Raw genomic sequence first — 435213 nt, forward strand, 5'->3', positions numbered from 1 at the left:
CTATGGGAACAGGAGGGGTATTCGTGCAAAATGAGCAAATGCGTTTTTTCATTCGTCTTACCAAAATGCTGTTAGTCGTTATACTTCTATATTTTATTATGAGATTGAGGGATTTCTGGCTGCCTGTTTTACGGCTCATTGTTACGGTATTAACTCCGTTTATCATTGCGGCTTTTATCGCTTATTTGCTTCATCCGCTTGTCGAGTATATTCATAAAAGAGGAATTCCGAGAGCCCTAGCTATTTTAATGATTTATATCGTGTTTTTTGGAGGGGTGGGCTATGGTGCATACAAAGGGATTCCTGTGCTGCTTGATCAGTTGCAGGAACTGACTAAAAGCTTACCGATGCTGGCGGATACGTATCATGGATGGACGACGAAAATCCATGACCAAACAGCAAAATGGCCCAAAGAAATGCACAAGCGCGTGGAAACCTCTATTCTTGAAGTGGAGGCCTTGCTTGGCCTTTGGTTGACAAAGGCGGTTACAAGCGTTAAAAGCATCTTAAATTCAGCGATGGTCTTTTTACTTGTACCATTTATCGCCTTTTATATGTTAAAAGATATGGATGAAATGAAGCAAGCGGTTTGGAAACTAACACCGAAAAAGTGGCGAAAAGAAGGAATCGAATTTCTAAAAGATGTAGATGAGTCTTTAGGAAACTATATCCGCGGCCAGTTATTTGTTTGCACTTTAATTGGCGGAGTGGCTGCGCTTTCACTTTGGATTGCCGGCATGAATTATCCGCTTTTATTGGGGCTCATTATTGGCGCAACGAATGTCATTCCTTATTTTGGCCCGATTATTGGAGCGATACCGGCAGCCCTTTTGGCTGCGACGATTTCAGCAAAAATGATGATGATTGTGATGGGGATTATTTTTTTATTGCAATTTCTCGAAGGAAATGTTTTGTCGCCGCTGATTGTTGGAAAAAGCCTGCATATGCATCCCTTAATTATTATGCTCTCTTTGTTTTTAGGCGGGGAGCTTGCTGGAATTGTGGGAATGATTATTGCTGTTCCTTTTGTGGCGGTTTTAAAGGTGGCTGTTTTACATGCGCGCGAGCGTTTTAGTACACATTGACAAACGAAAGCCGCTTGTCTATAATCTTTGAATGAAAAGGTATACATGTATACATACAAGGCGATGAAGGATCGAGTATGTTACAGTCCATCTTAACGCGCCCGTGCGCACAGAGAGGAATTTCCGCGGCTGAAAGAAATTCCAGATGAAGGGTAACAGAACGCTAATCCCGAGCGCAGGAAAAACCTGACGGAGCAGCCACGTTACGGCTTATCGAGGTGATGGACGTCTTGTCCATAAGCAGGGTGGTACCGCGAGCGTAACTCTCGTCCCTGAGCAAGGGATGGGAGTTTATTTTTTATACCATAAATATGACTAAAGGAGGCACGAAAGATGAAAAAGCTTACATCAGCACAAATTAGGCAAATGTTTTTAGACTTTTTTAAAGAAAAAGGACATTCGGTAGAACCAAGCGCGTCTTTAATTCCGATTGACGATCCGTCGCTCCTATGGATCAACAGCGGAGTCGCGACATTAAAAAAATATTTTGATGGGCGCGTAATTCCAGATAACCCGCGCATTTGTAATGCCCAAAAATCCATTCGTACAAACGATATCGAAAATGTCGGCAAAACGGCGCGCCACCATACGTTTTTTGAAATGCTCGGAAATTTCTCGATCGGCGATTATTTTAAGCGTGAAGCGATCCATTGGGCTTGGGAGTTTTTAACAAGCAAAAGATGGATTGGTTTTGATCCTGGCCGCTTATCTGTTACGATTCATCCGGAGGATGATGAAGCGTTTGAAATTTGGCATGAAGAAATTGGGTTGCCGAAAGAACGGATCATTCGTTTGGAAGGGAATTTCTGGGATATTGGAGAAGGCCCGAGCGGACCGAATACCGAAATCTTTTATGACCGCGGGGAGCAATTCGGTAATGATCCAAATGATCCAGAATTATATCCGGGGGGCGAAAATGAGCGTTATTTAGAAGTATGGAATCTTGTTTTTTCTCAATTTAACCATAATCCAGATGGCACTTATACGCCGCTGCCAAAGAAAAATATTGATACAGGCATGGGTTTGGAGCGCATGTGCTCTATCATACAAGATGTGCCTACTAACTTTGATACCGATTTATTTATGCCAATTATTCAAGCAACGGAACAAATTTCTGGCGAAACATACCGCGTGGATGCGGAAAAAGATGTCGCGTTTAAAGTGATCGCTGACCATATTCGGACGGTGACGTTTGCGATTGGCGATGGCGCTTTGCCGTCCAATGAAGGACGCGGTTATGTATTGCGTCGCCTGCTTCGCCGAGCGGTGCGGTATGCGAAAAAACTGAATATCAACCGTCCGTTTATGTATGAATTAGTGCCGACAGTCGGTGAAATTATGGTTGACTACTATCCGGAAGTGAAAGCAAAAACGGAGTTTATTCAAAAAGTGATTAAAAATGAGGAAGAGCGTTTCCATGAGACGCTTCATGAAGGATTAGCCATTTTGTCAAGCGTTATCCAAAAAGAAAAAGCAAATGGCAGCCGCACTATTTCTGGAACAGATGTGTTCCGCCTTTACGACACATATGGATTCCCAGTTGAATTGACAGAAGAATATGCCGCCGAAGAAGGAATGACGATTGATCATGCCGGCTTTGAACAAGAAATGGAGCGTCAACGCGAGCGGGCTCGCGCGGCGCGCCAAGATGTCGATTCGATGCAAGTGCAGGACAGCTTACTTGGCGCCCTCAAAGTAGAGAGCCGATTTGTTGGCTATGACGAGCTCCATACTTCTTCTTCTATTGCTGTTATCGTGAAGAATGGCGAGCTTGTTGAGGAAATAAAAGAAGGAGAAGAAGCGCAAATTATACTTGATGTGACGCCATTTTATGCAGAAAGCGGCGGTCAAATCGCCGATCAAGGCTTTATCGAAGGAGAAGCGGCGAAAGCTTATGTAAAAGACGTGCAAAAAGCGCCAAATGGTCAGCATTTGCATCATGTGGTGGTCGAAAAGGGAACACTGAAGAAAGGCGAAACTTATCAGGCCTACCTGCTTGAAGAAAAACGCAACCGTATTGTCAAAAACCATACAGCCACCCATTTGCTGCACCAAGCGCTGAAAGATGTCCTTGGTACGCACGTCAATCAGGCGGGATCGCTGGTCACTCCAGAACGTTTGCGTTTCGACTTCTCGCATTTTGGACAAGTGAAACAAGAAGAGCTAGAGAAAATTGAAGCGATTGTTAATGAGCAAATTTGGCGCAGCCTTCCTGTTCAGATTGATTATAAGCCGCTTGAAGAAGCGAAAGCGATGGGAGCAATGGCGCTCTTTGGTGAAAAATATGGCGACATTGTCCGCGTTGTTCAGGTGGGGGCCTACAGCTTAGAGCTTTGCGGCGGCTGCCATGTAACGAACACGGCAGCGATCGGTCTTTTTAAAATTGTGTCCGAATCGGGCATTGGGGCTGGCACGCGCCGGATTGAAGCGGTCACGGGAGAAGCCGCCTACCGTTTTATGAATGATCAGCTTGCTTTATTACAGGAAGCAGCGCAGCAATTAAAAGCGAATCCAAAAGATGTAGTCGGAAGAATTGAAGCATTAATGAATGAAATCCGCCAGCTACAGCGTGAAAATGAATCGTTAGCTGCGCGCCTCAGCAATATGGAAGCCGCTCATCTGGCCGATCGAGTACAAGAAGTAAACGGCATTCAAGTTTTAGCAAGCAAAGTCCATGCGGCAGATATGACTAGCTTGCGCACAATGGTGGATGAACTGAAACAAAAACTTGGTTCAGCTGTGATCGTCCTTGCTTCCGTACAAGGCGAGAAGGTAAACCTCATTGCGGGCGTAACCAAAGATTTAGTTGAAAAAGGCTATCATGCAGGCAAACTGATTAAAGAAGTGGCTGTTCGTTGTGGAGGCAGCGGGGGAGGCCGCGCCGACATGGCTCAAGCGGGAGGAAAAGACCCGCAAAAAATAGGAGAAGCCTTGCAATTTGTCGAAGAATGGGTAAAATCCATTTTATAATTTCACTCTAATGGTGTACAATGGATGTAAGGTATGGCGATGCCAGTGTGAATGGAGAGCGAGGTGCATAACGGTGAGCTCATTTGATCAAACGATGCGGTTCAATTTTTCGGAAGAGCCGCCAGAAACGAATATTCGCGAAGTATTATTGACAGTATATGAGGCTCTTCAAGAAAAAGGGTATAATCCGATCAATCAAATTGTCGGCTATTTGCTATCTGGCGACCCAGCTTACATCCCTCGTCATAAAGATGCTCGTACGCTTATTCGGAAAATTGAACGGGATGAATTAATTGAAGAATTGGTGAAATTCTATTTACAGAGTCGTTGAAAGGATTGATTTATGCGCATATTAGGATTAGATTTAGGGACAAAAACGCTCGGGGTGGCCGTGAGCGATGAATTCGGTTGGACCGCTCAAGGAGTAGAAACCATTCCGATTGATGAGGAAAAAAAGCAATTTGGCTTGGAGCGGCTTCGTGAAATTATGGAAGAATATCAGGTGGAAACGATTGTGCTCGGTTTTCCTAAAAATATGAACGGCACAGTTGGCCCACGCGGTGAAGCGAGCCAGCGTTTTGCGGAATGGCTGAAACGCCAATTTTCCTTGCCCGTTATTTTATGGGACGAGCGTCTGTCGACAACAGCGGCAGAACGTATGTTGATCGCTGCGGATGTAAGCCGAAAAAAACGGCGCCAAGTGATTGATAAAATGGCAGCCGTCATCATTCTGCAGTCGTATCTTGACAGTAAACGATAATTGGAGGAAATAACATGGAACATGGTGATAAGCAGATTACAGTCGTAGACGAAAACGGAAACGAGCAGCTATGCGAGGTATTATTCACATTTGAATCTGAGGACTTTGGAAAGTCGTACGTTTTTTATTATCCTATTGGGGTTGAGTACGAGGACGAGGAAGAAACAGAGATTCACGTTTCCGCTTTTATTTCAGGAGAAGGCGAGAAGGAAGGAGAACTTCAGCCGATCGAAACGGAAGAAGAATGGGATATGATCGAAGAAGTATGGAATACATTTTGTGCGGATCAGGAAGAAGACGAGGAATAAATTCCTAAGGCGGCCGGGTAAGGCCGTCTTTTTTTGTAGAAAAAAATAAGAGATAGAAGAAAAAAGCAGAAATTTGTAGTATAATATCTCGAGAATGAAGGGAGGGATTATATGGACCATAATGGATTTGCTTCAAAGGATATCCAAACAGTAAGAAAAGTGGTCTTTATGATTAGCGCGCTTGTTTGCGTATTGTTGCTGACAACCGTTATAGGCGGTTATGTATATATCCGATCTGCACTTCAGCCTGTCGATCCAGAGGATAAAAAAACCGTTCAAGTCTCGATTCCCATTGGCTCTTCTGTAAGCGATATTGCTGCAATCCTTGAAAAAAAGGGGATCATCAAAAGCGCAGCTGTATTTCGCTACTATGTCAAATTTAAAAATCATGCTGATTTTCAGGCAGGAAACTATCAATTGACTCGCTCGATGACGTTAGAAGAAATCATTTCCTCACTAAAAACAGGAAAAGTGATGAGGGAAATGAAGCTGAAAATCACGATTCCGGAAGGAAAACAGTTAACGCAAATCGCGACGATTATCGCTCAAAAAACAGGGTATAAGCAGGAACAGGTCATGAATCAGCTTAATGACCGTGCTTACATTCAAGAGCTGATCAAAAAATATCCGATGGTTCTGTCGCCAGATATCTTAAACAAAAATATTCGTTATCCGCTTGAAGGATATTTATTTCCAGCGACTTATTCCTTCCCGGAAGAAAAACCGCCGCTACCTGCTATTATCGAGCCAATGATCGCCAAAACGGCAGAAGTGCTTGCAAAATATGAAGAAAAGAAAACCGAGAAAGGATTTACGACCCATCGGCTATTGACAATGGCTTCACTCATTGAGGCAGAAGCAACGGAAAAGGCTGACCGTCAAAAAATTGCGAGCGTATTTTATAACCGTCTGCGCATCGGAATGCCGCTGCAAACCGACCCAACGGTGCTTTATGCGCTAGGAAAGCATAAAGAACGCGTTTATTATGAAGATTTAAAGGTCAATTCTCCTTATAACACTTACATCCATCAAGGATTGCCGCCAGGCCCGATCGCAAATGCGGGAGAGATGTCGATTGAGGCGGCTTTGGAGCCGGCAGAAACCGGATATTTCTATTTTCTTGCTACTCCAGCCGGCGAAGTCATTTTTACGAGCACATTGGCTGAGCATAATCGCGAAAAGGCAAAGTATATTGGAAAAGAATAAATATTTCGCATTTCTGCCCGTTTTATGATAGTATATATAAAGTTATGGGTATGATCCTATATATTTCGTTCATAAGAGTCTAATGTGGACTCTTATTTTTACGAGGAGGAGCACGTTTGTTATCGCATGACATCATTCGCTATTTGCAAGATCTTATGCCAAAACGCGAAACAGTAATCCAAGAAATGGAAGATTATGCCCAAGAGCATCGTGTGCCTATTATGGATGCTGTCGGGATCGAAGTGGTGTTGCACGTTTTGCGTCTTATTCAGCCAACGCGCATTTTAGAAATCGGAACAGCGATTGGCTATTCGGCTATTCGGATGGCGCTGGCGCTGCCGAATGCGACGATCGTTACGGTCGAACGCGATCAAGAGCGGTATGAAAACGCGCTTTTTTATATAGAGCGAACCAAAACAGCTCATCAGATTCATGCGCTGTTTGGCGATGCGCTTGAAGTATCCAGCGAAGTAGAAAAATATGCCCCATTTGATGCCATTTTTATCGATGCAGCAAAAGGGCAGTATCAGCGGTTTTTTGAAATGTACGAGCCGTTTTTGGCTCCCCGTGGCGTTATCATTACCGATAATGTCCTTTTTAAAGGGCTTGTGGCGGCAGGAGATGGGATTGAAAATAAGCGAATTCGTTCGCTTGTGAAGAAAATTCGCCAATATAATCAGTGGCTGATGCAAAATGAAGCTTATGATACCGTCATTTTGCCGGTCGGCGACGGCATTGCCATATCGAGAAAAAGAGGTGAGAAACAGTGAAAAAACCAGAATTGCTTGTAACACCGACAGACGTTTCCCATATCCATGCTTTGGCGCAGGCAGGAGCGGATGCCGTTATAGTTGGCGAACAACGCTATGGTTTGCGCTTAGCTGGAGAGTTTAAGCGCGCTGAAATGGCGGAAGCGGTGGAAGTGGCCCGCCAGCATGGGATTCGCGTGTATGCGGCGATGAATGCGATTTTTCATAATGAGAAAATAGACGAACTAGGTGAGTATATTCGTTTTTTAGCTGATAGCGGCGTGGATGCTATCGTATTTGGAGATCCTGCTGTATTAATGACTGTACGTGAAGTAGCTCCGCATATGAGGCTCCATTGGAATACGGAAACAACGGCAACCAATTGGTATACATGCAACTACTGGGGGCGAAAGGGCGCGAAACGCGCGGTTTTAGCGCGTGAATTAAATATGGATGTCATTATGGAGATTAAAGAACATGCAGAAGTGGAAATTGAAGTGCAAGTGCATGGAATGACATGTATGTTTCAATCAAAGCGGTCGCTCATCGGCAACTATTTTGAATATCAAGGAAAAAAGATGGAAGTTGAAAAGCAAAAGTACGAAAAAGGAATGTTTCTGCATGACAAAGAGCGCGGTAACAAATACCCGATTTTTGAGGATGAAAACGGGACGCACATTATGAGCCCGAATGATATTTGCATTATTGACGAGCTTGAGGAAATGGTGGATGCGGGAATCGATAGCTTTAAAATTGACGGTGTGCTTCATGAATCGGACTATATTACGAAGGTGACAGCGATCTATCGCCGTGCCATTGATTTATGTGCGGGGAACCGCGAGCAGTATGAAGCGGAAAAAATGCAGCTGTTGGAGGAAATTGAAGCGATTCAGCCAAAGCATCGTCCTTTAGATACAGGCTTCTTTTTTAAAGAAACGATTTATTAAATGCAACATAAAGGAGGGAGCGGTATGTTGAAAAATGATCAAATTTCGCAAATCGTGAATGGAAAGCGTGTGATTGTGAAAAAGCCTGAGCTGCTTGCTCCTGCCGGTAACCTAGAAAAATTAAAAGTAGCTGTCCATTATGGAGCGGATGCTGTCTTTATCGGCGGCCAAGAATATGGGCTTCGTTCCAACGCCGACAATTTTACGCTTGAAGAAATGGCAGAAGGAGTCCAATTTGCCAATAAATATGGTGCCAAAATTTATGTGACGACAAACATTTATGCTCATAACGAAAATATCCCTGGACTTGAGGAGTATTTACAGGGGCTTGAGGAAGCGGGTGTGCATGGCATTATCGTGGCGGATCCTCTGATCATTGAAACGGCTCGCCGGGTAGCGCCAAAGCTAGAGGTGCATTTAAGCACCCAGCAATCTTTGGCTAACTGGAAAGCGGTGCAATTTTGGAAGGAAGAAGGACTGGAGCGTGTCGTGCTGGCCCGTGAAACAAGTGCGGAGGAAATTCGTGAAATTAAAGAGAAGGTGGATATTGAAATAGAAACCTTCATCCATGGGGCGATGTGTATCGCCTACTCAGGGCGCTGTGTCTTGAGTAACCATATGACGGCTCGCGATTCCAACCGCGGCGGCTGCTGTCAATCATGCCGTTGGGATTATGATCTGTACAAGCTTGATGGCAGCCAGGAAATCGCTTTATTTGATGAAAATGATGATCCATTTGCCATGAGCCCGAAAGATTTAAATCTTATTCAATCTATTCCCAAAATGATCGAATTGGGCATTGATAGCTTAAAAATTGAGGGACGGATGAAGTCGATTCATTATGTGGCCACCGTTGTCAGCGTCTATCGCAAAGTGATCGATGCCTATTGTGCCGATCCAGACCATTTTGTGATTCAAAAAGAATGGCTCGATGAGCTTGATAAATGTGCCAATCGTGATACCGCACCTGCCTTTTTTGAAGGGGTGCCAGGATATAAAGAACAGATGTTTGGGGTGCACGGCAAGAAAACAACCTACGATTTTGCTGGTTTTGTGTTGGACTATGACCGCGATACGAAAATGGTGACTTTACAGCAACGCAATTTCTTTAAATCTGGCGATGTTGTTGAATTTTTTGGTCCGGAAATCGATAACTTTACCCAAGTGGTGGGCACGATCTGGGATGAAGATGGAAACGAGATCGATGCAGCGCGCCATCCTTTACAAATCGTAAAATTTAAAGTAGAGAAAGATGTCTTCCCGTACAACATGATGAGAAAGGAGCGCTAAGATGGGGAAGAAGCCGGTGGTGATCGGAGTCGCAGGCGGCTCCGGTTCGGGGAAAACGAGTGTTGTCAGAGCCATTTATGAGCATTTTCAAGGGCATTCGATTTTAATGCTTGAGCAGGATTATTACTACAAAGATCAAAGCCACCTTCCATTTGAAGAGCGTCTAAAAACAAACTATGATCACCCTTTAGCTTTTGATAATGATTTATTAATTGAGCATTTGCATAAGCTGCTCAGCTATGAGTCGATCGAAAAGCCGGTTTACGATTACACGCTGCATACAAGAGCGGATGAAGTCATTTATGTCGAACCGAAAGATGTGATTATTTTAGAAGGAATTCTCGTATTAGAAGATGAGAGATTGCGCAACTTAATGGATATTAAAGTATATGTAGACACAGATGCCGATATTCGGATTATTCGCCGGCTGCAGCGCGATATTAACGAGCGCGGCCGAACATTGGAATCCGTGATTGACCAGTATGTTTCAGTCGTTCGTCCTATGCACAACCAATTTGTTGAACCGACGAAGCGGTATGCCGATATTATTATTCCGGAAGGCGGTCACAATCACGTAGCGATCGATTTGATGGTTACAAAAATTCAAACAATTCTTGAACAAAAGTCTTTTTTGTAATAACATAGCATAGATAACATATGAAGGATGAACGTTTCTTACCGTTCGCGGACATTTGGCTTAAGGGATATGCATATTCATAAAGCCTTATTTGTACGAACGCGCTTTGCCGTTCGTACCTTTTATATACATAAATATTTAAGGAGGTAAGGGGATATGTCAAATGAAAAACAATATCCAATGACGAAAGCAGGGAAGGAGAAGCTTGAACAGGAGCTTGAATATTTAAAAACGGTCAAGCGCAAGGAAGTCGTTGAACGCATCAAAATCGCACGCGGATTTGGCGATCTTTCCGAAAACTCCGAGTACGATGCGGCAAAAGATGAACAGGCCTTTGTAGAATCACGTATCCAAACATTAGAAAACATGATTCGCAATGCGCAAATTATCGAAGAAGACACTGAAAATCCAGATATCGTATCTCTTGGAAAATCTGTGACTTTTGTTGAGCTACCTGATGGTGAAGAAGAAACATATACGATTGTCGGAAGCGCTGAAGCGGATCCGTTTGAAGGAAGAATTTCCAATGATTCACCAATTGCTAAATCGCTAATCGGGAAAAAAGTAGGCGATGAAGTCAGCGTACAAACACCTGGCGGCGAGATGCTTGTCAAAATCGTAGCTGTACAGTAATAGAAAAGGTTTTAAAATCTTACACCTCGTCAACAATGAAGACGAGGTGTTTTTTATGAGCAAAAAACGGATGATCATCATGAGTGCACTTATACAACTTGGCATTTTTTTATTAATTGGCCGTCTCGTCCAAATTCAACTAGTGAGCACGGAATCATTTTCAAAAAATCATGTGAATTTAATTGAGGAAAGCGTGGCTCAGCGAACACAAGAAATGGTCATTAGCGATGGGCGCGGAACGTTTGTGGATCGCAGCGGTCAGCCGCTTGCAGAACAATCGGTTCCTTCCCTTATCCTGTTTCCTTTTTTAAAGAAAATGGATTGGCCAGTGGAAAAGGTGGCGGACATTTTACACGTTTCCGCAAGCTCCATTCGTTTACAGCTACAAGATGCGAAAGAACCGTTTGTGCTTTTAGCGGAAGACAAACCGCTTTCATTAACAAAGAACCAAATAAAAAAAATTAACCAGCTCCACATTCCGGGTGTCCTGGCCATTAATAAACAATATCCATTGGAGCATCCGTATGCTGAACATCTGCTCGGTTTTACACGAGAGGATCCGCAACTGCTGCGAGAGCGTTATCGTGACCGGAACCTTTCGCCGCACACAAAAATCGGGATTCATGGATTAGAAAAGGCATTTGATGAATTTTTGCTGCCTGAGGGAGAAACAAAGCTGTTATACCATGTCGATGCAGAAGGCGGGCCGTTATTTGGCATTGATGTGAAATATAACGATCCGGGAAATCCTTTTTATCCGATTACGGTTCAGACAACACTCGATCGCGACTTGCAGCGAATAATGGAGAAGGTATTAGAGGAGCACCAATTGAAAAAAGGTGGAGCTGTGCTGCTGGATGTAGAGACAAATAGCGTCTTGGGGATGGCCAGCCGACCAGCGATGGATCCGCGCGATCCATATAAAAATAATGCCGCGGAAAATCAAATGCTTCTCCCGCAAATTCCTGGCTCGGTCTTTAAAACGGTGATCGCTGCTGCTGCTATCGATAAAGGGGTGGCTACTAACAAACGAGCATTTGATTGCAGTCGAAAAATTGACGGCGCTACCCCTGATACGGAGCATTCTTATGGCGTGCTGCCTTTCGATGAAAGTTTTGCTGTCAGCTGCAACAACGCTTTTGCTACTTTAGGAAAAGAGCTTGTCAAGCAAGACCCTAACGTCATTGAACAATATGCGCAAATGCTTGGTTTGTATCCGCTTGTCGGTTGGGAGGGAGATGTATATCATTTTAAAAATTTCCGCCAGCTTCCTGAAGAAAAAAGCGGGACGATTTGGTATGACAAAAGCGACAAGTCCGTTCCTCTAGCCATAGCGCAAACGTCGATTGGACAGAAAAATGTCCGTGTTTCTCCGCTTGCTATCGCTAACATGATGGCCACGATTGCTAGGGGAGGAGAAGCAGAACAGGTAAGAGCCGTCGAGAAGATGCTCTATAAAAATGGAACCACCTTCTTTTCGTTTCATAAGCAGCCGTTTTCGAATGAAGGATCACTGTTGCGGTCGACAGTGACGAAATTGCAGGAGCTGCTTCGCAAGGTCGTTACCGATGAGCGCGGCACAGGCCGGAGATTTCAAACGCTTCCCTATGCGGTAGCAGGCAAATCGGGAACGGCGCAAACGGAAAAAAAGGCGGCAAATGGAGAAGCGCTGATTAATAAATGGTTTGCGGGCTATTTTCCAGCAGAAGCGCCTAAATATGTGCTGGTTGTTGTTGATCTTGACAGTCCGAACTCACAAGCTGTGACAAATGATGTATTTTATGATATTGTCAAGAGAATATATGAGTTTGATACGAAACAACATTCATAGGACGGAAATCCGAAATCATCAAGAAATCGTTTATGAGGATGAAGCAAAATGTTACAATAAAAACGATCGTAAGGACGCAGGGAGGAATAGGATTGGCAAAAGAAAAAGAAATGAATTCGCGTTTTGAACAGCGTGCCAAACGCCGAAAGATCAATCGCGTGTTAAATATCGCTCTTGTGTGCGTGTTAATGCTGATTATCTTTTTTAGCTGGCAGCTGCTTTTCTCGCACGATGATAAGGACAGCGCACAGCCAGCGACAAAAGAAAAAGTCATAAAGAAAAAAGAAGAGGAAGATGAAAAGGTGGAAGTAGAAATAGGCGATACAAAAACAACACAAGAGAAGGACGGTGAAACAGCTGATGAAGAGGAACAGCCATCCGAAGAAGAACAACCATCACAGGAAGTAATTGAAACAGCTGGCGATCCTTCTTCTGGAGTGTTGAAGGAAATTATTAATCCATCGTGGCAGCCAATTGGGACGACGCAAACAGAGCCGCATGTCACTCAATTTGACGAGAATTCAGTCGATTGGAAGGAAATGCTGGATGCTGTCAGCTATGCCACTGGAGTGTCGCCAGCAGATATGATTGTGTGGTTTATTGGCAACAATGGTCCGAATAAAGCGGTGGCTACCATTTCTCCTAAGGACAAAAGCGCCAAATATCGCGTGTATATTGAATGGGTGGAAAATCAAGGATGGAAACCGACGAAAATGCAGCAGCTAAAAAATTAAACGGATTTCTCCATAAGCGAGAAATCCGTTTATTTTTTGGCTTTGAAATGAACAACGGCGCTGTAAAGCCGTTGTCCGTTTGCTGAGACGTGCATTTGATGGGAAACATGATGAACCTCGAGCAAAAGCGCTTTATTATGTTCGATTTGTTCATTGATTTTTTTCTCTAAGGTGGCTAAATCAGCGGCTTCAAAGCATTCGACTTTATCTTGGATCAAGTCAAGCGATATGTTCAATGTCTATCCCTCCTTCCTCATTTATACAAATAGGCGATTTGCTTGGAAAAGCTCTATTTTTCGATGATAGCACGCAAGTGAACATGCCTTCGTCACGCTAAAGTGCGTGACAGAGAAGCAAATGACAAGTCCAATCCATTGGTTGGAAGCAGCACAATATGGTTCGGTCACCCGACCGTCGGAATCAAACAATCGCCTAACCGAAGCAACGAAAATGATGGACCTGCCCAATTCTCTCTATACACATGTAGTGTAGCATATTTTCATTGAACAAATGAAAAAAATATGATAGATTGAGAACAGCATAGCAGTTAATTCATAGTATACTTATATGAATTATAAAAATTTTGGAGTGTGACATCGATGGGTAGAGAATTCCTTGATTTATTTGAAACGTGGGCACAGTCATATGATGAATCTGTTCATGGACATGACGAGCAATATCGAGATGTATTTGCTGGATATGATGCAATTTTAAATACAGTTGTTGAAAAATCAGGAAATGTTGTGCTGGAGTTTGGCGTTGGCACAGGAAATTTAACGCAAAAATTGCTTCGCAGCGGCAAAACGGTTTATGGTATTGAACCTTCGGAGCCGATGCGCCAAAAGGCGTTTGAAAAGCTGGGCGATACGGTCACGATTCAGGACGGCGATTTTTTAAGCTTTCCGTTGCCGAATGAACCGATTGATACGATTGTCAGCACATATGCTTTCCATCACCTGACAGATGAAGAAAAAGAACAAGCGATTAGCCAGTATGGAAAGATGCTGAACAAAGGTGGTAAAATAGTGTTTGCGGATACAGCTTTCGTCGATCGCGAGGCTTTCGAGCAAATGGTCATCGAAGCAAAGGAAAAAGGGTTTCATGATTTAGCTGAAGATTTAAAGCGCGAATACTATCCGACATTGCCAGTGCTTGAGAGCATGTTTACGAAGCACGGATTCTCTGTATCTTTTGTACCGATGAACCGTTTTGTTTGGTTGATGGAGGCTACGAAACAATAGGTGAAAGAGGTTGAAGGGATGAAGGTAGCAATTATTGGAGCGATGGAAGAAGAAGTCGCCATTTTAAGAGAAAAAATGGACAACCGTCAAGATACGGTTGCTGCCAATTGCGAATTTTACACAGGAACATTAAACGGTGTTGCTGTTATTTTATTAAAATCAGGAATCGGCAAGGTCAATGCGGCCATGTCAACGACGATTTTGCTTGAACGTTTTCGGCCGGATTATGTGATTAATACAGGCTCCGCAGGCGGATTTTCCGCTTCGCTCAATGTGGGGGATATTGTCATTTCCAGCGAGGTTGTTCATCATGATGTTGATGTGACGGTATTCGGCTATGAATATGGGCAGGTACCTGGTATGCCTGCACGCTATGCGGCGGATGCTAAACTTGTTGCTATCGCGGAAGCAAGTGCTGAGCGCATTCAAGGAATCCAAGTGGTCAAAGGCTTGATTGCGACAGGTGACTCATTTATGAACGATCCGGAACGAGTAGCATTTGTGCGCGAGAAGCTAACAGATTTGCATGCAGTGGAGATGGAAGGGGCAGCCATTGCGCAAGTATGCTTCCAATTTGGCGTCCCGTTCGTTGTGATTCGCGCCCTTTCTGACATTGCTGGGAAAGAATCAAACGTGTCATTTGAGCAATTTTTGCACAAAGCAGCGCTCCATTCTTCCGAGCTTGTTCAAATGATGGTGGATGAATTAAAACATTCATAGGAAGGAGAGGGAATGCTCTCTCCTTTTTTCATGATGAAGAAAGAGGTGACAGCATGAAAGTAGCCAAAAGTGTTCACGAATTAGTCGGAAATACTCCGATTGTGGAAATTACCCGGTTCCCTCTGCCAAAAGGCGTGCGTTTGTTTGCTAAACTGGAATATTTGAATCCGGGTGGAAGCGTAAAAGATCGCCTTGGCCAAGAATTGCTGCAGGATGCGTTTGAAAGCGGCAAGCTAAAAGAAGGTGGAACCATTATTGAGCCTACGGCTGGCAATACAGGGATCGGATTAGCGTTGGCGGCCATTGGCAAAAACGTCAATGTGATTTTTTGTGTGCCGGAAAAATTCAGCGTGGAAAAACAGCAGCTCATGCGGGCGCTTGGCGCAACAGTTGTTCATACACCGACGAGCGATGGAATGCAGGGAGCGATTAAAAAGGCGAAAGAACTGCTAGCAGAAATTCCAAATTCATATTGCCCACAGCAATTTGCCAATCCGGCGAATCCAAGAACGTATTACAAAACGCTCGGTCCAGAGCTTTGGGAGCAGCTTGATGGAAACATTGATATTTTTGTAGCTGGTGCGGGGACAGGCGGAACATTCATGGGAACGGCGCAATTTTTGAAGGAAAAAAATGCGAGCATCAAAACCGTCATTGTTGAACCAGAAGGCTCTATTTTAAATGGAGGAGAGCCTGGGCCACATAAAACGGAAGGGATCGGTATGGAGTTTCTTCCAGAATATATGGATGAGAGCTACTTTGATGCCATTCATACGATCACCGATGAAGATGCTTTCCAACGCGTGCAGGAATTAGCAGCAAAAGAAGGGTTGCTCGTTGGCAGCTCTTCAGGCGCCGCTTTCCACGCCGCTATGCTTGAGGCTCTTCAGGCGCCGTCTGGGACCCATATTGTCGTGATTTTTCCAGATAGCAGCGAACGGTATTTAAGCAAAAAAATTTACGAAGGTGGGATATAAATGAGACGGAAAACGAAGCTGATCCATGGCGGAGTTGCTGGCGATCCGCATACGGGAGCCGTATCAGTGCCGATTTATCAAGTGAGTACGTATAAGCAAGAGGGCGTCGGCGGACATAAAGGCTATGAATATTCCCGCACAGGAAACCCAACACGCCATGCTCTAGAAGAGCTTATAAAAGACCTTGAGGAAGGCTATGCAGGCTTTGCCTTCAGTTCAGGCATGGCGGCGATTACAGCGGTCATGATGCTGTTTAATAGCGGCGATCATGTCATTTTAACGGATGATGTGTATGGCGGTACGTACCGTGTCATGACAAAAGTGCTCCACCGCCTTGGCATTGAATCGACATTTGTGGATACAAGCGATTTAACGAACATTGAAAAACAGCTGCGTCCGAACACAAAAGCCATCTACATCGAAACACCAACCAACCCGTTATTAAAAATTACGGATTTGAAAGAGGCGGCCGCCATCGCCAAACGGCACGGATTGCTGACGATTGTCGATAACACCTTCAGCACTCCATATTGGCAAACACCGATTGCGCTTGGTGCGGATATCGTCGTTCATAGCGCAACGAAATATTTGGGCGGTCACAGTGATGTGGTCGCAGGGCTTGTTGTTGTAAATTCGGAGCCGTTAGCTACAGATTTGCATTTTATTCAAAATTCAACTGGCGGCATTCTCGGCCCGCAGGATTCATGGCTGTTAATGCGCGGTATAAAAACGCTCGGTATCCGCATGGAAGAGCACGAGCAAAATACGCGCAAAATTGTTGAGTTTTTAGCAGGACATCCAGCAGTGAAAAACATCTACTATCCAGGACTTGAAACGCATCCGAATCATGAAATTGCGAAAAAGCAAATGCGCGGCTTTGGCGGCATGGTATCGTTTGATGTGGGAAGCGCTGAAAAAGCGGATCAGTTATTAAACCGCGTTCAATATTTTACCCTGGCGGAAAGCCTTGGAGCTGTAGAAAGCTTGATTTCGCTTCCAGCAAAAATGACACATGCTTCCATTCCAAAAGAGCGGCGTGAAGAGCTTGGCATTACTGATGGACTTGTCCGCATTTCGGTTGGCCTTGAAGATGTGGAAGACTTGCTAGAGGATTTAGCACAAGCATTGGCATAAATTACATCGCCTTCTTTTCGCCTTCCTATGGTACAGTGAAAAGAGAAGCACGGATCAGGGAGGGAAGCGGAATTGCGTCAACGGGAACGAAAGCAGCTTCGCGCGAAGGCGAATGATTATAAAATGTACAGTCTCGTTTTGTTGGCGATCGGCGCGCTGTTTTATCTCGGTGTGATTTTACCTGATGCGCTCGAAGCCGGCAAAAAGCCATTGATCCTTATTGCAATCGCGGCTTTTTTGGCCGCTTCGATCTATTTTCTGCGCTGTTCAGCCGCATGCAGGCGAATGCTTGAAGATGAGGACGAAATGTCTCTATAGAAAGCCGATCCTTCCTTTGTGAAGGATCGGCTTTCTTTCATGGTTTTATAGGCCGGATTACTTACAATGAATGATGGCTATTTAATAAGGACTTATGGACTATAGCCATCCTGATTGCCTCTAGAACGAATTTCGCAAATTGTTCAAAAACCCGCTGCGTTCCCTGCTTTTCGACGATGTAAAATAAAAATAAACAACCGTTAAGGGAGGAAAAAGGGATGTTCGCCATGGTGATGGGGATTGTTATTACAGCGTCAATCGCGCTCATTATTAGCGCAGAAGTCAGCGTAGAAGCGGAGTGAAGTAGAAAGGAGGAGCTAAATGAAGCTCCTCCTCTGAATTTTCTCTATCTCCGCTTCTCTTTTTCATTTCGATAAAATTCGTGGAACATTTTCATTAATGCTCGCTTTTCGATGCGGGAGACGTAGCTTCTGGAAATGCCGAGCTCCTTGGCGATTTCGCGCTGGGTTTTTTCCTTTTGCAAATCCAGTCCAAAACGGCTGATAATCACTTCTTTTTCCCGTTCATCCAGCACATCAATGTATTTTTTGACTTGCTCGATTTCCATGTTTAAATGAATCTCGTCGGCGACATCCTCCCCTTCAGATTTCAGCACATCGATAAGGCTGATTTCATTTCCATCGCGATCCTGTCCGATGGGTTCATGAAGAGATACATCCTTTTTTGTTTTTTTCAAAGAACGAAGGTGCATAAGAATCTCATTTTCAATACATCTTGCTGCGTAGGTTGCCAGCTTGGTTCCTTTTCCTTGGGAGTAGCTTTCAATGGCTTTGATTAAGCCGATGGTGCCGATCGAGATTAAATCCTCTGCGTCCTCTCCTGTATTCTCAAATTTTTTGACAATGTGAGCGACAAGCCGCAAATTATGCTCAATAAGCAGGTTTCGCGCTTCTTTATCGCCTTCTGCCATTCTCTGTAAATATTTTTCCTCTTCTTGAGCGCTTAGTGGTTGGGGAAATGCGTTGTTTTTAATATATGAGACTAGAAACATTAACTCTTTGATAAGGAATGCCAATGCGGAAAAAATGCCAGACATGTCTTCACCCCACCCTTTTCGTTTTAGGCATGTGCCTATTTTATATGTATGAACAGGGAAGATTGTCTGTGTTTGGACATTTCAAAAAAAGAAAGGTAATAATTTACATTATTATACGAATATTCTTGACATACTAAAACGAACATATTAGAATAACTTTTGTTGCTTTATGTCTGAAAGGGGGATCGTACATGAAAAAAATCGGATTAGCATGGCAAATTTTAATCGGCTTAATCCTTGGAATTGTTGTCGGAGCGATTTTTTATGGAAATCCAGCAGTAGCCACGTATTTGCAACCGATAGGAGATATATTCCTCCGTTTAATTAAAATGATTGTGATTCCAATTGTTGTTGCAAGTCTCATAGTGGGGGTTGCTAATGTCGGTGATATAAAAAAGCTTGGAAGATTGGGCGGAAAAACAATTATTTATTTTGAAATTATTACAACAATAGCAATCGTTGTGGGCTTATTAGTCGCTAACGTGTTCCATCCAGGTACCGGCATTAATATGAAATCGCTTGAAAAGACTGATATTCAATCGTATGTTGATACGACGAATGAAGTGCAGCACCATTCCATGATTGAAACCGTTGTGAACATTGTCCCTAAAAACATCTTTGAATCACTCTCAACAGGAAACATGCTCCCGATTATCTTCTTTTCTGTTATGTTTGGTTTGGGTGTTGCTGCGATCGGGGAAAAAGGAAAAGTGGTATTGCAGTTTTTCCAAGGTGTCTCCGAAGCGATGTTTTATGTCACAAACCAAATTATGAAATTTGCTCCATTCGGTGTATTTGCTTTGATTGGTGTAACGGTTTCGAAGTTTGGGGTACAATCGCTTATTCCGCTAAGTAAGCTAGTTATCACAGTGTATGGAACGATGCTTTTCTTTGTGATCGTCGTTCTTGGAGCAGTTGCTCGATTAGTTGGAGTGCGGATTTGGCACTTCATTAAAATTTTAAAAGATGAGTTAATCCTTGCTTACAGTACATCCAGTTCAGAAACAGTACTGCCGAAAGTGATGGAGAAGATGGAAAAATTCGGCTGTCCGAAAGCGATTACATCTTTTGTCATTCCGACAGGCTATTCGTTTAACCTTGATGGATCTACGCTATATCAAGCATTGGCCGCTATTTTTATCGCACAGCTATATGGTATTGATCTGTCGATTTCGCAGCAAATTTCACTACTGCTCGTGCTTATGATCACATCAAAGGGAATTGCAGGAGTGCCTGGCGTGTCGTTTGTTGTTTTGCTGGCGACTTTAGGAACGGTGAACATTCCGATTGAAGGACTGGCCTTTATCGCTGGAATCGACCGAATTTTAGATATGGCACGCACAGTGGTAAACGTAATCGGAAACTCACTGGCTGCTGTTGTTATGTCTAAATGGGAAGGACAGTACAATGAACAAAAAGCAGTAAAATATATAGAGGAAATCACGCAGAAAAGTGCGTAATGATATCGCGGCTATCTCATTTATGGGATAGCCGTTTTTTATCGGTCCCGTTATTTTTATTTTTTTCTGTCCAAACGTATAGTATAATCTTGATTTGAGTGAATATGGTTTTAATGAGGAGCTTGGCTCGTGAAGTAGGAGGAAGAACGATGCACGAATTGATCCAAAACATTCTAATGTTTTTAATCGATTTAGGCTACATAGGAATCGCGCTGGCATTGATGATTGAAATCATCCCAAGCGAAATTGTTTTGGCATACGCCGGGTACTTAGTATCGCGTGGAGAAGTATCGTTCACTGGAGCGGTTATTGCAGGAACGATCGGCGGGACCATCGCACAGCTGTTCCTTTATTGGATGGGGCTTTATGGAGGGCGTCCGTTTTTGGATAAATACGGAAAATATTTGTTGATTAAGAAAAAACATCTTGATTTATCTGAAGAATGGTTTAAAAAATACGGTTCAGGGGTTATTTTCACAGCTCGGTTTATTCCGGTTGTCCGCCATGCTATTTCCATTCCGGCAGGGATTGCGAAAATGCCATGGACGAGGTTTACTTTGTATACGACGTGTGCCATTATCCCGTGGTCTATTTTCTTTATTTTTCTTGGGGAACGTCTCGGAAGTAAATGGCAGGAAATCGATGAGTTCGCTCAGCCGTATTTACGGCCAATTATCATTATCGCTATTGTAATCACTGTTTTATATGTAGCCTTTCATCTTTATCGTCGTCGGAAAAACAGATAAAGATGTGCTAAATGCTTACGCTCGCTTTTCTTTGATTTTGTTTGCGAAGCAGCAGGCTTCTTTTTGCCGATTGAAGCAGAGCGATATCAACAAATATCCGCATTTGCCATCTTTGAAGCATTTTGCTCATGTCCCTTTTCCATGTTTGATAAAAGGGAATCGTTTGAATGGATGTATTGTTGCTATGAATATTAATGGGGAAGCAATGACTCGATTAAAACAAAAAATCTCTAGTATGGCTTTTCACGGGAAGGTTGTCCCAACCACAAACGGCTTCACTAATTTATCAATGCATCGGAAGCGCCGCTGTATCGCGCGAGCGCGCGAAAAAGATAAGCGATTTGTGCGTCCAGCGGCTTTCAAAGATGCCTTTCACTTCAATAAAGAATCTGTTCCAAGCTGAACGGAACCGAATGTGATTCTGTTATAAAAAGCGGAAAAGGGGGATAACATGAGCAAGCTAGAGGCGTTTATTCTAGGGATTATCCAAGGATTAACGGAGTTCTTGCCCATTAGCAGTACGGGTCATTTATATTTAGGAAGACATCTGTTTGGATTGGATGAAGCGGGGCTGTTTCTTGATACGATGCTGCACATTGGAACGTTGTTTGCTGTTTTTGCTATCTATAAGAAAGAATTGCTTTATATGATTCGCAGGCCGTTTAGCAAGCTGACTTTTCTGTTGATTGTCGGCACGATCCCGGCCGTAGTCATCGGACTGCTGCTTCAAGATTATTTTGAAGAGATCTCAAAAACAGGTGTAACCATCGGTTGGGAATTTCTCATTACAGGCGTATTTTTATGGTTTGCGGATGGCATCAAAAACGGCTATAAACGAATGGAAAATCTCTCATATACGGATGCGTTTGTCATTGGAATGTTTCAAGCCGCTGCTATTTTTCCAGCGATTTCTCGTTCCGGTCTTACGATTGTTGGAGGGCTAATGCGGAAATTAGATCGGGAAACCGCAGCTTATTTCTCCTTCCTCTTATCGATTCCAGCAATTGCGGGAGCGATCGTCTTACAATTCGTGGATGTATTCGCAGGCAAAGCGGAAAACATTTCTGCTGGCGCATTGTTTATGGGCACACTCTCTTCTGCTATATTTGGCTATATTGCTGTGAGGTGGATGATTCAATATTTACAGAGACACTCGCTAAAAGCATTTGCCGTATATGTATCGCTTCTCGGTTTACTTGTTCTCTCTCTTCAGATGACAGGAGTTTTTTAAAGCGGTCCGTAGCTTGTGGCCGTTTTTTTATTGATTATACAGAATGAATCGGCTATATTTAACATAGCGTTGACTCGAAAAGAAACAGAGATGGGATGAATAAGGGACGATGATAAAAAAATGGCTTGTAGTGATTGTGATTATTGCAGTTGGTTGTTTTTTAATTCCTTATAGCTTGCCGCTTATTTTAGCATTTATTACCGCGCTGTTGCTGGAGCCGGCCATTCAGAAGTTAATCAAAGGCGTTCGGTTAAAACGAATTCATGCGGTAACGATTGTGTTTTCCCTGTTTGTGCTAGTGATCGGTTTTCTTTCTTATTTTATTGTGGCCATTTTGGTTCAGCAAACGATGATGTTTTCACAAAAACTGCCATTTCTTTTGTCAGAGATGACCAATGTGGTGAATCAGCTTATTCGACAATGGCAATCTTACTCAAGCTCTATTCCGAAGGAGATTATCGTTTCACTTGAAAATAGTGTAGAAACTGTTAAGAATTTATTGTTGTCGTTTGCAACCAATTTCACTCAGTCGATGATTCGCTATATTACGATGATTCCGGAATTTATTATTCACTTTCTTGTCTATCTCGTGGCTCTTTTTCTCATTAGCCTAGACTGGCCGCAGTTAAAGAAAGGGCTTGAAAACCATTTATCCGACCGCACAAAGCAGCGTCTAACCATTATCGTCACGCAACTCAGCCGTGCAGGCATCGGCTTTATTAAAGCACAATTTTTGTTAAGCCTTATTACCTTTCTGTTAGCCTTAGGAGGCTTGCTCATATTAAGAGTCGATTACCCGGTCCTTTTTTCGCTTTTAATCGTGATTGTTGATATTTTGCCGATTTTAGGAACAGGGTCGGTGCTTGTACCATGGGGGATTTTCAACATTATGAACGGCCATAGCGGGACAGGAATTGGCTTAATTGTTTTGTTTGTGCTGATTACTGTTATTCGCCGAACAATCGAACCAAAAATTTTCTCTTCTAACTTGGGAATCAGCTCCTTGGCCGCGTTAATAAGCGTATATTTAGGCTTCCGCTTACTGGGGGTGGCGGGGCTGTTCATTGGTCCAGCGCTTGTCATTATTATCGAAGCCATGATTAAAGCAGGAGTGATTAAATTTACATTTAAAATTTAAAAAGGCTGACATCTTGTCAGCCTTTTTCATCTCATTCCTGAGCTTTGGGACAGAGCTCAGGAATGAGAAGTCTAGTTGGCTGTTGTGTTTGGCGCAATTAAAATCTCGACGCGTCGGTTTTTCATGCGCCCCTCTGGAGTACCATTAGATGCCACCGGTTTAAACTCGCCATAGCCTTTGGCGCTGAATAAGCGGGGATCGAGCTGTTTGTTTTCTAATAGCAGCTTCATAAAGTTGACAGCCCTCATGACGCTTAGCTCCCAGTTGGATGAAAAGTTGGAGTTGCGGATCGGCACATTGTCTGTATGGCCGCTAACGATAATGTTGCGCGGTGGATTCATGACAAGCAGCCGAGAAATTTCTGATGCGATTTGTCGGTCTTGCGGCCTTACTTCAGCGCTTCCAGAGTCAAATAAAACATCGTTTAAAATGGTGACCAACAATCCTTCTTCCGTTAGCGTTGTTTTTAGTTCACCTTGCAAATGCTGCTGTTCGATATATTGATTAATTTTTGCTTGAATTTGCTGCAGCTCTTTCTGTTCATTTTTCGCTTGTTGATTTTTCGTTAGTTTTTCCTTATCTGGCAGCGATGTTTGGGGATTGTCCTGCTCTACAGGGCTTGGGAAATCCAAGACTCCTGCTCCGCCCGATAAAGCGCTGCTGAAGGAGCGGGCGATCTCTTGGAATTTTTTTTGATCGATCTGGCTGCTTGCGAATAAAACGATAAAAAGCGCAAGCAGCAATGTCAAAAGATCGGCATAAGGAATCAGCCATGTTTCATTAATATGATCATCATGCTGCGACTTCTTTTTTTTACTCATCTTCTGCCTCTCCCTGTTCCATTAGTTTTTTTCGGTCTTTTTCTGGGAGGTAGGACGCTAATTTTTGTTCGATTGCGCGAGGCGCCTGTCCTTCTAAAATGGACAACACTCCTTCAATCATGACTTGTCTGACTTTTACCTCTTCCTTCGATTTTTGTTTTAGCTTGTTAGCGAATGGATGCCATAATACATATCCGGTAAAAATCCCTAATAGTGTCGCGACGAATGCGGCACTGATAGCGTGTCCGAGCTCGGTTACATTGTCCATATTTCCCAAAGCTGCGATCAATCCGACCACTGCCCCCAATACTCCAAGCGTCGGAGCATATGTACCTGCTTGCGTAAAAATAGCGGCATTCGCTTGATGACGTTCCTCCATAGCCGCAATTTCTTCAGACATGACATCGCGAATAAAGTCTTGCGTTTGCCCGTCAATCGCAAGGCTGAGTCCGTTACGTAAAAACGGATCATCGATTTCGGCGACTTTTGCTTCGAGTGCCAGTAATCCTTCACGGCGTGCGATATTTGCCCATTCAACAAACAAAGGGATCAACTCTTCAATAGTTGGAATCTTTTGTTCCTTAAAAAGGACGCCAAACAGCTTGGGAAGCCGTTTAATGTCACGCATAGGGAAAGCAATTGTCACAGCAGCTGCCGTCCCGACAATGATAATGAGAAAAGCAGCTGGATTCAGCAAAACGCTTGGGCTGACTCCTTTAAAATACATTCCGAACCCTACCGCAATAATACCAAGAATAATGCCGATAATTGTCGTTTTATCCAAAATAACCCCTCCATTACTTGCTCAAAATGCTATGATGATTGCTTCGTCTTTGCTCGACACATATGATGTATTCAAATTTATCATATAATTAATGCAATAGCTTGAAAAGAGAATTTAGTATGAAACTTAAAAAATATGTAAGATCATGTTGAAAAATGATGATAAAAGCAGTCGGTTTTTTACAAAAATATGTAAATGACAGAAAGTATCCGAATGCTTCTGTGAAGCGGTTCGCTGGTTGACATGGGGACGGCAAAAGTTTAAACAGCGGGAAAGGGAGAACCTGTCTCTGGATTTCAAAAAAAAGCTGCCCAAGGAGATTGGGCAGCAAATTTACATTTTTTTGAGCTTAAAGGTTCCAACCATGAGAAAAGATAAAATCATGATTAGGAAAATAAAAAATTGTGGCGGGAAATAGTGGATCGTTAAATAACTCAAGGTGAGAAGCACACCAGCTGCTGTGATAGGCAAGCCGGAAAAATAGCCGTTATTTTCGGTAATATTAAATCGCGCCAAACGAAATGCCCCGCAGCCGATATATAAAATCGTAAAAAACGCGCCAGGCGCTCCAAAATCGTGCAATAAACTTTGATAAATCAATAGTGCAGGAGCGACTCCAAATGATATAATATCACTCATTGAGTCCAACTGTTTGCCGAGCTCAGATTCAATATGAAGCTTCCGAGCTACCGTTCCGTCAAAGCGGTCAGCGAGTGCTGCCAAAAAAATGAGCAACAGGCTGGCATTAAATTGTCCTTTCATCGTGAATATAACGGATAAGCCTCCCAAGGCAAGATTCGTTAATGTTAATATGTTAGCGGTGTGTGTTTTTAGTTTCTTTAGCGTGTGATCCAGATAATCCGATAAAAACATTTCTCCTCACTCCTTTTCAACTATGGAACGGAACGACAAATATACACTTCCCATTATAATCATTTTATTTATAATATGGGAAGTAGTAAAACATGATTTTACATAAAATTGGAGGGAATATGGTTGTTAAAATGGTTATATCGCTTCATGATTGAATTAACAAATCATGCAGTTTCTTCAAAATTCATTGCTTTTTTTACCCAATCACGGTTAAGTGCTTGGTTAATACCATCCTATGCAAAAATATATCGAATTAATCAAGAGGAGATGGAAAAAAGCTTAAATCACTACAAAACGCTTCAACAATTATTTATTCGCAAGCTAAAAGAAGGAGCAAGACCGATTGATGAAGCGGAAGACAGCATCATTAGCCCGGTGGATGCGGTTATTGAAGATATTGGAATCATCAGTGAACAAAAAGATATCACTGTGAAAGGAAAGCAGTATTCAATTCCAGAAATGCTGGGAAGTGATGCTCTAGCTGAAAAATATTTAAACGGGCTCTTTGTTATTTTATATTTGAGCCCAAGTCATTATCATCGAATTCATAGCCCAATATCTGGTGTTGTAACTCGCCAATGGTCACTTGGCGCAAAATCCTATCCTGTGAATCGGCTTGGTCTAAAATATGGAAGGCGACCGCTATCGAAAAACTACCGAATGATTACAGAGGTGAACTCAGATGGTAAGCATGTGGCCATTGTGAAGGTAGGGGCTATGTTTGTCAATAGCATAGAGCTTACTCATCCTCACGATCAATTGATTAAAGGACAAGAAATGGCCTATTTCTCATTTGGTTCGACCGTTGTTTTATTATTTGAAAAAGATAGCGTGGAGATCGATTCGCGAATGACGGTCCCGATGGCTATTAAAGTAGGAGAACGAATCGGATTTTGGAAATAAAAATAAAAAAAGAGCCTGATGGCTCCGTTATTATGATGAAAGCTTGATTTTATGTCCTAATGAGCGTCGGAGAATTTCTCTTTCAATCATTTCAATAAACTCAGGGCTTAGCTTAAGCTCCTTCGCTTTATAATACGATTCGATAAGCAAATCGTCCGGTAAACGCTTCATGGTGAGAAACCTCCTTTAACAATGGTATAAAAGTAACAACCAATACATATAATGGTAAGTTATCTTTCCTATACTTTACCACGATTATGCATAGAGAACAATCGTTCTATTATCCACAACAAACAGTGGATAATATGTGGAAAAGTTGTTTATAAACATTAAAAAGCATCATAGATGGCTTGTGAATGATGTGAGTAAACTTATCCACAACTTGAAGATATGAAGAATTTTGTCGAAAAATTTTTTAGGTTTGTATATATTTGTCAAAGTTTGTTTTGAAACTGGCACAAAAATTATGTATGATGAGGGAAGTTGGAAGAGAAACGAAAGGTGTGGGAAAATGCTTCAATATTTTTTGCCGAATGAATATGTCAAAAGTGTTCTTGACATCACTCCAGATGAATTAAAGCAAAAAGGAATCAAAGGAATTATCACCGATCTCGACAACACGCTGGTGGAATGGGATCGCCCGGCTGCGACGCCACAGCTTATCAAATGGTTTGCGGAAATGAAAAAACACGGCATTCAGATTGTGATCGTGTCTAATAATAATGAAAATAGAGTGAGAGCGTTCGCAGCTCCTCTTGAGATCCCTTTTATTTTTGCAGCGCGGAAACCTATGGTTCGAGCGTTTCGCCAAGCTTTGCGGGAAATGAATTTGAAAAAGGAGGAAGCGGTTGTCATCGGCGATCAATTGTTGACTGACATACTGGGTGGAAACCGGCTTGGCATGCATACGATTTTAGTGGTACCTGTAGCGCAAACCGATGGATTTTGGACGAGATTTAATCGAAAAATCGAACGAAAGCTGTTAGAGATGATGAAACGAAAAGGAATGGTTTATTGGGAGGAATGAGAAGATGATTCGTTGTATTGGTTGCGGAGTGCTGATTCAGACAGAAGATCAAAATAAAATAGGCTATGCCCCTCCTGCCGCTTTGGAAAAGGAAGAGGTCATTTGCCAGCGTTGTTTTCGACTCAAGCATTATAATGAAATTCAAGATGTCTCTTTGACAGATGATGATTTTTTGAAAATTTTGCATGGAATTGGCCAATCGAATGCATTAGTTGTAAAAATTGTTGATATTTTTGATTTTAACGGCAGCTGGCTGCCAGGGCTGCATCGTTTTGTTGGACGCAATAATCCGATTTTGCTTGTCGGCAACAAAGTAGACTTGCTTCCGAAATCTGTTAAATACAATAAGCTTGTGCAATGGATGAAAGCATCTGCAAAGGAACTAGGGCTTCAGCCGCTAGATGTGTGCTTAATCAGCGCTGCGAAAGGAATCGGCATCAAGAAAGTGATGGAAGCGATAGAGAAGCATCGTTCCGGCAAAGACGTATACGTAGTCGGCTGTACCAATGTGGGCAAATCGACATTTATTAATCGCCTGATTAAAGAGGCGACAGGTAAAGGAAGTGTCATTACAACCTCATATTTTCCAGGCACAACGCTAGACTTGATCGAGATACCGCTTGATGATGGGGCCATGCTTTATGATACTCCTGGGATTATCAATCAGCACCAAATGGCGCACTATGTTGATAAAAAAGACTTAAAAAAGATTACTCCGAAGCGGGAAATTCATCCAAAGGTGTACCAAGTCAACGAACAGCAGACCCTATTTTTTGGGGGACTGGCTCGGCTTGATTATGTAAAAGGAGGACGGCGCTCGTTTGTATGTTATTTTTCCAATGAATTACTGATTCATCGAACAAAAATAGAAAAGGCCGATGAGCTTTATGAGAAACAAAAAGGGGATTTGCTGCAGCCGCCGCGAAAAAGCTATGCAGGGGAGTTTCCTTCTTTAGTTGCCCACTCGTTTACCATTAAAGAGCCAAAAACGGATATTGTTTTTTCTGGACTAGGCTGGGTGACGTGCAACGAGCCGGGAGCTCATGTCGTCGCACATGTGCCAAAAGGTGTGAACGTGCTGCTTAGGAAATCGCTGATTTAATTTCGTTGTTTTAGGGGGAGAAGAAAATGAAACAACTTTATGGAGTGATTGGTTGCCCTGTGCATCATTCATTGTCGCCGCTAATGCACAATGGCGTTTTTCAGCAATTGGGAATAGAGGCTTATTACCATGCCTTTCATGTTGAAAAAGATCAGCTTCCAGCGGCTATCCAAGGTCTAAAAGCGCTCGGTATTGCAGGAGCAAACGTCACGATTCCGCACAAAACAGCGGTTATGCCGCTGCTTGATGAAATTGATGAGATGGCCCAGCGCATTGGGGCTGTCAATACGATTGTTAATGAAAACGGACGGTTAATCGGCTATAATACAGATGGCCCTGGCTTTGTGCGAGCTCTTTGTGAAGAAACAAAGACCGTCATTAAAGGAAAACGGATTTTGCTCGTTGGAGCAGGGGGAGCGGCCAGAGGCATTTATTTTGCATTAGCTAGTGAACAGGCGGCACGAATTGATATTTGCAACCGGACAAGAAGTACCGCTACGCAACTCATCGAGGAAGCAGATGTCTCAATTGACTCATCTGTTTATTCAATCGAGGAAGCGGAAAAACATCTTGATGAATATGAGATCATCATTAATACGACTCCTGTCGGCCTTTATCCGAACGTTGAAGCGATGCCGCTATCGCTTGATCGCTTAGAAGCCGATACGGTTGTAAGTGACATTATTTACAATCCATTGGAAACAAAGTGGCTGCAAGAGGCGCGACAGAAACGTGCCATTGTGCAAAATGGGGTTGGGATGTTTATTTATCAAGGAGCGTTGGCATTTGAAAAATGGACGGGAATCTTTCCTGATGTCAAACGCATGAAACAAATCGTGATTCAACAGCTAGGAGGAAGCGTATGTTAACAGGTAAGCAAAAACGGTTTTTACGTGCAAAGGCCCATCATTTAAAGCCGATTTTTCAAGTGGGAAAAGGTGGAGTCGGCGAAAATATGATCAAACAAATCATCGATGCGTTAGAAGCGCGTGAGCTTATTAAAGTAAGTGTGCTGCAAAACTGCGAGGAGGATAAAGACACAGTAGCGACGCAACTGGCCAATGGAGCAGGAGCAGACATTGTACAAACGATAGGCAATACCATTGTGCTTTATAAAGAATCAAAAGAAAACAAACAAATCATTTTGCCTCGCTGAAAATACCCAGCTCACTAAGGAGAGGGGAAAATGAGTAAAATTGGAATTTTTGGAGGAACTTTTGATCCGCCGCATAATGGACATTTGCTAATGGCGAATGAAGTGTTGCAGGCATTAGATCTATCAGAAATTTGGTTTATGCCCAATCGGATTCCTCCACATAAGCATGATGAACAAATAACAGATAGCGCCGATCGACTTCATATGCTTGAGCTAGCCATTAGCGATCATCCACAATTTAAAATTGAAACGATCGAATTGCAAAGGGAAGGCCCATCCTATACGTATGATACTATCTGTCAACTCAAGGAACTGTATCCTAAGCATCAATTTTATTTTATTATCGGGGCGGACATGGTAGAATATTTGCCGAATTGGTATCGGATCCATGAGCTGGCTCATCTGGTGACATTTGTTGGGGTCGGACGTCCGGGCTTTTCGCTTCGCACATCCTATCCATTAATCGAGGTAGAGAGTCCGGAATTCGCTGTTTCTTCTTCGCTTATTCGCGAACGTGTGAGGGAAGGAAAAAGTATTCGATACTTAGTGCCAGAGCGCGTCAGATTGTATATTGAGGGGAAGGGATTATATGAATCGTCATGAAGCGTTGGAGATTGTAAAAAAACAGTTGACTGAACATCGCTATGAGCACACGATCGGCGTAATGGAAACCGCGATTGAACTAGCCCGGCGTTATGGAGAAGATGAAAAGAAAGCTGAATTGGCTGCGATTTTTCACGATTATGCGAAGTTTCGTCCAAAAGAGGAAATGAAACAAATCATTTTAGAGCAAAATATGCCCAAAGATTTACTTTCGTATCATTCTGAGCTTTGGCATGCGCCAGTTGGTGCTTATTTAGTGCGAACAGAAGTAGGGATTGAGGATGAGGAAATTTTAAACGCGATTCGCTATCATACATCTGGCCGTGCGGAAATGACCTTGCTTGATAAAATTGTTTATGTGGCAGATTATATTGAACCTGGCCGCATTTTTCCAGGAGTCGATGAGGTGCGCGAGCTGGCGCGGAAGGATTTGGATCAGGCGCTGATCCGGGCTTTACAAAATACGATTCAATTTCTGCTGAAAAAAAATCAACCGATTTATCCCGATACCATTTATACGTATAATGCGCTCATAATCAACAAGAAGGGGGAATGAAAAAATGACGGAACGCGATATTTTACGAATGGCCATTCAAGCGGCTGATGAGAAAAAAGCTGAAAATATTATTGCTTTAAATATGAAAGGAATTTCTCTTGTCGCGGATTATTTTATGATCTGCCACGGGAACTCCGAAAAGCAGGTACAGGCGATTGCGCGGGAAATTAAAGAAAAAGCGGAAGAACATCAAATTCCAGTGAAACGCTTAGAAGGCTTTGATGAAGCTAAATGGGTGCTGGTGGATTTAGGCGATGTCGTTGCTCATGTGTTTCATAAAGAAGATCGCCTATACTACAATTTAGAACGGCTTTGGGGAGATGCTCCATTTGAGGACGTAGCGAGTGATTTGGCGCGATGACATATGAATCGTTTGCTTATTGGTATGATGAGTTAATGAAGGAAGCGCCATATGATAAATGGAAGGAATTTGTCAATAAAAAAGTTGAACAATATGGGCGCAAAGGCACAAAAAGGCTGCTTGATGTTGGATGTGGAACAGGAGAGTTGGCGGTTCGTCTAGCTCAATCTGGCTTTTCTGTGACCGGTGTAGATCAATCAGAAAACATGCTCGCCATTGCACAAACAAAAGCGGAGCAGCATCATGTGCATATCGAGTTTTTTGAGCAGGATATGAGGGATTTAAATGGATTTTCTCCTTTTGATGCCGTGCTGATTTTTTGCGATTCCCTTAATTATCTGCCAACAGAGCAGGATGTTCAGCAAACCTTCCGCCGTATCTATGAGCTTTTGCATAAAGATGGCTTGCTATTATTTGACGTTCATTCTATTTATAAAATGGATCATATTTTTCAAGATGCGGTTTTTGCAAGCAATGATGAATCGATCAGCTATATATGGCTGTGTAATGCCCTAGACACTCCTCATACAGTGGTTCATGAGCTTACGTTTTTTGTCCAAGAAGAGGATGGACGTTACGAACGATATGATGAAGATCATATTCAGCGGACATTCCCAGCGTTTCAATATGAGCAATGGTTGAAGGAAGCGGGCTTTACTGTAATGGAGATCAGTGCTGATTTTACGGATCGCCCTCTCCATGATGCGGCGGAACGGCTTTTCTTTGTTGCTAAAAAATAAGCTGTCCACGGTAGAGTGGACAGCTTTTTAGTTATGACGGCTGATATTCGCAGTGCTGTTGTCTCTATGGAAGGAGGCTGATTAGGTGAGAGAACAGTATCTCTGCTTGAAATAGGAGAATTGAGAAAGCAGTTTCATCCGGAAGCTTATGATTGTGAATGATGTATTATTTTATTTTGTTTAAATGGGATTAAGGTATGCTGACGTACAGGATACAGCGCTGGGTATCACGCTTTATGGACAAATTTTTTACTCAAGAATCGGTACGCTTGTCATGTTTCAGAAGGAATTTTTTGATCTTTGGCGAATTTTAATTTTGAAACTGCTGTTTAATTTTCTCAATCTCTTGATTGAATTTCGCATGTGTTCTTTCAAATACATGCTCAAACAATTCACCTAATTCCGCTTCAAGTACAGACAGCCCCTCTCCGGTAATTCCTCCTTTTACGTGTACTTTCTCCTGCAGAGTTGGAAGAGTGTACACATTCTTTTTTAGCAATTCTCCTAGCCCGATAATCATTTCGCTCGTTAAAATAGTCGCCATTTCTCTGGAAATATTCGTTTTCTCAACAGCGGCATGAATAAATCGCTGCAGTAAATAGCTGAAAAAGGCAGGACCACAGCTCGCAAGATCGGAAGCAATCCGCGTAATATCTTGTTCAATCACGCAAGGTGTAGAAATTTTTTGAAATAATTCCTTTATATATGTTTGATAATGAGACGAACAGCGATGCCCAAATGTAATAAGCGATGCTCCAGAGAGTGCGCGATTCGTAATGCTTGGAATGACCCGAACCACATGGCAAGGGACAATGGATTCGAGCTGCTGGACGGTAATAGGGCTAGTAATAGAAATGAGACAATGATCTTTTGTCCAATAAGGAGACAGCTGTTTTAAAAGGGGGTGAATATCTAATGGTTTGACACATAGTAATATCACGGTCGCACGTCTGATTACATCCTCTGGAGATGCTGCCACTTCGACCTCTGCGTGTTCCTTCTGGATGTCCAATGCTTTTTGAAGCGTGCGATTAGTCAGAATCAGCTCATTTGGGTTGACCGCTTTCGCTTCTAAAAAAGCCTCAATTAAAATTCTCCCCATATTTCCTGTGCCTATCACTCCGATTTTCACGGCTTCTCCCCCCTTCTCTGTTTATTTGGCCGATATCTGTCCTCTCAACGATATGTATGAACAAAGAGACGTTTTTATGCATCATTTTCGAAAGGGTGATGAACAATGAAATGGCTTGCGGCCAAAGAAAAAAAGCAGCGGTATATGCTCGCGCTGGCGGCTATGGCGATTGCTGCAGCATTTTTTTATCAGCAATCTCATCAAGAGAAGAGTGTTTCTCATGCACTTCCGCTGCCTTCTGAAGAACCGGAGCAAAAAGAACAAAAGGAACAAGATAGCAAGCAGCAGGATCAACCGGAAACCATTGTGGTTGACGTGAAAGGAGCGGTTGTCCATCCCGGGGTATATGAAATGCTGGAAAACGCGCGTGTAAATGATGTCATCGCTAGAGCGGGGGGATTGACAACAGAAGCAGACCAAACAAAAATCAATTTAGCTGCTAAAGCATATGACGAAATGATGATTTATGTACCTTCTAAAGGGGAAACGAGCATGCCGATATCCCCGCCTGAAGAGAAGGAGGAGAACAAGGTTGATATTAACCATGCTACTCAAGAGGAGATAGAGCAGCTAAAGGGAATCGGTCCGGCTAAAGCGGCCGCTATTATTGCTTATCGCGAGGAAAACGGTCCCTTTAAAAAAGCTGAAGATTTATTGAATGTATCAGGAATCGGTGAAAAATCTCTGGAAAGCTTAAAAGCACAAATTGTGATTCGCTAGCAAAATTGACGGTTTTTTCTTCACTCGCTAAACTAGTCTTATATGTTTATGGTTAGGGGAGAGTCAAGAAATGGAAAGGATTACTTGGGATGAGTATTTTATGGCGCAAAGCCATTTATTGGCATTGCGCAGCACATGCACACGCTTGGCGGTCGGAGCGACGATTGTGCGTGATAAACGAATTATTGCTGGAGGATATAATGGATCGATTGCTGGAGGGGCACATTGTATTGATGAAGGATGCTATGTGATTGATAATCATTGCGTCCGTACGATCCATGCAGAGATGAACGCCATTATTCAATGCGCCAAGTTTGGCGTGCCAACAGAAGGCGCTGAAATCTATGTGACGCATTTTCCTTGCCTTCATTGTTGCAAGGCGATTATTCAGAGCGGTATTCGTGCAGTCTATTATGCGACTGACTATAAAAATCATCCGTATGCACTTGAGCTTTTTCAGCAGGCAGACTTAATTGTAAAGCATGTTCCTTTTAATAAGGAGATCCTGTCTCTTTTATAAAAGCAACTGCGCTCTTCTGCCGTCTGATTTTTGCGGCGGCAGAAGGCAAGAAAAAGGAGATTTTGGATAATGAGAGGAAATGGTGTGTATGTAGCGATAGCAGCTATATGGGGAATCACAGCTGGCTATCAGCGATTATATGGGCTTCATTTCGTGATGGCGGTTTATTTGCTGTTTTTGCTAAGATATAAGCGTGATTTGTTTCCTGCATGTTTACTTGCGGCGGCCCTTTTTTATCTCTATATGATTTGGACAGAGACTCATAATCAAACCATTCTTTCGAAAAATAAAACCCATTTTTCGCTGCGCTTGATAGAGCCTCCTGTCATTGATGGCGATCAGCTGAAGGTAAAGGGAAGGACGAAGGAAAAGGAAAAGGTGCAGCTTTTGTATAAAATCAATCGTGAACGCGATAAAAAAGAGCTTTTCCAACTTCGCATGGGAATGGTTTGCCGATTTGAAGGAAGATTGGAAGCTCCTGAACCCGCACGGAATTTTTTCGCTTTTGATTATCGAAAGTATTTGCGCTCCCAACAAATTCATTGGATTGTAAAACCCTCTTCCTTTTCTGTCGCTGCTTGTAAACAGACACGGCTTCATCCTGTTGAAGTGCTTCGATCGATCAGAGAAAAAGGAATGGATGAAATTAATGAGCATTTTCCTCCTGCGGTGATTGGCATTGTGCAAGCGTTAATCTTTGGCGAACGAGAAGAAATGGATGAAGCTCTGCTTGAAGGGTATCAAAAGCTAGGGCTAGTGCATCTTTTGGCAATTTCTGGATCGCATGTCACTTTGCTTGTCAGCGGCTGCTTTTATCTATGCATTCGCTTTATAACAAGAGAAGCCGCCGCGTTGCTCCTCATTCTTCTTCTTCCTTTGTACATGATCCTGACAGGCGCTTCGCCATCCGTCGTCCGCGCTTCCGTTATGGCTATGATGTTATTATGGAGCCGTTATCGGAAGTTCAACATTCCTCTTTGTGATATCCTCAGCCTTACATGCATCGTGATGGTGCTGATTCAACCATACGATTTGTTCCAGCCGGGATTTCAACTATCCTTTATTGTTTCCTTCGCGCTTATTTTATCCATGGATTGGATTGAGCAATACCGTTCATTCATGATGCGGCTTTTTGCTGCAACGTTGGTTGCACAAATCAGCTCCCTTCCGTTTTTGTTATACCATTTTTTTGAGTTTTCGCTGTTAAGCATTCCGTTGAATATGATTTTTGTTCCGCTTTATTCGTTTATAATTTTGCCGCTCTCCATCATCGCTCTTGTTGCACATTATGTTGTGGAGCCGTTGAGCTTGCCTTTTATCTATCTCCTTGAACATGTACTTGATTTTGCTAATCGCTTTGTTCAGCTTTTCGCTTCTGATCGTTCGCTTGCATTTGTTTTAGGACGGCCGTCCATGCTGCTGCTTTTATGTTATGGAATGGCGATTGTATGGGCCTTTACGCAAATGGAGCAGAAAAAATATCGCGCTTTTGGGTATGTAGTGATAGTAATTGCCTTTCATGCCGCTTTTCCATATATGAACCGCTATGGTGAGGTCGTCTTTTTGGATGTGGGGCAAGGCGACTGTATTTATATTGAATTGCCATATAGAAAGGGAGTATATCTTATTGATACGGGAGGAACGGTTCTTTTACCAAAGCAGTCATGGCAAAAGCGGAGGAGCGAGTGGCGTGTAGGCGAAAAGCTAGTTGTACCGTTTTTAAAAGCCAAAGGAATTCGCCAATTGGATCAACTCATCATTACGCATGGAGATGCCGATCATATGGGAGCGGCACCTGAAGTGATAAGAAGCATACGGGTGAAGGAGCTGGTGATTGGCAACGAAAGCCGTGCGTATTCACCATGGCAGACTGCGCTTATGGCTGGTATGAAGGATCGAAAAATAAAGATTAGAAAAGTGGAAAAAGGAGATGATTGGAAGGTAGGAGAAGCATCATTTTATGTACTGAATCCACCAAGAACGGCTCTCCCTTCTAATGATAACGATCGTTCCGTTGTATTATACGCGAAATTGGGGGGATTATCATGGCTGTTTACAGGAGACTTGGAAGCTGAAGGAGAAGGACGGCTCATTCGTGATTTTCCTCACCTTCAGGTTGATGTATTAAAAATCGGGCATCATGGAAGTGCCACATCGACCTCCGAGCCCTTTCTAAAGATGATAAAACCTCAGATTGCCATTATTTCGGTTGGCAAGAACAACCGTTACCATCATCCGCATCATGATGTAATCGCTCGGCTTAAAAAGCATGGGGTTCGAATTTTGCGAACGGATGAGCATGGAGCGATTCGCTATCGCTATACGAAAAAAGCTGGAACCTTTACTTTTATGCTGCCATAATATAGTATCACCAGCATGAGCGGCACCTTTCGCTTTAGTCCAGTTTGGCCGCATTACAACGCCATGATAAGGTTATATGAATGATTGCAGATGAGATGGACTGCAAGCAGCAGCCAATGCGTTAGTGGATAACAGAACTCGACATTTTTTTGGCATGCCGCATACAAAAAAAGAGACTGCTCTAAAAAGCAATCTCTTTTCCATCATGAACCAAAAAATTTTACTAATGTGGCGATAATGAACATAGTAGCGAAGAAGCCGAACGAAACGATGAATCCGACGCCGGAATCAACTGCATCATTGCGTTTGCTTTGTACATTTTTTTCAAATTCGTTCATGATTTACCCCTCCTCGTGCAATCATTTTTAGTATACGTCAAAAGAAAAAAAAAATCTATACAACAATTGATCATTTCCTTTGCTGACAACAGTTGACACAAATAGTTTAAGGGGCACGGGATAATATAAAAATACCCGTTGATAAATAAGATCCTAGGACTTATTTATCAACGTTTATATAAATGGGAATCGGCTTACATCGTTTGCCGGTTCCCTTGTAAAAACCAAGAAAACAGTGTATCTTTTCATCATGGATGGTTTTAAAAAAGAATGGAGAAGAGAAATATGACTGTGAACTTTTTGGGAAAAATGACAAAGCAAACTCTGTCGCCTCTCTATTTATTATACGGAACGGAAACATTTTTATTAAATGAAGCATATGAACGAATTGTACGTACAGCTTTACGAGAAGAGGAGCAGGATTTTCATTTATCGGTGTATGATTGTGAAGAAACACCGATCGAAACAGCAATTGAGGAAGCGGAAACCCTGCCCTTTTTTGGGGAAAAGAAGGTTGTTGTGATCAAAAATCCGTATTTCCTCACTTCTGACAAGGGAAAGGAGAAAATAGAGCATAATTTAAAAAAGCTTGAGCAATACATAGCTTCTCCTTCTCCTTTTACGATTGTCGTTTTTCTTGGTTCATATGAAAAATTGGATGAAAGAAAAAAAATCACGAAGCAGTTAATGAATGAAGCGAAGGTTTTTGTCGCCTCCTCACTTAATGAAAAAGAATTGCGGCAATGGATGGAAGAACGGGCACATGCGAATGAAGTCGCCATTACAGAAGAAGCAAAGAAAACCTTACTGCAGCTGGCGGGGACGAACTTGATGTCGCTTGCTAATGAACTCGATAAGCTTTCACTGTTTGTTGGCCATCAAGGAACGATTGATGGTGAAACCGTGACGATGCTTGTTTCGCGGACACTTGAACAAAATGTTTTTGTATTGGTGGAAAAGGTCGTTCAACGCAAAGTGAGAGAAGCATTGCAAGTATTTGGTGATTTAATGGAACATAATGAAGAACCTATTAAAATTGTTGCGTTGCTAGCGGCCCAGTTTCGGCTTTTGTATCAAGTTAAATGGCTTAATGCCAAAGGATACGGCCAGCAGCATATTGCTTCGTCGCTAAAGGTCCATCCGTTTCGCGTTAAGCTGGCTATGGCACAATCGGGATTATTTTCGGAACAGGAATTGCTCGATATCATTCACGACTTGGCTGAAGCGGATTATCAAATGAAAACAGGGGTGCTTGATAAACGCTTGCTTATTGAATTGCTGCTAGTCAAATGGAGCAAAGCGAATGAGACAAATGAACAGTCTTTTGTCCGGTGAACTCCTCCCATCCCCACTTCGTTCAGAGATGGGGGTGTCAGCTTGGAGGATTTTTGGATGAGAATCATAAAAAACGGAAAGGCTTGTGCGCGTATTTTCTTAATTTCCAGCTAAAGACAATTTTATAAAAATCAAAAAAGAAAACGACCTCAAAAAGGTCGTTTATTTGTTGTTACGCTGTGATGCTGTTTAATTTTTTCGCTAGACGGGATTTTTGGCGGCTTGCTGCATTTTTATGAATTAATCCTTTGCTTGCCGCTTTGTCTAATTTTTTAGAAGCAAGGACAAATGCTTCTTGTGCTTTTTCCACTTCTTTTGCTTCTACAAGCGCTTCAAATTTTTTAATCGCTGTGCGCATGGCTGATTTCATCGCAGCGTTGTGAGCACGGCGTTTCTCGCTTGTTTTCGCACGCTTAATTGCTGATTTAATATTTGCCAATGTCTTTCACCTCCGTAATGCTGTCCATATACGTGATTCTTTTGTCATGTTGATCGATATAGACATATCAAGAACAAATGATATTCTATCAAACACATTTCAATTATGCAAGACTATTCAAGCAAAAATACTTTACTTATTAAAGAATGAAATAAGAAGAAAGCGGCGACAATAAATAAAAACGATCGTTTTTGAGAAGGAGGAGCATCGATGAATCAACCATTAGATCTTAGCGTGTATTCCGTGCGGACAGATTTGGCTGTTGAAGCTCACGAAATGGCCATTGAAGAGCGATTGCAGCAAAAAAAAGAGACTTCCTCTCCGATTGAAGGAGTCACGATTCATGATCGTGAAATAGACGGAATTAAGCTATCATATGTTGAAGTAACCGAGGAAGGAGCGCAGTCCATTGGCAAGAAGCCAGGAACCTATATCACGCTGGAGGCTCAAGGGATTCGGGAACAGGATACAGAACTGCAAAAAAAGGTAGAGGAAGTGTTTGCGAAAGAGTTCCATGCTTTTTTGCAGAAGCTGAATATTCCAAAAGAAGCAAGCTGTCTTGTTGTGGGGCTTGGAAATGATCATGTTACTCCAGATGCGCTCGGTCCGTTGGCGGTAGAGAATTTATTAATTACAAGGCATTTGTTTCAGCTTCAACCGGAAAGCGTGCAAGAAGGCTTTCGTCCTGTAAGCGCGCTTGCTCCCGGAGTAATGGGAACAACAGGAATTGAAACGAGCGACATTATTGACGGTGTCGTTGAAAAAACAAAACCGGATTTTATTGTTGTCATTGATGCACTAGCAGCTCGTTCAATTGAACGAGTAAATGCGACGATTCAAATTTCAGATGCTGGCATTCATCCCGGATCAGGAGTGGGAAATAAACGCAAGGAATTAAGTAAAGAAACTTTAGGGATTCCTGTCATCGCTATCGGTGTGCCGACGGTTGTCGATGCTGTGTCGATTACAAGCGATACCATTGACTTTCTTTTAAAGCATTTTGGCAAAGAAATGCGTGAAGGGAATCGTCCCTCTAGTGCTCTTGCTCCAGCTGGATGGATGTTTGGAAGAAGAAAAAAATTAACCGAAGAGGATCTGCCTACACAAGAACAGCGATCGACGTTTCTTGGCATGGTTGGAACCCTGAGCGATACAGAAAAAAGAACGCTTATTCATGAAGTGTTGGCCCCGCTCGGACATAATTTGATGGTGACGCCGAAAGAAGTCGATATGTTTATCGGGGACATGGCCCATTTGCTAGCGAGCGGCTTAAACGCAGCGCTGCATGGCCAGATTGATCAAGGAAATACAGGGATGTATACGCGCTAATCATAAAAAAGATGTTCTATCTTTTTAAGCTTGACCATACTGTTAAATTAGTAGACAAGCTTAGAAAGGGTGAGAACATGAAAAGGTTTCGCTCTCGGCAAATGGTCGTCACCATTCAAGGGACAAGCATTAAAAAAGTTGTGACTTTAGCCGTTTTAGGCTGGATGATGATGTTTACGGTTGTCGGGGTCATGACATCGTTAAAACCTGAATATCGAATTACCTCTTCTTCTGTTAATAGTGTGACAAATCATTTTCCTGAGGAAACGTTCATTCATTTATTTAGTTTTGAAAACCATTATTTTTTACAAAGCTTGCCGAAAGAGCGACAGAACATTAGTTATTCATCTATTTTGCTGCGTATGATTACGAGCATTAATCCAGATGATCCCCGCAGTCTGCTTGGCAGCGAATTGCCTGGTTTTGCTCTATATGATAGTAAGATTGTGGTGGCAGGAGAAGGAACGGACTATACAAACATGCCTTACGAATCGGCACCGCCGCTTGAAGTGATGCTGGCTGAACGCGAGGCATCCATCGAAAATTTAGAAAAAGCGGATCAAGATCAAGATAAACAGCCAGTGCCTCCGCCAACGAAAACGACTGGCGGACGGAAAGTCGTTTATATTTACAGCACCCATACGTATGAATCGTATTTGCCAGCGCTCAAAGGGGCAAACGATCCAGATCAGGCCTTTCATCGTACGGTCAATGTAACGAAAGTCGGACAAAAATTGCAGGAGGAACTTGAGAAACGAGGGATTGGAGCGGTGGAAAGCACCGTTGATGTTCAACAAAAATTATCAGAAAAAGGAATGGACTATGCGCAATCATATGACATGTCAAGACAGGTTGTTATGCAGGCGATGGGCCAAAACCGTGATTTACAATACTTGATTGATATTCACCGCGATGCCCAAAGACGAAAATTTACAACTGCGACTATTAACGGAGTTAGCTATGCGCGTGTTGCGTTCATTGTTGGCGGAGAAAATGCAAACTATGAAAAGAATTTACAACTAGCAACACAGCTTCATCAGCTTTTACAAAAAAAATATCCGGGATTAAGTCGGGGGGTCATCGAGAAGAAAGGAAGAGGAACAAATGGAAAATTCAACCAAGATTTATCAAATAATGCGTTACTCATAGAGTTTGGCGGGGTAGACAATACGTTTGATGAACTTTTCCGATCCGCAGCTGCTGTTGCCGATGTGTTTAGTGAGCATTATTGGCAGGCAGAAAAAGTGCAGGCTCCAGCCTCTGATCCGCCGCAAAAGCAGTAAGGAGGAAGCAAAATGGCAAAATTCACCCTTCAATTTTTGACGGCTGTTATCCTTCTTTTCTTTGGTGTCTTGCTTGGCATGCAGCAGGCGAATCAAGGGATGATCAAAATGAAGGGCTACAATGATCCGTCTTTTCAGACCGTGTTCCATGTTGCAAAAGATAAAAACGGCGAAATGGAAGCAATGGTTATGGGAAATAGAGTAAGTATCGAAAATATTAGTGAGAAGAAAGAGAAGCTTGAACAGATGAAAATGTTCAATCTGTTTTCGGAGCTTGGAAAGCATTTGGCGGAAGGAGTTCGTTCTGTTATTCAATCCCTTCTTTCTTTTGTAGGACAGCTGATCGAATAAAGTCGGGCACAGGCTCGACTTTTTTCTTATCCTTTTTAAAGGGTTCGGGCGTTGCCTAGCTTCAATTGCCGTCGGCTCGAATCGCTTCACTCCGCATTGTGACGGTGACAACCTTCTTGGAGGGCGCTTTGCGCTTTTCTTATTTCTCTCATTGAATCTTAACCGTTGTGTTGCTATAATCAAAGCTAGTGTAGTTTCGGGTAACAGTAGGAGTGAAAAAGATGAATCGTGAACAAAGACTGGAAAGAAGAGAAAAAATCCGCAACTTTTCTATTATCGCTCATATTGACCATGGAAAATCGACGCTTGCAGATCGCATCCTTGAAAAAACGGGGGCGCTTTCGCAGCGAGAAATGAAAGAGCAAATGCTAGATTCTATGGAGCTAGAGCGGGAGCGCGGCATTACGATTAAGTTGAATGCTGTTCAGTTAAAGTACAAAGCAAATAATGGAGAGGAATACATTTTTCATCTTATTGACACGCCAGGGCATGTCGATTTTACCTATGAAGTGTCGCGCAGTTTGGCGGCATGCGAGGGGGCTATTCTTGTTGTTGATGCGGCGCAAGGAATTGAAGCGCAAACGCTGGCAAATGTCTATTTGGCGCTGGATAATAATTTAGAGATTTTGCCGGTTATCAATAAAATCGATTTGCCAAGCGCTGAGCCTGAGCGCGTTCGCCAAGAAATTGAAGATGTAATTGGCTTGGATGCTTCTGAAGCCGTGCTTGCTTCCGCTAAGGCCGGCATCGGCATTGAAGAGATTTTGGAGCAAATCGTCGACAAAATTCCGGCGCCGGCTGGTGATCCTGATGCGCCATTAAAAGCGTTGATCTTCGATTCGCTGTATGATCCGTACCGCGGTGTAGTGGCCTATATTCGCATTGTGGAAGGAACGGTTAAGCCGGGACAAAAAATCAAGATGATGGCGACTGGAAAAGAGTTTGAGGTAGTTGAAGTAGGGGTGTTTACGCCAAAAGCGAAATTGGTTGATGAGCTAACCGTGGGCGATGTTGGCTTTTTGACCGCTTCCATTAAAAACGTAAGCGATACGCGTGTAGGTGATACCATTACAGATGCCAAAAATCCTGCGGCCGAACCGCTTCCGGGATATCGTCGCTTAAATCCGATGGTGTTTTGCGGAATGTATCCAATTGATACAGCCAAGTACAATGATTTGCGTGAGGCATTGGAAAAATTGCAGCTTAACGATGCCGCGCTACAATTTGAGCCCGAAACATCGCAGGCGCTCGGTTTTGGTTTTCGCTGCGGCTTTTTAGGGCTGCTACACATGGAGATTATTCAGGAACGCATTGAGCGCGAGTTTAATATCGATTTAATTACGACAGCGCCAAGCGTAGTGTATAAAGTATACTTGACCGATGGTGAGGAGGTTCAAGTGGATAATCCATCCAACATGCCAGATCCACAAAAAATTGACCGGGTGGAAGAACCTTACGTCAAAGCGACGGTCATGGTGCCAAACGATTTTGTTGGAGCGGTAATGGAACTATGTCAAAGCAAGCGCGGCATCTTTGTCGATATGCAATATATGGATGAAAAAAGGGTTATGCTTATTTATGAAATTCCGCTTTCAGAAATTGTCTATGATTTCTTTGATATTTTAAAGTCAAGCACGAAAGGATACGCATCGTTTGATTATGAGCTCATCGGCTATAAGCCTTCAAAGCTTGTGAAGATGGATATTTTATTAAATGGGGAGAAAGTCGATGCCCTTTCCTTTATCGTTCATCGCGACTCAGCCTATGAGCGCGGAAAAGTCATTGTTGAGAAACTGAAAGATTTGATTCCGCGCCAGCAGTTTGAAGTTCCTGTGCAAGCAGCGATCGGCAATAAAATTATTGCCCGCTCGACGATCAAAGCATTGCGGAAAAACGTGCTAGCTAAATGCTATGGCGGTGACGTATCGCGGAAACGCAAGCTTCTTGAAAAGCAAAAGGAAGGAAAGAAGCGAATGAAGCAGGTCGGATCTGTCGAAGTTCCACAAGAAGCGTTTATGGCTGTGCTCAAAATGGATGATAAAAAATAATGCCATACGAGGCTGTCTCATGATGAGATGGCCTTGTTTGTTATGAAAAAGGAGCGATGAACATTGATTCAAGCCGCTTATTTGCATATTCCGTTCTGTTCGCAAATTTGCTATTACTGTGATTTCAATAAAGTATTCTTTAAAGGACAGCCGGTGAACGAGTATTTGCAGGCGATAGAAACCGAAATGGAACAAACAGTGGTTCGATATCCTACACAAAAACTTGATACCATCTTTGTAGGTGGGGGGACGCCGACCGTGCTGGAAATGGATCAGCTTGACTTTTTTCTCAATGCCATTCATAAGCGCCTTCCTTTTACTGCGGGCGAAGTGGAATTTACCTTCGAGGCGAATCCGAACGAGTTGTCGCGGGAAAAACTGCAGCTGTTAAAAGACGCAGGAGTCAATCGCCTAAGCTTTGGCGTACAGACGTTTGATCATGAATTGTTAAAAAAAATTGGACGAACTCATCGGCGAGATGATGTGTTTCAAATCATCGGAATCGCTCAAGATATCGGCTTTGCAAACATTAGCGTTGATCTGATGTACGGTTTGCCGGGACAGACGCTTCCACAGCTGCGCGATTCTTTGAATATGGCGTTTGCACTCAACATTCAGCATATTTCTGCTTATTCGCTCATCGTTGAACCGAAAACGGTGTTTTACAATTTAATGAGAAAAGGAAAGCTATCTTTGCCAAGTCAAGAAGAAGAAGCAAATATGTACGAGGTCATTATGGAAGAAATGGAGAAGAGCGGCTATAAGCAGTACGAAATTAGCAATTATACCCGGCCGGGATTTGAAAGCCATCATAACCTTACGTATTGGAGTAATGAAGAATATTACGGATTTGGTGCAGGGGCGCACAGTTATGTAGCCGGCATGAGAAACGCGAATGCCGGACCGATCAAAAAATATATTGATTTAGTTGAAAAAACGGGAGAAGCGTATATTGAACGCCATGTGGTAACCGAGCAAGAGCAGAAAGAAGAAGAAATGTTTTTAGGTCTCCGCAAAATAGAAGGCATTTCCAAACAGCGGTTTATGGAAAAATTTCATTGTCCAGTCCATGAGGTATTCCATGAACCGATTGAGCAAGAAAAGCAGAAAGGGCTATTGGAGGAAACGGAAACTCATATTCGTCTTACTCACCAAGGAAAACTGCTTGGAAATGAAGTGTTTCAGGCATTTATTGGAGTAATCTAAAGTTGACAGATGTGCGGGGATTTGGTACTTTAATAATAGATTTAGCACTCAATATGTTTGAGTGCTAACAGAGGTGATGATCGTTGTTAACTGATCGCCAGTTATTGATTTTGCAAGTGATTATTGACGATTTTATTCGTTACGGCCAGCCTGTCGGTTCGCGGACGCTTTCGAAGAAGGAGAAAATTACCTTCAGTTCAGCAACGATCCGAAACGAAATGGCTGATTTGGAGGAATTGGGATACATTGAAAAAACGCATATTTCATCAGGCCGGGTACCGTCGGAAAAAGGCTATCGTTATTACGTCGATCATCTATTGTCACCACAGCATCTTACAACGGAGGATATGAGGAAGATTAGATCGATTTTTGCAGAACGAATTTATGAGCTAGAGAAACTCGTTCAAAAATCGGCGCAGATTTTATCGGATTTGACAAGCTATACATCTATCGTTCTCGGTCCGGCTGTGAAAGATAATAAGCTGAAAAGAATTCAAATCATTCCTTTAAATAAAGAAACGGCGGTAGCCATTTTTGTCACGGACAAAGGCCATGTAGAAAACCGCGTGATTACGATTCCGGCTTCCGTGAATGCTTCTGATTTAGAAAAAATGGTCAATATTTTGAATGAGCGATTGATTGGTTCTTCTATTATGGAATTGAAGGATAAGATTTATAAAGAGGTTGCCAACGTCTTGCGTGCCCACATTTATAATTATGACAGCATGTTAAAAACCATTGCGGATATGATTGAGCTGCCGCGGGAAGAAAAGCTGTTTTTAGCGGGAAGAGCTAATATGCTCAGCCAGCCAGAGTTCAATGATATTCAAAAAGTTCATTCTTTAATGAAAATCATTGAACAAGAAAAAGAGTTTTATCGACTGCTGCGTCGAAGCAGCAAAAAGGGAATTCAAGTGACAATTGGCCATGAGAACCAATTGAGCGGCATGGAAAATTGCAGCTTAATTACAGCGACCTACTCGATCGGAGAGGAGCAGCTGGGAACGATTGCAATTCTGGGGCCGACGAGAATGGAATATTCGCGTGTCATTACCATTTTGAATCAAGTGGCTTCTGACTTAACAAAGGCGTTGACAGATTGGTATCAAAATGGGTAGCATTGGTCATATTGGATAATGGATGGATGGTGTGAAGCACCCCATCCTTTCCTTGTGAATAACTTTTCGATTATACATATATTGGACTTATTTGTTCACTTAAGGGAGGTGAAGCCGATGGAAAACGAACAAAAAGAAATGCTTCAAACAGAAGAGGAAGTTACATATGAACAGCCGCAAGAAGAAGTGAATGAGTCATTGACAGAAGATCAATCAATTACTGATGACGAACAAGATCAACTGACAGCGGCAAACGAGCAAATCGCTGAACTTCAGCAAAAGCTGCAGGAATTAGAAAATCGTTATCTTCGCCTGCATGCAGATTTTGATAATTTCCGCCGCCGTACAAGACTTGAATTTGAGGCAGCGGAAAAATATCGCGCACAAAATTTAGTGACAGATCTTTTACCGGTGTTAGATAATTTCGAGCGCGCTTTAAAAATCCAGACAGAAGACGAAACAGCCAAATCCATTTTGCAAGGGATGGAAATGGTATATCGCTCTTTGATTGATGCATTGAAAAAAGAAGGCGTTGAAGTCATCGAATCAATTGGAAAACCGTTTGATCCTCATCTGCATCAAGCCGTGATGCAGGCAGAAGATAGCGGATATGAGCCAAACACGGTCGTTGAAGAATTTCAAAAAGGATATAAATTAAAAGATCGTGTCATTCGTCCAGCAATGGTGAAAGTGAGTCAATAATGTCATAGGAGGGTGATACGGATGAGCAAAATCATTGGTATTGATTTAGGAACAACAAACTCTTGTGTAGCTGTATTAGAGGGCGGCGAGCCAAAAGTGATTCCAAATCCAGAAGGAAACCGAACCACTCCGTCAGTTGTGGCATTTAAAAACGGAGAACGGCAAGTGGGGGAAGTAGCGAAGCGCCAAGCGATTACGAACCCAAATACGATCATCTCGATCAAACGCCATATGGGTACCGATTATAAGGTGGAGGTTGAAGGAAAACAATATACTCCACAAGAAATTTCAGCTATTATTTTACAATATTTAAAATCGTATGCGGAAGCCTATTTAGGCGAGCCTGTTACAAGAGCGGTCATTACGGTTCCAGCTTATTTTAATGATGCACAGCGCCAAGCAACAAAAGATGCCGGACGCATTGCCGGATTGGAAGTTGAACGTATCATTAACGAGCCGACAGCGGCAGCGCTCGCTTATGGACTTGATAAAATGGAGGAAGATCAAACGATTCTCGTATATGACTTAGGTGGCGGGACGTTTGACGTCTCGATTTTGGAGCTTGGCGATGGCGTGTTTGAGGTAAAAGCGACAGCTGGGGACAACCATCTTGGCGGCGACGATTTCGACCAAGTCATTATCGATTATTTAGTTGAACAATTTAAAAAGGAACATGGCGTTGATTTAGGAAAAGATAAAATGGCATTGCAGCGCTTAAAGGATGCTGCTGAAAAAGCGAAAAAAGATCTTTCTGGCGTTACGCAAACCCAAATTTCATTGCCGTTTATCAGCGCGAATGAAACAGGACCGCTTCACTTAGAAATGACATTAACGCGCGCAAAGTTTGAAGAGCTATCTGCCCATCTTGTGGAACGGACAATGGGACCAGTGCGCCAAGCATTGAAAGATGCAGACTTAACACCATCCGATATCGACAAAGTGATTCTTGTCGGGGGTTCGACGCGCATTCCTGCTGTGCAAGAAGCAATCAAAAAGGAAATTGGAAAAGAGCCGCATAAAGGTGTCAACCCAGACGAAGTGGTCGCGATTGGAGCTGCTATTCAAGGCGGTGTGATCGCTGGGGATGTCAAGGATGTTGTACTGCTTGACGTGACTCCACTTTCTTTAGGAATCGAGACGATGGGCGGCGTATTTACGAAATTAATTGAACGCAATACGACGATCCCGACAAGCAAATCGCAAATTTTCTCAACGGCGGCAGACAATCAAACGGCGGTTGATATTCACGTTCTTCAAGGAGAACGCCCAATGGCGGCCGATAACAAAACGTTAGGCCGCTTCCAGCTAACCGACATTCCACCGGCTCCGCGCGGTGTGCCGCAAATCGAGGTCACATTCGATATTGACGCCAACGGTATTGTCCATGTGCGTGCAAAAGATTTAGGAACAAACAAAGAACAATCCATTACGATTAAATCATCTTCTGGCCTTTCCGAAGAAGAAATTCAACGAATGGTGAAAGAAGCGGAAGAAAACGCAGAAGCGGACAGAAAACGCAAAGAAGAAGTGGATCTTCGCAACGAAGCGGATCATTTGGTATTTACAACAGAAAAAACACTCAAAGAGCTTGAAGGAAAAGTGGACGAAGCTGAAGTGAAAAAAGCGCAGGAGGCTAAAGAAGAATTAAAAGCTGCTTTAGAGAAAAAAGATATCGAAGAAATTCGCACAAAGAAAAATGCGCTGCAAGAAATCGTTCAGCAATTGTCCATTAAGCTATACGAGCAAGCCGCTCAACAGGCGCAAGCTCAAGGGCAAACAAATGCAGACGGCGCTGCGAAAAAAAATGACGATGTAGTTGATGCGGAATTTGAAGAAGTAAAAGAAGATAAGTAAAAACGGGAAAAAGTCAAAGTCAGGCCTGCCTTGGCTTTGACTTTTTTTCTAGAAAAAAAGAAACGATAGGAAAAATAACATCTATTGCATATATAAAGAAATGGATGGTACAATTAGCTTTATGTGAGTGAATCGGGAGTGGATGATGATGACAAAGCGAGATTACTATGAGGTTCTCGGGGTAAGCAAAACAGCGACAAAAGATGAAATAAAAAAAGCATACCGAAAACTTTCAAAACAATATCATCCAGATATTAATAAGTCACCAGATGCAGCTGAAAAATTTAAAGAAATCAAAGAAGCTTATGAAGTATTGAGCGATGATCAAAAGCGTGCCCATTACGATCAATTTGGTCATACGGATCCTAATCAAGGCTTTGGCGGCTTTAGAAGCGATGATTTTGATTTTGGCGGCTTTAGCGGTTTTGGTGGTTTTGAGGATATTTTCAGCTCCTTTTTTGGTGGAGGAAGACGGCGTGATCCGAACGCTCCGCGGGCTGGTGCTGATTTACAATATACGATGACACTGACATTTGAAGAAGCAGTGTTTGGAAAAGAAACGGATATTGAAATCCCTCGCGAAGAAACGTGTGATACGTGTCATGGATCAGGAGCAAAGCCGGGAACGAAAAAGGAAACATGTTCACATTGTGGCGGAACGGGACAAATCAGCATAGAGCAGGCAACGCCATTTGGACGCATTGTGAATCGCAGAGCATGTCATTATTGCGGAGGCACAGGACAATTTATTAAGGAAAAATGTGCGACTTGCGACGGTAGCGGTCGGGTGAAAAAGCGGAAAAAAATTCATGTGAAAATTCCAGCAGGTATTGACGACGGACAGCAGTTGCGCGTAGCTGGACAAGGAGAACCAGGCATAAACGGAGGTCCAGCGGGCGATTTATATATCGTGTTTCGTGTAGAGCCGCATGAATTTTTTGAACGCCATGATGATGACATTTATTGTGAAATTCCGCTGACATTTGCACAGGCAGCTCTTGGTGATGAAATTGAAGTTCCGACGCTTCACGGAAAAGTAAAATTGAAAATTCCAGCAGGCACACAAACAGGTACAAAATTTCGCTTAAAAGGAAAAGGTGTGCCCAATGTGCGCGGATATGGTCAAGGGGACCAGCATGTGATTGTGCGCATTGTGACGCCAACTAAATTAACGGAAAAGCAGAAGCAGCTGCTGCGCGAATTTGATGAATTGGGAGACCAAAGCATGCACCAAGGACCGCAAGATAGCTTTTTTGAGAAAGTAAAAAAAGCGTTTAAAGGGGAATAAACACATTTATGAAATGGTCAGAAATCAGCATTCATACGACACAAGAAGCAGTTGAGGCGATTTCGAATATTTTGCACGAAGCAGGTGCTGGGGGAGTTGTCATTGAAGACCCTTTTGATTTAACAAAAGAACGTGATACCACATTTGGCGAAATTTATGAGCTAAATCCCGATGATTATCCGGATGAAGGAGTCATCATTAAAGCTTATTTGCCAGTCAATAGTTTTTTAGGAGAAACAGTTGAGGAAATTAAACAAGCGATCAATAATTTAATGCTCTATAATATTGATATAGGAAAAAATAAAATTACGATCAGCGAAGTGAACGAAGAAGAATGGGCGACAGCGTGGAAAAAATATTATAACCCAGTAAAAATTTCTGAAAAATTTACGATCGTGCCAACATGGGAGGACTATGAACCGGTTTCCACTGATGAGTTTATTATTGAGCTAGATCCTGGAATGGCTTTTGGCACAGGCACACATCCGACCACAGTCATGTGTATTCAAGCGCTAGAAAAATGTGTGAAACCAAGTGATACCGTCATTGATGTTGGGACTGGATCAGGGATTTTGAGTATTGCGGCAGCGATGCTTGGAGCCGCTTCTGTTCAAGCGCTTGATTTAGATCCAGTGGCCGTAGACAGCGCCAAGCTAAATGTGAAATTAAATAAAGTTCAAGATATCGTATCGGTTACCCAAGGGAATTTGCTGGATAATGTAAAGGAGCCGGCCGATATTATTGTGGCCAATCTTCTAGCAGAAATCATTATGCGTTTTACAGATGATGCGTACCATCTGGTAAAAGAAAACGGATATTTTATTACATCTGGAATTATTCAAGCGAAAAAACACGAGGTAAAAGAAAAGTTGATTGAATCTGGATTTGTTATTGAAGAAACACTGGCGATGGAAGATTGGATCGCATTAATTGCAAGAAAAGCATGAAAAGAAGGTGGCGGTTTGCAACGGTATTTTGTCTCAAAGGATCAAATTCATCATGACCAAATTGTCATGACTGGGGACGATTATCACCATATGGTACGCGTCATGCGCATGAGGGAGGGAGATGCGGTTATTTGCTGTAACGAAAACGGCAAAGCCGCTTTATGTGAGATTGTACGAATTTCCAGTGAGAATATGATGCTTCGCATTATAAAATGGATAGAGGAACAAACAGAGCTTCCAATACGGATTTATATTGCTCATGGGCTGCCAAAGGGAGATAAATTTGAATTGGTCATTCAAAAAGGAACAGAGCTTGGTGCTTTTGCATTTATCCCCTTTTTGGCGGCTCGCTCTGTTGTTAAATGGGAAGCGAAAAAAGCGGATAAAAAGCTGGAAAGATGGAGGAAAATTGCAAAAGAAGCAGCTGAGCAAGCGCATCGCACGCGCATTCCTGATATCTACCAGCCGATGTCTATGGAGCCGTTTATTGAATTTGCCCGAACGCTGGACTATCGTATGGTTGCTTATGAAGAAGAAGCAAAGCAAGGAGAAGCAGCAGCTTTGCGAAAAGTTTTGCGACAGATGAAGCCGGGGGAGTCGATGCTCGTTTTATTTGGTCCAGAAGGCGGTTTGGCGGAGCATGAAATCACGAAGCTTCAGGAAAACGGTTTTTTCACATGCGGCCTCGGACCGCGGATTTTGCGGACGGAAACAGCCCCGCTTTATGTATTAGCGGCTGCATCATATGAATGGGAATTAAGGTGAGGTGAGAATAATGTCAACAGTGGCTTTTCATACGTTAGGTTGCAAAGTAAATCATTATGAAACAGAAGCGATTTGGCAGTTATTTAAACAAGCGGGCTATGAACGAAAAGACTTTGAAACTCATGCAGATGTGTACGTGATCAATACATGCACAGTGACGAATACGGGCGATAAAAAAAGTCGTCAAGTTATTCGGCGTGCCATCCGGCAAAATCCTGATGCGGTTATTTGTGTCACAGGCTGTTATGCGCAAACCTCTCCAGCTGAAGTTATGGCGATTCCTGGGGTTGATATCGTAATCGGAACGCAGGATCGCGCCAAGATCCTTGAATATATTGAACAATTTAAGCAAGAGCGCCAGCCGATTAACGGGGTTCGAAACATTATGAAGACCCGCGTATATGAAGAAATGGACGTTCCTGCCTTTACGGATCGGACGCGAGCTTCTTTGAAAATTCAAGAAGGCTGCAATAATTTTTGCACGTTTTGCATTATTCCGTGGGCGCGCGGCCTCATGCGTTCACGCGATCCGAAAGAAGTCATTCGCCAAGCGCAACAGCTTGTTGATGCCGGCTATAAAGAAATCGTACTAACAGGCATTCATACAGGCGGCTATGGAGAAGATATGAAGGATTATAATTTTGCTGCGCTGCTTCGCGATATGGATGAACAGGTAGTCGGCTTAAAGCGGCTTCGCATTTCATCCATTGAAGCAAGTCAAATCACCGATGAAGTCATTGAAGTTCTCAAGCGTTCCGATAAAATTGTCCGCCATTTGCACATTCCGCTTCAATCTGGGTCCAACAGCGTATTAAAGCGGATGCGCCGCAAGTATACGACTCAATTTTTTGCTGAGCGGCTTGTTCAATTGCGGGAAGCACTGCCTGGGCTGGCGGTCACATCGGATATTATTGTCGGATTTCCTGGTGAGACGGAAGAAGAATTTATGGAAACGTATGAATTTATCCGTGACCATCAGTTTTCGGAACTTCATGTATTTCCATATTCGAAGCGTACAGGAACACCTGCGGCGCGCATGCCAGACCAAGTCGATGAAGAGGTGAAAAACGAGCGCGTTCATCGCCTCATCGCTCTTTCTGACCAATTGGCGAAGGAATATGCTTCGCAGTTCGAAGGACAAGTGCTTGAAGTCATTCCAGAAGAGCCATATAAAGAAGAGCCGGACAGTGGCTTATACGTTGGATATACCGATAATTACTTAAAAGTAAAATTTCCAGCCACTGAAGAAATGGTCGGTCAGCTTGTAAAAGTGAAAATTACGAAAGCGGGCTATCCATATAATGAAGGAGAATTCGTCCGCGTAGTATCTGATCAGGTAAAGGAAAAAATGAAATTAAGCTCGTAAAACCCAGCGATTAGCTGGGTTTTTTGCTTCTGTCAGAATGGATATCTTGTCTCCAGCTTCAAACGCCAGCGGCGCTTGGGCGTTCATCGCCGCTCGGTGGGAGCTTTTTTTAACCTCATCCATCGAGAAGTTTCCCGCCTCTTAACGGAGTGGAAGTGAGAGAGGTTCATTGAACAAATTTTGCTTGTCGGCTAGTTTTTGCGGTTGAAAAATGGTATGATGATAGAGGTCAGACTTCTCTATTTCAACAGAAAGGAGCGGCATTCATATGGCAAATCAATTGGCAAAAATGATTGACCATACACTGCTGAAAGCGAATACAACAAAGGAACAAATTGTTCAATTATGTGAAGAGGCGAAACAATACGGCTTTGCTTCTGTTTGTGTAAATCCAACATGGGTAGCGGCTGCAGCTGAGCTGCTAAAAGGCACTGATGTGAAAGTTTGCACAGTCATTGGTTTTCCTCTTGGAGCCAATACTCCGGAAACAAAAGCATTCGAAACGAAAGATGCGATCGCTAATGGCGCAACAGAGATCGATATGGTTATGAATATTGGTGCTTTAAAGGACGGAGCGGACGAGCTTGTGGAACGTGATATCCGCGCTGTCGTCGAAGCGGCTAAAGGAAAAGCCCTTGTGAAAGTCATTATTGAAACATGCTTGCTAACGGAAGAGGAAAAAGTGCGCGCCTGCCGCTTAGCCGTACAAGCAGGGGCTGATTATGTCAAAACATCTACAGGCTTCTCTACCGGTGGTGCTACGATTGAAGATATCGCATTAATGCGCCAAACGGTAGGACCGGATATGGGTGTGAAAGCGTCTGGCGGCGTCCGCGATCTTCAAGGAGCCGAAGCGATGGTGAAAGCGGGAGCGACGCGCATCGGTACAAGCTCTGGTGTTGCGATCGTTCAAGGAAAAACGGCGCTTACTGATTATTAATATGCAAGTTATTTTTTATGGATGAAGGTAATACACGCTTCAATGAAGCGAGTGAATGGCAGAGCGGCGACTGAGCAAAGAACATTGAATAAAACGCTGACATGCGCCAGCTGGACGTCAGGTTTGGCAGCTAAGCTGCCGGCAAAGGAAGCTAAAGGATGAATGAGAAAAAAGAAAATACCTACTCCAGCAATGTTCAGCCATAAATGCGTATAAGCTGTAAGCTTTGCTTCCTGGCTTGTACCAATGCTGGCTAAAAGGGCCGTTACGCATGTTCCGATATTGGCGCCAAGTAAAATCGCAATACCGGCCGGCAATGTGAGCAAATGCTCATGAAGAAAGCCCATCGTAATACCGATCGTCGCTGCGCTTGACTGAATAATCGACGCGAGGAGCATGCCGACAGCAATTCCTAATAGATTAGAGCGATCGGTCTTTTTTAGCCACTCGTAGACAACGGGGTAAGAAGCAAGCGGCTTTGCAAGATCGCCAAATCCTTTCATGGCAAAAAATAAGCAGGCAAGCCCAATCAAGATCATACCGATACTGTAGCTGATGCGATGCCGAAGAAAAAAGACAAAAAAAGCTCCGGTCAGCAGCATGGGAATAGCACTTGCTCCCAGATCAAGCGTAATAATTTCCGTTGTGATGGTAGAGCCTATGTTGCTGCCTAAAATAATGCCGATCGATTGGCGAAATGTTAAATAGCCAGTTGTTACAAGGCCTACGGTGATGATCATCATCGCCGAACTGCTTTGCAGAAGAGCGGTAAGCGCTGTTCCTGTGAGAAATCCTTGAAAGGGTGTTTTCGTAAAATGCAGCAGCCATTTCTTCAGGCGATGGCCAGAAAGAGCGTAGAGACCTGCTTTCAGCATAAACATTCCAAGCAAAAAAATGCTAATATAAACGCTAAATAAGATCAATAATGACAACATGTCCTTCTCTCCTTTCATCACCATTGTATGGACAAGAAGGAGAGACGATGACTGCTTTTTTAGTTGACCTCTTTTATCGGATATATTATAATTGACAGGTACATGTTTAGTAATACAAATGCAAGTGGCGTTGTTCGGAGGGAGGGAAGTAAGATGTCAAAAACAATCGTTCGTAAAAACGAATCGCTTGAAGATGCTCTTCGTCGCTTCAAACGTGCTGTTTCAAAAACAGGTACGTTACAAGAAGCAAGAAAGCGTGAATTCTATGAGAAGCCAAGCGTAAGACGCAAGAAAAAGTCTGAAGCGGCTAGAAAGCGCAAGCATTAAAAGAGGGTGTATTTATGGGTCTTCTTGAACGTTTAAACGATGATATGAAGCAAGCGATGAAAAACAAAGAAAAGGAAAAACTCTCCGTCATTCGGATGGTCAAAGCATCGTTGCAGAACGAAGCGATCAAGCTTGGAAAGGGCCAATTATCTGAAGATGAAGAGCTGACTGTACTTTCTCGCGAATTAAAACAACGTAAAGACTCCCTCCAAGAGTTCGAAAACGCTGGTCGTTCAGACCTTGCTGATAAAACAAAAGAAGAAATTCGCATACTTGAGCTATATATGCCTAAGCAGCTTACAGAAGAAGAGCTAACAGCCATTATTAAAGAAACGATTGCCGAGGTTGGAGCTTCTTCAAAAGCTGATATGGGAAAAGTGATGGGAGCAATCATGCCGAAAGTAAAAGGAAAGGCGGACGGCTCTCTCGTTAATAAACTTGTTCAGCAGCACTTAGCGTAACAAGAAATAAATGATTGACATTACCAATCCCCTACAGATCAAGATGAAGGACCGTTTCGTTCTTCAGCGTCGATCTGTAGGGGATTGTTTTTTATGTCAGAATTTGTCTCTTGTTTTTTTGAAAGAAATCAGGTGCTGTCTAATTTCAAGCTGCATCGGCTCAAGTCGCCCCGGGCTGCTGCGGCGACATGTGGAGTTTCGACTCGCACAGGATCAAGCTTGATTCGAGCTCTCCTCGGCGGGCGCTTTTCTTATGATAAAAAGCATGAAGGTAGGGAACAGCAAACCTTCCTTCTCTTACTGACATGTATCGATGTTACCTAAAAATGCAGCATGTCATGTAGGGGAGCGTTGATGCGAAAAATAGGGATTGATACATAATGTAAACGGTCTTGGCTTATGCCAAGGCTTCTTTTTTTATGTCAGATGTGCTACATACCTATCTTTTTTCATATGTATGAGATGAAAGGGGGTTCTTTTCGATGATGAAAAAGTGGCGCCAGCAAGTGAGAAATTGGTTGACAAACCAGTTAGAACTGCCTGCTGATCTAGTGATGGACCTTCCCCGTATTACCATGATTGGACACATACATATTTATATCGAAAACCATCGCGGATTATTAACATTTAGTGATAAAGAATTGCGCTTGCTTTTAAAGCAAGGACAGCTTCTTGTTCGCGGCGAGCAATTTGTTATCAAGACGATTCTACCTGAGGAAATTTTATTAGAAGGAAAAATTCATCATGTCATTTATTTAGATGAATAGCATTGGGGAGGAAAAAAATGAAGAACAAGTGGATGAATTTTTTATCAGGAAGCGTAAAGGTTAAAGTTCAGGGAAAAGGAATCGAACGGTTTGTAAATAAATGCTTGCGAAACGGCATTCATATTTGGAATGTTAAAAAGCAGGATGAACACACAGCAACTTTTTTTATCTTTCTAAAAGACGTTCCAGCTATGCGAGTAATGGTGCGAAAAAGCGGTTGTAAACTATTTTTTATCGGAAAAAGCGGTCTGCCCTTTTTGGGGAAAAAAATGCTCAGAAATACTGGATTTCTCATCGGAATCTTTTTATTTTTTGCGCTTGTTTTTTTGCTTTCTAACATGGTCTGGAATGTTCGGATCGAAGGGGCTAAGCCGGAAACAGAATACCGCATTTTGAAGGAACTCAAGCAAATGGGGGTTGAAAAAGGAGCTTTTCAATTTCTGTTAGATCCTCCTGAAGTAATTCAACAGAAGCTGACCGATCGCATTGAAACCATTACATGGGTCGGGGTTGAATTAAAGGGGACGACCTTTTACTTTCAAGTGGTAGAAAAAAAGAAGCCGAAGGAACCGGAAGCGGTGGGGGTACGCCATTTAGTGGCGAAAAAGAAAGCCGTCATCACTCATATGTTTGTCGAAGAGGGACAACCGCTTGTTGCTGTTCATGATTATGTGAATAAAGGACAAGTTTTAGTGTCGGGAATTATTGGAAAAGAGGGAAAAACGAAGCTTGTGCCGGCTCGTGGAAAAATTTTTGGAGAAACATGGTACAAGTCTACAGTTGTCTTGCCGTTTGATTCCGTGTTTCAAGTATACACAGGAAAGTATATGGAAAAGCATTATATAGCGATTGGTTCTTTTTCACTTCCGGTTTGGGGGTTTAAAAAACCGCCATTTAGCCATTATAAAACCGAAAACCAAAAAAGGGCCCTGCAGTTCTGGCGATGGAAGCTGCCGATTTATTATGAGCGGGTGATTTATCGGGAAAACGAGGAGGTTAAGCGGAGCTATACATGGAATGAAGCGCTGCAGAAAGCAAAAGAAATGGCGCGAAATGAGCTGGAGGGCAAACTAGAAGCAGATGCTTCCATTGTAGGTGAAAAGATTTTGCATGCAACCAAAGAGAATGGTAAAGTAAAAGTAGAGATTCATTACCAAGTAGTTGAAAATATTGCGATACCACAACCTATTGTTCAAGGAGATTAAGGGATGTCAGAGGAGTTTGTGACGATTAGCCAGCAATTAGAAAATGCCAATGAGGCGATTGCCCTTTTTGGCATTCATGATGTTCATTTAAAACGAATTGAGCAAGAGCTGGGCGTTTCGATTGTGACGCGGGGAGATGCCGTGCACGTTTCAGGAAACAGCGAAAGCGTTCGGCTCGTTGATGAGGTGCTGCGCCATCTGCTCATCGTGATTCGCAAGGGAGTCACGATGAGCGAACGCGATGTGATGTATGCGATTCAAATGGCGAAAAGCAACACGCTAGAGTATTTCATTGAGTTATATGAGGAAGAGATTACGAAAAACGCTAAAGGAAAGCCGGTTCGCGTCAAAACATTAGGACAGCGCCAATATGTAGCGGCGATTAAAAAGCATGATCTTGTATTTGGCATCGGCCCGGCGGGAACAGGAAAAACCTATTTGGCAGTCGTTATGGCTGTTCATGCACTTAAAAATGGATACATCAAGAGAATTATTTTAACTCGTCCAGCAGTCGAGGCGGGAGAAAATTTAGGCTTTTTGCCAGGAGATTTGAAAGAAAAGGTGGATCCGTATTTACGTCCGCTTTATGATGCTCTTCATGATATATTGGGTACTGATCATACACAGCGTCTCATCGAGCGAGGGACGATTGAAATTGCACCGCTTGCTTATATGAGAGGGCGCACGCTTGAGGATGCATTTGTGATCTTGGATGAAGCGCAAAATACAACGCCATCGCAAATGAAAATGTTTTTAACAAGGCTTGGATTTGGCTCGAAAATGGTTATTACAGGCGATATTTCTCAGATTGACTTGCCTAGGGGCGTTCAATCTGGGTTGGCTGCAGCCAAGGATATTTTATCATCTGTTAGCGGCATTTCATTTGTCTTTTTGGAGCAGGCTGATGTTGTTCGCCATCCGCTTGTCGGAAAAATTATTGAAGCGTATGATCAAGCGGGCGTATAAGAATAGGGAAGGCTTCTTTTCAGCCAATAGATAGAAATTTATCATGGAGCTGCATTTATGGTATGATGAAAAAACGAGGGGTTTACGGGCGAAGGGCGTAAATCAGCAACTATGTTATGCTGCAAGCATAAAGGCAGTCGAAATTCGTTGGTTAGGCCGCGATTCTTTAAATGAAAATAATATTTGACAAACGCGGTCTTCGTGATTTAAACATTATTATAGCCCGGTCATGCGACAGACCCATTAACATGATGGGTCTCTTTTTATCGAAGGGGCATCAACGAGAAGAGAAGGAAAAGGTGAAGAAAAAATGGCACTACATATTGATTGGTTAGACGAAACAAATGAAGTAACTGATGAGCAGATGGAGGTCATCGCCAAATTATTAAATTATGCGGCTGATGTTGAACAGATTCCAGATGAGGCGGAGGTTAGCATTTCTTTTGTCGATAATGAACAAATCCGGATGATTAATCGTGAGTATCGCGGGAAGGATCAACCTACCGATGTGATTTCGTTTGCACTTGAAGAGATGGGGGAAGGAGAAACGGAAATCATTGGATTAGATGCACCGCCGGTATTAGGAGATATTATTATTTCCGTTCCGAAAGCACAAGAGCAAGCGAAAGAATACGGCCATTCCTTTATGAGAGAATTAGGATTTTTAGCTGTGCATGGCTTTTTACATTTGTTAGGATATGACCATGAAACAGAGGAAGACGAAAAGGAAATGTTTGCTAAGCAAGAGCAAATTCTGGAACAATACGGGTTGAAACGATAAACGATGAAGCAGTGGCGTCAGCGATGGAAACGGTTTCGAAATGCGTGGTCAGGAATGGTGGCAGCAGTAAGGGAAGAGGTGCATATGAAAATTCACCTTATGCTTGCTGCTATCGCCATTGTTTTCGCTATTGTTTTTCATTTTACGAAATGGGAATGGCTTATATTGCTGTTGACAATTGGCGCGGTGATCAGTTTAGAAATGGTGAACACGGCGATTGAACGGACGGTCGATTTAGTAACAAAAGACTTTCATCCGCTTGCCAAAGCAGCCAAAGACATAGCGGCCGGCTCTGTTTTGCTTGGTGCGATCATGGCGGTTATGATAGGAGCCATCCTTTTTCTGCCACATTTGTATAATTGGGTATTGAAATGAGAAAATTCGAATTTTTCTGTTATATATACATGAATAGAGATGAAAAATTTCTTGATTTCCTGTAAAATAAAAAGGAGGAGTTTTTCCTCGAAAAGAAAGGAAGAGCATCATTGCGTACACAGGAATTGATCACTGAAGCGAAAAAAGCGAGAGAGTATGCTTATGTACCGTACTCCAAGTTTAAAGTAGGCGCTGCTTTATTAACTAAAAACGGCAAAGTCTACCGCGGCTGCAATATCGAAAATGCCGCTTATAGCGTGTGCAACTGCGCAGAACGGACAGCGTTGTTTAAAGCGTATTCTGAAGGAGACACCGATTATGCGGCATTAGCGGTGATTGCTGACAGCTCCCGTCCGGTCCCGCCTTGTGGAGCGTGTCGTCAAGTGATTGCTGAATTATGTCCGCCAGATATGAAAATCATTTTGACCAATTTAAAAGGAGACATTCGAGAATTAACAGTAAAAGAATTATTGCCAGGAGCATTTTCAGCGGAGGATTTGCATGAATAAGGAACAGTATAAATCAGGATTTGTTTCCATTATCGGTAGACCAAATGTAGGAAAATCAACGTTTTTAAACCGTGTCGTTGGTCAAAAAATCGCCATTATGAGCGATAAACCGCAAACGACACGCAATAAGATCCAAGGCGTATACACAACGGAAAGCACACAGATCATTTTTATTGATACGCCTGGAATCCACAAGCCAAAGCATAAGCTGGGCGATTTTATGATGAAGGTGGCGCAAAACGCTTTAAAAGAAGTCGACTTAATTTTGTTTATGGTAAATGCTGAAGAAGGATTCGGCCGCGGCGATGCTTTCATCATAGAGCGGCTGAAGGAAGTAAAAACGCCGGTGTTTTTAGTCGTTAACAAAATCGACCAAGTGCATCCGGACGAATTGCTACCTCTTATTGAGCATTATCAGTCACAATATCCGTTCGCAGAGATTGTGCCGATTTCAGCGCTACAAGGAAACAATGTCGAAACGCTAATCGAGCAAATAAAAAAATATTTACCGGAAGGTCCGCAATATTACCCTGCTGATCAAATAACGGATCATCCCGAGCGTTTTATTATCGCTGAATTAATTCGGGAAAAAGCTCTTCATTTAACACGCGAGGAAGTTCCTCATTCCATTGCAGTCGTCATTGATTCAATTGAACGCCCAGAAGATCATCACACCATTTATGTTAGCGCGACGATTATTGTTGAACGTGACTCACAAAAGGGCATCATTATCGGAAAGCAAGGGCGAATGCTAAAAGAAATTGGGCAACGAGCCCGTCAAGACATTGAAGCGCTGTTAGGTTCTAAAGTGTTTTTGGAGCTTTGGGTTAAGGTCCAAAAGGATTGGCGAAATAAATTATCTCAATTGCGCGATTTCGGATTTAGAGAGGACGAATATTAACAAATTTTGTGTAACATAAATTGATTGTAGGGAAGCCAAGCTATAAATAGCTTATTGAACGTGTAAGCGCTGCTTGCACGCAACCTTTATAAAGCGATCCTACAGGCGGAAAGGTGTGGTTCGATGCTAGAATTTACGTGGAAGCTGTTTAGCCAAACGGGGAATATCGACACATATCTCCTTTTCAAAGAGCTTGAGAGGGAGCATCAGCCAAATGGCGATGAACAAGAAATCGAGTTTACGGAAATGGACCAGCCGATTTTCTAAGCTGCTTTTTCCAGCTTGGTGGTGATCATATTGTTTGAAAAATGCGAAGCAATTGTGCTTCGAACGATTGATTACGGGGAAACTCATAAAATTGTTACCTTGCTGACGAGAGAATGGGGAAAGGTGGCTGTTATGGCTCGAGGAGCGAAAAAACCAAACAGTCGCCTTTCTTCTGTGACGCACTTATTTACTTATGGACATTATTTAATTCAAAAGAGTCGCGGAGTAGGAAGCCTGCATCAAGGTGAAATCATTGATGCACTGAGAGGGATTCGCGAAGATATTTTTGCAACAGCTTATGCTTCTTATGTCGTCGAGCTAACAGATAAAATTATGGAAGAGCGGCGCCCCAATCCTTATTTATTTGAGCTGCTTCTTCAGACATTAAAATATATGAATGACGGACTCGATTTAGAAATTCTTACATATATTTACGAGATGAAAATGCTGCGAGTGATCGGATTGCCTCCATCGTTAGACGGATGCGCGGTTTGCGGGCGAAGCGAGGGGAGGTTCTCCTTCTCCATAAAGGAAGGGGGATTTCTTTGCGATCAATGCGAGGAAAAGGATCCGTACCGCTTTTCTCTTTCTTCGGCAGCGGTTAGGCTGTTGCGGCTTTTTTACCATCTTGATCTGTCAAGGTTGGGCAAAATTTCGGTTAAGAAGGAAACGAAAAACGAATTACACCACGTTATTTCCGCCTATTATGACGAATATTCCGGACTTTCGCTAAAAACGAAACGATTTTTAGAACAAATCGAGCAGCTAAAATCTCGGCTGCAATAATAAAGGGCTGTCACGAAGCTGAGGCAGCCCTGTTTTTATATGGAAGCGGTCTGTCGATGGCGTCTTTGCTTGAGGGAAATCAGGAGCAACGATGCACGTATTTTTAGAACAAAGCGAATTTTCTTGATTTCCTTTCGTAAAATGAATCATTACGTTATAATAGGTTCGTATGAGTACAGCCTTTTTTAGTTTTTGGTAAGGTGGTGAGTGAAAATCGAACTGAATAAACGCCAAGAACAAATTTTACAAATCGTCAAAGACCATGGACCGATTACCGGGGAAAACATCGCAGAAAAATTAAATTTAACAAGAGCGACGCTGCGTCCCGACTTGGCGATTTTAACAATGGCTGGCTATTTGGAAGCAAGACCGAGAGTCGGCTATTTTTATACAGGAAAAACAGGAACACAGCTTTTAGCGGATCGAATAAAAAAAATGAAAGTCAGTGACTTTCAATCGATTCCTGTCGTCGTCAATGAAAATGTCAGCGTATATGACGCCATTGTGGCGATGTTTCTTGAGGATGTCGGGACATTGTTTGTCGTGGATGAAGAATCTGTATTAGTGGGTGTCTTGTCGCGCAAAGATTTATTGCGAGCGAGCATTGGCAAGCAGGAGCTGACTTCGATTCCGGTTAACATCATTATGACAAGAATGCCAAACATCAATGTCTGTTATAAAGATGATCTGTTGATTGATGTGGCTGAGCGGCTCATTGAAAAACAAATTGATGCCATGCCGGTCGTAAAAAAAACAGACAAGGGATATGAGGTGATTGGACGAATCACCAAAACAAATATTACAAAAGCTTTTGTTGCGCTAGCAAAAGATGATTTGCTTTAAGGAGGATGAAGATGAATCAACGCGTTGTATACGTGGTTTCTGATTCAGGCGGAGAAACCGCTGAATTGGTCGTCAAAGCGGCCGCAAGCCAATTTAATAGCGCTGCTATTCAACTAAAGCGCGTTCCTTATGTAGAAGATGTCTCCACGTTGAAGGAAGTGGTTGCGCTAGCCAAAATGAATCATGCGATTATTGCTTTTACGCTTGTCGTGCCGCAAATGCGCCAGTTTTTAATTGAAGAGGCTGAACGTGAAGGTGTGGAGCTATATGATATTATTGGTCCGCTTATGGAGAAAATGAGCCATTTATTCAATATGACTCCTCGCTATGAACCAGGGCAGGTTCGCGTATTAGATGAAGATTATTTTAAAAAGATCGAAGCGATTGAATTTGCTGTAAAATATGATGACGGGCGGGATCCGCGCGGCATTTTGCGTGCTGATATTGTGTTGATCGGGGTGTCACGCACTTCTAAGACGCCGCTGTCACAGTATTTGGCTCATAAACGCTTAAAAGTCGCCAATGTGCCCATTGTGCCGGAAGTCGAGCCACCAGAAGAATTGTTTAAAGTATCTCGAGAGAAGTGCTTCGGCTTAAAAATCAGCCCTGAAAAGCTGAATTCCATTCGTCGGGAGCGGCTCAGAGCCCTAGGGCTTGACGATAAAGCGATCTATGCGAATATGGAACGCATTAAGGAGGAGCTTAATTATTTTGATCAAGTAATTCAGCAAATCGGCTGCGATGTCATTGATGTGACGAACAAAGCGATCGAAGAGACCGCGAATATTATCATGAAAAAACGGAAGCTATAAGGGGAAGCCTCATGATTTTCATTGCTATCCATGCAATGTTATCAATGGCTTCTTTTTTTGTTTGTTTCGGTCTTCGACTTTTCAGCGATCATTCGTGATATTTTTGAATTGCCTTTTAGCTGGCAAGTGCATGATTTTGCAACATCTATCGTTTTGTTCATGGTGCCAGATAATGTTGTCTTAGTGTTAGGTAAAGAAATGGAAGCGCATATAGCCGTTCCAAAAATAGAATCCTTTTTTCGAGGATCGGAGATAAGCCAAGGTCGTTGAACTCCATAGTTGTGCATGGGTTAACATGTCGAGTTCCGTCTATTTATGGTTGGACATAACGCTCGACTAGCATCATAGGCATTCTTTTATTTTTTTCTGGCGCATTCGTATTGATTGTATTATAATAAAAAATTGTGATAAAAATAAACCGTGCTACGTTTAGAGCAGAGATAGAACGAGTAAACTATTGATAGCTTATTGTCAAGAGGAAGATGTCGACAAAATTCGTTTATGTTCATAGGAGGAGAAGAAGGATTTTTGAAGATGGTGTAGAATGTAAAAAAGGCGACGGGCGACATATGACTGTTTTTGTCGATGCAGACGCTTGTCCTGTAAAAGATGAAATTTTCTCTCTTGCTCGTCAATATAATGTACAAAGTGTTTTTGTATCTTCATATAACCATTTTTCACATGCGGCAGAAATGGAGTGGGTATATGTAGATACGGAAAGAGAAGCTGTTGATTTGTATATTGTTAATCATGCGCAAAAGGGGGATGTTGTGATTACGCACGATATCGGATTGGCAAGCTTATTAGTCAATCGGGACATTTGTGTGATGTCTCCTCGAGGAAAAATATATAGCGAAGATGGAATAGGACATGTGCTCTATGTTCGCTATCTTCATGCAAAACAACGGAGACAAGGTGTGCGTATGAAAGGAATGAAACGTTTCTCTGACGAAGAGCGGCAGACCTTTCGAAAAAGTTTCGAAAAAATTTTGTCGAAATCCGCAGGAAATAAGGCATAGGACGAGAATAATAAAATTACGGAGTTGTTCGTATGGGATACCGCATTCCCGAAGAAATGATTGAAGAAATCCGGCGATCAGTCGATATTGTTGATGTGATCAGCGATTACGTTCAGCTGAAAAAACAAGGACGTAACTATTTTGGACTATGTCCGTTTCATGGAGAGAAAACGCCGTCTTTTTCGGTTTCACCTGAAAAGCAAATTTTCCATTGCTTTGGTTGTGGAGCGGGCGGGAACGTGTTCTCGTTCCTAATGGACATAGAAGGCCTTTCGTTTACCGATGCAGCTGCAAGGCTGGCAGCGAGGGCCAATATAGATTTGGCGCCTCTCCCTCTTGATCATCAGCATAAAAGGCCAGCTGAAGCAAGCGATGCCAAAAAAATGATAGAGGCGCATGAACTTTTAAAGAAATTTTATCATCATTTGCTCATAAATACAAAAGAGGGGCAACATGCACTTGATTATTTACAGGAGAGAGGCATGACCCGCGAAGTAATCGAGCAATTCGAAATCGGCTATTCGCCTCATTCTTGGGATTTTGCTGTGAAATTTTTAAAAAGCCGTGGGTTTCCGCTTGACCTGATGGAAAAAGCCGGACTCGTGATTCGAAAGGAAAACGGAGAATATTTTGATCGTTTTCGCAATCGTGTGATGTTTCCGATCCATAATCATCAAGGAGAAGCGGTCGCGTTTTCCGGACGCATTTTAGGAGAAGGACAGCCGAAGTATCTAAACAGCCCAGAGACCTCGATCTTTCATAAGGGTAAGATTTTATATAATTTTCATCAAGCTCGGCTGCATATTCGAAAGCTGCAGCAGGCTGTTTTATTCGAGGGGTTTGCTGATGTTATTTCAGCATTTAAAGCGGGAGTTTCAAATGCTATCGCGACGATGGGCACAGCGTTAACTGACGAGCAAGCGCGCATTCTCAGACGCAACGTGGAGTCGATCGTCATTTGCTATGATGGTGATACAGCAGGGGTGGAAGCTACTCTTCGGGCAGCGGAGCTTTTAGAAAAAGCAGGATGCTATGTAAGAATCGCCGCTGTTCCTGATGGCCTTGATCCAGATGAATATATTAGAACATACGGCCCAGAGCGATTTCGGCATAATGTGCTTGAAGCGAGCGGCACATTGATGGCTTTTAAAATGGCCTATTTGCGTAAAGGAAAAAATCTGCAAAATGAAAGCGAACAAATTCGCTATATTGAAGAGGCGCTGAAGGAAATCGCCCAGTTATCGAATCCCGTCGAGTTAGATTATTATCTGCGGCAGCTGGCAGATGAATTTTCTCTCTCCTTGTCAGCTTTGCAGCAGCAGCTGGAGCGCTACAAAAAAACGAGAACAGCCGCTTCTTCAAATAGTAGGCAGTCGACTGCGGCTCCGCAACTACCTTCGAAGAAACTTTTTCCAGCATTTCATAACGCTGAGAGGTTGTTGCTTGCTCACATGCTTCGAAACCGAGATGTGGCCTTTACTGTGCAGCAGACGATTCAAGGCGATTTCAACATTGAGGAGCATCGGGCAATTGCCGCTTACATTTATGCGTTTTATGAAGAAGGAAACGAACCTGATGTCAGCGCGCTAGTTGCGCGAATACCCGATGGATTAAAACCGCTTGTGACGGAGCTATCAATGATGCTTATCAATGAAAACCTTTCATCACAAGAATTAAATGATTACATGAAACATGTGTTGAATTACCCAAAATGGTTAAACCTAAAGCAAAAAGAGCAAGAAAAAATCGAAGCGGAGCGCCAGAAGGATTTTCTGAGAGCTGCACGCATCGCTAAAGAAATTCTCGAAATGAAAAAGTTGTTATCTAGTTCATAATGTCGTCTGAAAGTTTTAGAAGGAGGGGACGAAATGGCTGAAAAATCAGCTCGTTCAAAACAAGTCGACTCTGATGTAACTCTGGAACAAGTAAAAGAACAGTTACTGGAATTAGGAAAAAAACGCGGTGTATTAACATATGAAGAAATTGCCGAGCGCTTATCTGGTTTCGATCTCGATTCAGATCAAATGGATGAATACTATGAGTATTTAACGGAGCAGGGTGTGGATATTATCAGCGAATCGGATTTAGACGATGATCCAGATCTCGATGACCTTGTAAAAGAGGAGGAATTTGATCTAAATGATTTAACGGTTCCTCCCGGCGTAAAAATTAATGATCCTGTCCGCATGTATTTAAAAGAAATTGGCCGCGTTCCGCTGCTTTCTGCCGAAGAAGAAATCGAGCTGGCCAAGCGCATTGAGCAGGGGGATGAAGAAGCGAAACGGCGGTTAACGGAAGCTAACTTGCGCCTTGTTGTCAGCATTGCCAAACGGTATGTCGGACGTGGCATGCTGTTTCTGGATTTAATTCAAGAAGGAAACATGGGTCTAATTAAAGCTGTTGAGAAGTTCGATTATCGAAAAGGCTATAAATTTAGTACGTATGCCACATGGTGGATCCGTCAAGCGATTACTCGGGCTATCGCTGATCAGGCTCGGACGATCCGCATCCCTGTGCATATGGTGGAAACGATCAACAAGCTGATTCGCGTGCAGCGCCAGCTTCTTCAGGATCTTGGCCGCGAGCCATCTCCAGAAGAAATCGCAGAGGAAATGGATTTGACGCCAGAGAAAGTCCGCGAAATTCTGAAGATTGCTCAAGAGCCTGTATCGCTTGAAACGCCGATCGGTGAAGAGGACGATTCACATCTAGGAGACTTCATCGAAGATCAGGATGCAACCTCCCCTTCCGAACATGCGGCATATGAGTTATTAAAAGAGCAGCTTGAAGATGTCCTTGATACGCTTACTGATCGTGAAGAAAATGTGCTCCGTCTTCGCTTTGGCTTAGATGATGGGCGTACTCGTACGCTTGAAGAAGTAGGAAAAGTGTTCGGCGTTACGAGAGAGCGTATTCGACAAATTGAAGCGAAAGCGCTCCGGAAGTTGCGTCATCCAAGCCGTAGCAAGCGTTTGAAAGACTTTTTAGAGTAATGTCTGCGCTGAAAAAATGGCTCTCAACAACATCGCATGAATCCATATGCAGAGCGTTGTGTGAAAAAAGAAGGATCTCCTTCTTTTTTCACGGGCTCTTGCCCGCGTCTACAAAATAAAGGTTGAGACCAATAGTTTACTTCTGCCGCAAGAGAAGTAAACTATTTTTATTTCCAACCAGGAAGGTCGATCAGCATGGATGAAAAACGACGCGAAATCATTGTAAGAGAAATTGAATATTGGAAGCGCTCACGCCTTCTTCCAGAGCAATATTGCGATTATTTGCTAGCGCTTTATACAGAAGGAGACCGCTCCTCGGCTCAGACGGCTGTGAGGAGGGCAGGCGCTTGGCTTCACATTTTCTTTATATTGTTAATTTGTCTTTTGTTGCCAATAAGTGTTCTTGCCATTTATTTTACTGAATTGTCGTTTGTTTTGCAAATGCTCCTTTTATCCTTTTTTATTCTTCTTTGCTTTATTGGAATATGGAAATGGAGAAAAGAAGCGAGGCTCGTGCATCTGCCGCTCATTATCGGCGCTTTTTTGGTCTTTTTGGCTTCTGTTCATTTGAGTGATTATTATTTTCCCAAAAACAAGCCGATCTCCGCTTTGGTGATTTTTTTAAATTGCGCATTGTGGATTGTTTTTGGCCTTCGCATGCGGCTGCTTTATTTTGCGATCTCAGGGGTGTTCGGCATTGCATTGCTCATTGGTTCCTTTTTTGTGTAATGTCGCTCTTTTTCGACGATTTTCAGCGAGAAAGTGATTTAGGGCTTTTCCTTCTTCCAGATTTACAGTAAAATAAAATTGTTTGTAGCGGTTACATTTTCAGGATAGTCTATACATAAGGGAGGTTAAACTGATGAATCGAAACCCGTTAATCCCATTTGTTATTATCATGGTATTTGGGATTGGTCTAATGATTGCTCTTTCATTTAAAGGGCTTGGCGACGCTAAAGAGATGGCAAAAGAGAAAGAGGGCGGAGCTAAAACAGAACAAACAACAGCTGCAAAACCAGAAGACTTTTATAAACAAACATGTAGCGGCTGTCATGGCGTGAATTACGAAGGTGGCGTCGGTCCGTCATTAAAAGGTGTTGGAAAACGTCTCTCAGTAGACGAAATCAAGCATGTCCTTGAAAACGGTCGCGGCAATATGCCTGCAGGACTTGTACCGCCAGAAAAAGCTGACGAGATGGCCAAATGGCTTTCAAAATTGCAATAATAGCCAAAGTCCCTTTACCTTGGGTGAAGGGATTTTTTGTTTATGATACAATAAAGGCGATCATGTCGCAGTGCGGAAAGGGAGATACAATGAATGAGTTAAAACTGTCAAAGCGGCTAGAAACCGTTGTTTCATTTATACCGAAAAAATCGAAACTGGCTGATATAGGATCTGACCATGCCTATTTGCCATGCTATGCGTATTTGCATGGCTATATTACGAAGGCTGTTGCCGGGGAAGTGGCTGACGGACCGTTCCGCTCGGCACAAAAGCAGGTCGAAAAAACAGGACTTAGCCAAGTTATTTTTGTGAGAAAAGGAGACGGTCTGGCTGTAATCGAGCCGGATGAAGTGGATTGTGTGACGGTTGCTGGGATGGGCGGAACGTTGATTGCTCATATTCTAGAGAATGGCAAGGAGAAATTATCAGGGGTTCAGCGGTTGATTTTACAGCCGAATGTCGGAGCACATGTTGTGAGAAACTGGCTGATTTCCCATGGATGGGAGCTTGTGGCGGAACGGATTTTGGAGGAGGACGGACAAATTTATGAGGTTCTTGTCGCCGAGCAAGGAAACGGTTTAAAGCCTTATAACCATGACCATATAGAGGCTGAATTGCTTCTTGGCCCGTTTTTACTGAAAGAGAGGAATGACATCTTTTTAAAAAAATGGCGAAGTGAGCTCGAGCATTGGAAGAAAATTATTGCGCAGCTTGAAGAAAAAGCACTCACGCAGGAAAGTATGAAAAAAAAGCAAGAGCTAGAGCGCAAAATTCAACTGATCGAGGAGGTATTGCGATGAGCAAGGTTCCAAATGGATATGAAGTCATTCAATTATTTGAACAATTTGCCCCGAAGTCGTTAGCAATGGAAGGGGATCCAATCGGTTTACAAATGGGAACGTTGAATAAGCCGATTCATACTGTATTCATTGCGCTAGATGTGCTGGAAGAGGTAGTGGATGAGGCGATCGCTAATCGCGCAGATTTAATGATCGCCCACCATCCGCCTCTTTATCGTCCTCTGAAGCAGATTTTAACTGATCAAGCCCAAGGGCGCATCATTGAAAAATGCTTAAAGCATAATATCACAGTGTATGCAGCTCATACGAATTTAGATATCGCCCAAGGAGGCGTCAATGACTGGCTCGCTGAGACGCTTGGACTGAAGGAAGTAGAGGTGCTTGCGCCAACGTATGAAGAGAAATTGAAAAAATTAGTAGTGTATGTTCCGAAAACTCATGCCTCTGCTGTTCGGGAAGCGCTTGGACATGCCGGCGCTGGCCATATTGGGAATTATAGTTATTGCACATTTAACAGTGAAGGGATCGGCACATTTTTGCCAGAAGACGGAGCGAATCCATTTATTGGAGCAAAGGGTGAGCTTGAACAGGTAGAGGAAGTGCGGATTGAAACGATTGTCCCCGCTTCTCTGCAAAAAAAAGTCATTGCGGCTATGCTGAAAGCCCATCCGTATGAAGAGGTCGCATATGATGTCTATTCGCTTGACAATCAGGGGCATACATGGGGATTGGGCAGAGTAGGGAAGCTGCTACAGGAAACGACATTGGGAGAGTTTGCAGAGCACGTCAAAAAATCGCTTGATGTCCCTGCGGTTCGTGTTGTAGGACAGCTTGACGATCCGGTGAAAAAGGTAGCTGTTGTCGGCGGAGACGGAAATAAATATATTCGGCAAGCGAAAATGAGCGGAGCAGATGTGTATGTAACGGGCGATGTTTATTATCATGTAGCGCACGATGCTATGGCCCTTGGGTTAAATATCGTTGATCCGGGACATAATGTGGAAAAAGTGATGAAACAGGGAGTTGCCCGCTTTTTAGAACAGGAATTTGCCAAGAAAAAGTGGAATACCGCTGTTTATGCGTCAAAAGTCCATACAGATCCGTTTACATTTGTGTAACCTACTGAATGGCGAAATAAAAACCGGGGCTGACTTAAACCCCGGTTTCTTGTTGCTTTGTTTTGACTTTCGGCAAGATTTTTTGCAGCGGTACTTTGCGCTCGCGTTTCCACGTTTCCGGATTGTTTGGATCAAACTGCTGGAGAAATTCGATCACTTCTTTGGTGATCGGAGTCGGTGTCGAAGCGCCAGCGGTGACAGCCACCTTTTTCGCATCTTTAATCCAATCGATTTCGATTTCGGTTACATCCGCTATGCGGTATGCTTTTGTTCCAGCGATTTCTTCCGATACTTGCGCAAGCCGGTTGGAGTTATTGCTCCGCGGATCGCCTACGACGATGGTTACATCTGCCTCTTTTGCCTGCTCGGCAACCGCTTCTTGGCGAAGCTGTGTGGCTAAACAAATTTCTTTATGCACTTCTACTTGCGGATACTTTTCTTGCACTTTCTTCATAATATCCGCTACATCCCATTGGCTCATGGTGGTTTGATTCGTCACCATTATGTGTTCACTATGAATATTTAGCTTGTCAACATCCGCTAGCGTCTCAACAAGATGAATGCGCGACGGATCGATACCAATGGCTCCTTCAGGCTCTGGATGCCCCTTTTTGCCGATATAAATGATTTCATATCCGGCTTTTAGTTTTTCGCGAATCAAATCATGGGTTTTTGTGACATCTGGGCATGTGGCGTCAATGGTGACAAGCCCTTTTTCACGAGCTCGCTTCTTCACTTCTGGAGAAACGCCATGCGCCGTAAAGATGACCGTTCCATGCTCAATTTTTTCAAGCAGTTCTAAACGGTTTTCTCCATCAAGCGTGATGATGCCTTCTTCAGAGAATGCATCGGTTACGTGTTTATTATGAACGATCATTCCTAAAATGTAGATCGGTCTTGGCAGTGTTGGATCTAACGCGGCATTTCTGGCCATTACCATCGCGTCAACCACTCCATAGCAATAGCCGCGCGGTGTTATTTTGATTACTTCCATTTGTAAAGCCCCTCCTTCGCTCTGCCCATTGGCACTTCTTTTTCATTATATCGGAGAAGGGGAAAGAATACAAAGAAGAACTAGATATACAATTTAGGGGTAGACGGTTTTGCTTCTTTTGGTGTTCTTTCCTTTGGTGTTGATTTGGCGGATGGCAGTTCGCGCGGCTTGTGCTCTTTCTGGTCTTTGGAATGCTGTTTCTTTTCTTCTTTGGCTTCCTTTTCTTTGGCAGGATTTATGTCTGATGTTTCAGACTCGCTATTGTCATCCGTCGGCTTCAGCTCCCTAAAAATTTTAATCATCGCTGGAAGGTTTTTTACAAATGGTCCATATTGCTGAACCATTGGCACGACGTTTTGAGCAATTCCGAGCATCTTTTGTACATTTGTCAGCATGCCGCTAATTCCTCCGCCGCTTGTCGCTGTACTGGCGCTACTGACAGCGTTTTGCATCATGGGCAGCGAGGAGAAAGGAGAGGAAGGCATCATTGGTTGTCCGCGTGAAAGCAGCCTTGATAAAAATCCGCCCATTCTTGGCTGTGGATAGGCTGCTGGAGGCGAAAATGACGAGTTCATAAATGGAAATGAGCGAGTCGGCGGAGTTGGAGGCATTGGGGGTCTCATCATCTCTTTTTCCTCCTTTCTTAAAATAGTTTATAACATAAAATATGCGAGTATCATCGAAAGTGTTTTTTATTTAGACGGCCGCCTATAGTTGCATAGAAAAGAGAAAATCGGCTATAATGATAAGTCGAGTTTATTTGGCAATACGGCAAATGAAAGGAGATGAAGCAATGAAGGAAACACGGTTTGAGAGATTTGCATTTCAGCCTTTTATCATAGAAGCCATTAAGCACCTGCGCTTTTATAAGCCAACCGAAATCCAAGAGCGCCTGATTCCATCGATTCTTCGCGGTGAAAGTGTGATTGGCCAGTCGCAGACAGGGACAGGAAAAACTCATGCGTATTTATTGCCGATCATAGAAAAAATCGATCCATCCCGTGAAGAGGTTCAAGCTGTGATTACAGCGCCTACGCGTGAGCTAGCGACGCAAATTTATCATGAGGCGTTAAAAATGATCAAACATTGCCCGCCAGATGCTGTGATTCATGCCCGATGTTTCATCGGTGGTACGGATAAGCAAAAGACGATTGAAAAATTGAAGAAGCAGCCACAGCTTGTTATTGGGACGCCTGGGAGAATTAATGATCTGCTGCGTGAACAGGCGTTGTTTGTCCATAAGGCGGACATGCTTGTGGTCGATGAAGCGGATTTAATGCTGGATATGGGATTTATTTTCGATGTCGACCAAATTGCAGCGAAAATGGCCAATCAACTGCAAATGCTCGTATTTTCAGCTACGATTCCTGAAAAATTAAAGCCATTTTTGCGAAAATATATGGAGAATCCTAAATATGTTCATGTTGCTCCGAAACAGGCGACGGCTGAAAAAATTGAACATATTCTCGTTCCGCTTCGTCATCGTGATAAATTAAAATTGTTGTATGACATGCTTGTTGCATACAATCCGTATTTAGCGATTGTTTTTACCAACACGAAAAAAATGGCTGATGAGGTAGCTTATGCCCTGAATGAAAAAAGATTAAGGGTAGGAGTGCTGCATGGGGATTTAACGCCGAGAGAGCGAAAAAAAATTATGAAGCAAATTCGTGATCTTGAATTTCAATACATTGTTGCTACGGATTTAGCGGCGCGCGGCATTGATATTGAAGGTGTCAGTCACGTGATTAATTACGAGCTGCCTCACGATCTTGAATTTTACGTGCATCGCGTTGGCCGGACTGGACGCGCTGGATATGAGGGAGTAGCAGCCACGATTTATGAGCCGTCCGATTATGATGCATTAGCAAAGCTAGAAAAAATGGGCATTGAGTTTATTCAGCGCGATCTTGTAAGCGGAGAATGGACCGATTTGCCGGCGTGGAATCAGCGAAGCAAACGGACGAAGCAAGCAGGGGAAATAGATCAGCTTGTCAAAAAAACCGTGAAGAAGCCAAAGAAAGTAAAGCCGGGATACAAGAAAAAAATGAAGGAAGAAATGGAAAAGCAGAAAAAAAGGCTGCGGCGCCTGAAAAATAAATAAGGGTTTAGGAAGGAAAGGGAGATTGGAGATGCTAAAAATTGGTTCCCACGTATCAATGAGCGGTAAGAAAATGTTGCTCGCTGCCAGTGAGGAAGCTGCTTCCTATGGAGCAAATACCTTTATGGTCTACACGGGTGCACCACAAAACACAAGACGAAAAAAGATTGAAGAACTGAATATTGACGCGGGACTGGCGCATATGAAGGAGCACGGAATTATAGAAATAGTCGTTCATGCTCCATATATTATTAACATTGGCAATACGGTGAATGCGGCGACATTTGAGCTTGGAGTGGAATTTTTGCGCGCGGAGATTGAAAGAACAGCTGCCATTGGCGCCAAACAAATTGTGCTTCATCCGGGCGCGCATGTTGGAGCTGGCACAGAGGCGGGAATTGCCAAAATTATCGAAGGATTAAATGAAGTCATTACATCTGATCAAGAGGTACAAATCGCCTTAGAAACGATGGCCGGAAAAGGCTCGGAATGCGGTAGTCGTTTTGAAGAGCTAGCAAAAATTATGGATGGCGTTACACATAATGATAAGCTGTCCATTTGCTTTGATACGTGTCACGTTCATGATGCGGGTTATAATATTGTGGAGGATTTTGACGGTGTTCTTGAGGAATTCGATAAAATCATTGGACTTGAGCGGTTAAAGGTTCTGCATATTAATGATAGCAAAAATCCGCGCGGCAGCCGCAAAGACCGTCACGAAAATATCGGTTTTGGGCACATCGGCTTCCAAGCCCTTAATTATATTGTTCATCATCCACAACTGGGAGATATTCCAAAGATTTTAGAAACTCCATATGTTGGTGAAGATAAAAACAATAAAAAGCCGCCATATCGTTTTGAAATTGCCATGCTGCGCAGCCGACAGTTTGATGAAGAGGTGCTAGCAAAAATTATGCAAGCATCATGATCAATAGAGGACTGTTCCGTTCTCTATGCATGAAAAGAATGAGGTAGTTGAATTTACCTTGGCAACATAGCAGGATTCATTCTTTCTGTTGCTGTCCGTGATAAGCGAATCCCTGATGAGAAAGCGTGCCGAAAAATGAATGGAAAACAGAGAAGCGATCCTTCTCATTATATAGGATCGCTTTTATGTTCAAACATGTAACAGAGACCGCTTATAAATGGAGAAAATCGGTCTGTGAAATCTAATGATATATAAAACCATCCGTGATGCTAGTTGAACGTGATCGAGGCAATCCGCCAAATCGCTTCCTGACCGCGAGTTTTGACAAATACCGCTCATTCATCATGATTGATGACAGCACGAAGGCCATCAGTGAATTGGTGAGATCTGGAACTGCGAGTTCTATAAACGATTGTCGGCGTTCGCAGCCGACAGACTTGCCGCTGTTATGTGATGGATGACGGAAAAGCAAGAGAAGGAATGGTTTCGACTGTGAGCATTTATAAATACCGTTCGTTTCATCCCAGGATATTTCACGAAAGAATTATCGATGCTTGTTGGTTGGATGATAGCAATAGCAAGGCAATGTATTTTGCCATAAAGAACGCGGTTTAGATCAAATGCGAAATTTTTTATTTTTTGCTGGTAAATTTCATAAATAGCTCGTTCGCTTGCTTGGCCGTTTGTGGTGATGTGATTTTCGCGAGCTCGCGAACCCATTTTGCTCTTTCTTGTGCATTAAAGATATTGATTTTGTTATTGCGGGCGATCTGGATGATTTGCTCCGCTTCCTCTAATGTTAGCGGAATATTATAATCCCGACTGTATGAAACAAGCTCTTCTGGAGTGATGGTTTTGATTTTTTGATTGATCAATTGTTGATAAAGATTCATGGTTCCTCTCCCCTTTGCGATGTATTGTATTATATGTGTATCGTATGAAGTGTAGGCCTAGAATGTGTTATGAAATTCTGTTGAAAGCCGCGGAATATCATGGGCACATGCTTTTTATGTGTCTGTATGGTCGAACGAAAACAAGGGAGTGCGCGTTAGATTGAATCGACCAGAAGTATAAGAGCATCGGAAAATGAAACGTTGCTCGAGAGCCGATTTTATTTACAAACGGCGATCTTTTCGCTATACTACATTCATAAATAAATCGTAATCATTCTTAATTTTTTATATTCATTCCTTTTTTGTATGAACGGATCAATAGATGATAGATCTTGTATCAAGCGGCGGGGGAAGGGCTTTCGCCTAACGAGCCGCACTTATTTCATCAGTAGGTGAGAAGAAAATGGCAGTGAAAACGGTATTAAGAGTGGAGAACGTGTCATTCCGCTATGAAAAAGAAAATGTGCTGGAGGACGTTACATTTGCTGTCCCGAGAGGAGCTTTTTTAGGGCTAGTTGGACCAAACGGCTCTGGCAAGTCAACGCTGCTAAAATGTATATTAGGATTGTTAAAACCTCAAAAAGGGAATATATTTTTATTTGATACACCGATTACGTCGTTTAAAGAATGGCATCGCGTTGGCTTTGTTTCACAAAAAGCGAACAGTTTTAACACAGGCTTTCCAGCTACTGTATACGAAGTAGTGGCAAGCGGGTTAACAGCTAAGCTTGGGTTATTCCGTTTTTTATCTCCTAAAGATAAACAAGCTGTTTTTGATGCGATTGACGCTGTCGGCATGAGCGAATTTTCTCGAAAAAACATTGGTGAGCTTTCGGGAGGCCAGCAACAGCGGGTGTTTATCGCACGGGCGATTGCAAGCAGACCCGAGCTGTTAATTTTAGATGAGCCGACTGTTGGAGTCGATGTCCATCATGTCCAAAATTTTTACAACATGCTAGAAGAGCTGAATAAAGGGCTTGGCATTACCTTTATATTAGTGACTCACGATGTCGGGACCATTACAGAAAAGGTGACGCATGTGGCGTGCTTAAACAAGCATCTCTATTTTCATGGGGGAGCCGGGGAATTTGCACAGCTTCAGAAAAGTGATTTGTCCCATTTTTACGGACACCATCTTCATGTGCTCTCTCATCAGCACTAGTGGAGGTACTTTGCAATGATCGGAGATATGTTTCATTATGAGTTTTTGCGCAATGCGTTTTTTGCAGGGATGTTAATTGGCTTTATTGCCCCGCTATTGGGCGTATTTATTGTTGTGCGCCGCTTGTCGCTGATTGCAGATGCCCTCAGCCATGTCACGCTTGCCGGCATCGCAGCCGGGCTGCTGCTGGAGAAAAAAATGGGGACATCGATAGGCTGGAATCCGCTTTACATGGGAATGGGCTTTTCTGTTGCTGGTTCGCTTTTGATTGAAAAATTACGCAGCGTGTATAAGCACTATCAAGAGCTGGCGATTCCGATTATTTTATCAGGCGGAATCGGTCTAAGCGTTATTTTTATTTCGTTAGCTGATGGATTTAATACCGATTTGTTTACGTATTTGTTTGGCAGCGTAAGCGCTGTTAGTCGACAGGACGTCTGGATTATTTTAGGGATTGCCTTTGTCGTGATTGCCGTGATTTTTCTGCTCTATAAGGAATTATTTCTGCTTTCCTTTGATGAAGAATATGCGGTAGCATCAGGGATTCGCGCTAAGACGATTCATTTTATCTTTATTGTGCTTGTCGCATTAGTGATTGCGGCTTCGATGCGAATTGTGGGAATTTTGCTTGTATCGTCTTTGATGACGCTTCCAGTTGCTGCAAGCATTCGCATTGCTAAAGGATTTAAACAGACCCTGTTTTTTTCGGTATTATTTGGCGAATTAGCGGTAATTGTCGGATTAGTGGTATCGTATGAGATTGATTTGGCACCAGGTGGAACGATTGTGATGCTGGCCATCGTGATTTTGCTCATTTCTGTTTTTTGGAAAAAATGGAGAAGGAGATAAGGAAAAATGGATGTGGCGCAAGCGATTCAGTTAATGAAAAAAAGCGGGTTTAAGCATACGGGAAAACGGGAAGATATGCTCTACTTATTTGCCAAAACAGATAAGTATTTAACGGCCAAAAACGTATTGGATGCTTTAAAAGACGATTATCCTGGATTAAGCTTTGATACGATTTACCGCAATTTGTCCTTATTTGTGGAACTTGGAATTTTGGAAATGACCGAGCTGTCTGGAGAAAAGCATTTTCGTTTTACTTGCAGCACCTCGCACCACCATCATCATTTTATTTGTATGGAGTGCGGAAAGACGAAAGAGATTGCGACTTGTCCGATGAATGAGCTAGCTGAGCATTTACAAGGGTATGAAGTATCTGGTCATAAATTCGAAATATATGGGAAATGTCCGGAATGTCAAGGGGACATCTCGTTATAACGAGATGTCCCCTTGAACGGCATGGAACCATTGTCCAAGCTGTTGTTTTGCCTCTATCCATGTATTGACGCGGATTACTTGCTTAGGCAAAGGTCCCTGGTTGTACGGAGTATCAAATAAAATTACAGGAATGCCGCATTGTTCTGCAATGTCACAAGCGTTATCATATTTATCCTCAAAAAAAGCAGCGATATCAAAGGCTTTCACTGCTGCAATTTTATCGTGAGAACCAACAAGCTCAATATGATGGTAATGAATGCCATTTTTTTGAAACCATTGCTCTGTAATATCATATAAGTGCTTGCCGCGAGCGCTGATGTAAAAAAGCTCATATTCGTCCTTCCAGCTGTTGATAATCTCTAGAGCGTGCTGGGCGAGAGGCGCTTGCTCATAAATCACGGCCTCATACTGCTCCATCCATTGATCTATTTCTTCTTCTGTTGTGTCATATAAAGGGGCTAAATTGTACTGGGTAATCTCAGCAAGCGTCAGCTCCTTTTGAAATGACTGATTTAAATAAGGAATAAATGTGCTTGGGCACGTAACTGTTCCGTCGATGTCAATCCCGAGTCGTTTTTTCATAGTCGCTTCTGCACTCCTTTCTCCATCTATATTGTAACATATTACGTGTATTTTTCCTCGCGATGAAAACATTCGCATCAATATTTTGAAGGCGTTGAATCATACTATAAATGCTCCTTGATTTAAGGAAAGCGAGGGAATAACATGGCCGATGATCGAAATCGCTCGTATGACAATGAGAGCTACGTGCGATCAATAAGAGAAACAGACAGTGAACCTGATTTTATGGAGGAAACATCGTCAGAAATCGCTGAACCGATTCGTCATTACGATCGAAGTGATGAAAGAGAAGGAGCAGGAGGCGCAGGATTTGGCTGGACAGCACTCGCCCTTTCGCTTCTTTCCCTGTTTATGATGCCGATTATTTTAGGAGCAGCAGGAATTATTGTCGGCTTTATTGCACGCCGACGCGGCGCAAGAACTTTAGGGGCTTGGGCGATCGGGATCGGCATTGTGTCGATAATCGTAAAGCTGTTTATTTTGCCGTTTTATTACTGAATAAAAAGCTTGACGCATCATGCGTCAAGCTTTTTGTGATTGTTTTTGCTTGGCGAAATATTCCTCAGCCAGTTTATCCACTTCTTTTTTCAATTCGTCAACCATTGTTTCTTCTGGAACTTTCCTTACAATTTTTCCATGGCGGAAAAGAAGGCCTTCTCCCCGCGCGCCAGCAATGCCGATATCAGCTTCTCGCGCTTCGCCAGGACCGTTGACGGCGCAACCGAGCACTGCGACTTTAATAGGGGCTTTGATTTTGGCGATATAGTCCTCAATTTCATTGGCAATGCTAATTAAATCAATCTCAATGCGGCCGCATGTAGGACAAGAAATCAGCGTAGCCGCATTGGAGGCAAGGCCAAAGGTTTTTAATAGTTCTCTTGCAACCTTAACTTCTTCGACTGGATCGGCGCTGAGTGAAATACGGATCGTATTTCCGATGCCTTTGCTTAAAATGGCGCCAAGTCCAGCTGCGCTTTTAACGGTTCCTGCAAATAATGTTCCTGACTCGGTAATGCCAAGGTGAAGTGGATAATCAAATGAGCGTGCAGCTTTTTCATATGCTTCGATCGCGAGACGAACATCGGATGCTTTTAGCGAGACGATAATATCGTGAAAATTCAGCTCCTCTAAAATTCGAATATGATGCAACGCGCTTTCCACCATACCATCCGCTGTTGGGTATCCATATTTTTCTAATATCCGTTTTTCTAAGGACCCGGCATTAACGCCAATTCGAATAGGAACTCCCCGTTCTTTTGCCGCTTTCACGACCGCTTCCACTTTCTCGCGGCGTCCAATGTTTCCTGGATTAATACGAATTTTGTCTGCTCCACCCTCAATGGCTTTTAGCGCTAGCTTATAATCGAAATGGATATCTACAACAAGAGGAATATTAATTCGTTTTTTTATTTCAGGGATAGCATTGGCTGCTCGTTCATCAGGGCAAGCTACGCGAACAATTTGACATCCCGCTTCTTCCAGCCGTTTAATCTCAGCAACCGTTGCCTCCACATCATGTGTTTTTGTCGTCGTCATGCTTTGAATAACAACTTCATTGCTTCCACCGATCGTCAGGTTTCCGACGCGAACAGGCCGGGTTTTTGAACGATGAATTATTTCATTCACGAAACATTCGCTCCTTTTAAGAAACAAGTTCATGTCAACTTCTCAATTATTGTAACAGTGTTGGTCAACGGTTGACAAGAAATTCAGTTCTTTTTATTTATAGATGGGAAACTTATACGCTTTGCCAATTTGAATAGAGGTTGCTTTTATGCCCGGGTTGAGTGCTTCAAAATCTTCAATAATCTCTTCAATCGAAACCGGCAGCGATTGGCCTTGTTCGCGTTCCATAATCGAAAGCAGAGTGTCTCCCGCTTGTACTTTGATGACCCGATAGCTGCTTGATGCAGCTGTTTCTGTTTTAGCAGAAGGTGCATGGGCCACTTTTTGTTCGGAAACGGGCAATGTTCCTTTTGTGACGTCATGATAAATAATATAAATCGCTAGACAAACGGCGCATACCTTCATTAGTTTCCTCATCGCGGCTTTCTGTCCTCCTAATGATGATCACAACCAAAAGCACAAGTGAATCTTCTTTAGATGAATGGCTCCTTCTCCGTTTCTCTTCTTATTTCTTCCATCAACGAACAAATTGCCGTTATTAACTATGTATGCTTGTCCTTTATAAATATGCCTCTTTTCGATTAAAAAGCCCATAGCCAACGATTCAGAGCGAAGTCTTCCATGTAGGTAGGAGAGACTCGTAAAGAGCAAGTTGAAAGATTGTTTCAGATTTTGTTTTATTTTCTGTCCGTTCTAGAGTTTTGTAAAAAAAGGAAATCATCTTTACTGAAACTTAACATTTCATTAATAAAAGCCTAAAACTTGTTCGATACAATGGCTTTGTAAATCAGATACAGAAAAAATATGGAGGGTAAAATGATGCTGAAAAGAAATCTAAAGCTAGCGATGGCAGCACTATTCATCACGGGGGCACTTACTGGATGTGGGAATTCTGATAACAACGATCAAACATCAGGAGCAACGAACGATCAAGGCAACGAAGGAAACACATCTTATTCCGGAACGGTGACATTAGCCGGTTCTACAGCGCTTCAGCCGCTTGCTGAAGAAGCAGCAACTGAGTTCATGCAAAAATATCCAGATGTTTCGATTACCGTGCAAGGTGGAGGAAGCGGTACGGGTGTCAACCAAGTAGCAGCTGGTGCTGTTCAAATCGGTAACTCAGATGTTCCATCAGCAGAAAAAATTGAAGACCAATCAAAAGCAGGAGAATTAATTGACACTAAAGTAGCAGGCATTGCCTTTTCTTTAGTTGTAAATAAAGATGTAAAGGTCGAATCATTAACTGTTCAGCAAATTCAAGATATTTTTTCTGGTAAGGTGAAAAATTGGAAAGAAGTTGGTGGAAACGACGAGAAAATCAATGTCATTAACCGCCCGGCTTCTTCAGGAACACGCGCAACATTTGAAAAAACGATCATGAAAGACGTATCCATTGATGAAAGCATTGGAACCGTTCAGGATTCTAATGGCGCAGTAGAGCAAGCGATTCAAACGACGCCAGGATCCGTTAGTTATGTAGCCATGTCGTACCTTGTAGGAGATAAAGCGAACGCTTTAACAACGCTAAAAATTGATGGTGCTGAACCAACGATTGAAAATATTAAAGCGCAAAAATATCCGTTCTGGTCTTATGAGTACATGGTCACAAAAGGGGAACCGAAAGACGCTGTAAAAGGATTTATCGACTTTATTAAAGGTGAAGAGTTTGCGGCAAAGGTAAAAGAAATGGGATATATTCCGATGTCGGAATTAGAATAATGTGATCATTCGTGGTGTTATATAGATTACGATGAATCCATATTGATCACCAAATGAATCAAGTTTCATCCGGTTTCGATGAACGGGCGACCGAACCCATCGCTTATCGATCCATGAATGGATCGATAAGCGACTGGTTGTTTGGCGCTCCGTCACGCTTTGGCATGACCGAGGAAGCCATCGGCTTGTCTCTGAGCATTGATCAGGGTTTTTTACAGATATCAATCGTTCCATCTGTCCGTTGTATGAATACAGTACAAAGAGAACAACATGAATCGATTATTTGGCACCATGAGTTGAGATCGATTGGGCTGGCTGTCCTTAAGTCAGTCCTATTCGTTTGAATGAATAGGGAAGGTGAAGATCTGGTGAAGGGGAAAAAACCAATTAATTATTGGAAAAGCGAGTATATTGGTAGATCATTAGTGACGGTGTGCGGATTTTTTATTGTGCTTGTGACTCTTGCCATTATCATCTTTATTTGCAGCAAAGGAATTCAGTCCTTTACACAAAGCCATATTCCACTTGGAGAAATGCTCTTTTCGAAACAATGGGCTCCAAACCAATCAGAACCTAAATATGGCGCCGTCATTTTCATTGTTGGCTCAACCCTTGTATCGGTTGGCGCTGTTGTTCTAAGCACACCGATCGCTCTTGCTTTAGCTGTATTTATTAACTATATTTCTCCTTGGTTCGGTACAAGGGTATTAAAGCCGGTGTTAGAGCTGCTTGTAGGGATTCCCTCAGTCGTTTACGGATTTTTAGGAGTAACGATTCTTGTACCGTTGTTTCGCGAGTGGTGGGGAGGAGTTGGATTCAGCTTAATAGCAGGTATGATCGTTTTAAGTATTATGATTTTACCAACCATCGCAAGCATCGCTTCCGATGCGATCGGCGCGGTTCCTCGTGCTTATTTAGAAGCATCGTACGGATTAGGTTCGACACGCTGGCAGGCGATTAGCCGCGTCATTGTTCCAGCAGCGCGCAAAGGAATTTTGACAGGAATTGTACTAGGTTTAGCCCGTGCTTTTGGTGAGGCGTTGGCTGTTCAAATGGTGATCGGAAACACCGTGAAGCTGCCTTCTGGATTGTATAGTCCAACTGCGACATTAACAGGTATTTTGACAATGGATATGTCCAACACGTTAAATGGAACAGCCTGGAATAATGCACTGTGGACATTAGCCATGATTTTGCTGCTGATTTCTTTCTTGTTCATTTTATTGATTCGAGCAATTGGACAAAGAGGTGAAAAATAACATGAAGGCGAGAACGGTTGACACCATTTGGACAGGGGTTTTATACGTGCTTTCGTTTATGGTTGTTGGATTGTTAGGTTATTTTGTCATCACCATTCTCATCAAAGGATGGGGATTTTGGGATCTAGATTTCCTTTCCGGTCTCCCGAGCAATACAAAAGAAGGGGGAGGCATAGGTCCTCAATTATTTAATTCGCTGTACATGCTTGTGTTGACATTGCTCATTTCTGTGCCGCTTGGATTGGGAGCTGGCATTTACTTAGCGGAATATGCAAAGCAAGGGAGGCTGTTAAGCTTTATTCGCTTATGCATTGAAACAATGGCTTCTCTCCCTTCGATTGTTGTCGGTTTGTTCGGGCTTTTAGTATTTGTGACATTGACTGGCTGGGGGTATACGTTAATCGGCGGCGCTTTAGCGATTACGATTTTAAACCTTCCAGGATTAACGAGAGTATGCGAAACAGCGATTTTAGATGTTCCACACAGTGTAAAGGAAGCTAGCCTTGGGCTAGGAGCGACGAAATGGCAGACATTAGTCAAAGTGACGATTCCGGCAGCGCTTCCGCAAATTATTACGGGAGTGATTTTAGCAGCAGGAAGAATTTTTGGTGAAGCGGCAGCTCTTATTTATACGGCAGGATTAACCACTCCATTGCTGAACGCTTCAGCTGATCTGTCAAGTAAGATGCATCCGCTAAATATTTTTCGTCCTGCTGAAACATTGACTGTTCACATTTGGAAATTAAATTCGGAAGGAATTGTTCCTGACGCCAAGCTCATTGCAGCGAAATCAGCTGCCGTTTTAATGATTATGGTTCTGCTATTTAATATTGGAGCTCGTTTTGTCTCCGTGCTATTGCAGCGCTATTTCACTGGAAATAAACGCACGAATAAGCGAAAAATGAAAATAGCGTCTTAGAAAATACGAACTTTTCTCGAGATCATTCCCTTCTAGTAGACAGAAAAAGTCCCATGAGTCTGTCTATTAATGGAGGGAATTTTTTATGGAAACGATGTGTCAAAAGCATTGAAAATGGTTAACGACAATGAGGATATTTGGCGGGAATAGAAGAACTAGAAATAGCTTGGGAAATTTCGTTCATCTAAAAATAAGAAAAGAGGAGAGGGAATAAAAAACGATAATAAAGTTACAACATGAGGCTCAACTATATGATGTGCTCTCCGCTGAAAAATGATCACATATTTGGATATTTTTTGTGATCTCTTTATAGAGCACTAAATGCATTGATAAACGAAAGAAAATATGATAAATTAATATAGAAACACACTTTTTTATTATTTTTTACAATAATATCCCTATTATAATTTTATAACAAAAAACTCCCTTAGTCAACCCCTGTTTTCATTATTTTTTAAAGGAGTGCTTGGTATGAATACAGAACTTCAGCAGGAGCAAAAACGATTGGACAGCGTGATGGAGACAATTGCGGAGCAAATCGTCACGCTGGAAAATGAAACATTCCGTCGTCGTGAAGAAGTGATTGAGTTCCGCAAACATTTTTGGGATGATGTCAAGGTGAATACCGATACGTTCGATGATTTCCTTGAAACCATCATTGCCTTAAGACAACAGGCGCAGAATCTGTCTGTGAGCCAAAGCACTCACAGACAGGCGTTCAAGAGATTGATCGCGCTGCGCCGCATGCAGGAGGTGCCTTATTTCGGTCGAATCGATTTCGCTGAAGAAGGAACTTCTGCTGCTGAACGAATTTATATTGGCATCTCTACGCTCATAGATACAAGTGGAGAGAATATTCTCATCTACGACTGGAGGGCGCCGATCTCGAGTATCTACTACGATTATCCGCCCGGTCCAGCTGAATACACGACACCTGAAGGTAAAGTCCGTGGCATGCTGGAGAAAAAGTGGCAATATCTCATTCGTGGCGGTGTGATCCAATCGATGTTTGATACGAGCCTCACGATTGGGGATGAGATTTTACAGCAGGTGCTTGGCAAAGTGACAGATAAACATATGCATAACATCGTGGCCACTATTCAAAAGGAACAAAACCGAATCATTCGGCATGACCGCGGGAGATTGCTCATTGTGCAAGGTCCCGCTGGCAGCGGCAAGACATCAGCTGCCCTTCAGCGAATCGCTTACTTGCTCTACAAATATCGGGATAAGTTAAAAGCCGACCAAATCATTTTATTTTCCCCTAATTTAATGTTTAGTAGCTATGTAGCCAATGTGTTGCCTGAACTTGGCGAAGAGAATATGCATCAGGTTACATTTCAGGAATACTTAGATCATCGGCTGAGTCATGAATTTCAAGTCGAGGACCCATACGGACAGTTGGAGTATGTGTTAACGGCAACGGATGATCCTTCATACCGGACTAGGGCTGCAAGCATCCGCTTCAAGGCCTCGGCCCGTTTTTTTGAAACGATCAAGGCCTACCGGCAGTCACTTGAATTATCCGGCATGCTCTTTAAAGATATTCGGTTTAGAGGAAAAGCCATTGTCACCGCCCAACAAATTGCCGAAAGATTTTATAGCAGCGACACTTCGCTCCGTTTTCACAATAGAATCGAAAAGTTGGTCGCTTGGCTAAACAAGCAAATCGATAAAGCTGAGAAGCTTGAACGGACTAAGCCATGGGTGCAGGAAGAAATCGAATTGCTTAGCAACGAGGATTACCATAAAGCTCATACTCTCTTACGAAAAAAGCACGGCTTTAAAGGAGAAGAGTTGGCCAATTATGAAATGGAAGTCGAAGCGCTAGGTCAATTGATCGTTCACAAGAAGCTTAAGCCGTTACGCAAGCGAATCCGGGCGCTTCGCTTTATCGACATAAAAGGGTTATATAAGCAACTTTTCATCGTTCCAGCGAGAATCAAGCAGTGGATGGAGGGGGAAACGCCAGAGGAGTGGGAGAATATGTGCCGATTGACGGTGAGCATGCTTGACGAAGGCAAATTGTTTTACGAAGATGCGACGCCGTTTTTATTTTTGAAAGAGCTGATTCAAGGATTTCAAACGAATATCTCGATTAAACACCTACTTATTGACGAAGCGCAGGATTACTCTCCTTTTCAATTTGAGTTTTTGAAATGCTTGTTTCCAGCAGCCAGGATGACCGTGCTCGGCGACTTTAACCAGGCAATTTTCGCCCATGCCAGCGAAACTGTCGACTTTTCCACGCTTACCAGCTTATACGGGCCAGATGAAACAGATGGGATCACTTTGGCGCGCAGTTACAGAGCCACAAGACCGCTCGTCGAATTTACGCGCGGACTCGTGTCTGATGGCGGACGAATTGTTGCTTTTGAACGCGACGGAGATAAGCCGGTATTGACGCAATTGTCCAATCATACCGAATTGCATCGCTCGATTGCTTCTAAAGTCGCGGACTTGCGGAAACGGGGATACAATACGATCGCGATCATATGCAAATCCGCCGCGGAAAGCAATGCCGCATATAACGCATTGAAAAGCGTGGAAGAAATAAAACTTGTAAAGCGCAGCTCGACTGAATATGAACAAGGTGTTGTGGTCATACCAGCGTATTTGGCCAAGGGAATCGAATTTGATGCCGTCATCATTTATAACGCATCGGCCGAAGTATATGGAGATGAGAGCCTGCGCCGATTGTTCTACACTGCCTGTACCCGGGCTATGCATGACTTGCAGCTTTATAGTGTGGGTGAACCGAGCCCTTTTTTGCGCCACATTAAGCAGGGGAGCTTGCTGCTAACCCCGAGTTCGCACGGGATAAATATACGGCTTTAACATCATCGACCGAGGAGTCTCCCGCCTCTTAACGGAGGGGAGATGGGGGAGGTTCATTCAGGTGTTTTATACTCAATCGAATCATCGAAATCGAAAATGAAACAGCTTGAGTCCTTATGAATACAGGGACTCAGGCTGCTTCATATGCGCTTTTTCCCTGCCTGCTTGATAGGGAGCGCTTCGTATATTGAGGTAAACCTAGTTTAGTCATGAGCTTTAGGAGAAGGAATTTCCCTAATGGCTAAAAATAATACGGTAATGGATACGAACCAATGGAGAAATGGTGCATATGGAACCGCTGTGTGCATCATTTCCATAATGGCAAAAAAGATGGTGGATAAAGTTATGGAATACGCAGACATCACCCATGTGTGACGATACGAGATCTTTTTATCAAGCGTGCCTTTTAAAATAAGTCCGATAAAGGCAAGAACACATACACCGATGAACTTGCTCGCACTTGTAAAAATATAAAGGAACAAAAACGCCAGCGGAATCAGTACAGGAAGCAATGATTGAACCGTTTGAATAAATGAGTGTACATCCTGATCTGTCAGCTTGGTATCTTGAGGAAACATGGAATAGTTATAAGATTGTAATTGACTATTTGTCACAAGCACGGCTTCATGCTTTAAAAGTCCAATCGCTGTTCCTAGGCGCTCCACTTCTTCTTTTGTCATTTTTCCCGTGCTGTCAAACACAATGGTTAAACCTTGTTCATTCATGACGATCGGCTCGCTGGCTGACGAATGTAGGGAACCATTTTCGATGGTAAAAGACGGAATGTCGTTTTGTAGCAAACCGCCAGTGTAACGCGTGCCTTCAATAAAGCTTGTTGTAAAATAATAAGTAGTAGGTAGTGATGTAATCAATGACAAGAGGAAGATATATAAAATGGATCTTCCAATTTTTTGAAAACGAAATCGAGCGATATCTTTTGGCGAATACAAACTTTTCCATAGCTGCATGAATAGATTCATCCGTTACACATCCTTCCCTTGCTTCCATGCTCATTGTATATTGTTCAGCCAGAGAATTCAACTAGTGCTGTAAAATGAAAAGAATCCCTTATGTGCTAAAAAGGGATTCTTTTACTTGATGAGTCAATAAGTGCGATATAAAGACCATCTATTTCATCGGTTGTTTAGCGCAACTGGACATGTGAGTGGCCTAGCAAACATGTACACAATTTGCTTTTCACCACTATCATGTGACGACACACTTGCAAATGAAAAAAGCTTGTTAATTTTTATCCCTAGCAGATACTTTAAACGTTTGAACGACTTGTTGCAGCTGTTTGACGAGATCATTTAACGAGCTAGAGGCATGCGAAACCTCGTCAACGGAAGCGCTTTGCTCCTGAACAATCGCAGCTGCATGCTCCATATTGGCCGCAATTTGTTGCGAAATAGAAGATACCTCTTCCATAGTCATGGACATTTGTTTTGTTTGCGAGCAGACATGATGGATCATCGCCGCTACTTCCTTTGATTCTCTCGACACATTTTCTACAGCATGAGCGATGTCTTTAAATGATGTATCGGTTTGATAAACGATTTCGATTCCTTCCTTGATCACTTCCGATCCTCGCGCCATGGAGTGAACGGTTTGGTTGACGCCATGCTGAATTTCTTCAATAATTTCCCGTATCTGCCTTGCCGCTTCACCACTTTGGGAAGCAAGGTTTCGAATCTCATGAGCGACAACGGAAAATCCTTTTCCATGCTCTCCTGCTCGTGCTGCTTCAATGGCTGCGTTTAAAGAAAGGAGATTCGTTTGATTGGCAATTTGGCTAATTAGATGGACGATCTGATCAATTCGTTTCGACTTTTCCCCCAGTATGTATACGGCATCAGCGGTTTCGCCAACGGTTTTTTGGATTAAACGCATTTGTTGAACAGCATGATCCACTAAGCGGTTTCCTGCATGGGCTTTATGTGTCGCTTCATTTGTCGACGCTTCAACGTCTTCCATGGAATGAAACGCTTGCTCCATTCCTTCGGCTATTTCATGAAAAAACTGTGTCGTTTCGATGGTGGAATGGGCTTGTTTTTCTGCGCCGCTAGCGATTTCTCCAAGCGCGCTTGAAATTTGTCCAAATGCGAGCCGCGATTCGTATGCAGCATGCTTTAATGTTTCAGACGAGTGAGAGACATGCTTAGAGCTTGTATCTAGATGCGCAATCAATGCGGTTAAGCTGTCGGCCATTTGATTAAAACCGGCTGCAAGTGCATGGATATCCTTACTCGCATGCCTTAATTGCAGACGTGTTTGCAGATTTCCTTTTCCCACTTGCTCCATAGCATGCTTTAATAAGGTGATCGGTTTAACCATCTTGCGTACGATCAGCCAGCCGATTAAGCTTGCAAGCAGGGCAATCAGCAATGAAATCACGATGCTTGTTTTTTGATAAGCAAAAACAGGCTGCAAATAATCCTGATCATTCAACGCTAATACATAGATATCACCGTTTAAGTCAACAGAAGAGGCGTAAGAGAGTGTCAGCCCTTGAATATGGAGAATTCCTTGTTTTTTTTCATATATGCTCCGAATCGATGACGGAGAAAGCGCGGGCAAGGAGCTATGAAACCCCGCCAATTTTTCTAACTTTCCCTCTTTTGTGATCACAAATTGCATGGGATTTGCTTGAAGAGATTGGAACTTATGTTTAGTTAATGTAAGTATGTATGATAGCTTTTTTTGAAAGTCTTCATTTGTGACAGTAGATTTTAGCATCGAAATTTTTTCGATCGTCACTTCTGTTGCCAGCTGCATTTGTTGTTCGACGGCTTGAGTAGTGATTTGTTTGTTTTTTTGATAGCTTGTATAAGCGATCAACATGGACGCAAGGCAGCTGGTTAGAATAATCAGCATCGTTAACATCGTTTGCAAACTCCATTTGCGAGAAAAGGAAAGACGAAAAAAAGGGAGAGAACGCATAGACTTCCCTTTTTGCTTTGTTGCATCTAGCAAAGAAGATAAGCGTGATAAAATTGCCCGTGCTTGCTTTGATTTGCTCATCATTTGCACTCCTCATTTCTGATACCATTTATGCCAAAATCCTACTTTCAATGTATTGAATGAAGTTTAAGCTTTTATTAAGAAAATGTATAAAAATTGTTAAGCTTATCAAACAAGCAAATAAATTGAAACATTGTGGCAATTTTGGTAAGCTAATTTTGAATGGACGAGGCTCTCGTTCAGTACATATGACAACAAAGGAGGAATTAAAATGGCTTTTGAATTACCTCAATTACCTTATGCTTATGACGCGCTTGAACCGCATATTGACAAGGAGACAATGAACATTCACCACACTAAACACCATAACACATATGTTACAAACCTAAATGCAGCGTTAGAAGGTCATGCAGATCTGCAAGGAAAAACGCTTGAGGAATTGCTTAGCAATTTAGAAGCGCTTCCAGAGAGCATTCGTACAGCTGTTCGCAATAATGGTGGTGGACATGCCAACCATAGCCTTTTCTGGACGATTCTTTCGCCAAATGGCGGCGGTGAGCCAACTGGTGAATTAGCGGATGCGATCAACAAAAAATTCGGCAGCTTTGCTGCGTTTAAAGAAGAATTTACAAAAGCCGCAACAACTCGCTTCGGTTCTGGATGGGCTTGGCTCGTTGTGAATAATGGCGAGCTTGAAGTGACAAGCACGCCAAACCAAGACAATCCGATTATGGAAGGAAAAACGCCAATTCTTGGCTTGGATGTTTGGGAGCATGCATACTACTTAAAATATCAAAACCGTCGTCCAGAATACATTTCTGCATTTTGGAATGTCGTAAATTGGGACGAGGTTACTAAACGTTATCAAGCTGCAAAATAAGAAATGAATGGAAAGGGACGGCCCCAATCAATCGCCGTCTCAAACAGGAGCCAAAGTCAATTTTGACTTTGGCTCCATTATTTTTAGCCGCCATTTGTTTCGGTTTTTTCTGTCTCAGACCGCTTTTTTAATATGGATGGACAGTCTAGGATGGCTTTGGATTCAGGGGCGTCTTTTTTATGTGCGGTGCATAGAACAGGCAGGAGATTGCCAAACTATCCTTTAAGATGAAAAGGGGAGTTAACCATGACTATGCTAAAAAAAATATTCGGCCATGAGCATATCAATCGCGATCTCATCTTGTTGCTATGCATCGGTGGCTTTTATTCATTAAGCATTGCACTTTCCAACACCTTTGTGAATGTATATTTATGGAAACAATCGGGAGAATTTCGGGATTTGGCGCTGTATAATTTGGCGATTGTAGTATTGCAGCCTTTGACGTTTGTTTTTGCCGGAAGACTTGCGAAAAAAGTCGATCGCATTATTGTTTTGCGTTTAGGCGTGTCATTTTTAGCGGCTTTTTTTATGAGTGTATTGCTTGTTGGACAGCGCGCCGATGATTATTTATTATTGCTTGGTTCGTTGCTTGGGATCGGCTATGGTTTTTATTGGCTGGCGTTTAATGTATTGACATTTGAAATCACAGAACCGAATACACGGGATTTTTTTAATGGCTTTCTAGGCATTTTAACGTCGGCCGCCGGGATGATCGGCCCTATCGCTGCAGGATATATCATTTCCATGCTTGTTAAGAAAGGATATACGCTCATTTTTTCCATCTCATTAGGGATGTTTTTAATTGCTGTAGTCCTCAGCTTTTTCCTTAAGAGGAGGCAGGCAGAAGGAAAATACGCTTTGCTGCGCATTATCAAAGAGAGGCAGAATAATAAAGAGTGGCGGTTGATTACAAACGCTCATTTTTTTCAAGGATTAAGAGAAGGGATTTTTGTTTTTATTATTTCTGTCTTTGTGTATGTTGCCACCGATAGCGAATGGGCGCTTGGAAAATTTGGTTTTGTGAATTCGCTGACATCCTTTGTGGCGTACTATGTTGCCTCTAGACTGATTAAGCCATCTTATCGAAAACTGGCGATTTTATGCGGCGGTTTATTGCTGTACGCGGCGATTTTCTTAATTGTTTTCGATCCCTCCTATATGCGTTTGATGCTGTATGCTGTTGCGATTGCGATCGCTTATCCGATCCTGCTCGTGCCGTATTCATCGTTGACATTTGATGTGATTGGCAAGAGCTGGGGATCAGCGGATCGAAGAATTGAATATATCGTCGTTCGCGAGCTGTTTTTAAATGCTGGACGCATTGTCTCCATTCTCGCCTTTTTATTCACCATTACCTTTTTCAACGAAAAAAGCGGCATTTCTGTACTGATGATGGTGCTAGGAGCGGGGCACACGATGATTTATTGGTTTATCCGCCCGATCGAGGTTTCAAGAAAACAGCAGCGGGAAGGGGATGAAGCTGTTCTCCGCCGCACTTTTACGAACAAAGAAGGAGGCTCTCCTGCATAGGGCCTCTTTCTTTATGACGATTTTCTAGAAAAATGCCGCCGTTTCTTTTACAATAAGAAATGGAATCGTTAAAAAGCAGGAGGGTGTCATTTTGAAAAAAAAGAAAAGGGCGCAAGTACCATTTCGGTTAAATATATTATTTTTTCTCGTGTTTATGCTGTTTTCAGCCCTGATTTTACGGCTTGGGGTTGTACAAATCGTGTATGGCGAGCAATATCGAAAAGAAGTCGAACGGACGGAAAATGTGACAGTGAGCACACCGGTGCCGCGCGGCAAAATTTATGATCGCTATCATCGTGTGATTGTTGATAACATCCCGCTGAATGCAATTACGTATACTCGTACGAAAACGACGACTCCAGAAGATACGCTAAAAATTGCCCAGCGATTGGCTCAATACATTGATAAGCCTGTAGATAAAGTAACCGAACGCGATATGAAGGATTATTGGATTTTAACAAGAGAAGAAAAGGCGGCTAAAAAGGTCAGCGAAGCAGAAAAAAAAGCGCTGCAAAAAAAGGGGCTATCTGATAAAGAGCTGGACAAGAAGGTGTACGAATTAACACTTGAACGAATTACAGCTGATGATCTAAAAGAAATCAAGCCTGAAGAAATGAAAGTGCTCGCTATTAAGCGATCGCTTGATAGCGGCTATGCGCTAACGCCGCAAATTGTGAAAAATAAAAATGTAACAAATGAAGAATACGCGGTGGTCAGCGAACATTTAGAAGAGCTGCCAGGAGTGAATACGACAACAGATTGGGAGCGCCATTATGTATATGGCAACACGTTCCGCTCTGTACTGGGCAGCGTCACAAGCGATGAGGACGGTGTTCCGCTGGAGAAGCTCGACTACTTTTTGGCGCGCGATTACAGCCGCAACGACCGCGTGGGTAAAAGCTATTTAGAGGCGCAATATGAAGATGTGCTTCACGGCAAAAAAGCGAAAATAAAAAATATAACCGATAAATCAGGAAATGTCATTGAGACGCAACAAGTGTATGAAGGAGAACGGGGCAAGGATCTCGTGCTCACCATTGATATGGAACTGCAGCAGCGCGTCGAGCAGATTATTCAAGAAGAGCTGCTTGCTACGAAACGGAAAGGGCATGCGCCGTTATTGGACAGGGCTTTTGTCGTGATGATGAACCCGAAAACAGGGGAAGTGCTGTCAATGGCGGGAAAAAGATTAGTCAAAACGGACAGCGGCAAAACGGAAATACAGGATTATGCCCTTGGAACGATTACGTCTGCTTATGCAATGGGGTCGGCTGTTAAGGGAGCCACTGTATTAACCGGCTTTCAAACAGGTGTGCTTCATAATAATACGTACTTGGTCGACGAACCGTTATACATTAAAGGAACAAAGCCGAAAAAATCGTGGAAGACGATGGGAAGCATCAATGAATTAACGGCGCTTAAACAATCGTCGAACGTGTATATGTTTAAAACCGCGATCGCAATCGGTCGCGGCACTTATCGTCCGCATGGTCCGCTCAGCATCGATCCGGATGCTTTTACGACGATCCGGCGTTATTTTAGCCAATTTGGACTCGGCGTCAAAACCGGCATCGATCTGCCGAATGAAATTATTGGGTTTCAAGGACCAATCAAAATGCCGGGGCTGCTTCTTGACTTAGCGATCGGCCAGTACGATATGTATACGCCGATGCAAATGGCGCAATATGTTTCAACGATTGCCAATGGCGGCTATCGTATGAAGCCGCAAATTGTCAAAGAAATCCGCGAGCCGAATAACGATGACAAAGAGCTAGGGCCGGTGATCCGCGATTTTCAGCCGACGGTGCTGAACCGGGTCGATATGAAGACAGCCTATATCGACCGGGTGAAGGAAGGCTTTCGCCGCGTTATGCAAGAGCCGGGGGGAACAGCATATGCGTATTTCGCCGACGCTCCATACAAGCCGGCCGGAAAGACAGGAACAGCGGAAGCATTTTATGACGGTCCGATTCAAAGCAAAAAAAATGATCCAACCTATAATTTAACATTAGTCGGTTATGCTCCCTACAATGCCCCTGAAGTGTCGTTTGCCGTTGTCGTGCCATGGGCGACACAAGGAGACAGTGACGGCATTAATAACCGAATCGGCCGCCGAATTTTAGATGCGTACTTTGAATTGAAAAAGGAACGGCCGCAGCAAGGGACACAGCAAACGCAACAAGACGAAACGCAGACAGATTCGCAAGCAACCAATCAATAAGAGTCACTGCGTTCATTGATGAGAAAATGATGTCATTCGACATGTTACATTTACGTAGGGATGAGGCTAAACAACGTTATTTCGCCGACCATTCAATGAATGTAAAATGACGGTGCTGGGCGTTTTCCGTCAAAAGCACAGATGTAAAGGCAAACACCAGCTGAAAAGCTAGAACCATTTTGAAGAGGCACTCATTATTGAGTGTCTTTTTGCTTTACAAAAGCTTAACAATCTCTTAAAACCAAGTTAAAAGTCTTATAGTACTCTTTAGGTGTTACAAAAAGCGAAATCACGTGTTTTGACGAAGAAAAATCGCTGTTCTATGCTTATGATCAATAGGATGATAATAAATGAAAGACAATATCGATGAATATCGTTGGCTTCTGATGCTTATATGGATGGAGGAAGAGAACCCAATGGAATTGACAATGATCAAGACAAAAGCGGAAAACGGGGCAATTTCGAAACCGGCAGAGAAAGATAAAGAGATTGTTTATCGTACAAGTGAATTAAATTTGTGGTATGGTGAGCATCATGCTTTAAAGAATATTCATCTGGATATTTATGAAAATGAAGTGACGGCGATCATTGGTCCTTCCGGATGCGGAAAATCGACCTATATTAAAACATTAAATCGAATGATCGAACTAGTTCCGAATGTGCGCACATCTGGAGAGATTGTTTATCGCAGCCGCAATATTTTCGATCAATCATATCGGGTGGAAGAACTGCGTACACAAGTCGGAATGGTTTTCCAAAAGCCTAATCCATTTCCTAAATCCGTCTATGATAATGTCGCTTATGGTCCACGCATTCATGGGATTCGCGACAAACGAACACTTGATGAGATTGTGGAAAAAAGCTTGCGCGGTGCGGCCCTTTGGGACGAAGTGAAGGATCGCCTTTATGATAATGCCGGCGGATTATCGGGAGGACAGCAACAGCGTTTATGCATTGCCCGCTGTCTCGCCATTGAACCGGATGTGATTTTAATGGACGAACCGACATCCGCTTTAGATCCGATTTCTACATTAAGAATAGAAGAGCTGATTCAAAGGCTTAAAGAGAACTATAGCATTATTATCGTTACACATAATATGCAGCAGGCCGCGCGTATTTCTGATAAAACAGCCTTTTTCTTAAATGGTGAAGTGGTCGAATATGATGACACAGACCGTTTATTTTCCAATCCTTCGGACAAGCGCACCGAGGACTATATTACCGGAAGATTCGGCTAAACGAAAGGTGGAACCAATATGCCGGCCAGAGAAAAATTCGACTATGATTTAAAAACATTACAGCAAAAGCTGCTGGAACTTGGCAGCTTAACCGAAACAGCGTTAAATTATTCCATTCAGGCATTTCAACACAAAAATATTGAACTAGCATTGCAAATTATTGACAACGACAGTCAAATTGACACTTTGGAAGAAGAAATCAACGATTTTGCTATTTTGCTCATTGCGAAACAACAACCGGTAGCCATTGATTTGCGGAGAATTGTCATTGCGATTAAAATTGCAACAGATATTGAACGCATTGCTGATTTTGCTGTTGATATTGCGAAAGCGGCGATTCGAATGGGCGACCGTCCATTTGCGCTGGAAATGGAAAAAATCATGCAAATGCACCGTGTTGCGCTAGAAATGGTGTCCATTGGTTTAAAAGCATATTACGAAGAAGATGTGGTATTGGCTCGGAAAATTGCAGAAATGGACGATGAAGTAGATGAGTTATATGGACAAATCATGAGGGAACTGCTGCGATTGAACGCCACCAATCAAGAAAATGCTTTGCAAATTAACCAATTTTCCTTGATTGCCCGCTATATTGAACGTATCGCCGATCATGCGACTAATTTAGGAGAGCATGTCGTCTATCTCGTAAAAGGAAAGCATTACGATTTAAATGGATAAATGTAAAAAGGTGGCCCTTTAAGGGGTCACCTTTTTGAATGGGTAATCATGCGAGCGATTTCCTCATATTTCATATCACTGCGTATTTCATATGTGCCGGGACGAATTTGTCCAGTGAGTTGATGGGCGTTTAAATAGTTGGTCAAAGCCTGATCGTCAGAGATAATTTTCGCTTCTTCTAGTTCTTTAGCAAATTTTGTGGGAACATCTCCTTTGTTAATAACAAGCCGATAAATACGAATGGTTGCTGGCGGTGCCGTTGTCGTTGTCTGTGGAGAAGCAGCCTGCGCCTTCGTTTCCGCTGCTTTTTTTAGCGCTTGATATTCTGTTTTTGCCAAAACGACCAACTCGTTTTTTTGCAAATAGGCATCAAGCTGCGCTTTCGTTGATTTAACTGGCTGCTGATAATAAATAATGCCAATGATGGAGGTTGACAATAACATTCCGAGCGCAAATCCGCGAATCGCTTCTCTGTTCATCGAGCAATCCCCCGCAAAATCATGCGCACCTCTTCAGCCGTTAGCGATGTTTCCCGGGCAATTTGCTCCGCTGAAAGACCTTTTTTATAAAGAGCCCATACACGGGCATATGATGATGCGAGAGGTGAATCGTCTTTTATTTTTTCTGTTAATGAAAAAGGCTTTTCTTCATTTATTAATAATTCTTCCTCCAATATCTTCAGCCGTTTTTTGAGTTGATACGTTTCTTGAGCCAATGAAAGCGTTAAATGATCTATTTGCTCTTCTAAGCTTTTCATTTGATCTTTTCCGAAAAAAGACGCAGCCAAAAGAAGAAGGGAAATGATTACAAATCCAATTAACGTATATTCCATCATTTTCTATCACCCCACTTCACTATACCATAAATAAATGCATAAAATCGATAAGATTATTGTAAGTAAGGAGAGAAGGAGTTAAAATAAAAATAAAAAATATTGAAAGAATATTCCGTAAAAAAGGTGGGGAGGTGAAAAAATCATGAAAGGTGTGATTATGGCTGGGGGAAAAGGGACGCGTTTGCGACCGCTGACGTGCAACATTCCAAAGCCAATGGTCCCACTTGTTGGAAAACCAGTGCTTGAATACACCATTGAGTGGCTTAAGCGGTTTGAGATTACTGATATTGCGATGACCATTCAATATTTAGGGGGAGTGATTAAACAGCATTTTCAAGACGGCGGCCGATTTGGAGTGAATATTGACTATTTTGAAGAACATGAGCCGCTTGGCACAGCAGGAAGCATAAAAAACGCCGCTTCTTTTATTGATGACACGTTTATTGTTGTCAGTGGAGATGCGCTAACCGATATCGACTTGTTTGAAGCGGTGGAATTTCATCGCCAGCGAGGCGCTTTAGCCACGATCGTTATGTCGCAGGAGCGGCAGCCGCTTAATTACGGAGGAATTATCGTCTCACGTGAAGGGCGGGTCAAGCAGCTGATTGAAAAGCCAAAATGGAACCAAGTATATACCGATTTTGTCAACACGGGTATTTATATTTTTGAACCGGAAATTTTAGAGTATATTATTGAAAATGAAAAGTGCGATTTCAGCAATGATGTTTTCCCTTTTTTATTAAAAAAGGATGTGCCTTTATATGCTTTTTTGGCTAAAGGCTATTGGCTCGATATCGGCACCATTCAGCAATATCAAAAAGCGCACATAGACATTTTAAATAAACATGTGCAAGTGTCGATCAATGGCAAGGAGCTGTTTCCCCATGTTTGGGTCGGATCCGATGTGAAAATCGAGGATGGTGCGGTTATTGTCGGTCCATCATTTATAGGCAATGGAGCGTTTATTCGCCAAAATGTCAAAATCGATGCCCATTCTGTCATTGGACCCAATGTGCAAATCGGCGAGCATGCTTCCGTGAAACGAAGTATCATTTGGGAGAGAAGCTATATCGGAAAGCATTGCGAATTGCGTGGCAGTATTTTAGCAGATGGCACCTATTTAGGCAACAACGTGGAACTGCTTGAACAATCCGTAATCGGTAGCCGCTGCACTCTTCAACCGCGGGTGCAGGTAAAGCCCAATATGAAAATTTGGCCGGAAAAAACGATTGCGGAAGGAACAGTGATTCATTCTTCCGTGTTTTGGGGAAAGCAACAACAAAAATCCTTGTTTGGAACACGCGGGATTGCCGGTATTGCTAATGTAGAAATGACGCCTGAATATGCTTCGAGGCTAGCTGCTGCTTATGGAAGTACGCTTCAGGTTCATCATCATGTAATGGTTGCAGGGGATGGACACCCATTTACGAACCTCATTAAACAAGCGTTTATTCATGGACTGCACGCATCAGGAGTGGTTACAGCGGAATGTCTAGAAAGTGTTACTGCGCCGATTGTGCGTCACCAGCTTCGTCGATCTTCTTATGATGGCGGCGTCTATATTTTCCTTGATGAAAAAGATCGAAGCATCTACATTGATTTGTATGACAAGCACGGCTATCCGATTAATTATTTACAAGAAAAAGAAATTGAACGTACGTTCGTTCAAGAGCAAATCCGCCGTGTGTCGATGGAACAAATAGGTTTTTCTAATACTCATCTACAGCCAAGCGCCTCTTACATTCAAGAAATGCAGCAACAAATCCATTTGCCTCTTCGTGGCTGCAAAGCAATTCTTGCCTCAGAATCACATGTCCATCATCTTGCAAACAAACTGCTTCATGGCCAGCCATGCGAAATTGAAATGCTGAAAAGCGCTGATTTTCGCGATATTGCCGATTATATAAAAACAGGAGACGCGTTATTTGCTTTAATCACAGGAAGGGATGGCGAGCAATTTTGGATTATGGACGAAAGCGGAACGATAGTGACTGAAGAACAACTGCTATCGTTATATACGATCACCTCGTTATGGTTTCAGCCAGAATGTCCTGTTTTGGTTCCAAGCTATGCGCCATCTGCGCTAGAGACCGTGGCTAGACAAATGAATGGGCAAATCAAAAAAATCAAAGGGGCACGAAAAGAGATGCTCAAAGAATGGCAGCAACCGTTTCATTTTTGTTATGATGCCATTTATGCGTTTGTCCAGCTCCTTCAGCTGCTAGCTGCCGAGGGACGTCCATTATCTGAAATTACCGCTTCCACCCCACGCATGCATTGGCTTAGAGAATATGTGTTCTGTCCTTGGAACGCCCGGGCGATTGTATTGCGTCGACTGATGGAGGATGAGGACGAAACGATTGTCGATGTCAATGACGGAATTAAATTATATCATCCTGATGGCGGCTGGACGTTTATTTTACCGGAGCTGGATCAGCCGATGTTTACCATTTATTCTGAAGCCCTGGATGTTCAAAGAGCACGTGAAACGATGATTTATTATATAAAAAAAATTCGCCAGTATCAAAATGCATAAATTAAATATGGAAATTGCCGCAAAAAAGTGCTATCATAGAAAAGTCTGATTATAAGTTTATAAAGTTTGGAGGGAAATGATCATGCGCGTAAATATTACATTGGCTTGCACAGAATGCGGCGAACGTAACTATATTTCAACAAAAAATAAACGCAACAATCCAGATCGTGTAGAGTTAAAAAAATATTGTCCAAGAGACAAAAAAGCGACCCTTCATCGCGAAACAAAGTAAGCAGTAGGAAACGTTTTCCTGCTGCTTTTTTATCATCTCAAATGAGAAATCTCCTGCTTCCATAAGTGGGGAATGAATCGGTCTTTACCGAAGAGAAGGACAGGAATGCTCCACTTCAACTTAGGTAAGTGAGGAGGAGGGCAAAGCAGAGGAGGGAATGAATTGCAGGAAAAAAGCGCGCTTCGCAAGCAAATGAAAGAAAAAATAAGAAGCTTATCAGCAAAGCAAAAGAACGAGTATGACGCGCAAATTGCGGAGAATCTGTACGCTTTGCCGGTTTGGCAGCAGGCGGAAACCATTGGGATCACCATTTCCAGAGAGAACGAAATTAACACAAAACCCATTATTGAAAAGGCTTGGCAGGAAGGAAAAACGGTATGCGTCCCAAAATGTGATCCACAAGAAAAAACGATGACATTTCGCGCCATCCGTTCATTTGATCAATTAGAGTCTGTTTATTTCGGTTTACAGGAGCCGATTGTAGCCATGACGGAAGAAGTCGCTTCTCGGCAAATCGATGTGATGATCGTTCCGGGAGTATGCTTTTCCAAAGCAGGATATCGAATCGGCTATGGGGGCGGATACTATGACCGTTACCTGCAGCATTTTTGGCGGCCGACGATTTCGCTTGCTTATTCCTTTCAAGTGGTAAACCATGTTCCATTTGAAGCGCATGACATTCCGGTTGACATGATTGTTACTAATGAAAAGGTTATGATGTGTGATGAATGAATGGCTATATATAGCTGCTATTTGGATCGTGGCTATTGGCGGCTTCGTTGTCCGCTCTTTGTCGATATCGGGAGCATTAGCGACTGTTTTGGTTGGAACAGCAGTTGCTGCTGGATTTGCTTGGAAGGGATTATGCCTATTAGGCGTATTTTTTGTTACATCAAGCTTTTGGAGCCATTTTTGTCATCGGAAAAAGGAAAGAGTAGCGGAAAAAGTCGCAAAAGGATCGCAACGGGATTATATTCAAGTTTTCGCGAATGGAAGCATTCCGGCGACCATTAGCTTACTCTCCCTTTTTTTTCCTTCCTTTGTTTGGCAAGGATTGTTTATCGTTTCCATTGCTGCGGCGAATGCGGATACATGGGCTTCAGAGATTGGCAGTCTCAGCCGCCAGTCTCCTCGCCTTGTTACAACATGGGAAAAAACGGAGCCGGGGACATCAGGGGCGGTTACCTGGCTTGGCCTTGCTGCTTCTTGTTTAGGAGCTGGACTAATCGCTGTGGTCGGTTCGCTGCTATGGGATGGTGTTCCCGTTGTTGCTGTGAGCATCGCCGGTTTTTTAGGCTGCATGATTGATACATATTTAGGAGCGGTGTGGCAAGCGATGTACCGCTGCGAGGTTTGCGGCATTGAAACAGAAAAAACGGAGCACTGTCAGCAAAAAACTGTACATATTAAAGGAATTCGTTTACTTAATAACGATTTAGTAAATTGGTTAGCCATTGCTTGTTCACTGATTGTTTATTTGTTTGTCACGAATTTGCAATAGAAAGAAGGGGAGGAACCCGATAGATAATGGTAAAGTATAGAAGAAAACTCTCTTGTTATGAATGGTGAAAGGTGGAGAAGCAAAGATGGCACATTTAGGAAAAAGGGTTGTTCTAATTGGAACAGGTTTTGTTGGCTCAAGTTACGCATTTGCTTTGCTCAATCAAGGCATTACGGAAGAGCTTGTGTTAATTGACGTTAATCAAGAAAAAGCGGAAGGGGATGCAATGGACTTAAACCACGGTCTTCCGTTTTCTCCTTCACCAACGAAAATATGGTTTGGTGATTATCGTGATTGCGAAAACGCCGACCTTGTTGTCATCACGGCTGGAGCCAACCAAAAGCCGGAAGAAACTCGTTTAGATTTAGTTCATAAAAATATGAAAATTTTTGAATCCATCGTTTCAGAAGTCATGAAAAGTGGATTTAACGGAATATTTCTTGTTGCCACAAATCCTGTCGACGTTCTTACCTATGCGACATGGAAGTTTTCAGGGCTTCCGCATGAACGGGTGATTGGCTCAGGAACGATTTTAGATACAGCCCGTTTCCGTTATTTGCTCGGACAGTATTTTCGAGTGGACGCTAGAAATGTTCATGCTTATATTATTGGTGAGCATGGCGATACCGAACTTCCGGTGTGGAGTCATGCAGATATCGGCGGAAAAGCTGTAACAGAGTTTATTCGTGAGCGCAAGCAGTATAAGCAAGAGGACTTAGAAACAATCTTTGCGAACGTTCGTGATGCCGCCTACCATATTATCGAGCGCAAAGGGGCAACCTATTATGGAATTGCCATGGGTCTTGCCCGTTTAACAAAGGCGATTTTACAAAATGAAAATTCTGTGCTGACGGTATCTGCTTATTTAAACGGTGAGTATGGCCATGCGGATATTTATATCGGCGTTCCAGCCATCGTCAATCGCGGCGGCATCCGTGAAATTGTAGAGTTAAAGCTGTCAGAAGCGGAAAAAGAGAAATTCTCCCATTCAGCCACGGTATTAAAAAATGTTCTCAACCCTTTTTTCGGAAATAAAGCGCATCCTTCATAAGAAAGCTGTGTTAGTTGTAGACAATGTCCATTTTGACTTTGTCTACAACTATTTTAACATCGTCCACCGAGAAGTCTTCTATCTCTTAACGGAGAGTAGGTGAGGGAGGTTTATGCAACATCCGTTCATGGTGACATTTCTACTTGCAGACTGGCTGGACAACACTTGGCAGAAAATGAGCGTAGTCGAATGAAGACGCAGATCGAACAAAAGACGCTTATGAGTGTGAGTGGACGAACGGGGCCAGTGTCACAGAATGAAAGCGTTTATCCATAGTCTGACGCATCCTTCATAAAGCATAAAGGATGCGTTTTATAATTTATCGGTTTTGGGGAAAAAGAATAGAGAAATCATGAATGGGAGGCGAAAAAAGTGAATAAAACGATATATGCCATTGCGGCTGTAATCGCTGCGATTTTCCTGTATCGCTATCGTTATCGGTTGCTGAATGGAGCATTGAGCATTCGTCCCTTGCAGACACTGCTTGTGCGTGCAGGAATGAGCATTCCATTTGTTCGCAAAGCAGTTGTTTCGCAAGTTTTTCATTAATTATGGTACAATGGCTAAAAAATAAGCTTTTCGTCATAGCACGTGGTTTTTAACGATATGAAAGGGAGAGGGAAACGTGGATCTGTTTTATTGGCAGCTCGTATACTTTTTGGTGAAAAACCGCTATCGAATTATCAAATTATCGAATGCGCCTCATGAAATATGGTTAGAGTCTTTCGAGCATAAAGGCGCTCCGCTTATTCGGCTTGTGCGGTATGATATCGATTGGAGCAGCTGGCTCCAACGTGATCTTGAATATACGCGCCAGATAGCTGAACAGCTGCAAAAACGGCATTTACGCCGTTCGCTTCCAATCTTGAATATCTATATTTCCGCTTATCCGCCGGTTGATGATTGGGAATGGATCGTGAAGGAACCCACTGAGCATTCGAGCTTACATACGATATTGGTTCATTCAGCCAACCAGATGCAAGCGTTGCAGGACATAAGCCAAATCATCCATGTTTCCGTTTCGCTGCCCGCGATCGAACATGACATGGACCCCCAGTTTGCTATCCAGTCTATCCAAAGGCATGTCTTCCGCCTAGAAAAAGAAAGGCAAGAAAAAGAGAAACGCCTGATGGAGCACGGCAAGCCACGGATCGTTTATGCATTAATCGCGATCCAAGTATTGATGTTTCTTTTTCTTGAATGGAAAGGAGGCAGCACGAATTCTGCTGTGCTAATTCAATATGGAGCAAAGTTTAACCCGCTGATTCAATCGGGGGAATGGTGGCGGCTGATTACACCGGTTTTTTTACATATTGGTTTTCTTCATTTATTAATGAATACAATGGCGCTATATTATTTAGGAATCGTGGTCGAACGTTTATATGGCTCTTGGCGCTTTTTGTTTATTTACTTGTTGGCAGGCTTCTTCGGAACAGTCGGCAGTTTTTTATTCACCTCTTCCATCTCCGCAGGAGCGTCTGGAGCGATTTTCGGCTTATTTGGCGCCCTTCTTTATTTTGGTACGGTATACCGCCATCTTTTCTTTCAAACAATGGGGGCTAATATTATAGGATTAATCGTGCTTAATCTAGGGTTGGGACTGTTGATTCCCGGGATTGATAACGCCGGACATATCGGTGGTTTGATTGGTGGTTTTCTGGCAGCCAATATCGTTCACTTGCCGCGCCATCGTTCATGGAGCAAGCAATTGCTTTCGTTTCTCGTGACATTGTCATTGCTTTCTTTTAGTTTATATATGGGATTTAAAGGATAAAGATTATGGGGAAATATGCTGGCGCAATTGCACAGTTTCCCCATTTTTCGTTTTCGTCAAAACAATTAAATGGGAGTAGTCTTTACTTATTAAAAGAAGCGGAACGGTGCTTCCAATTGGCGAAGTAATCGATCCATCCTTTTGTTTGATTCCTAAAAAATAGTTTTTGTACAATCCTTCCCATAGATTGCCGATAATGGCTTGGGTTTTTGCTTGCGAAAGATCAGGAAACGGCTGCTCGTTATAGGAAAGCAGCTCTGGCAAATACAAGTGATAGTAGCGTCGTTCATTAACCCCTATTTCTTCAATCATTGCTTTAGCTGTATATTCAAGAAGCTGTGAGGAGGCTTTATTTAATACTCGCTGCCATTCTTTTTCATTTGCTGTTTTGGCGTGACGGAAAGAAGTAAATGGAGAGTATGGAGAAGCAATGACATATAATTGATCGCCACTCATTTTTTGACTGCTCGTAATGGTGTCTCCGCGATGAATCTCTCCATAGTGAAAAGAAATCGCTTGGAAAAAATGACTATCGGTCGACTGAAAGGACCGTTCTTGCCGCAGTGATTGGTCAGCCTCTCTCCATTTAGACAAAGTCCCCATTAAACGTCCATCTGCAAACAGCAAAGAAATATCTTGCCGCAAATACACTTTTTCGTTTAAAGAAGAAGAGACCGTCCAAGAAAGGGAATATGAATGGTGCGATTTTGGCGACCGAGCATGTAAAACGGTTGCGGTTTGCTGAAAGCTAGCCTCTTGGTCAATAGGAAAAAAAGTGATGGCCTCTTGTGATGGATTCTCAAAAGAAAACGGAAAAAGATAAAGGCTTATCAATAGTGTGACAAATAGAGGGATCATCCAAAAAAGTGCTCGCTTCATATTTTTCCTCCAATAATATGGACAAGTTTTCACCAATGTATATGCAGAGAATTTGGAAAATATGTATGAATTCTCGCGCGTCTGTCAATGCTGGAGGATAAATGAGAGATCGTGCAGGTGAAAAAACGATGGAACGAACAAAGCGGGCTATTTCCACATCATTGTCTGAAAATGTTGCTTATTTGCGTGAGCGTCTAGGTGTTGGCAAAAGTTTTGATGTTATTCATTTAGATGTAGAATATGCAGGACGCAGCATGGCTTTTTTTATGATTGATGGATTTGTCAAAGATGATATCTTGCACTATATCATGAAGTTTTTAGCAACCCTTGATCAACAAGCGCTTCAGGAAAGTCCGATCGAGAAATTGTTAAAAACATATTTGCCTTATGTTGAATTAGAAAAGACGGATGATTTAAATCGAATTGTCGATGGAGTGCTTTCAGGTCCTACGGCATTAATGATTGATGGGATCGCTTATGCTATTTTGATTGATGCTCGCACGTATCCGGTTCGCGGACCGCAAGAGCCGGATATGGAACGGGTGGTCCGCGGCGCACGTGACGGCTTTGTCGAAACCATTGTTTTTAATACGGCGTTGACGAGAAGGAGAGTGCGCGACCGAACGCTGCGTATGGAATATATGCAAGTAGGGAGGCGATCCAAAACCGACATTTGTGTCTGTTATATTGAGGATATCGCAAATCCGGAAATTGTTCGCAGTGTGAAGGAATCGATTTCCAAAATTGATACAGATGGGCTGCCAATGGGAGAAAAAACACTTGAAGAATTTATTTCTGGACGACATTGGAATCCTTATCCGGTTGTCCGGTACACGGAACGGCCAGATACGGCGGCCGTTCATTTATATGAAGGTCATGTCTTGGTCATGGTTGACGGCTCACCCAGTGTCTTGATTATGCCAGCGACATTTTGGCACCATTTACAGCATGCGGAGGAGTATCGCAATAAACCCATTGTTGGCGCCTATTTGCGCTTGGTCCGCTTTTTAGCTGTTTGGGCCTCGCTTTTTCTGCTGCCGCTATGGTATTGGGCGATGACTAATTCTGATCAGCTGCCTAGTGCCCTTTCCTTTATTGGGAAAGCAAGTACAGGAGATCTTCCGTTATTTGCCCAGCTCATTGTGATTGAACTCGGTATTGATATGCTAAGAATGGCGGCGATTCATACGCCTTCCTCCTTAGCGACGGCACTGGGACTTGTGGCGGCTCTGATGATTGGGGGAATTGCTGTAGAGGTCGGCATTTTTTCCAATGAAGTCGTTCTTTATTTTTCTATTGCAGCGATTGGTACATTTGCGACACCAAGCTATGAGCTGGGATTGGCGAACCGCCTTGTGCGCATTGGCTTACTCATTGCTACCTCTTTATTTGGCGTTTACGGTTATATCGTTGGAATTACGTTGTGGGTTATGATGCTAGCGCGCATGAAGTCCTTTACGATTCCTTATTTATGGCCCTTTATTCCGTTTTCCTACCGGGCGATGCGCGACGTGTTGATTCGCTCTCCTATTCCGTTAAAAAATCGAAGACCGACCGTGCTGCATCCGCGTGATCCCGATCGATAAAAAGGCTTATCTTTTCGTAAGATAAGCCTTTAACTGTTGATAAACGCTTTCATTCTGCATTACTGGTTTCGCTCGTCTCCTACATTTTGTTCGATTTGCATCTTCCCTCGTCTATGTTTCTCGTTAACCAAGCATTTTCAAGCGAGTCTGATATAGAAAAATCATAATTAATTTAAATAATGACCGGCAAAGCCAAAAGTGACTTTTTCTACAATCTGAAGCCTTCTTTTATGTTTTTTATAGTAGGGATCGTTTCCTTTCTTGACGGCTTGCTCCGTTTGTTTATAAATTTATAATATGTACAAAAACGATATATAACATATAGCGCGGGTGAAAAGATGAAAACGGTTTATGATGTTCAGCAGCTTTTAAAAAAGTTTGGAACGATTATTTATGTAGGCGATCGGGTAGCTGATTTAGAGTTAATGGAGGAGGAGCTAAAGGAGCTATATCAATCGCAGCTGATTGATGTGCAGGAATACCAAATGGCGCTGTTGATCGTGAGGCATGAGGCACAAATGGAACGAGAAAAACGAATGAAAAAGGGATGAATAGAACATGGAAAAATGGTTAGCAGGTGTTGATTTAGGTGGCACAACAATTAAAATGGCGTTTATCAATATATATGGGGAAATGATTGATAAATGGGAAATCGATACAAATCATACTGATCACGGAAAACATATTGTTACTGATATTGCTAAAGCCATTGATCAAAGGTTGGAAAAGCACGGTCAAGGAAGAGAGAAGCTACTAGGGATCGGCATGGGGGCGCCTGGTCCTATCAAAGGAGACACAGGAGTCGTTTATGAGACAGTCAATATTGGCTGGAAAAACTACCCTTTGAAAAACCTGCTTGAGGCGGAAACATCGCTTCCTGTTGTTGTGGATAACGATGCTAATATGGCAGCCATTGGCGAGATGTGGAAAGGAGCAGGGAATGGCGCAAAAAATTTAGTTTGTGTCACGCTTGGGACAGGAGTTGGCGGCGGTGTGATTGCCAATGGTCAAATCGTGCGCGGAACGAATGGTGCGGGTGGTGAAATTGGCCATATTACCTCCATCCCGGACGGAGGAGCTGCTTGTAATTGCGGAAAAACGGGCTGCTTAGAAACGATCGCTTCGGCAACAGGAATTGTGCGTATCGCAAAAGAAAAGCTGACCAATAGCGAAGCTGATAGTATATTGCGGCAAGCAGAACATGTAACGGCCAAAGATGTATTTGACGCAGCTAAAGCCAATGACCGATTGGCGCTTGAAATCGTTGACTTTGTCACCTTTCATCTGGGACTGGCTCTCGCTCATGTTGCCAATGCCTTGAATCCGGAAAAAATTGTCATTGGCGGCGGTGTATCCAAAGCTGGTGACATATTAGTTCAGCATACCGGCCATTATTTTAGACGTTTTGCTTTTCCTCGTGTAGCAGAGGGAGCTTCTATTGTTACGGCAACGCTCGGCAATGATGCTGGAGTGATTGGCGGTGCTTGGCTGGCCAAACAAGCGTTTTTATTATAGCAGCATAAAAGACTGATTGTTTCATGCAATCAGCCTTTTTCTTATATGAACCGCATGGCCAAGTTTATTCGTCATTTTAAAGAGACGAAGGGAAAGAACGGCTGACATGTAGTAAAATGAGCGATCTCTCCATAAAAATAGAATGATGGTTCATGGTGAAATCACTCGTACATCCTTCTGAGCATACAATACTCGTAAATATTTTGGGGCAGCGGCCAGAAGGAGGAAGAACCATGGGGATTATTAGAGGAAGCGAGTATATTGAAAGGATTGACAATCAGCAGGCGGATGTTTGGATCGATGGTACCCCCGTCACGGGGAAACGATCTGAGCATCCAGCTTTCTCGGGAATTATGCGCAGTCAAGCGAAATTGTATGATGCTCAGCATCATCCAGATAAGCAACACATTCTTACGTTCCGGGCTCCAAACGGCGAATTAGTAGGTGCTTCTTTTTTGCGTCCGACGACAAAAGAGGATTTGGAAAAAAGACGTCTCATGTTTCAGGAGTGGGCGAAAATCAGTGCCGGCATGATGGGAAGATCACCTGACTACATGAATACAGCTGTCATGGCCTTAGCTGCTGCTGCCGATATGTTTGCGGAGCAACGACCTGAGTATGGCGAGCATGTACGTCATTTATATGAGCAAGCAATGAAACATGATTGGTCTTTTACACATACGTTTATTAATCCTCAGAAAAACCGTTCTCTTGGTTATATAGAAGATAATGAGGAGATTGTGGCGGCTAAGGTCGTCGATGAAACAGCCGATGGCATTGTCTTAAAAGGAGCGCGTCTTTTGGCTACTCAGGGAGGAATCACGGATGAGCTCCTCGTTTTGCCTGCTGGCGGCAATTATATTGGTGATGAGTATATTTACGCATTTTCTCTTCCGACAAACACGCCAGGATTAAAGTTTATTTGTCGCCCATCGTTTGCAGGCGGCTCGTCGGCGTTTAATTATCCGCTAAGTTCGCGATTTGATGAAGTGGATGCGCTTGTTGTTTTTGATCATGTGCTTGTACCGTGGGACCGTGTATTTTTATATAAAAATGCATGGCTGGCTAAAGAACTGTATACAGAGAGCCATTTATCGGCGATGCTTTTGCATCAGGTACTTTCCAGGAGAGTAGTCAAGACGGAATATTTTCTTGGGGTCGTGCATTTGCTGATTGAATCAATTCAAATTGGGGAATATCAGCATGTCAAAGAAAAAGCAAGTGAAATTGCTGCTGCATTAGAAGCGTTAAAGGCATTGCTGCTGGCATCAGAAAGGGAGGCGAAACCAGATCGCCGCGGTACGATGATTCCTGCCCTAGAACCGTTATCTGCGTCAGCCTTTTTATATCCGCGAATGTATCCGCGTTTTGCAGAAATTGTTCAATTGCTTGGCGCCAGCGGCCTCGTTTGTTTGCCGACAGAAAAGGATTTTGCTTCTCCTATTCGTTCAGATTTAGATCGCTATTTACAGGCAGCGACGCTGGAGGCTGAAGATCGGGTACAATTGTTTCGCTTGGCATGGGATATGACCATGAGCGCGTTTGGAACAAGACAAACGCTTTATGAACGCTTTTTTTTCGGTGATCCTGCGAAGTTTTCCGTCAGTTTTTACAACGGGTATGATAAAACGAAATGTGTTCAAATGGTGCAGCAGTTTTTAGAAAGTACGAATGCTAACGGATAAAGCGAATGGAACTCTCCAACCTGCCATCTTACAAAACTAAACATACGGTTAGACCTTATTGATAAAACGGACGATTGGTTCATAAAGGCAGAGGGAGCTTCTATTGTTCCTAATCCCCACTTAGGAAAGAAGTCTCCCTTTTTAAGCGTGTAAAAATGGTAGGGAGAGATAAATTTCGGTGGGCGATCACCCCGATTTTTGCTATATTCGATCGCTCATGTTCTTTGTTCGCCGGATATATGGGGTGTCTGGAGAAAAAGCGTGCGAAAACCAAGCATTTTTTCATGCACAAAATATCTAAGTACGAAAGCACTCGAATTGTCGGATACCAAGCGATCAAATCACCCAAAGGAACGTTAAGGACCATTTTCGTTGTGGAGCAGAGAAGCTTCTATGTTCAAGCGTTAGGGTAATCCCCAGAAGAAGAATCCCTATTTTCTCGACGATCGGCTCCCTGTTAAAATCAGATCATCCCCTGCTCACTTTGGAACAAAGATGGACGCATCTCCCTATTATGATGATTGAACAAATCCAAGTGAAACTTTTTCTTGGTGACAAACGTATATCCATGATGCATGCAGTACCTTCAGAAAGGCCCTTTTTACATAGAAATGTGGCTTGCGAGTCAAATGGCTAATAGACTGCTAGCATGAAAAGTTTTGTCGCGACTCTGGAAGGGTTGAATGACTAGCTCTCTATATCAAACTGAAAAAATATGTCCGGAAGGTTCTGAGCCCTATCGCTTTCAGGCCTATGGATGGTTCTGTGAAGCAGCATTGCTTGATCGTTCGACTGTCAACAAACAGTTTTTACCCTCTATTTATACAAAAATGAACGTGTCGAGTTACATCTATAGGAAGTTGTTGCAAAAAGTTTATGTATCGGCCATATAACAAAAATAAGTTGCCTTTTTGTCAAAAGAATATTAAGATATATGGTGGAAAATAGGAATAATATCCATTTTATGGTTTGTTTCTGGTAGAAGAAAGGATGGAACAAAATGATCAGAAAGCATCGCTTTTTGCTGATCGCCATAGTTTGGTTATGGCTGAAGACATATATTGTCTATAAAACTAGCTTTGATATTGAAATTGAGTCATCGCTTCAAGAGTTTATCTTATTTATTAATCCATTAAGCTTTTTATTGCTTGTTTTCGGATTTGCTTTATTTATGAAAGAAAAATGGCGCAACCGCTACATTGTTGCCATTAGCTTTTTAGTCACCGTTTTGTTGTATATTAATGTAATGTTCTATCGATTTTTTAACGATTTTATTACGCTTCCCGTACTGTTTCAAACGAGTAATTTAGGGGATTTAGGGAATAGCGTGTTTGAGTTGTTCCACTTTGCTGATTTATTGATGTTTGTCGATGTTGCTCTATTTGCATGGTTGGTTTGGAAAAAATCGTCGTTTGTGGCATTTGAGCGCGTGACAAAAACAGAACGCTCTGCTTACTTTTTAATATTGACCGCGATTGTTTTAGTGAATCTCGATCTTGCAGAAGGACAAAGACCGGAGCTATTAACGAGAACGTTTGACAGAAAAATGCTGGTGAAAAATATCGGCATGTACAACTATTTAATTTATGATGCCGTTTTGCAATCGAAGACAAAAGCGCAAAGAGTGTTAGCGAATGGCAACGAGCTCGCTGAAATTGAAAACTATATTCGCGCGAATGAAAAGGAACCAGATCAGCAATTGTTTGGCATCGCTAAAGACCGCAACGTGATTATTGTGTCAATGGAATCGTTGCAGAGCTTTGTGATCAATAACCAGATCAATGGACAAGAGATTACTCCGTTTTTAAATGATTTTATCAAGGAAAGCTACTATTTTGATCATTTCTATCATCAAACAGGACAAGGGAAGACATCTGATGCGGAGTTTTTAATTGAAAACTCCTTGTATCCGCTTGGACGCGGCGCGGTTTTCTTTACTCATGCGACCAATGAATACCATGCCACTCCGGAAATTCTAAAAAACAAGGGCTATTATACCGCCGTATTTCATGCTAATAATAAAAGTTTTTGGAATCGCGACGTAATGTACCATTCGCTTGGTTATGACCGATATTTTTCCTTGGATGATTTTCATGTGACAGAAGAAAATTCGGTAGGTTGGGGATTAAAGGATCAGCATTTCTTTGAGCAATCCGTTGCGCATTTAAAAACATTGCCGCAGCCGTTTTACGTTAAGCTGATTACGCTGACTAACCATTTTCCATTTGAATTAGAGGAAGAGGATCGAATGGTGCCGGAGTATACGTCGAATGATCGGACTGTCAATCGCTATTTCCCGACGGTTCGTTATATGGATGAGTCGCTGAAAATGTTTGTTGAATGGCTGAAGAAGGAAGGGCTCTACGAAAACTCTGTCATTATTTTATACGGCGATCACTATGGCATTTCGGAAAACCATAATGAAGCGATGGCGCAGTATTTAGGAAAAGAGGAGATTACTCCTGTCGACCATGTTCAATTACAGCGGGTTCCTTTAATTATCCATATTCCAGGGGTGACGGATCAGCATCCAAAAGTCATTTCGAAAGTAGCGGGACAAATCGATGTGAAGCCAACTTTGCTTCATTTATTAGGAATTGACACGAAAAATGATATTCATTTTGGTCAGGATTTGTTCGCTCAAGACAAGCTAAATTTGGCGATATTGCGAGATGGAAGCTTTGTTACAAAAGATTATGTTTATAAAGATAATACTTGTTATGATAAAAAGACAGGATTGAAAACAGATAACTCACATTGCGAGCCGTATGCGGAAAAAGTGAAGCAGGAACTTGATTATTCCGATAAAATTATATATGGAGATTTACTCCGTTTTTATAATGAAAAAGCGGAAAACGAGTAGTCGCTTGCCGACTACGGCAGAAAAGTCAGGAATCTAGCGTATCAATCGGGTTTGATTGGATGATCCACATCACTGGTTATGTTATATCTAAATGTAGTTTGTCGGTTGAAAAAATTCGTGGCTCCCAATCTAATTGCTTCACTTATTGTCCTCGGGTGGTAATCAATATGGTGAATGAACGGTAACTGTCAAAACTCATTAGACAGAAAGCGCTACAGGCCCCATTCATGGTGGAATGGGGCCTGCGCTTGTTTATCGGTCATTTTCTTTTCACTCCATCATATGTTGAAAAGAAGGAAAGAAATGAAGGAGGCGATACAACGGATGATTCGTGCCCGACAAGGCGATACGTTGCATATGTATAGCCAATGGCTGGCTATTCCGCACGAGTTAATAGCGGAAGCAAATCCGCATGTAAGTAATGAATTGCATGATGGTGAAATCATTCAAATTCCAGGATATGATGTCGTCGCGTATCATAGTCAAACATCAGAAGCACTGGAGCAAATCGCCTGCTCGGCTTCGCTGCCTACAGAAGTGCTGCAGCGAATGAACGATGACCGTCTTCCATTACGAATTCCCCGGCGGATTGAGGCGACACTGGTTAATGGACAAAAACCGTATGATTTTGCTAGTATGAAACAAGATATTGACGACCTATGCACACATTACCCCTTTATTAAACAAAAAGTAATTGGAACAAGTGTATTAGGGCAGCCGATCATAGAGTTGACGATTGGATGCGGCCCGAAAAAAATTCATTTGAATGGCTCCTTTCATGCGAATGAATGGATCACGACGGCGGCCATTATGTCATTTATTAATGAGTATGTACTGGCATTGACAAATGGAAATGTCTTGTTTGGACATACGCTAATGGATTATTACAAAAAAGTAACATTGTCAATTGTGCCGATGGTCAATCCAGATGGAGTAGATTTAGTGTTGAACGGACCGCCAAATCAAGAACCATATCGAAGCGAAGTATTGCGGATCAATCAAGGAGAACGAGATTTTTCGCAATGGAAAGCGAATATTCGCGGAGTCGATTTAAACAATCAATTTCCAGCTAAATGGGAAATAGAACAAGCCAGAAAAATCCCGAAATCACCTGCCCCTCGCGACTTTCCGGGATTTTCCCCTCTGACAGAGCCTGAGGCGAAAGCCATGGCAGATTTAGCCTACAATCGTGATTTTGAAATAATAGTGGCGTTTCATACCCAAGGAAAAGAAATTTATTGGGGATATGAAGGCTGGGAACCGGAAGACGCGGAACCGATTGTAAACGCATTAGCAAAAGCGAGCGGGTATCAAGCAGTCCGTTATATTGATAGCCATGCCGGTTATCGTGATTGGTTTATTCAAGAATGGAAACGTCCAGGCTATACGGTTGAGTTGGGTGAAGGAGTCAATCCGTTGCCGCTCGAACAGTTTGGACAAATTAAAGAGCATGCTTTAAAAATGCTGCTTTCCTTATTGGCCATCAGTTGAAGAAGCGAAGCTCCTCCGATTATAATTGAGGTAGAAAAAGAAACTGAGATAAAGGGAGCTAGACAAATGGCCATTGTTGATGTAACAGTAATTCCAATCGGAACGCAAGGACCAAGCGTAAGTGAGTATGTAGCTGAAATTCAAAAAGTGTTGGAAGTGTATAAACGAGAGGGAAAGATTGATTTTATGCTGACGCCAATGAATACGATCATTGAAGGGGAGCTTTCCGTATTGTTTGAAGTCATTCAAGCGATCCATGAGGTTCCATTTTCCAATGGAATTCAGCGGGTAGCGACCAATATACGAATTGATGACCGACGTGATAAAAAACGAAGCATGGCTGAAAAAGTGACAAGTGTCCGCGAAAAATTAAACGAAAATAAAAACTCAAGCCCGTCTCGTGTGGACATATCACCTGAATAGAGACCGCGTAAAAATGGTTGTAGACAAAGCCGATTTTGACTTTGTCTACAACCTGTTCTTGTTTTAATGTGTGCCCGTTGGAAATCCGTGATGAATGACGGTCATAATGGTAAACCAGCCGAATACAGCCGCTGTTCCTAAACCAAATAATAAAGCAAGTATATTCTTTTGACGCAATGAACGTACAATTCCGTAAAGCGCTAACAATGTCACAAGTGCAAAAATGATGACCAATCCCATTATACTTACCCCCTTTTCGCAAGTAAAACTGTATGTAAAGAAATGAAGAATCACTTTACATTTTAATCGTTTTTTCCCATTTTGTCGAGGTCGAAAATGTGAATAACAACATGGTAGACCGCTGCGTTTTTCACCAGCAATTCCTCATATTGCCCATCGATCCAATAGATGATGGTGCCTGTTGACTCTTGGGCAATCATGTATTCTTCAAGCTGAAGCAGAAACATGTCGATTTCCAAAGGATCGCCATCCACAATGGAAAAGGCAGTGACCAAAGATGCAAACAGGTAGAAGCGCCCATTTGCTGAGAGAAAGCCATAATCGCTAAACAACGATGTAGTGGTAGTCGGCTGTTCCAGCTCAAAAAGCGTTTCATAGCTGGAGATCAAGTTAGGGAGCTGTGAAACAATGACCCATTCCTCATCTTGATCAAGGATCGTGCTGTTTATTTGTTCGAACGGCGAAAGCGCATATCGCTTTATCATATGATTCCCTCTTCTTTTTCTTTTTATTGTAACAAATAAAGAGGTAGAGTAAAATGATGGATATAAAGAATGAAGGGAGTATGTTTATGAAATGGAACCGCATTCCGCTTGGACCACTGGAAACTAATGCCTATATTTTATCTCACTCTGATGGAACGTGCCTCATTTTTGATCCCGGAAGCGAAGGGGAGAAGCTGATCCGTTCGATTGAACAGCAAGGATGGGAGCCGTTGGCGATTTTGCTGACACATGCTCATTTTGACCATATTGGAGCGATCAATGACTTGCTAATCAGATGGAAGCTTCCGATTTATTTGCATGAGAAAGAAAAAGCTTGGCTCTCTACCCCATCATTAAATGGATCTGCCTATTTTATCGGTGAGAAGGTGCAGGTTGCACATGAGCCACATTGTTTGCAAAACGAAACAACGTTGACGATCGGCTCATTTGCCTTGGAGGTTTTGGAAACGCCAGGGCATTCACCAGGCAGTGTTTCCTACTATTGTCCTGAGATAGAAGCGGTGTTTTCGGGAGATGTATTATTTGCTGGAAGCATCGGGCGCACGGATTTACTAGGAGGAAACTATGAAGAGCTTATGCGGAGCATTCATGAGTGCTTGCTTGTTTTACCGGAAGAAACAGCGTTATTACCGGGACACGGACCGGAAACAACCATTGGAACGGAAATGGACACCAATCCATTTTTGCATGGTTTTTAAAAGGGCTTCATAAAAAAAAGCCCTTCTCAATAATTGAGAAGGGACTTTGGGGGATGTTCTATCCATATAATGGGAGGGGATATAGTTAAGCTACTATCATAACAATATAATAATATTTTCACTATGTCAATAGTGAAAAACTCCAAAGGAGAAAATAAAATGTGTAATTTTTTGTTGGAGAAGCTTAAGGCATCGCCAAATCAACGAATGTCATATGCCGATTACATGAATGCAGCTTTATATGACGAACAGCATGGCTATTATATGAACGAGCGTATAAAAATTGGCCGTCATGGTGATTTTTATACGAGCAGCCATGTATCGAGTGTGTTTGGCACATTATTTGCGTCTTTATTCATTAAACTAGTGGAAACGGGGCGCATTCCTCCATGTATTTGCGAACTCGGCGGGGGAGATGGGGTTTTTGCTCGTGCTGTTTTGCAGGAATGGAAAAATCAATCACCGCATACTTACCAATCATTAACCTATATACTCATTGAAATTAGTCCATACCAGCGAACAAGGCAAGCAGAAATACTAGGAGAATTCGCTGAAAGAGTGATACAGTACCGGCATTTTGACGATTTTTGTAAAAAGCATGCGCCGTTTTCAGGAATTATGTTTAGCAATGAATTTTTTGATGCGCTTCCTGTGCATGTGATAAAGAAAGAAAAGGGACAGATATATGAGCTGTTTGTCGCTTTGCGTGAGAATGAACTGGTAGAAGAGCCGCATATGTTGCAAAATGAACAGATTATCGTTTATTTGCAGGAACGAAATATTGTTCTAAAAGAAGGGCAACGATTGGAAGTTCCGCTTGCTATGAAATCTTTTCTATTAGAAAATGCTCATGTATTTGCGGAATGTGTGATGATTACTGTCGATTATGGCTACACCGATGAAGAATGGGCAAACCCCGCCCGTCATCAAGGAAGCTTGAGGGGGTATTATCAACATCGGCTTATCCGAGATCCTCTCGCTTATCCCGGACAAATGGATCTAACCGCTCATATCCAATGGGATGCCCTGAGAATGTATGGAAATATCGCTGGATGGGAATGGGTGCAAACCATTAGGCAGGATCGTTTTTTATTGGCGGCAGGAATATTAACACAATTAAAGGAGCATGATGGCAGCGACCCGTTTTCAGAACAAAGCAAGCGTAACCGAGCGATTCGTTCGCTGATGATGGATGAAGGGATGAGCGCATTTTTCCAAGTGATGATTCAGCAGAAAAATCTCCAAATGGATTGGGAGAAAATTTGGGTGGAGCCTAGCTTTTTATAAGTGCCGCCACGCAAAAAAGCGATGGAATTCCATCGCTTCAGATTATTGACAAACGCTTTCATCCTTTGTCAAGGACCTCGTTCGTTTTGGTTTGATTCGCGTCTTCATTCGGCAGCGTTTTTTGTCTACCAAGCATGTTCAAACCAGTTTGATGTGAAACCATCACTGTCCATGAAGAGGGTGAAAATGATGATAGACAAAGCCAATGTTGGCTTTGTCTATCATTTTGTAGGTTATTCCCCTACTCCGGGCACAAGCATAAATGTGGTCCAATACGTAAAGGCCGCGAAGAAAATCGTTAAGTATGCACCAAAAATATAGATGTACATCCGCTCTGTCAGCTTTAAGTAGCCTAACAATAAGAAGAACAGCGTTTGGCCGAAGAAAATCAAGGAAGTGGTATGCATATGGCCAAGGTAAAACATTACTGCAAAAATACCAGTCCAGAACGATAAAACACGGAACATGCGGTCCATCTTATGTATCCCTCCTTTTTGCCCTAATAGCTGCCTCTACATATTATAATGTACAGATTATAGCTGTGTAAACAGCGCTTTCAATTTTCGGAAAGAAGGCCGACCGCAGCGGATGAAACGATGGCCTTCCAAGCGCATTTATTCGCAAGCGGATGCGAATTCTGCGCGATAAGAGCAGGAATCGCATCCGTTTGCCATATTATCAAGTTCGATTAGCTCCACGTTATCAAAAAGCGCTTCAAACATGCCGCGCAAAAAAGCATGATGCATGCCACAGACCGTTTGTGGATGATGCAAAGCGATCTCTTTAAATGGACAGTTAAAAATTTGAAAATAAATTTTCTGCGTTGTTTCGTTATAATCAAACGAAGGATAAAATCCAGCGGCTTCAGCCGCTTCTTTTAAAAGCTGAACTTTTTCGGCAAATGATAAATGGGCGATTGGCCGATCATGTGGAAAGCGTTGCTGAACCATCTCTTTTCCAAAGTTTTTTCCTGTTTCATATAGCGCCTGTTTTCCCTGTTCCCCTAATGACATCATTGTCTGAATCGCGATTTTGGCAAGAAGCTGATAATCGCGAAACGGGAAATGTAGATGAATCACATCCTCCGACAAACGGTATAGCCGGCTTGGACGTCCTCCTTTTCCAGTCTTTTGCGTCTCCGAAACAAGCATGTTCACATCTTCCAGCTTTGTTAAATGAAGCCGTGCCACATTTGGGTGGATGCTGAACACCTCTGCAATTTCCTGAACGGACACTTCTTTGTGTTTTTTCGTAATGTATTCATAGATATGATACCGGGTTGGATCAGCTAATACATTTGTAATTTTTAAAACTTGATCCATGGTTATTCACTCCTACACAATCGGATGCTATTTCTATTATATTACATTTAATTTTCCATTGGAATGATATTTATAGTAATTAATGGTCTTATTGATGCAAAATTCATAAATTATTCACGATTTTGCTTCCACATTAATCAAAGGATGAAAAAATTTTTTAGATGAAGATGCAGGAATTTGTAGAAAAATGGAGAATTTATAATTTGGTGCTGATTCTATCTAAGAGAAAAGGGGTGAATGGATGAACGAAATTGAACAATTAGCGGATCGTCTCGTAAAAGAGGCGAGCGAAATCGGTGCCTCAGATATTCATATCGTTCCAAGACGAGATGATGCCCTCATCCAGTTCCGCATGGATGGAGCGCTCGTTGTGAAGGGCATGCTGGAAAAGGGGTTATACGAGCGGCTGCTTGTTTATTTTAAGTTTTTGGCGGATATGGATATTGGAGAGCGGCGTCGCCCGCAAAGCGGAGCCATGGAAATCACTCAAAACGGAGTTCATGTCAGCTTGCGCTTATCTACGCTTCCGACGCTTTATGATGAAAGCCTCGTGATTCGTCTCCTTCCTCACAACTCACTTCTTCCTCTTTCACATCTTGCTTTATTTCCAAGCACAACGCGAATATTGCTGTCGCTTTTGCATCATTCCCACGGTTTGCTTATTTTTACGGGACCGACCGGTTCAGGAAAGACGACCACTTTATATACGCTGTTAGCAGCATGTCAGAAAAAGTGGCCGCGCAATGTCATTACCTTGGAAGATCCTGTGGAAAAACGGATCGAAAATATGTTGCAAGTTCAGGTCAATGAAAAGGCGGGGATCACGTATGCAACAGGGCTAAAGGCGATTTTGCGCCATGATCCCGATGTCGTGATCGTCGGCGAAATCCGCGATGAAGAAACGGCGAAAATCGCGGTACGCGCCGCTTTGACAGGACATTTAATCTTATCGACGATGCATACAAAAAATGCTATCGGTGCGATTTATCGCTTATTGGAGTTTGGCGTTTCTTGGCGGGAAATCGAACAAACGATGCTGGCTGTGACAGCCCAACGCCTTGTTGAACTGATGTGCCCATTTTGCAAAGAAGCGTGTTCGGCTTTTTGCCGCCGGCAAAGGAAGATCAGACGAGCGGCCGTTTACGAATGTTTGCATGGAGAGGCGCTGGCAAGAGCGATTCAAGCGGCAAGAGGCGAAGAGGTGGAGTATCGGTATCGCACGCTGCAGCACATGATGAAAAAAGGAGTGGCGCTCGGCTTTTTATCACCTTCCGTTTTCAAAAGAGAGATGATAGAAGATGCGTAAAAAAACATGGCCGCTTCAAGAGCAGGGACAATTTTTATGGCGGTTAGGTCAGCTTCTTGAAAAAGGCTACTCCTTATCTCAGGCGATAGAATTTTTAGAAATCCAGCAGCCCGTTTTGCGCCGTCGCGATTTGCAGCACGCTCTTTCCCTTCTTCGCTCCGGTTTCGCTTTTTATAAAGTGCTAGAAGCTCTTTCTTTTCATTCGGAAGCGGTAGGATCGATCTTTTTCGCTGAACAGCACGGAGATTTAGCTCAAGGACTGGCGGAAGCAGGGAAATTACTGCTCAGCAGGGCGCGCTATTGGCAACGAATTCGCAAAGCAGCTCGCTATCCTCTTTTTCTTCTTTGTGCGGTTGCGATCATGCTTGCCTTTATTCAGCAATTGCTTCTTCCGCAATTTGTGCAGTTGTCATCCTCTTTGGATTCTCATCGCTTTTCGTTTTCCCAAATCATTCTTCAGCTTTTTTCGATTTTCCCCTCTGTTTTCACTGCTCTTTCATTTCTTATTGGCGCAGCGATAGCCGGTTACTATTTTTGGCTGAAAAAGCTGCCTCCGATCGAACAAATCAAAATATATCTTCGCATCCCTTTTGTTCGTCATCTTTCCATGTTATATCACACCCATCTATTTGCTTTGCAGTTCAGTCATTTATTAAACAGCGGCTTATCTGTCTATGAAGCGCTTCAAGTATTTGAAAAGCAAGAAAATGTTCCATTTTTGAGAGCCGAAGGCGCAGCGTTGAAAGAACAGCTGGTTAAAGGACAACGATTAGAGGAGATGATTGGCAGCCGATCTTATTACGAGAAGGAATTAGGGCTTGTCATTCGTCACGGTCAATCCAATGGCGAGCTGGCGATGGAGCTGTTCCATTATAGCCGGCTAGTGCTCGAAAAGCTGGAAGAGAAACTTGAAAAATGGACACGTACGATTCAGCCGATCCTCTTTTCGTTTATTGGGCTACTCATCGTTTTGATGTATTTATCGATTTTGCTGCCGATGTTTGAAGCGATGAATAAGTGAAAAAGGAGGAACCGATGATGCAAGAAAAAGGATTCACATTGATCGAGATGCTTATCGTTTTGATGGTGATTTCAGTTTTATTGCTTATTGCCATTCCCAATATCGTCAAGCATAACCAAATGATTAACGATAAAGGATGCGAAGCATTTGTTAAAACCGTGCAAGCACAGGTTAAGGCCTATCAGATGGAGCATGATACACTTCCAACTATCCGACAGCTTGTTGATGGAAATTATATTAAATCGAATAAATGCCCTAACGGCCGCACCATTTATATCGATAGCAGCGGGGAAGTGCATGAGGGTGAGAAATAAACGCGGGTTTACCCTAATCGAGCTGCTCGTTGTTTTAACGGTTATCGGCGTTCTTACAGCGGTCTGTATCCCGCATATGGATCAATTTTTGCAGGCTAGTGAGGAGAAATACGTGATTGAGCAGCTGACAGATGATTTGTTGTATGCACAGCAATATGCACTTACTCATAAAACAGCTGTAACGCTCATCTTTTATAATGGTCAAAGGAAATATCGGATTACAGAAAGCTATACATTCGGAAGGACGTTGATTGAACGCCAACTTCCTTCGTCATGGATGATTGAGCTGGCAACCTTGCAAAGCCCCCTTTCTTTTTTGCCGAACGGAAATGTAAACAAATCAGGCACCGTCTTTTTTAAAAAGGGGTCATCCGTTTATAAAGTTGTATTTTTACTTGGAAAAGGGAGATTTTATGCACAAAAGCTGTAAAGGATTTACCTTAGTAGAAACCGTTATAGCGCTGTCTCTTTTATTGTTTGTTACGGCTATCTTGCTACCAGCTATTACTCAAGTGATGATGGAGCGGCAAAATCAAGCATTAAAGAGCCATGCCCAGCAGCTGCTGAACAAAGAAATGGGAAATCAGGAGCCAGTAATAGAAAAAGCCGTTGTGGTTGAAGGAGTAGAATACAAGGTTTTGCGAAGTCACAACGAAAATGGAGTGATGAAAATCTGCATTCAATGGCATGATTATATGGGAAGGAAGGCGGAAAGATGTGGATATTACAAAAACAGTGAGACAAAGCCGCGGCTTTACGATTATTGAGATGCTCATTGTGCTATCTGTTGTTTTGTTGATTGTTAGCTTTTTTCCAATATTGTTGGATATTCGTTGGCTGCGGACAGAGAAGCAGCCACAGTTTAATCGTTTGGAATGGCAAGTACTTCTTCAGCAATTAAAGCAAGAGGTGCGCGAGTCTCGACAGATTGCGAGCGATGGAGAAAAGCTGTATCTGTATAAGCGGGGAGGAGAAGAGGTTTGTTTGGAACAATATGGCTCGTTTATCCGTCGGCGAGTAAATGGTCAAGGGAATGAAATTGTCCTCCAATCTATTTCTAGCATTCAGTACAAATTGGAGGAAAATGGTGTGGAAGTAGTGGTAATAGCGAACGACGGAAAACGTTATTCAGCGTTTATTTCTACATTTTTCCCAATAAAGGTGAAGCGGCTGTGAGAAATGAAAAAGGAATGATTTTTCCGATGACCGTCATGTTTTCATGTGTCTTTCTCTTTTGTCTGCTTCATGTGCTGTGTTTATATGAAATGGAGCTGGAATTTGCTAAAGATGAGCAACAATCGTATGAGGCGGATTCATTAATGCAAATGGCTGTTGCCGACATCAAAGCGAGCATTGCATCCCATGTGCCGACTCAACAGACAAACAACGGAATGTTTGTTTACCCTAATGGCAGAGCGGAATATAGCTGGCAGCAATTAAGCAACGATCAAGTTAAAGCAAAAGTTTCTGTTTTTTCCAATGAAGGGGTTCGCTATACGGCTGAATTTACAGTCTCTTTCCCCAATTTGGAGCTTCTTGACTGGAAAGAAAGCTTTTGATAGGACATATTTGGTGATGTCGGCTAAACACATGCAGCCTTCTACTTTAACACCATCTACCGAGAAGTCTCCCACCCCCAAACGAAGGGAAGGTGGGGGAAGCCTCATGATCGATCTTTCGGGGTATCAAGCTACCATCATTAAAAAATAGGATGTCCCAACAAATGGCCGCGATGAACAGCATTTAGCTTTTTATCGTCGGAGCGTCATATCGAGTGACCATTGGTTTTGCAGAGGCAGGCAATCCAACTGTGAACCGCTTCAAAGACTGATTCGTCGATCGAAAGCGAGCGCAGTTTGGATCTTGGCCATATGAATCCGTCATTGTCGTCTATTGATTTTTCAAAGACCATTCGTTCTAGTTCAAGCGGCATTTAGCGTAGCAAACGAATAAGAGGGGAGTTCACCATTCAGCGATGATGTGGTATGTTTGAGAAAAAGCGAAAGAAAAGGAGACGAACGATGCAACGAATTTATTTGACCGGTTTTATGGGAGCTGGAAAAACCACGATCGGCCAATGCTTAGCTAAGCGATTAGGCCTTTCGATGATCGATACAGACGAATACATTGAAGAGCAGATCGGAAAAACGATTAAGCGCATTTTTGCGGAAGAAGGGGAGGCGGCATTTCGGCAATATGAAAGGGAGTTTTTGCGCGCCTTGCCTCTTGATAAGATCATTGTGACAACAGGGGGCGGCATTGTCATTCAAAAGGAAAATCGCGATTGGATGAAGCGGACAGGAACGGTAATTTATTTGCATTGTGAGTTTGCCGAGCTCTTGAAAAGGTTGGAGCATGATGATACGCGCCCGCTTCTTTCCCAGCACCACCGTCAAGGTTTAGAAGAGCTGTGGCAGCAGCGTTTGCCGTATTATCAAGAAGCGGATTGGATCATTGATACGACGGGACAAAGCATTGAACAAATTGTGGATGAAATCACGAAAATGATTAAAAACGATCCGCCATGGAAATACTAATAGCCAAAAAAAGGCGGTGTGAGAATGTCTGCCAATGACTATGTTCGATTTGTTACTCAACAACTGGTGCGCTACATGGATCAGCCAAAGGAAGAACGGAAAAAAAGACGGGAAGAGCGAAAGCAAGGAAAGGAGCCGATTTTATATCGCTTATTTGGAATGATTCCTCTTTCCCTTAAACTTCTTTGGCGAAGAAAATCATAGCGAGAAAAATGCTCGATTGCGAAGTGACTCATATGGTAGACGAAAGAAGTATCATATAGATGTAACTTACCATCTTAATATTTGCCATGATATGAAACCGTTTGTTCACAGCCTAAGAGCTCAGATATCAAATCTGAGCTCTATTTTCTTAAAAAAGCCATCTTTTTTGGAGGTATATTCCGCATTCGCACGACAAAGAAAAAAGCGGTGATTTTTTCAAATGCTGAAACGGTTTCCTCCTTTTTTTCTGATTCTGCTTGCTCTATCTTTAAGTTGAATGAAGAGCGTCAAGTTAAGCCGTGCGCGGTTGCAAATAAAACAGCCCTCCGTTAATAATAGAAACGGTAATTTTTGGCTTATATTGCTCCTCAAGCGCTTCTTCCTCAATATAGTAGCACTCCGGTTTTTCCGCTATATCTTCATAAAAATGGTCCAAAAGCGCCTTATCCTCTTGCCAACGTGCGATCGCTTCTTCTGCCCATGTATGATCGTCTTGGTCAATGATTCGTTTGACGTATTGCTCTAATCTTCCAATGCCGCTGCTTGGTTTAATAATGGGCGAAATGGTGAAGCAATAGTCAGGAATTTTAGGAGTCAGCGCAAGACGCTGCAGCTTCTCGTGAAATTGTTCGACAATCGCCCCGCTGATTAAATGTAAGCCAAGAGATAAAAATTGGTCTTTTTTTCGATCGCATTGATAGGAGATCCTCATATTTAAACCAAGCCAAGGATGGAGCGGAATAGAAGATGGCCCGATTGCTTGTGCCTGTTCATAAAGACGAATATAGCTGCCGCGGCGCTGCGCCGACTGAAAAATTTGATGAAGTCTAGGTGATCCGAAATGAAGCCGCTCTCCTGTGAGCGAGCGGGTTTGCTCATTTTGCTTCGTAATAAGCGTTAGCTTCATCGGTGCTGGCGTGCCGCCTGTCCGCTCAATATAATGCCAATAAAAGGGGCGGTTCATCAGTTCTTTATCTAATTCGACGGATAGCTGGACTGTGAGATGGCCGTCCGTTTCTTCCACAATGCTGCAATCGTTGGTTTGAAAATAGCGTTTCAGAAACTGTTGAATGTCATTTTGCTGCATAGTGCTCCCCCTTTGTTAGTTGATCAGCCAAATCAATCATAGAAGTTAGATTTTCCATTTTGATTTGCATTTCCCGTTCATTGTGTGAATGAAAGAATATATCATGCAAATAATTTTCTAGGTTATTCATATTCATTCTAGTTAAAATATCGTCTAATTCACCAACCACTCGTTCAAATAAGCGGATTTTGTCATAAAGAAGCTTTAAAATATGCTCTTCTACTGTATTTCTAACAGCGAAATTGTAAATGTGAACATCCTTTGTTTGCCCTAGACGATGCACACGTCCAATTCGCTGCTCGAGGCGCATTGGATTCCAAGGCAAATCGTAGTTAATGACATGATGACAAAACTGCAAATTGATTCCTTCGCCTCCAGCTTCAGTTGCAATAAGAACTTGGACACGATTTTTAAACAGTTCTTTCATCCAGTCTTTTTTGCCGCGTTTAAATCCTCCGCGAAAGGGAACAGAAGAAATGCCATTTTGCTGTAAAAACCATTGTAAGTACAATTGGGTCGCTCGATATTCGGTGAAAATAATGACTTTGTCATCAATGCGGCGAATGAGTTCCAAAGCTTTTTCGGCCTTGGAATTGGCAGTGACAGCATTGATTTTTTCCATTAGTGCTTGAAAATATGAAGGGATATTTCCTTCGTATTTGTTGATCATGTTTTTAAGGGTGAAAAACAGGGCTTCGCGGCTGCTGCAAGCTTCACGAAGCATCGTGATGAGCGAAAACTGACTGTTAAGCATAGCGCCATTAGATTTCAGCATTTGTACAGCTTCGTATAGTTCGCGCTCTTCTTTTGAAAAGTCAATCATGACGGTTTCGACATGGCGCTTCGACCATTCAATGCCGGTATTGGCACGCCGGTTTCGGATCATTACTTTATTTACAAGCGCTTTTAAATGCTCATCTGTCTGTAATGACCGCTCTTTTCCATATGTTTCAGCAAAGTAAGTGGCATTTCCTAAATGTCCAGGCTTCAACAATGAAACAAGATGGAAAATTTCCTCTATCCGATTTTGGATAGGAGTAGCCGTTAATAATAAACAAAACTTCTTTTTTAAATTTTGGACAAACTCGTAATTTTTTGTTTTATTATTTTTTAACTTGTGCGCTTCATCGATAATGACCATATCATATTGCTGCTCGTAAATGATGTCGCGGTGAGGACTTCTTTTGGCTGTATCGATCGATGACACAACGACATCACATTGTTCCCAAACGTAACTCTTTTTTTGCGGGACGGCAGGGATGAAGAACTTTTCGTTTAATTCCATCGCCCATTGGGAAACGAGGGATGCCGGAACGAGGATGAGCACTTTTTTTACTAATCCGCGAATCATATACTCTTTTAAAATCAAACCCGCTTCGATCGTTTTTCCAAGTCCTACTTCATCCGCCAAAATTGCTTTGCCGTTCATTTGTTCAACCACCTGCTTTGCAACCTCCAACTGATGCGGCAAAGGAGTGAGATGAGGCAGATGTTTAGGAGCTTGCAAGCCATCAAACTCTGGAATGAGCAGATGCTCAGCAGCTTCTAATGCCAGCTGGTACATCTCCCAGCTAGCCCAAGGCCCATCCTTTTCGATTCGTTCCACAAATGATTCTTGCCAAGATGAATCAAATTCGATTTCGATCATCATTATCTTCTCCTTTAATAACGAACATTTTTATTTATGAAACATTGAATATGCGGTTAATTGTTAATTATTTACTTGGTTACGAAATAAAAAGTTCGGTTATTTTTCTTGTTTTTCAGCGAATTTTTATTGCTCTTATGCGCATGTTAATGGTAGTATAATAATAAATTAGAAAGTTAAAAAAATTATTTTCCTGCTTTTCCTATAGTTTGACCATTTTTATCGAATTTTATATACCGGCGAATGAGAGCAAGGGGAGAGACTACAAATTGTAGCGCCGAAGGAGCAAGTGGCAACACGAATCTCTCAGGCAAAAGAACTCTTGCTTGACGCAGCTCTGGAGAGTGTTCACTCATGTGAACCACCCAAGGGGAAACCTGTGTTTAAACGCGGGGAAACTTTCAGGTGAAAGGACAGAGACTTCTTTGCATTTTTATATGTGGGAGTCGTCTGTCCTTTTTTATGTATTTTAAGACAGGAGGTTCTATATGCTAAGACGCACACCTTTATTTTCTGTGTATGCCGAATACGGGGCAAAAACGATTGATTTTGGCGGTTGGGAGCTGCCTGTTCAATTCTCAAGCATTAAAGAAGAACATGAAGCCGTTCGTACACGCGCGGGATTATTTGATGTATCGCACATGGGTGAATTTGAGGTGAAGGGAAAAGATAGCCTTGCCTTTTTACAAAAAATGATGACAAACGACGTTTCGAAATTAGCAGACGGCCGGGCACAATATACGCTTATGTGCTATGAAAATGGCGGTGCGGTCGATGATTTGCTTATTTATAAGAAAGCGGACGACCATTATCTTCTCGTGGTTAATGCTGCAAACATCGAAAAGGATTTTCATTGGCTCCATGAACACCTTTTCGGCGATGTAGAACTTGTGAATATTTCCGATGAAATCGCACAGCTTGCTTTGCAAGGACCGCTTGCTGAGCGTGTACTGCAAAAATTAACGACTATTGATTTATCTGCGCTGAGATTTTTCGGCTTCCAAGATGATGTTGATTTACAGGGGGTAAAGGCCCTTGTGTCCCGTACAGGGTATACAGGTGAAGATGGTTTTGAAATTTATTGTCGCGCAGAAGATGCGGTGACGCTTTGGCATGGGATTTTAGAAGCTGGAAAAGGGGGAGGGGTGCTTCCGTGCGGTCTCGGTGCGCGCGATACGCTTCGATTTGAAGCATGCCTGCCGCTTTACGGCCAAGAGCTGTCTAAAGACATCACGCCTATTGAAGCAGGACTCGGTTTCGCTGTGAAAACGAATAAGGAAGTCGACTTTTTTGGAAAAAGTACATTGCAGCAACAAAAAGAAGCAGGAACGAGCCGAAAGCTTATCGGCATTGAAATGATTGATAAAGGCATTCCGCGCCATGGGTATGACGTGTTTTCAGAAGGAGAATGGATCGGGATTGTAACAACAGGAACACAATCGCCGACATTGAAGAAAAATATTGGCTTGGCGCTGATTCGAACAGAATGGGCTGATGTAGATACGGTGGTAGAGGTCGATATTCGCGGGAAACGCTTAAAAGCGAAGGTCGTCGCTACACCATTTTATAAACGAGCAAAATAGATCAAAAGAGGAGAGAGGATTTTATGCTTCATCGTTATTTGCCAATGACCGAAGACGACAAACAACAAATGCTAAAAGCCATTGGTGTCGAGTCGATTGATGAACTGTTCTCCGATATCCCAGAGAGCGTCCGCTTTAAGGGAGAGTATCGGATTAAGCAAGCAAAGTCAGAGCCGGAACTAATGAAAGAGCTGGCAGCGCTTGCAGCCCAAAATGCTGATCTTAAAAGTTACACTTCGTTTCTTGGTGCAGGTGTATACGACCATTACATTCCAGTTGTTGTTGATCATGTGATCTCCCGCTCTGAATTTTATACGGCATACACGCCGTATCAGCCGGAAATTTCCCAAGGGGAGCTGCAAGCCATTTTTGAATTCCAAACGATGATTTGTGAGTTAACGGGAATGGATGTGGCCAACTCGTCGATGTATGACGGTGGAACCGCGTTAGCTGAAGCAGCCTTATTAAGCGCAGCTCACACCAAAAAGAAGAAAGTCTTGCTGTCAAAAGCTGTTCATCCGGAATACCGAGATGTCGTTAACACATACGCAAAAGGTCCGGGGCTTGAAGTTGTTGAAATTCCGCTGCAAAATGGCGTGACGGATTTAGAAACGCTAAAAAAGGAAATGAACGATGATGTCGCCTGCGTCATTGTGCAATATCCGAACTTTTTTGGCCAAATTGAGCCATTAAAGGAAATGGAGCCGATTGCTCATTCAGGAAAAGGAATGCTGGTTGTAGCAAGCAATCCGCTTGCGTTAGGGGGATTGACACCTCCAGGAGCGTTTGGCGCTGATATTGTTGTTGGAGATGCGCAGCCTTTCGGAATCCCAGCTCAATTCGGGGGACCGCACTGCGGTTATTTCGCGGTCAAATCAGCGTTGATGCGAAAAATACCTGGGCGCCTTGTCGGGCAAACGACAGATGAAGAAGGTCGCCGCGGCTTCGTGTTGACGTTGCAAGCGCGCGAACAGCACATTCGCCGCGATAAAGCGACTTCTAACATTTGCTCGAATCAAGCGTTGAATGCGCTAGCAGCCTCTGTAGCGATGACAGCCCTTGGCAAACAGGGAGTCAAAGAAATGGCGTTGATGAATATTCAAAAAGCGCATTATGCCAAAAATGCCTTTGTTGAACGCGGCTTTACAGTGCCATTTACGGGCCCATTCTTTAACGAGTTTGTAATCAAGGTAAATAAACCAGTGAGGGAAGTCAATCAACGGCTGCTTGAAAAAGGCATCATCGGCGGCTACGACCTTGGACGCGATTATCCAGAACTAGAAAATCACATGCTTGTGGCGGTCACAGAGTTGCGGACAAAAGAAGAAATCGACATGCTTGTGAAGGAATTGGGGGATTGTCATGCATAAAGATCAACCGCTTATTTTTGAATTAAGCAAACCGGGACGAATTGGTTACAGCTTACCGGAGTTGGATGTTCCTGCAGTAGATGTTGCTGAAATGATTCCAAGCGATTATATTCGCATGGAAGCAGCGGAGCTTCCTGAGGTGTCGGAGCTTGATATTATGCGTCATTACACTGCCTTATCGAAACGCAACCATGGCGTGGATTCCGGCTTTTATCCGCTTGGATCTTGCACGATGAAATATAACCCGAAAATTAACGAAAACGTGGCGCGGCTTGCCGGCTTTGCCCATCTTCACCCGCTTCAGCCGGAGGAGACGGTGCAAGGGGCACTTGAACTTATGTATGATTTGCAAGAGCATCTAAAAGAAATCACTGGAATGGACGCGGTGACGCTGCAGCCAGCAGCGGGAGCGCATGGAGAATGGACAGGGCTGATGATGATTCGCGCGTATCATGAAGCAAACGGCGATTTCAACCGCACGAAAGTGATTGTTCCGGACACCGCGCATGGAACGAACCCGGCGTCGGCGACGGTTGCCGGATTTGAAACGGTCACTGTCAAATCGACGGAGGAAGGGCTTGTCGATTTAGAAGATTTAAAACGGGTAGTCGGCCCGGATACAGCAGCATTGATGCTGACAAATCCGAACACGTTAGGTCTTTTTGAAGAGAATATTTTAGAAATGGCGGAAATTGTGCATAGTGCTGGCGGTAAATTATATTACGACGGCGCCAATTTGAATGCGGTGTTAAGTAAAGCAAGACCTGGAGATATGGGTTTTGATGTTGTGCATCTAAATCTTCACAAAACATTTACCGGCCCTCACGGCGGCGGTGGACCTGGTTCAGGACCAGTAGGCGTCAAAGCGGATTTCATTCCATTCTTGCCAAAACCGACCGTTGAAAAGGGAGAAAACGGCTACTACTTCGATTACGATAGACCGCAGGCGATCGGCCGCGTCAAACCGTTTTACGGAAACTTCGGCATTAACGTCCGCGCTTATACGTATATTCGTTCGATGGGGCCAGACGGCTTGAAAGCGGTGACCGAATATGCTGTATTAAATGCGAATTACATGATGCGCCGCTTGGCAGAATATTATGATTTGCCATATAACCGTCATTGCAAGCACGAGTTTGTTTTATCAGGCAAACGGCAGAAGAAGCTCGGTGTGCGCACGCTTGATATCGCAAAACGCCTGCTTGATTTCGGCTATCATCCGCCGACCATTTACTTCCCGTTGATCGTTGAGGAATGTATGATGATTGAACCGACGGAAACCGAATCTAAAGAGACGCTTGATGCGTTTATTGATGTGATGATTCAAATCGCGAAAGAAGCGGAAGAAGCGCCAGAAATTGTGCAAGAAGCGCCTCATACAACCGTTGTGAAACGTCTTGATGAAACAACAGCAGCACGAAAACCGATTTTACGCTATCAGAAATAAAAGAGAGCAGGTTATTTTGCTTCATACAGACGGGCTTGAAAGCGCTTGGCAGTGAAGAAGCGCAGCCGAGCGAAGCCAGTGACACAGGGGTCCCCGTTGGTTAACAGTCTAGTCTAAAAGAGCAGGCGCATGCCTGCTCTTTTAGTTGTATAATGTTTGCTTCTTCTAAAAGTCATTAGAGCTGAAAAACAATCTTCTCATCTGAAATGCTTAGTTGGGTGATAAGCTCGGAGCAAAGCTTCTCTGGCCTCTCTCCTAAATTTGGCGACGTCTGAGCAAATTTCCACATCTGCTTCCTTATATTCGAATGTGCGTTTTTTTGGGAGTATAATTGATAATCATTATCATTATAATGTTGAAAATGTTTCAAACCATAGATAAAATCCAGACCTTTTGTAGCATAGCAGAGAAGAGTCATAGAGTTTCACATCTTCCACCGAGAAGTCTTCCATCTCTTAACGGAGTGGAGGTGAGAGAGATTCATGTAAGGAATTAAATAATGAATAGAGTTGATCAGGCGACTCACTTAGGCTGTTGTTATATATAAATGATGAATGATTTCGATTCACTTGTGGATGATATTTACCCAACGAGAAGATCGAGCGTATGGTTCATTCAAAAGCAGGATCGACGGTCAAAGACAATCAGTGGCTTGGCTAAGTCATACTAAAGCGTGACCTGAAGACGCTGTTGTTTCATCGCCCGGCCGTCTGCTTATTTGAGGGGGATGTTGTGACATAGGCAATGAAATTTATATCGTGAACGGTCAGTGCCACTAAATGGCGCTGTTAAAATGGAAAGAGTATGGATGGCTTAATCCAGAAAAAAGGGGGGAAGAAGGGCGAAACGGGAGCTGTTGTTTGTATACGAAAGTAAAATGGGTGACAAAAACAGTCTGTCACCCGATCAAGCTTTTTTCTTCACTTTTCCCGTCCATGTTTTAAAGCCACCTTTTAAGTGGTAAAGATCGCGGTAGCCTTTGCGGTAAAGCATTTGTGCTGCTCTTCCACTACGCAGCCCGCTTTGGCAATATAAATAAATAGGCTGATCCTTTCGCAATTCCTTCATTCGCATTCGCATTTGCGTTAGCGGGATATTGCGCGCCCCTAAAATGTGCCCAGACGCATATTCATCTGCTTCACGTACATCGATCAGCTGCGCTTTGCGGTAGCCTGCACGAAACTCTTCTTCTGTTAGCGCTTTTACCATTCTGCGCTGCATAAAGTACATGGTTACTGAATAGACGATGATGGCGCCAAGCAAAATCCATATCCACTGCACGAGCAGAAAGCCCCCTTTTCCTCAACTTTCGACAACTTCTATTATATAGATGTCGAGCCTATGACGCAAAGTATTTTCACTTTTCTTTGCTTCTTTTGTTTGTTAAACTTATAAGCGCAAATAAGGAAAAAAGAAGGGTTGAAAATGGGAAAAGAAAGATGGCGATTTATCGATTCTGGAGATTGTTCTCCAGCGTTTAATATGGCTTTAGACGAAGCGCTGCTTGAGTGGCACAGCGAAGGCAAAATTCCGCCAACCGTTCGTTTTTATGGCTGGAATCCGCCGACGCTGTCGGTTGGTTATTTCCAAAAAGTTGAAAAAGAAATCGATATGGATGCAGTACGAAAAAACGGCCTAGGCTTTATCAGAAGGCCGACGGGTGGACGAGGAGTGCTTCACGACAAAGAGCTCACCTATAGCGTCATTGTGTCTGAAGCGCATCCAGCTATGCCGGAAACGGTGACAGAGGCATATCGCGTCATTTCGCAAGGAATTTTAGAAGGATTCCGTTTGCTAGGGCTTGACGCTTACTTTGCTGTCCCAAAAACGGAGGAAGAAAAGGCTAGTTTAAAAAATCCGCGCTCCGCTGTCTGTTTTGATGCTCCATCCTGGTACGAGCTTGTGGTGGAAGGAAGAAAAGTGGCTGGAAGTGCACAAACAAGACAAAAAGGAGTTATTTTGCAGCATGGCTCGATTTTGCTTGATTTAGATGAAGATTTGCTATTTAGCTTATTCAAGTATCCGAACGAGCGAGTCAAAGCTCGCCTGCAGAAAAATTTTAAAAATAAAGCGGTAGCTATTAATGAGCTCACCGATCGAAAAGTGACGATTTCGGAAGCAAAGGAAGCGTTTTATCAAGGATTTGAAAACGGCCTTGATATCATTTTGGAGCCATACACGCTATCAGAAGCGGAAATTGAGTATGTCAACGAACTCGCTAGAAAAAAATATGAGAGCGACGAATGGAATTTTAAGCGATAAACGCGGGCGACCACCGCGTTTTTCCGTTTTTTTATAAAGGCAACTGGCAAAATGCTTCGTTTATCAGCAAAATGGCTTGAATTTTAACGATTTTCTTCTTTTTTCTCTAGTTTCTATTGTTTTTTTTATTTGACAAAATGAAAGAGAGTTGACCAATCATACAATATATAGTAGGTGTTGTTAAAAAAATAATACTATATATTGTTTTTTTGCTGGCGGTATGGTAATTTAATCTAGACAGAATTTGCAGGCAGAAAGATCATGTAGAATTAGAAAGAAGAGGAGAGATTGGAGAATGACGGTTGCGTCTTCGAAAAAAATGGGCATTAATATTGAAAAGCTGAATGAGGATATTCGCCTTTTTCCGCAAGTGCACCCAATTACAGAAGATATGAACATTACGCATAAAGGCGTGTCCCGTTTAGTGATGCTGGACCGCTACTCATTTAAGGACACGGAAAAGCTAACGATGAGCGTGGGCGATTTTGTTGTATTGACGGTCAAAGAGGATCCGAAGTTTCCAGCGCGTGGACTTGGCTTTATTGTCGATATGGATTGGGAAACGAAAAAAGCGAAGGTGCTGGTTGAAGAAGACTATCGCGGCGTGCTAGATGGTGAGGAAGCAGAAACGGGAATTGTCGTTCGCTCGTTAGATACGATTGACAAGCCGCTTGAAATTTTTTATGAGCAAATTGCCAAGCGAAATGCAACAGGGCTTGCAGCTGTGGAAGCAACAGAAGAAAAGCGGAAGGAATGGTTTAACAAGTTTTATCAAGAATTGTCCAGCCTCAATTTTATTCCGGCAGGACGCGTATTATACGGTGCTGGGTCGGGAACAGAAGTAACCTATTTTAACTGCTATGTCATGCCGTTTGTTAAAGATTCGCGCGAGGGGATTTCCGAGCATCGCAAGCAGGTAATGGAAATTATGAGCCGCGGTGGCGGTGTCGGTACAAATGGTTCGACACTTCGTCCAAGAAATGCGCTGGCCCGCGGCGTAAACGGAAAATCATCCGGATCGGTCTCATGGCTTGATGATATTGCCAAGCTTACCCACCTTGTTGAGCAAGGAGGCTCCCGTTAACCAAGCGCCACCGGCGGGAGTAAAATCTCGTGAATTGCTGGGACGCCCTAAAGCCAACTTGACCACAACGTAGCTGGCAACGGCAAGCGTGACGGTTGAAAAACAAGTTGGATGAAACAATGGGCTATCAGCAGCCAAGCTTCTCTGGAAACGGAGATGAAGGTTCAGAGACGATCGAAACCTCCTAAGACACTTAGCGTTAAGGAGGGAGTAGACTAAGCGGGCGGCAACGCTCGTTTAGAGCGCGAGACAAGGAGATACGTTCTCTTTGATGATAGAGTCCGACCTCTAGTGAAAGCTAGAGAGCTAGGCAGAAATGGCCTAGCCCGCTCCGATCGAGCGAGTAACAAAGAGCGAGGCGCACAAATGATTATGTTGGCAGACTGGCATCCGGATGTGATTGAGTTTATCATTTCGAAGATGCAAAATCCGCGCATTCTGCGTTATTTACTAGAAAATACAGAAGATGAGGGCATTCAAAAAGCGGCAAAAGAAAAACTGAAATTCACTCCGCTTACCGAGCAAGAGCGTGCGATGTACCAAGGAATTGTCAACTACAAAAATATGCCGGGATATGGCGGATTTTCCGAAAAGATTATTAAAGAAGCGGAAGAAAAGCTGCGGACGGGCGGCACTTACACCGTGCATAATCCAGATTTTCTAACAGGCGCAAACATTTCTATTTGCTTAACAAAAGAGTTTATGCAAGCGGTTGAGAACGATCAAGAATATGAACTGCGCTTCCCGGATGTTGAGACATATTCAGAAGAAGAAATGCGCATTTACAACGAAAAGTGGCATGAAGTTGGCGATGTACGCGAATGGGAAAAAATGGGGTATCGCATCCGTGTCTATCGCAAAATCCGTGCCCGCGAGTTGTGGAAGCTGATTAACATTTGCGCCACATACTCTGCGGAACCAGGTATTTTCTTTATCGACAATGCCAATGACATGACAAACGCAAGAGCGTACGGCCAAAAAGTCGTAGCGACGAATCCATGTGGTGAGCAGCCACTTGCACCATATTCTGTCTGCAACTTGGCAGCTATCAACTTGGCGAATATGGTCGATAAAGAAACAAAAACGGTTAACTATGACAAACTGAAACAAACGGTAGAAATTGGCGTAAGAATGCAAGATAATGTCATTGATGCAACACCATACTTCCTTGAAGAAAATAAAAAGCAAGCACTTGGTGAACGCCGCGTCGGCCTTGGCGTAATGGGATTGGCCGATTTGCTCATTTACTGCGAAAAGGAATACGGCTCCGAAGAAGGTAACCAACTTGTTGATGAAGTATTCAAAATGATCGCGACGACGGCATATCGCGCTTCGATTGAACTGGCGAAAGAAAAAGGCAGCTTCCCGTTCTTGGTTGGCGAGACGGAAGAAGAAACGATGAAGCTGCGCGAAGCGTTGATTAATACCGGCTATATGAAAAAAATGCCGGATGATATTCGCGAAGACATTTTAAAATATGGCATTCGCAATTCGCATTTGCTAACGGTGGCTCCGACGGGTAAATAGTTGCCCCCTGTATTTGTAAAAATACAGTGAAAACTCGGCTGTATGCGGGGAACTCTGGCGTATCTCTTGCTACCTGTGCCTTGCCAGCACACAAAGAGGTAAAAATGCAAGAGTGTTGGATGAATCCTACCAGACAATCCGCAGGGAAGTCGTGGCTGACCCCTCAACGACTATACGCCGAGCAACCAAAATTCTTAACAGGAACACAAGTTCGTTTTATAATAATCTTATGGGAATATTAAAAAAGAGGTGTTCCTGTGAAAAAGAAATATCTAAATTGCGATGGACAAATTTATGTAAAACCAAGCCAAGTTGAGAGAAAAAAGTTCTGTTCTCGGTCTTGTAAAGCTGAATATTTTAAAAACCCCCCATCGTTTTGGAAAGAAATGAGTAAGAAAAGACTCGTTAATTGCTCATTCTGCGGGAAAGGAATCATCCGCAAACCTTCTGAAATTAGAGAAACCAACTTTTGTGATAGACATTGTAGAAGGAAGTATCTATAGCAAATAACGATAAAATTAATCAACACTTAAAAAGAAGGGTAGAGCTAAATTGCAAATTTTGTGGACAAAAGGTTAGTGTTCCGAAAAATAGGGCGTTAAGCGCAAAATATTGTTCTAAACATTGCTTAGTCAAGGCAAATGGACAGAGAGGAAAGGTTCAATATTCAAAAAGAGTTATTGTCGTATGTAATAACTGCGGAACAAAATTTGAAAAAAAGCCTTCTGTTGTTAGGAACTTAAATTTTTGTTCTATAAAATGTATGGGGGATTATTATGGAAAGAGTGGAATGTTTTCCGGAGAAAATAGCGGCACTTGGGCAGGTGGAGATATAGAATATTACGGGCCCAATTGGAGAATTCAGCGTAGAAAGGCTAGAGAACGAGATAATTTTACTTGTCAAGATTGCGGAATAACAGAAGCAGAATACGGACAAGAACTCTCAGTTCATCACATTATACCTTTCAGAGCCTTCAACGGCGACTGGAAAAGAGCCAATGACTTGTCAAATTTAATAACTCTATGTGAACACCCTTGTCATCGCAAGAGACATTCAAAAGAATTTTGGTTGAAGATATAGTCTGACCCATATGGCGACATATGGAGCAGGTAGCAATCTTACCTGCCTTCTGTCCAATGTTGTATAGATAGAAGTAACACAAGTGAGTACCGGAACCATGGTCGGCGTTTCAACAGGATTAGAGCCTTACTTTTCCTTCTCTTATTACCGAAGCGGCCGTCTCGGCAAGTTTATTGAAGTGAAGGCCGATATTGTGCAAGAATATTTGGACAGCCATCCAGAGGCAGATCCAAACAACCTGCCTCACTGGTTTGTAACGGCAATGGATTTATCGCCAGAGGCGCACGCGGATGTGCAATGCATCATCCAGCGCTGGGTTGACTCCAGCCTTTCGAAAACGGTCAATGCGCCGCGAGGCTATACAGTTGAACAGGTACAAAAAGTGTACGAGCGTTTATGGCGCGGCGGCGCGAAGGGCGGCACCGTCTATGTTGACGGCAGTCGAGATGCGCAAGTATTGACGTTGAAAGCAGAAGAAAACACATTTGAAGAACAGCTTGAATTAATTCCAGAAGAAGAAAAAGAAACAAAACGGGCGGTTGTATTAATTGATACGATCCAAGATTTGCGCACGACCGATGTGACGATCGGTTCGGAAGTCGGCAACATTTGTCCGGTATGCCGTGAAGGAACGGTTGAAGAAATCGGCGGCTGCAACACATGCACAAGTTGCGGCGCACAACTGAAATGTGGTCTGTAAGCAATAAAAAACTGGCTCCAATCAATCGTGGAGCCAGTTTTTTATTCATAAAACGATGAAAGAGCAAATATAGTAGTATGAGGCATAATGAATAAATAAGGGGGAGAACGATGCTGATCCATGTTGTACAGAGGGGGGAAGCGCTCTGGACGATTTCTCAGCGTTACGGAGTATCGATCGAGGCGATTATTACAGCTAATAAGCTGAAAGATGCTAACCGTCTTGCGATCGGACAGGAGCTCGTCGTTCCATCTTTATACCGCTATCATACGGTTCGTGCAGGAGAAACATTATGGGCTATTGCTAGACAATACGGCGTTTCGCTTGAGTCTATTATTCAAGCTAATCACATCAGCAACCCGTCTGTTCTTTATTCGGGCACAGTCCTTCTGATTCCGCCAAGAACTCACACCGTACAGCGAGGAGAGACGCTATCACAGATCGCTGCTCGTTATGGAACGACTGTGCAAGACATCGCGCGAGCTAATCAGATTGCTGATCCGAATAGGATTGTCGCTGGCATGGCATTGATGATTCCTCATCCTAAACCAACTATTGAAGTGAACGCTTTTACGATTGATGGAGGAGAAAAAGGAGCGCAACAAGTCCGAGAGGTAGGGCGTTATTTAACATACGCCTCTCCATTTGCTTATACGATGAGAGCCGATGGCGGGCTTAATCCGCCTAATGATGCTGCCATTATTGAAGCGGCAAGGTCGGAAAACGTTGTTCCGATGATGGCGATCACGAATTTTACGTATACAGACCCAGGCTCGCGATTGGCGCAGACGATCTTTTCCAATCTGCAATTACAAAACCGGCTGCTTGATCATATAGTTCGTACGATGCACGAAAAAGGCTACCGTGGAGTGAATATCGATTTTGAAAATGTCTATCCATCTGATCGTGAACGGTATAACCAATTTTTGCAAAACGCTGTCGAGAGACTTCATCGTGAGGGCTACTTTGTTTCTACTTCCCTTGCTCCTAAAGTAAGTGGAGAACAACAAGGAATCTTATATGAGGCACATGATTACCCAGCGCATGGAAGAATTGTCGACTTTGTCGTGTTAATGACGTATGAATGGGGATACAGGCTTGGGCCGCCGCAGGCTATTTCCCCAGTTCATCAAATTAGAAGGGTGCTTGATTATGCCGTTAGTGTCATTCCGCGGAATAAAATTTTTATGGGGTTTCAAATTTATGCGCGGGATTGGGTTCTTCCTCATGTACAAGGACAAGAAGCGGAGACATTCAGTCCGCAAGAAGCAGTGGAACGCGCGATTCGTTATGGTGCGGTGATTCAGTATGATTATACAGCCCAGTCACCGTTTTATCGCTATGTCGACAGTCAAGGAAGAACACGTGAAGTTTGGTTTGAGAATGCTCGCAGCGCTCAAGCGAAGTTTGAACTAGTGAAAGAGTATCAGCTAAGAGGAATCAGCTATTGGGTTCTTGGTTATCCTTTTCCAGAAAACTGGGCGCTATTAGAAGACAATTTTCACATTCGTAAGCGATAATAAAAATGGTGCGTGTAAAGAAGGAAGATTCCGACGGCACGCACCTTTTCGTTTTGTTATTGATGGCAGGAAATATGCGCGTGCTGTCGCTGAAACCGATGGCATGGCCGCTGGTTTCGCTGGAAGCTTGATTAAACAAAAAAATCCCAAGCAACATCGCTGTTTTATTGGTTCATACTAACCATAAGTATGAACAAAACAAGGAGGCGTACCTCAGCTATGGAACCATTTATTCCGCGGCTCGTTTATTTTGAACCAGAGGCGCTGCAATATTCTTTAGGCAAAGAGTTATATGAAAAATTCAAAAGCATGGATATTGAAATACGCGAGACAACGTCGCATAACCAAGTGCGCGGCATTCCTGGGGAAACGGAGTTGCAGCGGTACCGAAACGCGAAATCAACGCTCGTTGTCGGCATTAGGCGCACATTAAAGTTTGATACGTCCAAGCCGTCGGCAGAATACGCCATTCCGCTTGCGACAGGGTGTATGGGGCATTGCCATTATTGTTATTTGCAAACGACGCTCGGAAGCAAGCCTTATATCCGTGTATACGTCAATCTCGATGAAATTTTTTCCCAAGCGAAAAAGTACATCGATGAGCGCGCACCGGAAATTACCCGTTTTGAGGCCGCTTGTACATCCGATATTGTCGGCATTGATCACTTAACTCATTCATTAAAAAAAGCGATCGAATTTATTGGAGCGACGGAATACGGACGGCTTCGCTTTGTCACGAAATATGAGCACGTCGATCATCTGCTTGATGCGAAGCATAATGGGAAAACCACCTTTCGTTTTAGTGTGAATTCGCGCTATGTCATTCGTCATTTCGAGCCGGGAACATCATCATTTGAAGCAAGGATGGAAGCGGCGCGAAAAGTGGCTCGCGCCGGTTATCCGCTCGGTTTTATTGTTGCTCCGATTTATCGGCATGATGGGTGGAGGGAAGGCTATTTAGAATTGTTCCAACGTTTGTCTGAACAGCTTGCAGGAGTCGAGACACCTCATCTTTCGTTTGAATTAATCCAGCATCGCTTTACGAAACCGGCAAAGGCTGTGATTCAAAAGCGTTATCCAAAAACAAAGCTGGATTTGGATGAAAGCAAGCGAAAATACAAATGGGGGCGCTACGGCATTGGCAAATATGTATATCCAGATTCAGAGGCCAAGCAGCTGAAAGAAACACTCGAGTATTATATTGCACAATTTTTCCCTGAGGCAGAAATTCAATATTTTACGTGATTCGCTCTTTTCCTTGTCATTTCACTATAGCATGGTATAATAATACTGATTGTGATTTTTGGATGAGTACGGGTAAGTATGGGAGGGAATTATGATGCCGACACCAAGCATGGAGGACTATATCGAGCAAATTTATAATTTAATTGAAGAAAAAGGATACGCGAGAGTATCGGATATTGCCGAGGCATTGTCCGTTCATCCCTCCTCTGTTACAAAAATGGTGCAAAAACTTGATAAAGATGAATATTTAGTATATGAAAAATACCGTGGCCTTGTTTTAACCGCTAAAGGGAAAAAAATCGGCAAACGACTTGTATATCGTCATGAACTGCTTGAACAATTTATGCGCATCATTGGCGTAGATGAAGGGAACATTTATCAGGATGTAGAGGGAATTGAACATCATTTGAGCTGGAACGCTATTGATCGTATTGGGGATCTCGTTCAATACTTCCAAGAAGATCCAGTGCGTCTTCAAGCGCTCCGCAATATTCAAAAACAAAATGAACAACAGACAGAGTAAGGATTTTCTTACTCTTTTTTATTTTTGATACTAAATCTCTTCCTCCGCTCTTATACATATATAAGATACGAATCGTCGCAGAGAGGGGCTGGCAGCATGGAGATTGACATCGTGCTTTCGGGGGGAGGAGTAAAGGGATTCGCGCTGGTGGGCGCCTATGAAGCGATCGAGGCAAAAGGGCTCCAATTAAAGCGAATCGCCGGCACGAGCGCAGGTTCAATGATTGCAGCGCTCATTGCAGCAGGCTATACAAGCCAGCAAATGATTGAGTTGATTGATCATTTGGATTTAAAGCAGCTGCTGGATAAGCGCAAGGAAGTTCTTCCATTTTCATTAATGAAGTGGGTGTTTTTATATTGGAAAATGGGATTATATAAGGGACAGGTGCTGGAGGAATGGATGGAGGAGGTACTGGCAGCCAAGGGAATTCGAACGTTCGGCGATTTGCCAAAAGACCGTTTGTATATTGTGGCATCCGATGTAACAAGTGGACGTATTTTGGTGCTGCCGACTGATTTGCCGCAATATGGAATTGATCCTGATACGTTTTCAGTAGCAAAAGCGGTGCGCATGAGTGTCAGCATTCCTTATTTTTTTGAGCCTGTTAAGCTCCAGACGGATGCCGGGAAATTTGTGGTTGTCGATGGGGGAGTACTTAGCAATTTTCCTTTGTTTATTTTTGATGAAGAAAAAAAGGTGAAAAAGCGGCCTGTTCTTGGCGTTCAGCTTAGCGCTCGGCTTGATAAGCGGCCAAAAAAGCAAGTTCGCAATGCGATTGAGCTGTATGAAGCGCTATTCAGTGCCATGAAGGAGGCGCATGATGCTCGGTACATCTCGCGGCGGCATGAAAAAAACATTATTTTTATTCCTGTTCGTAACGTATTATCTACAGAATTTTCCATGACCGATGAGGAAAGAGACCATTTAATCGGCTATGGCAGACGCAAAACAGAGCTTTTTTTAAAAAAATGGACATACTAAAGAAGAATCGAGCTAAAACAAAGCTCGATTCTTCTTTTTTCCTTTTTTCCCTTCGATGACTGTTAAGTGGGATGATGTTCGTTTTTTCGGTAAGCGGTGGTGCGTTCCTTTCTTCGAATAGGACAATGCTTTTGCTGAAGGTCTTCGGTCCCGGTTCACATGAAGCTTTTTCGATTGGTTGACCGCTCTTAAATAGGCGGCATTTTCTTTATTGAAACGCCGCTGGGAAATCCAACGAAAAAGCGCATATATAATGGCGATCGTAAGACCGATAAAGATGATGCGGCGGAGCAGTATCACCGGCTCGGAAAATAGTGTAAATGCCAGGCCGAAGGCTCCTAATAATAGAACAATCCCAATCAATGGATGAAATGTGCGACGGAACATTCCGCATCCACCTCCCTGATAATTACCGAACGGCTTTGGTTGCCTCCTGTCCTTCTTCTAGCCGAAGGAGCTCCTGAAATGAAGCAATCGCCACTTCCACTTGCTCGTCGCTCGGTTCTTTTGTTGTCAGCAGCTGCAGCCATAAGCCCGGATAGCCGAGCCAGCGCAGTACGGGAATGCTTCTTAACCGGTTAGTAAACTGCAGGACTTCGAAAGAGATCCCCAGCACGACCGGAATTAAGGCAATACGGTTAACAATTCTCAACCAAAGCGGATCTGTCGGAACAGCCAAGTAGACAAAGACACCGACAATAACAGTAAATAGAATAAAGCTGCTGCCGCACCGATAATGCAGGCGCGATTGCCGCTGAACATTTTCGATCGTAAGCGGAACGTTACTTTCAAAGGCGTTGATCACCTTATGCTCCGCTCCGTGGTATTGGAATACACGCTTAATTAACGGCGTCAGAGAAACAGCGTAAATATAAGTAAGCAACAGCAGTAGCTTAAACGCTCCTTCCACCAACACCTGCGCTGTTTTCGTCGGAAAAAGAGGTTTTGTAAAATTCGCTAAAAACACCGGAATAATGGTGAATAAAAATTTCCCGAACAGAAATGATAAGACGCCAATGACTGCTACGCTGAGAATCAAAGACAGCTTCGACTCTTCTTTTTTTGGCTCATTCAGCGTGTCGTCATCTTTTGGGTCTAAATCGTAGCGTTCACTAGCAAACTGAAAATGCTTGGCGCCGTTTGCGCTCGCTTCTAAGATAGCGACAATTCCGCGAATCAAAGGAATCCTTTTTAAAAATGATAATGTTGGATTTGTTTGGCGAAGCATATGAAAATATTCGATTGTCTGATCTTTTCGGCGAATCGCGGTTACAGAATGCTTTCTTCCTGCAAACATCACGCCCTCTACCACGGCTTGCCCGCCATATATCGGTTTGATCATTTTCTCCATCGTGTCGACACCAACCTATTTCGTTATTTATATTCTATTCTACAAGAAATAGCGAGAAACCTCTAGGTCGATGCTATGATTATCATTTCCAAAAATAAAAATGGATAGACATGCCAAACGAGTTTTTTTTTGTTTATATGGATATAAATGCAACCTGTTGCGAATGGTCTCTATGGAACACCGACGGTTGGAGAAGTTTTGGGGGGCTTTTTGTCACGTGAGCATGTGGCAAGAATTCGAACAGCCGGATCATCTATGGATCGATGAAGCGGCGCTGTTCGTCCACTCAACCGCATTGTTCAGATACATGTTAAAGTCTTAAGTTGCATCTATAATAGATACAGCTAAAAGGTTGAACCGATAGCCCATTCCAAAGCAGAGTCCCATTTTTTCAACGACTGAATGCAAGGCGGTGAGGGATCTTCGTTATGCCAAAGCGCGGCGGAGTGCCCAATCGTGGAAAAATGTCCCCAACTTCCTATTGCTGCAAGTGTTAAGAGGACAAGTTACATTTATATAGTCAGTTATGTTGATGATCCAACTAATATTGCCCGGTTCTTGGTTGTACGAGCCACTTGCTTGTCGACTGGACATGCTGACCGCTTATGTGTGGCCGTATGATTCCGTACGAAAATAATGGACAATCAACACTTGTGATATATAGTCATGAATTTGCCGATGAAGGGCCATACTAACAAAAAGGAGGTGTCAAGCATTCATGAAGGACAATGGTCAATCACTTGAACAAAATCAGCGTGAACAACCGATGTCGCTGTTAATGAAAGCGATGATTACTGGATTTGTCGGCGGTATATTTTGGAGTTTGCTGGGATATTTGGCTAGCTTTTTTCATTTTACGGAATTAAGTCCTAATATGCTTCTGCTTCCATGGAATTTTGGTGATTGGAAATATGGAAAGACGGGAAATTATCTTGCCATTTTCCTCATCGGTTTATTATCTATATTAGTGGCTCTACTTTATTATGTGCTGTTGCGTAAAATAAAAAGCATGTGGGCAGGCATCGGATACGGTGTAGCATTATGGATTATTGTGTTTTATGTGCTGAATCCGCTGATTCCGGGATTGCGTTCTGTCTCTGAGCTTGAACGGAATACGGTTATTACAACCATCTGCTTGTATATTTTGTATGGTCTGTTCATCGGTTACTCCATTTCGTTTGAACATCAAGAAAGCGAGTATACGCAAACACAGGTAAGAAATGAGTAGTGGCCCAACCCTTTTTATGCTAAAATATGATTGTTTAAACATTTTGGCGATTTGGCTTAAAAGGGGTTGCAGAAATGGCACGTCTTCTTTTAATTAATGGTCCAAACTTAAATTTGCTTGGCAAACGAGAGCCTCATGTTTACGGAAGCGGAACTTTGCACGACTTAGAGCAGCAGTTAATCTCGTTTGCATCCGAACGGGAAACAGAACTGGCATGCGTTCAGAGCAATCACGAAGGAGACATCATCGAGCAAATTCATGCTGCCGATGGTGTGTATGATGGTGTGATTTTAAATGCAGGCGCATTTACTCATTATAGTTATGCCATTCGTGATGCCATTGCCAGTGTTAATGTCCCGGTCATTGAAGTACATATTTCCAACATCCATGCCCGCGAGCCGTTCCGCCATGAGTCGGTCATTGCACCGGTAGTGATCGGACAAATTGTGGGTCTTGGCGTGACCGGATATCGCTTAGCCATTTTAGCGCTATTGGACAAATTAGGGGAAGGGGAGAGAGCATGGAAAAACTAGAAAAACTACGTGCTTGTTTTGCTGAGTACGGCATTGATGGAATGTTGATTACAAACAGCTATAATCGCCGCTATATGACAGGCTTTACCGGAACGGCCGGCGTAGCGGTGATCAGCAAAACAGAAGCGGTATTTATTACGGACTTTCGTTATGCTGAACAAGCTGCCAAGCAAATTAAAGGATACGAGATTGTTCAGCATGCTGGTTCCATCATCGAAGAAGTAGCTAAACAGGCGGCCCGCCTTCAAATTAAAAAGCTTGGTTTTGAACAGGATCATCTATCCTATGCCACTTTTCAAGCCTATGAAAGAGAGGCGGAAGTGGTGCTTGTCCCTGTTTCCGGTTTAGTTGAAAAGTTACGCTTGATTAAGTCGGATTCAGAGATTAAGATATTAAAGGAAGCAGCGGAGATTGCTGATGCAGCGTTCAACCATATACTTCAGTTTATTCGCCCCGGGGTACGGGAAATCGAGGTTGCTCATGAATTAGAATTTTTTATGCGCAAGCAGGGCGCTATTTCGTCTTCGTTTGATATTATCGTTGCATCTGGCTATCGGTCAGCATTACCGCACGGAGTGGCAACTGACAAAATCATTGAAAAAGGGGAATTCGTCACGCTCGATTTTGGTGCTTATTACCACGGCTACTGTTCGGATATCACCCGAACCGTCGCGGTTGGTGAAGTCAGCGATGAGCTAAAAAAGATTTATGATATTGTATTAAAAGCACAGCTGCGCGGCATGGAAGGAATTAAGCCGGGCATGACTGGAAAAGAAGCAGATGCGCTGACCCGTGATTATATTTCGGAACAAGGATATGGCGAGCATTTCGGGCATTCCACCGGTCATGGAATCGGTCTGGAGATTCACGAAGGGCCGACACTATCGGTTCGTTCTGATGTAAGATTGGAGCCGGGCATGGTGGTGACGGTCGAACCAGGAATTTACATAGCAGGGCTTGGCGGTGTGCGTATTGAGGATGATACGGTTGTCACCGCGGATGGTAATGATCCGCTGACTCGCTCACCAAAAGAGTTGATCATTTTATAATACTTGTAAGTGGGAGGACATTCGTCAATGATTTCAGTGAACGATTTTCGTACAGGATTAACGATTGAAGTAGATGGCGATATTTGGCGCGTCATTGAATTCCAGCACGTAAAACCAGGAAAGGGAGCTGCATTTGTTCGTTCCAAGCTTCGCAACCTTCGCACAGGTGCTATTCAAGAAAAAACGTTCCGCGCCGGTGAAAAAGTCAACCGTGCGCAAATTGACAATCGCAAAATGCAATACTTATATGCAAACGGCGATCAGCACGTGTTTATGGATACAGAAACGTATGAGCAAATTGAGCTTTCCTCACAGCAAATCGAGTATGAGTTGAAATTTCTAAAAGAAAACATGGAAGTCTTTATTATGATGTATCAAGGCGAAACGATCGGTGTAGAGCTTCCAAATACAGTAGAGTTGAAAGTGGTGGAAACAGAGCCGGGCATTAAAGGTGATACGGCTTCTGGCGGTTCTAAACCAGCTACATTAGAAACAGGGCTTGTTGTTCAAGTGCCGTTCTTTGTAAATGAAGGAGATGTGCTCATTATCAATACAACAGACGGAACTTATGTTTCCCGCGCTTAAGCGAATGATAGGGATGGTAGGCAAAGCTAACTTAGCGTTTGCCTACCATCATTTTTATTTGTAGGCACTTTTTCGCATCAGTCCTGCTTAAAAACGCTCAACAGGGAAGCAACGAATCCGAATGCAGAGGAAATGGGAATAAAGAAGTTCATGAGCGGACGAATGCGGACAGTGACACGGGATGAAAGCGTTTTTTGTCAACCACCTGATCCCTTGCTTTTTAGCAAGGAGTTTTTTTATGCAAAAAATTGCTTCTGAAATGAATGAGCGTTGCATACGTTTGTACTAATCATTTTATTTATGAGGAGGAACCCATGAAGCGATGGTTGTCCATGATCGATTCAACGGTGCTTTCCATGGCTGGAATGCGTTTTTTGTCGGCGACAATTGAACTGACTGCTGCGATCATCATGCTTTGTCTCAATGACGTAAAAAAAGCGGTTGCCGTCAATGCGATTCTTGCCATTGTCGGCCCGATTATTTTTATAGTAACGATGACAATTGGCCTTCTTTCCGTAGCGGACGAGCTTTCATTTTCTAAATTATTTTGGATTGCCCTTGGTGTTGGTTTGATTTTAGTTGGCATCTATAAATAAGGGGTGTGCACTTATGGAAAAGGAGGGGGAAAGATGAATGAGATTATCGAAATTCTGCCAAAAACAATCAGCTCCGCTCTTTTGAAGCTGCCTCCTTCTTGGAAAGAGGAACTCGAAGAAATTCGGATCAGAATTCAGAAACCGCTTGAGGTAACGATGAAGGGGATGGTTCATTTTCTGCCGTACGAAGTGACCGCTGAAGATGGCACACATCTTCTGAATAAAATTAGCCACTATTCCATTTATGCGATGGAGGAAGAGCTGAAAAGAGGATTTATCACGATTCAAGGCGGCCATCGTGTAGGACTAGCCGGGAAAGTGATTACAGATGGAGGAAATGTGAAAGCGATCCGACATGTTACCTCCTTTAATATTCGCATAGCCAGACAAAAAGTTGGAATTGCTGAGCCGCTGATTCCATATGTATACGATGGTCGTTGGTGTAGCACGATGATTATTGGCTCTCCGCAAACAGGCAAAACGACACTGCTCCGCGATATCGCACGAATGGTCAGCACTGGCGTACCGATGAAGAAAATTCCTCCAAAAAAGGTCGGAATTGTGGATGAACGTTCAGAAATTGCCGGATGTGTGAAAGGCATTCCTCAATTTGATTTAGGTCACCGCATTGATGTATTAGATGCTTGTCCAAAGGCCGAAGGAATGATGATGATGATTCGTTCGATGAGTCCGGAGGTGTTAATTGTCGATGAAATTGGCCGTATAGAGGATAGCGAAGCCTTATTAGAAGCTGTTCATGCGGGAGTTTGCGTTTGGACGACAGTTCATGGGAAAAATTGGAACGATGTCGCTTTACGGCCAACATTACGTGCAATGATTGAACAGCGTGTATTTGATCGATTTATCGAATTAACAAACGAACGGGGACCAGGAACCGTTCGCCGCATCACAGATCAAAATGGAACGGTGCTCTATGAGGCGGTGGCAAGAAGATGAAATGGATTGGCGCTCTTCTTATTTTACTGGCGACAACATGGACAGGATTTGAAACAGCCAACAGACTCAGCGAGCGTCCGCGGCAATTGCGGCAATTAAAAACCGCATTGCAGGCACTCGAAGCAGAGATTATGTATGGGCATACACCGCTATCAGAAGCTGCCTTGCATTTGGCGAACCAGCTGCCTCTGCCTCTCTCGCGTTTTTTCCAGCAATTTGCGGAAACGCTCCAAACGGGGGAAACGAGCGTAAAAGAAGCATGGCAGGAAAGCTTGCAAAGCATCTGGGGAGCTACGGCGCTCAAACAAGGGGAGTTTGAAGTGATGAAGCAATTTGGCGAAACATTAGGGCAGTATGATCGAATGGCCCAGCAAAAGCAGATCGCTCTAGCAATCGTCCACCTTGAAAGAGAAGAACAAGATGCGCTAGAGAAAAAAGCGCGTTATGAAAAAATGGCTAAAAGCTTAGGTTTGCTCACAGGATTGCTCATTATTATTTTATTGATCTAATTAGGAGGAAGCAGCTATGGGAATTGATGTCGATATCATTTTTAAAATTGCTGGAGTTGGCATCGTTGTTGCGTTTTTGCATACCGTGCTGGACCAGATGGGGAAAAAGGAATATGCCCAATGGGTGACGCTGCTCGGCTTCATTTACATTTTATTTATGGTGGCCTCCATTGTTAGCGATTTATTTCAAAAAATTAAGGACGTATTTTTGTTTCAAAGCTAGGAGGGGAAGAGCCATTCAAATATTGCAAATTGTAGGGATCGGGCTGATTGCAACGTTTTTAGCCATTTTGCTTAAGGAGCAAAAATCCAGTGTGGCGTTTTTGTTGACGGTGTTTGTTGGTTGTGTGATTTTTCTGTTTTTGATTGATCAAATTAGCCATATTATTCATATGCTTCAAAAAATGGTCTCTGATACAAAGATTAATATGATTTATTTTGAAACGATTTTAAAAATTATTGGTATTGCTTATATTGCCGAATTTGCAGCGCAAATTTCGAAAGATGCCGGTCAAGGGGCGATTGCTTCCAAAATTGAGCTGGGGGGAAAAATTTTAATTTTGGCGATGGCCATCCCGATTTTAACCGCCATTATTGAAACGGTCATCGGGCTCATTCCTACGTCATAGCAAAGGGGGTGATGGATTGAAAAAAACGTTGATATCCCTGATCTGGTGCGGCTTCTTTTTTTTCATTCCGCACATTGTACAAGCTGCCGCTGATCATCAGCCGCTTATGCAAAAGCAGATAGAAGCGCTTGGAATTGATGAGGTGCAGCAATATTGGAATGAAATCGTGACAAAGTATGGCGGATTTTTGCCGGAAAGTCAAAAAGGATCACTTGTCCAGTTTTTGCAAGGACAAAAAGAGTGGTCGATGAAAGAATGGCTTCTAGCGTTGCTCAAATTTCTGATGTACGAGTTGCAAATGAATGGGAAACTTCTTGGTACGCTTATTTTATTAACCGTATTTAGCATGTTTTTGCAGTCGCTACAAACAGCTTTTGAGCAGCAGGCAGTTAGTAAGGTAGCTTATGCCGTTGTCTATATGATGCTCATTATTATTGCTTTAAATAGCTTTCGTCTCGCGATGGAGTATGCGCATGAAGCCATCCAGACAATGACGCATTTTATGGTTGCCATGGTCCCTCTTTTGTTAGCCTTGCTCGCTTCTTCCGGCGGATTAATCTCTGCTGCGTTTTTTCATCCTATCATTCTATTTTTAATGAATACAACTGGAGTGGTTGTACAGTATGTGACGCTCCCTCTTTTATTTTTGGCAGCGCTATTAGGAATTGTCAGCACGATGTCTGAGCATTACAAAGTGACGCAACTGGCCGATTTGCTCACAAAGGTAGCCGTTGGGACGCTCGGCGCCATTTTAACGGTTTTTCTTGGCGTTATGTCTGTAAAAGGGACAACCTCGGCCGTTGCCGATGGCATTGCTTTACGAACGACAAAGTTTGTCACGGGAAATTTTGTTCCTGTCGTTGGAAAAATGTTTACGGATGCAGCTGATACCGTTGTCACCGCTTCTATGTTATTGAAAAACGCGGTAGGTATTGTCGGGGTAGCACTTTTGTTAATGATTGTCATTTTCCCGGCTTTAAAGATTTTTGTGATTGCTTTTATTTATAAGCTTTCAGCTGCGGTTTTACAGCCGCTTGGCGGCGGCGCCATTATATCGTGCTTGAATGTGATAAGCAAGAGCATTACTTATGTTTTTGCAGCATTAGCAATCGTATCATTGATGTTTTTTCTTAGTTTAACTGTGATCATTACAGCCGGAAATATCGCGATGATGGTGCGGTAGAAGGGGGAAACGGGATGCATGTGATTACAGAGTGGGTTACCAATATCATTCTATTCATCTTATTTGCGACGATTATCGACTTGCTGCTCCCTTCCTCTTCTTTTCAAAAATATGTAAAAATGGTGGTCGGACTGATTCTTCTTCTTGTTATGCTATCACCTCTTTTACATATTTTCTCGATTGATGTCAATCGTTTTCTCGCTGCCATTACAGAGGAAGACTACGGACAGCAAGATATGATGAAAAATGAACTAGAAAACAAGAAAAAAGAAATACAAGCCTCACAACGTGCATATATTTTAGAACAAACGGCTGTCCAGATGAAAAAACAAGTAGCTGAGGAGTTGATGAAGCAATATGGATTGACTGTCAAACAAATTGTTGTACAAACAAAAGAAAATGAACATGAATCATTACAAATTCCTGATGATATTCAAACCATTAAAGTCATTGTAAGTAAATCGCAAGATCCCGAAGCGGTTCAGCCTGTCGTGATTGATACGGCGAAATCGCTTGAACCATCAGCTGAAGAAACCGAACAAACAAAAAAGCTCGCTTCGTTCTTTGCAGCAAAATGGGATGTACATGAAGAAAAAATCGATGTACAAATCGAGGGGAGGGAATGGGGGGATGTTTCCGTTCATTAAACGCTGGCTAGAACCACAAGAAAAAGGAACTGGCGAAAAGAAGGCAACGCCGATTTCTTACGTTTTTGTGCTACTGCTGCTTGGTGTTTTGTTTATGCTAATGAGCCATAATTGGAAAAATGATGCGGCACCGGCGGACTCTGTCGCGGCTTTAAAACAGGAGACGGATGAGCAGGCTGTCGAGACCTTTGGACGCAACAAGGACACGAAAGCTAAGGTGATTGCCGAATATGAACAACGCTACGAGGAGCAGCTAAAATCAGCGCTTGAAGATATCCAAGGAGTGCGTGATGTCAAAGTTGTTGTCAACGTGGATGCTACAGAGATGCAAATATTAGAAAAAAACGAAGTAACTCAGCAGCAAACAACGGATGAAACAGACAAAGAAGGCGGGACACGTAAAATTCAAAATTATTCATCAAATGAACAAGTCGTCATTATACAGGATGGCGATAAAGAAACACCGATTGTCGTAACGACGAAAAAACCAGATATTCGCGGGGTGCTTGTTGTAGCTAAAGGAGCGGATAATCTGCAGGTGAAACAGTGGATTGTAGAAGCAGTAACGCGTGTGCTAAATGTGCCGAGCTACCGAGTTGCTGTACTGCCAAAAAAATAGGGGAGGATCGATGGAAATGTTAAAAAAGCAAACAGTTTGGTTATTAACAATGTTGAGTTTAGTTGTCGTATTATCGGTGTATTACGTAACAGCGCCAAAAGATATGAATGATAGCGTTGCTTTTACGGATGAGCAAAATCAAACAAACCAAACAGAAAAAACAGCTTCTACAAAAGAAAGGGCAAATGTCGCGGTGGATGAAGCGGAGGCAAAGGATGAAAAGGTCACTTCAAGCGCTACGAGCGATGACGATGTATTTACGGCATTGCGCTTACAAATTGAGGATGAACGCAGCCGCCAGCGAGATCAATTAAATACCATTGTTACTTCATCAAACACAACACCGGAGCAAAAGAATGACGCATATGAAAAAATGCAACAACTTCAAACGATCGCTAATAAAGAGGCAACATTAGAGACATTAATTAAATCCAAGGGTGGATACGAAGACGTACTCGTTCGTGCTGATGGCGACACAGTAAGAGTAATGGTAAAAGCAAAACAAAGCTCGACAAAAGCGGCTAATGAAATTATCCAGCTTGTAAAAAGCGAGATGAAGGATATGCAGGATATAGCTGTCGAGTTTCAGCCCGTCAAATAAGCAAGCGAAGAGCTGGCTTCCAAAAGGATGCCAGTTTTTTTATCCTCGCAGAATTTGTATTTAGACTTTTCAAAAAAGTAAGCTGCTGTCTAGCTTCAAGCGCCATCATCTCGAGTCGGATCTGCCCCACACTGCGGCGGCGACAAGTGGAGTCCCCTCACTTGCGTTGCCCGCCGCAGAATCAAGCTTGGCTTAGTTCGAGCTCTCCTTGGCGGACGCTTTGCGCTTTTCTTATCCTCGCTGATCGCCCCTTTCAATGCTTATGGCATGAGTGGGGGATAAAGAACTTCGTGTTGGTTAGTCGCGATTATTCCCACTCACATCAGGAACGTGGAGGGATCAAGCGATCTCAGCCATTGTTACATATTATGCCCAACTAGTATCACCAGTGTTCATATGTCAAATGAAGAGGCAGTTTATTTTTACAGTGGAAAAATTGTTCTTATGCTATATAATAGAAATTGTTTATATGACTAGGTAATAAATCAAACGGCCTAGTTAAATTCTACAGTTGAATATGAGGGAAGGTCTGTCGTATGATGGTAGTATATGAAATTATTTTGGGGCGAGAGGTGTGAACAATGTTGAAAATTCAAGAAATTCGCGAAATCATTCGACTTATTGACCAATCTAGTATTGAGGAATTTTTATATGAGCATGATGGAGTAAAGGTTCATATGAAGAAGCCAAATGGAAGCGTCCCGGTTGAAGCGGTTGCAAAAGCAGCAGTCGTAGAACCAGCACCAGTAGCTGTTGTGAAAGAAGCAGCGCCACAGATGGAAGCAGCTCCAGCTGTTCCGGAGACAAAGCCGGCAGAAGCACCGAAGCAAGAAACGGTGAAAGCAGAAAATTTACATAAAATTACTTCTCCGATGGTTGGTACATTTTATGCAGCTCCATCGCCAGATGCAGCGCCATATGTGAAGACGGGTGATAAAGTAAAGCCAGATACGGTTGTTTGCATTATTGAAGCAATGAAGCTATTTAATGAGATTGAGGCAGAAGTTAACGGTGAGATTGTAGAAATTCTTGTGCAAAACGGGCAGCTCGTCGAATATGGACAGCCTTTATTCCTTGTAAAAACTGAATAAGGAGAGGACGAGCCATGATCAAAAAATTATTAGTAGCGAACCGAGGCGAAATTGCTGTTCGCGTCATTCGTGCCTGCAAAGAGCTTGGCATTGAAACGGTAGCTGTATTTTCCGAAGCGGATCGGGAGGCGTTGCACGTCCAATTAGCTGATGAGGCGTATTGTATTGGACCAACAGCTTCTAAAGATAGCTATTTAAACTTTACGAATATTATGAGTGTCGCTATGCTAACAGGCAGTGATGCGATCCACCCAGGGTATGGTTTTTTGGCGGAAAATGCTGCATTTGCTGAGCTTTGCCGTGAGTGCAATGTGACATTTGTTGGTCCAAGTCCGGAAGCGATTACAAAAATGGGAATAAAGGATATTGCGCGCGAAACGATGCGCGAGGCCGGAGTCCCAATCGTTCCAGGTTCAAAAGGAATTATTGAAAGTATCGACGAAGCGCTTGCGTTGGCGAATGAAATTGGCTATCCTGTTATTATTAAAGCGACAGCAGGCGGAGGCGGAAAAGGAATTCGCGTGGCTAGAAACGAACAAGAATTAATAAAGGGAATTAATATCACGCAACAAGAAGCCGCCACTGCGTTTGGGAATCCGGGTGTATATATTGAGAAATACATTGAGGATTTTCGGCATGTCGAAATCCAAGTGCTTGCTGATGCTCACGGCAATGTGATTCATTTGGGAGAACGCGACTGTTCCATTCAGCGCCGTTTACAAAAGCTTGTAGAGGAAGCGCCGTCTCCAGCTCTTGACGAAAACATACGCGAACAGATGGGAGAAGCGGCAGTAAAAGCGGCCAAAGCGGTCAACTACACAGGCGCGGGAACCGTTGAGTTCATTTTTGACCATAAAGCTAAAAAGTTCTATTTTATGGAAATGAACACGCGTATCCAAGTGGAACATCCTGTTACGGAACTGATTACAGGAGTTGATTTAATTAGAGAACAAATTCGTGTGGCATCAGGAGAAAAGCTTTCTCTTACACAAGAAGACGTGACGTTTAATGGCTGGGCAATCGAATGCCGCATTAATGCTGAAAATCCCGAGAAAAATTTCATGCCGTCTCCAGGTCGCATTCAAATGTACCTTCCTCCTGGAGGGTTAGGAGTTCGTGTGGATTCCGCGGCATATCCAGGCTACATGATTCCACCTTATTATGATTCCATGATCGCCAAACTGATTGTGCATGCTCCTACAAGAGAAGAAGCGATCGCGCGCATGAAACGAGCGCTAAGTGAATTTGTTATTGAAGGCATTCATACAACGATTCCATTCCACTTAAAATTATTAGAGCACGAAAAATTCGTGCAGGGAGATTTTAATACAAAGTTTCTTGAGTTGTATGATGTCATGAAATCATCATAAAGGAGGAGCGGTGAATGTCAGAAAATGTATTTGACATTGAGCAGGGAGCAGCAAGCTTAGGAAAAGTGGAAATTGCTCCAGAGGTCATTGAGGTCATTGCTGGAATCGCAGCAAACGAGGTTGAAGGAGTTGCGCAAATGCGCGGAAATTTTGCAGCCGGTGTTGTTGAGCGGTTCGGAAAGAAAAATCACGGAAAAGGCGTGAAGGTAGACGTAAAGGAAGAAGGAGTAGCGATCGATATTTATTGCCTTGTCCAATTCGGCGTTTCTATTCCAAATGTGGCTAAGAAAATTCAAGAAAATGTCCGTCAGGCACTCTTTAATATGACTGGACTGGAAACAAGCGAAATCAACGTTCACATTGTTGGAATTCAGCTTGAAACAGCGAAGCAGCAAGAACTAGAGGTTGAGCAATAAAAGGGCGAAAAGGGGGCTTTTCATGATATCATTCATGAGCCCCCTTGTATTTTTTTGAAACTTTGGTATCTTAATGGACAGATCCTTTTTCGGGATATGGAGAAAAGGCGATAATTTTTTGTGTCATCTAAATGATTTGTACGGATTATAGTGTCGTTTAGCGAAAAAATATGGTATGATCATCACATAACGTTCGTTTATTTGTAAAGGAGTGAACATAATGAAGAGGCATACAGCGAGAGAAAAAGCATTGCAAGCCTTGTTTCAAATTGATGTTGGCCATATCGAGCCGGAAGAGGCGATTCAAAATGTAATAAAAAAAGAGGAGGAAGCCGATCCGTTTTTACGTCAGCTTGTTTTCGGGGTAATGGAGCACCAAACGGAAATTGATGCGTTATTATCTGACCATTTAGAAAAATGGACGCTTCAACGAGTGGCTAACGTGGATCGAGCGATCTTGCGCATGGCGACATATGAAATGAAGTATACAGAGGATGTGCCTGTTAAAGTCATTTTGGACGAAGCCATTGAGTTGGCGAAAAAGTTTGGGGATGACAAATCAGGCCGATTTATTAACGGAGTTCTTTCAAAGGTAAAGGACGCATTATACGGGCCAGCGACAAAATGAGAGGCAGAACGCAAACAGCTCCTGTCTGTTTTATTGTGACAAAAATAAGCGGCCGATGCTTGGCGTGAATAAAGATCGGGGCCGTTAGAGACAGCAGCTGTTTCCTTAAGCGCTTTGGGAGAAAATAGGGAAATCAGGCGATTTTCATCGTGCTTTATTTGTTAACCGCTTATACTCGTGGTGTCAGATAAAATGGATTTTTTGTTGTCCGTGTCCTGTATGTAAAAGCTGCGTTTTCCCGACTATCAACATCAATGATCGCCTGTTCACACGGAGACAAATGTCGGGATAGCGTCGTGCTCAAACTAGCACCACGAGTGACTGATATCGGAAAACCTATCATAAAATAAAGGGGAGCTAGAACGATGACGGCACAAATCATTAGTGGTACAGAATTAGCGAAAGAAAAGCGTGCACAATTAGCAAAAGAGGTAGAACAGCTGAAAAGCAAAGGAATTGAACCGGGGCTAGCCGTGATTCTTGTCGGTGATAATCCTGCTTCGCATTCCTATGTGAAGGGGAAACAAAAAGCGTGCGCTGAAGTCGGGATTCGCTCGATATTACTTACATTCCCTGATACCATTACCGAAGCCGCTTTATTAGAACAAATCAAGCAATTGAATGCGGATCCGTCCATTCACGGTATTTTAGTACAACTTCCGCTTCCGCCGCATATTGATGAGTTGAACGTGATTGAAACGATTGCCCCGGAAAAGGATGTTGATGGCTTCCATCCCATTAATATCGGTCGAATGATGATTGGACAAAAAGCGTTTCTTCCTTGCACTCCTTACGGCATTTTATTTATGGTACAGTCACTTGGCGTCGAAATTGCTGGGAAGCATGTAGTGGTGGTTGGCCGCAGCAATATTGTCGGTAAACCAGTTGGGCAACTCTTTTTGCGTGAGCATGCTACGGTTACCTATTGTCATTCTAAAACAAAGGATTTAGCAGCAATGACTCGTCAAGCTGATATTTTAATTGTAGCTGTCGGCCGAGCCAACATGATTGGAGCTGATCATGTGAAAGAAGGAGCCATTGTTATTGATGTCGGCGTCAATCGCTTGGAAAATGGCAAATTATGCGGGGATGTGCGCTTTGAAGAAGTGAAAGAGGTGGCAAGCTATTTGACCCCTGTGCCAAAGGGAGTCGGACCGATGACGATTACGATGCTTCTCCATAATACTGTTGAAGCGGCACGCGAATATGGGCATCAGCAAGTTCAGCGATAAGCGGGGATGATGTTGTGGCAGAAATTAAATATGTAACGGTTACAGCGCTGACAAAATATATTAAACGAAAGTTTGAAGTTGATCCGCATCTTCAGGATTTATGGATCAAAGGAGAAATCTCCAATTTTACGAGCCATTCGCGGGGGCATATGTATTTTACGCTCAAGGATGAAAATGCAAGAATTCAAGCGGTTATGTTTGCTGGTTATAATCGCTATTTGGCGTTTCGTCCCGAAAACGGGATGAATGTGCTTGTCCGCGGCGAAATTTCTGTCTATGAACCGAGCGGAAATTATCAAATTTATGTGAAAGAGATGCAGCCGGAAGGGATCGGAAATTTATATTTGGCGTATGAGCAGTTGAAAAAACAGTTGGAAGCAGAAGGGCTGTTTGCCCCGGAGCATAAAAAGCCGATCCCCTTATTTCCTCGCTGTATCGGAGTGGTAACGTCTCCAACAGGAGCGGCGATTCGCGATATTATCACAACGATCCGGCGCCGCTATCCGCTTGGAACCGTCATTTTATTTCCAGCCATTGTCCAAGGGGAGCATGCAGCCGGGTCAATTGTTCAAGCGATTGAAAAAGCGAATGAATTCGGGAACGTGGATGTGTTAATTGTCGGCCGAGGCGGAGGATCGATCGAGGAGCTATGGGCGTTTAATGAGGAGCAGGTGGCACGGGCGATTTTTGCTTCTCGCATTCCGATTATTTCCGCAGTTGGACACGAAACAGATTTTACGATCGCTGACTTTGTCGCTGATTTGCGTGCGCCGACACCTACTGGAGCGGCTGAATTGGCAGCTCCTCACGTCGCCGAGCTGGCCGAAAGAATAACCCAACGAAAAGAAAGGCTGATTCGGGCAGTTAAGGAAAAAATCACCATCGAATCCGATCGGTTAAGCCGCTTGCAAAAGTCTTATGCCTTCCGCTATCCGAAGAAGCTATATGAGCAAAAAGAGCAGCAGCTCGATTCTTTCTTGGATCGCCTTAAACGGCAAACCCAGCGCCTTTTCGAGCGAAAGCAGGAGCGATTTGAGCAGCTTCATTTAAGGCTTGAAACCTATCATCCGGCAGAACAGCTAGCGCAAATGTCTGAGAAGCAGCGAATGCTGACAAAGTCACTTGAAAAAGAAATACAAGCGCTATTAAAGCAAAAACAGTGGCAATTTACTTCACTGCTGTCACAGCTGCAGGCATTGAGTCCGCTTAAAATTATGGAACGCGGCTATAGCTTAGTCTATAATGAAAAGGATGAGCTTGTGACGAGCGTGCGGCAGATTCAGCCAGGAGATGCGATCCAAGTTCGCTTGCAGGATGGACGGCTTGATTGCCACGTATGGGGAATGGAGGAAGCTTCTGATGAGTGAAGAAAAAGAATTAACGTTTGAAGAAGCGATGAAACAGCTTGAGGAAATTGTGGGAAAACTTGAAGAGGGAAACGTTCCTCTTGAACAAGCGATTTCGTTTTTTCAAGAAGGAATGAGGCTCTCAAAATGGTGCCATGACAAGCTGCAGCATGCTGAAAAGCAAATGGAGTATATTTTGCGGGAAGACGGGCAATTGGCGCCTTTTTCGATTGAGGAGGAGTAAGGATTGATAGAGCAATTTTTAAATGAAAACAAACCGCGCATCGACGCAGCGCTTTCCGCCTATATTGCCGGGCTTGATGCCCCGGATACGCTAAAGGATGCTATGTTGTACTCGCTTGAAGCAGGCGGAAAACGAATTCGTCCATTGCTTTTATTCGCAACGCTGCATGCATTTGGAAAGAAAAGCGAAATTGGACTCCCTGTCGCATGTGCCATTGAAATGATTCATACGTATTCCCTTATTCATGACGACCTGCCATGTATGGATAATGATGATTTGCGCAGAGGGAAACCAACGAATCATAAAGTGTTTGGTGAAGCGACTGCCATTTTGGCAGGAGATGGATTGCTTACATACGCATTTCAATTGATTGCTGGCATGGACAACCGCGTGTCCGCAGAAGTAAAGCTCAAACTGATCGCTGAACTGGCTAAAGCAGCGGGGCCAGAAGGAATGGTAGCTGGGCAAATGGCCGATATCGAAGGGGAAGGACAGCCGTTGTCGCTTTCGCAATTAGAATACATTCATCGTCATAAAACAGGAAAAATGCTGCAATATAGCGTATTAGCTGGCGCTTGGTTAGCGGGCGCAGACGATGCGCAAGTTGCACAGCTTGACGAGTTCGCTTCCCATTTAGGGCTTGCCTTTCAAATTCGCGATGACATTCTGGATATTGAAGGAACAGAAGAGAAAATGGGAAAAAAAGTCGGAAGCGATATTGAAAACGAAAAAGTCACGTACCCATCGCTATTAACGATGGATGGCGCAAAAGAAAAGCTGTATTTTCACATAGAAGCAGCGAAGCATTGTTTGAAGGCCGCTCGTGTTCAGGAAGAAATATTGCGCTATATATGCGATTTGGTCGCTACCCGTGACTATTAACATTTCAGGACGGATTTTGAAAATGGTTGATTCGATATTCTGATGCTATTATGTTATACTAAGAAAATGGAGACCACGTGCCGTTATCACATTTGTGTTAGCGGCTCTTTTTTCGCCTGTCTGATGAAATCGCAGCGGGACATTTTTCTTTAACCATTTATCATGTATAATAATAAGTAATCTTTATATGATATCAGTGATAAAACGAAAGCGAGTGATCTCGTTTGGAGCTAACCAATATTACTAATCCGCGCTTTTTGAAGTCGATGTCAAAAGAAGAACTGATTCAATTGAGCGCGAATATTCGTCAATTTCTAGTAGAGAAGCTCTCGAAAACAGGTGGACATATCGGCCCGAATCTTGGGGTTGTCGAGTTAACAATCGCGCTCCATAAAGTCTTTGACAGCCCGAAAGATAAACTGATTTGGGATGTCGGTCACCAATCTTATGTTCATAAAATTTTAACTGGACGTGCGAATGAATTTGATACATTGCGGCAATATAAAGGACTTTGCGGCTTTCCAAAGCGGAGTGAAAGCGATCATGATGTGTGGGAAACAGGACACAGCTCAACCTCGCTATCTGCGGCGATGGGCATGGCCATTGCCCGTGATTTAAAAGGAACGGATGAATATATTGTTCCTATTATTGGCGATGGTGCTCTTACCGGAGGAATGGCACTTGAAGCATTGAATCATATCGGACATGAGAAAAAAGATATGATCGTCATTCTCAACGATAATGAAATGTCGATTGCTCCGAATGTCGGGGCGCTTCATAATGTGCTAGGTCGCTTGCGCACAGCAGGGAAATATCAATGGGTAAAAGACGAACTGGAAATGCTTTTAAAAAAAATTCCGGCTGTGGGCGGAAAAATTGCGGCAACAGCTGAACGTCTAAAGGATAGCTTAAAGTATTTGCTTGTTTCCGGCGTGTTTTTTGAAGAGCTGGGCTTTACGTATCTTGGACCAGTAAATGGCCATGATTTTGATGATCTGTTTGAGAATTTGCATTATGCCAAAAAAATCAAAGGTCCGGTTTTGCTTCATGTCATCACGAAAAAAGGAAAGGGATATGAGCCAGCGGAAAACGATAAAACGGGCACATGGCATGGGACAGGTCCTTATAAAATTGAAACAGGGGACTTTTTAAAGTCGGCCGACCAAGCTCCATCATGGAGTAAGTTAGTAAGCGAAACAGTAAGAAAGCTTGCACGTACAGACGAACGTATTGTTGCCATTACTCCAGCTATGCCTGTCGGCTCCAAGCTGGAAGGCTTTGCTGCTGAGTTTCCGGACCGCATGTATGATGTTGGCATTGCCGAGCAGCATGCGACCACTTTGGCAGCAGGACTGGCTACACAAGGCATGAAACCATTTTTAGCGATTTATTCTACATTTTTGCAACGGGCGTATGACCAAGTGGTCCATGATGTCTGTAGACAAAATTTAAACGTGTTTTTTGCGATTGACCGTGCCGGTCTTGTCGGCGCAGATGGGGAAACGCACCAGGGAGTATTTGACATTGCCTTTTTGCGGCATGTGCCGAACCTTGTGCTGATGATGCCAAAGGATGAAAATGAAGGCCAACATATGGTTTATACGGCGATTCAATATGATGATGGGCCGATTGCGCTTCGCTTTCCGCGCGGAAACGGGCTTGGAGTAAAGATGGATGAAGAACTTCATGCCATCCCGATCGGAACATGGGAAACGCTGCGCGAAGGTCGCGATATTGCCATTTTAACGTTTGGAACGACCGTTCCGATGGCATTAGAAGCCGCCGAAAAGCTGGCAAAGGAAAATATATCGGTCAAAGTGGTCAATGCAAGATTTATTAAACCAATGGATGAATTGATGCTGCATGAGTTGCTGGAAAGTGGTATACCGATGCTAACGATTGAAGAAGCGGCACTCATGGGGGGATTTGGTAGTGCGGTGCTGGAGTTTGCTCATGATCACGGCTACCATCAAGCGATGATCCAGCGCATGGGCATCCCGGATCGCTTTATTGAGCATGGAAGCGTGAAAGAACTGCTTCAGGAAATCGGTTTAACAACCGCGCATGTCGTTGATCGCGTTAAGAAGATCATACCGAGAAAACAAAAAAGGGCATGAGAGATGAAAGGAAAAAAAGAACGTGTGGATGTGTTATTAGTTGAACGAGGATTAATGGAAACGCGGGAAAAAGCCAAACGGGCGATTATGGCAGGGCTTGTCTATTCTAATGAAATGCGCCTAGACAAGCCGGGAGAAAAGGTGCCTGCCGACATTCCGCTTACTGTGAAAGGAAATGCTTTGCCCTATGTGAGCCGAGGCGGATTAAAGCTTGAAAAAGCGTTGCGCCTATTTGATGTAAGCGTAAAGGATAAAATTCTTTTGGATATCGGTGCATCGACCGGGGGATTTACGGACTGCGCGTTGCAAAACGGAGCGAAAATGTCATATGCGCTTGATGTGGGATATAATCAATTAGCGTGGAAGCTTCGGCAAGATGAGAGGGTTGTCGTGATGGAACGAACGAATTTCCGCTATGTTACTCCTGCTCATTTTACTAAAGGGCTTCCAGAAATAGCAACGATCGATGTATCGTTTATTTCGCTTAAGCTGATTTTGCCTGTATTAAAAACCGTGCTCGTTCCAGAAAGCGATGTCATCGCTCTTGTCAAGCCGCAGTTTGAAGCGGGAAAGGAGCATGTCGGAAAAAAAGGAATTGTCCGTGATCCTAGCATCCATGAACTCGTTCTTGTTTCCATCATTGACTTCGCTCTTAGCGAAGGCTATGATGCACTTGATTTATCCTACTCTCCGATTACGGGAGGAGACGGAAACATTGAGTTTTTGCTTCACCTTCGTTGGGAAGGAGAACAAGAAGCGGGCAAAAATAAACTGTCGAAGCGGCCAGCTGACATTGTCAAACAGGCTCATAGTGAATTAAAAGCGGGCGCTGAGGAAAGGGAATAACAAAAGCGTTATTCCCGTTTTTGCGATAAATGAGGACAAGTGTGAGGTGTTAATCTTGAATAAAGGACAAAGGCACATTAAGATTCGCGAAATTATTACGAATTATGAAGTGGAAACGCAGGATGAGCTAGTCGATATGCTGAAGGAGGCTGGCTTTAATGTCACGCAGGCAACGGTTTCACGCGATATTAAAGAATTGCAGCTTGTAAAGGTGCCGATGATGAACGGCCGGTATAAATATAGCCTTCCTGCTGATCAGCGTTTTAACCCGTTGCAAAAATTAAAACGTGCTTTAATGGATGCGTTTGTCAAAATTGATGGCGCAGGGCATATGCTTGTAATGAAAACGTTGCCTGGAAACGCTCATGCAATCGGCGCTTTGCTTGATAATCTTGATTGGACGGAGATTGTTGGAACGATTTGCGGTGATGATACATGCTTGATTATTTGCCGTACTCCAGAGGATACCGAAAAAATCTCGCAGCGCTTATTAGACATGCTATAGTATGAGGTGATTCCAAGGTGCTTGCGGAATTATCAATTAAAAATTTTGCCATTATTGAGTCTCTGTCGATCTCCTTTGAGAAAGGCTTGACAGTGCTGACAGGGGAGACAGGAGCCGGAAAGTCCATTATTATTGATGCCATCCATTTGTTGATTGGTGGGCGTGGTTCCGCTGAATTTGTTCGCTACGGCGAAGAGAAAGCGGAAATTGAAGGACTGTTTTTATTAGAAGAAGAAACGCATCCCTGCTATCAAAAATGTGCAGAAGTGGGCATTGATATTAGCGAAGGGATGGTCATTCTGCGCCGAGAGATTTCGGTAAGCGGAAAAAGCGTTTGCCGCGTGAATGGCAAATTGGTGACGATGGGAATTTTGCGCGAAATTGGCTCTACTCTTGTTGATATCCATGGGCAGCATGAACATCAGGAATTAATGGATTCCAGCCGGCATTTGCCGTTGCTTGATGAATATGGAGGCGCAGAAATTGCTTCGGCCCTCGAAGAGTATCAAGCGGTGTATCGAAAATATGAACAGTTAAAAAAACAGCTGCAAAAATTGAATGAAAATGAACAGCAAATGGCGCACCGCCTTGATTTGCTCACATTTCAGCTTGATGAGATTCAAAAAGCCGGCTTGCAGCCAAATGAAGATGAACAATTAATGGAAGAAAAAGTAAAGATTGTGAACTTCCAAAAAATATATGAAGCGTTAAAGAATAGTTACGAAGCGCTATATGGAGAACAGCGCGGGCTTGATTGGATCGGGCTTACGATGAGCCATTTAGATGACGTTGCTCACATTGATGCCGGCTTGAGAGAAATGCATGAAACGATCGCCAACAGCTATTATTTACTCGAAGAAATGGCTTATAAATTGCGCGATCAATTAGAGCAGTTGGAATATGATCCGAACCGCCTTGATTTTATTGAAGGACGCCTGAATGAAATTAATCATTTAAAACGAAAATATGGACAGACAGTCGCCGATATTTTGCAATATGCAGAAAAAATTGCCCAAGAGCTTGATACGATCCAAAATCGCGATACGCATATTCATCAGCTTCAAAAAGAACTGCAATCTGTAACAGAAGATTTACTGATTGAGGCGAAAAATGTTACCGCTGTGCGAATGAAGCATGCCCAAACGCTGGTTCAGCACATTTATCAAGAACTCAAAGATTTGTATATGGAAAAGACGCAGTTCGATATTGTTTTTAGCAAACGGGAGGGCTTGCTTGATGCTCCGTTAATTGATGGCGTGCCTGTCAAATTTCAAGAGGACGGTGTTGATGTCGCCGAATTTTATATTTCAACAAACGTTGGCGAGCCGTTAAAACCTCTCGCCAAAGTCGCTTCAGGAGGCGAACTGTCTCGCATCATGCTGGCCTTAAAGAGTATTTTTTCTAAGCATCAAGGCGTTACATCGATCATTTTTGATGAAGTGGATACGGGAGTGAGCGGACGCGTGGCGCAGGCGATTGCTGAAAAAATTTATCGTGTGTCTGTCGGCTCACAGGTGCTTTGCATCTCCCACTTGCCGCAAGTCGCAGCGATGGCGGATACGCATTTGCTCATTTCTAAGGAAACAGACGGAAATCGAACCAAAACATCGGTCAAAGCGCTTACAGAAGATGAAAAAATTAAGGAAATTGGCCGAATGATTTCTGGGGTGGAAATTACAGAGCTGACAAAGGAACATGCGAAAGAGCTGCTTGAATTAGCAGCAAAAATCAAAGGATGAAAGGCTATCCATTATGGGTAGCTTTTTTTATTAGCAAAAACGATTATATTTATGAGGATTAAGGCAAAATTAAGATTGTAGTCACATTTTGAAGGTGTAGGTGGGAGCGAGGAGAGTGAAAAGGTTTGAACGCAGAAACAATAAGAAAAATGATGGGGATCTTTCTCCTTGTTTCATTCGTATTAATCAGTACATCGAAGCCGGTAAGGGAGTATTTACGCATTCCAAAGCAAATGGTGATGTTTGAAGGAGAAAAAGCAACATTCGCTTCTGCTCTTCCTGTTCATGCAGAGGTGAAAGACGCTTCTCATTCCATTGAGCTTGAGAAAGCAGACGATACCCTTACCGTTGAGGCGAAGCAGCCTGATGAAGAGAAGGTAGTGTTAAATATGGGAGGAGTGCCCATTAAGCAGATTGACGTTAAAGCGCTCCCAAGCTTGAAAGTGATTCCTGGAGGACAATCGATCGGTGTGAAATTAAATACACTAGGAGTTCTTGTGGTCGGCTATCACCTTGTTGATACAGAAAGCGGAAAAAAATCACCGGGAGAATTGGCTGGAATCCAAGTTGGAGATATGATTACAAGTGTCAATGGGAAAAAAATCGAAAATATGAGCGACCTCTCTCCTTTTATTGAAAAGTCAGGGAAAACAGGACAGCCATTGGACTTGCAGCTTATTCGCGATCAACGTTCGATAGCGACGAAACTAACCCCATTAAAAGACAAGCATGACCACGCTTATCGCATCGGCTTATATATCCGTGATTCGGCTGCTGGTATCGGAACGATGACCTTTTTTGACCCCATTTCCAAGAAGTACGGAGCACTTGGACACGTGATCTCAGATATGGATACAAAAAAACCGATTATCGTTCAAAATGGACAAATTATGAAATCGACAGTCACCTCGATTGAGAAAGGAAGCAGCGGAAATCCAGGTGAAAAGCTCGCAAGATTTTCCAAAGATAAAGAAATCATTGGGAATATCACAACAAACAGTCCTTTTGGGATTTTTGGAAAATTATCGAAATCAGTGCCAAATGAATTGTATGATAAACCAATGCCAGTGGCTTTGTCGAGCCAAGTAAAAAAAGGGCCAGCAAAAATGCTGACGGTGATTGAAAACGACCGAGTGGAGGCGTTTGACGTTGAAATCGTCAATTCAGTTCCGCAAAAGTTCCCGGCAACAAAAGGACTTGTCATCCGTGTCACTGACCCTCGGCTACTGAAGAAAACGGGAGGAATTGTGCAAGGAATGAGCGGCAGTCCTATTATTCAGGATGGGAAGCTAATCGGAGCAGTCACACATGTGTTTGTAAATGATCCAACGTCAGGATACGGCGTGCACATTGAATGGATGTTGAATGAGGCGGGAATTGATATATATGGATCCAAACAAAAAGCGAGCTGACAAATGCTCGCTTTTTGTTTGAAAAAAGGCAAAAAAAAGTCAATATTTTTTTGTTGTTTGCATAGATATTTGTTGAACAATTCGTTAAAATAAAAATACGAAGATTTTTCGACAAAGAAATGAGGGGTTCTGCGTCGAAATGGAACGGTTATTGATGAATTTTAAAAAGATACTTATTTTTGAAAAAATAAAGGATTTTTGCTGACGCTGTCGAATGAATTTTAAGGAAGAAAAAATGATGAATTGGAAGCGGGGAGGAAGATTTTCTTGAAGATTAAAGTGTGTATTGCGGATGATAATCGCGAATTAGTAAGCTTATTAGAAGAATATATTTCCAATCAAGATGACATGGAGGTCGTTGGCGCAGCTTATAATGGCCAAGACTGCTTACATATGCTTGAAGAAAAGCAAGCGGATATATTGCTACTCGATATTATTATGCCTCATTTGGACGGATTGGCTGTTCTTGAGAAGATGCGCATGAAGCGGGAAAAACAGCCGAATGTCATTATGCTAACCGCTTTTGGTCAAGAGGATGTAACCAAAAAAGCCGTTGATTTAGGCGCTTCTTATTTTATTTTAAAGCCGTTTGATATGGAAAATTTAGTTCATCACATTCGTCAAGTGCATGGAAAAACGACTCCTCTTGTGAAAAAAGCGGTGTCCTCTTATCAAGTGCGTGAAAGCAAGCCAAAAAATCTAGATGCAAGCATTACGAGCATTATTCATGAAATCGGTGTACCGGCTCACATTAAAGGATACTTATATCTCCGTGAAGCGATTTCGATGGTATATAATGATATCGAATTGCTTGGTTCGATTACGAAAGTGCTTTATCCAGACATTGCAAAAAAATATAATACAACCGCCAGTCGCGTCGAGCGGGCGATTCGCCATGCGATTGAGGTCGCTTGGAGCCGCGGTAACATCGAGTCGATTTCCTCGCTGTTCGGCTACACCGTCAGCATGTCGAAAGCGAAACCAACCAACTCGGAATTTATTGCGATGGTGGCGGATAAGCTGAGACTGGAGCATAAGGCGAGTTAAAGGCAATAATATCAACGTTTGGGTGATTTCGAACATACATTTTAGTTACCGATAAATATCGGGACGAAGCCAATAAATGTTTGTGCGTATGTATACGAAAAAGAAACGCCTCTTATTTACCGGAAAAAGAACGGTAGTAAGGGGTGTTTTTATTTTGTCCGATTTTATTATCCAGTTAGACAATTTCATATTGCATTGTGAAGCTAAACATTTATCGTGCCAAACCTTTGGACAAATGTTATAGGAAACCGGTAAAAAGAAGGGACCACTGCCAGGAAACAAATTTGCTTATGAGGGTAAAGGGTTGACTTATCTGAAGGATTAAGGATATTATAGATTCACGAAGTCTTTAATTAGGAGGTGAGAAAGTGAAGTATTCCAAGGCAACTAATTATGCTCTCCATACCATTGTTTATTTAGCTTTGTTACCACCAGGAAAAACAATAGGTGTAAAGCCTTTAGCTGAAGCTCAAAAAGTGTCGCCTACGTACCTTTCTAAGGTTTTAACTAAATTAGTTAAATCTGGATTTATCGAGTCGGGCACGGGAGTTAACGGCGGATATCAATTAATTAAAGATGCCAAAGATATAACGTTTTTAGATATCATTCATGCGATTGAGGGAACGACCTCATTGTTTAATTGCGGTTTAGATCATACTATACATGATAGACAAAATTGCCTTATTGAGAAAGTAATGAATGAAGCTGAACAAAAAATGGAAGATTATCTAAGATCTCAAACGATTGAGCATATATTACAGAAAGTAGATAAGAATATTGTGAATCGTATCCGTTCTGTAGTAAATTAATTTTTTTTTTGATAATTATAGATTTTAAATATCTTTAATATCTCTAATAAATTTAAAACTAAATGAGGTGGGAAAATGATTTTAGATTGCGCAATAATAGGTGGTGGCCCTGCAGGATTGAGCGCCGCTCTTGTGTTAGGCAGAGCTGGAAGAAAAGTGATCCTTTTTGACAATGATCAACCGAGAAATGCCGTTACTCAGAAATCACATGGATTTATTACTAGAGACGGTGTTACTCCCAGAGAGTTCAGAAATTTGGCTCATCAAGATATCAGTAAATATCCATCTGTCCAAATAAAAAAATGCAAAATTGTAGAAGTAAAAAGAGAGAAAGGTTCTATATTCAAACTAATAACCCATGAAGGTAAGCCATATTTAAGTAAAAAAATGATTATTGCAACGGGTCTTAAAGAAAGCCTCCCCAATGTGAATGGGATTAGGGATTATTATGGGAAGAGCATATTCAGTTGTCCTTATTGCGATGGTTGGGAATTAAGAGAACAATCTTTAGTGCTAATCTCTGAAAACAACAATGCTTTCCATATGGCAAAGATGGTTTATCAATGGAGTAAAGATTTAGTTGTTTGTACGAACGGCAATAAAATAATCTCAGAAACAGAAGAGCAAGTACTTAAAAGAAAGGGTATTATTATTAAGGAGAAGCCAATATTAAAGTTAAGTGGTTCAGATGGAAAATTAGAAAAGGTGGTTTTTGAGGACGGTACAGAAATTAATCGATCAGGTGGCTTTGTTACAACTGATCTCGAGCAACCTAATGACCTTGCTAAATCGCTAGGATGTGAAGTGAATAAAAATGGTCGAGTGATTGTTGACGTTTTAGGCAGGAGTAATGTAGAGGGGGTATATGCCGCGGGGGATGTATCTGTAGTCGGGCCTTCACAGTTAGTAATCGCTGCTGCTCAAGGAACGTGTGCTGCCATGGGGGTAAATAGTGATTTGACAATGGAAGAATTCAAATGAAATCTGCACTTTGAATAAATGGTTCATTCAATGATGAAACAATGATTTTGTGGTTCATAAGTGACAGCGAGGCATTGATCCAATTAGAATAGATAATAAATTTACTCTTGTTACAAACGTGACGTAAACCGAATGCGATTATCGGCTTTCTCCTTTGTATCAGTTAATATCGCTTGTGAGAGCCTAGTTTTAAACGATTCAAACGGTGCTACCACTGAACGCTGATTGTAGAGACATGCAATCACATTTAGCGAGAGCTGTAGAAAAAGGCAGTCCTAAAAAATTAGGCTACCTTTCTTCTTTTTTGTCCGCTTTTTCGATTTCTATAAGCTTTTGGATTAAAACATGCTGGGGCATATGCATCACTTGCTCGATCGGGATGCCAAGCGCTTTTGCTAGCTTTTGTGCGGTTTCTAGCGAAATTTGATGTGGACGCATATTGAATCACCTCTCTGTTTATTTGGAAAAGAGCAGCATTTTCATTTATGCATGAAGAGCGTTGATTCGTTTAGTAAAAGGAGATGGCTAGCTAGAAAAAAGCTTTTCGCTTTTCCGCCGCTGCGGCACATGGAAAAGCCTGTTGCCGTTCAAAGAATGGATAATCAACCCTCTCGCTCTTGCATATAATTTTACTATGTTTTCGATTGCTTGGGAAAGGGGCAGGAGTATGACCAAAATTTTTGCTCATCGCGGATCAGCTGGCACGCACCCCGAAAATACGATGATTTCCTTTTATGAAGCGGAACGCGTAGGAGCTGACGGGATTGAATTAGATGTGCAAATGACGAAAGATGGGAAGCTTGTGGTCATTCACGATGAAACGATTGATCGAACAACAGATGGAACGGGCTGGGTAAAGGACTTTACGTATCAAGAGCTTCAAGCGTTTAATGCGGTTTATAAATTTGCCAATCAGTACGGAGTCTGCCGAATTCCGTTGCTTGAGGAAGTACTTGAATGGATTTCGCCAACTTCGTTATTATTGAATATTGAATTAAAAAATGGATTGATTGCTTATCATAAGCTGGAAGAAAAAGTGATCGAGATGATCAAATATTATCGATTAGAATCCCGTGTCATTTTATCTTCATTTAATCATAACAGCATGGCACGTTGTCATCAAATGGCGCCGGATATCGCAACTGCCCTGCTTTATATGGAGCCGCTCTATCAACCTTGGCAATATGCTCGGCTTCTTGGCGCGAGCGGCTTGCATCCTTATTATCGCACGCTGTCTCCATTATTTGTTCAGAAAGCCCATGCCAACCAGATTGCGGTAAGGCCGTTTACGATCAACCATGAACGGCTGATGAAACAAATGTTTGAACATCGAGTAGATGCTATTTTTACTGATTACCCACTGAAAGCAAAACAAGTCAAAAAATGACCTGAACAGTATCGTTCAGGTCATTTTTTTTGGAAACGGGGCTGCACTTTATTGCGTTTTCGATCACGATGAAGAATAAAACCGCCAACAAACCCTAAGCCAAGCGCAAATAAAACAAAACCGCCCAAAAATTGCAGCCAAAGAGCAGGAATGGGAGGATGTAGGATGCCAAATAAGGTATCGCGCATCCATTTAATTCCTAAAGCAGCTAAAAAGCCAGGGATCAATAAAATCACAAGGGCAATGATTCGTTGCATACGAGCAGAATCCTTTCCTATAGAAAATGGGTTCATGAAAAAATCATAACGATTTGATTATATTTGTCAAGAAATATTCATTAATGATATGATAAAATTGTCTGCAAAAAATTGCATAGTTTAAAGGTGAAGCAAATGAAAAAAGCATTGATTGTAGGAGCCAGCAAAGGTGGCACTGCTTTATTGAAAATATTTCAGGAAACAGCGATTGTTGAGATCGTAGCAGTTATTGATCACGATGACAAGGCGCCTGGATTAGAATTGGCGAAAAGAATGAATATTTGTACAGGAAACGACTGGCGTCCGTTTTTAACTGACGACATTGATATTGTGGTGGAAGCAACTGGTGAAAAGGATGTGTTTGCGGAGATCAGTCAAAAACGAAAAAAAAATACACTTGTGATTCCTGGAGAGGTCGCTTATGTGATTGCCGAGCTTGTCGAAGAAAAAGAGGCGTTAATTTCGACTTTGAAAAGCGAAACAGCACGTCTTGATTTAATCCTTAACTCCACCCATGATGGAATGATTGTAGTGGATGAATTTGCTTATATTACACACATGAATGACAGCGCTGCCGCTATGATCAAAGTCGATAAGCAGCAAGTGATTGGAAAGCATGTTTTAGAAGTGATTCCGACCAGCCAGCTGCCTCGCATATTAAAAACGAGAAAAACGGAAATTCATCAAGAACAAGAGCTTGAAAACGGCCGAAAAATCATCACGACACGCATTCCGATGATCGATGAATCAGGGAGATTGTTTGGCGCGCTGGCGGTTTTTAAAGATGTGACAGAAGTGATGAAACTTGCTGAAGAAGTAACTAATTTAAAGGACATCCGCATGATGCTGGAAGCGATTATTCATTCTTCTGAAGAAGCTATTTCAGTGGTGGATGAGCACGGAAAAGGCATTTTGATTAACCCTGCTTATACGCGCATTACCGGCCTATCTGAGGAGGAAGTGATCGGAAAACCAGCGACAGCTGATATTTCTGAAGGGGAAAGCATGCATATGCAAGTGTTGAAAACACGGCGTCCTGTTCGTGGAGTGCGCATGAAGGTAGGACCAAAAAGCCGTGATGTGATCGTGAATGTCGCTCCAATTATTGTCGATGGCATGTTAAAAGGAAGCGTCGGCATTATTCACGACGTCTCAGAAATTCAGCGTCTGACTAACGAATTAAACCGAGCGCGGCAAATTATCCGCACGCTGGAAGCGAAGTATTCGTTTGATGATATCATCGGTACATCGGAAGAAATGATGGTGGCCATTGAACAAGCAAAATTAGCTGCGAAAACCCCTGTTACCATCTTGCTGCGCGGCGAATCAGGAACGGGAAAAGAGCTGTTTGCCCACGCCATTCATAATGCCAGCGATAGAAAATATAACAAATTTATCCGCGTGAATTGTGCGGCCATTTCTGAAACACTATTGGAGAGCGAACTATTCGGATATGAAGAAGGCGCTTTTTCCGGTGCGAAGCGTGGCGGGAAAAGAGGGTTGTTTGAAGAAGCGAATAATGGAAGCATTTTTCTTGATGAAATCGGCGAGCTTTCTGCTAATACTCAGGCCAAGCTACTTCGCGTTTTGCAAGAAAGAGAAATTGTCCGTGTTGGCGGCACAAAGCCCATTCCTATTAATGTGCGGGTGATTGCCGCGACAAACGTCAATCTGGAAAAGGCAATTGCTGAAGGAACATTTCGCGAAGATTTATACTATCGCCTCAGCCGTATGCCGATCCATATTCCGCCGCTTCGCGCAAGAAAGCAGGATATTGTTGCTTTATGCCGACATTTAATCCATAAGCTGAATCAGGATTATGGCAGAAATGTCGAGGGCTTGACGGAGGAAGCGATTCGCTATCTTTTATCCTATGATTGGCCGGGCAATGTTCGCGAGCTGGAAAATGTATTGGGCCGGGCCATGATTTTTATGAAATTCAATGAAGTGCTTATTGATGTTCACCATATTCCACCGCTGCAAATGCCGCAGAATAAGGCGTTAGCTGAAGAACCCACCTTTGCAAGCAGCATCGGTCCGCTTGATGAAATGCTTGAAAAATATGAGGCTCAATTAATTGAAGCAGCCTTGCTTGAACATCAAGGGAATAAAACGGCCACAGCCAAAGCGCTGGGAATTTCGATTCGCAGCTTATACTATAAGCTGGAAAAATACGACCTTGCAAAAAAATACACGCAATAAATTGCACGGTGTGCAAAAAAATGCAAAAAGATAATAAAGCGTTTTCAACGATTTTTCGTCATTTTTCTTGCTTTTCTTTCATTCGTTTGTGTTTTTTTATTTGGCACAGTTTTTGCATATAATAAAAAGCGGACAAAATGATAAAGAAAAAAGGGGTTGGATGCATGAAATGAAGCTACAATCACTAGTTGACCAAGCAACCCAATATTCCGATATGACTGTTGCGGTTGCCGCAGCGGAAGACGAAGAGGTGATTGAAGCCGTTACGATGGCCTTAGATCATCAATTCGGAAAATTTGTTTTATATGGAGATCGCGAACGTATTTCGCAGCTGCTTAAGCAGAAGAACAAGGATTATGAGAAAGAGGGAAAAATCCAAATTGTTCACGCTCATTCCGTCGCTCAAGCAGCCGAGCTTGCTGTTAAGTCGGTTCGCTTGAATGAAGCGAATGTATTAATGAAAGGAAATATTCCGACAGCGACCATTTTAAAAGCCGTGTTAAATAAAGAATACGGATTGCGAACAGGAAGTGTATTATCCCACGTGGCCGTGTTTGAAGTGCCACATTATGATAGATATATCATCGTCACAGATGCAGCGATGAATATTGCACCTGATTTAGAGCAAAAGGCGCAAATCATTGCCAATGCCGTTTCTGTTGCGAAATCGATTGGGATTGAGAAGCCAAAGGTTGCTCCACTTGCGGCGGTTGAGGTCGTCAATCCAGCTATGTCGGCCACTATTGATGCAGCCGCGCTTTCGATGATGAATGACCGCGGTCAAATCAAAGGATGCATCGTTGACGGGCCGCTCGCGCTTGACAATGCAGTGTCTCCAGCTGCTGCTGAGCATAAGGGAATCGTCAGCGAGGTTGCAGGAAACGCTGATATTTTACTCGTTCCTGATATTGAAGCTGGAAACATCTTATATAAATCGCTTGTTTATTTTGCCAATGCGAAGGTAGGGGCTGTGATTGCAGGGGCGAAAGCGCCGATTGTCTTGACATCACGCGCCGATTCGGCTGAAAGCAAGCTGTATTCGTTAGCACTTGCGGTTTGCTCCGCATCTAAATAAATGATAAATGAAAGAAATAGGGGAGGAAAATCACATGGAAATCTTCAAATATATGGAAAATTATGACTATGAACAACTATTATTTTGCCAAGACAAAGAATCAGGATTAAAAGCGATTATTGCGATTCACGATACAACGCTTGGTCCAGCACTTGGCGGAACTCGCATGTGGATGTACGAATCAGAAGAGGCTGCGATTGAAGATGCGCTTCGTCTTGCTCGCGGTATGACATACAAAAACGCAGCTGCTGGCCTTAATCTGGGCGGTGGAAAAACGGTGATTATCGGCGACCCTCGCAAAGATAAAAACGAAGCGATGTTCCGTGCATTTGGCCGCTTCATTCAGGGGTTAAACGGCCGCTATATCACAGCGGAAGACGTTGGTACAACAGTGGCTGATATGGACATTATTTATGAAGAAACGGATTACGTAACAGGAATTTCGCCAGCGTTTGGTTCTTCAGGTAACCCATCTCCTGTTACCGCTTATGGCGTTTATCGCGGTATGAAAGCAGCAGCAAAAGAAGCTTTTGGAAGCGACTCTCTAGAAGGAAAAACCATTGCTGTTCAAGGTGTTGGTAACGTAGCTTACAACCTATGCCGCCATCTTCATGAAGAAGGTGCGAAATTAATCGTGACAGATATTAACAAAGAAGCGGTACAACGTGTTGTGGAAGAGTTTGGAGCAAAAGCCGTCGACCCTAACGAGATCTACGGCGTAGATTGCGACATTTTTGCACCTTGTGCACTTGGCGGTGTTATCAATGATCAAACGATTCCGCAATTAAAAGCAAAAGTGATTGCAGGAGCAGCTAACAACCAGCTTCGTGATGCAAAACACGGCGATATCATCCATGAAATGGGTATCGTTTATGCTCCTGACTACGTCATCAACGCAGGTGGCGTTATCAACGTGGCGGATGAGTTATACGGATACAACCGTGAACGCGCAATGAAGCGAGTAGAGCAAATTTACAACAATATTGAAAAAGTATTTGAAATCGCTAAACGTGACAACATTCCATCCTATAAAGCGGCAGACCGCTTGGCAGAAGAGAGAATTGAAACAATGCGTAAATCTCGCAGCCAATTTTTACAAAACGGCCATCACATTTTAAGCCGTCGTCGCGGTCGCTAAACAATAATCGGTGAAAGCGGGAATGGATATTCTCGCTTTCACTGTAAAAAGGAGGTTGACATCTTGCAAACGAAAGAATTTCGCATCTTAGTGATTAATCCAGGATCAACATCGACAAAGATCGGGGTATTCGATAACGAACGCTCGATTTTTGAAAAAACGATTCGCCACGACACAGATGTGATTCAATCATACAAATCCATTATTGATCAATATGAATTCCGCAAACAAACGATTTTAGAAACGCTGGATCAAGAGGGAATCAATATCTCGAAATTAAGCGCTGTTTGCGGTCGCGGTGGTTTGTTGCGTCCGATTGAAGGCGGAACGTATCGCGTAAATGAGCAGATGCTTGACGATTTGCGTAAGGGATATGCGGGACAGCATGCTTCGAACCTTGGCGGTATTTTAGCCCATGAAATTGCATCGGCCCTAAACATTCCTGCTTTTATCGTTGACCCTGTTGTTGTCGATGAGCTTGACCCTATCGCGAGAATTTCAGGGTTTTCATTAATCGAGAGAAGAAGTATTTTCCACGCTCTAAATCAAAAAGCCGTTGCTCGTCGTGTAGCGAAAGAGCTTGGCAAAAAATATGAAGAATTGAATTTCATTGTTGTTCATATGGGCGGCGGAATTACAGTTGGCGCTCATAAGCAAGGGCGTGTCGTGGATGTGAATAACGGATTAGACGGGGAAGGACCATTCAGTCCGGAGCGTGCTGGTACGGTTCCAGCAGGAGATCTCGTATCTTTATGCTTCTCAGGAGAGTATTACCGTGAAGAAATTTTAAAAATGCTTGTTGGCCAAGGCGGTTTAGTCGGTTATCTTGGTACAAACGATGCGGTAAAAGTAGAAAAAATGATTGAAGCAGGAGATGAAAAGGCAAAGCTAGTATATAGTGCGATGGCTTACCAAGTGGCGAAAGAAATTGGGGCGGCCAGCGCGGTTTTAGCAGGAAAGGTAGACGCGATTATTTTAACTGGCGGTTTAGCATACGGAAAAGGCTTTGTAAAGGAAATTGCTGATCGTGTGAAATGGATTGCTGACGTCATTGTTCATCCGGGAGAAAATGAGCTTCAAGCGCTAGCTGAAGGAGCGCTTCGTGTTTTACGCGGTGAAGAGAAAGAGAAGGTGTATCCTGGAAATTTTTCTAAAGTTGAAGTTTTGCAATAGGAAGGAGAGAGACTCATGGCAAAAGAATATGATCTCGTCATATTAGGTGGCGGTACGGGCGGATATGTAGCAGCCATTCGCGCAGCGCAGCTCGGGCTCAAAACAGCTGTCGTCGAAAAAGGAAAACTTGGCGGCACTTGTCTGCATGCAGGGTGCATTCCAAGTAAAGCATTGCTTCGCAGCGCTGAAGTATATGCACAAACAAAAGAAAGTGAAACGTTTGGTGTACTTGCTAGCGATGTGAAATTAGATTTTGTTAAAGTGCAGGAGCGTAAGCGGAAAATCGTTGAACAGCTACATAAAGGCGTTCAAGGATTAATGAAAAAAGGAAAAATTGATGTATATGAAGGAACTGGCCGCATCTTAGGACCGTCGATTTTTTCGCCGATGCCAGGAACGATTTCAGTTGAAATGAACAATGGCGAAGAAAATGAGATGCTTGTTCCGAAAAATGTGATTATCGCCACTGGCTCTCGTCCGCGTACATTGCCAGGGCTTGATATTGATGGCGAGCTTGTGATTACATCTGATGAAGCGCTACAGCTTGAAGCTCTTCCAAAATCGATCATTATCGTTGGCGGCGGTGTGATCGGCATCGAGTGGGCTTCTATGCTCAATGATTTTGGCGTAGAAGTAACGGTGCTAGAGTATGCAGACCGCATTTTGCCAACGGAAGACCGCGATGTGTCCAAAGAAGTAGAAAAAGTATTAAAGCAACGCGGCATTCAAATCGTGACAGGTGCGAAAGTATTGCCAGAAACGCTTGAAAAAGGCAAGGATGTCACGATCAAAGCGGAGCATAAAGGCGAACAAAAAGCATTTACAGCGGAAAAAATGCTTGTATCAGTCGGACGTCAAGCTAATGTTGAAGGAATTGGCTTAGAAAATACCGATATCATTGTTGAAAAAGGGTTCATTCAAACGAACGAATTTTATCAAACAAAAGAGTCCCATATTTATGCGATTGGCGATGTGATCGGCGGCCTTCAGCTTGCTCACGTAGCGTCGCATGAAGGCATTGTCGCTGTTGAGCATATTGCTGGACAAGCTCCGTCACCAATTGATTACACAATGATTTCAAAATGTGTCTACAGCCGTCCAGAAGTAGCGAGCGTCGGCTTAACAGAAGACGAGGCAAAAGAAAAAGGCTTCAATGTGAAAGTCGGCAAATTCCCGTTCAAAGCGATCGGAAAGGCGCTTGTCTTTGGTGAAGCAGAAGGCTTTGTCAAAATTGTCGCTGATAAAAATACAAACGATTTGCTTGGCGTGCATATGGTTGGGCCTCACGTGACTGATATGATTTCAGAAGCGGGACTTGCACGTGTTCTCGATGCTACTCCTTGGGAAGTAGCTCATACGATCCATCCGCATCCAACCTTATCAGAAGCGATGGCTGAAGCAGCGTTAGCCGTTGACGGCAAAGCGATTCATTTCTAAGTCAATAAAGGAGGTTTTTTCGATGGCAGAAAATCGTCATCAAGCGCTAGGCTTAAGTGATGAAACGGTATTAGAAATGTATGAAACAATGCTATTGGCTCGTAAAATTGACGAGCGTATGTGGCTTTTAAACCGTGCTGGTAAAATTCCATTCGTAATCTCTTGTCAAGGCCAAGAAGCAGCTCAAGTTGGTGCAGCCTTTGCATTAGATCGCACAAAAGACTATGTATTGCCTTATTACCGCGATATGGGTGTCGTCTTAACGTTTGGAATGACGCCAACAGAATTGATGCTTTCTGCATTTGCAAAAGCAGAAGATCCAAACTCTGGCGGACGTCAAATGCCAGGACACTTTGGACAAAAGAAAAACCGCATTGTAACAGGCTCTTCGCCGGTTACAACACAAGTGCCTCACGCAGTAGGTATCGCATTAGCAGCGAAAATGGAAAAGAAAGACTTCATCTCCTTCGTTACATTTGGTGAAGGCTCTTCCAACCAAGGAGATTTCCATGAAGGTGCGAACTTTGCTGGGGTTCATAAGCTACCAGTTATTTTTATGTGCGAAAACAATAAATACGCGATCTCTGTTCCAGTCGAAAAGCAATTGGCGTGCGAAAAAGTATCAGATCGGGCGATCGGCTACGGCATGCCTGGATATACAGTAGATGGAAATGATCCGTTAGAAGTGTATAAAGCCGTGAAAGAAGCAGCTGACCGTGCACGTCGCGGCGAAGGTCCTACATTGATTGAAACGGTTTCTTATCGTTTAACAGCTCACTCTTCCGACGATGATGATCGCGCTTATCGTACACCAGAGGAGTTAGCGGAAGCAAAAGCGAAGGATCCGATTCTTTCATTCGCTGGCTACTTGAAAGAAGTAGGCGTATTAACAGAAGAGTTAGAAAAAGAAATTCTTGATCGCGTCATGAAACAAGTCAATGAAGCGACTGATTATGCAGAAAAAGCACCGTATGCTGAAGCGGAGCATGCATTAAAGTACGTATATGCTGAGAAGTAAGGGGGAATGAAGAATGCCAGTAATTTCATACATTGATGCGGTGACGATGGCGATTCGCGAAGAAATGGAACGCGATCCGCGCGTATTCGTATTAGGTGAAGACGTAGGTAAAAAAGGTGGGGTATTCAAAGCAACCATCGGATTATACGATCAGTTCGGTGAAGAACGTGTCATTGACACGCCTCTAGCAGAATCTGCGATTGCCGGTGTTGCGATCGGTGCAGCAATGTACGGAATGCGTCCAATTGCCGAAATGCAATTTGCTGATTTTATTATGCCGGCTGTGAACCAAATCATTTCTGAAGCTGCGCGTATCCGTTATCGTTCCAACAATGATTGGAACTGCCCGGTAGTGATCCGTGCTCCTTATGGCGGCGGCGTTCACGGAGCGCTTTACCATTCTCAATCTGTTGAAGCGGTATTCGCGAACCAGCCAGGTTTAAAAATCGTCATGCCATCCACTCCATATGATGTGAAAGGATTGTTAAAAGCTGCGATTCGCGACGAAGATCCAGTACTATTCTTCGAGCACAAACGCGCTTATCGTCTCATTAAAGGCGAAGTACCTGAAGATGACTATGTATTGCCAATCGGCAAGGCAGACGTTAAACGAGAGGGCGACGATATTACGATCATCACTTACGGCTTATGTGTACATTTTGCACTTCAAGCAGCAGAGCGTGTCGCTCAAGATGGCATTTCTGTTCATGTATTGGATTTGCGTACAGTTTATCCGCTTGATAAAGAAGCGATCATTGAAGCAGCAAGCAAAACAGGCAAAGTTCTTCTTGTCACGGAAGACAATAAAGAAGGAAGCATTATGAGCGAGGTTGCGGCAATCATTGCAGAACATTGCTTATTCGACTTAGACGCGCCAATCATGCGTCTTGCTGGCCCGGATGTACCGGCAATGCCGTATGCGCCAACGATGGAAAAATTCTTCATGGTGAACCCAGATAAAGTGGAAAAAGCGATTCGCGAATTAGCGGCATTCTAATGCCAAAAACGAACATGAGTATGGAATGCTAAAAAAAAGAGGGAAAAATAAGAGAAAGTGACAATGGCAAGCAAACGCTTGCCTTGTCATGCGAAATCATCATAAAAGCAGCCTTTAATCAAGATAGGAGGTCATCGAAGTGGCAATCGAAAAAATCACAATGCCTCAGCTCGGAGAAAGTGTCACAGAGGGTACGATCAGCAAATGGCTCGTATCTGTTGGCGATAAAGTAAATAAATACGATCCAATTGCAGAAGTTATGACAGACAAAGTAAATGCGGAAGTTCCTTCCTCTTTCACTGGCGTTATTAAAGAATTAATTGCGTCAGAAGGAGAAACACTGCCAGTTGGCGCTGTTATTTGTACAATTGAAGTCGAAGGAGAAGGAAGTGCGCCTGAGGCTCCTGCTGCAGAAGCAACACAAGCAGAAGCTCCAAAAGCTGAAGCACCGGCATCACAAGCAGCGGCTCCTGCTCAAGCACCGAAAAAACCAGCAGGAGAAAGAGGACGCTACTCGCCTGCTGTTTTGCGCCTCGCTCAAGAGCATAATATTGACCTTGATCAAGTACAAGGTACAGGTGCAGGCGGACGCATTACGCGCAAAGACTTGTTAAAATTAATTGAGTCTGGAAATATTCCGACTCCAGGACAAAAACCAGCAGCTCAAGCGGCAGCACAACCAGTTCAAGAAGCACCGCAAGCAGAACCAGCAGCAGCTCCAAAACAACCAGCTGTGCCTTCTGTTCCTGTGCAAGCAGGTGATGTAGAAATTCCAGTTACTCCTGTCCGCAAGGCGATTGCTGCTAACATGCTTCGCAGCAAACATGAAGCGCCTCACGCGTGGACGATGGTGGAAGTGGATGTTACGAACCTAGTTGCTTACCGCGACTCCATGAAAAACGAGTTCAAAAAACGCGAAGGGTTCAATTTAACCTATTTTGCGTTCTTCGTAAAGGCGGTCGCTCAAGCGCTGAAAGAATTCCCGCAAATTAATTCGATGTGGGCGGGCGACAAAATCGTCCAGAAGAAAGAGATCAACATTTCGATCGCTGTTGCAACGGACGATGCTCTATTTGTCCCTGTCATTAAAAATGCTGATGAAAAAACCATCAAAGGCATTGCTCGGGAAATTTCTGAATTAGCTGCAAAAGTGCGGGCAGGCAAACTTCGTCCAGAAGATATGCAAGGCGGCACATTCACAGTCAATAACACAGGCTCATTCGGTTCTGTACAATCGATGGGAATTATCAACTATCCACAAGCGGCAATTTTACAAGTAGAAGCGATTGTGAAACGCCCAGTTGTGATGAATAACGGCATGATCGCGGTTCGCGACATGGTGAACCTCTGCTTGTCGCTTGACCATCGCGTTCTTGACGGTTTGATCTGCGGCCGCTTCTTAGCGCGCGTGAAAGAAATTTTAGAAAACACATCTAAAGAAAATACACCGATCTATTAAGAAAAACACCTACCGCTGCATTTCGGCGGTAGGTGTTTGCATTTAAAATCAAGCAGATTCAACTTTACTATGAGTGGATGGAAGAAAAATTGGAAAATAAGTGACTTTTTTGTAGCAACACAACATAAAAGCAAAACCTTAGGATAGAGCCATCTATCTTCAAGAGAACGATAGGAAAAAAGAAATCGCGCCTGTCTGGGAAGATAGCCGTTTTGTTCATTGCTAGGGAGGCTTATATATACTAAAATAAATATGTAACGAATGTTTAAAAAAATTCAAAAGTAAGCGTTTTCTGAAGAGAGGAAGCAAGCAGATAACAAAGGGGAGGGATTATAGATGACAGAGATTTCAACGATGAAAAATGGCTTGTTTCCTATTCCGAGTTATGAGGAATGGAAGCAAGAAGTCGAGAAATCATTAAAAGGGAAGCCAATTGAAAAGCTATATTCTACCACTTATGAAAATGTGCGCATTCAACCGATCTATACACGTCAAGATATTGAATCGTTAGAGCATCTTGAGCAGCTTCCGGGTTTTGCCGATTATGTACGCGGGACGGAAGTCAATGGGTATCTTCAACAACCATGGTTTATCAGTCAGGAGCTTTCTGCAGCGAGTGCAAAAGAATGGAATGAAATGGTCAAACATGACATCGCGAGAGGGCAAACAGCCATCCATCTTGTGCTCGACAGGCTCGGTTTTTTAGTAACGACGCTTGAAGATGTAGAAACAATGTTTTCTGGCATTGATTTACGGCATTATCCGATTCGAGTGGATGCAGGGGCCTGCTCATTGCCGTTTTTAGCGTTGTTCGCTACCTATTTGCAAAAACAACAAGTACCTCTTGAGGCATTGCATGGCGAGATTGGCATGGATCCGCTGGGGGGGCTTGTCCAAAAAGGACAGCTTCCTGTTTTGCTCGAAGATTCATATGATATGATGGCCGATGTGACAAAATGGGCGATGGAGCATATGCCAAATATACGAACCGTGATAGTTCATGGCGAGTCTTATCATAATGGCGGTGCCAATGCGGTGCAGGAGCTAGCCTTTGCATTTGCGGCGGCGGCAGAATATATCAACGAGTGCCTCGACCGTGGCTTGGAGATTGATGACATCGCGCAGCGCATCAGCTTTTCTTTTGCGATCGGTTCCAATTTCTTTATGGAAATTGCGAAGCTGCGCGCCGCTCGGGTGGTTTGGTCCAATATTGTTCAAGCATTTGGCGGCAGTGACGATGCCCAAAAGCTCACGGTGCATGCCCGCACGTCTTATTTTACGAAAACAATATATGATCCATATGTTAATATGCTTCGGGCGACTTCAGAAGCGTTTGCGGCTGTCGTGGGCGGAATGAATAGCCTTCATGTCTCTCCTTTTGATGAAGCGATTCAGCCAGCCGATGAATTTTCACGAAGAATTGCCCGCAATACACAGCTGATCTTACTAGAGGAAGCTCATATTGGCCGAGTCATTGATCCGGCTGGAGGTTCTTATTATGTCGAAACGTTGACGGCGCAAGTGGCCCGAGAGACGTGGAAGCTATTTCAACAAATTGAAGCAAAAGGCGGCATGACGAAAGCTCTTGAGGAAGGCTTTGTGCAATCGGAGGTAAATCAAGTAGCCGAGCAGCGCGATCGACACGTCAAAACGCGCAAGGAAAAAATCGTCGGCACGAACGTCTATGCGAATTTAGCAGAACCAACACCACAGCTTCATCGAAAACACGCCTGCATATCCGTCGAGCAATCGCTCGATAAAGAACGAGTCGATCAGTTGAAAAAGGAATTTGCAGCAAAGCAATGGGTAAAAACAGCTTTATCTGCGGTTTCTCAACGAGCGACCGTTCAGGAAATAGAGAAGGCGCTAGAAAGCAGTGGTTTGTCGTTTTGCATCCAGCCGATTCCGCAATGGCGTTTGGCCGAGCCGTTTGAACAATTGAGAAAAGCGGCAGAGGCGCATCTTGCGACTTCTGGAAAGCGTCCCACCGTTCGTTTAATCAATCTTGGCCCGATTCCAAATCATAAAGCACGCGCTGATTTTATCACAGGCTTTTTTGAGGCGGGGGGCTTTGAAGTGGTAAAAAACGATGGCTATATGTCGGTCCAAGAAGCTGTACAGGAAGCGCTTCGTCTGAATGGATCTCATTACATTATTTGCGGCACTGATGAAAGCTATATAGAGACTGTGCCTTTGATTGCAACAGAGCTAAAGAAAGCGCAGTCTCATATTAAATTATATGTAGCCGGAAAGCAAAATCCTGATAGAGAAGCGATGTTTACACAGGCTGGAATTGATGGATTCATTCATATAGGATCGAATTGTTACGAAACGCTTGTTACGGTGATGAAGGAAATGGGGGTGGCTCTCGATGAGTAGAAAAGTCGATTTTACAAATATTCCTTTGCATCTATCAAACCAATCGGCCAACGAACAGCAATGGAAGCAGGCTATTGAACAAAAATTAAAAGCGTCAATGGAGGATCTGTTATTTCAGACGAATGAACAAATCGCAGTGAAACCGCTGTATACGAAGCAGGATATTGAAGAGCTGGATTTTCTGGATTACATGCCGGGCATTCCTCCTTATTTAAGAGGGCCTTATCCATCGATGTACGTCAATCGTCCATGGACGATTCGCCAATACGCAGGATTTTCCACAGCGGAAGAGAGTAATGCTTTTTACCGCCGTAATCTAGCCATGGGGCAAAAGGGCCTTTCCGTCGCGTTTGATCTTGCCACCCACCGCGGCTATGACTCAGATCATCCGCGCGTGGTCGGCGATGTTGGAAAAGCAGGCGTAGCGATTGATTCCATTTTAGATATGAAAATTTTATTTGACGGCATTCCGCTTGACCAAATGTCTGTGTCGATGACCATGAATGGAGCGGTTTTGCCGATTATGGCCTTTTATATTGTCACAGCAGAGGAGCAGGGAGTGACGCAGGACAAGCTTTCTGGAACGATTCAAAATGATATTTTGAAGGAATATATGGTGCGCAACACGTATATCTATCCTCCGGAAATGTCCATGCGCATTATTGCGGATATTTTCGAATATACGTCGAAATATATGCCTAAATTTAACAGTATTAGTATTTCAGGATATCATATGCAAGAAGCAGGAGCACCAGCCGACATTGAATTAGCTTATACGCTTGCGGATGGTTTAGAGTATGTGAGAACAGGTTTGAAAGCAGGAATTGATATTGATTCGTTTGCTCCGCGTTTGTCGTTCTTCTGGGCGATCGGCATGAATTATTTTATGGAAGTCGCCAAAATGAGAGCGGCGCGCATTATTTGGGCGAAAATGATGAAAACCTTTAACCCGAAAAATCCGAAGTCACTGGCGCTGCGCACGCATTCGCAAACATCAGGCTGGAGCTTGACCGAACAGGATCCATTCAACAATGTTGTGCGCACATGTATTGAAGCTCATGCAGCGGCTCTTGGGCATACTCAATCGCTGCATACGAATGCGTTGGATGAAGCGATTGCTTTGCCAACGGATTTTTCAGCGCGAATTGCCCGCAATACACAGCTTTATTTGCAGGATGAAACGGGAATTTGCAATGTAATTGATCCTTGGGCCGGCTCTTATTATGTGGAAGCGTTAACGAACGAGCTGATGACTCGCGCATGGAAACACATTGAAGAAATCGAAAGCCTTGGCGGAATGGCGAAAGCGATTGACACCGGCCTTCCGAAAATGAGAATTGAAGAAGCAGCCGCAAGACGGCAAGCGAAAATTGATTCAGGAGCGGAAACGATCATCGGAGTGAATAAGTACCGCCCTGATAAAGAAGTGCCAATTGACATTTTAGAGGTCGATAATACAGCGGTGCGTCTGCGACAGATTGAAAGACTGCAGCAGCTGCGTGCTTCCCGCGATGAAGAGCGAGTTCAACAAGCGCTGGAAGCTATTACAAAGGCGGCGGAAACAGGAGAAGGGAATTTACTGGAATTGTCAGTAGAGGCCGCTCGCGTTCGGGCGACATTAGGTGAAATTTCTTATGCGATTGAAAAAGTAGCGAAGCGCCATAAAGCGGTCATCCGATCAATCAGTGGTGTTTACAGTTCAGAATTTACAAATGAGGAAGAAATCGAGCGAGTGAAAAAGCTGACGGATGAGTTTTATGAGCTTGAAGGACGCAGACCGCGCATCATGATTGCGAAAATGGGCCAAGATGGACACGATCGCGGAGCGAAAGTAATTGCCACTGCATTTGCTGATTTAGGATTTGATGTGGATATCGGCCCGCTTTTCCAAACACCAGAGGAAACGGCGCGTCAAGCCGTGGAAAATGATGTTCACGTCATTGGCATGAGCTCGCTTGCTGCGGGACATAAAACCTTGCTACCGCAACTGGTGGAGGAGCTGCGCAAACTAGGTCGTGAAGATATTATTGTTGTGGCCGGAGGAGTGATTCCGCCACAGGATTATGAATTTTTATACGAGCATGGAGCGGCGGCTATCTTTGGCCCAGGAACAGTGATTCCGACTGCGGCTGAAAAGGTATTGCATGAAATTTATAAGCGGATCGGGTATGAGGAAGTGAGCCAATGAGTGAAGAACGGACCTACCGTCCAGAATGGGCGCCAAAAGAACAGACGGCTGATTTTGCGACTGCCTATGTGAAGGGAAAGGAAGACACCACTCTGAGATCGCAGGAAACGAAAAAATGGGTGAAACGCAAAGAGCGCTCAGTAAGCGAATATGTGGAGGGGGTATTAAACAACGATCGCACCATTTTGGCACAGGCCATCACATTAGTAGAAAGCAATGCAGCTAAACATATGGAGAGGGCCCAGCAAATTTTGCACGAGCTTTTGCCGCATGTCGGGAGATCGATTCGAATCGGCATCACAGGTGTGCCAGGCGCCGGAAAAAGCACTTTTATTGAAGCGTTTGGACAATTTTTGTGTGAACAAGGGCATCGGGTTGCCGTTTTAGCGGTTGACCCGAGCAGCTCTATTACCGGCGGCAGCATCCTCGGCGATAAAACGCGGATGGAAAATCTCGCGCGCGATCCGCGAGCCTTTATCCGTCCGTCGCCATCCGGAGGGACGCTTGGCGGCGTTCATCGAAAAACGCGGGAAACGATGCTTTTATGCGAAGCAGCGGGATACGATATTATTTTAATTGAGACGGTCGGAGTCGGGCAAAGCGAATTTGTCGTACGCAGCATGGTCGATTTCTTTATGATGATCGCTCTTACTGGTGCTGGCGATGAATTGCAGGGAATGAAAAAAGGAATTATGGAGCTTGTGGATGCGGTTGTGATTAATAAGGCGGATGGCGATAATAAACCAAAAGCGGAAGCGGCTCGAGAAGAATATAATCAGTTTTTGCACTATTTGCGTCCGGCCACACCAGGATGGGAAACGAAGGCCTACACGTGTTCAGCATTGTTGGGAGAAGGGATCGAAAAAGTTTGGAACGTTGTGGAAGCATTTATTTCCGTCACCAAGCAGTCAGGCGCATTTGATGCGCGGCGGCGCCACCAATTGAAGGACTGGATTTACTCCATGATTAAAGATTATTTAGAATCAAGCTTTTTCTCGCATCCGCAAATTAAAGCAGAGCTGCCGATGATTGAAAATCATGTCATTGCCGGTACGCTCTCTGTCACGAAGGCCGTACAACAATTATTGCAGATTTACGAAACCAAAAAAGGGTCTGAGTAAATAGATCAAAAAGCCTTAGATTAAATTCTACGGAATGTGATATTTGATCCCCTTTGAGTAACCGGTGATGAACCTCTCCCACCTCTTAACGGGATGGAAGTGGGGGGCTTCTTGGTAAAAGCCCACATTTCAGATGTGGCCTGTCACACGATACTTGAAGGGGATTTTTTATGGCGAAAAAGACCAACATTTCAATTGTATACAGAGGAGTTCAAGCTACAAGCTGTTCTGTTCGTTTGTACGAAAAAGGAGAAATAAGTGATCAAGCTGTTGCCGCGCCATTATGGATTCCTAGTTCTCTCAAGTGAAAACGTAGGCAAGAAAAGATCAAAACGGTGAACTTCTTTCGAATCAATGCGGGACACATATGTTTGTTCGTTCACACGTACGACGGAAGCTCGTTTTGAGGAGACTTAGATGATGAAACGGTCTGGAAAAGGGCAAGGATATTTATTATTACAATATGTAACAAAAACAACTAACGGTAGATTGAAAATCAACTTATAGATGATAAAATTCAACGATTTCTCTATTCAATCGATACCTATTAAATGCAATAATATGTATAAAGTTCAGTATAATTAACATTTATTTCAACTTCGTAACAAAAGGTAGGTATCGAAAATGGCTAATACATTAGGTTCAAGAATTGGAGAATTCAGAAAGAAAAAGGGAATGACACAGGACCAACTTGCAGAATACATCGGAGTCTCTTCTCAAGCAGTAAGTAAATGGGAAAATGACTTGTCATGCCCAGATATTACTTTACTTCCTCAACTCGCGGATTATTTTCATGTCACAGTAGATGAACTTCTAAGGGGTGGAAAATCTAAAGTTGTTCAAGTCGTTTCAGAAGAAGAACGCAAAGATTTCAACAAAATGCTTTTAAAGGTATTTGTTCATAGTGAACAGGGGGATATTGTAAAAGTGAATGTGCCACTTAGATTGATAAAAGCTGCTTTGGAAATCGGAATGCAATTACCACAGATTTCATGCCATGATGCTTTGAAAAACATTGATTTACAAGCGATATTACTAATGGCGGAAAGCGGAGTGATAGGTAAGATAGTGGAGGTTAAGAGTGCTAATGGCGATAACGTTGAAGTTGTAATTGAATGATCGGAGATCTGTTATGAAGATTAGAATTGAGGCAAACGGACATCGTCTTATCCTTCCTTTACCCATGAAGGTGGTGTTAAATGATGTGACCATCCGAATCATAGCGAGTTGTATTAAAAAGTATTCGAATGTTCCCATCAAAGAAGAATATTTAAAAGTCTTAAGAAAAGAGTTGATCAATGCGAAAATGTCATTTAGAAAACTTGTTCTTCTTGATGTATCAAGCAGTGATGGTTTTAAGATTAAAATTACACTATGAACCTCTCCCACCTTTCCTTCGTGTAGAGGTGGGAGACTTCTCGGTGCATGGTGTTAAATAAATGTTCTAACGTAAAACAGCATGAGACATTGATAAGCGAAAACCTTGACGGCAATGCTTTTGTATATCAAAGCGATTGCCGTTATTTTTATTTATCATTTGTTCTGCAGAGCATTGGCCAGCGCTAAACGGTCGGCTTCCTTAAGCCATGGAACATTCTTTTTTGTACTTGGCAGAAGGCGAGGATTTTTATTTTTATTCATTCTTACGTTTTTCATATAGTTCTTTTCATTCTTTCTGTTAGTGAACTACTCACCACTTAGCTAAAGCTTGAAGTGGGAGCTTCTCAGTTCCACGACGAAAGCCGCCTTTCGTCTCCCTGAGCGTGACTTCGGGTCGTTCCAACCCTAGATGTCCGACAATTCGGAGTTCTTTTGTACCTTGGATATTTTACGCATGGAAGGATCCGCTTGGTTTTCGCATTTTATTTTCTCCATGCAACCTCCTATATCCAGTTATGAAAGAACGACATAGGTTTATTTTACCACAGGGTCAGACAATTGAACAGGCAAAAGCCTGTCCTTGTCCGAAGTCGATTCATCTCCCACTTTCATCAAGCTTCGCAAGATTTAGAAGTGGGAGACTTCTCGACTGAAGAATGTTAAATGATCACATAAAAAAAGGAAGATTGTTGAACAATAGTAACAGCTAACGAAGTGTGTATGATGAGGTGATGAAATGAGAGGATGGTCTAAGCTATTCATCTGTATAGGCTTGCTGTTTATGTTTCATTTCCCTGCTGAGGCTTATTCTGATAGCATTCCAAAGCAAGCAGTCCATATCAAACGTGCCGAAACGTTGAAGGGGTTAGTAAATCGTTCAACGTTCATTGCGTATGGCTGGTTTGATACTTCACATCAGAAACGATCACTAGACAAATCAGTGCAAAGTGGACGGCTTGTCAATTTTGTCCAACGATTTCATGTAGACAAATATATAAAGGGAACGAATGGTAAAATCATCAACGTGTTATCCACCGGAGTTGAGCCACTTCCTGCCCCTTTAAATCCAATTAACAAAGTTTACCCAGGGCCTATGGCGGAAGGGCGGTATGTTTGTTTTTTAAAACCTGTTGAAGGAACAGAATTTTATACCATTGTCGGGGGATGGCAAGGAGTTTATCCTGTTTATGAAGGAAAAATCATTTCGTTGGAAGACGGTTTTTCAGAGTTGAACCAGTTAACCCTCAGACAATTGGAAACAAAAATCAAATCGTACTAAATTCAATGACATTTGAAGGCAGGCCTGTTTGCAATTAAAAAATGCACGATGTCATATAAATTGAAACATCGCTCCTCTTATTGGTATGATAAAAAAAAGAAAGAAGGAGCGAGTGATATGGAATTTAACTTTCAGTTTTTTATGAATGACATTGTCCAACAAGCACGTAAAGAAATAGTGGAAGCAGGATATGAAGAGTTGCGCACGCCACAGGAGGTAGATGAAGCATTTAGCCGGAAGGGAACAACGCTTGTCATGGTGAACTCTGTGTGCGGCTGCGCGGGAGGAATTGCTCGTCCAGCCGCGGCGCATGCTGTTCACTATGATAAACGCCCAGATCATCTCGTGACTGTGTTTGCTGGTCAAGATAAGGAAGCGACGGCGAGAGCGCGTGAATATTTTGTTGGCTATCCGCCATCTTCTCCATCATTTGCTTTATTAAAGGATGGGAAGATTTGCACAATGATTGAACGCCATGAAATTGAAGGACATGAACCAATTGCCGTTGTTCAGAAGCTGCAAGCGGCCTTTGAACAGCATTGTGATGAAGTATAAAGAAGCTTATAACCAGATCTGCTCGTTTAAGACGGGCAGATCTTTTTTTGACAGTTGAATATTTTTTAAATATAAAAATAATTTTATATTTATGAAAACAGATTGCATATTTATGAAAACGATGTTATGATACAAATTGTTTTAATAACTTAAGAAAGACTAGTCTTATTACAAAAAATCATGAACTGCAGTTGAAGATGGGAGACGTCTGTCATTAGACAATTTCTAAATATGGTTGTTATGAAAGTATATAAATATAATACTTTTTGAATGGGAAGAGAAGGAGCAAAGATCATGAAAAAATGGAGAGGACTTTTGTCGCTATTATTTTGTATTCTGTTCATTAGTTTGCTTTCTGGCTGCGGGGCATCCGGATCATCTGCAGAAAAACAAAGCGAGTCAAATAAAAAAATATTGAAACTAGGCACCTCTGCTGATTATGCACCTTTTGAGTATATGGATACAGCGAAAGGGGACGAGGTCATTGGTTTTGATATTGATTTAGCAAATATGATCGCCAAAGAGCTTGGATATGAAGTCCAAGTGGTTGACATGGATTTCAATGGCTTGATTCCAGCTTTGCAATCGGGTAAAGTTGATTTTGTTTTAGCGAGTATGACCCCTACGCCGGAGCGGAAAAAAAGTGTCGACTTTTCTGATGTGTATTATGTAGCGAAAAATATGATTGTTACAAAAAAAGAAAATGGGTTAAAGACAATGGAGGACTTAAAAGGAAAAACGGTTGGAGTGCAAACAGCCTCCATTCAAGAGGGAGAGGCGAAAAAACTTGCAAAAACCATTGAGATGAAGCTTGAAAGTCGCAATCGCATACCAGAGTTAATTCAAGAAATACAAGCTGGGCGTTTCGATGCGGCGATTATCGAAAATACCGTCGCCAAAGGGTATATAAAGAACAGCGGTGGCAAGTTAATGGGAACGACCATGCAGACGAGTGAGCAAGAAGCTGGCTCAGCCATTGCTTTCCCAAAAGGAAGCAAGCTAACAGACAAATTTAATCAAGTATTACAAGAAAAAATGAAGAACGGAGAAGTAGACAAGCTTATTAAAAAATGGTTTGATCAGCAGTAACTAAATTTCGTGTTGAATCGGTATTTAGTTTGAAGAACGCAGATGAAACACATGGGCCGGCGAAATCAGAACGGCAAGAAAGCCCGTGATCGGAACGAATGGAGCGGATTGGATAAAATCGAAACAGCAAACGAGGCCAAGCGCTGCTTACGGGCAAGCCTCGTTTTTTTACGGTTGATGATATATAAGGAAGGACGGGTTTGAGTGTGAGCTTAAATTTCTCTCAGTTTATCCCGACAATCCCTTTTATTTTACAAGGGATAGGGGTAACGTTAAAAATTGTGGCATCGGCAGCATTGTTGGGGTTTGCTTTCGGAATTGTTTTAGCTTTATTTAAAATCGGCAGAATCAAGCTGTTAACGTGGCTGGCAGATCTTTATACTTCCATTTTTCGCGGCACGCCGCTTGTATTGCAGCTGATGATTATTTATTTTGGCATGCCGCAAATGATCGGCTTTGAAATTGAAGCCTTTCCGGCCGCCGTGATTGCTTTTGGTTTAAACTCTGCTGCTTATATTTCTGAAATCATTCGCGCCGGCATTTTAGCGGTTGATAGCGGCCAGAGAGAGGCGGCAATGGCATTGGGCGTTCCCTATCCCCTAATGATGCGAAATATCATTTTGCCTCAAGCGTTTAAACATATTTTGCCGGCGTTAATGAACGAGTTTATTACATTGACAAAAGAATCGGCAGTTGTAACGGTCATTGGTGCGATGGATATTATGCGGCGCGCCTATATCGTTGGGGGAGACAAATATGCGTTTTTTGAACCGTTGCTGATTGCGGGAATAATTTATTACATTTTAGTGATGATTCTCACAATGCTTGGCAAAGTGATCGAGGGGAGAATGAGAAAAAGTGATTAAAGTCGTAGACCTTCATAAATCATTTGGCAAGTTGGACGTATTAAAGGGAATTACAGTAAAGATCGAACAAGGAGAAGTAGTAGCCATTATCGGACCATCCGGCTCTGGAAAATCCACGTTTTTGCGTTGTTTAAATTTGCTGGAACAGCCGACACGCGGACAAATTTGGATCGGATCGCAAGAAATTACGAATCGTCAAACAGATATGATGAAAGTGCGGGAAAAAATCGGGATGGTTTTTCAGCATTTTCATCTGTTTCCTCACATGACGGTCTTAGAGAACGTAACATATGCTCCAATCAAGGTAAAAGGGATGTCAAAAAGCGATGCAGAGACCCAAGGAATGGAGCTGCTTGGGAAGGTAGGCTTAGTGTCCAAGGCAAATGAGTACCCCAGTCGTTTATCTGGAGGGCAAAAACAGCGTGTGGCCATTGCTCGGGCGCTTGCGATGTCGCCTGAAATCATGTTATTTGATGAACCGACCTCAGCACTTGATCCAGAGATGGTGAAAGAAGTGCTTGAGGTGATGAAGTCGCTTGCTTATACCGGCATGACGATGGCCGTTGTGACGCATGAAATGGGTTTTGCCCGCGAAGTGGCTGACCGCGTGCTTTTTTTAGACGGCGGCCAGCTTATTGAGGATGCACCGCCAAATGAGTTTTTTGCCTCGCCAAAAAGCAAGAGGGCTCAAGAATTTCTCGAAAAGGTGCTATAATAAAAAGGTGATCGCCGATCATCTTTTTATTTTTTTGCAGATAGAATGAGTATGGATGATGAAGAAAACGAGCCGAGAGCGTTCCGTTTGCAAATATCCCTTTCTTTTTGAATCGGAGTTGGTGATGTTGGATAGAGAATGATTCGAGAAAATTTGTATATCAGGTGTATTGATTATCTAATAGAAACCAATTGACACTGCTTGTGTCTAGCTCAATCATTCCATCTTTTTAGTAAAATAATGGCTCATCAACAATTGTGTTTGTATAGCAATGCAAAGATGGAATGAACGGAAATCCACCGTCGGAAGAGTTCAGGGATCTGCCTTTTCGTCTACCTGACCAGCGAAATCAGATCAGCGCTTGCGCATGCGAGAACAGATGTTAATGCCTCAAGCTTCTATATGATGAAGCGGTTAGCATCATGACATTCACAGGGGGTGTATAGGCTGAAAATAGGATATCGCACCATTAAAACAGCGATCGGCACAACCGCTTCTATTAGTTTAGCTCAGTATTTTGGATTGCATAACTTTGTATCAGCCGGAATTATTACACTTTTATGCATTCAGGTGACGAAAAAGAAATCGCTGCAAACCGCGTGGGCCCGCTTTGCTGCTTGCATGGTAGCTATCGTGTTTTCCTTTATTTTTTTTAAAGGAATTGCTTATCATCCTGTCTCGATTGGATTGCTGCTGCTCTTTTTTATTCCGGCGACGGTTAGGCTGAAGATCACGGAAGGGATTGCGACAAGCTCTGTTATCATTCTTCATTTTTATGCGGCTAAACAATTTACCGTGCAAATTGTCATCAATGAGGTACTGTTGGTTGTGATCGGAATTGGCGTGGCTCTTATTGTCAATATGTATATGCCTAGCATCGAGAAGAAATTGAAGGAGTACCAGCGCATCATTGAAGACTTATTTCGCATTATTTTGAAGGAAGTTGTGAAGTATTTGCGGACGAACGAGAGCAGCTGGGACGGGAAAGAGCTTATGCTGGCAGCAGATATTTTACAGGAAGCGAAAATAGCGGCTTTGCACAATCTCCAAAACCATTTCTTAAGGAATGAAACAGGATATTATCACTATTTTCGAATGCGGGAAAAACAGTTTGAAATTATCGAGCGGGTGCTTCCGCTTGTGACGTCGCTTACATATACAGTGGAGCAGCGAAAAGTCGTTGCTGATTTTATTGATGAGCTGAGCGATGCCATTCATCCAGGCAATACAGCTGATCGTTTTTTGCAAAAGCTTCATGATATGAAAAAGCAATTTGAGGCAATGGAGCTTCCGAAAACGCGCGAAGAGTTTGAAGAGCGAGCGGCATTGCTTCACCTAGTGAAGGAATTGGAGCAATATTTAATCATTAAAAGCCAGTTTCATCCTGACAAATAAATCATGAATGGGGTTTTCCTTTTTGCTTCAAAATATAAGAAAAAGCAAAGGGTGAAATTATATGCGGCTACTTATGGCGATTATGCTATCATGCTCATTGCTGTGGCCGACGACATCATCAGCATCATCAGCCACCCAGCCTTTTATTATTATTAACAAGGCGACGAATCAGCTTGCTTTTATTCGAGGAGGAAGAATTGAGGCGGTTTATCCTGTGGCAACAGGTGTCACAACAGCTTTAACACCTGAAGGGCTGTTTACAGTGAAGGTAAAAGCGAAAAATCCATATTACCGAAAGAAGAGTATTCCCGGAGGTGCTCCAAGCAACCCGCTTGGAACAAGATGGATCGGCTTTGATGCAAAAGGAACCGATGGACGAATCTATGGAATCCACGGCACAAACAATTCACAATCGATTGGCCGTTATATTACGCAAGGGTGTGTGCGCATGCACAATCGGGATGTGGAAACGCTATATGAAAAAATTCCAGAAGGAACCAAGGTGTTCATTGTTCGTAGCAATGAATCATTTGCCGTGCTAGCTAGACAGCAGGGAGCGATGCGATAAAAGAAAGACGGGCGACTTTGATGGAAAAGTCGCCTCTCTTATTAAAACCACATACCAACGCCTGCTAAAATAGTTGTTAACAGCATGGTAATAAGCATTAAGTATACGACAATTTTTTGCGTTTTTTTGCGGGACATGAGATTTCCTCCCTATCTAAACATATTGCCATTTATCATTGTACCGCCATTTTAAATCGTGAACAAGCAAAAAAATAGGTCGCTCTAAAACGTGTTAGCAGGATTTTTTGTCGAAAGGTCGAATATAAATAATGTTTATGAATATTCACAGCAAAGGGGATTAGACGGATGAACGTAAAGAAAATCGACCATATCGGCATTGCGGTTTCGTCGATTGAGAAAGCGCTGCCATTTTATGTCGATACGCTGCAACTGCCGCTGGTTGGAATCGAGGAAGTCGAATCGGAAAAGGTAAAAGTAGCGTTTTTAAAGCTGGGAGAAGCAAAGATTGAACTATTAGAACCGACGGCCCCGGATAGCGCTGTTGCCGCATTTATTGAAAAGCGGGGAGAAGGAATTCATCACATTGCGCTCGGTGTCGATGACATTCAAGCTCGTATTGACGAATTAAAAACAAAGGGAATTCGCATGATTCAAGATAAACCGAAAACCGGGGCTGGGGGAGCGCTTGTGGCATTTATGCATCCGAAATCGGCCCACGGCGTGTTATACGAGCTTTGTGAAAAAACAAATGCGGGAGGTCATCAAGAATGACAGACATGTATGACAAAATTAATGAGCTCTATGACCGACGCCGAGAAATTGAATTGGGCGGCGGGGATGATAAAATTGAGAAGCAGCATGCAAAAGGAAAGCTTACTGCCCGCGAGCGCATTGATTTACTTTTAGACGAAGGGTCGTTTGTCGAGTTAAATCCATTTATGGAGCATCGCTGTACCGATTTTGGGCTTGAAGGAAAAAAAGGACCTGGGGATGGCGTTGTGACTGGATATGGGAAAATTAATGGAAGAACCGTATTCGTCTTTTCGCAAGATTTTACAGTTTTTGGCGGTGCGCTGGGAGAAATGCATGCCAAAAAAATCACGAATATTATGGATTTGGCGGCGAAAACAGGAGCGCCCGTCATCGGACTAAATGATTCAGGAGGCGCTCGCATTCAAGAAGGCGTTTTATCACTTGATGGATATGGGCATATTTTTTACCGAAATGCCATTTACTCTGGAGTGATTCCGCAAATTTCTGTGATTATGGGACCTTGTGCGGGCGGTGCCGTTTATTCGCCGGCGATTACAGACTTTGTTTTCATGGTGGAAAAAACGAGTCAGATGTTTATCACTGGCCCAAAAGTCATTGAAACAGTGACGGGCGAAAAAATCAGCGCTGAGGATTTGGGAGGAGCCCGTGTACATAACACAATCAGCGGTAATGCGCATTTTTCTGGAAAATCGGAGGAAGAAGTGCTAGAGGAAGTGCGTCGACTGTTAAGCTATCTTCCGCAAAATTGTCAAGAAAAACCGCCGGCTAGCTCTGTCCCAGACGATGATGATGATCGGCCAGACTTAGCTGACGCGATTCCAGTGGATGCGGTACGTCCGTACGATGTGCGCAATGTGGTGCTTCAGGTCGTCGATGAAGGATCATTTATGGAAGTGCATAAAGACTTTGCTAAAAATATTGTCGTTGGTTTTGCTCGCATTAAAGGAGAAGTGGTTGGGCTTGTGTGCAACCAGCCGAAATTTATGGCCGGCGGTCTTGATATCGATTCGTCTGATAAAGCCTCCCGCTTTATTCGTTTTTGTGATTCATTCAATATCCCAATTATTACATTTGAAGATGTGACCGGCTTCTTTCCGGGGGTTAAACAGGAGCATGGCGGCATCATTCGTCACGGAGCGAAAATTTTATACGCCTACTCTGAAGCGACGGTTCCAAAAATCACTGTCATTTTGCGCAAAGCGTACGGCGGCGCGTACGTGGCACTAAATAGCAAAGCGATTGGAGCGGATGTTGTATACGCTTGGCCGAACGCAGAAATTGCTGTCATGGGGCCTCAAGGAGCCGCTAATATCATCTTCGCCGGCGAAATTGAGAAAAGCGCAAATCCAGAAGAAACGCGAGCACAAAAAATTGAGGAGTATCGCAATAAATTCGCAAATCCATATGTCGCCGCCAAATACGGAATGGTGGATGATGTGATTGATCCACGCGATACAAGAGTGAAGCTGATTCAAGCACTCGACATGCTCCGTCATAAGCAGGAGGAGCGTCCGCAGAAAAAACACGGAAACATTCCATTATAATTTGTGTAACACTGAGCGGTCGCTCAGAGAGGAGACAAAGTCCATTTAGGCTTTGTCTCCTGTTATTTTCCATATCGGACTAGAACGGAAAAGGAACATAGACGAGCGAAGACACAAATCAAATAAAAACGTTGATGAGCGAACGAGCGCGGCTAATGACAGGAGATGAAAGCGTTTGTCAATAGTTTGGGCGAACAGGCTGCAGCCTGTTCGCCCTTTCTTATGAAAACCAAGCGTGTAATTTTGGAATGCGTCGAATGATCAACCAATCAAAAATAAGAGCGGCTGCTAAGGAAAGAGCAACCAAAGGCATCGCAATTCCGAGGATCACGATGAGCGCTGTTACTACGCGCATGGCTTTTTTATTTTGCGGTGCCGGAGGCGTTCCTAATTTTCCTTGCGGCCGGCGCTTCCACCACATGACTACACCGCTATAAGCAATGAAGATGAGCCCAAGACAGGCAATCAGTCCTAATATTTGATTCAATAGCCCAAAGTAGCGTCCCTCATGAAGAGCAATGCCAATTTCAATCCATTTAGCCATCCATCCATAATCTTTGAACCGTAAATCGGCTAGCACATTTCCGCTGTATTGGTCGATATGCAATGTGGCTTGATCCTGCGGAAGCGTGGGGAATACAGAAATCGTATATACGCCTTTTTCTCCTTCCGGAAAATTCACTTCAAATCCAGGATGTACATTTCTCTCTTTGGCAATTTCAATGATTTTTTCAACAGGAAGTGCCGCCGGTCCATTTTCTTGGGATTGCGGAACGGGCATATTTTCAGCTGCCCAAGGCACTTTGGCTACTGATTTCGTCGATATGGAGGATTCTGGAATGTTGCCATCCCATAAACCAGAAGGATATCCAGATTGTGTAGCTGTTGCGATTCGATTAATTTTGTCTCCCATAAACCCAGCCCAAGGCAATCCTGTTATGATGAGCAATAAAATGAAGGCAGAAAGCCAAATCGCTACGATGGAGTGGAGATCTTTCCACATTGCGCGTTTTCCGGTATGCAGGCGAATTTTGATTATTCCATATAAAGAACGGTTACGAGGCCACCATAAATAGAGGCCGGTGACTAATAGAATAATAGCCCAGCATGCAGCCAATTCAACTAAACGATCTCCGATGGTACCAGCCATGATCTCCCCGTGAAGCTTGACCACGATATTCATCAGCCTGGATTCATCTGCTAGCTTCCCTAAAATGCTCCCGTTATACGGATTGATAAAAACGGTATAGGCTTTGTTGTTCCAAACGATCCCCACTTCTGTGGAACGGTTTGCCGCATCACTTGGTTTGTAGCGTGTAATGGTGGCGCTCGGATATCGGTGTTTGACATTTGCGATTAATTCGCTTGGTGTCAGCTCCTGAGTTTCTTTTGGGATGTAATAGTAATTTTTATATAAAACGGATTCTATTTGTGGTTTAAACAAGTAAATGGCCCCTGTAATAGCCAAAAGGATGAGAAGTGGCGCAAAGATCATTCCCGCATAAAAATGCCAGCGCCATATGGATTTGTATACATCTTTTGGTGACAAGAAGGTTTTCATGATATGAATCTCCTTTTCAGCATGATATGAAAAATTTATTGGCCAGTGGAATCATAACAGCTAGTTGTGATAAAAAAGTGAAGCTTCTATGAAGTTTTAATATGTCTATTGAGAAGCCGCTCACTTTGAAACGACGTATAGCTGGGAGAGCGGTTTATCGTTTGAAGTGGGCATAATAGAAAGAATGTGACGATTATATGACATTGATGAAACAATGGTGTATAATTTTTCTATAATAATGATTTTTACATACTAGTGCAGGGGGCGTGTTAGATGATTAATGAACAACGTTTAGTGGATGAGTTTTTAGAGCTTGTTCAAATTGATTCAGAGACAAAATATGAAGGAGAAATCGCCAAAGTATTAAAACAAAAATTTGAAGCGCTTGGACTTCATGTGATCGAAGATGATACGACAGGCCAAACAGGACATGGGGCAGGAAATTTAATTTGCACGCTTGAAGCCACAAAAGAAGGAATTGACCCTATTTACTTTACATCCCACATGGATACCGTCGTTCCGGGAAAAGGAGTGAAGCCTTCGATTCAGGATGGCTATGTTGTAACAGACGGCACGACCATTTTAGGCGCCGACGATAAAGCAGGGCTTGCGGCAATGTTTGAAGCGATCCGTGTCCTTAAAGAGCAAAATATGGCACACGGAACCATTCAATTTATTATTACGGTTGGTGAGGAATCTGGTCTTGTTGGCGCGAAAGCCCTTGATCCATCTCTGATTACGGCTAAATTCGGCTATGCATTGGACAGCGACGGAAAAGTAGGAAATATCGTGGTTGCTGCGCCGACACAGGCAAAATTAAAAGTGGTGATTCATGGGAAAACAGCGCATGCGGGGGTGGCACCTGAGCGCGGGGTATCGGCGATCACCATCGCATCGAAGGCAATTGCCCAAATGCCGCTTGGCCGCATTGATGAAGAAACGACAGCGAATATTGGCCGCTTTGAAGGCGGAACACAAACGAATATCGTCTGCGATCGCGTTGATATTTTAGCAGAAGCGCGCTCGCTCGTGCCAGAAAAAATGGAAGCGCAAGTGACGAAGATGAAAGAGACGTTTGAACGGGTAGCAGAGGAAATGGGAGGACGTGCACATGTCCAAGTAGAAGTCATGTATCCGGGCTTCAAGTTCGGCGACGGGGATCATGTGGTAGAAATAGCGAAACGTGCTGCTGCTAAAATTGGTCGTTCGTGCGAGCTTTTGCACAGCGGAGGAGGCAGCGATGCCAATGTAATTGCTGGCTTCGGCATTCCAACCGTGAACTTGGCTGTAGGATATGAAGATATTCACACCACAAATGAGAAGATGCCAATTGAAGAGCTTGTAAAAACAGCGGAAATGGTCATTGCGATTATCGAAGAAGTAGCGAAATAAGAAAGACGGGGTGTCTTAAAAGACAGTTGGGTTTAAGGCACCCTTTTATGTTACATGGGATTATGATTGGGTTTACCACTAATTTTTCCGCCTCATTTATGCGGTAGTTATATTAGGATAGTAAAGTGACCAAATGCTTTTTGCCTCGTTTATTGAACGAATGCAGTTAAATTTAGATAAGAGTTGCGGCTAGAGGAAAGCACACAGATGAAGAATACAAGCGAGCGAGCATTTCTATGCTATCCATTTTCAGCTTATGTTTATTTTGCAAACAGCAGTGAAAGCATATGAGAATAAACAACAAAGACTTTGATATTCAGCAGAGGCTGGAGTATGATGAATATATAGTGTTTGTTGGGGAGAGAATGGAAGATGAATAAAGTAGTTGTATTTCAGCTCGGGAACGAGCAATATGCGATTCCGATCGAGCAAGTCGTTTCCATCGAAAAGATGGCGGCACCAACCGTGATTCCGCAAATGCCTGATTATATGCTTGGGGTTGTGCGCATTCGCGGTGAATTAGTGCCGGTGCTTGATATGGTGAAAATTTTATATCGCCATTCATACATCCAAACGGAGAAAACAAGATTGATTGTCGTCCAAGCGGAAGATTTGGTCGTGGCGTTTATTGCCGACGATGCGAAAGAAATCCTTGATATTCCTAGCGAAGCAATGAAGCAGTTAAATATGCTCGCCTACCGGCAAACACCTTATTTTCTTGGAGTGGCCAACTTGCCGGAGCGATTGATCACTCTCATTGATGCCAACCGCCTGTTTGAGAGTCTAGAAGGAATGCAGATGATTAAAGAGCGCATAAAAGAGAATCAATCATGAAAATAGCGCGGCTGGATTGATGTGCTTCTTTAATTATCAGCGGCAATGCATTTCGAGAAATTTCAACTTGTTTTTTGTCATATAGACGTCCATGATAAACGATTTTTTCACTATTGGAAAGGTGAAAATGGTGCTTTGGCGTGACAAAGGCAAGTCACCGAACTTGTTTCTTATTTCAAAAAAATGGAATTCTAATTTCAATAAGCTCAGTCTTCTAGCTGCATCTATAATAGTGAAGATCACGCATTCAGATGGCTGGCCAATGTAAGTGACACGCTTTTGGTTGGACAAGTTTCTCGCTGTGTGCTAGAATCACGTAGAATGTTTTTAACCTTGCTCCAAAAGCAGTGTCCCACTTCTAAACATGAAGGCGTGCCAGCGCCAGTGAAAGTGGGAGAGGGATTGCCAACGGAAGGATCCTCTATCGTTCAAACGAACTCCTTCGGAACGAAGGAAAGCCATAAAGGGTCCTTGTGTGTGGCTTGCTGTTCAATGAACATGCACAAGGCGTTTGAAGCCTTCACCTCTAAGCGAAGCATAGTTCACGAAATATAAAATATAAAAAAGTTTTCTAGGGTTCCGTGGTCGCTTAGCAGCCAGACTGTGACCGAGAGAAAACGCACAAGCCGCGCTTGTGTACACGGAGGGATAAAAGCCCGGGAGGAATGTCTTGTAGAGAGATATTTCTTTCGAGGCTTTTTATTTTTTCTTACTAAAATAGAGATGTAGCTTGGCACATGGACATTTGTATCCCGAAGGCTGACACGTAGGTTTTTACAGATTTTTAAGTTGTATTGATATAAACAGAAGGAGGATTTAGATGATGGCGTGGGTATATTTAATTATTGCTGGCCTATTTGAAATTGTGTGGGCGATCGCTTTAAAATATACATTTGGGTTTACGAGGATGGTTCCATCTATCATTACCATTGTTGGAATGCTTGTCAGCTTTTATTTTTTGTCGCTTGGAATCAAAATATTGCCGATTGGCACGGCCTATGCAGTATGGACTGGAATTGGAGCGGCAGGAACGGTGATAGCCGGCATTTTGTTTTTTAATGAACCAATTACGATGTTAAGAGTTGTTTTTTTGCTGTTACTTTTGGTTGGACTTATTGGTCTGAAATTTACATCTGGACATTAAGAAGTATGGCGTTTATGTTTACCTATCATCAAACTTCGTTTTTTCTACGGAGCTTATGTTGTTTTTCGAAGGACCTTTTCGTCACGTATCCACGTGACGAAAAGGTGAATCACGAGACTCTTCTGACCGCAAAGTTTCATAGGCACCATTCGTTCTAATGAGAAGCCTCCCTTCCCTTAACGAAGTGTAGATGGGAAACGGATAGTCCCTCTCTTTGAAGTGATTTGACTGTCAAGCATGTAACATCATAAAGAAATTTAAAGGATGATGCCTTCGATTTACATTGCTAAAAGGGGCATTTTTTTAATATTTCCTTTGATGAGCTTTAATTCTTTGCCGTCGATAATTAAATCGATCATTAACCCTTGGCACACATCATGAGCGTTCTTTTTATAGTTGGATTGCAAATATTGTACACGATACCATTTTCCTTGGTATTCAAAGTACATAAAACGCCCGCGAGTGAAATCAATCCAAAATTTTGTTTGTTCTCCGTTTAGCCTCTTGATGACATATCCCCATGATCTTCCTTGTTGAGACATGGCCATTTTCGGTTTGGAAGTATTGATTGCTTGATAATATAGCTTGTTGTGAAGGTCATAAAGCATCATGATTGCGAGCGCCTCCTTTTTTCCGTTTTGTTACTATTATAGACAAGCTATGAGAATATTAGACTAGTTTTTATATACGGAAACTTGCAGTAGACGATGGGAGAGATTGTTCAAAATGCAGAGTGCAACCTGTCACGATTCGAGCCGTTCGCTATATGGTGTGGATGGAGAATGGGATAAGAGAAAGAAAACTTGGGTATGGGTTTTTGCCTATACATTTTTTTCCTCCGCACATATCCTATATAGCGAAATGGCAAAAAAATAATGGAAATGACATGAGGAGGAATTTTATTATGATTATGGATGAAAGACAACAATGGCCATATGGATCATATCCAGGATATGGAGGAGGATATTACCCGCACTATCCGCATGGACACCATTATCCGTATTATCCACATTATCCGTACCACCATCATCATTATCCGTATTATCCTTCTTATCCGCACTATCCATATAGAGGATACTAAAAACGGTAAAGAAAAAGAGCCCGAATTTTGGGCTCTTTTCCTATTAGGCATAGATTCATCACTTGGTTCAATGATCAGGGTTCGTTCGATTCGTGACAAGGCAAGTCATCCATCTTGGATTGTTACAGCCATCGTTTGTTCCCTTTTTCCGTTATCTTTATATAAAAGCGTAAAAAATGCATTCACAAAACTTGAATGAGAAAATGGACTGTGGTATGTTCTTTCATGAACAATTAAAAATAGAAAGGAACGTTTTACGATGGCAAAGCAGCAAATTGGTGTCATTGGTCTAGCGGTAATGGGGAAAAACCTGGCCTTGAATATTGAAAGCCGCGGATATTCAGTGGCTGTGTACAACCGTTCACCGGAAAAAACGGATGAGTTTCTAAAGGAAGCCAAAGGAAAAAATGTAGTTGGTACATATAGTGTTGAAGAATTTGTTCAATCTCTTGAAAAACCGCGTAAAATTTTGCTAATGGTCAAGGCGGGAGCAGCGACAGATGCCACGATTGAGCAGTTGAAGCCACACTTAGAAAAAGGAGATATTTTAATTGACGGCGGCAATACGTATTTTAAAGACACACAGCGCCGCAATCAAGAACTGTCTGAACTTGGCATTCATTTTATCGGAACAGGCGTCTCTGGAGGAGAAGAAGGAGCATTAAAAGGTCCTTCCATTATGCCAGGAGGGCAACAGGAAGCGCATGAGCTTGTACGTCCGATTTTTGAAGCGATTGCGGCTAAAGTGAATGGAGAGCCATGCACCACCTATATCGGTCCAGATGGTGCGGGACATTATGTGAAAATGGTGCATAATGGCATTGAATACGGTGACATGCAGTTGATTGCGGAAGCCTACTTTTTATTAAAGAGTGTGCTTGGCTTGAGCGCTCAAGAACTGCATGAAGTGTTTGCCGAATGGAACAAAGGTGAATTGGACAGCTATTTAATTGAGATCACGGCCGATATTTTTACGAAAATAGATGAAGAAACAGGCAAGCCGCTCGTGGATGTGATTTTGGATAAAGCGGGTCAAAAAGGAACAGGAAAATGGACAAGTCAAAATGCGCTTGACTTGGGCGTTCCGCTTCCAATCATCACGGAGTCGGTATTTGCCCGCTTTATTTCAGCGATGAAAGAAGAGCGTGTGAAGGCGAGCCAGCTTCTTTCCGGTCCTTCTGTCGCTCCGTATGAAGGAGATCGAAAGCATTTTATCGAAGCGGTACGGCGTGCGCTTTATATGAGCAAAATTTGTTCATATGCTCAAGGATTCGCGCAAATGAAAGCCGCATCAGAAGAGTACAACTGGAATTTGCAATATGGCAACATTGCGATGATTTTTCGCGGCGGCTGCATTATTCGCGCACAATTTTTACAGAAAATTAAAGATGCGTACGATCGTGATCCACAATTGCCTAACTTATTGCTTGATCCGTATTTTAAAGAAATCGTCGAAAGCTATCAACAAGCGCTGCGCGAGATTGTTGCGACGGCAGCCATGCGCGGGATTCCTGTACCGGCGTTTGCGAGCGCTCTTGCTTACTATGATAGCTACCGGCTGGAGACGCTGCCTGCTAACTTGATTCAAGCACAGCGCGACTATTTCGGTGCTCATACCTATGAACGCATTGATAAAGAAGGAATTTTCCATACGGAATGGTTGAAGTAAACGAAAAACCCTTAGGGCAATTTGCCTTAGGGGATTTTTGATGGCATATATATTTATCTTAATGTTATTAATTTTTTGAATAAATAATCGACATGTTTTTTAAAAATTTTTATAATGCTCCTAAATCCGTAACGAGTCCACTTTGACTGTACTTCGTTTAATTTTATGTCTACCACTTTCCACAAGTATTGTTTGACCACTAATCAAGATTCATAGGAGAAAGCAAGCACTCGACAAGGACAAGCTCATCACTTGGAGTATCTGCTTCATCATAAAGTGAACGGGGAAGTCTTCCGTGATACCCACCTATTTGAAGAAGATTCATAAAAGCCAACTGCACTGTATCAATGGTTTACGAGAATTGTAAAGATGGTTCGTCACAGATTTAGATGCTCACTTGAGTAAATACATTTTTAGCATAATCCACTGAGAAATCTTTCACCTCTAAGTGAAGTGTAGGTGGGAGAGGGTTCGTCCTCATCCAATTCGCAGAGATCCAGAGTGCATCGCATACCATTCCACTCACTTCAGTAAAAAATACCTAGCAGTGACTGCGAAGCGCACCGTGGTCTATTATATATAAACAAAAATGGGAGTGTATGTATGAAATGTTGTCGAAAAAAATTTTTTTGCCCCCCCTGAGATGCCAAGGGACTTTGATAGACCAACATTTCTAGAGGGAGGTTCATTTTTATTGATAAGGAGGTATAAAATGGCTAAGTTCATTAAAAAAATAGTAAGTGTAATCGTACTGTTTGTTACTTTTTCTATGCTGGTTCCGATACTCTCTTTTGCTGCCTATACTAATAATGATGCGTTTTTCAAAAGTGGATTGCCAAAATATGTTGTTGGTGATTGTTATGTATTCGTTTCTGATTCTGTTTCAAACTATGGTTATAGTACCTATGTATCTAATGCTAAAAGTGGATGGGGAGGAATATCAAATGCAGATGTAGACTTTTGGCCTGCTGGTAGTGCAACAGACGCTGATATTAGGGTTTATGCTGGAAACTACGGATTGGACTATGCCGGTCTTGCACAACCTTACCAAGGCGATTCTTTGGTAACAGATCCAGATGCAACAACTACCAATTGGTCATTCGTGAAAATCTACTTAAATGATTATTATATGGATTATTATAACTATACAAATGCGAATAGAAATAAAACAACAATACATGAGTTTGGACATGTGCTAGGCTTTGCGTCACCAACCTAGTGGTACAATCTCAATCATGGTTCAAGGTAAATTATCTTATAGTGGTCCTCAAGAATTAGATAAATCCAATATAGCCTATAAATGTTAGTAAAAGAAATTTCTGGAGGGGGATATACGTATACTAATGAAGAAAAAACAGTTTATTTTTGGGTTTGTTCTGTTACTTGTGACAATAGCTGCGATGATAAGTTATTGGCATTTTTCAAGTGTAACTTACAATAATCAGAGTTCACAAACTAAAGTTGCCGTTTTAGATGCTGACTACGATTTGATGAATGACATTAATGAAGTAGATAGAAATGCTACTCTTATAGTAAAAGGTAAGTTTATAGGAAATCGAACTTTGAAAGAATGGGTTGATGAACCAACTAATACAGTAACTGCAACTGCTTCTAAATCTGAAATTCGAGTAGAGAAAGTTTTAAAAGGAGAATTGAAAAAGAAAGAAATTGCAGTTTATGAGCCAGCATACTTTATGAATGATACTTTTGTAAGTATTGAAGGGTATAATTTGATGCAAGAAAGACATAATTATTTATTGTTTCTAAAACCAATGATTGATGATGACACATATGTTATTGTTGGGATGTACCAAGGAAAGTATGACTTAGACTCACCTGATCCTGTAAAGCGTATTTCAAGTATTAAAGAATATAAGAACTTAAAGGATATTGAATATTTCGGTGATCATATTGAGGAATTTAACAAACTCAAAAAACAAGTAAAAGAAAAATATCAACTTAATTAAAACACGATAACTATTCAGATTATTGTTGAATAGTTTTTGAACTCCTTACATAATTTGTAAGGGAAGAGTAGTTATCTGTTATAAGTTAAGTAAAGTGAAAATGTAGCAGCAGTTGATGGAGGAAGTGGACGTGCTCTGCTCTTGTGGAGCAAAAACTATTTGGAAAAGTAGAAGTATCAAGAGTAGGATTTCGTAGCAAGCTGACTAATTATGAAAATATAGAACTGAACAATTTTATGAGGAAAATGTTAATTAGTGAGTAAGTAATATCGTGTTGAAATCATTACAGAACGAAAGCAGGCAAAAAGTAAAGTTAAATGATGAAAAGTGCATTTTGAATTAATGGAGACCGATAAAAAATGTACGGCTGTATTAAAAATGTTTGATATGAACCATCAAGAATTAAAAAACGTAAAATGATATAAATTATTGATTTTATTTTATGGATAGATTTTGTCCCCCTCACTGCATGATGAGGGGGGGTGTTTTATTGCTCAAACAAAAGAACACGTGCTGGCGCGGCATCGGTACCGACAAGTTTTAATGGGGCAGCGACCATCCAATATTCTCCGGATGGCACGTCTTTTAAACGCAGCCCTTCAATGACGATAATGCCGTGGCCGAATAATGTTTTATGAGTTGGATGTCCCGGTTGGCTGCGTTCAATGCCAAGGGCATCAATGCCAACGCCGCGAATCTGTTTTTCTGCCAAGTATTTCGCGGCATCTTCAGCTACATAAATAAACTCGAAATGGAACGCCTCTTCTAACGAATTTTTGGTTTTGAACAAGATGAAATCATTCTTTTGGATATCAAGCGCCATTAGATCTTCTTTTGAAATTTTATCTGTTACATGTGTAAGATCAAACAATTTGCATGCTCCTACTAGCTTTTCTAGCGGAATCGTTTCAAATGTTTCCCCATTTTTAACCATATGGAGCGGCGCATCGATATGAGTTCCTGTGTGTAAATCCATGTCAATCCGTGATTCGGTTACATAATCGTTCGTTACCGTCATCAGCTTCGGCTGTTTTTCAGGCTTGTTTTTATAGACGGGCATTCCCTCAAAAATCGGGGCTGTTACATCATACATTTTCATGGCGTTTCTCCTTTCATCCGACATTACTGTCCATTATAATGAATGGACCACCAATGGAATCCGTCTTTTTGCAGCAGCTCATCGGCCGCTTTTGGTCCCATTGATCCTGCTTCATAGTTTGGAAAATCAGCCGCTTTTGTGTTTGTCCATACTTCAGCAATCGGATCAATAAAGCTCCAAGATGCCGCTACTTCATCCCAATGAGTAAAATTAGTGGCATCGCCGCGCATGCAATCATAAAGCAACTTCTCATATGCTTCAGGAGTATTAATGCCGTCGATGCAGTTGTAGCAATAATCAAGCTTAATTGGCGTCGTCTTCATACTTTCGCCGCTTTTTTTAGCATTTAAATGCAACGTAATGCCCTCATCTGGCTGGATATGAATGACAAGCAAGTTTGGATGAACATTTTCACTTGTACGATAGTATAGGTTCATGGGCACATCTTTAAATTGGACTACGATTTTCGTTGATTTTTCTTTCATTCGCTTACCTGTGCGAATATAAAACGGCACGCCCGCCCAACGGAAATTATCGATCATTAATTTGCCAGCGACAAATGTCTCTGTATTGGAATCTGGATCCACATTGTTTTCTTCACGATAGCCGATCACTTCTTTTTCCCGAATGATTCCTCGTCCATATTGCCCGCGAACGAAATACTGTCCGACTTCGTCATGTGAGATAGGGCGAAGGGCACGAAGCACCTTTACTTTTTCACTGCGAATATCATCGGTTGTTAATTTGATTGGCGGTTCCATGGCCAGCAAAGCGACCATTTGCAGCATATGGTTTTGAACCATGTCCTTCAGCGCTCCTGAATGATCGTAATAGCGGCCGCGATCTTCCACCCCTAGCGTCTCGCTAGACGTAATTTGAATATTGGCGATAAATCGGTTGTTCCAAAGCGGTTCGAAAATGGCATTAGCAAAACGGATGACTTCAATATTTTGGACCATTTCTTTGCCCAAGTAATGGTCGATACGGAAAATCTCTTTTTCTGAAAACGCCTTGCGGATTTCCTTATTTAGATGCTGGGCGCTTTTTAAATCATGGCCAAACGGTTTTTCGATCACGAGCCGTTTCCATCCGTTTACATTTGTCAATCCTTCTGATTTCAGATGGGCTGTAATGGTGCCGAAAAACTCTGGTGCCATGGCTAAATAAAAAATGCGGTTACCTTCGATGTTGTATGTACTGTCCAAGCGTTCAAGCAGCTGCTTGAGTTCTTGATAGGAAGCGGTGTTCGTTACATCAAGGGAATGATAATAAAAATGTGAAATAAAGGCTTCATCAAGAAACTGCTGTTTCGTAGAGTGTTCAATGGCTTCGCTTACATAATGGCGAAAGGCGTCATCTGATAGTGAACGACGAGCGACACCGACAACAGCAAACTTTTCTGATAATTTTCCTTTTTGATACAGACTATAAATCGAAGGAAATAGTTTGCGCTTTGCCAAATCCCCTGTAGCGCCGAAGATAACGATCAGTGACTTTGGATTCACGTTGCTCACGATATGTACCTCGCTTTAGCTAAAATTGTCTCTTCAAATATTTAATTGTAGAGATTTCTGTTGCTGAACGCAAACATTTTCGACCCGAAAGGGAAAACAGTGTTGAATTGCTGCTTAAACATTGATACGCTAACAACAGACACATAAAGGAGAGGTGGGCTCATTGGAATTATCATTTTTAGGAACGGGATCAGGTGTTCCATCGAAAGGCCGAAATGTGTCGGCATTAGCTTTACAGCTGCTTGAAGAAAGAGGAGCGACATGGCTGTTTGATTGTGGTGAAGCAACACAGCATCAAATTTTACATACATCTATACGCCCAAGGAGAATTGAAAAAATTTTTATTACCCATCTTCACGGCGACCATATTTTCGGATTGCCGGGCTTGCTTGGAAGCCGCTCGTTTCAAGGCGGAGACACACCGCTTACCGTTTATGGGCCAAAGGGAATTGAAGCGTTTGTAGAAACAGCGCTTTTAGTGAGCGGAACACGGCTCAAGTATGATCTTGAAGTGATGGAGTTTGTCGAAGGAACCGTATTCGAGGACCATCAGTTTGTGGTGGCGGCGCAACTTCTCGATCACGGCATGCCTTCGTACGGGTTTCGAATTGTTGAAAAGGATTTGCCGGGCACGCTACTAGTAGATAAGTTGCGTGCACTCGGCATTCGACCGGGGCCGATTTATCAGCAAATTAAACAAGGGAAGATGATCACGCTAGAAAATGGCAAGGTGATTGATGGACGCGAGTTTGTTGGACCACCACAAAAAGGGAGAGTGGTGGCGATTATGGGAGATACTCGTTATTGTGAAGCGAGCATCGAACTGGCTAAAGAGGCGGATGTGCTTGTTCATGAGGCGACGTTTGGCGCAGCGGAAGCCCAGCTGGCGCACGATTACTTTCATTCAACGACGGTGCAAGCGGCAGAAGTTGCGAAGCGGGCGGAAGCAAAGCAGCTCATCTTGACGCATATTAGCTCGCGATATCAAGGCGATATGTGCGATAAGCTTTTGGAAGAAGCAAAAGCAATTTTTCCGAACACAGCGATTGCTTCCGATTTTATGTCGTTTTCCCTTGCTAAGAAGAAGTAGATGGGTAGAGAGGAGAAACATCAGTGGAAAAGCGTCTTTATATTGTTCGGCATTGTAAAGCAGCGGGGCAGGAGTTTACGGCACCGCTAACGGAGGAGGGAGGGCAGCAGACAAACGAGCTTGTGCATTTTTTCGCAGACAAGCCGATTGATCGAATTGTTTCAAGTCCATATGTTCGTGCAGTTCAAACAATTGAACCGTTAGCGCGTCAACGGAATTTATCGATTGAACGCGATGAACGCTTCGGAGAGTGCGTGTTATTTGGGGATGGCCAGTTTACGGAGGACTGGCTCGAAAAATTTGAACGCACGTTTGTTGATTTTGATCTGGCATACAGCGGTGGGGAATCGAATCGTCAAGCCATGGAACGAGCCAAAGCAGCTATTGGGGAAGTTTTGCAGGCGGATGCGGCGCATACCGTCATTGTGAGCCATGGCAATCTAACTATATTGATGTTGCATCTGTTTGACAAACGTTATGGGTTTGCAGAGTGGAAGAGTTTATCGAATCCGGACGTGTTTGAAATTGCCATATCCGCTGGGAAAGGAGAAGTCACGCGGATTTGGCGTTAAAATGAAGAGTCAAGCTCCTCTGGAGATTGAAGAGGCTTGACTCTTTTTTTATGTTGAGTGAAGGAAAAAAACACAGCCTTTACCACCCGCGCGTATACGGTATTGGTGCTTCGATGGATACGCCAAGTTCATTTGCGGCTGTTCTTGGCCAATATGGATCACGCAGCAATTCACGGCCAATAAAAATGAGATCCGCTCGTTTATTGCGTAAAATTTCTTCTGCTTGACGCCCAGAGGTGATAAGGCCGACTGCACCTGTGGCGATATCGGCGCCGTTTCGGATCGCTTCGGCAAACGGCACTTGATAGCCCGGATAGCTGTCAATGGAGGCCGGAACGACTGCTCCAGAGCTAACATCGACTAAATCTACGCCATCTTCTTTCATTTGTTTCGCATACTTGATGTAATCCTCGACGGTCAACCCCTCTGGATGATAATCGCAAGCGGACACGCGGACAAAGAGAGGACCATCCCATACTTCTCTAACGGCAGCAATCACTTCACCTAAAAAACGATAGCGATTGTCGAATGTGCCACCATATTCGTCTGTTCGTTTATTGGATAGCGGCGATAAAAATTCATTAATTAAATAGCCGTGGGCCGCGTGAATTTCGATCACGTCAAAACCCGCTTGTTTCGCACGGCGCGCTCCGTCTTGAAACGCCTGAATGGTTTCTTCAATGTCGGTTTTCGTCATTTCCCTCGGCGTTTGCATTTTTTCATTAAACGGAAGTGCTGAAGGCGCAATAATTTCTCCTTCAATCATGGCTTTTCTTCCTGCATGAGCGAGCTGGATGCCAATTTTGGCCCCTTGTTCTTGAACGAGTGCTGTGAGCGATTGGAGGCCTTTCACATGGTCATCGCTCCAAATTCCTAAATCGCGCTCTGAAATTCTTCCTTGTGGTGTAACAGCTGTTGCCTCGACGATAATAAGTCCGACTTGGCCGACGGCACGTGCAGGGTAATGGATGAGGTGCCAGTTGCGCACAGTGCCGTCTTGCGTATCGCATGCATACATGCACATTGGCGACATGACAATTCGATTTTTTAGTGTCACTCCTCGAACATCATATGGTGAAAAAAGCATGGTTCTTCCCCTCCAAATCGTATCAGTTTCAGTTAGAATCATATCATCTCGATTTGGAAAAGAAAAACATTTTGCTTCAATGCTTTAAGAATGAATCGTGAAGCTAAGAAAACTTTTTGTCACATCCAGTGCATGCAGAAGAGGGAGAGGCTTCCGTTCGGTCCTTTTCTTTCCGCCTGTATGAATCATTACAGTGCCAATCAGCTTCTGATTGTCGAGAGTCAGGAAGCTGGCTACCAATAGCTTGAAAGTTCCCCTCCTTTCAACAAAATGGAGGAGAGGGAGCGTCAAATGCTGGAGTGATTTCATGAGCTTGAGAGCGAGATGCTCATGCAGATGAACGAGATTTTTACCGATGGAGCGAGAGAAGGGCTTTTCCGAGCTCTTGAGAGCGTTCAGCTGCGCGTTTGATGCAGGAGATGACGGCTTCTTGATAGTGATAATGCTCAAGCACGCCGATACCTGCTTCTGTTGTCCCACCTGGGCTTGTGACTTCCTTTCTGAGCATAGCCGGTTGTTTGTCTGTTGTTCTTAACATATGGGCAGCTCCGATAATCGTTTGCAAAATCAAATCTTTCGCTACTTCACGCTCCAGCCCGATCTCATCGGCTGCCTTTTCCATCGCTTCCACCAAATAATAAACGTAAGCGGGGCCACTTCCGGAAAGCCCTGTTACCGCGTGTAAATCTTCCTCATTGACAGCCGTGACAATTCCGACGGTTTCAAATAATGCTTGAGCTGTGGCTAAATGGCTGTCATTTGCGTAACGTCCGCATGAAATCGCGGTGGCAGATTGTCCGATCGCGGCTGATGTGTTAGGCATTGCCCGCACAACAGCTACGGGCTTTCCAATAAGAGATACGATGGTATCAGTGGTGACTCCAGCTAATACAGAGATGATCAACTGATGCTCACCAATAGCATGAGCGATAGAGGAGATGGCTTCCGCCGCATCCTTTGGTTTCATAGCCAAGATCACAATATCCGCTTCTTTCAATGCCGTGTCCTTATTGATTTCCGTCCGTACGTGATAGGTTTTTTGTATATAGGCAAGACGTTCTGTATTGCAGCGATTGGTGACAATGATTTGTTCCGGCTGATAAAGCGTTTTTGTCATGCCAGCAATCAGAGCTTCCGCCATTGAACCGGCCCCCATAAAGGCAATCGTTGTTCTTTTTTCCATGTCAATCCCTCCTGAATTTGTTTATGATCCCAATAAAAAAGCCTTTCCCGTCCTCATAAAGGACGGAAAAGGCCTTGTTTTTCCGCGGTACCACCTTTGTTGGCACAAGCAGTGCCCACCTCATAGCCGGTATCGTCGGCTGGACGGTTAGGTTTTCCTAACAGCTCATGGGATAGGTTCAATGATGAAGAGGACAATGAAGCCTTTCAGCCTGTGGGCTTCACTCTCTTGTTGTCGTTCATCACTTACTGGTCCCATTCATCGCCTTGCATTTATGAAATTTAGCGTGAACGCAAAGTCATTTTCGATTGTTCAGCGAGCTTTCTCTGCATAAAATGGTTCCATCATCAATGCGCTTGATTTGTTTGCAATTATGCACTGAAAACAAGCTAGTTGTCAATAGGAAAAAGCAATTTTTTAGAATTTTTGTGCAAGTGATAACAAGAAAATGACAAATCGACAAAATGCGTGTAAACTTTAAACTAATATGAGCACTAAAATATTATGATAATATAATGACAAAGGGGACGTTATAAATGGCGAAAGAAACCATTTATCCAATAGTGGTGCCAACGCCGTTTGCCGTTGGCAATGTCAACATGTATCTAGTGAAAACGGATAGTTTGACGCTGATTGATGCTGGAGTTAAAACAGAGGAAGCTTGGCAGGCATTTAAGCATCAGCTGGCGGAGATTGGTTATGAACCCGCTGATATTGAGCAGGTGGTGATTACACATCATCATCCTGATCATGTCGGATTGTTAGACTATTTGCCCCATTCTGCTCTTGTTATCGGCCATCCGAAGGCAAGGCCGTGGATCAGCAAAGATCCGCAATTTTTAGCTTGGCATGAGCGTTATTTTCACCGCTTTCTCGTGGAGTGCGGACTTGAACCGGCTTCTCTCCATCGACTCCCTAGCTTTCGTCGTTCGTTGCGCTATTCGTGCGAGCGCTCGCTCGATATCGAGGTGCTCGAAGGAGAGGTTGTCGATGGACTCCCAGGCTGGACGGTATTAGAAATGCCGGGACATGCGCAAAGCCATATCGTCTTATATTGTGAAAAGGATGGCAGAATGATAGGAGGAGATCTTTTGCTTGCAACCGTTTCCTCCAATCCGATGCTAGAACCGCCGGATGAAGGGGAGGATGAACGTCCAAAACCACTTTTGCAGTATAACGATTCATTGCGCAAACTGCTGCGATATAAAATGACTCGTGTTATGGCGGGGCATGGCCGTGATGTGACAGATGTGCCTCCGTTAGTAGAAAGACGGTTAGCTAGACAAAAAGAGCGGGCCGAGCAAGTATGGAATATGTTGCAGCAGCGTCCGATGACCGCGTTTGATGTATGCCGGGAGCTCTTTCCGGCTGTTTATGAAAAGGAATTTTTATTGACGATGTCGGAAGCGGTCGGCCAGCTTGATTATTTGGAACAGCTGGGGGCTGTTATGAAGGAGAAGGAAGGGAACTTATATGTGTATAAGGCGGTGGCGATGCGTTGAGAATTGAAGGGAAGCAGATCGTGATTACTGGCGCTTCAAGTGGAATCGGAGAGCAAATGGCGTATGAGGTTGCGAAGCGAAAAGCGATTCCGATTTTGTTGGCGCGCAATGAGAAAAAGTTGGCTGATATGGCCGAGCATATTCAACAAACATATAGCGTTCCATGCCGCTATGAGGCGCTTGATGTAAGTGATATCACAGCGGTGGAAGCAACGTTTCACAAACTGTTGCAGGAGATGGAAATAGACGTGCTTGTCAATAATGCGGGATTTGGCGTATTTCGCCATATAGAAGACATTGATTTAACGGAAGCGGAAAAAATGTTGGAGGTCAATGTGCTCGGTATGATCGCCTGTACAAAAGCGGTATATTCTCATATGATTAACCGACGCAGCGGACACATCATTAATATTGCTTCACAGGCAGGAAAAATGGCGACACCGAAATCCAGTGTATATGCTGCCACAAAGCATGCTGTGCTTGGATTTACAAACAGCTTGCGCATGGAGGCTGCGCAGCATGGTGTATTTGTGACGGCCGTCAATCCGGGACCGATCGCTACGAGCTTTTTTGCGATCGCAGATTCATCGGGCAGCTATGTGAAAAACATCGAAAAATGGATGCTTCGTCCAGAAGCGGTTGCTCGCCGCGTGGTTGATGTGATGATGACGCCAACGCGGGAGGTAAATATGCCGGGCTGGATGAGTGTGGGAAGTCGCTTGTATCAGCTGGTTCCTAGTCTTGTAGAAAAAGTGGCAAAACGAGCATTTTTTCAAAAATAAGCTTCAACAAACGCGAATATGGGGACGCTCAGACAGCAAGAGGGGATATTGGCTTAGGGGAAGACAGCAGGGAAACCAAGCCATTCAGATGAGACAACGGTTTTTTACATGTTTGTAATGAACTCGTAGACAGCATCATGAACAAGCTCGTAGATGTCAGCGCTCCTATTTTTTTCTTTTTCTGCTGTGACATAGGCACACAGACGATGCCATTCGTCTTCATCAAGATTCCATGTTTCCGGATGGTAGCCATATTGGTGCAAAACATTGCGAATTAGTTTTCGCAGCCATTGTTCGTTCATCATGCGTATCTCCTTCTTACAGTGGAACAAGACCGATGTTCATTTTAAAACGGTCTGTTCTCTCTCTTCTTCCCCTTTCTGCTTTGACAGCATCGCGCTTCAGTAGGTAAAATAGAGGCAAATTGGCAAAAAGGAGCTTTTGTAGAAGTGAACATCCTATGGACTGACGAAGCGATTGCCGCCCTCGCTCCTATTGTAGCGAAAATGAGATGATGGTTAAAGTAAAAAGGATGATACTGATGGTTGTGATCATGAAATCGTTTATAGAGTCGATATAAAACCCCCTTAGCTTTTTAGGAATAAGGGGGAGTTTATAAAAATGAACCATTTTTCTTAAGTAATGGTACATTGTTTCCGGTTTTTTTGGCCGCAAAAGGAGACAGAAGCTTATGTGGCCTGATGTCGACTTATTTAGTAGAGTGTCACTAGCCACATAATAAGTCAAACAAACGTAAAATCTTATGACTATTTTAAGGGCGAATCGATAGGATCTTTGCCTTAGTGAACATGAATCATTTTTATCTTTATTAGTTCATTCCCCCTTCCGAACGTATGCATATCCGAATATTTTATAATGTCTTAATGGACAGATAGTTTTATATTATATCAAGGAAGAGGGATTTTTTATGTCATTTACTTTATATGGTGTAAATCCAAGCGACTTAATTATCTTGGAAGATTTTTTTCAAAATCAGTCCAAATTTATTTCTTTGAGCCAAAAGAATGGAGATTTTCAAGCGATGGTGGCTGCACTTCAGCAGAACGGATATACTGTATCATTTAAAACAGTCCGGACTGTTGAATTGCCTGTAGGGAAAGAGGATGCAGTAAATCCTGCCATTGATTTAATTGTTTACAATGTCTATGAAGAGAGCTTATTAGTTGGCGAAGCCTACATGGTTTCTGGTCCGAAACAATCTATTGCTTTTAGTGTAATTAGTAATCTAAACAGTACAACCTCCTATTATTTTATAGAGAATAATGCAGTTCAAAGAGTTGTGTTTGATAAGAATGGTAATCTATATGAGTCAACTATTGATATTAATTTAAATGATCTAAATAATGAAAGCATTTCTATTCAGCAATTATCCTGTGAAACAATTTGTACTGGGCTTTGTTCTGGGGGGCTGGCTGGTTCTATTCCACGCTGTGTTGCTGGATGTTTAGCTACAGGCCCAGTTGGTACTCCATTTTGTACGGTACTCTGTACATTATTAGTGACTTTTGGATGTGCGTATGGTTGTGATGCGCTTTGTCAGCTTATCTAGATTATATGTGTTGATGAATAAACAAAATTTTGTTGTTTGGAGATGGTTTATGTGCCTTATTTTCATAAGCTCAGATGAAAAGGTCTGACAGAAGCAAGATACGAAGTAAATTAAAAAGAGAAGAAAGCAATGGATTTCTGTCGGAAAATCGACCTGTATTGATATAGTCCCACATTCAATGAGGGGCTTTTTTGTTTGAGTGATAAAATCACCTTTGCTCAGAGATTTTTTGGGGAATATGGTGTCAGTTGCAGGCAGGATATTGATTTTTTAGAATATCTTTTTTCTATGGCCTATACACTCCATATGCAAAGTTATAATTATGTATGTAATATATAATTGACAAAATTAAAATATATGTTACTTTATTTAAGAGAGGTGTTATGGATGGTGAATGATCATATAAAAGTCAGAAATAGAGTTAAAATGGCTCGAATTGAAAAGGGAAATTTGACGCAGATAGAATTGGCAAAAAAAGTAGGCATAACAAGACAAACACTCAATCTAATTGAAGCGCAAAAATATAACCCATCGCTAAAAGTTTGTTTGCTTTTGAGTAAATATTTAGAAAAAAGCTTGGATGAGCTTTTTTGGCTTGAGGAGAATAACGAAAAAAGGAGTGGACTGAGCGAATGAAAAACCATGATTTTATGCTAACTCTTATTGGGTTTACTGTGGCTTTTGGAATTTTAAGCATCATCACCTATAAAATTCAATGGGCTGTTTTAGTGGGGGGGATCATAGGAACTGTCGTCACTAAATTAGTCAGAAAAATGAGCAGTAAGATACGCGATCAAAAAGATGAGATAGAGTACGATGAAAGAATCAATGATCATATGAAAAATTATATAACGAACACATTTTTTATTTCTAATCTTTTATTATTACTTTACTTAATTATGGGGAGCTATATATTCAAGATATCTTTCATTAATGCTGATTATTTAGCGCTATATCTGATTATCACCTTTATCATTGCCTTTTTTATTGTTCCGGAAATTGCGAAAAGAAAATAACGTGCTTTTGTCAAGATCCCTTCCCCTTTCTGCTTTGACAGCATCGCGCTTCAGTAGGTAAAATAGAGGCAAATTGGCAAAAAGGAGCTTTTGTAGAAGTGAACATCCTATGGACTGACGAAGCGATTGCCGCCCTCGCTCCTATTGTAGCGAAAACAGGGCGCCGGTTAAAGCTAAAATATGATACCGACGGCTGCGGCTGTGCCGTTAACGGCGTGCCGACGCTCTGGCTCGTCGATCGCGCTGATAAAGACGATATCGTGGTAGAGACGAATTTTGTGCCCATTTTACTCGAAAAATCTCGTCTCGTATTTTACGATGAAACGATGACGATTGATGTCGTGAAAGGCTCGGGTTGCTTTCAACTGAAGAGTCCCAATCAAATTTTAAATCCGCGTATGTCGCTTTTGGAAGTGAGTGAACAGCATGAATGATAAGCTAAAACAGATTGCCAACATTGCAAGACAAAAGACATGGGTCTCATTTTTGCATGAAAATGATCCATATAGTTTACTGCATTGGTCGGTTGCCGGCGTTTACCAGGAAAAAAAGGACGTTTGGCTGCTGCAGGATGAAATGACATTTGAAGCAACAGAGTTTGCGACGCTCGATGAAGCGATTGCTTGGCTGAATGAACATATGCCTCATATTACAGAAATTTTGTAAGCATAGGTCGTTGAAATGATGCCTTTAACATTATCGACCAAGCAGTCTCCCACCTCTAAGCCAAGCGAAGGCGGGAGTAGTTCAATTGTTGGAGGGGGAATAACAGTGGCGAAAAAAGCATCATCCATGAAGCAACAGGATGAAGCGATCACATTGCAAGATCGTCTACATGTGGATTTGTATGAACAGCTGCGAGCTAAAAAGAAATCGTTGGAGGAAGTCGAGCAGCGAAAAAAAGAGGAGGAAGAGGCGCAAAGAAGAGAGGAAAAAAGGCAGCGCGAAAAGCAAAAAACATTTGAAGAACTATTAAATGAAAGCAACCTTGATTGGCGCCGTTTTAAATAAGCCGCTGAATCCATCAGCGGCTTTTGTTATGTTCACCATAGAAAATTTATGTTAACGGATTTTATATCGGCGACCATTGATGATGGCACGCATGGACTCTGAAAAGGAAGAGGCGCCTGTTTGAGGACGGTCAGAGCTTGAAGCCGGATCATGGATCAGACTGTTGATCAACCGTTCACTCTGCGTCGCGGGCCTCGCTCGCCTATTTTTGCGAACGTTTCGGAACGATTCGCCTCTTGGCTAAAACATAATGCCTTGTCTGTCCAGTAGATTCAAGAACGGTCCAGGACGAAAAAAGAAATGAATCGATCTCTTAAAGTGGTGGTGGACAAAGTCAAAACGGACGTTGTACCACCCTTCTACTTTCCATTTTATGTTAGCGATGTTCTGTATAGATTGCCGTTTTTGTTTGCTCCCGAAGCCATTCGTATTCCTCTTTTGTCAATCCTGAGGCAGAAGCCGCTGCTGCGTTTTCCGCTAGCTGCTCGCTGCTGCTAGCTCCCGGAACAACGACCGCGACCGCTGGATCGTATAAGCAAAATTGGAGAGCGGTAGCTGTGAAGGAGCGGTGCAAAGCGGTTTGCTTTTTTAAGTTTGGCAGCAGTGTTTGCAGTTCTTCGTATGTATAGCTTAAATAACCATGCTGTTTGATGGAGTCACTAGCTGCCTCCAGCGGACGTTCAGTCAATAGCCCTTTGGCTACCGGGCCGCGAATGATGACGCTAATGCGATGTTCTTTTAGAAGCGGGAAAAGCTCCTCTGGACGGCGATCCAGCAAGCTATATTGCATCATGACGCTGACGATATTCGAACGTTTCACATATTCGCGAATGACATTGGGACGAATCGAAGAAATGCCGTAATAGCGGATAACCCCTTCTTTTTTTAATTCTTCAAACGCTGCGATGGTCTCATCGATCGGATCCTCGATCGTTCCGCCGTGAAGTTGGTATAGATCAATGTAGTCTGTTTGCAGACGGCGCAGGCTTTCTTTTACAGCTGTTTTAATATATGCTTTTGAAGGATCCCAAAACCATCCTTCTTTTCCTTCCTCCCAACGATTTCCGACTTTTGTCGCAAGGATTACTTGATCGCGCTTGCCTTTCAGCGCTTTGCCGACAAATTGTTCATTTAACCCGCGATCGTAAAGATCAGCGGTATCCAAATAGTTAATGCCTCGCTCTAAAGCTTCATGAATAAGGCGAATGGCTTGTTTCTCATCTGTTCCGAGCGACATACAGCCAAGGCCGATTTCGCTGGCATATAAATCCGATGTTCCAATCCGCCGTTTCTTCATCGCATATGCCTCCTTGCAATCTGTATTTTCTTCATTTTATCACATAAAAGAGAAAATCTCTTTTTCTGAAACAGGCAGGGGAGGGAAGACTGTTGGCGTTGGCTTTTTCACGTAAGAAATCGTCCCCCTTTTTATCCAAAACATGAATCCAATACATTTGAACGGCTTAGATGATTGGAAAAAAAGGGGAGTGGAAAATCATTCAATATAGTATAATAAAAAAGAATATGATGAAGAGACGGGAGAGAAAAGAAATGGATCATCTAATGGAAAAAACGATTCACAAAGAAGAAATTTTCAAAGGCAAAGTCATTGATGTATATGTGGAGGATGTTGAGCTGCCAAATGGAAAGACGAGCAAGCGGGAAATCGTCAAGCATCCGGGCGCGGTGGCGATTATTCCAATTACAGATGAAGGAAAGCTAGTGCTTGTCAGACAATATAGAAAAGCGCTTGAACGGGTGTTAGTTGAAATTCCTGCAGGAAAATTAGAAAAAAACGAAGAACCTGCGATGACTGCACGCCGTGAGCTGGAGGAAGAAACCGGCTATGCTGCCCAAGAGCTGCATCATTTGTTGTCATTTTACACCTCGCCTGGGTTTGCTGACGAAATCATTCATTTATACGTGGCGAAAGGATTAAAAAAACTAGAATCGGCTGCACCACTTGATGATGATGAATTTGTCGATCTGTTGGAAGTGACGTTGGAGGAAGCATTGGCGATGCTACAAAAACAAGAAATTTATGATGCGAAAACAGCCTATGCCTTGCAATATTTACAACTGCAGTATGCATTACAAAAGTAAAACGGGAGTTGCAAGCATGAAAAATTATTACGTGGATTTACATATTCATATAGGACGGACAGCTTCTGGCAGACCAGTGAAAATTACAGGCGCCCGAACGCTGACCCTTGCCAATATTATAGATGAAGCGGCGCGGATTAAAGGACTGAATATGATTGGCATTATCGATAGCCATGTTCCTGAGATCCTTGATGAATTGGAACGAGCGATGACTGAAAATGACTGGCGTGAAAATGAAGAAGGCGGGGTGTCAACGAAAGATCTTACCTTGCTACTGGGAAGCGAAATTGAAATTTACGACGAACACTGCCAAGGACCGCTTCATGTTCTTGTTTTTTTGCCGACGATCGCCGCCATGCGTTTCTTTTCAGACTGGTTAAAAAAACGAGTGAAGAATGTTTCGTTGAGCTCACAGCGAATGTATGGGACAGGAAGAGAACTGCAGCAGCTGATTCAACAATTGAACGGCTTGTTTATTCCGGCTCACGTTTTTACTCCATTTAAAAGCTTGTATGGAAAAGGAGTGAAACGAAGCTTGCAAGAGGTGTTTGATCCTGAATGGATCGACGCGATCGAGCTTGGGCTGAGTGCTGATTCGAGCATGGCTGATCAGATTGCTGAATTGCATCGCTATCCCTATCTTTCGAATTCAGATGCTCATTCGTTGCGGAAGATTGCGCGGGAATATCAAGTTATTCGCATGAAGAGCTTAACGTTTGCCGAGCTTAAAAAAGCGCTCAAAGAGGAAGAAAATCGCGGAATTGTCGCTAATTACGGACTAAATCCTAAGCTGGGGAAATATCATCAAACGGCGTGTGAGCGTTGTGCGGCACTGATGAAAATCTATGACGAATGCTGTCCGAGCTGTGGGCACGAGCGATATGTAAAAGGCGTATTTGATCGGCTTCAAGAATTAAAAACGGACACGATTCCACCCAAACGTCCGCCATACGTACATCAGGTGCCACTTGAATTTATTCCGGGCATTGGACACAAAACGTATAAAAAGCTGCTTGAGCGTTTCAAAACAGAAATGTACATTCTTCATGAAGCGACAGGATTACAGTTGGAAGAGGCCGTCGGTGAAAAGCTTGCCCAGCTCATTTTGCTTGCTAGAGACGGAAAGCTTTCCATGACAGCAGGAGGCGGCGGCAAATATGGAAGAATCGCTTCTCGATAGAAGCGATTCTTCTCTTTTCTCTTCAAGGTGTCATAGATTTGCTCTTTCCTCATACAATCTAGTAAGAGGCAGATAGGAGGACGGAGAGCAATGAGAAAACAGCCATTGAAGTCAGTGATTGCGATGCATTTAAAAGAGCATGCGTCGATTTATTTATTTATTATTGTCCTGTTTCTCATGGGCGTGATTTTTGGGGCGATTGTCGTCAATAGCTTGAATTTTAATCAAAAACAAGATTTATATTATTATTTAATGCAGTTTTTCGGACAAGTATCCAAAGGGCAGTTTGCGAGTGCGAGCGATATGTTTCAACAAAGCTATTTCCATAATTTACAGTATATTGGGTTTATGTGGGTGCTTGGTATTTCGATTATTGGATTGCCGCTTATTTTAATTTTGCTCTTTTTAAAAGGAATTGTTGTCGGCTTTACGGTCGGATTTCTAGTTAATCAAATGGGGTGGCAAGGGTTCCTATTATCGTTTGTTTCAGTTATGCCGCAAAACTTTGTTGTGGTTCCCGCTTTTATTATAATGGGAGCTGTCTCAGTTTCCTTCTCATTAAAAATGGTGCGGAATCAATTTATGAAGCGGATGCATGAACCGATTTTTCCCATGATTATCCGTTACACACTCATTATGTTGGCTATTAGTGCTTCCTTGATTGTGTCTGCTGGCTTGGAGGCATATATTTCTCCGGTCATTATGAAACAAGTCGTTCAACTAATCAATAACAAATAACAATAGCATGGAACGCATCACTTGATTCTTCAACCTTCGCTTCCCATGTCAGCAGTCGATGGTCAAACAAGTCACTGACTTGTCTTTGACCATCGAAAACATGAGGTTTCGCTTTTTGATGAGATATATGTCCATTTTCCAACTGCATCGAATCTAGGTGCTCAAAACAGTGCCATCTTCATGACCAATGAAAATTTTTAGCTTGTAATTATTTTTATATAATAACCATTTTACTTATTTACTAATAATGATTTTTATTTTGATACTTTCCTCTCTCTTTTGTTATAATGATATTTGAATGACGAGGGAGGGATAAAGATGGAAGAACGGGTTGAACGAATAAAAAAGCTCCTGCATACCGCTGGATACAAATTGACGCCACAGCGCGAGGCGACTGTCCGCGTCCTTTTGGAGCATGAAGAAGATCATTTGAGTGCGGAAGATGTCTACCTCCTCGTTAAAGAAAAATCTCCAGAGATCGGTTTAGCAACAGTCTATCGAACACTGGAGCTGTTAACGGAGTTGAAAATCGTCGATAAAATTAACTTTGGCGATGGTGTATCGCGATATGATCTTCGTCAAGAAGGAGCCGCGCATTTCCACCATCATTTAGTATGTATCGAATGCGGAGCAGTAGCGGAGATTCAAGAGGATTTGTTAGAGGAAGTAGAAGCCATTGTCGAGCGGGACTGGAAATTTAAAATTAAAGATCATCGTCTCACCTTTCACGGGATTTGTTATCGTTGCCAGGAAAAAGATAAACAAGAAGAATAACAAACCTTTTCCAGCGGGAAAGGTTTCACGTTGTAGACAAAGTCAAAACGGACTTTGTCTACAACCATTTTTATCAGATTGGCTTGAACATGCTTGGCAAACGAGGAACACCGCCAAGTGAAGACACGAATGGAACCAAAACGTTCATGAGCGGACGAACGAGACCCGTAACGCAGGATAAAAGCGTTTGTCAGCAGTCTAAACCTTTTCCAGCGGGGAAGGTTTTGATCATCATCAAATGATATCTATCATGAATCCAACAGATTTCTCACCCTGTCTATTTTATATATAAGGAAAAACGAAAGCATTCCAATGGCCGAAGAAATGGAAAAGGAACGGGCGCTGACATAGTCGGACGGCCGAACGACACGGCTCTCAGACAAATGAATTTGTCTGAAAGTGGCTGGTTGTTCGGCGTTCGGTCACGCTTCGACGTGACGGGGGCAAGCCGTCGCTTTTCCTCTGCCGCATATAGGTTTTTACACATATCGTTCATTCATAATTTATACAGTATAAGGAAAACGAGTGAATCGATTTTATCGGACACCAAGGGTATACATAGTATAAAATGAGAAAATAATGGCATATCCTCATAATAAGTAGCATGAGCGAATGAGGAGGATATGCGATGAAAACGGCATGGCAAATGATCAAAGTATTTGTTTTATTTACGAGCTGCACACTTTTGTTTTACTATAGTCTTGTATGGTTTTATCGAGAATACGAGAATTACCATCGCTATAATGAGCCACAAGGATCTGCGGTAAAGGTGTCGACAACGGAAAGCGTATCAACGGATTGGGTAGAACGGTTGATATTTTTTTATAGAGACGGGGAGTAGAGAGCCTTGGAACATGAATTGAAGGATTTTCTTCATTATTTAACAGTCGAACGGAATTTGGCCCAAAACACAATTATTTCATATGAACGTGATTTAAGAAAATATGCCCGCTACTTGACGCATGCGGAACAAATTCATTTATGGAACGATGTGTCTAGGCTTCATATTTTGCAATTTTTAAAGTTTTTAAAAGAACAAGGAAGCTCTGCCAAAACGATCGCCCGCCATATTGCCTCTGTTCGATCATTTCACCAATTTCTTTTGCGGGAAAAAATAGCGGAGCAGGATCCTTCTGTTCACATCGAGACACCGCAAATGGAGCGAACGCTGCCAAAGGTGCTATCGATGGCAGAAGTTGAAGCATTACTAGAAACACCAAAGACGAATACGCCCTTTGGCATGCGCGATAAGGCGATGCTTGAGCTATTGTATGCAACAGGGATGCGTGTAAGCGAGCTTGTGAACTTGAATCTGTCGGATGTGCATTTGACTATGGGGTTTGTTCGATGCTACGGGAAAGGAAGCAAGGAACGGATCGTGCCGGTGGGGCGCATGGCTCTATCGGCGCTAAAAGCATATATCGAAGAGGCAAGACCGAAGCTGATTCAGCCAAAAAAGCGCGCGAATGACGCATTATTTTTAAATCATCACGGAGATCGTTTAACACGTCAAGGGTTTTGGAAAATTTTAAAAAAATTAGCGAAGGAAGCGAACATCGAAAAAGAATTAACTCCGCATACACTGCGGCATTCCTTTGCTACACATTTGCTGGAAAATGGAGCAGATTTGCGGGCTGTTCAAGAGCTTCTAGGGCATTCCGACATTTCAACAACGCAAATTTACACTCATGTAACGAAAACAAGATTAAAAGATGTGTATCAACAATACCACCCGCGCGCATAGCGGGTGGTTTTTGTCTAAAATGTTCACAGCGGTTTTTATTGCGTATAAGCATGAAAACGTTTTATAATATAGTTGTCAGACTTCTGACAAATAAGGGTTTTATGGTTTTTGCAATCATTAGGATATGATCTACCAAGAACGTCACGCTCGATGAAGTAGGAGGAATCAATTATGAGCCATACATACAAACGCGTTTTTTTAATTGTGCTGGATTCCGTTGGCATTGGAGAAGCGCCTGATGCTGAAAAATACAATGATAAAGGAGCCGATACGCTGGGACATATTGCTGAGCATCGCGGCGGTTTAAACATGCCGCATATGGCGCAGCTTGGCCTTAGCAACATTCGAGAAATTCGGGGAATCGCGAAGGCTGAGAAACCGATGGCGTACTATACAAAAATGCAAGAAGCATCGGCTGGAAAAGATACGATGACTGGTCATTGGGAATTAATGGGGTTGCGCATCGATACGCCCTTTCAAGTGTTTCCAAACGGCTTTCCAGAAGAATTAATTGCGGAGCTTGAAAAACGGACAGGACGGAAGGCCATTGGCAACAAACCTGCAAGCGGGACAGCCATTATTGAAGAACTGGGAAAAGAGCATATGGAAACAGGTGCGATCATCGTTTATACTTCGGCCGACTCCGTCTTACAAATTGCTGCTCATGAAGAAGTGGTCCCGCTTGATGAGCTTTATCATATTTGCAAAATTGCTCGTGAGCTGACACTGGATGAAAAATATATGGTCGGCCGTGTCATCGCGCGTCCATTTATCGGCCATCCGGGCAACTTCCAGCGCACAGCGAATCGTCATGACTATGCCTTAAAACCATTTGGTCGCACGGTTATGAATGAATTGCAAGATGCTGGATACGATGTGATTGCCATTGGCAAAATTTCTGATATCTATGATAACGAAGGCGTGACCAAAGCGTTGCGCACGAAATCGAACATGGACGGAATGGATAAATTCATCGATACGCTCAAAATGGATTTTACAGGTTTAAGCTTTTTAAATCTTGTCGATTTCGATGCTTTATATGGACATCGCCGCGATCCGAAAGGATATGGTGATGCGCTGGAAGAGTTTGATATGCGCCTTGCTGAAGTATTGCCGCTTTTAAAAGAGGATGACTTGCTCATGATAACGGCGGATCATGGCAATGATCCTGTGCACCATGGGACAGATCATACGCGCGAATATGTGCCGCTTCTTGTGTACAGCCCTAGCATGAATGGCGGAAAGGAACTGCCGCTGCGGAGCACATTTGCTGATGTTGGGGCTACCATTGCGGATAATTTTCAAGTGAAGCTACCAAAATACGGTCAAAGCTTTCTAACCAGTTTGAAATAAGGAGGAACATTCATGAATCAAGCAGCGATTGAACAAGCGGAGCAGTTTTTAAAGGAAAAATGGACCGAACCGCCGCAAATCGGGCTCATTCTTGGCTCAGGACTCGGCGTATTGGCTGATGAAATTGAACAAGCCGTAAAAATTCCCTACAACGCGATTCCTGGATTCCCTGTTTCAACAGTTGAAGGGCATGCGGGGCAGTTAGTATACGGTCGGTTGGAAGGCGCTGTCGTGTTAGCCATGCAAGGGCGATTCCACTATTATGAAGGATACAGTTTTGATAAAGTAACCTTTCCCGTTCGCGTAATGAAACGATTGGGCGTTCAACAATTAATTGTCACCAATGCTGCTGGAGGTGTCAACGAATCATTTCAGCCAGGGGATTTAATGATCATCGCAGACCATATTAATAATATGGGAACCAATCCACTCATTGGTCCGAATGATCCATCATTCGGCGTCCGGTTCCCTGATATGTCAAAGGCTTATAGCAAATCATTAAGAGAATTGGCGAAAAACGTTGCTTCACGTTTAGGTATTCGCATACAAGAAGGCGTATATGTAGCGAATACAGGCCCATCATATGAAACACCTGCAGAAATTCGCATGATTCGCGCTATGGGCGGCGATGCGGTCGGCATGTCAACCGTTCCTGAAGTGATTGTAGCCCGCCATGCCAATATGGAGGTGCTCGGCATTTCTTGCATTTCTAATATGGCTGCTGGCATTTTAGATCAGCCGCTTACGCACGATGAGGTGATCGAGACGACAGAAAAAGTGAAGGCCGACTTTTTACGTCTTGTCAAAGCGATTATCGCCGAAATGCGTAAATAAAACGATCGTACGTATTTTTTAGACGGTGGGATGATCATGAGCCGCTTCACAGGATGATGAATGAATCGGAAACAACGTCGTTCGGATTTTTGTCACGCATTTAGGTGGCAAAGACAATCCAGTGGAGTTGTCTTTAACCGCCGATGTTTCAAAGACCATTCGTCCCCTCTTTAGATTGTATTTGATAGAGAAAAAAATCAATGAAAAGGTGATTTTATATGAGAATGGTAGACTTAATTGCGAAAAAACGAGATGGCCAGTCTTTGACGAACGAAGAAATCCAATTTATCATGAACGGATATACCAATGGCGACATTCCGGATTATCAAATGAGTGCGTGGGCGATGGCGGTATTTTTTCGCGGAATGACAGAAGAAGAAACAGCCGCATTAACACTGGCAATGGTTCATTCTGGAGAAACGATTGATTTATCAAAAATAGAGGGAATAAAAGTGGATAAACATTCGACGGGAGGTGTAGGCGATACAACTACGCTCGTATTAGGCCCTCTTGTTGCTTCTGTTGGTGTGCCGGTAGCCAAAATGTCGGGGCGTGGGCTTGGCCATACCGGTGGCACGATTGATAAATTAGAATCGGTGCCAGGATTTCATGTGGAAATAAATAACGATCAATTTATCGAATTGGTTAACCAAAATAAAATTGCGGTCATTGGTCAAACAGGCAATCTAACTCCGGCTGATAAAAAGCTTTATGCGCTTCGAGATGTAACGGCAACAGTCAACAGCATTCCTTTAATTGCTTCATCCATTATGAGCAAAAAAATTGCCGCAGGAGCCGATGCGATTGTATTAGATGTCAAAACAGGGGCTGGAGCATTTATGAAAGATTTGGAGGATGCCAGAGCGCTAGCTGAAGCGATGGTGGAAATCGGAAAGCGTGTAGGTCGGAAAACAATGGCTATTATTTCGGATATGAGCCAGCCTCTTGGTTATGCAATTGGGAACGCGTTGGAAGTGAAAGAAGCCATTGATACACTCAAAGGAGAAGGACCGGAAGATCTGCAAGAGCTCTGCCTTGTGCTCGGAAGCCATATGGTCTATTTGGCAGAGAAAGCGGCGTCTTTAGAGGAAGCGCGGGCCATGTTGGAAAAAGCCATGCAAGATGGCTCTGCATTAAATACATTTAAAAAGTTCTTGGCTGCTCAAGGGGGAGATGTGTCTGTCATCGATGATCCGTCCAAACTGCCGCAGGCGAAATATCAAATAGAGCTAATCGCGCAAGAAGATGGCTATGTAACAGAGATTGTTGCCGATGCAGTCGGTACAGCGGCAATGTTGCTTGGCGCTGGGCGGGCGACAAAGGAATCGTCCATCGACTTGGCGGTTGGGCTTGTGTTGCGCAAAAAAATCGGAGATGCTGTTCATAAAGGGGAATCGCTTGTGACGATTTATAGCAATAGCGAACAAGTGGATGAAGTCAAGGACATGTTATATGAAAACATCAAAATTACTCCAGAGCCTGTTCAAGCGCCAACGCTGATTTATGACAAAATTTTATAAGGAGGCTGTCTCAAAAGGTCGTTAAATCGACCTTTTGGGGACTGCCTCTTTTTTTATTACTTGATTATTTATTTCTTTTTTGAATCAGGAATGGCTCCTTATTTCTGAATTTTATCCTGTTTTTTTCTGGTGGATCGGTTGTGGTCGTCCACTTTCCCAAATGGTGGGCAGCACAAATAAGCCCCCATTCCAAGGTGATTTTTGGGAGCCCTCTTAACCAAAATCGCTGAAATTGCTGGTTGTGCTGGATGGGCCCAAACACTGGCTCCTTTTCGATTGATCGTTTTCGGTACGTCGCCGCTCCTTCTTCCGCGGACAGCTGTTCCTGGATCTCCTGCCGTTGTTATTGCGGATGGTTTTCGTGCTTTTGCCTTTGGCGCATGCTGCCTGAAACGGGTATCCGGCACAAGCCATACAACGATACGTCCGTTTGACAGCAACATACCCGTTGTCCGTCGTTTCTTTCCATTCATACACAAACACCAACCGTCTCCCTTTGGCGCCAATCATTCATCCAGCTCCTCCTCATATGTCATGTCCTCGATTCAGCGGCTCTCTTTCGCCCACGCTTTCGTTGATTCCCGATCCAACGTATTGTACTTGATCAGGGCGACGATCTCCTTTTTCTCACAATACGTGTAGTTCTCCTCTTTATCCAAAAAAGTACTCCAAAAGCGAACGCTATGCGAACACTTTTGGGACCCTCTTTTGTTGGGGACAAGCAGTGATCGATTTGCTTTTCAACATGATGAAATCTAAGCATTTTCGTTTGCGGACTAGCGTGCTTTAACAAGTTGTGTAGATCGAAAGTCATGGTTTGAAACCATCATGACAGCCGACGTTTTTGGCTGATCGCATAAATTAGCTTCTCTCACCACTCTCCACATGTATAAAAAAATAAAAATTGGAAAAGATGGCATGTATAAAGAATGGAGGGTTGGGAGATGAAGAAAGCCATTATTGGTTTGCTGCTCATGATTTGTTGGACGATACCAATATCAACAGGAGTTCAAGCAGCTGAAAAACAAGCGAGTCCAAATGCGGATCTCGTCAGTCAAGCAAAATCGGCTATTTTAATTGAACGCGATACAGGGACCATCTTGTATGAAAAAAACGTTCACCAAAAGTTGCCTCCTGCCAGCATGACAAAAATTATGACTATGCTGCTGATTATGGATGCAATCGATCAAGGAAAGCTCAAATGGAATGAAAAGGTGCGAGCAAGCGAATATGCCGCATCAATGGGAGGCTCACAAATTTTTTTAGAGCCTGGTGAAGAAATGACCGTTGATGAGCTTATGCGCGGAATCGCGATTGGTTCTGGTAATGATGCAGCAGTAGCGATGGCAGAACGAATTGCTGGCTCCGAGAAAGCTTTCGTAGAAATGATGAATAAAAAAGCAAAACAGATGGGGCTTAAGGATACCGTCTTTAAAAACGCCACCGGTTTGCCTGCGGAAGGTCATTATAGTAGCGCATACGATATGGCGATGATGGCAAAGGAACTATTAAAATATGACGAGGTTACGAAATATACGGGAAAATATGAAGATTATTTACGGGAAAATACAGACAAAAAATTTTGGCTTGTGAATACAAACCGTCTTGTGAAGTTTTATCCGGGAGTGGATGGAGTGAAGACCGGTTTCACAGCGGATGCAAAATATTGTTTAACAGCCACAGCCAAAAAAGATGGTATGCGTGTGATTGCCGTCATATTTGGAGCACCGACGCCAAAGGAACGCAATGAACAAATTACCAAATTATTAGATTATGCCTTTAGTCAATATCAAACCCATCCTGTTTATAAACGCAATGAAGTCATCAGCCACGTCAAGATCAGCAAAGGAAAGAAAAAGGAAGCTGAACTGGTGACAGCAGAGCCGATTTCTGTATTGACGAAAAAGGGAGCTAATGTTAAGGATATTCAGAAAGTGGTGAAGCTCAAGGAGAATGTAAAGGCGCCGATTCAAAAAGGAGAAGAGCTTGGCACGCTTGTTTTAAAGCAGAATGGAAAAAAACTTCTAGAGAGCCCGCTTGTTGCTAAGCAATCTGTCCAAGAAGCTAGTTGGTGGGATTTATGGAAGCGGACGCTGAGTTCGTTTGTCAAATCTGCTTAAATAAACAAATAGCGTCGATTTCTGTAGATTTTGCTCTACTTTTTTTGGATTAGCACTAGTTTTGTCAAACGGCAGGACTTCCCCGTCATTTTAGAGAAATAGTTCCATATCTGAAATGACAAGGGGGAAAGTGTAGTGAGTCTAGTGATGGACTTTGAAGTGAGACAAGATGTGTTGCTCATTCGGCTTGCCGGTGAGCTCGACCATCATACAGCGGAAGAGCTGCGGGAAAAAGTGACCGATACTCTTGAAAAAGAACATATTCATCATATTGTATTTAATCTTGAAAATTTAATGTTTATGGATAGCTCCGGACTTGGCGTTATTTTAGGGCGCTATAAGCAAATCAAAAATTTGGGTGGAGAAATGATTGTTTGTTCTGTTTCTCCAGCTGTTAAACGATTGTTTGATATGTCCGGGCTATTTAAAATTATCCGTCTAGAAGAAGATGAACAATTTGCATTACAGACATTGGGGGTGGCGTAAATGAGAAACGAAATGCACCTCCAATTTTCGGCACTTAGTCAAAATGAATCATTTGCCCGTGTAACAGTGGCCGCATTTGTTGCCCAGCTTGATCCAACAATGGATGAACTGACAGAAATCAAAACGGTTGTGTCAGAAGCGGTGACCAATGCGATTATTCACGGGTATAACAATGATCCAAACGGAATGGTCTATATTTCTGTCGTGATAGAGGAGGGGGCTGTCCGCATTACAATCAGAGATGAAGGAGCGGGAATCGCGGACATTGAAGAGGCGCGGCAGCCATTGTTTACAACGAAACCTGAATTAGAACGATCGGGAATGGGGTTTACCATTATGGAAAACTTCATGGATGAAATCTCGATTCACTCGGAAGTGAACAAAGGGACAACTGTTCATTTAACGAAATATATTACGAAAAGCAAAGCGTTATGCAATTAAGGGAGACATGCCTATGGATGTCGATGTCAAGCAAGAACAGACGCCAATTAAGGATCAGGCAATGAAAGAGCTGATTCGACGCAGCCAAGAAGGCGACCAAGCAGCGCGTGATGAAATTATTCAAAAAAATATGCGGCTTGTTTGGTCTGTTGTCCAGCGTTTTTTGAATCGCGGCTATGAGCCGGATGATTTATTTCAAATCGGCTGTATCGGATTGCTCAAATCGGTGGATAAATTTGATTTATCGTATGATGTTAAATTTTCAACCTATGCAGTGCCAATGATTATTGGCGAAATTCAGCGGTTTATTCGAGATGATGGAACCGTGAAGGTGAGCCGTTCTCTCAAAGAAACGGGCAATAAAATACGCAAGGCAAAGGATGAATTATCCAAACGTCATGGGCGTGTGCCGACCGTAACGGAAATTGCCGAATATTTACAAATTTCGCCTGAAGAAGTCGTGCTTGCTCAAGAAGCAAGCCGATCCCCGGCGTCCATTCACGAAACGGTCTATGAAAACGATGGCGATCCCATCACTCTTCTTGATCAAATCGCTGACCAAGATGAAGATTCGTGGTTCGATAAAATTGCGTTAAAAAAAGCAATAGAAGAGCTGGATGAGCGAGAACGGCTGATTGTATATTTGCGTTATTACAAGGACCAAACGCAATCAGAAGTGGCATCTAGATTAGGCATCTCTCAAGTGCAAGTATCACGACTGGAAAAGAAGATTTTACAGCAAATGAAACAAAGAATGGATGAGTAAGCATCCATTCTTTTTCTTTTTTATAGAATTGATGGTAATTGACATCAAACCGAATGATTCCTTTTTTGTCCAAACATACTATTCATTAAGAAATTAATGAGGTTGAGGGTGTGAGGCAAATGGAAAAAGCCGTATTTGTGAAATTGCGCCACCGTGTTCAAGTCAAACCTGATGATGTCATATTGGTAGGAGATGTGGCGCAAATCATTGCTAGTGATAAGCAAATGCTTCAGCAATTAAAGCGAATTCCTTTATATCGTATCCAACGAAGCGACAAAAATATTGTCATTGTCGATGTAATGAAAGTGGTGGACGCGATTGTCCGTTTTGATCCTTCATTAGAAATTCAAACGATCGGCTCAGCTCAAACGATTGTAGAGGTGGTATATCCGAAACGGACGATTTCATTTGCCTATTTTTTAGCGGTTTGGCTGCTGCTTTTTATTGGCTCGGCCATCGCGATTATTAATTTTCATGAAGATGTGAGTATGCAGGAAACGCATCAGCATTTATACACGATCATTACAGGGGAAAAAGCCGACAAGCCTCTTCTCTTCCAGATTCCTTATTCGATTGGTCTGGGATTAGGGATGATTATCTTTTTTAATCATGTGTTTCGTAAGCGGATTAACGAAGAACCGAGTCCTCTCGAAGTCGAAATGTTCAATTATCAGCAATCGCTCGATCAATATGTGATTTTACATGAAAATAAGGAAAGCATGAAGCAAATTGACGACCGTTAAGGCGATTGCTGTTATCGTGATTGGCTTAGCGGGAGGACTGGCGGTAGGCACAGGATTTGTGGCTTTTTTGGCCGTTCTCGGCGTAATCCCAAGACTGACACAATTAACAAAAACAATGAAATGGATTTATGCCTATGAATGGAGTGCTGTTTTTGGAGCAGTAACTGGCGGATGGATGAGCCTTCGTTCTTCTGCTTTAGATATCTCTAAATATTGGCTTATTCCGTTAGGCTTATTTAGCGGAGTATTTATTGGGATGTTGGCAGCAGCGCTGACAGAGGTGCTGAATGTGTGGCCTATTTTAGCCAAACGGATCGGGATGGTAGATAAAATTATTTTATTGATGATGGCCCTTGTCTTCGGAAAAGTATTTGGCTCTTTATTTTATTGGATGTATTTTGCAGAGGTGATGTCATTATGAAACTGCGCGATCATTACCAGCAGGCTGTCAGAAAATTTCAGCCTAAGCCTTCCTATTTAGCAAATAGCTTTCAAGCATTTATCAGCGGCGGTTTGGTTTGTGCCGGCGCAGAGGGGCTGCGGGCGTTATATATGAATAGTTGGGGATTTTCATCAGATGCTGCTCAACATTTAATGATGTTAACCGTCATGGGCTTAGCTGTTTTGCTGACAGCCATGGGACGATATGATGCTTTGAGCCAATTTGCTGGTGCCGGCGCGACCGTGTTGCTTACCGGCTTTGCGAATTCATTAGCGAGCGCGGCTATGGAGCATCGAACAGAAGGATGGGTTAGCGGAATCGCTAATCATATGTTTAAAATCGGTGGTGCCGTCATCGTCTATGGAATGGTCATTGCCTATGTTTTAGGAGTGATATATTACATCGTGTAAATGAAAGGGGGAGTTCTGTGCGACTTGTTGGAAAACAAACATGGGTATTTGAGAACAATATATATATTCAGGCAACAGGAACGGCAGTTGGTCCTTTTGAAGCGGACGGCCCCCTTGGAAAGCAATTTGATGTAGGATATCGCGATTTGTATTGCGGAGAAAAAACATGGGAGCTTGCGGAGCGGCGTCTGATGAAAGAAGCGATTACTATTTGCATGAATAAAGGAAATGTGACAGCAAATGAAATTGATGTGTTTCTTGCTGGGGATTTATTAAATCAAAACGTTACAGCCAATTATACAGCGCGTGAGCTTCCGATTCCGTTTTTATGCATGTTTGGAGCGTGCTCTACTTCGATGGAAACGCTGGCCGTCGGGGCGGCTCTTGTCGATGGAGGCTTTGCCAGACAAGCGCTTGTGGCAACAAGCAGCCACAACGCGACAGCGGAGCGGCAATTTCGTTATCCAACGGAGCTTGGTATTCAAAAACCGAAAAGTGCAACATTTACAGTAACCGGAGCGGGGGCAGCGCTTATCGGCAGCCAAAAGGGCCGATTTCGAGTGACGGCGGCTACCATTGGAAGAGTGATCGATGCCGGCTTAAAAAATCCGATGGATATGGGAGCGGCGATGGCGCCGGCCGCTGCCCACACGATCGAGCAGCACTTTTTGGACTTAAATCGTTCGCCCGCTGATTATGACTTGATTGTAACAGGGGATCTATCAGGAATCGGCAGTGTGATTGTCAAAGAATTATTGATGGAAGCAGGCTATGATATCACGGATGGTTACAGCGATTGCGGACTCATGATCTACCGGCCGGATCAAAGAAAATTTGCCGGCGGAAGCGGGTGTGCCTGCTGTGCGGTTGTTACGTATGGCCATTTATTAAGAGAAATGGAAAAGGGGACGTTTCGCAAAATATTTGTTGTCGCAACAGGAGCGTTATTAAGTCAGACTATGATTCAGCAAAAACAATCGATTCCAGCGATTGCTCACGGCGTTGTGATCGAATCGGTAGGAGGATGAGAAATGGACTATTGGATGGCCTTTTTAGTGGGTGGAGCGATCTGCGGGGCGGCTCAATGGCTGATGGATCGCGCCAATATATCGCAAATCCATATGCTTGCCGGACTTGTAAGCGTCGGTGCTCTGCTGGGAGCACTTGGTGTATATGACCAATTAGTAGAGGTCGCAGGCGCGGGCGCTTTGCTGCCAATGAGCGGCTTCGGCTATTTGCTTGCCAAAGGGATCGCGTCCCATGAAGCTGGACAAGGATGGATGAATATGGGGGCCAACATGTTCCAATATATTGGTCTCGAGCTTTCATTTGTCATTACGCTATCATTTGTCGCGGCCCTTATTTGCAAACCAAGGGGATAACGATGATGAAAAAAAGACGGGTCATTATTGTAACAGATGGCGATGATTTTGCATGGCGGACGATTCAGCATATTGCGAAGGAAATTGGCGGCCGCTGCATTAGCCGCTCTCGGGGGAATCCATCAAAACTGACAGGTGAACAGCTCGTGGAGCTTATTTTACAGACGCCGTATGATCCTGTATTTGTGATGTTTGATGATTGTGGAGCAGTCGGTGAAGGCGCAGGCGAACAGGCGCTAAAGTACGTGGCGACCCATAAACAAATTGAGGTGATGGGGGCTATTGCAGTCGCCTCCAATACTCACCAGAATGAATGGACAAAGGTACATGTCAGCATTGATCGAAATGGAAAATTGACAGAGCGCGGAGTGGATAAAGAAGGAATCCAAGAAATGGAGTTGGGGCGTATCAATGGTGATACCGTTTATTGCTTAGAGCAGCTACCCATTCCGATTATCGTTGGTATCGGTGATATCGGAAAGATGGGCTATCGCGACCACGTTAAATACGGTTCGCCCATTACAAAAAAAGCGGTTGAGGTTATTTTAGAAAGGAGTGAAAATGGTGGCAACAGACACAAACAGCATCCCGATTTTTGAAAAGCTTACGGATAATGAAGCCTATTTAAAAGAGAAAATCGGGATTGGAACAAGCTTTGATTTAGGAATTCGCAAAGTCTATGTGCTAACGAGAGAGGTGCACATTTATTATTGTAACGGCCTGTGTGATACACAATATTTAATTGAACTGCTTAAACAAATTGTGCAAATTAATGATAACGAGCGCCAAGAAGCTCGAGCGAAGCAAATTCTTGCTAATCGTCTTGTCCATCAGCAAGTCAGTCCCGTTCAAGATTTGAATGATGCGATTAATCAATTGTTGTCAGGGCTTATCATCATTTTAATGGAAGGGGAAACAAGCGGATTTGTCGTTGATGTCCGCAGTTATCCAGGCCGTCAGCCGCAAGAGCCCGATACGGAAAAAGTCGTACGCGGAGCACGCGACGGCTATGTTGAAAATATTATTGTCAATACGGCATTAACGCGGCGCCGCATTCGTGACGAACGGTTGCGCTTTGAAATTATGCAAGTAGGCGAACGTTCCAAAACGGATGTATGCATTGCTTATATTAAGGATGTAGCGGATCCTGGATTGATTGAGCTTGTAAAAAAAGAAATTCAACAAATTAAAATTGATGGTTTAACGATGGCGGACAAAACGATTGAAGAATTTTTAGTCAAGCAGGGATATAATCCATATCCCCTTGTGCGATATACGGAGCGTCCTGACGTAGCCGCAACTCATTTATTAGAAGGACATGTCATTATTATGGTGGACACTTCACCAAGCGTGATTATTACGCCGACCACCTTTTTTCATCATGTGCAGCATGCCGAGGAGTATCGGCAAAATCCTGCGGTTGGAACGTTTGTGCGCTGGGTGCGGTTTCTAGGCATTTTAGCCTCCATCTTTCTATTGCCGCTTTGGATTTTATTTGTGCTAGAACCTTCCTTGTTGCCCGACAAAATGGCATTTATCGGACCAAATAAACACACAAATATTCCAGCCATTGTCCAAATTTTCCTTGCCGATTTCGGGATTGAATTTTTGCGAATGGCAGCTATTCATACGCCGACCTCGTTATCAACAGCCATGGGATTGATTGCGGCTGTATTAATTGGGCAAATTGCGATTGATGTCGGCTTGTTTGTGCCTGAAGTCATTTTATATGTCTCTATTGCTGCGATTGGCTCATTTGCTACACCAAGCTATGAATTAAGCATTGCTAATAAAATCGCCCGTCTCCTGCTCGCTTTAGCAGTGGCTATATTTAAAGTGCCAGGGCTTATTATCGGAACGACCATTTATTTAATTTGGTTAGTTCGAATTCGTTCGCTGAACACCCCGTATTTGTGGCCATTTATTCCGTTTGATCCAGCTGCGTTTATGCAAATTGTTGTTCGCCGTTCACTGGCGGGCGGAAAAGTGCGACCAAGCATTGTTCATCCGCAAAATCAGCAAAGACGCCCCGTGTAAGGAGGGTCTCTTGGTTGCTGAAAGATTTTGTTGAATGAGGAAACAATAAAAATAACGGATTATTCACATTTGTATTGCAACTTTTTTTATTTTATGGTACGTTATACGTAATCTTTTCCGCAGAAAAGGCAGTTAATCCCTATTTGTTAACTGTCTTTTTTGCTTTCATATCGCATAAAAATTTGTGGTTTTGAATATTTAATCTTTCGGAATGAGGGATCGGCATGTTTTTTTACGGAACGAGTCGTGTGAATGACAAAGGACATTTAGAAATTGGCGGTGTTGATACTGTTGATCTCGCAAAGGAATATGGAACGCCGCTGTATATTTATGACGTGGCGTTAATTCGCCAGCGCGCCCGCGCGTTTAAAGAAACGTTTGAAAAGTACGGGGTAAAAGCGCAAGTGGCGTATGCTAGCAAAGCGTTTTCGACGGTTGCTATGGTTCAATTAGTGGAGGAAGAAGGATTATCGCTTGATGTAGTGTCTGGCGGAGAGCTATATACAGCCCTAAAAGCGGATTTCCCTCCTGAGCGCATCCATTTCCACGGGAACAATAAAAGCCGCCAAGAGCTGGAAATGGCGTTGGCGCATGGTGTCGGCTGTATTGTAATAGATAATTTTTATGAATTGCAGCTGCTCGAACAAATTTGTGCAGAAAGAGGAATGACGGCGTCTGTTTTAATTCGGGTAACACCAGGAATTGAAGCGCATACTCATGATTATATTTTGACAGGTCAGGAAGATTCTAAATTCGGCTTTGACTTAAACAATGGACAGGCTGATCGCGCGTTAAAGCAAGCCTTATCTTCTCCATCGTTCCACGTGCTGGGGATTCATTGTCATATTGGTTCACAAATTTTTGAAACAACAGGCTTTGTGCTGGCGGCGCAAAAAATTTTCCACAAAATCGCCGATTGGAAAGAGGTCTATGATTTTGTTCCGAAGGTTGTCAATCTTGGCGGCGGCTTTGGAATTCGCTATACAAATGAAGATACGCCTCTTCCGGCTGCGGAATACGTAGAAAATATTATTGCTGAAGCAGCAAAACAGGCAGCAGAGCTGGGCATTGCTATGCCGGAAATTTGGATTGAGCCAGGCCGTTCGCTTGTCGGTGATGCCGGAACCGCGATTTATTCGATCGGTTCGCGCAAAGAAGTGCCTAATGTGCGTCATTATGTGGCTGTTGATGGGGGAATGAGTGACAATATTCGGCCAGCATTGTATGAAGCAAAATATGAAGCAGTGTTGGCGAATCGAGTTCTTGATGAGAAGCAAGAGGTTGTGGCGATTGCCGGAAAATGCTGTGAATCAGGTGACATGCTGATCTGGGACTTGCCGCTGCCAAAGACAGAAGCAGGTGATTATTTGGCTGTATTTTGCACCGGGGCATATGGCTATTCGATGGCCAATAACTATAATCGCTTGCCTCGCCCGGCTGTTGTTTTTGTTGAAAACGGCGAGGCGCAGCTCGTCGTTCGCCGAGAAACGTATGAGGACTTAGTTCGTTTAGACGTGCCATTACGGGCGAAAGTCAATAGATGACCATGCTATAGGAATATCACAATGAAGGTACATTGGATATCACGTACTCCTTGAAATGAAAACGTGTGATAAACCAAAGAAAAAATCGCTCAAACGTGTAGAGCGGTAATTAGCTATTGACCGATTAAGCTACAAGCCTATTGTATGGATATGCGAAACGGCCAAAAGGTGCCCTGCTTGGGCACCTTTTGGTCATTGTTGCTGCTGATTGGATGAAGTAAACACGGATTTGATGGCATTCCAAATTTCTTTCAAAATATCGATGATATTCTGAATAAATGTTTTTCCTTCTTCTGAGTTCAAAAAGGTGGAAATCTTGTTTTTTGCTTTGCTAAGTTGATCGTTGACCTGATTCCAGTCAATGTTGAGATTCTTCATTTTATTAAATAATGATATTAGGCTATTGATTTCATCCTGAGTGAGCGTAATACCTAAATCCTTGGCCGCTTTTTCGATAAGGGAGCGCAAATCCGCGTCGGTTTGCGGCGGATTTTTGGCCATTTCTTCTTTAATTCTTGTTAAAAGGGCAACGGCTTGATCGTTTCCAATCGATTTGCCCAGCTGGGCGGTTTTTACCATTTCTTCATTTGCCACTTTTTTTACATCGTCAGGAATCACTTTATCGGATGAAAGCTCGTACGCTTTCATTAAACCGGTTAGCGCTGCGGTACCTGAAACAGGGAAAGGAGCTGTAATATAAATTTTAGCATCCTTGACACCTGCCGTGATGAGCGCGTTTGTATACATTTCCTTTGTGACCCAAGTAATATTATGCGTTTCTACATCAAGGCCGGAACCATTCGCTCCAATTGTAATCATAGATGATGAAATGGCTTTTGTGCCAATTTGCGCTTTTGGAATTAGGCCATCCAGATATTTATGCTCTTCTGTGTTTGACACGGTAATGGTTTGAGCATTTTCCGGAGCGTTCATTTCATTTAATACTTGCTGCTTTTGTGAGTCGGTTAAGTTTTCTCCAAGTGTAATAATAACATCGCCTTCTGCTGCATCCGCCGCTGCCGCTATCGGATACGCAAGGAGCAAAGACGCCATGAGACAGCCTATCAAGGTCCGTTTCATTCTTGCAACCTCCTTATTCTTTCTTTATTTCCACCATTCCTATTCTACATGCAAATGGAATAAGATAGAAGCGAAATGATGCGTATAAATGCCACTTGCTCTATGAGCAGCGGGATGAATATAGCGCTCGTTCATTTTGTCTTTTAGTTGTGTTTTATATAAAAGAGCACTAATGTTAATTATCCATTATTTTACTTGAAAGCAAAATGATCGGGCTTAACACTCGTTTTTCTGCTTCTTTCTCGAACAGGGAATGTCAGTGAACAACATCATTTGCTTACAAAGCGCTCCTTGTTCAAGAAGGGCATGCCCTAGTCGGCAAGCAAATCGGTTTGCCGGCTTCAGCAGAAAAGCGAGGAATCTAGTACGATCCGTTGGTTTTTATTGAATCCTCAACACGCCCGATAAAATGACTTGCTTTTTTTGTGTAACAAACAATGGTATGATAAGGGAGTATGAAAGAAAGGAGAATGAGAAAATGGCAAAAAAGGGTCATATTTTACTGGAAAACGGTGCAAAAATTGAGTTTGAATTATTTCCAAATGAAGCCCCAAAAACAGTGGCAAACTTTGAAAAGTTAGCAAATGAAGGGTTTTATAATGGCTTAACGTTCCATCGCGTCATCCCTGGCTTTGTCAGCCAAGGCGGTTGTCCGCGCGGAAATGGAACCGGCGATGCGGGCTATACGATTCCGTGTGAAACGGACAACAATCCTCATCAGCATAAAGAAGGAGCGATTTCGATGGCGCATCGCGGCCGTGATACAGGAAGCTGCCAATTTTTCATTGTTCATGAGCCGCAGCCGCATTTAGATGGAGTACATACCGTTTTTGGTCAAGTGACGTCAGGAATGGACGCGGTCAAAGCGATGAAAAATGGCGATGTAATGAAAGAAGTTAAGGTGTGGGAAGAGTAAAAGTTTTTACTCGTAGTATTAGTTGGGCATCACGATAAGGATAGGGATACCTCAATATTTGTCTTAGCGTGAACAAGTGATGGCATGATTTCGATGGCCGACGCTTGTTCACGTTTTGGCGTGAACAAGGCAAGTCATAGACTTGCCCTTTTTGGATCGTAGGTTTGTACAAATTGCGGTTTGTTCATATTTATACAGCAAAAGAGCAACCAACCCGATTGTATTGGATACCACCAATACAACTTTATATGGAAGGAAAGTGGTTTTTGAGCGTGAAGTGTTTCCGCTTTGTTTAGAACGACAGGGAAATAGGCTGCTGGGAACGCGCAATTTTTATAGAAGCTTAACAGGATGAACGGTGTTGAGCTTTTTTGAAAGGATGAGGAAACGATGAAGAAAAATTGGATCCTGTTCTTTGCTCTGCTCGGTGTCAGCTTGATTTGGGGGCTTATTTATTGGTTATTCATAGCGAAGTGAGTGCGTGAGCATAGACAAACGATTGGATTGTGATATAATGATAAAAAATTACATAATCGTTTTGTATCCTTCGGGGCAGGGTGTAATTCCCGACCGGCGGTATTGAAACCGATGCGTTTCTAAGCCCGCGAGCCGAAATAGGCACGATCCGGTGCGATTCCGGAGCCGACAGTATAGTCTGGATGGGAGAAGGATCACATAAAGGCAGCACATTGCCGTAAGCGGAGCAGCACCAAAACCGTTTTTCCTTGCACTGTCAATGTGGATGGTAGATGTAGCGCTCCCCATAGTGGAGGTGTTTACTGAAAAAACGGAACAAACATTCGTGTTTGATGTCCGGTTTTGTTTTAGAACGGTGTTGTTCATGAAATGTGCAGCTTTTTTGGCATGCAAAACAAACATGTCAGTTTGTGGTTCTTACATATTTCTGCCCTGGGAGATGCGATTCCTAGGGCTTTCTTTATGGTGAAAAAGGAGGGATGGAACATGCAGAGCGATGAACGGTATATGCGTTTGGCGCTTGAAATGGCTAAAATAGGAAGCGGACAAACCTCTCCGAATCCAGCGGTAGGGGCAGTCGTGGTGAAAAATGGAGAAATCGTCGGTCTGGGCGCCCACTTAAAAGCTGGAGAGCCGCATGCTGAGGTTCATGCCATTCGCATGGCGGGAGAAAAAGCCGCTGGTGCGACAGTTTATGTTACGCTTGAACCTTGCAGCCATTTTGGAAAAACGCCTCCATGCGCAGATTTGCTAGTGGAAGCAAAAGTAGCGCGCGTTGTCATCGCTACGACGGATCCAAATCCGCTTGTAGCTGGGAAGGGGATGGAAAGGCTAAAACAGGCAGGAATTGAGGTTGTGCTCGGTACGTTGAAAGAAGAGGCCGATGAATTAAACCGTGTCTTTTTTCACTATATCACGACAAAAACTCCATTTGTTACATTAAAATACGCAAGCAGCTTAGATGGAAAAATCGCGACGAAAACAGGTGATAGCAAATGGATTACTTCAGAAGCTGCGAGAGAGGATGTGCACCGCTATCGAGCCGCAAATGATGCGATTTTAGTGGGGGTTAATACGATCATGGCTGATAACCCTCATTTAACGACGAGATTACCTGAAGGCGGGAAAAGTCCGATTCGGATTATTCTCGATACAGACTTGCGCACACCGCTTCATGCAAACGTGATATCTAATGATGAAGCGGAAACATGGATGGTTGTCGGCAGTCAAGTATCCAGCGAACGCATGGCCTTATACCAAAGATCGCATGTGCGAGTCATGCAAATGAACCAGCCGCATATCGACATTTGGGAGATGTTGAGCATGCTAGGGGAGCACAAAATTACTTCTCTCTTTGTGGAAGGAGGGTCACGCATTCACGACAGCTTTGTGCGCAGCCGAGCCTTTCAAGAAATTGTTGCCTATTTTGCGCCGAAGTTGATTGGCGGCCATGAAGCGCCTACTCCGGTTGGCGGCACAGGGATTTTGCGCATGGCAGAAGCGGCTGAATTAGCGATTAAGCGCGTTGAAATGGTTGGACCGGATATCAAGGTTATTGCCATACCAAAATAAAGAGGTGGAACATCATGTTTACCGGAATCATTGAAGAAATGGGTACGATTGAACAAATGAATCACTCAGGAGAAGCGATTACGGTTACGATTCGCGCGGAAAAGGTGCTTGAAGATGTCCGATTGGGCGATAGTATTGCGGTTAATGGGGTATGCTTAACAGTAACATCATTTACCGCTCGTTCCTTTACAGTTGATGTGATGCCAGAAACCATTCGAGCCACCTCATTGCGCATGTTGTCAAAAGGGTCAAAAGTCAATCTAGAGCGGGCGATGGGAGCAGGCGGACGGTTTGGCGGCCATTTTGTATCCGGGCATGTTGATGGAGTGGGCGAGATTATCAACAAGAAACCGGTTGCCAACGCTGTGTATTATGAAATTAAAATTCCAAGAGAACTGCGAAGCTATATGATTTTGAAAGGTTCCGTCGCTGTTGACGGGACGAGCTTAACGATTTTTGGATTGACCGATGATACATTTACGATTTCGCTGATTCCGCATACGCGTGCCGAAACGATATTGGGCGATAAGCAAGTTGGCGATATCGTCAATATTGAGTGCGATCTCATTGGCAAATATGTAAAGCAATTTGTAGAAGGAAACAAAGCAGCGAAGGAACAGGGCGCGATTACCCTTGAATTTTTAGAAGAGCATGGATATAAATGAACGGAAAGGTGGGGACGACATGTTCGATACGATCGAAGAAGCCATTTATGAGCTCATGCAAGGAAATGTCATCATTGTTTGTGATGATGAGGATCGAGAAAATGAGGGGGATTTTGTTGCATTAGCCGAAAAAGCGACACCTGAAGTCATTAACTTTATGATTAAATATGGACGTGGGCTTGTCTGCGTACCAATCACAGAAGGGCTGGCAGATAAGTTGGATTTAGTGCCGATGGTCAACCATAATACAGATGCGCACGGAACGGCTTTTACTGTAAGCATCGACCATAAATCAACGACAACAGGAATTAGCGCATATGAGCGTTCCACAACGATCCGGGAGCTTTTGAATCCACATGCGAAAGCAAGCGACTTTAAGCGACCGGGCCACATTTTTCCGCTTGTGGCGAAAAAGGGAGGCGTTTTGCGGCGCGCCGGACATACGGAAGCAGCAGTTGATTTGGCTCGTCTATGCGGCGCAAAGCCAGCCGGTGTCATTTGTGAAATCATTAAGGAAGACGGGGAAATGGCCCGCGTACCGGATTTGCGAAAAATAGCCGATGAATTTGATTTGAAAATGATTACGATTAAAGATTTAATTCAATACCGCAACAAAAAAGAGAAGTTAGTAAAAAGAGAAGTAGAAATTACCTTGCCGACGGAATTTGGCGAGTTTAAAGCGATCGGCTACACAAACTCAGTTGATGGAAAAGAGCATATCGCGCTTGTCAAAGGGGAAGTGATTCCCGATGAACCAATACTTGTCCGCGTTCATTCCGAATGTTTAACCGGAGATGTATTCGGCTCATATCGTTGCGATTGCGGTCCACAGCTTCATGCAGCTTTGCGGCAAATTGAAGAGGCAGGAAGAGGCGTTTTATTGTATATGCGTCAAGAAGGACGCGGAATCGGCTTATTGAACAAACTTCGCGCCTATAAGCTTCAGGAACAAGGATACGATACGGTTGAAGCGAATGAAAAGCTAGGCTTTCCAGCTGATTTGCGCGATTACGGAATTGGCGCTCAAATTTTAAAAGATTTAGGCGTAACGAAAATGCGATTACTTACGAACAACCCGCGCAAAATCGCCGGATTGAAAGGATATGATTTAGAAGTGGTTGAGCGCGTGCCATTGCAATTGCCAACGAAAAAGGAAAATGAGAAATATTTAAAGACGAAATATGAGAAGCTAGGGCACATGCTTCATTTTTGACGGACTAAGCATCATTTTGATTATGATTGAAAAAAATAGGAGGAGATTTGGATGAAAGTAATGGAAGGAAATTTAGTTGGGACAGGATTAAAGATCGGAATTGTGGTTTCTCGTTTTAATGAATTTATCACAAGCAAATTGCTTTCAGGGGCGCTAGATGGCCTTAAACGGCATGGTGTCGACGAAAATGAGGTTGCCGTTGCTTGGGTGCCAGGAGCCTTTGAAATTCCGCTTGTGGCGAAAAAAATGGCGGAATCTAAGCAGTATGATGCAGTCATTGCGCTTGGAACGGTGATTCGCGGTGCAACAAGCCACTATGATTACGTATGCAATGAGGTAGCTAAAGGAATTTCGCACGCATCCTTAACAACCGGGACACCTGTCATTTTTGGCGTATTAACGACCGATACGATCGAGCAAGCGATTGAGAGAGCGGGAACAAAAGCGGGCAATAAAGGCTGGGAAGCTGCTGTAGGCGCGATTGAAATGGCGAACCTGCTTCGCTCTTTTTCATAGAAAGAGTTCACAAGAGAGCAAATAGCGTTTATAATACGTAATGAGAAAACGGCTTTTGCGCTTTTCTGCCGCAGAAAAGTATCGCCAGTAATGAGGGGTTTTTTATGTTAATTCGTTATCGAAAAAACTATGAAAAAATTGCGATGGGGCTTCTGTCGTTTATGCCGACAGAAAAAGACTTGAAAAAGTTGCAGCAAACAATTAAGCAATATGAGACGAGCGACGACTGGCAGCTGTTTTTATGGAAAAAGGAAGAAGACATTCTTGGGAGTATTGGTATTTTATTATCGGGTGAGCATGTAGCGGAAATTCAGCATATTAGCGTGAACCCTTCGCATCGTCATCAAGGGATCGGAAAGCAAATGGTAAAGGCATTAAAAGAATTATATCCGGATCGCGAGTTAAGGGCGAATGAGTATACAGCTGCATTTTTAGACAAGTGTGAGCTGTAGGAAGAGGCGGCCTAGTGTTTAGGCCGTCTCTTTTTTTGCTTGCTTTGCATGCGGGCAGCGATCACATCAGAGCGGTCGCGCAAAGCATGCTTATGGAGCAAAAATTCATTGCGAAGATCGCTTTCTTTGCCCCAGGCTCCTCCTCTTTTTTGGCAATATTCCAAGCATTTGGCGAGCAGTGCTTCATCAGCGATCGGCAAGTTGATGCTTTGATATGGTTCCCCTTGTTCGACCCGTTGAATGTACCATTGTAGAAGCTGCTCCAGCTGTTCATAATGGATGCCAAGCTGTTCCACCGCTTCTTTTTCTCGATGAAGAAGCAAAGCTGCCTTTTTCATCATGCGTTTTGCTCCTTGGACGTTATTGCGGCGATGATGATAAAGCGCTACAGCTATTTGAATCAGCCCTACCCACACGGGTCTTTTGTGATCCTGCTTCCAATGCTCTTCTAATATTTCATGACATTCAAAATAGTCACGGTCTGTATGAAAGTGAAACAAATAATCGATATATGCATCCGGGTACAAGATAGCCACCTTCTTTTCTATGACGAATCCAAATGGTTTTTTGGTATGATATCTTTCTCCAATAAAAACAGAGAGAGGGATGAGCGAAACGGCAACGGTGGGCTTTATTCGCTCTCGCAGTCGGCGCCGCTTAGATGAATTGAGCCACCAGCTTGCTTTCTTGCTTCTAATCATATTGTATCATAGGATCGGGAAAAATTTGCTTGGACAACATGCAATTATCATCTATACTTAACGGTAGTGTCATTATAAATGGTGGGATGAATGTGCAGTACAATGTAAAAATTGATGCGTTTGAAGGTCCGCTTGACCTGTTGTTGCATTTAATTAACCGATATGAAATTGATATTTATAATATTCCGGTTTCGGAAATCACAGATCAATATATGGAATATATTCATGCTATGCAGGAGCTGCAGCTTGATATTGCAAGTGAATATTTAGTGATGGCAGCGACGCTGCTGGCCATTAAAAGCAAAATGCTGCTTCCTAAACATGAAGAGGAACTACTTGATGAAGAAATCAGCGACTTAGCCGAAGATCCGCGCGAAGAGCTTATGCACCGTCTATTGGAATACAAAAAATATAAAGAAGCGGCTCATGAGCTGAAAAAGAGAGAGGAAGATCGCTCTCTTTTATTTACAAAACCGCCAAGTGATATGAGTGCTTATGCATCAGAGCTGGAAATAGAAAAACGGCCTCTTGATGTTACCGTCTATGACATGCTTGGTGCTCTATCAAAGCTTTTACGCCGGAAAAAGTTGCAGAAGCCGCTCCATACAAAAGTGGCGCGTCAGGAAATTCCCATTGAACGGCGAATGGAGGAAATTTTGGAGGAATTGCAGAAAACAAAGACGCGGAAAAGCTTTTTTGATTTATTTCCGTATTATGACCGTGAGCATATTGTTGTCACCTTTTTAGCGATTTTAGAGCTTATGAAGAAAGATTTAATCATTATTGAACAGGAACGGAATTTTGCTGACATTTTCATTGCGAGCAATGAAAGGATGGAACATCATGGAAATGAACGGCTATAAAGCCATTATCGAGGGATTGTTATTTGCTGCTGGAGATGGGGGACTATCGTTGAAACAAATCGCGATCGTCCTTGAAATTTCAGAGGAACAAGCGATCAGCGTACTTGATGAACTGAAGGCCGACTACAGCAAAGCGGATCGCGGCATCCAATTAATTGAGCTTGCGGGTGTATATCAGCTTGCTACGAAGAAAGAGCATGCTCCATATTTAAAAAAGCTTGTCGAAGCGCCTGGCTCTTCCTCTTTATCACAGGCAGCGCTTGAGACTCTTGCGATTATCGCCTATCGTCAGCCGATTACGCGAGCAGAAATCGAAGAAATTCGCGGCGTTAAAAGCGATAAACCGCTGCAAACGCTGATCGCGAAAGCGCTTGTGAAAGAAATAGGAAGGGCGGAAGGAACAGGACGACCGATTTTATATGGAACAACAAAGGAATTTCTTGATTATTTTGGATTAAAGACGATTGAAGAGCTGCCGCCGCTTCCAGAATTGAATGAAGAGGAAGAAACGGAGAGAGAGGCTGATTTATTCTTCGAAAAATTTGAAGAAACTTTTAAATAATCAAAATAATTATGATAAGATAAACTTATAAAAACAAGATAATAGACGCAGTTAATGAAACATCCAGTCATGTCGATTTTTTTCTTATCAGACCTATTTGTAAATATTTACCTAAAAAAGAGCGCCGGTGAATGAGGCTCGTGACATAGGATCAACGCGTTTGCCAACAGTTTGAATCCAATCTTCTCTATTTGCATGATGTAACATTTGGATAAACAAGAGGATGATGGTGTATTTCGACGGCTGGTGGTCGACGCAAATGGCTTCACGGGCTGCCATGGCTGTCGGTGTCAAAAGTCCTTCCTTCGGTTCTGCAAAGCTGCATTTGTAAATAAAGGAGGCATGGATCATGCGAATTCGCCGCTGCAAAGGGTATGAATTAGAAAAAGCGCAACCGAATACATCGGAGGATTTTTTCAATCGCTCTGAGGTGACATTTGTAGAAGATGGGGTGGAGCGGACGTTGCATGTTTTATATGTGCGCTATTTTGATGAATGGTTTTCATCATTGACTCCATATGAACAAAACCCTATTTTTGCCGTCCATGAGCGTGAGGTTTATTTTAAAGATATTGTGGCGCTTGTATGTTTGCTGCAAAATCCGGACTTTCGTCATCGAAAGCGGGTTTATATCAATGATGAAACGGAGTTTCGTCGCTATTTTGCGCAAATGGAATATGAGAAGCTTCCTGAACTTTTTGCCAGCTTGGAAACAAAAGGGGAGTATGAGCTTGCATCACCGCTTTTGTTTATAAAACAACCATCATAAAATGGGGGTCTTTATTTATATGGGAAATTCCATTGTCATGAGCCAGACCAAGCAGGTCGAGGCGTTTCTGGAACAAACGGTTCAAACCATTTCACACTATCTAAATGAAACAACGCTGACGGGGTTATTAAAGGAGCAGGAGGATGGAAAGCGAACATATAATGAGCTGCTGCTTTCCAATTTGCGCCGTCTCGTTGTTTATTGCGAGGAAGGGCTGGAAGCGTGCCGAGTGGTGTTGAATGATGAGCCATTTCGCAAAGCGGCAGCTGAAAAAATTCTGTATCGCATTTATCATTCATGCATTACTGAGTTTTTTGCGCCGAAAAACGATGTGTGGTATGAAGATAGCCGCTCTGCTTATACCGGACGAAATTCGATTAAATTTCGGGAGGTTCCTCCTCCTTCTTTTCAGGCGCTGATTGCTTCGCTTGAAGGCCCGTTTCAAACGATCCGCGAAGAGCTGGAATTTTACGAAACCGATTATCGAACCAAAATGATTCAATCGAAATAGCGAGAACATCATCCGCTTTCTAAAATAAGGAAAGCGGATGTTTTTTTGTGGGAGAGATGAACCATTTTTTTCATTCGTCATAGGATAATGGCGAATAAAAAAGAGGAGGTTGCCATGGAAAAACAAGCTCAACTTCGGGAATATATCGATCAGATGGCTGAATGGGCGAAGCAATTGGAAGCATGGTGGAGGGGGCATGATGATCCCGATATTCACTACGATTTTAATAGACTATGGAGTCGTTTGGAGGAGCAAGAGGAATGGACAGACGTGGAAGTGTATGAGCTGCAAGGAATGGCTACTCAGCTTTATGAAAAAACCGTGCGGTTGATTCAAGAACAACAGCTGGATTCGGTAGCCGATAGAGAAAACGAGATGAAGGAACAGAGAGAAGCGCGTGTCCCAATCGGTAGGCATCAATTGCCGCCGCTTCCTTATCGCTATGATGCACTTGAACCCCATATTTCCGAAGAAATTATGCGCCTGCATCATACAAAACATCATCAAAGCTATGTCGACGGATTAAATCAAGCGGAAAAAATGATGCAAAAAGCGCGGGAAACTAATCAATATGGTTTGCTGAAGCATTGGGAGCGCGAGGCTGCATTTCATGGATCTGGACATTATTTGCATACGATTTTTTGGAACAATTTGACGCCTAATGGCGGCGGAAATCCACACGGTAGGCTGCTTGAGCAAATAAAAGAGGATTTTGGAAGTGTGGAGCGCTTTAAGCGACATTTTACTGAAGCAGCCAAAAGTGTCGAAGGTGTGGGATGGGCTATTCTTGTTTGGGCGCCGCGTCCTGGACGTTTAGAAATTTTACACACAGAAAAGCACCAATTCATGACGCAATGGGATACGATTCCTTTGCTTGTGCTTGATGTTTGGGAACACGCCTATTATCTGCAATATAAAAATGACCGTTCTGCCTATATTGAAAGCTTTTGGAAGATTGTGAACTGGCGCGATGTCGAGGAGCGATTTGCCCAAGCGAGCCGTCTACGTTGGAAGCCATTTTAACACCATCCATCGAGAAGCCTCCCACCTCTACACGAAGGGAAGATGGGGGAGGTTCATTCTATACGAAGAGAAGGATGTCCCAAAAGAAAGGGACGTCTTTTTTATTATAAAGATGGAACGAATGGTGTCTGTAAAAAGAACGGCGACAAACATCTCATGATTGTCATTCGATTGGGCTGTCGGATCTTCAGACAAAGATTCTAGACCGTTTTCCCACCTTGCCAATGATGTGTGATCTTTGCGGAGACTTGGACATTTCCAAGCATATCCGCTCAGCTGATGCATACACTTGTACAAAACGGCAAAAGGGATGGGGATTACATGGAGCAAAAGAAACGATGGATGATGTTCATCATAGCGCTTGCGGTCATTTTTTCATGTATTCCGATGCGAGCGGAGGCACAAGGAGTTAGTGCGCAAAGTGCGATTTTAATGGAGCAATCCTCTGGGCGCATTTTATTTGAAAAGGATGCTTTTACGAAACGGCGTATCGCTAGCATTACCAAAATTATGACAGCGATTATTGCGATAGAGTCAGGAAAAATGAATGATACTGTTACGGTGAGCTCTCGTGCAGTGCGAACAGAGGGGTCATCCGTTTATTTGAAAGAAGGGGAAAAAATCAAGCTGCGCGATCTTGTCTATGGTTTGATGCTCCGTTCTGGTAATGATGCCGCTGTCGCTATCGCTGAGCATGTGGGCGGAAGTGTGGAGGGGTTTGTTTTTTTAATGAACCAAAAGGCGCTGGAAATAGGAATGAAAAATACGCATTTTGCCAATCCGCACGGTCTTGATGACTCGGAGGATCATTACTCAACCGCTTATGACATGGCATTATTAATGCGCTATGCTATGCAAAATAAAGAGTTTCGCAAGATTTCCGGGACGAAAACATATCGCGCGCCAAACCCTGATGAAAAATGGGACCGTATCTGGCGCAATAAAAATAAACTACTAACGAACCTTTATGAATACTGCACGGGCGGAAAAACAGGATATACGAAGAAGGCGAAGCGAACGCTTGTCACGACTGCTTCTAAAGAAGGATTGAATTTAATTGCCGTGACACTGAATGCCCCTGACGATTGGAATGATCATATTTCTATGTACGAATATGGCTTTGATCATTATGTGGTGGCAAAAATAAACAGCAAAAAAATGGGTCGGAAAGTGGACGATCGCTTTTATCGCTATCATATTCAGGCCACTCGCGATTTGCGATATCCGGTTACTGACAAAGAAATGAAAAAGCTGCGTCTCCATGTTCAACTCATTCGTCCAAAAAAGCAATGGAAAAAGGATCAAGAACTCGTTCCCAAAATTGTCGGTAAGGCCACTCTGTACTTGAATGGAGAGGCAGTAGATGAAGTGCCGCTTTTATATAAGCCTTCTTTGCGTCAAACGTCAAAGGACGCTGCTGAACTAGTTTGGAAGCAAGTTTTCTTTTTAGGTGTGGGCGGCAATGGTTAATCTTATTTGGGCTATGCTGGCACTCGTCGGAATTGTTTTTGCGATGTTTAACGGAACCATGAATGAAGTGAATGAAGCGGTATTCAAAGGAGCGAAAGAAGCGGTTACCATCAGCATCGGAATGATAAGTATCTTAGTGTTTTGGCTTGGCTTGATGAGAATTGCTGAGCATGCAGGTTTGCTTACGAAGCTGGCACATCTATGCAAGCCGCTCGTCCGCCGCTTATTTCCAGAAGTGCCGGCGGATCATCCGGCAATGGGATATATTGTTTCGAATATGATCGCTAATATGTTTGGCCTTGGAAATGCAGCAACGCCGATGGGAATTAAGGCGATGGAGGAATTAAAGAAGCTCAATGGGAATCGCGACACAGCCAGCCGTTCAATGGTGACATTTTTAGCGATGAATACGTCGGGAATTACATTGATTCCAGCCACAGTGATTTCGATCCGCATGACCTATGAATCATCAGCGCCGGGGGAAATTATTGGAACGACTCTTGTTGCCTCAGCGATTTCAACGATAGGTGCGATTTTCATTGATCGCTATTATTATTGGAGACGAACAAGAGGTGGAAAGCGATGATGGAGATTGTTCAAATCATTTCGCTGTGGCTGATTCCGCTCACCATTGGTTTTATTTTATTATATGGCACATGGAAAAAAATACCTACCTATGAGTCATTTGTTGAAGGGGGCAAAGAGGGAATTTCCATTGCTGTTTCGATTATTCCTTATCTAGTCGGTATGCTTGTCTCCATCTCTATTTTTCGTGCATCCGGCGCTTTAGATTATATGATGAGATTTATAAAGCCATTAGCTGAAGCGATTGGTCTTCCTGCAGAAGTGGTGCCATTAGCCATGGTAAGGACGATTTCAGGAACAGCGGCGCTAGGGATGACGACAGATTTAATTGCAACATACGGCCCTGATTCATTTGTAGGAAGACTTGCTTCAACGATTCAAGGCAGCACGGAGACGACATTATATGTTCTGACCGTTTATTTTGGGGCTGTCGGCATCCGTAAAATGGGGGATGCGCTAAAGGTCGGAATTTTAGCTGATATTTTGAGTTTTGTTGTATCCTTTATCATTATATTGCTCGTATTTGGAAGATAAAGCGGCCGGCTCGGCTGCTTTTTTATTTGCTTGAAAAAACAAGGGTATGATAAAAATAGGATGGTGTACCTGCCAGACTGTTGACGAACTCTTTCTTTTTGCCCGTTCGCTTATGAATGGTCTTGGCCCGATTAATCGTTTCATTCGAATGTGTTTTTTGTCTGCCAAGCATTTTCCAGCCAGTCAAATATGAAACATCCCATAAATGAATGAGGCCAAATAGTTGTAGACAAAGTCGTCATAGACGTGGTCTACAATCTCGTACTTGTATCTTTTTGTCGAAAAGAGTAAGATGGTTGAAGAGGTGAAAATGATGGAACGGTTACAAAAAGTGATTGCACATGCTGGAATTGCATCACGCCGAAAAGCTGAGGAGCTTATCTTACATGGAAAAGTAAAAGTAAATGGAAAAGTGGTGACAGAGCTTGGCTTAAAGGTAAGTCCTCAAGATAAAATCGAAGTGGAAGGGATTCCGGTCGAGAGAGAAGAGCCTGTATACTATCTTCTTTATAAGCCGCGCGGTGTGATTTCAAGCGTTCAAGATGATAAAGGCCGAAAGGTTGTTACTGACTTTTTCCAGGATATTGATAAACGAATTTATCCCATTGGGCGCTTAGATTATGATACATCCGGTATCTTATTATTAACAAACGACGGCGATTTCGCGAATCTTCTTATGCATCCACGCTACGAAATCGAGAAGGTATATGTGGCGAAGATTAAAGGAATTCCGGCGAGGGCCCAGTTAAAGCAGCTGGAAAAAGGAATTTTGCTTGAGGACGGGATGACCGCACCGGCAAAAGTGAAAATGCTTTCATTGGATAAGCGGAAGAAAACAGCGGTCATTGAGATTCGCATACATGAAGGACGCAATCGTCAAGTGCGCCGCATGTTTGAAGCAATCGGCTGTCCGGTTATGAAATTGAAACGGGAAAGATATGCCTTTCTCGATTTAAAAGGATTGAATCCTGGCGATTATCGCGAACTATCCCCGCATGAAGTGAAGCAGCTGCGCGCGCTTGCGTTATCTGGGAACGGCATTCACAAATAACCGGAAACTTTTCTCATTTGTCACATAACATTCATAGAATTTTCATTATGAATATAGTGAATATTGCTATAATGATAGGTGGCACATCTTTTATTTGGGAGAGTTAGTGTGATGAAAAAGCAGCGACTTGTTTTACGAACCGTGATTTTAATTGTATTGCTAGGAGCGGTTGGGTATACCATCTATTCAAACTTTTTTATGGAAAAAGCAGAGATCAAGGTTGGCGCAGAGGCTCCTGATTTTGTATTGACAGATTTGCAAGGAAAAACGCACCGTCTGTCTGAATATCGCGGAAAAGGCGTGTTTTTGAATTTTTGGGGCACATGGTGTAAGCCGTGTGAAAAGGAAATGCCTTACATTAGCCGACAGTATGAAAACTTTAAAAAGCAAGGAGTCGAAGTGCTGGCGGTGAATGTAGGGGAGCCGAAATTAAGCGTACAAAAATTCGTAGACCGGTATCAGTTGACATTTCCAGTTGTCATTGACCGTGAGGACCAAGTCATGAACGCTTATGAGATTGACCCGTTGCCAACGACATTTTTAATCGATAAAGATGGCAAAATTACGAAAATTATTACCGGAACCATGACAGAAGAAATGATTAAACAATACATGGAAAGCATTAAACCGTAGGGAGTTTTTGATTATGGAACAAGTAAAATGCGAATGTGGCCACGTCAATCCATATGGTACCGTGTTATGCGAATCTTGCGGAAAGCCGCTGGAGCATACGGCGAAACCGTTGCTGGATATGCGCTATGAAGGGAGCGCTCGGCGTTCCCAAACCTATAACAAAACAATCATTGATAAAATTTGGAATTTCTTTTCGTCTGTCAAGGTCGGAGTATGGCTCATTGTGATAACGCTGATTGCTTCGGCGATTGGTACGATTTTTCCACAAAAAATGTATTTGCCGCCTAATGTGACGCCTGCCGAATATTATGAGGACCAGTATGGCTGGGCGGGAAAGTTATACTATGAGCTAGGGTTTGATAATTTGTATGGTTCATGGTGGTATATTCTGCTGCTTGCATCCATCGGGGTATCGCTTGTGATCTGTAGTTTAGACCGAGTTGTGCCTCTTTATCGCGCGCTAAAAAAGCAAGGGGTGACACGCCATGAATCATTTTTGCGCCGTCAGCGCTTATTTAGCGCAACAAGCATGGAAGATGAATCTTTTTTAGAAACCGTCAAGCAGCGTTTGGCGAAGCGGCGGTATCATGTTCGCGAAGAAAACGGCAATATTTTGGCGGAAAAAGGCCGGTTTTCGCGATGGGGTCCATATGTCAACCATATCGGACTTATCATTTTCTTGATTGGCGCCATGCTTCGCTTTGTACCAGGCATGTATGTGGATAAGGTACTTTGGATTCGCGAAGGAGAAACGAAAGAAATTCCCGGAACAAACGGCCAGTATTTTTTAAAAAATGAAAAATTTGTTTTTGAAACATATGAAAAAGGAAAAGACAATCCGGCTTTTAATGAAGCGATTGATCGTGTCGGAAGCGGAATGGTGGCGAAAACCTATCAAACAACTGCGGTGCTATATAAGCGAGTAGGTCCAACTGTGCCTGGTGAAGAACCGAAGTTAAAAAAAGTGAAAGAATATCGCATTCGTGTCAACGACCCGCTTAAGTACGACCATTACGCATTGTACCAAGTAGATTTTAAGCTGAATGAATTGAACAAAATGTCCTTTGAGCTGATTGACAAACAAACGGAAACCGTATTTGGAAATCTTTCAATCGATTTAAATAATCCGAAGCCATCTTATGATTTAGGAAAAGGCTATCGGGTGGAGTTGCTCAGCTACTTTCCTGATTTTTATTTTGATGATGACGGCAACCCGGCGACAAAATCGCGAGTTCCTAACAATCCGGCCTTTGTTTTTAAAATGTATACGCCGGACAAGCCAAAAGGAGAGGTAAGCTTTGTGGCCATTCGCCAGACAATTGAACCGTTTGGTGATAACAAATATAAAATGGCGTTTGCTGGCGTAGAGACAAGAAATGTATCTGCGCTGACGGTGCGCCGAGATTTTACTTTATGGATTTTGGGAGTCGGCGGAGCCATTTTTATGATTGGCGTTATTCAGGGAATGTATTGGAATCATCGCCGCATTTGGCTTAAACTCGTTAACGGGGAAGTGCTGCTGGCTGCTCATACCAATAAAAACTGGTTTGGTCTGAAAAATGAAGTGAGAGCTATTATTGAAGGAACGGGATTAATGATGCCGATCGATCAGGCAGAGGAAGAGAAGAAAGAAGCGCAAGGGGGAAAAGGGAATGGCGCAACTAAGTAGTACGCTGCTATATATCGCATTCGTTCTGTATTTAATTGGCACATTTTTTTTCGGTGGAACGATTCGCGATAAAAAAGATCGACCACAAACGAACCGTTGGGCAACCGTTGGGATTGTGATTACCATTGTAGGCTTTCTGTCTCAGGTAGGATATTTTATTACGCGATGGATTGCAGCTGGACATGCTCCTGTCAGCAATCTGTTTGAGTTTACTACTTTTTTCGGAATGATGCTTGTCGGCGCATTTATTATCATTTATTTCATTTATAAAACAAGCATTCTTGGCGTCTTTACACTACCGGTTGCTCTTCTTGTGATCGCTTATGCCAGCATGTTTCCGCGGGAAATTACACCGCTGATTCCGGCGCTGCAAAGCGATTGGCTACATATCCATGTCACAACCGCTGCTGCGGGAGAAGCGATATTAGCAATTAGCTTTGCGGCAGGATTGATTTATTTGATTCGTGTAGTCGATCAGTCCAAATCGTCAAAACGGACATTTTGGCTGGAATTTGTGCTATTTTGCTTGATTACGACTCTCGGGTTTGTTGCGGTTTCTAGCGCCTTTGGACTCGCTGATTATGAAGCCAAATTTAAATGGGTTGATAAAAATAAGGAAACGCAAGAAGTGGTGTATCAAATGCCGGCGCTTGTCGGTCCGCATCAATGGACTCTGGAAAAGCAGAGCGCAGACCGTCTAAAGCCGCTTGTAGAAATGCCGGCCATCATTAATGCCAAAAAGCTGAATACCGTCATTTGGTCATTATTTGGCGGTGCCGTGCTTTATTTGCTGCTGCGTCTCCTATTGCGGAAGCGTGTTGCTGCTGCGCTACAGCCGTTTGTCAAAAACGTCAATTTAGATTTAACTGATGAGATTGGTTATCGTGCAGTTGCGATTGGATTTCCTGTGTTTACGCTTGGAGCGCTGATCTTTGCTATGATTTGGGCGCAAATTGCCTGGACACGTTTCTGGGGATGGGATCCGAAGGAAGTATGGGCGCTGATCACATGGCTCTTTTATGCTGCGTTTTTGCACTTGCGCTTATCGAGAGGATGGCATGGGGAAAAGTCTGCATGGCTTGCGGTGATCGGTTTTGCGATTATTATGTTTAACCTCGTTGCGGTCAATTTAGTTATTGCTGGATTGCATTCTTATGCCGGCTCATAAGCATCAGCGAAAAAAGGGGTATCCTCTCAAGGGATCCCCTTTTTCTTGTTTTTGGATAGTGGTTTCAGGACAACATATTATAGAAGAAACTCCCATTTGTTCATGTTGATATCGATTTGGAGTGAACAATCGACATAAAGGAACAATGACAACGCTTCAATGGATAGAAAGAATAGGGGGAAAGGGTTGCGAAGTCTGGAATCAGCTCGCATTGATTTTATATCGACACAACTTACCGCGTCAGCATTTGTTCCTAAGCGTTCAGACGATAGCCGATATCGGTGCTTGATCACATACGTTGGCATGACCGAGGACAATCACCGATTTGTTTTAATTGTAAAAAATAGGAATTCTCATTTTTAAAGCATCAGTCGCATCTGTTCATGAATGGGTCGTTGTTCAGGATTTTTTCGCCTGAACGTCTTTTGGCTGTTCCAAATGGACATGTTCGCATTGGTTTGAATACGGAGTTAAGCCGTTTTTTATGGCCGCGTTCGTTACGAGGATTTTCAACCATTGGCTTTTGCAGATGCCATTCGTTCCATCTTTAAGTTGTATTTATATAGATAAAATGGTGCGGTTTTTGTAAAATAGTGAGCAAGGGAGGATGTTCAATATGGATAAACAAATCAAAATTTTAGTTGTTGATGATGAAGAGAGGATTCGCCGTTTGCTGAAGATGTATTTAGAACGTGAGGAGTATGTGATTGAGGAGTCTGATAATGGGGGGGATGCCCTCAAAAAAGCGTTGGAAAATGATTATGATTTAATTTTGCTTGATTTAATGTTGCCGGGTAAGGACGGCGTAGAAGTATGTCGAGAAATACGTGAAAAAAAGGCAACACCAATTATTATGCTGACCGCTAAAGGAGAAGAAGCGAATCGCGTGCAAGGGTTTGAAGCCGGCACGGATGACTATATTGTAAAGCCGTTTAGTCCGCGCGAAGTCGTGCTACGAGTCAAAGCTTTGCTTCGCCGTGCAGCCAATATGACTTATGTCCAAACGGATACAACAGCGAAGGATGTGCTTGTGTTTCCACACTTAACGATTGATAATGATGCCCATCGCGTGACGGCTGATGGAAAAGAAGTCAGCTTGACGCCAAAGGAATATGAGCTGCTGCTATTTTTAGCTAAATCGCCTGATAAAGTATTTGATCGCGAGCAGTTGTTAAAGGAAGTGTGGCATTATGAGTTTTTTGGCGATTTGCGTACAGTGGATACACACATTAAGCGGCTTCGTGAAAAATTGAATAAGGTTTCCCCAGCCGCTGCTAAGATGATTGTCACCGTCTGGGGAGTGGGGTATAAATTTGAGGTTGTGAATGAATGATGTGGTTTTTGCGGAGCGTCGTCGGGAAGCTATGGGCGACTATTTTGCTTCTCGTTTCATGTGTTTTATTCATTTTAACCATTCTATTATTAAAGTTTTTCGAAACCTATCATGTGCAGGAGGCAGAAAAAGAGCTCACACAGCTGGCCGTCAGAGTATCAGAAGTGATGCAGGAGCATCGGGATGAAGCGCTTGCCCGTTCGATTGCGGCAACGCTAGTGGGAAATACATCCAAAGCGATCATTGTCGCGGATAAAACTCACTATTGGTATTTGCCGGCTAGCTCACAGATTCGTGATTTGCCGATATCGTTTGTGGAAGAAGATCAAGAGCTTCGCGCAGTCATCACAAAGCAAAAGCAAGTGAAAAAGAAAACCTATTTGCCTAGTCTTCAAGCAAAAGAAGATCGTTATAATGAATGGTTGATTGTAGGTGTGCCTGTTGCTTTGAACGATGGAAAACACGGCGCCGTGTTTGTTTACCAATCGCTGAACGCCGTGGAGGATACGACCCAGCAAACGAAAAGGCTCATTTTTCTGGCCGCGTTTATTGCCATTGTCATGACAACCGTATTTGCGTTTTTTTTGTCCACGCGCATTACCGCGCCGCTGCGCAAAATGCGGCAAGCCGCTTTTGAAGTGGCGCGTGGCAAATTTGACACCAAAGTCCCGATTCTAACGCATGATGAAATTGGGGAATTGGCGATGGCGTTTAATCAGATGGGAAGGCGTTTGCAGTTTAATATTAATGCCCTTAATCAAGAAAAAGAGCAGCTGGCTAGTATTTTAAGCAGCATGGCAGATGGAGTCATCACATTCAATCGCGATGGGGAAATTTTAATTACCAATCCGCCCGCTGAGCGTTTTTTGCAGTCTTGGTATTTTGAACAAGGAAATGAAAGTGAAGCCATGGCAGCCTTGCCGCCGCAAGTAAAAGAACAGTTTGCCCGCGTGGTAAAGGAAGAAACAAGACAGGTGGCAGAGGTGACGCTGCAAGGGCGGACATGGGTGATTTTAATGACGCCGCTTTATAATCAAACCGCTGTTCGTGGAGCCGTGGCGATGCTGAGGGATATGACGGAAGAGCGCCGCTTGGACAAGCTGCGCAAGGATTTTATTGCCAATGTATCACATGAATTGCGCACCCCTATTGCCATGCTACAAGGGTATAGCGAAGCCATCATTGATGACATTGCGGCAACAGATGAAGAGAAAAAAGAAATGGCAAAGGTAATCTATGATGAATCGTTGCGAATGGGGCGACTTGTCAATGATTTATTGGATTTGGCGCGAATGGAAGCCGGACATATTACGCTCAATGATGAAGATGTTCAGCTTCGTCCATACATTGAACGGGTGACTCGCAAATTTCAAGGATTAGCGAAAGAAAAGCAAATTGATTTATCTACAGAGTTTCAGAGTGAGGATTTGCATATAAACATGGATCCGGATCGCATCGAACAAGTATTGACCAATTTGATTGACAATGCCCTTCGCCATACAGAGGAGAACGGCATGGTGAAGGTGGTTGTCGAACAAACGGGAGAAGGGGTATCCATTCATGTGCAGGACTCGGGATCAGGCATTCCTGAGGAGGATTTACCATTTGTATTTGAGCGCTTTTACAAGGCGGATAAGGCACGTACTCGCGGACGTTCTGGCACAGGGCTGGGGCTTGCCATCGCTAAAAATATTATCGAGGCGCATAAAGGTACGATCCATGCTCATAGCAAGCTCGGCGAGGGGACAACGTTTACGTTTACGTTGCCGCTGAACGAAACAAAGGGTGTCTAAAAGCGTTTGAAACATTCGCTTTTAGACACCCTTTGCACTTACTTGCCGGACGGCAAAGAAACAAAAATGGTGGTTCCTTTTCCTTTCGTTGATTCGACTTTGATGTCGCCGTGATGCATGGAAACGATTTTTTTGACAATTGCAAGCCCTAAGCCATTTCCGCCTTCAGAGCGATTTCGCGAGCGATCTGCTTTATAAAACCGTTCAAACATATGCATTTTTTCCTCTTCAGACATGCCAATCCCTGTATCGGAGACAGCGACCTGAATCTTTTGTCCGCTTTGAGACACACTGATCGAAATTTTTCCTTTTTGGGGAGTAAACTTAATGCTGTTATGGAGCAAGTTCATCCATACTTGATCGAGTAAATCTTTGTCCGCCACAATTTCGGTTTTATCGAGCACGATATCGATGTCAATGGCTTTTTCTAGCCACTGCGGCTCGCAAGCAAGCACAATGTTTTTTAGCTGCTGATCCAGCCGGTATTTTTTCGGTTCAAATGGATGATGCTCTGATTCAAGCGAGGTCAGCTTTAAAAGGTTATCGCTTAATTTCGACAGCCGTTTGCTCTCAGTTTCGATAATATGAAGATAGCGGGAGCGCTGCTCGGCGCTGAGCTTGTCATTTTTCAACGCATGGATAAAGCCGATAATAGATGTTAGCGGCGATTGAATTTCGTGAGAGACATTGGAAACAAATTCTTGCCGCAGCTGTTCCATTTCGCTTAATTCTTGGGCCATTCGGTTAATGCTTTCTACAAGCTCATTAAACGGAGAGTGCGGCGAAATGGATTCAAGCCTGATGTTGAAATTTCCATTGGCAATTTGCTCAAATGATTTTTTCATGGAATGGAAAAATTCCATTTGTTTTGCCCGCCATCCCCCCATTTTCTCAAGAAATTGAACGGCTACTCCCAGAATGAAAAGGCCGACGATAAAATTAATCAGCTCGCGCACATAATCGGACGGATGGTAATGAAAATGGCGGTACAAGTAATTCGTTAAGAAAAAAGCGATCGTCCAACAAGAAATTAACGAAAAGATCCCGATGAAAAAACGCCATATGAAAAGAAAGATGGAAGGACGCTTGTTCACGGCTGCTGCACCTCTAAGCGGTAGCCTAAGCCGCGGACAGTTATGATTTTAAAGCCGCTCTTTTCTTCAGAAAATCGTTCGCGTAGCCGTTTGATATGGACGTCGACGGTTCGTTCATCCCCTTCATAATCATAGCCCCAAATATCTTCAATTAATTCATCTCTTGATAGTGTCCTTCCAGGATAGCTCGCTAGCTTGAATAAAAGCTCAAATTCTTTTTTCGGAATCGTGAGCATAGAATCGTCCCACGTGATCGTGTAAGTTTTCTCATCAAGCAACAGCCTTCCTGCTTGCACTGTGTGCGAATTCGCGATGCGGTAGCGTTTCAACAAGGCTTTAACCCTTGCTATCAGCTCCATTGGTTCAAAAGGCTTGACTAAGTAGTCATCCGCCCCCAGCTCAAATCCCCTCACTTTTTGTGATGTCTCGCCTTTAGCGGTAAGCATTAAAATGGGGATATCGGCAAAATGCCTAAGTTCTTCGCACAATTCCCAGCCGTCCATTACCGGCATCATAATATCGAGAATGGCCAGATCTATTTTGACGGTTTCTAGCAATCGAAGCGCCTGCCGGCCGTCAGCCGCTTCATAAGTTTCAAACCCCGCACTTTCAAGCAAAACTTTCAAAAGCTCGCGAATATGATCATCATCATCCACAATCAATAACTTTGCCATACGTTTTCATCCTTTAGCCGTATTTTTTTGCATTTCTTCATGAAGATGCAATTGTTGGATGGCGAATTCTCGATAAAGCGCATGGGTGGCAAACAGCTCTTGATGCGTCCCCATTCCCGTAATCTCGCCTTTTTCCATGAAAATGATTTGATCAGCGTTGATGACCGTCGATAATCGATGGGCAATCACGATCGTCGTTCGTCCTTTCATTAAGTTTTGCAGCGCTTTTTGCACCGCCATTTCCGATTGGCTGTCGAGGTTGGACGTGGCTTCGTCCAATAATAAAATGCGCGGGTTGCGCAGCAGCGCGCGGGCGATGGCGATGCGTTGGCGCTGCCCGCCGGAAAGCTTGATGCCTCTCTCGCCGACCTCTGTTTCATATTTTTTTGGCAATTCTTCAATAAACGGAGAAGCATAGGCCATGTCGGCTGCCCATTTTAATTCTTCGTCACTTACTTGATGATCAAGCCCGTAGCAAATATTGTCACGAATCGTTCCAGCGATAAGCGGACTTTCTTGAGATACATAACCAATTTGCTGGCGCCATGAAGATAAAGAAAGGGCATGAATAGGTTTCTCGCCGAGAAAAACGCTGCCGCTTGTCGGTGTATAATACCGCTCTAAGATGGAAAAGAACGTCGTTTTTCCTGAACCGCTCGGGCCGACGATCGCTGTCACTTTTCCCGGTTCAATCGTAAAGTTTACGTTCTTTAAAACCGGTTCACCGTTTTCATATGAAAACGATAAATGGTTGACATGGATCGGTTCATAAATGCGAGCGACTTCTTCTCCAGACAGATAGTCTTCTTCCTGCTCGCACAGCGTGGCCATGATGCGTTGTGTGGCTCCCATCGCTTTTTGCAATTGTGTAAAGAAAGTACTGAATGCAGCAAGCGGCATGACCATCTGGAAAAGATATAAAATGTAAGCAACGAGCCCTCCGGCCGTCATTGCCCCTGTAGAAACCCGATATCCGCCAAAGCCGAGAATGACAACAAGCAGAAGCATAAGCACAATTCCCATCAATGGCATGACCATGGCCTGAACTTTTGCTTCCTTCAATCCATAGCGAAATAAATGCGAAATGCCTTTTTTTCCTTTTTCATATTCAAGCTGTTCCGCATTGGATGATTTCACAAGGCGAATTTCTGACAGCACTTGTGTAATAAAAGCAGTAAATTGCGCCGTTTCATCCTGCAGCCTTTTAGAGTTTTTAAACATTTGTCTTCCTAACGGGATCATAATGCTAACGGCTAGTGGAAGCAGAATAAAGATAATCAACGTCATTTTCCAATCTAAGTACAGCAATAATGCGACAGAGCCGATTATGGAAATAATGCCATTGAAAAAGTTGGCTGTATGCTCTGTAATTAATCCTTTCACAATAGCGGTATCATTTGTAATTCGGCTAACCGTTTCCCCTGTACGATGACGATCATAGTACGGAATGGTCAAATGCAGCAGCTTCTGCCATACTTGTTCTCTTAGTCTGGATACAACCGTTTCTCCTGTATAGTTAATCAAGTAGATGGAGAAGCCGCTAGCGATCGTTTGCGCAATAAAGGCGCCAACAAGCAAAATGATCGTCGTTTTATTTAATGATGAAACGGTGAAGCCGTCGATCATTTTTTTCGTAAATAGTGGAATCGTTAAGCTGACGATGGAAGACGCCACGCTTAAGAATAGCGCAATAATCATGATCATTTTAGGCGGCTTCGTTGCTTGAATCATCCGGATGAACGAGCGCCAGTCTGCTTTTTCTTCTGATGATTGCTTTTCCACGATTTGATCACCACTCTTTTTGCTATGATTTTTATGCTGCCGTGTATGTATTGTACTTGATGTTTATGAACAGAATATGAACTTTGCGACATCATCATAAATATATTATAGCACTCGCATCGCCTCTTGATCCTGTGGCAAGGCACGGAGGTTTCAGCGAAGAATGACGTTTATAAAAAGTTGTATGGGACAGCGTTCTATGATTTGCCTCCATCTGTTAAAAAAGGATTGTGCTTTTGAATCGGCTATAAATCCATTTTTTATTTTTTCTGTTTATCGGATCTGGAAAGCAAATGGATGGTATAATGGGATTGTAAGAAAAGAAAAGGGAGGAGATGCTGGATGTTTGGCAAAGTTGCTGCTGATGTTCTCGGATTAAGTGATATCGGCTCTGTCATTAAACCCGAAAATTATGATAAAGTGGACGCAGACGATTATGTGATGCATGAAGATGGAGAAAAGATTTATTTTTTGATTAAGTCCAAATCAGATGAATATTGCTTTACTAACCGAGCGCTTATTCATTTAGATGGGACGAGCGCGACAAGTAAAAAGCGAACGCTGCGCCGTTATGATTACTATAAGCATCCAATTGCTGGCGTATCGCTTGAGACGGCAGGCACGGTCGATTTAGATGTAGAGATTAAATTTACTATCGGATCGGAGCACTATTCGATTGATGTGCATAAAAAGCATCTGGAAGAAGTGAAAGATTTATATAAAGCACTTTTAAAAATTTCAGAAATTTGCCATGAAAATGAAACGACGCTCGACTTTGCGCGAAAAAGTCTCGATGTTGCCTCCTCCGTGCTAGGGCGTGTCGCCAGCACTCCAAACAGCATTGCTGAACAGTTTAAAGAGCTAAATCAAATCGCGTTCAACTGGCTTGTTGAGACTAAGAAGCAGTATACAGTGAAAGATTTTGGGGATGTATTTGAACGCTATATTAACAATTAATAGCGATCCAAACGACTCGAATGGCGCTAAACTGCTGTTCGAGTCGTTTTTGCGGTAAGCCGGTGGATGTGCTTTCATCACGCCAATGCGTTAAAAAATGAGATCCATATAAATAGAGACGGGAAAAATGGCGAATTCCGTCATTTTTTTGTTGCCAAACAGCCTTTCGTCCTTTAATATTGTAACTGTCAATTGTTCGATTATTTTTTACAATTGCATATCGATGCAGAAGGGTGCCGAAGTGAGCGAATCGCTAATAGGCTTAATAGGGAATCTGGTGCGAATCCAGAACTGTCCCCGCAACTGTAAATGCTGACGAAATGAAATAACCACTGTGCGGTATTGATGGGCAAGCTGTTGACCGCATGGGAAGGTTCAAAGTAGGATGAAGCATAAGTCAGTAGACCTGCCCTGACTGCTCGATGTTTCCAATCTTCGGGGGGTGAGATGGCGAAACGGCAAAAGGTGGCTATTATGCTGCCACAACTCTATGGTTTGTCGTTTCTTGCTCATTCCGTCCGGGATGGGCATTTTTTAATTTATATGTGCAGGAGGAGAAACCATGATGAAGCAACTGAGGTATTATACGTGGCTGCTTGTGTTGATGCTGACGTTCGGCCTTCTTGCCGCGTGCGGTAATCAAGAAACAGACAAATCCACTCATTCATCCAATGCGAAGCAAGAAGCAACAGCTGCTTTCCCGGTAACCGTTAAGGACGGATTAGGGGAAGAGGTCACGATTCAGTCCGAACCGAAAAAAATCGTTTCGTTAATTCCGAGCAATACGGAAATTGCCTATGAACTTGGTTTAGGAGAGAAAATGGTTGGAGTCAGTGATTTTGATAACTATCCGGAAGATGTAAAAAATAAAGAAAAAATTGGCGGCATGGAGTTTAACGTGGAGAAAATTATTTCACTCAAGCCTGATTTAGTGCTTGCCCACGCATCGAGTGCCCATAATTCGCGGGACGGCCTGCAGCAGCTGAAGGATGCGGGAATTACAGTGCTTGTTGTGAACGATGCCAAAACATTTGATGATGTTTACCATTCGATCCAATTAATTGGACAAGCAACAGGGACAACGAAAAAAGCCGATCAAATTGTTAACCAGATGAAATCAAAGCTTGAAGCCATCAAGGAAAAAGCAAAAAACGTGAAAAATCCGGTAAAAGTATGGGTGGAAGTGCAGCCGGCGCCACAAATTTATACAGCAGGAAAGGGAACATTTATCAATGACATGCTGCAAGCGATTTCAGCAGAAAATGTGGCTGGCGATCAAGAAGGATGGCCGATGTTTACGGAAGAAAAAGCGGTAGCGCTCAATCCGGATGTAATTGTTGTCACGTATGGAGACTATGTGAAAGATGCTGTAAAGCAAGTGATGGCACGACCGGCGTGGAAGGACGTTTCGGCGGTTAAAAATCAACGCGTATATGAGGTGAATTCTGATTTAGTCACAAGATCAGGCCCACGCCTTGTTGAAGGGGTAGAGGAACTTGCCAAAGTCATTTATCCGGAAATCTTTAAATAATATAATTGCCTACGTCATCGCTCTTACGGCGGTGGTCGTGTGCATGTTGTTAGGGATATCGATAGGCTCACTATCGATTCCCTTTTCGTCTATTATTGACATTTTTTTAGAGCAATGGTGGGGAATTGCGCCGTCCCCTGACATTCCTGATACGCTTGTGCAAATTGTGATGGCCATCCGCTTGCCGCGCGTTGTTTTGGCTTTTTTAGTCGGCGCTTCCCTTTCGTTGGCGGGAGCGGCGTTTCAAGGATTGCTAAAAAATCCATTGGCTGATCCTTATACGCTTGGAGTATCATCGGGCGCGTCAGTCGGAGCGGTCGTCGTTTTGTTCTTTCATCTGCAATTGCCGTGGTTTGGATCGTTTACATTACCGATCATGAGCATTGCGTTTGGATTGCTGACTCTTTTTCTCGTTTTGTTTTTTACTCGCGCCGTCGATCCGCGCATGTCAGTGGAAACGATCATTTTAACCGGAATTATTTTCAGCGCATTTTTCAGCGCGTTGATCTCGCTTATGATTGCGCTGACAGGAGAGGAACTGCGGCAAATTATTACTTGGCTGATGGGGAGCGTCGCGATGCGAAGCTGGAAATATGTTGTCATGATGCTTCCGTTTTTTATAATAGGATGTTTGCTGTTACTAGTGAATCACCGCGAGTTAAACGCTTTTGCCTTTGGTGAAGAGGCAGCTGCTCACATAGGTGTCCATGTTGCCAAGCGCAAGCTGGTCATTTTAATGGGCGCTTCCTTATTAACAGGAGCGGCTGTTGCTGTGTCAGGGGCGATTGGCTTTGTGGGCTTGGTCGTTCCTCATATGATTCGTCTTGTTGCGGGACCGAATCATCGCTTGCTTTTACCGCTATCACTTTTATATGGGGGCGCTTTTTTAGTGCTAGCCGATTTAGCGGCGCGAACCATGATTTCACCGAGTGAATTGCCGATTGGCATCATTACTTCGTTAATTGGTGCACCTTTGTTTGCGGGGTTATTTTTAAATAGAATGAAAAGGAAGACGTGAAAATGATGTTAAACGTTCATGATGTTTCCTATCAATACGGAGAAAAAGCGGTGTTGCAGAACATTACCTTCACTGTGGAACAAGGACAGTTTTTTGGAATTTTAGGACCTAACGGCAGCGGCAAAACAACATTATTAAAGCTGTTAAGCAGAGAGCTTTCTTTACAAAAGGGGACCATTACACTGAACGCCGTCCCGCTTGCTTCCTTTTCGTCAAAAGAACTGGCGCGCCTTGTCGCTGTTCTCCCGCAAAGCGCCGATTCAGCATTTGGCTATACTGTCAAAGAAACGGTAGAGTTAGGACGCTATGCCCATCAAACAGGGTTATTTCCAACATGGACAGAGGAGGATGAACAGGCGGTAGCCGAAGCGCTTGAACAAGTGGGGATGGCACATAAAGAACAGGAAACCATCGACCGTTTAAGCGGTGGAGAAAGGCAGCGCGTCTATTTAGCAAGAGCGCTTGCCCAAAAGCCGAGCTTGCTTTTTCTCGATGAACCGACCAACCACATGGATATTGCCCAACAAATCAAACTGCTAGATCAATTAAAAAAATGGACAGAAGAAAATCAGTTAACGGTTGTAGCCATTTTTCATGATATGAATCTAGCTAGCTTATATTGTGACCGGCTTTTGTTGCTTCATGAAGGAAAGATGGCGGGACTCGGCGAACCAAGCGATATGATTGAAGAAAAACAATTAGAAACCGTATTTCAAGCGTCTGTGCGGCGTCAAGCGCATCCCGTTGTGTCCAAGCCGCTTCTCACGTTTGTTCCTCAGACCTATTCCGATACGAGGCAACAGAACGATTCCTTAAGTGCGTTAACGATTGCTCAAGACGGCGAACAGATTGTCATTACCACACCGCAGCCTTTTAAAGTGCTGTCATCGGCTGTGGTTGGCGCTGGTTTTCAATGGGCTACACACTTTGTGAATAGACATGTGCCGAAGCATTATCGCTGTGATGATCCAGAGACAGAAATGAAGCAATATTTACAATCCCATTCTTTTGCCGTGCATCGTACCATTGGCATGATGACCGCTGTCTATTTAGAGGATGCCGTATGGATAAAGAGCAGCGAAGAGGAAGTGCCATTATTCGTGATGGTGACCGCGGGCGTTGGAAATGCGGTGGATGCTGCAAAAGCGTGGGAAAAAAGGGAGACAGCGGAAGGAATCGGGACGATTAACGTATTTATTTTTATTGATGGCCAATTAAATGAGACAGCATTTGTACAGGCCATGATGACGACAACGGAAGCGAAAGTGAAAGCGTTATATGATGCACACGTACTTGATCCGGAAACACATACGCTGGCTACTGGCACATCCACTGATTGCATTGCCATTGCCTCATCACAAACAGGACGCTTGTTTGAGTATGCTGGAACGGCTACGCCGCTTGGCAAAGCGATTGGCCGTTTTGTGTATGAGGCGACAACGGAAGCGTTGCGCAAATATAAAAAACGGAGAGGCGATGGGAAGTGACCTATCATTTGCTCGCAATGGCTTTAGCGGTCGTCATTGATTTTTTCATCGGTGACCCGCGTTGGTTGCCGCACCCGGTGCGCGGAATGGGCCGATTGATTGCCTGGCTGGATCATCGGCTGAATCGTGGACGAATGCGGCGGGTAAAAGGGATCGTAACGATTGGAATCGTTGTTGCAGTGGTCTATGGAATCAGTTCGATCATCATATATGAAAGCTACCGCGTTTCCGTTGTATTTGGCGTCGTAATCGAAGCTTTGCTTATATTTACGACGATTGCCGCCAAAAGTTTAAAAGAGGCAGCGTGGAATGTGATGATCCCGCTTGAACAAGGAGATATAGAAAAGGCAAGAAACGAGCTAAGCATGATTGTTGGCCGCGATACGGAAACGCTGAATGAGCCGGAAATTGTTAGAGCTTGTGTCGAAACGGTGGCTGAAAATACAAGCGATGGAATTACGGCACCGCTTTTTTATGCGCTTGTCGGCGGCGGAGCATTGGCTTTAGTTTATCGCGCTGTTAATACGTGCGATTCTATGCTTGGCTATAAAAATGAGAAATATGGCGATTTTGGCTGGGCATCTGCACGGCTAGATGATGTATTAAATTACATACCAGCTAGGTTGACGGGAATTGTGATGGTGCTTGGAAATAGCCGGCACATTCGCGGCTGCCTTCGTCTGATGTTGCGCGATGCCCGCAAGCACCCAAGCCCGAATAGCGGTTGGGGCGAAGCTGCCATGGCTGCCTTGTTGGGCGTACAGCTAGGAGGAACCAACACGTATCAAGGCGTCATCTCGCAACGTCCGAAAATAGGAGAGGCGCTGGTTGAGCTGAAAAAAGAGCACATTCGCCAAGCTGTTCATGTGATGTTTCGAACGGTTGTCGTATTTCTTGCACTGCTTTCGTTAGGAGGGATAATCGTTGAAGCTGCCGGCACATGGAGCTAATCCGCAACAATTATATCAAAGCGTCGGTCTCTCTATTCCGGATGAATGGATTGATTTTAGTGTCAATACCAATCCGTTCCCACCTCCTCTTGCTGTCTGGCCTACACAAACGGAGTTTTATCAATGGGCAATGGAATATCCGGATCCGTCAGCTTCAGAATTGAAGCGCTATCTTGCGCGTATGGAGCAGATCGATGTTCAGCGAATACTGCTTGGGAACGGCGCTTCACAATGTATTGATCTTCTGGCGCAATTATTTTCCGGGAAACGAATCGGCATTGCGGAACCGACATTTTCTGAATATCGCCGCGCTTGTCTTGCCCGCGGCTGTGAGATTGTTCCCATCATGGCTGATGAAGCCAGCCAATGGACATACAAGCAAGAGGACTGGCTTAAGCTGATCGAACAGACCGATGTTATTTTCTTATGCCAGCCCAATAATCCGACTGGAATCGTGATGGAGCCTCAACAGCTCCGTTGGCTGTTGGAAAAAGCGGAGCAAAAACGGACGGTTGTCGTGATTGATGAGGCGTTTATTCCATTTTGCGAACCTTCTTTTACCGCTATAAAATGGCTAGATTTTTTTCCGCGTCTGATCGTGCTTCGTTCCTTAACAAAAATGTATCATTTAGCGGGGGTACGTGTGGGCTATATCGCAGCTCGTCACGAGATCATTGAGCAGCTTGAAGCACTTCAGCCGCCATGGAGCATAAGTCAAGTAGCACAGCAGCTCGCTCTGCGCCTGTTGCCAATGAACGAGTTTGTCGTCCATACGAAGCGAATGATCGCTAAGGAACGAGAGCGAATGACGGCGGCGTTTCGGCAATTGGGCTATTACGTATCACCATCAGCTGTAAATTTTTATTTGTTACGAGCGCCTAGTGGTTCAATGGATCGTTTATTTTATGATTTGCTACAAGAGGGATTCATTCCGCGGCATACAAAAAATTTCATGGGACTCGAGGGCCGCTATTTGCGTTTTGCTGTGAGGAGCAAAAGAGAAAATGATCAGCTTCTATCGTTTTTCACGAGGTGGCAGCCATGATGATCTTTATTAGCGGCGGTGTTCGCAGCGGGAAAAGCGGAATTGCGGAGCAATGCATTCAAGCGCTTGCTTCGCGGCAAAATACGGTCCATTATATTGCGACTGCGAAAACAACCGATCAGGAAATGAAGGAGCGCATCATTCATCATCAGCGACGGCGCTGTCAGCAATCCATCCAGTGGACCACGTGGGAGCAGCCGCTTCATTTACATGAGTTAGCCTCCCAATTTGGGCCGAATGATATCCTTCTTGTTGATTGTTTAACGAATTGGCTTGCGAACGAGTTATTTGATGAAGAGGGATGGGAAATAGAAGCGGTTTGCTTGCAGAAGGCTGAGAGGATGCTGCGGACTGTTTCACAATTGAGCACTGTTGTGAGAGCGCTTGTCATGGTATCCAATGAACTGTTTTCCGGGGGAGTGCCGCAAGACGCAGGAACCTATCATTTTATGAAAATGCTGGGCTGGCTTCACCAGCGTATTGTCCATAGCGCTGACTATGCGATTCTTGTACACCATGGTGTGCCGATTTTAAAAAAAGGAGAGTGCCTTCCATGGCTGTTAGGGATGGATGGGTTTTAGCCTTGCAATTTTTAACTGTTTTTCCATTGCGAAAAGAGGTGAATTGGCAAAGAGATACAGCCCGCTGGTCCGTTCGTTTTTTTCCGGCTGTCGGCTTATTGATTGGTGCAGCTCTGGCCGGCTGGTACCTCCTGTTAAGGTGGACACCGACGTCTTCGCTGTTTTTGGCCCTTTCGCTGCTATTTTTGTCTATTTTTTTATCGGGCGGGCTGCATGCGGACGGTTGGATGGATGTAAGCGATGCGTTTTTTTCGTATCGCGATACAGCTAGGAGACTGGAGATTTTGAAAGATTCACGAGTTGGGGCGTTTGCGGTTTTATCTGTCGTGTTTCTTTTAGCGTTTCGGTTTTTATTTTTATATGAAACAATCGTTTCTGGCATCTCGCCGCTCGTCTTTGTGGTCATTCCGTTTTTTTCGCGAACATTTATGGCGCTTTTGCTGATGGCAGCCCCGCTCGCTAAGCCGACAGGAATGGCAGCCGCGTTCCGTGAGCACGTAACGGGAGCGGATCAAGCGTTTATTCTTTCTTTTTTTGCCTTGACTGTTGCGATATTTGGATGGTTTCAGCCGCATCTGATGTTTGTATTATTGATTGGCGTTGTTCTTTCTTTTTGGATGGCGCGAACATTTTATAAACAGCAGTTTGGCGGTATCACCGGCGACATGCTTGGAGCGTTTGTAGAGGGAACGGAGGCATGGCTATGGTTTATCATCTGGCTCTTACATTTCTTCGTCATGGAATGACAAAAGCAAATAAAGAGAAACGCTATATTGGTTTTACGGATGTGCCGCTCGCTTTAGAAGAGCAGGCACGTCTCCAAGCGCGAGATCCTCGCGCTTATCCTCGCCCGAAGGTCGTGGTGACAAGCGATTTGTTGCGCTGTCGGCAAACATGCGCCCTGCTGTTTGGCGAGGAAGACGTGCTAGTTTGGGAAATGAGTGACTGGCGTGAAATTAATTTTGGAGATTGGGAAGGAAAAACGTTTGCTGAGTTGAAAGAAGTAAAAGAGTATCAGCGCTGGATTCAAAGTCCTTTTTCCATTGCCCCGCCCAATGGCGAGCATTATCGAGATTTTGGTCGGCGAATGGAGCAAGCCTTGGACAAAACACTCGAACTCGCTTGCCATACAAAATCGTCTCATCTTGTTGTCATTACACATGGGGGACCGATTCGCTATGTATTGGAGCGATATGCTTCATTAGAACGTCCATTTTGGGAATGGTCGATCCCGTTTGGCGGCGGTTTTATGCTGCAATCGACAGTCGAGCGATGGAAGGAGCGAAAACGATGCATTTCGTTAGTGGAGGTGCCTTTCAAGGAAAACGGAAATGGGTGTGCGACTATTATCAATTAAATGAAAAAGTGTGGTACCGTTGGTGCGATGGGTATAAAGGCGATTATTTTTTTCCGGAGGAAAAGATGGAGAATGTTGTCGTGTTTGAAGGGATGGAAGCATTGATTTGGCGCTTGCCAGATCGCGAACATTGGGCAATGTTTTTTCAGTCGTGGCATCAATGGGAGCAAAATAAGCCGGGAAGAAATGTGGTATGGATCGGTTGTGACATCACTCAAGGAATTGTGCCGCTTACAGAAGAAGAACGGGATTGGCGTGATGTAGCGGGGTGGTGCTACCAAGAGCTGACAAGCAGATGCAATCGTGTCGATCGCTTGTGGTGTGGTTTGGCCGAACGAATCAAATAAGGGGAGGAAAATCAAGATGAAATTGTATACAAGAAAGGGAGACAAAGGGAAAACAAGTTTAATAGGCGGACGCGTAGACAAAGACCATTTGCGCGTAGAAGCCTACGGAACATTAGACGAAGTGAATTCATTAGTAGGACAAGCCATGACACTGCTTGAAGAAGAGAAGTTTCAAGATATTTATAGCGAATTGCAAAAGATCCAACATGAACTGTTTGATTGCGGTGGTGATTTAGCCATTGTGAATCAAAAGCTTCCATATAAAGTGAAAGCAGAAATGGTCACCTTTTTAGAGCAAAGAATTGATGAATATATTAAAGAAGCGCCACCGCTTGAAAAATTTATTTTGCCGGGCGGTTCCAAAGCGGCTGCAGCCATTCATGTGGCACGGACGGTGACGAGACGAGCAGAACGTTGCATCGTGTCACTGAGCAAGGCGGAGCCGATCAATGAAATTGTTTTGCAATATGTTAATCGTCTTTCTGATTACTTTTTTGCAGCCGCTCGCGTGGTGAATGCAAGACTAAACGTGAATGACATTGAATATGAACGAAGCGCGATCGTTTTTCGTGATAAAGGAGAGCAATAAGCGATATGGGAAACCTTCATTTGAAACAGTTTGCCGCTTTGATTTTATGCATCAGTCTATCTGTCGTTGGCGCCTTATTAAAATTCCCCACTCATCTTGGCAGCATTGCTCTTGATAGCGCACCAGCTCTTGTGGCTGGTGCGCTGCTCGGCAAAAAGGAAGGAGCGCTTGTAGCTGCCGTTGGCCACCTTTTATCAGCCTGGTTTGCGGGTTTTCAGTTAGGGGCTTTTCACGGGCTGATTGCATTGGAAATGGCTGTGCTTGTTTATATATTTAGTTTACTGTTTCACAAGGGCTGGAGAAAAACAGCACATGCTGCTTTTTTTATCGGCAACGTATTTCTTGCGCCGCTTCCGCTTATTTTCAGCTTTGGGGGGATGTTTATCGTCGCTGTTTTGCCGGCTCTTGCTATTGCCACCGCATTGAATGCTGCTATCTGCTTTATTGTAGCGCCGGTGCTGCTGAAAACCAACATATTGGATCGTGGGAAGATGCACAATGCGTGATGTATTGTTCTTGCCGCTATACGAAAATGAAGAGCTTGTTATTGCTGCAGACGGTTCTGCTGCGATCGGCCTAAAAGAGCTGGATCTTGTTTGCGCATCATATGAGACAGTCAGCTATTTTGCCGCGCGTGTGGCGTTGATGGAAGCGTTATGTGTCGGCGCCGAACCCCTAGCTGCCGTTTTGCAAAATTTTAATGGTGATAAATCATGGGGGGCTCTTTGTGCAGGAGTTCGCCAGGCTTTGCTGGAGCTTAGCCTCTCCTTGCCGCTTGTCGGAAGCACTGAATCGAACTTTACCACACAGCAATCTGCGTTTGGCATTACGGTGGTTGGCAAGGTTCAAAACAAGCAAAAGCGAATGGGCATAACACCTCGCCATGCCAAATTCGCCGTCATTGGCGAGCCGCTTGTTGGCGATGAGGTGTTGAAGAAACAAGATCGTCTGCTTCCGCTGCCATTATTTCGTCAACTATTATCAAGATCGGAAATTTTTGAGCTTGTGCCAATCGGGTCAAAGGGAATTTGGTATGAGCTGCAACAGCTGTTAAACGATAATGGGCTGACAGCGTCAAGCTGCTACTGCCCTTTGCCGCTGCACGCTTCAGCGGGTCCAGCTACTTCGCTGTTGATTAGTTTTCAGCCGGAGATGGAGGAAGCTATTCGGAAAATGACAAATCGCTACTTTTTTCCTATTGAGATTGTTCAATAAAAAGGAAGAATATCTGTCATGTTCTTCCTTTTTTTATTGTAAAATTTTTAGGGAGCCTGTAACGAAACGGATAATTTTAACGACGAATATGGCAGAGCGGGAGGAAAAAGAATGGATTCCGTTTTTGACGAACTATATGAAAAATATCATCATGATCTGTTTCAATTTTTATTTTATATGGTGCGAGATCGCGAGCAAGCGGAAGATCTTGTTCAAGAAGTATACATAAAAGTGTTGAATTCATATGGACGTTTTGAAGGGCGCAGCAGCGAAAGAACATGGCTGCTATCGATTGCGCGCCATGTCGCCATCGATTTTTTTCGAAAGCAGAGAAGCTGGAGGGCTAAAATCATTGGATCATTTGATTGGACAGCTAAGCCCATTCAGGATCCGCAGGCGTTACCTGAGGAAGTAGCGCTGCAAAAAGAAGAAATTCAATTGATGTATCAATGTCTGGAAAGGTGCACGTTTGATCAAAGAAGCGTGCTGGTGCTTCGATTTATTCAAGGGCTATCGGTTTCAGAAACGGCTGAGGCGCTAGGATGGACGGAAAGCAAAGTAAAAACGACTCAGCATCGGGCGCTAAAGCATCTAAGACAGCAAATGGAGGAAGAGGCAGCGAAGGGAGGATGGCATCATGAAAAAATTCCAATGGAGTGAAGACGATATTCAAGTAGTGCTCAAGCAGATGCCGCTGGTGCATGACCGCCGCTCTAAAGAAGAGATTTATAACCAGATGCTTAAAAAGAAAAAAATAATTCGGAAAAATGGGCGAATCGTCTCCGCTCTTGTTTCTGTTGCTGCTGTTTGCTTTTTTATGATGATCGGTGCTTCTTTGAACTTGTCTTCGTCATCCAAAAAGGACAAAGCAGAAGAACATGAAAACGAAATGAAGGTGTTGATGAATGCGGAAGAATCGTCCCCAAAGCAAGCGGTGATGATGAGTACAGATTCAGCGGACAAAGTGGCTTCTCGCGTTGTTAAAGATCGTAAAGTGGTGGTTTTAGCGCTCCCGGATCTTAATAGAAAAGCGGTGATTCCCGTTAGCGTTTCTGCTTCACCAAACGAACATTCTCGAGAACGGCAGCTTCAATTTGCCAAAGAACAATTGCCAGGACAATTAGGGCTAGATAACCATTGGTTTGATCGAATAACGTTTTCTAATGCTTCTGGCGATCAGACTGAATGGGCGGTACACGTTGCGAAAAAACATCCGGTTTTTTCTAATGATCCGGCCGTGACGACGGTGTTTCTTTCTAGCATTGAAGAAACGATCCGTTGGCTTGGAGGAACGAATGTCCAATTTTTCACAGAACATAAAAAAGGAATTAATTTGCCATCTATCGGTCGTCTGGAATCGTTGCGTGTCTCTCACAAAAAACGGGCGTATTATTTTTATCAGTCCGATCCGTCCCATCCTTTGTTTCTCGCACCATCGACTGAGCCTTTTTCAACTATTGAAGATGCATTTCAAAGCATGCAAAGGATGAAAAGCGCCATTTTTCGTCCGTCTATTTCGCAACATGTACACATCATGGATATACAAAAACAAGGCAAGCATCTTATTGTTCAATTTACGCCCAGCTCTGTTTTGAACGAATCGGCTGCATCTCAATGGATGCTTGAAGCAATGCTGCTGACCGCGAGAGAATTTGGTTTTCATTCTGTTACGTTTTTGGGAGGCAACACGGAACAGGTGGGGCCTTATCGGTTGGGAGAAAGCATCCGTGTCCCGATTGCGCCGAATCCTCTATCCACACGCTAGCGAAAAACATCGGTGGTGGTGGAGGTTTTATTACAGTTTCGTAAAAACTGAAAGCGGACAGTTCTAATTGCTTCTCTTTTCACATAATACATATATGGTCAAAGGAATGAAAGGAGAGGGATTAGGCGATGGAAGATGTAATGAAACGGCTGCTTGCGGTGGCTGGCATGGTCATGTGTATTCGCTTGTTATTTTTCATTGGTCTTGCTGGATAATGGGTGAAAATTCAGGCAAATCATTGTCCTTCCGCTTAACAATAAGATATAATGAGGAAAACACAGTGGGAGGAGATTGTATGCTGACAGATTACCATAATCATTTGGAAAGGGGAACGCTGACGCTTGATTATTTAAAGCAATTCACCGACGAAGCGAAACGGAAAGGCATTCAGCATTTTGGCATTTCTGAGCATGCGTATCATTTTTATCAAACGAAAAACATTCTTTCCAACCCTTGGGTCGAAGAGCGGAGATATTATGATATGGCTGACTATGTCCGTTTGTTTCATGAGGCATGGGATGCGGGGATCGATGTGAAAATGTCGATTGAAATGGACTATACACCAGGAAAGCATGCAGAAATGGCGGCATTTATTCAAGCGTATGATTTTGACTATGTCATCGGTTCAATTCATTGGATCGATGATTTTGGCATTGATTTGGCTGAGTATCGAAAAGAATGGGAGCGTCGCGATTTATATGATACATATCGAAAATATTTCGATCAAGTTGTAACCTTGGCGGAATCGAACTTGTTCGATGTTATTGGGCATTTGGATCTAGTGAAAATCTTTAATTACGTGCCCAAAGATGAAGAGTTTTTGTATGAGCAGTATGACAGGGCGACAACCGCTCTTGCCAATTCGAAAACGTGCGTGGAAATCAGCACGGCGGGCTTGCGCAAACCTGTAGGCGAACTGTACCCTGACAGACGCTTATTGCAAATGTGCCATGATAAACGAATTCCTATTGTGCTTTCATCAGATGCTCATGTTCCTGAACATGTTGGCGCTGATTTTGACCAAGCGATTGCGCTTGCTCGCGAAGTGGGCTATACAGAGTTGATCACCTTCCATAAAGGTGAGCGGCAGGCGGTTCCGCTAGGATAATCAAAGAAAACGGCCGAATTTGCTAGCGGCAGGTCGGGACTTTTATCGTATCCCGACAGAAGACGCTCTTTCAGGTTTTCCAAAATCTCCCGCTTCGAAGCGAAAATGGGAGGAGTTCAAAGGAAGGACGAATTCAAGGAGCGGCTTCTTCCTTTAGAAGCGAATCAACGGAAAATGGCAATGGCTTTTTCATCAAGGAACAAAGGTTAGCCAGTAAAAAGGAGAACGATGGCCCCGTTCTCCTTTTCTATTATTCTTTTATAGCTCCAGTTTTTTCGCTGATTCAATATCTTCAATATCAACCAGTTTTTCTAACAGCCCGTCGTCGAGTGGCTTATCTAACGAAAGCATCATAATCGCTCTTCCGCCGGCTTGTTGCCGTCCTACCTGCATGGTTGCGATATTAGCATGATGGCTGCCTAATACGTTTCCAACCTTTCCGATCATTCCTGGCTTATCTTGATGTTGAATATAGAGAAGATGTCCTTCTGGCGCAAAATCGATCGAAAAACCATCAAAATAGACGATGCGGTTTCCGTAATTTGGAATATGAGTACCCATAATAGTAAATGTTTTATTTTCGCCATACACGGTTAACGAAATGCAGTTGGCATAGCCATGTGTTTGATCAGAAAATTTTTCCCCGAATGTAATGCCGCGCTCTTTAGCGATCATAGCTGCATTGACTTCGTTGACAGTCGAAGCGACACGCGGTTTTAAAAAGCCAGCAAGCAGGCTTCGCGTGATGTAGGTTGTTTCTAAATCAGCCACGGTCCCTGCGTAAGTCACCGTAATCTCTTGAACAGGAAGATTCATATATTGGGAAGCAATCATTCCCATTTTTTTCGCAAGAGTATAGAATGATTGAATTTTTTCGTACAAATCTTTAGACAATGTTGGTAGGTTAATCGAAGATGTGACTGGTTTTCCGTTTAAAAACTGAAGAACTTCCTCTGCTACTTGGGTAGCAACATTAAGCTGTGCTTCTATTGTGGATGCTCCAAGATGCGGTGTGACAATGACGTTATCAAAAGAAAGAAGCGGATGATCTCCAGGAGGCTCTTGTTCAAACACATCAAGAGCAGCCCCAGCGACATGGCCGTTTTCTAAAAATTTGACAAGAGCCTGCTCATCGATGATTCCTCCACGGGCACAGTTTAGCAAGTAAACTCCTTTTTTCGTTTTGGCGAGATTTTTTTCGCCAAGCAGCCCCTTTGTTTCTTTGGTTAGCGGTGTATGTACCGTAATAATATCGGAGAGAGCGAGCACTTCATCAAGCGAGCAAATCGAAACACCAAGCTTTTCCGCCCGTTCCTTCGTTAAGAAAGGATCATATACATGAACATTCATGCCAAATGCGCGCGCACGTTTAGCGACTTCTGAGCCGATTCGGCCGAAGCCGACAATGCCTAAATGTTTGCCGTGCAATTCGGAGCCTACGAAGGCGGAACGGTTCCATTCGCGCGATTTGACAGAAACATGTGCTTGGGGGATGTGACGAACGAGTGCGGCCATCATGGCAAATGTATGCTCAGCTGTGGAAATCGTGTTGCCATTGGGAGCGTTAATGACAACGACACCGTGACGAGTGGCTGCTTCAACATCAATATTATCGACCCCAACCCCTGCGCGGCCGACAATTTTTAAATTTGGCATTTTCACTAAAAGCTCTTCTGTTACTTTTGTAGCGCTGCGGACAAGCAAAGCGTCGAATTCGTGCAATCGCTCTTCGGCTTCTGTTACCTTCTTTTGCACAACTTCAATATGTTCGGATTTTCTGAGGGGGGCTAGACCTTCTTCACTGATTGGATCGGATACTAAAATGCGAAACAAAATGATGCACTCCTTTCAGGAACAACAATTCTGAATTTCTGATAATTTATCATAGGAGAAATAGTCTGTCAACGAAATATCAAGAAGTCATACAAATGTAAGCGTTTTTATAAGAAGTGTTCGGAATTTGCTAAAAAGGAAAGCCAAGCGGATGCTTTCCGCTTGGCTTCTCAAGTGATGGATTTATTTTTTTGTTTCTTGGTAGCGGGCGATGCACTCTTCAATTAGCTTAGCCGCAGCTTCTGGACCTTCCCAAGTGCCGATCTCTGTTCGCTTGCCCTGTAAATCTTTGTAGCGTTCAAAGAAGTGAGCGATTTCTTTTAATTTATGCTGCGGGAGGTCTTCGATGCTGCGAACTTCGTCGAAACGAGGATCTTCGACAGGGACACCGATGAGTTTAGCATCTTCTTCTCCACTGTCTACCATATTTAAGTAACCGATGACGCGAGTATCAATAACGCAGCCAGGGAAGGTCGGATTGGTTGTGATGACTAAAATATCAAGCGGATCGCCATCAAGAGCAAGCGTATTCTCTAAATAACCATATTCTGCTGGATAAAACATTGGAGAGAATAATACACGATCTAGTTTAAAGATGCCGCGCTCTTTATCAAATTCATATTTGTTTTGACTGCCTGTCGGAATTTCGATAAACGCTTCTACTATTTTGTTTTCAAACGACATGACTCATTTCCTCCTTCTTGTATGTATGCGCTTCTATTATAAAACACAGTAGCAAAATATAGCAATATGCCTGTGGTGCTGAGTGGATGCTGAAAGCTCGTTTCTTGCAAACAGCTCTCATATCTATATGATATAGTCTATGAATCTATTCATTACTCGTGGAGCTAGTTGGGCATTATTAGCCATGATGATCGATACAACTTGATCTTTCAAACATTGCTCTTATATGACAGTCGATAGTTGGCGCTCGGTCACGCCAAAGTGTGGCCGTGACAAGTCACCGCCTTGCCTTTTGACCACGGGCTTTTACAGATACCATTCATTCATTAAATATATAGCCAATAAGGGAATCGGTTGGATCTGGCGCCACGAATAATGAATGGATATTGAACACATTCACCGATCCATCTCCTATCTCTAAACGAAAGGATTTGTTCCAATGTGCTGGTTTGTTGGGTTCAAGCCGATGGCACTACGAAAAGCAAATAAAATCCCCCTCTTACCTTGTTCAAGAGAGGGGGATGGGGACTTACTCAAACTTGTTTGGATCACCATCAAATGGCTCGTCAGCAACTTTGATGGAGTCAGTTGGACAGCCTTCAAACGCATCCATCATATCATCAAGGAGAATATCTGGAATTTCAACGATTCCTTGGTTATCATCAAGCGTTACATAGGCAATTCCTTCATCATCGTAGTCGTAAATGTCTGGAGCCGCAGCGCCGCAAGCACCGCAAGCAATACAGGTTTCTTTATCAACAATCGTATACTTTGGCATAAAATGACCTCCCCAATTCGATTTGCGCCGGTGAATAGACCGTGCATATGTAACCAAAACATATTCTCTATCCCTATAATAAAGTGCTTTGTCCAACTTTTCAACCTAAAAGTCAAGTGAGAATAGCTCTCATAGCTGTATAGATCAAGCATCGCTGCTAATCTATCCATTGTGAAGTCTTCCAACTCTAAGCGGAGGGGATGGATTCCGAGTTGTCTTTTTGAGATGGTACCCGGGGACTTGTCAAGCGAAGAAGCGGTAAAGACAAGTGATGAAACTTCCTCGGTCCGCTGCAGCTATCCATCCTCTCTCTATTCGAGCTCCTTAAGTTTATATTTATTATATACACGAACAGGATGAACGTTTCCACTTCATTCGAGTTTTGGTACAATCGATGTAGGCTGGGATCGATATGATAAAAAGATGTAGAATGATGAAGGATGACTAGCGGCTTTTTGAGGATCTGTTCGTTTGCTGGCAACAAAAGCGCGAATGAAGAACAGGGGCAACTTCTGCCATGTCCAAGAAGAAGACCAGAACATCCGCTCGTTCCTGATAGATGCTCATTTTTTGGAGGCAATATGACTTGTAAGAGGCGATGATGGATGGATAGGACCTTGCATTTTCTTCTTTTATTTTGTTTACAGCGTTTTAACGGTGAACGTTCTCTATCGGCTGTTTACCATTTACTTTCAGGAAAGAAATCAGCGCAAACGCTGCAAGATAGCAAATGGTTCCGACTAGAGAAATTATTTGGAGCATATAAGGATGTTTCCGGGTACGAGCTTGAGAAGGCGGCTGCAGAGCTTATGACCGACCAATGTCTCTCACTTGTCGGTGACCGTTCCTATGTATTAACAGAAAAAGGTGAGGAGCAGTTTGAACGTTGGCTCCCCTCTGCTCGTTTTTTGAAGCACTTAAATGGATTTTTATATCATTCGGTAGATACATTATTTTGGTACCGGCTGTCGCTTTTTGTGCAGACAATTTCTAACCTTGTTCATAAATGCCGATTTGAACCGATTCATCGACATGAAGCAACATTTGAATGGGTAAAGAGATACATATTTTCACAAAAACGAACAGCTTCTGAATGGGCGCATGCTTTGTATAACGAGCTGGTGGATCTGCTTACAGCGCTGTCGGATGAAGAGGCGGAGATGTTAACGCTACGGCTTACCAGCTTTGAACGGATTGGCTGGACAAATGAGCAGTTAGCCGCTTTCTTCAACAAAGATTCGCTTTACATTCAGCTTATGCTCCAGCATGTTCTTCACTATATGATGGAAAGGCTGGTGCGTGATGCCGCTTCCTTTCCGATTTTGCACGCATTAGCGCGCGATCTCGTTTCTCCTGTTTCGTTGACGCGATCGGCGCAAAAAACGTATGAGTGGCTGCAAAGTCAAAAGGATATTGAAGAAATAGCCCGGATTCGTGGATTAAAACGGAGTACAATTGAAGATCATATTGTGGAAATTGCTGCGAATGTTCCCGGTTTTTCGATTGAACCATTTGTTGATGAAAAAACGAGAAGAAACGTTATGAAAGCAACAAAAGAACTGGGAACCAAACAATTAAGAAAAATCCGTAAGGCTGTTGGAGATCATGTCAGCTATTTTGAAATTCGGTTGATCTTGGCAAAGGCAGGGGAAGCTGGTGAATCTTGAACAATTATTGGAGAAAGCGTTTGGTTATCGTTCGTTTCGACCGGGACAAAAAGAAATTATCGAAGATGTTTTGAAAGGAAACGATGTATTGGCGATGCTGCCAACAGGCGGGGGGAAATCGCTTTGCTATCAGCTTCCTGGTTATATTTTTTCTGGTCGTATTTTAATTATCTCTCCGCTTGTTTCATTGATGGAGGATCAAGTGCAGCAGCTACGAAAGCGCGGGGAAAAGAGAGTGATTGCGATTAATAGCTTTCTAGCAAGCAGTTTGAAGCAGGCGGCGCTGACCGATTTGCGCCCATTTCGCTTCATTTATGCATCTCCAGAAATATTGCAATCACCAAAATGGATAGAAGCCTTACAGAAAGCGGGAATCTCTTTATTTGTTGTGGATGAAGCTCACTGTATTTCACAGTGGGGGCATGATTTCCGTCCTGATTTTTTGAAGCTTGGCCATATTCGCCATCAGCTTGGAAATCCGCCTTGTTTAGCATTAACGGCTACAGCACCTCCTGAAGTTATAAATGATATTTTAGCTACATTGCAGCTGAAGCAGGCACAGCTGCACATTCATCCTGTCGATCGTCCGAATATTGCGATGAAGGTGGAGTGTGTTTCATCCGTTGAAGAAAAAGTAGAGAGGATATTTCATTATGTAAAAATATTGCAAGGCCCAGGAATGATCTATGTTTCAAGCCGGCAATGGGCCGAGGTCCTTGCCCGCAAATTGCAGGGGGAAGGAATGGAGAAGGTGGCTTATTATCATGGAGGAATGGATGCGGAGCAGCGCATGCTTATTCAACAACAGTTTTTGTGCGATCAACTGCAGCTCGTCTGCTGTACAAGTGCTTTTGGAATGGGCGTAAACAAAGAAAATGTTCGTTATGTGATTCATTTTCATTTGCCCGGGCAAATAGAAGCGTACATGCAAGAAATTGGACGAGCAGGCCGAGATGGGAAAAATAGTGTTGCGATTTTACTGTATACCCATGGCGATGAGGAAATGGTACAATCACTTATAGAAACAGAGCTGCCAGCTCGTGAACAAATTCGGTTGTTTATAGAGCATAAGAGATTTTCAGAACCTGAATGGTCTTCGCAGGTACCTAGTGCGATGCTAGGTCTGAGCGACACGCAATGGCGAATTTTGCAGTACATGTTTGAAAGCGAGCAACTAGCTTCGCAGAACCTTGACAAGGTGGAAGCGAACATATTACAAATGATCGAGGCGAGAAGGAGATGGAAGCAAAAAAAGCTACAGCAAATGCTGAAATGGCTGTTTCATTCCTCGTGCCGCCGCCAGCAGCTTTTATCGTATTTTGATCAGCGGCTTGTACAAAAGCCAAGCATGTGCTGTGACATATGCGGTTTTTCGCTTCATCACTATGAAAAACGTGCAGCGCAGAACGAAGACACATGGACGTTCCACAGCTGGCAAAAAGAACTGCAGCGAATGTTTTTTGAAATGGGGAGCCTTCATGAGCAGACAAAGTAAACAAATTCAAACCATGAGTGATCGAGAAGTACTGCGTCATTTATATGTGACGCAAGGGCTGCTCCTCATTATTTCCAGCGGGTTAGGCTGGTTTTTGTTGGATGGGACGGCATTCGAACGAATGTGGCGCTGGGAGACCGCGACAGTTGTTTTATACGGGGGCGGTGGCGCGCTTCTGGTACTGGCGCTTGAGTTTTTGCTGCTTCGTTATTTGCCAAAAGAGTGGTATGACGATGGAGGCATTAATGAGAAGCTGTTTCAAACTCGTTCACTTCCTCACTTGCTTTGGCTATGCCTTGTGATCGCTTTTACTGAGGAATGGCTGTTTCGAGGGGTCCTTCAGACACGCTTCGGCTTATTGGCAGCAAGCCTTATTTTTGCTGTTTTACATGTTCGTTATTTGGCAAAATGGTTTTCGTTTATCATGGTGATGCTGCTAAGCTTTTTTCTCGGCTATCTTTATGCTTGGACCGGAATTCTTTGGGTCACCATTTCCGCCCATTTTTTCATTAATTTTGTGCTGGCTGTTCATATTCGCCTTGACTATCTTCAAGCGAAGCATCCAGAGGATTGAGGTGAACAATATTGAAGCATGCTTATGACCAAGCTGAGCTGTTGCGTCAGCAAACCAATGATTGGAGGCAGCCTGAAAAAAAAATGGATGTGCTTGCTCTCCCGTCTCGCAGTGAAGTACATAAACGGAAACGGACGAAACAAAAGAAGAAAAAAAGAAAATGGAAAATCAAATATCCGCTGATCCGGCTATTATTCGTATTTTTTATTCTTTTACCTGTTACGATTTTAATTGTCCATCATCTGTATGATGATGACTTGCCTGTCGTCACGGTGCAAACAAGCAGCAGCTACGAGCCGATTGATATTGAAAGAGAGCAAAGCGAAAGCGAGAAAATACCAAAGCGGCCAACACAGCAGAAGACGATCGTAAAGTCCGATACAGAGAACTCTGAAGCCGCAGAGAAAAAGCAGGAAAAACCGCAAGTCACTACGCATGTCGTCAAAGAAAACGAGACGCTTTTTAGCATTGCGATGGATTACTACAAAACGGAAAAAGGAATGGAGATTATTAAAAAATGGAACCATCTCCAAACCTCACAGCTCCATAAAGGACAGGTTTTGCAAATCCCCAATATTTCATTAAAATGAAGGGACGAATATCGTCTCTTTTTTTGTTCTATTTTATTGTGCTTGTACATAAGATGGAAGTAACCATTTAGTTAAAGGGGAACGGTTGCCGTGGATGAATGGCTTTCGGGACTAAAGGACGAAGTAACAAAGCAAATGCTGCTCGGAGTGATTGAAAAAAAAGAAAAATGGGAGAAATTCAAACAAAAAGTGAAAATGCTACAAATCGTGACAAGTATCGGATTTATATTGTTTTTTATATATATTATATGGGAGATCGCGCCTTTGGGCGGTACGGTTGCTAATGTGATGACACAGTTTTTCGGAAAAGTAGAGCACTTATATGCTTTATTGCTTTTGTTTACGTTGTATTGGGCTATATCATTTTATAAGAACAAATGTGAGAAAGCAGAAGAGGAATTTCATTTGCTGCGCTGTGAAATTATTCAAAAAAGTGCTGAATTATGGAAAAATGAGGAGGAGTGGAAGGAACGGCATAAATGGTTTGAAATGATGAAAGCGAAATATGATATTAACTTATTTTATGAAAATAGCTGAATGAGGCGATCATTCAGCTATTCTCAGTCCTTCGAAAAGCAAACGGATTTTTTTGCACGTCCTGCCGTTATTAAAAAATCTTTTTGCGGTCACGCTCTTCTTTTAAAATTTCAACCGCTTCACGGAATCGCTGAGCATGAACGATTTCTCGCTCGCGTAAAAACCGCAAACCATCATTTAAATCAGGGTCGTCGCTCATATTAATAATCCATTGATAGGTCGCCCTTGCTTTTTCTTCGGCCGCGATATCCTCGTATAAATCAGCGATTGGATCGCCTTTTGCTTGAATATAGGCGGCTGTCCATGGTACCCCTGCGGCGTTGTTATAAAAAAGAGCGCGATCGTGATTGACGTAGTGGGCATCTAAGCCGGCTTCTTTTAACTGTTCAAGGGTTGCATCCTTGGTTAATTTGTAGACCATGGTGGCGATCATTTCTAAATGGGCAAACTCCTCTGTGCCGATATCAGTCAATAATCCAATCACCTTATCAGGAATAGAGTATCGTTGATTTAAGTAGCGAAGAGCGGCCGCAAGCTCGCCATCAGCTCCGCCATATTGCTCAATTAGATATTTCGCTAATTTGGGATTACATGTGCTGACACGCACGGGATACTGTAACTTTTTTTCATAAATCCACATGTTGCTTCCCCCTTGATCTCGTCATTTACACTTGCCATGGCCATGGAGTATCGTCCCAATTCCAAGGGTAGCTCGAATAACTATTGCCGAATTGCTGGAGAGGGCCATAGGTTTCTTCATATTGTTTTTTTAATTGTTTTCTTTTTTGAGCGAATTGGTTAAATTGCTGAATGGCTTGATAATCATTTGGATGAGTGTCAAGGTAGAGAGTTAATTCAACAAGCACAAAATCAACAGCCTGCAATTGTTCAAGCAACTCATAATATTCTTTTGGTAGCTGCTTCATTTGTAATCACCCTTGTTTGCCATTTCGTATGGGCTGTAATAAGGATCGTAAAATACCTTCCAAAGCGTTCCTTTTTGTAATGCTTCATGAGGAGAAAATTGCGGCAAGTTTGGCGGTTGGAAGCCGAGGTACAAATTCGGTGCCGTCACATATGTTTTGACACGGATCGGCGGGCAAGGGTCAAATGGGCTGATATATGGATAGTATTGCTTTCGCGTAGTGAACATGCATACGCCTCCTTTACAATCAAGCTTCAGTCTATGTTTATGCATACGTTTCTTTTTTCATGAATACATGTAAAGAATAGGGAGGGATGAGATGCGGCAGCAGCTTTTTTATGTGGCGGTTGGCTACGTATGTGGCTATTTGATGATTTCCTGGATGCCAGATGTGACTCCGTTTACTTGGGTCAATTTTTTGGCTGATTTTACATTTCGCCCGCTGCACTCATTTTTGGCAATGGCTTGCTTTTTTATTGGCTTTCTTGCCAATGCCATGGCCATCCGAACAATGGTGGAAGGGGCGGTTCAGCTTTTCATTAGGAAAATCGTCAATTGGTATGAATGGCTAGCGAGTTATACGGTAGTGGGCAGCTTTTATTGGTTGTTTCATCTTAATAAACGCTTATCGCTTTTATTTTTCATTTTTTCTGTTGTTTATGGTATGATAGCGGTAGATTTTTCATCTGGTCATCGGTATAAAAAGCTTTTGTAGGAGAAGAATTTATGATGATGCTCGTTCTGTTTTTTTGTATAGGCTTGGTCGCATATATGTGGTGGGAAGCGCACCGAAATCGGATTGTGAACGTACATGTAGCATTTTCCGATTTTCCGAAAAGCTTTCGGGCGTTGACCATCTTTTTTATTTCCGATATTCATCGCCGCCGCGTGTCTAAAAAAATCATTGAGCAAGCGCAGGAGAAGGCAGATATCGTTGTTATTGGCGGAGATTTGACAGAAAAAGGGGTGCCATTGGCACGCACAAAAGAAAATATACGGCGTTTAAAGCAAATTGCGCCGACGTATTTTGTTTGGGGAAATAATGATTATGAAGCGGATTATGAAAGACTGGACGCGCTTTTGCGGCAGGAAGGCATCCATGTTCTAGATAACCGAGCAGTTACGCTTCGGTCCAAAGAAGGAGAAAAAGTAGCATTGATTGGGATTGATGATGTTAGCAAGAGGAAGGCACGCCTTGATTCTGCATTGTTTGGCGTGGAAGAAGAAGCATTCCGCATCATTGCTTGCCATAATCCAGAAATAAAAAGGAAAATTCGTCCCGCTCACCGCATTGCGCTTGTACTCAGCGGGCATACTCACGGGGGGCAAATTCGTTTGGGACGTTTTGGAATTAAGGAAAAAGGGGGGCTGAAACAAATCAAACAAACGGTTCTGTTCATAAGCAACGGATATGGGACAAGGCGCATTCCCTTGCGTTTTGGAGCGCCTGCTGAAGCGAATCTCATTACGATTGAGTGCAAAGCTGAAGATGCTCCAAGAGCCTAGATTTTTCTGCTTTTATCTATAATATACGTCAATATATGTTCATGACGAAAATAGTGATTATTAGGAAAGATAGAAATAGGATTTTATGGAATCGATGACGTTTTCTTATTGGCGAATAGGAAGTGTTTGCAGGATAGCTGCACCTGAACATTTTTACATCATTCACCGAAAAGTCTCCCCCTCTTGACGGAGTGCAGGTGGGGGAGATTTATTTTAGAGCACTTGTGATGCAGAATCAAATGGATTCACTTATGGTCATCGTTTCATGTAATGTCACACTAGCGCCACGGGTATGGGAGCTTCTTTGCTCGGCAACAGGACAAGCTTTGATCGTAATTCTGTCTGGTTTGCAAAGGAATATCGTTGAACAGATCGTGATGTTTGGCTGGAGATTGCATAAAAAATCCGCAAATTCAATTTTATGAACGTTTCTTAAGCTGCTTTGTTGCTTCATAAATGAGGAAGTAAGAAAAAACTACATATTTGCACATATTATGCTTGTCTAAATAGATAAAAACGATGTAAACTCAATAATAACAATAGAACCATTTACAGTTTCTTTCATACAATGAACATAAGAAGATGGCTGTGTAGGTAAGGAGGGGTGTTGATGCGCCTTGAACGCTTAACCCACAACAAAATAAAAATTTTCCTCACCTTTGATGATTTAATGGATCGCGGCTTAACGAAAGATGATTTATGGAAAGACACGTTTAAAGTGCAGCAATTGTTTCGCGACATGATTGAGGAAGCCAACGAAGAACTTGGTTTTGAAGTAAATGGCTCCATTGCGGTGGAAGTATACTCTTTACCGGCACAGGGAATGGTTGTGATCGTAACGAGCGAAGACCAAGAGCATGATTTTGACGAAGAGTTTGCTGATGATTATATTGAAATGCAAGTGACGCTCGATGAGAGCGAGGATATATTTTATGAGTTCCAAACGTTTGAAGATGTCATCCAGTTGGCTCATCGTCTTTATGCTATTGGCTGCGTGGACGGCACGCTGTATTCGTATAATCAACGCTTTTATTTGCACGTCTCAGAAGAGCCGCCTGTTGCTGCCGATGATTTTATCGCTATATTAGCGGAGTTTGGCAGCTCATCGACGATCACGATTCATCGTGTTGCAGAATATGGAAAAAAAATAATGGACCATCGTGCCATTGAACAACTTGTTCGATATTTTCCGGCTTAATCGCTTTTTTGATTCAGACTCCTGAGCAAAGGAGTCTGATTTTTATTTTTTCAGAAAACATTATACAATGGATGTATAGAACGAGGCTGAAAAATACAGTTGTTGATATAGTAAAGAATGTAAGCGGTTGCAAATCAAGAAAAACAAATAAAAAATTGATTTTTTTACTTTGCATAAACAAGAGGAAGGTGTATACTATGACATGAAAGGTGGACAATATCATTATCAAGTGATTTGTATGGGAGGTTTACGTATGGTAGCCGACAAGCATACCAGCGAAGAAAAGCAAGAAGAAAAACACGACGTGTTAAAAGCAACGCAAATCGTCATACATAGAGCGTTGGAAAAGCTCGGTTATCCTGAAGAGGTATATGAGCTATTAAAAGAGCCGATTCGCATGCTGACAGTGAAAATTCCTGTGCGCATGGATGACGGTACTGTAAAAATTTTTACCGGCTACCGTGCCCAACATAACGATGCGGTTGGACCAACAAAAGGGGGTATCCGCTTTCATCCGAACGTTACAGAACGTGAAGTGAAAGCGTTATCGATTTGGATGAGCTTAAAATGCGGGATTGTTGATTTACCGTATGGCGGCGGAAAAGGCGGGATTGTTTGCGATCCGCGCAATATGTCGTTCCGTGAGCTAGAGCGGCTAAGCCGCGGATATGTCCGCGCAATCAGCCAAATCGTCGGGCCGACAAAAGACATTCCGGCTCCAGATGTCTTTACGAACTCGCAAATTATGGCATGGATGATGGATGAGTATAGCCGTATTGACGAGTTTAATTCTCCTGGATTCATTACAGGAAAACCGCTTGTGTTGGGTGGTTCACACGGTCGTGAAACAGCCACAGCGAAAGGGGTCACGATTTGCATTCGCGAAGCTGCGAAAAAGCGCGGCATTCAACTGGAAGGCGCGCGTGTTGTTGTGCAAGGATTCGGAAATGCAGGCAGCTTTTTAGCGAAGTTTATGCATGATGCCGGCGCAAAAGTGATCGGTATTTCCGATGCATATGGCGCGCTTTACGATCCGAACGGCTTGGATATTGATTACTTGCTTGACCGTCGAGATAGCTTTGGAACTGTCACGAAGCTATTTAAAAATACAATAACCAATAAAGAGCTTTTAGAGCTAGAGTGCGATATCTTAGTTCCAGCAGCAATTGAAAACCAAATTACTGAAGAAAATGCCCACAACATCAAAGCGAAAATTGTTGTTGAAGCGGCTAACGGTCCAACAACGCTGGAAGCGACAGAAATTTTAACACAGCGTGGCGTTCTCATCGTTCCAGATGTATTGGCAAGCGCCGGCGGTGTAACCGTTTCTTACTTTGAATGGGTGCAAAACAATCAAGGGTACTATTGGACAGAGGAAGAAGTTGAAGAAAAACTTGAAAAAGTGATGATAAAAGCATTCAACAACGTGTATGAAACCGCTCAGACACGCCGAGTGGATATGCGCTTGGCCGCTTATATGGTTGGCGTTAGAAAAATGGCCGAAGCTTGCCGTTTCCGCGGATGGATTTAATTGAAATCTATACAAAAATCCCCTATCATTTTTTAGGTAGGGGATTTTTTATTGCCTCAAGGAGGGAAAGAAATGAAGCAAGAAAAAATCATTATTGTCGGTGGAGGGCCATGCGGACTTGCTGCTGCTATTGCTATGCAGGATGCGGGCTATACGCCGTTAGTGATAGAAAAAGGGAATATCGTCAATGCCATTTATCATTATCCGACACATCAAACGTTTTTTAGCACTAGCGACCGCCTGGAAATTGGTGGGGTGCCATTTATTACGGAAAATCGCAAGCCAAAGCGTAACCAAGCGCTCGCTTACTATCGCGAAGTTGTGACGCGCAAGCAAATTCGCGTTTATGCGTTTGAAAAGGTGGAACAGGTTGTCAAACAGGAAAACGGAAAGTTTGCTGTCAGGACCACAAAAGATCAATACGAAGCCGATTACGTCATTATTGCGACAGGATATTATGACAATCCTAATTATATGAATGTTCCTGGAGAAGAATTGCCTAAAGTGATGCATTATTTTAAGGAAGGACATCCATATTATAATACAGACTGTGTGGTGATTGGCGGAAAGAATTCAAGTGTTGATGCAGCTCTGGAGCTAGTAAAGGCAGGGGCTCGAGTAACGGTACTGTATCGTGGCAGCGCTTATTCGTCAAGCATTAAGCCTTGGATTTTGCCGGAATTTGATGCGCTTGTGCGCCATGGCACAATTAAAATGGAATTTAATGCCCATGTAAAGGAAATTACAGAAGACGCCGTCATTTATGAAGTGGACGGGGAATGGAAGAAGATAAAAAATGATTTTGTATTTGCGATGACCGGTTATCGCCCCGATCATGAATTTTTAAAAAGCATGGGTGTGGGCATTGATGCAGAAACAGGTCGGCCGCTTTATGATCCGGATACGATGGAAACGAATGTGGCTGGCATTTTTATTGCCGGAGTGATTGCTGCGGGAAACAATGCCAATGAAATTTTCATTGAAAACGGTCGGTTTCATGGTGAGCAAATTGCCGCTTGCATCGTTGCACGCGAAAAAGCGGCTGAGGTTCGCTTAGAGCTGTAAACGGGAGACTAAAAGGGGTATAGGTGATCTAAACGTGAAAAAACGAAAAGTGGTTCTTATTACAACCGGCGGTACGATCGCTAGCAAACTGAATGCTGCATCAGGACGTTTATCTGCCGGAGTGCTAACCGGCGAGGAGCTTGCTTCGATGTGTCATTTGCCCAAAGATATTGAAGTCGTTATTGAGAGTGTTTTTCAACTGCCAAGCATGCATATGACGTTTTCGAATTTGGTGCATTTGAAGGAACGGATTGAATATTATTTCCAAGATCGTTCAGTCGATGGGGTCGTGGTCACGCATGGCACGGATACGCTTGAAGAAACAGCCTATTTTTTAGATTTGACGATTGCTGATGAGCGCACAGTTGTGGTGACTGGCTCTCAACGATCTCCAGTTGATTTAGGGAGCGATGTCTATATTAATATTCGGCATGCCATATACGTCGCATGCGCCAACGAGTTAAGGGGAGCAGGAACGGTTGTTGTTTTTAATGAGCGCATTTTTCCAGCCAAATATGTAAAAAAAGAGCATGCATCGAATATCCAAGGCTTTAATGCTTTTGGATTTGGTTATTTGGGAATTATTGATAACGATGAAGTGTATGTATATCAAAAGCCGGTGAAAAGGGAGCATTATAAGCTTGTGCGCGAGATCCCGGAAGTGGATATTATTAAATGCTATTTGGAAGCGGACGGGAAGTTTATTAAAGCAGCAAGGGAAAGCGGCGTTGCTGGAATAGTGCTTGAGGGGGTTGGCCGTGGACAAGTCGCGCCGAAAATGGCTGAAGAGATCGAGAGAGCCATTAAGCAAGGCATTAAAGTTGTCATCACAACCAGCGCAGAAGAAGGAGCGGTATATACGACCTATGATTATTTAGGCAGCGCGTATGATTTATATAAAAAAGGCGTGATATTAGGGAGCGATTACGATTCAAAAAAAGCGCGAATGAAACTGGCGGTTGCTTTAGCAGCGGATTGCGACATAGCGAATATTTTTGAACAGTAAAGAATGGCGGCTTTGCCTTGGGAAGGGAGCGGAAAATGATGAGCGAGTCATTAAAAAGAGGAGACCTAGTGATCGGTATTTACAAGACAGGAAAATATATTGGAGAAATTACCGATATACGCCCACAGCATTATTTAGTGCGTGTCAAAAGCGTGTTAAAGCATCCGATGCAAGGAGATCTGCATCAGCCGAAGCAGGCTGATGTCCCTCTCTTTCATGAGCGGCGTGCGCTTGCTTTCAATGAACAAGCGAATATGCCGAAGCCAATGGTACGTTTATACGAGGGAGAAGTGCTCGACTATCACGAATCATTAAAGCAAGCGGTCGATGCTATGAAAGAAGAACTGCTCGCAGACGGCAGCGAATGGGCCCTAAAAAGTTTGGAGAACGTAAAAGTATTGGAGCAAGATTATTTTCGCGAATAACACTTTCAGCTTACAGTGGAAAAATTTAATCATAATTGAAGAGAAATGTTTTTTCCATCCGAATCGATCTAAACAATGGCCGGAATTTGTAAAAAACGCTGGAGCATGCCCCAGCGTTTTTTACTGTCATTCCTATTAGGCAAGAGAGACAGCGTGTCTTTTTACATTTTCGAAAAGATGGATTTTGTTAATCCATGTGGCTAGGTTCAAACAGACGATCTTGATAAAAGAGCAAAATACCATGATACACTTGCAAAAACTCGTCACACGCTTCGCAGTACACTTCCTCGCCATCGTTCCAAAAACAGGCGATGGATGATCCTTTGATTTGATAGTGATCAAATCGTTGGCGATGCGCTTCAACGAGCGCCTTGTATTGTGCCATCGCTTCTTTTGAATTGGTGAATTGCTTTTGTTCTTTAATTTGCTTCTCCCAGCCATCGAGAAAATACCATGGTTCAACTTCTCCTTCAGTAATAAGGATGGACCAGTGTTTTTGATTTTCCATCGTGCTTTCAGTATCCTTTCCGTTCGATTCTATTTTTATTTTATCATATTCATCGGGAATTCGTGGTGCAAGACCCAATCGGTTCACTTATGGTTCTTGTTATTGCGTAAGATAATGGAGGAGATGTGTAAAACACGATGGGAAGACCAGCTCTAAACCAATAAAGTAGTCTGTGATGGTGTTGTTCACTGGGAGCAAATGTTGAAGGATCGAATGATTGGCATGTAATGTCCAACTAACGCCACGAGTCCCCCGTCTCTGGGTACCTTGTAGGAAAGTGCTAGACAGATGATGGAGCAGGACAAGGATCGCGCCAGAAATAAAAGCACCTAAAGGAATCGCTCCTTTAGATGCTTATTTGATTTGGAAATAATCAGCCATCTGATTGACGAAATAGCGCAGCTCTGGATATTCATAGAGATTGGCCAGCATTCCCTTAATAACGGGTATTCTTGGTTGTTCAGCCATGATTTCCGCTTCTAAAACTTCAATCGAAATCGTCAATTGTTCATCATGAAGGATTGGACGGCTTATGTCTTTTATCTTTTTTAAAATATCTAACGGATGATCCGGCGGTTGAGGATGATCCAATATTTTGTTTAGGGTATCAGCGGGAATGACGGGATCTTCTTGTTTTGACAGCATTCCTTTTATTAAATCATCAGTTGTTTGTAAAATGTATTTTGCTAACTTTTCTTCATCCACTCTCACTCCATTTTCCAACACGAGAAATTGAATGAATGAAAAAAAGATTCCTTGAATGATAATGTTGGCATCGACTATATATTTGTCAATGGCTCGTCCATAAATTTTTTTAAGGTTGGTTGTAAAAAAATGAAAAAAATCACTTCTTATATCTTGTAACAGCGCTTCAATTTTTTGATTATGTTCTTTTAAATTTTCATGCATCTGCGTGATAAATATCTCTTTATGCTCCAAAATTTCTTTCAATTGAACCGACAGTTGTTTCATAAAACGTTTTTTGGGATCATCATAAACGGTCTCGATTTGCTTTGTTTTTTCCTTTAAATGATTAAAAAACTGTTCCAATAATTTAATTAACAACTCGTCTTTTGATTTGAAATAAAAATAAAAGGAGCCTTTCGGAATGCCGCATGCATTGGTAATATCTTGGATGGAGGTGGAAGATACACCTTTGCGGGCAAATAATTTCATTGCAGCTTCAATAATTAAGCGTTCTTTTTCTTTCACAGAAACACCCCTTATTGATTGTCGGAAAAATGCCATTCATTTCGTTGACTTGTAGTTAACCGGTCAATTATAATGACTATGTAGTCAACTCTCTATCAGTATGGATAAAAAAATCAAAAATGTCAAATCTGCATGAAAGGAATGGAACGTGGTGGAGAACATGATTAAATTTTCGCTCCGTAATAAACTGGCCATTTGGATTTTAACTGTTATTGCGATATTTGCTGGCCTATTTTCTGGGTTTAATATGAAGCTGGAAACGATTCCAGACATAAATACTCCCATTATAAGTGTTACGACTACGTATCCAGGCGCAACACCTGAGGAAGTACAAGAAAAAGTGACGGTTCCGATTGAAGAAGCTGTTCGTAATTTGAATGGCGTGGAAATCGTCAGCTCTAATTCGTTTGAAAATGCTTCTTCCATTCAAATCGAATATAAATTTGAAAAAGATATGGAGCGAGCGGAAGAGGAAGTTGAAAAGGCACTCAAACAAGTGGAGCTTCCTGACGGAGTCGGAGAGCCTAAAATTGCAAGATTTAGTATTAATGCTTTTCCTGTTTATACAGTCAGTTTTTTTGATGAAGGAAAAACACTTCCTGAATTAACAGAACTGGTGGAAAAAATCATTGTTCCAGAATTGAAAGGAATAGATGGAGTAGAAAGCATTGTCACTTCTGGCCAACAAGTGGAAGAAGGACGGATTGTTTTTCATCAGGACAAATTAAAAGAGCTTGGGCTTAATGAAGAAACCATTAAAAATTATATTCAGGGTGCAGATCTTCGTGCGCCATTAGGTCTTTATACATTTAAAGACACGGAAAAGTCTGTGGTCGTTGATGGAAATATTACGACCATTGAGGATTTGAAAAAGCTGAAAATCCCTGTCACAGGGGCGTCACAAGGACAGCAAGCCGGAGGGGCGCAAATGAACCAGATGCCAAACGGTTTGTCTGGAGCTAATGGCGCAGCGCCAAATCAAGCACTCTCGCAGAAAAACATGGAATTACCAACAGTCGAGTTGGGGGAAATTGCTGATATTGAAATCGTCGGCAAAGCTGAATCGATATCAAGAACAAACGGAAAAGAAGCTATCGGATTGCAAATTGTAAAAGCTACTGATGCGAATACCGTTGAAGTCGTAAATGAAGTAAAAGAAAAACTGGATGAGCTTAAAGATGAATATAAAGGACTTGGCATCGTTTCCACGCTAGATCAAGCCGAACCGATTGAAAAATCTGTCGCAACGATGCTAAATAAAGCGTTATTCGGTTCGATTTTTGCCGTTGCGGTCATTTTGCTATTTTTGCGCAACATTCGCTCTACGTTGATTTCTGTGGTGTCCATTCCGCTTTCCATCTTAATTGCCTTGATCGTTTTACATGAAATGGACATCACGTTGAATATGATGACACTAGGAGCGATGACCATGGCGATCGGCCGTGTTATCGACGATTCGATTGTCGTTATTGAAAATATTTATAGACGGATGACATTAAAAGGAGAGCAATTAAAAGGAAAAGAGCTGATTATTGCAGCGACGAAAGAAATGTTTATTCCGATTATGTCCTCAACCATCGTCACCATTGCGGTCTTCTTGCCGCTTGCATTTGTTGAAGGCATGGTTGGACAGCTATTTATGCCATTTGCTCTTACGATTGTGTTCTCGCTTTTAGCGTCTCTTTTAGTAGCGATTACAATTGTGCCGGCATTGGCTCACGTCTTATTTAGAAAAGGAGCGAAACAAAAAGAGAAAGAAAAAGAAGCGGGATTTTTGGCTACTTACTATAAAAAAATCTTAAATTGGTGTTTAAATCATAAATGGATCACATCATTGATTGCGATTTTGCTTCTTGTCTCCAGTTTATTTTTAATTCCTGTCATTGGCGTAAGCTTTTTACCGAGTGAACAGGAAAAACAAATGATTGTTACGTATAATCCAGATCCAGGACAAACGCTTGAAGAAGTGAAAGATGTCGCGTTGCAGGCAGAAGATTTACTGGTTGATCGCGATCATGTGAAAACTGTTCAATTGTCTGTCGGCAGCGAAAATCCGATGAATCCCGGAAATCGAAATCAGGCGATTTTCTTTATTATGTATGAAGATGACACGCCGAATTTTGAACAAGAAAAGGAGAAGGTAGTCAAAGATTTAAGTAAATTAACGCACGAAAAAGGCGATTGGGGCACCATTGATATGATGGCGTCAAGCAATGAGTATACATTGTATGTATTTGGCGACTCAATGGAAGAGATTGAGCCTGTCGCTCAAAAGGTACAAAACATCTTGGAAGATGAATCCAATCTAAAAAATGTGGAATCAAGTTTATCGAAGACATATGATGAGTACACATTGGTTGTTGATCAAGAAAAGATGAGTAAACTCGGTTTGACGGCTGGACAAATTGCGATGGCATTAAGCCAACAGCATGAACGGCCTGTTCTAACGACCATTCAAAAAGACGGTCAAGATATTAAAGTTTATATTGAAGGGGAAGAAGAGACTTTTGCTTCAATTGATGAGATGAAAAAGAAAACGATCCAGTCCCCTCTCGGCATGAATGTGCAAATTGGAGAGGTAGCGACGGTCAAAGAAGGCGAGACATCCAATACCATTACGAGACGCGGAGGGAAATTTACCGTTTCAGTCAGCGGGGAAATTACGACGAATGACGTTAGCCAAGTCAACGAAAGCATTCAAAAGAAAATCGATGATTTAAAATTGCCGCCTGGTGTCAACATTGAAACAGGCGGAGTGACTGAACAAATCAATGAGTCGTTTTCACAATTAGGATTGGCCATGCTTGCAGCTATTGCTGTGGTCTACTTTGTGCTAGTGGTTACGTTCAGTCAAGGGCTGGCGCCTTTTGCTATTCTTTTCTCGCTTCCATTTACCGTTATCGGCGGATTTGTGGCGCTATGGCTTGGAGGAGAAACGTTGAGCGTTTCGGCTTTGATCGGCGCACTCATGCTCATTGGAATTGTTGTAACGAATGCGATTGTGTTAATTGACCGCGTCATTCATAAAGAGCGTGAAGGGCTCTCTACAAGAGATGCGCTCATTGAAGCGGGAGCAACGCGTCTCCGGCCGATTTTAATGACGGCGCTGGCGACCGTTGGGGCATTGCTCCCTCTCGCATTAGGGTATGAAGGAGATGGAGGCATGATTTCGCGAGGGCTTGGCCTAACTGTCATTGGCGGTTTGACCAGCTCGACATTGTTGACTCTGATTATCGTGCCGATCGTCTATGAAGTGTTAAGCAAATTTAGAAGAAAAACTACGGTTGAGGAATGACAAGCAAAAACCTGAAAAGCGTTGAGTAAGCTTTTCAGGTTTTTTTCTATACATTGCTAAAGAGCTTTTTTTACTAGACATAAGAACGTCAAAGGATAAAAAAGCTCTAAATAGTCGGAGTAGCTGACAGTTTGAAATCTCTTAAAACAGTTTTAACATATTAAATAAGCACCTCTCACCTCTAAGGTAAAGCGTAGATGAGGGAGTGTTCAAAATGTCAAAAATGAAGACAAATTAAGGAGGAATATCGATGTTTTTGCCTTCATTTCGTTTAGATGGGAAAATTACTATTGTCACTGGTGCGGGAAGGGGAATTGGAAAAGCGATTGCGATCGGTTTTGCTGAAGCTGGTGCGAATGTAGCGATTTTATCGCGCACAGTAGAGCAGCTTGAAGAAACAGCTAGAAGCATTGAGCAGCTGGATCGACGAGCATATATCATTCCAACGGATATAACGGATCGAGAAGCTGTTAAAAATGCGGTAGCGGAGGTAATAAAGCAAGCTGGAAAAGTTGATATTTTAGTTAATAACGCGGGAATGAATATCCGAACGGCTGCTTTAGAAGTCACTGATGCTGAATGGGAAACCATTATGAATACGAATTTGAAATCAGCATTCATGATGTCTCAAGAGGTTGGTGCGGTGATGAAAAAGCAGGGAACGGGCGGCAAAATTATTAATATTGCCTCTGTGGCCGGTCATGTGGCTCTTCGGACAGGCGTCGCTTATGCTGCCAGTAAAGCGGCGCTTATTCAAATGACAAAAGTATTAGCGTTCGAGTGGGGAAAGTTTGGAATTCAAGTCAATGCAATTGGTCCATGGTACTTTCAAACTCCATTAACGGAAAAACTGCTTCAAAATCAAGAGTACGTAAATGATATTTTAGCTGTGACTCCGCTGAAGCGAATTGGGCAATTGCCAGAGCTGGTTGGACCGGCTGTATTTTTGGCCTCTGATGCAGGAAATTATGTAACGGGACAAACGTTATTTGTTGACGGAGGGATGACGATTCACGGATTTTAGGATGAACATCGAGCGCTTTTCCTCTTGGATTCCCGTTGATAAGAAGGAAACCTCATGTTCGTGCGTCGGAGGCAAGTCTATGGACGGCCCTGCCTCCGACGCTTTCATTTTGCAAGATGGTTCGTTTCATTTGCATGATGCCAAAACGATGTATAGGGCGCTCACGATGCAACCCTTACCAATAAAAATGCGATGTATGAAACGAAGAAGCGCATGAGCGAGCGGTTGGCTGACAGAGCACCGGCTCTATTCTTTCCATACGCCTTCAAATACGATACGCCTGCCGCACGGCTCCACAATCGTATGTCCATCTTTTTTTACCTCGCAAAAAATCGGCTCTTCGATTCGGCGGACGGGCTTATATCCTTCCTGATTCATCCGTTCTAAGCACTGTTCAATTGTTTCGTTTTCAGCAACAGTAAATGTTTTCTTTTTTGCTGGTTTCCTCATTTTGTTCGCTCCTTTTTGACCCAAATTAGAGGTTCGCTTGTTCCGGGCGATCAAACGAAATATGGTTCCCAATCATGATTATCTTATGTTACCATTATAAATAAATAGATGGAAACGAGGATTTGTTATGTTTGCAATTATTTCTGCCGGCATCGCCCCGGGTGTGGCGCTGCTCAGCTATTTTTATTTAAAAGATGAATATGAGACTGAGCCGCTTTCTCTTGTATTGCGAACTTTTTTATTTGGCGCCATTCTCGTTTTTCCGATTATGTTTATTCAGCATGTTTTGCGGCTAGAAGGAATTGCGTCTGAAAAGTGGATACAAGCGTTTTTATCTTCCGGATTACTTGAAGAATTTGTCAAATGGTTTATCGTCTATTTTTTTATTTTTGACCATGAAGAGTTTGATGAACCATATGATGGGATTGTTTACAGCGCCAGTGTGTCGCTCGGCTTTGCGACGCTTGAAAATATTTTATATTTGCTTGCTAACGGTGTAGAGTTTGCTGTTACTAGAGCGTTGCTCCCTGTATCCAGCCACGCATTGTTTGCCGTAATGATGGGATTTTACTTAGGAAAAGCGAAATTTCAAGGAAAAAGATATTTGCACTTAGCCCTTTCCTTTTTGCTGCCCTTTCTTTTGCATGGCACATACGATTTTATTTTATTCACACAAGAAAAATGGGGCTATTACATGGTTCCTTTTATGCTTGCGATGTGGTGGATGGCACTGAGAAAAGTCAAACAAGCGAAAGGAATGTATGCAGAAGCGGTCATTCCTTCTGTAAAAGGCCAAGCCTAAAGCTTGGCCTTTTTGTTTTGAGCTGTCAATGTATTCTTTTAGGTCTATTGTATGGTAAATTTTTCATTTAGAAGGATGAACCTCATGTTCTGTTATGTGGGGGAAGCGTTCCTCGTTGATGAGTGGAAATATTTTCAGGAAAGATATGAGATGTAATCTCCGACCGCCGAAAAAGTGGGATTTTGTTTTTGAATCGTACGTTCAACCCTCTAGTTCTTCATAGATGAAACTTAGCTGTTTACAGATCCTTTTCGACCAAGAATCGAATAGGTTCTTCCGTTTATTCAAACTCCCTGATTGATTAACATGTGTTTTATAAATAAACCACGTTATTGCTTTATGTGCATAAAAAGGAAGTTTAGGTGAAAAATACGGATAGAGCCAGATCGATTAAAGGGGGTATGTATACAATGCGCTGGCGAATCATTATATGCTTGCTCGTTATTTGTTTATCGACATATGAATGGCCGATGAAAGAGGCACATGCGTTTTCTGATCAGGTCATTCAGCGCGGAGCTGTGGGAGATGATGTCATTGAGCTGCAAGCGCGTCTGCAATATATTGGCTTTTATAAGAGCAAAATTGACGGAGTATTTGGCTGGAGTACATACTGGGCTGTCCGCAATTTCCAAAGTGAATATGGGTTACCGATTGACGGACTAGTCGGTGCAAGTACGAAGCAAAAACTTGTAAAAGTGTCAAAGTACTACGAATCCTTTGTTAAAGAACAAATTCGCAAAGGAAATTCCTTTACACATTATGGAGGAATACCGTTAAGCCAGCAGGTCAAGCAGCAAGGAACAGCAAGCAGCGGCGGATCTGCAACAGCAACGAACGTGCCAAAAGGTTTTTCGCAAAATGATATTCAATTAATGGCTAACGCTGTATACGGAGAAGCGCGCGGTGAACCATATGTCGGTCAAGTAGCGGTAGCAGCGGTTATTTTAAACAGATTGGAGCATCCATCTTTCCCTAACAGTGTAGCTGGGGTCATTTTCCAACCGGGAGCATTTACAGCGGTTACCGACGGGCAAATTTGGCTGACACCAAATGAGACAGCTAAAAAAGCGGTGCTGGATGCTATTAACGGCTGGGATCCAAGCAGTGGAGCGATCTACTATTTTAATCCGGATACAGCAACAAATGGATGGATATGGAGTCGACCTCAAATTAAAAAAATCGGTAAGCATATTTTTTGTAAATAAAAAGGCAGGTGGTTTTATATGTTGCGGACTTTGCTTATTGGCTTTTTATCACTAGGGATTATTGGAACAGCTTACTGGGGCTATCGTGAGCATCAGGAAAAAAACGCGATTTTGGTGCATGCCGAAAACAATTATCAGCGTTCATTTCATGATTTAGCTTACAAAATAGATCTGCTGCACGATCAAATCGGCACAACATTAGCGATGAATTCTAAAACGTCGCTCTCTCCAGCGCTGGCAGAAGTGTGGCGGATTGCCTCGGAAGCGCATTCCGACGTTGGACAGCTTCCATTATCGCTTCTTCCCTTTAATAAAACGCAACAATTTCTTGCGCAGATCGGTACATTTAGTTATCGTGCGGCGATTCGCGATTTAACAAAAGAGCCGCTTACCAAGCAAGAATATCAAACGTTGCAAACTCTTTATAAACAAGCGTCTGATATTCAAAATGAGCTGCGCAATGTTCAGCATTTAGTCATCAAAAATAATTTGCGTTGGATGGATGTAGAGCTGGCGCTAGCAACAAACCAGCGCCCGAGCGATAACACGATTATTGATGGATTTAAAACGGTGGAAAGCAATGTCGAATCGTTTGCCGAAACAGCGAATCTGTCTCCGACATTTACAAGCGCTGCTGTTCAAGAACGGGGATTTGTTAGAGCGAAAGGAAAGCGAATTACGGCAGATGAAGCGAAGAAGATTGCTAAATCCTTTTTAGGATTAAAAGGAAACGAAAAGATCAAGGTTGTTCACAGTGGAAAAGGAGCGGAAGATCGTTTCTACAGTCTCACGATTTATGATCCAAAAACAAAAACAGAAACGTATATGGATGTGACAGAAAGAGGCGGTTACCCGATTTGGGCCATTGATAACCGCGCCATTCACAAACAAGCGATCAGTTTGAATGAAGCAACGATGAAAGGCATGGATTTTTTAAAGAAGCATCATTTTACCAATGTTGAATTATATGACAGTACTCAATACGACAACGTAGCCGTATTGACCTTTGTTACGAATGATCATGGTATTCGCATATATCCGGAAGCGATCCAAATGAAAATTGCGTTAGATGATGGAACGGTGGTCGGTTTCTCGGCTCGCGATTACCTATCCTCCCCTAGCCTTCATCGCTTTCCAAAACCAGCGATTTCGCTTGAACAAGCAAGAGCGAAGCTAAATCCAAGTGTTAAAGTGATGGAAGAGAGACAGTCTGTGATTACAAATGACTTGAATCAAGAAGTGCTTTGTTACGAGTTTTTAGGCACATTAGGCGATGATACGTATCAAATTTTCATCAATGCCCAAAACGGCGTTGAGGAAAAAGTGACCAAAATGCAAAGCGTCGAACGAACGTATGATTAAAGGAAAAGCTTGTCAAGAGCTTTTCCTTTTTGTTTAAATAAAAAGGAAAGGTGATAAGGAATGTGAGGGAGAACATATGATAAAAATTGGGGATGTGCTCATTCTCGAATCAAGGAACGACAAAGAAGTGCATGAATATAAATGCAAAGTGGCAGAGGTTTTCCCGGATTTTATTTATATCGACTATCCTGTTAATCAAAAAACGGGGAAAACTGTATTTTTAATGAATGGAATGCAATTTAAAGCAAGCTTCGTCGGTAAAGATGGAAGTCTTTATTTATTCGATACAGAAGTAAGGGGAAAAGTGCGCGACCCGATTCCGATGATTATGCTTTCTTATCCAGATGAACAGCGCCTGATCCGTGTGCAGCGCAGGCAATATGTGCGTGTGGAAGCTACAGTAGATGTTGCGATTCATCCGCTTCAAGGAGAATTTTCTCCCTTTGCCACCATGACCACGGATATCAGTGCAGGAGGAGCGGCCATTGTTTTGCCGGAAAGAGGAATCCATATTTTGCCAGGAGTGATAGTGGAGGCTTGGTTTGTCCTGCCTATGAAATCGGGAGAATATCATTATATGAAAGTGCCAGCCAAAATTGTTCGAGTGTTTCAGGTGGAAGGGAGCTATGTTCAGAAGGCATCATTGCAGTTTTTGACCATCTCTTCTCAAGATCGCGTTCTACTGATACGCTACAGCTTTGAAAGACAACTAGCTATAAGGAAAAAAGCAGAAGGACTACCAGAATAAAAGAAAGAAAAATGTGAAAGGATGATAATGACAAAAAAACGAAAGAGGCGGTTGTCAGATGAAACGAATGGAACGCATTTTGCTTAAAATTGTGATAGTGCAGCTGCTCTTTTTACTGTTAGCACAATGCTTGCTATTGTATACGCCTTTGGCTCCGTATGTGACCAAAGTCTACGAATATGAAGGAGTTAGCAAACAGGAAAAAACGAAAACAATTGAAACAACCGTCGACCATCCTTGAGTCATGTGATAAAATATCATCGAAGTATGCAGGAGATGTCCTGCTTTTTTCTTTGAAAAATATGTTTGAACGATCATTAGGAGGGTATATGAAGCGAATATCAATTGCCATTGACGGACCAGCCGCTGCCGGAAAAAGCACGGTTGCAAAAATTGTGGCAGAAAAACTTGCTTATGTTTACATTGATACAGGAGCGATGTACCGTGCTCTTACGTATCTTGCGTTGCAAAAGGGAGTTGATCTACATGATCAACAAGCGCTTTTGCAGGTATTACGCGATACATATATTGAATTGAAGCCTTCTGAACGCGGTCAGCTTGTGCTTGTTAACGGACAAAATATAACAGATGTTATTCGGAGTGAAGAAGTCACCAATTCTGTTTCATTAGTGGCGAAGCATCCGCTTATTCGTGAGGAAATGGTGGCACGGCAGCGGGCATTAGGCGAACGGGGCGGCGTGGTCATGGATGGGCGCGACATCGGAACGCATGTATTACCCCTGGCAGAAGTCAAAATCTTTTTAAAGGCATCGGTAGAGGAGCGAGCCAAGCGTCGGCATGAGGAAAACTTGGCTCGAGGATTTGCCTCCGATTTGGAGAAGCTGAAGGAGGAAATCGCCCGCCGGGATAAGATAGACTCCGAACGGGAAGTTGCGCCGCTGAAAAAAGCGGAAGATGCCGTTGAAATTGACACAACTTCTTTATCTATCAATGACGTCGTGAACGAGATTATGAAAATCATAGAGGAAAGGATTTGATCGCCTTGAATTTTTATTCGTTTGCGAAAGGAGTGGTATCGGGGATTTTAAAGCCCCTTTATCGTGTCGAAATCATCGGCACCGAACATTTTCCGAAGGAAGGCGGCGTACTTCTTTGTTCTAACCATATTAGCAATTTAGATCCTCCAATTGTCGGCATTACAGCTCCAAGGCCTATTCATTTTATGGCGAAGGAAGAGCTATTTCGTGTACCGATTTTAAAAAGCTTGCTTCCGTCATTGCACGCTTTTCCGGTCAAGCGGGGAATGAGCGACCGGCAAGCACTACGAACGGGCTTGGATGTGCTAAAGCAAGGAAATGTGCTCGGAATTTTTCCGGAGGGGACAAGAAGCAGGGACGGCAAATTAAAAAAGGGGCTGTCTGGTGTCGGCTTTTTTGCTTTAAGAACGGATGCCCAAGTAGTGCCTTGCGCGATTATCGGGCCATATCGGCCATTGAAAAGACTGAAGGTTGTATACGGTTCGCCAATTCCAATGGATGAGCTGAGAGAACGCAAGGCGTCTCCTGAGGAAGCAACGGATTACATTATGAATCATATTCAAGCACTTTTAGATGAACATCGTTGAGCATTCCAATACATGCTTTTTGAAAAAATATGGTATAATAATGAGAAAAGTAGACCTCATGGGAAAATAAGCACATTTGTTTCCTTTGGTCATGCTTTACAGTAGCTATGGGTAGTCGACGAAGGAGGGTTTTTAATGGTAGAGGATATGAATGTAGAGGTAAATGTATATAAGGTGGGTGATCTCGTTCACGGCAAAGTCGCCAAGCTTGAAGAAAAACAAGTGCTTGTGGATATTGCAGGCAGCAAGCAAAGCGGCATCATTCCGATTAGCGAGCTATCCAGCCTTCATATTGAAAAAACAAGCGATGCGGTATCCGTTGGGGATGAGATCGTTGCAAAAGTGAAAAAAGTGGAAGAAGGAGAAAATGAAGACGAAGGATTATTAATTTTATCTAAAAAGGCAGTCGATGCGGACCGCGCCTGGGAGGAGCTAGAAAAGCGATTTACAAGCGGCGAGCCGTTTGATGTGGTGGTAAAGGATATTGTAAAGGGCGGTCTTGTTGCGGATGTCGGCGTAAGAGGGTTCATCCCGGCATCGTTTGTTGAAACTTATTTTGTGGAAGACTTTTCTGATTATAAAGGGCGCACGTTGAAAGTGAAGGTTGTAGAGTTGGATCGCGCTAAAAATCGCGTGATTTTATCTCATCGCGCGGTGATTGAACAACAACAAGAAGAACAGCGGAAGCAAGCATTCCAGAAGCTTCAAGAAGGGCAAGTGATTGAAGGCACCGTTCGCCGTATTACTGATTTTGGCGTATTTGTTGACATCGGCGGCTTTGATGGACTTGTACATATTTCGCAGCTGTCTCACGCACGTGTCGCTCATCCGTCTGATGTTGTTCAAGAAGGAGATACGTTAAAAGTGAAGGTGCTGTCAGTGAACGAAGAAAGCGGCCGCATTTCGCTGTCTGTTAAGGAGGCGCTGCCGGGCCCATGGGAAAATATTTCACAAAAACTAGCACCTGGCGATGTAGTAACAGGAAAAGTAAAACGTCTTGTGCCTTTTGGAGCGTTTGTTGAAATTTTCCCAGGCGTTGAAGGCCTTGTGCATATTTCACAAATTTCTAATAAGCATATTGGCACTCCGCACGAGGTATTACAAGAAGGCGATGAGGCTCAAGTAAAAGTGCTTGAAGTCAACGAAGCGGAGCATCGCATTTCATTAAGCATGCGCGAGTTAATGGAAGAGCCAGTGAATGAAGAAGATTACAGCCAATATACAAAACAGGCAGAATCAACAGGCTTCCAACTTGGGGAAGTGGTTGGTGACCAGCTTAAGAAACTGAAATAACGGTGAATGCCAGTGGAAAGAGGCAGACGGAAGCTAGAGCACATTGTGCATGCGCTAAATCTTGAACAAAAAAGAGAAGCAGGATTCGATGACATTGTATTTGTTCATCAAAGCCTGCCTGATATAGGTACAAATGATGTGAATTTGAGCACGACTTTAGGTGAACTTTCATTAAGTTCGCCTCTTTTTGTCAATGCGATGACAGGAGGAGGGGGACAGCCGACTCTGGAAATTAACAAAGGATTAGCTGAAATTGCAAAGGAATGCGGAATTGCCATGGCTGTCGGTTCCCAGATGGCAGCGGTCAAGGATGCAAAAGAGCGGCAGTCCTTCGAGATTGTTCGTCGAATCAATCCAACAGGTGTTGTTTTTGCGAATATTGGCAGTGAAGCGACAGTAGACGAAGCGAAGCAAGCGGTCGAAATGATCGAAGCAAATGGCCTGCAGATTCACTTAAATTCTGTGCAAGAGTTGGTCATGCCTGAAGGTGACCGCAACTTTATCGGAGCTTTGCGCCGGATTGAGCGCATGGTCCATGCTGTCGGTGTGCCGATTATTGTCAAGGAAGTTGGCTTTGGCATGAGCAAGGAAACGGCACAAAAGCTGGAGGAGATCGGTGTTACGATTGTCGATGTCGGCGGCTTTGGCGGCACGAATTTTGCTCGTATTGAAAACAATCGGCGCCCGACCAGCTTATCCTATTTTAACGATTGGGGAATTTCAACCGCTGCGTCCATTGTAGAAGTGTCACAAAGCGCCACCTCTCTGTCGGTGATTGGAAGCGGGGGAGTGCGCAGCGCCTTTGATGCGGTAAAAGCGATCGCTCTTGGCGCACAAGCGGTGGGAGTTGCACAGCTATTTTTGAAAGTATGGATGGAACAGGGGACAGAGTCGTTACTGGAGCTTATTCATGAATGGCACAAAGATTTTTGCCTGTTGATGACGGCTTTAGGCACTCGAACCATTGAAGAGCTTCGGCATGTTCCGCTTGTGATTTATGGGCAAACACATCATTGGCTCAATGAAAGAGGATTCGATACGAAAGTATACAGCCGCAGATAAAAAGCGGATTTTCACCTGCTGGCAATCGCTTTTATCTTGCGTTTCGAACCTTGATAGGCTATGTTTTTTGTCTGACAAGCGCCTAGAAGTCTCCCCCCTTAACGAAGTGCAGGCGGGAGAGGCTTACGACAGTTTGCGATAGAAAAGATCGAAAGAAATAAAAGCTGACTTTTCTCGTAAAGTCAGCTTTTATTTTTAGTATCCATAAACGATCATTGGACGAGGTTAATGTTGATTTTGTTCCTGCGCTTCGTCCGGTGTGTCGAGACGAGTCGCCCCCTTGTTTTCAAGCGCTTGGTCGCGATCAGATTCAACGCGTCCAGAGCGCTTGAGCTTTTTTTCCTGACGGTCCTTTCCCATTAGAACACTCCCCTTTCTCCTTAAACTTCAAGAATAGTTTCACACGTTTTGATTTCTTGTATGCAACGATATCAGGCTTGAAGAAGCAAAGTGAAAAAAAGAGCATGATCCGATTTGTTCGCGGTGACCACTTACAGACGATTGGCTAATGGAATGAACCGGACTTTAGACGGAAAGATGCCGATGTGAGGAAAAGAGGGGGGGACTCTTCCATGCAAATATGCGACAAAAGACCGAGCGATAGAGATTTAATGGACTTTTTGCGCGCTCTAAAAGCGGCATGTTTGGATGCTCTACCGCATCATCCACTTGTTTTGGAGCAACTGTTGACACATCACGTTTGCTATGTGAAAAAATGCAATTTGATTTTCCAGTGGTTGCCAATGATTTTCGATGGTTCTTTCTTTTTTGATTCGAGTCTATACAGGTGATGACAGGGGTTAGGTTTTTAGAAAACATGAAATAATGGAAAGAGAAGGGAGGATTCATGTGGAAGGATTCTATTTTTATTGGTGCTCGTGGGCATGCTGGATTTTTGCTACATTTTTAATGAAAAAAACAAAAGCGCGCACTATGCTAGCCGCCGCTGTGCTTATTTCCATTATGCTTTCTATTTATCATATAACCATTGGCGTTTTTTCTATCACTTTATCTTTTTTATTCGCTCTTGTGATTGCCTATTATTTTATCACTAAAAAAAGTGGCTGGAAGCTTGTTTATATGTTGCTATCGATGATGATGGTTTCATTTGTGTATGCTGCCTTCCATCTGCTTATTTTGATTGATCCTGTCTGGATGCTGATTGACAAAACGTGGATGGTTGCGATCATGTTAACATTTGTCTGCCTCATGTTGCATCATCATTTTCCAGAAAGATTGTTATGTATCATTGCTGGAAGTTGCCAAGGAGAAATGATGTATGCATTCGTAATCAAGACGTATTCGTTTCCTTATGCGATTGGTTCGCTTGCCTTTTTGGATGAACTATCACTTTCATGTGTGTGTCTGGCCTTATGGTCAGCATTGGAAAATATTTCTGTTTATGCTGATATGGTCCACAAACAGATGAAGCGAAATAAACCGTTATAGCGCTCTTTCTATTGTTGAGTGTGATCGTTTTTGATAAAATAAAACAGCTGTGTTTTTGAGTCGCCGTAATCAGAATGAAGGAAAGGATGATATAATGGCCAATCCAGTAGTAGCGATTGTTGGTCGTCCAAATGTGGGAAAATCGACCATTTTTAATCGAATTGCTGGCGAACGCATTTCGATTGTTGAAGATGTGCCGGGAGTCACTCGAGATCGGATATACAGCAGTGCTGAATGGTTAAATTATAAATTTCATGTGATTGATACAGGTGGAATTGATATTGGTGACGAACCTTTATTAGTACAGATTCGCCAGCAGGCAGAAATTGCAATTGATGAGGCGGATGTGATTATCTTTATGACGAATGGTCGCGATGGGGTAACGGCAGCAGATGAAGAGGTAGCCAAAATGCTGCATCGCTCCAATAAGCCGGTTGTGCTGGCTGTCAATAAAATCGACAACCCGGATATGCGGGATCTGATTTATGACTTTTATGCTCTTGGATTTGGTGAACCGTATCCAATTTCGGGATCGCATGGCACAGGACTTGGAGATTTATTGGATGCCGTGGCTCAGCATTTTCCTAAGCAAGCTGAATCCGATTATGAGGATGATGTCATTAAGTTTTGCTTAATTGGCCGTCCTAATGTCGGGAAATCGTCGCTAGTAAATGCTATTTTAGGGGAAGAGCGCGTCATTGTAAGCGATATGGCCGGCACAACGCGTGATGCTGTCGATACAACATTTACGCGTGAGGGACAAGAATACGTCATTATTGATACAGCCGGTATGAGAAAAAGGGGCAAAATTTACGAAAGCACTGAAAAATATAGTATTTTGCGTGCGCTCAAAGCGATTGAACGATCCGATGTCGTTCTTGTCGTATTAAATGCAGAAGAAGGAATCATCGAGCAAGATAAAAAAATTGCCGGCTATGCTCATGAAGCAGGACGGGGAGTTGTCATTGTCGTCAATAAATGGGATGCTCTGGAAAAGGATGATAAAACGCTCATAGAATTTGAACGAAAAATTCGTGATCATTTCCAATTCCTTGATTATGCTCCGATTTTGTTTGTATCAGCAAAAACGAAGCAGCGTCTGCATAAACTGTTGCCGCTTGTGCAAACGGTTAGTGAAAATCACGCAATGCGCGTGCAAACAAATGTCTTAAACGAAGTCATTATGGATGCCGTAGCGATGAATCCGACGCCGACCCATAACGGCCAGCGCTTAAAAATTTATTATGTCACCCAAGTAGCAGTCAAGCCGCCGACATTTGTTGTGTTTGTCAATGATCCAGAACTGATGCATTTTTCGTATGAACGCTTTTTAGAAAATCGGATTCGGGATGCATTTGGCTTTGAAGGCACGCCCATTAAACTAATTGCTAGACCAAGAAAATAATATGGTGAGGAAGTGATAAGAGTGGAGCAAATTGCGGTATTGGGGGCGGGAAGCTGGGGCACGGCGCTGGCCATGGTGCTGGCCGATAATGGCCATAGCGTTCGTTTATGGGGCCAACGCCCTGAGCAAATCAAAGAAATTAACGAAAAGCGGACAAATGAAAAATATTTGCCGGGAATTCAGCTTCCTGAAGGAATTACGGGGTATTCTTCTTTGAGCGAGGCACTTGAAGCGATTGACACAGCTGTACTGGCTGTTCCAACTAAGGCCATTCGCGAGGTGCTCAGAAAAGTAAAGCAATGTCTGCGACAACCGATTACGATTGTAACGGTTAGCAAAGGAATTGAACCAGATACACATAAACGAATTTCGGAGATTATTGAAGAGGAAATGGGAACGCTTTTGCAGGATGTCGTTGTGTTGTCGGGACCGAGCCATGCGGAGGAAGTGAGCCTGCGCCATCCGACGACAGTAACCGTTTCGTCGAAAAATATGACGGCAGCTGAACGCGTTCAAGATTTATTTATGAACTCGCAGTATTTTCGGGTCTATACGAATCCAGATTTAATCGGGATTGAAATTGGCGGAGCATTAAAAAATATTATCGCCCTTGCCGCTGGGATTACAGACGGATTAGGATATGGAGATAACGCCAAGGCGGCTCTTATTACAAGAGGGCTTGCGGAAATTGCGCGATTAGGCTGCGCGCTGGGGGCGAATCCGTTGACTTTCTCAGGGTTGGCGGGCATTGGCGATTTAATTGTTACGTGTACAAGCGTGCATTCGCGCAATTGGAGAGCAGGGCATTTACTCGGTAAAGGAAATCCGCTGGATGAAGTGCTTCAAAGTATGGGAATGGTTGTCGAAGGAGTCAGAACAACCAAAGCCGCTCATCAGCTTGCTAAAAAGCTGAATGTGAAAATGCCCATTACTGAGGTGCTTTACGACGTATTGTTTAACGGAAAAGATCCGAAAGAAGGGGCAGATTCATTAATGGCGCGCATGAAAACGAATGAAATGGAAGATTTAATCAATATTTTAGAAAAATAGGCATTCGATGATGCCATGGTGCTGACCGATGCATACAATATCACGAACATTCATAGACTTGAACTTCCGGACAAAGGGTACTAGTCTACTGAAGTAAAGAGCCCCACTTTACTTCAGTTTTTTTTGCGTAGTTTGCTGCCAATCTTGTATAATAGTTGTCGAAAAAAGGGGGAACGAATATGTCGCCGGGATTAGCGAAAATGTGGATTGCCATTACTTCGATGGTTTTTATGTTTATTTCTGTTTTTTCGATTTATATCAGCCGTTATAAAGTAAAAAACAAGGCCGTGAAAGCAGTGCTTGCGCTAATAGCTTACATATTAATGATTTTAGCTGGAATTATTATTATTTTTGTTGTGTTTAGCGGGCCAACGCCAGAATAATGGACAGGCAAAAGGATGGAGATTAGGATGAAATTAGCTCTACGATGGATGATTGCTAGCGTCATGGTGCTGCTATTAGCCGGCTGTTTATATCCGGATGAACGATTAAAACAAAACCAAATTCCGCATGAAAGCCAAGTAGCAAGTGTACAGCAAGCCGTTGATCAGTACCGCCAAGCAACGGGGGGGCTATTGCCGATTAAAACACGAGATATGAAAACGCCCATTTATCAAAAATATCCGATCGACTTTCAAATGCTTGTTCCACGCTATATGCAGGAGCCGCCAGGAAATGCGTTTGAAAGCGGGGGGATTTTCCAGTATGTCATTGTTGATGCTGAAACCAATCCAACAGTAAAATTACTTGATTTGCGGATGGCGGATCAAATCCGTGATCTAAAGCTGCGCCTGCAAATGTACCGTGATTCCCATGGATATCCGCCATTTAAGAATATGGTGGCGAAAGGTGTGTTTACACTGGACTATAAAAAGCTCGGATATAAGGAACCGCCATATGCGATTAGTCCGTTTTCCGGAAATAATTTGCCGTTTGTGATTGATTATAATGGCGAGATTTATGTGGATTACCGGATCGATTTATATGACATGCTGAAAAAAACAAAGGCATCATATAAGCCGGGCGATGATATTCGCGATCTGCTAGTAAAAAACTCTTTATTTGTTCCGGCTTATTCTCTTCCCTATACAATCGATGAGCATAACGAACCGATTTTTTTAACGAAATAAGTCATGATCCCTTCTCTTCTGAATACATTCTAGGGAAGGGATTTTTTCTTATTTTAGTCATAAATGAATAGGACAACATCATATTCATATAGTGTCCTATAGGGCCACAACGACTCAAAGACTGGAGGGGAGTCATTTGGAAAAAGTCGATATTTTCAAAGATATCGCGGAACGAACAGGCGGCGATATTTACTTAGGAGTAGTCGGAGCTGTTAGAACAGGCAAGTCGACATTTATAAAAAAATTTATGGAGCTTGTGGTTATTCCGAATATCGGAACCGAAGCAGATAAGGCACGCGCACAAGATGAGCTGCCACAGAGCGCCGCCGGTAAAACCATCATGACAACTGAACCAAAGTTTGTACCCAATCAAGCGGTTAAGGTAAGCGTTGATGACGGGCTAGAAGTCAATATTCGGCTTGTTGATTGTGTCGGATATGCCGTAACAGGTGCGAAAGGATATGAAGATGAAAACGGCCCGCGCATGATTCATACGCCGTGGTATGAAGAGCCGATTCCGTTTCAAGAAGCAGCGGAGATTGGGACGAGAAAAGTGATTCAAGAACACTCAACGATCGGCGTCGTGATTACGACGGACGGCACGATTGGAGAAATTCCGCGGCAAAACTATGTAGAGGCGGAAGAACGAGTGATTAACGAGCTGAAAGAAGTTGGAAAGCCGTTTATCATGATTATCAATACGGTCCGTCCGCATCATCCGGAAACGGAAGCGCTCCGCCAGCAGCTTGGTGAAAAATATGATATTCCTGTGCTGGCCATGAGCGTTGAAAGCATGCGCGAAGCAGATGTATACAGCGTACTCCGTGAAGCATTATATGAATTTCCGGTGCTTGAGGTGAATGTGAATTTACCGAGCTGGGTCATGGTGCTTCGTGAAGATCATTGGCTCCGTGAAAGCTACCAAGAAGCCGTTAAAGACACGGTGAAAGATATTAAAAGGCTTCGTGATGTTGACCGGGTTGTGCAACAGTTCGGTGAATATGATTTTATTGATAAAGCAAGCCTTGCTGGTATTGAAATGGGGCAGGGAGTGGCTGAAATCGATTTATACGCACCGGATGATCTGTATGACCAAATCCTAAAAGAGGTTGTTGGCGTTGAAATTCGCGGGAAGGATCATTTGCTTCAGCTGATGCAGGATTTTGCGCATGCAAAAGCGGAATATGACCAAATCGCGGATGCTTTAAAGATGGTGAAACAAACAGGATATGGCATTGCCGCTCCAGCGCTTTCGGATATGAGTTTAGATGAGCCGGAAATCATCCGCCAAGGCTCACGATTTGGTGTACGTCTAAAAGCGGTTGCTCCATCCATTCATATGATTAAAGTGGATGTTGAGTCAGAATTTGCTCCAATCATTGGTACGGAGAAGCAAAGCGAAGAGCTAGTCCGTTATTTAATGCAAGATTTTGAAGATGATCCGCTTTCCATTTGGAATTCCGACATTTTTGGACGTTCACTTAGCTCCATCGTGCGGGAGGGAATTCAAGCGAAGCTCGCTTTAATGCCAGAAAACGCGCGCTATAAATTAAAAGAAACGCTTGAACGCATCATCAACGAAGGTTCTGGAGGATTAATCGCCATTATTTTATAAAACGAGAAACCGAGACTCCGATTCGGGGTCTTTTTTTGTTGAACGAACTTTCTTGATAAACTTAGCCGTATAATGTCTTCAAAAGGGGAATTCCCGTTTTTTTTGACGATCGTCCGCCGCATAGAAGCTTGGTATACCATTTCGCCGGAAGAGAGTTTTGCTGGCTTTATAGCCATATTTTTATGAAGAGGAAGGACCCTATTGAAAGAAAATAAATAAAAGCCTTGAAAAAACAAGGGTTTCATCTTGCGAACAAATAAGACATATGATAATCTTTTATCAGCAAAACTTAGTTTCATTGGTGAAATGTGACTAAATTACATTCATTTGCTGAAAATATGTTGAATTATGCCGATGAATCGTTTAAGATAGGCATGTCGACAATTTAATATTGCTTGATACGTATAGAAATACGCGAAATTGTGAACAAATGGAATAAGCATGTTGATTAGCCCTTGGGAGGAGGTGAATGGCATGAACAAAACAGAATTAATCAATGCGGTTGCAGAAACTAGCGGCCTTTCTAAAAAAGACGCAACAAAAGCAGTCGATGCTGTTTTTGAATCCATTACAGAAGCGCTTAAAAATGGCGATAAAGTGCAATTAATCGGTTTTGGGAACTTCGAAGTTCGTGAGCGCGCAGCTCGTAAAGGACGCAATCCACAAACAGGGGAAGAAATGGAAATCCCTGCGAGCAAAGTTCCTGCGTTCAAACCAGGTAAAGCTCTTAAAGATGCTGTAAAGTAATTGCTACATAAAAAGAGCTGGAAAGAAGGGCAAGGCGGTTTCGTCGCCCTTCTTTTTTTGCTTTTTTTTTCCCATATGTGCTAGAATCGGATTACAGGACCCCCTCATTTATACATAATAAGCTATATCAATCATTTATCATGTTTGTCTTTATGGTATTTTTCATTTTGAAAAAAAGAAAGCCCAGTTGATTTCGGGCGCTGCATGTGGAAAGAAAGTTCTCGCTCCAAGATGAGCGGACGGCTGATCATTTCGGTTCGGATCACTTACAAAGAGATTTTGTGCGATGCAGGAGGATGTAGAGCAAGATGTCAAATGTGAATTATGAGCAAATTGAACAGGCGGTTCGCCTGATTTTAGAAGCGATTGGTGAAGATCCTAATCGAGAAGGGTTAGTAGATACACCGAAACGGGTAGCAAAGATGTATGCGGAAATGTTTTCTGGATTGAATGAGGACCCTAAAGAGCATTTTCAGACGGTTTTTAGCGAAGAGCATGAAGAATTGGTGCTTGTCAAAGACATCCCGTTTTTTTCTATGTGTGAGCATCATTTAGTTCCTTTCTTTGGTGTCGCACATGTTGCTTATATTCCGCGCGGTGGAAAGGTGACAGGGCTCAGTAAGCTCGCGCGGGCGGTTGAGGCAGTGGCGCGTCGTCCACAGCTTCAAGAGCGGATTACAGCGACGGTGGCGGATGCAATTGTGGAAACGTTGGATCCTCATGGTGTTATGGTTGTGGTAGAGGCAGAACATATGTGTATGACGATGCGCGGAGTGAAAAAGCCTGGAGCAAAAACGGTGACGACAGCCGTACGCGGGTCGCTTGAAACGGATTCCACCGCCCGTGCGGAAATTCTGTCGTTGATAAAAGGGTAAACCTGCCGTTAAGTTGAAAGGGGGCAATTGGATGTATAATAGTGACTATATCGTCATTAAAGCGCTGGAGGACGGCGTTAGTGTCATCGGTTTAACAAGAGGGGCAGATACGCGCTTTCACCATTCTGAAAAGCTGGATAAAGGAGAAGTGCTAATTGCGCAATTTACAGAGCATACATCTGCTATTAAGGTCAGAGGAAATGCATTGATTCAGACAAATCACGGTGAAATTCATTCGGAAGCGAAAAAATAGCGGTAGAACGTGCATTTCTGTTGTCCTTTTTCTATCGAAACTAGAGCCATTCGCGAATTTTTATGCTATAATTAAATGCGCTATGCATTGAAAATGAATTTTGGGGAGCAAGGGTGATCGTATTGGAACACATCATGAAAAAAATTGCGGTTCTAAAAGAACAAATCGGGCGCTTTCTTCATCATCCGTATTTATTGCAGCATATATCTGCTCATGTGATTGATGAAGATCGGATTCTATTGTCGCTGTCAATGCTGGAGAGTGCGGATCTTTCTTTTGATGAGATAGACGGGTACGTTGTTCCGATGATGCTTGTGCAAATCGCCCTTGATACCCATGATGAAGTGACAAATTCGCTTCCACAGCAACAGGATCGTGAGTTGAAGACAAGGCAATTGACGGTGCTTGCCGGAGATTTGTATAGCGGGCTGTATTATGATTATTTAGCCAAAAAGAACAATTTGGAAATGATTCATGTATTTGCTCAAGCCATCAAAGAGATTAATGAACATAAGATTCGCTTGTACCAAAAGGATATTACGCGAATCGAAGCGCTGTTTCATAGCGTTGCCGTCATTGAATCGTCGTTAATTTATAAAATCGGCGAGCACATCTCCTTACCGTCATGGTCAAAATTTGCCTACTATTTTTTGCTGCTGAAACGAATCGCCCGTGAAAAAGAGCGCCTCATAAAGCACGGGACATCGGTTTTGTTTGATCAGATGGCAAGCATTGTTTTTCCAAAAAATAAAGGAATCGCAAAAGAACAGAAGCATTATTTGTCTCATATTTGCAACCGCTATATTGAGCATTGCAAAGAGGAGCTGCTCAACATGAAGCTCGAGTGCAACGAACTGCTGCAAACACGGCTTTCTGAGCTTATTAGCAATTTTTCTGTCATCGTTAAAAAGACAGTGGAAGAAGGGTAAGACGATGCAACGATCGAAAGAGGAACGAGTTCATCACGTATTTGAAAAAATTTATGAAAATTATGATCGGATGAATTCCGTCATCAGCTTTAATCGCCATTTAAAATGGCGCCAAGATACGATGAACCGCATGAAGGTGCAAAAAGGGACGAAAGCGCTAGATGTTTGCTGTGGCACGGGTGATTGGACCATTGCTTTAGCCGAGGCGGTAGGTCCGGATGGAAAGGTCTACGGGCTTGATTTTAGTCAAAATATGTTGCAAATTGGGCAGCAAAAAGTGAATGAACGGCAGTTGCACAATGTGGAATTAATCCACGGGAATGCAATGGAGCTTCCGTTTTCCGATAATACATTTGACTATGTGACGATCGGATTCGGATTAAGAAATGTTCCGGATTATATGACTGTGCTGAAAGAAATGCGCCGCGTGCTGAAACCGGGCGGAAAAGCGGTTTGTTTAGAAACATCACAGCCAACGCTCATCGGGTTTCGCCAGCTGTATTACTTTTATTTCCGCTTTATTATGCCGGTGTTAGGAAAGCTTTTTGCGAAAAGCTATGAGGAGTATTCATGGCTTCAAGAATCAGCACGAGATTTTCCAGGGATGGAAGAGCTGGCGCGCATGTTCGAGAAGGCTGGATTTATCAATATCGAAGTCAAGCCGTATACATTTGGCGCAGCTGCCATGCATCTAGGATATAAGCCGTGACGCATTATAAAAGATTAAGGTGAACATAATGAAGTTAAAAGCGATGTATGCGTTTTTGGATGCGGATTTACAAGTGATTGAGAAGGAGCTGGAAGCAGCGATTCAGTCCGATTATTCGTTGCTGAGCGAAGCCGCTCTTCATTTGCTCCAGGCGGGCGGTAAACGAATTCGCCCAGTCTTTGTGCTGCTCAGCGGCAAATTTGGGCAATACGATATTGAGCGAATCAAGCATGTGGCTGTTGCTCTCGAGCTGATTCATATGGCTTCGCTTGTTCACGATGATGTCATTGATGATGCTGAGCTGCGGCGGGGACGGCAGACAATCAAAGCGAAGTGGAGCAACCGTTTTGCCATGTATACAGGAGACTACATTTTTGCGCGTTCACTTGAACGGATGACGAGAATAGGAAATCCGGTGGCTCATCGCATTTTGGCGCATGCTATTGTCGAAGTGTGCCGCGGTGAAATTGAACAGATTAAAGATAAATATCGTTTTGACCAATCACTTCGCTGTTATTTGCGTCGTATTAAGCGAAAAACGGCACTACTGATTGCTGTAAGCTGTCAGTTGGGAGCCATCGCTGCAAACGCTCCCCAAGAAGTAGCTGAGCGTCTCTATACATTTGGATATTATGTGGGTATGTCGTTTCAAATTACAGATGATATTCTTGACTTTATTGGTACAGAAAAGCAGTTAGGCAAACCAGCCGGAAGCGATTTACTGCAAGGAAACGTTACCTTGCCTGCTTTGTTTGCCATGGAGAATGCCGATGCAAGACAGAAAATTGTACGCGTCCACCCCGGTACATCGGCCGGTGAAATGAAAGAGATTATTGATTGCATCAAAGCATCCGGTGCGATTGAAAAATCATATGCAGTAAGCGATTGGTATTTGCAAAAAGCATTAGACATATTAGACGAGCTTCCAAAAAGCAAAGCCCGTTCAACATTGCGAAATTTAGCAAAGTATATCGGCAAAAGAAAGTTTTAAACGCTTTCATGTTGAATATTGCTAATTAAGAGAAACAATGTTACTATTTTTGTGGGAATCCTTTTCCTAGTACATAACTTTTTTAGGGGTGGCGTATAAACAATGGAAAGAACATTTTTAATGGTCAAGCCTGATGGGGTTCAACGTAATTTAATCGGCGAGATCGTATCTCGCTTTGAAAAAAAGGGATTTCAGTTGGTTGGCGCAAAGCTGATGCAAGTTTCCCGGGAATTGGCGGAGCAGCACTATGCGGAGCATAAAGAGCGTCCATTTTTTGGAGAGTTAGTCGACTTTATTACATCCGGTCCTGTATTTGCCATGGTATGGGAAGGAGAAAATGTCATTGCAACAGCGCGTCAAATGATGGGCAAAACAAACCCTCAAGAAGCGGCTCCTGGCACCATTCGAGGCGATTTCGGCTTAACGGTCGGCAAAAATGTGATTCATGGATCGGATTCGCCAGCGAGTGCCGAGCGCGAGATCAACTTATTTTTCCAAAAAGAAGAGCTTGTCAACTATTCAAAGTTGATCCATGAATGGGTGTATTAATATAGCAAGCGATTGGCTCCAAGAAAGGGCCAGTCGCTTTTCTTATACGTAACACACGGTAATGAGGAAGAGGAGAAGCACAAATGGACGATTACCAGCAATTTGTGATAAGTGTTAGAAAAAAAACGGGAATTGATTTGTCCCAATATAAAGAAGCGCAAATGAAAAGAAGACTGACCTCTCTCTATGAGAAGAGAGGATTTAAAAGCTTTCAAGAATTTTTTAAAGCAATAGAGGCAGACCAAGCGCTTTTTCACGAGTTTCTTGATCGCATGACGATCAATGTGTCGGAGTTTTATCGGAATGCTAAACGATGGGAAGTGCTTGAGAAAAAAATTTTGCCTAAGCTACTCGAGCGAAACCGTCGTTTAAAAATATGGAGCGCAGCTTGCTCGACAGGAGAAGAGCCCTATACGCTCGTGATGATTTTATCCAAGCTTTTACCGCTTTCACAATTATCTGTCTTGGCAACGGACATTGACGACAATGCCATTCGCCGTGCCAAGCTAGGGATTTATGCAGAACGTTCGTTGCAGGAAGTGCCAGAGGATATGAAAAAAAAGTTTTTTACAAAAGAAGGAATGTATTATAAAATAGACGAAAATGTAAAAAACGCGGTCACGTTTAAAAAGCATAACTTACTTGCGGATCCGTTCGATACGAACTACGATTTGATCGTCTGCCGAAACGTCCTTATTTATTTTACCGAAGAAGCGAAGCACAGTCTGTACCATAAATTTAGCCAAGCGCTGCGTCCAGGCGGTATTTTTTTCGTTGGAAGCACGGAGCAAATTTTCAATCCATTCTCTTATGGATTTGAGACGGAAGACACGTTTTTTTATCGGAAAATAGACTGAAAATCGAAAGGATTCATCGTCATTGATGAGTTCTTTTTTTATAGGGGCTTTTCATTTTGTGAAATTATGATATATTTTTACATAAACGCGTTAAAGAGTTGAAGGGAGAGAGAACTAGAAAATGAGATACATAACAGCAGGGGAATCACATGGTCCACAGCTTACGGCAGTTTTAGAAGGAGTCCCAGCAGGTCTTCCGCTTCTAAAGGAGCACATTGATGAAGAGTTAGCGAGAAGACAAAAAGGATATGGACGCGGCAGACGGATGCAAATCGAAAAAGACGAAGTGAAAATTTTAAGCGGCGTGCGTCATGGCAAAACGCTTGGCTCACCAATTACGCTTGTCGTCGAAAACAGGGATTGGAAGCATTGGACAAATATTATGTCCATCGAACCGCTTGAAACAGAAGAGGTTAAACGGAAAGTGACGAGACCGCGTCCGGGGCATGCGGATTTAAATGGTGCCATCAAATATGGCCATCGTGATATGCGGAATGTGTTGGAACGCTCATCTGCGCGGGAAACGACCGCGCGTGTAGCCGCTGGAGCGGTAGCGAAACGGATTTTAGCGGAGCTTGGAATTCAAGTAGCTGGTCATGTTCTGGAGATCGGCGGTGTGCGGGCACAGTCTCCTGCTTATGAGTCGCTTGAGCAACTGCAAAGCGTTACGGAACAATCTCCTGTTCGTTGCTTTGACGAAGAGGCTGCCGTAAAAATGATGGAAGCGATTGACCAAGCGAAGGCGAACGGTGACTCCGTCGGCGGAATTGTTGAAGTGATCGTAGAAGGAGTCCCAGCAGGGGTTGGCAGCTATGTTCATTATGATCGAAAGCTTGATGCCAAAATTGCGGCGGCGATGGTTAGCATCAATGCCTTTAAAGGAGTTGAAATCGGTATCGGCTTTGAAGCCGCCCGGCTTCCGGGAAGCGCCGTGCATGATGAAATTACTTGGGATAGGGAAGTAGGATTTCGCCGCCGCACCAACCGCGCTGGCGGTTTTGAAGGCGGAATGACAACGGGGATGCCGATTGTGGTGCGCGGAGTGATGAAGCCGATTCCGACTTTATATAAACCGCTTGAAAGTGTCGATATTGAAACAAAAGAGCCGTTTGCCGCCAGCATTGAGCGTTCAGACAGTTGCGCGGTTCCAGCCGCCAGCGTTGTTGCTGAGGCAGTGGTCGCTTGGGAAATTGCCGCGGCCATTGTTGACCAATTTGGCCAAGATCGAATGGATTTAATTAAAGCGAATATGGAACAGATGCGCCGATATGCAAGGGAGTTTTAATGATGGAGCAGATAGCTATACAAACAGCGACTAAACAGTACCCGCTTTGTTTAGGGGAAGGAATGCTTGAATTATTGCCGCAATGGCTTGAAGAGCTCGGCTTTCCGCACGGGACAAAGATAATGGTTGTTACAGACGAAACACTGAAAGCTCTCTATTTGTCCCAGCTTGTCGAGCCGCTCAGCCGCCGCTATGATGTTTACACACACGTGATTCCGAGCGGAGAAGCCGCTAAATCATTTGAACATTATTATGCTTGCCAAACGGCAGCACTGACGTATGGTTTGGATCGCCATTCACTTATCATTGCGTTTGGCGGCGGGGTTGTTGGCGATCTGGCTGGCTTTGTGGCTGCAACATTTATGCGTGGGATTCCTTATATTCAAATGCCGACCACATTGCTCGCCCATGATAGTGCCGTCGGAGGGAAAGTAGCGATTAATCATCCACTTGGAAAAAATATGATCGGTGCTTTTTATCAACCAGAAGCGGTTGTGTATGATGTGAAACTTTTACAATCATTGCCGGAGCGCGAACTGCGCTCTGGATTTGCTGAAGTTGTGAAACACGCTCTAATTGGCGATCCGGGGTTTTACAACTGGCTCAAAATGAACATTCATAGCCTTGCTGATGTTAAAGGGGAAAAATTGCAGCATTGTATTCGAAAAGGAATCGAAGTAAAGGCGCGTATCGTGTCTGAGGATGAACGAGAAACAGGAGTTCGTGCTCATCTCAATTTCGGCCATACGCTGGCCCATGCGCTGGAAAGCGAGCTAGGATATGGTGTGATGACACATGGAGATGCAGTAGCGCTCGGAATGCTATTTGCGATTTTTGTCAGCGAGCGCACATATCGCTTATCATTTGTTGACCATCATTTCGCCAAATGGTTTGAATCGTACGGCTTCCCTGTTGTTCCGCCGAAGCAGCTTGATCCGGAACGATTGCTGCAAAAAATGAAGGGAGATAAAAAAGCGAAGTCGGGAAAAATCCGCATGGTGCTTTTGCGAGAGATTGGACATGTATGCGTAGAGGAAATGGATGATAAACAGGCGTTATCGCTTTTAAATGAATTTTGGCAAAGTGGGGAGAAAGCTGATGATTAGAGGAATTCGAGGAGCGACAACCGTCACGAGTAATGATGCCGAAGAAATTGTGGATGCTACTGAAGAGTTGCTACGGCATATGATTCAAGCAAACGGGATAAAAGCAAGCGATGTAGTATCTGTGCTGATCTCAGTTACCGAGGATTTAACGGCTGCATTTCCTGCTCAAGCGCTGCGCCGAATTGAGGGCTGGACGTATGTGCCAGTCATGTGTACAAGAGAAATCCCGGTTCCCGGCTCTTTGCCGAGCTGTATTCGGATTATGATGACCGCACAAACAGCTAAAGCGCAAGATGAGGTCATTCATATTTATCTGCGCAACGCGGTCCAGCTTCGACCAGATTTATCATTGACAAAAAAAACAGACTTGTAATATTATAGGAAAAAGCAGAAGCGCACTTCTGCTATGTTGACTAGAAGAGTGGAGAAGATGAAGTGTGACGGCATTTTTTGCCGCGAGTAACAAAGCATGAATGGTAGTAAATGAAGTGAGTGAGACGAGTAATAGGGTAGATGAGAATGAGCGAGTTTAGCTGAGGTGAGTGCATGTATGGGATGATTCTACCCAAAGACGCCACGTCTTTGGGTTTTCCTCATTTTATGCCTCATAAACCCTCATTCTCCATCCGAGTAAACGGAGGAGAGAAAAATGAAAAACTGCACATTAACCACTTTTTTGGAAGATTCCGCTGAATTTCGCACGATTCCGATTGTGCGCCGTTTTTTTGCTGATGTACTGGAACCATTGCAGCTCTTTGAAAATTTAAAAGATGAGGCCCATTTTTTACTGGAGAGCAAGGATGAACAATCGCCATGGTCGCGATATTCATTCATTGGGATTGACCCTTTTTTGAAAATTCAGAGCGAAACAGGCCAATCATTTTTCGTTGTTGATGAGCATGGGAAAATCGCTACAACCCTCACATTAAAAGAAGCGTTTTTGCATGTGGAAAAGAAGCTGCGAGTAAAGCCGATTGAAACGGATATCCCGTTTGTCGGAGGGGCCGTTGGTTATTTAAGCTATGATTTTATTTCAACGATTGAAAAAGTGCCGTTGCATTCCCAACGCGATCTTGCAATGAAAATGGCTTATTTTGTAATTTGTCAATCACTGATTGTATTCGACCACATAAAGCGTGAAGTTGTATTGATTCATTATGTTCGTCTGCACGAGGACGATCATGAGCGAGAAAAACAAAAAAAGTATGAAGAAGGATTGAGAAGCATAGAAGCGTTGATGAAAAAGGCAACATCTGGAATTCATCGGCCAATTTTACCGCTTTTTGATGATGAAGAACTGCAGCGCATTTCTTTTAAACAACTATCGTCAACATATGATCGAGCTTCGTTTATGCGGGATGTCGAAGCGATCCAACGCTACATTGAAGCGGGGGACATTTTCCAAGCTGTGCTGTCGCAGCGTTTTACGATTCCCGTTCGCATCACTGGATTTCAATTATATCGCATGCTCAGAAAAATCAATCCGTCGCCATATATGTTTTATATTCAAACAGATGAAGAAGAAATTGTGGGAAGCTCGCCAGAAAAGCTAGTCCAAGTGCAACAGCGCCAAATTGAAATCCATCCGATTGCCGGAACGCGCCGGCGAGGAAGGTCGAAAGAAGAGGACGAAGCGTTAGCGCTTGAATTATTGAACGACCCGAAGGAACAGGCAGAGCATTATATGCTGGTAGATTTAGCAAGAAATGATATTGGAAAAGTGGCGAAATATGGAACAGTGAAGACGCCTGTGCTGATGGAGATCGGTAAATTTTCTCATGTTATGCATCTGATTTCGAAAGTAACAGGGGAGCTAAAAGACGGAGTTCATTCTATTGATGCCTTGCTGGCGTCATTTCCTGCTGGAACAGTAAGCGGGGCCCCAAAGGTCCGGGCCATGCAAATTTTAAATGAATTGGAACCAACGGCGCGCCACATATACGCCGGAACAATTGCTTATATCGGCTTTGATGGCAACATCGATTCTTGCATTGCCATTCGCACGGCGATGGTGAAAGACGGTTATGCTTATGTGCAGACTGGCGCCGGTGTCGTGGCTGACTCCATCCCCGAACGGGAGTGGAAGGAAACCCATAATAAAGCAAGTGCGCTAGTAAAATCCATCGAGCTGGCAGAAAAGGTGTTCACAAAAAGGGGGCGTTTATATGCTTAAACAACTATTAGCCAAATGTATTGAGGGATATTCGCTAAGTGAACAAGAAGCGTATGATGCCATGATTGCCATTATGTCAGGTGAGGCAACAGAAAGTCAGATTGCCAGCTTTTTATCGATTTTGCGCTTGCGTGGTGAAACGGTCGATGAATTAACAGGATTAGCGCGTGGCATGCGCAGTCAAATGCTCCGCATTGAGTATGATGAGGAAGTCATTGATACATGCGGCACAGGGGGAGATGAAAAACGGACATTTAACATTTCTACAGCAGCGGCCATTATCGTTTCCTCCCTTGGGGTTAAGGTGGCCAAACATGGCAATCGAGCTGTATCATCGACGAGCGGCAGCGCTGACGTCTTGGAACAGCTTGGCATTCATATTCAAGGAACACCGCAGGAAGCGAAAGCAGCGCTAAAAACAAAAGGGCTCGCCTTTCTCTTTGCCCCCTTTTACCATGCGGCGATGAAGCATGCAGCAGTTCCACGTAAAGAAATCGGCTTTCGCACCGCATTTAATCTGCTTGGACCGCTTGCCAACCCTGCTGGATGCAAGCGACAAGTGATTGGCGTATATTCAACAGCATATGCTGAAAAATTGGCGGAAACACTGAAACGGCTCGGTTCCTCTCATGTTGTGCTGGTAACTGGCCGAGATGGATTGGATGAATGCAGCATCACCACTGAAACAGATATCGTTGAACTAAAGGATGGAAGCATTCGCCGCTTTGTCGTGACTCCTGAGGAGTGCGGACTGCCTCGCGGAAGGCTCGAAGATATTCAAGTCTATAACGCTTCGCAGAGCGCAGCGCTTTTGCGGACGGTGATGGCAGGAACAGCGAATGAGAGCGCTGAGAATATTGTTTGTCTGAATGCAGGTGTCGCGCTTTATATTGCCCAAAAAGCCAGTACGATTCATGAGGGGGTCAAACTGGCAAAAGAAGCAATCAGAACGCAGCGGGCGCTTGCACAATTGCATCGTTTACAAACGAGGGAGGTGGAAAATTATGCTTAAACAAATTCTTGCTACAAAGCAAAATGAGATCGAACGAATAGAATTACCGCCTCGCTATCATTTTCCACGCTTTTCGCTGTGTACAGCACTTAAAAATGCGAAGCGATCCATAGGGATGATTGCTGAGGTGAAAAAAGCGTCTCCATCCAAAGGGATTATCCGGCCCAATTTCCAGCCTGTTGAGATTGCCAAAGCGTATGAACAAGCGGGAGTGGATGCCATTTCTGTTTTGACGGATCAAACTTATTTCCAAGGTCATTACCGATATTTAATCGAGATTAAAGAGACGGTCCGTCTTCCTGTGTTGCGTAAAGATTTTATCATTGATCGGCTGCAAATTGAAGAGAGTGCAAGAATCGGTGCCGATGCCATTTTATTAATTGGAGAAGCACTTTCACCAAAAAAACTGCATGAGCTCTATGAAGAGGCATATGAAAAAGGCTTGGAATGCTTAGTCGAAGTGCATAGCCGCCAAACGCTGGAAGCCATTTTAGAACAATTTACTCCAGAAATAGTGGGCATTAATAATCGAGATTTGCAGACATTTACGACCTCTTTAGACGCAACAAAGAATTTGCTCCCGCATGTGCCTCCATCATGCGTGGTAGTCAGTGAAAGCGGCATTGCGAATGCCTATGATTTACAGCGGGTACGCGCATACGGCGCACATGCAGTGTTAGTAGGTGAATCGTTAATGAGACAAGACGATGTGATGCAGGCTGTTGACGAGCTATACAAGGAGGTTAGAAGCGATGTCCGTCCTTCTTAAATATTGCGGGCATCAGTCCCTTTCCGATCTGCAAAAAGGGATCAAGAGCTGCGCGGATTATCTTGGGATTATTTTTGCCGAAAGCAAGCGAAAGGTCGATGCGCATGAAGCGAAAACATGGTTAAAGATGGTGGATTTAGGGAAGAAGCAGCTGGTTGGGGTGTTTGTAAACAGTTCAGCAGAGGACATTTATGCAGTCACAGATCTGCTTCCTCTTTCTGTGATTCAATGTCATGGCACGGAAACGGTGGAGCAGATAGCAAAGATCAAAGCGGCAACGGATTTGCCTGTTTGGAAAGCGATTCATCATAGCGAAGAGGCGTTGAGTAAAATGAGACAATATGCAACAGTTGCTGACGGCTATATTGTTGACAGTCGAGTGAAAGGAGCGTGGGGCGGAACAGGCCTATCGTTTAACTGGGAAGCAATCCCCTTTTATTTGGAAGAAGCGAATCGCCAGGGAGTCCCGTGTTTCATTGCAGGCGGCATAACGCCAGATAATGTGGCCCAACTGCTTTCTTATCGCCCCCATGGTGTGGATATAAGCAGTGGTATCGAAGAAAACGGTAAAAAAAGTGCGCGGAAAATGATGGAGATTGAAAAGAGGGTGAAGCATGATGTACAAGGGACCAAATGAAAATGGGAGATTTGGGGAATTTGGCGGCAAGTTTGTTCCCGAAACGTTAATGCTCCCGCTTGAAGAAATAGAGAGAGAGTTTGAGAAAGCCATGGCGGATCCAACGTTTCGAACGGAATATATGGATATTTTGCAAGAATATTCAGGGCGGCCGACATCGCTCACATTTGTTAAGAACCTTACTGAAAAATTCAATGGAGCGAAAATGTATTTGAAACGTGAGGACTTAAACCATACCGGTGCTCATAAAATTAACAATGCGATCGGACAGGCGCTTTTAGCAAAGCGAATGGGCAAAAAGAAACTGATTGCTGAAACTGGAGCGGGACAGCACGGAGTCGCTGCGGCCACTGTCGCCGCACGCTTTGGCATGGAATGCATCGTATTTATGGGCGAAGAAGATATCAAACGGCAAGAGTTAAATGTGTTTCGCATGAAACTCTTAGGAGCGGAAGTCGTGCCTGTTTTTAGCGGAAATCGAACATTGAAAGACGCGACCAATGAGGCCATCCGCTACTGGGTTCAGCATTGTGACGATCATTTTTACATGATCGGTTCGGTTGTCGGACCGCATCCTTATCCAAAAATGGTACGTGAATTCCAGCGCATTATCGGCGATGAAGCTAAACAGCAATTTTTAGAGCGTGAAGGAAAGCTTCCAGAAGTCGTCGTGGCGTGTGTAGGCGGAGGAAGCAATGCGATTGGCACGTTTTATCCGTTTTTAGACGACGAGGTTGCGCTTATTGGTGTGGAAGCAGCAGGAAAAGGCACGAACACCCCTTACCATGCCGCGACAATAACAAAAGGCACCAAAGGAGTGATTCATGGTTCACTCACCTATTTGTTGCAAGATGAATACGGACAAATACTGGAACCTTACTCCATTTCAGCTGGCCTTGACTATCCTGGAGTCGGTCCAGAACATGCTTACTTAGCAAGCATTGGGCGTGTGCAATACGAGAGTGTCACAGATGAGGAAGCGCTCCATGCCTTCCAGCTGCTTGCCAGAGAGGAAGGAATCATTCCAGCGATCGAATCTGCTCATGCTCTTGCTCATACGTTTAAACTCGTGCCACACCTTCCGAAGGACAGCGCGGTGCTCGTATGCTTGTCAGGACGGGGCGATAAAGATGTGCAAGCCATTATGAATAGAGAGAAAGGGGGAGCTGACATTGCAGCTATCTCTAACGACTAAAACGATGTTTATTCCATTCATTATGGCCGGGGATCCGCATCCAGATATAACAGTGGAGCTAGCGCTTGCTCTTCAAGAAGCTGGTGCCGATATATTGGAGCTGGGAGTTCCTTATTCTGATCCGCTCGCAGACGGTCCCATCATTCAGCGGGCAACATCAAGAGCGCTGAAGCACAAAATGAACTTACCAAAAGCGATTGAACTCGTGCCGGTGCTGCGAAAAAAAGGTGTGAAAATTCCTATTATTCTCTTTACCTATTACAATCCTGTGTTACAATTAGGAGAAGAATTCTTTTTTACTTTAGTGAAGGAAAATGGAGTCGACGGCGTCTTAATTCCTGATTTGCCATTTGAAGAAAGCGAATCGATTCGCAAGCTGAGCGCAGAGGCTGGTGTCGCCTGCATTTCGTTAGTAGCGCCAACATCCAAACAGCGAATCGAGAAAATTGCTTCCAGCGCACAAGGCTTTTTGTATTGTGTTTCGTCGCTTGGGGTAACCGGTGTACGAGATACGCTGCCTGATGAATTGGAATCATTTTTAATGGAAGTGAAGCAATACAGCCGGGTTCCGGTAGCGGTCGGCTTCGGAATTTCAACAAGCGAGCAGGTGAGCATGCTGAAAAACTATAGCGATGGTATCATCATTGGCAGCGCGCTTGTCCAAAAAATGGAACAGCTCGGGGATCGGCTGTTGCATGAAGAGACAAAACAGGAAGCGCTCAATGAATTTCAGCGGTACGCTCAAATGCTGACGGCGCCGTTGGGAAAACGCTGCACTCCTTAAATCAGCCAAAATTTGCAATGGGGTGAGAAGATGAAAATTAAAAATCAATTGCAAGGGCTGCCCCCTTATCAGCCAGGTAAATCGATGGAGGAAGTAAAGCAGCAATATGGACTAACGGATGTCATCAAGCTGGCCTCGAATGAAAATCCATATGGCAGTTCTCCAACTGTTAAAAAGGCGATTGTCGAGGTTTTGGATCAGCTTGAGCTGTATCCAGACGGTTACGCCCGCATTCTCCGGGAAGAAGTAGCACGGCATCTCGGAGTGAAAGAAACGCAGCTTCTTTTTGGCAATGGTTCAGATGAAGTAATCCAAATTCTTTGCCGTGCTTTTCTGTCAGCGGAGACGAACACAGTGATGGCTGCTCCAACTTTTCCGCAATATCGCCATAACGCTGTAATTGAAGGAGCAGAAATTCGTGAAATTCCGCTTGTGGATGGATGTCATGACTTGTCGTCCATGCTTGCTGCGATTGATGAACAGACGCGCATTGTTTGGGTATGCAATCCGAATAACCCAACGGGCACGTATGTCGATGAGCAGCAGCTATCCGCCTTTTTACAACAAGTTCCAAAGCATGTGCTTGTCGTATTAGATGAAGCATACTATGAATATGTCACGGCGGAAGACTATCCAGAAACCGTACCGCTGTTAAATGAATATCACAATTTAATGATTTTGCGCACGTTTTCGAAAGCTTATGGATTAGCGAGCTTGCGCATTGGCTACGGTGTAGCAAACGAAGCGTTGATTCAGCAGGTTGAACCGGCCCGCGAGCCGTTTAATACATCGAGTGTTGCCCAAGCGGCAGCGCTGGCTGCTCTTAGTGACCAGACATTTATCCAGCAATGTGTTTCTAAAAATAAACAAGAGCTGGAAAAGTTTTATCGTTTCTGTCAGGAACATCGTCTATCTTATTACCCTTCCGAAACGAATTTCATTTTGATTGATTTCGGAATAGAGGGGAATCGTGTATTTCAATACTTATTAGAAAAAGGAATGATTGTGCGCTCTGGAAATGCGCTCGGATTTCCGACTTCCGTGCGGATTACCATCGGGTCGGAGGAACAAAATCAAAAGCTTTTCCAAGTGCTTGGACAAATGTTGAAAGAAACGCAACTCGTTTGACAAAAGCCCGCTGCCTAGTTGCGCAGCGGGCATATGTAAAAGAAGAAGGTGAATTTGTTGAAAGGAACGGTCTTTGTCGTCGGCCTTGGGCTCATTGGAGGTTCGATGGCGCTTGCCATTAAAAAGGAGCATCCTGAGGCAACGATTGTCGGATTTGATATCAATGAAGATGAAATAAGGATGGCTCGCACACTGGCAGTCATTGATGAAGCGGCTGCTTCTGTTGAAGAAGGGATGAGCCGGGCTGATGTCATTATTTTAGCAACGCCAGTGATGCAGACTGAAAAAATTTTAACCGATATGCTGACATACCGTTTGCGTCCATCTGTGCTTGTAACGGATGTTGGCAGCACGAAGCAGCGGATTATCGAGCAGGCGAAGGCGTTGCTGGACCAAGGTGTGATGTTTATTGGCGGACACCCGATGGCAGGGTCCCATAAAAGCGGTGTAGTAGCGGCAAAAGCGCATTTGTTTGAAAATGCGTTTTATATTTTAACGCCGACAGAGGCGGTGCCGATGAGTGAAGTGGAGCGATTGAAGCAATGGTTGAAAGGAACGAAAGCGAACTTTGTCATTCTATCGCCAAACGACCATGATCGGATTACGGGAGTGATCAGCCATTTTCCGCATATTATTGCCGCGAGCCTTGTCCATCAGGCCCAGCAATATGAGAGCGAAGACGAGCTTGTCAGCAGGCTGGCGGCTGGAGGTTTTCGCGATATTACGCGCATCGCTTCAAGCAACCCGGAAATGTGGCGCGATATTCTGATACATAACAAAACTGAACTGCTATCGTTGTTTGATCGATGGCTTGCTGAGATGCATAGGATCCGCTCGCTTGTCGAGAAGGAAAAAAGCGAGGAAATCTATCGCTATTTTTTAGAAGCCAAACAATTTCGTGATGGATTGCCTGTAAGGACGAAAGGGGCAATACCGTCTTTTTATGATTTATATGTAGATGTTCCTGACTATCCAGGGGTTATTTCTGAGATTACTGGATATCTAGCACAAGAAAAGATTAGTATCACCAACATCCGCATTATTGAAACGAGGAAAGAAATTTACGGTGTGCTCCGTCTCAGCTTTCAAAGCGAAATGGATCGCGAAAAGGCAAAACAATGCATCCGTGCGCACACGAATTATGAAACATATGAAGGATGAGGAGGAACAACATGCAAGCATTAAGAACCAATGTTCAGTCCTTGCGGGGAACCATTGAAGTTCCTGGGGACAAATCCATCTCTCATCGAGCGGTTATGCTTGGAGCGATTGCTCGCGGCACAACGACGATTGCTCATTTTTTAACAGGTGAGGATTGTTTAAGTACGATTGATTGTTTTCGCAAAATGGGAGTCGATATTGCACAAAATGGGACGGATGTGGTGGTAAAAGGAAATGGAATAGCGGGGTTGTTGGAGCCGCAGGAAATTTTAAATGTCGGAAATTCAGGAACGACAACACGACTGTTGCTTGGTATTTTAGCGGGCTGCTCCTTTCATGCTTGCCTTATTGGCGATGAATCCATTGCGAAACGTCCGATGAAAAGAGTGACAGAACCGCTCCGCATGATGGGGGCCCGTATCGATGGAAGAGATGGCGGGAATTATACGCCTATTTCCATTCGCGGCGGAAGTTTACAGCCGATTCACTATACTTCTCCGGTTGCCAGCGCCCAAGTAAAGTCGGCCATTTTATTGGCGGGGCTCATGGCTGATGGTACGACAACAGTAACAGAGCCGATCAAGTCGCGTGATCATACAGAACGAATGGTGCGATTATTTGGCGGTGAAGTGATAACGAATGGGCTCAGCGTTTCTGTGACTGGAAAACAACAGCTGCGAGGAGCGGATATTTATGTTCCCGGCGATATCTCGTCAGCCGCCTTTTTCTTAGTCGCGGGCGCGATTGTGCCCAACAGCGAAATCGTTCTGAAAAATGTCGGATTGAATCCAACTCGAACAGGAATGATCGATGTGCTGCAGCAAATGGGGGCGGATTTAACCATTGAAAACATTCGCAATGCAGAAACGGAGCCGCTTGGCGACATTACCATTCGAACCTCTAAATTAAAAGCGGTGGAAATTGGCGGAGCGCTTATTCCGCGTTTAATCGATGAAATACCGATTATTGCTCTGTTGGCTACTCAAGCAGAAGGAACAACTGTCATTAAGGATGCAAGCGAGCTAAAAGTGAAAGAAACGAACCGGATCGATACGGTTGTGTCGGAATTGCGCAAGTTAGGCGCTGAAATTGAAGCGACAGAAGATGGAATGCGAATTTATGGAAAAACAGCATTGAAGGCGAAAGAAGCTATTGTCGACAGCTATGGAGACCATCGAATTGGCATGATGCTGGCGATCGCTGCTTGCATTACGGAAGGCACGGTGTCGCTCAAGCGCTCGGAAGCAATCGCTGTATCTTACCCGACGTTTTTTGAGCATTTGCAGGTGCTTTGCTAGTCAAAATAAGAAGAAGGGGATGAACCGCAAGAGAGCAAAACTTCCTTGACGGTGTCATCCTCTTTTCACATCATCCACCGAGAAGTTTCCCACCTCTTAACGGAGTGGAGGTGGTTCACTTGATATCATACGGCACAGAGCCTATGATTGAAATCAATCGATAGAGAGGAATCCGCTGATCATAAAGAGAGTCGCCGAGAAGCATTATATATTCTCGGTCTTTGTCCGCATTCGTATGGCTGGCCTTCAACCGCTGATTTTTCTGACGTTGTTCATTTTGTCTTCCATCCGCGTTGATCAATTGGTTTTTTCATAGATCATACAGAATTGTGTCCATGATTTTTTACGATTTTGCTAATGTTTGATCCATTCACGCATGGATTGTCTCTTCTTTGAAAAAATATTCATACGCGGTTCGATTCTCTCATAGCTTGTCATAAGGACAAGTGTGGGAGGAATGAAACCGTGCCATATATTATTGATCAAGCGAATATGATAAAAAATGGGCAGTTACAGCGCTGTTCCATTGTGGTTGATGGAAACCGCATTGATTACATAAGCCAACAGACAAAGGCTTATCGATGGATCCGCATGCCAGTGAACGAATTTTTATTGACACCTGGATATATTATGCTTGATTTCTCCTTTCAAACGCCACGTTCTTTTCCGGAATTTAAGGAATATATGCAGCAGCATTTCCTTTCTAAAGGATGTACATCACTGCTGGCTGTATGCGATGTTTTATATGAGCAACAACTTCCCAATGCGTTGCAAAAGCTGCGGCAAAGTTTGCTAAACAGCCCCATTGATTATTTCATCGGCGCCAAAATTCCTTTTCGTCTGTTAACCCCTTCCTTCATCAGAGCGTGCAAGCGATGGAAAGTTCCTGTTTTGTTTGTTGAGTTGCAGGGAGAGGAGCGCTTGGAAGAAGCCCCATGGAGTTGGATGTACGAAGCGTTTGTATCGTATCCGGTAACACTTGTTCCTTATTGGATCACCCAAGACGCGACCAAGCGTCTACAAATGCGTTGGAAGGAGCTCCTATCTTCTTATCGCATTCCGTTTATTCCGTTTGCACTGCAAGAACGTACCCCTTTATCATTGGATGTGTTGAAAAAAATCGGCGTTTATCCGCACAAAGGAGATGTGCGTATTGGTGGCGAAGTAGATTATAATCTGTATGCTCGCACATTGCTGAGCGATTCAGTTGCCGAAACGGCGATTGTCGATTATGATAAACATATTCCGATGATTACGGTTCATAATGGAAGAATCGTGAGAGCGGGCAATCACTTGTTTTTTTATCCGGGATTTGGAAAAGAGCGAACGATTCGTGTACCGGGAATGTTTGCAGCCGATTTTTAAGTTTGTAGTAAGGAAGTGTCGGTTATGAAGCAGATGGAACAAATTCTTCAGCTTGTGGAAGGCGGAGAGGTGGAAAAGGCGCTGGCGCTTGTCCCGAAAGTAAAAGCTGAAGCAACGGATGAAGAAAAATATATGCTGGCAGAGCAGCTGTTTTCGTGGGGAATGGTCGATGAGGCTTGCGAAATAGCGGAAGAGCTTTCGTTCCGTTATCCAGAAGACGGTGAAATACAGCTGTTTTTAGCGGAAATCTATATGGAACTGGATGAAGAAGAGAAGGCGCTAGAAATATTGGCAGATGTGGACGAGCAGGATCCTCTGTTTCCGAGAGCATGCTTGCTGGCAGCCGATCTTTATCAAATGCAGGGGCTTGAGGAAGTTAGCGAGCAGAAGCTCAAAAAAGCATATGAGAAACTGCCGGATGAGCCTATTATTCAATTCGCACTTGCTGAGCTGTATTTTGCCAATGGGAACTATCAGCAGAGCATTCATTTTTACCGGAAAATCCTTGAGCAGGAGACAACGGTAGCAGGCACTTTAATTTCGGAACGAGTAGCAGAGGCGTTTAGCTTGCTCGGAGAATTCGAACAGGCTTTGCCGTATTACGAGGAGGCTCTGCAGCAAAAAGTGGACAGCCATATATTGTTTGGCTACGGGTTTACCGCTTTTCAGGCCGAATATTATCAAACTGCCATTGAGAAACTAACACAGCTCAAAGAGCTTGATCAGGATTATGTCCCTCTTTACTTATATTTGGCTAAGTCATATGAACAGGAAGGCCAAATAAGCGAAGGCTACGAAATGGCCAAGGAAGGGTTGCAAATAGATGAATGGAACAAAGAACTGTTTTTATACGCCGGTAAGCTTGCTTTAAAGCTTGGAAAGGAAAATGAGGCAGAAACGTATATCCGAAAGGCCATTGAAATCGATACAGGATATATCGAAGCGTTTCTTACTTTGATGCATATGCTTCTGCATCAAGAGCGCTATGATGAGGTGCTTGCTTGCATTGAAGAGGCGATGGCGCAGGGAGAATATGATCCGCAAATGGAATGGATGCTGGCCCGTGCTAAACATAAGCTTGAGATGTATTCGGATGCATTAAACCATTATCAAGAGGCATATACTTTCTTTAAGAATGACGTTGATTTTCTTGAAGAATACGGTTATTTTCTTCTGGAAGAAGGAAATCGGGAACGTGCTAAAGAAGTATTTGAACAAATTGTGCGGATTGATCCGGTTCATACGGAAGCGCTGCACATGTTATGGCAGCTCGAAGAGTAAGGGGCTTGGGTGAACATAAACCTCTTTCTTGGAAAACAATAGAGGGGGAGGAGTAGGATGACAGTATCGGTGAACGAAAAAAAGGAGTTCATTCGTTGGTTTTTGAGCCACTACCAGTTAAAAAGGCGCGAGTGTGTATGGATTTTAAACTACTTAATGAGTCACGACCAGCTGATGCGCAGAGTGCATTTTGTGGAAAATGCCCAATATTGCCCGCGGGGAATGGTGATGTCGACTCATTGCGTTGACGATGTTCCGTTTCGCTTTTATAAAGAAAACGTCATGACGACAGATGCTGAAAAGTCATTTCATGATATTCGCCTTAACCGCGAAGAAGATATTTACATCCAGCTTAATTTTCGAGCTTCATTTCATTCGCCGCAATACGTTGCCGTGCTGGAAGAAAATCCGTATGCCCCAAAATATACACAAGTGAATGAAAAAGATCAAATACTTGCAGAGCAATTTTTAGAAAAATCGCTTTATAACTTTCAAAAAGAACGGCTGATGAAGCTTATTGATGAAGCGCTGGATCGTCAAGATGAACTGGAGTTCAAGCGATTGACAGACCAATTAAAACAGCTGTAAACCTTGTGTGATGCAAGGTTTTTCTTTTTTGTGCAAGTATGGTATGTTGATAAAGAGGAATGGATAACCAAAAAGAGGGGAGAATAAAATCGTGAAGTGGACAGTAAGCGATGTGGATATGTATGAAAAAGAGAAGCAATATATTGATACAGCTTTGCTTCCTCTTGTCCAACTTACCTTATCCAATGCGACGAAAACGGCTGTTGCCGGCGGTGAACTTGTTCAGCTGCTTGCAAGTGAAGTGGAGCGGCAGTTGAAGGGGCGTCTCTTCTTGCTTCCGCCATTTACATACTTTTTAACCGAAACGAAGGAAGAATGTGTGAAACGGTTGAACGTTTGGACAGATGAATTAAAGAAAAGCGGCATGGCTCACGTCTTTTATTTAACAAGCGATCGGATGTGGAACGAAACAGAACTTGGCGGCAAGCTGTTTGTTTTGCCTTCTATTCCGCTTGAACATATGGATGAGGTCTATCAGCAGCAAATGGTCCGCGAACAAACATCCAAGCTGTTAAGCTCATTCATTTCTCATTGGACGTAGAGGATACGGTTGATTTGCGAGCGTTTTCATTGACGATCTTATTGACCTTGTCTCCATCTTGAGCTATCATTAGAATGTCCTAGTTTTATATGTGTTATAAGATTTTGTCCGGATGGACTTAATTTTACATAGAGGGGGGAAAATGATGAGCGAAAAGAAACACCGTGTATCAAGACGCCAGTTTTTAAACTACACATTAACGGGAGTGGGCGGATTTATGGCTGCTGGTATTCTCATGCCAATGGTGCGGTTCGCGCTAGATCCGATTTTAAAGGAAGAAGCAGCAGAAGAGATGGTAGCGGTTGCGCAAGTGAAAGACATCACAACAGAGCCGCAGCGCTTCGACTTTAAAGTCAAGGTGAAAGACGCATGGTATGAATCTGAAGAACCAAAATCGGCATGGGTGTACAAGGATGAAAAAGGTAATATCATTGCCTTGTCTCCGATCTGTAAGCATCTTGGCTGTACCGTTAACTGGAATGGGGATAAGTCGCACCCAAATCAGTTTTTCTGTCCATGCCACTATGGCCGTTATACAAAGGATGGTACAAACGTGCCTGGAACGCCGCCAATGCATCCGTTAGACCGTTACGAGTACAAGGTGAAGGATGGCAAGTTGTATTTAGGTAAAGCGAAACCACGAGGGGAGGCGTAATACGTGTTAAATAAAATTTATGACTGGGTAGACGAGCGGTTAGATATTACGCCTTTGTGGCGAGATATCGCTGACCATGAAGTGCCAGAGCATGTAAACCCAGCCCATCACTTTTCTGCATTCGTTTATTGTTTTGGAGGGCTCACATTTTTTGTTACAGTCATTCAAATCTTATCAGGAATGTTTTTAACCATGTACTACGTTCCAGATATTAAGAATGCTTGGGAGTCCGTGTATTATTTACAAAATGAAGTAGCATTCGGTCAAATTGTGCGCGGAATGCATCACTGGGGAGCAAGTCTTGTCATTGTCATGATGTTTTTACATACATTGCGCGTCTTTTTCCAAGGGGCCTATAAAAAGCCTCGTGAGTTGAACTGGATTGTCGGCGTGCTCATCTTTATGGTCATGATGGGGCTAGGCTTTACAGGATACTTGCTTCCATGGGATATGAAAGCGCTATTTGCAACAAAGGTTGGTTTGCAAATCGCTGAGGCTACTCCGATTATTGGTACGGCAGTGAAAACGCTATTAGCGGGTCATCCGGAAATTGTCGGTGCACAAACGTTGACACGTTTCTTTGCGATCCATGTATTTTTCTTGCCAGCTGCATTGCTTGGATTAATGGCTGTGCACTTTTTGATGATTCGCAAACAAGGAATCTCTGGTCCACTGTAAAATATATGATTCATGGATGAATCTATAAGATAAAGGAGGGAAACATGATATGCATCGCGGAAAAGGGATGAAATTCGTCGGCGATTCGCGTGTTTCTGCTGTGAGAAAACCGAATATTCCGAAGGATTATTCGGAATATCCAGGAAAAACAGAAGCGTTTTGGCCGAACTTCTTATTAAAGGAATGGATGGTTGGTGCTGTCTTCTTAGTTGGCTTTTTATGTTTAACGGTTGCTCATCCATCTCCGCTGGAACGGATCGCTGACCCGACAGATACGTCATATATTCCGCTTCCAGACTGGTATTTCTTGTTTCTATACCAATTGCTGAAATACTCATATGCTTCAGGTCCTTATACGGTCATTGGTGCGATCGTGATGCCGGGTCTTGCCTTTGGAGCATTATTGCTTGCGCCATTTTTAGATCGCGGGCCGGAACGTCGTCCATGGAAACGTCCAGTTGCGGTCGGCATGATGTTGTTAACGCTTGCAGCAATGGTTTTCCTTACTTGGGAATCGGTCGTTACTCACGACTGGAAAAAAGCTGCGGAACAAGGGAAAATCCGTGCTGAAGTCGAAATCGACAAAAACGCGGACGGATATAAAATTGCCCAAGCAAATACATGTACAACTTGTCACGGTGAAAACCTTTCCGGAGGAGCAGCAGCGCCTTCGCTTGTCGGCACAGGGCTAAAGCCAGAAGAAATTGCGAAAATTGCTAAAGAAGGTAAAGGCGGCATGCCTCCTGGGGTGTTCAAAGGAACAGATGAAGAATTGAAAAAGCTATCTGAATTTATTGCAGGATTGAAAGCAGAGTAGGATTAAAAGTGACAGGAAAAAAGCTGGCTACTATTAGTCAGCTTTTTTCTTTCATCTATATAATAAATACAATTTGATGGTTCAACACTTATCCGAAAGTGAGCGGATGATAACCGATTTCGACGGTCGGACGACCGAATAACACCGCTTTCTAGGCACATGAACTTGTCTGGAATGGCCAGCCGTTTGGCGCTTGGTCACGCCAAAGCGTGACAGCGGCAAGCCGCTAGCTTGTTTCTAATCATCAAAGAATTTTCGTCGGCTATAACATATAAGCTTGCTATAGAAGAAAGGAGGTGGAACATGATACAGTGGTATCTTTTACTTGCGGCTCCCTCTGTTCTTTGGCTGCTGCTTGTGATCAACATTGCCGGAACTATTTACGGATATATATGGTATGGACCGCAGCTTGCGGAAACACCAAGCCGATTTTTATTATTTGTCCCTGACAGCCCTACCGCTAGTTTGTTTTTTGTTTTTGTCTTGCTTGCTTTTATATTAAAAAGAAATTGGCCATTATTAGAAGCTCTGGCGATGGTGACTCTATTGAAGTACGGAATTTGGGCGGTCGTTATGAACATTCTTGTCTGGAAAGTGACTGGAACGCTTGGATGGCAAGGATGGATGCTTATTTTCTCTCACGGAGCAATGGCCATTCAAGGCTTGCTGTATGCCCCATTCTATCGAATGAAGGTGCGGCATTTAGCTTTTGCTGCTATATGGACCCTGCATAATGATGTGATCGATTATGTGTTTCAGATGCTGCCTCGTTACAGCATGCTTGAACAGTATATCCCGCAAATCGGCTATTTTACTTTCTGGCTAAGCATGATTTCTATTGCCGTTGCTTATGTATTGGGAATAAAAGAAGGTCGTCTACAAATTTCGCTCAAATAATGGTCTAACCTTGTCCAGCCTCTCATACATTGTAGTAGTTAGCGGAGGAGGGACAAGAATGAGGCGAATGGCAGTCATATGGATCATTATGATCCTTTGTGCATTTCCGTCAGCTGTCTTTGCTACACATCATGATGAATGGCAAAGGCTTGATAAAATTTCAGATCAGGCATTGCAGCTTGCTAAAAATAAGCGTTTTGAAGAAGCGAAGGACGTGTTGAATTATTTTTCTGATGAATTTTTAAAGTTAAATGCACGCGATCGCCTTAAATCGATGGATGAATGGCGTGCCATCACCATCACGCATGAAAATGCGTTAAAAGCCATTACCGCTTCCACATTGCCAGCGGAAGACCGAATTGATCAAGTGGTGCAGTTTCGTCTTGTAATCGATGCTGTTCATTCCAATTATCAGCCGCTTTGGGCGGAAATGGAATCTTCGATTATGGGGGCATTTCAGGAAATTGAAACAGCGATTGAGAGCGGGGATGAGCAGCAGTTTCAAACGGTGCTACAGCAATTTTTGCATCAATATGAAATCATCGAGCCAAGCGTAAAAATTGATGTGGAGCCTGCCTGGGCCAAAAAGGCAGATCAAGACATTGAACAGCTCCAAAGCCCGAGCTTTCACGCCCTTGACAAAACCAAGCAGCAGGAGCAGCTTGCGCAAATGAGGCAAGATCTTGCGGCATTGTTTAATCATATGAAAAAGGATGAAGCAGATTCTTCCTTATTATGGGTGATGATTTCTACGGGAGGAATGATTATATTGACATTAACCTATGTCGGGTTTCGCAAATATCGTGGAGAAAAGCAAAAAGCTCGCTCACATGAGGAACAATAAAAAAGGCTGAGGTCGAATCTCAGCCTTTTTGCTTGGCAGACCGGCCTTATGCTTTTGCTCTTAATCGTTTTGAATGGGCTGCTTATTTTCATCGAGGGTAAATCCCTCACCGAGTACATCATGCACATCTGTCACGGCGACAAAAGCATGGGGATCTACGGAAATAATGACATTTTTAAGGCGCGGTAATTCATTTTTGGCTACTACGCAATAAAGCACATCTCGTTCTCTTTTGGTATAGGAGCCGCGTCCTTTTAAAACGGTTACACCACGCTCCATTTCTGTTAAAATTTTGGCAGCGATTTCTTCGCTCTTTTCAGAAATAATGGTCGCTCCTTTTGCAGCATAACCGCCTTCCTGCATAAAATCAATGACGCGGGCGCCAATAAAGACGGCAACTAGCGTGTACATGGCCTCGCGGTATGAAAGGTATAAAAGCGACAATGTAATGACAACCGCATCAAAAGCAAACATGGTTTTTCCCATGCTAATTCCGCGATATTTGTAGAGAAGCCTTGCAATAATATCGACCCCCCCGGTTGTTCCCCCATAGCGAAAGATGATCCCAAGCCCGATTCCGACAAAAACGCCGGCAAACAAGGCTGCGAGCGTTAAATCATGCTTTAGCGGCATCTTGATTGCATAATGTTGAAAAATCCATAGAAATAAGGATAAGCTGACGGTCCCGATCATGGTATAAAAAAAGGAATGGCGTCCGAGCAGCTTCCAGCCGATAAAAAAAAGCGGGATGTTCAGCAGCAAATTCGTGAGGGAGGGATCGATGCCGAACAAGAAATAAAGGAGAAGCGTGATGCCTGTTACTCCTCCTTCCGCTAGATTATTTTGCATATTAAAATGAACGAGTCCAAATGCGAAAATAGCCGCGCCAAGTAAAATAAATAAGACATTTTTAATTTTCAGTCCAAAAACCATATGACACCTCCGCATAGTAATGATAGGCCGGCGATCTCAGTCATTAATTATAAATTATAGTGGAAGAGGAGGACTTGAGCAACGAAACGCAAAAATATTTGTCAAAATGGCTGCTTTTAGCTAACATGAAAGCATGAAAGGTGGGAATCAACGATATGTCGGAAAAAACGATCCAGCAATTGCAGAAGGAAGTTGATGATTATATTGGCCAATTTAAAGAAGGCTACTTCAGCCCGCTTGCCATGCTGGCTAGGTTGACTGAGGAATTAGGGGAATTAGCGAGAGAAATCAACCATTATTATGGAGAAAAGCCAAAGAAAAAATCAGAAACCGAAAAGACGATTGAAGAGGAGCTTGGCGATTTATTATTTGTCTTGATTTGCTTTGCGAACTCCCTTCAAATTGATTTAGAAAAAGCGCATGATATGGTGATGGAAAAGTTTCAGACAAGAGATCAAAACAGATGGACAAGAAAGGAAGAGAAAGAGTGAATAATCCAATTAAAGTAGCAGTGGCAGGCCCGCGAGGACGGATGGGACGGGAAGCGGTAGCGCTTGTGCATCATGCGGAGAATTTTCAGCTTGTGGCGGTGATTGACCGCATCCATGATGGAAAGGACTTAGCAGAGGTAGATGGTTTTAACGGCATTCATGCGCCAGTGTATACGGATATTGAACGCTGCTTTCAAGAGACAAAGCCGGATGTTTTAGTTGATTTAACGACTCCGGAAACGGGCAAGCGCCATACTGAGATCGCGCTTCGCTATGGGGTTCGTCCCGTAGTGGGAACGACAGGGTTTAGTCAAGAAGAGATTGAGCAATTAACAAAGCTGGCGGAAGAAAAAGAAATGGGCGCGATTATTGCACCGAATTTTGCAGTGGGTGCCATTTTAATGATGAAGTTTGCTCAAATGGCCGCCAAATATTTTACTGATGTTGAAATTATTGAGCTGCACCATGACCAAAAGCTTGATGCTCCGTCTGGAACAGCTGTAAAAACAGCACAGCTTATTTCGGCGGTGCGACCAACTAAAAAGCAAGGGCATCCTGATGAAAAAGAGACGCTTAAAGGTGCTAGAGGAGCCTCTTATGACGGGATTCCGATTCACAGTGTCCGCCTGCCGGGGTTGATTGCGCATCAAGAAGTCATTTTCGGCGGAAATGGACAATCATTAATCATTCGTCATGATTCGTTTCATCGCGGGTCATTTATGTCTGGAGTCAAGCTATCAATCGAAACCGTGATGAAGCTGCAAACGCTTGTGTATGGCTTAGAGCATATTATTGAATAGCGGGGGTGTCAGCGTGAAAATTGCCTTAATCGCGCATGATAAAAAAAAGGCGGATATGATTCAGTTTGCGACAGCTTATCAAACGATTTTAGCAAAGCATGAGCTGTATGCAACGGGAACAACGGGTTTGCGCATTATGGAGGCAACCGGTTTGCCTATCCATCGGTTTTGTTCGGGACCGTTAGGCGGAGATCAAGAGATTGGCGCTATGGTTGCACGCAATGAAATCGATATGATATTGTTTTTCCGTGATCCTTTAACCGCCCAGCCTCATGAGCCGGACGTCAGTGCTCTGCTTCGGTTATGCGATGTCTATAATGTGCCGCTGGCCACTAATATGGGGACGGCCGAAATTTTAATTAGAGGGCTTGAGCGTGGCGACTTCCAATGGCGGACTATTATTCATGAGAGAAAAGGTGACGAAAATGGAGCATGAGCAACTTGATATACTAGCATTTGGCGCTCATCCAGATGATGTGGAAATCGGGATGGGGGGAACGATCGCCAAATATGCGAAGCAAGGGTATCGAATCGGCATTTGCGATTTAACCTTGGCAGAGCTGTCGTCTAACGGAACTGTAGAACGGCGGCAAAAAGAAGCGCAAAAAGCAGCTGAGTTGCTCGGAGTTGCGGCAAGAATCAATCTTCATCTGCCCGATCGGGGCTTATATAAAACAGAAGAGGCTATTCGCTGTATTGCCGCTGTTATTCGCCAGTATCGTCCACGAGTCATCTTTGCACCGTATTGGGTAGATCGTCATCCCGATCATGGAAATTGTGCTTTTCTTGTCGAAGAAGCGATGTTTTCGGCTGGGATTCGCCGTTATGAGGCAGGAGGGCTGCCGGCACATCGTGTGTTATCGCTTTATTACTACATGATTAACAGTTATGAACGGCCACATTTTGTTGTTGATATTAGCCATACGATGGAAACAAAGCTGGCGAGCCTGAGAGCTTATGCAAGTCAATTTCAAAAAACAGCTCAGTCGGTTGATACGCCGTTAACCAATGGCTATATCGAAACCGTTGAAAGCCGCGAGCGGTTATGGGGAAAGCAAGTCGGAGTGCTGTTTGCCGAAGGATTTATGACGAAACAGCCGCTCGTCATTTCAAATGATTTGCTAGGAGAGAAACAATGAAGCTAAAAATAGGAATTGTCTGTTACCCAACGGTTGGCGGATCCGGTGTTGTCGCCACAGAATTGGGAAAATTGCTGGCGGAAAAAGGACATGAAATTCATTTTATTTCTTCAAGTATGCCCTTTCGCCTAAATAAAGTATATTGCAATATTTATTATCATGAAGTAACAGTCAATCAGTATTCCGTGTTTCAGTATCCGCCATATGATTTGGCATTAGCAAGTAAAATTGCTGAAGTAGCCAAACGGGAAAAGCTGGATGTGCTGCATGTTCATTATGCGATTCCGCATGCGGTTTGTGCGGTATTAGCCAAGCAAATGGTTGGATACGATGTGAAAATTGTGACGACGCTTCACGGGACGGATATTACCGTTCTCGGATATGATCCGTCGTTAAGCGATATGATAAAATTTGGAATTGAACAATCGGATCTGGTTACGGCTGTGTCGAATGCACTTGTTAAGCAAACTTACGAGCTGCTTGATGTTCAAAAGGATATTCATACCATTTATAATTTTGTTGATGAACGCGTGTATCATAAAAAAGATGTTAAGCATTTAAAACAACAATATGGAATAACAGAACAAGAAAAGGTCATTATCCATGTGTCCAATTTTCGCAAGGTGAAGCGTGTTCAAGATGTTGTGCATGCCTTTCTGCATGTTCGCAGCCAAATTCCTGCTAAACTACTGCTCGTTGGTGATGGACCAGAAATGACCGTTGTGTGCAGATTAGTGCGGCAACTAGGATTAACAGAAGACGTTCTTTTCTTAGGAAAACAAGAAAATTTAGAAGAACTTTATTCGATGAGTGATGTCAAATGGCTTTTATCGGAAAAAGAAAGCTTTGGACTTGTTTTGCTTGAAGCAATGGCTTGCGGAGTTCCGTGTGTGGGCACAAACATTGGCGGCATTCCTGAAGTGATTGAAGATGGCAAGACAGGGTTTCTATGCGAGCTTGGCAATATCGAAGAAGTAGCTGAAAAAACGCTACAAATGCTGACAAACGAAGATTTGCATACATATATGGCTGAACAAGCGCTTAAAGCTGTTTATGAAAAATTTCATTCGCAGCACATCTTACAGCAATACGAAGATGTTTATTTTTCGTTGATAAAAGAGGTGAAGCGATGAAAGAACCGTTTCAACGCGCGCTTGGCATTATTCGTAAACTGAAGCAACATGGATATGAAGCTTATTTCGTCGGCGGTGCGGTTCGTGACTATTTGCTAAATCGTCCGCTTGGCGACATTGATATTGCCACATCCGCTCTTCCCGAAGAAGTGATCAAGCTTTTTCCAAAAACGATTCCCGTTGGTTTAAAGCATGGAACCGTTGTTGTGTTAAACGACGGTATTCCATATGAAGTGACAACCTTTCGAACGGAAGGTACGTATGAAGATTATCGTCGTCCCGGGTCTGTGACATTTGTCCGTTCCCTGCGCGAAGACTTGCAAAGGCGCGACTTTACGATGAATGCCATTGCGATGGACGATCATGGAACACTATACGATCCGTTTCATGGACAGCGGGCGATTTCTGCTAAAATCATTTGTACCGTTGGAAAGGCGAGCGAGCGTTTTTCTGAAGATGCTCTTCGCATGATGCGGGCGATTCGGTTTGTCAGTCAGCTCGGTTTTGCGTTAGAAACGGAGACGAAGCAGGCGATTATTGAACATGCTTCGCTGTTGGCGCATATTTCGGTGGAAAGAATAACAGCCGAGTTTGAGAAATTGATGGCGGGCCCATTTGCAGAGAAGGCTTTCTCACTGTTAGAGGAAACAGGATTATATGTGTATTTGCCGGGACTTCGCGAAAAAAAAGAGCCGTTAAAAAAGTTGGCGCAATATGATTGGAAAGCATTGTCCTCTTCGATGGAGCGCTGGGGATTTTTGTGCTATTTGCTGTTAAGCGATCAAGAATCTTCCGCTTTTTTGCGACTTTGGAAGCTGCCTAACCGGCTAATGAAGGATGTGCAACATATTTTGCACATTCTGCCCCTCATTCGCTCACATGATGATTGGAAAAAAGAGCAGTTGTATGAGTTTGGGCTTGATTATGCTTTAGCGGCAGAAACCATTCGTTCCCTTATTGATATGGAAGATGCTTATAGCAATCGCCAACGGCTCGTCGCTCTCTTTGCTCAATTGCCTATTAAAAGCAGAAGTGATTTAGCTATTACCGGAAAAGATATCATGGGATGGATGGGACGTCCGGGCGGTCCGTGGCTGGCAAATATGCTGAAGAAAGTGGAGCAGGCGGTGATTCAAGGAAAAGTAGAAAATGACAAAGAGCGGATAAAGGAGTGGCTCATTTCATGCAATCTGACACAAGAAAAAAATTGCTAGAATTATTTTCTGAGGCCAATGGCGATTTTATTTCCGGACAAAAAATCAGCGATATTCTCGGCTGTTCCAGAACCGCCGTTTGGAAGCATATTGAAGATTTGCGGAAGGAAGGATTTGAGCTTGAAGCGGTGCGCCGCCTTGGATACAGAATTGTGAGTACGCCTGACAAAATTACAGCCAATGAAATCCGCCTTGGTTTAAAAACAGAGGTGTTTGGACAAACGATTTATTTTGAAGAAGAAGTGACCTCTACACAAAAAATGGCTCATCAGTTGGCACATGAAGGAGCAAAAGAGGGGACGATTGTTGTCGCTGAATTGCAGACGGCAGGGCGCGGCCGAATGGATCGAAAATGGTTTTCGCCAAAAGGGACAGGAGTTTGGATGAGTTTAATTTTAAGACCGCCGATTCCGCCGCAAAAGACGCCACAGCTGACGTTGCTGACAGCTGTCGCTATTGTCCAAGCTATTCAGGAAGTGGCGGGGCTTGTTCCTGATATTAAATGGCCGAATGATATTTTAATCAACGGCAAAAAATGTGTCGGCATTTTAACGGAGCTGCAGGCTGATCCTGATCGCGTTCATTCTGTTACGATTGGAATGGGAGTGAACGTCAATCATGAACGCGATCAATTTCCTGAAGATCTTCGCGGCATTGCCACATCATTGGCGATTGAAAAGGGAGAAAAAATAAAACGAGCTCGTCTCATCCAGGAAGTACTATTAAAAATGGAAACATTGTATCGGCAATATTTGCAGCATGGCTTTTTGCCGATCAAGCTGCTATGGGAAGGATACGCTATAAGCATTGGTAAAGAAATTACCGCTCGCACCTTGAACGGAACGATCCGTGGTTTCGCGCGCGGCATTACAGATGAAGGCGTATTAATCCTGGAAGACCATGATGGAACGATTCATCACATTCATTCCGCCGATATTTCATTGTAGCAAAAGTGTTCGAATTTTGTTAAAATATAGATGGATGTACAAGGGCAGTATCTTTTAGCGAAGAACTGCACCATGAAAAATGTGTCAGTGTTGTCAATGTGATCTGCCTTGATCCGCTAAAGGACTGGGACAGAGGGATGAACTCGGCCGATACAATCAACATCCTTCTTCTCAAGGTGGGGAAGAAGGTTTTTTTATTCGGAGATTCATCTCCTCTGCAAACAAGGAGGAGGGATATGCCATGAAAACAACCAGTGATTTTTTGAAGATGAAGAAGACAAACGAGCCGATTGTGATGCTGACAGCGTATGATTTTCCGTCAGCAAAGCTTGCGGAAGCTGCTGGAGTAGACATGATTCTTGTCGGCGATTCGCTTGGGATGGTTGTGCTCGGATATGATTCCACCATTCCGGTAACAGTGGAGGACATGATTCATCATACGAAGGCAGTGCGGCGTGGAGCCATGAACACGTTCATTGTCACGGACATGCCGTTTATGTCTTACCATCTGTCGAGGGAAGAAGCACTTCGCAATGCTCAGCGCATCATGCAGCAGTCTGGAGCTCATGCCGTAAAAGTTGAAGGGGCCGGCGAAGTCATAGAGGTCATTCGTGCCCTGACTGAAGCAGGTGTTCCAGTTGTTGCCCATTTAGGTTTAACTCCGCAATCTGTCGGGGTGCTTGGTGGATATAAAGTGCAAGCGAAAGACGCTGAAAGCGCTCGCAAACTTTTACAAGATGCAAAATGGTGCGAGGAGGCCGGAGCGGTCGCTTTAGTTCTCGAATGCGTGCCAAAGCAGATTGCCGCCGAAATTACTAAGCAATTAACCATTCCCACTATTGGAATAGGAGCAGGTAATGAAGTAGATGGACAGGTGCTTGTCTATCATGATGTGCTCGGATATGGAGTAGAACGGGTACCTAAGTTTGTTAAAAAATATGCCAATATTGAAGAAACGATGCAGCATGCCTTGACAAGCTATGTGATGGAGGTAAAGCTTCGGCAGTTTCCTGAACGTGAGCATATGTTTACGATGAAAGAAGAAGAATGGATTGCACTATATGGAGGAAAGCAGTAATGATGATCATTCAAACGATCCAAGAAATGCAGCAAAAAACAGCCCAATACCGTCAGCAAGGAAAGTCCATTGGCTTTGTACCGACAATGGGGTATTTGCATGAAGGCCATGCTGCCTTGCTGAAAAAAGCGCGAGAGGAAAATGATATTGTTGTATTAAGCGTGTTTGTTAATCCATTGCAGTTTGGACCAAATGAAGATTTCGACCGATATCCGCGCGATATGGAGAGAGATGAAAAGATCGCCAAAGCGTCAGGGGTGGATCTATTGTTTTATCCATCCGTGACAGAAATGTATCCGCGGCCATTAAGCGTGCAGGTGGCCGTCAAGGAGCGCGTTGATGTATTATGCGGAAAATCAAGACCGGGGCATTTTGATGGCGTGGCTACGGTATTAGCGAAACTATTTCATATTGTCATGCCGACCCGTGCTTACTTCGGGATGAAAGATGCGCAGCAGGTAGCAGTGGTTGATGGACTTATTCGCGATTTCCATTTTCCGATCGAGCTTGTTCCAGTTCCGACTGTTCGCGAAGCGGACGGGCTAGCGAAAAGCTCGCGCAATGTGTATTTATCTCCGGAAGAGCGAAAAGAAGCTCCTGCCCTGTACGCGGCATTGCAAAAAGCGAAGCGGGCGATTGAAAATGGCGAGCGCAATCCATCGGCTATTTGTGCTCTTGTTGAAGATTATATTCAAACTTATACACATGGTATCATTGATTATGTTGAAGTATATTCTTATCCAGATTTGCAACCGCTTCAGAAAATATCTGGAAAAATCATCATTGCGCTTGCTGTCAGGTTTACAAATGCGCGACTCATTGATAATATAACTCTTGATGTGGAATCGTAATGTTGGGGGGACAATCATGTTTCGTACATTAATGAATGCAAAAATCCACCGTGCGCGTGTGACGGAAGCGAATTTAAATTATGTTGGAAGTATCACGATTGATGAAGATATTTTGGACGCGGTTGGCATGGTAGCAAATGAGAAAGTACAAATTGTTAATAACAATAACGGCGCACGTTTTGAAACATATATTATTCCAGGAGAACGGGGAAGCGGTGTGTTTTGCTTAAATGGAGCGGCTGCTCGTCTTGTGCAAAAGGATGATGTCATCATCGTCATTTCCTATGCCCTTATTCCAGAGGAGAAAATTGCAGCGCATCGTCCGAAAATCGCGATTATGGACGAGCATAATCGAATTCAGCAATTAATGGTAGCCGAACCAGCTCATACAGTGATGTAAGCTGAAGCTCAAGCTTTCTAAAGACAGAACCTCTCATGTTTAGGGAGAAAAGTAATGGTTCCGGCTTATTATAAATGTTTGGCCAGGATAGAGATTCGATCCGTTTGTATGGATATAAAAGCAGGAAGGCGGTGATGCTACCGCTTTTCCTGTCATAAAAAAGGGGGCTGTTTCTCAGTAGAGAACGCCCCTATTATTGCGCGATTGAGGTGAAACGATGGATGAACGGTTTGTAGTCATAGACCTAGAAACAACAGGGAATTCAGTGAAAAAAGGGGATCGAATTATTCAAATCGGGCTCGTCGTTATTGAAAATAGACAAATAGTCAAGCGGTTCTCCAGTTTTGTTAATCCGGAATGCAGCATTCCACCTTTTATCCAGCAATTGACGCAAATTGGTGAGCAAATGGTGCGCCATGCACCGCTTTTTTCTGAACTTGCCCCGACAGTTGCTGCACTATTGAAGCAATCGTATTTTGTTGCCCATAATGTTGCATTTGATTGGCCGTTTTTGCAGGAGGAATTGAACAGAGCGGGAGTTTTTTTGCCGGAGCCGCCGATGATTGATACGGTTGAACTTTCTCGAATTTTATACCCGAGCATGGAAAGCTATAAATTAAGTGATATGGCGAAGGCATTGCATATTCCCCATCAGCATCCTCATCAGGCGGATAGCGATGCGGAGGTTACAGCCCAATTATGGCTCGCTTTACTTGATAAATTGGAGGCGCTGCCGGTCGCGACATTGCGGCAATTGTGCCGTTTATCGCGCGATATGAAAAGCGATGTCCATTCGATTATGGATGCGATGCTGGCCCAAAAAATAACATCCTTGCACGATGACCAATATAGTTACTATCAAGGAATCGCATTGCGAAAACCGTCTCCTCTTCCTCAAAAAATTGGAGAGTGTCCCGTTTCCTTTCGAGAATGGTTCACCTATACGGAGACGCTTCCTTTCCGTGATTACGAACATCGACAAGGACAATGGGACATGATGGAAATGGTTTATGAGGCCCTCGATACATCACAACATGCTTTAATTGAAGCAGGAACTGGAATTGGGAAATCGTTGGCCTATCTTATTCCGAGTCTTTACTTTGCTCGGCAATATCAAAAGCCTGTTGTGATTAGTACATATACGCTCCAGCTAGGCCAGCAGCTGATGGAGCGCGATATTCCATTGCTCCAAAGTATTGCGTCGTTTCCATTTCATGTCGCGCAATTAAAAGGGAAACGAAATTATCTTTCACTCGAAAAATTTGTTCACTTTTTGCATAAACCAAACAAAAACTACGATGAAGTGCTAACCAAATGCCAGTTGCTCGTTTGGTTAACAGAAACGGAGACAGGCGATGTTGATGAGCTTCAGCTATCTTCGGGCGGCCAGCTGCTTTGGACCATGCTGCATATGGGTGAGGAAAAAGAAGAAGCGGAGTATGATTTTTTCCAGAGGGCGCGCCAGCGAGCCAGTAAGGCCGACCTGATTATTACCAATCATGCGTTTTTATTGCAGGATCTGAATTCTGATAAGCCGCTGTTTCCGCCATATGAGCAGCTCATTGTTGATGAAGCACACCATCTTGAGGATGTTGCTTCTCAATACTTTGGCCAGAGCGTTGATTATGTAGCTGTTCGATTATTATTAACTCGCATCGGAAATGGTCATGATGAAGGATCCTTCTTTCAGCTTCGAAAACGGCTTGAACAACAAGACTATTTTATGTATTTTCAGTCTGTGTTAAGCGACATTGAATTGGAATGTGATGAATGGTTTCGCATGATCCGGCAATACGTGCTGCGAAAACAAACGAATTCCAATGCCGTGCGGCTGCGCTATCGCTTTCATCCAAGTGAAGAGAAAGGGAGACATTGGAACGCTATTCGTGAGTTGCTTTGGCGGCTCTGTCATCACACCTCCGAGCTGGCAGAGAAGGCGGAACAGCTGAAAATGCTCGACCCTTCGCTTTCCTCCCTTTCGTTCTTTACAGATGTGACGGTACTGAACGACATGATTCATGGTCTGCGCTTTTTGCTTGAAGATACGGATTCGAAGGTGGTTCGCTGGATGGAGGCGGATGTGAAAGGGGCCGCTAATGCTACTGCTATTTATGCACAGCCGATTGAGCTTGAAGAATTTTTTGCTGAGCGGTTGTTTACAAGAAAGAAAAGTGTTATTTTGACATCGGCAACCTTAACAACGGACCATTCATTTGCTTATGCAATCTCACAGCTTGGGTTAGAGGATTTTTATCCCATTTGTCGCATGATTCCATCTCCATTTGATTATAAGCGCCAAGCAAAAATTATGATTCCAAGCGACTTACCGTCTATTGTAGATGTGTCGCTTCCAGAGTATGCCCATGCTGTAGCTGAACAATTGCTAGAAATTGAAAAGCAGGTCAAAGAGAAAATACTGGTATTGTTCACATCATATGAGCTTCTGCGAATGACGGCTGCCATTGTGAAAGAAAAAAATGAGGACGAAACACTGGTGTTGCTTGCTCAAGGAATTCAAGGAGGAAATGCGGCAAAGCTCACAAAGGCCTTTTTACAATTTGACCGTGCCATTTTATTTGGAACGAGCAGCTTTTGGGAAGGGATTGATTTACCTAGGGAGCAGCTATCTTTTATTGTCATGGTCCGCTTGCCATTTGCTCCGCCAGATGACCCTGTGATAGAAGCGAAAAGTGAGCGCATTCGCGCCAAAGGCGGACGGCCGTTTTATGATCTGTCGCTGCCTCAGGCGATCATTCGTTTTAAGCAAGGCTTTGGCCGCCTCATTCGTACAGCAACTGATTCCGGAGTGCTATTTGTATTGGATCGCCGTTTAACCACTGCTTCTTATGGAAAATATTTTGTAGGTTCGCTTCCCCCCGTATCTATTTATGAAGCACCGCTAGAGCAGCTTTTGCAAAGCTTGAAAAAATGACAATGCTAGATATGGGGTTCAGTTTATTTTCGTTCGTCAAATGGTTAAACAAGGTTGTTTAGGCCTGCGTTACATGGATACATCACGAAAAAATTTGAATGGTGATGGCCGTTAAAATAGTATACAGATAATGGATGAGTGTTGATCGTGTAAATAGAGAGCAAATGAGCAATCTATAGGTAGGATAGCGGAATAGAGCAGCGTCGCTGGATCTTGTCGCATGTAAGATGAAGAGGGCTTTTATAAAGATATGGTGAGGAACCATTGAAAGTTTTTTGATCGTTTGCTTTTCGATCATCAGATAACGAACATGGATGAAAGAGCATTTCCTTTGCCAAAAAAGATCGGGTAGCTTTAATGAGAGGAAGCCTAATTGTTATTTAAATCCCGCATCGTATATATACACGATGCGGGATCCATAAGATGTAGGTGGGGGAATTTTTTTATGAAATTGTCCAACGAACCTGTTATAATTATGGAAAGGTACAACACAAATTTGTTGTATGTATAGTGTAGCCACGCCGCTCTGTTCCTATGAGTAACAAAATTTGTGGCATGGAGGAGGAAAATGTGAAATGGAAAGTAAAATCGAGGTGTTAGCCACTGTCAAAATTCAGCACTCACCCGATTTATATAAAGTTGTCGACTGCTTGAATCGAACGCTGAAAAGGCAGAACTTAATGTTTGGATTGGCGCTTGATGAAAAAGATCAAAATAAAGCGGTTTTTACGATTTACCGTACATAGAGAAGTGGTTTGTTATGAAAAAGTGGGGTATTTTATGCTTTGTTGTGCTATGTATTTTCTTTTGGCAAGCTGCAAGCGTTTATCACACAGCGATCGGACAGAAGCAATCGCTGATGGAAACAGCAAGAAAGCGAGCGATTGAGAGAGTGGCCTTTGCGCGTATCGATCAAGTTTATACATATTACGGTGAAAAGACCTATATTGTATTTATGGGTGATGATCGTAAAGGAGCTCGCAAAATTGTTTGGGTTCCGGAGAAAAGTGGAAGCATCGTGGTGAAAGACGCCAAGAGCGGAATTACACAGGAAGAAGCCATCAAAAAGTTAACAGCGGAACGAAATCCAAAAAAGATTGTTTCCGCAAAGCTTGGCATGGAAAAAGGAGTGCCTCTTTGGGAGCTGACATATATTGATCAAAACAATCGTTATTCTTTTTACTACCTCAGCTTTAAAGACGGTGCTTTTTTGAAAAGATATAGCTTTCAACAATCATGAAGGGGGACATGGATCATGAAATTAGCAAAACGAGTGGCATCGCTCACGCCTTCTGCGACATTGGCAATTACGGCTAAAGCGAAAGAGCTGAAAGCAGCTGGATATGATGTCATCGGTTTAGGAGCAGGAGAGCCGGATTTTAATACACCGCAGCACATTATGGATGCGGCCGTTCAGGCGATGAATGAGGGACATACAAAATATACGCCTTCCGGTGGACTAGCGGGCTTAAAAACGGAAATTGTGAAAAAGTTTGAACGAGACCAAGGGCTTCGCTACGAGCCATCTGAAATAATCGTTTGCGTGGGAGCCAAACATGCGCTCTATACCTTATTTCAAGTCATTTTAGACGAAGGTGATGAGGTCGTTATTCCAACGCCATATTGGGTCAGCTATCCGGAACAAGTAAAGCTTGCTGGAGGAGTGCCTGTTTATGTCGAGGGGCTTGAGGAAAACGAATTTAAAATTACGCCTGAGCAATTAAAATCGGTTATTACTGATCGCACAAAGGCGGTTATTATTAATTCACCAAGTAACCCGACAGGAATGATTTATACGGAAGAAGAACTAAGAGCGCTTGGTGAAATTTGCTTGGAGCATGATGTATTCATTGTCTCGGACGAAATTTACGAAAAGCTGGTCTATGATGGACATCGCCATGTGTCCATTGCTCAATTGTCACCAGAGTTAAAGGCGCAAACGGTAATCATTAATGGCTTGTCTAAATCGCATTCGATGACTGGCTGGCGGATTGGATATGCTGCAGGAAATAAAGAGATCATTCGGGCGATGACGGATCTTGCAAGCCACAGCACTTCAAATCCGACTTCCATCGCTCAATATGCCGCTATTGCTGCATACAGTGGGCCACAAGAGCCAGTGGAACAAATGCGGCAAGCCTTTGAACAACGGTTAAATATTATTTACCAAAAACTCATTCAAATTCCAGGATTTACGTGCGTTAAACCGCAAGGCGCATTTTATTTGTTCCCGAATGCGCGGCAGGCGGCCGCAATGGCTGGATATCACCATGTAGACGAATTTGTCACAGCTCTCTTAGAAGAAGCAAAGGTGGCGCTTGTTCCGGGTTCTGGCTTTGGTGCTCCCGATAATGTTCGCTTGTCTTATGCGACATCGCTTGATGTGCTAGAAACGGCGATGGAGCGCATTCAGCAATTTATGGAGCAACGCGCAAATCGTGTATAAGCTTCAAAAGCGGCTTTGTCGATGACAGAGCCGCTTCGTGTATTGCTTACATTTTGGCTGAAAGGTATAATATAAGTTATGCATACATAGTTTTTTGAACAAATGTTGGAGGGAATTTTCGGTGAAAGCAACAATTGCAGAAGTAAGCAAATATGTAGGACAAGAGGTGACGATCGGCGCATGGCTGGCAAATAAGCGTTCAAGCGGAAAAATCGCTTTTTTGCAGCTGCGCGATGGCACTGGTTTTATTCAAGGAGTAGTTGAAAAATCGCAAGTAGCGGAAGACGTCTTTAAGGCGGCAAAATCCATTACGCAAGAAACATCTTTATATGTGACAGGGATTGTTCGCGTGGATGAGCGCTCGCCATTTGGCTATGAATTATCGGTGACAAACATACAAACCATTCATGAAGCGGTTGATTATCCGATTACGCCAAAAGAGCATGGTGTTGAGTTTTTAATGGATCATCGCCATTTATGGCTGCGTTCAAAACGCCAGCATGCGATTATGAAAATTCGCAATGAAATCATCCGGGCAACCTATGAATTTTTTAATAACAACGGATTTGTCAAGGTAGATCCGCCGATTTTAACAGGAAGTGCACCAGAGGGAACAACGGAGTTATTCCATACAAAATATTTTGATGAAGATGCCTATCTTTCTCAAAGCGGTCAGCTTTATATGGAAGCAGCCGCAATGGCGCTTGGAAAAGTGTTCTCATTTGGTCCGACGTTCCGTGCGGAAAAATCGAAAACACGCCGCCATCTCATTGAGTTTTGGATGATCGAGCCGGAGATGGCCTTCTACGAATTTGAAGATAACTTAAAGATGCAAGAAGGATATGTATCGTATATCGTTCAAGCGGTGTTGAAAAATTGCCAGCTTGAATTAAAAACTTTGGGACGTGACACATCAAAGCTTGAGCAGATTCAAGCTCCATTTCCGCGCATTACATATGATGAGGCGATTAAACTTCTCCATGACAAAGGATTTGATGATATTCAATGGGGAGATGATTTTGGAGCGCCGCATGAAACAGCGATTGCGGAGAGCTTTGACAAGCCAGTGTTCATTACCCACTACCCAACTGCGTTAAAGCCGTTTTACATGCAGCCTGATCCGAACCGTCCAGATGTGGTGCTTTGTGCGGATTTAATTGCACCGGAAGGGTACGGCGAAATTATTGGTGGGTCTGAACGGATTCACGACTACCATCTGCTTAAACAGCGCTTAGAAGAGCATCATTTGCCAATTGAAGCGTATCAATGGTATTTAGAATTGCGTCAATACGGCTCTGTACCTCATTCAGGTTTCGGTTTAGGGTTAGAGCGTACAGTGGCTTGGATTTGCGGAGTCGAACATGTGCGTGAAACGATTCCGTTCCCACGGCTATTAAACCGATTATATCCATAATCGCACCAGTATTTTTATTGAATCCATGTTTTGTTTATCGTGTTGAATTAGCCCCCAAGCTTTTAGGGGGCTTTCTTATCTTCCTAATACGCAATGGCTTGATGATCGTGCTTATTACATGATTTAGACAAGTCGTGAGATTCTTTCGAATGTAGGTTTTGACAGACACCCGTTTTCAGTTGTATTTATATGCATAGATACAACGAGAAGATTGAACTGATTATTTATTCAAAAGCAAACTTCTATTTTTCGACGGTCCAAGAAAAGTCAATAACTTTCCTGCTTATGCCTTAGCGTGGCACAGCACCGAACAACAGGCGGCTTACAGACCGATTGATGGGTCTGTAAGCCGTATTGTTCAGTCACACGACCGTCGACTTTATATCGACGCAACTGTTAAGGTGTCAAGTTATATCGATATAGATTATCTAATACTTAGCATCCATGTTATACTTATAGTTGAGGTGTATTCCAATGGACAAAGAAAAAATGGCGGAATGGCTGGCCCAAGGCAGCATTGCAATTCCAAAGCTGCTTTTGCAGCATTATAAACGTTTAGGTTTAACGGAAGTAGAATTTATGCTGCTTTTGCATTTGCATGCATTTATGGAAGAAGGGGTATGGTTTCCAACTCCAGATGAGCTGGCAGAAAGGATGACGTTAACGCCGGCACAATGTATGGAAGCATTACGGAAGCTTTTGCAAAAAGGATTTGTTTCTATTGAAGAACAGGTAGATGGAGCCATTCTGAGCGAAAAATACTCGCTTAAGCCGCTATGGGAAAAGTTAGTGCATCATTTAATTTCCGAGTCGATGAACGAACACAAGAAAGAGCGCCAGGAAGAGGAACAAAGCTTGTATACGATGTTTGAACAAGAGTTTGGCCGACCGCTTTCGCCGTTTGAATGCGAGACGCTGACGATGTGGATGGATCAAGACGGGCATGATCCAGCTATCATAAAAGCCGCGCTTCGCGAAGCGGTATTGTCCGGGAAATTAAATTTCCGTTATATTGATCGAATTTTGTTTGAGTGGAAAAAGAATGGAGTGCGTACGATTGAACAGGCGAAAGATTATGGCCAAAAATTCCGCAAGCATCAATCGAAAGCCAAGCCTGTATCACAGGAAGAGCATCGACAAACCGTTACATTTTATAATTGGCTAGAATCGTAAGCGAGAGGCCCCCGTCTCTCGTTTTTCTATGATTGAGGCAGCCACTTTTTTAACATCATCCGCCGAGAAGTCTCCCACCTCTTAATGGAATGGAGATGGGGAAGGTTCATATAGGCCTATGTGACGAAACGTAATAGGACAAGCTTTGATATGAGAAAGAATAGAATCGCCGCTATTGTTAGCGGCTGTAAAACGAAAGGAGAATTCTTATGCTGAATCGGCAACAAATTCGCATTTGTTTGGATCGAATGGGAGAGATGTTTCCGGACGCTCACTGCGAATTGATACACCGCAACCCTTTTGAATTGCTAATTGCGGTAGTTTTGTCGGCGCAATGCACGGATGCGCTCGTAAATAAAGTAACAAAACATTTATTTGCAAAATATCAAACGCCTGAAGATTATATATCGGTTCCGTTGGAAGAGCTTCAGCAAGATATCCGATCGATTGGACTGTATCGGAACAAAGCGAAAAATATTCAAAAGCTGTGCACCATGCTGCTCGAACAATATGGAGGAGAAGTGCCTTGTGATCGCGACGAATTGATGAAGCTGCCGGGGGTTGGGCGCAAGACAGCGAATGTGGTGGTTTCGGTCGCTTTTGGCGTCCCAGCGATCGCAGTGGATACACATGTGGAGAGAGTTAGCAAACGGCTTGGTTTTTGCCGTTGGAAGGACTCTGTGCTTGAAGTAGAAGAAACCCTGATGAGAAAGGTACCAAAAGAAGAGTGGTCGATTACCCATCACCGGATGATTTTTTTCGGGCGTTATCATTGCAAAGCCCAATCACCAAAATGCGAAATCTGTCCCCTGCTTGAACTATGTCGAGAAGGAAAGAAAAGAATGAAGGGCAGGGAGAAAATTGCAAGTGCCGATTGACTTTGTTCATCCGTTGTTTTTCCAAGAAGAAGAGATGATTGAGAAACAAGAAGAGGCTCCGTTCCCTTATGCACTTAAAACAGTGTATTTTTATTATGATATCGTAGATAGCGCTTATGTGCCTTGGGAAAAAGCAGAACAATCGATCCCTGCTTTACTGAAGCTGTGGAATGAGGAAAAAGCGCAGCTTCAGGCACTTTTTGCGGAGAGAAACCGAACGCTTGTCCAGAAGCCGATGATTCGCGGGTTATCTTATTTTATAATGCTTTTATTTTGGATGAATCAAAGCAAAGTCACCCAGCTTCGTATGTGGCAAAAAGCAGTGGAATCGCTGCCGCTTAAACCGATGAACTGTATGGAGCGCTTGCAATTCATTTTTCAGCGATGTGATACGTATCCTTCATTTGTTCAATTAAATGAATTGTTTGAGGAAGCGGCGAAGCTTTTTTATAAGAAGCGGGCGATTGTAAAAAAAGGGATGCCTCCATGTTGAGGCATCCTTTTTTCTAGCGGCATTAGGCCGTTAATGGGTTTGAGTTGAGTTATTAGGGCTGGTATTTTGGGTTGTTGGCGGTGTGCTTCCGCCAGAGCTACCGCCGTTGTTATTTTGTCCGCCGCTTCCACCATTTTCTGTATTGCCGCCAGTTCCGTTATTATTGTTGCCGGAATTGCCGCTGCCGTCATTCCCAGAATTATTATTGTTTCCATTCCCATTGTTCCCGTTATTGCCAGGAATTCCGTTGTTGTTTCCATTTCCGTTGTTCCCGTTATTGCCAGGAATTCCGTTGTTGTTTCCATTCCCATTGTTTCCGTTGTTATTATTGTTGCCGTTTGGTTCCTCCTGTTCGTTGCCCGGAACATTGACAGTCGCCACGGCTGGATTGCTTCTGATTTGTCCGTCCTTGCTTACCGCATATACTTCAAACGTATAAACGGCTCCTGGAGTCGGATGATTAATGGTTAAAGAAGAGTCGGACGTTGGAATCACACTTGACTCGCCTTTATCATTTTTGATACGCACTTCAAATGCCATGTCTCCATTTGAACCGTTGTCATATTTCCAAGAAAGGGAAATGGCATCTGTGGCAGCATCATAGACGGCTTGCAAATTCGCTGGTGCTGCTGGCGGCTCATCTTTTGCTGTTTCCGTCGGCTCTGTTCCTTTTATAAAGCATTCATACGTAATTTCGCTGGCTGGCGTATATTTGCTTGCCAGCTTCGGCGGATTGGAGCCTTTTTTAATTGGCAGCTTCTCTACGCTATTTGGCATTGGGAAATCTTTGCCGCCTTTATCTACATGGGCGATGACCTTTTTGAATAACAAGCGCGGCAGCTTTTGTTCATATGTCGATAAATCCGCTGTGCTGCTTCGTTTGCTAAAGCCGGTCCATACAGCCGCCGTATAATTTGGCGTATAGCCGACAAACCAGCTATCTGGAACCGCGCTGCTAGACAAGCCGTATTTACGGGCCGTATCTTTATCATAGTTGGTGGTTCCCGTCTTCCCAGCGATATGAAGACCCGGCACGTTCGCAAGCGTACCTGTTCCGGATTGCACGACTGATTTGAGCATGTCGGTAATCATATAAGCGGTATAATCCTTCATCGCTGTTTTCGGTTTTGGCGTCAAATTCATCTCTGTATTATCAGGAAAGACAATTTTAGTGACCGCATGCGGCTTGATATAGACCCCATTATTGCCAAAAGCGCTGTAAGCCCCAGCCATTTGCAGCGGCGATACGCCTTTTTCAAGACCGCCGATAGAATATGATTCATAAACGGTGTCAAATCCCATGCCAAGCTTATTGGCAAACTGTTTCGCACGTTCTCGACCAACAGCTTGAAATGCCTTCAAAGCAGGAATGTTGCGTGATTTGGCAAGAGCCGTCCGCATCGTCATCGCGCCTTCATAACTGCCATTCCAGTTTTTAATCGGCGTGCCATCTGAATATTGATATGGTTCATCAACAAGCTGATGGGCTGTCGACCATTTTAAATATTCAATGGCTGGACCGTAATCTAAAATTGGTTTAATGGTTGAACCAGGCTGCCCAACTGGCTGAATCGCGTAGTTGAAGCCGAATGTAACGTTCTCTGGATCGCGTCCGCCGCCAAGTGCACGGATTTCGCCAGTTTTTGTATCAATTAAAGCAATGGATGATTGTAAATCCTTTTTCTTTGTAAATAACTCATTAGAATTAAGCAAGTCTTCTACATAATCTTGGGCATTTGGATCGAGCGTCGTGTAAATTTTTAATCCATCTTCATATACGTTCACGTTCGCTTGATCTGTTACTTCTCTAATCACTTCGTCGATAAACGAATCATATGGAAGCGAGGCCGTGCCGCTGTTCTTTTTCCGATCGACGAGCATGGAGGAAATCGGCACTTTCTTCGCTTTTTCCGCTTCTTCTTTTGTAATAAATCCATGCTTGGCCATAAGCGATAACACGACGTCGCGCCGCTTTTTCGCCGCTTCTGGATGTTCGTACGGATTATAGTTGTTTGGGCTTTGCGGCAAGCCTGCGAGCAGGGCCGCTTCAGGGAGCGTTAAGTCTTTCAAATTGGTTTTGCCAAAATAAAACTCTGCCGCTTTAGCCACCCCATAAATACTGTTCGAATAATAAATTTTGTTTAAATACATCTCTAAAATTTCGTGTTTAGAATATTTTTGCTCAAGACGAAGGGCCAGCCACAGCTCTTGTGATTTGCGTTTGAGCGTTTTTTCGGATGAAAGGAAGGAGAGTTTAACCACTTGTTGAGTGATGGTGCTTCCTCCCTCCGCTCCAAACCCTTCTTTCACATTCGCCAGCACCGCGCCGCCAAGCCGGATAAAATCGACGCCGTGATGCTGATAGAACCGGGCATCCTCTGTTGCCAGCACCGCGTTTTCCAAGACTTTCGGAATGTCAGAATAGGAAACGTACGTTCGTTTTTGGCCATTCGCGCTGAGCTCAGCGATTTTATGACCATTCATATCGTAGACAGTCGATGATAAAGGGTCTTTAATTTTGGCTTCATCAAGCGGCGGTGTGCCCTTGACGAAATAGGCAAATGTCGCAATCCCTCCGACTAATCCGATTATGATTAACAACATAAGCGAGAGTGCGATTGTTTTCAATAACGAGTTGGCTTTTCGCTTTTTTTTCTTTTTTTGCTTTGGTTGTTTTGCTGCTTGCTTCCGTTCTGCACGAGAACGATATTCACCAGACATAAGCAAATCCTACCTTTCTAATCATTGTAAGAAATTGATTTGATTTCTTACTTAAAAGTAGATGTTTTCTACTACTCTAATATAATCAATTCGAGGTTGATAGCCAAGTGAAATGTGATGGCCATACTGTTCAATTTCTTGTTTGGTTAGCGATTTTCTACCGCCAGATTGCTGTCTTTCCCAAAAGGAAAGCAAATGCGAAGCATCCAGCAGGTACACTTCACCCAAGGAAGCGAAACGCAAAATAACGAAGCAAATGGCTCCATGCTGAAGCACCTGCCTCATGTGCTGAATTTGATGCTCGTGAAAATTTTTTAAAGGGAAAGAGGTTGTATTTCTCGTTTCCTTTGCCTCAAAATCAATATATTTACCGCGATAAACACCGTTATAGTCCGTTGTTGATGCTTGTTTAAAATAGGCCTCTTTAATGACAGCAGCGCTGCGCTTTGGATAGTCAACACGGACAATTTGAATCGGTGTCGGCTTTTTATGAATGATGGCAATGCCATGCTCGCGGTAATACTCATTGGTGGAATTTAAATCCTCTTCTAACGTCATCCCGCGGTTTCCATAATTTTGATGAAGGGGTTGAACGGCTTCTTCTGTTTCCTTCACTTTATATTGTCTGCCACCGGGATATTTGAACATCTTCTCCTCATCTCCTTTGAATGTTTTTTATTATACCATAGGAGAGCTGGAATAGGGGGAATAAAGAAAATGTCGAAATTGCACGAAGAAATAAAAAAGACGACTTTCTTTGCCGAAACGCTTCTAGTTTTGTCAAGTGTGAAGGGAGCACGCGGAAAACGGCGAATGTTTAAAAGCAAACGGGTAAGGGGGAGGATTCGCATATGCGGTGGGTGAGAAAAGAGGAAGTGGAAAAACAACTGGAAGAAATTTTGGAGTTGATGCAGCAAATTGATCAAAAAATGGATGAAATGATGGATGATCTCGTGAAAGAACAGCAGCGAAATCAGCAGTCGCAAATCAACGAGTTAGCTGCGCAGCTTGACCATGTAGAGAAGCAGCTGGATCACGAGGCTGAGAAGAAAGTGTTTGTCGCATCGAAGCTTCATTTTGTATAATGGTTTTCAAAAGGAGAGAAATGCGACATGTATGAACAGCTTAGACGTTTGACAAACGAGTTGCTCAAATATAATGATGAAATTTTACAAATAGCTGAAAAAGCCGTTAATAGCCATGAACAGCCTGATTTTTTCCAGCAGGTAAAGCCGTTTGCTGATGCTGTCAGTCAAACGGTAGAGAAATGGAGGCAGGAGGCGCTCGCTTGGATCCGCACAGAGCGGCCGCAGCATGTTCATTCGCAGCAAATCGAAGCAACAAGCGAAAATATCGAAAAAATTGTAGTCGAGGCGTTTTATCCCGCGGTTAAGCTTCGACGCTTGAAGCAATTTCATCAATCCATTGACTATACTCTTACTCTTGTCAGCGAACGATTGGAAATGAGATCAAATCAGTAAAAGGCTATCCATCTGTTAAGGGATAGCCTTATTTATGTTTGAGATGAAAGGAAAAGCCTGACCTCCTTTGTATTTGAGGGCATTTTTTCGTATATATCCGCTGTTTGCTTGAAAGGAGGGAGGCTGATCAGCATAGATTAGATGTTGAGTGTTCACTTTTTTTTCAAAAAAATAGGCCTGCTTTTTTCTGGCCTTCCTTTGCAAAGCCGGAAAGAAAAGCGGGCGCTTCAACATGCTTATCCATGGAACCCATCATTCAGTTTTCTAAGTAGAACATCTACAGAAAGCGGAATTAGCTCACTTGGCTTATGTTCAAGTTATATAGCTTAACCGATAACCGCGAACAGTGGATGTTTCGACCGGGTCGGATGAAATCATGAAAAAGCAGCGAGCCCGTCCTGTCTTCATGAATGATCCATCGGTTATTCAGGCTTATGAGCGCCTGCTAGCTCCAGCTGTCGAGTGATATCGCGATATTCAGAAATCGTAAGCTCTCCGCGCAGGTATACTTGACGGGCAAAATCAAGCAGCTCGTTGATGCTGGCCGGTTCATAGTTTCTTTTCGCTATAAATTTCCCCTTTAATTCTGTCGTATTCATGATCGATGCCCCCTTTATCCATCTCCTCTTTTTGTTCATCTTATCATAAAAAATAATGGTTGATGTAAATTCGAAAAATTGAAACTTCCGACAACATATGACAACTCGTAAGGATGAAAATAGCCCGTTGCTGAACTTTTCCGTTCGCGCACATGGATAAATGAAGGATTTTCAGGATGGATGATGTACGGCGCCACTTTCACTTTTCGCCCATTCTATACATATAATGGTGTCAGCCTATAGAAATGTACTTAGCTTTTTTACAGGTGGAACTTTAGATGAAGTGCGTGTGGCTTTTCGGCGGCGGATGAATCGAATAACGGACTGCGTCATCGATCCATGAATTTTTGTCGTCTTGCCTTCGACCGTTGATTTTCAAGTTGCACGTATATCGAAAAGTGGGGAGGATGTTATGTATCAATATCCGTATCGTGTTCCGCTTCCGCCGTCATCTCCGCAGTGGCCTTATCCAACAGGGGGATGGCATATGCCCTATTCTCAAGCGTTTTCGCATTGGCCAATCCATCAAGGATACCCAGTGGGAAATTCTATGAATCAGCAGCCTTATTTTATGCACGGCACGAATCCGCCTTATCCAGTAGGAAAAAACGCGGGAGCTCCGTATCCTGTGCCATACGCACCATCTGGTCCGGTGCTAAAGCCGCCTGCTTCAGGCCTTCCGTCGATTATGTCCCAATTTAAAAATTCCGATGGCACATACGATATCAATAAAATGATGAATACAATGGGACAAATGATTCAGACCGTCAATCAAATCGGTGGAGTGCTGAAAGGATTGGTCGGGGCATTTAAAGCATAATAAACGCCATCCTCCTATCTGTGTGAGGATGGCCGATGTTTAGCGATTCATCGTTTGTTTTTACTATGAAGATAATATGAGCAAGAATCGTCTCATGAAAGCTTTTGGCGGAGTCCCTTTATGATGAAGAACGCCATTTTCTTAACCTTTCTCCAATGGAGAGACAAGACTCCTGATAGGATGCGGTGTTTCCTTATCACCATAAGGAAACGGCGCCGCATAAAGGCTTATTTTGGATCGCATGCTTCTTTCGGCTAAAGTAGCTGCTCGTATACTTCATTGAGCTGGTGAGCGCGCTTCATGTCTTGTTCGTTCATCGCATAATGAATTTCATACGGCAAAACATGGTTTAAAAAAGCGGCTTCTTTTTGCGATAAATGACGGACAAACTCTTCTTCGTTCGCGTAAGGCTTTTCCAGCAGTTTATGATAAATGTGACTTGGAATATCGTTATGGTAGTCCAGATAATTGGATAGCGCTTCCCGCAGATAAGCTAAGGTGGTTTCCATCTTCTTCATCTCCTTATCGTAAAAATTTTGGGGATTCCGCTGTTGACAGCAATGGGATATGATCAAGAACGGCGCTTCTCTCCTTTTTTCATAGAAAGTTCTTTCATTCATAGCGTCCGTCAGAACGTTAAAAAGTATGTATGGGCGCACACAAGTGTTGATGATTCCTTATTTTACATGAGCTTCTCCCACCTCCACTTCACATAGGGGTGGGAGACTTCTCGGTCGATGTGTTTAAGAAGGTGCTTTTTCTGCACCTTTTAGTTGATATCAATATATTTTTTCTTTTGTGGCAGACGAATGACCAACTCTCCGTTTTCAAAGGAGGCTTGAATCTCTTTTTCGGTCACAGGATAAGGAAGCGGGATAGAACGGGTAGTACGGTGTTGCATGCGTCGTTTTTTGTAAATCTGCTTTTGTTCGTCTGTTGTCTCCAGTGTTTCATCACTATAGACGGTAAGCTGCAATACCTTTTCATGGAATTCTAATTGAATTTGCTGGCGGTTGACATTTGGGAGATAGGCCGTAATCACATATTCCGCAGCTGTTTCATGGATGTCGATTGGAATATAAGAGCGGGAGAAGGTTTCATGGAAGTATTCATCTAGTGTTTCAAACATTTTTCTGATCGGCTTTTCATCAAAAAATTGATCCACCATTTCACGGAGGCGTTGGAACGGTTCGTCGTCTCGTTTTTTTCGCATAGGTGGTTGAAAATGCTCGTTCATCATGTAGCTCTCCTTTCGCGTTAAAATTCTCTTCTTTAAATGTATTCTCGTTTCGCCAAAAAGGTCACTCCCCATTTTTTTAATGAAATTTCATTTGTTTTTAAGATTGATCCTTTATGATGGAAATGGATGATGAAAAATGCTAATAAAGCCGGAATAAGAGCAGCATTTCTTGAAATGAATCCACACATGAATTGAATGCTCATCCTTTTAACACAACGAACCCGGCATCACGAAGGAGGAGAGCATGTGAGAATGCTGATTACGCTTTTTTTCTCAGGAACGGCTTTATCGTTGCTTATGTATCAGCTTGTTGAAATCGTTCAAGCGTTTATGGATTTATTTGATCACCACTCTTGATAAAAAGACGACAGAATATCACTGGAAAATTGAACGGCCGGTTTTGGATAAGGGAGAGGTGCCTTCGTTACACGAATGTAAAAAGCTTTATATAAAGATCCGCAGGTTGTGCAAAACTAAGCTCAGCTACATCATCGTTGCTGACCGTTTGAAGCGGTTGGCATTTCTTTTTGATATGATATATATGAAGTAACTCGTGGTGTCAAGTCCAATCGACTCACTGGCTGTCTTTGGGCTGTCATCGTGATGGCGAATGAACGGCATCTGTCCACATTCATGTTCAGGCGGCCATTGAAAGCGGCTCATCGCCTGCTCACATAGCGGAGAAATATGGAGGGAGCAAGTTCAATCATCTATAATCGTTGCATGCGATGCTCAGCTAGCATCACGGATATCAATGCCATTTTTTAATGGAGTGAATCACCGCTGGAAAATCCATGCGGCGGCCGGAGACAAGTTGTAGATTTTTAGTTAGGCTTAGCAAAGATCCAGCCACCGCCGCTTCTAGGCTCTTGACTGAGGCCTTGATCAAATAGAATGCGTTGATAGTAGGAGGGAGCAAAAAATGAACAAGCGGATTTTAATTATTGAAGATGAAACCAACCTGGCTCGTTTTATTGAACTAGACTTGCTCCATGAAGGATATGAAGTATGTGTATGTAATGATGGAAGGAAAGGCCTTGATCTTGCTTTATCGGAAGAGTGGGGGCTTATTTTGCTCGATTTGATGCTGCCGAGCCTCAATGGGATGGAAGTATGCCGGCGTTTAAGAGCGGTTAAGCAAACCCCAGTGATTATGATTACCGCAAGAGACAGTGTATTCGATCGCGTGATGGGGTTAGATAACGGTGCTGATGATTATATTGTCAAGCCATTTGCGATCGAGGAATTGCTTGCCCGTATTCGGGCGCTGTTCCGCCGCATTCAGCCTGCTTCTGAGCAGGAGTGCTTAGCATTTAAGGATCTGCTTGTTGATGTCAAAGCGCGCATCGTGAAAAAAGAAGGGCAAATCATCGACTTGACAAAACGGGAATATGATTTACTTGTTACCTTTTTACAAAATATTGATATTGTCTTGACACGGGATATGCTTCTTGACAAAGTGTGGGGATTTGATACGGAGGTCGAAACGAACGTGGTCGATGTGTATGTTCGTTATTTGCGTCATAAACTGGATGAAAAAGATAAGGAGCGCTATATTCAAACAGTACGAGGTTCTGGATATGTGATGCGGTCATGAAACCTTTTCGTCTTGGAAACGTCTCATTAAAATGGAAGCTCACTTTTCTTTCAGGGTCCGTGATTTTTGTTATGTACTTTTTATTTACATGCCTGCAATATGAAGTTGTGAAGCAGTGGCTCCTGAATGAAGAAGAAAAAACAATGAAAAAAACCATTGAAGAAATTGAAACTTATTACGAGGAAAAACGTAATATATCTCGAGAGAGCATTCGTGAAGGTCAGCCGTTGCTTGAAAAGTTGAACGAAAAATATCAGGTGATTCGCATTCTTGATGACAAAGGAAATGTGATGGTGTCCGTTTCTAATCATGCATCTGTTTCGTTGCTTCCTGCAGCGCAACCGAAACGATTAGAGATTGAATATCATTTGGTAAATGATGAACGCTCCATCGTGCTGCGCAAGCCGTTTCATTTCGGAACGGCGAGCGGGACCATTGAAATTATTCGTCATCTGGTCAAAGTCCAGCATATGACGAACATGCTGTTCATCATGATGACATGCATCGGCATTATTGCCATGGTCATGAGCGCATTGATTGGAATGTTCATTGCCCAGCATTTTGTCGGACGTCTGCAATCGGTAACGAAAACGATGATGGACATCAAAAATAAGGGATTTGAGCAGCGGATGGATGTCCCTGCTTCAAACGACGAGATGACCCAATTAATGATCATGTTTAATAAAATGATGGATGAGATTCAGGATTCGTTTGAACAGCAAAAGCAATTTGTTGAAGATGCTTCCCATGAATTGCGCACCCCTATCGCCATTTTGGAAGGACATCTTTCCTTATTAAATCGCTGGGGGAAAAATAATCGCGACATTTTAGAGGAATCGCTGCAAGCAGCATCCCAAGAAGTCGTGCGTTTGAAAAAGCTTGTGCTTGAGCTATTAGATTTATCAAAGGCGGAAGCGATTGCTGTTCCTCTTGATCTTCAGCCGATTTCGCCGAGCGAGGCGGCGGAGCAAGTTGTGAAAAACTTTCGTGTTCTTCATCCAAGTTTTCATTTTATCATTGATAACGAGCTTGAGGAAACGGTTCATGTTCGAATGGCCAAGCATCATTTAGAACAACTGTTGCTCATTTTAATGGATAACGCCGTAAAATATTCACAACAAAACAAGAAAATTATGGTTTGTTTAAAAGAAGAAGGAAAATATGTATCAATTTCGGTTGTAGATAAAGGAATTGGAATTCCCCGTGACGAATTAGAAAAGGTGTTTTTGCGTTTCTATCGTGTCGATAAGGTAAGAAGCCGCGAGAAAGGCGGAGCAGGGCTTGGCCTTGCGATCGCAAAGGAAATTGTGGATAAATATAGCGGACAGATTTCGATTCAAAGCGAGGTGGGCGCAGGAACAACAGTGGAATTGTTTATTCCTAAAGCTGTTTTATGAAAAATGACAGAGCGAGGAAGAAAGGTGAGAAGAGAATGGAAGACCACTTGCATGGAGGAATCAATCACCAAAAGAAAGCCATTCAACATGTGATTGAAAAGTTTCAAAAGCGAGGCATTAAAATAAGTGCCTGCAAACCAAGAACGATGCTTTCGCTATCCTGCCTAACGATCATGGAGCCGGCAAAAAGCCACGAATCATAAAGAAAGCAGAAGAGAGGGATGATTTTGAATATCGAACAGCAAAAGATCATTCCTGCCATGAAAACAATGAAAGATTTTGATCGCTTTTTAAGCAGCCCATATCGGTATGGGGTGTTGCTGGAATTGCATATTTCGCAGTTGAAAAGCGTGTTTCGTTATGCGTGCCAGCATAAAAAAAGCTTAATCATTCATGCTGATTTAATTCAAGGGCTAAGCCATGACGAGTATGCGGCTGAATATTTGTGCCAAGAATTTAAGCCGTACGGATTGATTTCAACAAGGGGAAGCGTGATTATGAAGGCAAGACAAAAAAAGGTGCTGGCTATCCAACGCATTTTTCTGCTTGATTCTCACGCTTTGGAAAAAAGCTATCAGCTCATTGAAAAAACGAAGCCGGATTTTATCGAGGTGATGCCTGGGGCCATGCCTCATGTCATTCGCGAGGTGAAAGAGCGGACAGGCATTCCGATTTTTGCCGGGGGGCTGGTACGCACGATAGAGGATGTCGAACGTGCATTGAATGCAGGGGCATCAGCGATTACAACTTCCAATCAAGAACTGTTGGAATATTATAAAAAATATAACGAAATCCAATAGGCAGATCGGGTTTGTTTAAAAATAACGTGAATAAGGCGCCAGGAGATTAGGAGAGACCGCGCATGCATGATAAGCAGAACGCTTGTCGTGTTTGGTGTGGTCTCTTTTGTTTTTTACACAAGGAAAGGGGATGTAGCGCCTGTGTTCGAGTATCCAACGCGATAAAGATGTGAAAAAGAAGAGAGGAGCGAAATATGATGTAATGAGTAATCAACGAAAGATCTCCTGCTCACAAGGGGACAGATGTTGACGCATTCGGTTTATTTATATGTATAGCATGGCGTACCATCCCTATAGCACAACGGGTGCGTTCATTTTGGTTTGCACATTTTTTCGAATATATCATACGGAGGAGGAAAGCGGATGGCCATTTCATTTGATCCTGCGACAAGCCAGTTTCATTTGCAAACAAGCAAGGCAAGCTATGTCATGCAAATTGTTAAATCAGGCTACCTAGCTCATTTATATTGGGGAAAGCGGATTCGCAAAGCTTCTCTCTCAAGAAAGCTGCGGTTTCGGGGACGCGCCTTTTCTCCTAATCCTTTGCCGAACGATCGGTCGTTTTCTTTAGACACGCTGCCGCAAGAATATCCGGCATACGGCAATACCGATTTCCGCACTCCAGCCTATCAAGTGCAGCTTGAAAACGGATCGACGATTTCTGATTTGCGCTATCACATGCATCGAATTTATAAAGGAAAACCAACGATCAAAGGATTACCAGCAACATATGTAGAGAGCGAGGAGGAAGCAGAGACGCTTGAAATCGTCTTGGAGGATCGGCAAACGGGATTGCGAGCGATTTTATTATACACCGCATACGAGGAATTCAGCGCTATCACTCGTTCGGTTCGTTTGGAAAATCAAGGGACAGAGCGGATTAAACTATTACGGGCATTAAGCATGAATGTCGACTTTCACGACGCGGATTATGAGTGGATCCAGTTGTCAGGAGCTTGGGCGAGGGAACGGTCAGTGGTTCGAAGCAAACTGAGGGAGGGGATCCAATCGGTTGAGAGCCGTCGTGGAGCAAGCAGCCATCAGCATCATCCGTTTATCGCTTTATTGCGGGAAGCTGCGACTGAAGATTGGGGAGAAGTGTATGGGCTGAGCTTTGTATATAGCGGAAATTTTCTTGCCCAAATAGAGGTTGACCAGTTTCGTACCGCCCGTGTCGCGATGGGCATCAATCCGTTCGATTTTGCCTGGCTATTGGAGCCGGGCGAATCGTTTCAAACGCCGGAAGTCGTCATGGTCTACTCTGATCAAGGACTGAACGGGATGTCGCAAACGTTCCACGAATTATATCGTGCCCGGCTTGCTCGCGGCGCGTTCCGAGACCGCGAACGTCCGATTTTGATCAATAGCTGGGAAGCTACGCACTTTGATTTTAATGAAGAAAGGATCATGCACATTGCAAAAACGGCTGCGGAGCTTGGCATTGAGTTGTTTGTGCTCGATGATGGCTGGTTTGGACATCGCGATAATGATAAAAGCTCATTAGGGGATTGGATCGTTGATAAACGCAAGCTTCCAAATGGATTAGAGGGACTGGCGAAGCAAATCCATGGAATGGGGCTGAGATTTGGAATATGGATAGAACCGGAAATGGTTTCCGCTGATAGCGACCTGTATCGGAAGCATCCTGACTGGTGTCTGCATGTTCCGAATCGGCCTCGTTCGGAAGGAAGAAATCAGCTTGTTCTCGATTATGCCCGCAAGGAAGTATGTGATTATATGATTGAAGCGATCACAAATGTGCTTGCCAACGCTCCTATTTCGTATGTAAAGTGGGATATGAACCGACATATGACAGAAATTGGATCTCCTTCCTTGCCTCCGGAGCGACAGCGGGAAACAGCGCACCGATATATGCTCGGTCTATATCGAGTAATGGAAGAAATCATATCGCGATTTCCACAGATTTTGTTTGAAAGCTGTTCAGGAGGAGGGGGGCGCTTTGATCCGGGGATGCTTTATTACATGCCGCAAGCATGGACCAGTGACAATACAGATGCGGTTTCCCGCTTAGCCATTCAATACGGAACGAGCTTTGTGTATCCGGTTATATCGATGGGAGCGCACGTATCGGCCGTTCCGAATCGCCAAGTCCATCGAATCACCTCTTTGGATATGCGCGGCCATGTAGCGATGTCAGGAAATTTTGGCTATGAGCTCGATGTCACAAAATTGAGCGGCAAAGAGCGGGCAAAGATAAAGGAACAAGTCGCTTTTTACAAACAAATTCGCCGTCTTGTCCAGTTCGGCACCTTTTACCGCATATTGAGCCCATTTTCGGGAAATGAAACCGCTTGGATGTTCGTATCTGAAGATCAAACGGAAGCGTTCGTTACTTACTTCAGGGTGCTAGCAGAAGCCAATCCGCCGCTCGCTTTTATTCGTCTGAAAGGGCTTGATCCAAATAAAAATTACCGCATCATGGATAGCGGCGAAACATACGGAGGGGATGAGTTAATGTATGCTGGACTGAATGTGCCGGAACGATCGGGAGATTTTGTAAGTGTCATATGGCTGTTAAAAGCAAATCAAATAGAATCCACTGTCTAGTCAGGTTAGACAGCGGATTCTATTTGATGAATCTTTTCCAAAATTCTTCGTTTTCGATACAGCATTTTTCCTGTTTCTGCAATATCTTCGATAAACATTTTGTTAAACATGGATCCAAAAATAATTCCAACGATCGGAACGATCTGAAATAGTTTTTTCCATCCATATTGATCACGGAAGGTCATTAATACCTCGCGCCATCCTTGCAGCTGTGAAAAGACTTGCTGATGGTCGTTGGAAAATGAGGACAGCTGGTCAATAATCGCTTTTTTGCCAACGATATCGGCCGAAGTGAATTGCAGGCACTTGACAATGAAAATGCGTTCCTTTTTTTCTTTTGGATCATATCCATACGTAAGCGCGATTTCCTGTAAGGTTTTTAAAGCGAGCCCAAGAAGGACAGGGATATCAATAGCCAGTGTAAAAACGCCACCGATCCCGGTTGTTGCTCCTTGATATTGTGCAAAAGCGATTCGTGATTCAATGAACTCATCGCAAACGCGATCCATTTTTTCAAGCGGCAGATGAGATACTTCCTCAATCGATGACGCGGGAAATCTTTCAAGAACTTTTTCATTTTGCACAAGGTATTGCCCGCCTGTTTGGATATAGCTTCCAAGCTCATCTAAGAGCTGGCCCAGCTTTTTATGGATGATGGCTGGCGTGATCTTGTCCAACAGCTTGAACGGCAGGCGGCCTAGCTTTTCCCAAAACCATAAATCTTTTTGGTCTTTTTCCCATTGTTCGATTTTATGTAGTTCTCTTTCAAGATCAAATTTATTTTCCATGAACGAGCCCCCTTTATTCATAAGGTGGATATGTTTATGATTTGTTATACGTTCAAAGCGAAAAAATGTTTCAAAGCGCAAAATTTATCATTGTGATTAAGTAAAAACAATGGTAAAATTTTTAGTAAACATTAATATATATTTTACTGAAGGTTCTATTTGATAGATACAATTGATACATCAACATTTGTTCTAAAGCGAGCAGATGATGATCCGATTTCGCTCAACTGTGGGGCTAAAGATTCGATTCGTTCTAGCAATAAAGATGGGAATAAAGCTAACCGGCAGGAGGCATGTAAATGATGAAAGAGTTAATGGATGATTTTGTTTCTTTATTTGGTAAGGGCAAAGGAGATATTCGCGTGTTTTTTGCGCCGGGACGCGTCAATTTGATCGGTGAGCATACGGATTATAACGGCGGACATGTCCTGCCGTGTGCGCTACATATCGGGACATATGCGCTTACCCGAAAAAACGGCAGTTCATGGATTCGCCTGTTTTCGAAAAATTTTTCCGAACATGGAGTAGTGACTGTTTCGCTTGATGATTTAGCTTATCATCGAGAACATGGATGGGCGAATTATCCAAAAGGAATGATCGCTACCATGCAGTTAGCATGCTCAATAGACACCGGATTTGACGTTCTTTATTATGGAAATATTCCAAATGGAGCTGGCTTATCCTCTTCCGCTTCGATTGAACTGGCCACAGCTGTCCTGATCAATACGCTATTTGCTGGAAACATCGATATGCTTGAGCTTGTCAAATGGAGCCAACAGGTAGAAAATCAATATATCGGCGTGAATTGTGGCATCATGGATCCGTTCGCTATTGGAATGGCGAAATTTAACCATGCGCTTCTATTAAACTGCCAAACACTAGCGTATCGCTATTTGCCATTAAGCTTTCAGGATTGTTCGATTGTGATCGCCAACACCAACAAACAACGGGGATTGGCCGATTCAGCGTATAATAAGCGGCGAGCGGCGTGTGAAGCCGCGCTTGCAAAGCTGCAGAAGGAGATCGACGTTCATTCCCTTGGAGAGATGACAAGCGAGCAGCTTGAGAGGTATGAGCATCTTCTTTCTCCTAGCGAACAAAAACGAGTTCGTCATGCCGTTACCGAAAACGAGCGAACGATGGAGGCGGCGGAGGCGTTAGAACGAGGCGATCTAGCGCGCTTTGGCGAACTGATGCGGCAATCGCATGTCTCATTGCGTGACGATTATGAAGTGACATGTATAGAACTTGATACTCTTGTAGAAACAGCGTGGAAGCACGAAGGAACCATTGGCGCTCGCATGACGGGAGCCGGTTTTGGCGGCTGTACAGTGAATATTGTGAAAGACAAATATATCGCTTCATTCATTGAACGGGTCGGATGTGAATATAAGCAAAAAATCGGCTATGAAGCGAGCTTTTATGTGGCCAAAATCGGCGGCGGAGCGAGAGAAATAAAAGAAGAAAAGGAGATGGTATAATGATTCTTGTTTGCGGAGGAGCTGGCTATATTGGGAGCCATGCGGTGTATCGGTTCATTGAAAAAGGCGAAAAAGTCGTAGTCGTGGACAATTTGCAAACGGGACATCGTGAAGCGGTCCATCCAGAAGCGATCTTTTGTCATGGAGACATTCGTGACCGCCGTTTCTTGCGGTATGTGTTTAGCAGCTATGACATCGATACGGTGATCCATTTCGCGGCTCATTCTCTTGTGGGCGAAAGCATGCAGGAGCCGCTAAAGTATTATGATAACAATGTGTATGGGACGCAAGTGCTGCTAGAGACGATGAATGAGTTTGATGTCAAACGCATCGTCTTTTCGTCGACGGCTGCCGTATATGGGGAACCGACGCAAATACCGATCTCTGAAACCAACCCAACAGTGCCGGAAAGCGCATATGGCGAAACGAAGCTAGCGATGGAAAAAATGATGAAATGGGCCGACAAGGCTTACGGTATCCGTTATATTTCGCTGCGGTATTTTAATGTGGCTGGGGCATATGGCGCTTATTTAGGAGAGGATCATCATCCAGAAACGCATTTAATTCCGCTTATATTAAAAGTGGCGTTAGGACAGCGAAGCGAGATACAAATTTTTGGCGAAGACTACGACACGCATGATGGAACATGCATCCGTGACTACATCCATGTTCTTGACTTAGTCGATGCTCACCTATTAGCAGTAGAAAAATTGAGAAACGGTGGCACAAGCGACGTGTTCAACCTCGGAAATGGAAGCGGATTTTCTGTGAAGGAAGTGATTGAAGCCGCTCGTCGCGTGACGGGTCGCGACATTCCAGCGCTTGTAGCGCCAAGGCGTGCCGGCGATCCAGCGAGATTGGTCGCTTCTGCGGAAAAAGCGAAGCGGGAGCTTGGTTGGAAGCCAACGTATACGAACATCGATGACATCGTGGCCTCTGCTTGGGAGTGGCATCATGCAAAACCGAACGGGTACCGAGGTGTGTGAATGTGAACATTTATGAAGCGATTGAGCAGCTTGTTCAGTACGGGGTTGCCAAAGGGCTGATTCAGCGGGAAGATGTCATTTATGTGCGCAATCGGCTGCTTGCCACGCTTGGGCTAGAAGAGTGGCACCCCTCTGAAGAGCTTCCGCCGCTTCCGTCTTCCCCCTCCCCGATTTTAGCAGCGATTCTCGATTGGGCATACGAGCAAGGGCGATTGCAAACCAACACGGTAACGGAGCGGGAGATATGGGAAGCGAAGCTGATGAATTGTCTCATGCCGCGACCGTCAGAAGTCATTCGCGAGTTTTTGGCCAAATATCGAAACAGCCCGATGGAGGCGACCGGCTGGTTTTATTCATTGGGCTGCGCTTCTAACTATATTCAAATGGATCGGATTGCAAAAAATCGTCAGTGGAAGGTGAAAACGGAGTACGGGGATATTGATATTACCATTAATTTATCAAAACCGGAAAAAGATCCAAAGGATATTGCTCAATTAAAAGCGAAGCCGCCTTCGTCGTACCCGAAATGTGTGCTCTGTGCGGAAAATGAAGGATATGCGGGAACTTGGCATCATCCGGCACGCGCCAATCATCGAATGATTCCGCTTTCGCTATTAGATGAACAGTGGTATTTTCAATATTCTCCTTATGTATACTACAACGAGCATTGCATCGTTCTTAGCGATAAACATGTACCGATGAAAATGGAACGGAAGACATTTGCCCGCTTGCTCGATTTTATCGAACAATTTCCGCATTACTTCATCGGATCGAATGCTGATTTGCCAATTGTCGGCGGCTCCATTTTAGCGCATGACCATTTTCAAGGTGGGCGTTATGGATTCGCCATGGAGAAAGCGGCCATCGAGGAATCGATCCAGCTGCCATCTTATCCGTCATTAACCGTCGGCATGGTTCGCTGGCCGATGTCAGTCATCCGTTTGCGCGGCCAAAAATCCGAGGTGCTCAATGCGGCCGATCTGATTTACCAAACATGGCGAACCTATAGCGATGAAAGCGTCGGGATTCTCCATGAAACCGGCGGCACACCGCACAACACCGTGACGCCGATTGCGCGTCGGCGTGGCGATTTATTTGAGATGGATATCGTCTTGCGCAACAATCGGACATCTGAAGAGCATCCGTACGGCATTTTCCACCCGCACGAAGAGTTGCATCATATTAAAAAGGAAAATATTGGACTGATTGAAGTAATGGGGCTTGCGGTTCTTCCGGGACGGCTCGCGGCCGAATTGGATGCGCTCAAGCAGTGCCTTGTGCGCGATACTCCAACGGAACATTGGGCTGCGCCGCTGCGGAAGCACGCCGATTGGGTCGAACGGATGCGCGGTCGATACAACCGTTTCAGCGAGGAAAATGTGGAAGAGATGTTGCGCTATGAAGTCGGACAACGCTTTATTGTCGTGCTTGAACATGCGGGCGTGTTTAAACGGACGGAAGAAGGAAAGCGGGCGTTCCGGATGTTTTTGCGGAGGGTAGCAGAACAGGCGCATGTGGAAAGGAAGTGACATGTTTCATCCATGGCGACATTAAAAGAAATCGCAGAAAAAGCGGGAGTGTCGGTAGCGACTGTGTCACGCGTATTAAATTATGATCCAACGCTCTCTGTGTCAGAAGAAACGAGAAAGCGAATTTTTGAAATCGCACAAGAGCTAAATTATAAAACGATGCGTGAGCGCAGCCAACAAACGGCGAAAGAACGGTTGCGATTCGGCCTTGTCCATTGGTACTCTGAAGCTCAGGAATTAGGTGATCCTTATTATATGGCGATTCGCTTAGGGGTGGAAAAAGAATGTTTTCATCGCCAAATTGAACTTGTGAAATTGTTTAAGCAGGACGGTTCCTATGAGTCCGAATGGCTCTCAGGGCTCGATGGCATCATCGCGATCGGAAAATTCGGCCCAAAAGATATTGAGGTGTTTTCATCAAGCGCGGAACAAATGGTGTTTGTCGATTTTGCGCCTGATGAAAAGCGGTTTGATTCCGTTGTCGCCGATTTTCGCCAATCGATGATTGGCTTGCTCGATTACCTTCTCTCTCTTGGCCATAAACGTATTGGCTACATCGGCGGCCGGGAGTATATCGATGGAAAGACACCGATTAACGATGAACGGGAAGCGACGTTTTATGAATATTTATATGTAAAAGGAATCTATCGTCCGGATTATGTATTCACTGGACGCTTTACGGCGGAAGATGGATATATGCTGATGAAACAAGCGCTAACGAGAAATGATCGTCCGACTGCTTTTTTCATTGCTAGCGACTCGATGGCGATCGGCGCCTTGCGAGCACTGCATGAGGCGGGTGTTCGTGTTCCAGAAGAGATGTCAATAGTCGGCTTTAATGACATTCCCACATCAGCGTTTGTTCAGCCGCCGCTGACAACCGTTAAAGTGTATACGGAGTTTATGGGGGAAACCGCCGTTGAACTGTTGGTTGAAAGGCTTTCCAATAAGCGGCATTTGTCAAAAAAAGTCGTCATCCCGACTGCCTTAGTTGTCCGTGAAAGCAGCGGTGTTTGTATAAAAAAGGATTGATTTTATGTATATGGAAAAACAGGGTGTTCTTGATGCAGGACACCCTGTTTTTATAGACAAACGGTTCAATGAAATTGAATATCGATCGATTTTCGTTGCGGATTATTTGTTTTCGGAACATGGATATTGAGGACGCCGTTTTTATAGGTTGCCCGAATTTGTTCAGCATCTGCGTCAGAAGGAAGCGGAATAGAACGATGAAAGCGGCCGAAAAAACGCTCGCGCCGATGCATTTGTTCTTCCTTGACGGATTCGTCTCGTTGAATGGTTCCGCTGATGTGAAGAGTTTGCTGATGAACATCGATATGAACATCTTCCTTGCGTTTAAGCCCCGGAAGATCGCAGGAAATCATATATTCCTTATCGGTTTCATGCACATCAACGCGCGGCATCATCGCTTCGCTATCATGAAATAATGGTGAAAAATCATGAGTAAATAAACGATTGAAATCGCGCCGCATCGTTTCTAAATGCCGAAATGGATCATAAGGCACTAATGGCATTGGCCATTCCTCCTTTCTTTCTTCATGTCGATTATAGTATTTTTCTCTGCTTATTTTTTATACGATGTGATCATTCATCCAGCTGCTTTTCTAGAAGCGACATATGATAGAAAAGAAAGGAGGATGAAGTATATGGGGAATAAATGGAAATGTGTAACCTTTAGCTTGATCTATCTTGCTCTTTACTATTGCTGTCTTCTTTTCATTCGCCATCCCATTGTTCATATCTTGGTTGCTATATGTGGCACATCTGTTATTTTGGTATGGATATGGCTAGCTTACCGGCGTTTGCGGCCGAAACAGCGGCTGTTTTGGTTGCTGCTGTTGATCAGTCTGTCGACTTATTGGATTCGTGAAAGCATCTTGTTGTATGAAACGGCCGTTAAACAGACGGAATGGTTTTTATGGCAAACTAATGGATTGGATGAAATTTCTATGATTTTGTATTTTATCGCGCTTCTATATTTGGCAGCGGCGAAAGAAACTAGAGTCCATTTATTTCAGCAACTGCTGGATGTGTTGATTATCGTTTCCGTTGGGGCGTTAGGAGGCTCGATTGGTTTGAATCGGCTGTTCTCTCTTTCGTATTTATCCGTTTCCGACCTTTTTATTTTCTCTAGTATTTTTCTGTTAGAATTAGCGACTGCATATGTATTAGGCATTTTATTTTTTTCTTCTAGTTCAGCGGCAAAACCTGTTTTGGCCTGGCATATAGCAGGGGCTATCCTTTTGATAGCAGCGGATGGGACGGATCGAGCAAGGACGCTGTTATTCGATTATTCCTCTCCAAGCCATTCTTTGGATTTTCTTATTTTTGCCGGTTTATTGATGATGGGGCTGTCAGCTGTATTTGCTGATAGGGAGATCTCTCTGTACTTAAAAAATCAGAAAAGTCTCTTGTCATTTAAAGTTCTGTTCTTATATATGGCGTTCATTCCTTCGATTTTTTTCTTCATTTTGCATGAAGAAGCGCGTGAGGCTAGAGAGATCGCTGTGATTTTTATGGCTATTGGCGTCTTTGTTATAATGCGGCAAGCTGTTGCTTTGTATGAGAGTACGCGATTATTTAGGAGCATGCAGCTTTTAAATAGAGGATTGGAGCAAAAGCTGGTCAATCAGACAACGGAATCAGAAAGAAAGACCGAGGAATTGCTTTATTTGGCGAGGTATGATTGTTTAACACGTCTGCTCAATCGAAGTGCGTTTATTGCGGCGCTTGAGCAGGCGCTTCAGGAAGCGAAGCAACAGCATCATTTGCTCGCTGTTATACTCATTGATTTAGATCGTTTTAAGCAGGTAAATCATTATTTTGGCCATCGAGCGGGGGATGCTCTTATGGTGAAAATGACAGAATGGTTAAAGCAGTCACTTCGACCAACAGATGTCATCGGGCGACAGGGAGGCGATGAATTCGCCTTAATTGTTTCGCCGGTGTATAAGCTCCAACACCTTCGTTCGATCGTTGAATCGATTTTATCTGTTTCTAAACAGCCTTTGCCGGTTAACGATCTGGAAATGCGTGTTTCTATGAGCATGGGAATCGCTGTTTTTCCATATGATGGAGAAACAGGAGAATCTCTGATGAAAAAGGCAGATATTGCGTTATCTCGCGCTAAAGAACAAGGAAAGAACCAATATCAATTTTTTAATGGCAAGATGGATCAAGGAATCATGCAAAAAACAATAATTGAAACAGCGATCTATCAGGCAATTGAACAGAGGGAATTTACTCTTTTTTATCAACCGCAATTTGATATCGCTACAGGTCAAATGATAGGCATGGAGGCGCTGATTCGTTGGCATCATCCGCAAACGGGCTTGATTCCTCCGCATATGTTTATTCCTGTTGCAGAAGAAACAGGGCAGATTATCGCCATTGGCGAGTGGGTGATGGAAGAAGCGTGCCGGCAAGTGAAGCAATGGAATGAGCAGACAGGACGAGCGCTCAGAATCAGTGTCAATATCTCGCCTAAGCAGTTTTTACAGGAAAAGCTGGTTGAACAGATTACGGCCATTTTGAAGAAAACAAATTTGACAGCAGACAGCGTGGATCTGGAAATCACAGAAGGAGTGGCCATTTTTAATGAGCAACACACGATTCAAAAGCTTAAACAGCTGAAAGCGTTAGGAGTTCATATTTCCATTGATGATTTTGGAACAGGTTATAGCTCTCTTAGCTATTTGCGTAAATTTCCGATTCATCGTTTAAAGATCGCCAAAGTATTTATTGATGGAATTGCGCAAACGGAGGAAGATCAAGCGATTGTCGCTTCCGTTATCGGTTTAGCGAAAAATTTGAAGCTGCGCGTGATTGCTGAAGGCGTGGAAACATTTCAACAGCTGCAAATTCTTCGTTCTCTTCATTGTGATGAAATTCAAGGATATGTTCTGGGAAAACCGTTAGCAAAGGAAGAATTTGAAAAAGTGTATTTAAAATAGCCTCCCCAAACAAAGGAAAGAGGGAGGCGATAGGGTGTCCAAGGCTATCGCTGAACGTATTCCATCACGTCTAAATGGAGTTCAATAAGCGCCAATTTTGTTTCATTGGCTAACGGCGAAGCCATAATGCGTTTAACAGCATAATGAAATTTCACCTCTGGAGCTTGACGAACGCGTGGATGAGTCATTTCATCTCTCAGCTCTTTTTCAATCGCTTCATGAATGAGCGCCTTACATCTTTCCTCTGTCAGCTCTTCCTCTTTGTTGAGCGAGCGATTGGACCAAAGTGATCGATAAGCTTCAAACAAATGCATAAATGCAGCCATAGAGATCCCCCTTTGTTGCGCAAAAGTACAAAATTCATTATACAACGATTGTATGATAAAATCATAAAAACAGATTATTCCGAATGTGAATGGCTCTAAGGCGTTAATTTAGGCAAAGGCTAGATGACGGTTGTTTTTGGCCGTTTTTCCTTAAAAAATATATTGACAAATTATTTGTATCGATATAGAATAAAAATCGTCGCTATTTAAATATAGATAGTGACGGCTTGAAAAAAATCATGTTGACAATCTCACTTGTTTTATTATAATAATACTTGCTTACGTTTTTAAGCATGCGGAAGTAGTTCAGTGGTAGAACACCACCTTGCCAAGGTGGGGGTCGCGGGTTCGAGTCCCGTCTTCCGCTTCAAAAGGATCTTTGTAATCGGTGCTCAAGTGTGAATGGTTGCTTTAGAGCGGGAAGTAGCTCAGCTTGGTAGAGCACATGGTTCGGGTCCATGAGGTCGCAGGTTCAAATCCTGTCTTCCCGATCAGTTTCATTTTTGGGGCCTTAGCTCAGCTGGGAGAGCGCCTGCTTTGCACGCAGGAGGTCATCGGTTCGATCCCGATAGGCTCCATCGAATGGAGGAGTACCCAAGTCTGGCTGAAGGGGTCGGTTTCGAAAACCGATAGGGGTGTCACAGCCCGCGGGGGTTCGAATCCCTCCTCCTCCGTCCTATACATATCGCATGATTAGATGTCATACATATAAGTGATAGCGGAATCATAGAAGTTTTATTGCAATAATTTTAAAGACATACATATGTTTAATTGTTTTCGGTGAATTCGTTTTGTTGTATAGGAAAGTAAAGGGGATTTATGGTCAACTTATCTGGAATGTTTGATCAATGACCCGTCGCCTATGTCATATTGACAAAATAGCTGTTCTGCACCATGTTTTAATGTACGGATGCGAATGGAAAGAGAAAGGCGATATAAACATAGGACCAATATACATCGTATCATGGCTCGATAGCTCAGTCGGTAGAGCAAAGGACTGAAAATCCTTGTGTCGGCGGTTCGATTCCGTCTCGAGCCATTTTTTATAGCTGGAGGGGTAGCGAAGTGGCCAAACGCGGCGGACTGTAAATCCGCTCCCTGTGGGTTCGGCGGTTCGAATCCGTCCCCCTCCACCAGTTAGGGGCATAGTTTAATGGTAGAACAGAGGTCTCCAAAACCTCCGGTGTGGGTTCGATTCCTACTGCCCCTGCCATTTTCCAGCATGGCGGCTATGGCGAAGTGGTTAACGCACCAGATTGTGGCTCTGGCATTCGTGGGTTCGATTCCCACTAGTCGCCCCTTTTGAATATGAAGAGGATTGGGGTATAGCCAAGCGGTAAGGCAACGGACTTTGACTCCGTGATGCGTTGGTTCGAATCCAGCTACCCCAGCCAAATGCGGAAGTAGTTCAGTGGTAGAACACCACCTTGCCAAGGTGGGGGTCGCGGGTTCGAGTCCCGTCTTCCGCTTTGATGGCGGCATAGCCAAGTGGTAAGGCAGAGGTCTGCAAAACCTTTACCCCCGGTTCGAATCCGGGTGCCGCCTTTGTTGCGAGTGCAGTTTAGTGGCAAAACTTCAGCCACGAGCGATACGTCATTGAATATGTGACGAGTTGCTGATGTCGTTGGTTCGAGTCCCGTCACCCGCTTGTGGCGGTCCAATGGATCGACGAACCGTCTCATTGCTCTGTTTTTCGAACAAATGAAAGAGGCATAGCAAATTGCTTGTGACAGGAGCTTAGGATGATGTCCCAGTAGCTCAGCTGGATAGAGCAGCGGCCTTCTAAGCCGTCGGTCGGGAGTTCGAGTCTCTCCTGGGACGCTGAAAAAAAGGTGTTTCCTTTTATTAGGAAACACCTTTTTTAATGAGCAAAAGCAGCTCTTTTGCTTCAGGTTAGTATCGATTGGTCTTTTGTAGTTGTTCCTTTAGATAGGTCTGAGTTCTGAAATCGTAACATGTTGAGCGATTTGAAGGGAAGCCGTATTTTTATTGAAGCTGCAGTTTGCGCGTTGGATCATTGATTGCTTCTATATGGCCCCTTGATTATTTTAGCGTGGTTTGCGCTTCAAGGTAGGATTTTGGCACTTTATGGACTTCGTATGCTGTACAAATTCCCGACTCAATCGCCCCTTGGATCCACCCGTGAACCGTTGAAGCGTGTTCTCCTGCAAAATAGACTCTTCCTTCGGGAGAACCGATATATGGTGAAAGCTCAGTGACTTGCTCGGGCTTAAACATCGTAAACGCCCCTCCAGAATACGGATAACGAACCCAACTATGGCTAATTCCTGTTTCGAACTCACGATAAACTTGCTGTCCATGAATAACAGCTAAATTTTTAAGTGTATACTCTAGCCGATTTTCATCACTTAAACTATCCCATGGTATTGTATCATCTTCCCATGTGTAGCTGGCCAGTACAACTCCTGGACCAGAGCTTCCCAGTCCGTGGCTTGGATATTGAGTATAAGTAATTGGAAGATCAGAGATGGTTCGACCGCCAAACATTCCTTCTTTTTCCCAAAAACGATGTTTAAATTGAATACCAGTTTTCGTGGAACCGACATAGTGAAGCTCGCGAATCGCTTTCCATTTGTTTTGGGAAAAAGAGTTTCTTGGCTCGATCTCTACAAATTGTAAAATCGAAAATGGAATGGTCACAATGACGAGATCGCCTGTAATTTGAAATGGCTCTAAAATTTTGGTATGCACGGAATGGACGGTAACCTGATTTTGATTTTGTTCAATTTTTCGAACCTTTTGTCCATATAAAATATCATTTTGCAATTGTGGGACAAACGCTTTAGGAAGCTGATCGTTTCCGCCAGTAATCTCATAAAATTTAATGTTTGGGGTAAATAGCACCATTAATTCGCGCAGCATTTCCAAAAAAGAAAGCTCTGGAAATCCTTCTACTGTCTGAATGGATTTAATCATATCAATAGCGCCGCGGGACAGCCTCATTCCAAAAGGATTGTATCGCAAGTAAGTATCCAGTGAATATTTATCCAATTCACGAATGGCAATCGGCCAATTTTTGATTGGATTTTTCTGAATAAAATCGATGACGGGTTTAATAGCCATTTGCAGCAGTTCAGTAGCAGTTTTTCCTCGCTCTTGTGGCCAAACAGGAAATCCGAAGATGCTTGGATCTTTTTCGTATGCTTTTAAACGAGCCTGCGTTCCCCGCAAGTAAAGCCAATCGTTAGGTGTGCTATTGATGAACGGATTGACAGGGAGCTTAAATTTTTTAATATATTCAAGCGTTAAATAATGAGTGTGCGGAATGCGCATGGCGCCTGCTTCGAGATATTGATCCTCTCCGCGAAAATTAGAGCGGATCGTGTATATTCTTCCGCCGACTCGTTCCGAGGCTTCAAGAATGGTGACCTGATGTCCAGCCTGCTTCAGCAAAGAAGCAGAAACAAGCCCCGCCATGCCCGCGCCGATCACAATGACTTTTTTAGGATCGTCCGTTTTTTTTAATCCGTTCCTAATAATGGAAATCATTTTTTCTGTGGATAGCTTTGGAAACACATAACTATACATACTTTCCCCCCTTTTTTATGGGAAATTCTCGCGCTGTTCATGAAGAAAAGCTTTATTACTTATCGTATTCGGAAGGAAAGTACATATATGATAAAAAAATGCACATGCTTATGCTCATCTTTGCCTAGGGATCGCGCGAGTAACTCGTATTTTCAGACGGCGTTCCGTGAGTCTTCAGTTGCTGGAGAGCGCATGGTTTTGCTGTTTGGGTGCAGAAGCGATTCATTTAAAAAGTATACAAGGAAAGAGAGCTTACCTGCATGGAATGACATATTCTTGCTATGTTAACATGGGCAGCAAAGGGAAGTTTGGGATGTTTTTAGACGTCGGATGGTTGAACAACACCGCTTCACCGAAACATGAATGGAGCTGAAAGCGGCGTTGTTTCATGTGTGAAAAACGCGGGCTTTATAGACGCCATTTATTCGGTCTTTAAGTGATAAAGGAGAGGGGGATGCTCACTGCTTGAAGGAAACAGCAGTCATCAAGTGAAAAAGTTGGTAAAATGTTTTGCTTTTATATAAAAAGTGTGTTATATTAGTTTTAAGCCATTTTACTTTTAATACAATAGGGATTTAAACATGCTGTAGCTTCAAAGGGGATGGCAAGGTTAAATCTCCTCAGAGGTTGCAGTTTTTAATGTCTTTTTATTACTTGTGAAATGGTTAAAAAATGGATATGTGCATTAAGGTACATTTTAGGAGGATTTTTTTCATGCAAAATGGTAAAGTAAAATGGTTTAACGCTGACAAAGGTTTTGGATTCATCGAGGTTGAAGGCGGTTCGGACGTATTTGTCCATTTCTCAGCGATCCAAGGCGAAGGCTTTAAATCTTTAGAGGAAGGCCAAGAAGTTACTTTTGAAGTGGAGCAAGGTAACCGTGGCCCTCAAGCGACGAACGTAAGAAAAAGCTAATTGAGATGCGAAAGGGTGGGCTGCTTTTTCTTTTTTTACAGCCCTCCTTTTTTATTTTCTTAAGTTTTACGTATTTGTTTGATAGGAACCGCCTTTCGGATCTGATGAAGAACAAGCGCGTTCAGCCAGCATTGACCAAAATCGGAAACAGCCATGACGGATATTGGTATAGTCTGTTGGATACGGATTTCCATTAGAAATGATGGAATGGGACCATAGCGAAGAAGGGCCAATTTTGGAGGTGGAGAGTTGAATAACAAAGCGGACGATGCGAAAAGTATGTTGATTAAGATGATGCGGGCTTATAAAACAAAAACAGTAAGAGAGACAGGACAAAAGCTTGTGACCATGAGGGAAGAAGTGAAGCAAGCGCTAAGAACGGGAAAAAGCCTAGAAGGAAAAGTGGTCACGCCGAGCCAGACGAAGGAGCTGCGAAAGCGTCTATTGCATTATCGGGAAGAACTGGAGAGGCTAAAGCTTTATCATAAAACTTACAAAGAAGAGAAACAAAACGGCAAATAAAAAGTGGCTGAATCATGACAGGGACTGCTTGGGGAAAGAAGCTCCCTTTTTATTTTGCATCTGTTAAAACGAGGAAAGAATCATTCGCCGTATAACATATAGACAGCCGCGACCTTTTGGAAAGGACCGCGGCTTATATTTTTTAGAGGAAGACAGAAATAAAAGCGTCATCCTATTTTGTATGGATTTTTTATTCTGGATTAAACGCCCAATTGCCGTTGCGGAAAATCGGTTCGCGCTTGCCATCTTTGGTGACGCCGTCGATGTTCAATTCGGCGGAGCCGATCATGAAATCTTCATGGATGAGGCTGTCGTTGATGCCGTGCACGGTCAGTTCTTCTCTCGCCATGGATGTTCCGCCTTGAATATTAGTCGGATAGGCTTTCCCAAGAGCGAGGTGGCAGGCCGCGTTTTCATCAAATAGTGTGTTATAAAAAATGAGATGAGAATCTGAAATCGGCGAACGGTGTGGAACGAGAGCCACTTCTCCGAGATGTCGTGCTCCGTCGTCCGTCTCGAGCAAATGCTTTAATGTTTCATAGCCCGTTTCTGCTGAAAAATCGACGACTTTTCCATCTTTAAATGTAAGGGTGAATCCGTCAATGACGTTACCGCCGTAGTTCAACGGTTTTGTGTTTCGGACCGTTCCGTTTACGCCGTCTCTGTGCGGCATTGTAAATACTTCTTCAGTTGGGATGTTTGGATTAAAGCGAATGCCGCTTTCACTGGTTGACGCTCCGCCGTGCCAGATGTGGTTTTCGACAAGCTCAATCGTTAAATCCGTGCCTGGAGCTGTGTAGATCAGCTGTTTGTATTGCTTCTGATTTAAATAATCCACCATTTTGGCCAGCTTTTGATTATGCTTTTCCCAAGCTTGGATTGGATCTTTTTCGTGCACGCGTGTTACTTGAAAAATAACCTCCCACAGCTTGTCGATCGCCGCTTGCTCCGATAAATCAGGAAATATTTTTTTCGCCCAGGCTGCCGTTGGGACGGAGATAATGGACCAGCAGTTCTGGTCGGACATCAAAGCGCTGCGGTAATTTTGCAGTGCTTGAGAAGATGTTCTCGCAAATGTCGCGATGCGCTGCGGATCGACATCCTTTAATAGATCGGGATTAGGAGAATAAATGGAAAGAAAGGCTGCTCCTTCTCTCGCCATCTTTTCCATGCCTTGCGCCCGCCACATCGGATATTCGGAAAACGCTTCATCTGGTGCATGCTTATATTTAATATATTGCAATTCTTCGTCGCTCCATTCGACATATACGTCCTTGGCTCCGGCTTCATAGGCTTTTTTGGCGATTTTGCGAACAAGCGCGGCGGCATCGAGCGGAGCATTGACAACGAGCGTTTGTCCTTTTTGAATATTGACGCCAATATGAACAGCAAGTGCCGCATATTTATCAAGAGATTGTTCCAAATGTTCCATAACCAAATCCTCCTCTTCACTTTAACATCAGATCGCAAGTTTGTATGACAATCCATCTTTAGTCTTTCTCCCAAGCTTGCGCCCATTGCTCGATAGCCTCAATGACGGGCTGTAACGCTTGTCCTTTTGCTGTCAATACATATTCAATGCGCACCGGAGTCTCGGGATAGACGTTGCGCTCGACAATACCGGCCTCTTCTAATTCTTTAAGCCGTTCCGATAGCAGCTTGCCGCTAATCGGCATGGCGGCTTCGATTTCCGAAAATCTTGTTTTCCCTTCTAATAATTGGCTGATAATTAAGCCAATCCACCGTTTGCTTAGTAACGTCATCGCGGCTTCAAACTTAGGGCAAAGGTTTGATGAGTGGCATGAACCCGTTTTCTTTTTAAGCCCTTTCAAAACTTTCACCTTCTATCCGTGCAAACGTTCTGCTTCTTCGTAGTATTTTCTCATAAATAGAGGATCTTATCAACTGAAAACAAGGGAAAAACATGGGAGAACACTTTTGATTTTCCCCTCCGTTTAGAGACAGGAGGCTCCAGCTAAAAATAGTTCTTTACAAATATATACAAAATAGAATATAATTAAAATTAGAAGAATATCTAAATATTTTTTTGTTTTATATTTAGATGATTTTCTAAATATTGAACTACATCATATCGAAAGGTGATGTAACCATTGTCTTTTAACGAAGCATTTAAAGCAGTCGCTGATCCGACGCGAAGACAAATTCTTACTTTGTTAAGAAAGGGGGACTTAACAGCTGGGGAGATTGCTTCTCATTTCGAAATGCAAAAGCCCAGCGTATCACATCATTTAAAAATTTTGAAGCAGGCCGATCTCGTTCAAGATAGACGGGTTGGGCAGCATATTTATTATTCTTTGAACACCACTGTGTTTCAAGATTTGATGAGCTGGTTTTACGATTTTTTTGATAAAGGAGGGAAGGGTTTATGAGGACGAACCGGATTGCGGTCATCTTAACCGTTTTAAGTTATGTATTGAGCATTGCCGCTATTTTTTATTTGCCTGACCAAGTCGCTACCCATTGGAACGCAGAGGGAGAAGTGGATGGCTACAGCAGCAAATGGTTTGGCGCCTTTCTGTCGCCGGTATTGATCACTGCCGTTGTCATCTTAATGAACGTAATGCCAAAGATGGATCCAAAACGTAAAAATTATGAGAGTTTTAAAGGAAGCTACCAAGTGATTCTTGTTGTGCTTGTTCTTTTCTTTTTCGCTCTTCATGTTGTAACGCTTGCCTACAATCTCGGCTTCCCTGTCGATGTCAATTTGTTTGTGCCGCTTGGAATCGGCCTGCTGTTTATTGTGCTAGGAAATTATATGCCGAAAATGAAGCCTAACTATTTTATTGGCATTCGGACACCTTGGACGTTAGCAAATGAAACTGTATGGAATAAAACCCATCGTTTAGGCGGGAAAGTATTTGTGCTGCTCGGCATGATTCTGACGATGACGGTGTTTATCGAAGGAGCGTGGCGCTTTTTCACGTTTATCATCGCGGTGATGGCTGGCGTCCTCTATTTGGTCATTCAGTCGTATTTGTATTTTCGAAAAGAACAAAGCGGCCATTAATGGTGGAAAAATAACAGCAGGGAAGAGAGAGGAGTATGATCGTGGCAGGAAGTATGGCAGGGATTATTGTTCAATTTATTATTTCGGTGTTTATTCCAATCAGTATGGTAATTTATGGAATAAGAAAAGGCTGGCTGTCCTGGAAGCCTTTAGGTGTAGGGATTCTCATCTTCATTTTGTTTTCGCAAATTCTAGAAAAATTGCTTCATGTTGCGGTGATTGACCCTACTGGCCCATCGCTCAAATGGACGGACAATCCGTTTTTATTTGTAGTATATGCAACGTTGGCTGCCGGAATATTTGAAGAGATGGGGCGCTATCTCGGCTTTCGCTGGCTGTTGAAGAGACATCACGATTATCAGGATGGACTATCGTTTGGTATCGGACATGGCGGCATTGAAGCGATTCTTATTGGCGGAATAGGTGCAGTCAATGCTTGGATTTTGACCAACTTAATTCAATCAGGGGCCTTCGAGCAAGTGATCGCTGCTTCTTTATCAGCAGATCAGGCAGCGCTGCTGAAGCAGCAAGTACAAGAGACGACATTTGCCATGTATATGCTTGGCGGTTTTGAACGGCTTTTTGCTCTTTCCTTTCATATTGCGATGTCGCTTCTTGTGCTGTTCGGGGTGCGCAGACGTCAGTTTCGCTATGTGATTTATGCGATTTTGCTTCACGCACTGATGGATGTCGCTCCGGCGCTGTATCAAGTGAAAGCTGTTACGAGCATTTGGCTTGTTGAAGGTGTCGCGTTTATATTCGCTATCATTGCCCTGATCTGGACGAGAAGGGTGAAAACGCAGTTTGTAAAGGAACAAGGCTGATTGGAATTGAGGGAAGGCGATGATTGTGCTTAGTTTCTTGTGCCGCTGAAGCATGCTAATTTTAGCCGTGCTGCGCTTCCTCATAAGTTCGACGAATGAAAAACGGTGAAGAATATTTGCAAACACTTGTCAATCGAAGTAAAGCAGGATAAAAAAGATGCAAAAATATCCTGAAAATGGTGAAAGTGTGCAATTAATAGAGATTAATAGTGGAGTATTTAGAATTTTGAGTGATTCGCTGCTGTTTTGAAACCGCGATAAAATGGGCTGCAGACCAGACAAATGTTTGGAGCTCAGCCCATTTTATCAGGGGGAGGCAGAGAATCAGCGATGATATGACAGGTGAAATACCTTTTTTCTTTTCTATGCCTCCTCTTTAATACATGAAAAATGGTTGATAGACGCTTTCACTCTGCCTTACTGCCTTCGCTCGTCCGCGTGCCTTGTCCGCCAAGGGCTTTCCAGACAGCGGAGGGATTAGAAGCGAAATGACTGGAGCATTTATTGATTTCGCTCACAATCCCCCATACAGAACGATGGATGGTATTCTCTCATCTTTTTCCTTTATTCCCTCGATAGTTTGTTATGGTCGACCCATAGCATAATGCTTCGGACAAACATCGTTAATAAAAACATCGTCACAAATGAATACCACCATTTCCATGTGTAATATTCAATTAAATCCGTATGTTTCTCACATAATACTTCAATCACGGTCATAGCTGCTGTATACAATAGGCTTTGGCCAACGATCCCTAAAAATGATGAACGAAGCGATGTTTGATAAAAGTAAACACAAACAACAGGAAATAATACATATTCAAATAAAATGCTCGTATCGAAATACTCGGGTAAAAATCGGACAGGGTAGTCAAGCGTATGGGTTTCGACGACAATGACACCAAAAAAGGTAGAAAAGTATGCTTGAATTAAAAAGGCGAGCAAAGAGTTTTTGATGAGCAACGGTTTTCTGATGAAACTAAAGAGCAATAAGGCGATGCCAAAAAACAGCAATGCCCATAAAATCAGTTTGTCCATGGCATGCTTCTCTCCTAAAATCGTTTTGTCTTTGTTTAGTATGCCCGAGTTTGAAGAATTCATGAATATTTATAAACGATGGCCGCTACAGCCTTCGTATGATACGATCCATATACGAAATCTCCCTCCTCTTAACCGAGTGTGGGTTAAGGAAGGTTCATTGGAAATGGAGGAACGAATTAAAATATTGACGAAAAATATTTTTTGATATCATAAATTTTTAATTTGCTTAAAATTGATTTAAATATGATAAATCATTATATTATAGTGTAAGTACTTTTCATCATAAAAGAACAATTAGGAGGTTCATCTATGAGAGTAGCAAATGGGGTAGACATGCTGGAATTGACGGTTGAAGCTTTTAAAACTTGAAATGGTGGTCGACAAAGCCAAAACGGACATTGTCGATCACCATTTTTTACTGGATATGAAAATGATGCTGCTGTAACGTAATCATCATTTGTTCTTTTGAAATTTTTTTGTCGTCGAATTCGACTTTGATTTCCCCATCAGCCGTATCGATTAATACTCTTTCAACGCCTTCAAGTGAGTTTAAAAGCTGTTCGATTTGCTGAATTGGCTGCTGGGAAACTGCTTCTGTGACAAAAAAGGTTGCTTCTGACATACTCTTCTCCTTTAAATTCATAATTTCTTTTGTGGCATCCATACAAACTTGAAAATGGTTGAACCATTGCACCGCGGGAAGGCACGCCGCCGCCCCGTACTTCATGAAATCGTGCTGTGAAACGGCTGATCGGTTGTGAAGCACAACACAAATCCGGGATCAAGGCAAATGCCGCCACACACTAGTGTAACCAAACATTTGCAATTTTTATCCATAAAATGAACTCCGGCGTCTGACCAAGTCTAGGGTTTGAGCATTTTTTCGCAAAGAGTCAAGCGGAAAGGAAGCGAATGATAAAGAGCGAGCTTTTAGCTCAAAAAAGAGATCGTCCAATGGTTGGATAGGGACGGGAAAATTGTAAACTTCTTCGCGATTTTATATAATGGTGAAAACAAATGAAAGGAGGAACGATGATGGGGCAGCATTCATCGATTACATCTTTGCTCATTGTCATTGTTGCCGCATTTTTTACTCCGCTTTTCCTGCATCGTTTTCGCCTCCAAGTTATTCCGGTTGTTGTTGCTGAAACGGTTGTTGGAATTATGATCGGTAAAACGGGATTGAATATCGTTAAGTACGATATGTGGCTTGAAACATTGTCGACACTTGGTTTTCTCTTTCTGATGTTTTTAAGCGGATTGGAAATTGATTTTTCGGCATTTGCGCGTAAAACGAAAAAGAAGAAGGAGGACGAACCGAACACATTTGTTCTGGCCTCTACAGTGTTTGTCGGAATTTTTCTCGTATCACTTGGTCTGTCTTATTTATTTGTCTGGGCCGGCTACGTGGATAATGCCTTTTTAATGACGCTGATCATCTCGACGATCTCGCTTGGGGTGGTTGTGCCGACGTTGAAGGATGCCCAGCTGATGAAAACATCCGTTGGCCAGACGATTTTGCTGATTGCGGTCATTGCTGACTTAGTAACGATGGTGTTGTTGGCTGTTTTTGTTTCCGCAAATGAATCCAATAGCGGAAATACGTGGCTGCTTCTTGGCTTGTTTGTTGCTGGCGTTCTGTTTTATTTCGCCGGGAAACATTTTAAACGCCGTTCGTTTGTTGAAACGATGGCAAAGGGAACGATTCAAATCGGCACTCGCGCCGTCTTTACGCTTATTATTGTGCTGGTGGCTCTCTCGGAGTCGCTTGGAGCTGAAAATATTTTAGGCGCGTTTTTAGCTGGCGTTCTTGTTTCGTTGTTATCGCCCAATCCAGATTTTGTCCATAAGCTCGATTCCTTCGGCTATGGTTTTTTCATTCCGATCTTTTTTGTGATGGTTGGAGTGAACTTGGATTTGCGGCCGCTCTTTGCCGAACCGAAAATTTTATTGCTCATCCCGCTTCTCTTTCTCGCTCTTGTCATCTCGAAGGTGGTGCCTGTCTATTTGCTGCGTATTTGGTATGATTCCAGAACCACGCTTGCTTCGGGGTTTTTGCTCGTTTCCACACTGTCGCTTGTCATTGCCGCCGCGACCATTGCCGAACGTCTCGGGATGATTGATGAAAATATGAAAGGCGCGCTTATTTTAGTGGCCGTATTAACGAGCGTCGTTTCGCCGATCATGTTTAAGAAGCTATATAAGAAGCAGGTGGAGGAAACACCGAAAATGGCAGTGAAGCTGATTGGCACGAATCAGTTTACATTGGCGGCCGCCCGGGATTTAAACGCTCAGCAGTACGAGACGACCCTATACCATATTAAAGAAGAAAAGCTGGAGCTTTTGGCATTGGATCATGTGTTCCCGATTATTGATATTGAAGATTATTCATTTGCGGTATTAGAGGAAAACGGGGCATTTGCTGCGGATGTTGTAGTCGTTCTGACGGGCAATGAAGCAATTAATGCGCAAGTGGCTGCTTGGGCGAAGGAGCAGGGAGTTTCACGTGTCATCGCCTTTGTTGACTCGCCAAATACCGTTCAAGAATTGCAGGCAAAGGGAATTGAAACAGCTTCCATTGCTCTTTCGGCGGCTGCGGTCTTAAAGTCCTTCATTGTTTCGCCTCATATTGTCGATATGCTGACAGATAGCAACGCGGCGCTCCATGAAATCGAAATGAATCATTCCGCGTACCATGGGGTCTTGCTTCGTCAATTTCCATTCTTAGGAGATTGTATTATTGTCCGCATTTTCCGCGGCAACGAGTCGCTCATTCCTCATGGAGATACAGAATTGCGCATGGGCGACCGGCTGATTGTTACGGGCTCGGAAGAATATGTGTGGGAGCTAAAGGAACTGTTCGAATACGGGAAAGCATTGTGAAGCGAAAGAGCTGTTTTTTGCTTTTGATAGAAAAGAATCAGGTTTATCCATTAAATGAAATGATAGGTAATCCACACTAGTGAGAAAGAAGGAAGCGTTGTGCGAAAGAAGAACAACGCTTCTTTCTTTTGTATATAGAAGCCTGCCAAACGCAAGATGGTGAAGGAGTGAGGGGATTCGATCAATGTTGGAACGATTTTTGTTTTGCTTCATGACGACAAGCTTAAAAAAAGGTAATTTTTTACCATTATTTGTTATGAAAGGTGGAGATTTTATGAAATCTATGATAAATTGGAAACGAGCAGCGTATATTGGGACTGTAGGTGTTATTTTATGAACAAGGAGGAAGCATCATGAGTTTATCAGCATTGAAGCGTCAAGCAAGGCAGTCTCTTAAAGGAAAATGGGGCACAGCTGTTTTATTGATGATGATCTATTTTTTGGTGAGTGTGCTCATTCCGACGGTCATAGAGATCATCATAAGCGGGGGATGGGACGTATGGCTTGAGCAGGAGAACACGCCCGCTTCGGCCGATGTATTTAACATCCTGTACTCCCTTGCCGCGATTCCATTCAGTATCGTAGTATATTGGTTATTTTTAGAGGTATATAGAGGAAGCGATTTTAACATCGCCAACATCTTCACCATTTATGGAGAAGGGAAGCGTTCGCTTAAACTGATCGGCACCTCGATTTTGTTTGGCGTTTTCGTCTTGCTTTGGAGCCTATTGCTTATTATCCCTGGAATCATTAAATCATTGGCATATTCACAAACCTTCTTTTTATTGAAAGATCACCCGGAATACGGCGCTCTTCAAGCGATTACAGAAAGCCGCAAGCGGATGAAAGGGTATAAAGGGAAGCTGTTTTTATTATATTTGAGCTTTATCGGTTGGGGAATTTTAAGTATTTTCACCCTTGGCATCGGACTATTATGGCTTATTCCTTATGTTTATGCTTCACTTGCTGCCTTTTACGAAGAATTCATCCGCACGCAAGAAGAAAGCGTGGAATAATCAGGTACGATCGCTGCTCATCGCTGCATGCACCTCCCATCGCATGCGGAACAAGATAATGGCGGCCAGCGGATTGCCTCGTGATGGGCTTTCCGTTGCCGTCATTGCTTTTTGGACAAAAATTCCGATAGATTTTATGGGGAAAATCGGGATCAGTCAGATGCTTTGCTAGATTGAAAGGAAACGAACAATCGGCCTTGTGTTTGGATAAAGTGGATCGCAGGGAACCGGCCAAAAGCATTTGACAGGCCGGTTTCTCGATCGATGGATTGGATCGGCCAAAAGCAGCTAAAACTCCGATAGAAAGAGAGTATTGGCTGCTTTTTTGGTAACTATTCACCCTAGTGCTAGTATGTAAAGGAATCCAGCATAAACAAGGCCCTCTCATCATAGAAAATGCTCTGGCGGGTGGGGAAGAGATTTTTTTATTAAATGGAAATTGATCCAGAGAGAAGGGCGCCATCGCCTTGAGAGGCTCCGTCCCACACTGCGGCGGCGACACGCTGAGTCCCATCGCCGCTGAGCGGTCTGCGCAGGGTCAAGCTTGGTTCGCGCGCTCTTCGGGGGCGCTTTTCTTATGGTTGGTGCCATCAGCCTGTTTGGCGGACGGTTATGCCGGATTTGCCACCGCTTCGTTGGTCGAACCAGTAATACAGCCCGATACCGGCAAGGATAAGAAACGTGCTGCCAAGATATAAAACGCTGTAGCCTGTTTTGGCAGCGACAAGCCCCACGAAAAAGGAACCCATGCCAAATCCGAAGTCGAAAATCGATAGAAACGTTGCCGTTGCCAAACCTCTGTTGGGCGGCGGAGCGACTTGAATCGCGATCGTTTGCAAGCTCGGAAACGTCGTGCCCCAGCCAAGCCCAATGAGCCCGGCCGAAACAAGAAAAACAAGCGAGGTTGTCGCCGTGCTAAGCAAATAAGTGCCAAGCGCAAAGCAAACGATGGCCGGATAGATGATCACCTTCGCTCCGTAGCGGTCGAACCATTTTCCGGTGAACGGCCGTGAAATAAGGAGAACGGCTGCATAGATGATAAAAAAGTAGCTGGCTGCTCTTGAAAACCCTGCTTCCTTCGCGTAAATCGAAACAAAGGAAATGATTCCGGAATACGCCAGCCCAAAAAAAGCCGCCAAAAGGGAAACAGGAATGGCGGAGCGTTCCCAAAGCTTTCCGGCTGTTTTCTGCGCTTGGGCGGAGCGGCTGGCCGCGTTTTGCTTTGGCAAGCGGATGAATAGCCCGATGGCAATCGCTACGAGTGCGCATAAAGCGTTTATACTAAACATAGCGGCCGCCCCGTGCCGCATGACCGTTAAGCCGAGAAACGGGCCGATGACCATCGCGAGATTGACCGTTAAACCGAAATAGCCCATCCCTTCGCCTTTTCGCGAATCGGGAATTAGGTCGGCCACCATCGCGCCGTTAGCGGTCGTCGCCATGCCGAAACCGAGACCGTGAAAAAAGCGAAGCGCAAGCAAACCGACAAGCGAATGCGCGAAAAAATACAAAAGCGAAGCGGCGCCCATGATGATCATCGCACTTAAAAAGATGACGTACTTCCCGGACTTTCCCATCCACTTTCCGGAAATTGGCCGTACCATAATGGCTGCGATGAGAAATATCGTCGTAATTAAGCCGATGGATGACGGGCTGCTATGCAGTTCTTGGACGGCATACACCGGCAGTGTGACAAGCAAATAATAAAAAATAAAAAATGTAAAAAAGTTCACAAAAGCGACGAGAATAAAATTTTTTGTCCATAGTGGCTGTTGGTGCATCTGTCTCTCCTTCCTGTTGGATCTTTGCGGTATTGCCTTCTCTAGCATATCATGTCTATAATTATATGTTAAATATCTATTAAATAGTTGATATATACGTTTTGCCTATATAGGAGGATCGCCATGGACATTCGGCAATTGCGTTATTTTCTTGCGATTGTAGAAGAAGGACAAATCTCGCGGGCGGCTAAAAAGCTAAACATGGCCCAGCCGCCGCTAAGCCAGCAGCTGCGCCTAATGGAAGAAGAGCTTGGCGTAACGCTGCTTGAGAGACAGCGAAATAAAAAGAGCGTGGAATTGACGGAAGCCGGGAAAGTGTTGTATGAAAAAGCCCGGCACGTTTTACATGTGTTGGAAGAATCAATGCGGGAAGTCAAAGAAACAGGGGATGGAGTGCGGGGAGAACTGTCGCTCGGTGTCGCTTTATTGTGTGCATCCTATTTGCCGGAGAAGCTTCAGCGATTTCGCGAGCAATATCCGCACGTCTCATTTCGCTTGTGGGGAGGGGACCCGTTCAGCATTCGCGAGCGTTTAGAGCGGCGCGACATCGAATTGGCGATTGTCAGCCTTCCGATTGATGACAGCGGGCTTTCAATGGTTCGGCTTGGTACGGAGCCGTTTATGTTGGTGGCTCCAACGTCTTGGGAAATGTTGAATAATCAAACCGCGGTGTCGATAACGGAATTGGCGGACGTTCCCCTTCTTCTCGTCCGACGCGAAAAGGGAGAAGGACTATATGAGCAGCTGATGGCGGAATGGGGGCGTTTCGGTATTCGCCCCAATGTTGTATGCGAATGCCAAGATGTTCACATTGTGCTCTCGCTCGTCGCTTTCGGCATGGGAGCCAGCATCATGCCGCGGACGGCGATTCCGCCTTTCATTCGCAAGGAACTGCGAGTCCTTGAGATCACCGATACAGCATTATGCTCGGAGACGGCATTGGTGTGGCTGAAAGACCGCTATTTATCAAAAGCGGCCCAGCGGTTGATAAAGATGTTGGCAGAATAGTGAGTTATTGTCATAGCGTTGAATCGTGAAAGAACGACGAATTTTGGCGGCGAAAGAGGGAGGATTTCCGGCGGGGCTACCGATATTTTTTAGTGTGGCCATCAGGCGCTCTTGCGGCTGATTCAATGGTACATGCGATAAATGAAACGAGATCGGCCCAAGCTCGCGGCTGAAGGGCAAGCCGGCGGTATGTCCCAGCCTACCTAGAAGCGCTTTATCGCTATACAGTTTAGGAAGCGAGTAAAGCCCTCCTCGCCGCCGTAGCAGCCCGCAGATTATGAAATACTCCCCAGGACTCACGTCAAGGGGATAAAGCTTTCCCGCATCTCGGACAAAATTGAAAGTCGCGATGCACTTGTTTTCCGCAATCGGGGCAATAGCGGCTCTCTTGCCGCTCCGGCCGCTGGTTCATGGCCAAATCGAACGTTCAGCGGATCGGGTTCTTCGCGGCTGTCGACAATATCCAGCACGGACATGCGGTTTTTTCCTGTAGCATTTTTGTAATGATAAACCGCTTGAAAAATGCCAAGCCCGATAAAAATCAGGCCAAAAACGGAAAAAACCGGGTGGCTCCAAACGGTGAATCACGCGTGATGGAAAACGTGTAACCGACGAGAAAAATTGAACAGTTTTCCCTAAATAAGAGTGAACACTTTTCTGGAAATTCCAGCGTAATCCCTATCACTTGACATGGAGCCTCTGCGTACAAGATATTTCCGAAAAAGCGAGCAACAACAAGAATCAGCCGCATGAAACGAGGCTGTCATGTACGCCACTCCATGTAAAGTGCACGCTTCTAACTGGTAAAAAACTGTTCAATTTAATCAGTCGAATTCTGTTCAGTTTTATTTAGCGGTCACAAAACGCCATCCCCATCCAAAAAATCCCGAATACAACAGCGGCGATGCTCCCGACGAACCCTTGCAGCGAAGGTCCCCGGCCGGGTTTGATGCTTTTCATGCCAACCCCTCCCAATGAATGGATATAGAAATATTTAGGTGCTGTCATATTGAATTTACAAACAAATACTGGAACGAAGTGGCTAGTTTGTAAGCCCAGTATCTTCACGTTTCTTGCGGGGCCATCCCCGGCGAAGAGCATGCAAACGGAAGGAGGCAAGCTGCCGGGGATGAAAAATGGAAAGGGCGTTAGACAGGATAGCATCGTAGCCGGGAAGGGGAGGCTGATTAAACCGCCACCTTCATCACTCAAAACGGCCAGCGCTTCCACAGAAAAACCAAGAGCATTTTTTCGTGCCAAAACGGCTGTCTATTTTGTAAAATATGGGGGCGGGAGATCATAGAAAATTAGGAGCTTCACTTGCACGGTAGAAGTGAAGCCGCTGAATATAAATTGGAGTTTAAAGCATATGTCAGCTTCTTTTATGGGGCAGGGGGGTGAGGACGGAATAAGAGAGCTTTTTTGGCAATACGAACCGTGTCTTGCCAAGATTGAGCGGACGACGATGACAAAAAGCTATAAAATGGTTGTATTGCAAGCGATGCTGGACCGCGGCCCGGTGCACTGACATGAGCCAATCATGCCAATTGAAGCCACGTCATTCTTTCATCAATTTTATGGATTATGGAAAAAGAATACCGACTGTGACTTATGTAGAGATAAACGTGGGGATTTTATTATTAACCTAGTAAAATTAAAGAAAGATTTGAAAAAAGGAATATAGTATTCATCACCTTTGTACCAAAAGACGATACACTTGAGAAGTTTTATGTATCTGGTCATAATCAATTAAAATAATGGTATTTAGAATGGACGTTTGATGAAATAGATAAATATGTAAAATATTTTCGGACGTAACATGAACTATTTTATTGTAGATGAACAAATTCGCTAACATAAAGAATTCACATCCCTTACTTTCAACAAAAACTTTTAGGAGTATGAAAGATTTTTTAAGGGATTCTATATTCGTGACAGCGCTGATGAACCGGGGTGTATAATTGGATGAAGATCATAAAGACAAGAGGAGAAATTCAATGAGAATTCGTAAATGTTCTAGAGCAGTGATAATAAATGAATTTAATAGAGTTCTTCTTCAGAAATTTGAATTTAAAGATGTTACAGGAAACAAAGTGTTATGGGTAACTCCTGGCGGTGGCATTAAGGAGAATGAAACTCCAGTAGAGGCATTAAAAAGAGAATTAAGCGAAGAGCTTGGCATTGTTGTTGATATTCATGACAAACCAATATTTGAAATGGATGTATTAATTGAAGGGAAAAAAGATTCGTTTATAAGTCGTGAGATTTATTATAAAATTGCTATTCAATCTGACACCATATTGTCTATCGAAAATATGACTAAAAATGAGAAAGATACATTTATAGAGTTAAGGTGGTGGAGCAAGGAAGAGTTGAAGAGAATAGACAACTTTGCGCCTCGTGAGATATTGAACTATTTTTAGTAAATGAGAAATGTTGAAAGAAAATAGTTACATAGGGGATCTTCATCATAACAAAGGCAGGATCAATAAGCTCTCACATATCTGCTCTATATGCTGCTTTTTTTGTATAATTGATGCAAACAACGATTTAAAATTCAAAACATAACCATCCGGTTCAGTAAGATGTTGGGCTCAGACATCTATTATAAGTATTGTTTACAAACAGAAGGAGAGTTTATGTATTAAAGAGAGCAGGGGAAGTCACGTTCTCGGGAAAATAAAAATGGGCTATAACTAACCATTCACATATCTTTTTCTTTTAATCGACTCGTAGTTGAGAACGCTGTTTTACTGAATGAGTTATGAGAGAATAGGCTATTATCTTCATTTTTTATATGCTGTGTTTCCTGAGAATTGCTAATTATTGAAGATCGTACTGGATAAAATTTGTCGTCGACCTCCAATCGTGTAAAAATCCCGGGGGATCGACGACAAATTTCTAACAGCTAAAATTCCCACTGTGATAAGGAAAAGAAGATGTTGCTCGAATTTTAAGATAAGTTTATAATGACATTGTATCCATTTTCCAAATGCTGATTTCATCATCACTTTTGGGGTTTTTATCTTAACTATGAGGAATTGAAACGATGTAGACGCACCTAAATCCAACGCGGCTTGCTCTGTTTTTATCTTAACTATGAGGAATTGAAACTTTCTTGACCTATTTCATCCGTTACAGTCACGTCTTGTTTTTATCTTAACTATGAGGAATTGAAACTTTTGTACATATATGAACATGTCCAATGACGAAAGGTTTTTATCTTAACTATAAGGAATTGAAACCTAGCGACGTCACCCCGCGCCCAACCTTCACCTTTTCGTTTTTATCTTAACTATAAGGAATTGAAACATTAAGTCATGTGTAGCTTTTTTAGTAGCTTCTCTACCGTTTTTATCTTAACTATAAGGAATTGAAACACGCCTTCATCGCTTCTTCAAAGTTGACGTAACGCGTTTTTATCTTAACTATAAGGAATTGAAACTTGATCAAACCAATTCCAAACTACGTATCTAGGTGTGTTTTTATCTTAACTATAAGGAATTGAAACTTCAATGGAAAGATCAAAACATATTCTCTCTCTTTGTTTTTATCTTAACTATAAGGAATTGAAACAGATTTGCTGGAGATGATCTTCAGCTAGACGAATAGTTTTTATCTTAACTATAAGGAATTGAAACTACGGGGTGGTATCCGTTACTATAACTTCGACTTGCGTTTTTATCTTAACTATAAGGAATTGAAACACTCTTGTCAGAACATACTTATCTTTAGAAATCATTGTTTTTATCTTAACTATAAGGAATTGAAACCAAGGTTTGAGTCAGTACCGTTCAACACCGTTTCGGAGTTTTTATCTTAACTATAAGGAATTGAAACGTTTTTTGAGTTTGTCCTCTTTTTCGTACTTTCTTCGTTTTTATCTTAACTATAAGGAATTGAAACGTAGGAGGAATGAAAGATGGCAGTGTATACAGGAAGTTTTTATCTTAACTATGAGGAATTGAAACTTGATCATCCCCTTTTCTTAATTCAATCCTTCTTTTGTTTTTATCTTAACTATAAGGAATTGAAACCATCTTTGAGTAGAATCTCTTTAAAGTAGGGAATTATGTTTTTATCTTAACTATAAGGAATTGAAACCGTATCCTCCTTTCAAGCCCTCGGCTGCTCTTTCAGTTTTTATCTTAACTATAAGGAATTGAAACACCGATTGATTGACGGTCAAATCCCTCCCCTCAAATACGTTTTTATCTTAACTATAAGGAATTGAAACTCGCGTAAAAGTCATCGGGTAAGTCGTATTCTCTTGTGTTTTTATCTTAACTATAAGGAATTGAAACCTAGAAATTCCTTGCGCAATACCCTTCGCTATCGAACGTTTTTATCTTAACTATAAGGAATTGAAACCATGTTCAGCAACCAAACAGTCAATCTCACGTAGATTGTTTTTATCTTAACTATAAGGAATTGAAACTTTTTCTTTGTTGTGTGGAATACTGTCCCGCACGCGTTTTTATCTTAACTATAAGGAATTGAAACAAAACTCTAATTCCTCTTCACACTCATCACAATTTGTTTTTATCTTAACTATAAGGAATTGAAACCAGATACGCTCATGTTGCTTATTGATGTCAATTTGTTTTTATCTTAACTATAAGGAATTGAAACTGTCGGACAACATCTCCTATGCGATACCCTCCGACCTGTTTTTATCTTAACTATAAGGAATTGAAACTATGATAACGTTTTTCTACTTGTTCATGACCAACCGCGTTTTTATCTTAACTATAAGGAATTGAAACAAAGTTAAAGTTAAAGGAACCGAAGATTTGATGCAGTTTTTATCTTAACTATAAGGAATTGAAACGCTGGTGTGAACGAACGGAACGTATTGATGTCCTGTTCCACGTTTTTATCTTAACTATACGGAATTAAAACAAAATAAGGAGGGGAGAATGTGGTTCCGGAGATCATCGTTGCGTTGTTTTGTACGCTATATATTGTGATTTTTTTAAACCTTTTGATTCGCTTTGTAGAAACCGAGCGAAAAAAAGGAAAGGTTCTCTTGCCTACGATGGAAGATACCGCTTCAAGAAATCGGTATCGCATCAGAACTTTAAGTTTTGCTCAAAAAAATATGAAGGGCCTATTTTTTATGTTAGGAATCGTTCTTCCTTTGGTCGTGATGATGCTCATCTTTCATACGGGAAATGTTTCCTCCGTTTTCCCATTTTTATATTGGGCATTGATGCCTTTTATTTATTTGAACTTATTTGATTCTTTTGAGATTTGTGAGAATGGAATTTGTGGAGATAAGCTGTACCGTTGGGATGTAATTAAACAAGTTTCATTTGAACCTATCGATATTTTTCATCGTTATTATGGTTTGTTAGAGACGAATGAAACCACTTATGCGATGTGGCTGTACGATAGGGAAGGGAAAAAATTGATGCATCGTGTTACGATCGTGAATGGCCAAGAAAGGCAAGACATCACCGAGTTATTGGAAGCTCGTTCTGTTGAAGTAACATGCTTGCAAAAATCATAATCATAAAGAGCTCTCTCTCGTCGCCTGTGCGCCCCTTTGCTCTCGAAAAACATCGTACATGTCTCAAAAATTTGTAATATGCTATCATTTTGTTTTTAAGGAAATAGATGGAATAAGGGAATACAGACAATGCGTGTTAGCCCCCCTATTTGCTCAAAACAATGGTTTTTGTGAACTCGGTAAAGTCTGTTAAATGATGATCGAGTACTCGTGATGCTAGTTGAGTGTTAAAACTCAACTAGCACCACGGGTGAAATATAATGCTATAAAAGGAGGTCCTTGATGAGCGACTTATTTGACAAGGATCGTTCTATCATATCAATATGCGTTTCGCTTATTGCTGCATTTAAAGAACGTCATTTCCGCTTCCCAACAAGTGGCAGTGGAAGATGAATGAATGAAAGAAGTATATCGAGATTCAATCGTAAAAAATATGAAATTCTCGAAGATCAGCTTTGGAAGCTGCTGTCGAAAATTTTCAAGGCGTCCGGTTTGGAGTTACACAGCCCAAGAGCGTGCTATCGGCAAGCTTTCAAGGAAGGCTGGATTGAAATATCGATATATGGAACGATATATTAAGTTCGCGCAATGTAACGGCTCATGTATATAATGAAGAGGATGATGAACAGATCAAACAAAAAATTGTTGATGAGTACGTTCAGCAAATCGAAGCATTGTTGCAAAACATTAAAGAAGAAGTGATCGATCGTGACGCATGGAATGAGCGTCTGATCGCGTATGTTCAAAGCGAGAAAGAGATATTTTATTTGGCTCGCGCGCAAAAAATACGGCGCGGCATCATTCCGATATCGATCTGTGCATTGATTATACGGGAAAGCAAAAGTGGAAAGTGATCAGTGATATTGACGACATTGTTGGCATATATTCGTGCGACGTGCTGTCTTGTGATTCATTGAACCAAGAAATCGAGCGGCAAATCGAACGCGATGGAATGGTGATTTATGAAAAATGAAAGGTGTGTTAAGCAGACGGATTGCCACCGGCTGCCCATTCTCTTTTTACCGCCAATGGCATTGGTGTCGGCAAGCTGCTTCCAACCGTTCACATGCCTGACGCACTGTTGAGCGAGCACAAAACAAACTTTTGTCCGCGATCGGCTTTCATAAAGGAGAGTGGCGACAACGAGTGCTTACCGTATTTGGCGGATTCCGCTTTAAATCTCGATAGGTTTCACCATCTCCAGACCAATTCGCTAAAAGCGGGTTACAATTAATTTTACAGCCGGCGTACTTTCATAAAGGATGGCTGTTTTCTAAGAAATCTATAACATGTCTAATAGCTATGTGCTGATCACCTGCTAAGTATGATACCGAATTAAGTTCTTTCCAAATAATAATTGAACTGTAACCCTTTGTCTTCTCCTGATGACTGGACAGTATGTGACCCTGTGGTAAAATAAACCTATGTCGTTCTTTCATAACTGGATATAGGAGGTTGCATGGAGAAAATAAAATGCGAAAACCAAGCTGATCCTTCCATGCGTAAAATATCCAAGGTACAAAAGAACTCCGAATTGTCGGACATCTAGGGTTGGAACGACCCGAAGTCACGCTCAGGGAGACGAAAGGCGGCTTTCGTCGTGGAACTGAGAAGCTCCCACTTCAAGCTTTAGCTAAGTGGTGAGTAGTTCACTCTTATGGTAATATATCTCGCATAAAATCTCTGTAATTCAGGTTGCTTTATCTATACCCGCTTCCTCTTTCATTTCTCGTAATACAGCACTAGATCAATCACGGTCACAAGATTCAAATGTTCCTCCAAGTATTTGAATCCCTGCCGCAGGAATATTTTGACGTTCAAATACTAAAAGCTCCCAAGTATGATGAACGTTTCTGATGATATAAGCCAAAACCTCTTTTACATGGATATTGATGTATGATTCCCCTTTATTTAGACAATCTAGCTTTGCTTGGATCTTTTTTACGATAAAGCAGCCAATGCAAAAACCAAGAATGGCCGCAAAGGCTGCCAGAGCCACTAGGAGCGTAAATACGTAAGCGATCTTTGTCCATCCTGCTAAAAATGACACATAACCGATCGATAAGCAAATGACCGCAATGATTTGATTGAATGACTGCTGTGCATCATCCTCAGGAATGTATTCGCTTGGTTCCTTTCGTAAAAAGAACTTTGCTGCTCTCATCACGAGATGGAAATGAAAGAATAATCCTAAAAGGCTGGAGATCAATGGAAATAGCAGCGACCATTCTTGATAGGTCATCGAAGTGAAGAGAACCGAAAAAACGATAAACCATTGATTTACACGTACGAATGGACGAGGAACGGAGGAAGGGGTTTTTGGTCTCCTAATTCCAGTATTTCTTATATGTTTAATTATATTTATGATATTTTACAGTAGACGTCATGATTTGTGAAGAAAATTTGCAGAGGAGGAGTTTTAGATTGCTTATGGGCTGACGTAAGCGATGATACCGATAATCATTTTGTGTTCTATCCCCAGCATTCAGTATAGGAATAAAAACGAGTCTCAGCCAGCCGCTAATAAATTGTGCATAAAAATCCTAAAAAGCTTTCATCCCGCGTCACGATCCTCACCCGCTCCTCTGTACATCACATCTTCACTTGTCTGTCCAGCGTTTTCGGTCTTTCATGCTTCAGATGGTTGAGCATGAGCTTTACCTCCAACTTCGAAGCTCTTAAAAGGCTTTTTGGTTTTGCGTAGAACAAAAGACAAACGAAATATCATTAATTTTTAGAATATAATAAAAAATAAAATTTTATATAGTATTATTTTTTTGTCTGTTTGATAAAAGCTTATTATACAAAGGATTTTAGATAAGATACGAATGAGAAGTATTGAAAAAATAATAATAAAATAATTCGGAAAAATTATTTTGCGCTGTTTGGTATGATATAATCCTTGCAACTATATAATTATACATTTGTACTTCTGAGGGGGACAGGAGAAATGGAAAAGGAAATGAAATTAAAGCGCAACATCGGTTTTTTTGTTTCTACGTCTTTAGTGATTGGAACTGTAATAGGTTCCGGAATCTTTATGAAGCCGGGGGTCGTCCTGTCTGCGACCGGTAATTCCAATATGGCGCTTTTGGCGTGGATTATCGGCGGCATTATTACATTGGCAAGCGGCCTAACCATTGCTGAAGTCAGTGTGAAGATTCCTAAAACCGGCGGATTATACGCTTATATTGAAGAAGTTTATGGGAAAACATGGGGGTTTTTGTGTGGCTGGGTGCAAACAATTGTCTATGGACCGGCTGTTATTGGTGCTCTTGCTCTATATTTCGGTACATTAATGGCTGACTTTTTTCATTTTCCAAAAGGAAGCAGCCTGATCATCGGAATTGTAACGACGATTTTACTTGCAGGTTTGAATTTATTGGGAACAAAGTTTGGCGGATTTATTCAAACGGCTTCCACAATCGGAAAGCTGATTCCGATTATCTTGATTGCCGTATTTGGAATGTTTAAAGGCGATGCCGCTGTTTTTAATGTAGAAAGTGGAAATATTCAAAATTTAAGTATGGGGGCTGCTATTTTAGCCACGCTCTGGGCCTACGATGGTTGGATGAATGTTGGATTTATGGCGGGAGAAATGAAAAACCCTGCAAAAGATCTTCCAAGAGCCATCATTTCTGGACTTTTAGTTGTTATTATTGCTTATTTATCGGTTAATATTGCTATGCTGCATGTGCTTCCTGCTGATCAGATTGTTGAGTTAGGACCAAATGCGGCATCAACAGCAGCAACATTATTGTTTGGCGAAATCGGCGGAAAAATTTTAGCGATCGGTATTTTAATCTCGATTTTTGGATGCTTAAATGGAAAAATTCTCACATTCCCGCGAATTCCTTACGCTATGGCAGTAAGAGGGCTTCTTCCAGGATCGAAATTCCTTTCCGGCATTCACCCTAAATTTAATACGCCGGTAGGGTCCACTGTTGCACAAGCTGTGATCGCGATCGTGATGATGATCTTTTGGAATCCTGACAGGCTGACGGATATGGCGATTTTCGCTGTCTTGCTATTTTATGGATTGTCTTTTAATGCGGTTTTCTTGCTTCGCAAAAAAGATAAAAATGAATCGCATTTATATAAAGTTCCGTTCTATCCGATTACGCCGCTTGTGGCGATTGGGGGTACGGCATACATTATTATCAGTACGCTGATGAATGCTCCTGCCGACACGCTTTTCTCGATTGGTATTACGTTAATTGGTTTGCCGATCTATTGGAAACTGAAAGAAAAAAATAAAAACACTTCAAATTTAAAAGCGAGCTAATGCCAACAAACGCGAACAGTGATCACGCTGTTCGCGTTTTTAATTAAATCGGATTTTTTAATGGGAATGTCCTGCCATTCAGATTCTGAAAGCCGATGCTTCGATCATTGTCACCGATTTGCCGAGATGACGCATCTGACTGATTCAGGAGGAGAAATATGGAGTCATCTTGCTCTGTATTGTAAAATATAACATATAAAGATAAAAATGAAAGGAGGGTTAAGTTGGTCTTTTACTCGAAAAAAGGACCCATTAGTTCCATCGTGACATATGGCTATTAATCGTTGGAAGTATTGCGTTGCCAACAGCTGTCCACTTAGAGTTAGGTACTATAGCGGAGGATCTAGCTGTTACTGACAAAATTTTATTAACCGTCATTTGCAGTTTGTTTACGTTATTTTTGCTTTCAGGATGGTTTCACACCCTTTATATTGTAACGGACAAAGCGTTAAAAATTCGGGGAGGCCTTTTCAGCTGGACGATTCCTCTTGAAGAAATTGAAGCGATCACCGAGTCTAAAAATCCCCTGTCAGCACCGGCTTTATCACTTGACCGCTTGCAAATCACATATGGAAAGTCGAAGTTCATCTTAATTTCTCCTAAAGACAAATCGTTATTTTTAAAACAAATAAAGAAAATAAGACCGGACGTCCTTATTGAGGGGGAAATTTCCTATCTGCCGAAATATGGTCGGGAGCGGTTCTTTTTTGCTCATCAAAAGCGCTAGACATCGCCAAAGGGAATGGATTACGCGTTTGCCGGACCATTTTCAACATGCGTCAGCTTCTTATCATTTTTTGTAAAAAACATATTATATGGATCTTTATGGATTTAAACAAACAAAAAATTTTTTGTGTTAAATCTATTGACTTCTGAATATTCCGACAAGTATAATAGCAACTAAGGAAAGCGTTTACCTTTAAAAATGATCAAGTTTTATTTCTTGGACATTTTTATTTTTTTATGCATCTAAAGGAAAGCGCTTAACTACACGTGTGATATTGAAAGGGCAGGTGTGAATGGAAACGGATGGAGAAAGTAAAAGTAGGGATTGTCGGGCTTGGAAGGTTAGGTAGGCAGCATGCGGAAAATTTAGCCTTTCGCATTTCGGGCTGCGAGTTATTGGCTGTTTGCAGTGTAGCAGCAGAGGAAGTCGAGCAGGCTCAGAAGGATTGGGGCATCCAATACGGTTATACCCAATTTGACGAGATGTTACAGAATCAAGAGCTGGAGGCTATTTTCATTTCGTCGCCTTCCAATTTCCATTGCGAACAAATCATAAAAGCATTAAATGCAGGGTTCCATGTGTTTTGCGAAAAACCGCTTGGGCTATATTTAGAAGAAGCTTTGCGTGTTCAAGAGGCCGTGACTCAACAGAAGGATAAGATTTTTATGCTCGGTTTTATGAGAAGATATGACAAGTCTTACCAATATGCCAAAAAGAAAATCGAGGAAGGAAAAATAGGCGAGCCGATTTTCATCCGCTGCTATGGTCTTGATCCTACGAAAGCGATGGACGAATTTATACAATTTGCCAAAAGCAATTACAGCGGAGGATTGTTCTTGGACATGGCGATCCATGATTTTGATTTGGCACGCTGGTATTTGGGAGTCGAGGCGAAACAAGTATGGGCGATCGGAGGAGCCTATGCTTATCCGGAATTTAGCGAAATGAATGATGCGGAAACAGGGGCGGCGTTAGTCAAGTTTGAGAATAACAAAATCGGAATTTTTGTTGCCGGACGAAATTGTGCACACGGATATCATATTGAAACAGAAATTATCGGGACGAAGGGGACATTAAGAATTGGCACCATTCCTGAAAAGAATAGGGTGACGGTCTTTGATGAAAAAGGGGCCATTAAAGAATGTTCAGATGGATTTTTAGAAAGGTTTGAACAAGCCTACTTAAGTGAAGCGGAAGAATTCATTGCGTGTATAAGAGAAAATAGACAGCCAGCCGTTACTGTCGAAGATGGGGTGATTTCAACGGCTCTTGGCTATGCGTGCAAAGAATCGTTTGAAACAGGAAAGCTTGTTACGGTGCAGTCGCCTATTCAAACGCCGGCCTCACCGATATAAAAGCCAGTTTGAAAATGGAATCGCCCATCCATTATGAAAGCACGGCGGCTTGCAAATGGCGGAGATCAGAATACGAACTGCCCAACTGGCCAACGAGCCTGTTCGATCATCTATAGAATCCATAAAAAGGTAATGGCGGATGTTAAGGAGTCATCATCCTGCATGAATATCTGATTGATTAGGAGTTCAATCACATAGTGCCCCTTTATCTATAGAAACTTGATTCCAATATTATCTCCACCATCATAAATGGTGATAAGGTCTATATAGATCTAATTGTGAACTACTCACCATTTAGCTAAAGCTTGAAGTGGGAGCTTCTCAGTTCCACGACGAAAGCCGCCTTTCGTCTCCCTGAGCGTGACTTCGGGTCGTTCCAACCCTAGATGTCCGACAATTCGGAGTTCTTTTGTACCTTGGATATTTTACGCATGGAAGGATCCGCTTGGTTTTCGCATTTTATTTTCTCCATGCAACCTCCTATATCCAGTTATGAAAGAACGACATAGGTTTATTTTACCAAAGGGTCAGACAATTGAACAGGCAAAAGCCTGTCCTTGTCCGAAGTCGATTCATCTCCCACTTTCATCAAGCTTCGCAAGATTTAGAAGTGGGAGACTTCTCGACTGAAGAATGTTAAAAAGTTAAAGTGCGGTGTGCTTAATAACCAATTAGAAAGGGGTCCTTAGATGATAGGGCATGCTGAAAATCTTTTGGAAATGAAAGGTATTAAAAAAAGCTTTAATCAAAACCATGTGCTTAAAGGAATTGATCTTGATATTAAAGCTGGTGAGGTTCATGTGTTGCTTGGTGAAAATGGAGCGGGGAAGTCGACACTTATCAAAATTTTAACAGGTGCTTATCAAAAGGATGCCGGTGAAATCTATTGGGAAGGGAGGGCTGTTCATCTCCAAACGCCAGCTGATGCTATGAGATTAGGGATTGCCACCATTTATCAAGAATTAAATGTAATTCCCCAGCTCAAAGTTTATGAAAATATTTTCTTGGGCAGGGAATTAAAGCGAGGTGGCAAGATGTCGATGCTTGACCATAAAACCATGCGCGAAGAGGCAAAGAGATGTTTAGAAATGCTTGGTCAAAGCCCAGATCTTGCTGATATGCAGCTTGGGAAGCTCGGCATAGGACAGCAGCAACTCGTCGAAATAACGAAAGCGCTTACCCTTGATGCGAAGTTGATTATTATGGATGAACCTACCTCCAGCCTGAGTGTACAGGAAGTCCATCAGCTCTATAAGTGTGTCGAGCAATTAAAAGAGAAGGGAATAGCCATTTTATTTATTTCTCATAAGCTTGAAGAGATTAAGAGATTAGGAGATCGGATTACGATTCTACGGGATGGGTTCAAAATTGAAACCTTGCCTGTTAAAACGACAGACACCGATGATTGGATTGAATTAATGGTTGGACGATCTTTGGATGAGAAGTTTCCAAAGCAAACCTTTACACTTGGCCGAGAAGGTTTTAGAGTAGAAAATTTAGAAGTTGCAGGCGCCTCAGAGCCGGTTAGCTTTCGTGTGAGATATGGGGAGATCGTTGGTATTTCCGGGCTGGTTGGCGCTGGGCGCACCGAGCTTGCTAGGGCTATATTTGGAGCCGATCCGCGCCGAAATGGAAAAATTTTTATTGATGGCAAGGAAGTAAAGATCAAGTCTCCGCGAGATGCCATTGATGCTGGAATTGCTTTCATCACCGAGGACCGAAAAGGCGAGGGGCTTTTGCTTGATCAAAAGCTAGATTTTAATATTACGATGGCCAATATGAAAAAATTTACGAAGAAATCACGGCTTATTAATTTAAATGAGATCCGGGAAGAAGCCAAGCGATTTATTCGAGAATTAAAGATTCGTCCTGATCATATCGAGCTTAAAGCTCGCAATTTGAGCGGTGGGAATCAGCAAAAAGTAGTGATCGCCAAGTGGTTATGCACAAAGGCAAAGGTGTTTATTTTTGACGAACCGACAAGAGGAATTGATGTCGGAGCGAAAGTAGAGGTTTATCGCTTGATGAATCAATTAGTTGAAAATGGCGCCATTGTCATTATGATCTCTTCAGAGCTTCCGGAAATTCTCGGGATGTGTGACAGAGTTCTTGTGATGAGAGAAGGAAGAATAACAGCGGATTTGCCAATTAAGGAAGCGACACAAGAACGAATTATGAAAGCGGCTACAGGAGGGTGAAAATCAATATGAGTCAAGTAGCAGTGCAAACGAAAAACGAGACAGTGGAAAAGAACCGTGCATTTAAAAGGATTATCAGCAAGTTCGGGCCTCTGATCGGTCTTATTCTATTAACAGCAGTCCTGACGATTCTGTCGCCTAAGTTTTTAACGATCAATAATGTCATGAATATCGCTCGGCAATCTTCGATCAACGCCTTGCTGGCAATCGGTATGCTTTTGCCGATTCTAACGGCAGGAATCGATTTGTCTGTCGGTTCATTGTTGGCGCTTTCAATTATGATGATGGGAATTGTGACGGTCAATATGGGAATGCATCCGCTTTTGGGAATTTTCGTATGTCTTGCAGTAGGCGCGGGATTCGGTTGGTTAAACGGGATTTTATTAACGAAGCTGCGTTTGCCGCATCCATTTATCTCCACTCTCGGCACGATGAACATCGCCCGCGGCATCGCTTTAATCGTTACAGGTGCGGCTCCGATTGCCGGTTTTCCTTACATGATTCAATTTTTGGGGCGTGAATTTATGGGGCCGATCCCGGTAAGTTTTTTGCTTGTCATTGTGGTGTATGTCTTCTTCCATATTTTCCTAACACGAACACAGACAGGGCGTTATATTTATGCGATTGGCGGCAATCCTGAAGCTGCGCGCTTATCGGGAATTAATGTCGACCGAGTGTTGATTATTGTTTATACGATCAGCGGTTTCATGGCGGGGCTTGCCGGTCTTGTTATGGTCGGCCGCGTGAATTCAGCTTTTCCTCTTGCTGGACTTTCTTATGAGCTTGATGCGATTGCGGCGGTCATTATTGGTGGTGCCAGCTTTCTGGGGGGAGTTGGTACTGTATGGGGAACATTAATCGGGGCACTGATTATCGCTGTTTTAAGGAATGGACTGAATCTCTTGAATGTTTCCGCTGATTTCCAAATGACGGTGATTGGAGCGGTCATTATTGCCGCTGTATTTGTTGATGTGCTTCGCCAGCGCAAAAGCCAAAAAGCTTAATTGTTTGCTAATTGGGATGCCGATAAAGGATCATGCTTTCACAAGATAACAAGTAAAGGGAAATGGGGGAATGTTGGATGAAAAAGAAAATTCGGTTATTCAGCGTAGCCGCTGCGTTCATGGGTATGGTTCTTTTAGCTGGATGCAATAGTGATCAAGAAGCGAGTGGGGGTGAAAATACAGAGCGAGTCGCTGTTGTTTTGAAAACGTTATCAAGCCCTTACTGGAAGTATGTTGAGGCTGGAGCGAAAGCGGCTGGCAAAGAGCTCGGGGTCGATGTGACCGTTGTTGGACCCAATTCAGAGTCTGAAGTGATGCAGCAAGTGAATATGATTGAGGATCAGTTAAGCCAATCGCCTGGTGCGCTTGTCGTTTCACCGACTCAGCCTGATACAGTCGTCCCGGTGTTAGAGGGAGCCAATATTCCCGTTCTTCTTATTGACACAGATGCCGATCTTAAAAATAAAACAAGCTTTATAGGTACGGAAAATTATGAGGCTGGATATGAAGGAGGAAAATTGCTTGCCTCCATGCTGCAAAAAGGGGACAAAGCCGCGATCGTTTCAGGTGCGCTTGGAAATACGGCGACAGATGAACGCGTGAAAGGAGCCAAAGCCGCTCTTAAAGAAGCAGGGATCGAGGTTGTTGCTGAACAGCCTGCCGATAGCGATAAAACAAAAGCGATGTCCGTTATGGAAAATATCCTGCAGAAAAATAATGATATCAAAGGTGTATTTGCAGCCAATGATGATATGGCGCTTGGCGTGTTGCGCGCTGTTGAGGCAAAAGGGTTAGATGTTAAAGTGATCGGTACTGACGGAACGCTAGAAGCGGTGGAGTCGATTTTAGCCGGAAAGCTTGCCGGTACGATTGCGCAAAGTCCATATGACATGGGCTACGAAGGAGTGAAAAACGCATTAGCCGCCATCAAAGGCAAAAAAGTTGAAAAACGCATGAAGAGCCCTGTTGAGGTGATTACAAAAGAAAATGCACAAGAAAAGCTAGAATTTCTTAAAAAGATAGTAGAGTAGTCCATACGAATGATTTAACCGGCGGTATTCCTTCATGGTAAAATGAAGAAAAAGGACTATCTAAGGAGTTTGAACTAAATGAAGCCGACGATTTATGATGTAGCGAAAAAAGCAGGTGTCTCGATAGCGACAGTATCGAAAGTCGTGAATAACACAGGAAATATTAGTGACCGAACGAGAAAAAAAGTCATGAAGGTCATGCAAGAGCTTGAATACCAGCCGAGCAGCTTAGCGGCGGCATTAACAGGCAAAAGGACATTTACTATTGGTGTCCTTGTCCCGGATATTGCCAACCCGTTCTTTGCCGAGGTGGCGAGAGCTTTAGAAAATTATGCTCGGGAAACGGGATATGCGATGATTTTATGCAGTACCGATTACCAAAGAAAACGAGAGCAGGATTATCTTGAACTGCTTATGAAAAAGCAAGTAGACGGCATTATTATTGCGACAGAGCCAAAAGATCTGAGCGCTTTTCGAAAGCTTCAGTCCAGACATATCCCGTTTTTAATGTTTTCGATCGACCATCTTGCTTTATCTTCGCATGTTGTCACGACGGACGATATTAGAGGAGGATACCTTGCCGGGCGTTATCTGCTGGATAAAGGACATCGCCGTTTGGCGATCATTGCCGAATTAAGCCGTCCGAGCGGACGGTTGAGATTGGAAGGCTTTAAACAAGCTCTTTCCGATCAGGGAATTGAATTAGAAAGCCCATTCATTGTTGATGCCATTTCTAAAGTTGAGGATGCCAAGCTGGCATCGCAAAAGCTGCTTCATTTACCAGAAAAGCCAACTGGTGTTTTTGCGACTACCGATTTAATCGCAGTGGTTTTTATGAACGAAGCTCGAAAGCTTCATGTGCAGGTTCCGGGAGATATTTCTGTTATTGGCTTTGATAATACGATACATGCCGAAATTGCTGATCCTGGTCTAACAACCATTGCACAGCCAATCGATGATCTGGCCCGCTATGCGGTCTATAAGCTGCTTGAGTCGATTGAAAAACCAGAAATGCCTGGACATCGGATTATGCTGGCCCCTGCTTTAGTAGAAAGGCAATCGGTAAAAGACCTAAAGGATCAATATTCGTGAACTCTTTTGCTTCTCAAATCGTGAATGTTAGAAGAGCAAGGAGCAACAATGAATAGGAAAGCTGCTTTTTGGTTCAGACCCATTTTGTAAAGCCAACTTGTGGAGTTCGTTTGGTGCGATAGACATGGTCTTCTTGTTCGATAGACAAACAGAAAAGCTCCCACCCAAACGAACTCTCTTATCGATGCTTTCTACAATGGATTAGGGATGAAGAACCAGCTTGAAAGGAAGAAGAGATATTCTTAGGAAGGACAGTCCAAGCAAGGCGGTTTCTGATGTTTTTTAGGCGAGTGCCTAAATGGTAGGCGCACAACCTTGCTTTCAGACTGCTTCATAGTTTCGCGCAGAAAGTAAAGCGCTTAACTAAAAAAGTGAAAAATCTAGAGATTTAATGTTAAAAAAATTTAAAATTAACTTGAGATTAGGCAAAAAAGTCGTATAATAATAGAAAGTAAAGCGCTTAACTTTATTTCGGGTTAGATGTCCGTATCTTTACTAAGAGAAAGGAAGATTCAGGCGATGGGATTGACGGTAGGAATCATTGGCGCAGGGAGAATCGGCAGATTGCACGTAGATCATTTGCGCTTCATTTCACAAGTTCGAGTCAAGAGTGTTTCAGATGTTGCAATTCATCATCTGGAATCGTGGGCGAAAGAGAGACAAATCGAGGTGCTAACAGCGGATTATCGCCAAATATTAATGGATCCAGACATTGATGCGGTGTTGATTTGCTCTCCAACGAATACACATGCCACGATGATTAAAGAAGCGTCTTTAGCAGGAAAGCATATTTTTTGTGAAAAACCGATCAGTTTTACATTAAGAGAAACAGAAGAGGCACTGGAAGCTGTTGAAAAAGCTCAAGTGAAGTTTCAAGTTGGGTTTAACCGCCGATTTGATCCGAATTTTCGGAAAGTCAGGGATCTTGTGCAAAATGGAACGATTGGCGTTCCGCACATTTTACGTATTACATCAAGGGATCCTAAGCCGCCCAGCATGGACTACATCAAGTCGTCAGGTGGGCTTTTTATGGATATGATGATTCATGATTTTGATATGGCGCGCTACATTATGGAAAGTGAAGTGGTGGAGGTGTCTGCTTACGGGGCTGTGCTGGTCGATCCGGCCATCGAAGAAGCGGGAGATATTGATACAGCTGTCGTCACTTTAAAATTTGCCAACGGCGCTCTTGGTGTGATTGATAACAGCCGCCAAGCTGTCTATGGATACGATCAGCGCCTTGAGATTTTTGGAAGTAAAGGATCGGCATTGGCTGATAACCATCGCCCTACGACCGTTGAAGTCTCTACTTCTGAGCATGTGTCCAAGGATAAACCGCTGTATTTTTTCCTTGAGCGCTATACCCAAGCCTATATGAATGAAGTATCAGAATTTGTAAGAGCAATTCTTGCCAACCAGCCTGTTATTTGCAGCGGCTTTGATGGCTTACAAGCCCAGCGGATTGCCGAAGCGGCAAAAAAATCGTTGGAAGCCGGTATCCCTGTGAAGCTGGAAGCGGTAAATTCCGCTGCCTCTGTCTAATCGTTTTTAGGGAATATGCGAAGAAAGGAGGAAAACGACATGAATCTACTAACCTTTCATCAAGATCGTCCACTTGATCTCATCGCGGTCGGCCGGTTGTGCATTGACCTCAATGCGAATGAAATCAATCGCCCAATGGAAGAAACACGAACATTTACGAAATACGTTGGCGGTTCTCCTGCCAATATTGCGATTGGCTTTGCACGGCTAGGCCAAAAAACCGGATTTATCGGAAAAGTCGCGAACGATCAAATGGGACGCTACATTTTGGATTATTTGCAGAAAAACGGCATCGACACAAAAGGGATCGTAATCGACCGTACGGGGGCTGTAACGGGGTTAGCGTTTACCGAGATTAAGAGCCCGGAGGATTGCAGCATTCTAATGTATCGTGATAATGTCGCAGATTTGAAGCTTCGTCCATTGGATATTGATGAAGATTATATTAAACAATCAAAGGCGCTACTCATTTCCGGTACCGCCCTTGCGCAAAGTCCATCACGTGAAGCCGTGTTTCTTGCATTGGAATATGCCGTAAAGCATGGTGTGACGGTTTTCTTTGACCTTGATTATCGTCCATATACTTGGACGGATGAGGCAGAAACGGCGGTTTATTATAATTTGGCTGCTGAAAAATGTGATGTCGTGATCGGCACTCGCGAAGAGTTTAATATAATGGAAAAATTGTTGAATGGAAAAGAGGCCAATGATCATGATACAGCTTCTCGCTGGTTTTCGTTCCGCGCTAAAATGGTCGTCATTAAACATGGAGGAGCAGGCTCGATTGCCTATACTAAAGACGGAAAATCTTACCGCAGCGGTATTTTTCGCACCAATGTATTGAAAACATTTGGCGCTGGCGATTCCTATGCCTCTGCCTTTATCTATGGCTTAATGAATGGAAGGGACGTTGCCGAAGCGATGAAGCTGGGGAGCGCGTCGGCTTCGATTGTGATTTCGCGTCACAGCTGCTCTGATGCGATGCCCACTCTTCAAGAGCTTCAGCATCATATTGAGACGGCTATTTATGAGCCTGCTCTATCATAGGATTTTTGTTTTGAATATTCGGGAATTTTAAGGGATGAAAGGAAGATGGTATCGCATGAAAATAACTGTAAAAAGCTTAAAAAACTACATCGGCGGGGAATGGGTCGAATCTGTTTCCAATCGAACAGAGGTTGTATACAACCCAGCAACAGGTGAAGAGCTGGCGATTGTTCCACTTTCCACAAAAGAAGAAGTAGACAAGGCCGTTCAAGCAGCACACGAGGCGTTTCAAACATGGTCTCAAGTTCCCGTTCCAAAGCGTGCTCGTCTTCTTTTTAAATATCAGCAGCTTCTCGTGGAGCATTGGGAAGAGCTAGCGCGGCTTGTGACCATAGAAAACGGCAAAAATTACGATGAAGCCTATGGGGAGGTGCTTCGCGGGATTGAATGCGTGGAGTTTGCGGCAGGAATCCCAACTTTAATGATGGGCAAGCAGCTTCCTGATATCGCAACAGGGCTTGAATCTGGCATGTACCGTTATCCGCTTGGAGTAGTTGCCGGTATTACGCCGTTTAATTTTCCAATGATGGTTCCATGCTGGATGTTCCCGTTAGCGATTGCTTGCGGCAACACTTTTGTATTAAAGCCATCGGAACGCACGCCGCTTTTAGCGCAACGTCTTGCCGAGCTGTTTGAAGAAGCGGGTTTTCCTAAAGGGGTATTAAACATTGTGAATGGTGCGCACGATGTCGTCAATGGATTGTTAGAGCACAAGCTGGTGAAGGCGATTTCGTTTGTCGGCTCTCAGCCGGTGGCTGAATATGTGTACAAAACAGCGGCAGCCAACTTGAAACGCGTGCAAGCTCTTTCCGGGGCGAAAAACCATTCGATCGTATTAGCCGATGCCAATTTGGAACATGCGGCCAAACAGATCATCAGCGCCGCTTTCGGTTCTGCTGGCGAACGCTGCATGGCGACTTCGGTTGTCGTGGTGGAAGAGTCTATTGCTGATAAATTCATAGCAAAATTGAAGCTGGAAGCCGATGCGATCCAAATCGGAAATGGTCTTGACAAAGGAGTGTTTTTAGGTCCGGTGATTCGCCAAAGCCATAAAGAGCGAACCATTGGCTATATCGAAAAAGGAATTGAAGAAGGAGCCACACTGGTGCGTGATGGCCGCAAAGACGCCGCTGTAAACAAAGAAGGTTACTTTATTGGTCCGACGATTTTTGAAAACGTTACGCAAGAGATGAAAATTTGGCAAGATGAAATTTTTGCCCCTGTTCTATCCGTTGTACGTGTAAAAAATTTAACAGAAGCGATTGAGTATGCGAATGCATCACCGTTCGCCAATGGCGCTTGCATTTTCACGGATAGCGCAGCCGCGGTCCGTCAGTTTCGTGAAACTATTGATGCAGGAATGCTTGGCGTTAATATCGGGATTCCTGCGCCAATGGCCTTCTTTCCGTTTTCAGGCTATAAGGACTCTTTCTATGGAGATTTACATGCAAACGGTACGGATGGTGTTGAGTTCTACACGAGAAAGAAAATGGTGACAGCTCGTTATATGAAATAACGAAACTATTAAAGGAAGAGATGGGGTGGAAATTCGTCTGTGCCATCTCCTCTTTCTTTTCGTTGTTTGTGATCAGCGTGGGATGGATTTTATAGAAGAGAGAGGAGGATTAGAACAGTGGGAACCGTTCGTTTAACAACGGCACAAGCGCTTGTTAAATTTTTGAATAACCAATATATCGAATTTGATGGAAAGCAGCAACGATTTGTAAAAGGCATTTTTACGATTTTTGGCCACGGGAATGTGCTTGGGCTTGGCCAGGCTCTTGAAGAGAATCCTGGCGAATTGAAGGTATACCAGGGACGGAATGAACAAGGGATGGCCAACGCGGCGATCGCATTTGCCAAGCAAAAGCATCGGAAGCAAATGATGGCAGTCACTTCGTCTGTGGGACCCGGAGCAGCGAATATGGTTACTTCTGCTGCTACAGCAACAGCCAACCATATCCCAGTTCTGTTGCTTCCTGGCGATGTATTTGCCACCCGCCAACCGGATCCTGTTTTGCAGCAAATTGAACAAACGCATGATTTATCGATATCTACAAATGACGCGTTCCGCGCAGTAAGCAAGTATTGGGATCGTGTCTGCCGCCCAGAGCAGCTGATGTCTGCGATGCTGAACGCCATGCGCGTATTAACCGATCCTGCAGACACGGGTGCTGTCACGATTGCGCTTCCTCAAGATGTTCAAGGAGAAGCATGGGATTTTCCTGAAAGCTTTTTCGCCAAACGTGTGCATCGGGTGGAGCGCCGCCAGCCGTCGATGGAAAGCGTTCACGACGCGGTCAAGCTGATTCGTTCCAAGAAACGGCCTTTGCTCATATTAGGTGGCGGTGTTCGCTACTCAGAGGCCTCGGATGCTTTTGTAGCGTTTGCAGAAAAATTCCATATTCCATTTGCAGAAACACAAGCTGGAAAAAGCGGCGTGGAGAGTAGCCATCCGCTTAATCTTGGCGGCATAGGCGTGACAGGGAATTTAGCAGCCAACACCATTGCTAAGCAGGCGGATTTAATTATTGGAGTCGGTACCCGTTTTACGGACTTTACAACCGCTTCTAAACATTTATTTAGCCACGCAGACATCATCACGATCAATGTTTCTGAATTTCATGCCGCAAAATTAGATGCAGTGAAAGTCATTGCCGATGCCAAGGCTGGACTTGAGGCCATCAGCGCGGCACTAGGAAACTATGCTTCTGCCTATGAAAATGAAATCGTTGAAGCGAAACAAAAATGGGCGAATGAGTTAAACCGCCTTTATTCGGTTGCTTATCGCGAGAATTTTAAACCGGAAATTGCGGGGCATATCGATGAAAAACTGCCTGAATATAAAGAAGCATTTGGCTCCGCCTTAACGCAAACGAGCGTGATCGGAAGGATTAACGAACGGATTGATGATGATGCCATCATTGTAGGCGCTTCAGGCAGTTTGCCTGGTGACCTGCAGCGAATGTGGGTATCGAAAGCTCGCAACACGTATCATATGGAATACGGTTATTCTTGTATGGGTTATGAAATTGCAGGTGCATTTGGCGTTAAGCTCGCTGAACCGGATAAAGAAGTGTATGCAATGGTGGGCGATGGCAGCTTCCTCATGCTTCATTCCGAGCTTGTGACGAGTTTGCAAGAAGGAAAAAAAATAAACATTGTCTTATTTGATAATTCTGGGTTCGGTTGTATTAACAATCTCCAAATGGAAAATGGCATGGGCAGTTTTGCTACTGAATTTCGCAAACGCAATGCCGAAACAGGACAACTTGATGGCCCGATCATCACGATCGACTATGCAAAGGTCGCAGAAGGATACGGATTGAAAACTTACACCGTTCGCACAATGGAGGAGCTGGAAGAAGCGATAGCGGACGCGAAAAAGCAAACGGTCAGCACGCTCATCGATATTAAAGTGTTGCCGAAGACGATGACGCACGGATATGACTCTTGGTGGCATGTCGGTGTGCCCGAAGTATCGGGCAAAGAAGGCATCGAAGCGGCTTACCAAAAGAAAGAAGCCCATCTTCAATTAGCTCGTAAGTATTAAACAACATATGTTCAGATAGAACAATCGACATTGTGGTTATATCGTTTGAATGATTCGAGGAAAACAGGAGGAGAACATGTTTACCGAAAACAAAGTGAAGCTTGCTATTGCGCCGATCGGCTGGACGAATGACGATATGCCCGAGCTTGGCGGTGATATTCCATTCGAACAGTGCATTAGTGAGATGGCGCTTGCCGGTTTTATCGGTTGTGAGGTTGGCCATAAGTACCCGCGTGAGATAGAAGTATTAAAAAAAGCGCTGGATTTAAGGGGACTAAGGATCGCAAGCGCTTGGTTTAGCGCGTTTTTAACCTCTAAACCATTTCAGGAAACCGCAGAAGCGTTTAAAGCCCATCGTGATTTTTTATATGCGCTGGGCGCAAAGGTCATCGTTGTTTCAGAACAAGGGAACAGTATCCAAGGCCAAATGGAAGCGCCGCTATTTGAAAACAAACCGGTGTTTACAGAAGAAGAATGGAGTTGTTTAGTGGACGGTTTACATCGTCTTGGCGACTTGGCAGCGGAGAAAAATATGAAAATCGTCTATCACCATCACATGGGAACAGGTGTCCAAACAACGGAAGAGATAGACCGTCTAATGGAGGAAACAGATCCCCAAAAGGTTTCGCTTCTTTATGATACGGGGCATCTTGTGTTTTCTGGAGAAGATCCTTTACATGTTTTAAATAAGTATATCCATCGTATCCACCATGTTCACTTAAAGGATGTACGAATGGAGATAGTCCATAAAGTTCGCGAAGGGAAAATGAGTTTTTTGCAGGCGGTCAAAGCGGGAGTGTTTACGGTACCGGGAGATGGCGCGATCGACTTTCAGCCGGTGTTTGCGGCACTAGCTGCCGCCGGATATGAAGGATGGCTGGTGGTGGAGGCGGAGCAGGATCCATCTGTCGCCAACCCGTTGGAGTATGCGTTAAAAGCCCGGCAGTACATTCGAGAAACATGCGGTTTATAAAAGGAGAGGGATCATGACATTAGTCAGGATGAAAGAAATCTTAACTCATGCCGAAGAACATCATTACGGTGTTGGGGCTTTTAGTGTTGCCAATATGGAAATGGTCATTGGGGCCATTCGGGCAGCGGAAGAGCTTCGTTCTCCACTTATTTTGCAAATTGCCGAGGTGCGTCTGAAGCATTCTCCGTTGTCTATCATTGGTCCGATGATGGTAGCCGCGGCGAAAGCGGCCCAAATTCCGGTAGCGGTTCATTTTGATCATGGCTTAACGGAAGAGAAGATCCGCGAAGCACTGGAAATCGGTTTTACATCGATTATGTATGATGGCTCTCATGATGAACTCGAAAAAAATATCGCGGAGACAAAGAAAATGACGGCGCTTGCTCGAAGGTACGGGGCCACTGTAGAAGCGGAGCTCGGCCAAGTAGGCGGAAGTGAAGACGGTTCGGTTGATCTTGAAATATTGCTTACTTCTGTAGAAGAAGCGAAGTGTTTTGTTGCGGAAACCGGAATTGATGCACTTGCCATAGCGATTGGCAATGTGCATGGAATGTATAAAGGCGATCCGTGTTTACGCTTTGATCGTCTAGAGGAAATTGATCAAGCGGTCGAGATTCCGCTTGTGCTTCATGGAGGTTCGGGAATTTCTGAGGATGATTTTCGCAAAAGTATTAATCTTGGAATCCGAAAGATTAATGTGGCAACGGCAACCTTTCATAACGTTGTAAATGCTGTAAACACTGGTCGCCCTTTTAGCGATTATTTTTCTTATCATGAACGTGTGATTGAAGCAGCAGCTGAAAGTGTGAAGCGCCATATGCGAATGTTTCAAAGTGTTGGACGTGTATAGGAGGTCTGTTGGGCTATGTATGAAAAACTTGGCGAGTTAAAAGAAGGATATACCATGATTACGGATATGAAAAGCAAGCATCCTGATATGCTACAGGATATCGGGATTTATGTGCTATCTGCTGGCAAAGTGGAGAGGCTTTTTGATGAGGAAAAAGAAGCGGCCATTCTTCTTTTGGAAGGGGATGTCCGTTTGGAATGGAATGGCTTTTCTCGCGAGGTCAAGCGCGACAGCGTATTTACTGAATCTCCTTGGTGCCTTCACGTTCCTAAGGGGATAGAGGTCAAGGTGACAGCGCGGACGAAGAGCGAAGTGCTTGTGCAAAAGACGGATAATCCCAATAGCTTTGAACCAAAGTTACATACCCCAGATGACTGCGAAAGTATAGTGGCGGGGGAGGGAGTATGGAACGGAACGGCCGAGCGTGTGATCCGCACCATTTTTGATTACAATCATGCCCCTTATTCTAATTTGGTCATCGGTGAAGTGATTTCGTATCCAGGCCGCTGGTCAAGCTATCCGCCCCATCATCATGATCAGCCGGAGGTGTATTACTATCGCTTCGACCAGCCGGCAGGCTTTGGGTGTGCGATGGTCGGTCCCCACGCCTATCGTGTCGAGCATAACAGCTATATAACGATTCCTGGAGGCATGGATCACCCGCAGGCAACCGCGCCAGGCTATGCCATGTATTTCTGCTGGATGATTCGCCACCTAGACCATCATCCTTGGACAGATCGGATCATAGAGGAAGAGCATAAATGGCTTCTTGATCCCCATGCCAAAATTTGGCCGAACAAATGATCAAACATAAAACAAATAAGCCTGCGAAGGTTTTGAACCGTTCGCAGGCTTTTTATATTTACGATGCTTTGAACATCATAGAACCGCTTTTACTGAAGCAGCATCTAAACGTTCTTACCGCAACTTTTAAACAGTTTTCAATAGTAAGTATATAAAATAAGGAACACTTAAAATAGAAACCACTAATCCGACCGGCAGTTCCACAGGTGCCATAATGACTCTGCCTAACGTATCGGCTGATAGCAGCAATAATGCCCCGATGATAGCGGTAAGCGGAAGCAGCTTGGCATTTCGCGAGCCGATGAGAAGCCTAGAAATATGCGGGGCGATTAAGCCTAAAAAAGTAATGCCGCCGCCGACCGCCACGCAAGCCCCGGCTAATGCAACAGAGACGATCAGAAGCTTTCTTTTTTCTCTCTCAATAGGAACGCCTACGCCGGTAGCTATTTCGTCCCCCATCGATAATGCATCGAGAAATCGAGCTTTATAGACCGCATAAGGAATCAATAGGATCAGCCAAGGAAGCAACGCAAGTACAAATGTCCAGTTCGTTCCCCAAATCGTGCCTGACAGCCAAATAATCGCCTTCATAAAATTGATCGGTTCCATTTTCATTTGAAAAATAATGAGTCCTGCTCCAAACGCTGCGTTGATGCCGATGCCAACCAACAATAAGCGAACGGGAGTGACTTTGCCATTTTTCCACGAAAGCATGTAAATGAGTATAGCCGCTCCGAACGCCCCAATTAATGCGGTAAGCGGCATGATAAATACCGATAACGCCCCTTTAAAAAATGCCGTCTGTTGGAAGAAAAACATGTAAAGAACGGTCGTAAACCCGGCACCGGAATTGATACCAATAATTCCAGGATCGGCAAGAGGATTTCGCGAGACTCCCTGCAAAATGGCTCCTGATACAGCAATGCCCGCTCCAACTAAAAGCGCTAGAATGATTCTGGGCAGCCGAAATTGAAAAATGGTCAGTTCATTTTGTTCCGTGCCTTGCCCCATCAGTGTTGCCAATACGGCATCGAAAGGAATTTTAATAAATCCTGCGTTAATGCTAAGAATCAGCATCATAATGGTTAACATACTCATAATGGATAATAAGAGCTTAAATTTCTTTTGATTTTTGGATAAAAGATGATCCATTATAGCTCTCTCCCTTCTTTACGCGCTAAGTAAAGGAAGAAAGGAACACCAACCAATGCAGTGATCGCACCTACAGGCGTTTCGAAAGGCGGATTGATCATGCGTCCGACAATATCGGCAACAATTAATAAAATGCCGCCGAGAATCGCAGAGCACGGGATGATCCAGCGATAGTCTGCACCGGTTAAGAAGCGGGTGATGTGCGGAATCACAAGACCCACAAATCCAATCATTCCAGCGATGGATACCGCTGCCCCTGTTAAAAGTAAAACGACGATGGTCCCTAAAAGCTTTATCATCCGTGTATTTTGCCCTAAACCTTTCGAAATTTCTTCTCCCAAACTAAGAATTGTGATCGAACGGGACAAGATAACAGCTAAAATGAGCCCTCCCAATACAAAAGGAGTTAAATAATGCAGGTGCTGCATTTGCACGCCGGCCACACCCCCAGCGTACCAATAGCTAAGATCCTTTGAAACATTATATTTGATTCCAATCGCTGTAGATAGCGAACTAAGCAGGCCTGTTATGGCTGAACCGGCTAACGCAAGTTTTACCGGTGTCATTCCTCCCTTAGACAGAGAAGCAATTCCGAATACCAGTCCCGCTCCCACACCGGCTCCAACGAATGAAAAAAAGATTAGCCCGTAATAGGAAATGCCGGGAAGGAAAGCGATCGCAATCGCTACTAAAAAGGCGGAACCCGCTGATACTCCCATGATGGAAGGGGAGGCGAGAGGGTTTCGCGTCATTCCCTGCATAATCGCCCCAGAGGTGGCGAGAGCTGCACCAACTAAAACGGCAGCGATCGCCCTTGGAAGTCTTAACTCCCTAATAATCACGTGAGAAGAATGGTCACTATTAAAATGAAATAACGCCTTCCATATGGTAGAATAGCGGAGATCTGCCGCTCCAACATGGATAGAAGCGATGATGAAAAAAAGCAATAGAAGGGAACCGAACAGCAAAATCGCGATGCCCGACAGATGATGGTTATGCAAAGCTTTTGTAGTTGACTGTGCCGAGTTTTTTATCGTCATATCCAACAACTTCCTTTTCCTATAAAAATACGAATTCTTTTTTTGATAGCTAGAAATCATTTTTGACCATCCAACTGGTTCTGCTACGATCCTTATTTTTTCGTCCCGCATTCGCACATCACGAGAAGGTTCAGCCAGAGCTGCTTTCAGGCTTATGGCGGCTTGATTCGGCCAACCGACTGCCGAAAAATCGACCAACCCCATCAATATGAACATGAGTCCCATTATCATTTTAGTGGGATATATATAACCATCATGGGACAACCTTTTATGTCGCTCATTCATACCAAATTCATTGGACAGCAAGCGCCCTTCGGCGACGACAATGAACGGAACGCTTAGAAAACGCCCAGCTTTGATTCGAAACATCGTTTGCTTTTCCAAAGGATGGTGTTGTTCCTTCGATGTCTTCAGACAATCAATGTTGTCTATCTACAATTTTTAAATGTTTAAAAGAATGCTGGGGGTTGGAACATTTGGTCACACTATTATTCTTACTTTAAAGGCGAAGCTGATGCAAGGGCTATTTTCATGCTAATTTTTTTCGGGCAATTGACAATCTATCTATTATATGATTCAATTGATGTTGATAATCAATATCAATAAGAGAATTCTATCATATTTTAAGGGGGATTTAAATGGTTCGTGCATTAAGAAAATGGAAACTCCCACAGCTGGTTGGGATGGCATTGTTGATCTTATCCCTTGCAGCTTGCGGAGCGGCCAAAGAAGACACAGCAGGGAAATCTGCAGACAATGCGAAAGAAGAGACACCGAAAGAGCGCATTTTAACGGATGCAATGGGCCATGAAGTGAAGATTCCAGCCAATCCTAAGCGTGTGCTTGCTTCATATCTTGAAGACCCGCTACTCGCTTTGGGAATCAAGCCTGTTGCCCAGTGGAGTGTCAATAACGGCGCAAGCGTTCAAGGATACTTGCAAGACCAATTAAAAGATGTTCCAACGATTCCATATGATTTGCCATTTGAAGCCGTCCAAAAATTTTCGCCGGATTTAATTATCATAGACTCTGCGAGCATGGTGGAAGGCGGAAAGTACGAGCAATATAACCAAATCGCCCCAACGTATGTCATTGGTAAAGAAGAAAATAATGATTGGCGTGAGGAATTGCTACGTGTGGGAGAGATTTTTGGCAAAAAAGAGAAAGCGGAAAAACTTCTAGATGATTATGAAGCGAAGGTCAAAGAAGCAAAAGAGAAAATCGCTGATGCTGGCAATCCTTCTGTAGCCGCTATTTGGCTAGTCAATGGAAGCTTTTTTGTCGTAAGTGAAAAACTATCAAGCGGTGCCGTTATGTATGAAGATTTAGGATTAAAAGTTCCAAAAGTAGTAAAAGAAATTTCAGAAAGTGGAACAGCAAACTGGAATCCAATTTCGTTAGAAAAATTAGCGGAGCTAGATGCTGATTACATATTTCTTGTTAATAGCGACAAAGCGAATGGCTCGCCTATCCTAAATAACAAGCTATGGAAGAGTATACCTGCTGTAAAAGCCGGAAAGGTATATGAGTTTTCTCCAGATGAAAGCTGGCTCTATACAGGCATTATCGCGAATGAGCAAATTATTGATCATATTTTGAAATCAATAGCGCAATAATAGAGAAGAATATGAAGGAAGTAGACAAAGAGTCATAGGATTTGATCTTTTGTCTACACGCGAAAGACAGAAGCGAAATAAGGCTTCTGTCTTTTGTTTGATTATAGGCAAGTTGATTTTCTGCCCTCCTCCATTATTGTTCCGTTTTTTCTGTCCGTTGAACGCCTTTGTTTGCCTCCATTTATCCGAAAAGCTTCTATTGGCCATAGGGAAAGCATACAAATGAATCGGGTAGCAAAAGAATCTACCGCTATCGTGCTTTTAAAACAGTCTACGACTTTGATATTTCAGAAAGATCGAATGGAAAACGTCGCTGCGAGACAATCGATTTCTTGCTAAATCTATTGAAAAAGAGTTGTCGTCGACCTCCAATAGCGCACAAACCCCGGGGGATCGACGACACATGGCCAATCGCCAAAAATCCCACAGCCATATGGAAAAGAAACGATTGATTGAATTTTAAGATAAGTTTATAATGACATTGTATCCATTTTCCAAACGTTGATTTTATCATCACTTTTTGGGTTTTTATCTTAACTATGAGGGATTGAAACAATAGATCAGATGTTGAAACAGTTGTGAATGCAGCGTTTTTATCTTAACTATGAGGGATTGAAACCTTCTCCTGTTTGTTCATCCATCAATTTTTCACCTGTTTTTATCTTAACTATGAGGGATTGAAACACCAGCTACTATTGTAACTGGTTTTTCTTTTTCATGTTTTTATCTTAACTATGAGGGATTGAAACCTTCATATGGCTTCATAATAAACTCCGTACCTTCTTCGTTTTTATCTTAACTATGAGGGATTGAAACGCCAATATTCCGAATGGCATCGCTTTTGCGAAGCAGCGTTTTTATCTTAACTATGAGGGATTGAAACATGCCAAACTACTAGATAGAGCCGAAGGGATGGCCGGTTTTTATCTTAACTATGAGGGATTGAAACAGGTTAAGTACATGAAAGAAGAAAAGTTCGTGCCGGAGTTTTTATCTTAACTATGAGGGATTGAAACGCCCTTGACCAAGCTAAATTCCAATTCGCTCAAAATGTTTTTATCTTAACTATGAGGGATTGAAACCCTTTTTCATCACACATTTCAAAGTATTCATCAATGTTTTTATCTTAACTATGAGGGATTGAAACTTTCCTTCACAAGTTGTCCGTTTTGTTTTTGTGAGCTAGTTTTTATCTTAACTATGAGGGATTGAAACGCTGAATACGAGAAAAAAAGACAGAAAGGTTGGAATGTTTTTATCTTAACTATGAGGGATTGAAACTTCGCATGATATCTAACGGTCAAAACGGTGTCTTTTGTTTTTATCTTAACTATGAGGGATTGAAACATTCCTCAATAAACCTCTGCTTCTGCAATATCACCTGTTTTTATCTTAACTATGAGGGATTGAAACTGACTAGTTACCTGCTCAACCGCACCCCACGTAACACTGTTTTTATCTTAACTATGAGGGATTGAAACTTGTTGAAAAGAGGGAACAAACTAAAATCCGTATATGTTTTTATCTTAACTATGAGGGATTGAAACTCCGATAGTTTGTAATGCCCCCCATTGTCAAGACACAATTTCGGAAAAAATAAGTTAAGTCCTCCTTCAATTGTAATGGGGAGCGGATGCCGTTAAGCAGTCCGCGCATACACATCTGCCGGCTTGGCGTAACCCAACGCCTGATGGGGGCGTTCGGTATGGTAAAAGCGTAGATAAGCTGTAATCGCCTTGCGAAGCGCCCGAGGGTTCTCATACTCATTCAGATAGATTTCCTCATATTTGAGCGAACGAAAGAAGCGTTCCGTACGGCTGTTATCCCGTGCCCGGCCTTTGCCGTCCATCGATACGTTTACGTTGTGCTTGATCAACAAGTCCAAGTAATCCTGATTCGTAAAATGACTGCCCTGATCGCTGTTCATAATCTCGGGCTGACAGCGCCCCAGTGCCCGTTTCAGGCACGTCAGCACGAACGCCTTCTCCAACGTGCTGGAAAGCTCGTAATCGATGATTTTGCGGCTGTACCAGTCAATGATCACAAACAGATACATGAAGCCTTTACCCATCCGTAGATACGTAATATCAATGCCCCAGACCTGGTTCGGACGATCAATCTTCAACCCGCGCAGCAGGTAGGGACGGATATACTGGGCATGGTACCGTTTGCTCAGGTTCGGGCTCGGGTAGATCACTTCGATTCCCATCACGCGCATAAGCCGCTGAACGCGCTTGCGATTGACGCGCCATCCCTGTTCCTGCAATTTGCTGCTCATCCGCCTGTAGCCAAAAAACGGATGTTTGGTATACAACTTGTCAATCTCATGCATCAGCTGTACATTCTCCGGCGTTTCTTGCCTCGGCTCCCGCTGCCGATACACATTCGTGCGATGGATACTCAAGAGCTCCGCCTGACGCTTGATGCTGATTTTTGGATGATCTCGTTCCACCATCGCTTCCCGATCTCTTGTCGATACCTTAGAGGCCAGATTTTTTTTTGAGCCAACTGACCTCTAGCGTCAGTTGACCAACCAGTTTTTCTAATTGTTCTTGCTTCTCCTCGTAGTTTCTTTTCATTTTCTCGGCTTCTTTGGTTTCACGGCCGAACACCATGGAGGCACGCTCCACAAACTCCGCCTTCCACCGGCTTAGCATCACCGGACTAATTTCGTACTTCCCAGCAATCTCATTCACTGTCTGCTCTTCTCTCAGCACTTCCATGACAACCTTCGTCTTAAATTCTGCGGTGTATCGATTCCGTTTTTCCATAGCTTCAGTATAACTTATTTATCTCCTCCTTGTGTCGCACTCTATGGGTTCATTGTAATCGACTGGTACAGCCGCAAAATCATCGATGACGGGCTTTCCAGCACGTTGGAGAAGGCCTTTGTCCTGACGTGTCTGAAACGGGCGCTGGAGCGCTGTCAGCCTGAGATCATCAACAGCGATCAGGGCAGCCATTTTACGAATCCTGACTACTTGGATCTGCTTTCGGAGCATCACGTGAATGTGTCGATGGATGGCAAAGGTCGCGCACGGGACAACAGCCGCACGGAACGCTTCTTTCGCTCGCTCAAATACGAGTGGATCTATCGGAATAAATACGAGAATCCACGGGCGCTTCGTAGACCCATCACAGCCTATCTAGGATTTTATCACACTGAACGCCCACATCAGGCGTTGGGGGATGCTACGCCAGAAGAAGTCCATGCGCGGGTCGCTTAAATCGCGCCTGCGCCCCATTACAATTGAAGGAGGACATCACTTATTTTTCTCGAAATTGTGTCTTGACAATGGGGAGCATTACAGATAATCACAAAGAGATACATAAACCCCTTGCCCATCCGTAGATACGTGATATCGACTCCCCACACCTGATTCAGGCGATTGATGTTGAGGCCGCGCAGCAGGTAGGACCGTATATACTGGACATGGTACCGCTTGCTTAGATTCGGCCCCGGGTAGATCGCTTCGATCCCCATCACACGCATCAGCCGCCGGACCCGTTTGCGGTTCACGTCCCATCCCTGTTCTTGCCGGTTACTTGTCATCCGTCGATAACCGAAATACGGATGCTTCGTGTACAATTTGTCAATCTCATGCATCAACTGCACATTCTCCAGCGCTTCCCGCCGCGGCTCTCGCTGCCGGTACACGTTCGTACGGTGAATCCCCAAAAGCTCCGTCTAGCGTTTGATGCTGATCTCCCGGTGATCCCTCTCCACCATCGCTTGCCGCTCTCTTGCGGACGTCTTAGAGGCCAGATTTTTTTGAGCCAATTGACTTCCAGCGTCAGTTGGCCGACCCACTTCTCCAATTGTTCCTGCTTCTCCTCATAGCTCCTTTTCATCTTTTCTGCTGCCTTGCTTTCCCGTCCGAACACCATGGAGGCTCGCTCCAAAAATTCCCCTTTCCACCGTCTCAATATCACCGGACTGATTTCATACTTCCTGACCATTTCATTTACCGTCTGCTCTTCCCTCAGCACTTCCAGTACGACCTTTGTCTTACATTCTGCTGTATATCGATTCCGTTTCTCCATGTCCTCAGTATAACTTATTTATCGCCTCCTTGTGTCTCAGCTTATGGTTTCATTGTAAAGCATCGTTCTTTCCCTCCGTTTCTACTCTGTACTACCCTCATAATAAAATAGCTTGTCGACTTTGTCGACAAGCTGAAGCCCTGCCATTAAAGCAGGGCTTATCTATACATGTAATGTAGTTCCATAACAATTAAATCGTCTAAATTCTTTGCTACTTTTCCATTGATAACCCCCAAATGTTTCCACACACTATAAAGGAAAGGATATTTTTTCTGATTGGGTGTAAATTAGCACATTATTTCAGAATCCCTTTTTCAAATTATTTCCGAACGTTAGCACATTATTTCGGATGATCAACTAGAATGAGAATGGATAGAGATGGAACACAGCAGGGGCCGATCAGCCCCTGCTGTGTCAGTACCCTATTTCTTCGGCTGCCATATGCACGATGTCTTCGTCAATCATATGTTTTTTTAATTGAGCGCCGTATAACAGGCAAGTGGTGGCGAGGTGGTTGATGATCCGCGGCCACCCCTGCGACTGCAGGGCGATCGCCTCCAAGGCAGCCTGGGTAAAAATCGGGTGTTTCGCTCCCGCCTGTTTCAGGCGGTGTTCGATATATCCCACCACTTCTTCCTTATCAAGAGGCCCCATCTGGTATCGCATGATGATTCGTTGGTGAAGCGGACGGTGTTGATTCAACCGTAGTTTTGCCTGTAAATGGAGCAGCCCCGCTAAAATCAAGACAAACAGATTCGTTGAGTCCATGTGAAAGTTGAACAGGATCGTGATATCCTGCAGAAAGGCAGCCTTCGCTAAATGCATTTCATCGAGGATGAACACTGACGTTGCCCGCTGTTCATATTTCCTATAAAACAATTTTAAAGGTTCTGGTTTACATGCTCATGATTGTTATCAAAATGGCTAGATTACAGTTATTAAGGGAGAATAGTATGAATAAAATTCTTTTACACTTAGAAGGGGCAGCTATCCTATTGTTGAGTCTTTATTTTTACTCTTATAATCAATTTAGTTGGCTTTTATTTTTCGTTTTGTTATTCGCTCCAGATATATCAATGATTGGTTACTTATTCAATAATAAGGTTGGTGCCGTGCTTTATAATTTATTTCATACATATAGTTTACCAATTGGAGCTGTTATCTTAGGAGTATTGTTATCAAATGAAGTGGTTTTAGAGGTAGGTTTAATATGGTCTGCTCATATCGGAATGGATAGGATGATTGGTTATGGATTAAAATATCCAACACATTTTAAAGACACGCACTTAAATCGTGT

Annotated in this window: 447 protein-coding genes, 12 tRNA genes, 4 pseudogenes, 2 CRISPR repeat arrays and 4 riboswitches; of the genes and pseudogenes, 381 read left to right on the forward strand and 82 right to left on the reverse strand. The window is 43.3% G+C overall.

What is annotated here, in order from left to right; genetic code table 11:
• Positions 1–23 precede the first annotated feature (23 nt).
• The 13 genes from B6A27_RS12375 to B6A27_RS12435 all read left to right on the forward strand — a co-directional run bounded on the left by B6A27_RS12375 (position 24) and on the right by B6A27_RS12435 (position 13150).
• On the forward strand, positions 24–1085 hold the full coding sequence (locus B6A27_RS12375; protein WP_369824171.1) for an AI-2E family transporter: 1062 nt from the start codon (positions 24–26) through the stop codon (positions 1083–1085).
• 333 nt (positions 1086–1418) lie between these two features.
• Positions 1419–4055 carry an alanine--tRNA ligase gene (gene alaS, locus B6A27_RS12380; protein ID WP_080862258.1) on the forward strand — a complete coding sequence of 879 codons (2637 nt, stop codon included), beginning with the start codon at positions 1419–1421 and terminating at the stop codon, positions 4053–4055.
• A 73-nt stretch (positions 4056–4128) separates the two neighbouring features.
• Positions 4129–4386 carry an IreB family regulatory phosphoprotein gene (locus B6A27_RS12385; protein ID WP_044744634.1) on the forward strand — a complete coding sequence of 86 codons (258 nt, stop codon included), beginning with the start codon at positions 4129–4131 and terminating at the stop codon, positions 4384–4386.
• A gap of 12 nt (positions 4387–4398) precedes the next feature.
• Positions 4399–4815 carry a Holliday junction resolvase RuvX gene (gene ruvX, locus B6A27_RS12390; protein ID WP_044744633.1) on the forward strand — a complete coding sequence of 139 codons (417 nt, stop codon included), beginning with the start codon at positions 4399–4401 and terminating at the stop codon, positions 4813–4815.
• Positions 4816–4829: 14 nt separating this feature from the next.
• On the forward strand, positions 4830–5123 hold the full coding sequence (locus B6A27_RS12395; RefSeq protein ID WP_044744632.1) for a DUF1292 domain-containing protein: 294 nt from the start codon (positions 4830–4832) through the stop codon (positions 5121–5123).
• 111 nt (positions 5124–5234) lie between these two features.
• Positions 5235–6329 carry an endolytic transglycosylase MltG gene (gene mltG / locus B6A27_RS12400; protein WP_080862259.1) on the forward strand — a complete coding sequence of 365 codons (1095 nt, stop codon included), beginning with the start codon at positions 5235–5237 and terminating at the stop codon, positions 6327–6329.
• Positions 6330–6445: 116 nt separating this feature from the next.
• Complete coding sequence (locus B6A27_RS12405; RefSeq protein ID WP_080862260.1) at positions 6446–7099, forward strand: O-methyltransferase; 654 nt, start codon at positions 6446–6448, stop codon at positions 7097–7099.
• Positions 7096–8025, forward strand: a complete 930-nt coding sequence (locus B6A27_RS12410) for a peptidase U32 family protein (protein WP_080862261.1) — start codon at positions 7096–7098, stop codon at positions 8023–8025. The genes B6A27_RS12405 and B6A27_RS12410 overlap by 4 nt, the downstream gene beginning before the upstream one ends.
• Before the next feature lie 24 nt (positions 8026–8049).
• Positions 8050–9315 (forward strand): peptidase U32 family protein, encoded by a 1266-nt coding sequence (locus B6A27_RS12415; protein WP_080862262.1) that lies wholly within the window; start codon positions 8050–8052, stop codon positions 9313–9315.
• 1 nt (position 9316) lies between these two features.
• Positions 9317–9952 carry a uridine kinase gene (gene udk / locus B6A27_RS12420; protein ID WP_080862263.1) on the forward strand — a complete coding sequence of 212 codons (636 nt, stop codon included), beginning with the start codon at positions 9317–9319 and terminating at the stop codon, positions 9950–9952.
• A 156-nt stretch (positions 9953–10108) separates the two neighbouring features.
• Positions 10109–10585 (forward strand): transcription elongation factor GreA, encoded by a 477-nt coding sequence (greA, locus tag B6A27_RS12425; RefSeq protein ID WP_044744626.1) that lies wholly within the window; start codon positions 10109–10111, stop codon positions 10583–10585.
• Between the two features lie 55 nt (positions 10586–10640).
• Positions 10641–12416, forward strand: a complete 1776-nt coding sequence (locus tag B6A27_RS12430) for a peptidoglycan D,D-transpeptidase FtsI family protein (RefSeq protein ID WP_080862264.1) — start codon at positions 10641–10643, stop codon at positions 12414–12416.
• A 110-nt stretch (positions 12417–12526) separates the two neighbouring features.
• Positions 12527–13150: a YrrS family protein gene (locus B6A27_RS12435; RefSeq protein WP_066146558.1), complete on the forward strand. Its 624-nt coding sequence runs from the start codon at positions 12527–12529 to the stop codon at positions 13148–13150.
• 29 nt (positions 13151–13179) lie between these two features.
• Here the strand turns inward: B6A27_RS12435 and B6A27_RS12440 are convergent, their stop codons facing one another.
• Positions 13180–13386, reverse strand: coding sequence for a YrzA family protein (locus B6A27_RS12440; protein ID WP_080862265.1), 207 nt, complete (start codon positions 13384–13386; stop codon positions 13180–13182).
• Positions 13387–13749: 363 nt separating this feature from the next.
• Here B6A27_RS12440 and B6A27_RS12445 point away from each other — a divergent pair, with 363 nt between their 5' ends.
• The 5 genes from B6A27_RS12445 to B6A27_RS12465 all read left to right on the forward strand — a co-directional run bounded on the left by B6A27_RS12445 (position 13750) and on the right by B6A27_RS12465 (position 17540).
• Positions 13750–14391, forward strand: a complete 642-nt coding sequence (locus B6A27_RS12445; protein ID WP_080862266.1) for a class I SAM-dependent methyltransferase — start codon at positions 13750–13752, stop codon at positions 14389–14391.
• 18 nt (positions 14392–14409) lie between these two features.
• The gene (mtnN, locus tag B6A27_RS12450) at positions 14410–15111 is read left to right on the forward strand and encodes a 5'-methylthioadenosine/S-adenosylhomocysteine nucleosidase (protein ID WP_080862474.1); all 702 of its coding nucleotides are present in this window, start codon (positions 14410–14412) and stop codon (positions 15109–15111) included.
• 53 nt (positions 15112–15164) lie between these two features.
• Positions 15165–16088, forward strand: a complete 924-nt coding sequence (locus B6A27_RS12455) for a PLP-dependent cysteine synthase family protein (protein WP_080862267.1) — start codon at positions 15165–15167, stop codon at positions 16086–16088.
• Positions 16089–17222 carry a bifunctional cystathionine gamma-lyase/homocysteine desulfhydrase gene (locus B6A27_RS12460; RefSeq protein WP_080862268.1) on the forward strand — a complete coding sequence of 378 codons (1134 nt, stop codon included), beginning with the start codon at positions 16089–16091 and terminating at the stop codon, positions 17220–17222.
• A gap of 72 nt (positions 17223–17294) precedes the next feature.
• Positions 17295–17540, forward strand: a complete 246-nt coding sequence (locus tag B6A27_RS12465; RefSeq protein ID WP_080862269.1) for a YrhC family protein — start codon at positions 17295–17297, stop codon at positions 17538–17540.
• Positions 17541–17886: 346 nt separating this feature from the next.
• Here the strand turns inward: B6A27_RS12465 and sigK are convergent, their stop codons facing one another.
• Positions 17887–18597, reverse strand: coding sequence for an RNA polymerase sporulation sigma factor SigK (gene sigK / locus B6A27_RS12470; RefSeq protein WP_066146007.1), 711 nt, complete (start codon positions 18595–18597; stop codon positions 17887–17889).
• Positions 18598–18788: 191 nt separating this feature from the next.
• Here sigK and gltP point away from each other — a divergent pair, with 191 nt between their 5' ends.
• The 4 genes from gltP to ytvI all read left to right on the forward strand — a co-directional run bounded on the left by gltP (position 18789) and on the right by ytvI (position 23172).
• Entirely contained in the window at positions 18789–20057 is a 1269-nt protein-coding gene (gene gltP, locus B6A27_RS12475; RefSeq protein ID WP_044744602.1) for a glutamate/aspartate:proton symporter GltP, read from the forward strand.
• A gap of 149 nt (positions 20058–20206) precedes the next feature.
• Positions 20207–20803, forward strand: coding sequence for an undecaprenyl phosphate transporter UptA (gene uptA / locus B6A27_RS12480; protein WP_044744601.1), 597 nt, complete (start codon positions 20207–20209; stop codon positions 20801–20803).
• A 451-nt stretch (positions 20804–21254) separates the two neighbouring features.
• The gene (locus tag B6A27_RS12490) at positions 21255–22034 is read left to right on the forward strand and encodes an undecaprenyl-diphosphate phosphatase (protein WP_080862271.1); all 780 of its coding nucleotides are present in this window, start codon (positions 21255–21257) and stop codon (positions 22032–22034) included.
• Between the two features lie 112 nt (positions 22035–22146).
• Complete coding sequence (gene ytvI / locus B6A27_RS12495) at positions 22147–23172, forward strand: sporulation integral membrane protein YtvI (protein ID WP_080862475.1); 1026 nt, start codon at positions 22147–22149, stop codon at positions 23170–23172.
• A 71-nt stretch (positions 23173–23243) separates the two neighbouring features.
• Here the strand turns inward: ytvI and motB are convergent, their stop codons facing one another.
• The 3 genes from motB to pssA all read right to left on the reverse strand — a co-directional run bounded on the left by motB (position 23244) and on the right by pssA (position 25650).
• The gene (gene motB, locus B6A27_RS12500; RefSeq protein WP_080862272.1) at positions 23244–23993 is read right to left on the reverse strand and encodes a flagellar motor protein MotB; all 750 of its coding nucleotides are present in this window, start codon (positions 23991–23993) and stop codon (positions 23244–23246) included.
• Positions 23986–24777: a flagellar motor stator protein MotA gene (gene motA / locus B6A27_RS12505; RefSeq protein WP_080862273.1), complete on the reverse strand. Its 792-nt coding sequence runs from the start codon at positions 24775–24777 to the stop codon at positions 23986–23988. Before motA ends, motB begins: the two co-directional genes overlap by 8 nt.
• Before the next feature lie 333 nt (positions 24778–25110).
• Positions 25111–25650, reverse strand: a complete 540-nt coding sequence (gene pssA, locus B6A27_RS12510) for a CDP-diacylglycerol--serine O-phosphatidyltransferase (RefSeq protein WP_080862274.1) — start codon at positions 25648–25650, stop codon at positions 25111–25113.
• A 123-nt stretch (positions 25651–25773) separates the two neighbouring features.
• Here pssA and B6A27_RS12515 point away from each other — a divergent pair, with 123 nt between their 5' ends.
• Positions 25774–26553 carry a phosphatidylserine decarboxylase gene (locus B6A27_RS12515; protein ID WP_080862275.1) on the forward strand — a complete coding sequence of 260 codons (780 nt, stop codon included), beginning with the start codon at positions 25774–25776 and terminating at the stop codon, positions 26551–26553.
• Positions 26554–26583: 30 nt separating this feature from the next.
• Here B6A27_RS12515 and B6A27_RS12520 read toward each other — a convergent pair whose 3' ends face one another.
• The gene (locus tag B6A27_RS12520) at positions 26584–26724 is read right to left on the reverse strand and encodes a sporulation histidine kinase inhibitor Sda (protein WP_063504925.1); all 141 of its coding nucleotides are present in this window, start codon (positions 26722–26724) and stop codon (positions 26584–26586) included.
• Between the two features lie 340 nt (positions 26725–27064).
• On the opposite strand from B6A27_RS12520, the gene B6A27_RS12525 reads away from it, so the two are divergent.
• Genes B6A27_RS12525 through B6A27_RS12560 form a run of 8 tightly spaced genes read left to right on the forward strand, consistent with a single transcriptional unit; the run spans position 27065 to position 32098 of the window.
• The gene (locus B6A27_RS12525; protein ID WP_066145991.1) at positions 27065–27580 is read left to right on the forward strand and encodes a YqeG family HAD IIIA-type phosphatase; all 516 of its coding nucleotides are present in this window, start codon (positions 27065–27067) and stop codon (positions 27578–27580) included.
• Between the two features lie 4 nt (positions 27581–27584).
• Complete coding sequence (gene yqeH / locus B6A27_RS12530; protein ID WP_080862276.1) at positions 27585–28682, forward strand: ribosome biogenesis GTPase YqeH; 1098 nt, start codon at positions 27585–27587, stop codon at positions 28680–28682.
• A 26-nt stretch (positions 28683–28708) separates the two neighbouring features.
• Positions 28709–29551, forward strand: coding sequence for a shikimate dehydrogenase (aroE, locus tag B6A27_RS12535; RefSeq protein WP_080862277.1), 843 nt, complete (start codon positions 28709–28711; stop codon positions 29549–29551).
• Positions 29545–29838 carry a ribosome assembly RNA-binding protein YhbY gene (gene yhbY, locus B6A27_RS12540; protein WP_066145982.1) on the forward strand — a complete coding sequence of 98 codons (294 nt, stop codon included), beginning with the start codon at positions 29545–29547 and terminating at the stop codon, positions 29836–29838. The genes aroE and yhbY overlap by 7 nt, the downstream gene beginning before the upstream one ends.
• 30 nt (positions 29839–29868) lie before the next feature.
• Positions 29869–30441, forward strand: a complete 573-nt coding sequence (locus B6A27_RS12545; protein ID WP_044744592.1) for a nicotinate-nucleotide adenylyltransferase — start codon at positions 29869–29871, stop codon at positions 30439–30441.
• A complete protein-coding gene (yqeK, locus tag B6A27_RS12550; RefSeq protein ID WP_080862278.1) occupies positions 30428–30997 on the forward strand; it encodes a bis(5'-nucleosyl)-tetraphosphatase (symmetrical) YqeK in 570 nt (189 codons plus the stop codon). The genes B6A27_RS12545 and yqeK overlap by 14 nt, the downstream gene beginning before the upstream one ends.
• A gap of 4 nt (positions 30998–31001) precedes the next feature.
• Positions 31002–31358 carry a ribosome silencing factor gene (rsfS, locus tag B6A27_RS12555; RefSeq protein ID WP_044744590.1) on the forward strand — a complete coding sequence of 119 codons (357 nt, stop codon included), beginning with the start codon at positions 31002–31004 and terminating at the stop codon, positions 31356–31358.
• Entirely contained in the window at positions 31355–32098 is a 744-nt protein-coding gene (locus tag B6A27_RS12560) for a class I SAM-dependent DNA methyltransferase (RefSeq protein ID WP_066145969.1), read from the forward strand. The genes rsfS and B6A27_RS12560 overlap by 4 nt, the downstream gene beginning before the upstream one ends.
• A 310-nt stretch (positions 32099–32408) precedes the next feature.
• Here B6A27_RS12560 and comER read toward each other — a convergent pair whose 3' ends face one another.
• Positions 32409–33230 (reverse strand): late competence protein ComER, encoded by an 822-nt coding sequence (gene comER, locus B6A27_RS12565; RefSeq protein WP_066145965.1) that lies wholly within the window; start codon positions 33228–33230, stop codon positions 32409–32411.
• Positions 33231–33335: 105 nt separating this feature from the next.
• Between comER and B6A27_RS12570 the strand changes: the two genes are divergently transcribed.
• From B6A27_RS12570 to B6A27_RS12580, 3 genes are all read left to right on the forward strand, one after another.
• The gene (locus B6A27_RS12570; protein WP_066145962.1) at positions 33336–33950 is read left to right on the forward strand and encodes a helix-hairpin-helix domain-containing protein; all 615 of its coding nucleotides are present in this window, start codon (positions 33336–33338) and stop codon (positions 33948–33950) included.
• A 70-nt stretch (positions 33951–34020) separates the two neighbouring features.
• On the forward strand, positions 34021–34470 hold the full coding sequence (locus B6A27_RS12575; protein WP_066145960.1) for a ComE operon protein 2: 450 nt from the start codon (positions 34021–34023) through the stop codon (positions 34468–34470).
• 69 nt (positions 34471–34539) lie between these two features.
• The gene (locus B6A27_RS12580; RefSeq protein WP_080862279.1) at positions 34540–36831 is read left to right on the forward strand and encodes a DNA internalization-related competence protein ComEC/Rec2; all 2292 of its coding nucleotides are present in this window, start codon (positions 34540–34542) and stop codon (positions 36829–36831) included.
• Positions 36832–37034: 203 nt separating this feature from the next.
• Here the strand turns inward: B6A27_RS12580 and B6A27_RS12585 are convergent, their stop codons facing one another.
• On the reverse strand, positions 37035–37169 hold the full coding sequence (locus B6A27_RS12585) for a YqzM family protein (RefSeq protein ID WP_044744584.1): 135 nt from the start codon (positions 37167–37169) through the stop codon (positions 37035–37037).
• 285 nt (positions 37170–37454) lie between these two features.
• Here B6A27_RS12585 and holA point away from each other — a divergent pair, with 285 nt between their 5' ends.
• Positions 37455–38504: a DNA polymerase III subunit delta gene (gene holA / locus B6A27_RS12590; RefSeq protein ID WP_080862280.1), complete on the forward strand. Its 1050-nt coding sequence runs from the start codon at positions 37455–37457 to the stop codon at positions 38502–38504.
• 172 nt (positions 38505–38676) lie between these two features.
• Here the strand turns inward: holA and rpsT are convergent, their stop codons facing one another.
• The gene (rpsT, locus tag B6A27_RS12595) at positions 38677–38943 is read right to left on the reverse strand and encodes a 30S ribosomal protein S20 (RefSeq protein WP_044744582.1); all 267 of its coding nucleotides are present in this window, start codon (positions 38941–38943) and stop codon (positions 38677–38679) included.
• A gap of 210 nt (positions 38944–39153) precedes the next feature.
• Here rpsT and gpr point away from each other — a divergent pair, with 210 nt between their 5' ends.
• The 12 genes from gpr (at position 39154) to mtaB (ending at position 53200) form a co-directional block, all read left to right on the forward strand.
• Positions 39154–40272: a GPR endopeptidase gene (gpr, locus tag B6A27_RS12600; protein WP_080862281.1), complete on the forward strand. Its 1119-nt coding sequence runs from the start codon at positions 39154–39156 to the stop codon at positions 40270–40272.
• Positions 40273–40349: 77 nt separating this feature from the next.
• A complete protein-coding gene (gene spoIIP, locus B6A27_RS12605; RefSeq protein WP_066145950.1) occupies positions 40350–41555 on the forward strand; it encodes a stage II sporulation protein P in 1206 nt (401 codons plus the stop codon).
• A gap of 12 nt (positions 41556–41567) precedes the next feature.
• Positions 41568–41906, forward strand: coding sequence for a YqxA family protein (locus tag B6A27_RS12610; RefSeq protein WP_066145947.1), 339 nt, complete (start codon positions 41568–41570; stop codon positions 41904–41906).
• Positions 41907–42127: 221 nt separating this feature from the next.
• Positions 42128–43954 carry a translation elongation factor 4 gene (lepA, locus tag B6A27_RS12615; RefSeq protein WP_044744578.1) on the forward strand — a complete coding sequence of 609 codons (1827 nt, stop codon included), beginning with the start codon at positions 42128–42130 and terminating at the stop codon, positions 43952–43954.
• Between the two features lie 63 nt (positions 43955–44017).
• Positions 44018–45160, forward strand: coding sequence for a radical SAM family heme chaperone HemW (gene hemW / locus B6A27_RS12620; RefSeq protein WP_080862282.1), 1143 nt, complete (start codon positions 44018–44020; stop codon positions 45158–45160).
• An 83-nt stretch (positions 45161–45243) separates the two neighbouring features.
• Positions 45244–46278 carry a heat-inducible transcriptional repressor HrcA gene (hrcA, locus tag B6A27_RS12625; RefSeq protein ID WP_066145942.1) on the forward strand — a complete coding sequence of 345 codons (1035 nt, stop codon included), beginning with the start codon at positions 45244–45246 and terminating at the stop codon, positions 46276–46278.
• A 117-nt stretch (positions 46279–46395) separates the two neighbouring features.
• On the forward strand, positions 46396–46980 hold the full coding sequence (grpE, locus tag B6A27_RS12630; protein WP_080862283.1) for a nucleotide exchange factor GrpE: 585 nt from the start codon (positions 46396–46398) through the stop codon (positions 46978–46980).
• A 21-nt stretch (positions 46981–47001) separates the two neighbouring features.
• Positions 47002–48834, forward strand: coding sequence for a molecular chaperone DnaK (dnaK, locus tag B6A27_RS12635; protein ID WP_066145936.1), 1833 nt, complete (start codon positions 47002–47004; stop codon positions 48832–48834).
• A gap of 148 nt (positions 48835–48982) precedes the next feature.
• Positions 48983–50122, forward strand: a complete 1140-nt coding sequence (gene dnaJ, locus B6A27_RS12640; protein WP_080862284.1) for a molecular chaperone DnaJ — start codon at positions 48983–48985, stop codon at positions 50120–50122.
• An 8-nt stretch (positions 50123–50130) separates the two neighbouring features.
• Positions 50131–51069 (forward strand): 50S ribosomal protein L11 methyltransferase, encoded by a 939-nt coding sequence (gene prmA, locus B6A27_RS12645; RefSeq protein WP_044744572.1) that lies wholly within the window; start codon positions 50131–50133, stop codon positions 51067–51069.
• A 15-nt stretch (positions 51070–51084) separates the two neighbouring features.
• Positions 51085–51834: a 16S rRNA (uracil(1498)-N(3))-methyltransferase gene (locus tag B6A27_RS12650; protein WP_080862285.1), complete on the forward strand. Its 750-nt coding sequence runs from the start codon at positions 51085–51087 to the stop codon at positions 51832–51834.
• 10 nt (positions 51835–51844) lie between these two features.
• The gene (gene mtaB / locus B6A27_RS12655) at positions 51845–53200 is read left to right on the forward strand and encodes a tRNA (N(6)-L-threonylcarbamoyladenosine(37)-C(2))-methylthiotransferase MtaB (RefSeq protein ID WP_080862286.1); all 1356 of its coding nucleotides are present in this window, start codon (positions 51845–51847) and stop codon (positions 53198–53200) included.
• On the opposite strand, the gene B6A27_RS19250 is transcribed toward mtaB, so the two are convergent.
• Entirely contained in the window at positions 53189–53323 is a 135-nt protein-coding gene (locus B6A27_RS19250; RefSeq protein WP_255375094.1) for a hypothetical protein, read from the reverse strand. The two genes, mtaB and B6A27_RS19250, sit on opposite strands and share 12 nt — an antisense overlap.
• 145 nt (positions 53324–53468) lie before the next feature.
• Between B6A27_RS19250 and deoC the strand changes: the two genes are divergently transcribed.
• Complete coding sequence (gene deoC / locus B6A27_RS12660; RefSeq protein ID WP_044744569.1) at positions 53469–54140, forward strand: deoxyribose-phosphate aldolase; 672 nt, start codon at positions 53469–53471, stop codon at positions 54138–54140.
• A gap of 8 nt (positions 54141–54148) precedes the next feature.
• Here deoC and B6A27_RS12665 read toward each other — a convergent pair whose 3' ends face one another.
• Positions 54149–55075 carry a Na/Pi symporter gene (locus tag B6A27_RS12665; RefSeq protein WP_066145923.1) on the reverse strand — a complete coding sequence of 309 codons (927 nt, stop codon included), beginning with the start codon at positions 55073–55075 and terminating at the stop codon, positions 54149–54151.
• 153 nt (positions 55076–55228) lie between these two features.
• On the opposite strand from B6A27_RS12665, the gene rpsU reads away from it, so the two are divergent.
• From rpsU to B6A27_RS12775, 21 genes are all read left to right on the forward strand, one after another.
• On the forward strand, positions 55229–55402 hold the full coding sequence (gene rpsU / locus B6A27_RS12670) for a 30S ribosomal protein S21 (protein WP_027407847.1): 174 nt from the start codon (positions 55229–55231) through the stop codon (positions 55400–55402).
• A gap of 14 nt (positions 55403–55416) precedes the next feature.
• The gene (locus tag B6A27_RS12675; protein WP_044744567.1) at positions 55417–55863 is read left to right on the forward strand and encodes a GatB/YqeY domain-containing protein; all 447 of its coding nucleotides are present in this window, start codon (positions 55417–55419) and stop codon (positions 55861–55863) included.
• Positions 55864–55956: 93 nt separating this feature from the next.
• Positions 55957–56187: a hypothetical protein gene (locus B6A27_RS12680; RefSeq protein WP_080862287.1), complete on the forward strand. Its 231-nt coding sequence runs from the start codon at positions 55957–55959 to the stop codon at positions 56185–56187.
• Positions 56188–56345: 158 nt separating this feature from the next.
• The gene (yqfC, locus tag B6A27_RS12685; protein ID WP_044744566.1) at positions 56346–56630 is read left to right on the forward strand and encodes a sporulation protein YqfC; all 285 of its coding nucleotides are present in this window, start codon (positions 56346–56348) and stop codon (positions 56628–56630) included.
• 17 nt (positions 56631–56647) lie between these two features.
• Entirely contained in the window at positions 56648–57835 is a 1188-nt protein-coding gene (yqfD, locus tag B6A27_RS12690) for a sporulation protein YqfD (RefSeq protein ID WP_080862288.1), read from the forward strand.
• 3 nt (positions 57836–57838) lie between these two features.
• On the forward strand, positions 57839–58801 hold the full coding sequence (locus tag B6A27_RS12695) for a PhoH family protein (protein WP_080862289.1): 963 nt from the start codon (positions 57839–57841) through the stop codon (positions 58799–58801).
• A 310-nt stretch (positions 58802–59111) separates the two neighbouring features.
• Positions 59112–59582: an rRNA maturation RNase YbeY gene (ybeY, locus tag B6A27_RS12700; RefSeq protein ID WP_044744563.1), complete on the forward strand. Its 471-nt coding sequence runs from the start codon at positions 59112–59114 to the stop codon at positions 59580–59582.
• Positions 59583–59585: 3 nt separating this feature from the next.
• Positions 59586–59957, forward strand: a complete 372-nt coding sequence (locus B6A27_RS12705; RefSeq protein WP_080862290.1) for a diacylglycerol kinase family protein — start codon at positions 59586–59588, stop codon at positions 59955–59957.
• A gap of 110 nt (positions 59958–60067) precedes the next feature.
• Positions 60068–60466, forward strand: a complete 399-nt coding sequence (locus B6A27_RS12710) for a cytidine deaminase (protein WP_080862291.1) — start codon at positions 60068–60070, stop codon at positions 60464–60466.
• The gene (gene era / locus B6A27_RS12715; protein WP_080862292.1) at positions 60459–61367 is read left to right on the forward strand and encodes a GTPase Era; all 909 of its coding nucleotides are present in this window, start codon (positions 60459–60461) and stop codon (positions 61365–61367) included. Before B6A27_RS12710 ends, era begins: the two co-directional genes overlap by 8 nt.
• Before the next feature lie 123 nt (positions 61368–61490).
• Positions 61491–61634 (forward strand): YqzL family protein, encoded by a 144-nt coding sequence (locus B6A27_RS12720; RefSeq protein ID WP_080862293.1) that lies wholly within the window; start codon positions 61491–61493, stop codon positions 61632–61634.
• A gap of 30 nt (positions 61635–61664) precedes the next feature.
• Positions 61665–62420, forward strand: coding sequence for a DNA repair protein RecO (gene recO, locus B6A27_RS12725; RefSeq protein ID WP_080862294.1), 756 nt, complete (start codon positions 61665–61667; stop codon positions 62418–62420).
• A gap of 207 nt (positions 62421–62627) precedes the next feature.
• A complete protein-coding gene (gene ccpN, locus B6A27_RS12730; RefSeq protein ID WP_139788124.1) occupies positions 62628–63263 on the forward strand; it encodes a transcriptional regulator CcpN in 636 nt (211 codons plus the stop codon).
• An 11-nt stretch (positions 63264–63274) separates the two neighbouring features.
• The gene (locus B6A27_RS12735) at positions 63275–64075 is read left to right on the forward strand and encodes a pyruvate, water dikinase regulatory protein (protein WP_044744558.1); all 801 of its coding nucleotides are present in this window, start codon (positions 63275–63277) and stop codon (positions 64073–64075) included.
• Positions 64076–64644: 569 nt separating this feature from the next.
• Complete coding sequence (locus tag B6A27_RS12745) at positions 64645–65094, forward strand: YaiI/YqxD family protein (protein ID WP_080862477.1); 450 nt, start codon at positions 64645–64647, stop codon at positions 65092–65094.
• Positions 65095–65126: 32 nt separating this feature from the next.
• On the forward strand, positions 65127–66929 hold the full coding sequence (dnaG, locus tag B6A27_RS12750; protein WP_080862296.1) for a DNA primase: 1803 nt from the start codon (positions 65127–65129) through the stop codon (positions 66927–66929).
• Positions 66930–66962: 33 nt separating this feature from the next.
• Positions 66963–68087 carry an RNA polymerase sigma factor RpoD gene (gene rpoD, locus B6A27_RS12755; RefSeq protein WP_044744554.1) on the forward strand — a complete coding sequence of 375 codons (1125 nt, stop codon included), beginning with the start codon at positions 66963–66965 and terminating at the stop codon, positions 68085–68087.
• A 195-nt stretch (positions 68088–68282) separates the two neighbouring features.
• Positions 68283–68816 (forward strand): hypothetical protein, encoded by a 534-nt coding sequence (locus tag B6A27_RS12760; RefSeq protein ID WP_066145904.1) that lies wholly within the window; start codon positions 68283–68285, stop codon positions 68814–68816.
• A 133-nt stretch (positions 68817–68949) separates the two neighbouring features.
• Complete coding sequence (gene cccA, locus B6A27_RS12765) at positions 68950–69312, forward strand: cytochrome c550 (protein ID WP_066145902.1); 363 nt, start codon at positions 68950–68952, stop codon at positions 69310–69312.
• Between the two features lie 89 nt (positions 69313–69401).
• Positions 69402–70112, forward strand: coding sequence for a tRNA (adenine(22)-N(1))-methyltransferase (locus tag B6A27_RS12770; RefSeq protein WP_044744697.1), 711 nt, complete (start codon positions 69402–69404; stop codon positions 70110–70112).
• Positions 70109–71230, forward strand: coding sequence for a Nif3-like dinuclear metal center hexameric protein (locus tag B6A27_RS12775; protein WP_080862297.1), 1122 nt, complete (start codon positions 70109–70111; stop codon positions 71228–71230). Before B6A27_RS12770 ends, B6A27_RS12775 begins: the two co-directional genes overlap by 4 nt.
• Positions 71231–71264: 34 nt before the next feature.
• Here B6A27_RS12775 and B6A27_RS12780 read toward each other — a convergent pair whose 3' ends face one another.
• Positions 71265–72224 carry a 4-hydroxy-3-methylbut-2-enyl diphosphate reductase gene (locus B6A27_RS12780; RefSeq protein ID WP_044744550.1) on the reverse strand — a complete coding sequence of 320 codons (960 nt, stop codon included), beginning with the start codon at positions 72222–72224 and terminating at the stop codon, positions 71265–71267.
• 80 nt (positions 72225–72304) lie between these two features.
• Complete coding sequence (gene vrrA / locus B6A27_RS12785; protein WP_080862298.1) at positions 72305–72850, reverse strand: VrrA/YqfQ family protein; 546 nt, start codon at positions 72848–72850, stop codon at positions 72305–72307.
• Positions 72851–73017: 167 nt separating this feature from the next.
• Here vrrA and B6A27_RS12790 point away from each other — a divergent pair, with 167 nt between their 5' ends.
• A complete protein-coding gene (locus B6A27_RS12790; RefSeq protein ID WP_066145893.1) occupies positions 73018–74328 on the forward strand; it encodes a DEAD/DEAH box helicase in 1311 nt (436 codons plus the stop codon).
• A gap of 28 nt (positions 74329–74356) precedes the next feature.
• Entirely contained in the window at positions 74357–75253 is an 897-nt protein-coding gene (locus tag B6A27_RS12795; RefSeq protein ID WP_066145890.1) for a deoxyribonuclease IV, read from the forward strand.
• A gap of 632 nt (positions 75254–75885) precedes the next feature.
• Here B6A27_RS12795 and B6A27_RS12800 read toward each other — a convergent pair.
• The gene (locus tag B6A27_RS12800) at positions 75886–76146 is read right to left on the reverse strand and encodes a DUF2624 domain-containing protein (RefSeq protein WP_044744547.1); all 261 of its coding nucleotides are present in this window, start codon (positions 76144–76146) and stop codon (positions 75886–75888) included.
• A 403-nt stretch (positions 76147–76549) separates the two neighbouring features.
• Between B6A27_RS12800 and B6A27_RS12805 the strand changes: the two genes are divergently transcribed.
• The 3 genes from B6A27_RS12805 to zur are packed head-to-tail and all read left to right on the forward strand — an operon-like array spanning position 76550 to position 78589.
• Complete coding sequence (locus tag B6A27_RS12805) at positions 76550–77308, forward strand: metal ABC transporter ATP-binding protein (RefSeq protein ID WP_066145885.1); 759 nt, start codon at positions 76550–76552, stop codon at positions 77306–77308.
• A gap of 15 nt (positions 77309–77323) precedes the next feature.
• Positions 77324–78157, forward strand: coding sequence for a metal ABC transporter permease (locus B6A27_RS12810; RefSeq protein ID WP_044744545.1), 834 nt, complete (start codon positions 77324–77326; stop codon positions 78155–78157).
• Positions 78158–78163: 6 nt separating this feature from the next.
• Positions 78164–78589 (forward strand): zinc uptake transcriptional repressor Zur, encoded by a 426-nt coding sequence (gene zur, locus B6A27_RS12815; protein ID WP_066145882.1) that lies wholly within the window; start codon positions 78164–78166, stop codon positions 78587–78589.
• Here the strand turns inward: zur and B6A27_RS12820 are convergent.
• Positions 78584–79171: a hypothetical protein gene (locus B6A27_RS12820; protein ID WP_080862299.1), complete on the reverse strand. Its 588-nt coding sequence runs from the start codon at positions 79169–79171 to the stop codon at positions 78584–78586. The genes zur and B6A27_RS12820 overlap by 6 nt on opposite strands.
• Before the next feature lie 144 nt (positions 79172–79315).
• Here B6A27_RS12820 and B6A27_RS12825 point away from each other — a divergent pair, with 144 nt between their 5' ends.
• A complete protein-coding gene (locus tag B6A27_RS12825) occupies positions 79316–79669 on the forward strand; it encodes a hypothetical protein (RefSeq protein ID WP_044744543.1) in 354 nt (117 codons plus the stop codon).
• Between the two features lie 24 nt (positions 79670–79693).
• Here B6A27_RS12825 and ispG read toward each other — a convergent pair whose 3' ends face one another.
• Together ispG and B6A27_RS12835 are read right to left on the reverse strand one after the other, a co-directional pair.
• Positions 79694–80797 carry a flavodoxin-dependent (E)-4-hydroxy-3-methylbut-2-enyl-diphosphate synthase gene (gene ispG / locus B6A27_RS12830; RefSeq protein WP_080862300.1) on the reverse strand — a complete coding sequence of 368 codons (1104 nt, stop codon included), beginning with the start codon at positions 80795–80797 and terminating at the stop codon, positions 79694–79696.
• Positions 80798–80890: 93 nt separating this feature from the next.
• Positions 80891–81214 carry a type IV pilus assembly protein FimV gene (locus B6A27_RS12835; RefSeq protein WP_080862301.1) on the reverse strand — a complete coding sequence of 108 codons (324 nt, stop codon included), beginning with the start codon at positions 81212–81214 and terminating at the stop codon, positions 80891–80893.
• A 399-nt stretch (positions 81215–81613) separates the two neighbouring features.
• On the opposite strand from B6A27_RS12835, the gene B6A27_RS12840 reads away from it, so the two are divergent.
• The 4 genes from B6A27_RS12840 to helD all read left to right on the forward strand — a co-directional run bounded on the left by B6A27_RS12840 (position 81614) and on the right by helD (position 87535).
• On the forward strand, positions 81614–82519 hold the full coding sequence (locus B6A27_RS12840) for a phosphate ABC transporter substrate-binding protein PstS family protein (protein WP_201722563.1): 906 nt from the start codon (positions 81614–81616) through the stop codon (positions 82517–82519).
• Between the two features lie 368 nt (positions 82520–82887).
• Positions 82888–83778 carry a phosphate ABC transporter permease subunit PstC gene (pstC, locus tag B6A27_RS12845; protein WP_066145867.1) on the forward strand — a complete coding sequence of 297 codons (891 nt, stop codon included), beginning with the start codon at positions 82888–82890 and terminating at the stop codon, positions 83776–83778.
• A gap of 1 nt (position 83779) precedes the next feature.
• Positions 83780–84697 carry a phosphate ABC transporter permease PstA gene (pstA, locus tag B6A27_RS12850; protein ID WP_044744538.1) on the forward strand — a complete coding sequence of 306 codons (918 nt, stop codon included), beginning with the start codon at positions 83780–83782 and terminating at the stop codon, positions 84695–84697.
• Between the two features lie 471 nt (positions 84698–85168).
• Complete coding sequence (helD, locus tag B6A27_RS12855) at positions 85169–87535, forward strand: RNA polymerase recycling motor HelD (RefSeq protein WP_080862303.1); 2367 nt, start codon at positions 85169–85171, stop codon at positions 87533–87535.
• A 203-nt stretch (positions 87536–87738) separates the two neighbouring features.
• Here helD and B6A27_RS12860 read toward each other — a convergent pair whose 3' ends face one another.
• On the reverse strand, positions 87739–88515 hold the full coding sequence (locus tag B6A27_RS12860; protein WP_044744536.1) for a DUF1189 domain-containing protein: 777 nt from the start codon (positions 88513–88515) through the stop codon (positions 87739–87741).
• 262 nt (positions 88516–88777) lie between these two features.
• Positions 88778–90556 carry a methyl-accepting chemotaxis protein gene (locus B6A27_RS12865; RefSeq protein ID WP_139788125.1) on the reverse strand — a complete coding sequence of 593 codons (1779 nt, stop codon included), beginning with the start codon at positions 90554–90556 and terminating at the stop codon, positions 88778–88780.
• Positions 90557–90767: 211 nt separating this feature from the next.
• On the opposite strand from B6A27_RS12865, the gene B6A27_RS12870 reads away from it, so the two are divergent.
• The 5 genes from B6A27_RS12870 to phoU all read left to right on the forward strand — a co-directional run bounded on the left by B6A27_RS12870 (position 90768) and on the right by phoU (position 97043).
• Complete coding sequence (locus tag B6A27_RS12870) at positions 90768–91376, forward strand: superoxide dismutase (RefSeq protein WP_044744535.1); 609 nt, start codon at positions 90768–90770, stop codon at positions 91374–91376.
• 246 nt (positions 91377–91622) lie between these two features.
• Positions 91623–92906, forward strand: a complete 1284-nt coding sequence (locus tag B6A27_RS12875) for an MFS transporter (RefSeq protein WP_044744534.1) — start codon at positions 91623–91625, stop codon at positions 92904–92906.
• 91 nt (positions 92907–92997) lie between these two features.
• On the forward strand, positions 92998–95127 hold the full coding sequence (locus B6A27_RS12880) for a peptidoglycan D,D-transpeptidase FtsI family protein (RefSeq protein WP_080862304.1): 2130 nt from the start codon (positions 92998–93000) through the stop codon (positions 95125–95127).
• Positions 95128–95555: 428 nt separating this feature from the next.
• On the forward strand, positions 95556–96365 hold the full coding sequence (pstB, locus tag B6A27_RS12885) for a phosphate ABC transporter ATP-binding protein PstB (RefSeq protein WP_236631847.1): 810 nt from the start codon (positions 95556–95558) through the stop codon (positions 96363–96365).
• Positions 96366–96383: 18 nt separating this feature from the next.
• Positions 96384–97043 (forward strand): phosphate signaling complex protein PhoU, encoded by a 660-nt coding sequence (gene phoU, locus B6A27_RS12890; RefSeq protein ID WP_044744532.1) that lies wholly within the window; start codon positions 96384–96386, stop codon positions 97041–97043.
• Positions 97044–97069: 26 nt separating this feature from the next.
• On the opposite strand, the gene B6A27_RS12895 is transcribed toward phoU, so the two are convergent.
• The gene (locus B6A27_RS12895) at positions 97070–97522 is read right to left on the reverse strand and encodes an endolytic transglycosylase MltG (RefSeq protein WP_066145863.1); all 453 of its coding nucleotides are present in this window, start codon (positions 97520–97522) and stop codon (positions 97070–97072) included.
• Entirely contained in the window at positions 97519–97878 is a 360-nt protein-coding gene (locus tag B6A27_RS12900) for a hypothetical protein (RefSeq protein WP_044744530.1), read from the reverse strand. The genes B6A27_RS12895 and B6A27_RS12900 overlap by 4 nt, the downstream gene beginning before the upstream one ends.
• 142 nt (positions 97879–98020) lie before the next feature.
• Between B6A27_RS12900 and B6A27_RS12905 the strand changes: the two genes are divergently transcribed.
• From B6A27_RS12905 to B6A27_RS12930, 7 genes are all read left to right on the forward strand, one after another.
• Positions 98021–100414 (forward strand): sugar phosphate nucleotidyltransferase, encoded by a 2394-nt coding sequence (locus B6A27_RS12905; RefSeq protein ID WP_066145860.1) that lies wholly within the window; start codon positions 98021–98023, stop codon positions 100412–100414.
• Positions 100415–100496: 82 nt separating this feature from the next.
• Positions 100497–100646, forward strand: a complete 150-nt coding sequence (gene rpmG / locus B6A27_RS12910) for a 50S ribosomal protein L33 (RefSeq protein ID WP_044744528.1) — start codon at positions 100497–100499, stop codon at positions 100644–100646.
• Between the two features lie 162 nt (positions 100647–100808).
• Positions 100809–101378, forward strand: a complete 570-nt coding sequence (locus tag B6A27_RS12915) for a 5-formyltetrahydrofolate cyclo-ligase (RefSeq protein WP_044744527.1) — start codon at positions 100809–100811, stop codon at positions 101376–101378.
• Positions 101371–102147: a DUF92 domain-containing protein gene (locus tag B6A27_RS12920; RefSeq protein WP_044744526.1), complete on the forward strand. Its 777-nt coding sequence runs from the start codon at positions 101371–101373 to the stop codon at positions 102145–102147. Before B6A27_RS12915 ends, B6A27_RS12920 begins: the two co-directional genes overlap by 8 nt.
• Before the next feature lie 85 nt (positions 102148–102232).
• Positions 102233–103198: an L-lactate dehydrogenase gene (locus B6A27_RS12925; protein ID WP_080862305.1), complete on the forward strand. Its 966-nt coding sequence runs from the start codon at positions 102233–102235 to the stop codon at positions 103196–103198.
• Positions 103199–103570: 372 nt separating this feature from the next.
• Positions 103571–103747, forward strand: coding sequence for a hypothetical protein (locus B6A27_RS18850; protein ID WP_201722564.1), 177 nt, complete (start codon positions 103571–103573; stop codon positions 103745–103747).
• Positions 103748–103823: 76 nt separating this feature from the next.
• Positions 103824–104972, forward strand: a complete 1149-nt coding sequence (locus tag B6A27_RS12930) for a rhomboid family intramembrane serine protease (RefSeq protein WP_080862306.1) — start codon at positions 103824–103826, stop codon at positions 104970–104972.
• A gap of 3 nt (positions 104973–104975) precedes the next feature.
• Here B6A27_RS12930 and B6A27_RS12935 read toward each other — a convergent pair whose 3' ends face one another.
• Positions 104976–105851 (reverse strand): hypothetical protein, encoded by an 876-nt coding sequence (locus B6A27_RS12935; RefSeq protein ID WP_080862307.1) that lies wholly within the window; start codon positions 105849–105851, stop codon positions 104976–104978.
• A 128-nt stretch (positions 105852–105979) separates the two neighbouring features.
• Here B6A27_RS12935 and B6A27_RS12940 point away from each other — a divergent pair, with 128 nt between their 5' ends.
• The 7 genes from B6A27_RS12940 to B6A27_RS12975 all read left to right on the forward strand — a co-directional run bounded on the left by B6A27_RS12940 (position 105980) and on the right by B6A27_RS12975 (position 115414).
• Positions 105980–107437 carry a spore germination protein gene (locus B6A27_RS12940; RefSeq protein WP_066146543.1) on the forward strand — a complete coding sequence of 486 codons (1458 nt, stop codon included), beginning with the start codon at positions 105980–105982 and terminating at the stop codon, positions 107435–107437.
• Between the two features lie 338 nt (positions 107438–107775).
• On the forward strand, positions 107776–107988 hold the full coding sequence (locus B6A27_RS12945) for a YqgQ family protein (protein WP_044744522.1): 213 nt from the start codon (positions 107776–107778) through the stop codon (positions 107986–107988).
• A gap of 7 nt (positions 107989–107995) precedes the next feature.
• Positions 107996–108952, forward strand: coding sequence for an ROK family glucokinase (locus B6A27_RS12950; RefSeq protein ID WP_066145852.1), 957 nt, complete (start codon positions 107996–107998; stop codon positions 108950–108952).
• Positions 108953–109185: 233 nt separating this feature from the next.
• Positions 109186–110637 (forward strand): 4-hydroxyphenylacetate 3-monooxygenase, oxygenase component, encoded by a 1452-nt coding sequence (hpaB, locus tag B6A27_RS12955; RefSeq protein WP_080862308.1) that lies wholly within the window; start codon positions 109186–109188, stop codon positions 110635–110637.
• A 1000-nt stretch (positions 110638–111637) separates the two neighbouring features.
• Positions 111638–113500: an LTA synthase family protein gene (locus B6A27_RS12965; RefSeq protein ID WP_080862310.1), complete on the forward strand. Its 1863-nt coding sequence runs from the start codon at positions 111638–111640 to the stop codon at positions 113498–113500.
• A 324-nt stretch (positions 113501–113824) separates the two neighbouring features.
• Entirely contained in the window at positions 113825–114991 is a 1167-nt protein-coding gene (locus tag B6A27_RS12970) for a M14 family metallopeptidase (protein ID WP_080862311.1), read from the forward strand.
• Between the two features lie 66 nt (positions 114992–115057).
• Entirely contained in the window at positions 115058–115414 is a 357-nt protein-coding gene (locus B6A27_RS12975; protein WP_044744517.1) for an MTH1187 family thiamine-binding protein, read from the forward strand.
• A 63-nt stretch (positions 115415–115477) separates the two neighbouring features.
• Here B6A27_RS12975 and B6A27_RS12980 read toward each other — a convergent pair whose 3' ends face one another.
• Positions 115478–115654 carry a DUF2759 domain-containing protein gene (locus B6A27_RS12980; protein WP_044744516.1) on the reverse strand — a complete coding sequence of 59 codons (177 nt, stop codon included), beginning with the start codon at positions 115652–115654 and terminating at the stop codon, positions 115478–115480.
• Between the two features lie 62 nt (positions 115655–115716).
• Positions 115717–116139 (reverse strand): hypothetical protein, encoded by a 423-nt coding sequence (locus B6A27_RS12985; RefSeq protein WP_066145840.1) that lies wholly within the window; start codon positions 116137–116139, stop codon positions 115717–115719.
• 86 nt (positions 116140–116225) lie between these two features.
• On the opposite strand from B6A27_RS12985, the gene B6A27_RS12990 reads away from it, so the two are divergent.
• A complete protein-coding gene (locus B6A27_RS12990; RefSeq protein ID WP_080862480.1) occupies positions 116226–116858 on the forward strand; it encodes an MBL fold metallo-hydrolase in 633 nt (210 codons plus the stop codon).
• A 159-nt stretch (positions 116859–117017) separates the two neighbouring features.
• Positions 117018–118145: a class I SAM-dependent methyltransferase gene (locus B6A27_RS12995; RefSeq protein ID WP_066145837.1), complete on the forward strand. Its 1128-nt coding sequence runs from the start codon at positions 117018–117020 to the stop codon at positions 118143–118145.
• A gap of 233 nt (positions 118146–118378) precedes the next feature.
• On the opposite strand, the gene B6A27_RS13000 is transcribed toward B6A27_RS12995, so the two are convergent.
• Positions 118379–118621 carry a DUF2626 domain-containing protein gene (locus B6A27_RS13000; RefSeq protein ID WP_044744513.1) on the reverse strand — a complete coding sequence of 81 codons (243 nt, stop codon included), beginning with the start codon at positions 118619–118621 and terminating at the stop codon, positions 118379–118381.
• A gap of 138 nt (positions 118622–118759) precedes the next feature.
• The gene (locus tag B6A27_RS13005; protein ID WP_066145834.1) at positions 118760–119467 is read right to left on the reverse strand and encodes a helix-turn-helix transcriptional regulator; all 708 of its coding nucleotides are present in this window, start codon (positions 119465–119467) and stop codon (positions 118760–118762) included.
• Positions 119468–119708: 241 nt separating this feature from the next.
• Here B6A27_RS13005 and comGA point away from each other — a divergent pair, with 241 nt between their 5' ends.
• The 9 genes from comGA (at position 119709) to B6A27_RS13050 (ending at position 124849) form a co-directional block, all read left to right on the forward strand.
• Positions 119709–120773 carry a competence type IV pilus ATPase ComGA gene (comGA, locus tag B6A27_RS13010; RefSeq protein WP_044744511.1) on the forward strand — a complete coding sequence of 355 codons (1065 nt, stop codon included), beginning with the start codon at positions 119709–119711 and terminating at the stop codon, positions 120771–120773.
• A complete protein-coding gene (gene comGB, locus B6A27_RS13015; protein WP_066145828.1) occupies positions 120766–121794 on the forward strand; it encodes a competence type IV pilus assembly protein ComGB in 1029 nt (342 codons plus the stop codon). The genes comGA and comGB overlap by 8 nt, the downstream gene beginning before the upstream one ends.
• Before the next feature lie 17 nt (positions 121795–121811).
• Positions 121812–122108: a competence type IV pilus major pilin ComGC gene (gene comGC / locus B6A27_RS13020; protein ID WP_080862312.1), complete on the forward strand. Its 297-nt coding sequence runs from the start codon at positions 121812–121814 to the stop codon at positions 122106–122108.
• Positions 122092–122538, forward strand: a complete 447-nt coding sequence (gene comGD / locus B6A27_RS13025; protein WP_080862313.1) for a competence type IV pilus minor pilin ComGD — start codon at positions 122092–122094, stop codon at positions 122536–122538. The genes comGC and comGD overlap by 17 nt, the downstream gene beginning before the upstream one ends.
• Positions 122522–122875, forward strand: coding sequence for a competence type IV pilus minor pilin ComGE (gene comGE / locus B6A27_RS13030; protein ID WP_066145820.1), 354 nt, complete (start codon positions 122522–122524; stop codon positions 122873–122875). The genes comGD and comGE overlap by 17 nt, the downstream gene beginning before the upstream one ends.
• Complete coding sequence (gene comGF, locus B6A27_RS13035; RefSeq protein ID WP_231734572.1) at positions 122826–123284, forward strand: competence type IV pilus minor pilin ComGF; 459 nt, start codon at positions 122826–122828, stop codon at positions 123282–123284. The genes comGE and comGF overlap by 50 nt, the downstream gene beginning before the upstream one ends.
• Positions 123281–123667, forward strand: a complete 387-nt coding sequence (comGG, locus tag B6A27_RS13040) for a competence type IV pilus minor pilin ComGG (RefSeq protein WP_080862315.1) — start codon at positions 123281–123283, stop codon at positions 123665–123667. The genes comGF and comGG overlap by 4 nt, the downstream gene beginning before the upstream one ends.
• Before the next feature lie 462 nt (positions 123668–124129).
• Positions 124130–124645 (forward strand): shikimate kinase, encoded by a 516-nt coding sequence (locus B6A27_RS13045; protein ID WP_044744504.1) that lies wholly within the window; start codon positions 124130–124132, stop codon positions 124643–124645.
• Between the two features lie 24 nt (positions 124646–124669).
• On the forward strand, positions 124670–124849 hold the full coding sequence (locus tag B6A27_RS13050) for a YqzE family protein (RefSeq protein ID WP_044744503.1): 180 nt from the start codon (positions 124670–124672) through the stop codon (positions 124847–124849).
• A 292-nt stretch (positions 124850–125141) separates the two neighbouring features.
• Here the strand turns inward: B6A27_RS13050 and B6A27_RS13055 are convergent, their stop codons facing one another.
• Together B6A27_RS13055 and B6A27_RS13060 are read right to left on the reverse strand one after the other, a co-directional pair.
• Positions 125142–125936: a YqhG family protein gene (locus B6A27_RS13055; protein ID WP_044744502.1), complete on the reverse strand. Its 795-nt coding sequence runs from the start codon at positions 125934–125936 to the stop codon at positions 125142–125144.
• On the reverse strand, positions 125923–127584 hold the full coding sequence (locus B6A27_RS13060; RefSeq protein WP_369818753.1) for a DEAD/DEAH box helicase: 1662 nt from the start codon (positions 127582–127584) through the stop codon (positions 125923–125925). Before B6A27_RS13060 ends, B6A27_RS13055 begins: the two co-directional genes overlap by 14 nt.
• A 243-nt stretch (positions 127585–127827) precedes the next feature.
• Positions 127828–127916: riboswitch (glycine riboswitch) on the forward strand.
• Positions 127917–128072: 156 nt separating this feature from the next.
• Between B6A27_RS13060 and gcvT the strand changes: the two genes are divergently transcribed.
• From gcvT to gcvPB, 3 genes are read left to right on the forward strand one after another with little or no spacing between them, the layout of a single operon-like run.
• Positions 128073–129167, forward strand: coding sequence for a glycine cleavage system aminomethyltransferase GcvT (gcvT, locus tag B6A27_RS13065; RefSeq protein WP_066145810.1), 1095 nt, complete (start codon positions 128073–128075; stop codon positions 129165–129167).
• 23 nt (positions 129168–129190) lie between these two features.
• A complete protein-coding gene (gene gcvPA, locus B6A27_RS13070; RefSeq protein ID WP_066145807.1) occupies positions 129191–130537 on the forward strand; it encodes an aminomethyl-transferring glycine dehydrogenase subunit GcvPA in 1347 nt (448 codons plus the stop codon).
• Positions 130530–131984 carry an aminomethyl-transferring glycine dehydrogenase subunit GcvPB gene (gene gcvPB / locus B6A27_RS13075; RefSeq protein ID WP_080862316.1) on the forward strand — a complete coding sequence of 485 codons (1455 nt, stop codon included), beginning with the start codon at positions 130530–130532 and terminating at the stop codon, positions 131982–131984. Before gcvPA ends, gcvPB begins: the two co-directional genes overlap by 8 nt.
• 906 nt (positions 131985–132890) lie before the next feature.
• On the opposite strand, the gene B6A27_RS13085 is transcribed toward gcvPB, so the two are convergent.
• Complete coding sequence (locus B6A27_RS13085) at positions 132891–133214, reverse strand: rhodanese-like domain-containing protein (protein ID WP_275900426.1); 324 nt, start codon at positions 133212–133214, stop codon at positions 132891–132893.
• 195 nt (positions 133215–133409) lie between these two features.
• Between B6A27_RS13085 and B6A27_RS13090 the strand changes: the two genes are divergently transcribed.
• From B6A27_RS13090 to B6A27_RS13130, 10 genes and pseudogenes are all read left to right on the forward strand, one after another.
• Positions 133410–134246, forward strand: coding sequence for a lipoate--protein ligase family protein (locus B6A27_RS13090; protein WP_080862318.1), 837 nt, complete (start codon positions 133410–133412; stop codon positions 134244–134246).
• Positions 134247–134541: 295 nt separating this feature from the next.
• Positions 134542–135327 (forward strand): annotated as a pseudogene (locus B6A27_RS13095) (ribonucleotide reductase N-terminal alpha domain-containing protein); the annotation flags it as partial.
• A gap of 357 nt (positions 135328–135684) precedes the next feature.
• Positions 135685–136851 (forward strand): annotated as a pseudogene (locus B6A27_RS13100) (vitamin B12-dependent ribonucleotide reductase); the annotation flags it as partial.
• Positions 136852–137647: 796 nt separating this feature from the next.
• Positions 137648–137938: an HNH endonuclease gene (locus B6A27_RS19395; protein WP_044744495.1), complete on the forward strand. Its 291-nt coding sequence runs from the start codon at positions 137648–137650 to the stop codon at positions 137936–137938.
• A gap of 85 nt (positions 137939–138023) precedes the next feature.
• A pseudogene (locus B6A27_RS13110) lies at positions 138024–138638 on the forward strand (hypothetical protein); the annotation flags it as partial.
• Positions 138639–138748: 110 nt separating this feature from the next.
• Positions 138749–140158 carry a glycoside hydrolase family 18 protein gene (locus B6A27_RS13115; RefSeq protein WP_080862320.1) on the forward strand — a complete coding sequence of 470 codons (1410 nt, stop codon included), beginning with the start codon at positions 138749–138751 and terminating at the stop codon, positions 140156–140158.
• A gap of 5 nt (positions 140159–140163) precedes the next feature.
• Positions 140164–140289 carry a hypothetical protein gene (locus B6A27_RS19255; protein WP_255375095.1) on the forward strand — a complete coding sequence of 42 codons (126 nt, stop codon included), beginning with the start codon at positions 140164–140166 and terminating at the stop codon, positions 140287–140289.
• Between the two features lie 88 nt (positions 140290–140377).
• Positions 140378–141403, forward strand: coding sequence for a spore photoproduct lyase (gene splB / locus B6A27_RS13120; RefSeq protein ID WP_080862321.1), 1026 nt, complete (start codon positions 140378–140380; stop codon positions 141401–141403).
• A 94-nt stretch (positions 141404–141497) separates the two neighbouring features.
• Positions 141498–141926, forward strand: coding sequence for a transcriptional regulator MntR (gene mntR, locus B6A27_RS13125; protein WP_066145790.1), 429 nt, complete (start codon positions 141498–141500; stop codon positions 141924–141926).
• Positions 141927–142022: 96 nt separating this feature from the next.
• Positions 142023–142907 (forward strand): patatin-like phospholipase family protein, encoded by an 885-nt coding sequence (locus B6A27_RS13130; protein ID WP_066145786.1) that lies wholly within the window; start codon positions 142023–142025, stop codon positions 142905–142907.
• A gap of 12 nt (positions 142908–142919) precedes the next feature.
• On the opposite strand, the gene B6A27_RS13135 is transcribed toward B6A27_RS13130, so the two are convergent.
• Entirely contained in the window at positions 142920–143294 is a 375-nt protein-coding gene (locus B6A27_RS13135) for an SA1362 family protein (protein WP_066145783.1), read from the reverse strand.
• A gap of 22 nt (positions 143295–143316) precedes the next feature.
• Entirely contained in the window at positions 143317–144249 is a 933-nt protein-coding gene (locus B6A27_RS13140; protein WP_080862481.1) for a DUF1385 domain-containing protein, read from the reverse strand.
• Between the two features lie 727 nt (positions 144250–144976).
• Between B6A27_RS13140 and B6A27_RS13145 the strand changes: the two genes are divergently transcribed.
• The 29 genes from B6A27_RS13145 (at position 144977) to B6A27_RS13285 (ending at position 170059) form a co-directional block, all read left to right on the forward strand.
• Entirely contained in the window at positions 144977–145486 is a 510-nt protein-coding gene (locus tag B6A27_RS13145) for a YqhR family membrane protein (RefSeq protein WP_080862322.1), read from the forward strand.
• Between the two features lie 74 nt (positions 145487–145560).
• A complete protein-coding gene (aroQ, locus tag B6A27_RS13150; RefSeq protein ID WP_066145773.1) occupies positions 145561–146019 on the forward strand; it encodes a type II 3-dehydroquinate dehydratase in 459 nt (152 codons plus the stop codon).
• Entirely contained in the window at positions 146007–147068 is a 1062-nt protein-coding gene (locus tag B6A27_RS13155) for a M24 family metallopeptidase (RefSeq protein ID WP_080862323.1), read from the forward strand. Before aroQ ends, B6A27_RS13155 begins: the two co-directional genes overlap by 13 nt.
• A 27-nt stretch (positions 147069–147095) precedes the next feature.
• Complete coding sequence (gene efp, locus B6A27_RS13160; protein ID WP_044744485.1) at positions 147096–147653, forward strand: elongation factor P; 558 nt, start codon at positions 147096–147098, stop codon at positions 147651–147653.
• A 314-nt stretch (positions 147654–147967) separates the two neighbouring features.
• The gene (locus B6A27_RS13165) at positions 147968–148249 is read left to right on the forward strand and encodes a YqhV family protein (RefSeq protein ID WP_080862324.1); all 282 of its coding nucleotides are present in this window, start codon (positions 147968–147970) and stop codon (positions 148247–148249) included.
• Positions 148250–148282: 33 nt separating this feature from the next.
• Positions 148283–149206: a stage III sporulation protein AA gene (gene spoIIIAA, locus B6A27_RS13170; RefSeq protein ID WP_066145767.1), complete on the forward strand. Its 924-nt coding sequence runs from the start codon at positions 148283–148285 to the stop codon at positions 149204–149206.
• Positions 149203–149715 carry a stage III sporulation protein SpoIIIAB gene (spoIIIAB, locus tag B6A27_RS13175; protein ID WP_066145764.1) on the forward strand — a complete coding sequence of 171 codons (513 nt, stop codon included), beginning with the start codon at positions 149203–149205 and terminating at the stop codon, positions 149713–149715. Before spoIIIAA ends, spoIIIAB begins: the two co-directional genes overlap by 4 nt.
• A 16-nt stretch (positions 149716–149731) precedes the next feature.
• Entirely contained in the window at positions 149732–149938 is a 207-nt protein-coding gene (spoIIIAC, locus tag B6A27_RS13180; RefSeq protein ID WP_027407755.1) for a stage III sporulation protein AC, read from the forward strand.
• Between the two features lie 22 nt (positions 149939–149960).
• Positions 149961–150344, forward strand: coding sequence for a stage III sporulation protein AD (gene spoIIIAD / locus B6A27_RS13185; protein WP_066145761.1), 384 nt, complete (start codon positions 149961–149963; stop codon positions 150342–150344).
• 16 nt (positions 150345–150360) lie between these two features.
• The gene (gene spoIIIAE, locus B6A27_RS13190) at positions 150361–151527 is read left to right on the forward strand and encodes a stage III sporulation protein AE (RefSeq protein ID WP_080862325.1); all 1167 of its coding nucleotides are present in this window, start codon (positions 150361–150363) and stop codon (positions 151525–151527) included.
• Positions 151528–151541: 14 nt separating this feature from the next.
• Entirely contained in the window at positions 151542–152174 is a 633-nt protein-coding gene (spoIIIAF, locus tag B6A27_RS13195; RefSeq protein ID WP_066145754.1) for a stage III sporulation protein AF, read from the forward strand.
• Positions 152158–152793, forward strand: a complete 636-nt coding sequence (gene spoIIIAG, locus B6A27_RS13200) for a stage III sporulation protein AG (RefSeq protein WP_044744478.1) — start codon at positions 152158–152160, stop codon at positions 152791–152793. The genes spoIIIAF and spoIIIAG overlap by 17 nt, the downstream gene beginning before the upstream one ends.
• A gap of 16 nt (positions 152794–152809) precedes the next feature.
• Entirely contained in the window at positions 152810–153394 is a 585-nt protein-coding gene (locus B6A27_RS13205; RefSeq protein ID WP_080862482.1) for a SpoIIIAH-like family protein, read from the forward strand.
• 581 nt (positions 153395–153975) lie between these two features.
• Positions 153976–154485, forward strand: a complete 510-nt coding sequence (accB, locus tag B6A27_RS13210; protein WP_201722565.1) for an acetyl-CoA carboxylase biotin carboxyl carrier protein — start codon at positions 153976–153978, stop codon at positions 154483–154485.
• Between the two features lie 14 nt (positions 154486–154499).
• Positions 154500–155855, forward strand: a complete 1356-nt coding sequence (gene accC / locus B6A27_RS13215; RefSeq protein ID WP_080862326.1) for an acetyl-CoA carboxylase biotin carboxylase subunit — start codon at positions 154500–154502, stop codon at positions 155853–155855.
• Between the two features lie 14 nt (positions 155856–155869).
• Positions 155870–156271 carry an Asp23/Gls24 family envelope stress response protein gene (locus B6A27_RS13220; protein WP_044744475.1) on the forward strand — a complete coding sequence of 134 codons (402 nt, stop codon included), beginning with the start codon at positions 155870–155872 and terminating at the stop codon, positions 156269–156271.
• A gap of 220 nt (positions 156272–156491) precedes the next feature.
• Entirely contained in the window at positions 156492–156899 is a 408-nt protein-coding gene (gene nusB / locus B6A27_RS13225) for a transcription antitermination factor NusB (RefSeq protein ID WP_044744474.1), read from the forward strand.
• A 365-nt stretch (positions 156900–157264) separates the two neighbouring features.
• Positions 157265–158131, forward strand: a complete 867-nt coding sequence (gene folD, locus B6A27_RS13230) for a bifunctional methylenetetrahydrofolate dehydrogenase/methenyltetrahydrofolate cyclohydrolase FolD (RefSeq protein WP_066145749.1) — start codon at positions 157265–157267, stop codon at positions 158129–158131.
• A 14-nt stretch (positions 158132–158145) separates the two neighbouring features.
• A complete protein-coding gene (gene xseA, locus B6A27_RS13235) occupies positions 158146–159498 on the forward strand; it encodes an exodeoxyribonuclease VII large subunit (RefSeq protein ID WP_080862327.1) in 1353 nt (450 codons plus the stop codon).
• Positions 159491–159721 (forward strand): exodeoxyribonuclease VII small subunit, encoded by a 231-nt coding sequence (locus B6A27_RS13240; protein ID WP_044744471.1) that lies wholly within the window; start codon positions 159491–159493, stop codon positions 159719–159721. The genes xseA and B6A27_RS13240 overlap by 8 nt, the downstream gene beginning before the upstream one ends.
• A gap of 6 nt (positions 159722–159727) precedes the next feature.
• Positions 159728–160603 (forward strand): polyprenyl synthetase family protein, encoded by an 876-nt coding sequence (locus B6A27_RS13245; RefSeq protein ID WP_066146533.1) that lies wholly within the window; start codon positions 159728–159730, stop codon positions 160601–160603.
• A 224-nt stretch (positions 160604–160827) separates the two neighbouring features.
• Positions 160828–162720 carry a 1-deoxy-D-xylulose-5-phosphate synthase gene (gene dxs / locus B6A27_RS13250; protein WP_066145743.1) on the forward strand — a complete coding sequence of 631 codons (1893 nt, stop codon included), beginning with the start codon at positions 160828–160830 and terminating at the stop codon, positions 162718–162720.
• Between the two features lie 3 nt (positions 162721–162723).
• The gene (locus B6A27_RS13255; RefSeq protein ID WP_044744469.1) at positions 162724–163566 is read left to right on the forward strand and encodes a TlyA family RNA methyltransferase; all 843 of its coding nucleotides are present in this window, start codon (positions 162724–162726) and stop codon (positions 163564–163566) included.
• Between the two features lie 55 nt (positions 163567–163621).
• Positions 163622–164071 carry a transcriptional regulator AhrC/ArgR gene (gene ahrC / locus B6A27_RS13260; RefSeq protein ID WP_044744684.1) on the forward strand — a complete coding sequence of 150 codons (450 nt, stop codon included), beginning with the start codon at positions 163622–163624 and terminating at the stop codon, positions 164069–164071.
• A gap of 17 nt (positions 164072–164088) precedes the next feature.
• Positions 164089–165810, forward strand: coding sequence for a DNA repair protein RecN (recN, locus tag B6A27_RS13265; RefSeq protein WP_044744468.1), 1722 nt, complete (start codon positions 164089–164091; stop codon positions 165808–165810).
• Between the two features lie 125 nt (positions 165811–165935).
• A complete protein-coding gene (spoIVB, locus tag B6A27_RS13270) occupies positions 165936–167222 on the forward strand; it encodes a SpoIVB peptidase (RefSeq protein ID WP_044744467.1) in 1287 nt (428 codons plus the stop codon).
• A gap of 267 nt (positions 167223–167489) precedes the next feature.
• Positions 167490–168269 (forward strand): sporulation transcription factor Spo0A, encoded by a 780-nt coding sequence (gene spo0A, locus B6A27_RS13275; RefSeq protein ID WP_044744466.1) that lies wholly within the window; start codon positions 167490–167492, stop codon positions 168267–168269.
• 368 nt (positions 168270–168637) lie between these two features.
• Positions 168638–169078: an Rrf2 family transcriptional regulator gene (locus B6A27_RS13280; RefSeq protein ID WP_066145740.1), complete on the forward strand. Its 441-nt coding sequence runs from the start codon at positions 168638–168640 to the stop codon at positions 169076–169078.
• Positions 169079–169153: 75 nt separating this feature from the next.
• Positions 169154–170059 carry an NAD(P)/FAD-dependent oxidoreductase gene (locus B6A27_RS13285; protein WP_080862328.1) on the forward strand — a complete coding sequence of 302 codons (906 nt, stop codon included), beginning with the start codon at positions 169154–169156 and terminating at the stop codon, positions 170057–170059.
• Between the two features lie 288 nt (positions 170060–170347).
• On the opposite strand, the gene B6A27_RS13290 is transcribed toward B6A27_RS13285, so the two are convergent.
• Positions 170348–170497: a YycC family protein gene (locus B6A27_RS13290; protein WP_080862329.1), complete on the reverse strand. Its 150-nt coding sequence runs from the start codon at positions 170495–170497 to the stop codon at positions 170348–170350.
• A 229-nt stretch (positions 170498–170726) separates the two neighbouring features.
• On the opposite strand from B6A27_RS13290, the gene B6A27_RS13295 reads away from it, so the two are divergent.
• The gene (locus B6A27_RS13295; RefSeq protein WP_080862330.1) at positions 170727–171446 is read left to right on the forward strand and encodes a glycerophosphodiester phosphodiesterase; all 720 of its coding nucleotides are present in this window, start codon (positions 170727–170729) and stop codon (positions 171444–171446) included.
• 20 nt (positions 171447–171466) lie between these two features.
• Here the strand turns inward: B6A27_RS13295 and B6A27_RS13300 are convergent, their stop codons facing one another.
• The gene (locus B6A27_RS13300; protein WP_044744462.1) at positions 171467–171703 is read right to left on the reverse strand and encodes a DUF2627 domain-containing protein; all 237 of its coding nucleotides are present in this window, start codon (positions 171701–171703) and stop codon (positions 171467–171469) included.
• A gap of 135 nt (positions 171704–171838) precedes the next feature.
• Between B6A27_RS13300 and B6A27_RS13305 the strand changes: the two genes are divergently transcribed.
• From B6A27_RS13305 to B6A27_RS13400, 21 genes are all read left to right on the forward strand, one after another.
• Entirely contained in the window at positions 171839–173905 is a 2067-nt protein-coding gene (locus tag B6A27_RS13305) for a sigma 54-interacting transcriptional regulator (protein WP_080862331.1), read from the forward strand.
• Between the two features lie 169 nt (positions 173906–174074).
• Positions 174075–174980: a phosphate butyryltransferase gene (gene yqiS, locus B6A27_RS13310; RefSeq protein ID WP_044744683.1), complete on the forward strand. Its 906-nt coding sequence runs from the start codon at positions 174075–174077 to the stop codon at positions 174978–174980.
• Between the two features lie 34 nt (positions 174981–175014).
• On the forward strand, positions 175015–176118 hold the full coding sequence (gene bcd / locus B6A27_RS13315) for a branched-chain amino acid dehydrogenase (RefSeq protein WP_044744460.1): 1104 nt from the start codon (positions 175015–175017) through the stop codon (positions 176116–176118).
• 63 nt (positions 176119–176181) lie between these two features.
• A complete protein-coding gene (buk, locus tag B6A27_RS13320; protein WP_044744459.1) occupies positions 176182–177291 on the forward strand; it encodes a butyrate kinase in 1110 nt (369 codons plus the stop codon).
• A gap of 15 nt (positions 177292–177306) precedes the next feature.
• Complete coding sequence (gene lpdA, locus B6A27_RS13325) at positions 177307–178728, forward strand: dihydrolipoyl dehydrogenase (RefSeq protein WP_044744458.1); 1422 nt, start codon at positions 177307–177309, stop codon at positions 178726–178728.
• A gap of 22 nt (positions 178729–178750) precedes the next feature.
• Entirely contained in the window at positions 178751–179746 is a 996-nt protein-coding gene (locus B6A27_RS13330; RefSeq protein ID WP_044744457.1) for a thiamine pyrophosphate-dependent dehydrogenase E1 component subunit alpha, read from the forward strand.
• 13 nt (positions 179747–179759) lie between these two features.
• Complete coding sequence (locus tag B6A27_RS13335; protein ID WP_044744456.1) at positions 179760–180743, forward strand: alpha-ketoacid dehydrogenase subunit beta; 984 nt, start codon at positions 179760–179762, stop codon at positions 180741–180743.
• Between the two features lie 139 nt (positions 180744–180882).
• Complete coding sequence (locus tag B6A27_RS13340) at positions 180883–182202, forward strand: dihydrolipoamide acetyltransferase family protein (RefSeq protein WP_080862332.1); 1320 nt, start codon at positions 180883–180885, stop codon at positions 182200–182202.
• Between the two features lie 336 nt (positions 182203–182538).
• On the forward strand, positions 182539–184581 hold the full coding sequence (locus tag B6A27_RS13345) for a methylmalonyl-CoA mutase family protein (RefSeq protein WP_080862333.1): 2043 nt from the start codon (positions 182539–182541) through the stop codon (positions 184579–184581).
• Complete coding sequence (gene scpA / locus B6A27_RS13350) at positions 184574–186769, forward strand: methylmalonyl-CoA mutase (protein ID WP_066145723.1); 2196 nt, start codon at positions 184574–184576, stop codon at positions 186767–186769. The genes B6A27_RS13345 and scpA overlap by 8 nt, the downstream gene beginning before the upstream one ends.
• The gene (gene meaB / locus B6A27_RS13355; protein ID WP_066145720.1) at positions 186766–187890 is read left to right on the forward strand and encodes a methylmalonyl Co-A mutase-associated GTPase MeaB; all 1125 of its coding nucleotides are present in this window, start codon (positions 186766–186768) and stop codon (positions 187888–187890) included. Before scpA ends, meaB begins: the two co-directional genes overlap by 4 nt.
• A gap of 170 nt (positions 187891–188060) precedes the next feature.
• Positions 188061–188198 (forward strand): hypothetical protein, encoded by a 138-nt coding sequence (locus tag B6A27_RS18690; RefSeq protein WP_156450476.1) that lies wholly within the window; start codon positions 188061–188063, stop codon positions 188196–188198.
• 316 nt (positions 188199–188514) lie between these two features.
• Complete coding sequence (locus tag B6A27_RS13360; protein ID WP_080862334.1) at positions 188515–189009, forward strand: helix-turn-helix domain-containing protein; 495 nt, start codon at positions 188515–188517, stop codon at positions 189007–189009.
• A 13-nt stretch (positions 189010–189022) separates the two neighbouring features.
• Positions 189023–189268 carry a hypothetical protein gene (locus tag B6A27_RS13365; RefSeq protein ID WP_066145714.1) on the forward strand — a complete coding sequence of 82 codons (246 nt, stop codon included), beginning with the start codon at positions 189023–189025 and terminating at the stop codon, positions 189266–189268.
• 738 nt (positions 189269–190006) lie between these two features.
• A complete protein-coding gene (locus tag B6A27_RS13370; RefSeq protein WP_080862335.1) occupies positions 190007–190549 on the forward strand; it encodes a hypothetical protein in 543 nt (180 codons plus the stop codon).
• A 117-nt stretch (positions 190550–190666) separates the two neighbouring features.
• Entirely contained in the window at positions 190667–191104 is a 438-nt protein-coding gene (locus B6A27_RS13375; RefSeq protein WP_066146530.1) for a BrxA/BrxB family bacilliredoxin, read from the forward strand.
• Between the two features lie 294 nt (positions 191105–191398).
• Positions 191399–192193 (forward strand): transporter substrate-binding domain-containing protein, encoded by a 795-nt coding sequence (locus B6A27_RS13380; protein ID WP_080862336.1) that lies wholly within the window; start codon positions 191399–191401, stop codon positions 192191–192193.
• A gap of 206 nt (positions 192194–192399) precedes the next feature.
• Positions 192400–193059, forward strand: coding sequence for an amino acid ABC transporter permease (locus tag B6A27_RS13385; protein ID WP_044744682.1), 660 nt, complete (start codon positions 192400–192402; stop codon positions 193057–193059).
• Positions 193052–193774 carry an amino acid ABC transporter ATP-binding protein gene (locus tag B6A27_RS13390; RefSeq protein ID WP_080862337.1) on the forward strand — a complete coding sequence of 241 codons (723 nt, stop codon included), beginning with the start codon at positions 193052–193054 and terminating at the stop codon, positions 193772–193774. Before B6A27_RS13385 ends, B6A27_RS13390 begins: the two co-directional genes overlap by 8 nt.
• A gap of 447 nt (positions 193775–194221) precedes the next feature.
• Positions 194222–195169: an aromatic acid exporter family protein gene (locus tag B6A27_RS13395; RefSeq protein WP_066146527.1), complete on the forward strand. Its 948-nt coding sequence runs from the start codon at positions 194222–194224 to the stop codon at positions 195167–195169.
• A 61-nt stretch (positions 195170–195230) separates the two neighbouring features.
• A complete protein-coding gene (locus B6A27_RS13400; protein ID WP_066145703.1) occupies positions 195231–195737 on the forward strand; it encodes a L,D-transpeptidase in 507 nt (168 codons plus the stop codon).
• A 41-nt stretch (positions 195738–195778) separates the two neighbouring features.
• Here the strand turns inward: B6A27_RS13400 and prli42 are convergent, their stop codons facing one another.
• The gene (gene prli42, locus B6A27_RS18545; RefSeq protein WP_149917071.1) at positions 195779–195874 is read right to left on the reverse strand and encodes a stressosome-associated protein Prli42; all 96 of its coding nucleotides are present in this window, start codon (positions 195872–195874) and stop codon (positions 195779–195781) included.
• A 168-nt stretch (positions 195875–196042) separates the two neighbouring features.
• Here prli42 and mce point away from each other — a divergent pair, with 168 nt between their 5' ends.
• Both mce and B6A27_RS13410 read left to right on the forward strand, forming a co-directional pair.
• Complete coding sequence (mce, locus tag B6A27_RS13405) at positions 196043–196468, forward strand: methylmalonyl-CoA epimerase (protein WP_044744441.1); 426 nt, start codon at positions 196043–196045, stop codon at positions 196466–196468.
• Positions 196465–198015 (forward strand): acyl-CoA carboxylase subunit beta, encoded by a 1551-nt coding sequence (locus B6A27_RS13410; RefSeq protein WP_080862339.1) that lies wholly within the window; start codon positions 196465–196467, stop codon positions 198013–198015. Before mce ends, B6A27_RS13410 begins: the two co-directional genes overlap by 4 nt.
• A gap of 220 nt (positions 198016–198235) precedes the next feature.
• On the opposite strand, the gene B6A27_RS13415 is transcribed toward B6A27_RS13410, so the two are convergent.
• Positions 198236–199576, reverse strand: a complete 1341-nt coding sequence (locus B6A27_RS13415; RefSeq protein ID WP_080862340.1) for a PepSY-associated TM helix domain-containing protein — start codon at positions 199574–199576, stop codon at positions 198236–198238.
• 273 nt (positions 199577–199849) lie between these two features.
• Between B6A27_RS13415 and B6A27_RS13420 the strand changes: the two genes are divergently transcribed.
• The 3 genes from B6A27_RS13420 (at position 199850) to B6A27_RS13430 (ending at position 202946) form a co-directional block, all read left to right on the forward strand.
• Positions 199850–200968 carry a tripeptidase T gene (locus tag B6A27_RS13420; protein ID WP_080862341.1) on the forward strand — a complete coding sequence of 373 codons (1119 nt, stop codon included), beginning with the start codon at positions 199850–199852 and terminating at the stop codon, positions 200966–200968.
• Between the two features lie 372 nt (positions 200969–201340).
• On the forward strand, positions 201341–201802 hold the full coding sequence (locus B6A27_RS13425) for a chemotaxis protein CheW (protein WP_080862342.1): 462 nt from the start codon (positions 201341–201343) through the stop codon (positions 201800–201802).
• 560 nt (positions 201803–202362) lie between these two features.
• Positions 202363–202467: riboswitch (guanidine-I (ykkC/yxkD leader) on the forward strand.
• Between the two features lie 158 nt (positions 202468–202625).
• A complete protein-coding gene (locus B6A27_RS13430) occupies positions 202626–202946 on the forward strand; it encodes a DMT family transporter (protein WP_080862484.1) in 321 nt (106 codons plus the stop codon).
• A 278-nt stretch (positions 202947–203224) separates the two neighbouring features.
• On the opposite strand, the gene B6A27_RS13435 is transcribed toward B6A27_RS13430, so the two are convergent.
• The gene (locus B6A27_RS13435; protein WP_066145691.1) at positions 203225–203557 is read right to left on the reverse strand and encodes a hypothetical protein; all 333 of its coding nucleotides are present in this window, start codon (positions 203555–203557) and stop codon (positions 203225–203227) included.
• Positions 203558–203850: 293 nt separating this feature from the next.
• Between B6A27_RS13435 and B6A27_RS18695 the strand changes: the two genes are divergently transcribed.
• From B6A27_RS18695 to B6A27_RS13450, 4 genes are all read left to right on the forward strand, one after another.
• Positions 203851–204027 (forward strand): hypothetical protein, encoded by a 177-nt coding sequence (locus B6A27_RS18695; protein ID WP_156450475.1) that lies wholly within the window; start codon positions 203851–203853, stop codon positions 204025–204027.
• 259 nt (positions 204028–204286) lie between these two features.
• Positions 204287–205696: an NADP-dependent phosphogluconate dehydrogenase gene (gene gndA / locus B6A27_RS13440; protein WP_080862343.1), complete on the forward strand. Its 1410-nt coding sequence runs from the start codon at positions 204287–204289 to the stop codon at positions 205694–205696.
• 712 nt (positions 205697–206408) lie between these two features.
• Positions 206409–206915, forward strand: coding sequence for a hypothetical protein (locus B6A27_RS13445; protein ID WP_066145682.1), 507 nt, complete (start codon positions 206409–206411; stop codon positions 206913–206915).
• A gap of 124 nt (positions 206916–207039) precedes the next feature.
• Positions 207040–207663 (forward strand): hypothetical protein, encoded by a 624-nt coding sequence (locus B6A27_RS13450; RefSeq protein WP_066145679.1) that lies wholly within the window; start codon positions 207040–207042, stop codon positions 207661–207663.
• Between the two features lie 487 nt (positions 207664–208150).
• Here B6A27_RS13450 and B6A27_RS13455 read toward each other — a convergent pair whose 3' ends face one another.
• Positions 208151–208762 carry a cyclase family protein gene (locus B6A27_RS13455; protein ID WP_044744431.1) on the reverse strand — a complete coding sequence of 204 codons (612 nt, stop codon included), beginning with the start codon at positions 208760–208762 and terminating at the stop codon, positions 208151–208153.
• Between the two features lie 23 nt (positions 208763–208785).
• Positions 208786–210276, reverse strand: a complete 1491-nt coding sequence (gene zwf / locus B6A27_RS13460; RefSeq protein ID WP_080862344.1) for a glucose-6-phosphate dehydrogenase — start codon at positions 210274–210276, stop codon at positions 208786–208788.
• A gap of 163 nt (positions 210277–210439) precedes the next feature.
• Between zwf and rnz the strand changes: the two genes are divergently transcribed.
• On the forward strand, positions 210440–211366 hold the full coding sequence (gene rnz / locus B6A27_RS13465) for a ribonuclease Z (RefSeq protein WP_080862345.1): 927 nt from the start codon (positions 210440–210442) through the stop codon (positions 211364–211366).
• 23 nt (positions 211367–211389) lie between these two features.
• Positions 211390–211938: a histidine phosphatase family protein gene (locus B6A27_RS13470; RefSeq protein WP_080862346.1), complete on the forward strand. Its 549-nt coding sequence runs from the start codon at positions 211390–211392 to the stop codon at positions 211936–211938.
• A 79-nt stretch (positions 211939–212017) separates the two neighbouring features.
• On the opposite strand, the gene namA is transcribed toward B6A27_RS13470, so the two are convergent.
• The gene (gene namA, locus B6A27_RS13475) at positions 212018–213067 is read right to left on the reverse strand and encodes an NADPH dehydrogenase NamA (RefSeq protein WP_236631844.1); all 1050 of its coding nucleotides are present in this window, start codon (positions 213065–213067) and stop codon (positions 212018–212020) included.
• A gap of 307 nt (positions 213068–213374) precedes the next feature.
• Entirely contained in the window at positions 213375–214208 is an 834-nt protein-coding gene (gene proI, locus B6A27_RS13480) for a pyrroline-5-carboxylate reductase ProI (protein ID WP_080862348.1), read from the reverse strand.
• Positions 214209–214744: 536 nt separating this feature from the next.
• On the opposite strand from proI, the gene B6A27_RS13485 reads away from it, so the two are divergent.
• Together B6A27_RS13485 and B6A27_RS13490 are read left to right on the forward strand one after the other, a co-directional pair.
• Positions 214745–215710 carry an MBL fold metallo-hydrolase gene (locus B6A27_RS13485; RefSeq protein WP_066145667.1) on the forward strand — a complete coding sequence of 322 codons (966 nt, stop codon included), beginning with the start codon at positions 214745–214747 and terminating at the stop codon, positions 215708–215710.
• Positions 215707–216492: an SDR family NAD(P)-dependent oxidoreductase gene (locus B6A27_RS13490; RefSeq protein ID WP_080862349.1), complete on the forward strand. Its 786-nt coding sequence runs from the start codon at positions 215707–215709 to the stop codon at positions 216490–216492. The genes B6A27_RS13485 and B6A27_RS13490 overlap by 4 nt, the downstream gene beginning before the upstream one ends.
• Positions 216493–216596: 104 nt before the next feature.
• Here B6A27_RS13490 and B6A27_RS13495 read toward each other — a convergent pair whose 3' ends face one another.
• A complete protein-coding gene (locus B6A27_RS13495) occupies positions 216597–216794 on the reverse strand; it encodes a YqzH family protein (RefSeq protein WP_066145662.1) in 198 nt (65 codons plus the stop codon).
• A 626-nt stretch (positions 216795–217420) separates the two neighbouring features.
• On the opposite strand from B6A27_RS13495, the gene B6A27_RS13500 reads away from it, so the two are divergent.
• The 6 genes from B6A27_RS13500 (at position 217421) to B6A27_RS13525 (ending at position 220089) form a co-directional block, all read left to right on the forward strand.
• Positions 217421–218062, forward strand: a complete 642-nt coding sequence (locus B6A27_RS13500) for a hypothetical protein (RefSeq protein WP_044744994.1) — start codon at positions 217421–217423, stop codon at positions 218060–218062.
• 387 nt (positions 218063–218449) lie between these two features.
• Complete coding sequence (locus B6A27_RS13505; RefSeq protein WP_044744993.1) at positions 218450–218698, forward strand: helix-turn-helix transcriptional regulator; 249 nt, start codon at positions 218450–218452, stop codon at positions 218696–218698.
• Positions 218695–219078: a sodium/glutamate symporter gene (locus B6A27_RS13510; RefSeq protein WP_066145659.1), complete on the forward strand. Its 384-nt coding sequence runs from the start codon at positions 218695–218697 to the stop codon at positions 219076–219078. The genes B6A27_RS13505 and B6A27_RS13510 overlap by 4 nt, the downstream gene beginning before the upstream one ends.
• 98 nt (positions 219079–219176) lie before the next feature.
• On the forward strand, positions 219177–219512 hold the full coding sequence (locus B6A27_RS13515; RefSeq protein WP_044746549.1) for an iron-sulfur cluster biosynthesis family protein: 336 nt from the start codon (positions 219177–219179) through the stop codon (positions 219510–219512).
• The gene (locus tag B6A27_RS13520; RefSeq protein ID WP_044746547.1) at positions 219505–219744 is read left to right on the forward strand and encodes a YqkC family protein; all 240 of its coding nucleotides are present in this window, start codon (positions 219505–219507) and stop codon (positions 219742–219744) included. Before B6A27_RS13515 ends, B6A27_RS13520 begins: the two co-directional genes overlap by 8 nt.
• A 126-nt stretch (positions 219745–219870) precedes the next feature.
• The gene (locus B6A27_RS13525) at positions 219871–220089 is read left to right on the forward strand and encodes a YqkE family protein (RefSeq protein WP_066146519.1); all 219 of its coding nucleotides are present in this window, start codon (positions 219871–219873) and stop codon (positions 220087–220089) included.
• A 376-nt stretch (positions 220090–220465) separates the two neighbouring features.
• On the opposite strand, the gene B6A27_RS13530 is transcribed toward B6A27_RS13525, so the two are convergent.
• Entirely contained in the window at positions 220466–221386 is a 921-nt protein-coding gene (locus B6A27_RS13530) for an aldo/keto reductase (protein WP_080862350.1), read from the reverse strand.
• A 254-nt stretch (positions 221387–221640) separates the two neighbouring features.
• On the opposite strand from B6A27_RS13530, the gene B6A27_RS13535 reads away from it, so the two are divergent.
• From B6A27_RS13535 to B6A27_RS13575, 9 genes are all read left to right on the forward strand, one after another.
• Positions 221641–222192, forward strand: a complete 552-nt coding sequence (locus tag B6A27_RS13535; RefSeq protein ID WP_044746545.1) for an NUDIX domain-containing protein — start codon at positions 221641–221643, stop codon at positions 222190–222192.
• A 16-nt stretch (positions 222193–222208) separates the two neighbouring features.
• The gene (locus tag B6A27_RS13540; protein ID WP_080862351.1) at positions 222209–223372 is read left to right on the forward strand and encodes an endonuclease Q family protein; all 1164 of its coding nucleotides are present in this window, start codon (positions 222209–222211) and stop codon (positions 223370–223372) included.
• A gap of 90 nt (positions 223373–223462) precedes the next feature.
• Positions 223463–224110, forward strand: a complete 648-nt coding sequence (gene spoIIM / locus B6A27_RS13545) for a stage II sporulation protein M (RefSeq protein WP_044746543.1) — start codon at positions 223463–223465, stop codon at positions 224108–224110.
• Positions 224111–224428: 318 nt separating this feature from the next.
• A complete protein-coding gene (gene fur / locus B6A27_RS13550) occupies positions 224429–224884 on the forward strand; it encodes a ferric iron uptake transcriptional regulator (protein ID WP_044746542.1) in 456 nt (151 codons plus the stop codon).
• 628 nt (positions 224885–225512) lie between these two features.
• Entirely contained in the window at positions 225513–225725 is a 213-nt protein-coding gene (locus tag B6A27_RS13555; protein WP_066145649.1) for a YqzK family protein, read from the forward strand.
• Positions 225726–225731: 6 nt separating this feature from the next.
• The gene (gene xerD, locus B6A27_RS13560) at positions 225732–226628 is read left to right on the forward strand and encodes a site-specific tyrosine recombinase XerD (protein ID WP_080862352.1); all 897 of its coding nucleotides are present in this window, start codon (positions 225732–225734) and stop codon (positions 226626–226628) included.
• A 171-nt stretch (positions 226629–226799) separates the two neighbouring features.
• Positions 226800–227981 carry a phosphopentomutase gene (gene deoB / locus B6A27_RS13565; protein ID WP_080862353.1) on the forward strand — a complete coding sequence of 394 codons (1182 nt, stop codon included), beginning with the start codon at positions 226800–226802 and terminating at the stop codon, positions 227979–227981.
• A 12-nt stretch (positions 227982–227993) separates the two neighbouring features.
• Positions 227994–228815: a purine-nucleoside phosphorylase gene (locus B6A27_RS13570; RefSeq protein WP_080862354.1), complete on the forward strand. Its 822-nt coding sequence runs from the start codon at positions 227994–227996 to the stop codon at positions 228813–228815.
• Positions 228816–229033: 218 nt separating this feature from the next.
• Positions 229034–230335 carry a pyrimidine-nucleoside phosphorylase gene (locus B6A27_RS13575; RefSeq protein WP_080862355.1) on the forward strand — a complete coding sequence of 434 codons (1302 nt, stop codon included), beginning with the start codon at positions 229034–229036 and terminating at the stop codon, positions 230333–230335.
• A 64-nt stretch (positions 230336–230399) separates the two neighbouring features.
• Here the strand turns inward: B6A27_RS13575 and B6A27_RS19135 are convergent, their stop codons facing one another.
• Positions 230400–230666, reverse strand: coding sequence for a transposase (locus B6A27_RS19135; protein WP_369824182.1), 267 nt, complete (start codon positions 230664–230666; stop codon positions 230400–230402).
• 613 nt (positions 230667–231279) lie between these two features.
• Between B6A27_RS19135 and B6A27_RS13585 the strand changes: the two genes are divergently transcribed.
• The 12 genes from B6A27_RS13585 (at position 231280) to lysA (ending at position 240706) form a co-directional block, all read left to right on the forward strand.
• Positions 231280–232455, forward strand: a complete 1176-nt coding sequence (locus B6A27_RS13585; protein WP_044742164.1) for a D-alanyl-D-alanine carboxypeptidase family protein — start codon at positions 231280–231282, stop codon at positions 232453–232455.
• A 147-nt stretch (positions 232456–232602) separates the two neighbouring features.
• Positions 232603–232941: an anti-sigma F factor antagonist gene (gene spoIIAA, locus B6A27_RS13590; protein WP_221212008.1), complete on the forward strand. Its 339-nt coding sequence runs from the start codon at positions 232603–232605 to the stop codon at positions 232939–232941.
• Positions 232942–233382 (forward strand): anti-sigma F factor, encoded by a 441-nt coding sequence (gene spoIIAB / locus B6A27_RS13595; protein ID WP_044742166.1) that lies wholly within the window; start codon positions 232942–232944, stop codon positions 233380–233382.
• A gap of 13 nt (positions 233383–233395) precedes the next feature.
• Positions 233396–234148, forward strand: a complete 753-nt coding sequence (sigF, locus tag B6A27_RS13600; protein WP_044742167.1) for an RNA polymerase sporulation sigma factor SigF — start codon at positions 233396–233398, stop codon at positions 234146–234148.
• Between the two features lie 119 nt (positions 234149–234267).
• Positions 234268–234891: a stage V sporulation protein AA gene (locus tag B6A27_RS13605; protein ID WP_080862356.1), complete on the forward strand. Its 624-nt coding sequence runs from the start codon at positions 234268–234270 to the stop codon at positions 234889–234891.
• A complete protein-coding gene (locus B6A27_RS13610; RefSeq protein WP_044742169.1) occupies positions 234878–235312 on the forward strand; it encodes a stage V sporulation protein AB in 435 nt (144 codons plus the stop codon). Before B6A27_RS13605 ends, B6A27_RS13610 begins: the two co-directional genes overlap by 14 nt.
• Positions 235309–235743 (forward strand): SpoVA/SpoVAEb family sporulation membrane protein, encoded by a 435-nt coding sequence (locus B6A27_RS13615; protein WP_080862357.1) that lies wholly within the window; start codon positions 235309–235311, stop codon positions 235741–235743. The genes B6A27_RS13610 and B6A27_RS13615 overlap by 4 nt, the downstream gene beginning before the upstream one ends.
• Before the next feature lie 17 nt (positions 235744–235760).
• Positions 235761–236771 carry a stage V sporulation protein AD gene (gene spoVAD / locus B6A27_RS13620; protein WP_044742171.1) on the forward strand — a complete coding sequence of 337 codons (1011 nt, stop codon included), beginning with the start codon at positions 235761–235763 and terminating at the stop codon, positions 236769–236771.
• Positions 236772–236774: 3 nt separating this feature from the next.
• Complete coding sequence (locus B6A27_RS13625; RefSeq protein WP_044742172.1) at positions 236775–237125, forward strand: SpoVA/SpoVAEb family sporulation membrane protein; 351 nt, start codon at positions 236775–236777, stop codon at positions 237123–237125.
• A 5-nt stretch (positions 237126–237130) separates the two neighbouring features.
• Positions 237131–237724 (forward strand): stage V sporulation protein SpoVABEA, encoded by a 594-nt coding sequence (gene spoVAEA, locus B6A27_RS13630; RefSeq protein WP_080862485.1) that lies wholly within the window; start codon positions 237131–237133, stop codon positions 237722–237724.
• A complete protein-coding gene (locus tag B6A27_RS13635) occupies positions 237687–239162 on the forward strand; it encodes a spore germination protein (RefSeq protein WP_080862358.1) in 1476 nt (491 codons plus the stop codon). The genes spoVAEA and B6A27_RS13635 overlap by 38 nt, the downstream gene beginning before the upstream one ends.
• 224 nt (positions 239163–239386) lie before the next feature.
• Positions 239387–240706: a diaminopimelate decarboxylase gene (gene lysA / locus B6A27_RS13640; protein WP_066145634.1), complete on the forward strand. Its 1320-nt coding sequence runs from the start codon at positions 239387–239389 to the stop codon at positions 240704–240706.
• A 192-nt stretch (positions 240707–240898) separates the two neighbouring features.
• Here lysA and B6A27_RS13645 read toward each other — a convergent pair whose 3' ends face one another.
• Positions 240899–241786 (reverse strand): DUF1002 domain-containing protein, encoded by an 888-nt coding sequence (locus B6A27_RS13645; protein WP_044742175.1) that lies wholly within the window; start codon positions 241784–241786, stop codon positions 240899–240901.
• A 478-nt stretch (positions 241787–242264) separates the two neighbouring features.
• Between B6A27_RS13645 and B6A27_RS13650 the strand changes: the two genes are divergently transcribed.
• The 6 genes from B6A27_RS13650 to B6A27_RS13675 all read left to right on the forward strand — a co-directional run bounded on the left by B6A27_RS13650 (position 242265) and on the right by B6A27_RS13675 (position 247597).
• A complete protein-coding gene (locus B6A27_RS13650; protein WP_044742176.1) occupies positions 242265–242702 on the forward strand; it encodes a peptidylprolyl isomerase in 438 nt (145 codons plus the stop codon).
• 539 nt (positions 242703–243241) lie between these two features.
• Positions 243242–243377: riboswitch (FMN riboswitch) on the forward strand.
• Positions 243378–243665: 288 nt separating this feature from the next.
• Complete coding sequence (ribD, locus tag B6A27_RS13655; RefSeq protein ID WP_080862359.1) at positions 243666–244751, forward strand: bifunctional diaminohydroxyphosphoribosylaminopyrimidine deaminase/5-amino-6-(5-phosphoribosylamino)uracil reductase RibD; 1086 nt, start codon at positions 243666–243668, stop codon at positions 244749–244751.
• 14 nt (positions 244752–244765) lie between these two features.
• Positions 244766–245416 carry a riboflavin synthase gene (ribE, locus tag B6A27_RS13660; protein ID WP_066145627.1) on the forward strand — a complete coding sequence of 217 codons (651 nt, stop codon included), beginning with the start codon at positions 244766–244768 and terminating at the stop codon, positions 245414–245416.
• A gap of 19 nt (positions 245417–245435) precedes the next feature.
• Complete coding sequence (locus B6A27_RS13665) at positions 245436–246629, forward strand: bifunctional 3,4-dihydroxy-2-butanone-4-phosphate synthase/GTP cyclohydrolase II (RefSeq protein ID WP_080862360.1); 1194 nt, start codon at positions 245436–245438, stop codon at positions 246627–246629.
• A gap of 51 nt (positions 246630–246680) precedes the next feature.
• Entirely contained in the window at positions 246681–247145 is a 465-nt protein-coding gene (ribH, locus tag B6A27_RS13670; protein WP_044742180.1) for a 6,7-dimethyl-8-ribityllumazine synthase, read from the forward strand.
• A 104-nt stretch (positions 247146–247249) separates the two neighbouring features.
• Positions 247250–247597 (forward strand): GNAT family N-acetyltransferase, encoded by a 348-nt coding sequence (locus tag B6A27_RS13675; protein ID WP_066145617.1) that lies wholly within the window; start codon positions 247250–247252, stop codon positions 247595–247597.
• 11 nt (positions 247598–247608) lie between these two features.
• Here B6A27_RS13675 and B6A27_RS13680 read toward each other — a convergent pair whose 3' ends face one another.
• Positions 247609–248133: a DUF309 domain-containing protein gene (locus B6A27_RS13680; RefSeq protein WP_369824183.1), complete on the reverse strand. Its 525-nt coding sequence runs from the start codon at positions 248131–248133 to the stop codon at positions 247609–247611.
• Between the two features lie 251 nt (positions 248134–248384).
• Here B6A27_RS13680 and B6A27_RS13685 point away from each other — a divergent pair, with 251 nt between their 5' ends.
• The 8 genes from B6A27_RS13685 (at position 248385) to B6A27_RS13725 (ending at position 254615) form a co-directional block, all read left to right on the forward strand.
• Positions 248385–249161 carry a segregation/condensation protein A gene (locus B6A27_RS13685; RefSeq protein WP_080862362.1) on the forward strand — a complete coding sequence of 259 codons (777 nt, stop codon included), beginning with the start codon at positions 248385–248387 and terminating at the stop codon, positions 249159–249161.
• Positions 249142–249723, forward strand: a complete 582-nt coding sequence (gene scpB / locus B6A27_RS13690; RefSeq protein ID WP_044742184.1) for an SMC-Scp complex subunit ScpB — start codon at positions 249142–249144, stop codon at positions 249721–249723. Before B6A27_RS13685 ends, scpB begins: the two co-directional genes overlap by 20 nt.
• 349 nt (positions 249724–250072) lie before the next feature.
• Positions 250073–250492, forward strand: coding sequence for a hypothetical protein (locus tag B6A27_RS13700; RefSeq protein WP_044742185.1), 420 nt, complete (start codon positions 250073–250075; stop codon positions 250490–250492).
• 19 nt (positions 250493–250511) lie between these two features.
• Positions 250512–251003: a YpuI family protein gene (locus tag B6A27_RS13705; RefSeq protein WP_066145605.1), complete on the forward strand. Its 492-nt coding sequence runs from the start codon at positions 250512–250514 to the stop codon at positions 251001–251003.
• A 114-nt stretch (positions 251004–251117) separates the two neighbouring features.
• Positions 251118–252026 carry a superoxide dismutase gene (locus B6A27_RS13710; protein WP_080862363.1) on the forward strand — a complete coding sequence of 303 codons (909 nt, stop codon included), beginning with the start codon at positions 251118–251120 and terminating at the stop codon, positions 252024–252026.
• A 321-nt stretch (positions 252027–252347) separates the two neighbouring features.
• Complete coding sequence (locus tag B6A27_RS13715) at positions 252348–253496, forward strand: D-alanyl-D-alanine carboxypeptidase family protein (RefSeq protein ID WP_044742188.1); 1149 nt, start codon at positions 252348–252350, stop codon at positions 253494–253496.
• A complete protein-coding gene (locus B6A27_RS13720; protein ID WP_044742189.1) occupies positions 253489–254082 on the forward strand; it encodes a nucleoside recognition domain-containing protein in 594 nt (197 codons plus the stop codon). Before B6A27_RS13715 ends, B6A27_RS13720 begins: the two co-directional genes overlap by 8 nt.
• On the forward strand, positions 254082–254615 hold the full coding sequence (locus tag B6A27_RS13725) for a spore maturation protein (protein WP_044742190.1): 534 nt from the start codon (positions 254082–254084) through the stop codon (positions 254613–254615). The genes B6A27_RS13720 and B6A27_RS13725 overlap by 1 nt, the downstream gene beginning before the upstream one ends.
• 22 nt (positions 254616–254637) lie before the next feature.
• Here the strand turns inward: B6A27_RS13725 and B6A27_RS18700 are convergent, their stop codons facing one another.
• Positions 254638–254802 (reverse strand): hypothetical protein, encoded by a 165-nt coding sequence (locus B6A27_RS18700; RefSeq protein ID WP_161491045.1) that lies wholly within the window; start codon positions 254800–254802, stop codon positions 254638–254640.
• Between the two features lie 126 nt (positions 254803–254928).
• Between B6A27_RS18700 and rluB the strand changes: the two genes are divergently transcribed.
• The 6 genes from rluB to B6A27_RS13755 all read left to right on the forward strand — a co-directional run bounded on the left by rluB (position 254929) and on the right by B6A27_RS13755 (position 262262).
• Entirely contained in the window at positions 254929–255666 is a 738-nt protein-coding gene (gene rluB / locus B6A27_RS13730) for a 23S rRNA pseudouridine(2605) synthase RluB (protein ID WP_080862364.1), read from the forward strand.
• Between the two features lie 111 nt (positions 255667–255777).
• Complete coding sequence (resA, locus tag B6A27_RS13735; protein WP_066145592.1) at positions 255778–256299, forward strand: thiol-disulfide oxidoreductase ResA; 522 nt, start codon at positions 255778–255780, stop codon at positions 256297–256299.
• 13 nt (positions 256300–256312) lie between these two features.
• Positions 256313–257968 carry a cytochrome c biogenesis protein ResB gene (resB, locus tag B6A27_RS13740; RefSeq protein WP_066145589.1) on the forward strand — a complete coding sequence of 552 codons (1656 nt, stop codon included), beginning with the start codon at positions 256313–256315 and terminating at the stop codon, positions 257966–257968.
• Positions 257952–259136 carry a c-type cytochrome biogenesis protein CcsB gene (gene ccsB, locus B6A27_RS13745; RefSeq protein ID WP_080862366.1) on the forward strand — a complete coding sequence of 395 codons (1185 nt, stop codon included), beginning with the start codon at positions 257952–257954 and terminating at the stop codon, positions 259134–259136. The genes resB and ccsB overlap by 17 nt, the downstream gene beginning before the upstream one ends.
• 616 nt (positions 259137–259752) lie before the next feature.
• Positions 259753–260469, forward strand: a complete 717-nt coding sequence (locus B6A27_RS13750; protein WP_044742195.1) for a response regulator transcription factor — start codon at positions 259753–259755, stop codon at positions 260467–260469.
• Positions 260469–262262, forward strand: coding sequence for an ATP-binding protein (locus B6A27_RS13755; RefSeq protein ID WP_080862486.1), 1794 nt, complete (start codon positions 260469–260471; stop codon positions 262260–262262). The genes B6A27_RS13750 and B6A27_RS13755 overlap by 1 nt, the downstream gene beginning before the upstream one ends.
• A gap of 38 nt (positions 262263–262300) precedes the next feature.
• Here the strand turns inward: B6A27_RS13755 and B6A27_RS13760 are convergent, their stop codons facing one another.
• The 3 genes from B6A27_RS13760 to B6A27_RS13770 are packed head-to-tail and all read right to left on the reverse strand — an operon-like array spanning position 262301 to position 265761.
• Positions 262301–263356 (reverse strand): sensor histidine kinase, encoded by a 1056-nt coding sequence (locus tag B6A27_RS13760; RefSeq protein WP_080862367.1) that lies wholly within the window; start codon positions 263354–263356, stop codon positions 262301–262303.
• Entirely contained in the window at positions 263353–264030 is a 678-nt protein-coding gene (locus B6A27_RS13765) for a response regulator transcription factor (RefSeq protein ID WP_066145579.1), read from the reverse strand. Before B6A27_RS13765 ends, B6A27_RS13760 begins: the two co-directional genes overlap by 4 nt.
• 6 nt (positions 264031–264036) lie before the next feature.
• Positions 264037–265761: an ABC transporter ATP-binding protein gene (locus B6A27_RS13770; RefSeq protein ID WP_139788137.1), complete on the reverse strand. Its 1725-nt coding sequence runs from the start codon at positions 265759–265761 to the stop codon at positions 264037–264039.
• Between the two features lie 393 nt (positions 265762–266154).
• On the opposite strand from B6A27_RS13770, the gene B6A27_RS13780 reads away from it, so the two are divergent.
• The 16 genes from B6A27_RS13780 to B6A27_RS13855 all read left to right on the forward strand — a co-directional run bounded on the left by B6A27_RS13780 (position 266155) and on the right by B6A27_RS13855 (position 279762).
• Positions 266155–266769, forward strand: a complete 615-nt coding sequence (locus tag B6A27_RS13780) for a PH domain-containing protein (RefSeq protein WP_066145573.1) — start codon at positions 266155–266157, stop codon at positions 266767–266769.
• A 214-nt stretch (positions 266770–266983) separates the two neighbouring features.
• Positions 266984–267197: riboswitch (cobalamin riboswitch) on the forward strand.
• Positions 267198–267334: 137 nt separating this feature from the next.
• Positions 267335–268300, forward strand: a complete 966-nt coding sequence (locus B6A27_RS13785; RefSeq protein ID WP_080862487.1) for an ABC transporter substrate-binding protein — start codon at positions 267335–267337, stop codon at positions 268298–268300.
• Positions 268266–269318: a FecCD family ABC transporter permease gene (locus tag B6A27_RS13790; RefSeq protein WP_080862370.1), complete on the forward strand. Its 1053-nt coding sequence runs from the start codon at positions 268266–268268 to the stop codon at positions 269316–269318. The genes B6A27_RS13785 and B6A27_RS13790 overlap by 35 nt, the downstream gene beginning before the upstream one ends.
• Before the next feature lie 2 nt (positions 269319–269320).
• Positions 269321–270805: an adenosylcobinamide amidohydrolase gene (locus B6A27_RS13795; protein ID WP_066145567.1), complete on the forward strand. Its 1485-nt coding sequence runs from the start codon at positions 269321–269323 to the stop codon at positions 270803–270805.
• A 17-nt stretch (positions 270806–270822) separates the two neighbouring features.
• Complete coding sequence (gene cbiB / locus B6A27_RS13800) at positions 270823–271755, forward strand: adenosylcobinamide-phosphate synthase CbiB (protein ID WP_080862488.1); 933 nt, start codon at positions 270823–270825, stop codon at positions 271753–271755.
• The gene (gene cobD / locus B6A27_RS13805; RefSeq protein WP_080862371.1) at positions 271730–272800 is read left to right on the forward strand and encodes a threonine-phosphate decarboxylase CobD; all 1071 of its coding nucleotides are present in this window, start codon (positions 271730–271732) and stop codon (positions 272798–272800) included. Before cbiB ends, cobD begins: the two co-directional genes overlap by 26 nt.
• Positions 272797–273381, forward strand: a complete 585-nt coding sequence (locus B6A27_RS13810) for a bifunctional adenosylcobinamide kinase/adenosylcobinamide-phosphate guanylyltransferase (protein ID WP_080862372.1) — start codon at positions 272797–272799, stop codon at positions 273379–273381. Before cobD ends, B6A27_RS13810 begins: the two co-directional genes overlap by 4 nt.
• Positions 273354–274127 carry an adenosylcobinamide-GDP ribazoletransferase gene (locus B6A27_RS13815; RefSeq protein WP_066145559.1) on the forward strand — a complete coding sequence of 258 codons (774 nt, stop codon included), beginning with the start codon at positions 273354–273356 and terminating at the stop codon, positions 274125–274127. The genes B6A27_RS13810 and B6A27_RS13815 overlap by 28 nt, the downstream gene beginning before the upstream one ends.
• Positions 274085–274738: a histidine phosphatase family protein gene (locus B6A27_RS13820; RefSeq protein ID WP_080862373.1), complete on the forward strand. Its 654-nt coding sequence runs from the start codon at positions 274085–274087 to the stop codon at positions 274736–274738. Before B6A27_RS13815 ends, B6A27_RS13820 begins: the two co-directional genes overlap by 43 nt.
• Positions 274672–275085 carry a bifunctional adenosylcobinamide kinase/adenosylcobinamide-phosphate guanylyltransferase gene (locus tag B6A27_RS13825; RefSeq protein WP_080862374.1) on the forward strand — a complete coding sequence of 138 codons (414 nt, stop codon included), beginning with the start codon at positions 274672–274674 and terminating at the stop codon, positions 275083–275085. Before B6A27_RS13820 ends, B6A27_RS13825 begins: the two co-directional genes overlap by 67 nt.
• Before the next feature lie 16 nt (positions 275086–275101).
• Positions 275102–275674, forward strand: a complete 573-nt coding sequence (locus B6A27_RS13830; RefSeq protein WP_044742207.1) for a cob(I)yrinic acid a,c-diamide adenosyltransferase — start codon at positions 275102–275104, stop codon at positions 275672–275674.
• Positions 275675–275679: 5 nt separating this feature from the next.
• Complete coding sequence (locus B6A27_RS13835) at positions 275680–276180, forward strand: ECF transporter S component (RefSeq protein WP_080862375.1); 501 nt, start codon at positions 275680–275682, stop codon at positions 276178–276180.
• Positions 276173–276889: an ATPase gene (locus tag B6A27_RS13840; RefSeq protein ID WP_080862376.1), complete on the forward strand. Its 717-nt coding sequence runs from the start codon at positions 276173–276175 to the stop codon at positions 276887–276889. Before B6A27_RS13835 ends, B6A27_RS13840 begins: the two co-directional genes overlap by 8 nt.
• Positions 276890–277000: 111 nt before the next feature.
• Entirely contained in the window at positions 277001–277549 is a 549-nt protein-coding gene (gene sigX / locus B6A27_RS13845; protein ID WP_080862377.1) for an RNA polymerase sigma factor SigX, read from the forward strand.
• Complete coding sequence (locus B6A27_RS13850; RefSeq protein ID WP_080862378.1) at positions 277527–278654, forward strand: hypothetical protein; 1128 nt, start codon at positions 277527–277529, stop codon at positions 278652–278654. The genes sigX and B6A27_RS13850 overlap by 23 nt, the downstream gene beginning before the upstream one ends.
• Positions 278655–278949: 295 nt before the next feature.
• Positions 278950–279762, forward strand: coding sequence for a histidinol-phosphatase (locus B6A27_RS13855; protein WP_080862379.1), 813 nt, complete (start codon positions 278950–278952; stop codon positions 279760–279762).
• Between the two features lie 258 nt (positions 279763–280020).
• Here the strand turns inward: B6A27_RS13855 and serA are convergent, their stop codons facing one another.
• The 3 genes from serA to B6A27_RS13870 form a co-directional block, all read right to left on the reverse strand.
• Complete coding sequence (serA, locus tag B6A27_RS13860) at positions 280021–281595, reverse strand: phosphoglycerate dehydrogenase (RefSeq protein WP_080862380.1); 1575 nt, start codon at positions 281593–281595, stop codon at positions 280021–280023.
• Positions 281596–281778: 183 nt separating this feature from the next.
• Positions 281779–282279: an inorganic diphosphatase gene (locus B6A27_RS13865; RefSeq protein WP_080862381.1), complete on the reverse strand. Its 501-nt coding sequence runs from the start codon at positions 282277–282279 to the stop codon at positions 281779–281781.
• Between the two features lie 529 nt (positions 282280–282808).
• Positions 282809–283057 carry a ferredoxin gene (locus tag B6A27_RS13870; RefSeq protein ID WP_044742215.1) on the reverse strand — a complete coding sequence of 83 codons (249 nt, stop codon included), beginning with the start codon at positions 283055–283057 and terminating at the stop codon, positions 282809–282811.
• A 605-nt stretch (positions 283058–283662) separates the two neighbouring features.
• Here B6A27_RS13870 and B6A27_RS13875 point away from each other — a divergent pair.
• The 5 genes from B6A27_RS13875 to B6A27_RS13895 all read left to right on the forward strand — a co-directional run bounded on the left by B6A27_RS13875 (position 283663) and on the right by B6A27_RS13895 (position 287920).
• A complete protein-coding gene (locus tag B6A27_RS13875; protein ID WP_080862382.1) occupies positions 283663–284724 on the forward strand; it encodes a YpbB family protein in 1062 nt (353 codons plus the stop codon).
• A complete protein-coding gene (locus B6A27_RS13880; RefSeq protein WP_080862383.1) occupies positions 284711–286219 on the forward strand; it encodes a RecQ family ATP-dependent DNA helicase in 1509 nt (502 codons plus the stop codon). Before B6A27_RS13875 ends, B6A27_RS13880 begins: the two co-directional genes overlap by 14 nt.
• Positions 286203–286793, forward strand: coding sequence for a CPBP family intramembrane glutamic endopeptidase (locus B6A27_RS13885; protein WP_066145535.1), 591 nt, complete (start codon positions 286203–286205; stop codon positions 286791–286793). Before B6A27_RS13880 ends, B6A27_RS13885 begins: the two co-directional genes overlap by 17 nt.
• A gap of 11 nt (positions 286794–286804) precedes the next feature.
• The gene (locus B6A27_RS13890) at positions 286805–287383 is read left to right on the forward strand and encodes a LysM peptidoglycan-binding domain-containing protein (protein ID WP_066145532.1); all 579 of its coding nucleotides are present in this window, start codon (positions 286805–286807) and stop codon (positions 287381–287383) included.
• A gap of 135 nt (positions 287384–287518) precedes the next feature.
• Entirely contained in the window at positions 287519–287920 is a 402-nt protein-coding gene (locus B6A27_RS13895; protein WP_066146504.1) for a DUF2663 family protein, read from the forward strand.
• 70 nt (positions 287921–287990) lie between these two features.
• Here the strand turns inward: B6A27_RS13895 and B6A27_RS13900 are convergent, their stop codons facing one another.
• From B6A27_RS13900 to B6A27_RS13910, 3 genes are read right to left on the reverse strand one after another with little or no spacing between them, the layout of a single operon-like run.
• The gene (locus B6A27_RS13900; RefSeq protein WP_066145530.1) at positions 287991–288560 is read right to left on the reverse strand and encodes a manganese catalase family protein; all 570 of its coding nucleotides are present in this window, start codon (positions 288558–288560) and stop codon (positions 287991–287993) included.
• A 25-nt stretch (positions 288561–288585) separates the two neighbouring features.
• Positions 288586–288846 carry a spore coat protein CotJB gene (locus tag B6A27_RS13905; protein WP_044742221.1) on the reverse strand — a complete coding sequence of 87 codons (261 nt, stop codon included), beginning with the start codon at positions 288844–288846 and terminating at the stop codon, positions 288586–288588.
• Positions 288843–289073 carry a spore coat associated protein CotJA gene (locus B6A27_RS13910; protein WP_044742222.1) on the reverse strand — a complete coding sequence of 77 codons (231 nt, stop codon included), beginning with the start codon at positions 289071–289073 and terminating at the stop codon, positions 288843–288845. Before B6A27_RS13910 ends, B6A27_RS13905 begins: the two co-directional genes overlap by 4 nt.
• Positions 289074–289164: 91 nt before the next feature.
• On the opposite strand from B6A27_RS13910, the gene B6A27_RS13915 reads away from it, so the two are divergent.
• From B6A27_RS13915 to kapB, 7 genes are all read left to right on the forward strand, one after another.
• Positions 289165–289560: a hypothetical protein gene (locus B6A27_RS13915; protein ID WP_080862384.1), complete on the forward strand. Its 396-nt coding sequence runs from the start codon at positions 289165–289167 to the stop codon at positions 289558–289560.
• Between the two features lie 14 nt (positions 289561–289574).
• Entirely contained in the window at positions 289575–290351 is a 777-nt protein-coding gene (locus B6A27_RS13920; RefSeq protein ID WP_139788138.1) for a metallophosphoesterase, read from the forward strand.
• Positions 290352–290961: 610 nt separating this feature from the next.
• Positions 290962–291549, forward strand: coding sequence for a genetic competence negative regulator (locus B6A27_RS13930; RefSeq protein ID WP_066145521.1), 588 nt, complete (start codon positions 290962–290964; stop codon positions 291547–291549).
• Positions 291550–291802: 253 nt separating this feature from the next.
• A complete protein-coding gene (locus B6A27_RS13935; protein WP_044742226.1) occupies positions 291803–293080 on the forward strand; it encodes a Glu/Leu/Phe/Val family dehydrogenase in 1278 nt (425 codons plus the stop codon).
• A 72-nt stretch (positions 293081–293152) separates the two neighbouring features.
• Complete coding sequence (locus B6A27_RS13940) at positions 293153–294145, forward strand: YpdA family putative bacillithiol disulfide reductase (RefSeq protein WP_080862386.1); 993 nt, start codon at positions 293153–293155, stop codon at positions 294143–294145.
• Positions 294146–294179: 34 nt separating this feature from the next.
• Positions 294180–295151: an asparaginase gene (locus tag B6A27_RS13945; RefSeq protein WP_080862387.1), complete on the forward strand. Its 972-nt coding sequence runs from the start codon at positions 294180–294182 to the stop codon at positions 295149–295151.
• A 38-nt stretch (positions 295152–295189) separates the two neighbouring features.
• Complete coding sequence (kapB, locus tag B6A27_RS13950) at positions 295190–295576, forward strand: kinase-associated lipoprotein KapB (RefSeq protein WP_066146501.1); 387 nt, start codon at positions 295190–295192, stop codon at positions 295574–295576.
• A gap of 187 nt (positions 295577–295763) precedes the next feature.
• On the opposite strand, the gene B6A27_RS13955 is transcribed toward kapB, so the two are convergent.
• The gene (locus B6A27_RS13955; RefSeq protein WP_139788126.1) at positions 295764–296084 is read right to left on the reverse strand and encodes a DUF1033 family protein; all 321 of its coding nucleotides are present in this window, start codon (positions 296082–296084) and stop codon (positions 295764–295766) included.
• Positions 296085–296438: 354 nt separating this feature from the next.
• Positions 296439–297296: a TetR/AcrR family transcriptional regulator gene (locus tag B6A27_RS13960; RefSeq protein WP_161491046.1), complete on the reverse strand. Its 858-nt coding sequence runs from the start codon at positions 297294–297296 to the stop codon at positions 296439–296441.
• A 151-nt stretch (positions 297297–297447) separates the two neighbouring features.
• On the opposite strand from B6A27_RS13960, the gene B6A27_RS13965 reads away from it, so the two are divergent.
• Positions 297448–300591, forward strand: a complete 3144-nt coding sequence (locus B6A27_RS13965; RefSeq protein WP_139788127.1) for an efflux RND transporter permease subunit — start codon at positions 297448–297450, stop codon at positions 300589–300591.
• Between the two features lie 250 nt (positions 300592–300841).
• Positions 300842–301615, forward strand: coding sequence for an SDR family NAD(P)-dependent oxidoreductase (locus B6A27_RS13970; protein WP_080862390.1), 774 nt, complete (start codon positions 300842–300844; stop codon positions 301613–301615).
• Positions 301616–301861: 246 nt separating this feature from the next.
• Here B6A27_RS13970 and B6A27_RS13975 read toward each other — a convergent pair whose 3' ends face one another.
• Complete coding sequence (locus B6A27_RS13975) at positions 301862–302065, reverse strand: NETI motif-containing protein (protein ID WP_066145498.1); 204 nt, start codon at positions 302063–302065, stop codon at positions 301862–301864.
• Between the two features lie 127 nt (positions 302066–302192).
• Between B6A27_RS13975 and prsW the strand changes: the two genes are divergently transcribed.
• From prsW to fni, 9 genes are all read left to right on the forward strand, one after another.
• On the forward strand, positions 302193–302867 hold the full coding sequence (prsW, locus tag B6A27_RS13980; RefSeq protein WP_044742232.1) for a glutamic-type intramembrane protease PrsW: 675 nt from the start codon (positions 302193–302195) through the stop codon (positions 302865–302867).
• Positions 302868–303337: 470 nt separating this feature from the next.
• The gene (gene sleB, locus B6A27_RS13985; protein WP_231734580.1) at positions 303338–304072 is read left to right on the forward strand and encodes a spore cortex-lytic enzyme; all 735 of its coding nucleotides are present in this window, start codon (positions 303338–303340) and stop codon (positions 304070–304072) included.
• Positions 304073–304090: 18 nt separating this feature from the next.
• A complete protein-coding gene (gene ypeB, locus B6A27_RS13990; protein WP_044742234.1) occupies positions 304091–305434 on the forward strand; it encodes a germination protein YpeB in 1344 nt (447 codons plus the stop codon).
• Positions 305435–305510: 76 nt separating this feature from the next.
• Positions 305511–306182 carry a flagellar brake protein gene (locus B6A27_RS13995; RefSeq protein WP_080862392.1) on the forward strand — a complete coding sequence of 224 codons (672 nt, stop codon included), beginning with the start codon at positions 305511–305513 and terminating at the stop codon, positions 306180–306182.
• 58 nt (positions 306183–306240) lie between these two features.
• Entirely contained in the window at positions 306241–306423 is a 183-nt protein-coding gene (locus B6A27_RS14000; protein ID WP_080862393.1) for a DUF5359 family protein, read from the forward strand.
• Between the two features lie 88 nt (positions 306424–306511).
• A complete protein-coding gene (cmk, locus tag B6A27_RS14005; protein WP_066145479.1) occupies positions 306512–307180 on the forward strand; it encodes a (d)CMP kinase in 669 nt (222 codons plus the stop codon).
• A 5-nt stretch (positions 307181–307185) separates the two neighbouring features.
• Positions 307186–307767, forward strand: coding sequence for a lysophospholipid acyltransferase family protein (locus B6A27_RS14010; RefSeq protein WP_044742317.1), 582 nt, complete (start codon positions 307186–307188; stop codon positions 307765–307767).
• Positions 307768–307902: 135 nt separating this feature from the next.
• A complete protein-coding gene (gene rpsA / locus B6A27_RS14015; RefSeq protein ID WP_066145474.1) occupies positions 307903–309060 on the forward strand; it encodes a 30S ribosomal protein S1 in 1158 nt (385 codons plus the stop codon).
• Between the two features lie 12 nt (positions 309061–309072).
• Positions 309073–310122 carry a type 2 isopentenyl-diphosphate Delta-isomerase gene (gene fni / locus B6A27_RS14020; RefSeq protein ID WP_080862394.1) on the forward strand — a complete coding sequence of 350 codons (1050 nt, stop codon included), beginning with the start codon at positions 309073–309075 and terminating at the stop codon, positions 310120–310122.
• Positions 310123–310347: 225 nt separating this feature from the next.
• On the opposite strand, the gene B6A27_RS14025 is transcribed toward fni, so the two are convergent.
• Positions 310348–310482 (reverse strand): YpzI family protein, encoded by a 135-nt coding sequence (locus tag B6A27_RS14025; protein WP_080862395.1) that lies wholly within the window; start codon positions 310480–310482, stop codon positions 310348–310350.
• A gap of 489 nt (positions 310483–310971) precedes the next feature.
• On the opposite strand from B6A27_RS14025, the gene B6A27_RS14035 reads away from it, so the two are divergent.
• The 35 genes from B6A27_RS14035 to ypjB all read left to right on the forward strand — a co-directional run bounded on the left by B6A27_RS14035 (position 310972) and on the right by ypjB (position 342895).
• Positions 310972–311571 (forward strand): YphA family membrane protein, encoded by a 600-nt coding sequence (locus B6A27_RS14035; protein ID WP_066145465.1) that lies wholly within the window; start codon positions 310972–310974, stop codon positions 311569–311571.
• A 94-nt stretch (positions 311572–311665) separates the two neighbouring features.
• Positions 311666–312976, forward strand: a complete 1311-nt coding sequence (gene der / locus B6A27_RS14040) for a ribosome biogenesis GTPase Der (RefSeq protein WP_066145463.1) — start codon at positions 311666–311668, stop codon at positions 312974–312976.
• 21 nt (positions 312977–312997) lie between these two features.
• Entirely contained in the window at positions 312998–314026 is a 1029-nt protein-coding gene (locus tag B6A27_RS14045) for an NAD(P)H-dependent glycerol-3-phosphate dehydrogenase (protein WP_066145460.1), read from the forward strand.
• 179 nt (positions 314027–314205) lie between these two features.
• The gene (locus B6A27_RS14050; RefSeq protein WP_044742244.1) at positions 314206–314409 is read left to right on the forward strand and encodes a DUF2768 domain-containing protein; all 204 of its coding nucleotides are present in this window, start codon (positions 314206–314208) and stop codon (positions 314407–314409) included.
• Between the two features lie 27 nt (positions 314410–314436).
• Positions 314437–315156, forward strand: a complete 720-nt coding sequence (locus tag B6A27_RS14055; RefSeq protein ID WP_044742245.1) for a hypothetical protein — start codon at positions 314437–314439, stop codon at positions 315154–315156.
• A gap of 136 nt (positions 315157–315292) precedes the next feature.
• Complete coding sequence (gene spoIVA, locus B6A27_RS14060; protein WP_044742246.1) at positions 315293–316771, forward strand: stage IV sporulation protein A; 1479 nt, start codon at positions 315293–315295, stop codon at positions 316769–316771.
• A 474-nt stretch (positions 316772–317245) separates the two neighbouring features.
• Positions 317246–317518, forward strand: a complete 273-nt coding sequence (locus tag B6A27_RS14065) for an HU family DNA-binding protein (RefSeq protein WP_149917072.1) — start codon at positions 317246–317248, stop codon at positions 317516–317518.
• Between the two features lie 308 nt (positions 317519–317826).
• Entirely contained in the window at positions 317827–318393 is a 567-nt protein-coding gene (gene folE / locus B6A27_RS14070; protein WP_044742248.1) for a GTP cyclohydrolase I FolE, read from the forward strand.
• Between the two features lie 31 nt (positions 318394–318424).
• Positions 318425–318646: a trp RNA-binding attenuation protein MtrB gene (gene mtrB / locus B6A27_RS14075; RefSeq protein ID WP_044742249.1), complete on the forward strand. Its 222-nt coding sequence runs from the start codon at positions 318425–318427 to the stop codon at positions 318644–318646.
• Positions 318647–318759: 113 nt separating this feature from the next.
• A complete protein-coding gene (locus B6A27_RS14080; protein ID WP_080862397.1) occupies positions 318760–319575 on the forward strand; it encodes a heptaprenyl diphosphate synthase component 1 in 816 nt (271 codons plus the stop codon).
• A 4-nt stretch (positions 319576–319579) separates the two neighbouring features.
• Positions 319580–320284: a demethylmenaquinone methyltransferase gene (locus B6A27_RS14085; protein WP_066145455.1), complete on the forward strand. Its 705-nt coding sequence runs from the start codon at positions 319580–319582 to the stop codon at positions 320282–320284.
• A 28-nt stretch (positions 320285–320312) separates the two neighbouring features.
• The gene (gene hepT, locus B6A27_RS14090; RefSeq protein ID WP_080862398.1) at positions 320313–321275 is read left to right on the forward strand and encodes a heptaprenyl diphosphate synthase component II; all 963 of its coding nucleotides are present in this window, start codon (positions 320313–320315) and stop codon (positions 321273–321275) included.
• Between the two features lie 102 nt (positions 321276–321377).
• A complete protein-coding gene (ndk, locus tag B6A27_RS14095) occupies positions 321378–321824 on the forward strand; it encodes a nucleoside-diphosphate kinase (RefSeq protein WP_044742253.1) in 447 nt (148 codons plus the stop codon).
• 83 nt (positions 321825–321907) lie between these two features.
• Complete coding sequence (locus tag B6A27_RS14100; protein WP_080862399.1) at positions 321908–322681, forward strand: CheR family methyltransferase; 774 nt, start codon at positions 321908–321910, stop codon at positions 322679–322681.
• 121 nt (positions 322682–322802) lie between these two features.
• Positions 322803–323966: a chorismate synthase gene (gene aroC / locus B6A27_RS14105; RefSeq protein ID WP_080862400.1), complete on the forward strand. Its 1164-nt coding sequence runs from the start codon at positions 322803–322805 to the stop codon at positions 323964–323966.
• Positions 323966–325072, forward strand: coding sequence for a 3-dehydroquinate synthase (aroB, locus tag B6A27_RS14110; protein ID WP_080862401.1), 1107 nt, complete (start codon positions 323966–323968; stop codon positions 325070–325072). The genes aroC and aroB overlap by 1 nt, the downstream gene beginning before the upstream one ends.
• Positions 325065–325445 (forward strand): chorismate mutase, encoded by a 381-nt coding sequence (gene aroH / locus B6A27_RS14115; protein WP_080862402.1) that lies wholly within the window; start codon positions 325065–325067, stop codon positions 325443–325445. The genes aroB and aroH overlap by 8 nt, the downstream gene beginning before the upstream one ends.
• Before the next feature lie 276 nt (positions 325446–325721).
• Positions 325722–327245, forward strand: a complete 1524-nt coding sequence (gene trpE, locus B6A27_RS14120; RefSeq protein WP_066145447.1) for an anthranilate synthase component I — start codon at positions 325722–325724, stop codon at positions 327243–327245.
• Positions 327238–328257, forward strand: a complete 1020-nt coding sequence (gene trpD / locus B6A27_RS14125; RefSeq protein ID WP_080862403.1) for an anthranilate phosphoribosyltransferase — start codon at positions 327238–327240, stop codon at positions 328255–328257. Before trpE ends, trpD begins: the two co-directional genes overlap by 8 nt.
• Positions 328250–329026 (forward strand): indole-3-glycerol phosphate synthase TrpC, encoded by a 777-nt coding sequence (gene trpC, locus B6A27_RS14130; protein ID WP_080862404.1) that lies wholly within the window; start codon positions 328250–328252, stop codon positions 329024–329026. Before trpD ends, trpC begins: the two co-directional genes overlap by 8 nt.
• The gene (locus B6A27_RS14135; RefSeq protein WP_080862405.1) at positions 329010–329663 is read left to right on the forward strand and encodes a phosphoribosylanthranilate isomerase; all 654 of its coding nucleotides are present in this window, start codon (positions 329010–329012) and stop codon (positions 329661–329663) included. The genes trpC and B6A27_RS14135 overlap by 17 nt, the downstream gene beginning before the upstream one ends.
• The gene (trpB, locus tag B6A27_RS14140) at positions 329644–330858 is read left to right on the forward strand and encodes a tryptophan synthase subunit beta (protein ID WP_080862492.1); all 1215 of its coding nucleotides are present in this window, start codon (positions 329644–329646) and stop codon (positions 330856–330858) included. Before B6A27_RS14135 ends, trpB begins: the two co-directional genes overlap by 20 nt.
• Positions 330859–330862: 4 nt before the next feature.
• The gene (gene trpA / locus B6A27_RS14145; protein ID WP_080862491.1) at positions 330863–331642 is read left to right on the forward strand and encodes a tryptophan synthase subunit alpha; all 780 of its coding nucleotides are present in this window, start codon (positions 330863–330865) and stop codon (positions 331640–331642) included.
• Between the two features lie 30 nt (positions 331643–331672).
• Positions 331673–332770: a histidinol-phosphate transaminase gene (hisC, locus tag B6A27_RS14150; protein WP_066145436.1), complete on the forward strand. Its 1098-nt coding sequence runs from the start codon at positions 331673–331675 to the stop codon at positions 332768–332770.
• A 57-nt stretch (positions 332771–332827) separates the two neighbouring features.
• Positions 332828–333931 carry a prephenate dehydrogenase gene (locus B6A27_RS14155; protein WP_044742263.1) on the forward strand — a complete coding sequence of 368 codons (1104 nt, stop codon included), beginning with the start codon at positions 332828–332830 and terminating at the stop codon, positions 333929–333931.
• Between the two features lie 11 nt (positions 333932–333942).
• Complete coding sequence (gene aroA, locus B6A27_RS14160; RefSeq protein ID WP_080862406.1) at positions 333943–335229, forward strand: 3-phosphoshikimate 1-carboxyvinyltransferase; 1287 nt, start codon at positions 333943–333945, stop codon at positions 335227–335229.
• A gap of 465 nt (positions 335230–335694) precedes the next feature.
• A complete protein-coding gene (locus B6A27_RS14170; RefSeq protein WP_080862408.1) occupies positions 335695–336594 on the forward strand; it encodes a hypothetical protein in 900 nt (299 codons plus the stop codon).
• A 24-nt stretch (positions 336595–336618) separates the two neighbouring features.
• Complete coding sequence (locus tag B6A27_RS14175; RefSeq protein ID WP_080862409.1) at positions 336619–337875, forward strand: tetratricopeptide repeat protein; 1257 nt, start codon at positions 336619–336621, stop codon at positions 337873–337875.
• 57 nt (positions 337876–337932) lie between these two features.
• Positions 337933–338463, forward strand: a complete 531-nt coding sequence (locus tag B6A27_RS14180; RefSeq protein WP_080862410.1) for a ReoY family proteolytic degradation factor — start codon at positions 337933–337935, stop codon at positions 338461–338463.
• A 91-nt stretch (positions 338464–338554) separates the two neighbouring features.
• On the forward strand, positions 338555–339004 hold the full coding sequence (locus B6A27_RS14185) for a YpiF family protein (RefSeq protein ID WP_066145425.1): 450 nt from the start codon (positions 338555–338557) through the stop codon (positions 339002–339004).
• Positions 339005–339149: 145 nt separating this feature from the next.
• Complete coding sequence (locus B6A27_RS14190) at positions 339150–339659, forward strand: Rieske (2Fe-2S) protein (protein WP_066145423.1); 510 nt, start codon at positions 339150–339152, stop codon at positions 339657–339659.
• A 3-nt stretch (positions 339660–339662) separates the two neighbouring features.
• A complete protein-coding gene (gene qcrB / locus B6A27_RS14195) occupies positions 339663–340337 on the forward strand; it encodes a menaquinol-cytochrome c reductase cytochrome b subunit (RefSeq protein ID WP_066145421.1) in 675 nt (224 codons plus the stop codon).
• Between the two features lie 49 nt (positions 340338–340386).
• Positions 340387–341154 carry a menaquinol-cytochrome c reductase cytochrome b/c subunit gene (locus B6A27_RS14200; protein WP_066145419.1) on the forward strand — a complete coding sequence of 256 codons (768 nt, stop codon included), beginning with the start codon at positions 340387–340389 and terminating at the stop codon, positions 341152–341154.
• Between the two features lie 303 nt (positions 341155–341457).
• On the forward strand, positions 341458–342051 hold the full coding sequence (lhaT, locus tag B6A27_RS14205) for a lipoprotein heptaprenylglyceryl N-acetyltransferase LhaT (RefSeq protein WP_044742273.1): 594 nt from the start codon (positions 341458–341460) through the stop codon (positions 342049–342051).
• 58 nt (positions 342052–342109) lie between these two features.
• On the forward strand, positions 342110–342895 hold the full coding sequence (ypjB, locus tag B6A27_RS14210) for a sporulation protein YpjB (RefSeq protein WP_080862411.1): 786 nt from the start codon (positions 342110–342112) through the stop codon (positions 342893–342895).
• A 60-nt stretch (positions 342896–342955) separates the two neighbouring features.
• On the opposite strand, the gene B6A27_RS14215 is transcribed toward ypjB, so the two are convergent.
• Complete coding sequence (locus B6A27_RS14215) at positions 342956–343828, reverse strand: YitT family protein (protein WP_044742275.1); 873 nt, start codon at positions 343826–343828, stop codon at positions 342956–342958.
• Positions 343829–343983: 155 nt separating this feature from the next.
• Between B6A27_RS14215 and B6A27_RS14220 the strand changes: the two genes are divergently transcribed.
• From B6A27_RS14220 to B6A27_RS14305, 18 genes are all read left to right on the forward strand, one after another.
• The gene (locus B6A27_RS14220; RefSeq protein WP_080862412.1) at positions 343984–344319 is read left to right on the forward strand and encodes a nucleotide pyrophosphohydrolase; all 336 of its coding nucleotides are present in this window, start codon (positions 343984–343986) and stop codon (positions 344317–344319) included.
• Positions 344292–345119: a 4-hydroxy-tetrahydrodipicolinate reductase gene (dapB, locus tag B6A27_RS14225; protein WP_080862413.1), complete on the forward strand. Its 828-nt coding sequence runs from the start codon at positions 344292–344294 to the stop codon at positions 345117–345119. The genes B6A27_RS14220 and dapB overlap by 28 nt, the downstream gene beginning before the upstream one ends.
• 13 nt (positions 345120–345132) lie before the next feature.
• A complete protein-coding gene (mgsA, locus tag B6A27_RS14230) occupies positions 345133–345555 on the forward strand; it encodes a methylglyoxal synthase (RefSeq protein ID WP_044742278.1) in 423 nt (140 codons plus the stop codon).
• Complete coding sequence (gene bshB1, locus B6A27_RS14235; RefSeq protein ID WP_080862414.1) at positions 345545–346258, forward strand: bacillithiol biosynthesis deacetylase BshB1; 714 nt, start codon at positions 345545–345547, stop codon at positions 346256–346258. The genes mgsA and bshB1 overlap by 11 nt, the downstream gene beginning before the upstream one ends.
• On the forward strand, positions 346255–347391 hold the full coding sequence (bshA, locus tag B6A27_RS14240) for an N-acetyl-alpha-D-glucosaminyl L-malate synthase BshA (protein ID WP_044742280.1): 1137 nt from the start codon (positions 346255–346257) through the stop codon (positions 347389–347391). Before bshB1 ends, bshA begins: the two co-directional genes overlap by 4 nt.
• Positions 347388–348605, forward strand: a complete 1218-nt coding sequence (locus tag B6A27_RS14245) for a CCA tRNA nucleotidyltransferase (RefSeq protein ID WP_080862415.1) — start codon at positions 347388–347390, stop codon at positions 348603–348605. Before bshA ends, B6A27_RS14245 begins: the two co-directional genes overlap by 4 nt.
• Positions 348563–349552, forward strand: a complete 990-nt coding sequence (locus B6A27_RS14250; protein ID WP_080862416.1) for a biotin--[acetyl-CoA-carboxylase] ligase — start codon at positions 348563–348565, stop codon at positions 349550–349552. Before B6A27_RS14245 ends, B6A27_RS14250 begins: the two co-directional genes overlap by 43 nt.
• A gap of 241 nt (positions 349553–349793) precedes the next feature.
• A complete protein-coding gene (gene panB, locus B6A27_RS14255) occupies positions 349794–350630 on the forward strand; it encodes a 3-methyl-2-oxobutanoate hydroxymethyltransferase (RefSeq protein WP_080862417.1) in 837 nt (278 codons plus the stop codon).
• Positions 350630–351481, forward strand: a complete 852-nt coding sequence (panC, locus tag B6A27_RS14260) for a pantoate--beta-alanine ligase (protein ID WP_080862418.1) — start codon at positions 350630–350632, stop codon at positions 351479–351481. Before panB ends, panC begins: the two co-directional genes overlap by 1 nt.
• A 16-nt stretch (positions 351482–351497) precedes the next feature.
• Positions 351498–351881, forward strand: coding sequence for an aspartate 1-decarboxylase (gene panD / locus B6A27_RS14265; protein ID WP_044742285.1), 384 nt, complete (start codon positions 351498–351500; stop codon positions 351879–351881).
• Between the two features lie 217 nt (positions 351882–352098).
• On the forward strand, positions 352099–354813 hold the full coding sequence (gene dinG, locus B6A27_RS14270; protein WP_080862419.1) for an ATP-dependent DNA helicase DinG: 2715 nt from the start codon (positions 352099–352101) through the stop codon (positions 354811–354813).
• Positions 354814–355388: 575 nt separating this feature from the next.
• Complete coding sequence (locus tag B6A27_RS14275) at positions 355389–355559, forward strand: YpmA family protein (protein WP_080862420.1); 171 nt, start codon at positions 355389–355391, stop codon at positions 355557–355559.
• Between the two features lie 14 nt (positions 355560–355573).
• Positions 355574–356053 carry a cell wall elongation regulator TseB-like domain-containing protein gene (locus tag B6A27_RS14280; protein ID WP_080862421.1) on the forward strand — a complete coding sequence of 160 codons (480 nt, stop codon included), beginning with the start codon at positions 355574–355576 and terminating at the stop codon, positions 356051–356053.
• A gap of 15 nt (positions 356054–356068) precedes the next feature.
• Positions 356069–357259, forward strand: coding sequence for a pyridoxal phosphate-dependent aminotransferase (locus B6A27_RS14285; RefSeq protein ID WP_080862422.1), 1191 nt, complete (start codon positions 356069–356071; stop codon positions 357257–357259).
• 121 nt (positions 357260–357380) lie between these two features.
• On the forward strand, positions 357381–358673 hold the full coding sequence (gene asnS, locus B6A27_RS14290) for an asparagine--tRNA ligase (RefSeq protein ID WP_080862423.1): 1293 nt from the start codon (positions 357381–357383) through the stop codon (positions 358671–358673).
• A 474-nt stretch (positions 358674–359147) separates the two neighbouring features.
• A complete protein-coding gene (locus B6A27_RS14295) occupies positions 359148–359846 on the forward strand; it encodes a DnaD domain-containing protein (RefSeq protein WP_080862424.1) in 699 nt (232 codons plus the stop codon).
• Positions 359847–360055: 209 nt separating this feature from the next.
• The gene (gene nth, locus B6A27_RS14300) at positions 360056–360724 is read left to right on the forward strand and encodes an endonuclease III (RefSeq protein WP_066145370.1); all 669 of its coding nucleotides are present in this window, start codon (positions 360056–360058) and stop codon (positions 360722–360724) included.
• On the forward strand, positions 360714–361217 hold the full coding sequence (locus tag B6A27_RS14305; protein ID WP_236546302.1) for a YpoC family protein: 504 nt from the start codon (positions 360714–360716) through the stop codon (positions 361215–361217). Before nth ends, B6A27_RS14305 begins: the two co-directional genes overlap by 11 nt.
• A gap of 30 nt (positions 361218–361247) precedes the next feature.
• On the opposite strand, the gene B6A27_RS14310 is transcribed toward B6A27_RS14305, so the two are convergent.
• Positions 361248–363938 (reverse strand): PBP1A family penicillin-binding protein, encoded by a 2691-nt coding sequence (locus B6A27_RS14310; RefSeq protein ID WP_080862426.1) that lies wholly within the window; start codon positions 363936–363938, stop codon positions 361248–361250.
• A gap of 51 nt (positions 363939–363989) precedes the next feature.
• Positions 363990–364586 (reverse strand): Holliday junction resolvase RecU, encoded by a 597-nt coding sequence (gene recU, locus B6A27_RS14315; protein WP_066145361.1) that lies wholly within the window; start codon positions 364584–364586, stop codon positions 363990–363992.
• Positions 364587–364789: 203 nt separating this feature from the next.
• Between recU and B6A27_RS14320 the strand changes: the two genes are divergently transcribed.
• Both B6A27_RS14320 and B6A27_RS14325 read left to right on the forward strand, forming a co-directional pair.
• On the forward strand, positions 364790–365023 hold the full coding sequence (locus tag B6A27_RS14320) for a hypothetical protein (RefSeq protein ID WP_044742295.1): 234 nt from the start codon (positions 364790–364792) through the stop codon (positions 365021–365023).
• A gap of 27 nt (positions 365024–365050) precedes the next feature.
• A complete protein-coding gene (locus tag B6A27_RS14325; RefSeq protein WP_044742296.1) occupies positions 365051–365419 on the forward strand; it encodes a YppE family protein in 369 nt (122 codons plus the stop codon).
• A 422-nt stretch (positions 365420–365841) separates the two neighbouring features.
• On the opposite strand, the gene B6A27_RS14335 is transcribed toward B6A27_RS14325, so the two are convergent.
• The gene (locus B6A27_RS14335; protein WP_080862428.1) at positions 365842–366018 is read right to left on the reverse strand and encodes a YppF family protein; all 177 of its coding nucleotides are present in this window, start codon (positions 366016–366018) and stop codon (positions 365842–365844) included.
• A gap of 412 nt (positions 366019–366430) precedes the next feature.
• Here B6A27_RS14335 and B6A27_RS14340 point away from each other — a divergent pair, with 412 nt between their 5' ends.
• Positions 366431–366838 (forward strand): YppG family protein, encoded by a 408-nt coding sequence (locus B6A27_RS14340; protein WP_044742298.1) that lies wholly within the window; start codon positions 366431–366433, stop codon positions 366836–366838.
• Positions 366839–367092: 254 nt separating this feature from the next.
• Here B6A27_RS14340 and B6A27_RS14345 read toward each other — a convergent pair whose 3' ends face one another.
• Together B6A27_RS14345 and B6A27_RS14350 are read right to left on the reverse strand one after the other, a co-directional pair.
• Positions 367093–367347 (reverse strand): sigma-G-dependent sporulation-specific acid-soluble spore protein CsgA, encoded by a 255-nt coding sequence (locus B6A27_RS14345; RefSeq protein ID WP_066145358.1) that lies wholly within the window; start codon positions 367345–367347, stop codon positions 367093–367095.
• 260 nt (positions 367348–367607) lie between these two features.
• Positions 367608–368075: an Hsp20/alpha crystallin family protein gene (locus tag B6A27_RS14350; RefSeq protein WP_080862429.1), complete on the reverse strand. Its 468-nt coding sequence runs from the start codon at positions 368073–368075 to the stop codon at positions 367608–367610.
• Between the two features lie 925 nt (positions 368076–369000).
• Between B6A27_RS14350 and B6A27_RS14355 the strand changes: the two genes are divergently transcribed.
• From B6A27_RS14355 to B6A27_RS14370, 5 genes are all read left to right on the forward strand, one after another.
• A complete protein-coding gene (locus B6A27_RS14355) occupies positions 369001–369675 on the forward strand; it encodes a response regulator transcription factor (protein ID WP_044742301.1) in 675 nt (224 codons plus the stop codon).
• On the forward strand, positions 369672–371072 hold the full coding sequence (locus tag B6A27_RS14360; protein ID WP_044742302.1) for a HAMP domain-containing sensor histidine kinase: 1401 nt from the start codon (positions 369672–369674) through the stop codon (positions 371070–371072). Before B6A27_RS14355 ends, B6A27_RS14360 begins: the two co-directional genes overlap by 4 nt.
• A 35-nt stretch (positions 371073–371107) precedes the next feature.
• A complete protein-coding gene (locus tag B6A27_RS18855) occupies positions 371108–371275 on the forward strand; it encodes a hypothetical protein (protein WP_172798628.1) in 168 nt (55 codons plus the stop codon).
• 57 nt (positions 371276–371332) lie between these two features.
• Positions 371333–371872: a glycerol-3-phosphate responsive antiterminator gene (locus B6A27_RS14365; protein ID WP_369815478.1), complete on the forward strand. Its 540-nt coding sequence runs from the start codon at positions 371333–371335 to the stop codon at positions 371870–371872.
• Between the two features lie 363 nt (positions 371873–372235).
• A complete protein-coding gene (locus tag B6A27_RS14370; RefSeq protein WP_080862430.1) occupies positions 372236–374440 on the forward strand; it encodes an alpha-galactosidase in 2205 nt (734 codons plus the stop codon).
• A 5-nt stretch (positions 374441–374445) separates the two neighbouring features.
• Here B6A27_RS14370 and B6A27_RS14375 read toward each other — a convergent pair whose 3' ends face one another.
• Complete coding sequence (locus tag B6A27_RS14375; protein WP_066145340.1) at positions 374446–375228, reverse strand: EcsC family protein; 783 nt, start codon at positions 375226–375228, stop codon at positions 374446–374448.
• A 299-nt stretch (positions 375229–375527) separates the two neighbouring features.
• On the opposite strand from B6A27_RS14375, the gene B6A27_RS14380 reads away from it, so the two are divergent.
• The 4 genes from B6A27_RS14380 to B6A27_RS14395 are packed head-to-tail and all read left to right on the forward strand — an operon-like array spanning position 375528 to position 380256.
• Complete coding sequence (locus B6A27_RS14380; RefSeq protein ID WP_080862431.1) at positions 375528–376709, forward strand: galactokinase; 1182 nt, start codon at positions 375528–375530, stop codon at positions 376707–376709.
• The gene (gene galE, locus B6A27_RS14385) at positions 376709–377695 is read left to right on the forward strand and encodes a UDP-glucose 4-epimerase GalE (RefSeq protein WP_080862432.1); all 987 of its coding nucleotides are present in this window, start codon (positions 376709–376711) and stop codon (positions 377693–377695) included. The genes B6A27_RS14380 and galE overlap by 1 nt, the downstream gene beginning before the upstream one ends.
• A 2-nt stretch (positions 377696–377697) precedes the next feature.
• A complete protein-coding gene (gene galT / locus B6A27_RS14390) occupies positions 377698–379224 on the forward strand; it encodes a UDP-glucose--hexose-1-phosphate uridylyltransferase (RefSeq protein ID WP_080862433.1) in 1527 nt (508 codons plus the stop codon).
• A 12-nt stretch (positions 379225–379236) separates the two neighbouring features.
• Positions 379237–380256 carry a LacI family DNA-binding transcriptional regulator gene (locus B6A27_RS14395; RefSeq protein WP_080862434.1) on the forward strand — a complete coding sequence of 340 codons (1020 nt, stop codon included), beginning with the start codon at positions 379237–379239 and terminating at the stop codon, positions 380254–380256.
• 65 nt (positions 380257–380321) lie between these two features.
• Here the strand turns inward: B6A27_RS14395 and B6A27_RS14400 are convergent, their stop codons facing one another.
• Positions 380322–380759: an Hsp20/alpha crystallin family protein gene (locus B6A27_RS14400; RefSeq protein ID WP_080862435.1), complete on the reverse strand. Its 438-nt coding sequence runs from the start codon at positions 380757–380759 to the stop codon at positions 380322–380324.
• Between the two features lie 132 nt (positions 380760–380891).
• Here B6A27_RS14400 and B6A27_RS14405 point away from each other — a divergent pair, with 132 nt between their 5' ends.
• Complete coding sequence (locus B6A27_RS14405; protein ID WP_080862436.1) at positions 380892–383198, forward strand: putative bifunctional diguanylate cyclase/phosphodiesterase; 2307 nt, start codon at positions 380892–380894, stop codon at positions 383196–383198.
• Between the two features lie 44 nt (positions 383199–383242).
• Here B6A27_RS14405 and B6A27_RS14410 read toward each other — a convergent pair whose 3' ends face one another.
• On the reverse strand, positions 383243–383524 hold the full coding sequence (locus tag B6A27_RS14410; protein ID WP_066145315.1) for a hypothetical protein: 282 nt from the start codon (positions 383522–383524) through the stop codon (positions 383243–383245).
• 295 nt (positions 383525–383819) lie between these two features.
• Here B6A27_RS14410 and B6A27_RS14415 point away from each other — a divergent pair.
• From B6A27_RS14415 to B6A27_RS14470, 12 genes are all read left to right on the forward strand, one after another.
• Positions 383820–383891 (forward strand) — tRNA-Gly (locus B6A27_RS14415).
• A gap of 50 nt (positions 383892–383941) precedes the next feature.
• Positions 383942–384015 (forward strand) — tRNA-Pro (locus B6A27_RS14420).
• Positions 384016–384029: 14 nt separating this feature from the next.
• Positions 384030–384102 (forward strand) — tRNA-Ala (locus tag B6A27_RS14425).
• 6 nt (positions 384103–384108) lie between these two features.
• A tRNA-Ser gene (locus B6A27_RS14430) sits at positions 384109–384198 on the forward strand.
• 292 nt (positions 384199–384490) lie between these two features.
• Positions 384491–384563, forward strand: a tRNA-Phe gene (locus B6A27_RS14435).
• Between the two features lie 12 nt (positions 384564–384575).
• Positions 384576–384660, forward strand: a tRNA-Tyr gene (locus B6A27_RS14440).
• Between the two features lie 3 nt (positions 384661–384663).
• Positions 384664–384737, forward strand: a tRNA-Trp gene (locus tag B6A27_RS14445).
• Between the two features lie 12 nt (positions 384738–384749).
• Positions 384750–384822 (forward strand) — tRNA-His (locus B6A27_RS14450).
• A gap of 21 nt (positions 384823–384843) precedes the next feature.
• Positions 384844–384918, forward strand: a tRNA-Gln gene (locus tag B6A27_RS14455).
• 3 nt (positions 384919–384921) lie between these two features.
• Positions 384922–384993, forward strand: a tRNA-Gly gene (locus tag B6A27_RS14460).
• 5 nt (positions 384994–384998) lie between these two features.
• Positions 384999–385069: transfer RNA gene (locus B6A27_RS14465), tRNA-Cys, on the forward strand.
• 202 nt (positions 385070–385271) lie between these two features.
• Positions 385272–385345 (forward strand) — tRNA-Arg (locus B6A27_RS14470).
• Between the two features lie 222 nt (positions 385346–385567).
• Here the strand turns inward: B6A27_RS14470 and B6A27_RS14475 are convergent.
• Complete coding sequence (locus B6A27_RS14475) at positions 385568–387073, reverse strand: flavin monoamine oxidase family protein (RefSeq protein ID WP_080862437.1); 1506 nt, start codon at positions 387071–387073, stop codon at positions 385568–385570.
• A gap of 714 nt (positions 387074–387787) precedes the next feature.
• Between B6A27_RS14475 and cspD the strand changes: the two genes are divergently transcribed.
• Entirely contained in the window at positions 387788–387988 is a 201-nt protein-coding gene (gene cspD, locus B6A27_RS14480) for a cold-shock protein CspD (RefSeq protein ID WP_080862438.1), read from the forward strand.
• Positions 387989–388237: 249 nt separating this feature from the next.
• The gene (locus B6A27_RS14485; protein WP_080862439.1) at positions 388238–388510 is read left to right on the forward strand and encodes a hypothetical protein; all 273 of its coding nucleotides are present in this window, start codon (positions 388238–388240) and stop codon (positions 388508–388510) included.
• Between the two features lie 190 nt (positions 388511–388700).
• On the opposite strand, the gene B6A27_RS14490 is transcribed toward B6A27_RS14485, so the two are convergent.
• Together B6A27_RS14490 and B6A27_RS14495 are read right to left on the reverse strand one after the other, a co-directional pair.
• Complete coding sequence (locus B6A27_RS14490) at positions 388701–389942, reverse strand: aminopeptidase (RefSeq protein WP_080862440.1); 1242 nt, start codon at positions 389940–389942, stop codon at positions 388701–388703.
• A gap of 58 nt (positions 389943–390000) precedes the next feature.
• Positions 390001–390273, reverse strand: coding sequence for a winged helix-turn-helix transcriptional regulator (locus B6A27_RS14495; RefSeq protein ID WP_044745828.1), 273 nt, complete (start codon positions 390271–390273; stop codon positions 390001–390003).
• A 348-nt stretch (positions 390274–390621) separates the two neighbouring features.
• Between B6A27_RS14495 and B6A27_RS14500 the strand changes: the two genes are divergently transcribed.
• The 3 genes from B6A27_RS14500 to B6A27_RS14510 are packed head-to-tail and all read left to right on the forward strand — an operon-like array spanning position 390622 to position 392362.
• Entirely contained in the window at positions 390622–390900 is a 279-nt protein-coding gene (locus tag B6A27_RS14500; protein ID WP_080862441.1) for an autorepressor SdpR family transcription factor, read from the forward strand.
• The gene (locus B6A27_RS14505) at positions 390897–391538 is read left to right on the forward strand and encodes an SdpI family protein (protein ID WP_080862442.1); all 642 of its coding nucleotides are present in this window, start codon (positions 390897–390899) and stop codon (positions 391536–391538) included. Before B6A27_RS14500 ends, B6A27_RS14505 begins: the two co-directional genes overlap by 4 nt.
• Positions 391539–391573: 35 nt before the next feature.
• Positions 391574–392362, forward strand: a complete 789-nt coding sequence (locus tag B6A27_RS14510) for a YhfC family intramembrane metalloprotease (RefSeq protein WP_080862443.1) — start codon at positions 391574–391576, stop codon at positions 392360–392362.
• A 564-nt stretch (positions 392363–392926) separates the two neighbouring features.
• Here B6A27_RS14510 and B6A27_RS14515 read toward each other — a convergent pair.
• Positions 392927–393400, reverse strand: a complete 474-nt coding sequence (locus B6A27_RS14515; protein ID WP_080862444.1) for a CBO0543 family protein — start codon at positions 393398–393400, stop codon at positions 392927–392929.
• A gap of 418 nt (positions 393401–393818) precedes the next feature.
• On the reverse strand, positions 393819–394025 hold the full coding sequence (locus tag B6A27_RS14520; protein ID WP_044745819.1) for a metal ABC transporter ATPase: 207 nt from the start codon (positions 394023–394025) through the stop codon (positions 393819–393821).
• A gap of 413 nt (positions 394026–394438) precedes the next feature.
• Here B6A27_RS14520 and B6A27_RS14525 point away from each other — a divergent pair, with 413 nt between their 5' ends.
• The 3 genes from B6A27_RS14525 to B6A27_RS14530 all read left to right on the forward strand — a co-directional run bounded on the left by B6A27_RS14525 (position 394439) and on the right by B6A27_RS14530 (position 397302).
• Positions 394439–396286, forward strand: a complete 1848-nt coding sequence (locus tag B6A27_RS14525; RefSeq protein ID WP_080862445.1) for a monovalent cation:proton antiporter family protein — start codon at positions 394439–394441, stop codon at positions 396284–396286.
• 184 nt (positions 396287–396470) lie between these two features.
• Positions 396471–396623: a hypothetical protein gene (locus tag B6A27_RS18705; protein WP_159720030.1), complete on the forward strand. Its 153-nt coding sequence runs from the start codon at positions 396471–396473 to the stop codon at positions 396621–396623.
• A 16-nt stretch (positions 396624–396639) separates the two neighbouring features.
• Positions 396640–397302, forward strand: a complete 663-nt coding sequence (locus B6A27_RS14530; RefSeq protein ID WP_066150298.1) for a DUF975 family protein — start codon at positions 396640–396642, stop codon at positions 397300–397302.
• Positions 397303–397892: 590 nt separating this feature from the next.
• Here the strand turns inward: B6A27_RS14530 and B6A27_RS14535 are convergent.
• Entirely contained in the window at positions 397893–399083 is a 1191-nt protein-coding gene (locus B6A27_RS14535) for an MFS transporter (RefSeq protein WP_066150301.1), read from the reverse strand.
• Between the two features lie 123 nt (positions 399084–399206).
• Here B6A27_RS14535 and B6A27_RS14540 point away from each other — a divergent pair, with 123 nt between their 5' ends.
• Positions 399207–400091, forward strand: a complete 885-nt coding sequence (locus B6A27_RS14540; protein WP_080862446.1) for a LysR family transcriptional regulator — start codon at positions 399207–399209, stop codon at positions 400089–400091.
• A gap of 296 nt (positions 400092–400387) precedes the next feature.
• On the opposite strand, the gene B6A27_RS19500 is transcribed toward B6A27_RS14540, so the two are convergent.
• Positions 400388–400567: a hypothetical protein gene (locus B6A27_RS19500; protein WP_231734672.1), complete on the reverse strand. Its 180-nt coding sequence runs from the start codon at positions 400565–400567 to the stop codon at positions 400388–400390.
• Positions 400568–401460: 893 nt separating this feature from the next.
• Here B6A27_RS19500 and B6A27_RS18710 point away from each other — a divergent pair.
• The 5 genes from B6A27_RS18710 to B6A27_RS19410 all read left to right on the forward strand — a co-directional run bounded on the left by B6A27_RS18710 (position 401461) and on the right by B6A27_RS19410 (position 406576).
• Positions 401461–401619, forward strand: coding sequence for a hypothetical protein (locus B6A27_RS18710; RefSeq protein ID WP_156487489.1), 159 nt, complete (start codon positions 401461–401463; stop codon positions 401617–401619).
• A 469-nt stretch (positions 401620–402088) separates the two neighbouring features.
• Positions 402089–402514, forward strand: a complete 426-nt coding sequence (locus tag B6A27_RS14560) for an NUDIX hydrolase (protein WP_080862448.1) — start codon at positions 402089–402091, stop codon at positions 402512–402514.
• 595 nt (positions 402515–403109) lie between these two features.
• Positions 403110–404993: direct repeats of the CRISPR family, unit length 30 nt; unit sequence GTTTTTATCTTAACTATAAGGAATTGAAAC.
• A gap of 19 nt (positions 404994–405012) precedes the next feature.
• Positions 405013–405603, forward strand: a complete 591-nt coding sequence (locus tag B6A27_RS14565) for a hypothetical protein (protein WP_080862449.1) — start codon at positions 405013–405015, stop codon at positions 405601–405603.
• 572 nt (positions 405604–406175) lie between these two features.
• The gene (locus B6A27_RS19405; RefSeq protein WP_369824184.1) at positions 406176–406457 is read left to right on the forward strand and encodes a hypothetical protein; all 282 of its coding nucleotides are present in this window, start codon (positions 406176–406178) and stop codon (positions 406455–406457) included.
• Entirely contained in the window at positions 406424–406576 is a 153-nt protein-coding gene (locus B6A27_RS19410; protein ID WP_369824185.1) for a hypothetical protein, read from the forward strand. Before B6A27_RS19405 ends, B6A27_RS19410 begins: the two co-directional genes overlap by 34 nt.
• Before the next feature lie 774 nt (positions 406577–407350).
• Here B6A27_RS19410 and B6A27_RS19415 read toward each other — a convergent pair.
• Entirely contained in the window at positions 407351–407971 is a 621-nt protein-coding gene (locus B6A27_RS19415) for a DUF4395 domain-containing protein (RefSeq protein WP_328219251.1), read from the reverse strand.
• Positions 407972–408553: 582 nt separating this feature from the next.
• Between B6A27_RS19415 and B6A27_RS14585 the strand changes: the two genes are divergently transcribed.
• The 14 genes from B6A27_RS14585 to B6A27_RS14650 all read left to right on the forward strand — a co-directional run bounded on the left by B6A27_RS14585 (position 408554) and on the right by B6A27_RS14650 (position 426064).
• Entirely contained in the window at positions 408554–409888 is a 1335-nt protein-coding gene (locus B6A27_RS14585) for an APC family permease (RefSeq protein ID WP_080862452.1), read from the forward strand.
• Between the two features lie 298 nt (positions 409889–410186).
• Positions 410187–410615 carry a PH domain-containing protein gene (locus B6A27_RS14590; protein ID WP_236631845.1) on the forward strand — a complete coding sequence of 143 codons (429 nt, stop codon included), beginning with the start codon at positions 410187–410189 and terminating at the stop codon, positions 410613–410615.
• Positions 410616–410917: 302 nt separating this feature from the next.
• Positions 410918–411970 carry a Gfo/Idh/MocA family oxidoreductase gene (locus tag B6A27_RS14595; RefSeq protein ID WP_080862453.1) on the forward strand — a complete coding sequence of 351 codons (1053 nt, stop codon included), beginning with the start codon at positions 410918–410920 and terminating at the stop codon, positions 411968–411970.
• A gap of 689 nt (positions 411971–412659) precedes the next feature.
• The gene (locus B6A27_RS14600) at positions 412660–414168 is read left to right on the forward strand and encodes a sugar ABC transporter ATP-binding protein (protein WP_080862454.1); all 1509 of its coding nucleotides are present in this window, start codon (positions 412660–412662) and stop codon (positions 414166–414168) included.
• Positions 414169–414176: 8 nt separating this feature from the next.
• The gene (locus tag B6A27_RS14605; protein ID WP_080862455.1) at positions 414177–415172 is read left to right on the forward strand and encodes an ABC transporter permease; all 996 of its coding nucleotides are present in this window, start codon (positions 414177–414179) and stop codon (positions 415170–415172) included.
• 77 nt (positions 415173–415249) lie between these two features.
• Positions 415250–416203 (forward strand): sugar ABC transporter substrate-binding protein, encoded by a 954-nt coding sequence (locus tag B6A27_RS14610; RefSeq protein ID WP_080862456.1) that lies wholly within the window; start codon positions 415250–415252, stop codon positions 416201–416203.
• A 78-nt stretch (positions 416204–416281) separates the two neighbouring features.
• Positions 416282–417295 carry a LacI family DNA-binding transcriptional regulator gene (locus B6A27_RS14615; protein WP_080862457.1) on the forward strand — a complete coding sequence of 338 codons (1014 nt, stop codon included), beginning with the start codon at positions 416282–416284 and terminating at the stop codon, positions 417293–417295.
• 519 nt (positions 417296–417814) lie between these two features.
• Positions 417815–418837, forward strand: a complete 1023-nt coding sequence (gene iolG / locus B6A27_RS14620; protein WP_080862458.1) for an inositol 2-dehydrogenase — start codon at positions 417815–417817, stop codon at positions 418835–418837.
• Positions 418838–418876: 39 nt separating this feature from the next.
• A complete protein-coding gene (iolC, locus tag B6A27_RS14625; protein WP_080862459.1) occupies positions 418877–419884 on the forward strand; it encodes a 5-dehydro-2-deoxygluconokinase in 1008 nt (335 codons plus the stop codon).
• 55 nt (positions 419885–419939) lie between these two features.
• A complete protein-coding gene (locus tag B6A27_RS14630) occupies positions 419940–421400 on the forward strand; it encodes a CoA-acylating methylmalonate-semialdehyde dehydrogenase (RefSeq protein WP_080862460.1) in 1461 nt (486 codons plus the stop codon).
• Between the two features lie 117 nt (positions 421401–421517).
• Positions 421518–423437 carry a 3D-(3,5/4)-trihydroxycyclohexane-1,2-dione acylhydrolase (decyclizing) gene (gene iolD, locus B6A27_RS14635; protein WP_080862461.1) on the forward strand — a complete coding sequence of 640 codons (1920 nt, stop codon included), beginning with the start codon at positions 421518–421520 and terminating at the stop codon, positions 423435–423437.
• 76 nt (positions 423438–423513) lie between these two features.
• On the forward strand, positions 423514–424410 hold the full coding sequence (gene iolE / locus B6A27_RS14640) for a myo-inosose-2 dehydratase (RefSeq protein ID WP_080862462.1): 897 nt from the start codon (positions 423514–423516) through the stop codon (positions 424408–424410).
• Positions 424411–424423: 13 nt separating this feature from the next.
• Entirely contained in the window at positions 424424–425260 is an 837-nt protein-coding gene (locus B6A27_RS14645) for a class II fructose-bisphosphate aldolase (protein ID WP_080862463.1), read from the forward strand.
• A gap of 15 nt (positions 425261–425275) precedes the next feature.
• Positions 425276–426064: a 5-deoxy-glucuronate isomerase gene (locus B6A27_RS14650; protein ID WP_080862464.1), complete on the forward strand. Its 789-nt coding sequence runs from the start codon at positions 425276–425278 to the stop codon at positions 426062–426064.
• A 126-nt stretch (positions 426065–426190) separates the two neighbouring features.
• Here B6A27_RS14650 and B6A27_RS14655 read toward each other — a convergent pair whose 3' ends face one another.
• Entirely contained in the window at positions 426191–427216 is a 1026-nt protein-coding gene (locus B6A27_RS14655) for a FecCD family ABC transporter permease (protein WP_080862465.1), read from the reverse strand.
• Complete coding sequence (locus tag B6A27_RS14660) at positions 427216–428256, reverse strand: FecCD family ABC transporter permease (RefSeq protein WP_080862493.1); 1041 nt, start codon at positions 428254–428256, stop codon at positions 427216–427218. Before B6A27_RS14660 ends, B6A27_RS14655 begins: the two co-directional genes overlap by 1 nt.
• A 638-nt stretch (positions 428257–428894) precedes the next feature.
• Here B6A27_RS14660 and B6A27_RS14665 point away from each other — a divergent pair.
• Positions 428895–429872, forward strand: coding sequence for an iron-hydroxamate ABC transporter substrate-binding protein (locus B6A27_RS14665; RefSeq protein WP_080862466.1), 978 nt, complete (start codon positions 428895–428897; stop codon positions 429870–429872).
• Positions 429873–430396: 524 nt separating this feature from the next.
• A CRISPR array of direct repeats spans positions 430397–431419; the repeat unit is 30 nt; unit sequence GTTTTTATCTTAACTATGAGGGATTGAAAC.
• 92 nt (positions 431420–431511) lie between these two features.
• On the opposite strand, the gene B6A27_RS14670 is transcribed toward B6A27_RS14665, so the two are convergent.
• A protein-coding gene (locus B6A27_RS14670) for an IS3 family transposase (RefSeq protein ID WP_458294273.1) occupies positions 431512–432643 on the reverse strand; the annotation gives its coding sequence in 2 pieces (ribosomal slippage) (positions 431512–432373 and positions 432372–432643; 1134 coding nt in all).
• A 51-nt stretch (positions 432644–432694) separates the two neighbouring features.
• Here B6A27_RS14670 and B6A27_RS14675 point away from each other — a divergent pair.
• Positions 432695–433099 (forward strand): integrase core domain-containing protein, encoded by a 405-nt coding sequence (locus B6A27_RS14675; RefSeq protein WP_369824186.1) that lies wholly within the window; start codon positions 432695–432697, stop codon positions 433097–433099.
• Positions 433100–433116: 17 nt separating this feature from the next.
• Here B6A27_RS14675 and B6A27_RS19420 read toward each other — a convergent pair whose 3' ends face one another.
• The 3 genes and pseudogenes from B6A27_RS19420 to B6A27_RS19155 form a co-directional block, all read right to left on the reverse strand.
• Positions 433117–433479, reverse strand: coding sequence for an IS3 family transposase (locus tag B6A27_RS19420; RefSeq protein WP_080862468.1), 363 nt, complete (start codon positions 433477–433479; stop codon positions 433117–433119).
• The gene (locus tag B6A27_RS19425; RefSeq protein ID WP_139788132.1) at positions 433479–433916 is read right to left on the reverse strand and encodes a transposase; all 438 of its coding nucleotides are present in this window, start codon (positions 433914–433916) and stop codon (positions 433479–433481) included. The genes B6A27_RS19420 and B6A27_RS19425 overlap by 1 nt, the downstream gene beginning before the upstream one ends.
• 414 nt (positions 433917–434330) lie before the next feature.
• Positions 434331–434780 (reverse strand): annotated as a pseudogene (locus tag B6A27_RS19155) (ExeA family protein); the annotation flags it as partial.
• A gap of 89 nt (positions 434781–434869) precedes the next feature.
• On the opposite strand from B6A27_RS19155, the gene B6A27_RS14695 reads away from it, so the two are divergent.
• On the forward strand, positions 434870–435213 hold a 344-nt coding region (locus B6A27_RS14695; protein WP_066149111.1), incomplete at its 3' end, for a DUF4260 domain-containing protein.

The organism is Anoxybacillus sp. UARK-01, assembly GCF_002075365.1.
Taxonomy (GTDB): Bacteria; Bacillota; Bacilli; order Bacillales; family Anoxybacillaceae; genus Anoxybacteroides; species Anoxybacteroides rupiense.

What these genes read in the sequence shown, in the direction of transcription:
- B6A27_RS14365 (WP_369815478.1), top strand. Translation starts at nt 371,333, where the DNA reads ATGAAAACAATGAAAGATTTTGATCGCTTTTTAAGCAGCCCATATCGG.
- sigK (WP_066146007.1), bottom strand. Translation starts at nt 18,597, where the DNA reads ATGTCTGGCATTTTTTCCGCATTGGCATTCCTTATCAAAGAGTTAATG.
- B6A27_RS12985 (WP_066145840.1), bottom strand. Translation starts at nt 116,139, where the DNA reads ATGATAAAGCGATATGCGCTTTCGCCGTTCGAACAAATAAACAGCACG.
- B6A27_RS12970 (WP_080862311.1), top strand. Translation starts at nt 113,825, where the DNA reads ATGATTCGTGCCCGACAAGGCGATACGTTGCATATGTATAGCCAATGG.
- B6A27_RS14630 (WP_080862460.1), top strand. Translation starts at nt 419,940, where the DNA reads ATGAAAATAACTGTAAAAAGCTTAAAAAACTACATCGGCGGGGAATGG.
- B6A27_RS12835 (WP_080862301.1), bottom strand. Translation starts at nt 81,214, where the DNA reads ATGAGGAAACTAATGAAGGTATGCGCCGTTTGTCTAGCGATTTATATT.
- aroH (WP_080862402.1), top strand. Translation starts at nt 325,065, where the DNA reads ATGATTAGAGGAATTCGAGGAGCGACAACCGTCACGAGTAATGATGCC.
- splB (WP_080862321.1), top strand. Translation starts at nt 140,378, where the DNA reads ATGGAACCATTTATTCCGCGGCTCGTTTATTTTGAACCAGAGGCGCTG.
- B6A27_RS14280 (WP_080862421.1), top strand. Translation starts at nt 355,574, where the DNA reads ATGAAAAAGTGGGGTATTTTATGCTTTGTTGTGCTATGTATTTTCTTT.
- B6A27_RS13375 (WP_066146530.1), top strand. Translation starts at nt 190,667, where the DNA reads ATGGAATTTAACTTTCAGTTTTTTATGAATGACATTGTCCAACAAGCA.
- B6A27_RS12525 (WP_066145991.1), top strand. Translation starts at nt 27,065, where the DNA reads ATGCTTCAATATTTTTTGCCGAATGAATATGTCAAAAGTGTTCTTGAC.
- B6A27_RS14310 (WP_080862426.1), bottom strand. Translation starts at nt 363,938, where the DNA reads ATGTCTGGTGAATATCGTTCTCGTGCAGAACGGAAGCAAGCAGCAAAA.
- B6A27_RS13435 (WP_066145691.1), bottom strand. Translation starts at nt 203,557, where the DNA reads ATGATGCTTTATGACCTTCACAACAAGCTATATTATCAAGCAATCAAT.
- B6A27_RS12820 (WP_080862299.1), bottom strand. Translation starts at nt 79,171, where the DNA reads ATGAAAAAACGACTCGGGATTGACATCGACGGAACAGTTACGTGCCCA.
- B6A27_RS13505 (WP_044744993.1), top strand. Translation starts at nt 218,450, where the DNA reads ATGGTGAATGATCATATAAAAGTCAGAAATAGAGTTAAAATGGCTCGA.
- gltP (WP_044744602.1), top strand. Translation starts at nt 18,789, where the DNA reads ATGAAAAAAATCGGATTAGCATGGCAAATTTTAATCGGCTTAATCCTT.
- B6A27_RS14645 (WP_080862463.1), top strand. Translation starts at nt 424,424, where the DNA reads ATGACATTAGTCAGGATGAAAGAAATCTTAACTCATGCCGAAGAACAT.
- B6A27_RS13485 (WP_066145667.1), top strand. Translation starts at nt 214,745, where the DNA reads ATGGCGAAAGAAACCATTTATCCAATAGTGGTGCCAACGCCGTTTGCC.
- B6A27_RS12935 (WP_080862307.1), bottom strand. Translation starts at nt 105,851, where the DNA reads ATGAAGCGAGCACTTTTTTGGATGATCCCTCTATTTGTCACACTATTG.
- efp (WP_044744485.1), top strand. Translation starts at nt 147,096, where the DNA reads ATGATTTCAGTGAACGATTTTCGTACAGGATTAACGATTGAAGTAGAT.
- gcvPA (WP_066145807.1), top strand. Translation starts at nt 129,191, where the DNA reads ATGCTTCATCGTTATTTGCCAATGACCGAAGACGACAAACAACAAATG.
- spoIIAA (WP_221212008.1), top strand. Translation starts at nt 232,603, where the DNA reads ATGGACTTTGAAGTGAGACAAGATGTGTTGCTCATTCGGCTTGCCGGT.
- B6A27_RS13145 (WP_080862322.1), top strand. Translation starts at nt 144,977, where the DNA reads ATGAAGGACAATGGTCAATCACTTGAACAAAATCAGCGTGAACAACCG.
- spoIIAB (WP_044742166.1), top strand. Translation starts at nt 232,942, where the DNA reads ATGAGAAACGAAATGCACCTCCAATTTTCGGCACTTAGTCAAAATGAA.
- aroC (WP_080862400.1), top strand. Translation starts at nt 322,803, where the DNA reads ATGAGATACATAACAGCAGGGGAATCACATGGTCCACAGCTTACGGCA.
- B6A27_RS14525 (WP_080862445.1), top strand. Translation starts at nt 394,439, where the DNA reads ATGGGGCAGCATTCATCGATTACATCTTTGCTCATTGTCATTGTTGCC.
- B6A27_RS14050 (WP_044742244.1), top strand. Translation starts at nt 314,206, where the DNA reads ATGTCGCCGGGATTAGCGAAAATGTGGATTGCCATTACTTCGATGGTT.
- B6A27_RS19500 (WP_231734672.1), bottom strand. Translation starts at nt 400,567, where the DNA reads ATGTCCGTGCTGGATATTGTCGACAGCCGCGAAGAACCCGATCCGCTG.
- cccA (WP_066145902.1), top strand. Translation starts at nt 68,950, where the DNA reads ATGAATCGAAACCCGTTAATCCCATTTGTTATTATCATGGTATTTGGG.
- B6A27_RS13380 (WP_080862336.1), top strand. Translation starts at nt 191,399, where the DNA reads ATGAAAAAATGGAGAGGACTTTTGTCGCTATTATTTTGTATTCTGTTC.
- B6A27_RS13495 (WP_066145662.1), bottom strand. Translation starts at nt 216,794, where the DNA reads ATGAACGAACAATGGCTGCGAAAACTAATTCGCAATGTTTTGCACCAA.
- aroE (WP_080862277.1), top strand. Translation starts at nt 28,709, where the DNA reads ATGAAACAACTTTATGGAGTGATTGGTTGCCCTGTGCATCATTCATTG.
- B6A27_RS12460 (WP_080862268.1), top strand. Translation starts at nt 16,089, where the DNA reads ATGAGACGGAAAACGAAGCTGATCCATGGCGGAGTTGCTGGCGATCCG.
- lhaT (WP_044742273.1), top strand. Translation starts at nt 341,458, where the DNA reads ATGATACAGTGGTATCTTTTACTTGCGGCTCCCTCTGTTCTTTGGCTG.
- B6A27_RS14285 (WP_080862422.1), top strand. Translation starts at nt 356,069, where the DNA reads ATGAAATTAGCAAAACGAGTGGCATCGCTCACGCCTTCTGCGACATTG.
- panC (WP_080862418.1), top strand. Translation starts at nt 350,630, where the DNA reads ATGATGATCATTCAAACGATCCAAGAAATGCAGCAAAAAACAGCCCAA.
- B6A27_RS14370 (WP_080862430.1), top strand. Translation starts at nt 372,236, where the DNA reads ATGGCCATTTCATTTGATCCTGCGACAAGCCAGTTTCATTTGCAAACA.
- mtnN (WP_080862474.1), top strand. Translation starts at nt 14,410, where the DNA reads ATGAAGGTAGCAATTATTGGAGCGATGGAAGAAGAAGTCGCCATTTTA.
- aroB (WP_080862401.1), top strand. Translation starts at nt 323,966, where the DNA reads ATGATGGAGCAGATAGCTATACAAACAGCGACTAAACAGTACCCGCTT.
- B6A27_RS14340 (WP_044742298.1), top strand. Translation starts at nt 366,431, where the DNA reads ATGTATCAATATCCGTATCGTGTTCCGCTTCCGCCGTCATCTCCGCAG.
- iolG (WP_080862458.1), top strand. Translation starts at nt 417,815, where the DNA reads ATGGGATTGACGGTAGGAATCATTGGCGCAGGGAGAATCGGCAGATTG.
- ypjB (WP_080862411.1), top strand. Translation starts at nt 342,110, where the DNA reads ATGAGGCGAATGGCAGTCATATGGATCATTATGATCCTTTGTGCATTT.
- mtrB (WP_044742249.1), top strand. Translation starts at nt 318,425, where the DNA reads ATGTATAATAGTGACTATATCGTCATTAAAGCGCTGGAGGACGGCGTT.
- yqiS (WP_044744683.1), top strand. Translation starts at nt 174,075, where the DNA reads ATGAAGCTACAATCACTAGTTGACCAAGCAACCCAATATTCCGATATG.
- deoB (WP_080862353.1), top strand. Translation starts at nt 226,800, where the DNA reads ATGAGCCATACATACAAACGCGTTTTTTTAATTGTGCTGGATTCCGTT.
- B6A27_RS14595 (WP_080862453.1), top strand. Translation starts at nt 410,918, where the DNA reads ATGGAGAAAGTAAAAGTAGGGATTGTCGGGCTTGGAAGGTTAGGTAGG.
- B6A27_RS14380 (WP_080862431.1), top strand. Translation starts at nt 375,528, where the DNA reads ATGATGAAAGAGTTAATGGATGATTTTGTTTCTTTATTTGGTAAGGGC.
- zur (WP_066145882.1), top strand. Translation starts at nt 78,164, where the DNA reads ATGGATGTGGCGCAAGCGATTCAGTTAATGAAAAAAAGCGGGTTTAAG.
- B6A27_RS14510 (WP_080862443.1), top strand. Translation starts at nt 391,574, where the DNA reads ATGATCGTGGCAGGAAGTATGGCAGGGATTATTGTTCAATTTATTATT.
- B6A27_RS13635 (WP_080862358.1), top strand. Translation starts at nt 237,687, where the DNA reads ATGGTGGCAACAGACACAAACAGCATCCCGATTTTTGAAAAGCTTACG.
- B6A27_RS13540 (WP_080862351.1), top strand. Translation starts at nt 222,209, where the DNA reads ATGAAAAATTATTACGTGGATTTACATATTCATATAGGACGGACAGCT.
- B6A27_RS13450 (WP_066145679.1), top strand. Translation starts at nt 207,040, where the DNA reads ATGAAGAAAAAACAGTTTATTTTTGGGTTTGTTCTGTTACTTGTGACA.
- B6A27_RS13910 (WP_044742222.1), bottom strand. Translation starts at nt 289,073, where the DNA reads ATGTTCACTACGCGAAAGCAATACTATCCATATATCAGCCCATTTGAC.
- spoIIIAC (WP_027407755.1), top strand. Translation starts at nt 149,732, where the DNA reads ATGGGAATTGATGTCGATATCATTTTTAAAATTGCTGGAGTTGGCATC.
- B6A27_RS14585 (WP_080862452.1), top strand. Translation starts at nt 408,554, where the DNA reads ATGGAAAAGGAAATGAAATTAAAGCGCAACATCGGTTTTTTTGTTTCT.
- B6A27_RS12490 (WP_080862271.1), top strand. Translation starts at nt 21,255, where the DNA reads ATGAGCAAGCTAGAGGCGTTTATTCTAGGGATTATCCAAGGATTAACG.
- B6A27_RS12770 (WP_044744697.1), top strand. Translation starts at nt 69,402, where the DNA reads ATGAATGAGTTAAAACTGTCAAAGCGGCTAGAAACCGTTGTTTCATTT.
- B6A27_RS13810 (WP_080862372.1), top strand. Translation starts at nt 272,797, where the DNA reads ATGATGATCTTTATTAGCGGCGGTGTTCGCAGCGGGAAAAGCGGAATT.
- iolC (WP_080862459.1), top strand. Translation starts at nt 418,877, where the DNA reads ATGAATCTACTAACCTTTCATCAAGATCGTCCACTTGATCTCATCGCG.
- B6A27_RS13300 (WP_044744462.1), bottom strand. Translation starts at nt 171,703, where the DNA reads ATGCAACGAATCATTGCCCTTGTGATTTTATTGATCCCTGGCTTTTTA.
- trpB (WP_080862492.1), top strand. Translation starts at nt 329,644, where the DNA reads ATGTACAAGGGACCAAATGAAAATGGGAGATTTGGGGAATTTGGCGGC.
- B6A27_RS13115 (WP_080862320.1), top strand. Translation starts at nt 138,749, where the DNA reads ATGCTGATCCATGTTGTACAGAGGGGGGAAGCGCTCTGGACGATTTCT.
- B6A27_RS12455 (WP_080862267.1), top strand. Translation starts at nt 15,165, where the DNA reads ATGAAAGTAGCCAAAAGTGTTCACGAATTAGTCGGAAATACTCCGATT.
- resB (WP_066145589.1), top strand. Translation starts at nt 256,313, where the DNA reads ATGGAACAAGTAAAATGCGAATGTGGCCACGTCAATCCATATGGTACC.
- B6A27_RS13750 (WP_044742195.1), top strand. Translation starts at nt 259,753, where the DNA reads ATGGATAAACAAATCAAAATTTTAGTTGTTGATGATGAAGAGAGGATT.
- deoC (WP_044744569.1), top strand. Translation starts at nt 53,469, where the DNA reads ATGGCAAATCAATTGGCAAAAATGATTGACCATACACTGCTGAAAGCG.
- B6A27_RS12975 (WP_044744517.1), top strand. Translation starts at nt 115,058, where the DNA reads ATGGCCATTGTTGATGTAACAGTAATTCCAATCGGAACGCAAGGACCA.
- rpmG (WP_044744528.1), top strand. Translation starts at nt 100,497, where the DNA reads ATGCGCGTAAATATTACATTGGCTTGCACAGAATGCGGCGAACGTAAC.
- B6A27_RS14200 (WP_066145419.1), top strand. Translation starts at nt 340,387, where the DNA reads ATGCATCGCGGAAAAGGGATGAAATTCGTCGGCGATTCGCGTGTTTCT.
- B6A27_RS14100 (WP_080862399.1), top strand. Translation starts at nt 321,908, where the DNA reads ATGGACGATTACCAGCAATTTGTGATAAGTGTTAGAAAAAAAACGGGA.
- B6A27_RS13755 (WP_080862486.1), top strand. Translation starts at nt 260,469, where the DNA reads ATGTGGTTTTTGCGGAGCGTCGTCGGGAAGCTATGGGCGACTATTTTG.
- B6A27_RS12825 (WP_044744543.1), top strand. Translation starts at nt 79,316, where the DNA reads ATGGCCGATGATCGAAATCGCTCGTATGACAATGAGAGCTACGTGCGA.
- B6A27_RS19420 (WP_080862468.1), bottom strand. Translation starts at nt 433,479, where the DNA reads ATGCATGAGATTGACAAATTGTACACGAAGCATCCGTATTTCGGTTAT.
- yqfD (WP_080862288.1), top strand. Translation starts at nt 56,648, where the DNA reads ATGAAGAACAAGTGGATGAATTTTTTATCAGGAAGCGTAAAGGTTAAA.
- greA (WP_044744626.1), top strand. Translation starts at nt 10,109, where the DNA reads ATGTCAAATGAAAAACAATATCCAATGACGAAAGCAGGGAAGGAGAAG.
- B6A27_RS13720 (WP_044742189.1), top strand. Translation starts at nt 253,489, where the DNA reads ATGGTTAATCTTATTTGGGCTATGCTGGCACTCGTCGGAATTGTTTTT.
- B6A27_RS13130 (WP_066145786.1), top strand. Translation starts at nt 142,023, where the DNA reads ATGGAGATTGACATCGTGCTTTCGGGGGGAGGAGTAAAGGGATTCGCG.
- B6A27_RS12980 (WP_044744516.1), bottom strand. Translation starts at nt 115,654, where the DNA reads ATGGGATTGGTCATCATTTTTGCACTTGTGACATTGTTAGCGCTTTAC.
- B6A27_RS14220 (WP_080862412.1), top strand. Translation starts at nt 343,984, where the DNA reads ATGTCGGAAAAAACGATCCAGCAATTGCAGAAGGAAGTTGATGATTAT.
- recU (WP_066145361.1), bottom strand. Translation starts at nt 364,586, where the DNA reads ATGTTCAAATATCCCGGTGGCAGACAATATAAAGTGAAGGAAACAGAA.
- B6A27_RS13060 (WP_369818753.1), bottom strand. Translation starts at nt 127,584, where the DNA reads ATGATCGAAATCGAATTTGATTCATCTTGGCAAGAATCATTTGTGGAA.
- B6A27_RS13645 (WP_044742175.1), bottom strand. Translation starts at nt 241,786, where the DNA reads ATGAAACGGACCTTGATAGGCTGTCTCATGGCGTCTTTGCTCCTTGCG.
- B6A27_RS13410 (WP_080862339.1), top strand. Translation starts at nt 196,465, where the DNA reads ATGACAGACATGTATGACAAAATTAATGAGCTCTATGACCGACGCCGA.
- B6A27_RS18710 (WP_156487489.1), top strand. Translation starts at nt 401,461, where the DNA reads ATGTCAGCTTCTTTTATGGGGCAGGGGGGTGAGGACGGAATAAGAGAG.
- B6A27_RS13820 (WP_080862373.1), top strand. Translation starts at nt 274,085, where the DNA reads ATGGTTTATCATCTGGCTCTTACATTTCTTCGTCATGGAATGACAAAA.
- pstA (WP_044744538.1), top strand. Translation starts at nt 83,780, where the DNA reads ATGAAGGCGAGAACGGTTGACACCATTTGGACAGGGGTTTTATACGTG.
- B6A27_RS12430 (WP_080862264.1), top strand. Translation starts at nt 10,641, where the DNA reads ATGAGCAAAAAACGGATGATCATCATGAGTGCACTTATACAACTTGGC.
- B6A27_RS12790 (WP_066145893.1), top strand. Translation starts at nt 73,018, where the DNA reads ATGAAGGAAACACGGTTTGAGAGATTTGCATTTCAGCCTTTTATCATA.
- B6A27_RS12675 (WP_044744567.1), top strand. Translation starts at nt 55,417, where the DNA reads ATGGGTCTTCTTGAACGTTTAAACGATGATATGAAGCAAGCGATGAAA.
- B6A27_RS13930 (WP_066145521.1), top strand. Translation starts at nt 290,962, where the DNA reads ATGCGCCTTGAACGCTTAACCCACAACAAAATAAAAATTTTCCTCACC.
- lpdA (WP_044744458.1), top strand. Translation starts at nt 177,307, where the DNA reads ATGGCAAAAGAATATGATCTCGTCATATTAGGTGGCGGTACGGGCGGA.
- folD (WP_066145749.1), top strand. Translation starts at nt 157,265, where the DNA reads ATGACGGCACAAATCATTAGTGGTACAGAATTAGCGAAAGAAAAGCGT.
- B6A27_RS12990 (WP_080862480.1), top strand. Translation starts at nt 116,226, where the DNA reads ATGAAATGGAACCGCATTCCGCTTGGACCACTGGAAACTAATGCCTAT.
- rpsA (WP_066145474.1), top strand. Translation starts at nt 307,903, where the DNA reads ATGGTAGAGGATATGAATGTAGAGGTAAATGTATATAAGGTGGGTGAT.
- B6A27_RS14665 (WP_080862466.1), top strand. Translation starts at nt 428,895, where the DNA reads ATGGTTCGTGCATTAAGAAAATGGAAACTCCCACAGCTGGTTGGGATG.
- B6A27_RS13555 (WP_066145649.1), top strand. Translation starts at nt 225,513, where the DNA reads ATGAAAACGGCATGGCAAATGATCAAAGTATTTGTTTTATTTACGAGC.
- prmA (WP_044744572.1), top strand. Translation starts at nt 50,131, where the DNA reads ATGAAATGGTCAGAAATCAGCATTCATACGACACAAGAAGCAGTTGAG.
- B6A27_RS12695 (WP_080862289.1), top strand. Translation starts at nt 57,839, where the DNA reads ATGTCAGAGGAGTTTGTGACGATTAGCCAGCAATTAGAAAATGCCAAT.
- B6A27_RS13840 (WP_080862376.1), top strand. Translation starts at nt 276,173, where the DNA reads ATGCGTGATGTATTGTTCTTGCCGCTATACGAAAATGAAGAGCTTGTT.
- panB (WP_080862417.1), top strand. Translation starts at nt 349,794, where the DNA reads ATGAAAACAACCAGTGATTTTTTGAAGATGAAGAAGACAAACGAGCCG.
- era (WP_080862292.1), top strand. Translation starts at nt 60,459, where the DNA reads ATGAATAAGGAACAGTATAAATCAGGATTTGTTTCCATTATCGGTAGA.
- rpoD (WP_044744554.1), top strand. Translation starts at nt 66,963, where the DNA reads ATGGCTGAAAAATCAGCTCGTTCAAAACAAGTCGACTCTGATGTAACT.
- accB (WP_201722565.1), top strand. Translation starts at nt 153,976, where the DNA reads ATGTTGAAAATTCAAGAAATTCGCGAAATCATTCGACTTATTGACCAA.
- B6A27_RS13825 (WP_080862374.1), top strand. Translation starts at nt 274,672, where the DNA reads ATGCATTTCGTTAGTGGAGGTGCCTTTCAAGGAAAACGGAAATGGGTG.
- B6A27_RS14000 (WP_080862393.1), top strand. Translation starts at nt 306,241, where the DNA reads ATGAAACGAATGGAACGCATTTTGCTTAAAATTGTGATAGTGCAGCTG.
- B6A27_RS13900 (WP_066145530.1), bottom strand. Translation starts at nt 288,560, where the DNA reads ATGTGGATTTATGAAAAAAAGTTACAGTATCCCGTGCGTGTCAGCACA.
- B6A27_RS13905 (WP_044742221.1), bottom strand. Translation starts at nt 288,846, where the DNA reads ATGAAGCAGCTACCAAAAGAATATTATGAGTTGCTTGAACAATTGCAG.
- B6A27_RS12870 (WP_044744535.1), top strand. Translation starts at nt 90,768, where the DNA reads ATGGCTTTTGAATTACCTCAATTACCTTATGCTTATGACGCGCTTGAA.
- bcd (WP_044744460.1), top strand. Translation starts at nt 175,015, where the DNA reads ATGGAAATCTTCAAATATATGGAAAATTATGACTATGAACAACTATTA.
- prli42 (WP_149917071.1), bottom strand. Translation starts at nt 195,874, where the DNA reads ATGTCCCGCAAAAAAACGCAAAAAATTGTCGTATACTTAATGCTTATT.
- B6A27_RS12720 (WP_080862293.1), top strand. Translation starts at nt 61,491, where the DNA reads ATGCTAGAATTTACGTGGAAGCTGTTTAGCCAAACGGGGAATATCGAC.
- B6A27_RS12570 (WP_066145962.1), top strand. Translation starts at nt 33,336, where the DNA reads ATGAAATGGCTTGCGGCCAAAGAAAAAAAGCAGCGGTATATGCTCGCG.
- B6A27_RS13085 (WP_275900426.1), bottom strand. Translation starts at nt 133,214, where the DNA reads ATGTACTTTATGCAGCGCAGAATGGTAAAAGCGCTAACAGAAGAAGAG.
- gpr (WP_080862281.1), top strand. Translation starts at nt 39,154, where the DNA reads ATGAATCAACCATTAGATCTTAGCGTGTATTCCGTGCGGACAGATTTG.
- B6A27_RS14135 (WP_080862405.1), top strand. Translation starts at nt 329,010, where the DNA reads ATGTCCGTCCTTCTTAAATATTGCGGGCATCAGTCCCTTTCCGATCTG.
- B6A27_RS14025 (WP_080862395.1), bottom strand. Translation starts at nt 310,482, where the DNA reads ATGGGAAAGGACCGTCAGGAAAAAAAGCTCAAGCGCTCTGGACGCGTT.
- B6A27_RS13295 (WP_080862330.1), top strand. Translation starts at nt 170,727, where the DNA reads ATGACCAAAATTTTTGCTCATCGCGGATCAGCTGGCACGCACCCCGAA.
- B6A27_RS12840 (WP_201722563.1), top strand. Translation starts at nt 81,614, where the DNA reads ATGATGCTGAAAAGAAATCTAAAGCTAGCGATGGCAGCACTATTCATC.
- B6A27_RS13000 (WP_044744513.1), bottom strand. Translation starts at nt 118,621, where the DNA reads ATGGACCGCATGTTCCGTGTTTTATCGTTCTGGACTGGTATTTTTGCA.
- hisC (WP_066145436.1), top strand. Translation starts at nt 331,673, where the DNA reads ATGAAAATTAAAAATCAATTGCAAGGGCTGCCCCCTTATCAGCCAGGT.
- B6A27_RS14600 (WP_080862454.1), top strand. Translation starts at nt 412,660, where the DNA reads ATGATAGGGCATGCTGAAAATCTTTTGGAAATGAAAGGTATTAAAAAA.
- mntR (WP_066145790.1), top strand. Translation starts at nt 141,498, where the DNA reads ATGCCGACACCAAGCATGGAGGACTATATCGAGCAAATTTATAATTTA.
- B6A27_RS13835 (WP_080862375.1), top strand. Translation starts at nt 275,680, where the DNA reads ATGGGAAACCTTCATTTGAAACAGTTTGCCGCTTTGATTTTATGCATC.
- B6A27_RS14215 (WP_044742275.1), bottom strand. Translation starts at nt 343,828, where the DNA reads ATGGTTTTTGGACTGAAAATTAAAAATGTCTTATTTATTTTACTTGGC.
- B6A27_RS13955 (WP_139788126.1), bottom strand. Translation starts at nt 296,084, where the DNA reads ATGGAAAATCAAAAACACTGGTCCATCCTTATTACTGAAGGAGAAGTT.
- B6A27_RS13725 (WP_044742190.1), top strand. Translation starts at nt 254,082, where the DNA reads ATGGAGATTGTTCAAATCATTTCGCTGTGGCTGATTCCGCTCACCATT.
- galE (WP_080862432.1), top strand. Translation starts at nt 376,709, where the DNA reads ATGATTCTTGTTTGCGGAGGAGCTGGCTATATTGGGAGCCATGCGGTG.
- B6A27_RS13715 (WP_044742188.1), top strand. Translation starts at nt 252,348, where the DNA reads ATGGAGCAAAAGAAACGATGGATGATGTTCATCATAGCGCTTGCGGTC.
- B6A27_RS13895 (WP_066146504.1), top strand. Translation starts at nt 287,519, where the DNA reads ATGCTGCTCGGAGTGATTGAAAAAAAAGAAAAATGGGAGAAATTCAAA.
- B6A27_RS12445 (WP_080862266.1), top strand. Translation starts at nt 13,750, where the DNA reads ATGGGTAGAGAATTCCTTGATTTATTTGAAACGTGGGCACAGTCATAT.
- meaB (WP_066145720.1), top strand. Translation starts at nt 186,766, where the DNA reads ATGAGTGAAGAACGGACCTACCGTCCAGAATGGGCGCCAAAAGAACAG.
- B6A27_RS13915 (WP_080862384.1), top strand. Translation starts at nt 289,165, where the DNA reads ATGCGGCAGCAGCTTTTTTATGTGGCGGTTGGCTACGTATGTGGCTAT.
- B6A27_RS14520 (WP_044745819.1), bottom strand. Translation starts at nt 394,025, where the DNA reads ATGTCAGAAGCAACCTTTTTTGTCACAGAAGCAGTTTCCCAGCAGCCA.
- helD (WP_080862303.1), top strand. Translation starts at nt 85,169, where the DNA reads ATGAATACAGAACTTCAGCAGGAGCAAAAACGATTGGACAGCGTGATG.
- pstB (WP_236631847.1), top strand. Translation starts at nt 95,556, where the DNA reads ATGATCAAGACAAAAGCGGAAAACGGGGCAATTTCGAAACCGGCAGAG.
- der (WP_066145463.1), top strand. Translation starts at nt 311,666, where the DNA reads ATGGCCAATCCAGTAGTAGCGATTGTTGGTCGTCCAAATGTGGGAAAA.
- mltG (WP_080862259.1), top strand. Translation starts at nt 5,235, where the DNA reads ATGGACCATAATGGATTTGCTTCAAAGGATATCCAAACAGTAAGAAAA.
- B6A27_RS13140 (WP_080862481.1), bottom strand. Translation starts at nt 144,249, where the DNA reads ATGATCAAACCGATATATGGCGGGCAAGCCGTGGTAGAGGGCGTGATG.
- B6A27_RS12875 (WP_044744534.1), top strand. Translation starts at nt 91,623, where the DNA reads ATGACTATGCTAAAAAAAATATTCGGCCATGAGCATATCAATCGCGAT.
- B6A27_RS14605 (WP_080862455.1), top strand. Translation starts at nt 414,177, where the DNA reads ATGAGTCAAGTAGCAGTGCAAACGAAAAACGAGACAGTGGAAAAGAAC.
- resA (WP_066145592.1), top strand. Translation starts at nt 255,778, where the DNA reads ATGAAAAAGCAGCGACTTGTTTTACGAACCGTGATTTTAATTGTATTG.
- B6A27_RS12415 (WP_080862262.1), top strand. Translation starts at nt 8,050, where the DNA reads ATGTTGAAAAATGATCAAATTTCGCAAATCGTGAATGGAAAGCGTGTG.
- B6A27_RS14375 (WP_066145340.1), bottom strand. Translation starts at nt 375,228, where the DNA reads ATGGAAAATAAATTTGATCTTGAAAGAGAACTACATAAAATCGAACAA.
- B6A27_RS14085 (WP_066145455.1), top strand. Translation starts at nt 319,580, where the DNA reads ATGCAACGATCGAAAGAGGAACGAGTTCATCACGTATTTGAAAAAATT.
- B6A27_RS12610 (WP_066145947.1), top strand. Translation starts at nt 41,568, where the DNA reads ATGGCAAAATTCACCCTTCAATTTTTGACGGCTGTTATCCTTCTTTTC.
- alaS (WP_080862258.1), top strand. Translation starts at nt 1,419, where the DNA reads ATGAAAAAGCTTACATCAGCACAAATTAGGCAAATGTTTTTAGACTTT.
- ribD (WP_080862359.1), top strand. Translation starts at nt 243,666, where the DNA reads ATGCAGAGCGATGAACGGTATATGCGTTTGGCGCTTGAAATGGCTAAA.
- B6A27_RS13535 (WP_044746545.1), top strand. Translation starts at nt 221,641, where the DNA reads ATGGATCATCTAATGGAAAAAACGATTCACAAAGAAGAAATTTTCAAA.
- B6A27_RS13455 (WP_044744431.1), bottom strand. Translation starts at nt 208,762, where the DNA reads ATGAAAATGTATGATGTAACAGCCCCGATTTTTGAGGGAATGCCCGTC.
- B6A27_RS13875 (WP_080862382.1), top strand. Translation starts at nt 283,663, where the DNA reads ATGGATAGGACCTTGCATTTTCTTCTTTTATTTTGTTTACAGCGTTTT.
- folE (WP_044742248.1), top strand. Translation starts at nt 317,827, where the DNA reads ATGTCAAATGTGAATTATGAGCAAATTGAACAGGCGGTTCGCCTGATT.
- B6A27_RS14400 (WP_080862435.1), bottom strand. Translation starts at nt 380,759, where the DNA reads ATGCCATTAGTGCCTTATGATCCATTTCGGCATTTAGAAACGATGCGG.
- B6A27_RS13220 (WP_044744475.1), top strand. Translation starts at nt 155,870, where the DNA reads ATGTCAGAAAATGTATTTGACATTGAGCAGGGAGCAGCAAGCTTAGGA.
- B6A27_RS13430 (WP_080862484.1), top strand. Translation starts at nt 202,626, where the DNA reads ATGGCGTGGGTATATTTAATTATTGCTGGCCTATTTGAAATTGTGTGG.
- B6A27_RS13520 (WP_044746547.1), top strand. Translation starts at nt 219,505, where the DNA reads ATGAATGATAAGCTAAAACAGATTGCCAACATTGCAAGACAAAAGACA.
- B6A27_RS13335 (WP_044744456.1), top strand. Translation starts at nt 179,760, where the DNA reads ATGCCAGTAATTTCATACATTGATGCGGTGACGATGGCGATTCGCGAA.
- B6A27_RS13855 (WP_080862379.1), top strand. Translation starts at nt 278,950, where the DNA reads ATGCTGACAGATTACCATAATCATTTGGAAAGGGGAACGCTGACGCTT.
- B6A27_RS13050 (WP_044744503.1), top strand. Translation starts at nt 124,670, where the DNA reads ATGTCTGCCAATGACTATGTTCGATTTGTTACTCAACAACTGGTGCGC.
- B6A27_RS13240 (WP_044744471.1), top strand. Translation starts at nt 159,491, where the DNA reads ATGAGTGAAGAAAAAGAATTAACGTTTGAAGAAGCGATGAAACAGCTT.
- B6A27_RS13970 (WP_080862390.1), top strand. Translation starts at nt 300,842, where the DNA reads ATGTTTTTGCCTTCATTTCGTTTAGATGGGAAAATTACTATTGTCACT.
- B6A27_RS12585 (WP_044744584.1), bottom strand. Translation starts at nt 37,169, where the DNA reads ATGAACGAATTTGAAAAAAATGTACAAAGCAAACGCAATGATGCAGTT.
- B6A27_RS12925 (WP_080862305.1), top strand. Translation starts at nt 102,233, where the DNA reads ATGGCACATTTAGGAAAAAGGGTTGTTCTAATTGGAACAGGTTTTGTT.
- B6A27_RS12395 (WP_044744632.1), top strand. Translation starts at nt 4,830, where the DNA reads ATGGAACATGGTGATAAGCAGATTACAGTCGTAGACGAAAACGGAAAC.
- prsW (WP_044742232.1), top strand. Translation starts at nt 302,193, where the DNA reads ATGTTTGCAATTATTTCTGCCGGCATCGCCCCGGGTGTGGCGCTGCTC.
- B6A27_RS14355 (WP_044742301.1), top strand. Translation starts at nt 369,001, where the DNA reads ATGAACAAGCGGATTTTAATTATTGAAGATGAAACCAACCTGGCTCGT.
- udk (WP_080862263.1), top strand. Translation starts at nt 9,317, where the DNA reads ATGGGGAAGAAGCCGGTGGTGATCGGAGTCGCAGGCGGCTCCGGTTCG.
- motB (WP_080862272.1), bottom strand. Translation starts at nt 23,993, where the DNA reads ATGAGTAAAAAAAAGAAGTCGCAGCATGATGATCATATTAATGAAACA.
- B6A27_RS13415 (WP_080862340.1), bottom strand. Translation starts at nt 199,576, where the DNA reads ATGAAAACCTTCTTGTCACCAAAAGATGTATACAAATCCATATGGCGC.
- B6A27_RS13365 (WP_066145714.1), top strand. Translation starts at nt 189,023, where the DNA reads ATGAAGATTAGAATTGAGGCAAACGGACATCGTCTTATCCTTCCTTTA.
- B6A27_RS13830 (WP_044742207.1), top strand. Translation starts at nt 275,102, where the DNA reads ATGAAATTGTATACAAGAAAGGGAGACAAAGGGAAAACAAGTTTAATA.
- B6A27_RS13255 (WP_044744469.1), top strand. Translation starts at nt 162,724, where the DNA reads ATGAAAGGAAAAAAAGAACGTGTGGATGTGTTATTAGTTGAACGAGGA.
- ndk (WP_044742253.1), top strand. Translation starts at nt 321,378, where the DNA reads ATGGAAAGAACATTTTTAATGGTCAAGCCTGATGGGGTTCAACGTAAT.
- ccsB (WP_080862366.1), top strand. Translation starts at nt 257,952, where the DNA reads ATGGCGCAACTAAGTAGTACGCTGCTATATATCGCATTCGTTCTGTAT.
- B6A27_RS13675 (WP_066145617.1), top strand. Translation starts at nt 247,250, where the DNA reads ATGTTAATTCGTTATCGAAAAAACTATGAAAAAATTGCGATGGGGCTT.
- yqeH (WP_080862276.1), top strand. Translation starts at nt 27,585, where the DNA reads ATGATTCGTTGTATTGGTTGCGGAGTGCTGATTCAGACAGAAGATCAA.
- B6A27_RS13770 (WP_139788137.1), bottom strand. Translation starts at nt 265,761, where the DNA reads ATGATTCAAGCAACGAAGCCGCCTAAAATGATCATGATTATTGCGCTA.
- B6A27_RS14055 (WP_044742245.1), top strand. Translation starts at nt 314,437, where the DNA reads ATGAAATTAGCTCTACGATGGATGATTGCTAGCGTCATGGTGCTGCTA.
- bshB1 (WP_080862414.1), top strand. Translation starts at nt 345,545, where the DNA reads ATGGAGCATGAGCAACTTGATATACTAGCATTTGGCGCTCATCCAGAT.
- dnaK (WP_066145936.1), top strand. Translation starts at nt 47,002, where the DNA reads ATGAGCAAAATCATTGGTATTGATTTAGGAACAACAAACTCTTGTGTA.
- B6A27_RS13510 (WP_066145659.1), top strand. Translation starts at nt 218,695, where the DNA reads ATGAAAAACCATGATTTTATGCTAACTCTTATTGGGTTTACTGTGGCT.
- B6A27_RS12905 (WP_066145860.1), top strand. Translation starts at nt 98,021, where the DNA reads ATGAAAGGTGTGATTATGGCTGGGGGAAAAGGGACGCGTTTGCGACCG.
- B6A27_RS14505 (WP_080862442.1), top strand. Translation starts at nt 390,897, where the DNA reads ATGAGGACGAACCGGATTGCGGTCATCTTAACCGTTTTAAGTTATGTA.
- B6A27_RS14560 (WP_080862448.1), top strand. Translation starts at nt 402,089, where the DNA reads ATGAGAATTCGTAAATGTTCTAGAGCAGTGATAATAAATGAATTTAAT.
- sigF (WP_044742167.1), top strand. Translation starts at nt 233,396, where the DNA reads ATGGATGTCGATGTCAAGCAAGAACAGACGCCAATTAAGGATCAGGCA.
- B6A27_RS14405 (WP_080862436.1), top strand. Translation starts at nt 380,892, where the DNA reads ATGGGGAATAAATGGAAATGTGTAACCTTTAGCTTGATCTATCTTGCT.
- B6A27_RS13345 (WP_080862333.1), top strand. Translation starts at nt 182,539, where the DNA reads ATGACAGAGATTTCAACGATGAAAAATGGCTTGTTTCCTATTCCGAGT.
- B6A27_RS12920 (WP_044744526.1), top strand. Translation starts at nt 101,371, where the DNA reads ATGAATGAATGGCTATATATAGCTGCTATTTGGATCGTGGCTATTGGC.
- B6A27_RS12580 (WP_080862279.1), top strand. Translation starts at nt 34,540, where the DNA reads ATGAGAGGAAATGGTGTGTATGTAGCGATAGCAGCTATATGGGGAATC.
- B6A27_RS13710 (WP_080862363.1), top strand. Translation starts at nt 251,118, where the DNA reads ATGGAAAAACAAGCTCAACTTCGGGAATATATCGATCAGATGGCTGAA.
- B6A27_RS18690 (WP_156450476.1), top strand. Translation starts at nt 188,061, where the DNA reads ATGGCGAAAAAGACCAACATTTCAATTGTATACAGAGGAGTTCAAGCT.
- lepA (WP_044744578.1), top strand. Translation starts at nt 42,128, where the DNA reads ATGAATCGTGAACAAAGACTGGAAAGAAGAGAAAAAATCCGCAACTTT.
- B6A27_RS13525 (WP_066146519.1), top strand. Translation starts at nt 219,871, where the DNA reads ATGAAGCAACAGGATGAAGCGATCACATTGCAAGATCGTCTACATGTG.
- B6A27_RS14180 (WP_080862410.1), top strand. Translation starts at nt 337,933, where the DNA reads ATGACAGTATCGGTGAACGAAAAAAAGGAGTTCATTCGTTGGTTTTTG.
- B6A27_RS12795 (WP_066145890.1), top strand. Translation starts at nt 74,357, where the DNA reads ATGCTAAAAATTGGTTCCCACGTATCAATGAGCGGTAAGAAAATGTTG.
- B6A27_RS12800 (WP_044744547.1), bottom strand. Translation starts at nt 76,146, where the DNA reads ATGAATCTTTATCAACAATTGATCAATCAAAAAATCAAAACCATCACT.
- trpA (WP_080862491.1), top strand. Translation starts at nt 330,863, where the DNA reads ATGTTTATTCCATTCATTATGGCCGGGGATCCGCATCCAGATATAACA.
- ribE (WP_066145627.1), top strand. Translation starts at nt 244,766, where the DNA reads ATGTTTACCGGAATCATTGAAGAAATGGGTACGATTGAACAAATGAAT.
- B6A27_RS14495 (WP_044745828.1), bottom strand. Translation starts at nt 390,273, where the DNA reads ATGACGTTACTAAGCAAACGGTGGATTGGCTTAATTATCAGCCAATTA.
- B6A27_RS13815 (WP_066145559.1), top strand. Translation starts at nt 273,354, where the DNA reads ATGGCTGTTAGGGATGGATGGGTTTTAGCCTTGCAATTTTTAACTGTT.
- B6A27_RS12560 (WP_066145969.1), top strand. Translation starts at nt 31,355, where the DNA reads ATGACATATGAATCGTTTGCTTATTGGTATGATGAGTTAATGAAGGAA.
- B6A27_RS19255 (WP_255375095.1), top strand. Translation starts at nt 140,164, where the DNA reads ATGGTGCGTGTAAAGAAGGAAGATTCCGACGGCACGCACCTTTTCGTT.
- scpB (WP_044742184.1), top strand. Translation starts at nt 249,142, where the DNA reads ATGGAAATGAACGGCTATAAAGCCATTATCGAGGGATTGTTATTTGCT.
- B6A27_RS14615 (WP_080862457.1), top strand. Translation starts at nt 416,282, where the DNA reads ATGAAGCCGACGATTTATGATGTAGCGAAAAAAGCAGGTGTCTCGATA.
- B6A27_RS12860 (WP_044744536.1), bottom strand. Translation starts at nt 88,515, where the DNA reads ATGAATCTATTCATGCAGCTATGGAAAAGTTTGTATTCGCCAAAAGAT.
- B6A27_RS13305 (WP_080862331.1), top strand. Translation starts at nt 171,839, where the DNA reads ATGAAAAAAGCATTGATTGTAGGAGCCAGCAAAGGTGGCACTGCTTTA.
- B6A27_RS12810 (WP_044744545.1), top strand. Translation starts at nt 77,324, where the DNA reads ATGATCGGAGATATGTTTCATTATGAGTTTTTGCGCAATGCGTTTTTT.
- B6A27_RS13135 (WP_066145783.1), bottom strand. Translation starts at nt 143,294, where the DNA reads ATGTTCCGTCGCACATTTCATCCATTGATTGGGATTGTTCTATTATTA.
- gcvT (WP_066145810.1), top strand. Translation starts at nt 128,073, where the DNA reads ATGCTAAGACGCACACCTTTATTTTCTGTGTATGCCGAATACGGGGCA.
- ypeB (WP_044742234.1), top strand. Translation starts at nt 304,091, where the DNA reads ATGTTGCGGACTTTGCTTATTGGCTTTTTATCACTAGGGATTATTGGA.
- pssA (WP_080862274.1), bottom strand. Translation starts at nt 25,650, where the DNA reads ATGTTTTTATCGGATTATCTGGATCACACGCTAAAGAAACTAAAAACA.
- B6A27_RS13155 (WP_080862323.1), top strand. Translation starts at nt 146,007, where the DNA reads ATGGAAAAACTAGAAAAACTACGTGCTTGTTTTGCTGAGTACGGCATT.
- B6A27_RS13370 (WP_080862335.1), top strand. Translation starts at nt 190,007, where the DNA reads ATGAGAGGATGGTCTAAGCTATTCATCTGTATAGGCTTGCTGTTTATG.
- cspD (WP_080862438.1), top strand. Translation starts at nt 387,788, where the DNA reads ATGCAAAATGGTAAAGTAAAATGGTTTAACGCTGACAAAGGTTTTGGA.
- B6A27_RS13090 (WP_080862318.1), top strand. Translation starts at nt 133,410, where the DNA reads ATGGGAAAAGAAAGATGGCGATTTATCGATTCTGGAGATTGTTCTCCA.
- comGE (WP_066145820.1), top strand. Translation starts at nt 122,522, where the DNA reads ATGCACAAAAGCTGTAAAGGATTTACCTTAGTAGAAACCGTTATAGCG.
- B6A27_RS12780 (WP_044744550.1), bottom strand. Translation starts at nt 72,224, where the DNA reads ATGGAAGTAATCAAAATAACACCGCGCGGCTATTGCTATGGAGTGGTT.
- B6A27_RS14275 (WP_080862420.1), top strand. Translation starts at nt 355,389, where the DNA reads ATGGAAAGTAAAATCGAGGTGTTAGCCACTGTCAAAATTCAGCACTCA.
- B6A27_RS14535 (WP_066150301.1), bottom strand. Translation starts at nt 399,083, where the DNA reads ATGCACCAACAGCCACTATGGACAAAAAATTTTATTCTCGTCGCTTTT.
- B6A27_RS14335 (WP_080862428.1), bottom strand. Translation starts at nt 366,018, where the DNA reads ATGAATACGACAGAATTAAAGGGGAAATTTATAGCGAAAAGAAACTAT.
- holA (WP_080862280.1), top strand. Translation starts at nt 37,455, where the DNA reads ATGACTGTGAACTTTTTGGGAAAAATGACAAAGCAAACTCTGTCGCCT.
- trpC (WP_080862404.1), top strand. Translation starts at nt 328,250, where the DNA reads ATGCTTAAACAAATTCTTGCTACAAAGCAAAATGAGATCGAACGAATA.
- B6A27_RS13425 (WP_080862342.1), top strand. Translation starts at nt 201,341, where the DNA reads ATGAATAAAGTAGTTGTATTTCAGCTCGGGAACGAGCAATATGCGATT.
- scpA (WP_066145723.1), top strand. Translation starts at nt 184,574, where the DNA reads ATGAGTAGAAAAGTCGATTTTACAAATATTCCTTTGCATCTATCAAAC.
- phoU (WP_044744532.1), top strand. Translation starts at nt 96,384, where the DNA reads ATGCCGGCCAGAGAAAAATTCGACTATGATTTAAAAACATTACAGCAA.
- B6A27_RS13055 (WP_044744502.1), bottom strand. Translation starts at nt 125,936, where the DNA reads ATGCAGCAAAATGACATTCAACAGTTTCTGAAACGCTATTTTCAAACC.
- B6A27_RS13700 (WP_044742185.1), top strand. Translation starts at nt 250,073, where the DNA reads ATGCGAATTCGCCGCTGCAAAGGGTATGAATTAGAAAAAGCGCAACCG.
- B6A27_RS12805 (WP_066145885.1), top strand. Translation starts at nt 76,550, where the DNA reads ATGGCAGTGAAAACGGTATTAAGAGTGGAGAACGTGTCATTCCGCTAT.
- ruvX (WP_044744633.1), top strand. Translation starts at nt 4,399, where the DNA reads ATGCGCATATTAGGATTAGATTTAGGGACAAAAACGCTCGGGGTGGCC.
- B6A27_RS12775 (WP_080862297.1), top strand. Translation starts at nt 70,109, where the DNA reads ATGAGCAAGGTTCCAAATGGATATGAAGTCATTCAATTATTTGAACAA.
- B6A27_RS12665 (WP_066145923.1), bottom strand. Translation starts at nt 55,075, where the DNA reads ATGTTGTCATTATTGATCTTATTTAGCGTTTATATTAGCATTTTTTTG.
- grpE (WP_080862283.1), top strand. Translation starts at nt 46,396, where the DNA reads ATGGAAAACGAACAAAAAGAAATGCTTCAAACAGAAGAGGAAGTTACA.
- B6A27_RS13605 (WP_080862356.1), top strand. Translation starts at nt 234,268, where the DNA reads ATGGAAAAAGCCGTATTTGTGAAATTGCGCCACCGTGTTCAAGTCAAA.
- B6A27_RS13870 (WP_044742215.1), bottom strand. Translation starts at nt 283,057, where the DNA reads ATGCCAAAGTATACGATTGTTGATAAAGAAACCTGTATTGCTTGCGGT.
- vrrA (WP_080862298.1), bottom strand. Translation starts at nt 72,850, where the DNA reads ATGATGAGACCCCCAATGCCTCCAACTCCGCCGACTCGCTCATTTCCA.
- B6A27_RS14065 (WP_149917072.1), top strand. Translation starts at nt 317,246, where the DNA reads ATGAACAAAACAGAATTAATCAATGCGGTTGCAGAAACTAGCGGCCTT.
- B6A27_RS14660 (WP_080862493.1), bottom strand. Translation starts at nt 428,256, where the DNA reads ATGACGATAAAAAACTCGGCACAGTCAACTACAAAAGCTTTGCATAAC.
- B6A27_RS13575 (WP_080862355.1), top strand. Translation starts at nt 229,034, where the DNA reads ATGAGAATGGTAGACTTAATTGCGAAAAAACGAGATGGCCAGTCTTTG.
- B6A27_RS14610 (WP_080862456.1), top strand. Translation starts at nt 415,250, where the DNA reads ATGAAAAAGAAAATTCGGTTATTCAGCGTAGCCGCTGCGTTCATGGGT.
- B6A27_RS13625 (WP_044742172.1), top strand. Translation starts at nt 236,775, where the DNA reads ATGGACTATTGGATGGCCTTTTTAGTGGGTGGAGCGATCTGCGGGGCG.
- B6A27_RS13785 (WP_080862487.1), top strand. Translation starts at nt 267,335, where the DNA reads ATGAAGCAACTGAGGTATTATACGTGGCTGCTTGTGTTGATGCTGACG.
- B6A27_RS12950 (WP_066145852.1), top strand. Translation starts at nt 107,996, where the DNA reads ATGGAAAAATGGTTAGCAGGTGTTGATTTAGGTGGCACAACAATTAAA.
- B6A27_RS13570 (WP_080862354.1), top strand. Translation starts at nt 227,994, where the DNA reads ATGAATCAAGCAGCGATTGAACAAGCGGAGCAGTTTTTAAAGGAAAAA.
- B6A27_RS13795 (WP_066145567.1), top strand. Translation starts at nt 269,321, where the DNA reads ATGATGTTAAACGTTCATGATGTTTCCTATCAATACGGAGAAAAAGCG.
- B6A27_RS13530 (WP_080862350.1), bottom strand. Translation starts at nt 221,386, where the DNA reads ATGAAGAAACGGCGGATTGGAACATCGGATTTATATGCCAGCGAAATC.
- B6A27_RS13615 (WP_080862357.1), top strand. Translation starts at nt 235,309, where the DNA reads ATGAAACTGCGCGATCATTACCAGCAGGCTGTCAGAAAATTTCAGCCT.
- B6A27_RS13975 (WP_066145498.1), bottom strand. Translation starts at nt 302,065, where the DNA reads ATGAGGAAACCAGCAAAAAAGAAAACATTTACTGTTGCTGAAAACGAA.
- B6A27_RS14295 (WP_080862424.1), top strand. Translation starts at nt 359,148, where the DNA reads ATGGACAAAGAAAAAATGGCGGAATGGCTGGCCCAAGGCAGCATTGCA.
- yqeK (WP_080862278.1), top strand. Translation starts at nt 30,428, where the DNA reads ATGAATCGTCATGAAGCGTTGGAGATTGTAAAAAAACAGTTGACTGAA.
- B6A27_RS12965 (WP_080862310.1), top strand. Translation starts at nt 111,638, where the DNA reads ATGATCAGAAAGCATCGCTTTTTGCTGATCGCCATAGTTTGGTTATGG.
- B6A27_RS13400 (WP_066145703.1), top strand. Translation starts at nt 195,231, where the DNA reads ATGCGGCTACTTATGGCGATTATGCTATCATGCTCATTGCTGTGGCCG.
- B6A27_RS13290 (WP_080862329.1), bottom strand. Translation starts at nt 170,497, where the DNA reads ATGCGTCCACATCAAATTTCGCTAGAAACCGCACAAAAGCTAGCAAAA.
- sigX (WP_080862377.1), top strand. Translation starts at nt 277,001, where the DNA reads ATGGATTCCGTTTTTGACGAACTATATGAAAAATATCATCATGATCTG.
- B6A27_RS12575 (WP_066145960.1), top strand. Translation starts at nt 34,021, where the DNA reads ATGGAAAGGATTACTTGGGATGAGTATTTTATGGCGCAAAGCCATTTA.
- comGC (WP_080862312.1), top strand. Translation starts at nt 121,812, where the DNA reads ATGCAAGAAAAAGGATTCACATTGATCGAGATGCTTATCGTTTTGATG.
- ybeY (WP_044744563.1), top strand. Translation starts at nt 59,112, where the DNA reads ATGGCACTACATATTGATTGGTTAGACGAAACAAATGAAGTAACTGAT.
- B6A27_RS13205 (WP_080862482.1), top strand. Translation starts at nt 152,810, where the DNA reads ATGTTAAAAAAGCAAACAGTTTGGTTATTAACAATGTTGAGTTTAGTT.
- B6A27_RS13885 (WP_066145535.1), top strand. Translation starts at nt 286,203, where the DNA reads ATGAGCAGACAAAGTAAACAAATTCAAACCATGAGTGATCGAGAAGTA.
- B6A27_RS14175 (WP_080862409.1), top strand. Translation starts at nt 336,619, where the DNA reads ATGAAGCAGATGGAACAAATTCTTCAGCTTGTGGAAGGCGGAGAGGTG.
- B6A27_RS13865 (WP_080862381.1), bottom strand. Translation starts at nt 282,279, where the DNA reads ATGTCGTTTGAAAACAAAATAGTAGAAGCGTTTATCGAAATTCCGACA.
- namA (WP_236631844.1), bottom strand. Translation starts at nt 213,067, where the DNA reads ATGATTCTAACTGAAACTGATACGATTTGGAGGGGAAGAACCATGCTT.
- sleB (WP_231734580.1), top strand. Translation starts at nt 303,338, where the DNA reads ATGAAAGAGGCACATGCGTTTTCTGATCAGGTCATTCAGCGCGGAGCT.
- B6A27_RS13500 (WP_044744994.1), top strand. Translation starts at nt 217,421, where the DNA reads ATGTCATTTACTTTATATGGTGTAAATCCAAGCGACTTAATTATCTTG.
- trpD (WP_080862403.1), top strand. Translation starts at nt 327,238, where the DNA reads ATGCTTAAACAACTATTAGCCAAATGTATTGAGGGATATTCGCTAAGT.
- B6A27_RS14350 (WP_080862429.1), bottom strand. Translation starts at nt 368,075, where the DNA reads ATGAACGAGCATTTTCAACCACCTATGCGAAAAAAACGAGACGACGAA.
- yhbY (WP_066145982.1), top strand. Translation starts at nt 29,545, where the DNA reads ATGTTAACAGGTAAGCAAAAACGGTTTTTACGTGCAAAGGCCCATCAT.
- hepT (WP_080862398.1), top strand. Translation starts at nt 320,313, where the DNA reads ATGAAGTTAAAAGCGATGTATGCGTTTTTGGATGCGGATTTACAAGTG.
- B6A27_RS13650 (WP_044742176.1), top strand. Translation starts at nt 242,265, where the DNA reads ATGGCAAAAAAGGGTCATATTTTACTGGAAAACGGTGCAAAAATTGAG.
- ribH (WP_044742180.1), top strand. Translation starts at nt 246,681, where the DNA reads ATGAAAGTAATGGAAGGAAATTTAGTTGGGACAGGATTAAAGATCGGA.
- B6A27_RS14395 (WP_080862434.1), top strand. Translation starts at nt 379,237, where the DNA reads ATGGCGACATTAAAAGAAATCGCAGAAAAAGCGGGAGTGTCGGTAGCG.
- B6A27_RS13445 (WP_066145682.1), top strand. Translation starts at nt 206,409, where the DNA reads ATGGCTAAGTTCATTAAAAAAATAGTAAGTGTAATCGTACTGTTTGTT.
- dnaG (WP_080862296.1), top strand. Translation starts at nt 65,127, where the DNA reads ATGGGATACCGCATTCCCGAAGAAATGATTGAAGAAATCCGGCGATCA.
- B6A27_RS12865 (WP_139788125.1), bottom strand. Translation starts at nt 90,556, where the DNA reads ATGAGCAAATCAAAGCAAGCACGGGCAATTTTATCACGCTTATCTTCT.
- B6A27_RS13585 (WP_044742164.1), top strand. Translation starts at nt 231,280, where the DNA reads ATGAAGAAAGCCATTATTGGTTTGCTGCTCATGATTTGTTGGACGATA.
- B6A27_RS12545 (WP_044744592.1), top strand. Translation starts at nt 29,869, where the DNA reads ATGAGTAAAATTGGAATTTTTGGAGGAACTTTTGATCCGCCGCATAAT.
- B6A27_RS13850 (WP_080862378.1), top strand. Translation starts at nt 277,527, where the DNA reads ATGAAAAAATTCCAATGGAGTGAAGACGATATTCAAGTAGTGCTCAAG.
- B6A27_RS19395 (WP_044744495.1), top strand. Translation starts at nt 137,648, where the DNA reads ATGTTTTCCGGAGAAAATAGCGGCACTTGGGCAGGTGGAGATATAGAA.
- rsfS (WP_044744590.1), top strand. Translation starts at nt 31,002, where the DNA reads ATGACGGAACGCGATATTTTACGAATGGCCATTCAAGCGGCTGATGAG.
- B6A27_RS14345 (WP_066145358.1), bottom strand. Translation starts at nt 367,347, where the DNA reads ATGGAAACCACCTTAGCTTATCTGCGGGAAGCGCTATCCAATTATCTG.
- nusB (WP_044744474.1), top strand. Translation starts at nt 156,492, where the DNA reads ATGAAGAGGCATACAGCGAGAGAAAAAGCATTGCAAGCCTTGTTTCAA.
- B6A27_RS12895 (WP_066145863.1), bottom strand. Translation starts at nt 97,522, where the DNA reads ATGAACAGAGAAGCGATTCGCGGATTTGCGCTCGGAATGTTATTGTCA.
- spoVAEA (WP_080862485.1), top strand. Translation starts at nt 237,131, where the DNA reads ATGAAAAAAAGACGGGTCATTATTGTAACAGATGGCGATGATTTTGCA.
- B6A27_RS12745 (WP_080862477.1), top strand. Translation starts at nt 64,645, where the DNA reads ATGACTGTTTTTGTCGATGCAGACGCTTGTCCTGTAAAAGATGAAATT.
- B6A27_RS12735 (WP_044744558.1), top strand. Translation starts at nt 63,275, where the DNA reads ATGAATCAACGCGTTGTATACGTGGTTTCTGATTCAGGCGGAGAAACC.
- B6A27_RS13705 (WP_066145605.1), top strand. Translation starts at nt 250,512, where the DNA reads ATGGGAAATTCCATTGTCATGAGCCAGACCAAGCAGGTCGAGGCGTTT.
- B6A27_RS12945 (WP_044744522.1), top strand. Translation starts at nt 107,776, where the DNA reads ATGAAAACGGTTTATGATGTTCAGCAGCTTTTAAAAAAGTTTGGAACG.
- spoIIP (WP_066145950.1), top strand. Translation starts at nt 40,350, where the DNA reads ATGAAAAGGTTTCGCTCTCGGCAAATGGTCGTCACCATTCAAGGGACA.
- accC (WP_080862326.1), top strand. Translation starts at nt 154,500, where the DNA reads ATGATCAAAAAATTATTAGTAGCGAACCGAGGCGAAATTGCTGTTCGC.
- B6A27_RS14530 (WP_066150298.1), top strand. Translation starts at nt 396,640, where the DNA reads ATGAGTTTATCAGCATTGAAGCGTCAAGCAAGGCAGTCTCTTAAAGGA.
- B6A27_RS12900 (WP_044744530.1), bottom strand. Translation starts at nt 97,878, where the DNA reads ATGATGGAATATACGTTAATTGGATTTGTAATCATTTCCCTTCTTCTT.
- B6A27_RS19425 (WP_139788132.1), bottom strand. Translation starts at nt 433,916, where the DNA reads ATGGAGAAACGGAATCGATATACAGCAGAATGTAAGACAAAGGTCGTA.
- B6A27_RS12520 (WP_063504925.1), bottom strand. Translation starts at nt 26,724, where the DNA reads ATGAAGCGTTTACCGGACGATTTGCTTATCGAATCGTATTATAAAGCG.
- B6A27_RS13935 (WP_044742226.1), top strand. Translation starts at nt 291,803, where the DNA reads ATGGTAGCCGACAAGCATACCAGCGAAGAAAAGCAAGAAGAAAAACAC.
- spoIIIAF (WP_066145754.1), top strand. Translation starts at nt 151,542, where the DNA reads ATGCATGTGATTACAGAGTGGGTTACCAATATCATTCTATTCATCTTA.
- B6A27_RS13360 (WP_080862334.1), top strand. Translation starts at nt 188,515, where the DNA reads ATGGCTAATACATTAGGTTCAAGAATTGGAGAATTCAGAAAGAAAAAG.
- B6A27_RS14360 (WP_044742302.1), top strand. Translation starts at nt 369,672, where the DNA reads ATGAAACCTTTTCGTCTTGGAAACGTCTCATTAAAATGGAAGCTCACT.
- iolE (WP_080862462.1), top strand. Translation starts at nt 423,514, where the DNA reads ATGTTTACCGAAAACAAAGTGAAGCTTGCTATTGCGCCGATCGGCTGG.
- proI (WP_080862348.1), bottom strand. Translation starts at nt 214,208, where the DNA reads ATGGAAAAAAGAACAACGATTGCCTTTATGGGGGCCGGTTCAATGGCG.
- gndA (WP_080862343.1), top strand. Translation starts at nt 204,287, where the DNA reads ATGGCAAAGCAGCAAATTGGTGTCATTGGTCTAGCGGTAATGGGGAAA.
- spoIIIAB (WP_066145764.1), top strand. Translation starts at nt 149,203, where the DNA reads ATGAAATGGATTGGCGCTCTTCTTATTTTACTGGCGACAACATGGACA.
- comGD (WP_080862313.1), top strand. Translation starts at nt 122,092, where the DNA reads ATGAGGGTGAGAAATAAACGCGGGTTTACCCTAATCGAGCTGCTCGTT.
- B6A27_RS18705 (WP_159720030.1), top strand. Translation starts at nt 396,471, where the DNA reads ATGTTGGAACGATTTTTGTTTTGCTTCATGACGACAAGCTTAAAAAAA.
- B6A27_RS12435 (WP_066146558.1), top strand. Translation starts at nt 12,527, where the DNA reads ATGAATTCGCGTTTTGAACAGCGTGCCAAACGCCGAAAGATCAATCGC.
- B6A27_RS12940 (WP_066146543.1), top strand. Translation starts at nt 105,980, where the DNA reads ATGGAACGAACAAAGCGGGCTATTTCCACATCATTGTCTGAAAATGTT.
- B6A27_RS13685 (WP_080862362.1), top strand. Translation starts at nt 248,385, where the DNA reads ATGAATGTGCAGTACAATGTAAAAATTGATGCGTTTGAAGGTCCGCTT.
- B6A27_RS14540 (WP_080862446.1), top strand. Translation starts at nt 399,207, where the DNA reads ATGGACATTCGGCAATTGCGTTATTTTCTTGCGATTGTAGAAGAAGGA.
- B6A27_RS12680 (WP_080862287.1), top strand. Translation starts at nt 55,957, where the DNA reads ATGTCAGAATTTGTCTCTTGTTTTTTTGAAAGAAATCAGGTGCTGTCT.
- B6A27_RS13285 (WP_080862328.1), top strand. Translation starts at nt 169,154, where the DNA reads ATGATTTTAGATTGCGCAATAATAGGTGGTGGCCCTGCAGGATTGAGC.
- spoIIIAG (WP_044744478.1), top strand. Translation starts at nt 152,158, where the DNA reads ATGTTTCCGTTCATTAAACGCTGGCTAGAACCACAAGAAAAAGGAACT.
- B6A27_RS13940 (WP_080862386.1), top strand. Translation starts at nt 293,153, where the DNA reads ATGAAGCAAGAAAAAATCATTATTGTCGGTGGAGGGCCATGCGGACTT.
- B6A27_RS13165 (WP_080862324.1), top strand. Translation starts at nt 147,968, where the DNA reads ATGAAGCGATGGTTGTCCATGATCGATTCAACGGTGCTTTCCATGGCT.
- B6A27_RS14325 (WP_044742296.1), top strand. Translation starts at nt 365,051, where the DNA reads ATGTATGAACAGCTTAGACGTTTGACAAACGAGTTGCTCAAATATAAT.
- dnaJ (WP_080862284.1), top strand. Translation starts at nt 48,983, where the DNA reads ATGACAAAGCGAGATTACTATGAGGTTCTCGGGGTAAGCAAAACAGCG.
- B6A27_RS13045 (WP_044744504.1), top strand. Translation starts at nt 124,130, where the DNA reads ATGCAACGAATTTATTTGACCGGTTTTATGGGAGCTGGAAAAACCACG.
- yqfC (WP_044744566.1), top strand. Translation starts at nt 56,346, where the DNA reads ATGATGAAAAAGTGGCGCCAGCAAGTGAGAAATTGGTTGACAAACCAG.
- B6A27_RS13920 (WP_139788138.1), top strand. Translation starts at nt 289,575, where the DNA reads ATGATGCTCGTTCTGTTTTTTTGTATAGGCTTGGTCGCATATATGTGG.
- gcvPB (WP_080862316.1), top strand. Translation starts at nt 130,530, where the DNA reads ATGCATAAAGATCAACCGCTTATTTTTGAATTAAGCAAACCGGGACGA.
- B6A27_RS14490 (WP_080862440.1), bottom strand. Translation starts at nt 389,942, where the DNA reads ATGGAACATTTGGAACAATCTCTTGATAAATATGCGGCACTTGCTGTT.
- B6A27_RS13665 (WP_080862360.1), top strand. Translation starts at nt 245,436, where the DNA reads ATGTTCGATACGATCGAAGAAGCCATTTATGAGCTCATGCAAGGAAAT.
- B6A27_RS14320 (WP_044742295.1), top strand. Translation starts at nt 364,790, where the DNA reads ATGCGGTGGGTGAGAAAAGAGGAAGTGGAAAAACAACTGGAAGAAATT.
- B6A27_RS14475 (WP_080862437.1), bottom strand. Translation starts at nt 387,073, where the DNA reads ATGTATAGTTATGTGTTTCCAAAGCTATCCACAGAAAAAATGATTTCC.
- rpsU (WP_027407847.1), top strand. Translation starts at nt 55,229, where the DNA reads ATGTCAAAAACAATCGTTCGTAAAAACGAATCGCTTGAAGATGCTCTT.
- B6A27_RS13765 (WP_066145579.1), bottom strand. Translation starts at nt 264,030, where the DNA reads ATGGCAAAGTTATTGATTGTGGATGATGATGATCATATTCGCGAGCTT.
- B6A27_RS13995 (WP_080862392.1), top strand. Translation starts at nt 305,511, where the DNA reads ATGATAAAAATTGGGGATGTGCTCATTCTCGAATCAAGGAACGACAAA.
- aroA (WP_080862406.1), top strand. Translation starts at nt 333,943, where the DNA reads ATGCAAGCATTAAGAACCAATGTTCAGTCCTTGCGGGGAACCATTGAA.
- B6A27_RS18855 (WP_172798628.1), top strand. Translation starts at nt 371,108, where the DNA reads ATGGAAGACCACTTGCATGGAGGAATCAATCACCAAAAGAAAGCCATT.
- uptA (WP_044744601.1), top strand. Translation starts at nt 20,207, where the DNA reads ATGCACGAATTGATCCAAAACATTCTAATGTTTTTAATCGATTTAGGC.
- spoIIIAA (WP_066145767.1), top strand. Translation starts at nt 148,283, where the DNA reads ATGAATGAGATTATCGAAATTCTGCCAAAAACAATCAGCTCCGCTCTT.
- cmk (WP_066145479.1), top strand. Translation starts at nt 306,512, where the DNA reads ATGAAGCGAATATCAATTGCCATTGACGGACCAGCCGCTGCCGGAAAA.
- B6A27_RS14245 (WP_080862415.1), top strand. Translation starts at nt 347,388, where the DNA reads ATGAAAGAACCGTTTCAACGCGCGCTTGGCATTATTCGTAAACTGAAG.
- B6A27_RS12760 (WP_066145904.1), top strand. Translation starts at nt 68,283, where the DNA reads ATGGATGAAAAACGACGCGAAATCATTGTAAGAGAAATTGAATATTGG.
- lysA (WP_066145634.1), top strand. Translation starts at nt 239,387, where the DNA reads ATGTTTTTTTACGGAACGAGTCGTGTGAATGACAAAGGACATTTAGAA.
- mtaB (WP_080862286.1), top strand. Translation starts at nt 51,845, where the DNA reads ATGTCAACAGTGGCTTTTCATACGTTAGGTTGCAAAGTAAATCATTAT.
- kapB (WP_066146501.1), top strand. Translation starts at nt 295,190, where the DNA reads ATGAGCGAGTCATTAAAAAGAGGAGACCTAGTGATCGGTATTTACAAG.
- spoIIM (WP_044746543.1), top strand. Translation starts at nt 223,463, where the DNA reads ATGAGAAAACAGCCATTGAAGTCAGTGATTGCGATGCATTTAAAAGAG.
- B6A27_RS14655 (WP_080862465.1), bottom strand. Translation starts at nt 427,216, where the DNA reads ATGGATCATCTTTTATCCAAAAATCAAAAGAAATTTAAGCTCTTATTA.
- bshA (WP_044742280.1), top strand. Translation starts at nt 346,255, where the DNA reads ATGAAGCTAAAAATAGGAATTGTCTGTTACCCAACGGTTGGCGGATCC.
- comGB (WP_066145828.1), top strand. Translation starts at nt 120,766, where the DNA reads ATGCGTAAAAAAACATGGCCGCTTCAAGAGCAGGGACAATTTTTATGG.
- B6A27_RS14410 (WP_066145315.1), bottom strand. Translation starts at nt 383,524, where the DNA reads ATGGCTGCATTTATGCATTTGTTTGAAGCTTATCGATCACTTTGGTCC.
- comGA (WP_044744511.1), top strand. Translation starts at nt 119,709, where the DNA reads ATGAACGAAATTGAACAATTAGCGGATCGTCTCGTAAAAGAGGCGAGC.
- B6A27_RS12995 (WP_066145837.1), top strand. Translation starts at nt 117,018, where the DNA reads ATGTGTAATTTTTTGTTGGAGAAGCTTAAGGCATCGCCAAATCAACGA.
- nth (WP_066145370.1), top strand. Translation starts at nt 360,056, where the DNA reads ATGCTGAATCGGCAACAAATTCGCATTTGTTTGGATCGAATGGGAGAG.
- B6A27_RS13330 (WP_044744457.1), top strand. Translation starts at nt 178,751, where the DNA reads ATGGCAGAAAATCGTCATCAAGCGCTAGGCTTAAGTGATGAAACGGTA.
- B6A27_RS13780 (WP_066145573.1), top strand. Translation starts at nt 266,155, where the DNA reads ATGTTTGGCAAAGTTGCTGCTGATGTTCTCGGATTAAGTGATATCGGC.
- dinG (WP_080862419.1), top strand. Translation starts at nt 352,099, where the DNA reads ATGGATGAACGGTTTGTAGTCATAGACCTAGAAACAACAGGGAATTCA.
- trpE (WP_066145447.1), top strand. Translation starts at nt 325,722, where the DNA reads ATGAAAAACTGCACATTAACCACTTTTTTGGAAGATTCCGCTGAATTT.
- hpaB (WP_080862308.1), top strand. Translation starts at nt 109,186, where the DNA reads ATGGGGATTATTAGAGGAAGCGAGTATATTGAAAGGATTGACAATCAG.
- B6A27_RS18695 (WP_156450475.1), top strand. Translation starts at nt 203,851, where the DNA reads ATGATTATGGATGAAAGACAACAATGGCCATATGGATCATATCCAGGA.
- B6A27_RS19250 (WP_255375094.1), bottom strand. Translation starts at nt 53,323, where the DNA reads ATGGATGAGGTTAAAAAAAGCTCCCACCGAGCGGCGATGAACGCCCAA.
- dapB (WP_080862413.1), top strand. Translation starts at nt 344,292, where the DNA reads ATGGACAAGAAAGGAAGAGAAAGAGTGAATAATCCAATTAAAGTAGCA.
- mce (WP_044744441.1), top strand. Translation starts at nt 196,043, where the DNA reads ATGAACGTAAAGAAAATCGACCATATCGGCATTGCGGTTTCGTCGATT.
- B6A27_RS13420 (WP_080862341.1), top strand. Translation starts at nt 199,850, where the DNA reads ATGATTAATGAACAACGTTTAGTGGATGAGTTTTTAGAGCTTGTTCAA.
- aroQ (WP_066145773.1), top strand. Translation starts at nt 145,561, where the DNA reads ATGGCACGTCTTCTTTTAATTAATGGTCCAAACTTAAATTTGCTTGGC.
- panD (WP_044742285.1), top strand. Translation starts at nt 351,498, where the DNA reads ATGTTTCGTACATTAATGAATGCAAAAATCCACCGTGCGCGTGTGACG.
- B6A27_RS14515 (WP_080862444.1), bottom strand. Translation starts at nt 393,400, where the DNA reads ATGGACAAACTGATTTTATGGGCATTGCTGTTTTTTGGCATCGCCTTA.
- cbiB (WP_080862488.1), top strand. Translation starts at nt 270,823, where the DNA reads ATGGCTTTAGCGGTCGTCATTGATTTTTTCATCGGTGACCCGCGTTGG.
- rluB (WP_080862364.1), top strand. Translation starts at nt 254,929, where the DNA reads ATGGAACGGTTACAAAAAGTGATTGCACATGCTGGAATTGCATCACGC.
- B6A27_RS14190 (WP_066145423.1), top strand. Translation starts at nt 339,150, where the DNA reads ATGAGCGAAAAGAAACACCGTGTATCAAGACGCCAGTTTTTAAACTAC.
- B6A27_RS12705 (WP_080862290.1), top strand. Translation starts at nt 59,586, where the DNA reads ATGAAGCAGTGGCGTCAGCGATGGAAACGGTTTCGAAATGCGTGGTCA.
- B6A27_RS13005 (WP_066145834.1), bottom strand. Translation starts at nt 119,467, where the DNA reads ATGGATCAAGTTTTAAAAATTACAAATGTATTAGCTGATCCAACCCGG.
- B6A27_RS14650 (WP_080862464.1), top strand. Translation starts at nt 425,276, where the DNA reads ATGTATGAAAAACTTGGCGAGTTAAAAGAAGGATATACCATGATTACG.
- fur (WP_044746542.1), top strand. Translation starts at nt 224,429, where the DNA reads ATGGAAGAACGGGTTGAACGAATAAAAAAGCTCCTGCATACCGCTGGA.